Source organism: Ktedonospora formicarum (assembly GCF_016587355.1).
Classification (GTDB): domain Bacteria; phylum Chloroflexota; class Ktedonobacteria; order Ktedonobacterales; family Ktedonobacteraceae; genus Ktedonobacter; species Ktedonobacter formicarum.
In genome coordinates this window covers 1669929-2131301 of record NZ_BNJF01000001.1, presented here as the reverse complement: position 1 = coordinate 2131301, position 461373 = coordinate 1669929, and the positions used below count along the sequence as shown (strand labels likewise).

Here is a 461373-nt window from a genome sequence, read left to right as displayed (position 1 = left end):
CCCATTCTGTTGCGCCAGAATAAGCCATTGGACAACGCGCTGCTGGAAGTTTGAGATATTGGCCTGTTGCTTGGCAAATGATGGCATAATGCCCAGGTCAAGGTCTTGTTGGCGATGGAAATCGCATGGATCGAAGCCCAGAGTGAGTAACTCCGTATAGCTGGCGATGAGTTCGAGGCGGGCTGTGGTAAAGAAGTTGGATTGTGTGCTTACGATAGAGAGGACGCCCGCGATATGATCTGAGAGCAGGATTGGGTAGGCGATAGCGCTTTCCTCTGGTGTTTCCTGCTGTGAGAGGAAAAGGTTCTGGGTACTTGTGTGTGATTGCGCGATCATATAGTGCCCTGAGAGTGCTGCATGACCTGCGAGTGATTCTGCTCCGAAGAAGTATGTTTGGTGTTCATGGTTGCTCCAGGGGTCCGTGCCCTGCCCGAGCGTGGATCGCAGGCTTCGGATCTTTCGCCCAGATGTAGATGATGTGGTTTGCGTCTTCACAATGGTTGCCTGGCATTGTGCAATGAGCACACCCATGCCTAGCTCCAGGTGATCTAGATGATTCAGAATCTGTTGTAGGATCAGGGTTCGGATAGTAGAGGCTCGTAGATGAGCTGGGCTGGTGATGTGTGTTTTGAGCACATACTCATAGAATGAGGCGGGAATCTCTGTGAGAATCTCGTCCTGGCTTTTATCTTCGAGGAAAAATTGTGGATACTCCCTGGCGAGCAACTCTACAAAATTCTGACGTTGCGAGGGCAGAACGTCGAGCAGCTGACGTAAGCTTTCTGGGCGTGGACTGGACTTATTGGAGGCCCAACGTGTCAGCGTTACAGGATTAATTTTGAGTAGTTCGGCGATGCGTTGACGCTCATGTACGTCGGTGATGATCTTATGAAGTAGTTCGCGCCAGGTATACGTTTCTTGCATAGATCCCAACTATCTTTGTTTCGGCTAATTAAACGCCAGTGCTGTTCTCTACTTGCCTGATAGTTTGTGCTTTCCCAGCTTAAGAGGTATCTTGCTTATAGGTTGTGATATGTGGCCTTTACAAGGATAAGGCATAGAACGTTGCGCGTCAAGCGTAAGATATGTGAAACCAGCAGTGAAGATAAATAAAAAAGAGAGTGGCCCCATAAGGGCCGCTCTCTCATAAGCTTGAGATTGTTTCTTGGTAGACTTATTCAGCTAATAATTTCTTCAGGTTGTTTGCCAATTGGTCCGGTGTAAACGCGCTGTCCTGGAAGACACGCTCATTGCCTTGCTTATCCAGCACATAAATGCCCAGGCTATGGTCTGCGGTTTGCCCATTGCTACCAGCGAAGACATGAAAGTTATTCCAGACGGGGGAAAGCTTTTCGCTGGTACCTGTCAGGAAGTGCCAGTTGCTTTTGTCGAGGCTATGAGCCTGTGTAAATTGTAACGCTGCCTGTGGAGTGTCGTTATGAGGATCGGTGCTAACTGCGAGCAGTGTTACATGGTTGGCATCGGAACCAAGCAGTTGTAGGGTTGAGTGTAGCTTCTGTGCTTCTAGTGGACACTGATCGGGGCATTGTGTGAACATAAAAGTTACAACCACGGGTTGCCCCTTGAAATCGGAGAGTGAGACCGTTTTCCCATTCTGATCGATCAGGGTAAAGTTGGTAACAGGTGTCTTGCCCAGGTCCGTTCCTTGAAGACCGGTGGCGGTGACAGGATTATTATTAAGTGAGTTCGCTTTCTCAGTCGAGACACGCTGGTAGACCAGAACTACAATCACAACCAGTATAGCCAATGTGATAACTGAGAGTCGGGAGGCGGTACGCCAGTTCCAAGGAATGCTCATGGTTTTTCTCGTCTATATCTGTCTTTCATATTTCAGGTACATACGGCTGTACTAAACGATCGGAAACCTCTTTCCCACCCATTCTTAGTTTAGAAGTGGACGACTCGGTCGATCACCGCGACGGCAAAGATGAGAGCGAGGTAGCAGTTAGAATACCAGAAAAGCGTGCGCGCCCACTTGCGGGAGGCGTCATCACGCATCAGGCGAATCGCCATATAGACCATAATGCCACCCAGGATCAATGAGCCAGCCAAGTAGAAGTAGCCCATCGTTCCCATCAAGAAGAGGATGACAGTGACCGCGACCAGGAGGACTGAGTATAAGAGAATCTGTTTGCGTGTCTCGAACTCTCCCATCATTACCGGAAGCATAGGAACATTGACTTTCTCGTAGTCTTTCTGAATGAGAAGGGAGAGTGCCCAGAAGTGTGGTGGTGTCCAGTAGAAAACGATCGCGAAGAGCCAGATGGCATCGAGAGGTACGCTATTGGTAACCGCGGCCCAGCCAACCAGAACGGGCATGGCACCAGCTGCGCCACCTATAACAATGTTCTGGGCCGTTGTGCGCTTCAAGCCAAGCGTGTAGATCACAACATAGAACAAGATTGCCCCTGTCGCGAGGAGAGCGCTCAGAAGATTTACCAGACCCCAGAGCTCAAAGAATGAGAGCACTCCCAATGTAAGACCGAAAATCAGCGCATGCGTAGGTTGGACACGACCCGCTGGTAGTGCTCGGCGCTGGGTACGACCCATCACCTGGTCAATGTCGCGGTCTATATAGCAGTTGATGCTGTTCGCGCTTCCTGCTGCCAGGAGCCCACCGAGCAAAGTCGCCGCGACCAATCCCAGAGAAGGTAGCCCACGTTGAGCAATCGCCATAGTTGCGGCAGTGATTCCCAACAAAAGCACCGTCACATGCGGCTTCACAAGGTTGATATATGCTGAAAGTGTCGCGCGCCAGGCTGGCTGTGCGGCGAGAGTGGTATTGGACTGTGACACAACAATCTTCTCCTCAAAATATGTACATGCGGTCGTTGCTTGTGCGATACAACATTCTGTTTCCTGGTAATTGTAATCGGTATTAATGAGTCGTTTCAAAAGATCGCGTAAGGCTTAGCGTATATCATTGTCGGTCTTACTCCTGATAAGAGCCTTGCAAGCACTAAATGCCACCTTACAAACACCTGAAAGGTACCAGTCCATCACCTTATAGAAGTCCCCTTGTTCACTACCGCGACTCCTGTTATAGTATGTAGCGGAGATTGCACCTGAGAGGACGTCTGGCAAGAAAGCAAAATAGCCATAACCTTTCGTGGGAAATAATCTTTGCGCTCAGATTTCTAATAGAAAGCGCGACTATTCGGATTGGTGCGTGTTTCGGTGTATGTTTCTCTATTTCCCCAGTATTACGGTGGCGTGCTCACGCGACCGCTGGTAGCATGATTTCACCTCAAGTAGCGAGTATGTGAAACATGTTGATTGGAAACTGAATAGTTTTGTAAGACAAACAATAGTGTCCTCTGACCTATTCCAATACCACCTGCCGTTCCAAATTACACGCTGCGAGGATCTTTTGCAAGCGCGTGTAGTGAGCGTGTATGGGGATTTATGTTCAGGTTTTTGTAAGGTGATATTTGGGGACTGCAAGCTACCTGTTAGGGTCTCTAACTACACTTGGACAGTAAAATGGAAGAAGTGTCGACGGAAAAAGAGACATTATCGTTCATCGTCAAACTACGTGTTAGGAGATTTTAGACGTGAGGATGCCTTTATTTCGTAGGCCGAAGCGTTGGCTAGCCCTAGTGACTGGCCTGGCTTTGACCTCGATACTGTTAACCGCTTGCGGTGAGAATTCGCCTTCGATCCTTGATCCGGCGGGTCCAATCGCTAGAAGTGAGAGCGGTATATTCTGGACTATTCTCATCATCGCTGCGGTTGTGTTTGTGGGCGTTGAGGGCATGCTGATCTATTCAACGATCCGTTTCCGTGCGCGCCCTGACTCACCAACCCCGCCTCAGACGCATGGTAATACCACCGTTGAGGTGATCTGGACGGTGATCCCAGCAATTGTATTGTTAATTGTGCTGGGTGTGACCATTCGTGGTATTTTCGATGTATCGACAAAGCCTGAAGGCAAGACCATCGAGGTTACGGCGTATGGGCACCAGTGGTGGTGGGAGTTCTACTACCCCGAGTATAAGATGACTACGGCTGACTCGCTGGTTATTCCTCCGAATACCAATGTCCATGTCAAGCTGTACTCAAACAACGTCATTCACAGCTTCTGGGTCCCTCAGTTGACAGGTAAAACTGACGTGATTCCCGGCCACGATAATGAAAAGTGGTTCAGTTCCGATAAGGCTGGCGTGACCTACGAGGGTATCTGCGCTGAGTACTGTGGCACCCAGCATGCCAATATGCGCTTCAATGTTGTCGTGACGAAGGATAACAATGAGTATCTTTCATGGGCACAGAAGCAGCAGCAGGCGGCAGCAGTGCCAACACCCGGTAGCCTGGAGGCGAAAGGTGAAGAGATCTTTAAGAATCAATGCACGACCTGTCACGGCATCGTAGGTGTCAGTGATGAGACACCATATCTCAAGGATCCTAACCCTATGGGGCAGTGTGATGATCCAACCAAAGATAATGGCTGTCTGATTGGTCCAAACCTGACACACTTTGGTAGTCGTAACCTGATCGCAGGTGGCGTACTGAAAAACAATATAGAAGCGTGCCAGCCTGGCGGAGATTTGAGTAACTGTAACCTGGCGAAATGGATATCCAATCCTCAGGGGGTAAAACCGGGCAATGATATGGCGGTGAACGTGAGTAGCGAGGACCTGCCTGCCCTGATTGCTTACCTGGAAAGCCTCAAGTAGCGATTGCTGCCCATCTACCTCATCTGTGGGGTTAGATTTGTTGGAGGGAATTATTCATGGCTACTAGCACTATCAATGATAGGGCTACAACAGTAGTTCGTGAGAAGTCATTTAGCGAGAGTTATCTTGGCGAATGGCTCACGACGACCGATCATAAAAAAATCGGTATTATGTACATGGTCACTGCCTTTTTCTTCTTCCTGGTGGGTGGTCTTGAAGCGCTCTTGATCCGTACCCAGTTGGCGGAACCCAATGGCAAGGTGATCAGTCCTGAAACCTATAACCAGATCTTTACCATGCATGGCACCACGATGATTTTCTTGTTCGTGATGCCAATGATGGCGGGCTTTGGTAATTATGTTGTGCCGCTGATGATGGGCGCGCGCGACATGGCCTTCCCGCGCATGAACGCTTTCGGTTACTGGATTCTGCTTTTTGGCGGTGTCTTTTTGCAGGCCAGTTTCCTCTTTAATGCCGCTCCCAATGGTGGCTGGTTCATGTATGCACCTCTGAGCCTCTCGAAAGAGGCTTGTGGCGTCCATGCCTATACCTGTACGCCTGGTATGAATGCCGACTTCTGGATTCTGGGCACGACGCTGCTGGGTATCTCTTCGATTACCGGCTCGCTGAACTTTGTGGTCACTATCCTGAAAATGCGTGCTCCTGGTATGAGCATCAACCGTATCCCCCTCTTTTCGTGGATGATCATGGTGATGTCCTTCCTGCTGCTCTTCGCGCTGCCAAGCCTGACGGTTGCCAGCGTGATGCTCCTGCTGGATCGTCACCTGGGGACGCATTTCTACCAGTATGCTTACGGCGGTGATCCACTGCTGTGGCAGCACCTGTTCTGGTCCTTCGGTCACCCCGAAGTATATATTCTGATCCTGCCAGCCTTTGGTATTACCTCCGAGGTCTTGCCAGTCTTTTCGCGCAAGCCTATCTTTGGTTATACATTCATTGCCTGGTCCGGCGTGGCGATTGGTTTCCTGAGCTTTACCGTCTGGGCGCACCATATGTTCGCTGTCGGTCTGCCTCCTGTGGCTCAGGCCTTCTTCGCTTCCAGCACTGCTCTGATCGCTCTCCCAACCGCTGTGAAGATCTTCAACTGGCTGGGTACGATCTATAAAGGCAAGCTGGTACTTAAAGCGCCGATGATTTTCTCGCTCGGCTTTATCGCTATGTTCTTGATTGGTGGCTTGAATGGTGCCGCGCTGGCTGTTGTGCCATTTGACTACCAGGTCACGGATAGCTACTTCGTTGTTTCGCACATTCACTACGTGCTCTTCGGTGGTAGCGTGCTGGCAATCTTCGCGGGTATCTTCTACTGGTTCCCCAAGATGACTGGCAAGCTGATGAGTGAGACGCTGGCGCAGGTTCAGTTCTGGCTGCTGCTGATTGGTATGAACCTGGCCTTCTTCCCCATGCACCTGCTGGGACTGCTGGGTATGCCACGCCGCGTCTATACCTTCCCTGGCGATCTGGGTTGGAATGAGTTGAATCTCATGTCGACGGTTGGTGCCTTCATGATCGGCGTTGGCGTAATGGTCTTCGTCTTTAACTTTATCAAGAGCTTGCGCTCAGGCAAAGAGGCTGGTAGTGATCCATGGGATGCCTTCACTCTGGAGTGGGATACCGCATCGCCTCCTAAGAAGTACAACTTCCTGACCATTCCCGTGGTACGCAGTCGCCGCCCATTCTATGACAAGAAGAATCCCGAAATCGCTGACTGGAAGTCGGCTATTCACTAGAGGTACGTGAGCACCATGACGAATTCGAGACAATTGGAGCCGAAGAGCGAGCCTGTCTCGCAGTCTCCTGAAGAGGTTATCGCAGAACAGGTGGCGGAGGAGGAAAGCCAGCCCTCCACACCAGAGGACTCGCAGCAGTCAGCGAAAGCGCCTGTGAAGAAGCGTAAGAGGCCCTTGCCAAAGGAAGAGGATCTGATGCCTCGTCCGAGCATCTGGCCCCTGGCGACAACGGCGGCGGTTTCTGTCGCGCTGGTGGGTTTTGCCTTTCAGCCAATTGTCTGTGCTCTCGGTGTGGTGCTGCTCATTGGTTGTATCATAGGATGGATCTACGACCGTAGATAGTAAATGGTTATGTCTCGCCGAAAACCTGCATGTGCAGGTTTTCGCGTAAGACCTTAGGGAGTTCGTAACATGAGTGTTGTGCATGGCGAGCAAGTCAGGCCGCTTGAGGAGCACGTTGAGGTTGGCCGTAGCCTGAACTGGTGGGGCATGATCCTCTTCATTTCCTCCGAAGCCTTGATCTTCGCGAACCTGATTGCTGCGTATCTCTATCTAGAAGTGCGTGGCTTGCAAATCAAAGATGGTCTCTGGCTCTTGCCTTCGGGCGAGCACCTGGACTGGACATTTGCGCTTGGGAATACTGCTATCCTGCTTTTGAGTAGCATTCCAGCTGTCTACGCCCGCCGGAGTATTACCAAAGGAAACAAAAAAGGCTTAATTATTGGCCTGGCTGGGGCTATTTTCCTGGGAGCTGTCTTCCTGGGTGGTCAGGTCTATGAGTATATCAATCTCTATAGTGAGCATTTCACGTTGCAGACCAAGGTCTTCGGTTCGGCTTTCTTTACGTTGACTGGTTTCCACGGACTGCATGTGTCGATTGGTATTCTCTTTATGGTTATCTGCCTCATCCGCGCCACTCGTGGTGACTTCACGGCGAAGAAGCATTTCGCGGTCGAGGCCGCTGAAATGTACTGGCACTTCGTTGATATTGTCTGGATTATTGTCTTCAGTGTGGTCTATCTGTTGCCACTGCTGATGATCCAGGGTTAGGCGATGGCAAAAATATAGAATCCTCTAGTGAGGAGAACGAGCCTGATACCTTTAAAGGTATCAGGCTCGTTTTTTGTACCCATCAGAGGTGAATAATTGCTCTTATGTAGTACGATGATGGTGTCCTACACTCTGCTTGAATGTGTTACACTTGGCAAGTAGGGAAACATATCGACAGGGTGAATGGAGAGTAGTATCATAAATAGATAGATATTTGCAGACGATCATATTCGTTGTTATGATACAGCCGATTGATAAGCGCGACTGTAGAAGATTGAATCCCAAAAGCGTAAGGAAGGACAAGGGCGCGTTATGAAAGAGGCTATGCGCAGGGCCAGCACACAACTGATGTTGAAGGATGAAAGCTTGCGCAAGGGGCTACTGAAGACCAAACATTGTTCTGTCTGTCGGCAACGTATCTGGTTTGAGCCTTTAAAGATTCTGGAACCAGAAGATGCGCCAGAGCCTCGCCATACCTGGCTTCTCTGCAAGCATTGCTATAACTCTCTCATTGCGGAACTACACCGCGCGAAGATCGCTTCCCCGCTCCGTGTTCGTGTTGCAATGGGCATGGTCGCAGCTGAGCGCTGGCCTCTGGCCTACCCCAATTCTCTGCGTGTGCAGGCTAGCGATAGACGCTTCATAGCCCTCCTCGCGTTTGGCTTCTTCATCTTTATGCTTGTACATCTGGTTTTTCTCGTCCTCATCGCGGGCTTCATAAAGTAGAGCTTACTCGATGATTTGCCTCAGCATATGAAGAACGCAGGAAGATGGCAAACAATGATGGTTATCTATCTGCTCTCTTTCTCCTATTCTCCTGGCAGGATTGCATATTTTTGCTACAATATGAGCAATCACCAAAAATGCCAGACTATCTATAAACCTTTCTAACCTAAATATGCCACTAGTATGCTCCTATGTGAAAATTAGCACCGTAGCTAGCGCTATTGTGTTCGGATTTTCGTACTAAGGAGGAAGCAGACGGGTGAGGGGCTCTGATCGGAACCCGCCCTGGGAGATGCGCGATATATGACCCACAATGGTTGGTGGACAGAAGACGAAACAGCCTCGGTGCCGCATAGCTCACTGTCGATGCAAGCTTTAGACATCGTGCCAACTGCATTTACGCGAGAGTATCATATTCTCTCAGAGGTATGCGCAAGCATGAGCAGTGGCTTTATGCTCTTAAATCAGCAACGAGTAATCTATACCAATCAGAGCGCACTACATTTGCTCCAACTCAGCAAGCGCGATCTGGTATCGCCGCAAGACTTTGATGTGCGCGAGCACTTGCTCGATATCGCTGCCGACCGGCGTGTGGCGCATGTGGAACTAGATCGCGTCTGGAGTTCTCCCGAACGAGAATATGCCACCGATGTCGCTCTGGCGGACGCGGCGGTACGTTGGTTGCGCATTCGTAGTTTCCCCGTTCATGATCGGCGGGGCTCCCTTCTGGGTCGGGGTTTGCTCTTCGATGATATTACGCTAGAGCGTTCGGCCCAGGAAGCTCAGGGAGAGACCCTGGCACGCGCGGCCCACGAATTGAAAACTCCCCTGGCGGTGATTAAGGGTTGTGCGACGACACTGCTTGGCAGTTCGGCGCGTTGGGACCCAGCGATGCAACGCGAGATGTTGCAGATGATCGATACGCAGTCTGACCGCCTGTATGATGTGTTGAATACACTGCTAGATGTGTGGCGTCTGGATGCGGGCATGCAACCGCTGCGCCTGACGCAGGTGCAGATGCCGGAACTACTGAGCCAATTGGTGACACGCTGGCAGAAGCAAGCTCCCTACCATCGTTTTGTGTTGAGTGTGCCGCCCGATCTTGCTCCGGTGATGTGTGATGCGCTTCGCATCGAGCAGACTCTCAATCATGTACTGGACAATGCGCTGAACTATTCCTCGCCCAACTCAATTGTGACGGTGCGTGTGGAGACGAACGATGTTGAGATGCGTGTAGGGGTGATTGACGAAGGTGTGGGGATTGCGTCCGAGCACCTGGAGCACATCTTTGACCGCTTTTATCGCGTAGCGCAAAGTGATGAGCAGCCGGGAAGCGGCCTGGGGCTTGCTGCGGCTCGCTCTGCTATTGAAGCGCATAATGGCAAGATATGGGCTGAGTCGGCGGGCGAGGGACAGGGCGCGAGCTTCTACTTTACACTACCACTCTCACCTGTACTTGATGCCGCGCCGAGCGCTTACCGTACAAATGTGACGGAGGTACGCGAGCCTGTAACGGGTTCGCTGAGCGCGCCTCGGCCCACGCTTCTACGCCAGGATCGACGAACTTCAGTGTTGCTAGCTGAAGGCGATGCACGTATGCTTCGCTATCTGCGAGCAAACCTGGAAGAGCAGCAGTACCGTGTACATGCCGTCAATCACGGAATCCAGTTTCTCCGTCAAGTTGATCTTGAGGAGCCTGATATTATACTGCTATCGACGCGCCTGGCTGATATGAGTGGCATCGAGTTATTACAACGCCTGCGCGAATTCTCCCAGGTGCCAGTGATTATGTTGAGCGATGAATGTGATGAGGATGAGCGTGTACAGTTGTTTGACCTGGGGGGCGATGACCTTGTTCTGAAACCCTTCGGAATGCGTGAGTTACTCGCACGTGTTCGCGCGATTCTACGCAGGCGCACTCCCGCAAGTGAGGAGGCTACGCAGCAGGCGATCTTCAGGACAGGGGATCTGGTTATTGACCATGCACAACATGTCGTGACTGTTGGCGAGAAGCCGATTCAGTTGAGTCGCACTGAGTATAAGCTTTTGAGTGTCCTGGCGCAAAATGTGGGCATGGTTGTTACACATGAATTGCTTTTAGAAAAGGTGTGGGGACCAGAATATAATCGCGATATCGATTTCATCTGGGTCTATATCAGCCGCCTGCGTCGTAAGGTTGAGGCTGACTCGCGCCGCCCTAAATATATCGTAACAGTCCCTGATGTTGGCTATAAGCTGATGAGAATTTAAGAAAGAGAAAGTATTCAGGTTACTGTAAGGTATATACCCCTGGTCGTTAAGATCTTGTAATGTAGGGTGGGTATGCTCTAAAATAGAGAAACGTTCTGTTCGCGAAGAGCCTTCGCGGTTGGGAGGAGCATATCACGATGCACACATCACCAGGGGAACAACCACATGTTCTCCTCATCGAGAGCGATATGTGCTTACGTCGCTTGATTGCTATAGGCTTACAGAGCCGAGGCATGCAGGTGAGTGAGTTCGTGCGAGCAAGCCGAGAGCTCACCTTAAAAGATCCGCAGCCAGACTTGCTTGTAGTTGATGTAGATGGCGATGTTCATAGTAACTGGAGCCTGTTGCAGGAAGCCCAAGCGTTGCCGAGCTTGAGCGGTGTTCCCACTATTGTGCTTTGCTGGGAGCGCGAGTGCCAATTCGCGCCCGCCTTGCCGACAGGTCAGTTTGCCAATTCCCTTTCCCAACCTACTACTTATTTAACCAAACCCTTTGACGCGCGTGTTTTGCATCAAGCCATGGATCAGTTGCTCCAGGCGCGCGCGGTGGAGGCAGCCACTCAAGAGGCTGATCTGGAGGCTGCTCTCCTTGCCTCTTATAGTCGACATTCAGCTCCTAGTATCTTTCCCATGGTCACAGCGGCTGGCTTACTGTTGTTGGTTATTAGTATGCTGTTGATGCAGGTCGCGCTCGGCGTCGCGGGATTTCTTATAGTAATAATTGCCTTGCTTTGCTGGACGTTGGGAGGTGAAAAGCCTGCCCCACGTGTAGCAAGTGCCTGAAATGAAGGCTGAGAAAAATATAAACGCGGTTCCTGGTGGGCCGCGTTTATATTTTTTGTGCTTCGGATCGGCGCTAGATCGGTCTAAATCGCTGAGTAACGCATTACATATGTGAAACGTGAACTCTACGTCTACTAAAAGCAGTAAGATACAGAGCTTTTTTGAAAGGATTTTTCATGAAAGGCTGTGTAATTATATGTTGTAGAGAAGGGAGCGGTTATATCATGCAAAGCAATGGCATTAATGGTATGCGTGTCGCGATTATCGTATTTGACGATTTTGAACAGGTCGAGTTTACCGAACCAAAGAAAGTGTTGGAGCAGGCGGGAGCCAGGGTGACTGTAATTGCTCCTAAAGGCGGTCAGGTCCAGGGGATGAACCACGATATCAAAGCTGATCCTTTCCCTGTTGATATGACCCTGGATCAAGCTAGCCCGGACGATTTCGAGGGTCTGATGCTTCCGGGTGGTGCAATCAATGCCGATAAATTGCGTATGGAACCCAGAGCTCGCGAATTCGTGCAGAAATTCGATCAAAGTAACCGACCCATTGCGGCGATCTGCCACGCTCCCTGGGTTTTGATTTCTTCTGGTATTACGAAGGGACGTACCTTGACTAGCTACTACACTATTCAGGATGATCTGCGCAATTCGGGTAGCAATTGGGAGGATAAGGAGATGGTACGTGACCGCAATCTGGTTACGAGCCGCAGTCCACAAGATTTACCAGCTTTCAACAACGCTATGGTTTCGCTTTTCAGCGAGTACAAGCAGAATAAAGCCGCGACCATGACTGCATAGTGTGTTCTGCTTGCGAACCACTTTCTTGTTTTCCGTGAGGCAGCGTATGGGTGGTGTTCCTGTTTATAGATCAGCATCGCCCATACCCTGCCTTTTTGCATGTGCTGTAAGATGAGAGCTTGAGTATTAATGGAGGATGTTGCTGGCTATAGATGTTCAGGCCATTGTAAGGTCACTTTCATGGAATGTTAGTTGCCTATCAGGATCAAGCACCATAATCTGTTCTGATATTATATCCTGAGCCAGATTGCCGATTGTAAATGAGAAGGCAACCTGGAAACAAGAAATAGTCTATTTTTAGTTTGGACCTTTGAGAGTAAACACATGGCATCTGAAAACATAAAGCTAGCCGACACCGCGATGCCAGAGGAATATGTTGACAAGGCGATGGAGGGGCGCAAAAGGCGTAGGCGCATCATTACCTTTAGCGTGGTAACTGTTATCAATATCGCTTTGCTTGCCCTACTCTTCACTCAACTGCTAACACCGGCCTCTGGCGCGAAGAATACGGCTTCGAGCAATACCACGACAGGAGCAATGACCAGTCCCTTGATAGGTAAGACTGCGCCCGATTTTACCCTCTCCTCTTTAAGTGATGGTAAAACCGTGCATTTGTCTGACTTCAAGGGGAAGCCAGTATTGCTCAACTTCTGGGCCTCCTGGTGTGAGCCTTGTCAGGCCGAGGCACCTTTGCTGAGTAAGACTTGGCAGCAGGTACAGTCAAAAGGGGTAGTGATGCTTGGAGTTGATTCCAATGAGCCATCGAGTGACGCGCACAAGTTCCTACAGAAGTATGGGCTGTCGTATACGAACGTGCAGGATACATTGAATGGGGATACTGGCGTTAACTATGGCATTCGCGGCTATCCCGAGACATTCTTTATCGACGCTAGCGGTAAGGTGGTTGCACGCTATGGGCCGCTGGATACCAAGGGACTCCAGAGCGAGTTAAAGAAACTCGGTATTGCCTGAGTGGTGAGGGAAGATGCTTGTACATCTAATCATGCGTGCCGCGCACACTTTGGCAGGTGCGGCCTGGGTGGGTGGCAGCATTATGTACCTACTCGTTGTTATGCCAGCACTACGTGCTGGTGGACCTGCGCCTTTGATTTCGAGTCAGGTTGCAAGCCTCTTTAAGCGTATGGTCAACGCCTGCATGGGTATCATGGTTCTGACGGGAGCTTATCTAACAGTTGACCGCCTGACACAGACCACGCTTGGTTGGGCCTATCTGGCTACCCTGATTGCGAAGGTTGTGCTGGTCATCGCGATGCTGATTACAGCTATTTACCTTGGGCAAAGTAATATTCGTCGGCTTGCGAAGCAGACCACCCGTTTCTCGAAGCTTGCGCCACAGTTGATGTTAGCCCTGGGTATTCTGGTATTTATTCTTGGAGCGTTACTGAATATCCTATACGAGAATACAATTGCGCTTCATTAATTAACATATTATGCGAAACCTAACGCGTTGTCGTGGCTGGCGCTCAGGTTTTCGTAGAGGCACTAAGGTTTTATACGAAACCCAACGCCGCTGGTCGCGGCTAGCGCTCACGCGCTCAGATTTTCGGATAAGGAGTAAGGAGGACGAAACGTGCCGCCTGCAATAGCGATTGATGGACATAAAGAAAAGAATACAAACCTGGAAACACGGAGTAAGAGACGTTTTCCCCTGGCCTTTCTGCTGGTAGGCCTGGCGATTCTGGGTGCGGTTATCTATCTCGTTTACGCAAATACCCAGACCAATGCCGCCTACTATATGACTGTCTCTGAACTACATACCTGTGCGAATTGTGCCACGCAGTCAGTGCGTGTGGCGGGCGTTGTACAGGATGGCTCGATTGTACGAGATGACGCGCATACCAGCGTTCGTTTTACGCTGGTAGATGGAACGCAGACGCTCCAGGTGGCCTATAGTGGCGTGGTGCCGGATATTTTTAAAGCGGGTGTGCAGGTTGTTGTCGAGGGACGCTATAGTGGGCAGGGACCTTTCCAGGCTCAGACCTTGCTGGCGAAGTGCCCATCCAAGTTCCAGAATGCGACACCAACAACACAACCCTAGACTGAACACCCCTGGCTGTCGATTATAGAAGGGAGGGGTGCGCGGACGCTTTGTTGTTACGCTAGAGAGATTGCTCAGAGGAACAAGAGTGTACTTTTCGGATATTGGTATTATCGCGCTGATGCTGGCGTTGGGTTTCACCATTCTAACCATCGTAATCGCGGTGGTTGGGGCGGTTCGTGAGCTACCACAGGCGGTCTTAAGCGCTAAGAGAGCGGTCCTGGTTGTTGCCGGGTTCCTCGTTGTGGCTGCCGCCGCGCTGGTGGCCTCATTCCTCACACATGACTTTGGAGTGAAATATGTGGCGGAGCAATCCAGCCTGAGTATGCCCTGGTATTTTACCTCGGCGGCTTTTTATGGTGGGCAGGAAGGCTCTTTGCTCTACTGGGCGCTGATGCTAGGTATCTTCTCCGCTATTTTTGTTTTTACCTCGTGGCGCGCTCCCGCGAAGTTGGTCCCTTATGTGCTGGCGACGTTGATGTTTATCGAGGGCTTCTTCCTGATAGTGCTCGTTACAGTGTCAAATCCCTTCGTACGTACGCTCAACCCACCACAGGACGGCAATGGTTTGAATCCGTTGCTTATGGATCCTGGAATGCTGGTACATCCTCCAATGCTGCTGATGGGATATATGAGCTTTGCAATGCCATTTGCCTTTGCTGTTGCGGCTCTGATCTCGGGCGAGCTTAAAAACGACTGGCTCCGCTCAATTCGTCGCTGGACGTTGGCTTCATGGACCATTCAGACTGGGGGGCTGCTCCTGGGTAGTTGGTGGGCGTATCATGTACTAGGATGGGGTGGCTACTGGGGCTGGGACCCGGTGGAAAACGCCGCTTTGTTGCCTTGGTTGACCTCCACGGCCTTCCTGCACTCGACGATGGTTCAGGAGCGGCGAGGTATGCTCAAAGTGTGGAATATGTGCCTGGTGATTGCCTCTTTCGCGCTCTCCATATTTGGCACCTTTGAGGTGCGTAGCGGTATTATAAGTTCGGTTCACTCCTTTGCCTACTCGGATATTGGCGGGTACTTCTTCGCCTTCCTGGCAGTCATTATCCTCTTCTCTATTGGACTCTTCTTCTTCCGCTTGCCGAAGCTTAAGGCGGAGCAGGAGTTTGACTCGGTGGTGTCGCGTGAAGGGGTGTTCCTGCTGAATAACTTAATGCTGCTCGGCATTACTTTCGCGACGCTGTGGGGAACGCTCTTCCCTTTGATCTCGCAGACTATTCGCAAGCAGACTATGACAGTTGGTGCGCCCTTCTATAATTCGGTGAATGGCCCACTTTTCGCTGTGCTGATTCTGGCGATGGGTGTGGGACCACTGCTGGCGTGGCGACGGACATCGCTCAATGCTCTCTGGCGTAATCTAAGTGTGCCTGCTATTCTGGCGGCGATTTGTGCGGTGATTCTGCCGCTGTTGGGTGTGACGAACGTACTGGCGAATATTGGCTTCTCAGTGTGTGCCTTTACAGGTATGGCGATCCTCTATGAGCTCTGGCGTGGAGCTCGCGTGCGTCATGCGCATGGCGAGCCCTATGTTAAGGCTGTATATATGCTCTTCAAGCGCTATCGACAGCGTTATGGTGGCTATATTGTGCACCTGGGACTCGTTTTCCTGGCTCTGGGTGTGGTTGGATCACACTTCTTCCAAATACAGAAAGATGTCACGCTTAAGAGCGGGCAGGAAGCGGAGCTGGGTGGCTATCGCTTTGTGTATCTAGGGAACTTGCAGAGCTATGGCGATGACCAGCAGAGCGTCACGTCGCAGATGCAAATCTGGCAGAATGGCTCACTGCTAAGCTATATCTACCCAGGACGTACGATGTACAAGAATTTCGATGACCAGCCCGCGAGCCAGATCTCCATCAGCACTTTTGGCCTGACCGACCTGTACGTCTTCCTGGGTGACTGGCAGGGGCCGTCACAAGCTACCATTCGCATTTTTGTCAATCCACTGGTACCGCTTGTCTGGTGGGGGGGGATGTTGATGTTGCTGGGTGGTGTACTCTGCTGGTGGCCTGAGGCGCGCAAGCGCGTTGTTTATGGTCGCAGAAGTACAAGCCTGCCCAAGACGAGCGCTCTGGTCGAGGATAAGGGAGTGGTGGCATGAGTCGGCTGAAACCTCGAAGCACACTCTATCTCTTTCTGGCTCTGGTCGCGTTGGTGCTGGCTGCCTGGTCTATATCCTACATCAATGCGGAGCGTAACCAAACATTGGATCAGCGCGTTCAAGAAGTCGCGAGCCAGATCAAGTGTCCCGTTTGCCAGGGAGAATCGATAGCGGACTCCAAGGCTGACTTGGCGCGCCAGATGCGCTCCCAGGTGCGCCAGCAATTGCAGTCGGGGAAGTCAGAGCAGGATGTATTGAATTATTTTCGCGATCATTATGGCGAAGATATTCTATTATCGCCTCAGATTCAGGGCTTCGCGCTCTTCTCCTGGTTGGTACCACTGTTACTAATTTTGGGGGGCTGCGGGCTGGTTTATTTGACGCTCCGCGATTGGAAGCGGCAAGCCCAGACACATGTGCCTGTGAAGGCAAAGCGCGAGGTGGATATGCTGGACGATAAGGAGCGCGAACGTTATCAGGCATTGCTAGAAGATGAGTTGGCGGCTGATGATATACTCTTTCGTCCACGTGTGAATGAGAAGCGAGAAAAATCTGGCCCTGGCACACAGATGGAGGCGCTCTAATGGCTATTAGTATCGCAATTATCCTGGCCTTATTGGCCCTGGCATTTGTCGCGTATCCACTTTTGAAGGGTGTCCCTGCCTTGCAAACTGAAAGCGCGCCCGATTCTGTTCAGAAGCCTGAGCTGAAACCCGATGCCAGCACAACTGAGCAAGAGGTCGCGGCAAAGACGGCTCTACAGGAGGTAGAGCTTGATTATCAGCTAGGGAATATCGATGAGCCAGATTATCAGACAATGCGTGAGCGCTATATGCGCCGAGCCCTTGTCGCGCTTAAAGCGCGCCATGATGAAGAGCAAGCCATAGATGAGAGAATTGAAGAGCAGTTGCGCACGATGCGCGAGCAGGAGAAAGAAAGCGAATAAGATGCGAAGTAGCTTTATGCAGGTGAGGAAAGAGGAAGTGAGCATGATGAGCGCTTATTCCCCGGCACCGTTCTACAATCTATCGCGTATACTCTGGAGGGCGGGAGGTGCGCTACTACTAGCCGTGCTGTTATGCGGCATTTTTACCTGGATGCCTGTTTCTGCGCATACATACGCTGGTGGGACCGGGCGCGTATATGGCAAACTGCTTAATGGTACTACGAAACAGCCTATGGCGGGGCAGACTGTAACCCTTCAGATCGCGCAGGGGGATAGCTCAAAGGATGCTCAGACAGCGGTAACTGACGCGGGTGGCAACTATAACTTTCCTAATCTGTCAAACGACAAGACGCTAACGTTTGCTGTCTATATCAAGTACCAGAATGCGAACTACTCAACTGATCGCCTCTCTCTGGTCAACCAGTCGCAACAGCAGGCCGATCTGACAGTGTATGATGCGACCTCTGATAGTTCGAAAATGGCCGTTATCGAGTCGACTGTCCTGGTACAGGGTGTGGATGCCAAGCGCAATGTTCTGAGCGTCTCCGAAATCTTTGCCTTCAAGAATCTGGATGGGAGAGCCTTTGTTGGTTCGCTGGATGCCTCGCAGGGCCGACCAAAGGCGCTCTTTTTCCCGCTGCCAGCGGGCGCACGCGCTATCTCGTTGAAGAAGGGCTTCGATGGCTATCGTGCCATCCAGGCTGCGAATGGTTTCGCCAGTGACGCTGCTGTTCTCCCCGGTGATAGCGAGTTCTCCTTTAACTTTGAAGTTCCCTATAGCGGCAATAGTCTGAACTTCGACTACAAGGCCATGTATCCCACGCTTGACATTTCCTTTATGGTGCCCACGCAGATGCATGTCAGTAGCGCGGACGCAACCCCCAAGGGCGTTATCAATAACGCCGATCATCCCTATAACCTGTATAACGCGACTAATCTGGTCAAGGATCGCCAGTTACTCTTTAAGGTCGAGGGCTTGCCCCAGGCTACGGAGAGCCTTTCCAATACAAAGAATTCGGGCTTTTCCATTGCGAGCCTGAATAATCTGTGGCTGATTGTCGGTATAATTGTTCTGCTGGCTGTCGTGATTCTGGCCTGGAATATTATACGCGTCGTGCGCATCAAGCTTGGCCTGGAAGAAGATACGCGCAAGCCAGCCAAGTCTAAGGGAAGCGCGAAGGGGAAACAGGCGAAGCGTGCGGAAGAGGAGGAGGAGGATTCCCGGGACAAGAAAGAGAAGGCTCTGTTGAAAGAGTTGCTAGAGCTTGACAAGGCGTATGACGCCAAAGAGATCAGCAAAAGTACCTATGAGGAGAAGCGCAACAAGACCAAGGCGCGCCTGCGTACGATTATGCGTGAGCGGGAGGCGGCGAGCCGATGACCAGCGCGCCTGTCGCTGTCGAAATTCAGGATTTGAAGAAGAGCTATGGTTTCAAGCCTATTCTGCGTGGTATCGATCTTCAGGTACGCGCGGGCGAGCGCGTAGCTTTGCTGGGTGCTAATGGCGCTGGTAAAACAACATTGTTGCGTATCCTGGCTTGCCTGGCGAAGCCAAGTGCGGGCTCTGTGCATCTCTATGGGTGGAACTGTGCGCGGGATGTACAGGAGGTGCGCCGCCTGATCGGTTTCGTTGGTCATCAATCCTACCTCTATGAGGAACTGACAGCGCGCGAGAATCTGGAGTTCTTCGCGCGCATGTATAGCGTTCCGGAGGGGCGAGAGCGGGCGCTGACCTGGCTGAATCGTGTGGGGCTAGAAAAGTATGCACGTGAGCGTGTTGGAACATTTTCGCGCGGACAACTACAACGCTTGAGTTGGGCCAGGGCGCTCTTGCATCAGCCTGATCTGTTGTTGCTAGACGAGCCCGATACAGGATTGGATCAGCAGGGGTTGGTCCTGATTGACAAGCTACTGGATGAGCATATTGAGCGTAGCGGTAGCGCTATCTTTATTACCCATCAGCTTGAGCGAGCGCAGGCGCTCAGTGATCGGATTGTGTTGCTGGCGCGTGGGCGTATCGCGAGACGCTGTGAGAGTGAAGAGACCAGTCTCGAAACGTTGCGGCAGGTTTATCAAGAGGTGGTGGGCTAACGATGTTGGCTGAAATCAAAGAGTTCTGGATACAAGTTGGCGCGCTACTCTGGAAGGACATTCGCTGCGAACTCCGAAGTACGCAAACATGGCTAAGCATGGGCCTTTTTGCCCTGCTTGTCTTAGTGATCTTTAATTTTGCCTTTGACCTGCGAGTGGATAATAAAGCAGCGGTAGCGCCGGGCGCGCTATGGGTCTCCTTTATCTTCGCCAGTATGCTTGGTTTGGAGCGCACGCTTGGTTCTGAGCGTGAACATGGCTCGCTAGATCGACTCTTGCTCTGCCCGGTTAACCGGAGAGCAATCTATCTTGCGAAATTATTGGGGAATTTGCTATTTATTGGTGTGGTAGAACTGGTAGCTTTGCCAATTTATATTGTCCTGTTTAATGTGCACCTGCTCGGCGGTGAGTGGGCGCTGTTCCAATTACTATGGATCGTCTTTCTGGGAACAGTTGGCATTGCCAGTGTAGGAACACTCTTTGCGGCTATCGCCTCGGCGACCAGGGCCCGCGCAGTTCTATTGCCAATCCTGGTCTTTCCCTTGATTGTTCCAGTGGTCATTGGCGCGATACGTCTGACAGAGAACCTGATCGCGCTCCAGACACATGAGCCGCCGTGGCTAGGTTTAATTATCGTGTTTGACGTCATCTTCCTGGGCGTGTCAATGCTCACGTTCCAGTTTGTCGTAGAGGAATAATAAAAGTATGGCTATAGCGAAGCGAGAGGTGGATGTGATGCGTGAGAGGAAGATTGGGGCGCAGCGTGGTCTAGCTCCCGTCGATTATATCTTTGGCGCATTATCGCTGATTGGGCTGGCATTGTCGTCGTGGATGACCTTTTTCTACGCGCCAGAGGATGCCTTACAGAAGGACGCACAGCGTATTCTGTATCTGCATGTGGCCTGCGCGTGGCTGGGCATGTTGGCGTTTATCGTACTGGCGGTCGCCAGTATCATCTGCCTGGTGAAAAAGGATGAGCGTTGGGACTGGATCGCACGCGCCAACGCTGAGATTGGGACTGTCTTTATTACTATTGCCCTGCTCACTGGCGCGGTTTGGGGCCGCCCAATCTGGGGCACGTGGTGGGTCTGGGATCCTAAGCTAACAGCAACGTTGATTCTCTGGTTTATGTATGTTGGCTACCTGATGTTGCGCAACTATATGGGTCGTACGCAGGATAGCCAGCGCGCGGGCGCGGTCATGGCGTTAGTTGGCGCGGTCGATGTGCCGATTATCTATCTCTCAGTCAACTGGTGGCGGGGGCAGCATCCTACACAGCAGATTGGTAATCCCGACGCGGGTCTGCCTCCCTCGGCGCTGGCGACTATGTTCGTCGCGATGATCGCTTTTACGTTCTTGTTTATCTTTCTAGCGCGTCAGGTCTATTTCTTGCAGCGAGCGCAGACGCTGGCCCAGCGCCTTCGGGCGATGGTTTCTTAGGAAGGGAGAAGGAAAATTTCCATGTCTGGTTTTACCTATCTGGCTATAGCCTATATAGCAGCCATACTTATCCTGTTCATATACCTCATTGTTATTGCCTTGCGTATGCGTGGGGTTCAGGCCGAACTGGCGGTTGTTGAGGAGATGGTTCGCGAGCAGCAGGAGCGTGAGGATGCTGAATAGGAGCACAGGGTATAGAGGAGGTCATGAAGTGACCTCTCTTCTCTCCTTCTCGTTTGATACTCAGGTCAGGTCTTCGTAAGAAAACTATCGCCGCTGCCGTGCCCACGAATGGGAGTTGCGGCTAGCGCATCCGCGCTCAGGTTTTCAAATAAGGAGCTAAGGTCTTCTACGAAAACCAACGCCGCTGTCGCGGCTAGCGCATCCGCGCTCAGGTTTTCAAATAAGGAGCTAACCAAAAAGACAGGAATGTATTATGAAAGTCAAAGCAACGCGACAGCAAAAGCCTACCATCGATTCCGTGCCATCTACTCCAGTGGAGCGTTCCCGGGTGGGACATATCATTAACATGGGCCTCGGCGACCTGATTGCCTTCTTGATTGTAGGCGTGATCGGGTTGAATAGTCATGGTGAAACTTTGGAGCCAGCCAATCTCCTTCGTGTGACCTGGCCGGTGGCGCTGGCATGGTTTGTTCTCTCACCCTTTTTTGGCGTCTTCCGTCGGGATCTGGCGTCGAAACCAGGGCGCATGGCGACGCGCACTGCTCTGGCCTGGCTGGTTGCGTGTGTAGGAGCACTCCTATTGCGTAGCGTCTTCGAGACGCAAAAGCCACCACCTGTTAGCTTTGCTATTGTGACTTTGCTAACCAACCTGGTCGCGCTCTTTATCTGGCGCTTACCGATGGCGAAACATAACCAGAACAAGCTTGCCAAGGCACAGGAACAGCAGGCATAAATTAAATTTTATAGGTTAGGGATATGGCGCGTGCAGCCTTTTCCCTTCTCCAAGCATGATTCGGGTATGTAGTGTAACGTTGGCGAACAATAGCGTTACACCACATACCCTTAACCTCGCGAGCTACTCCAAAGTGGCGAGGGTGAAGGTTGGTCAAGGAGGATTTTATTTGTGAGCAAGCAGCGAGGGAAGCGCGATTGGCGTAAGTTGATCGTGGTAATATCTTGCGTGCTGATGGGAGCTGTATTGCTTGCTATTGGCGCAACGCGCAGCTTCGCGCGTACAGCACCATTGGAGACAACAACCTATTTTCTGGACCACCCACGAGAAGCGAGCCTGAATATGACACTCGAAACTGGCTCGGTGCGCATTCATCGTGGTGGGGGAACAGGTGTCAGCATTACTGGCACAAAGTATTTCGGCGCGTTTGGCGCAACGAGCGATGTATGGGTAAAAATCGTCCAAAGCGGTAATACTTTGCAGATTAACCAAGGAGGCTCCGAGGGGCCTATTCATCTAGGCTGGGCTGGAGTCGACTTGGATATTAGTGTCCCTTCGACCGTGAATATTAACCTGACTATGCGAGCAGGTGATATCGCTCTAGATGGTCTTCAAGGGCGGGCTCGTATCAGGACTGGTTCGGAATCAATCACTATTACTAACTCATTACTTACAGATGGCACCGAGTTAGACGCGGGTGCGGGAACCGTCTTTGTGGCTGATACAATTTTAAGCGGTAAAGTGAGTATGAATAGTAATACAGGTATGGTGGCGTTTAGTGGCGATATGGACCCCAGGGGAATGTATGCCTTTCATTCTGATGTCGGAACTGTGAGCGTTGCGTTGCCTGGGACTACCTCCTTTATTGTTGACAAAATGCATTCCGGTATCTCATCGATTGAGAACGAGTTTGAGACTGAGCACGTTGGTAAGGGGCCATACGCTCACATCGAAATCTTTTCTGGCACTGGCCCCGTCAGGTTGCGTAAGAGTGAGATTTCACGGCTCTATGACATCCTGACCCAGTCTTAGCGGTTTTAGAGTTTAGCGCTTTCTATGGCTTGCTTATGTTGGCGAGCCCGCTCTCCGTAATGGACCGCGCTACTGCGTATCTGGGCATACTCCTCGGCTTTGAGCGGACGTACAACCTTTGCCGGAATGCCCAGAGCCAGAGTGCTACCTGGAATCTCCTTATGCTCGCTGACAAGGGCTTGCGCGCCAATTATCGTCTCCGCGCCAATACGCGCATGCGAAAGGATTGTTGCATGCATGCCCACCAGCACATGATCCTCAAGTGTTGCACCATGAACTACAGCGTTATGCCCAATGGTGCAGTCCGCGCCAATAGTAAGAGGTGCGTCAGCGTCAACATGTAATGTGCAGTTATCCTGAATGTTGGTGCGAGGTCCGATGATGATGGGTGCTGTATCCCCTCGAATGACTGCGTTGTACCAGATGCTTGCGCCTTCTTGAATGGTTACATCTCCGATAATCATAGCACCGGGCGCGATAAAGACATTCTTCGCGATATGTGGCTTGCTGCCATTAAGGCCAATAACGGGCATGTATTCCTCCCTCAAATAAGATTGACCTTATTGTATCATGCCAGGAAATTGGATAGTTTACAAACATTCTAAAACCAGAATCGCTCACAATCACAATGCTTGTGAGCGATTCTGGTTTTAGAATGTTTCTTGTATGAGTTTGCCAAGGCGAGCCAGAGTGTAGCGGGTACGAGGGATATCTCTCTGGTTGTTGGTCAGGGCAACCAGGATGAGTGGGTCCTTGTTAGTGATTGGATGCTTGCCTGCCTCCCGAAGGATGCTTGGGGCTAGTGGGGGATAGAGGATGCCTGCGTCATGCATGACGCCAACCAGTCCGCCAGTTTTATGTGCGAAGGGAAGTTCTTCCTCCCAATAAGCAGGCAGTATGGTGTAGTCGTTCTGGCGCAGGAGAATACGTAGCAGGTGCTCGCCCTCAGGAGCATCATCGCTACAGAAGTGAGCGAGCAGGCGCGCCATGTCGGCGGCGCATGTCCAGTTGTCGCGTCCCTGTTGACGTGCCGTAAAGTCCATAAAGCGACGCTCCAGGCGCGTCTGCTGGAGACCAAGCTCTACCATGTAGGCGTTGATTTGTTCCATGCCCGCCAGGTCAAGAAGCATGTTCGCGGCAGTGTTATCGCTGATCGTAATCATCAGATAGGCCACATCCGCTAACGTGGGCCGCAATTGAGAGGAGAGATCGGTCAGAACTCCATCACTGGTGACGCGCATGCTGTCCGGTACGGCATAGGGGGTCTCCCAGGTAAGCTGACCGCGCGCGACTTGCCGCGCGATCTCCGCAAGAATGGGAAGCTTGGCGAGACTAGCTGCGGGAAAGCGTAGAGATGGTTGAAGCTCATAGAGTGGCTCGGGATGGAGAGGTTGCCTGCGCCATGCGACGCAGGCAACCTCTCCGCCGAGCGCGAGGAGTTCATGTTCAAAAGCCTTATGCATGATCTGGTATGACCCGCTTGATTGCCCAGACGATGTCGTTGAGGCGCTCATTAAAAATGGGGCTTCTCTTATCGAAGCTATTGACAACAACGTAATTGTACTGGCGTCCTTCAGCATGGATGAACTCGTTCGCACCGAGAGCCATACCAACATGCGTAATCGCTTTTGTGCCGAAGAAAATCAGATCTCCCGCGCATATCTCTTCACGCGTCACGCTTTGTAGTAAAGCGTCATGCTGCTGATCAGCGTCGCGTGGGATGTCGTAGCCACCCATGCGATAACAAAGTTGGACAAAGCCACTACAATCGATACCCTCATAAGAGTTGCCACCCCACAGGTAAGGGACCTTGCTAAATTGAGCCGCAAAATCTATTACCTGTTGTACTGTACCCCTCGGATAGCGCTCAGCGTCGCGCCGGATCGTTACCGCTTTGCGTTCAAGCCATGCTTCACTCTCGCCGGGCAGAGCCACGCGCACGCGTGTGGCGTGAGTGTCATCGAGCAGGGGGAGAACTGTTGAGAGATAGGCATTCCCTTGCTGCCCATCACCCTCAAACGCATCATAGAGAGGGGTGCGTGTCACGGTGACGACGGCAACAAGGTCTAGCGGGGTCGCGCATCCTTCGCCAACTTTCGTGAAGCCCTTGCGTGCTGGTTCCGCTAGGTGTACATTACGCACCCAGCCCGCGTAGTCGGCAAGCTGAACATAGGTCCACTCACCCTCACTGCGTTCGGCGGTCGCGGGCATATTCAGCAGGGCTTGTGTCACCTGTTCGGATGTGGGATCGGGGTCGCGGCGCACGTCCGCGACGCCAACCGCGATGGCATAGGCTGTCTGGGTATCGTGTGTCAATGTACTTCTTTCTCCTGTCTTGTGAGATAAGGATTAGCTTAGCCGCGCATAGAGCCGCTCACGACGAACATCAGGTTCGCGGGCCGCTCAGCCATACGGCGCATCAGGTAGGGGTACCACTGAGCACCATAGGGCACATAGACGCGAACGTTGAAGCCTTCCTTGACCAGTTTGGACTGAAGGTCGTTACGGATACCATAGAGCATCTGGAATTCGAAGGTATCGGGTGCGATGCCATGATCGCGCACATACATCCGTGCCAGACCAAGAATACGCTCATCATGGGTGGCGATGGCCGGGAAGTTGCCGCGCGAGAGGAGCATTTTCATGATCTCGATATAGCTGTCGTCAACATCTTTTTTATTGGGGAAGGCGACGCTAGGTGGCTCTTTGTATGCACCCTTTACGATGCGGACACGTACATTCTGTTTGATAAGTTCTTCGATATCGTCCTTGCTACGATACAGATATGACTGAATAACTGTACCCACCTGCTCAAACTTCTGGCGAGCTTTGAGAGCCATTGCTACTGTCTGACCAGTGTAGTTTGATGCTTCCATATCGATGCAGACGAAGATGCCATACTCGCGTGCCTGGGTGAGAATTGCGTCTAAATTTTCCTCACAGAGCTCTTTTGAGATGTCTAGTCCAAGAGCGGTCAGCTTGATAGAAATATTGGCGTTGGTGCCAGTCTGCTTAATGAGATTAAGTGCCGCGATATAGTTGCGCGTGGCTTCGTGGGCCTCGCTTTCCTGAAAGACATTCTCGCCAAGAAAGTCGAGCGCGACTGGATTGCCACGTTGATTGAGTTTGCGAGTAGTAAGGATTGCGTCTTCAAGTGTTTCGCCCGCGACAAAACGGCGTGAGACACTGCGTGTGGCACGGTTATGCACAACGAAATCACGCATGCGCTGATTCTGTGCCAGATACAGCAATGTATCTTTGAGCATAGGTGTAGAACCCCTTTCAGGTATGTCTATGTATAGATTATTGATGACAGGTGTAGAGGCAGAGCCGCTTTTGGCAGGCACATCCATACTGTGGTTGGTTGCTTTTATGATAGCACATCAATCACAATCAAGCACTGCAATAGTCAGTCTACGACCACGCCTGTGTGGCCCGGTTACGCTTTTTTAACAAGAGAAGCGCCGGGCGCGAATGGGAGAGCATCATTGCTCTCTGCTCAGTAGTTCAGCACACGATGCAGAACGGCATCCCAGGCGCGGTCGGGTAGGAGGCGACGCGCCGTGGTTAGCAGGGTTGCACTACGAGGGACGACATAACGCGCGCGTGGTTTCTCGCTTGCCAGGATGCGTACGACAGTTTCAGCGACCAAGCGTGGCGGGAAACCCTTGTGACTGGAGCGTGTCGCCAGCTTCTCAAAAGTCGCGAGTAACTTGCCATATGAGCCGCCCTTATGCTTATCGAGCCAGTGGGAGCGTTCAATGCTTGTGTTCCAGATGTTAGTTGGACTGGAAGCAGGCTCGATGAGCACGACGCGCACATGGAAAGGGCTTAGCTCGAAGCGCAGAGCATCGCTAAGGGCCTCTAACGCGTACTTGCTGGCCGAGTACGCGCCTGTGATTGGACTAGAGAAGCGTCCTGCGACACTGCTGATATTGATGATGGTGCCGCGTGCGTTCTTGAGATAGGGCAAGAATGCCTGGGTAACTGCTAGATGAGCGATGGCATTGACTTCGAGTTGCGAGCGCAGGTCCGCGATGGGAAGTAGTTCGAGGGGGGCACCATAAGCCGTTCCCGCATTGTTGAGCAGAGCGTGCAGACATGGCGATCCATCGCTTTCGCGTCGCAGGTAAGCCTCCACATCGTGAGCAAGAGCCGTGACCTGTTCCTCATCGGTAATATCGCAAAGCAAGGGTGTGAGATTGGAGGCACATCCCAGGCGTGCCGCCTCGGCATTTAGATTCTCCTGATCGCATGTCTTGCGTACTGTGGCGAAGACATGCCAGCCCCGTCTCGCTAGCTCAAAGGCGCTGTCGCGTCCAAAGCCACTGGAGCAACCAGTAATCACGATATGCTTACGGCGTGATGCGGAAGGGGAGGTGCCACCGATTATCCCACTACTCATGATGATAATCCTCGTCTTTATACGTGATTTCTCGACCTATGCGGTGCCAGAGGCCGAGACGGATGAGTTCACTCTGTGCTTCAAAGCCAAAGAGTTCCGGGTCGATGCTCGCGCCGTGGCGCAAGACAAGGCCACGCAACATCTCGATCTGTTCCGACTTGCTAGCCTTATCCTGTTCAAAGGGAATGTGTTGCGCTAAGCGCTCTATTGCCTGCCGGTTATACCATTGTTCTTGCGTTTCTGTCATGCGTCTCCACGTCTGAGTCATAGTTGTCGTGGGGCGAAACGACGCTCCCTCGCACTGTAATCGTAGCACCTGGAAAGAAAGCATTCAAGGTTTTTTCGCTAGATGCGCTGATTTATTGTGGATATGGCTCGTATAAATCAGCTCGTTTCTGCGATGCGATATGAATTGTTTTACCGGGTGAGAGCATGTCATTGAACAGATATCACTTTGAAACACGTTTATACAGAGTGACATGGTAAAGAGATAGTGAAAAATGGCTATCATAAGCGCCAATACTTGATTATAGAGGTCGTGCAGTGTTAGTGTGAGTAGTAACACAAAGAACGCAATAGTTTTTTAAGGTGGCGAAGTCAAAATGATTTGTGCATATTGTAATGCAGCTAGAGAAGCAAATGAAGCTCCATGTCCCAGGTGTGGAGCACCTTCGCCGTTGCTGGGACAGATGAACGCGAATAATTTCCAATCAGGAAATGCGCAGAGTGGGAATAATTGGGGTGTAGGAGCAACGGGCGGAACCGCGAATGGCGCATGGGATGATGTGCCTCAACTTTCCTTCAGCGGTCCCCAGGCAGTACCTCAGCCTCAGTGGTGGTCACAGCAGCAGCCACAGCAGAACGCGCAAGATCAATCGCAGGCCGGTTGGCAGAATAACCTTTATGATGTATCATCCTCAGGTATGGTTTCGGGTGGTGTACAGCAGCCTGGCTGGAATGCCCAGAGTGGCTGGCAGAGCGCGATTCCAACGCCGGGTATCAATAATAATGATCAGCAGTGGGGGATGGGCAAGTCTGGCAGCCGCCCGCTGATGGTCAGTCTCAGGAACAGGGGCCACAATCTTTGCTACCTGTCCCTTATCAGCCCAATTCAATTCAACTTCAGGTTCAGCATGAGCAGGGGACAAGCTCGATGCTCATGCCAGTGCAGAACATTGAGCAATTGTTGCCGGATCTGCCGGAGCAAGAAGGCTCTATCTATGTTCCTCCGATGTACACGAAGCCGCGTGCGGTCATACCCAGGTATCGCATTGTCAGTGGCTTCCTGAGCGTGCTCATTGTTATGCTTCTGCTCTGCTCAGGCGCGGGCTATTACGCTAAGGCGAGCGGCAAGTGGGACGCCTTTACGCATTTTACTGGTTTAAATACGCCGCCATCCATCAAGCCAACAACTGCTGTTAACATTCCTGATCCTCCCAAAACGGAGACGGGGCCGGGCAAGGACGTTATCACATCCGCGACCATTGCATCGCGTATCGATGCCACCAATGGAGTAGCTCTACAAGAGAAGAATATTTTCACTCCTAAAACAACGTTCTATGTGACCTATAGCGTTGTTACCAAGGGAAAGAAGGGGGGAACGATTACTGCTCAGATCTACACAGATAATATTCCTTTTAGCCCTCCACAGGAAATTAAGGTTGATGGTGATAAGAGTCAGAATGGCAGTATCTCCCTCAATTTTCCTGCCTCTCTCTCCGGCAAGGTTGAACTGTCATGGAATGGCAAGCTTGCTTATCGGCTCTACTTCGCTGTAAGGGAAAAACCTTAGCGCCTTCGATATCTGAAATAAAAAGGATGAGCGTTCAGAATAGCTTCTGAACGCTCATCCTTTTTGTATTCTCAAGTGCGTGAGAGGTTGGCTATTTGCAGCGCGTCTCGACGGTAACATCGCCAAAGACTTTGGCCTGGCAGGCGAGGCGCATGTTCGGGTTCTTCTTGAGATCGTTGCGGAGCCAGAACTTTTCCATAAAGGTCAGAGGGCTGGCATTCTCGCTGGGCGAGACCGCCACGCGGTCAGTGCCGCACATGCCGTTGCCGTGGCAGTTGCCGAGCTTGTAGAGGCCACAGTAGACCGGGACATCATGTTCAAGCGCGGGGTAGCGTACGGTATCGCCTTCAGCAACCTGCACCTGTACATTTTCACGCACATATGTAATCGTTGGCACGACTATATCCTCCGTGATGGGTGTTTTTCAGGTGAAAAAATAAGGAGAAAAAGATATGAGATCTTATAAATGAAGATCTCTGTCAGACTATAGCACAGACCTCAAGGAGCGTCAACTTAAGGTCATCCCTGCTTTTAAAAGCCTCACTCAATTTGTATTGTGACGTTAAGCGGACGTGACGGCACCTTCTGGCTTGTGTCCGTATGCGCGAAGGTGATAGTGCCTGTAGAGATACCCGCCGTTGAGATTGAACCCGTGGGTATAATACTGAGCACCTGGCTCTCACCCGGATAAAGTGTGCCCTGAGTAAGTGAAATACCTACTGGAGCGCCGGAGAAGCTCACCTTCCAGTTGAGAGGGGCATCCCCTACATTGGTCAGTGCGATCAATTGCGCGGTAAAGTCTCTCCCCCTGGTGGTATCGAAGGTTAGCGATGTGGGCGAGATACTAATGGCTGGCGCCGGTGGCGGCGAAACTGTCAGCGAGATTGCGATCTGTTTCTGCTGCTCTCCATAGCGGAGGATGAGTGTACCCTGGTAGGAGCCTGGAGCCAGATTCCCACCGTCAATATGGACCGCGAGCGTGGATTGCTGCCCCGCGTTCAGGCTCCCATTTGGCGAGAGTGTGTGTAACCAGTCGCCGCCGTTAGAGGTGGTAGCGCTAGCTACCCAGTCCAGCGGAAGTGCACCAGTGTTTTGTAATGTTAGTTGTTGGTCATCAGGTTGCTGCCCCACGATCATCGAAAAGGAGAGCGTGGGAGGTGAAACGACTAGATTTCCTGCTGCCAGCACATTTAAAGAAACTCCAACCGGGATCGAGTTCTCGGCGCTGGTGAAGTTGAGCGTGCCCTGATATGTTCCCACGGTCAGTTGCGCGGTTTGCAGAGAAACAGTGATGATCGCGCTCCGGTGCGCTGGGAGTTGACCCTCGGCAGGCGAGAGACTGAGCCAGGGGGAGCCATCGCCCGTGAGGGTTGCCCCTGTCCAGGTTAGCGGTTGGTCGCCGGTATTTTGTAATACCAGTGTTTGGGCTGCTGGATTCAGTCCCGCGCCAGTTGAGAAGGCTAGCGAGGCTGTGGAGACTACAAGCGAGCTACTGGTGGGCTTCTCGACGCCAAGCATCACAGTCAGAAAAATGGGGGTCTGATCCGCGCCATTGGTTGCGCGGAACAGCAGGTGTCCGGTATATGTGCGTGGCTGCAATGTGCCTCGATTGGCCTTTATCTGGATGTTTGTGCGACCCGAGAATGAGCCGCTGGCGGGGGTGGACGAGAGCCAGGGCTGATCGCTGCTGACCTGCCAGTTAATCGACCCGCCGCCAGTATTGATCAGGGTTAGATCGTGCTCGGCGATGGTGCCGCTTGCTGCCGTTCCCAAATCAAGCCTTGTCGCCGAGATTTGGAGATGCGGTGAACCTACCGGGGTTGGTTGAATAGTGATGCTCGTCGATACACTCAGGCGCAGGCGCTCATCGGTGACATGAATATCATGAGTGCCAATGCTCCATGCCTTCGTTACTCGGATTTCCAGTGAGAAACTGCCCTGGCTATTGGTGCTTGCGATCAAGGCTTTCCCATTGTCGGCCGGGATTGAGCGTGAACCATCATATGTCAAAGTTAGGTGGTCGCGTGCCCCAAAGCCACTTCCGCGTAACAGAAACGTATCATTGATGCGCAACTGGTTGGGCGAGGCTACGACCGATGCTCGCGTGATAGTGGGCTTATTCCCAATCAAAAGGAAAGCCAGGATGCTACTTGCGATCAGGAAGAGGAGGCATGCCAGCAGTAGTAATACGCTCAAGAGGCGCGATCGGGTACGCCTGGGTTGTGAAAGCGCGACGGGCGGCTCGGAAATTGGCTCTCTTCGGGACCGCCTGGTCTCTGGACTGGCAACGCGTGGCGCGTGTTCGGTCTCTGGCTCATGATTTAAGCTATTCTTGTGTGTTGGTACGTCCGCCATTTCCATTTCTGTGTGTGTGGAATCTACTTGTATGTTTGTTGTCTGTGTGCGAAGGCTTGCACGACGTACCTGTGGCTCTATAGGCGCGATATTTGCGTTATCCTCGCTATCCTCTTCCCATACCTCTTTGTGATCATTGTGATGCGTAATGGTTGGATGTTGAGTGGCTAGCAGATTTGAGTGATAGGGGTGATCCTCAGGATGTAGCCCTGCATAGTGTCCGGCGCGATGAGGCGAGGCGGGCGGCAATAGAGTCTTGCCGCTCCCTTTCCTGCTGGCGCGTCGGGCGGTCTTGTCGAAGATATAACCACAACGGCTACAGGTCTGCGTATCCGCGCGCTGTAGCTTCTGACAACTAGGACAACGTTTGGTATCCATCCCTATATGTATAAGAGAAGCGGTGTCACTACCACTTCCCTTCCTCCTCTTGCTAGTGTGAACTGAGTCGTATTAATGAAATCCTATGGTATAGAAAATATCGTACTCAATTATAAACGTTACAAGAGGCGAATTATCTAGCATCTGCCTGCCAGTTCTCTATTGCCGATGTCTCCGCTACTATGCCTGACATGTTTGGGTAAAAGGAAAGATCGCCTTTCACTTTTTGGGAGCTGGCGCACTAGCTGCCATCGCGGTTGGGGTCGCGATGACAGTTGGTGTGTTCATTTGTGTAGGTGTTGCTGGTGGATCACGTGAAGGGGGAGTCGTGGGGGGCAGTGGCGATTGCGAATCGGATGAGGTCGACATCCCAGTCGCCGGAGCCTTCACTACCACATTATTTGTATCATCATTGACTGTCACTGTCACGCTACCATTGCGGTTACTCCCTAGTGTGTCAGTGCTAGAGATTGCCACGGTGTAGCTACCAATTCCAATATTGGAGAAGCTAAAATTCCCTGAACCATCTGCCGTCGTAGTGGCGACAACCGAGCCACTTGAGGAGAGTGTTACGGTCGCGTTGGGTAGCGCGCTTGTCATATCGCACTGACTATCGACGCAGAAATTCGCAGTTCCGCTAACCTTGTAGCCAGTAATTGTCAGCAGAACCGGAATATTGACCGGGCTACCATCGACATTTGCGCCCCCACTGCCATTTGCCGAGACCGTAACAGTGCCCTTGTATGTTCCGGGTGGCAGTGAGCCTGGGCTGACTGAGATGGAGAGATTGCTTCCGCCACCGTTATCACTACCACTGCCACCAGTCGAAAGCCAACTGCTACTGTTGCTATCCACGCTTGATGACCAGCTTACCGGGCGCACACAGGTACCACTCTCCTGAATGCTGAGATTCCTGCTGGATATAGGCTGACCCTGTGGTCCACTGAAGGTCAGGCTATCAGGCCCGACTTGAAGCGTACAGGGTGGTTGTACTGTGAGTGTGACTGTGAGGGTTCGTGGGCTGCCCTGCGCAGCAGTCTTTGTGCTCTCATTGGCCTGTACATTCACTTGGGCTGTGTAGATGCCAGGGTCAAGTCCTACGATGGAGGTATTGAAGACCAGCGTCGTTGACTGATTGCTTGCTGTGAACGTGCCGTAGTTTGCCGAAAGTGAGAGCCAGGAGGCCGAACCTACTATATTGGCCTTCCAACCCAGAGGCCAGCTACAGTTTCCGTTGGCTGAGAGTGTGATCGATTGCGCCATCGGGTTTCCACTGCCCTTGATGGCGCTAAATGCCAGAGCGTTACTCGACGGCTGTGCGAGTGTACAGGGTGGTGCCACTGTCAGGCTGACCATGATGGATTGTGGAGTACCACCTACAGGCCGATTCTTGCTATCAACGCCATGAATGATAACCTGACCCATGTACTCACCTGGAGAGAGTTTACTTGGATTTACGTTGATGAGCACCTGCCCGCTTTGACCAGGAGCAATTGTACCACGAGAAGGTGAGGCACCAAGCCAGGGAGATATCATGTAATTGATAGCTGTGTTCCAGGTGAGTGGGCTTTTTCCGGTATTGGTGAGCGTGACAGACTGTCCCGGAAGGGCTCCCTTGCCTGCAGTCGTTCTAAAGTTCAGATTGAGTGGTGAAGCACCCAGAATGGGTGACATTGGCGTTGGCGGTTTCTGAATAGTGAGCTTGACTGGTAGCGAGAGGCTACTATGACCTGCTGTAATTGAAACTGTATCGCGGTATGTCCCCGGTTTCAGATTGTTGGGCGCGATACCCACTGTCGTAGTCGCTCCGCTTGTGCTGTCTAGCTGACCGCTATTGGGCGTCAGCGTAATCCATTTGGCCAGTGTACTAGCTTGCCAGCCAATATTGTTGGGACAACTATTACCTGATTTTATCAAGAGGGTTTGTGTACTGGTATGGTTAGCTCCCGCGACAGCCACAAAGTCCATAAAGGCCATACTGGCAGTAATCGAGCATTGTGGCTTAACTGTGAGCGCGATTGCCACGCTTTGTGGAGTATTAATGCCGGTATGCCCCTGGCCGATATTAAATGAGAGCATATTGAGATATGTCCCTGGCAACAGCTTCTCGCTATCGATTGTCAGCGGGATAGCGCTTGACTCATGAGGGGCGATAGTACCTGTCAAGCGGTTGACACGCAGCCAATTCAGATTTGGGTCCAACTCGCGCAAATAGGCATTCTGGTCATTGTTGACTGGTTGATTGCTTGCGAGCGACCAGTAGAGCGGTTGGGTACCCGGGTTAGAGACCATAAGTGCCTGAGGCGTAGCGCCTTTATTTCCATCCATCGTGTCATATGAGAGTGTCACTGGAGTGACTTGTAGGACTGCTCCTGCGTAAGGTGGAAGCTCGCGCACGCTCATCTGTATTTTGACTGACTGTGGTGAGCCAACATTAGAGGCAAAGGTCAATGTCCCTGTATAGGAGCCTGCCTTGAGATTGGCCCGTTGTACGCCAATGAGAATGGTTTGCTGACCGCTAAATGTGCCCTGGGTAGGCGTGGCTTGTAGCCAGGGTTGATCGCTACTCACACTCCAGTCGATGCTGCCACTGCCTGAATTATGCAGTATGAGTTGTTGAAGGGTATTCGCACCCTGATAGCCATTGCCCATATCCATCTGTTTCGTGCTTAACAGGAAGTGTGAGGGACGGCTTGGGCCATCTGTGATGTGCAGAGTGGTGCTGGCGATATAGCGCGTATCGACATCTTCCACTTGCAAGAGGTGAAAGCCTGGTTCCCAGCTTGAGTCAATGCTCACTGTGACACTTGCCTCTCCCACATCGCCAAGAGTGACCAGCGTTCGACCTCCATTGACGCGGATTGGCTCACCGATGTCGTGAGTTAGGTAGAGCCGTGAGTGCGCGCGGAAGTTGCTGATGTGGAGTGTTAAGTTTTGTCCATAACTCGCAGTTGTGCTCGAAAGGGCTAGCGTAGGGATCGTGTTGTCCCGGTTATTTGTATGTGATCCCAGTAACGAGAATGAGACAAGCAAACTGTCAAAGACCAGCGAGACTAGAATCAATAATGCCGCGATCACAAAGAATAGACGTAGGCGTCTTCGATCTTTAAAAAAGGAGTATGCCTGATTGACCACGGGAAAGGGGGGAAGATGTCCATCTGCGATAGCGCGGCGCACATCCTCCTGCTCTATGCGTTCTGCTGCGATGGGATCGAGGTGGCGGGAGAGCAGTGGGTCATTGAAGTTATTCCATTTGTCGGCCTCGCTCTCCTCTTCCTCTTCCCCTTGTTCAGGTAACCAGGGCCAGAAGTCGGGCATAGGGAGGCTAAGCTCAAGCGCATCTCGATTCCTATTTCTCTGCTTGCGTTCACCTTCATGCGCATCTTCCAGGGATGGTTGGGTCATACCCTGGCTGGGATGTGGCGTATTGGTGCGTTGAACCTCCGAGGATATGTCCTGTAGCGGCGAGAGGCGCGAGATACGACGCAAGCGCGGTTCCCGCGTCTCAACCGCGTTCATGCGCCGGGCGGCATCGTTAAGCTTGTCAACAGTCTGATCGGTTAGATGAGACATTGGAGGGATGGTCGGGCTCTGCTCCTCGTCAGGTTGAGTGGAGTAATCTGGATTGGCCACGAAAGCGTTTGCCTCAGGCTCATTCGCATGCTCGGCTAGCTCTATTGGTACGGTTGCGAATGAAGGCGCACCGCTATGTGTGCCAGCATGGGAAACAAGCTTCTCCTGAGAGGGTTGGGCAGAGAGGCATTTTTCGCAATAGGCGGCGTCATCTGGGCAACCCTCGCCGCAACGTCTACACTTATTCATTCTACACTTTCTTGAACAAATAGCTCCTCAACCACACAGCACAGCATAACCACATGCAAATAAAAGCGGAACGATATACCACCCCAGCTGATTAAAAAGATATAGCCGCCGAATTAGATTACACTGCTCGCATTGTGATAAACGTTCGACAATGCGGTTTTTCACTTCTATATTAAGCACATAGGAATATTTGGCAAAAAATACATATGTAAACAGGCATAAGATAGATAAAAAGTTTCTGCTATTAGCATAATCCTCAAGGACAAGAAACAGGGGCGATACTCATGAGTATCGCCCTTATCATAAATTTATACGAACTTAGCGTAGGACGGCGCCAAACTCCTCATGGAGGCCGCGAATAATAGTCTCCTGTGCTGCGTTTGCCTCAGTATCCTTGAGTGTCCGTTCTTGCGATTGATAGATCAGGCTATACGTCAGATTCTTCTTCCCATTGGGAATTGGATCTCCTGTGTAGAGATCGAAGAGGGTGACCTCGCGTAGCAGGTCGCCACCCAGGCGTTGAATGGCTTCCTGCATTTCCTGGCTCGATACCCGCTCGTCTACAATCAGCGCCAGATCACGCGTCAACTCCTGGTGGCGCGAGATTGGCTGATAGCGCTGTTCTGTGGAGACTGCCGCATATAGCTGCTCCAGATCGATCTCAGCGAGATATGCACGCTGAGGGAGATCGTAGCGCTGCTGTACCTCTGGATGAGCCTCACCCAGTACGCCTACGGGGCTGAAGACTTTCGATCCATCAGCGGCGCGGCGTGGAAGCTCTAGCAGCGCGCAGCGACCAGGATGGAAGGTGGGATGCTGCGTTGGCGTGAAGCGATAGCGCGTGATATGTAGTCCAGCTAACAGCGTCTCTATGCTTCCCTTCAGATCATAGAAATCAGCCGGGCGAGCTAGCTCGGGTATCCAGGTGATTTCGGCTGGCCCGCATAGCGCGATACCAACCGTTCGACGCTCATCAGGCTGCTGATTGATATGTTCTGCTGGTAGGTAGCGGCGTCCGATTTCGAAGAAGCGTAGTCCTGCTTTGTTGCGCTTGCTATTTTCCTGTACGGTTTCCAGCAGGCTACTCATCAGGGTCAAGCGTAGGCTCTCCATATCGGCGCTCAGCGAGTTCGCCAGCACCACGGCAGGTAGCGAGTGTGGATCAAAAGTCGCTACGGCGCTAGTACCGTTGCTTGTTGCTGGTGCGTTCACTATTCCATTGTTGCGCGGCGATTGGAGCAGATAGCGAGCTGATTGCTCGTCCGCGTTAGCGAGTAGCTTTACCATGCGCGTGCGGCTGGTCAGAGAATATGTCACAATTTCATTTAGGCTGGCTCCAACCAGCAGCGAGCGAATCTGTTGCTCACGCGCGAACCAATTATCCTCCAGTGGCTCTGACTCTGGGAGTGGCCCTATCGGTATGGTGCTGGGAATCTTCTCGTAACCGATCAGGCGAATAACCTCTTCAACGAGATCCGCGCCTTCTTCAACATCGTTGCGATGCGTGGGAACCGTCACCAGCATTCCATCGCCCTGCTCGTCGATCTGTACCTGAAAGTCGAGCGCACTCAACGCCGTCTCGACTTCGGAGGGGGTCACCTTCATCGAGGTGAGCCACTCGACCTCGGAGGTTGAGAAGCGGATTGAGCGTGGCTGAACGGGGTGTGGATAGCAATCTACAATCCCTGGGTGGACTGTGCCGCCCGCCAGTTCAACCAGTAATTGACAGGTGCGATCAGCTCCCAGCGCCGCCAAATCGGGATCTACCCCTTTCTCGAAGCGACTGGAGGCATCGGTGCGTAAATTTAGCTTTGTCGAGGTGCGCCGGACGCTGGAACTTTGGAAGTTTGCAGTCTCTAGCAGCAACCGAGTGGTCGTATCATCGACCTCGCTCTTCGCGCCACCCATAACGCCAGCTATGGCTGTTGGTCCTTGTGGATCGGTTATGAGTAGCATCTCAGGTGTCAGTTTGCGCTCTACATCGTCGAGTGTCTTCAGCCGCTCGCCTTCATGGGCATGACGTACTATAATATGATGCTCTGGCACCCGATCATAATCGAAGCCATGTAGAGGTTGACCTAACTCTAGCATGACGTAGTTTGTGATATCAACGACGTTATTGATGGGGCGCATGCCTGCCGCCAGCAGTCGTCGTCCCATCCAGCTTGGTGAGGGTGCGACAGTGATGCCGCTGATAACGCGTGCTGTATAGCGTGGGCAGAGCGTATTATCCTCAACAGTGACACGAACTAGCTCAGAGGCAGGTGTGCCCTGCTCCGGGAACGTGGGTTTTGGCATGCGCAATGGCTGCCTGGTCAGGGCCGCGACCTCACGCGCGATGCCAACTATCGAAGAGAGATCTCCCCGATGGGCTTTGATTGAGAACTCCAGTACAATCTCGCCAAGCAGGTCAGAAAGCTTCTGCCCCAGCACGGTGTCTTCGTCAAGAATATAGATGCCGCTATGGTCGTTGCCGAGACCAAGTTCGCGAGGTGAGCAGAGCATGCCTTGTGAGACATAGCCCATCTTGCGTGTCTCACGAATCTCAAGGTCACCCACTATCGCTCCCGCCAGAGCCAGCGGCACTTTGTCTCCTTGCTTAATATTGGGCGCTCCACAGATGACATTAAGCTCCTGAGTGCCTGTGGTCACGCGTGTATAGTTCAGGTGATCGGATGTCTCCACTTTTTCCAGATGGATGATCTGGGCGGTAACGATCTTATCACCCCATTCTTTGCCTATATAATCAATGGTCTCAACCTCAAGACCAGCCATCGTCAGGGTATGGGCTAGCTCTTCAGGCGACATCGTGATATCCACGTAGTCTTTGAGCCAACTTAAAGGTACTCGCATCGTCGATTGAACTCCTTTATCTGAAAGCCTGCGTAAATTGGCTTACTCCTTATCCGAAAACCTGAGCGCGAAGCGCCCTCGAATGAGGGGTGGTTTTCGGATAAGACCTTAGAACTGGCGCAGGAAGCGCAAATCATTGCCAGAGAAGAGGCGAATATCGCTCACTCCATATTTCAACATTGCGATGCGCTCTACACCCATGCCGAAGGCGAAACCTCGGTACTTTGCGGGATCATAGCCAACCTCGCGCAGTACCTTGGGATGGACCATACCCGACCCCAGAACTTCCAGCCAGCCTGTGTACTTGCAGACGCGACAGCCAGTACCGTTACAACTCGCACAGCTAATGTCTACCTCTGCGCTCGGCTCCGTGAATGGGAAGTAGCTCCCACGGAAGCGCAGACGGCGCTCAGGGCCGAACATCTCATGGGCGAAACGTTCCAGGACTCCTTTGAGATCGGCCATTGTGCAGTATTCATCAATCAATAGGCCTTCGATCTGATGGAAGACGGCCTCATGTGAGGCGTCGAGTGCTTCGTTGCGGTACACCTTGCCTGGTACCACAACTCGTATAGGTGGACGCTGGCGCTTCATCGAACGGATCTGCATTGGCGAGGTCTGTGTGCGCAGCAGGATTTCACCGGGGGCGACCCAGAAGGTGTCCTGCATATCGCGTGCCGGATGGTCAGTTGGTACGTTGAGTGCCTGGAAGTTATAGTAATCGGTTTCGACCTCTGGTCCCTGTACTATCTGGAAGCCCATGCGCACGAAGATATCAGTGCTTTCCTGAATGACGCGCGAAAGGGGATGCATATGCCCGGCTGGCAACGTGCGTCCCGGTAGCGTCACGTCAAGGCGCTCCTGCTCTAGTCTCTGGAGCATCTCACGCTGTTTGAGCGCCTCACGCCTATCCTTCAGTGCCTGCTCTAACGCAGCCTTTACCGTATTGATCTTCTGTCCGATGACCGGGCGCTCTTCCTTGGTAAGCTTGGGCATCACGGCTGAAATGTTTTTCAGCTCGCCTCGATTACGTCCCAGGTAGCGGGTATCCCACTCATCAAGCTGGGCGGAGGTCGTAATTCCCTCTAGCTCGGCGATGGCCCGCTCGCGCAACTCGATCAGTTGCGCGAGTATGTCTTCAAGTTGTCCAATCATTGACCGTCTCCTCCGGTAATCCAAAAAACAAAAAACCGACAATCGTCAACAGGGACGAAGTTGTCGGCAAGAAATTGCATGTTTGCGCCGCGATGGCAAGCTCCGTGGTACCACCCATTTTGAACCAGCGACACGTGAATGTATGTGTCACATGATTCCTCTCGGTTATGTCCGATAACGGGGACTACCGGGGCTATCTACGCGCTCTTACGTGTGGAGTTTCAATAGCCAGCTCTGGGGTGAACTTCGGCACGCGTTCCTGCGAAGGGGCTTGCAGTCGGTGACCCCCTCTCCCTGAAGCATTCTTTGCGCGCTTACTCTCCCCATCATCGCCTCATATCAGTTTCTAACAGAGAAGTGTAGCAGATGTGTGCTCAAAAGTCTACCCTCCGCCCTCAATAGCTCAGCAATTCCTGTAGCTCTTTTTCACTCTGCTTACTTAATGGAATCATCGTCTCCTGAGCGTCATTCAATAGGAGGGTATAACTATTGCGTGTATATTGGATGACGGCCTTGATATGTTGCAGGTTGACCAGGTAAGCGCGATGAGCCTTGAAGAATCCACGCCCTAGTAGGCGCTGCTCCAATTCTTGTAATGTCAGATTAGTTGTGGCCTCGTCGCTGGCGGTACGCAGGTAGATCTTGCCATCGCGACTGGTGGCATAGAGGATCTCGCCTGGATCAAAAAGCATGATCCTATCTTCCTTGCGCGCTGGCACTTTATAAGGCACATGGCGCTCAGGTGTTGCTGGTGGTTCTCCTGCTTTAGTTTGAGAGGTGTTGAGTGCTTCATTGCGCCGCTTCTCGACGATTTGCCCCCCAGCAAGTTCGACAATATGCGTACAGAACTTGCCTGCCCATGAAAGATCCTCGCACGTCAGGATGACACTTGCTCCCTGTTGTGCTGCTTGAGAGAGTGCTTGCGAGAATAGATCATGTGTTTGTCTGTCAATGCGTAGTGTTGGATGATCCAGGAGTAGCAGCTTCGGCTGCCCCATAAGTAGGCGCGCGAAGGCCACACGCCTTTTGGTTGGGGGGGAGACTTTAGCTACTGATTTGCGTGCCTGATCGCTTAGTTCGACCTCTGCCAGCGCGTTATCAATACTCTCTCTGGGAAGACGATGCAGTCCGCAATACAGCTTCAGGTTGTCGCGAATCGACAGTCGTTCATATAGTAAATCCTCTTCAAAGAGAACTGCGATATTGCGCTGTGTGCCTCTATCTCGGTAGATATCCTTTCCCTCGATCTCAACGCGGCCTCCGCTTGGCGGTAGTACTCCAGCGAGTGTCCGTAGGAGGAGCGTCTTTCCACTCCCAATGGGGCCAACAATAGCATGGATCTCGCCTGCCTCTATGCATAGTTCGTCAATATGCAGGATGGTGCGGCTATCTAGCATCTTATTCAAGCGATGTACATGTAGTCGCATGGCGACCCCTTTACCTGCCGTGCCTAATCGGCAACTCACTCATCGGATACTGTATCCCAAAATCTTTATGGCACTGGTTTAGTATGATCCATCTCTTTATGGTCGTGCTCATTGTAACATAGCCAACTGGAAGGTGGACATGTCTGTTCGCGCGAGTATACACTCTATTTAAATGTGGATTGTGATACTGGCTGGCTGTGTTGTCCTCTCCATTCAACTTTTTCCCTGCTCCATTCGTGGTTTTTTGTGCTCATTCAGGGGTCTGAATGCTCCTGTTAGACCCTATTCTGCTCCACTGGAAGAAAATATGTAGCGCCGCCAATCTTCGCGGATTATAGTGTTCACAGATCAGATGTATGAGGTAACCAGGTTGCCCGCGAGTAAAAATAGAGATTAGGCATTGTGAAGGAGTAAGAGTATGGAGACAGCGGATATCATGATCGAAGCCTGTGAGCTTCAACGCATGTTCGGTAAAAAGATAGCTGTCAATGGTGTGAGCTTTAGCGCGCGCCGGGGTGAGATCTTTGGTTTGCTGGGACCAAATGGGGCGGGTAAGACCACGACTATTCGTATGCTCACCGGGCAAATTATACCTAGTGGAGGGAAAGCCCGCGTTGCGGGTTTCGACATTGTGCAACAGCAGCGTGAGCTTAAGCGCGTCATTGGAGTTGTTTTTGAGGATCAGAATTTGTATGAGCGCCTCTCCGCGCGTCTCAATCTGGAGTTCTCCTGTAACTTGTACGGTGTACCGAAGACTCGCGTCGACGAAGTGCTCGATATGGTGAAGCTGCGAGATCGGGCCAAAGATCCCATTCGAACCTTCTCTAATGGAATGAAGCAGCGTATCATGATTGCGCGCGCCTTACTACATCAGCCTCAGGTTCTCTTCCTGGATGAGCCGAGCCGGGGCCTGGACCCCATCTCAGCTCGCGAGGTGCGTCAGACCGTCAAAGAACTCTGTCAGCAGGGGATGACTATTCTCTTGACTACTCACCTCATGGAGGAAGCTGACCAGCTTTGTCAGCGGGTTGCCTTTATTAATAATGGCCAGATTGTCGCCAATGATACACCACGCCATCTCAAGCTCGCTCATGGAGAACATACCATGATTGTCACACTTGAGTGCGAAGCAAATGGTGAGACGGCCCTGCAAGATCGTGTGTTGAGCCTGGATAGCGCTACCGATCAGGTACAGTTAGAGACCTGGATGCGCGAAGGCGTCGTGCGTGCTGTGCATTCCAATGAAGCCTCGCTGGAAGAAGTGTTCATCAAAGTTGCTGGCGTACGCCCGGCGTAAGCATTGAGGGAAGGAAGAAATCATGAACCTGCGCTCTATACTGGCAATAGCGCGAAAGGACGCGCTCGATATCATTCTTAATAAAACGACGTTATTCGCGTTGCTTTCACCTATCTTTATAGCGCTGCTCTATGCCCTCTTTTCTAATGTGTTTGGTGAGCATAGTACAAAGATGTTGATCTACAATCCCGGCAATTCCAGGGTTGAGCAGGCCGTCACCAGCTATTTTAGCAAGGTTGACATTACCCGCGCGGCCTCAGCTGAAGATGTTACCAACGCTTTTGGTACTGATGGAAGTCACAAAGATTCGTCCTATGCTTTAGGGCTTATCGTACCAGCCAGCTTTGAAAGCCAGATCGCGCAAGGGCAGAAGCCTAAGCTGGGCCTCTATCTAAATGGTGACCAGGGAGTTGTGTCCTATGACCGTACTGCTCTAACGAGCATCATAACTAGCTATGTTACAGCTGTGAAAGATCCTCAGCCGCTCAATCTCACCCTGGCGACGATTAATCCGCCTCAGGCTAAGGAGAGTGTGCAAAGTGTCCTGGAGCCAATGTTTGCCGTTATGGGCCTGCTTCTCTCCTTTATGACAGGCATTTCTCTAGTACCAACGCTTATGGTTGAGGAGAAGGAGAAGAAGACCCTACGTATGCTCATGGTCTCACCTGCATCATTTAGCGATATAGTAGCCGCGAAGCTGCTTGTAGGGTTGGGTTACCAACTGCTGCTTTCTTTTGTTGTAGCTTTGACCCTGAAGGGCTTTACTGGAGATATACCACTTACTATTGTCTTCATTCTCCTTGGCTCATGCCTGGCGCTGACTATAGGGTTGATCGCAGGTAGCATCTTCCAGTCAGGAAATGGTGTTGGCGCGTTTTCAGGTGTTGTCTCAATGCTCTTTCTGTTTCCCGGCTTTTTTTCGGGCAACTTCTTTGGGAATATGCTTCATGGCTCTCTCATCTTGCAGGTTGTTAAGATTCTCCCCACCTACTACCTGGGCGAAGGGCTCTTCCAGAGCACAACAGACCAGGGTTGGAGTCCGACAGTCCTACTTGATATTGGTGTCATAGTCGGTGCCACACTAGTTCTATTCATTGTCTCAGCCTGGCTTCTGCATCGCCAAGCCAGCGTTGCCGCTGCCATCTAATATCATATCCGATATTGGTTTCGCTATCCTAGATCTATACAACAGATGTGAGGGGGACTCCTATCACATCTGTTGTTATTTATCCCAAAAAGGGGTTGACGAATTGGAAATCCTTCTGTTATAATTATGGCGTTCCACGATAGCGGGGTGTGGCGCAGCCCGGTAGCGCACTTCAATGGGGTTGAAGTGGTCGGAGGTTCAAATCCTCTCACCCCGACTAAGAAAAAGACGAGAAGCATTTTATAAAACGGCTTCTCGTCTTTTGTTATGTCTACTTCTAAAAAGCTCTTGTTTCAGCGGGCCCTACTTGAGAGCAAAATGTGAGTGAGCCAGACCTCTCATTTTGCCAGCATGTTTATCTAACTGCTAATCCGCCCACATCCATTTAAATGTGGTTGTATAGGCTAATCTCACATTTAAGTGATATTTTGTACCAGGCAAGACATCAGTTGCGAGCAGATACCAGTGATTGGTTTGAGACAATGTTTTCCAGGAATTACATGTCCCAGTTCGATCAAAGCAGACTTGAAATTCCATTGGATGTGTGAGCACTAAAAATTTTATATTGATGTCTTGACAATACCCAGTTGTAACGAAGTCGTAATTTGGGTCGCTGGGAAATCTGGAGGTATCCATCGCAGGCCATGTGGCGGTATCGCTTGTAACGGCTTGTCCATAACAAGTGACTGCTGCTGATGTACTTTTTGTTTGTGCCGCATGAGCTGAAGGAGCCATTGAGGTAAAGGCGCTGACGAATAGGGCTGCAACAAGAAGGACTCCACACAGTAATACCTTTAAAGCTTTTCGCATTGTCTCTTTTCTCCTTATAAGTGATGGAACTAAATCTTTTAATCAACAGTGTACAGAAGAAAAATAATAGGCACCAGGACAATAATCGGCCACTTCTCGGTCATTTTGCTTTAGATATTTTATTTGCCGCATAAATTTTTTATACGGTTTTTGTATGAAAATGAATGGCAGAAGATTTGTAGCGTGTTAATGGTAATAGTTCTTTCGCCCATCATCCAGGGAGGAATGGCATATGGCAGAGGAGAGAGAAATATATTATTTAGAGTGTGACCTGCTTTTTGAGATAAACGAAATTATAGAATAAATGCTATTATTAGAGATATTAATTTACTTGATAGTGCAATAAAAGCACCCCGACAATCTGCGTACTATGAGAGTTTGGATATTGTAGCGCAAGCCGCCATCCTCATAGAGCGAATTGTATTTAATCATCCGTTTGTTGATGGTAACAAACGCACTGCACTGATTGCTGGGTCAGTATTTCTCCTTGTGAACAATCTAAAAATTGTTCCTACTAGTGATGAAGAGGAGTTGATCTATGCCAAGGAAATTGAGCGGCTTATCCTAAGTAAGGATAGAGAGCATTTTTTACAATGGCTAAGGGCACATATTCACAAACTTATAGTTAAGGAGGTGAATGTTATGAAGGAGGAGACAAAAGCCAAAAAGAACAGCCAGAAACCAACCCCCGCGATGCCTGTTCAAAAAGCTATTGAAATTTCCATGAAGCAGTTCGAGAAAGAGCTTGAGTATCTCAAAGATCGCTAGTGTTTGACTTCTATGCTATGGCGTTTGCTTGTGTCTTTAATCATTTTTGCATTGTATTTTCTATGCTGCCATAATGATGATTTTCTTGTCTAACATAACAATAACCTCTTCCATTGTGCGTAAAGCGAGGTGAGAGGTTTTTGGGATTTTTCTTTGTCCAGAGGGCAATATTATTCTTCATCATTTAGTACGTCAAAGTTGGTCAGGAGACAAATAGGCTGTTCCTGCTCGTCATAGCCAAAGTAAGAGCCATAGCATCCATCTCCCCAACCTGAGTAAAAAGCGATGATGTTGGCTCCAGTTTGCTCGTCCAGGTTTGCGTTTACCCACTTTGCCGTGTTTCCCATTGGTTTGCGATGAGGTCTGTCTGATTCTGGATGATAAGTGGTTTGCTAGATTCTTTCATATCAATGACAAATGTGTAGCGTTTCGAAAAAACGAGGTCATGGGCTTAAATGCTTTTATCTCACGGCTAAAGCAAAGGCGAGGAGCCATTGTATAAAACGGCTTCTCGCCTTTGTTATCTATATAGCATTTTGTGTGTTGGCGATCTATATTTTGCGGATGTCGCAAACACCATACTATTGCTACATGGCATTAGCACTTTTACTTTGTACTCGATTGTGGTACTCCTATTCCGTGGGTCAGCGATTCTCCCTTAACGTCGTCGTAGTCTGTTGAGGTAATGATGCTCTCCCAACGTTCTGTCTCAGCGAGTTTTGCCTGATCTACCAGGCGTGCAATCTTAAAGGCATCGCTTCCCAGAGGCAAGCGGAGTGGTGGGTTCTCTTCATTCACAATGGTAATGAGAGCCTGGGCGGCTTTGTTTGGGTTACCAGGTTCTTTGCCAACGACTTCTTGTCTGTAGGTCATTATTGGATCCATGATACTCTTGTAATCCTCACTTGTTTCGATGAAGGTCATGGAAGTACCACCCCAATCTGTACGGAAACTGCCGGGCTCGACCATGGTGACCTTAATTCCGAGGTGCTTGACCTCGCGCGAGAGGACTTCGGAGAAACCTTCAACCGCCCATTTCGCTGTCTGGTAGGGACCCAGGCCCGTTGCTGTTGTACGACCTCCTATTGAGGAAACCTGGAGAAAATGGCCAGAGCGCTGCTGACGCAGGATGGGGAGCGCGGCTCGCGTCACATTGATAACGCCCCACAAATTGGCTTCAAGTTGGGCACGCCACTCCTCTTCAGAGGCATCCTCGATTGTTGTTATATTAGCATATCCTGCATTATTGACTACAACGTCGAGTCTCCCAAAGGCTTTGATGGCTGTTGCGACAGCCTCGCGAGCCTGCTCATGTTTGGTGACGTCGAGAGCGAAGATTTGTATCTGCTCACCATATTTCTCTACCAGGTCGTTGAGCTGTTCCGGTTTGCGTGCAGTGGCAAACAGACGATCTCCATGCGACAACACAGCCTCAGCGAGGCTACGACCCAGGCCGCGTGAACTTCCAGTAATCAACCATACTTTAGACATATATAGTTCCTTTCTTGAGAAGCAAATGGTAGGTGCCAGTTTGAATAGTAAGCATTTTAGAGCGAAGAACTGATGGTAACCAGGAGTGCAGTTATCATATGTGTGAAAGTAACAGGCTACATATGTTTCGTCGATCTTACCGCCATAACTAAAGCAAAGGCGAGGAGCCATTTATGAAACGGCCCCTCGCCTCATTCTGCCTTTTATTCCATTGGCTACTGCTTGATGGCGGTAATCAGTGATGCTCCTGGTGTGAGCAGACGATAGCTACGTACCTGATGCATTCCAACTTTCTCAAGCCAGTCTTTTACCGTTGTGAATGAGTAGCAGGTTCCACCACAGGTTGTCATTGTGAGCGCCATGAATTGTACTATGAGCGAGGCCAGGTGCGAACCATGAGTCTGGTCTGTTACCTGGTCCACAAAGATGAGCGTCCCGCCAGGCCGTAGAGTCCCCACAACTTTACGCAAAATTGTTTGATTAAGCTCAGGTTGAAGTAAGTGCGCGATATGGAAGTAGAGCGCGACATCAAAAGGTTCCGCAAAGAGATCTCTAAAATCATCCTGTACAATGTCGCCACTAACAAAGCTCATGCGTTCTTCCAGGTTCGTCACTTTGGCGGTTTGCCTACCCGCCTCAAGCCCAGCTTCAATATCTAAAATGGTCGCGTTCAAATAGGGATATTTATGGCAGAAGAGCGCGCTGTACGCAGCATGGGAGCCTCCTACGTCTAGCAAACGGGTTGACCCGTGAGGTAGTCGCACGTGGCGAATAACTTCGCTCCCCAGCGCCGTTGCTAGTGAGGCCAAACCTGCGTAGTGCCGAGCCAGCATAGCTTGCTGTTCTGGCGAACTAGCGTCTTCTTCGTATGGCATACGCATAGCCTGGCTATTGGTGCGAATAACCTCGTCAATGTGGTTCCAGATGGCTACAATATCTGGGCTGTGGATGATATAGGGGGCGATGCTGAGCGAAGAAGCACTAGTTAGCCAGCGTTGACTCATACGTGTGTTGGCGTACCGCCCTTTACGTCTGCGGAGATAGCCTGCTGAGACCAGGAGATTGAGCAGCAATTGGAGCCCATCTGGATGGCATTCCAGGCGTTCCGCAAGAGCTTGAGTACTTAGTTGCTGTTTGCTTAGACTCTCGAAGAGGCCAATTTCACAGGCTGTAACCAGCATTTTGGCGATACCTGGAGCTAGTGGTGTGTCGAAAAGTGGTACTGGTAGAAGATGGAGGCGACCGAGTAGTGCCTCCAGCGGTGTTAGACGCAGTGGCATAATGTAGTTAACTCCTCATCATACAGCATAAATTGATGATAGTAATGGCTCTGCACCTTCATAATTTCAGATTGGTTAGGTCAAAAGTGCGGCGGCAATCCAGCCACCACCCAGGATCAGGCAGGTAAGTACTAGCAGATAGAAGTATCCCTTGCGTGTGGTCTGGGGTTTATTCGGACCAGAATAGAGGCTGAATGCGAGTAACAATATGCCGCTGAGCAGTAGCGCTATGAGGAGAAGTGTGCTTTGGGCTGGTACAAGATGTGCATACCAGGTGAGTGTGATTAAAAATCCCCCAGCGACTATCAGCAGTGGACAGGTCAGAAATGTCCCTCGTAACCCCAGGAAAACAGCCAGGGTACGTGCCTGGTTTGCCGCGTCTCCCTCGAGGTCAGGGAGGGAATTCGCAAGGTTCAGTGCCACTCCTAACAAAGCCGCGATTGGTACCAGCCAGTACAGAAATGGCATGAAGTGGTTAAATGCTACGAAAGCATACACCGGAATGAGGGGAATCGCGAGCGCGAAGACGATACCGCTGAATGGTGTCGACTTTAAGCCCAGGTTATAAGCCATACCAAAGGCCAGGTAGAGCAGCGAGATAAGCAATGCCGGAATGTTCAAGAGCAGGAGAAGCACTAGCATCAAGATCAGGAAGGCTGATCCAAAAATTAGCGCCTCGCGTGGGCGAACGCGCCCATTGACCAGTGGCTTCTGCATCTTCTGCGCCGCGATATCCAGATGGCGATCACAGTAATCATTAAAGACAGCTATCGCACATTGCATTGCGGTATGTGCCAGGACTATCAGTGCCAGGACAAACCAGTTCAGGTGCGGCCACCCGGCAAGGAGGGCAAAGATCGTGACCGCGATAGCATGAAAGAGGACAGGAAGTGGATGACAGAGCCGTAATAGACCCCGCGCAATATTGATGGGAGAGCGTTTTTGCGTGATCTCTATCATGAAAGCGCAACATCCTTTCTTTTCTTGAAAAACGTTCGTCAAAGCCACTATTAGAGTATATGTTATCAAGAGGTGGCAGAGGTAGAAACGTGAAAGAGGATTAGAAGGATGATGCGAGTATGATAGTTCTGTTCAGAATTGTCTACCAGACCGGTAGACGATCCTGAACAGCCTTGAACCAGATAGTACGAACTTCGCTGCCAGCAACCATAAGTGTAATCCAGATGCCCAGGATAGTGCCCAGTACCCAGAACATGAGCATCAAGGTATTGCCATTCATGTTTAATAACATTTCCCAGGCATTGATGGCTGCTAGCGAGAGTGAATCGTGTCCGTTCGCGATAGGAAGCGAGGCGCGCAGAGTTGGTTGACCCAGGAAGAAGCATAGGGTCGCGAATGTTGCCAGGAAGAGAGCAACCAGAATCTCAGAGCGTGACGGACGCAGTGGTATAAATTGGGAATCCGCTTGTGCCTCCTGCCGGGCTATCTCTGCCTGACGTACGGAGACTGCGACCCGTCGCATGATATTCTGTGTCAGATTCTCAGGCTCTATGATCTGGTTTGTGGTGGTAAATGACTGTTCAATCATTTCCAGATAGCGTAAATGGTGGCGGCATGAGGAGCACTCGGAGAGATGAGCTTCGAGCGGTCGCAGACTTTTAAGCGGTAGCCGCTTATCCATATACAATTGTATATAAGTAGCAGCTTTAGAGCAGTGCATATTTAACCTCTTGTTCTCCAATCTTGCTCGATAGCCTGAATTCGCTCTTTTAGCAGGTTTCGGGCGCGAAAGAGATGGGTCTTAATTGTGCCAATGGGCATGGTAAGAATTTCCGCCATCTCTTCATATGTCATATCCTGTAGGTGACGCAACACAAGCACAATGCGATACTTTGCTGGCAGCGTAGAAAGATGCTCATGTACAAGACTCTGGCGATCAGCAGCCTCGATCTGAGTCATTGCCGCGTTTTCCTCGCCAGCTAGATCAAGCAAATGCTCTTCCTGTATTGCAGCCTGTAACGCTTTGTCCCGCTTGCGCATTTCAAGCTGTTTTAAGCAGCAGTTATAGGCGATACGATAGAGCCAGGTGGAGAAACGCGCATCGCCACGAAAGGAGGAGAGGCCCTGCCAGGCCGCAAGAAAAGTTTCCTGTGTGATCTCATTCGCTTCTTCGTATGATTGCAGCATTCGATAGACGAGGTTAAATACTCGTCGTTGGTGTCTCTGAACCAGGGAGGCGAATGCGTCCTGGTTGCCTGCCTGGCTTGCTGCGACAAGTTCCATGTCGTCCTGCTCTACCTGATCAGCGTGTGGCGAGGCGACGTTCGGAATTGGCAAGCCTATACTTTGTGACGATTGCAAGATATGTTCACCCATAACGTTTATATTAGAGAACAGAAGTGCTATGAAAGTTTCAGCAAAACGAAACTTCTTACTTAACTTTTGTATCATATCATAGCGAGTCGAAGTAGTTGAGGAAATCTGAGGAGCAAGCATGTCGGCGAATGTTATTATAGTACTATGTGGTTGGTTGATCGCCCTTGCCATATTCTTTGGTTTCATTGTGTTGGTTCGCTATTTGCAGCACAAGGAACGTATGGCAATGATCGCGCGCGGGTTTAATCCTGATAGCATACCGAAACGTCGTCGGAGCCGTGGCATATTGCGAGCGGGCCTTATAACCGCTATGGTCGGGTTCACCCTGACCGCTGGTCTTTACCCACTAGGTTTCCTTCTGCCACAGCTTTCCAGCGCCCCTTTTCATTTGGGACCGTGGCTTTTGCCTGGTTTGATTCCTTGCGGTGTTGGCCTCGCTTTGATCGGGAGCTATTATTTAGAGCAGAGTGCTAGCCAGGGGGGCGATGAGAGCTCATCGCGGGAGAAGCAAAATGTTATCCATTTAAAAGATCATCTTGAGCGTGAGAACCGTGAGAGCTAATAAACTAATGTCAGCGCTCATCATGCTTCATATGAGCAGGTGATTTCTGCGAAATTGGGGATTTTTGTCGAGACTTTTTAAAATGGGTCATAAACCTATTGACAAGTTGGTGGAGCAGTGATATTATTCCACTTGCGCCGGACGGGAGACTGAAAAGCGCGTCAGATGCGAAAGCATCGAGTGTACCTTGAACAATTGAAGAGTGGTAAGGAAAACAAACAAGTACAGTAACCTGTCAGTTGGGGATAAGCTTGTCCATTGGTCAAAGCATATAAGTCTCTTGTGAGGGACTTTTTATAAAACTTTGAATGGCGAGTTTGATCCTGGCTCAGGATAAACGCTGGCGGCGTGCCTAACACATGCAAGTCGAACGCCCTTGGTAACAAGGGAGTGGCGGACGGGTGAGGAACACGTGGGTACCTACCCCCAGGTGAGGAATACCGGCGAGAAATCGCCGACAATACCGCATAGCCTTCGCAAGAAGGAAAGTCCTTCGGGACGCCTGAGGATGGGCCTGCGCCTGATTAGCTGGTTGGTGAGGTAAAAGCTCACCAAGGCGACGATCAGTAGCTGGTCTGAGAGGATGGTCAGCCACACTGGGATTGAGAACGGCCCAGACTCCTACGGGGGGCAGCAGTGAGGAATTTTCGTCAATGGGGGCAACCCTGAACGAGCAACGCCGCGTGCAGGAAGACGCTTTTCGGAGTGTAAACTGCTTTTCTGAGGGACGAGAACGGACGGTACCTCAGGAAGAAGCCCCGGCTAACTACGTGCCAGCAGCCGCGGTAATACGTAGGGGGCGAGCGTTGTCCGGAGTTACTGGGCGTAAAGGGCACGCAGGCGGTCCTGTAAGTCTGTTCTGACAGCTCCTGGCTCAACCGGGAGAGGCGAACGGAAACTGTAGGACTTGAGGACTTCAGAGGGACACGGAATTCCGGGTGGAGTGGTGAAATGCGTAGAGATCCGGAGGAACACCAAAGGCGAAGGCAGTGTCCTGGGAAGTACCTGACGCTCAGGTGCGAAAGCCAGGGGAGCGAACGGGATTAGATACCCCGGTAGTCCTGGCCGTAAACGATGACCACTAGATGTGGGGGGTATCGACCCCCTCCGTGTCGAAGTAAACACAATAAGTGGTCCGCCTGGGGAGTACGGTCGCAAGATTAAAACTCAAAGGAATTGACGGGGACCCGCACAAGCAGCGGAGCGTGTGGTTTAATTCGATGCAACGCGAAGAACCTTACCAGGTCTTGACATGTGGACGAAGCAGTGGTAATGCACTGTGCTCTTCGGAGCGTTCACACAGGTGCTGCATGGCTGTCGTCAGCTCGTGTCGTGAGATGTTGGGTTAAGTCCCGCAACGAGCGCAACCCCTACTGCCTGTTATAGGTTTCAGGTGGGACTGCCCGAAAGGGAGGAAGGCGGGGATGACGTCAAGTCAGCACGGCCCTTACGACCTGGGCGACACACACGCTACAATGGCCGGAGACAAAGGGAAGCGAACCCGCGAGGGGGAGCCAAGCTCAGAAAGCCGGTCTCAGTTCAGATTGCAGGCTGAAACTCGCCTGCATGAAGGAGGAGTTGCTAGTAACCGTAGGTCAGCACACTACGGTGAATACGTTCCCGGGTCTTGTACACACCGCCCGTCACACCACGAAAGTCGGCAACACCTGAAGCCGCCAGGCTAACCCTTTGGGAGGCAGGCGTCGAGGGTGGGGTCGGTGATTGGGGTGAAGTCGTAACAAGGTAGCTGTACCGGAAGGTGCGGCTGGATCACCTCCTTTCTAGGGAGAGTTGTTTCTCGCCACAGCGCGAGGAACCATCCCAGGTCGATCCCCTCTAAAAAGGGGAACCTGAAGATAACTTATCTCTATTGGTTGGCGTGCTTGTTCCGTAAGCCTTACCACTCTTGAGTTGTTGAAGCAACTCGTTGCTTTCGGTTCGGGCTTTTAGCTCAGGTGGTTAGAGCGCAGTCCTGATAAGACTGAGGTCCCTGGTTCGAGTCCAGGAAGGCCCACTTAACCTTTATAACACTCATTTGGGGATGTAGCTTAGCTGGTAGAGCGCTGCCTTTGCACGGCAGAGGTCAGGGGTTCGAGTCCCCTCATCTCCACTGCCTCATTTGTACATGCGGGCGGAATGGTGGTTATAGCGAAAGGGAAACACCCGTTCCCATCTCGAACACGGTAGTTAAGCCTTTCAGCCCTGACGATACTTTGGGGGCAGCCCCACGGGAAAATAAGACATCGCCTTTCCACCCGCCTGTATAGGTGGGTTTGTCAATCTTCGGTTCGGGCTTTTAGCTCAGGTGGTTAGAGCGCAGTCCTGATAAGACTGAGGTCCCTGGTTCGAGTCCAGGAAGGCCCATTTCTGAACAAACACCCCTCTGGTTGTAACCAAAGGGGTGTTTGTTATTTCCAATACGAGAGGGCGTCCGGTTTGTGAACTGGATGCCCTCTCGTATTAAACTCATCTATTGATCAGATACGGCGCAGGTAATTATAGGCCAGACGCAATCCCTCCAGGGGCAGATATTGGTTGACATATTGGATCTCAGGGATGAGAGGGGCCATCAATTGAGCTAGTCCTCCATGTGCGACAATCTTGACCTCACCGGCATCTGTTACATCGGGAATCTCGGCACAGAGGCGTTTAATTAACCCCTGTACCAATCCTACATGCCCATAGATGATGCCGGACTGCATGTTGGCAATGGTATTTTTTCCCAGGGCGCTGCGTGGCGGGGTCAGGTCCACGCGAAAGAGGCGGGATGCCGCGCTACTTAATGCTTCCGCTGAAATCATCAACCCAGGCGCGATAGCTCCCCCCAGAAAGTCACCCTGTTTCGAAATAACATCAAAGGTGGTCGCTGTGCTGAAGGCTATGACAAGCGCGGGGCCTTTATAGAGTTGATGGGCTGCTAATGTTGTCATGATACGATCTGAACCAACCTCCCAGGGATTGTCGATAAGGTAGGAGATGCCCAGATCAACCTGGTGAGAGATGACAAGCGCTTCTTTGTGGCAGTAACGTAACGCCAGATCTTGAAAGACTGGCGTTAACGGAGGAACGACACTAGAGAGGATAATGTCATGAATATCATCGAAGGTGTGCCCTGCGTGTCGCAACAAATCGCTGAGTACCATCGCGTATTCATCGGTTGTGCGCTGTCGAGCGGTGGAAACGACCCAGTGCTGCTTCATCACGTCGTTGTGATAGAGGCCGAATTTGATGTTGGTATTGCTGATATCCATTGCCAGTAACATGTCAAAGTAACTTTCTACGTGCTTTTATTCACCCTCAGCGAGAGAAGAAATTCCTGCTTTGGTCTTTCCCTGACGTTGTTGCGCAGCGTATTCTTTGAGGACCTCTCCAATCTCACTGGGGTTACCATACGCTTCGTCGCGTAGGACGGTGACTTGCTTGCCTGTCTCTGAGTTGAGGAAGGCGAGTGAGGTTGGGGTGCGGGAGCGTTTGCTGAGCCATTGGCGACCACTGCTGGTAGCGCCACGCCCGATGAAGAAGCTAGCAATGTTCTCCCCCATACTGGGAACGCTATGTACACTGACTCGTTCGCTTTCGCTGATAGTGCGAGAGGCACTGCGTACGCCGCGAGATGTGACATATTCAATGTTCTCCATCGGTACCTGGATGATGGCGCTGCCTTCCTGCTTCACAAAACTTTCTGGAGTGAAGACAAGGATGTGCCTCTCACTTTCGCTCAGGCGTCTGATATCAGTGACAAGTGTCCAGAGGCTTCCCAGCCCAATAAAGAGGAATATGCCGAGCAGAACCAGGGTGAAAATGATTAAGACCGGACCGTGCTCAAAGTTATAGGGAACGACAATTGGAAAGATAAGTGTGAATAGCCCAAATCCCAGAATGACACCGAAAATCCACCCCAGGATTCCCCACTGGAGTTTCTTCCGCAGAATGGGATACACGGTCCAATTGCCAGGGATGTTTTCAGACCGGGCCTGTGCGAGGATTTCTTCTGCTTGCATTGGATGCTCCTTTGGTTTCGCTGCAAGGCTATTTCTTATGATTCGCCACATTATACCAGAACGTTAGCCAGGATGCACAAGACAGAGTGAGCTGTTGTTGCGCACTCTGTTGTATCTATGCCTCTCCGAAAACTGTGGTATAGGAAGCCACTAATAAGAATGCACATCAATGGAATACTCTATCATATACATACGTTAGGTGCGCGCGAAATTTTGCATCCTGTGAGCTCTTTCTTTGCATACTTCGGTAGCAGGTAGTGAAAAATTTTATATGGCTGCGAGTCTCAAGGATAAGCTGTGTAGCATCTCTATATGAGATAAATGCGAGGGGAAGGTATTGTCCAGTGGAATGAAGGGTGTGAATACGCTATAATGAAGCAGAAAAGCAGCATCAATGTATCATGGTGACTAATGGCAATGGCAATTAGAGGCTGAAGGTGAGAATGTGCAATGGAGAGTGTAATAGAGCATTCGTGGTATACATTTGCCGAGCAATCCGCACGGCTGGTACGCGACCAATTTCATAAAGATCATCCCTCCTGGCAGACTGATGAGGTTCCTCTAGATGAATTGGTAGACTGGCTTGGACTAGATGTGGAGACCTTTCACGCAGCGGATTATCCCGAAGGGACCTTTGGCTTTATGGATCCTGACGAGGATGAAAACCTTGTCTGGCTGTGTCGCAATATGCTTGAGACTCTCCGACGCTTTACTCTGGCCCATGAATTAGGTCATGCCGTGTTGCATTGTCATGGAAACGAGCGCATTCAACACCTTGTTGACCTTGTAGAGCGGAGCATACAAGATCAACAGAAGACCGACAAGATGCGTTCCTGGCAGCCAGTTTCTCTACCCCTGCCTCATCCCTCACGCGCTGATCCCTGCCAGGAGCAGGATGTGAATGTCGACCTGAGTAGCATTCTTGATCAGGAGCACTTTCAGGAAGCACTAGGTATAGGTATTTCCTATGATCCCCGTAGCCAACGTGAATTGGCAGCAAATGTCTTCGCTGCCGAACTTTTGATGCCGCGAGAGCGTGTGCGTGAGCTTTATTTGGCGCAACATGTCGCTCCTGCCTCACTGGCAGGCCTTTTTGGCGTCTCCCAGACCGCGATGCTGAATCGCCTCGCCGCCCTGATGCAAGAGGCATTGAATCCTATAACAAAGCAAGACCCCTCTCTCCCTAGTGAGCCAACACAGGAGACTCCCAGGCCGAAGAAGAGTTATGATCAGTACCAGCAGGCGGCTATTGAGGCCCCTTCTCCTGCGTTGATCGTTGCTGGACCTGGGAGTGGAAAGACTAGCACGTTGATTGGGCGCATTGAGCATATGGTCAACGTCCGCAATGTGCCTCCTCGACATATCCTGGCTCTAACCTTTTCGCGTAAGGCCGCGCAAGAGATGGAGGAGCGCTTGAGCCAGGTCTTGACGCGCCAATTGCCACGGGTGAGCACATTCCATGCCTTTTGTGCTGATCTCTTACGTCAACATGGTCATTTGGTAGGGCTGCGCGGGGACTTTACCCTCATTGATGAGGCAGAGGGCTATTTTCTCTTGCGTCAGATGGCAAACTCAATGCGTCTGAAGCATTATATCAAGCTCAGTGCGCCTACCTTCTATTTTCCAGATATGCTCAAAGCTATCTCGCGTGCCAAAGATGAATTGGTCACTCCGCAAGAATATGAGCGCCTCGCTCGTTCTATGCTAGATCAGGCTCAGGAACTGGGTGAAGGGAATGAAGAGGTTCTCGAAAGTGCTGAGAAGGCCCTGGAGGTTGCTCAGGTCTACGCGCTGTACGAAGATGCGCTGGCGCGGCGTGGTGATTGTGATTTCGGTGGACTTCTGATGCTGGCAGTACGCTTGCTGCGAGAGTATCCGGAAGTGCTAGAAGAGCAGCAGCAGCTATATCAGCATATTCTAGTAGATGAGTTTCAGGACATGAACCGTGCTAGTGGCGTGTTGCTACGTGTACTGGCGGGTGGGGCTGGCCGTGTCTGGGTCGTTGGCGACGCGAATCAGGCCATCTATGGGTTCCGTGGGGCGTCTCCGGCTAATATCAGCCAGTTTGAGCACGATTTCCCAGGTGCAGTGATTCTGCCGTTGAGTCGCAACTATCGTTCGCGCCCCGATCTCATCTCCCTGGCTGAAGCCTTTCGTTGCACTTATCTGGAGCCTGAACAAATACCGGGAAAGAATCAGCCTGTACGCAGTGCGCCACTGGAGGCATATGTCACGTTAGCTCGTGCGAAGGATGAGCCAGGAGAACTGGCAGGTATTATAGAAGATATTCAGCATAAGCGCCGTCAGGGCTATGATTTTAAAGACATGATGATTCTCTGTCGCACGCGCAGCCAGGCTCAGAAGATCACGCGAGCCCTCCTTGATGCGGGTCTGCCCACACATGAGCGCGCGGGCACATTGGAGCAAGAACATGTGAAGGATGCGCTTGGCATGCTCTTGCTCTTGAGCGAACCAGGCGGTAAGGGTCTGATGCGTGTGATGCGCCTTCCCGATTACCAGCTTAGTCAGGAAGACCTTGAGACCCTGTTGTTGAGTGCGCATGAACGCCAGATGCCTCTCCGCACGCTTCTCCTGAGCGGCGACATTCCCCTGACTGTGAGTGAGAAGGGGCGGCACTCACTACGACGCCTGGAGGGTAGCATGCGGGCGTTACAGCAGTGCAACGATACCTGGTCGCTGCTGGGTCAATATTTGCTCCAGGAGACCGGTCTGGTGCGCGATCTGCTAGCGCATCCTGAGGATGAGACTGGGCGCTCCCTCCTGCTTGACTATGACCGCCTGTTGCAACTGGCGCGTCATTATGATCAACAGTTAGAGGTACGATGGCGTGTCCTGGAGCAGGAGGCTCTAGAAGAGATGTCGATGGAGACTCGCCTCAAGGGCTTTTTGGAGTATTTGAGTCTACTCGTTGTGCTTCGTCAGGATGGAGCCACACGCGAGATCTCTGATGCCGAGGAGGAGGCGAACATCATCCAGGTTATGACCCTGCACGCCAGTAAGGGTCTGGAGTTCCCAGTAGTTTATATGCCAGGTCTGGTGCAGAATCGCTTCCCGCTCATGTATCGCTCAAGTGTGATTAATGCGCCAGATAGTATGCTTCCAGCGGAGTCCAGTGGGCGTGTCGCACATGACAGCGGTGAGTCTTGCCTATTCTACGTTGGCATTACACGCGCTCGCGATTACCTCATACTTAGCCATAGCGAGCGCTATGGCAAGCGCTCGTATAAGCGCTCACTTTTCCTCGATCCATTGGAAACGGGTATTCCTCAAGAGCGCTTGACGCAACTCGTATGGGAGGTGCAGGGGGACGCGGAAGAACGCCTACGTGAGGCGCTCACTCCCGATTCCATGCAGCCAGGAGAGCGTTTCCTAGCGCGTATGCGCCCCAATTCGCTGAGCTCAGGGGTGTTAGAAGCTTATGGTCGTTGTCCCCGTCAATATGCCTATAGTATGATTTATCATTTCGACGGCGAATCAGATGCCTATCGCCTCTTCTGGCAGGCAACCCAGAAAACGGTGGAGGCGCTACATACAAGACTTGCGAATGCTAGTGATGAGTCTGCCGAGCCACTAACGGATCAAGAATTGGCCGAGCTATATATGCGCCACTGGCGTGACCTGGGAGGGGAGGGGGTACCCTTCGCGCCCATGTATGAGGAACATGGTTTAGAAGTTGTAGAAGCTATGAGGCGTAAACTGGTAGCTCAGGATTCGACGAGATGGTCTATGCGCGAAAGCTTGCATGTTGATATCGCTGGTCGTCCTGTGCGTGTGACTGTGGATCGCATTGAAAGTTCTGCTCAGCCCGAGGAGGAGCGCCCATTGCGCTTCGTGCGCACGCGTTATGGGAAGACGAAGACCAGACCTCAGGCCGATACGCGTGAACTCTTCTATACTTTGGCTTCGCGCCAACTTCATCCTGGTCGCGAGGTGGAGCTACATAGTCACAACATGAGCACAGGTGAGACTGTACCAATCAAATTAACGGCAAAAAAAGAGCAGAGCCTCTATAGCGAATTGGAGCGCAGCATCGAAGGTCTTGAGCGTGATGCTTTTCCCGCACAACCGGCTGAGCCTATGCGCTGCCCATCCTGCCCCTTCTTCTTTATCTGCCCCGCCTGAGATTATATTGTCAATGGCATGTCGGAACGTTGTGGGGTTGGCGAACGTATTATGTTTGATGATATAACATGAGGAGGCCCAGACTGAATAGGGCTTGAAAGGGGAAAGCGTTTATGGATGATAAAAGCATTTTGAAGCACATAGAAGAGCTGGTAAATGAAGAGCATGAATTGCTGGATAGGAGAAATAAGGGAACATTAGGTGAAGACCAGCATGAGCGCATTCATCAGTTAGAGGTTAGCCTGGATCAATGTTGGGATCTATTGCGTCAGCGCCGTGCGCGGCGTCATGCGGGCGAGAACCCCGACGAGGCTCAGTTGCGTGACCCCAATATAGTTGAGCATTACAAACAGTAAGCTCATATCTGGTATGTTCAAAAATCGATTTGCAACTTCATCTACCCTGATGAAAGAAATTTGTCTGGGTTGCCATTCTCAACCCAGACAGCCTTTTCTTGCGCAAAGCATGATGCTATGCCAAATACATTACTCGGAGACGTCCTCTTTGATGTGCTCGGGAAGATTGCTGTAGGCTCCGCGATACTCCGGGGGCATCATTGAGGCTATGGTATACATGATTGTATTGGTTGTCTCCTGAATATCTTCCTTGGTCACTCGCTTGCCGTTCTTAGGCGTGAAGACTGTGGGAGTACCGTAGGAGATGGTCACTTTCGCACCAAATTTCTTTAGTACGTTCTCGCTGCCATAAATAGCCACAGGGAGGACTGGCACGCCAGAACGGAGAGCGATATAGCTGATGCCATCATTGGCCTTTTGCAGTATATGCTTGCGGCTACGTGTTCCCTCTGGGAAAATAATAAATATTTTGCCTTTCTTGAGTTGCTCATCGGTCGCGCGAAGAGCCTGACGATCTGCTTCACCGCGTTTGACCGGGAAAGCGCCCAGGAAGCGTACTAACCAGCCAACCTTGCTATAGAAAAGCTCCTCCTTCGCCATATAGACGACCTTTCCTGGGATAAAGAGGGGGACGAGAGGTATATCGGTCCAGGATAGATGGTTAGCGGCGATGATAAAAGGACCCTGTCTGGGAATGTTGTAGCGTTTCCGCAGCCTGATACGAGCCAGTAGAGAGAGAACAACAATAGCGAGGGTGCGTATCGCGTTATAGAGAATGGTGGGAGTCACATAGGGTTCGTAGAGATTTTTCTTTGCCTTGCCTGAGGGGGCTAACTCTTTAGCTGGTGTGATTTTATTCTCAGCGTTCTTTACCTCGGCGGGTGAAGGTGCCTGCTGGGCCTCTTGCTCTTGGTTCATTTGTTTCCCTCCACATAACGACAGATCATGTCCAATACCTGCTCGATATTGAGGTTATCTGTCTCAATGATGATAGCATCCTTTGCGGGCTGCATATTCCGTTTATCTGTAGCGTCGCGCCGCTCAACGTCATCCATTACTTCTTGTAGACTAGGGAGCGCGGGATTATGTTCACCCATACGCTCAAGCATCTCAAGATAGCGGCGTCGAGCACGTTCTTGCAGGCTGGCAGTCAAATAGATTTTTAGGTCGGCGTCGGGCATAACTACTGAGCCAATGTCGCGCCCAACCATAACGATCTGCCCCTGGTGTCCAATTACACGCTGTTGGGCAATCAAAATAGAACGTACCTGGGGATGCCCTGAGATGGCTGAGACGGCTCGTCCAATCTGGGGGCTGCGAATTTCCCAGGTGATGTCGTGTCCATGTACTGTAACTGTATATTGGCGTCCATCGGCTATTTGCGGCTTACTAATAGCGACCTCACTCCGTTCTGCCAGAGCGCCGAGTGCGGGCCCATCATTCAGATCCAGACCTTCATGTAAGGCCAGCCAGGCAACCGCGCGATACATTGCTCCTGTATCGCAATAAAGATAGCCCAATCGCCGGGCCAAATGCTCTCCTATCGTGCTCTTTCCTGCGCCTGCTGGCCCATCAATAGCGATACAACCTGGCTCTCGCATGAGTCCTCCATTTGTTTTGTAAACATACTGAAGGGGATTATATCATACTTGTTTGATGGGCGTTGCCGGCGAGGATTCCTAGCCCGTTATTGTGCTTGGACGTTCGCTATTGTTCGTCTCTTTGGCTGTCAAGAAAGTTGCTTTCTAGTGAATGTGCTGCAACGAAAAGAAGGGCATGGTTTGCATTATCCCATGCCCTTCTCTTGAGAGCCTGCTGATTAGCGCTAGTAGAGGTAACCGGAAACAGGGCTCTTGGTTATGGAAAACTTACCGTTTCATCCAGTTCGGGATTGATGTAGGCATTGTGGAGCCAGTGCTACCAGGAACTGTGGCGCTAATAGGCCCAATGCTGCCAGTACCACCATAACCGCTAGTTGCTGGGCCACTGGTGCCACCGCCCCATGTACTGCCAGTGCCACCACTGGTGCCGCCGCCCCATGTGCTGCCAGTGCCACCGCCCCATGTGCTGCCAGTGCCACCGCCCCATGTGCTGCCAGTACCACCACTGGTTCCACCGCCCCATGTGCTGCCAGTACCAATTTGGCCTGGATAGACAGGATACTGTGGGTAGATTATGGGTCTAGGATAGACAGGATACTGTGGGTAGATTATGGGTCTAGGATAGACAGGGTACTGTGGGTAGATCACGGGTCTAGGATAGACAGGATACTGTGGGTAGATTATGGGTCTAGGATAGACAGGATACTGTGGGTAGATCACGGGTCTAGGATAGACAGGATACTGTGGGTAGACAACCCGGTCTGGATAGCAAGGGGCCGCAAAACACTCTCTAGGCGCGTAGCCCCCTGGTCTGACAGCACTTGATGCCGATGCAGGATGTGCTGTCCCAATTAGCAGCAAGAGCGCGCATAGGCCGCTGAATGCTGTTAAGCAAACAAGCTTTGTACACACTGAATGCTTCATTGAGTTCCCCTCTTTTGATAAGCTGTGCTAGGGTTTTTAACACATCTTATCAAAGCTAAAGAATACGGCGATCTTAAGGTGTTCAAGCACTACAAAACACTCTTCATCAGTGCCTGTCTTTTTTATAAGGCCGGAGACAAACTCAAGAAGCATTTATCAATTAAGACCAGATTCGATATGATTCACCTATTCGAGTAAGGTCCGGATTTCGTCTGGAGTCAGGTGGCGCCATTGTCCTTGTTGAATGCCTTGAAGGGTGAGTGGACCCAGGCCGGAGCGTCGTAGCTGAAGTACGGTATGCCCTGTGGCTTGGAGCATACGGCGTACCTGGCGCTTGCGTCCCTCGCGCAGGGTGAGTTCAACTAGGCTGGCCTGTCTGTCCCTGCGTAAGATGCGCACACGTGCTGGGGAACTGGTATAGCTCTTGTTATTGTCTTCAGTAAAGGTAACGCCGGAGCGAAGCGCTCGGAGAGTTTGTGACGACGGGATGCCGTTCACCAGCGCTTCGTAGTGTTTCTCCTTCTCGTAGCGAGGGTGGGTTAGGCGTTGGGCGAAGTCTCCATCGTTGGTGAGTAGAAGCAGCCCGCTGGTATCACGGTCGAGCCGCCCTACTGGGTAGAGGCGGTACTCGCGTAGTTCGGCTGGCAGCAGGTCAAGAACTGTTGGACGCCCTTCGGGATCGCTAGCTGTGCTGACATAACCAGCGGGTTTATTCAGGAGTACATAGGTGTGTGGAGAACGTGCTTCTATGACTTTGCCGTCGACGACTACTCTATCCTGCCCTGGGTAAATGCGTGTTCCCTGGGTATTGATGGTTACACCATTGACCTGAACGCGACCTGCTGCGATTAACTCCTCAGCATGGCGGCGTGATGCCACTCCTGCGTGTGCCAGGAAGCGTGCCAGGCGCTCTCCCTGTGCTTCTTCCTGGGATGATGTGATGCCTGATTGTTGCTCTTCTTTCTTATTCATAATCCTCTGTGACCTATGATACAGCGCACGCAGTCCTTGGTACGGCAGGTGTGCTGGTAGATGTAGTGTAAACCCTGTTGCTGGCATGTTGCAGCGGGTTCGTCTGTCAGTTGAAGTTGTGCGCTCATCATTCGTGTAACACGGTTAGAGGGCAGACCGGGATGTTCCATATAAAGTGCGCGCGTACGCGTATAGAGCTCTGGATCTCTTGTCAGCAGGGCTATCGCGGCCCCAAATGGCAGGATGACATTGCAAACCAGTATATCAGTTCTGGCAACGCTAAGCCCCTGTCTTGTAAAGACCTCCTGAAGTTTATGCAGTATAGAGGAGTTTTCGTCTGCTTGAGTACTTTGGGAAGAGAGGATTATGCACAAGTGATGCCAGAGAGGGACGATTCGTGCCTGCTCCACAAGGCGCGCGAACACACGCAGACGATTCGCATCCAAAGGAGAAGGAACGGAGGACCTTCCTTCCGGCTCAGGAATGGGGCCGGTCAGGCCTAGCAGGCGTGTACCAGCCGCAAGAAAAAAGGCTCGATCTCTACCATAGGCCAGGGCTTCAGCCAGCGCAGGCAAGAGGACGCCGTCATAGTTTTCTTTTGTGGTGGCTCGGAGTTGCTCAATAAAACGCTCACACTTCCCTTCAAAGCGGAGTAGTCCTGCCTGATGTAAGATTTGTTCACGTTGCTCAGATGGAAGTGTGAGCGTCTGGCAAGGCCATATCGGACCCTGGCAGTGTTTGTGTTGGTTATCTGTGTCGGTTAAGTCGGCGAGGGTACAGGTGGGAATGATATATCCATCCTGGCGAGTCGTAGGTCGAGGATCGTCACAGTATAGAACAATATGAAGGATAACCTGATTGTAGCGCGAGTCCCTTTCGTGGTGGTGAGCCCGCCAATCGCTGGAACGTACATGGAACTCGACATCGCCACAGAGGCGTCGAGTCTGAAGTACCTGGCGCAGGCTAGCGGGCGCGAGTAGAGAGGTTGTGGGCGCTGGTTGTAGAACCGCGTCGCGTATGTCCGGTCCCTTGTTACCCCCGGATCGGCCTGCGAAAAGCAGTTGATAAACCTCTCCATTGTCCAGCGGGAGCAAGGTCCCGCGCGGCAGCGCCCACCAGCGGCGCTCCACTTCTTCTTCCAGTGGTCGCTTACTCTCCGTTCGCTCACGTACAGACAATAATGCACTCATCATCCACCCCTTTTTTACCCCTTTTAGCTAATATTGAATTGGAAACGCGTGCTCACTGGATCAAGCTTTGGGCGTATAATCTCGACATCAATGGCCCAGACGCCGTTCATCGTAAAAGTCTGTTTTGGGTCAAAGACCGCCGCATAGACCCCATTGCTGTCTTTAAGGGTCACCTGTGTTGTTCCCATGTCCATGATTACCATATTCAGCGTTAGCTTGACCTGGGCATTTGTTACAGGTTGTCCGTCCTTATCCTTTAAGGTCAGAATCGCGGTGTTTGTTTCATTTAGTTTGCCGGGAGTAATGAGCAGCGAGACCGAGAGGTCTCCAGCCTGCTGCGTCTTTGTTGTTGGCTGAGTCGTTGCCTGATCGTTTTTGACCTGATAGTTCGCGGTTGGGAAGACGATAGGGGGAGCGTAGAAGGTCAGAAGCGAGAGGCAGAGGAGCATACCTGCGCCCAGTAGTGCCTGGATGCTTACAACTTGTTTGAGTGTGCGCCCTGTATTGACCAGAACCGACTGGCGCGCGCGGCGTGTGGGCATGTCCGAGGTAACCACTGGCAAGAAGAGAGCCAGGCGCAATAGTTTGGGTCGTAATACAAAGAGTACAACCCAACTCATCAGTAGCAGAAGCACTATTAGTCCCGCCAGAACTAACAATGTACGTCCGTACGGATCTGCAAGAAATAAGTTTAATGTCGGTATGCTTGCCTCATAAAGATAGAAGCCGCTGATAAGTAAGGCACCAATGCTTCCAAGCTGGAAGGGCGCGAAGCGACGCTGGAGTACGACCAGAGAGTCGGAATAGTGTTCGCGCTCTACCACATTCAGGAGTGGTAGCAAGATTAGCCCCAGATAGGCAAGACCTCCCAGCCAGATACCAAGACTAACTTGCGCGAGCCAGTCAAAGAGTATAGCGCTGGCATGTGGATGTAAGACCTGGGCTGCTTCACTGGAAAGGGAGCGTGTAAGCACGATCAGGCCAGCTAGTATCAACCAGATAGGCGCATAGTGATGTTGGGATGGTGTGAGCGTATTGGTTTTGTTCTCAAATTCGCGTGTCTGATACTTCTGACTGCCAGCATTAGAAGTTTTCTTTCCAGGTTGAGAGGCTGTAACCTTCTTAAAGGAACCGGTGATACTGTCAGTCACGTTGCTGACTCGGGTCGCGTTGGTGACTGCTCCTAGCGGCCCTGTGATTGGACTAAGTGAGCCAGTGACAGAGCCAAGCGCCCCCGTACGCGTGACCAGGCGCGGCGTCGGTGTGAGAGGGTAATCTTTGAGCATCGTGCGCGAGGTCCAGTGTAGAAGGCCCATCGCGACGAGAATGAGCGCCAGGCGAATCAGCAGCAGGATGCCATAGGTTGTCTGGGTCAGCATGTCGAGAACAGGCATAAGCGTAAACTGTCCATTGAAGGCCTGTGTCATCTGGGCTACACGCAGGATAAACACCACAATCTCTCCAATGAGCAAGGCGCTCAGGCAGAGCCATTGCAGTGAAATCGTACGCCGTCGTGCATGCTCTAGCAGAGACTGAATACGCGCTTGCTTGATTAGTGTCCAGTTCTCGCTAACTAGCAAGCCAATCCAGAAGGTAAGAGCGATCAATACGACCCAGTTCCAACCAGTGCTGAGGATGCTGAGGACCGTAAATTCGCGCGATCCACCTGTGCCTGTAAGATTGTTACTGGTCGAAGGGCCAAGCACGGTTTTTCCGGAGATACCCAGGCTAGAGAGCCCAACATCAAAGCCTATAATGCCGTTCGTCGTTTGCCCATCGGTGGCTGCTACCGCGGTCCACTTGATCTCGTAACTTCCCTCTGGAAGCTGATCGGGATCGCGTAATGGAATGTTGAGTTGACTCGAAGAGGTGCTTGCGATGCTTGAACTTCCCTCGGTGATATCTACCAGTACACCTCGCTGTATAGAGTAGATACGGGCGCTACTCAGCGGGCTCAGAGGCGCGTTAAAATAGACGTGCGCGACGCTGGGCGCTTTAGTAATGGTAGAACCGTCAATTGGGTCGGAGCCAATGACGAAGGCATGAGCATAGGCAACTGGCGGGGGCGTAAACAGAAGCCAGCCGGTATGAATGACAAGTGCCAGGGTGAATGCCAGAATGATGATAGGCAGTCTTTGCTTTCGCATGATTTCCTATAGTATTCTACACGTGTCCAGGATGAGGATTATGCCTGTTGCGTGGAACGGTGCTAAATTCCGCTTTCGCGTTCTTCGAAATTTGAGTGTGTTCAGGTTTATATAAAAACCAGCACTGCCTGAACGACGGCTTGTGCAGATATGCCCGGTTTTCTGTATAAGAAGTTTACTTTCGTCGTGGCAGTGGCGTCGATTTTCGCCTAGGATCTTTGTGCATCTAAGATGATAGATAAGACTTGATTATGGGGATTGTACATCAGGTGAGCGAGAGTCGCAATATGTTCTAGGCTATGAGTACGGTGGTACCGGTTGGTCTGATGGGCGCTGACATGCGTTTGAGTACACTTACTTTACTCTACGAAGAAGCGTTATACCTCTCGCGTGAGTCCTAAGATGGGCATAGGTTATCGCTCTGTGGTTGAAGTAAATACGCAAGAGGTATATCCCTTTATTTAGCCTATTTTGAGAGTATCCTCAACATTATCTCTGGAATTGGGACCTTTGTCCTCCCATAGCGCTTTCAATGCCTGGAAGTGTATCGTTTTAGCCTTCCATTTCGTGGTTGACTGCTATCGATTACATAAGGTTGGTTCTTACTGGATTTATCGCTATTTCTTCCACTTTGGCGACATGATTTTCTTCTATGAGCTTAAGATGACCACTACTCCATCAGAGATTGCGACTAGTGGCTCTGCGCCTTGCTTCCTGGCTGGTTGCTCTAGTATATGGCATGCTACAATAGAGGTGCGGACTGGGTAAGACCTGTCCGGTAGCTTAGATGTAGTTGAGCGAGATCCAGATAATCTCTCATTTTGTAAGTTCTTATTCGAAAACTCACGCCGCTGCCGTGCCCCGCATGGGGGTCGCGGCTAGTGCTAATCCCATGCGAGGGCACGGCGCGCTCGGGTTTCCGTGTAAGGAATAAATTAGAAAGAGTGAATACATGACCGCGAGTTCACCAACGGCGTTGCGCGTAACTGTGTGGAATGAGTTTCGCCATGAGCGACATAGCAAAGAGGTTCAGGCTCACTATCCTGAAGGCATTCATACGACCATCGCCAATTTCTTGCGCGAGGCTGATCTGAATGTGCGTACCGCGACCCTCGATGAGCCTGAGCATGGGCTGACACAGGAGGTACTGGACGCAACTGATGTGCTGATCTGGTGGGGCCATATGGCGCACGGCGAGGTGCGCGACGAGATTGTGGAGCGTGTATACGCGCGTGTATTGGATGGCATGGGCCTTGTGGTCTTGCACTCGGGCCACTTTTCTAAGATCTTCCGTAAACTGATGGGCACCACTTGCGATCTGAAATGGCGTGAGAGTGGTGATCGTGAGAGGCTCTGGGTTGTCGCGCCAGGTCATCCGATTGCCGAGGGCCTGGGCGATTACTTTGAAATTGAGCATGAAGAGATGTATGGCGAGCACTTCGACATTCCGGCTCCTGAGACCCTGGTCTTTATTAGCTGGTTCACAGGCGGTGAGGTCTTCCGTAGTGGCGCGTGCTACACACGCGGACGTGGCAAGATCTTCTATTTCCGCCCCGGTCATGAGACTCTGCCTACCTATCATCATTCTGACGTCCAGCGCGTAATTGTAAACGCTGTCAATTGGGCGGCTCCTACTCCAGGTAAGCCTCGCGTCTTCGGCAACACTCCGGCTCTTGAGGGCAATAACTAGAACTCTAGCTATCTTTCAGTGTTCTGGCATAGCGGGCAGCAGGCGAATTGTTACTAATCTGCTGCCCGCCTTCTTATTGCACAATGAGGATATCGATGCCTAGCTGTGCGATCAGCCCCTTGATACCGCCCCCTGCGACATGCTCAACATTTATGGAGCGTATCTGCTCATCCTTTAGGGTATAGGTGACGTTTTCAGATGGCATGGAGACGCTCTGACCTGTCTGGGGAATGGGTGGGAGACCCAGGACCGGAATAATGAACGCGTCGCTTTGATAGCCCGTGATCTGCCATGTTGCGCTGACTTCTCCCTCTCTCTCCTCCAAAACATTATGCAAGTTATAGGTCAGCCCTGGAAGACCTGTTTCCAGGCCCCGAGCTACTTCAAGGAAGCCAGCGCGGTCGAGTGGCTTGGGTGTCCAGCCCGCGAAGGTAAAGTTATCAGAGAGATAGCCCTCATAGATTGAACTATCGTTATTGTCCAGCGAGGTCATAAACTCGCGTACAATCTCAATGTCATGTTCACTCATGCATCCCTACTCCTCTCTTCAAGACTGTTGCATGTAACTATATCACCTATGGTGAACACGCATAAGCAGGGCAAGAAGTGGATCTGCTGCGCTCTATTTTCTGCGTACTGTAGGTATAAAGCTTCTTTATAGCAAGAAAGCTAGCTTACGCATTAAAAGAGGGAAAAAGATATACCTTGTTGTTTATGCCTTCTTCGCGTATACTACATGTAGTATATAAGCATGTCTGAGTGAAAGTAAGGAAGGCAGGGTCTAACTTATGCTCAGTCGAGGGCTACAGATAATCCTGGTTGTGGCTCTGATTGTATTCCTCATATTTCTGTTTCGCCCTGAGTATGTCGCGAATGCTGGGAATGCCCTTATCAAAGCGGTTGATGGCTCGGACGTTTCGGGAACTGCTCAATTGACCCCTAAAGCAACGGGTAATGGGAGTAGCTTTCAGGTTAACTTGCAAGGCTTAAAGACGAACGCACGTTATGTTGTTACTCTAGATAAGGATCGTTGTGGTAGCTCCTCAACGACCACACTGGGAACCATCTCCTCCGATCAGAGCGGGAATGCTACTATTAGCGTTGAGAGAAGCGACCTCAGTTCCGCTTTGCAGAATGGCTTATGGGTTGATGTACGTCGGGAGAATGCCTCTGGTCCAAGTATTGCTTGTGGACAGGTGAAGGTCAATAGTCAGGAGTTGGCTCAGTTTAATAGCACGCCCACCCCTACAAGTACCAGTACAAATTTGAGTAGTTTCATCACCCCTACAACAACTAATAGCGGGAGCATTTGGGATAGCTTGCTGACTGGTTTTCCCCAGACTGGGGCTGGTCCTGGTGACCATAGCTCTTATGATAACTACAAATATCCACGCAAGCGGTAATGGGTCAGAATAGACGTGTTTACCGCTTGAGAATGAGGACTTTGAAGCCCCCCAGTCCACCAGGGCTGGTGAGGGCTGAGACGCGCTGGCGTACGTTATACCACTGCAACAAGCTGATTTGCCCCTGGTTGCTGGCGCGCACCTGAGGATCACTTAGTACAGCATAGTCGCGCTGGCGTATGCGTTCAAGCTCCTCGTAAATGCCCATATTGGTAAGCCACTGACGCTGTGTAGTAAAGCTATGTAGGTGTAGTCCCTGCTGCCGGGCCTGGGTGATGAGCGCGCTGAAGTTGACATGCGCGGTAATGTCCTGTTCCCCCGGTCGCGCGAGTGGGCGCTCGCTAAGCTGGTGCCGGTAATAACAGGCCAGGGTTCCGGCATAGCGCTCAGGAATGTAGAGATCACGCGCGAGATCCCCATAGTCGATGGCGAGGAGGAAGCCACGCCGTTTGCGTTGTGGATTGTGACCAAGGAGGATCTGCGCCGAGCGCTCCATCCAGCGCCTGGCGTCCAGATTCACCTCTGCTCGCCATCCATCAGGATATTTGTGCCAGTGGATCTTATAGTCATCAAGGTAGCTTGCGACCTGCTGGCTACTGGGCTTCTCTAGCACCTCTTGTAGACGCCCTTGCTGTTCGTCTACATAAACTTCGTAGAGTGCGTCACCTCGCTTCTCAAGCACATGTACCGGGAAGGCATCTACCAGTTCATTTGAGAGCAAGACGCTAGGGCTAACTCTGGATCGGGCGCAAGCGCGTCCGCACCTGAGCCAATGTCAACATTGGTGTAGTGTAGTGCTTCGGCGAAGGCTGGCTGTTCCTGTTCAGCCCATGCTTGTACACCCTGACTTACCAGGGCGCGTCCAGAGCCTTGCTCAACAACGTTGAAGCGGCGCGGCTGGCGGAGCATCTCCCACATCTGGAACAATTGCCGTCCCATGCAATGGGCGAACATCTCCGAGACATCGCTGCTGGTAAAAAAATCGCCCTCCCATCCAACGCGTGTCTTTCCGTTGACATAGTAGCCGTAGTTGGGTTCATAGAGCGCCATACGCATATAGTCGGCAAAGGTCAGGGGTCCCTGACGACGGATCTGGTCAAGGATGCGTTCCTGAAGGGGTGTTGTTGTGTGCATGTTACTTATTACCGAAGCTAAGAACGAGTAGGTCAAGTGCCATCTCTGGAGCTAGCCGACTACGCTTGAGGGCGGCGTCGGTATCCAGCAGTTGACGATAGATATGTTCCAGGCGTGCGGCATTGAAGTTGTTGACCTGCCGTAGTGCCTTATCCACTACAAAGGGGCAATCCCTAGAGTAGAAGCAACCTGCCCGCCGCGCATCCCCTTCTGCGCTAGTTCTTTGACGAGCATCAGTGTGCGTACCTGAGAGGTAATCAGGCCGATCAGTTTGAGAGGTGCTTCGCCATCGGCCAGCAGATCGTGCAGAATATTGAGGGCTTGCTTGCTATTGCGTTGAGCCAGGGCATCGGTCAGGTCGAAGATGCGGGCTTCCTGTACTTGAGCGGAGAGCAGGCGCACCTCCGCCGCCGTAATGGTACCACCGGGGCCTACATAGGTCGCCAGTTTGTGCAATTCGTTCGCGAGCAAGCGAAGCTGATTACCAATGAAGTTCGCGAGCAGAGCGCATGCGTCCGGCGCAATCTTCACGCCAAGCTCTTTGGCCTGGGCGGCAATCCAGCGTTCAAGTTGGGCTCCCTTGGGTTGCGTGCTTTGAATCGTCTTGCCATGCTGATCGGCGGCTTTGACAAGTACATGGGCTTTGTCTAGCGCCTCATCAACCAGCAGGATAAGCACGGTGCTCTCCGGCATCTGGCTAATGTGTTCGGCGAGGGCCTTTTCAAAGCCCGCTCGTGTCAGCGCTCCCCCTTTGCTTCCCTTCTTGCCACGTTTCCCTTTGGCGCTCTTGGTGCTCTCCTCCTGGGGTGCAGCCGTTGATGACTCACCACGCTTACGCTTGGGAAGTCCTTCGATAACGATCAGGCGTTGCTCTGAAAGAAACGGCTGAGTATCGCTGCTCATAACAATGGTCTTCAGGTCTGCCGTTGTACCATCATAGGTATCCTGGTTGAACCCGAAGTCACCCTGTTGACGCAGCTTCTTCAAATGTTCGCGACTGCTAAATTCGTCGTCACCATGCAGGAGGTAAAACATACGCTACTTGCCACCCAGGTGCGGAGCTCTTAATGGGCCGCGCGACGATAGTCGCGAGTGCTTTTGCTTGCGACCAGGACATCAATCAAGATGGCGAAGGCCAGCGCGAGAATGGAGCAGAAGAGGGCTGATGCGAAGAATGCCGCTCCAGGATTCGAGGCCAGCACTGGCGGATCAAAGAGCAAGGTACCAATCCAGGCGTAAATGGCAATGAATCCGATCAAGGCACCAAGGAACGCCCCCAATACCGCCATACTGCGTCGCTTAATCGCGCTAAACCAGAAGGCGAGAAAGAGACCAATAGGCAGAGAAATAAGGAAACCGAAGAAGTCACCAATAAAAATACCATCAAATGGGTTTATATGAAACGCCATTATAGCAAGCCTCCTATTCGAAAACCTGAATATGCCGCGCCAGGAATGAGGGTTATTAGCACTAGTCGCGACTCCCATGCGGAGACACGGCAGCACGTTGGTTTTCGTGTAAGTTCTTTGTAGTGATCAAAAGCTATGCCCATTATACGGCAAATTCGTTAAGGCGACAACTGACGCTAACAGCCGGCATGGCTGTTTCATTCTGCTAAGCCAGCCCTGCTTTGGAACCTTTCTTTGAAAGATGTGCCAGTAAATTGTAGCGCGCCACAATTTACTGGCACATCTGATTCTCTTGAGCGCTAGAAGCGCGGACCCAGGCTGAAGAAAGGCAGATTGTGAGCCTTGAGCCGCATAGGTTCGAGTTGTTTCCGAGGAAGTGCGAGGGATCGCTGCACCGATACTGACTACCTTTATTTCGGCCAGTATCGGTTGCAGCATGTCTATACTAGAGCTTGGTGGTGTTTAAGCTCTGAATTTTCTGGATGAGTTCGGTTGTTGAGTAGCCAGGAAGGTAGGAAATCAAACGCACCTCGCCTCCATAGGCGAAGACAACCTTTGCTTCTGGTAGGCGTTCTGGATCAATACCGCGTACCGTACCAGCGTAGTCGCCACCCTTTACGTAGATGCTGGGATGGAGGCTCTCAATCAGGTTGCTGGCGGTTGGCTCCTCAAAGATGGTCACATAATCGATGCAGGCCAGTGCCGAGAGCAGTTCTGCGCGTTCATTTTCTGGTACTAGGGGACGTGTTGGCCCTTTGAGTGCGCGCACGCTTTCGTCGCTATTAAGCCCCAATACCAGAAAGTCTCCCAGTGCCCGTGCTTCCTGAAGATAGCGCACATGTCCCAGATGCAACAGGTCAAAGCAACCATTGGTGAAGACACCGCGTTCGCCTGCCTGTTGGCGTCGTGCGACCTCGGCGGCTAACTCTGCACGGGAGAGGATTTTGGTAGATGTTGTGGATAGGTGCGTATTCATCGGATAACCCTCACCAACTCTTCTGGGGTGTTGCTGGCGCAACCCAGGCGGCGCACAACCAGCGCGGCGGCGACATTGGCAAGGTAGGCTGCTTCCGCTTTGCTCGCGCCTCCCGTCAGGCTCAGGGTAAAGGTCGCGGCAACCGTATCGCCCGCGCCATTGGGATCTACTACATTGCTGGCAGCTTCCAGAGGGTAGACGGGAAGATGAACTGGAGGGTGATTGGCCTCAAAGAGGCTCATACCCTCGCTTCCTCGTGTGACGAGCACGCTTTGAGCGTTGCATTCGTCGAGGAGGCGTTGTCCCGCGCGGTCGAGATCCTCCGATGTCTCAATGGTCTCACCTAGTGAGAGTTCAACCTCGGGTTGATTTGGTGTCAGCGCGGTTACACCCTGGAAGCGGTCGAGCGAGCCATGAGAGTCTGCGACAATGACCTTCTTCAATTCACGCGCTAGAGGGACGCAGGTCTCGATGATCTTGGGGCTAATCATACCAATTTCATAGTCGGAAAGCACGATGGCATCCATCTCTGGCAATACGGCCTTGATGTACTCACAGAGTTTATCTCGGCAGTCTTCACCAATGCCGGATTTATCGACACGATCCACGCGCACGATATGCTGGCGTACGACTTGCGTACTTCCTGCCATCACACGTGTCTTCGTGGAGGTTGGGCGGTCTCCATCATGAACCAGGCCCTCATCATGAATGCCCAATTCGCGGACAGCCGAGCGGAAGCGTCTGCCATGTACATCATCGCCAATCACGCCTGCTAGGTAGACATCCGCTCCGAGCGAGTTGACGTTCACAGCCACGTTGGCTGCCCCACCCAGGATCGTAAGCTCTTCTTCTAGTTCCAATAGCAAAACGGGGGCCTCACGTGCTATGCGCGCTGGCCGTCCAATTAAGTACTCATCAACGACCATATCGCCTATTACAAGTACACGCTTGCCCTGAAAGGCGGCGATAATGGATTTTAAACGCGAGGGGTCGACGCTTTGTATCGTCATGCCGTTTTTCGTCCTTTAAGTAAGACCAATATCATAAAGCGTGGAATCGCCAGCATACGCCAGATACGCCATGGCTCACGATAGAGCCGATATAACCATTCCAGGCCCATATTTTGCATTAATTTGGGTGCGCGTGGCTTACGACCAGAGAGAAAGTCATATGCACCACCAACGCCCATCGCAACTGCGACAGACAGGCGCGAGCGGTTACGCGCGATCCAAAGCTCTTGCGCCGGAGCGCCATAGGCTACACAGAGTACATCGGCTTGTGCGATACGCACACACTCACAGATGGCCTCCTCTTCTTCAGGCGCGGGCGAACCCGCGTATGTCCCGGCGATCTGAAGGCCAGGCGCGAGCACGCCAAGCCGTTCGGCTGCGGATTCAGCCACGCCGGGGGCCGCGCCCAGTAAGTAAAGGCGATAGCCGCGCCGCGCGCAGAGTCGCGCTACTTCTGGTAGCGTATCTGTACCTGTGACCCGCTCGGGTGCGGGTTTACCAAGGTAGCGCGTAGCCCAGACCACTCCCATACCATCGGGAACGACCATAGCCGCTTCATTGATACATTGGCGAAATGGCTGATTATGCTGTGCCTCGATGATGAACTCTGTGTTGACGGTAATGACCTGCTGACACTCTATAGGCTCTTCCGATTCGCGCCGCAAAGCCACAAGTCGGTCGATTCCCTCTAGTGTCTCGCGTTGAGTCAGGCGATCCACACGTACCCCCAGGACCGTCAGTGAATCCTCAGGCTTTGTTTGCCCTGTATCTACTATATCTAGAGACATAACGTTTTCACCAGTGAAGAATTTCGCTTTGGAAGTCAGTAACAAAGATATCCGGACGCGTCTCTTCAATGTAGCGGCGCACATGCTCAACTACTTCTCCTGCATGCTGGCCGTTATTACTCACATAGGTGACGCCAAGTTTGGCGATCTGCCAGCGGTCCTGTTCTTCGACCTCGGCAATCGCTACCGAGAAATGGTTGCGAATACGTGCCAGAAGCGATTGAATGATCTGCCGCTTTTCCTTTAAGGAATGGCATCCTGGGAGATATAGTGTGATTGCACCTGCACCTATAGCAAAAGTACTCGACATCTTTGTTTTCGCGAAAACACTCTTTCCGCTAGAGTTTGCCTAATGAGCGATTATGACGCTCGCTAACCTTGCTTTCGATCCACATGAGGATCTTGAAAGCAGTATAGCATACTCATCTTTCAGTGTAACGCCAGGACGCTTCCTATAGGAGAATTAGAAAATTACTTCAGTCTCGACGCTTCCTTCTATCTTTGGTACAATCTTCCACAGAGAATAACGCCGCCATGTTGAAGGAGAGTTTTTCATGTCCAACGTTACCACCCGGGAGGGGCGACCTGACCTGCCGATGCAGGGCGTACCCCAACCTGGTCGTGAGCAAGTCTTGAACCTGCCGCGTGTACATATTTCGCAGCATCCTGTGATGGTTCATAAAATGACCGCTCTGCGCAATAAGCACACGCCGCCACCTCAATTCTATCGCCTGGTGAAGGAGATTGGAAGTCTGCTAGCCTATGAAGCGACCGCACAACTGGATCTGGTAGAGAAGGTGATAGAGACGCCTCTGGAAAGCATGACTGGCTACAAGCTCGCCGGGGGTATTGGTATTACCCCCATTCTGCGCGCGGGCCTGGGATTAGCCGAGGGCTTCCGTGAGGTGTTGCACGATGTGCAGATCTGGCATCTAGGCTTGCGTCGCGATGAGCATACCCTCCAGGCTATGGAATACTATAACCGTATGCCTCACAACGTCGATTTCCAGATTTGCTATGTGGTAGATCCTATGCTGGCGACTGGTGGCTCGGCCATTGATACCGTCAACATTCTCAAGGAGAAGGGCGTCAGGCGTATTTCATATGCCTGCATCATTGCTGCCCCTTATGGCCTGCTCAAATTACGCCAGGCCCATCCTGATATTGACATTTATATCGCGGCCCTTGATGAGCGGCTTAACGACTATGGCTTTATCGTTCCCGGCCTGGGTGATGCTGGAGATCGCCAGTTCGGTACCTTTTAAGCCCGATGATCAAACCCGCCTGCTAACTGCAGGCGGGTTCCTGATACTGGTATGATTTTGCCAGCAATCCTTATCATGCAAGAGGAGTCCCTTTCGTGCCTACAGAATCAGATTCGCGTCCATCGCCAGAAGATCAGCCTCTAGACGCCCTGCCGGAGATCCCTGGAGAGAATTCGCCTGCACACACGAACGAAGTGGAGAGCGTGTCTGACAAGGAGCAGCCTGCGTCTCCTGAGATATCTGAAACTACAACCAGCCCTTCTCAGCCTGAAGAATTTACGCCTAATGGGGGGCCGCTTGGCTGCTGCATGGGGACAGTCGCAGGCATCTTTATCCTGTTACTCCTGGTTACTGGTCTCCCTCTTCTCATTACCAATAAAGCTCTGCCCCGCGTCTATTTTTTGCCATCTCTCCTGCTCGTCATTGTTGGCGCGCTCATTTGCGGCTTCTTTGGATGGCGCATTGGCAAACGCTTTTACCGTGAGTATGAGCCCCCGTCATTAAAGAGCGCAAACGAGCTTCCAGGTCGCGTCGCAAGCACGCCTGAGCAAGCGAGCGGCATGAGCGGTGTTGTACAATACACTATCTATAGGTTTCTCAGGGAGCACGTGCAGCCTCTAGCACATGCCTGGTGTTTACATGTACCCTGGCGGATTCGCTATAACTCCCGATATATGGCTTGTGTCGCGGTCTGGGGATGTCTCTGTATAGTAGAAAGAGATAGATGTCACCTCCTGGTTGGACGGCAGACCTGGTAAGAATCCATATGGCAGCGAGAAAGAGAGAAAAGTATGCGTGTAGTCATTTTCTGTGACATGGAGGGCATATCTGGTATTCAAACGTGGCCCCAGGTGACAAGCGGGACTCATATTTACGAAGAATGTCGTAAACTATACACGGAAGAGATGAATGCAGCAGTACGTGGCGCGCGTGCGGCCGGTGCCCGTGAGGTCTATGTCGTCGATTGCCATGGCGCGGGTGGGGAGCATAATTTTAAGAGCTTTGTGCCAGACCTGTTAGAGTCAGGTGCGCAATATGTGCTTGGGCATCCCTGGGCACGCTTCACCGATGCATATGAGATGGGTTGTGATGCCGTCCTCTTTGTCGGGGCGCACGCTATGGCGGGTGTACCCGATGGCATTCTCTGCCATACCGTCTCCACCGAATCCTGGCATAACGCCTCGATTAATGGCACCTTCGTCGGTGAAAGCGGCATTCTGGCTGCTATCGCGGGTTGCTGGGACGTACCTGTTGTCTTTGCTGCTGGCGATGCCGCAACTTGCCGTGAGGTCCAGGCTCTTCTTGGAAACGAGATTGTGACGGCTCAGGTCAAAAAGGGATTGGGTCGTTTCTCCGCGATCAATATGGCTCCTAAAGATGCCTGCTCGCTCATTGAGATGCGTGTGGCTCAAGCCCTGAGCCAGAAGAAGAACTGGCCCAAGCCACTCAAGTTTGAGGGGCCAGTGACCTTTAAAGTTGAGTTAGCGACTCCTGATGGGGTTAGCGACTTCATTAACCGTCCCAATGTGACTATCGAGGGCCCTCGTACCGTAACCTCAACTGCCGATAATTTCTGGCATGCCTGGGATCAGTTTTGGTACCGGCATTAAGAACTCATTTGTTTCTCAAACAAAAGAACAAGGCATCCGGAAAATATTACTCCGGGTGCCTTGTTCTGGTCTGAACGAGCTTAGACCTTTACATCCTTGCTCTTGAGGCAGAAGCCAACCACAATCGTTAATATAATGACGAAGGCCGCTAGAGCCCCCCAGGCTAGTAGGATGCGCTGCGTCGATTCGGCCTGGCTAAAGATGGAGAAGACATGTCCGTGATAGGTATAGTCATCACCAAACAGTTTGTCGCCGTTAATTTTATCGCCATGCAGGCCAGCCGATGAGCCAAGTGCCGCCATTGCCCAGCGGGTGGGGAAGAAGAACGACACTACCTGCATGAATTTATCCTTAAACGGGATAATCGAGCCAGAGAAGATGACCTGTGGAATCAGGATAATTGGTACAAAGCTTACAGCGCGGTCGTTGTTGGGCGAGAGCGCTGAGATTGTCAGGCCAATCATCAAACCCGCCAGCGAGGTTAACACTAGTGTGATATAGACCTCTAACAGTACCGGCAAGAAGGCACTGAAGACCAGCGGTTCACCAAGATTAATGATAAGCAGCAGGACACCGCTCTGGAAGAAGCAGAGCACGCCTAGCACGACGATTTTTGAGAACATGTAGGGGATGATACCCAGATTCACGGCTCGTTCGCGTCGGTAGATATGTGACTCTTTCACGATCTCACGCGAGCCATTGATACAGCCGAAGAGTACCGTACCGAAAGCCATGACGAAGAGCAACGTTTGAGCATCCGAGCCTAGAGCTGGCGTGATGAACTCTTGTAGCGCTTCATCTGCGTCGTTGTCTTTCTGTTTGACGAAGTCTATTCCGCGTGGATCATTCTTCAGGAAATCTTTGACCTTTTGGCAGCCCACAGTTTCTTTAGTATTGGCTTCTGGTAATGCCAGCGGCCCTTTTTTCGTAAGTATCTGGGTGCGACACTGGACGATCTTATCCTCATTGAAGACCCCGGTGCCAATTTCAAAGCGTACCATGCCAACCAGCAGGAGCGCGATAATTGGCGCCTGGAGCAGCAGGATTGCCAGGTTACCCGGATCATTCTTCAGCAGTTCGATATAGCGCATCGACATGATGATGAACTGCTTCAACGGATTGCCACCGCGTGCGCGCTTGACTTCGTTCTGCACACCCTGTCCGTTGGCGCGCTTGGCATGCCCCTCATTTACCGCCGCTACGACGTACTTATAGTACTCTGGCGAGGACTTAAAGCGTGCTTCAGCCTCGGATGGCACATTTGGATTCTCTTTTGAAGGCTCCAGTGAACTGTAGATTTCGGCAAAGTCGGTCTTGTTAAAGTATGTTTTGGCTTCGTTTGGTGGACCAAAGTAGGCCAAACGCCCTCCCTGGCAGAGGAAGCAGACGTAGTCACAGGCATTAATATTGTTGGTGGCGTGTGTTACCAGGATGATCGTGCGCCCTCGGTCCGCCAGGCGGCGCAAGAGGAACATCATCTTACGGTCCAGACCTGGATCAAGGCCCGAGGTTGGCTCATCCAGGAAGAAGACGCTCGGATTGGCTAGCAGTTCAAGCGCGATAGAGACGCGCTTGCGCTGTCCACCTGAGAGTTTATTGACCAGCAACTTGCGGCGCTCGGACATTTCGACGTCATCGAGTACCTCATTGATACGCTGATTGATCTGCTCTTTTGTGAAGTCGCTTGGTAAGCGCATCTTTGCCGCGTAGTAGAGCGCGCGCTCTACTGTTAGTTCTCGGTGAACGATGTCGTCCTGGGGCACATAGCCAAGCTGAGTACTAAAGGCCGAGAGGTTGTGATAGTAATCCTGGCCGTTATAGAGCACTGTGCCCTTCTGCGCAGGCCGCAGGCCATTGAGCGCATCCATCAAGGTAGATTTGCCTGCGCCTGAGCCACCAACCAGGGCTACGAATTTGCGTGGTGGGATGACCAGCGAAATGTCGTTGAGCAGCACGACGTTATTATTGCCATGCTTCACGAGGTTGAGCGCATCAATGCGGATGCTGGTACTCTCGTCATACTGCGTGAGTTGGGTACCAGTATAGGTAAGTCGATATGGACCGATGCGAATCTCATCTCCAGCCCTCAGGGCTTGTTGTGAGACTCGTTGCCCATTGACATAGGTATGGTTGGTGCTATTGAGGTCGATGGCGCGATGTGTATTATTGGGTCCCTGCTCTACGCGCGCGTGATAGGCTGAGATCAAGGGATGGTTCAGCACTACCATGTTGTTGGGGGCACGTCCAATTGTGATTACCGGAGCATTCAACGGGATCGGATGGATCTCCGGTGGCTGCTCTTGCGAGGCCCCGCTACCATTGTCATATGTCAGAGTAACGAGTGTGCCGTGCTCGTCACCGATACGGAAAATATCACCGTGGACCAGTGGTTTGCGAAATTGTTCTTCGCCGCGAATGATACGCCCTTGATAGAGCAGCCCATTCAGCGTGCGCCCACGTGAGGGGTGTGGGTGAATCAGGACCCAATCATTGCCTTCGCGCACGATCTGAGCATGGAACGCGGAGACCACTGGTTCGTTCACCACGATATCGCACGCTGGATTGCGTCCGATATTGATTACCGGCTTTAACAACGGCTGCTTGAGCGTTCCATATTGAATGTTGCTACTGATCTCAATGCTTGGCATACCCGCGATGGCAGTGCGATCTCCTGAGCCTGGAAGTCCCTGTGAGGCGGGAGGTGCGCTGCCCATTGGAGCTATTGGTGGTACTCCACCCATCGGAGCCTGGGGCGGTATTCCACCCATGGATGCTTGAGGTGGTACTCCTCCAAACGGAGCCTGCATCGGCGCACTGCTTGGAGGAACTGAGCCCGCGATTGGAGCTATTGGTGGCGTTGGAACTGGCGGAACCGGTGTGGCAGCGGGTTGAGCGGAAAGTACCAACGGTGTGCCTGCGGTCCCTTGAGCAGGCGGGGCCTGCAAGGAGATAACCGTGAATGTGCTATCTTCACCCAGTGTTACATTGCTGTTCAGTACTAACGTTCCACGCTGCACTTTATTCTGGTTGAGCAAGATGTTACTGCTGCGAGAGAGATTCTCTACCAGCCAGTTACCGTTGTCCCAGAAGATCCGTGCATGTCGCCGCGATACCTTAGGATCTGGAATGATGATATCATTGCCACCTTCGCGTCCAAGGTCAATAGAGGATCTGGTAATTGGAAATACTTGACCGTTTAACGGCCCGGACACAAACTTGATAGAGCCATAACTTGGAGGGCTACTTGCTGAGTTTATCAACTGTCTTACTCCCTAACGCGTGGTCAATTATCATGTCTCACTGTTGCCGCGCATGCTCCCCACTCTTCAAGCAAGAAGCACACGCAACGGCCCATTGCCTGCATCTCCAACCATTGCTGCCTTTGCCCCTAAAGCATATGCCAATGCTGCCTGTTTGGCAGCTTGCTTCGCTTAAGTGCGCAAAAGCTTACCTCTTACCACATAGACGCAGAAACTGCTTATTACTCGTTGAGCAATTTTCTCTGGACAGCCGTTGCCTGAGTTTGTGGGCGTGAACTCCTTCTTAATTATGCGCGGACTCTTCCCTTCCTGAATATGCGATAACTCACAAAAATACAGGTAATTCGCTCCTTAGACGTGCAAATCATAGCTGATACGGAAGACTGCCATTCGTGAACGCAAGGCATCGGAGAGGTTGAGCAGGTGCTCTAATGACTCCTGCATATTGCGCATACTCTGTGTGATATCTCCTGTAGTGCGTGAGATATCATGTACTACACCCACTACTCTTTGCGCGCCCTTCATCTGCTGATCTGAGGTTATACAAATCCCTTCGATCAGCATTGAAAGCTGCTCAGTAACCGCGCTAATGGCCTCCAAAGCGACACCTGTCTGCATTACCAATTCAGTCTGCATCACGACTCGCTGCGTATTCTGCTCTACGCTTTGAGACATGGCTGTGGTTTCATGCTGGATTGTGCGGATATATGCGCCAACCTTGCGTGCTGCTTCGCTTCCATAGTTGGCGAGAGTGCGCACTTCTTGCGCGACCAGGACGAAGCCCTGACCATGCTCTTGCGCTCTGGTAGCCTCGATAGCCGCGTTGAGCGCGACATGGTGCATACGAATGGCAAGATCGGAGATATCTGTTACGGACTCATTAATGGTTTGACCGCTCTCACTGAGGGTCTTCATGGTGCGTCCCGATTCCAGCGTGGTCTCACGTACCATTCCCATTCCGTCTACAGCGCGCATGACTGCGCTTTGGGCTTCTCGCGTGACTTCCGCGACGTCTGATGATGTTTGCGAAAGCGTATTGGCTTTATCTGATACCTGACGCATCAATTCGGCGATCTGCTCAATAATCGTCGAGATCTGCTCTACCTTCTGCCCTTGCTGGGCTGTATCTCGTACCAGGGATTCGGAGCTCAGGCGCACGCTTCGAGTATGATCATCGACAGCCTCAGTGACCATCTGTACCCGTCCGAGTAGTGAACCGATCTCGCTCACTACCTGATTAATAGACTCGGCGATAGGCTGAAGCTTTTCGTGATGAGAGGAGAGGCGCACACGTAAGTCTCCGCTACGTAGAGGCTCCATCTCTTCACGTAAACGGGCTACTCCCTCTTCCAGAGCTCGATGCTCCTCTTCTCGTTCTTGAAACAGGCGCGTGTTATCAATGGCGATTGCAGCCTGCTGAGCAAAAAGTTCGGCCAACTCTATGCGACTCTCAGATGGATGGCTCCCATCTTCGGGATTGCCCATTGAGAGTACTGCCAGCAATTTCTCCTCGCGCAAGCTATATAAGGGGATGATCAGCGTGTCCTCTGGATGCCATTTCCCCTCGCCATACCCTTCCAGGGTGCCAGCAGGAACATTGACTAGCTCGGTGAAGTTCTCCTTCATTTGAGTATGAGAGAGGAAGTAGCTCTGACTGATGCGATACTCGGGACGCATCATGCCCAACATTGTTGCCAGCGGCTCGGGATTGTCTTTCAATCGTCGCTCGTCTTCCGGCGAGACACCAATACAGGCTGCTACTCGCGTTACCTGTGCCTGCTCATCCACCAGATTAATTGCCAGGGCCTGAAATCCTGTACAGTTCGCGATGGATGCCGCGATTTGTTGCAGCACATCATCAAGCCCCAGATCCGCTCTAAGCAGGTTCCCCAGACGCAATAGCTCTTTAATGTGCTCTCCTCGACGCTTTGCTTCACCCTCATTGGCGTAGGAAAATAGTCCCCCGTGTTCACTAGTGGCTACGGGTTCGGCCCCGCCAGAAAAATCCCCCTGCTGCTGTTCAGGACCGGGGGCCGGTCGAAAACGTACGCGTAGAGGTATGGGTCGACTCTTCAACTTAGGGTGTAGTTCTGCCATAACGCTTCCCCAGAGCTTTTACTAAGATCTTATGTAGAAACTGACACTGTTGTTGTGCCTAGCGCGAATCTCTTGCTCGAAATCCAGAGCACGCTGTGCTTCCGCCCCAAATCAGCGCTTGTCGCCATTCTGGAGACGTTGGTTTTTGCACAACCCAGAGATGCTCCTGTTTTCGGAGAGATCGTAAAAATATCGGCGAATATATAAGCTTTATATTGGAATTGGCTTATATAATTTGCCATTGTCCCTACCATATCACATTTCCGCTTTTTCTGTATACTCTCTTGTGCAGAAACCCGCGTGCTTGTACTAGCCATGATGTCGCATTGCGGTAGCGGTGATCCTGGCTTGTGGGGAGATCTTTGATACGGAGTGCTGACCAACCATCACCTTGCAGTGATCGCTCACACTGGCAGCGGATAAGGTGTGCTAGTGTGAGCGATCGCTTACACTGTGTCGGCTAAGGTTATGATTTCTCACTCTGTCACTTCAACAAAAGGTAGGAAGTAGGCCGCTAGGGAATGGGGGAGTCTCCCCTGAAGCCAGGTTCCCTCTTCGTCATGTTCCTCATGTTCAATCAGGCCTCGTCGGTGGAAAAGCTCGACCAGATCTCCGCGCTCAAAGGGCAACAACACTCGTACCTGTTCCATCGCGTCCGCGAGAACTGATGAGATCTTCGCGCATAGCTCCTCAAGTCCAGTTACTTGCGTGGCTGAGATTGGTACGGCATTGGTGTAGAGGCTGGTATCGATTGTTGCCGGATCATGGAGCAGGTCTATCTTATTAAGCGCGGTCACACGCGGTTTATCGCTGGCTCCCAGTTCGTCAAGAATATCGCGTACGGTCTCACTCTGCTCAAAGGCATTCTCATGCCGAATATCCACCACTTCTAACAATAGGTCCGCTTCTACAACCTCTTCTAGCGTAGCCCGGAAGGCCGCGATCAGGCGGGTTGGAAGCTTCTGGATAAACCCGACTGTGTCGGAGAGCAGAGCCTCCTGATTGTTGGGTAGCAAGAGGCGGCGCGTTATGGGATCTAGCGTGGCGAAGAGCTTGTCTTCTGCCAGTGAGCCAGCACCAGTCAGTGCATTGAAGAGGGTAGATTTGCCTGCGTTCGTATAACCCACCAGGGCGATAGTTGGCATGGCCTGTGCTATGCGCTGTTTGCGCTGTAATGCACGTTGCGCGTGTGTCTCTTCAATTTCTTTGCGCAATGAGGTGATGCGATGACGAATGCGGCGGCGATCAAGCTCAAGGCGAGTCTCGCCGGGACCTCGCACGCCAATTGCGCCGCCCGTTCCACCTGCGCCTAGTGAGCCACCAGCCTGACGCGAATAAGTGCTACTACCTGCCAGGCGCGGCAGGAGATACTCAGCCTGCGCCAATTCAACCTGCAAGCGTCCCTCATGCGACCGCGCGCGTTGCGCGAAGACGTCGAGAATCAGCGCGGTCCGGTCAACTACACGCGCGTTGAGCATCTTCTCTAGTGTCTTCTGCTGTGTCGGTGATAATTCATCATCGAAGATGATCAGGTCCAGCGTCAATTGCTTATCCAACTCTGCCAGCTCTTGTGCCTTGCCCTTTCCCAGATAGGTTTGAGCATCTGGTTGTGCCAGGTGCTGGACCATGCGCCCGAGGACTGTCGCGCCTGCCGTGTTAGCAAGCTCCTCCAACTCATTCAGTGAGTCCTCCGCACCCCACATGCTCTCCTGCTCATTAGCTTCAACAGCCACTAAATAGGCCAGCTCTGGCCCTTGGCGTCTACTATCATTCAAGCGATGTATCGTAATCTCCTCCATTCCTGAATGGCGCTACTACTTCATTGTTATGCCTCTCACCCCCATTGTAAGTGAGCCTCGAATGAAACGCAACCTGGGGTGCCATGTCTGTGTTAGCGCAGGGAGCGTATGCACAAAGAACGAGTTTAGACGAGCGAACAGGCTCTCACTAACTGCCGCGTTGTAGAAATCATGCCATGATCGCAATTGTTGCGGGCTGACACGGAATATTCCACGCTGCGCATCCGCCAGAAATCCGCTTAGCACAATCAGTAAGAGCAACCAGAGCAGCCAGGCTTCAAACAGGCCGATGAAACCTCCAAGCAAGGCATCGCCAAAACCCACGCCTGGTATCTTCTGTACCGCACCGCGAATAAGTGTGCCTGCAATATGGAAGATAAAGACTACACCAAAGAAGATTGCGAGCATTGCGATGAGGGGCGTAGCTGGAGCGTTATCTGAGGCTAGTATTGTTGTGAACTCTGGTCCATAGGTATAAGCCGCGAACCAACCAATGGGAATGCTAATCAAATTGATAAGGCTAAAGATGGCTCCATTGCGTATTCCGTTAAACACCATCAATGCTACCGTCACGACAAACAGGATATCGACAATGCTTATATTCAATATCATATTGTGAACCTCCACCTCCTCCGAGGCACTTGAATATCATAAGTTCTCCATAATAGATACGCGCTAAAATCGCGCCTCGTCACACTCCAGGTTGTGAATTGCTCTGTTTTCTCATCGCCCCATTCCTTAACACTGTAGAATGCTTCTGGTATCTCGCTCCACCTTTGGATCTGATGAGCTATCAAGGGCCACGAGTCGCCTCTATAAATAGCTAGACAGCACCCGCTATAATAGGGGGAATAGCGCTGGGCCATGCTGGGCAAGAGGCGCTTCATATAAGGAATAAGTAGACAAAGGATAGCATCAGGCCATGAGTTCAGCCACACCAGACCATAGCTCTTCCTCAATAGGTGATGTCAGTCAGCAGCGTGTACACACGCTCCAGCTACCACATGGAGCTATTACGCTTCCTGTGTATATGCCGGATGCGACGCTTGGCGTCGTGCGTGCTATTGACGCGACGGATCTGGAAGCTGATTCGGTGCAGGCGGTAGTCATGAATACTTTCCACCTGATGCAGCGCCCTGGCTCCTCCACTATTCAAGCTCTGGGTGGCCTCCACCAGATGAGTGCCTGGCAGAGACCCATTGTGACGGATTCAGGCGGCTTCCAGGCCTATTCGCTCATTCAGCAGAACGCGAAATTTGGTTCCTTGAGTAATGACGGGATCACCTTTAAGCCTGAAGGCTCCAATCGTAAATTTCTCCTGAGTCCCGAGAAAGCTATTCAGCTTCAGTTCAGCTATGATAGCGATGTTGTGATGTGCCTTGATTATTGCACCCATGTAGATGCTCCTGAGGCGATTCAAGAGGAAGCCGTCGAGCGCACCATTGAGTGGGCGAAACGCTGTAAACGTGAGTTTCAGCTTCAGGTCGCGCAACGCAAACTCGGCGATAAACGCCCTCACCTCTTCGGTGTTATTCAAGGAGGTGGATCATTTGCGCTTCGTAAGCGTTGCGCCGAGGCCTTACTTGAGATCGGTTTCGACGGCTTTGGTTACGGTGGCTGGCCTCTGGATAAGCAAGGCAAGCTCTTGATCGATATTATTACCTATACGCGGGAGCTTGTTCCGGCATCTTTCCCGATGCATGCTCTTGGCGTGGGCCATCCAGGGAATGTCGCCGAGTGCGCGAAGGTTGGCTATGGTATTTTCGATAGCGCTATGCCCACCCGCGACGCGCGCCACGGTCGCCTATATGCCTTCGCGGATCGGACGGACGATGCAAAATGGTTTTCATATATCTATGTGAATGATGATAAGCATATCAAGAGCGAACGTCCAGTCTCAATTGTCTGTGATTGCCTCTGCTGTTCTCATTATTCCCTCGGCTACCTTCATCACCTGTTTAAGGTAGGAGATACCCTCTTCTATCGCCTTGCAACCCTGCACAATCTGCGCTTTATGACTATGCTGGAACAGCGATTGCGAGAGGTCTATGCCAAAGGAGCATGAGCGGCAAGCGGATCAAATTGAGCATCTGGTTGCTGAGGTGCTCGCTAGTAGCAAGTATCGCGATACCAGCCCTGCCCTGGTGCGTACTATCGCGAGTCAGGAGATTGTGAAGCGGCGCGGCACGAAGGATATCATTAAGGCTATTAAAAACAAGCTGCATCAGGTTAGCGGGGCCTATCTACCTGGCAATGAAGATTATCAGCAATGGCATACGCAGCTTGCCGAGGCTGCTAGCCTCAACGATTCTGAACACCTCAAGCAAACCTGCCGGGCCATTATGAATTCCCACGCCTCAACTCGCGAGCGCCTTCCTGTTCTGGAAAGTTTCTATTCAACCCTATTTGCTGAAGTTGGGCCTTATCAGAGCATACTTGATGTCGCCTGTGGTCTCAATCCGCTCTGCATTCCCTGGCTACCACGTGTTCCATCCGTACCTCTGACATACTATGCCTGCGATATCCATGAGCGGCTTAGCGACTTTCTGAATAATAGCTTTCCGCTCCTTGGTATACAAGGCACTGCCTGGACTCAGGATGTCATTCAGCAACCACCTGAGATTGAGGTGGATATCGCCTTCATCTTTAAGACACTTCCCTGTCTGGAACAAGTTGATAAGCAGGCAAGCCAACGCCTTCTGCGCGCTATTCGAGCTCGCCATCTCTTTGTTTCCTTCCCCGTTGCCAGTCTGGGTGGACGTGGTAAGGGTATGTCCGCGAACTATGAAGCCCATTTTCAACAGCTTGTTGCGGACTCTCCCTGGCGCATCCAGAGATACCCTTTTGCGACCGAACTGGTCTTTCATCTGACCCATTAGGGCTGCACTAGAGCATCGGTAAGGCATTCTAATGGGCGTGATCACAGCACCGTCAGCCGACAGGTTGCTACCCTGGGTCGCCTGGGATTGGTAACGCGTCATGTTAGTGCCAGCGATGGGCGAGAACGCAAGGTGGCTACCACGCCAGAAGGACTGGCAATTACTAATGCTCTGGATGCGGCTCGTGAGTGGTTGATGCAACCCATCCTTGCACAGTGGGATAAGCGGGACTGGAAGACCTTTGTCTCGCTGCTCCGTCGTTTTGTTGATGATGCTTTAGCCATTTCGACGAAGGAAAATGCTGAAAGACATCCCCAATAGTGGCTCATGGGTATTACTTGCCTGATGTTCTATAGCAGAGTTCAGAAGCCTTGAGCTCTTTCGTATGTAGGCATTGCGCTTCTGCTAACGCCGGGCCCCGGCTCAATCGTCAACTCTCGGAGTGGTGCTGTGCCTTCTTTGGCGGTTCGGTGAAGTGAGATGCCCAATAACAGAAGACTAGCATCGCGGCAGCTAGAACTACTATCAGTAGATTGAAGCCCAACCATTGAGCGATAGCCCCCGCGAAGAGCAGGACCGGAATTGAGCCTGAGTTGTAGAGCATGAACTGAAAGGCTAGTACACGTGCGCGTCCACTTTCAGGCGCTCGCTCCTGCATAATCGTATTTGTGGGAATGTTGACGCAGGCCATCGCAACGCCCAAGAGTGTGATGAGGCAAATGATGGTCCAGAATAACCCTGGCGAAGTCGCGCTATGTGCCGGGTCCAGGCGCGTCCATAGCCATTGTGTTGTAGGTAGAAGTAAGAAGCCAACCGCAAGCGAGATAAAGCCAATCAATGTTAGGCGAATGCGCCCGAGGCGTTCGGTAAGGGGAGTCATGAGTACTGATGCTCCCACCAGCCCAATGCCAGCGGGAGCCAGGATCAAGGCCATATCCTCTGGTGGGCGGTGTAGCGCTTCCTGTACAAAGGTGCCTGCGAGCTCACCAATGAGTAGTTGCAAAATACCAACTACCGAGAGTTGTACTACGGAGAAGAAGAGCAAGCTATCGGCACGTACGATATGCCAACCTTGATTTAGATCTCGCCATAGCCGCCTGAGTGCCTCTTGTGTTGTGCTCTGTTCACGTTCTCGTTGTGCTTCTTTCAGGTGTGGCTCGGTGAAATGACGCGCTGGAATACATAGTATAAGCACGGCGCAGACCGCGTACAGAATTGCGACGAGCAGGAAGAGCATATCGATGGATTGCACATGGAAGATATGCTTGCCCAGATGAATATCAAAGGGCGTAAAGAGTGCGGTGGCGACGCGTCCCAGTACCAGGAAGCCAAGAGCCTGGGAGATGGTGATCGAGATGTTGAAGAGTGAGAGGGCTGGCATCAGGTCGCGTTCGCCAACCAGCAAAGGAATAGACGTGCCTTCGGCAGGGATAAAGAATTGTCCTATTAACGAGGTACAATAGGTCAGGAGCAGAAGCGGCCAGAGGTTTCCCCGGTTTAGTACTATGCTCACAAACATCAACAGGACTGTAAGCATACGCAGGATATTGCTTATCCAGAGTACCTGTCGCTTATTGAGGCGATCCACCACTGCTCCGGCGATGGCGCTAAAGGGGATAGCTGGTAATGTGAAAGCAATGATTGCCAATCCCGCCATGAAGACCGACTGGGTTACGCTATTGACCAGCACAATCACGCCGTAGTTCGTCGCATTCAAGATCGTCAAGGAAATCAACTGGGCCATCCATAGCAAGAGGAAGTTTCTGTTATGCAAGACACGCCTGATCCGCGCCTGGCTATTTGCGCTCTTCCTGGTAGGCTGTTCCGATTGTGACTTTGGCGTGCTTTGAAGCGACATCAGCTCCCGCTTTCTGCTCTATCAGAATCCTGGTTTGTTCAATCCTAACGAGCTATCCTTGATACTTCTTATATACATGTATGGCTGAAAGTGAAAAAAGTTATATCTGCGTAATACGTGTGAATGTTTTATGCCTTCTCGACATTTAAGGCTTTACAAAGTGGACAAAGCGACTACAAAAACCTTATAATACCCACACTATGATACCAACATCGACACCATCTACAGATAACATACAACCTAAAACTGATCTGCTCTCGCTTACACTGCCGCAACTACAGGAATGGCTGACCGCGCGAGGTGAGGCACCTTTTCGCGCCACGCAGATCTATAGCTGGATCTACCAGCGCCTTGTTGACAACTTTGCGGCCATGACCAACCTGCCTCAGAAGCTTCGCCAACGTCTTGAAGAGGAAGCGACTATCGGCCCCGTGGTTGTGCGTAGCGAACAGCATTCTAAAGATGATCGCACGCGCAAAATCCTACTAGAACTCGCTGATGGCAAGCTGATCGAGTCGGTGTTGATGCTGTATCCACCTCTTGGCGAGAGTAGTTCTCGCGCGACTGTCTGTGTCTCCAGTCAGGCGGGATGTGCCTTTGGTTGTACCTTTTGTGCTACGGGACAGATGGGCTTTGACCGCCATCTTCAGGCAGGCGAGATTGTCGCGCAGGTACTTTTCTTTGCGCGCGAACTGCAACAGGAGCCTTGGAGCGCTGTAGGTCTGCCTGGTAGCACGCCCATTGACCACATCACTAATATCGTGCTCATGGGTATGGGCGAGCCACTCCACAACTACACTAATGTGCTTCAGGCTTTACGCATCCTGAATAGCGCAAAGGGCTTCAATCTTGGCGCGCGGCACATGACGGTTTCGACCGTTGGTCTGGTTCCAGCGATTCGTAAGCTCAGTCAAGAGCAGTTACAGGTGAACCTTGCCATCTCTTTACACGCCCCTACCAATGAGGCGCGAAGCGAGACCATGCCTGTTACGCGTAAGTATCCCCTGCAAGAGTTGATGGCTGCCTGTCAGGATTATATCGCTGCCACGCGCCGCCAGGTCACCTTTGAGTATGTCTTGCTGGCTGGGGTTAACGATACTGAGGAGCGAGCTCACCAACTTGGTGAGTTGCTGGCCCCGCTGAAGCAGTTCGCGCATGTCAATTGTATCCCGGTCAATGTCACCTCAGCGGGTTACCGTCCACCTTCATCTGAAGCCATCCGTACCTTCCGTAATATCCTCTATGAGCATGGAATCAGCAATAGCGTCCGCGCTGAACGTGGCGACGACATCGCTGCAGCTTGTGGACAATTACGCACGCGCTTTGAGAACCGACGCCAACCCAGCCGTATCTCAGTTCTTCCATCGCAGGTGTAATGGGACTACGATCTATCAGCAGTGGCTACCCCTCGACTACGTAGCCTCTATACAATGTTTTCGCGAAAACATTGTATAGAGGCTACGTTTTTACTTGAGGGATGTGAAGGGCGATGCGGCTCCATAGGAAGCCGCGCTGCTTTCCTTGTTTATCTGGAAATATAGAAAGGGTACCCGCAACGATCACCTCTCCTCGATGAAGGAGGAAGTCACCGTTGTGGATACCCTTTGTTTTTCTTCTGTTTTGCTTAGCGCACCTTGGGCAGTTTGCTCATGGTTCGCAAGCAGCGTGTGCAGATATTGACGTTTTGCAACGTGCCATTTACCTCAAGGCGACGGCGCTGCACATTGAGCACGAAGCGACGACGCGTGCGGTGCTGCGAGTGTGGCACGTTGTTTCCGTACATCGGCTTGCGCTCACAGATATCACAACGACCTGCTGCCATTTTTCTCTTCCTTCCTACCAGACTGCGACGGAAACATGCCCTGTGCTCATGACCTGCTTCTATAGTTAAGAGGCTCCGGCAGCGACCATTCCGGGCTGCCGACACAACGTTCCGCTGCTGCTTGATTTATGATTGGGGTCTCTGGTATACTGCTTCAGTGGCTACTCCCTTGTGTTATTGCCAGGGAGGCGCGGGAGCAATCTCCTTCGCGGTAGCCGCACAACCAGAATGATGATAAGCTGAAACAGCGATATTGTCAAGACTAACAACGCGTGCTTCGCTTGGGAAACCCTGGCACGTTATGCGAGTATAACCCATACGGGCCAATTTGGCAAGAGAGAAGATCATTGCGTATGCCAAAAGCACATGCTTTAAAAGCACAATCCAACTCTCACCCCAGAGGCAAAATTGAAGTCCTACCCAACGCTATTCATACCATTGTCGTACAGGCTACAACAGGTTGCTATGGTGTCTTAGGGCTTGCCTCGCCTCGTTTACACTATGGGCAAGCAACGTTGCTCGAAGCCGGGCAGGCGAATCAAGGTGTTCGAGTCAGCGTGATCAATGACCAGCTTATTGTGGATGTGTATATCGTGCTGGAGTATGGATTGCGTATTTCCGAAATCGCTCACAATATTATGAGTAGCGTTAAATTCTCGCTTGAGAAGACGTTAGGCCTGCCCGTTGCTCAAGTCAATGTGAATGTTCAGGGGCTCCTTCATGGGCCCGGTACATCAGAAAATTTGTAAAAAAAGGTAGCACAGTCGCTATGCAGGAACATTCCCCACGCGCAATCCGACAACGAACCAGACGTATCAGCGTTTTTGACGGCCAGGATTTAAGAAAAGCTATTCTGGCAGGCGCGGCGTGGTTGGAAGAGAATCGAGAGAAGATTAATGCTCTCAATGTCTTCCCCGTCCCCGATGGTGACACTGGATCAAATATGTCCGCGACGATGAGGTCGGCTATTCGTACCATTGCTAATAGCGAAGAGACTTCTGCCTCCGCGATAGCGGCGCGTCTCTCTCACGATGCCTTGCTTGGTGCGCGCGGTAACTCCGGTGTCATTCTCTCACAAACGCTACGTGGTCTGGCTCAAGGTCTGAATGGAAAGGCCACCTTCTCCGCTCCTGACCTCGCCGAAGCGTTCCAACAGGCGCAACGTCTCGCCTATCGTGCTGTTATCAAGCCCGTTGAGGGAACTATCCTGACAGTCGTCCGCGAAACAGCTGAGGCTGCGACTCAGAGTGCGGAGCGTGGCGATGACCTGGTCGGGCTGATGCAAGAGGCTGTTTCTGCCGCTCGCAGATCTGTCGCACGTACCCCCGATCTCCTGCCAACCCTCAAGCAGGCAGGAGTGGTTGATGCCGGCGGACAAGGCTTCTGTACTATCCTGGAAGGCATTCTGCGCTATATACGTGGAGAAGCCTTCACCTCCACACTCCCCGAGACTCCTACATCTCCTCGCCTCGAGGAAAAGCAGATCAAAAAGGGGCGGGTCACGGTTGAGGAGGAGTTTGGCTATGAGGTGGTCTTCCTACTACGTGGCGAGAATCTTGATGTTGAACAAATCCGCCAGACTATCATCGATATGGGTGGCGTCTCGACCGTTGTAGCAGGTGATGAGCAACTTCTTAAAGTGCATACTCATACCTTGACGCCTGGTAAGATCCTTGATTATGGTGTTAGTTTGGGTAGCCTCAATGATATTAATATCGAGAACCTACAGGAACAAAGCTTAACCTATGCCGCCGAGAGTGCCGCCGAACATGCCAGCGATGATGGGGCTGCCGCAGAGCAAGAGCCGGTTCATGTGGCGCTGGTTGCCGTTGCCTCTGGTGCAGGCTTCGAGGAGGTCTACAAAGGCATGGGGGTACATAGCATTGTCTCTGGTGGGCAGACCATGAATCCCAGTATTGAAGAACTCCTCGCGGCAGTCGATAATGCTCCCTCACAACAAGTCATCATCCTCCCCAATAATAGTAATGTTATCCTTAGTGCTCAACAGGTTGGTGGTCTGACTCAGAAAGAGGTCTATGTCATCCCTAGTAAGACGTTGCCTCAAGGTATTGCCGCCCTTATGGCTTACAACTATGAGGATGACTTTGCCAACAACTGCCAGACTATGACTGAAGCCTCCCAAACTATCCAAACCGCCGAAATCACGACCGCTGTCCGCACGGTGAATATCCACAATATCAATGTGCGCGAAGGTGATTTTATTGGTGTCATTAATGGCAATCTGGCGGTCGCGGGTCAGCAGATGTCTCAGGTGCTCGAAGATACTCTCCAGCGTATGCATATTGATAACTACGAAATAGTTACTATATATTATGGCGCAGATGTATCTGCGGAAGCCGCCAATGAAACGAGCAAGCGACTTAAACAACTGCATTCACATCTTGAGATTGAAGTTGTCAATGGTGGGCAGCCCTATTATACCTATATTCTCTCAGTGGAGTGAGTGAAGAGGGCCCATTGAGATCAGAGCGAGGGGTGTAGTACCCTTGCCCTGTCCCGGAAGTATTGCTATTGCGCGCGCAGACGTGCGCCTAACTAAGGATGATATGCTGGCCGAATGCGCATAGTTGCTCCTAATATCAGATGTGGGGCAGCGAAGAAATGACGCCATTGCGGCAGGAGGAAATTATGACCGTTCGCATTGTAACTGATAGCACTTCAGATTTACCACTTGAGCAGGCGAAGGCATTAGGTATCGAGATTGTTCCCCTTACCGTAACCTTTGGTGATGAAGCTTATCTCGATAATGTAGAGATGGATAACGCTGCCTTCTATCAAAAGCTGCAAGAGAGTAAAGAGCTTCCCCGTACCTCACAGCCCGCCCCCGCCAAATTCCAGGAGACGTATACACGCCTGATTGACGAGGGGGCAAGTGGCATCCTCTCCGTTCACCTTGCATCCAAGCTGAGTGGAACTTATCAGTCGGCCCGAACCGCATATGATACGTTGCCAGCCGATGCCCAAAAAACGCCCATTGAGATCATCGATTCTACAAGTATTAGTGCCGGACTGGGTTATCCAATTATCAAAGCTGCCGAAGAATCTCGGCAGGGCCTGTCCCTGGAGGAGATCAAGGCTAATCTGCTCGATCGTCTGGAGCGCTCACGCATCTTCGCTGTCCTGGATACGCTGGAATATGTCAGGCGTGGGGGCGTATAGGTGGAGCGACGGCCATGCTTGGCAATGTGTTGAATATCAAACCTATCATTGCCCTGAAAGAAGGCGAAGTTGTGCCGATTGAGCGTGCTCGTACACGTGGTAAAGCCTATGCGCGTGTCGCTCAAATTCTTCAGTCATTAGGACCAATTGAGTATCTGGCAATTGCTCAATCCAGCCAGGAAACGGGTGAACAGCTTGCTGAGGCGCTCAGAACTGTATATTCAGAAGAGATCGCGATCTGGAAATTGGGGGCGGTCCTTGGCACGCATACAGGCCCGGGTACGGCTGCGATCTCGGTTGTCACAGCGCGATAATAGCTTGCGATAATAACTTAAAATAATGCTTGAGGTGGCAGGATGTCGCAAAACTACGTCGTCCCTAACATCTACCAGGATCTCAGCAACCAGTCTCAGGGCTACTTTGCCTTCCGTTTTACCTGCCAGAGTTGCTACTGGCAGGTTGATACCAGGCCGGTTCGCTCATCAGTAAGTACAGCCAGCAATGTTATGGACATTGGTATCGAGATGCTTAATGGCTTCTGGGGGCGTGCCGCCGAGGCTGGTCAGAAGATTTATGGAACCCAATGGCATACCGAGCAGGCTGAGGCACTCCAAAGATCGTGGGCGGAGATTCAACACAATTTCCATACCTGTCCGCGTTGCTACCAGACTGTATGTATGCGCTGTTTCAACGTTAGGCTGAATCTGTGCACACGTTGCGCTCCTGATCTCAAAGCCGATGGTGCTCAGTTCCAGCATGAGTTGAATATCGATGCTCAACGCAAACAGATAGAGTCTCAATATCAAGCACCCCAATTCAACGTCAATATTATTCCCACAGCCGCGACCCCTGACCTTGTGGCATCCCCTCCTACACATGGGCATCTAGCTTCACCTCAGATGTCAAATCTCCCACCAGGTGCATCACCCTATCAACCGGTGCAAGCCAGTGGGCAGGTGCATGGAGTTCCCTGTCCTACCTGCCGCCGCATGGGAGTACCTGGCAAGTTTTGCCAGGACTGCGGCACAAAACTTCCTGCCCGTGAAGTCATCTGTCCCCATTGCACGCAAGCTATAGAGCCAGGCACACGTTTTTGTCCCGAATGTGGCGCAAAACTTCAGGCCGCAACCTGAAATAGAATGAGCGCATCAATTCAAATAGTTGTTAAGTAGATCCGCAAGGTACCTGGTAAGACATTGGTCTCACTAGGTACCTTGTTTGCATGAGTATTAAGCCTGATAGGCCGCTAAAGAAGACAACGTTTACTTGACTCAGGCAAGCGTGCATTATGGATTGACGAATAGAGAGCAGTCGCGTAAAATAGTATTAATGTACGTAAAGTGCATGGAGCTTCAGGGTATGCCGCGTTGTGTCTGAATGTATTGTTGTAGTACGTCGAATGGTATAAAACCCGAGGGGAATCACTTATCGAGACAGGGGATGCCTCTGATTATGCTTGCAGGAAGCGCCTCTGAAAACTGCTCGATGGTATATGGCTCATGCGAGTCTTGGAGCCTCTCCTCTGTAGGAAACGTTGGTATACTTGTACATAGAAACAGGTATGACACAAGCTATGAGGCTCTCATCTCTTCGGAAAAGCGTTCTTGAGTTGTCCTAGAAGTTCGTTGGAAGCTGCCATCTCGCATGGCGTAGACTACGAAGGAGGAACGACTGTGGGTATGTTACGGGTGATGTCACGGCGTGGTGACGACCGTCTCACCTGGGACGAACAGAAGGTTCTAGCGGGTGACGCCGAAGCCCTTGCCGCTATTCGAGAAGCTGAACACATCTTTGCGCAAGAGCGAGCCAGGGGTGCGACGGCCTTCCGTATCGGTTCAGGGAAACCAGCAGAGCGCATTGAGCACTTCGACGCCACTGCGGAACAAATTGTACTGGTCCCGCGAGTTGTGGGTGGATGATCCCGGTACAACAAATTCTGACTGCTCTGTGCTGGCTCGCTATTCTACTGGCTATCTCGCCTATGATCTGGCTTATCGTACAGCCTTACGTAAAGGGATGGTCGCGAGCTGAGCGCAGGGCCACCAATTTGCTGCGCGATACGCTTACGCCTGAGCAATTCCACCAGCTTTTCTGGCATGGTTACCTGGAAGTTCCCAGTCCCACGGCTCCGCATCGAGTGTATCGCGTGCCCAGGCATAATGGTTATGTGCAGGTTTTTGAAAACGGTCATGCAACCATGCGCCTCTGCCTGCAACCCGTAGAGACCCTGCCTGATGGTGACGTGGTTGTATTGCACAAGTTGATGATAGAGGCAAACGAAGAGACATACCTGCAAAAGGCCAACAAATATCTCTGTGTTGAATAAAGTGGTAGCCTGACTGCCATTTTGCAGAGAAGAATCAAATGGTCTGGCTTCTTTTGACCCCTTTCAAGAGAAGCGATATGGTATCAGGTATTCGTACTCAGTAGAGTAAGAAAGAGGAATAGGGGCGTTGTATAACGCTCCTATTCCTCTTCATCTTCATTCTGAAGCTCGACCTGCGTGATTTTATGATGTCCGTTCTGCTTTACACAAGCGTGGGGTCCGCCATCGAGAGGCATATGGCAGAATGGACAGACCGGCCTTCCTGCCGCTACGACCAGGCCAATGTCGTTGGAGAGTTCCAGCGCTGCCTGAGGTGTAAAGCGGAAGACTACTGCGTCGTCTTCGCGTATCAGGGCTCGCGGCTCTCCCTGCTCTTCAATGATTTCTAGTGGAGCCAGGCTTAAGAGGAATGTCTCTTCATGCTCATCAAAATTGAGCTTAATTTGCCCAACTTGAAAGTCGTAGGTTGGATGAAGAGGAAACTCGCCTGGCATACCGCCAGGTGAAGGGAGACCACCCGGTCGAGCCTCCAGGCGCAATACTTCCCCCTCTGCAATCACGCCAAGAATGCGCTCCAGCGTTTGCGCAAGCGTGTTCAGATGTTCCTTCTCCATCCACATCACGGCTGAGCCATGTCCGCTTTGCACAAATAGGCGGAAGCGGCGCTGCCCTGGAACCCCAACCGAGTCAGCGCCGAGGACCTCAGCGCGCCCAAGATCAATGCTCATTCATGCCCCTTCTTTCCAAGACTGAAAATGATTATCCCTTAGTATGAAAACCTATGGCAGTATTTAGAAGTCTAGAGCTCTTCCTATTATGTATGTAGGCATTGAGCTTTAGCCAATGCCAGTCACCACGGCTCAATCCCTTGGCATACTGTTCCCAAATGGAGTGGTTTTCATCTAAGATCTTAATAACCACGTGAGGGTTCATACATATTGTGTAGCGGCTCGCCAGCGCGATAGCGCCGCAAGTTGTCTGCGAAAAGTTCTGAGAGGCGCTTATTATAGTGTACACTCTCACCCGAAATATGGGGAGTGAGGATGACATTCGGTAACGAGAAGAGCGGACTATCGGCGGGTAATGGTTCTTCCTCTGTCACGTCTAAACCTGCGCCTCCGATCCAACCCTCGCGCAGCGCCGTGATAAGCGCGCGTTCATCGATCACGCGCCCACGCGCGACATTGACCAGGTAGGTATGTTCACGCATCGCATGTAATTCTGCTTCCCCGATTAGATGTTCACTCTCAGCCGTCAGTGGCACGGCAAGTACCACATAGTCGCATTGGTGCAGCATATCGTGTAGTTGGCTAATGGGGTAAAGTTGGTCGATATTTTCCTCTGACTGGTTGGCGTTTACTGTTCGCTTGGTTGCTAGAACACGCATGCCAAAAGCCTTGCCTAGATGGGCGACTCGTCGTCCAATACTTCCCAGACCCACAATACCCAGCGTTTGTTCTGCCAGCTCTCGTCCTCCTAGTTTATACCAATTCGCGCTTCGGGGCCAGAGATGGCGATCCTGTAAACGAACCATCGCGGGCCAGGTTCGATTGTACATCAACATACTGGCGAAAACATACTCACCGATAGTTATAGCGTGAATGCCAACAGCAGTGGTAACGCGGACGCCGCTCTCGGAGGCGAGTATCCCACTCAGGCGCAAACCATCGACGCCCGCGCCCGATGCCTGTAACCAGCGTAAATTGGGTGCCAACTTGCGCCAGTTCGCGGGTAACCAGTAAGCACAGAGGATTTCTACCTCCCGTAGGCTTTCACGCAACTCGTCACTATCACCAATATAGCGAATCGTACTTCCCGCGGCCTCGCTCAAGCGCTGCTGCGCCTCAGGCGAAAAGGGAAAAGTACTTGCTACTTGAAGTACTTGCGTCATACTAAAACTCCTCACTCCTTTGTCAGGCTGATGGTAGATGCTACTACGCCACTTGCAGTCTAACGAAAACAGCGCCTCTTGGCAAGAGCTCCATTACGATCACCTGCTATGTTCAGAGGTAGATAGCACACCTTGGTGCACTCACATTTTGTCCCTATATCCGCCATGGGAAAGGTGCTTGAAGAGCCCTTTTCACCCCTTAAAAAGAGATGTTTTGAGCTCAAGAAAGGGACTTCCAGGAATATATAGCTACCATTGCAAAAATTTTGTCGCCTGTGCTATAATCCCATAGGTACAATAAGAAGAGAAGATAGATGGGATTTTTCAATGAAGCGACAGCCGCCGCACCCAGTTTGGGAGAATCTGGCGTTAGTTGGACAACTCGGCTTCACTATCGCAGTTCCCATTATTCTACTTGCCATTGTAGGAAATTTACTCGATGGCTGGCTTCATACCAGACCATTATTTATACTGCTCGGGCTGCTGCTTGGCCTGGTCTCTGGCATCTACGGAGCATACCGTTTATTGAAAAGCTCACGGGTCTTATAGGTTATTGTCTTCCTGGTCATATACAAGGATTGCTAGCCTCCCCCGCTCAAGAGAAACGGAATCGCTTATCTATCTGACAATGAGATCCAGCATGCAGAGTCCGCCGCAATTGGAGGACGCCGCGTGAATCTCTGGAGACTTCCTCATGTGCAACTCGCACCGGAAATCATCTTCACGATTCCAGGTATAAACTGGCCGGTGACCAATACGCTGTTCTGTACCTGGATTTCTATTGTCGTACTTGTTCTGCTCTTCTTTTTCGCGACGCGCCGTGGTGATATGGTCCCTCGTGGCATCCAGAATGCTGCTGAGGCTCTGATAGAGTTCTTGATGAACCTGTCAGAGAGCATCACAGGCAAGAAATATGCGCGTAAGTTTTTCCCCCTTGCCGCAACATTCTTCTTCTTCATCCTGGTCTCTAACTTGCTCGATGTCATTCCTGGCGTCGACTCGATTGGCTCGATCAGCATGGAAGAACTGCACAAGGTGGGCGCTCAACCAAGCCTGTTCCTGTGGGGCGATGCTTCGAATGCGTTGATCCCCTGGATTCGCCCTGCCACCACGGATCTGAATCTGACGATCTCGATGGCGCTGATTGCGGTTGTGACCGCGCAGTGTGTTGGCTTCGCGACGCTTGGTTTCAAAGAACATACTATGAAGTATGTGAATCTGCGAGGTCTGCTAAAGTTCTCGCTGACCGGCTTCATTGAGTTCTTTGTAGGTCTGCTTGAGATTATCAGTGAGGTCAGCCGCATCCTTTCGCTGGCTTTCCGTCTCTTTGGTAATATCTTCGCAGGCAGTATCGTGCTGGCGGTCTTCGCCTTTCTGCTGCCGGCTGTTGCGAACGTCATCTTCATTCCATTTGAGCTGTTTGTGGCAGCTGTACAGGCATTCGTCTTTGCGCTGCTGACATTGATCTATCTACAACTTGCTGTGACAGGCCACGGCCATGAAGAAGAGCATGGCGAGGTTGAATTAGGTCAGGCGTCGGCTGAGGGCAGCCATGCAGCTCAGGCGGTAACAACTCACTAGGGAAGCAGATTCTGGCTCGTAAGAGCTTGCTACCTGGATGACGCCTCGTTATCGTCCCATCCTTATCGTACCATTTCAATGTGTTTGCTACTCGCGGATCACTCTGCGATTGCATAGATTAATTATACATTAAAATAAACTGGGCTTTTGTCCCAGGGAGGATTTTTTCAGATGAAAGAACTCGCTATCGCACTCGCCATCGGTCTTGGAGCACTCGGTCCCGGTCTCGGTATTGGTATCGCTGCCGGTCAAGCATATAGCGCCATGGGTCGCAACCCTGAAGCCGCTCCTGTTATTCAGACAAACCTGATTCTTGGTCTGGCCTTCGCCGAAGCCATCGCCATCTATGCCCTGCTGGTTGCCCTGCTGCTCAAATTTGTCTAGCCCTGAAATTATTTTTCTGAGGCAACCTTACCGCGTTACACAGAGACACAGCCTGTCGTGAGGCATGAAGAAGGCCATTTCGATGAGCTGCGTCTCCGTGTCGCGTATGGGGACCAGTCATGGCAGACCGCCATAAGGAGGCAATAACATGCAGTTTGCAATGCATGCACTTGTTTTCGCTCAGGAGAGCGAAGGCAGCAGTGGCGGACTTGGCATCAACGGAGCGTTCTTTATCTCACAGCTTGTGAGCTTTGGTATCGTCTTTTTGATCCTGTGGCGTTGGGGTTTCCCGGCCCTTCTCAAGATCATGGACAAGCGCCAGGCCATCATTCGTGAGGGTATTGAGAACGCCGAGAAGGCCAAGAAGGATCTTGCCGAGGCCAACAGCCGCTCTGAGCAGATTTTGCTTGAGGCCCGCAGGCAGGCCGCCGATACTATTGAGCGCGCCAGCAAGAACGCCCAGCAAGAGGCCAATCGCATTATTGAAGAGGCCCAGGCTCGCGCTGAGCAGGTTGGTCAGCAGCAGGTCGCGCGTATTCAGCAAGAGGCCAATCGCGCTCGCAATGAGCTGAGCCGTCAGGTTATCAACCTCTCGATTGAAGCAGCCAGCAAAGTTGTCAGTAAATCGGTCGACACCACCGACAACCGCCGCCTGGTGGAAGAGTTTATCGTTGCTACTGATCAGACGAGGAACAACTAATGTTAAAAGGAGCGATAGCACGCCGCTATGCCGGAGCCATGTTCGAGCTTGCGCGCAAGCAGAATACGCTTGACCGCACGCTCGAAGATGTACAGGAGATCGGACGCCTCTTTTCCATTCGGAAGCTGGCGTATCTCCTGCGTGAGCCGAAGGTTCCGGCGAAGCGCAAAGAGATCGCGTTACGCCAGGCTCTTGAGTCTAAGGTGTTGCCGACATCGCTCAACCTCGCACTGTTGATCGTTCAGCGTGAACTGGTCGACGCTATGCCCAATATTGCCGCCGAACTCGAACAACTGGTTCTGGACTACCGCAATCAGGCCATAGCTGAGGTGACAACGGCAAAACCCATGGATGACGAACTAAGCGCGCTTGTGCGTAAGGCCCTGGAGCAACGCACCGGCAAGAGTGTCATTATGCGTACTCGGGTTGATCCGATTATTCTGGGTGGTGTCGTGGCTCGTGTGGGAGATCAGGTCATCGATGGAAGCATTCGCTTCCGCTTGCATGCCCTGCAACAGCGCTTGCTCAATGATGCCGCTTCTAGCAGCCAGGATTTTTTCTCTGAGGAAGAGCTTGTCACTCGCTAAGGCGAGGGCAATCTCTTCCTTCTATACGCTGGTAGAGCTACCCTTTACTATCCAGGCGTTACGCATGGATACGTCTCGTAGAGAAGACCCCTGTTCCGCTTTCGCTCACTCAGGCGCAGTCATCTCATTGGATGCAGCTTGAAGCGATGAAACGCACAATTGAACCAATAAACAGACGTATATAAACGACCTACTAGAAACAACACTAAGGTCTTATGCGAAAACCAATGCCGCTCTCGTGGTTAGCGTAGAAGCGCTCAGGTTTTCTAATAAGGAGTAGGAGGATTACGATGGCATCTTGGGCTGACGAAATCAGTGCCATCATAGAGAAAAACATCGCAGGCTTTGGGACTGAGACGACTGCGACCGCGAGCGTTGGTACCGTTATCGCGGTACAAGACGGTATCGCCCGTGTCTATGGCCTGCAAGATGTAAAATATCTTGAGTTGGTAGAATTTCCTCGCACAGGCCTCTTTGGCCTGGCGTTTAACCTGGAAGAAGAAACCGTAAGCTGCCCAATTCTGGGTGACTACACTCAGATCCGCGAGGATGACGAGGTTCGCACGACCGGTCGTATCATTGAGGTCCCGGTTGGCGATGCCTTGCTCGGTCGCGTGGTCAATGCCCTGGGACAACCTATCGATGATCGTGGCCCTATTGCCACAGACAAGACCCGCCCTGTCGAGCGCGTCGCCCCAGGCGTTATTACTCGCCGCTCGGTGAACACGCCTGTACAGACTGGTATCAAGGCCATTGACAGCATCATCCCTATCGGTCGCGGACAGCGCGAGCTGATCATTGGTGACCGCCAGACTGGTAAGACCGCTATCGCTATCGATACGATCATTAACCAGAAGGGTAAGAATCTGCTCTGTATCTATGTGGCTATCGGTCAGAAGAACTCCTCTATCGCGCGTACCCGCGCCATTCTGGAGCAGCATGGCGCGATGGAGTACACCATCATTGTAGCCGCTGGCGCTTCTGATCCCGCTCCTTTGAAATACCTGGCCCCATACACTGGTTGTGCGATGGGTGAGGAGTTCATGGAGACCGGTCGTGATGCTCTGATCATTTATGATGACCTGACCAAGCACGCTGAAGCCTATCGTAACATCTCGCTGATCATTCGTCGCCCTCCGGGACGTGAAGCCTTCCCTGGTGACGTCTTCTACCTGCATTCTCGTTTGCTGGAGCGCGCCGCACGCCTGAACGAAGACTACGGTGGTGGCTCGCTGACCGCTCTGCCAATCATTGAGACCAAGGCTAATGACATCTCAGCCTACATTCCAACCAATGTCATTTCGATTACCGACGGCCAGATCTTCCTGGAAACTGACCTCTTTAATGCCGGTCAGCGCCCAGCCTTGAACGTGGGTCTCTCGGTCTCGCGCGTTGGTAGTAGCGCTCAGACTAAGGGCATGAGTCAGGTTGCCGGTACCCTGAAACTCGATCTGGCCCAGTTCCGCAGCCTCGCGGCCTTCGCGCAGTTCTCGTCTGACCTGGATAAGGCTACCAAGGCCCGTATTGATCGTGGTCAGCGCCAAATGGAAATTCTGAAGCAGCCGCAGTATAGCCCGGTTCCCATCGAGAAGCAGATTATTATCATCTATGCCGTGACCAACGGCTACCTCGACGATATCGCGCTGGACAAAATCGCAGAGTTCGAGTCTGGTCTCTACCGCTATCTGGATGCCAGCCACCCAGAAATCGGGCAGGAGATTATTGAGAAGTCTGTCAAACAGAAAAACAAGATGTCACCCGAATTCCTGAAGAAGCTCAGTGCTGCCATCGAAGAGTATAAGCAAACCGCCCTGGCGCGCTAGGAGGCAAGCTGATGGCATCTATTCGAGAAATTAAAGGGCGTATCCGGTCGATTAGCAATATCGCCCAGATTACCAAGGCCATGCAGATGGTGGCGAGTAGCAGAATGCGCCGTGCTCAGGAGCGAGTCGAACACTCTCGACCCTACTCTGATCAGTTGCGCGAACTCGTCTCTCGTCTCGCGGCAGTGGCAAGCGAAGAGCTGGACGATGACCTTGCCTTGCTGAAACAGCGACCTGTGCGCAGAATCGGCTATATCGTGATTTCGCCTGATCGTGGTCTCTGCGGTGCTTTGCCTAGCAATGTGAATCGCAAACTTGCCTCCAGTGTGCTGGAGGAGCAGCAGCGCTTCGCGGAGAATGGCATACAGCCCGAAGTGGATATGGTTGCCGTTGGACGTAAGGGCCGCGATTTTGTGATACGCTCCCAGCAGAATCTGGTTGCAGAGTTTGTGAACCTGGGTGATCAGCCATCCATGGGTGACGCGCGTGCAATCACGCAGGTTGCTGTAGATTCGTTCTTGAACGGCGATGTAGATATTGTATATCTCGTCTACCCGAAGTTCATCAACACCGTATCACAGATTCCAACAACCATCCAGTTGCTGCCAGTCCAGCCTCCTACCAAGGAAGAGGATGAGCAGAGCCAGAAGCAGGACTACATCTATGAGCCGGATGCACCGTCGATTTTTAAGGCGTTGCTGCCACGTTATGTAGATACATTGGTCTATCAGGCACTCTTGGAAAATATTGCTAGCCAGTATTCGGCTCAGATGGTAGCGATGAAGAACGCGACTGATAGCGCGAACGAACTGCTTCAGGATCTTACTCTGACGTATAACAAGGCTCGTCAGACGGCTATTACGACCCAGATCCTTGAGGTTGTGTCTGGCGCGGAAGCCATGTAACATCGCTCGAAAACAGCAAGCATACTTGTAGAGACCGGTATCACTGGTCTCTATGTGGAGAAATATATGACAACAACACCTACTCGCACAAAGGGTAAAGTTGTACAGGTCATGGGAGTTGTGGTTGACATCGAGTTTCCTGCCGACCAACTCCCTGAGATCTACAACGAGGTGCGTGTACGCCTCCTGGGCGCGGAAAAGGACCTCTCCCTTGAGGTAGAGCAGCACCTTGGTAACAACTGGGTGCGTTGTGTAGCCATGGGTCCAACCGATGGCTTGCAGCGTGGCGTGGACGCTATCGACATGGGCGAGCCTATCGCCGTTCCTGTAGGCCCAAAGACCCTGGGACGTATCTTCAACGTTCTGGGTCAGGCTGTGGATAACAAAGAAGAGGTTGAGGACGCGCCCCGTCTGCCTATTCACCGTCACTCACCCTCGTTGGAGGAGCAGTCCTCCGAGGTCGAGATCTTCGAGACTGGCCTAAAGGTTATTGACCTGATCTGCCCCTTCATGAAAGGCGGTAAGATTGGTACCTTCGGCGGCGCTGGAGTGGGCAAGACCGTTACCATTCAGGAACTGATCAACAATATCGCTAAGGGTCATGGTGGCTATAGCGTTTTCGCTGGCGTCGGTGAGCGCACCCGCGAAGGCAACGACCTCTATCATGAAATGATGGAAGCTGGCGTGCTGGATCGCCTGGCAATGGTCTTTGGCCAGATGAACGAGCCTCCTGGTTCGCGCCTGCGCGTGGCTCTGACGGGCCTGACAATGGCTGAGTACTTCCGAGATGAAGAGGGTAAGGACGTTCTGCTCTTTATTGATAACATCTTCCGTTTCACTCAGGCTGGAGCTGAGGTATCAGCTCTGCTAGGCCGTATGCCTTCCGCTGTGGGTTACCAGCCCACGCTGGCTGAAGAAATGGGTGAGTTGCAGGAGCGCATTACATCGACGAAGAAGGGCTCAATCACGTCGATGCAGGCTGTCTATGTGCCTGCTGACGACTATACCGATCCTGCTCCAGCGACGACCTTCGCCCACCTGGACTCAACCATCGTGCTTGAGCGCTCAATCGCTGAGAAAGCGATCTTCCCCGCCGTTGATCCGTTGGCTTCGACCAGCCGCATTCTTGATCCTCAGATCGTGGGTGATGAGCATTATAATGTGGCTCGCGGTGTGCAGAAGATTCTCCAGCGCTACAAGGAGCTACAGGATATCATTGCCATCCTGGGTGTCGATGAGCTGTCCGAAGATGATAAGTTGATCGTTACACGTGCTCGTAAGCTTGAGCAGTTCCTCTCGCAGCCTATGACCGTGGCGGAAGCCTTCACCGGTCGCGAGGGTCGCTATGTGAAGCTCAAGGACTCGATTCGCAGTTTCAAGGAGATTATCGAGGGTAAGCACGACCACATCCCTGAGAACTACTTCTACATGAAGGGTGCGATTGATGAGGTCGTGGCTGACTACGAGGCCGATCAGCAGAAGGGTTAAGCCATGGCGACAACGACACCACGCAGGACTCTGCATGTCGAGGTTGTCACCGCCGAGCGTGAGCTCTATAAGGGGGAAGCGACCCAGGTAACCGCGCCTGGTGCGGATGGCGAGTTGGGCATTCTGCCTCAACACGCTGCCCTGCTCACCTTCCTCGTTCCTGGGGAGCTTCGCATCGAGCTTGGTGATGCCGAGGAGCCGTTCTTTGTCTCAGGGGGCTTCCTTGAGGTCTCGAACGACCGCGTTGTGGTGCTTGCCGATTCCGCTGAGGAAGGTGAGACCATTGACGAGGCACGTGCGGTAGAGGCGCGTCGCCGCGCTGAGGAGCGCCTGGCCGAGGTACAGAGCCAGACTGAGCGTGCGGAACTACAAGCCGCGCTTCAGCGGGCCCTCAGCCGCATCAAGGTTGCGGAGTACGCACGCCGCCGGAATCGCCGCCGCATCGACATTGCAGGCAGATAATAGCCGATCCACTGGCAAGGATCACAATGCCCCTGGTTTCACTATGAAACCAGGGGCATTGCTTTGTCCAGATATCCCATCTATAGGCGGCATATCTGGACAATGAATAATGAATGGGCGGAGAGATCGATGCCTCTCCGCCCAATTTAAATTCTTATTAGAAGTCGCCGCCACCGCCACCGGAGTCGCCTCCACCCCAGTCGCTGCCACCGCCGAAGTCACCACCGCCGCCACCCCAATCGCCACCGCCACCGGAGTCACCACCACCCCAGTCGTTGCCGCCACCGAAGTCGCCGCCTCCCTCATTGCCACCGCCGAAGTCACCATTGTTATCATTGTATCCTTCGTCACGGCGCTCGTGCTCGCCTTGATTTCTACCAAGTTCGTAGCCGAGGAGACCACCAGCCGCAGCACCGAGACCACCAGCCGCCCAGGGGTTCATGCCACCGCCACCCTGGTTATAGTTGGGGGGATAGGGCTGTCCATACTGATCATAGCCATATCCTCCGGGTGGGGGCGCATTACGGCGACCGAACCAGCCATTACCACCACCGAAACCTCTACCACCACCGAAGAATCCACCACCGTTTCCACCGCCTCCGCGACGCCTGCGGGCGAAGACAAAGGCTCCGATAATGAGCAGGGCGATCAAGCCGATGCAGCAGCAGAGCCCACTGCTACTATTGACAGGGTTTCCGCCACCTATGCCCATGAAGTTGCCCCCGCTGGCATTGCGCAGGGAGCCAATAGCTGCGATGGTTCCGTTGGTATAATTGTTGCTTCCAAAGTTACTGCTAAAAGCTTTGGTTGCATCTGTATACTGGCTGCTCGAGATCTTGACGTCTGAGCCGCCGGCGAACCAAAGGTAATGCTGTGTGGTGAGAATCGCCATCACGATCTCATTCTTGCTGCTTACCTTGCTTTTAACCTGATTTTGAAACGCTGATTTGGAGCCACTAAAGTTGTTAATGGTATAGATTGTCAGGTTATAAGGCAGCGATTGAGCTTCGCTCATCACGCGTCCCCGGTCTAGCACGCCAGCGTTATCGTATATTCTGGCGGTGCCCGCGAAGGCACTGAGGGAGGTCATGAACACCAGAGAGAGGGCGGCGACGAATGCCACCAACCCCTTGCCCAGGTGTGGGTCCCCAAATGGCCGTATCTTCTCTCTACGCATACCAAAAGTCCTTTTCGACTATGTTATTACTCTTCTTCTTGCCTCTGTTATATCTACAGGTGCAACCTTTACTCTCTGGCCCATGTGTGAGCTCTTGAGTATTATGTGACGACAGTTGATCGTCTAGCATATATAGCTTCTGTGTTGTTCTCGACTATGCAACACTTTTCTGTATACACAAACGAAGCTGTGCCACTCTTATCAAATGAACGTCTGGGAGACGCTATTCTGGTAGTTGCTATCTGCCCCCAAAAGCTCTTCTTATGCGTAACGATACCAGGCAAGCAGAAGGCATTCCCAGCAAGCATGCTTATTATACGATCAAGCGCTCATTTTTGACTCTTGTACAGGGTGATGAGCACTTCTCTCTCGTATAGACAATACGTATGGACAGGCCTATAAGTTTGAATTTAATGAAGGATAATGCTAGAGCAAGGGTTAAACAGGCAAGCAAAGGAAAATGGATGTGCGCCTGACGCTTTGAAAGCTCTCTCTAGCTTTCTTCTTTGGGGGCATCCTTCTTTGGTACTTCCCAGAAGTTGCCGCCGATATCCTCTCCACGCGGATCGACGCCAGTCTCGCTTGCTGATGGCACACCGAGCCGCTCGGCGATTTTTTTATCTTTCAAGTTGATGCGTGCATTGGGGCTTGATGTGTCTACCTGATGTGTCTCTCGCGCTTTGCGTGCTCGGTAGGTTCCAACTAGGATTAAGCCTAGAATCACAATGAACAGTAATATGATTAAACCTAACCAGAGCGGTAAGAGATTTGATCCCGTATACATACGCCACCTCATATCTTTCTTTAGTGTATGTCGTTCTTCTGTTTGAGTGCGCTCAGTGCTTTAGAACAGGAGTGTGGTTAGCTTGTAGTAAAAAGCTTTAGCCGCAGCAGACGTAAATGGGCTTGAAGAGTGTCTGGTAAGAGAGAAGATACACATTCCACTAGCCCTGACACGAATGGATGTCTTGCTTTGATACAAAGGGGCAATGCTCGCAAGTCTATGTGGTGCGCGACGCTGTTACAATCTGTTACAATGTGGGCACAAACGGAAGCATATACTACTTTATCCTCTTAGACGAAAGCCCTTGTTACTGTTGCGTTTAGCATTGTGCATTCTGGTTTTCAAGAGGTTAGTATTTGGAGTTTTTTATATGAGCATTACACCATCTGGGCAGAAGGGTCCCTTTGTGCTTGTCATCATGGACGGGTGGGGCATCAATCCGCGTACTGAGGGAAACGCTATTGCTCTAGCGCGTACGCCTAACCTTGATATGCTAGGGCACGAATGGCCCAATACGGCGGTGAAAACTTCAGGAGAGGCTGTTGGCCTGCCAGATGGGCAGATGGGCAACTCCGAGGTTGGACATCAGAATATTGGCGCAGGCAAGCGTGTCTTACAGGATTATACGCGCGTGAGTGAGTCGATTCGTGATGGGAGCTTCTTTCAGAATCCGGCTTTTATCAAAGCTATTGAGCATGTGAAGCGGAATAACTCACAGCTTCATATTTGTGGGTTGCTGGGTGATGGGGGCGTACATGCGCATGAGAGCCACCTGGAGGCGCTGCTTCGCCTGGCAAGCACGCATAATCTGGAACGCGTCTACATTCACGCGTTTAGTGATGGTCGAGATGCCTCTCCGACTGGCGGAATCGAGTTTATGAAGCGCTTGCAGGCGCGAGCCCTGGAGATCGGAGGCGAGCATGCCGCGAAGGTCGCGACCGTCTCTGGCCGCTACTACGCGATGGATCGCGATAATCGTTGGGAGCGCACCGGGAAGACCTATTTCGCGATGACGAAGGGTGAGGGGCTACGCGCGAACTCGGCTCTGGAGGCCATTCAGCAGTCTTATGATCAGCAGGTAACAGATGAGTTTATCCTTCCGACAGTGATTATGGAGAACGATAAGCCGGTCGCAATGGTGCAAGAGGGAGACGCTGTAATCCATTATAACTTCCGGCCCGACCGCGCGCGCCAGTTGACGAAGGCATTTGTACTGGCGGAGATGTCGCCGCAGGCTGTGGAGAAGTTCGCGCGTGGCCCACGTCTGGCGGATTTAGCCTTTGTGATGATGACCGAATATGAGGCAGGGCTGGACGCTGAGGTAGCTTATCGTGCCGATAAGGTTGAGATGCCACTGGCACGTGTTATCTCAGAGCATGATATGCGTCAGTTCCATACCGCTGAGACGGAAAAATATGCGCATGTAACCTATTTCATCAATGGTCGGCGCGAAACACCTTTCACGGGTGAGGAGCGCGATTTGGTTCCCTCGCCGAAGGTACCAACCTATGATTTACAGCCAGAAATGAGCGCGGCAGGTATTACAGCCACAGCGATTGAGCATATCCGTAGCGGCGATTATGGCTTTGTGGTAATGAATTACGCTAATGCTGATATGGTTGGGCATACAGGTGTTATTGATGCGACGGTCAAAGCTGTTGAGGCCGTGGACCGGGGGGTGGGTCAGATCGTTGAGGCGACCCTGGCTGTGGGTGGTAGTGTCCTGATTACTGCCGATCATGGCAATGCCGAACAACTTATTGAGTATGATACCGGCAAGCCGTTTACTGCTCATACCACTAATCCTGTCCCATTCTACCTGATCTCACCTACGCTGGCGCAGGCAAAACTGCGCACAGATGGTATTCTCGCCGATGTGGCTCCTACTCTTCTGCATATCATGGGTCTCGCACAGCCTCAGGAGATGTCTGGACGCTCGCTAGTAAAGATATAGCAAAAGAAATTACCGGGGGGCCCTGTCAAGTTGACGGAAGAGTTGGTCCTACCCACTCTTCCTACTTTTACACTAAAGACTTGACAGTTATCCACAATTTCTTGCGAAAACTGTGGATAACTCTGAAAAATTGTGGATAACCTCGTTATCCAATTGGTTCCAGGCTGGTTAGGGGGGTGGTGATATGTGAGCCGCTTTCGAGGTGAAGGCGTGCGGCACGGGCGCGAATACCGGATGGGAAGATTTGCTCATAGAGGAAAAAGTGATCAATGATTCCTACGAGACCAGTATATTCTCCATTGCTCACACGCACATGTGTGCCCAGGCGCAGGGTAGGATCTGGTTGCATGGGTTGCCAATCCGCGCGCTGGCTCTCGCTCAGAGGTAGTGAGATGGTCAACTCAGGCACCAGGGCATGGGGAATTGAGGTGGTACCATCAAGCAGGGCAAATCCTCCTTCGTAGCGCCTGAGCAGGTTTGTGATCCGTTCGGGCATTGTGAACTCGCCTGGTCCCTCGGTCAGAAGCAAGGTAAGAGGGGGGATATGGGTATAGGCTTGTTCGATATCGCGGTGCATTGAGAGTTGGATGATATCTGCGCGTAGAAATCCTTCCAGGTCGCGCACAGAAGCGCTACTGGCAATGATGCCATTCACTCCCATATCAAGAGCCTGGCGTAATAACGAGAAGCTGAGAGGCCCTGGCACAATGAGAATAGTATCGTGCAGCGAGGCAGGGATCGAGCGCCCATTCCAGAAGGCCAGGCGCCCCACAACTTGATAGCCAGCGCCTAACCGGCCCTGAATGACAGCCGCGCGACTCTCAATCACTATGCCCCTACGAGGTGTGAACTCAACGACATGTCCACGCAAGCCAGCTAGCATAGGATGGGGAGAAGCAGGAGAGAGCCGGGCGACGCGTGTTGGCGTTGACGGCTCTCTCATTATTTGGTCTTCTTCGATGTATAGAATGGGTTGATCAGGAAGCACATCCTGACCAGGCTGAACAAGGGGTCTCGCATGGTGCAAATACCTACCAGGCCAGCGTTCTCGCTGCACCTGGAGACGTGGTATCATTGACCAGCCAAGAGGTAAAACCATCGCTTACCCTCCCGGTACACCTTGCGATCTGCCTGTGGCAGTCTAATGGTTCTACGAACATCTGAGCGTGTAAGCACTCACCAAACTATTGATGCAGGTTTTCGTTCGAGGAGCTCCCTTCCATATTAGACATTTAATGCCTGAGCCCATTGAGTAAGACGCGCGTGCCGCTCAACTTCCTCAGAGGGAAGAGCCAGGGGGCGCCCGCGCGCGTCGATAATCAGCCCAACCAGCCCCCCATCTATCTCTTCAGCCGCACGAGCGCGCTCGCCGGGTCCAAGCCCTACGTCCACAGTGGGCGCGGGGAAGAGGGTTAATAATGCCTGTTCATTGACCTTGAGAGGTACAACCTCTATCGAGCCAGCCATGACATCGACATTAATCTGACGTCCATTACTATATTCTACACCTACGCGTACAGCCAATTCACCTGGTTTAAGATCCCCATAGGGAATGACGCATGTTCCCAGACGATGTGAGACCGCATCGTTTTCATTGACCTGGACAGCGACGATAGGCGCAATGGTGGCGACTGCTCCTAATTGTGAGATCAACATCGTGCGATCCAATACCAGTGAGGTAATGCCACGGGGCTGAATTGCATCAAGCAGCATCATCGCGACCTGTCCATATTTGGGCGTATGGGCCAGGAGACCGCCAGTTGCCAGAATAAGATCGGGATTGAGATTCTCGCTGTTGGCTTTCTGTACTTCATCCATCGTTAGTATCAGTGCCTCGCGAGCGAATGCTTGGCAGAAAGCCAGTTCGCGTGAACCTGTCGGGATTGAGGCTGGTTTGGTCATTTGGTTGACGGTGAACTCGCGAATCTCGTCTTCGGTTACCACAAATGGTAACCAGCGTGCGATCCTTTGCCACCCTGTCTGGCGTAAGACCGCGCTTAGACCCGGGCCAATGCCGATGCCAGAATTGACTACAGGGATGAACTCGCCCTGTTCACCCGCCAGCATGGCTGTAGTGGTTAGAGCACCCACATCCACGGCTGCCACGTTCATGGCATAGTGTTGAGCCAGAAAGCGAACCAGACTACTGAGTGAGGTAGCGGTTGCAACTGGCGCAGATCCAGACCATTCTTGTAGGCGTTGATAGCCAGTCAACTTTTGGATCACGTTGCGTTCATGAAGCGAGCCAACCGCCATGCTGACCTGTCCTAGTTGGGTTTGGGAGGTCAAAGGTTCAAGTCGCGTCATTTCCGATATACCGCCAACCATGCGTTTTACTGCATCGGTATATTGGGGAGCTCCTGCATAGAGAGTGGGGGGACCCGGCTTTGAGCTCTGTTTGGTTGCATTGACGAGCAATTGGCAGGCTTCCTGAAGGGGGCTCGGTCCAGCTGGACCATCCGCCATCCCAACAATCAGCGCGCCCTGGGGCTGAAACTCACGCATACTGGCAAGCTGACGCTCCCATTCTTTTGCGATTCGATCCTGATTCCAGGGCTGCTCACTGCCAGGAGCGCCAACGGAGAGAGGAGCCTTTGCCATCGCGGCTTGAAACGAAGGAGATGGGATGGAATGCATCTCAGCATATAAGCCGGAGATGGCCTGAGCCACAAGATTTTCGGCTGTGGTATCGACCGCGCCCAAAACGACCAGGCGCAAAGGGCCTCCCGCGCTCACCGTCGAGATGAATGCATCGACTCCGTCGCCATTTGACTGCTCTGGTGTTAGAATGCGCCCATTCTGGATGAAGCGCCGTCCGGTAATAAATTCGATTGTATTGAGCGCCTGTATAACGCCCAGTGTAATATCATTTTGAGGAGGTGTTGTGGTTGTTGGCGCTTCGCCACGCGCCATCAAACGATACTGACCCTCGACGAGCCCAAAAAGCGAGACCTTCGTGAAGACAGTCCCACAATCAGCTACTAGCAGCGAGTTTGTGACCGCTGGTGGCTGATTGTGGGCTGGCCCCTGTCCTCCTTCAGGATAGGGATTAGTGTTCATCTCTCTCCTTGTATGTTAGCGGAAGAATAGTTCGCGAATCGCGTTAAACAGGCCACGCTTGGCAGGCTTCTGCTGTTCCATGCGAGGTGGCTCGGGCATAGACCCGAACCCGCCTTGCGAAGGCGTGAGATTGCCGGGCATTCCAGGTGAATTTGGGGCAATGCCGCCCATGCTGTAAGGGTTCTGATTAGCGGTGGGAGCCGTCCCATAGGCATAGGGATTGTTGTACACACCAGACATGCTGTTCCCTTGCTGCTGTGGCTGTCCCATTATACCAGACATAGAGCCTTGATTTGCCAGAGCCCCGCCTGTATTATACCCTCCTGGCATGGAGGGTGGGCCCGATAGAGCGCCGCCTACGTTGTACTCTCCTGATTGATGCATGGGTTTGGGTTCTGGCGGCATCCTACCAGGGGCATTTGCGATATCACCCATATATGGCGATGGATTGCCCATCATAGGTGCTGGGCCAGGCTGCTGTGGTGGCTGAATTGGCCCCTGGGGTGGTTGAGCGGGATAGTTTGGCGCGACGGAGGCCACACCAAGCATTGAAGCAAAGACGTTTGCGGCTACTTCACTACCCTCAGTTGCGCTCACTTCGCTGCGTGGGCGGCTTGGTACACGCATGTTATCAGCCCCTCGTTGCCCTGGCTGTAGAGCGCTTCCCTGTAGACCACCTGTGGGATTTCCTGATGTATAGCCGTCACTTTCGCGCATCCAGGCTGGCAATGCATTCACATCAATGAATGACGATGCAGAGATTCCCGTACCCTGAGCCGGTTGAGCGTTTGCTACGTTACCCGTTGGCTGTTGCGACTTTTGCTGACCTTCGCTCATCCAGCTTGGGAGCGCATTTGGATCGACCAGCGATGCCGCTGAGAAGCCTGCTTGAAGAGGCTGGCTGCTCTGGACCCCTGATGTTCCGCTCTCACCTTCCTTCATCCAGGATGGTAGTGCCTGGGGATCAATCAACGAGTTCGCTGATAGACCTTGTCCGATAGCCTGCTCAGCTGTCGGCTCAGGAATCTGAGGTGTAGGCTGTGGCGCGGCTGGCATCGAAGGCATTGAGACTGGTTGAGGGGTTTGCGCGATGGGTGGCAGCACGGGTGTGGGCTGTGATTGAGCGGATGAGGTGGGTGTTTGTGGCTGCATGTTGCGCATCCACTCCGGTAGAGCATTGGCGTCAACCAGACTTGAGGCTTGAAAACCCTGGGCTGGGGGCATACTCTGGCTGGGCTGACCATTCTCACGCATCCAGGAGGGCAGGGAGTTCTCATCAATCAACGAGTTTGCGGTTAGTCCTTGCCTGGGGATGCTTCCCTCACCAGTATTTGACGCTGGGAAACCCGCTGAACGCAGCGGTATCTCGCCTGTTTCGCCACGCTCGGGATCCATCCAGGTTGGAAGTGCGCCCTGTTTTTGCTCCATCAGGTCGGCGGCGCTAAAGTTTGAAGGGCTTTTAGGTGGAGCGGCTGGCATCTCGCCTGCCCGCAAGGATTCGAGCCAGGCAGGTAGCTCCTGTTGTCCCTGTGCTCCACGGCTTACATTTCGGTTCTCTGCTGGCCAGTTCCCCTCCATGGGTTGAGCATTTTCGGCGTTGCTAGCGAGTGGCGCACCACACATCTGGCACTTCCCCATACTAGCCTGGGAGACATTCCCACAACGGTTACATCGGATCACGATAACTCCTCACTTTCGCCAGTTCTCGCTTGTTCTTCCATGAGCAACTTTGGTTGCTAACTCTTTCTTACATGAGACTACTAGCTCTACTTAGACAATTAAACTGCTCTGTTGCGCGCTTGTTTAGATAATTGCGATAAATCTTACATAATAAGGCATGCTAACATGATACAATAGACGCGACGTTCATTCCAAAAGTACTAGTCAACTGGAGGTGACTTATGACTGAGCAGCCATTGAGGGTTCCGAAAACACCCAGGCTTTTACCTACCGTCTTGCGTCTTAACCTCCCACTACCGCCAAGTATCAATGAGCAGTATGCTACCGTCAATGGTCGGCGAGTGAGTACCTCGGTTGCGCGTCGCTTCAAGCGCCAGGTACGCGATGCATTACATACCCTGGAGCGTGAAGGGCTTCTGGATAGCGCGCTTCAACAACGATTTCATGAGGGCTACCTGGCCCTCTTTCTCGACTTCTTCTTTGCCACTCCGCTCAAACGCGACCTGGATGGCGGTCTAAAAATCACCCAGGATGCGCTGTGCGAAGGCCTAAACATCAATGATAATCGCATTGTAGACATTCATCTTTTGAAGCATATTGACCCTCTACACCCTCACCTGTACCTTGAGCTTGAGGTTATAGAGGATTGGCAGTTTGATCGAGAGTATGTGCTTCTTACCTAACTCTCTTTGCTGTGCTTGCTCCCTTTTTAATGCGCGTCTCTATGATAGAACTGATTAGCTTCGGTTTCTGTAACAAGACTCACTCTTACAGCTGTGTTTCTCCCGAAAACCTGAGCATGTCAGCGCTCGCCGCGCTTTCCATGAGGATGGGTTTTCGTCTAAAATCGTATGAGGTCCATTTCATGTTTTTGAGATCGTTAGCCTCTCCTTATTGTAAGATATTGCGCCTGGTTCGGCGACCCACCGCCCAAAAGCTCGACGGTGAAGCAATGCGGTCGCTTCCAGTCGGTCAGGCGACTAGAGGCCGGCCTCTAGTCATTAGTCGTCTCGCGGCGGGCCTTATACTCAGCAGTAGCATAGGACTGCTGGCCTATTGGCGTCGCTCGCTTAGTCGCAGCGGAGTCGCTGGTGCTATCATCGCTGGCAGCACGACTTTCGGGCTAGGAGGAACAACCTGGGGGTTCTCGCTGATCTATTTCTTTGTCTCCTCGACGCTCCTCTCTCATTTCCGCGCGCGTGAAAAGGCCGAGACGGCAGCAGATAAATTCAGCAAGGGCTCAAGGCGCGACTTCGCTCAGGTTATGGCTAATGGTGGCGTAGCCTCCGCGCTTGCGACGTCTCACGCTTTGGTATCCACATCTCAGGCGCGCCAGACGTTGCATGCAGGCTATATCGGTGCCCTGGCGACCGCCAATGCGGATACCTGGGCGACCGAAGTGGGGGTGCTTAGCCCCCACACCCCACGTTTGATTACGAATGGACAACCTACAGTGCCAGGAACATCTGGCGGTGTTACGCTCCTGGGGACGGGAGCCTCGGCGGCAGGCGCGCTTTCGCTGGGTCTCTTTAATTGGCTCCTACGTCCCCGAGATCGCCTCGCGCGTCATCTCCCGCTCATTTCCCTGATTAGTGGGTTGGCTGGGAGCCTCTGTGATAGCCTGCTGGGTGCGACGGTCCAGGCCATGTATTATTGCCCCACCTGCCAGAAGGAGACTGAGCGCCTTGTACATAGCTGTGGTACTTCTACTCGCTTCTTGCGTGGACATCGCCATATCAATAACGATGTGGTGAACTTCCTGGCTACGCTTTGTGGGACCATTGTCGCCATACTCGTTGAACGAAGCATGCGTAACAGAGCATAGTGCTCTTTACATGAGTTACATATACTGACAGTGGGAGATTATATGACACATAGACTCTTGAAATACCTTGCTCGCGATTGGCGGCCAGGGAGAGCCGCCAGTGCTGGACTCCTCGCCACGCTTGTCTATAGTATCGCCATGGAGGGTGATAAATACTTTATAGGGAACCACTTTAATGATGTGCGCTTCCTGGAAGGGATGCTTGGTGGGGTGAAGAAAAGCAAGCGTGTCACGATATTTGCCTGGTTGGTGCACCTACTGAACGGTGTCGCCCTGGCGGAAGTGTATGCTGCCGTGGTCAAGCGCTGCTTGCCGGGACCAGGCTGGCTACGAGGATTGATATTTGGAGAGGCGTTTGTCGCCGCTATCTGGTGTCTCACGCCGCTTGCTGATAAATATCATCCCCTAATTCGCCGGGGCGAGATTCCACGCCTCTTTAACTGGCGTTCGTTCTGGCAGAATTTGGTACGCCATGCTGCGTATGGTATCTCACTGGGCCTGCTTTATCCTAATGAGGCGCGAGCATAGACGCGAAGAAATAGGGGTAATATACAGGCCTTGAGCGTACTATAGAGCCTGTATATCATCCCTCGCTATTGTGGGGTTAGATGATGTGGCGAACCCATGCACCAATAAAAGGCAGGCGGTAATCAGGCTTGAGCCAGGCCATAATAAGTAGCCAAACCCAGAGGAAGAGCCAGAGCCACCAGAGTATATCAACCAGTAGCCCCAGGCCAAAACTGGTGATCGCGCCCAACAGGGGAATAAAGGACAGCATCGTCTTCATCATGCTGACCCCATAGATAATCAGGCTGAGCCCACCAAAGGTAATCAATGATTGTAACGCGTGCCAGCGTACATTGCGGTTCTTCTCTAAAAAGAAGAAAAAGAGGCCAGATATCCAGCAAAACACATAGGCTAGTACACGCTCCGTGCGTTCGCTCAGGCCCAGCGATGTTGTTCGATGCATCATAAGACAACGCCCTCAATTCTATTGATATACGGCCACAAAGATATCTGCCTAGCGCACGCTCCAGGCTGTGGCTTCTTGCTTATCTTCTATACGCAACACATCCTTTGTATGTTGCAAATGGGTGTGATATGCAAGAGCTTGTTGCGTAAGTGTGAGAGCCCTATCCTTGGGGCTCATAATAGGACTATAGCTAATATGTTGGATACTATTCATGCTATCTTAATGAACACATAGATAATAGTAGGAGACGCATATAATTTGCTCAGTAATATGGTTAGATAAATGTTAAAACAGAGAGGCACTACTGAGAACTGTGACACTTTTATGCAAGTAGAGAAAAAAACACTTTCGCGATGGGATACCCAGCCTTGGAGGCATATTGTACGTTATATTCTGGCCTTTGTGACGGGCCTGGTTGGCGTCTCGGATATGCTCTCGGTCTTCATGCCTAAAATAAGCGGGCTCTTGCAACTATGGAGCTGGCCTATGATGCTTTCCCGTACACAGTTGCGGGCTCAGATGCTCACCGTTGTTGTGGGCTTCTTCTTGATTATGCTCTCCTATGGCCTGGCTCGGGGAAAACGCCAGGCATGGGGGATTAGTATTGCTCTCCTACTCATCTCAGCCATCTTCCTGCATGTGTTGCGGGGTGGCTCAATCCTGGCAACACTCACTGCCCTGGCTCTTGCTCTGCTCATAGCCTGTTCCGCGCGCTTCTTTCAGGCGCGTAGCGATCCGCCATCTTTGGTTCGAGGCTACATTGCTCTGCTTTTAGGGCTGGGGATTGTCGTCTTTTACGCGATTGGTGGCTTCCTGGCACTCTTCGGTGATCTGGAGCCAATTTCACAGCGTATCGGCTTTACTGGCCTGATCTTGCATATTTTTACCCGAGCTCACCTGCATGTGCCGATCACGTCGCCAGCCTTTATATTCGCGCCGATTCTCCGTGTGTTGTGCCTTAGCGCTGTGCTGTATGGTATGAGCAAGATCTTTCGCCCAGTTGCCTCGGTCTTCCTTCCCGAGCGTCATGATCGTCACAAGGTTTGGGAGCTTACTCGCTTGTATGGCAGGAGCTCTATCTCCTATTTCGCGCTCACTGATGAGAAGTCCTATTTTTTCACGGCTTCCAGGCGTATTGTGATTAGTTATGTCCTGGTAGGAAGCACTGCCGTTGTCGTGGGAGATCCCATTGGGCCAGAGGCGGAACTGCCTGGAGCCCTGAGTGAGTTCATGGAATATTGTACTACCCAGGATTGGGCGGCCGTCTTCTGGCAGGTGCGTTCTGAGCTATTGACCCAGTATCGTGCTGTTGGCCTCTACCCGTTGAAGATTGGTGAGGATGCCATACTTAACCTACAGTCCTTCACGCTTAAGGGGGGAGCTATGGCGAATGTGCGATCTAGCGCTAAACGAGCGGAGAAGGAGAGTATCCGTGTTGTCTTCTATCAAAACCAGGTGACCGATGCCGAGTGCCTGCTCCAGATGGAGGCCATTTCGCAGCGCTGGCTTGATGAGAGGGGGGGATCTGAGATGGGCTTTAGTATGGGCCATTTCGATCCATTGGGGCTGGGTGAACAAATCTATGCAGTAGCGGTCGATGAGCGGAACAGCGTACATGCTTTTGTTTCCTTTGTACCGATTTATAGTCGAAATGGCTGGGGTTTAGACCTGATGCGCCGTGCGGAGCAGCCTGCGCCTGGAACGATGGAGCTGTTGCTAGTGCGCTCAATTGAGTATCTTAAGAACATGGGCGCGACGATGATGAGTCTGGGTCTGGCACCGCTCAGTAATGTTAACATCGATGATGATACCTTTCTGGGAACCAGCATCGATTTTCTCACTACCCGCTTTGGCGACCCTGCGAAGAACCAATCCCTCTTCAATTTCAAGAAGAAGTTTCACCCTGTATGGGAGAGTCGCTTCCTGGTCTACTCAGGCGCGTTGAGTCTGCCTAAGATTGGGTGGGCACTCTATCGCGCGCACCAGGATGTCTCGATGCTTGGTGCAGTCCGCCAAACTATTGCGCATAAGCTTCGGCAACGCCGCCTGAAGCGGCTTACACTTCCCAAGGTTGCCGCTAGTGCTACTTCTTGAGTACAGAGCTATGGAAGAGGACAGCACTTGCTGAAGCCAACACATGAAGTTGAGCGATTATGCGTTTAAGGAAGATGCGTCGGTGGGTCCTGTGCTTGCCGAAGCGAAGCGCCTACAAATGATGGCGCTCCTCGTCTGCAAGATCGGTTGATTTAAAGCTCGGGATCGTAGCTCGTCGAACCTTTATTCAAGGTATGGTGGAGCTATTGGTATGGCAACTACACTGACGCATTTAGGTTCTTATAGAAGGGGTTATTTATCCTCAACATGAGCGAAGAGGTCATTCTCACCCATCACGTCATCACCAATGCGAGAGGTCGCGAGTTGATAGTATTCGGTTGAGTTCAGTTTGCGCTGAAATTCGGGGAGCATCTGAGCGACCGGGTTACTTGGGTTAACCTGTGTGCGATGCTGTGAACCTGCGAGCACTTTATCATCACGCCAGCGTTCAACATCCAGCACAACAGTGAGTTGGTCTTCAGTCAGCCCGAGGAGGTGAGGGTCAACATTCTTGAACGGCCCGCCCGAATCTTGCTCTTGTAGCCATTCCGCCATAGTCAGAATTTGATGGCGCGTCATGGCAGTATAATAGAGCTTGGAGGCTGAGTGAGGGGCTCCAAGTTCCGGGTAAAGCGCGGAATCGGCTGCGGCATGGAAGGCACTGGTTGTGTAGCGATAGATAGCCAGGTGATCTGGATGCCCATCATTGCCTGTTTCATCGAATGTAACTATAACCTGGGGGCGAAACTGGCGAATGATCTCGACCAATCGGCCTACAACCTCGGCGGGGCGCGCGCGTAAGAGTGCCTGTGGATCGCGATTGTCAGGCGCACTCAGCACACCTGAATCGCGATACCCTAAGAACCAGAGATGTTTGACACCAAGTAAACTGGCCGCCATCCTCATCTCATCTTCGCGGATCTCACCCAGGTCATGGCGTGTCTTGAGCATCGGGTCAGAGGTCTCACCAACTTCTCCACGTGTCGCGTAGATAAGACCTGTCTCCACATTAGCAGCGCGATAGTGCAAGAGCGCTCCACCAATTAATCCCTCATCGTCAGGGTGCGCAAAAACGCCGAGTAGTCGTTTCGTTGACATGGCTCTTTCCTTTGCGTTTTTTCTTTCACGGGATGGAACTTCTTTAATGTATCGTATTCCTAGAAGTGCTGTCAACAGTAGAAGCCTGATAGGTGGAAGAAGCTCTTGCCTGTTTTTATACCCATCCTTTTAGATTAGAGCGAATCGCCGCTCTAATACTCTATATTTCTTCGCTTGAATATGTTACACTATATCTTGCGATGTGAAGAAAAGCACCGCAGGAGAGCATCAAACGCTCGAAGACTGTAAGCCGCTTTAGCCTATCTACAGGACCCAGACAGTTGAATACTACTTATCCGAAAACCTGAGCGTGTGCTTATTGCTACGAACCCCAACATTGCCTTAATGTCAGCGCTAGCTAATGTGCTCAGGGGTTTGCTAAGGAGTGCGTGCTAGCCGCGATAACGGCGTTGGTTTTCGCGTGAGGCCATTAAGGAGTGTGTTGCGAAAAATGTCACGTTCGGTTTTAGATAGAGAGCTACAAGAACTGGATGAGCAGATCATCCGCCTGGGAATGCTGGTTGACGAAGCTCTAGGCCGAGCTTTGGAAGCCTTGGGATCTGGCGATATCGCGAAGGCTGGCATGGTCATCGAAAGCGATACGCTCATTGATAGTCTGCGTACCTCCGTAGAGGAGCGTGCTATTCGCCTCCTGACCCTGCAACAGCCGTTGGGTGGGCGTGACTTACGCTATCTGGCTTCGGTCTTGTCTATTGCGGGTGACCTGGAGCGTACTGGTGATGGCGCGGCAGGCATTGCCCAGAATATTTTGCGTATGATGCCTTTGCGCGGTGATAGTATGCCCCATGTCAAGGTTGAGGCGACCGGGAACAAGACGGATAGCGGTTCGGCGACGATGACTGAGGCTTCCATCATGAAGGGAATCCTCGATCTGGGTAAGGAGGCGCGCCGAGTTTTGCAAGGCACGATGAAAGCTTTTAAGGATCGCGATGTGCGTGCAGCACGCTATATTTGGGAAGAGGATGATGTTGTGGATGTGCGCTATCATATGGTGCGTCATGATCTGATGGCGATGATGGCGGGCGCGCATGCCGTTCCTGCTCTGCAAAACGACTCGCTCATTCTACAGCGTGCCACCTATCTGCTTTGGATGGCGCATAAGCTGGAGCGAGTAGGCGATCATTGCTCCAATATATGTGAGCGCTTACTCTTCATTGTGGAGGGTGATAACTATATCGTCCCCTCCTCATCAAAGAACAATAACGAGGACGCCTGATTACTATCTCGGCGCATCAAATATATCATGCCCCTGCAAGCATCTGCTTTAGAACTAAGCGTTTGCAGAGGGGCACTTGTTTTGGTTATGTTAAGGCATGTCTGTAAGGGGTGCTGCTGCAGCATGCCTACATAAGTTCCTTTGAAGTTTTTTCAGGCGTTAATAGCGCGCCAAAATTTATCTGCGAGTACTGCATAGCCTTTGGCACTGGGATGAAAGCCATCGTTGCTTACGAACTCGGGATGCGCTGTTAATATGCTCTCGTCCGCAAAGAGATCTACCAGCGGGATGTGATTGTGTGCTGCCTCGTGCGCAATTCCATTGTTCCAGCGCTTTATTTCTTGCAGCGTGCTGGTCTTCTGTTCCCTGGTGCGGCCTGAAAAACTGGGTAGCAGCGTTAGATCGGGAAGATTTGCCAGAACTACAAAGGCATGTGTCCCTGTCTGGAGCTGTTTGAGCAGTGTACGCAGGTCGCTCATATAACTCTCATAGGACACACCTCCCACAAAATCGTTTGCTACTAACCAGACTGTGACCAATTCGGGTGAGGTTGAGAGGGTTAGGGGCAATTCTTTTGCCAGCGCGTTATGTAATGTGCTGCCGCTAATCCCAAAGTTGAGGAGGTGTGAGCCACGTGGCAGACGCTGACCAATGAGCGCTACATAGCTCTGCTTATCCGGGTTTGCACTGCCAACACCTACGGCATCGGAGGCTCCCAGCGCAACATATGTCAGCGGTTTTCCAGTGAGCAACTGTTTTCCGTGTGCTGGGCGCGTTGGTGTTGGCTGTACGTTCTGCCCTGTGCCGCCGATAGAGCAGGCACTACAAACGAGTAACAGCGCTAGTAAGAGTAACAGGCTCATGCGTGCTCCCCGAGAATTGAATGGCTGTCTCATACCTTCCCCCCATAATGCTCTCATTTGATCTTTGTACTTTCTATTGTAGAGCATTATGGGGAAGGTGCGCTATCCCTCCCTTTTATTTGTCTTGAGTCACAACCGTGAGGCGCGCGGTTTGAATATCGATTACCAGCCCATGGGTAGATATGCGAGGTAGGAAGGGGCTCTGACGAATGACATCTACCACTTCCTGGACATTGACATGTACGTCGTGAAAGGCACCGAGCCAGCGTAGAAGCCCATTCATATCACCTAGTTTCTCCTGCACGATGAGTTCATGGGGATCGACTCCCAGCGCCTGCATAGTGGCGGTGAGCACTGTTGGATTGACATTTGCTAACCCGCATTCGGTATGTCCGACAACAATGATCTCGCGTACGCCGAGCAAATAGATGCCACCTGCCAGGGAGCGAATGAGATCACTATGCGCGCTTGTACGTTCAGGTGTGGAAATGGTTGCCCCTGCTGTGCGCAGCATCAGCACATCCCCTCGTTGTACGCCGAGCGCCTCCTCAAACAGCGTGACCAGGCGACAATCCATGCACGTCACGATGGCTGTATGTTTCTGTGGTGTATGCCCAATATGTCTAATCTTGCGCTCCTGCGTGAAGCGTTCATTGTGCGCCAGTATCTCCTTAAGCATCGGCTGACTATCCTTTCACTTCACAAGTCAAAGACAAATAGACTCTCTGCTAGAGAGACGTCATCTCGCTCTTAAAATTAGAAACATGCTTGCTCCTTAATAGAAAACCTGAGCGCGTTTGTTACAACTAACATCAACGCTTCGCATAAGAGACCTTTGTGAGTTTAAGGAAATGTAGCGATTGCCGATCAAGAGGAGTACAGGGATGTTTCGTATATGGGTGCCAATGCATCCCTGTACGAAACCGTTCAGGTATGCTATAGTGTCAATATATGCCACATATACGCGCTTGATAGAAGGTTGAATGCTACATCTTTGAAAGATAACGTAAAATTGGTAGAATCAGACAAACTGGAAATACAGCCAGGCTATCTCGGCCCAACGCTCCCTGTTGGGCAACTTCCCCCGAAAGGTGAGCGGCAATGGATCGAGCATCCTGAGCAGCTTCAACAAGCGATTGAGATGCTCAAGAACGCGCCAGTAGTGGCGATAGACGCGGAGTTCATGCAGGTGCGCTCTCGCTCCTTCGATGGCGGCAGCAGCATTCCGCGCCTGTCGCTGTTACAGATCGCCATCGATAACCATTGTTTTGTCATCGATACTTTACGTTTAAAAAACCTCTCGCCATTGAATGCCATCGTGAGCGACCCGGCTGTGGCGGTCTTGCTTCATGGCGCAGGTGCGGATCTGCGCGTTATGGCTGAGCGAGGTATCTTTGTAGCGCATTATTACGACCTGGAGGCTACTAGCCGCTCGATCTTTGGTCAGCATGAATCCTCGCTGGCGGCGATGCTCTGGCGGGCCTTCAATATGCGCCTGGATAAGAGTCTACAGCGAACTGATTGGACACGCCGTCCTTTGCCACCAGCGATGGTCGCCTATGCGGCCCGTGATGCTGAGGTCACATTAGCACTCTATTACTGGCTGGAGCAGCATTTTCATGCTATCTTGCAAAGACATGAGAATGATGGGCAATATGAGGAGGTCGCGCCCTGGATTGAACCATTTTTGCGTGGCACTGCTCATACCTCACCTGAAGTTGCCGTGGCTGAAGCCCGCGCTGATGGACGTATTCGTAACAAAGCTCAGATCTATGCCGACTGTCGGCATGCATTGAAGAGCTTGCGGCACCCTATGCGCCTCAATCGATTGCTACGCTTGCTCTCTGATCTCTCATTGACCAAGCTGGCTCCCGATATTTTACCCCTCTTGCAGGCACCAACCTCTGATGAGCGAGCCGGGAGTGTACGTACTCTGGGACGCCTGGGCATTAAGAGCGCCCTCGAACCTATTCAGGCGTTGCTTCAAGATCCTGTACACGATGTGCGCAAGGCCGCCCAGAATGCCTTGCGTAACCTTGATGAAAGTGAGCCTCGGGAGCAGCGAGCTGTACCAACCAGGACTGTTGATGGCGCGCGAAGTTGGATTGTAGGGATCTCAGATGGCAAGTCCGATAGCGAAGCTACGAGCGATGACAGTGATTGGAAAGCTCGCTTACGTTCGGCTATGGAGTCCTGAACCTGTATATTCACATCGGAATGTTTAGAGTCATGCAGGCGCCCATATGCAGCGGGCTTATGAAAGCGAAGCATGTTCATATCGACGCCTACAGAGTGCTAGGCTTGCGCCCTGGCCTTCCGGGGAAGGCGTGTGCCAACCCAGACGAGGATCAGTAGCGCCGATAGAATGCTGGCCTGTCGTAGACGCGTGGCCCAGAGGCGTTCCTCATCCGCATTCCCCTTGCCAATACGAAGAAGGCGAACAAACCTGAGTGCTAAAGATTGTGGCTCCTGCTCGTTCATGGAGGTGTGGGATGTCAGAAGCACGATATCGTTTGTGGTGGTTGAGCCGCCGGAGGCTGCGCTCCGTTTGAGACGTAACTGCTCGGCCAGTGTAATAAAGAATTGCTGGGTTAACAGTTTGGCGGCTCCTCTGGCGACCAGGGAGGGAACGCTCTTGCCAAATGTCAATTTGCCTTGATAAGCAATAATTGTATTACCGTTGCGCTCATTGAGGTGAAGAGTTCCCTCGCCACCTATGCCCCTCTGTCCTTCGCCCTCCGTAATTATGAAGCGGCAATAGTAGGGATATTGCTGTTCCGTAATTGTAATTTGCCCAGTATAGATGCCCGCGAGCGGTGCCTGACGAATATTGAGCGCGAGGCCGTAGCGATTATTCTCTCGTTCCTCAAGCTGCTCCAGGCTTGTAAGGGCTTGTTGTAGCACTTCTTTGTCCGTTAAACATTGCCACACCTCTTCTGGTGATGCCTGCAATGTATATGTGCCCTCGATATGCATAATGACGCACTTCCTTTGACCTATGGATAAAATAAGGCGATAAAGTGTATGTTGAAAAAGTACCGAGGAATAGAACTCGGTGAATAATTTCTGACGCAATATTCTTATTATACGGGGAGATGCTAAGAAGGCGCAACAGGACAAGCGGGCCTTATAGAGAGAATAAGGTAAATTGGCCTATAGTTGGTGTTGGTAATTGTAATCTCTTCTGATAACTGCCTCTGCCCGAGCAGCGGGTCATCTTCCCTTTGAGTTCCTAAGATGCGAAAGCTTGCGTTCGTATCGTGCAAGGTGTATACTAGCAGCCGTATCATACGCGTGAGGTAGTCGGGTCTTTGCCCCGCCTCTGTAAGGAGATGAACGAGCAGTGAAAGTAATTCTTTTAAAAGATGTGCAGGGTTTGGGAAAGGCCGGGGACCTGAAAGAGGTCGCGAACGGGTATGCCCGTAACTATCTCTTGCCGCAGAAGATTGCGGCTGGTGCTACGCCCAGCCTGATCTCGAATCGCACACAGCGCATTGCCGCCGAAAAGCGTAAGCAAGAGAAGCTGGATGAGACCAATCGCCAGCTGGCCGAGCGCCTTGGTCAGGTAACACTCACCTTTAAGGCAAAAGTTGGTGCCCAGGGTCGCCTCTATGGCTCAATTACCAGCCAGGATATTGCCACCGCCCTGCGTGACTCGGAGAAACTGACGGTAGATCGCCGCTCTATTGAGCTTTCTGAGCCGATTCGTGCTTTAGGCACTTTCGGCGTGCCCGTCAAGATCGCTCCCCAGTTGGAGCCCAAGCTGACCGTCAACGTTGTTGACGAGGCGGGCGCGGTCACAGCCTAAGAGGTTTCTATGAACCCAGAGGTGTTGCCCACTGTAATGTCACTGGGGGAAGCCTGGCAGGAGTGCCACTCTCAATACTGAAGAAGGGGCAGTGGTGTGGATGTAATATTTATTGCATCTACACCACTGCCCCTTCTCCTATTTAACGTTCAGTGATATCGCTGCCTTCCTCAAAACTGGTATGGAGGATATCGCGCATAACGCGTGGAATTTGAGGTAAGAGGTCGGAGGCTAGCAGCCCCGCATCTCCCAACTCGGAGCTTACGCGTTCGGCTGCGCAACTGTGCAGGTAGACCCCCAGACTTGCCGCATCAAAAGGGATGAGCCCCTGGGCCAGGAAGCCTGCGATCATGCCTGCTAGTACATCTCCTGTACCAGCGGTTGCCAGTGCAGGATTCGCCTTCCAATTGATGCGTGTTTCCCCCAAGGGCGAGACAACTAGTGTACAAGCTCCCTTTAGTACGAGAATTACATTCCATTCTCGCGCTTTCTCACGTGCCAGTTGCAGGCGATCAATGGAACCACCAGAGACTTTTAGGCTATCGCAAAGGCGTCCCATCTCGCCTGGATGGGGGGTGATGACTGTCCCCTCGGGTAGCAAAGTCCACCAGTGTTCAAGTGCTGACAGGTTATTCAGACCATCAGCATCGATGATGAGGCGTGGACGCTTGTTTGGGGGCTGGTTGCGCAGGTCTTCAAGTACCTGGAGAATGGTTTCGCGAGTCTCTGGCGATTGCCCCAATCCCGGACCCATCAAGAGTGCTCGATAACCAGGAAGATGCTCGGTGAGCGCCTGGGCTCGATCATGTGCTTGGCCTCGACTAATCTCACTCTTCGGTTCTTCCGGCAAGATGGCGAAGGTCGCTTCATGGAATGAGCTTGCATAAGTGGGAAGCATCTTTTCCGTCACGGCCAGCGTAATCAGGCCCGCCCCTGCCCGTGCTGCGCTGCTGCCTGCCAGGTAGGCCGAGCCAGGATAGGGCTGGGAGCCGCAAAAAAGCATTACCTTGCCAAAGGTTCCTTTATTGCTATTGAGAGGCCGTTTGGGTAGAGAAGCCCGGCACAAGCCTGTATTAAGCATTTCCGTGGAGAGGTTGTGCTCTAGGGTAGGTGGTAGGGCAATACTTCCTACATGAAGCTCACCAATAAAGTCTCGCGCTGGGAAGAAGAAGAAGCCAATTTTGGGACAGGCTAGCGTAATCGTCATATCCGCCCGGAGCGTCCCTGGATCGACCTCGCCACTATCTGTATGTACGCCAGTTGGCTGGTCGATTGCTACAACGCGAAGGTCAGGACGTTGTTTGCGCTCTCCTTCAACGCGTGCTAACAAGGCGCGCATATCTTCGTTGAGAGGGCGTGACGTTCCTGTTCCCAGGAGTGCATCGATGACGTAGTCCGCGCTTTGTAGCCCACTTGTGAGCTCTTTGTCTATTTGTTGCTCAGCGATTGGCTGCCCACGTATGGTAAGTTCGTGGGTCTTCCATGTGTATAGGCTGACCAATGCCCCGGCTCTTGCTAGGTTGTCTGCCATGATCATCCCATCACCACCATTATTGCCTGGACCAATCAGGAAGAGGACTTCCAGATCATTGATTGAATGATGTGGCAGTAATTGTGCCATGAAAATGTCAGCGGCGCTCTGGCCCGCATGCCGCATGAGGATAGGAGACGTCAGGCCATATTGGTGTTCGGCCTGGGCTTCAAGTTCTCTCATCTCCGCGACGGTAACGATATGCATGACGGCCCTCCAAGCCTTCTACATGTGTGGATTTGTGGATTGATCGCTCTGATATGTCCTTACCTATTGTAAAGGATTGGTAATCTCTCGAGATAGTTTTAACATATGTCAAACTCTGCTGTAGATGGCGACAATGCCTGTAATCCCTTACTCCAAAGTATATTATATGTCAATGGGCCGCTGCCTGTCTGCCTCAATTACATGTCGTAACTCCTTTAAAGAGCTCGCGCTCCTAAACCCCTGGTGAAGTTAAACGAAGAACTGAGAGAGTTTGTTAGATGCGCTTTTTATAAAAAGCAGGCTATGCTATACTGGCGCTTATGAAACTTGCTTTAAAGATTACGCCACAACGTAGTACACAATACATGCATATGGCGGATGCTCTCGCTCTGCCTGAATTGCTGACCAGCCCGCTAAGGAAGAATATTGTTAGCGCGGAAATCATACACTTGGCTGGACAAGGGTATGTGCTGGCTGAGTTTTCAGAGGAGACAGCTCTTACGCCCGACTCTCTGAACATTCTGGGGCGCCTGGGTGCGACCAGCGAGATCTATGTCTATTATGAGCGGATAGGAGAAGTTGAGGGACCCCTATTACACCCCCTTGCCTCGCCATTTACTCCGTTTCTGCCATATGAGATTGCCGAGGCGAGACGCTATAAAGGGAAAACGAATGAGCTTTTCACGCGCGTGTTGCTCAACGTTGCGATTTTTGCTGGAGCTTACGCCGAGAAATACAACGAGCGTCTACGCGTACTAGATCCCCTGGCTGGAGGTGGCACCACGCTTTTTCTGGCGCTTGCGGCTGGTTACGACGCTTTTGGTATTGAGATGCAACGCCAGGACGTCGAGACTACAGCAGGCTACATTCGCCAGTATTTAACCGGTGAGGGTTTTCCTTTTAAAGAAGTTGATGAGCGTGGGCGTAAGGCTGGACGCCGTTATCAGTTTGAGATAGGACGCAAAGGGCAGAAGATCACACGTTCATCTCTGGAGGATATACGTTCGCTGGTCCTGGCCCATGGGAATACCATCGAGGCGACCTCACATATGCGTGAGATACAGGGGGGACCACATATGCATGCTATTGTTGGTGATCTTCCCTATGGCATTCAGCATTTTGGCGAGCTTTCAAATCTCTTGCGGCAGGCCCTTCCCGTTTGGGAACGTATGTTGTTACCAGGGGGAACGCTGGCTCTGGCATGGAATGCTACACGCGTTGAGCGAGCCGCGCTGATAGATGTGATACAAACCAACACTCGTTTGCGTATCCTTAATGAGTCACCGTATAGCCAATTTACCCATGCCGTAGATCGTGTCATCAAGAAGCGTGATATTCTGGTTGCGGTGGCTGAATAGGCCTCCTCAACCAGCATCTCCCTCTCGGCGGAAAACAAATTAAGCTGATATTGAGGTGTATTAGATGCGGAATGTTCCCAATATATTGAGTATCAGTCGACTGATCTCTACCGTCATTGTGTTTATATTAATCCTGGTCAATCAGCAATGGGCCTATCTGGTGGGCACTGTGCTCTTCGCGCTCTCCGCGTTCACTGACTATTTCGACGGATATCTTGCGCGGCGCTATAATCTAGTCTCTTCGCTAGGTGTTTTTCTTGATCTCACTGCGGATAAAGTGTTTGTGGTGGCTATACTGATTGCTTTGCAGGCAGTGGGGCTGGTCTCGCCCTGGATTGTTTTTATCATCGTGACGCGTGAGTTTCTGGTTTCGGGCCTGCGCTCGGTTGCTGCGGCGCAGGGTAAGGTTATACCAGCAGGTAAGTGGGGCAAGCAGAAGACGTTTATTACGCTTGTTGCGATTGGCGTGGTGTTGCTGGCGAAGGGGTTGGGCGCACATCTACTTTCGCTCTTTCCCTGGATGCTTACATTCGACAGCCAAACTCTGGTCTTCAATGAATTGCTACTCCTGGTAGGTGATGTACTCTTGATCCTGGCGACTATCTGGACTATTTTCTCCGGGATTGAATATACTGTTGGGGCGCTCCCCATCTTTCGTACTGAGGCCAAGAAGGACTAATAACATGAGAAGTCGTTGAGGGCGGTTCTCTCTCCCGTTCAGGGCTTCTCCCTGCCTCTGGTGGTTAACAGGATGGCATATGATAGTGGCTGGATTGCCTTCGGCGGTTCAGCCACTATCATATGCTTTTTTTAGATATTTAAAACCTTTGAAATGAGCAAGGAAGCGAAATTGACTTCATATGTGGATGAGGGAGAGGGGATTAGGGGGCTGGTGTGGTTGTGCTGGTATCGACGCGCTGCCCGATCTTGCGTTCAGTACCTGAGAGGAGGCGTTTGATGTTATCGATGTGGAAGAGAATAACCAGGGTGGGGGCGATAATCAGGAAGAGCAGTTGCTGAATGCCAATATGTATAGGGAAGGCTGGATTGGCGAGCGTGAGCACGAAGAAGAGAACACCACAGAGAAGCATACAAGCTGATCCCAGAATTGAGCCTAACGAGACGAAGCGGGATGTCGCGATGGTTATTGCGGTCACAATCAAGCTGATCAGGAAGATAATGGGTGAGATAATGAGCAGTGCCCCCGCGCCAGTTGACACCCCACGTCCTCCCTTGAAGCCAATAAAGACCGGATAGCAATGCCCTAAGAGCGCCAGAATTCCAGCGATTGATGGTCCCCAGCCACCCGCATTGAGCGCAGGGACGAGAAGTGCCACCAGTGCTGGACCAACGCCTTTGGAGATATCAACCAGGAAGACGATTGCGGCGGGGCCTTTGCCAAGGGTGCGTAATACATTGGTGGCACCAATCTTGCGACTCCCATGGTTGCGTATATCAAAATCTTTGCCTCGTAAGATTTTTCCTAGCCAGTAACCGGAGGGGATTGAGCCCCATAAATAGGCGATAAGAGCGATCAGGATACTAGAAAGAATAATGGCAGGCATTCGTGTCTCCTAAAATATGAATGCTGGCGGGAAAAGTCTCCGCCAGAATACTCGGACTCATTATAGATGGAACACATCAAAATTGCTAGACACGTGCTGCCATATAAGGGGCGATTTTGTTCTCCCGAGACCTGTTGATTTCCATCTGTATATAATCGCTCAAGGGGGCCTATCCAATGGTTTACGCACCCTTGAGCGAGAGTTCGCCTGTGAAAAGAGCGATTTCCTGGCGTGAGATGAAATTCCTATTGGCCTATAAACGCCAATTTCCATCGGGCATCCATAAGATATTGTCGATGAAGTAGTATGAGCCAACACGGGCCTTAAGAGCAAAAAGTGTCCCTGGCATTACTCGCTCATATGGCTGAAGTGACCTGGGATCACAGATTGCCAGATTGAGTAGCTCAACGTATGGGTTATTTGCGATTTCTCGGCGCACGATTTGGGCCAGAGAGAGAGCCATGTGTTCGCCTTGTTCGATGTGTTGCTTACATTGCAAAAGGCTGTAGTAGAGCACTGTCGCTGCGTTACGTTCTACCTCCGTCAGGAGCGTATTTCGACTGCTCGTGGCGAGGCCGTTTTTCTCGCGCGTGGTGGGAATGATATGTAAGCTTACATCAATGTGTAAATCATGTATAATTTTATGTATAATTGCAGCCTGTTGGGCGTCTTTCTGTCCTAGGAATGTGATATCTGGTCGTACAATAAGTAGAAGCAGACCGAAGATAGTTGCGAACTCGCGTAAAGCACCAGGATTGTTATTAAAGTTCAGTAATGGATCTCGCATCGGGCCAATGATATCGATAGGGGTCGCGAAGTCAGGCGGAAAGAGTTCTTCATGTCGCGGCATGAAAAGTACATCGATATCGCTGTCCGCGAGTAAGCAAGGATCGGCTTCAGGACCGTGAGTAGTGTCAGGTTCATCGCTACTAGCATCAAAGAGGAGCGGTGTGCGCAGTAAACATACTACTGTGATCTCGCAATGTTCTCGGATGGTTGAGAGCAGCGCTCGGTGCCCTGCGTGTAAGCTTGGCCCATTCATAATAGGAACGAAGCCAACGCTTCCGCGAGTTAACCAGCCACGAGCCGTCTGGATCATTTCGTCAAGGTTCTCTATAACGCGCATAAAGTCGTTTCCTACAATAAGAAGACAAGCCAGCTTTATCGTTGTGCTCTGACAAGCCGTTATTGATATCCTGGCTTGAGTACATTCCGTAGTGTGCTAAACGTATCGTATAAAAGTGGGTAACGTGTCATACTCTAATGTACCGCTCACATTTCTCAAGGAGGTTTTCCTATGCGCCAAGCTCAAATCACCTTGCGTAAAAGCCTTGGTTGGGTGCTTGCTGTTGTTGTTATTGTGTTGTGTGTGTTATTCGGCCTCTTCCAGAAAGCGCGCATGCGGCGGAGCAGAAATGAGAGCGATGAGGTTATTACCTTGCCACCTCGCGTCAACGAAGTTGTCTCACCCCAAGAATATCCTGGGATCCATTCACTGGAAACATCCGACGAGAAGCCTACAATTACAAAAGAGGCACCACTGGAGAGTGTGGAGGATATATTTACGCGGACGCCCGTTACGACCTTACCTAAGGCTCCCTTGGAGCAAGTCCAGGTACCAGTCATACAGGAGACGAGCGAAGAGAGGTCTGAAGTAAAGGGGGATGCCTCCAATGCACCAACGCAAGCTGATAAAGTAGAAGCCATCTTAGAAGTCGCTTACTGTGTCAAGTGCCGTCAGAAACAGACAATGCTCTCTCCTGAGCGCTCAGTCACAAAAAACGGGCGTGCTGCCCTGGTCGGGAGATGCGCGGTTTGCGATACCAAGCTTTTTCGTTTTGTGTCGGCTTGATAGTGTTTGTCTCTCATTAGAATATGCCTGACCGCTTGATGATCTGATCATGAGGAAGTATGGCTTCCGGGCGCTCCTGTTGCCAGTTGTGCACAAGCGTGTAAACATGAGTAATATATATACGAGGTGAAATATACAAGAACGCTCCAGAATAGTGAAAATTTGTCAAGAAATTACTTGACGTTGTGATTTTCACAACGTATAATCACCTTCATGTGTTTGGACACCTATTGTTTCTGCTGACTGTCAGAAGAGGAGAGCGCGTGTTTCTCTCTATGGCCTGGAGGCATACGGGTCCCACACGCAGCTTTTTTTGGGAAACACAGCGAAACATGTCGCCTCGAGAAAAAAGTAGAAAAATGGCATTGGCAACAGGGTATTGTGGTATCTTCGTAGAAAAGAAGACAACGCAAACTGGCTGTCTGCATATTCAACCCTCTTTTCCAAAAAAGAGATAACTGGTGGTTCGCCAGGGGTGGAGAGAGAGGCATTACCTTTCGATATGTATACCAGAGAGGTCCTGGGATGGCGCGCGAGGATTGTATGGGGATTGTAATGTAAAAGAGACTAAGAATAGCGTTTTTCATAAAAAAACTTTGAGGCGGGTATCTGGAGTAAACCGGCTAATTGGTTGAATTCGCGATACCAGGAGGAATTTACAATGAGTATTGGTGGGCAGAGTGAAACGAATTCAGAGCGAAAGATCTATCGCCTGACCCCTGAAGGCTATGCCAAAAAGAAAGCGCGCCTGGAGCTCTTACTTACTGTCAAGCGCAGAGAAGCTGCCGATTATGTGCATGAAGCAAAAGAGGCCGGCGATATCAGTGAGAGCAGCGCGTATGAGGATGCCAAGAACGAGCAAGCAAAAGTAGAGGGTGAGATTATCGAGCTTGAGCACTTGCTTGCAGTTGCTGAGGTACTGACACCAGAGTCCCTGGTGCAACATGATGGCACTGTTCGTATTGGCATGAAGGTCGAACTAGAGAGCGAGAGCGGCGCGAAGCGCGTGTTCAAGATCGTTGAGACCTATGAAGCGGACCCCAAGTCGGGTCTCATCTCCGATCAGTCGCCCGTTGGTAAGGCTTTGATGGGCCATAAAGAGGGTGATGAGGTGAGTGTGACAACACCTGGTGGCGTAACCAGCTATTCCATCCTCTCCATCACTTCTATGTATGAGTAGCACTCTAAGCCAGACACAGAGAGGCGCGGATGCTTCACAGTCATGTGAAGCATCCGCGCCTCTCTGTGTCTGGAGAATCTATACAAGTTAGAAGACAAACTGTCCGTCTTTGCTGAAGAGTTCTCCATCGATACGGATCTCACTTCCCTGGCGGAGATCGCATACCATGTCCCAGTGAAGTGCTGACATATTCTTGCCGCCAACTTCGGGGAAACCATTGCCAAGCGCGAGGTGGATTGTGCCTCCCATCTTCTCATCGAAGAGGATATTTTTGATACAGCGATCTACATCGCGGTTGTTGCCGAAGGCAAACTCGCCCAGGCGGCGTGCCCCTTCGTCCAGGCTGAGCATCTTCTCCAGATAGTCTTGTCCTTGCGCGGCTGTAGCCTCAACGACGACGCCATTTTCAAAACGTAGGCGAACATCCTCAACGGAGCGCCCGTTGACTGCTGCCGGGAAACTGTAACGAATATAACCATTAGCCGATGTCTCGATGGGGCTGGTAAAGAACTCGCCACCTGGGAAATTCTTCTTGCCATCATCATTGATGAAGCTACGCCCCTCAATAGAGAGGGTTAGATCTGTGTCTTTGCCTATGACGTGGATGCTACGCTTCCCTTTGAGCCACTCGACATAGCGCTGCTGTTGGCGTGAAAGTTCTTGCCAACTCGCCACGGGATCTTCGTCGTTGAGTTTGCACGCTTTATAGACAAATTCCTCGAAGTCGCTCAAGGACATATCGGCGTCCTGAGCATAGGCGGATGTGGGGAACATACAGATATTCCACCGTAGCGATCCATCCGCTGAGCGTTTCATATAGTTACCAATAATTTCGCGACGAGACTGTTGTAACAAGGCCATACGTGAGGTATCGACCCCACTCAAGCCTTTTGTATTGTCTGAGCTCTCAATACTGATGAAGGTCTCGAATTCTTCAAAGGTCTGGCGATAGCTGTTGGGGATGTACTGAATTTGCTCATCCGAGCCCTCTTTTAGCAGGATTTCATTGATGCCGGGCAGGCTTACAAAGGTTTCGGGGTGCCCGCCTGCGTGTAGGGCTTCGCGCACGATTTCGCGTATGAGTGGCGCTGCCTGAGGTTGAGCCATTATCGCTACTCGATCACCTTTTTTAACACTAATCGAATAATTGACCAGCACTTTTGCCATGCGTTGTAAACGAATATCACTCATTTGATAGTCTCCTTTAAAAAGATGTGATTATAGTATATGATAGGTTTGCTTCTCTATATAGCTTTCTCTATAGAGAACTATCGGCAGATGAGAGCTGTTTATCTGATCTGGGAAAGAGGAACAGACTGATTAGGCCAGCGACTCCCACCAGACCGCCGCATATACCGAATAGTATGTCAACACGGATAAACTGACCTAGCGTGCTTGCCAGTGTGGCAGAGAGCAGGCTGAAGCCAAACATGCCTGTCTCAATGACAGACATCACACGCCCCATCATTGCTCGTGGTGTCACGTTTGTGACCAGAGGTCCAAAACCAATGTTGAGCCCCGCCTGGGGTATGCCGAGCAGAAAGTTTAGAATCAGGGCGGCAAGGAAAACAGTCTGATAGGAGTAGACAACCAGCCCTAGACCGAGAAGTGCGATTCCTCCTGAGACGAGCCATTGTGGCCTGAGCTTCTTCGCAAGTAGGCCACATATAACCGCCCCTGCCAGGGTGCCAATTCCGCCAACAGCCATCAATGAACCATAGAGAGTCGTTGGAGCGTGCAGGCGTTGTTCAACAAAGACAATATCGAGTGTATTGAGGGCTCCAGCACCTAACATGGCAAGTAATGACGTAAAGATGAGAACCAGAAGGGTGCGTGTCTTAAAAACAAAACCCAGGCCATCCTTAAATTCATTCACTACCAGATTGATGCCTTGCTTGGCAGCTTGTTCTTGTGACTTGAAGGCATAGGGATGGGCGAGTTCGCGGCGAACCCGAATCAGGCCGATGCAGAGCGCAGAGGCGCCGAAGGATAGCGCGTTGATTATCAGGGCGACGGTAGGCCCTGCCAGCGTATAGACAGGTGTGGCGATGGCTGGACCCAGAATAAAGGATATCGCCATCATGGTTTGGCTTACGGATGCCGCCTGACCCCTCTGCTCTTCTGGCACAATGACCTGTAGTAGCCCTGCCTTGGCTGGCGCGAAGAAGCGTGAGAAGGCTCCCAGAGCGAAGACGCTTATGTAAATGATAGGAAGACGTAAGGCACCCGCTACTAGAAGTGGGAGTAGCGTCAAGCCTACTCGTACGAGATCGGCAATGAGCATTGTGTGGCGTCTGTTCCAACGGTCTACAAAGACACCTGCGATTGGCCCTATAAGGAATATTGGCGCGTATTCCGCAATCCAGATGCTACCAACCGCCGCCGCCTGGTGTGTTAGATCAAATATCCAGACCAAGAGCGTCGTGGTGAAAAAAAAGTCGCCTATGTTGGAGATGCCTTGCGCCGTCGCGAGTAAGACAAAATTGCGATTCCGCCAGAGCCTGGACACTTCCGTTGTGTTGGAGGTAGAGGTGTTTATTGGTGGATGAGTATGCTCATCTATGTTTGTATCGGCATGCATATATATGTCCTTTGCTTCCCTGCCGGGAGTGCATAGCGATGCTTATATCATTGTGGGACGATTGTTTATTGGTGACGGATACTCATCAAGTAGTCATAGACATCCTGAGGAGCTTGCAAGCGGCCTATCAGGGTAAAACTCTCAACTGTAGCCTGAACTAATTCCAGGCTGATACCCTTAGCGAAAAAGCAGAGCCCTATGACATTGATATGCAGGCGTTCCCCCGCTCCATGGCATGCACCAGATGATCTCTGCTGACACGGTAAGCCCCTACAATTGATACCTGTTGTGTTGATGCGTTATGCTCATCGGTTATTGTGGTTGTGGGCATTGAGGTACCCTGCTCTGGTTCGGGATAATTAAATTGGACATGGACAAATTCGCGCTCTCCCTCTCTTCCGCGCGGTGTCTCATATTCCTTGAATAGCACTTGTACCTTGCTGAAGAGTTCTTGTAGCTCGCCTGGTATCACATAGAGACGTCCTAGGGAGAAGGAAAAATCGGCTTGAGGTATAGCCCCCTTCTCTAGGGTGCGGCGGAACACGCTTATATATTCATTGCTTGCCTGTTCAAGCAGATTTTCGACTGCTGCTATAGCTTCGTCTTGGGGACCTGAGGCGAAGAGTGCTTTCGAGGTACGAATCTCACGTGCGATAGCCAGGTAATACTTTTCAAGAATGCCGCCCTTTTCACGTGTTTCGACCAGTTTGAGGAGACCAACCTTTTCCAACTCGCGTACGTGGTAATGGATTTTGGCTGGTGCCTGACCAATAATTTCCGCCAGTTGAGTTGCGGTCATTGGTTTCTCCTTTAAGGTATCCATAATACGCACGCGCAGAATATCGCTGATCGCGCGGAGCTGTTCCAGGGTTGTGATGTCATAGTGATCAAGCATTTTTTATTTACCAGCTTTATTTTATCGATCAAATTTATTTGATCGTGTAAAAAGAATAAACTAACAAAGATCTGGTTGTCAAGAGGGAGTTCATGCCATTTCTATTGACATGCACCTTCTAGCTCAGTAATATGAAAATCACACGGAGACAAGTCCTGGTCAATGTGGTAAGAAGTTGGGTGGTATTCCCTGAATTGGAGCGACAAGGAGCAGACGGTGTTAACATTCGAAGATGTGACGAAGCACTTTCTGGAGTCGGCAGCACAAATCGGGCTGGTCGCGCATCCCGAATACTGGCTGAACTCACAAACGCTGGAGCGCGAATTCGCCTGTACCTATCATAGTGGTGTTTGCGAAGACGCAGATAAACGAAGCTCATGCCTACTTTCTTTCGCTTGGGGCCCCCTTGATACAGTCCTCTCGCGAGAAGGACCAGTAGGAATCTGTGAGTTCTTTCATGAGCCGGATGCGAATTGCCTCCATTTGCAGACTCACGAAATCCCTTCTCTCTCTCTGGAACTCTCATATACCTTGCCTCTTCAGGGACAGGCTGTTTCGGAGGAGGCCCTCCTCTCATTCATGAAGATGCTTCGGTTACATGCAGGTGAGCACAGCCAGCGCACGATGGAGACGAGTCCGTCAATGAGCATGAGGCTTCATGAGAATCGCCTTGTCGCTGATAGCTTAACATTGCAGCAGCGTGTTGAGCTACCGATCTGGCATCCTGAGGGAATGCGTGGTTTGTTTGAGGAACCTGTTGTGCAGGCGCAAGAGCATGTAGTGCGCAGTGTAAAACGCCGAGATGACGGTGTTGAAGAGGTCGAGATTTTTGTTGATAATCCTCGCCCTGAGGAATGGCTACCGCAAGTAGTATTAGAGGTGTCTCAGGACGTCCAACGAGTGCTTTCTGCTCTAGATTCTGTTCGTGTCATGCAGCACCAGGATAATGTGTCGGATAATCAATAGGGGAAATAAGGGATGATGAGCATACAAAACCATTCCCTCTTTCAAAGCAAGGGATGGTTTTGTATGCTCATCATCCTAGTACATTCTCTTGGGCTTCCGTCGCCGCCCAGATGGTAGGAGTACATCGAGGGCGTCATCTACGGTTATGATTCCTTGAAGGGCCTGAGATTCATTGACAACTGGGACTGCTAGTAGATTGTACTTGGCGATGATTTCGGCGACCTCTCGTGCTTGAGTATTGGGAGCTACAGTAATGAGGTTTGTTTCCATTAACTGTTGTAGTTGCTGGGTTGGCGTAGCAATGAGAAGTTCCCATAGCGACACTACTCCGACCAGGCGGCTCTCCTCGTCCTCCTCGTTTTCTACACAGTAAATGTATGCGGTTCGTAGATCATGCTCGCGTGCGTTGACGCGAACTGCTTCTAGTGCCTCGTTAGCTGTGCGTGTCAGCGTGAGCGCAAGATAGTCTGTCGTCATCAGACCGCCAGCGCTATCTTCCTCATATTCCAGTAATTCCTGCACATCCTCAGATTCTTCTGGTTCCATACGTTGGAGAAGCTCCTGAGCTTGTTCTTCTGGTAGACTGGCGATGAGGTCGGCGGCTTCGTCGGGTCCCATAATTTGCAGGATATCGGCAGCACGCTCTGAATCAAGGTTTTCGAGGATATGGCTCTGACGCTCAGTCTCAATCTCCTCCATTGTGGCGGCGGCGGTTTCATCGTCTAGCCCTTCAATGATACGAGCGCCCTGCCCTGGAGTGAGTTGGTGAACAATCTCGGCGATATCAGCGGGGTGCATCTCAGCGAGATGTCCTTTAAGCAAGCGCTGGACATGGGGTAATACCTCTTCTGGCACATCTTCCTCATCATCCTGGATGCCTGGGCGTGGCTGTCCAATGAGCTCAACTTGATTCCAGGGGATAGGAGCCGTTGAGGCATCACGTCCCTTTGAACCATGGAGCCAGGCCGGCGTCAGACGGCGTACAAGGCCGAAGGGGGTGTTATCAATGCCTAGAATGCGCCAATCGCTATCGAAGCAGACATCATTGACGCGAACCGCTTTTTTATGCTTGATATCGATGACTTGCTGATCCAGTACCTCCTTGGCGAGTGAGACTGTATCTTGTTGTTCCTCGTCAAGCGATTGAGTAACCTGAGGTAGCTGCTCAAGTGGGGTGGTTAGTTGAAGTGCCCCCTCAAACCAGCTCAAGGCGTTATGAGGAACGCGCCAGTGCTGTTCCTCTTCGCCCTCCAGCAGGAGCGCGTCAGGGTAGGCAGGCTCATCGCTGCCTACCTGTCGTGCGGGTAGTAACACATCAACAATACGGCCAACGCGCATCTCTCGAGGCGTCTCGACTGTGGTGCCAAGTAACTGGCTTAAGTACAACATAGTGTTTGTCTGTTATCTCCCTCTCGGTGCGAGGAAGGCTAACAATATGCTAGCAATCACCTCTATTGGAGGTGGGTTGCCAGCGTATTGTCTTCTTCCTGCGCGTGCTGTTTCGATCTGTGTTGGGCTATCTGGGAAGAGGCACCTACGAAATCGCGGAAGAGAGGATGAGGCCGTGTTGGACGGCTCTTAAACTCGGGATGGAACTGTGAAGCCACGAACCAGGGATGATCCTTGATCTCCACAACTTCTACCAGGCTGTTATCGGCTGAGTGCCCACTGACGATCAGACCTTGAGTTTCCATTCGTTTGCGATACTCGCTATTAAATTCATAGCGATGACGATGGCGCTCGAAGACGATTGGCTCATTGTAGGCTGCAAAGGCTTTGGTATCTTTGGTCAGGCAACAAACCCAGTTCCCTAAGCGCATTGTACCACCTTTGTCTGCAATTTGCCGCTGGGTGAGCATTAAATCGATGACAGGATAAGGTGTCTGTGGATCAAATTCGGAGCTATTGGCCTCTTGCAGACCCAGTACATTGCGCGCGAACTCGATGACTGCTACCTGCATACCCAGACACAGGCCCAGATAAGGAATATTATTGCGTCGTGCGAAGCTGGCCGCTTTGATCTTGCCCTCAATACCGCGATGTCCAAAACCGCCTGGAACGACGATGCCTGCCACATCTTCCAGTACTTCGGCCTCGTTCATCTTCTCAAGCGCTTCGGAATTGATCCATTTGATACGTACATCGACATTGTGATACCAGCCTGCATGGTGTAGCGCTTCCGCGACAGACATATAGGCGTCATGAAGCTCAACATATTTGCCAACCAGACCTATCGTGAGCTCAGGTCGAGGGCTCTTGATCTTGAGAACCAGATTCTTCCACTCATCTACCTTTGGTTCCTGGGACGGGAGATTTAACTCCTGCGTCAAGTACTCGCCGAGGCCAGCCTTATCCAGGATCATCGGTACCTCATAGATAGTATCCGCTGTAGGCAGGGGAATAACAGCGCGAGCCTGAATATTGCAGAACAGGGCAATCTTCTCGCGCAACTCATCGCTGACCTCATGGTCGGAGCGACAGAGGATGACATCAGGCTGGATACCAACACGCAACAGTTCCTTGACACTGTGTTGTGTCGGCTTGGTCTTTAGTTCTTTTGAAGCTCCCAGGTAAGGGAGTAGGGTCACATGTAGGTAGAGCACATTCTGGCGACCAACATCGGTCCGCATCTGGCGAATTGCCTCCAGGAATGGCTCGCCTTCGATATCGCCCACCGTTCCTCCAACCTCGACGATGACGACATCTGCGTCGGAGTGGCGTGCGACCGCGTGCATTCTGGCTTTAATCTCGTTCGTGATGTGCGGAATAACCTGAATTGTACCTCCGAGGTATTCTCCGCGCCGCTCTTTGGCAATAACTGAGGCGTAGACCTGCCCGGTTGTGATGTTATTGGCCTGGTAGACCGGTTCATCAGTGAAGCGCTCGTAGTGTCCCAGGTCCAGATCTGTTTCGGCACCATCGTCGGTGACGAAGACCTCTCCATGTTGGTAGGGAGACATCGTGCCAGGATCAACATTGATATAGGGGTCCAGCTTCATGAGCGAGACGGATACTCCGCGATTCTTGAGGAGGCGGCCCAGAGAGGCAACGCTGATGCCCTTACCTACCGATGAAGCCACACCACCTGTTACAAAGATAAATTTTGACATGCAAACAAAACCTCCTAAAGGCTTCTCAGAACTCCTGAGCATGCTCGCTATAGGGGCCCCTGCGACCCTCTAAAGAGAGCATCATGGGCAGCGACTCTGGTTCCTATGAAGACGTTAAGCCGGAGCCTTTCCGTTAATGCAAATGAAACAATGACGTTGCAGTCTCAAACTACGTGACGATTGCTACAACCTTGAATATATGTATCAGGCTGGTGGCGTAAGTAGTACCACCTGTGTCTCCACAGGGAGCGACGTTGGGCTGACAGTAAATTTCGGTTGTGGAGCAGATTGCTCAACTCCCATTTCACGACAGAACTTGTTGAGAGCCTGCAAACCTTCATCTGTTGTTGGGTTGTAGTGCATAGGGATGACGATACGTGGTTCTACCTGGCTAATCACTTCCGCTGCCTGCGTCGCGTGAATTGTGCTACCGCCGCCAATGGGGATAAGCAAGACGTCGGCATCGGCCACTTCTTCGAGTTGCTCTTCTTGTAAAGTGTGACCAAGATCACCGAGATGGCAGATAACCAGGCCATCCATATGGATCACGTAGATGGTGTTGCGACCTCTCTCAGCGCCATGTTTCCCATCGTGGTAAGAGGCGATACCTGTAATAAGCACGTCACTGATCTCATATTCACCTGGACCACGCACAACACGCGGATTACCGCTGACGGCTGCGATGTTATTGTGTCCGGGGTGATTATGGCTAACGGTGACGATGGGGGCAGTGATCTTACCCAGCGAGGAGTCTGGCTGAGGAGTAAACGGGTCGGTTACTAACGCAACCTGTTTGCCACGGAGTTGAAAACAAGCGTGGCCAAGCCAAGTTATTTCCATGAGTTTTCGCTTTTCTACATAAGATCGGGCGGGGACCAAATGTCCTCGCCCGGATTGTATTGTACCATATGGATAGGTCCCCTACAAGGGGATAGCCCCTTTGCCCCTGACTCTGCACTTATGATACATGCCGTTCGCTCAAGTGTATATTATCGACTGCAAGGCGCTGGAACTGTAGCTCTTCCAGCATTCCACTTCAGGGAATGCTGGAAAGCTTAAGGAATCTGCTGAGCATATCTCGACGTTGGGGGGAACTATGGTATAATCAGGCGAGCCGAGGATATTTTGTCTTCTCGGCGGCATTATTCTTCAATCGTTTATGTGTGACGTTGAGCGCCTGTGGTTCTGTCAACACATACGAAAGAGAGGAAATACTCTTGCTACAAGACTGGCTTCCGACAATTCAGGTTGTGCAGATCATTCTCTGCGTTGCTGTCATCGTCTTTATTCTCTTGCAGGTGCGTGGTGCGGGCCTCGGTAGCGCCTTTGGTGGGAGTAGCGCGGGTACCGTCTTTAAGACGCGTCGTGGTGTAGAGCGCCTGGTGTTTAACCTGACAATCATCTTTGTGGTGCTGTTCGCTCTCATCTCTGTGCTCAGTGCTGCCCTCGTCAAATAGTGCCCATTATAGCACCAATTGGGTGCGCCAGCGGAGAATAAGAGGGCCTGATGTCGGTTGGCTGGCATGGGCTCAGATTTTGGGTGTCATTTGTTTGTCCCTTACCTGCCTGATTGGGTGTACGTCACCTCATACAGGGCAGCGGCAAGATAACAATCTGGCGCTACAACAATTACCCAGGGCGCACCTTACTTACGTTGCTATCGGAGCCTCTGATACCTTCGGGACTGGTACTGATAATCCTCGTACCGAGAGTTGGCCTGCTGGTCTGGCTCATCTGCTTGTTCAGGATGAGCAGAGCAAAGGATCGAAGCAGGGTCAGGACTCTATCCATCTTATTAACCTGGGTATTCCAGGTATGCATGTACATGATGCCTTAAATGTTGAGTTGCCGGTCGCGCTTGATGCGCACCCCGACCTGGTAACCATCTGGCTCGCTGTGAACGATCTGGTTGACCGCGTTTCTACCTCAACCTACGAACACGATTTGGATCTGCTGCTTCAACGTTTGCAGAAGCAGTTGCCTCATACTCATATTGTGGTCGCTAATGTTCCCGATTTGACGCTGCTCCCTCGCTTTAGCGGGACCGACACCACCACGCTTGCGCATTCGATCAGCAGCTATAATGCTGTTATACAGTCTGTTGTAGATCATCATCATGTACTTTTAGTAGATCTTTCGCAGGCCTGGCAAGAGTTGCCCCAGCACCTCGATTATATTAGTAGCGATGGCTTTCATCCCAGCACACAGGGATACAAACGCCTTGCGCGACTCTTCTACCAGGCTCTCAAGCAACATAGGATAGTATGACGTCGCTGTTTGGTATCCCAATCGAAACTGTCTCGACAAGCCTGCTGATTATTACAAGCATTATCATTGTGCTTGTGGTGATATTGGCGCTTCTGAATGCTATCTTCTTCAAGATTGGCGTGCGCAACATTCCACGTCGTCGTATGCAGATGGTTCTGATTGTCTGTGCGCTCATGCTCTCCACGACCCTGCTCTCCAGTGTTTTGACAACCGGAGACGTATTGACAACTACAGCGCAGACGGTAGCGGTCTTTAACTGGGGAAATGTGGATGAGCTTATCGAAGGCGGCTCTGGTACGCTTGGCCTCTATTCGGAGCGAATCTATCGTGATGTGCGGGATTCTGCGCGAGATGACCCTGATATCATTTCGGTTGGAGCGGGTTTGCGCGTGCAGGATCTCTTGATCGCGGATCAGAGTTCGCGTCAGGTGCGTTCAAAGGTGACTGCTCTGGGGATTGTGCCTGGAAGTGAGCTAGGCTTCGGTGGGATGCTTGACCAGACAACATCGCGCCAAAGAACAATAAGCGAACTGAGCAAAAATCAAGTTTATCTCAATGAAACTACTGCCCAGTTCCTTAACGCTCACACTGGTGATAAACTCTATCTCTACTCTGAGCACTGGCCCGGTGAGCGCTTTCAGGTCTATGTAGCAGGAGTCGTCAGTAACGATGGTCTGGTTGGTGATAATCCCTTTATCCTGATGGATGTGGAGACCCTGCGTGGCTTTGAAGACATCAACAGTGCCCTTATCAATCAGATTTATGTCCACAATCGAGTTGGTGTTGAGCCTGGTGGGTCTTCTGTTAGCGATGCGGTTACGGTTCGCTTGGGACAGGTCTTGCCGCACCAGGTCCATGTCATTCAGGTCAAACAAGAGGGCTTGAAGAATACTCAGAAAGCGGAGGATATCTTCTCGCGCATCTTCGCTCTCTTTACACTTTTTTCTCTGGCGATTGGTTTGTTGCTGATTCTGCTCATCTTTGTGCTCCTGGCGGCGGAGAGGCGTGTGGAAATGGGGATGGCGCGTGCGATTGGCGTCCAGCGCCGTCACGTAATCTTAATGTTTCTCTTTGAGGGGGCCGTCTACGATGTCCTGGCTTCATTTGTAGGGCTTTTGCTGGGGGTTGGTGGAGGAGCAGCCTTGATCTGGTTTTTGCGTCCGATCATGGAGCGCTTTGATTTCCCGCTAAAGTTTAGTGCCCAACCCAGGAGCTTTATTATTGCTTACTGCCTGGGAGTTATCTTTACATTCTGCTCAGTAGTCCTCTCTTCATGGCTAGTGAGCCGCATGAATGTCATTGAGGCGCTACGTGATCTGCCAGAGCCCATCCAAAATGCGTCCTTGCGTGAGTCGTTCCAGAGGCTATGGCTGGTTTTGAAAGGGCTTTTTCGACCGCCTGCTCCGCGTGAAGATGTTCATAAGCAGGCTGGAGAGCATTCATCTCCGCTCGTATCACGCTGGCGGCAAGCCCGGAGGGCTATGCTTGAGATTGTGCCGGAGACGATTACGGGAACTGGTGTCTTTCTGGCGGAAGCAGGGATTTTGCCTCTGCTAGCTGGTTGGTGGCTCTTTGCTCTTGGTTTGCGAGAAGGGAAGGTCCTTCCCTTCTCACTGGGTTTTTCGCTACTAGTAGTAGGGGCTGGACTCATGTTGAAGGCCCTGACAGAGCATTTATTCTATCGCTTTAATTTGTGGGTAAGGGGGCATGATAATCGTACGCGTGCGCGACGCGTTTCGAGTGGTCTTTTCGCGGCGCTTTCAGGGGCATTGTTGCTTGCATACTGGGCGCTTCCATTTGATATTCTCGCGGCATTGGGTTTCCGTCGTTTTCAGGGGGGATAGAGATCTTTTTTGTTGCGGGTATCATGATGGTACTGGGAGCGACCTGGGCTATTGTGGCTAATATGGGCCTGTTCATTTCGCCTCTATTGCGGTTCTGGTCTCTGTTTCCTCGAATGTATGCAACTTTGCGACTCGCGTCTGCCTACCCGCTACACCGGCGTTTTCGCATGGGTTTGAGCGTGGTTATGTTTAGCATGGTCGTATTTGCTATGACTGTAATGGGCGTGATTACTAATTCGGTACAGAATAGCTATGCCGATATTGATCAGCAAACGGGGGGATATGATATTCAGGCCACAGCCTATTTTAAGTCGTTACCGGACCTCTCTCAGTCGTTAGCAGACCGGGGCATAGATCCAGCACAGTTTTCAGCGATAGGTGAGCGGAGCACAACTTCTGTCGGTGTCATCCAATTGAGTGCGAGTGTGCCACGCTGGAGTGTTTACCCCGCACAGATCGTAGATGGTGGTTTTTTGCAAGGGTATGGTTTGCATCTCTCAGCGCGCGCCAGTGGTTTCGGAAGTGATGCCGCTGTCTGGGAGGCGTTGAGGCAGCACCCAGACTATGCGCTGATCGATAGCAGTGCGCTGCCGTATCGTTCTCCCTTTCCTGTGTATGACCCTTCAGTGCCAGCACCCAGTATCGTGACTGTTCCGGCAGTGCCACCGAATATTGAGCCCGAGAATGCTTTCTCAATGAGTGGGGTCTCGCAGGGCGATAAGAGCTTTGCCGCTGTGCCTCTCTGGTTGACTGGCCCCAGTGTGAAGCAGGCGATGAAAGTTACTGTCATAGGTGTTGTTGATAATAGTGATGCTGCTCATTTTGGCCTCTATATTCCACGCTCCCCTGCCAGCCTGAAGAACCTGACGAGTATATCTTCTTCTCAGACATCACCACAGTCTCGGACCTATTATTTTAAGGTCGCGCAGGGAGAGGACAAGCGTGCACTCGCGCTTGCGTTGGGGTCTGCCTATCTGGATTATGGCCTGGAAACGACAGTTTTGGAGGATGTGATCTGGCAAATTCGAGGTCCGCGTATTCTGCTGAGCAACATTCTGATTGGGGTCGTAGGTGTAACTCTCTTGCTAGGAGTTGCGGCCCTCGCGATTACGGGAACGCGAGCGGTAATAGAGCGGCGCCAGCAGATTGGTATGTTGCGTGCGCTTGGCTGTAGTCGCCGTATGGTATGGCAAGCCCTCCTATTGGAGTCATTTCTAGTAGGTGCATTTGGGAGTATTCTCGGCGTTGTTCTAGGGGTGGTGCTCTCTCGCAACATCTTTGCTGCCAACTTCTTTGAGCAATATCAGACTGGATTGACATTTAATATTCCCTGGTATTATCTGGCTCTGATAGTTGGTGTCTCCTTGTTCTCATCATTTTTAGGAGCGCTTTTGCCGGCCTGGCAAGCTGGCCGGATTGCTCCTGCTGAGGCTCTGCGCTACCAGTAGTCCTATCCTTTTGGGCATGTGCGCTCACTAGAGTTGCGCTTTTCAATGAACACGCTTATAGTAACGAAAGCGATAGACGCCGATCTCTTGATGTAAGTGTGTGGAGAATACGTGAATAGAGGCGCTCTCACAGCAGCGCTCAGGATGCTTAATCTCTGTATATGTATGCGCAGAGTTTGAGCCTGTGTAAGGTAACAACTCCGCTATCGTAGAACAAAGGTCCTGTTGAGAATGGTACCTGTAGAGGGTAGGATAGGCGTACTTGAAACGATTTCAGCCCTTTTGCGTCTAAATACATAACGGGCAAAAATGTAGTGAACTTTGTAACGCTCTCATTTTGAGAGCGTGTCCTTTGGGATGTTTTAAGGTCTTTTCGTATACTGTTCGCCTCCGAAAAGGCATAAGGTAGACTGATACAGAGAATCAGCCTGCCGCTATACAGGATGAGTAAATTGGGATATTCCTTTGCTGAAAGGGTGCCAACGCTGGTAAATCCCTACGAAAGTGGAAGCCTTATGCACCTTACTCAAGAAACCGGTACGGTTGTACGAACGTATGGGCGCTTCCTGTTGCGTGAAGTTTTTGTTTATCAAGGAGAGCGTCTGCGGCATTCCGCCCTCCTGCAAATAACGCTGCTGCCAACTTCTGGTAATGAGATCACTATCGCTTATTTGTCGACGCGTGCTGATGCGGTCAATGCCGTTAAGGAGAGAGTACATGTCTGGCTTATGGAGCAAAGCTGCCAGATTGAAAAGACCAGGCGCTGGCTTCAAGAGACAAGTGATCAGGATATTGTAGCCAAATTTCAATCCCTCCTGGACCTGTGGGAGCCTTGTTATCAGGAGGTTGCTCAGGCGCTCTCCGAATTGGAGGAGCTTTCGTTTTCCGAGGATGCTTGAGGTATAGGGAGCCTATGCCGCTCAATTGGGAACACCATACCGGGCGGTTCCTGCTCTGGATAGTGCGTTTGTGGCTGCTCATATTGATAATAAGCTGTATCAGGATTTGACCGATCTTCCAGTGTTTCTGCCGCCTGGTAGCCTTGCTCATAGGAACGTTGCGTATCAAATATTTGTGTAGACGTCGGAACTGGTCGGCTTACATAGATAATAGTTGGCTTACGTCTATGCAGCCAGTCATGCTTCCAGGCTGTATAGACGAGAGCGCAAACAAGCAAAGCTCCGAGAGCGATCAACCATTGATGAAAAAGCCAGTATGCCCCCCAAAAGCATGTCCACCACACCCACCAGTGAGATTGACTAGAGACTCTTGATTGATTACTGCTCTGTTTACGCTTTGTCTGATATCGCATGTCGCCACGCCTTCCTACTTATAATGGGGCCCTTCTGTGTCTCTACAAACTCCTTATATTGTATTCTTCTTTCTCAATTGTACCATACGGTTCTTTGACGAGGCTTATGTAGTAAGTGCAGCGTAAAGAAGGTGGTGCCCAGAGCCAAAATTATCGTCATGGGCCAGGACCATGTGAAAGATGGGATCTGAAAGGGGAGGAATGCCAGGAATGCAGGCAGAACAACCAATACAAACGCTATATTAATTAGAAGCAGGCGCGTCTGTTCTTGCCAGGAGGAATGTCCAACTGGTGAGGCCAGTTCTGGGAAGAGGGTCAAATGGGCCGCCCCCAGCAAAAGTAGCGGAAGACCAAGTTGGGTCAAGGAGAAAGGCATTGAGAGCGAGAACCAGAGCAGGTGTTCGAGCAGCGTAGCGAAGAGCCAGCCCAGGAGAAAGATGCAGATATAGCATTGGATACGCCAGCGTATCAATGGGTTGTGGGTTAAAATTTGCAATACTTTATATAGGTCAGAATCCTTGTTAGAGCGCATTTTGACGACCTATCCTCTTGCTTGTGATAATGGTAACCCTCTTTCAGGATAGTCATCGGTACCAAATATGTGCTGTGTGCGAGGATAAACCGATAATAATGGGAGGTGCGAAGTGTTCTTAAATCTCTTCGCACTTCCCATTGTTGTGTCATATGAGATGAAGCAAGGTGAGCCAGGCTTTTAGGATGCTTTAAAGCCGGTCCAGGTACCTGTGTCATGGGATTGGAGGGAGGAGGTTCCTGGAATATTACAGCTATAGGATTGAGTCCCGCTATCAAAGCTGCCACTGGCTGTACTTTTGCTCTCAAACGACCCCTCGATATGGAACTGGGTATTGGTCGTATTAAGCGTGCATTTGAATGTTTGTCCTTGCTGTGTAATTTCGAGCGTATCTTGTAGCAGCTTCTCGTTATAGTCTATTTTGCCACCTTTATAGGTTCCCTGGCATTGAGTGGTAGCTGTCTCTTTGATTGTCGCACCATTGCTGATACCTGAGTTGGTATGGGGGGTGCCATCAGCATATTGGGTGCAGACGCTTCCTCCTGTGGGATCTGGATGCCCGGTAACAATCAGAGTCATTTTAGCTGTGTATGGGTTTCCACTTACGGTATCTCGTCCCGTGAGAAGCACCTCCAGGTTAAAGCTCTGATCATCGGAGGGCGCGTCTTTCGGACCAGGCGTCTTAGCCTGCCCAGGGGTAACGATATTGACGGAGATACCTGTTTGTGTGGTATAGCCTCCGGCATCTTTTGCTGTTAGCGTATGTTTGCCAATACTCCAGCCTTCATCAATTTTGAGATTACTGTTGAACTTCCCATCCTGGTCGCTGATCGCCATGGATTGAGAGGCGAGGGGCTTGTTATCAAGTAAGAATGTGATGGTTGAGCTTCCTGAGAATTGTTGTCCCGTTACGCGTAGGATTGTAGTGCTTGCTCCAGCAGGCTCATTGCCTACCTTATAATCACTGCTGACTGTGATGATGGGCTTGGGGCGCGTCATTTGATAGATGAGTATGCTTCCTGCTCCACCCAGGATAACGGCGATAATAATAATGGCAAGTGTTACTTTACCGGCTGTGCTGCTCAGCCAGGGTTTGCGTTGGGGCGGCTGATAAGGACCACCCTGGGGATAACCTCCAGGGAAGGCAGGCGGCGTCTGAGGCGGATAACCACCGGGCTGTACTGGAACCGCTTGGGGATAAGCCCCACTTTGGGCGGGCGCGATGGGAGGGGGATAGGCCCCCGGTTGCGCGGGTACACTCTGATAGAGTCCGCTAGCCTGAGATGGCGTGACGGGGGGAGGGTAAATTCCTGGTTGCGCGGGCACGGCTTGGGGAGGAAACGGTGGCGTTGGTGGCGCCGCAGGTGCGGCAGGATAGCCGCTTTGCGGAACAGGAGGGGGGACTGTGCCAGAGGGTAATGGGCGTGAGCTTGATGGTTGCTCTACTGCGGATACTCCGAAATGCTCACCTGCTTGATAATTCGCTCGCTCTGGGGCAACTTGCTGACCTGGATCCTCTTTGAGTGGAGTCTGATATTCCTGAAAAGAGAAGCCGTCTGTCGCAATATTTGTGTCCTGTGGCATTGGGGCAGGTGCTGGTTGGGATGGTGTTGCTCGCATAGTAGGGGCATCAGCCAGGGGACGACTATCGTTAGTAGACGGAGTCATGGGTGCGTTGGCAAGTGTCGATGTGGAGATTGATCGTCCACAGTTGCCACAGAAGCGCGCATCTTCTGATGGCAATTCCGCACCGCAATATCGGCAATGTTGCATGCGTGAAACCTCCAAATATATCTGGGGCGTGTTTTGATGGATTTGCTGTTCATAATAGAGCATGATAAATGTATAAAAGCTCTAATTCATCCGGACGATAGATTGGCTTCAAAGTAAAATGCAAATTTGCTAAGAGTATAGCATATTTCTCGTTAGCATCCTATATTTGTGAACATATCTATTAAAACTTTTCCTAACTCTTCTGGATTCCACCAGAGGAGTTAGGAAAAGAGGGACTGCTATGCGTGAAAGCTCTATCTCTTAATCGTCGTCGGGGAAGTGCCCTGTCCAGGTTCCTGTAATAAGAGATAATGCATACTGTTGTTGCTTATTAGAACATGTGCCTTTGATGGCCCGGAATTCAAAAGTACCCCTGGCAACCGTCTTATTGCTGAAGGTACCGTTTAGATGGAGGTAGACCGATGTGGGGGGAGTGAACAATACACAGTTCCTTGTTCACTATATCTTTCTACCTGATCCGCAATAATAATCTGGTCATAGGTAATCTGCCCACTTTGATAGTTTCCCTGACATTTTGTGGCGCGAACGTGCATCTCTTTTGTGCTTGAAGAAATCCTTTGGGGCTTGCCTGTATCGGCATCGGTGCATACACTTCCACCTTTAGGATTTTCCTTCCCACGAATATCAAATTCCTGCTGCCAGGTGAAGGGGGCTGTATTCTCGATACGACCCTGAAAGGTGATAAGGAACTCGAAGGAACTATCATTAGCAGGAGCATTAGCGGGTCCCGGTGTATGAGCTTCACCGGGCTGGACGATGATGAACTCAGAGGAGTCGATGCGGTTGGTGTCGTTCTGTACGCTGATTTTATGCTTGCCGGGTGTCCAGTTTGTTGTTACCATCAACTCGGTTCTGAAGGTGCCATCCTGAGCACTTGTGATGGTAGATTGATTCGCCAGTCGCTTTTCGTCAAGGTAAAGTGCAATAGTCGTGTTTGGGGAGAAGTTCCGCCCATTGAGATAGAAGATTGTGCCGTTACTGCCCGCCGCTAGTCCTTCGTGATGATAATCGCTCTGGATGCTGAGCATAGGTTTAGGAAGAGCGAAATACAGAATAGTGTAGCTAGCAAGTGCGCTTAGAAAGATCGTGATAACAATAGTGAGGACAGTGCTTAGTCCCTTTTGAGTGCGTCTCTTGCTTGAATGGTTTTGCTCAGTGAGAGGGTTTTCCTTGAGCTCCCCAGATGTCTGTTGCATGAATCTCCCCTCGTCTTGCGAATACTCTTACTATATAGCCTATGTGTCTTGTGGGATGCGTGATGTACCGAGAGAGCAAGTTATCCCCATGGGGGTGAAGAATACCCTTCTAAGCTAAACGGACTTTATGGATAAAATTGGTGGTATAAGTTGCGTATGGTTGCGAAATGTACTAGGATAAGAACGAATTTATCGGAACTTTTCATTCGAGGTTTGATTTATGGAGCAACAGAGTCTTATTTTGGAAGGAATTACTGCCCAAGACGTGGTAGACCGCCAGTTACAGGCATATAATGCTCATAATCTGGAGGGTTTTCTTTCTTGCTACAGCCCCTCCATCAGAGTTGCCCTGCATCCGGGCGGGCAGACCCTTGATGAAGGTCTGGAAGCGTTGCGCCTCTCCTATGCCAAGCTTTTTGCCGAGTGCCCTAACTTGCATGCTCGTATCACCAGGCGCATTGCCTCGGAAAGTATGATCATCGATGAGGAGGAAGTAGAGGGCCTGGTCGATGGACGCACAGTGCGTTCAGTCATTATGTATGAAGTTCTTGAGGGCTTAATTACGAGATCCTGGTTTGTCGAGTAATAGTACTAGTGGCTATTTGCTGACTTTCTATTCAAAGCGTTGCATAAGAAATGGCACCTGCATCATTTGATACAGGTGCCATTTTGTTTATGGGTATGGACTAATCAAGCAGCGTCTTGAAGAGTACCGCGTCTATGATTGTATTATTACTGTCGCGCGCGAAAAGGCCTACTATGCCGTCCTCGCTGCCCCTGGTAAAAGTTGGCGTATAGCTAACCTTGGCGCTAAACGTCGATGTGCCGCTTTGGCTTTGGGTGCTCGCGTTGCCAATAGCTTGATAGAGATGATCTAAGACCTTAATCTGCTCTGTGCTCCCCTTTGAGATTGTCCCTTTTCCCTGGAGCGTGAAGTTCCGCGTGAGATGATCCAGCGCGACGGGTTGCGTGATTGTTAGATGAGCGCTGGTGACGTTTGTCACCAACCAGATTCCGTTGGCGCGCCCCTCAAGCCTGCCCAGGGTCACTGTCAGCATATTCCCATGTGGACCAGTGAGGTGGATTACTGCCTCGGCTCCATTCTGGCTGACGATACTGGCTTTACTTGTCATGGGCCATTGGAGGAGAGAATTTCCCATATGCTGGGCTACTTGAAGGGCGTTGAGTTTCCACTTATTTTGCCCCATCTCCACCTGTTTCTGATCGTCTTCTGCTTGATAACGCGTCATATCGGGATACAGGCCACGGAATGCTACTGGGAACATACCACCCGCTCCCGCTGCCCATTTGAATTCGCGATAGAGATCGGGCTGAACGGCATCTTTGTCTTTTCCCTTATTCATGCTGGAGTCCCAGTCAATCTCCCGTGTGATGACTGTGTTGTAACCACTGATGAGAGCCTCTCCTTGATACAGATCCTTTAATTCCAGGATTGTAGTTGGCGCAGGGCTTGTAATCTGATCATATACATACACGTCTTTTACGCCCCCGCTGGCTCCACTATATTGGACAACGACCAGAGCCTGTAATGTTTTGTCGCCTTTCAAATGAGCGCAGGTAACCCCTGCAATGCTATTCTGTTCACGCTGTATCCCTACAACCGACCCCCAATAGTTCTTTGCGCTGACTGTCGCTGGACAGGCTTGCGCGCCCAGAGGTACAGTAGGTGTACTGGCTGATGTTTGCGTATGCTGGGATGACTCATCTGTTGATGCTATGTTTCCGCAGCCACTTAGAATTAAAAGCAGCAAGAAAAAGATAGCAGGCCCAATGAGAGCGTGTTCACCGCGAGCGTCGCGGGTGTATCGTGACATGAAGCCTCCAGGGTCAAAGGACGGGCCTGATGTATCAGGCGGCGATGGTTGCGATTTCTAAATGGCATTCCAGATCTGAACTGTTTTATCTCCTCCTGACGCGATAGTGGTTCCATTGAGAGGAGACCAGGCCAGTCCAGAAGTGACACTATCCGGCGTATTCTGCGTGTAGACATGCTGACTATTTTGTGCCTGCCAGATCTGGACTGTGTGGTCATTCGAGCCAGATGCCACATGGGTCGCGTCTTTGGACCAAGCAATAGTACGTACCACATCTGTGTGTCCCGTATATGTCGTGACGAGTTGGCCTGTATCAGGCTTCCAGATATGGACTTGTCGATCTCTGCCGCCCGATGCGAGGTATGAGCCTTCCTTGGGCGACCAATTCAGCGTTAGCACTGCTGCCTCATGCTGATGTTTGGCTACTGTCTGCTTAGTGGTGACATCCCAGAGCAAAACACTATTCTCTTCAAGTGCTGTAGATGCGATCTGCTGCGTATGGGGCGACCAGCGCAGGATGGTCACACTGTGGCTATGTCCTTCATAGCGTGAGAGTACATTGCCACTGATTGGTTCCCAGAGTTGAATCGTTGTATCCAGGCTCCCAGAAGCAATGACTGCGTCATCAGGGGACCATGACAGAGTATTAACCGCCGAGAGATGTCCGATATACTTCTGTGTCATTTCCCCATTCAACGGCTTCCAGACGTGAACGCTACTATCATCACTTGCCGAGGCAATATATTCTTCGCTTGCGGACCAGGCAAGGTCATTAATGCGCATAGTATGGCCTGTATAAGTGTAGATATGTTTCGCTGTCTGCGCTTCCCAAATATCGATAGTACTATCGATATTGCCTACCGCCAGATATGTACCTCGCGGAGACCAGGCTACGGATGTCGCCGGAGCGGTCAGTGTGAGTGTTTGAAGCACCTGCCCCCGAGTCTGGTTCGACTTGCCTTGATTGTTTCCCAGCCAGAAAATGCCTCCTGCCCCTGTTAGAAGCACAGCTCCAGCCAGACCAAAGAGCAGCTTACGGCGGCCCGGATCAGCAAGTTGTGTTCTGGTTGTGCCCAGGAATCTATCCTTAAACGACTGCAATTGCTTCCCATAACGTGCCAGGCGTTTGTTGGAAGGTTGTACCCTCTTCTCAAGCCTATGCGTAGGGCGTTTGGCAATATCTTCTTGTGGTTCCTGGGAGACAGGTGGGCGTGTTATCTTCGGCAATTCATCTTGGACTGGTGGCCTTGTGACCTTTTCGGATCGCGCCGGGGTCGCTGGTAGAGATGAGCCGGGCTGGGATTTTGGCTCAGGTTGCGCTGCTTCGCTAAAGGCTTGAGCGAATTCCAGGACAGTGGCATAGCGTTGATGAGCGTCTTTTGCCAGCCCTTTCATGACCACTTCCTCTAGCACCGGGCTGATTGAGGCATTGCGAGCTCGTAGCGGTGGAGGCGTGACATTGAGATGTTGGAGGAGGAGAGAACCAGGGCTACCGCGATAGGGACGCTCGCCGCAGAGCCATTCATAGACGGTGACTGCTAGCGAGTACTGATCACTGGCGTAGGTCGGCTTCTCAATCCATTGTTCCGGGGCCATATAAAAATAGGTTCCTGCTACCCCTGGCATGCTCAGCTGGCTGATCTCGGGATTCTGTTGACTAATGAAAGCGATCCCAAAGTCGCTGAGAATGAGTTCACCTCGGCGGTTAAGCAGAATATTTTCGGGTTTAATATCGCGATGAATAATGCCCTTGCTATGAGCATAATCGAGCGCATCGGCGATTTTCTCGATATAAGAGGCGATAAGCGAGGGTTTTAAGGTGCTTCCTTCTGGATGGCGTCGACGTAGAGTGCCATAAGGCAGAAATTCCATAATCAGGTAAGGAGTATCACCCTCCATGCCTATATGTTCTACTTTTACGATATGTGGGTGGCGTAAGCTAGCGACGATGCGCCCCTCTTTATGGAATTTATGTATTTTGCTCTCATCAAGCTGTTCTGGCAAGGCGTGGAGGAGTTTAATTGCTACAAGTTTTTGGGTTTGGAGATGCTCGCCACGATAGACCTGCGCGAATCCTCCCTCACCCATGAGCCGCGTGAGACGATAATTGCCTATACGCTGACCTACACGTGATTTGTGTTCAGCCATACTATAATTTGTATTATCCCTTCTGCGTGCTGAGCGGAAGAACCCACCTCTCCCATATTTCTTTCTTATCCCTTGCCATTTGCTCTTCCGCTCACTTGGCGGCGCTGTATTGCTAGAGTGCTCTTAGAAAGAGAGTGCTCTGTGTAGATTTGTGTTCCTATTTATTTAAACTCGTCTAAGATTATAATGGTCTCTCCATAGTATGTAAAGTCTACTGTCTTATGTCTTATTGTGTGTTTCGCACCATTTCACTTTTCTGGAAGTTCGCATAATTCTCGTTGGGCTTTCCCCATTCAGGCGTTTTTGATACATTGTAGACTCACTATTGTGATCTGGATGACTCTCATTTTGTGTGTTTTTTCATGGTTTCAATGCCTGATATGCTGTATGCTAAGGGTAAACTGTTTAGCGCCACTTTGATTTTGCTAGATGCTTACGCACCGAGTCACATCCCACAATTTGATGTTATTGGACAGAATGTACTTCTGCCTGCTACTATTAAGAGCGAAATAGGGATGATCTTCAGCTGCCGGGAAGCCCATTTCTAAATATTGGCATACCAGGAGAGGATGGGAAAGCACATGGCTGGCATTTGAAATTTTCCCTGTTTTTTCGTACAGTATATTTGTACTTCTGATTATGTAAATGTTGGGAGGTGTCATCTGGAGCTTGGCCCTGACTATGCTTACTTATGGCAGTGGTTCGTTGTTTTGCTCGCTCCCGATGTTAAACGCAGGCCAATTAGATACAATCTTTTCATTTATTCCTTGTGAAGGAGAAATTATTCATGGGTTACGATCCTCATTCGCAGTTCAATAACCCGGGAGGGAACCCACCTTACCCACCACAAAACCCTGGATCGGTTCCGCCTCCTCCCACTCCCTTCGATCCATATCAGTCCCAGCAGCCATACAACCCTTATGGAGGCTCTCCATATCCGAATGGTGGCAATACGCCTTCTCAACCTTCGCAACCGGGCTATAATAATGCTTATGAGCCAACAGTCCAGTCGCAGTCACAGACGAGCTATCCTCCTCCTGGTGGTGTGCCATCTGCTCCTGGCTATCCTGGTTATCCTCCCGCGCCCAACCCTTATTCACAGCCAGGGATGATGCCCCCTCAGAAGCGAGGTATGAGTGGTGGCAAAATTGCTTTAATTATCCTGGCTGTCTTTGTCGTGCTGGCAGGCGTGAGTGCCGCTATTGCTATTCCCGCTTATAATACGGCGCAAGATAATGCCCATAGTACCGCGACGGCTGAGGCTCAGTCAACCGCGAATGCTCAGGCGACCGCGACCTATATTGCTACCCATTTCCCTTTCAGTAGCAAGCAAGTACTTAATGATACCCTTGCGAGCAATAATTCTGAGCATGGATGGGCTAGCGATAGCCTGTGTAAGTTCTCAGGTGGTAGTTATCTTGCCCAGGAGAGCAAGGAAAATACCTTCTTGCCCTGCGTCGCAAAGAGTACTGATTATACCGACTTCTCATATGAAGTGACAATGAAGAACATGCTTGGTAATGCTGGCGGTCTCATTTTTCGAGCGGATGATGCCCAACAGGAGTACTATCTCTATATGGCATTCTATGATGGTTCCTTTGGCTTCTATTACTATAACCATTCGAGTGGCTTCAAGAAGGTTATAACCGGAGATATTGCTGACTTTAGTACCAGCAAGGTCGTATTAGGTGTGACCGCCAAAGGAAGCCAGTTCCAATTCTTCGCGAATGGAAAGCAAGTTGGTGAGGCGTCAAACAGTACTTTTTCACATGGACAAATTGGCGTAGTGGTCGACAATGACAATCTGATTTCTCAGGCTAATTTCTCTGATGCTAAGGTCTGGCAGATATAAGCAATTGTATATGCAGCCGAAGCGTCTGAGTGTAAAAAGAAGCACAGATGCCACCGCAGAATCGCGGTGGCATCTGTGCTTCTTTTGCGTTTATCAACGGATGTTGGGAAGGCTCTATGACCTACGCCAGTTAAAAGCAATATTGATACCCAGGATAGCCACGGCAATACAACCAAGGCCAATAAGCTTCGCGATGACGACGAAGGTGCTGGAGTAGTCGGTCGAGCCAAGTAGGATACCCGAAATGGGAACAAACATAACAACCGATACAATGCCCAGCGCCAGGCGTTGCCCGGCTGATATACTTGAACGATTGTCAGAGAAACCATATTGATTGATCTTTTGTCCACTTACGTCATAAGGCGGCGTTTGATACGTATAGCGTTCCTTATTTTCGTTAATAGGTGCTGCCGTAGGAGATGAGTATTCTTCCGCATGGTAGCCATGGTACTCTTCCTCCGGTGAATGCATCTGTTGCGGCACTGTATTTCTTCCTTTCGAGGTAAGCAATCACGTCCTATATAAGAGCTTCTGGTTACCATTGCATACGTATCAGAGTGAAAAAAGTTTATGCTCTAGTGCTTCCCACTGGAAGTGTAAAGTGCCTGTTTCTCTAGCTCTTGAGCCAGCGTAACGATGGCTCCATCCATCTCGCGTAGCGGGTTTTCTCGTACTGGTCCATGCCCTGTTGCCAGACGAGAGGGCTCCAAAAAGCGAAGCCTTCGAGCACTCTCTAGGGCCGAGAGCTTATGCCATGTTCCTAGAGCTGGTAAGGGAAAGAGGAGGCGGATAGTTCCGGCAACAGCTATCCCTCCAAGGGTCTGAAACGTATCTCCCGCAATGAGTGTTTGATCTCGCTCATCGAGGAATGAGGCGTGTCCTGGTGTATGGCCTGGCGTCGCGACCACGCGTAATGAGCCAACGTGCTCGCCATCTTTCAGGAGGCGTGTTGGTTTTGTCTTGCGTATAGGATATTCGCCACGTATGGGAGCTTGTGGTTCATCTCTTTCCAGGCTTTTGTTTCCCCCAAGGAAAGGTGCTTCGCGTGCTAGCAGCAGCACTTCTGCTTTGGGTAATGCCTCATGTAACTCATCGAGAGATCCGGTGTGGTCACTGTGGGCATGGGTAACCACTATGCGTACAATCTCTTTTCCAAATTGGCGAGATGCCTCGATGATCTGCCTGCCCAACCCAGAAATCATGGTATCGATCAGTGTCAAACCATCTTCTTCCTGTACCAGATAACAATTAATAATGCCCAGGTGATTCAACTGTATCAGATACTTACCGTGTGTTTTCGCTTTCATTGCACTGTTTCTCTATTCTCCAACTTTGTAGTAATGATGGCATCTGGAGGATAATCTCATGTATAAATAAATCCATATTTACTCTAGGGGATGCCTGGGGCTTTGTCAAGCGGGCATGCCATCTGGTTGCACAATTTCAAAGCTGGCAGAGGAAGCGTTCAAGGGGATGACAGAGAGCAGCCATTCAGGCGAACTCTCTGTCATTAGTGGAACGAGGCTAGAAGGGACTGGCTAAAGTCGCTTGAATCTGACGTTTGGCAATGGAGAAATGCAGTGGGTAGGTAATCGTTAGGGAATGGAAGGCCCCATCACGCTCTTCCGCAAAGCGATAAGCTACATCGTGATTAGTTTCAGGTACAAACTCTGTTTCGCTTACGGGAAAGAGTACTGTCTCTCGCTGGCCCCTACGGAGAAGAATACGTTGGTCACGTCCTGTTATTTCAATGCGGGAACTTGTTGGGGCGCCTGCCAGATTATAGCTCCCAATGACTTTTTTGAAGGAGCTAATTTCCTGTGAGAGCGCCTGGCGTGTAAGTAGGGGGAAGTCAATGTATTGCGCCGCAAGCTCCAGGGTGATGCGCTCAATCGCAAAGTCACGATGGTTCGACAGAATAATAATTGTAAGATCATCCTCTAGAAAACGCGCGATCAGGGAGCGATACCCGGTACTCCATCCTCCATGGCAGGCGACTGCTTTGCCACGATAATTAGAAAAGGCCCAACCTAGTCCGTATGCAACCTGTCTGCCATCAGACAGCGTTGTTGGTGTCAGCATAAGATTTTGGGCTGCGGCATCGAGCAGTGCATGTTCGCGAGTTGCCCGTTCCCAGATGACGAGATCATTAAGTGTAGACTCTATGGCACCTGAAGAATGCGTGGCGACAGTGCTGAGCAGTGGCGCAGGCATGATGCTATTTGCGGTTGTAATATAGCCACTCGCGCGGCGTGGAATAATCGGCGTGGTTTGTTGAAAAAACGATTGTTTCATGCCCAGCGGCTCGAAGATGGCGGAGCGAATATGCTCCTCGTAACTCATCCCTGTTAGACGTTCTATAATAAGGCCCAGCAGATGATAACCAGAGTTCCCATAGTAGAAATCGGTGCCGGGTTCAAAGCGTAGTGGTATGCCCTCGAAGAGCGTGATAACCTCTTGCAGGGTGAGGTCATGGGATGCTTGCATCTGGAAATCGGGCATATCTGCCACATTCTCCAGACCTGATGTATGCGTTAACAGATGTCTGATCCGGATGTTTTGCCAGTTCTCAGGGCATTCTGGTAGGTGCGTTAGTAGCGAGTCTTCTAGATGTAGTTTCCCTTGCATCTGGAGCATGAGAATAGCTGTGGTTGTGAACTGTTTGGTAAGCGAAGCGATACGGAACACTGTGTTTGGCCGGATGGGCGTTTGCCATTCGAGGGAGGCCAAGCCATAGCCTTGATAATGGAGAAGATGATTCGCTTGCATGATACCAATTGCCGCGCCAGGACCACTCTCCTGCAGGTATCTATGTACCAGTATGTCAGTCGTATGTGTCACGGGATGCTCCTTTCAAGTTAAGGAATAGCAGGCCGCAAAGATCTTCTGGCTGACATTGCCAGGGCCCATGTCGCTTGTCGAGAGGATTATGACAAGGTCGGACAGGGACACTTTAAGTTCTCATGCTGATGTACTAATAGTCACCTTCATGGTGAAGCATGTGGAACATAGAGAGACGATGAGATGCGCGACGGTGCGGCATAGAGATGCCTGGGGTGAGTGGTTAACTGGTGACCATGTCAATCACCTGGTTTGAGTGTATATGTTTGCGGCCACGCTGAGCAAACTTCGGAGCAACTCAAGTTTGTGTATTGTCCGTACCCCACAGGCTGGTAGGTAGGCGAGAGGTAGTAGAAACAATATCACATTGGCAAGCATACTCAATTTTGGCGGTAAAAGCAATAATTTACAGGTGCCTTGGATTTGCAAAGCCAAACTGTAGAGTAAGGGAGGGAAAAGCGCGTTTTTGTGAATGTCCAAAACGCGCTTTTCCCTCCCTTACTTGTGTGCTATAGGCACAACGAGCGGTCGAAGAACTAAGCTATGGAATCAAGTTAGTATCGGCATCCAGAGCTAGTACAAAGCGTGATATGAGCTCCGCTACCTCATCAACGTCCTTGAGGGAAACCATTTCAGAGCCGGTATGGAGATAGCGGCATGGAATGCTAATCAATCCGGTAGCGATGGGTCCGCGCGCGACCTGAATCGCGTCAGCATCTGTACTGGTGGGACCTGCCGATGCTTCAACCTGATAGCTGATACCAGCCTCTTCGGCAGCTTTGATCAGGCGCTCATAGACGCGCAGATTGATATGCGCGCCTATGGTCAGAATGGGGCCTCCATTTAGAACCATCTCGCCCATGCGTGTCTTCGGTGCTCCAGGAATATCAGTTGTAGGAGCGACGTCAACCGCGATAGCAATATGTGGATTCACGCTATATGCGCTGGTGCGTGCGCCACGCAGCCCAATCTCTTCCTGAACCGCAGAAACGAAGAAGACGCCAGCCTTTAACTGCTCCCGTTTGGCATGAATGCGGCGAACGGCCTCTAGTACCGCAAAGACACCTGACTTATCATCGAGGGCGCGTGAGATGATAATATCCTTGTGTAATGTTTCCAATTCAGCCGCGCGAGTACCCACACTCCCAATTTGGACGCGTTCGAGAGCCTCTTCCTTATTGGAAGCACCAATGTCGATCCAAAGATCCCACAGCTTGGGCGCTTTGTCACGTTCGTCCGCTGAGAGGCTATGTACGGGTTTACGCCCGATAACACCATTTACAACTCCGTTGGGAGTATGAATGTGAACGCGGTTGCCGGGAAGGGTTGAGGCGTCGAAGCCCCCAATGGGAGCGAAATAAAGGTAACCCTGTTCATCGATGTAGCGAATGAGGAAACCTAGTTCATCACAGTGCGCTTCCAACATAACGCGCATCTCTGCCTGAGCATTGAGGGACGCGATGACATTGCCATGCACATCTGTACGAATCTCATCAGTATACTTTTGTATTTCTTCACGCACGACCTGTTGCGCAGGGCGTTCAAAGCCGGAAGGGCTTGGGCTGGCAACCAGGCGGCGTAAAAAATCAACACGGGATTTGTCCATGCACACCTCCATACATATTAATCGAACATATCACAAAAAGAGCGACCTTCTGGTATGTATCCCCTGTAGTTGCAGGGAACTCGATTACCCGAAAGTCGCTAACATCTTTATAGTGTCACTAGCGTTGAGATCGCTAACGAACAAACTGCTTGAGCACCTCATCGACACCGGGATGGGTGCGGTTGAGGCGAAGGTCTTCGGCACCTGTTGCATCTGTTTGTACAAGTAAAATGCCTTGTTGGACACAAGTATTAAGCAATTCACGAGCTGACTCGCGTGTAAGGCGTCCTCGGAAACGATTCTTGGGATTGACTGGATCACCAATGAAGTTAGAGACGCCAATGATAGTGCGCCACGACCAGTTACGGTCAATGTAATCAAGGAATTGAACGAAAAGTGGGTCAAGAACATCCATCGCTGGACCACCGTAAGGGGCTTGCTGATATGAGTTAGCGGGATAGTTTACGGCTGGCATCGAGCCAGAACTGCCGCTGGCAAAGTTGGCATTCGGCACAGGCAAAGATCCTGTATTACCTGTAATGCCACTCACCCCAGTTCCACCAGGTACAAGAGGAACGAATTGGTTTGCGCTGCTTATCAAGTCTCGGCTGACGGTTCCTGGGATACCTACAACAATAACATTTTTGTTTAGACGCAGCTTTAAGCGGGCACTAATACGTGTAAAGTCTTTGTCGCCCGTCATTAACACAAAGGTTGAAATTGTAGGGCGATCAAAAACGGTCTCAATGATATCCATAAGCATATTCAGATCGACGGTGCTTTGTACTACTGTGCTCTGGACAATAGTGCTATTGCCAGGAGTAACAGCGGGCATATGACCTGTAGTTCCAGTATGCGTGGTGGGATATCCTAAAGGACCGGTATAGCTTTGCCCAAGGGGACCAGTAGGCTGGCTTGCCTGATCATAGGGGCGTTGATAGGAAGTAGTACGATATGCCTCGCGCTGCTGATAGTCAGAGGTATACTCATCATCGGGAATGCGTTCTTCGTCAAAAACTTCTTCCTCCTCTTTCTCTGGAGGAATGGAAGTATCAGATTCCTCGGGCCATCCCTGGGGTAAGCTCTGATGTGGATTAATGGCTGGTAACGAACCCGAACTAGTCGTCATACCATTGGACCAGGGCCGCTGAAAGGAGCCTGTATTCTGTTCAGCAACATAGCTCTGTGAGCCTAGGGGACCGGTTGGATTATTGTTCGCATAATGAATCGTCCCCATGCGTATACGGTCACGTTGCTTGGCTGGACAATCGACACGGTCGATCATCGCAGCTGTCAGGCTACCTTTAAATGGCTCAGGCTGTCGAGACCAATCCGCATAGGCGCGGGCAACCATTACTGTTCCATAGCGACGAGCTACCGCGATCAATTCTTGTGGATCTGGTTCTCGTCGTTGAATATTTAGCATACTGTAACGTATGTTCTCAAAGTCAATGAATAGAGCAATATCTTCGGGCACAACCTTCTCCTCTCACTGGGAGAAACCGCGCAGACCAAGATTTATGATTGTTCAGGTGCTTGGATCATCCCATGGTTGATCCTAATACTGTGAGCATATCATACTTTATTAGTAAAGTCGAGTGGCCTACGCTTTACTTTGCGTACCATACTATGGTATATTCTTTAGTTGAGAAAGGACTATTTACAAAGAGCATAAAGTCATGGAGCTAACAAAATCCCATTCTGATGGCACAGTCTGTCCAGTTGCCTGTACTGCATCCATTATTGGTGGCAAATGGACTTTACTGATCATTCGCGATCTGGCGTCTGGCTTGAAACGCTTTCATCAGCTTGAGCGCTCTCTTTCTGGTATTAGTCCAAAAACGCTCTCTGAACGGCTGCGTTCGCTGGAGGAGGAAGGAATTATCTCACGCAAAATGTATGCGGAGGTTCCTCCTCGTGTGGAATATTCTCTTACCGAAAAGGGCCAGGATCTAGTCGCCGTAATTGAGTGTATGCGTAGCTACGGTAAACGCTGGTTGTGCAAGTAATGACCTCATGAAGCAAGGCAATCCTTTGCGCACTTCCCACACGGCTTCCGGTTTGAATAAGAGAGGAACCGGAGGGGTTCCCCGGTTCCCTGAAGTATACTGAGACATAAAACAGTATTAGAAGACTGTCCCTACCAACTCGCGATCATGTTGCGCCAGGAAACGATGCAATATACCTTCAGCGGTTGCTTCGCTAACGGTTTCCGGCTGCTTTTCTTGTGTTTTTAGCAATTCATACAAACTTGCAATATCATAGTGCATTTGCACTAGAAGCTGGCCTTCACTATTAAATCCTTCTACAAAAAGGCCATCCTCTTCCTCGCGGATTGCGATGCTCTTCGCGCCGATCTGATCCAGAACCTGACCGACAGCATGCAAAATGTTCGCATAACTGATTGTGGCCGGCATTGAAACCTCCCTAAATAGTCGGAGACTGTTTCGTGATAACCTGTAGACTGCACTGTCGAACCGCACAAAACACCCCTGCTTTTGCTCGGTGTTTTGTCAGTGTCATACTCGATACCACACTCCGACTATTTTATCATTACGTACAATGCACGTCAAGTTTACTGTTTTCTTTACAAAGAAGGAGATTTACTCTTCTTGTTACTCTATCTTATGTAGCGCTTGCTACGTGGCTTGAGTAAAGCCAGCAAGGCTTGCGTGCTCTCTAGCTTTCCTTTTCATTATGCCTAATCGTCCCAAACTGCCCAAATATTATTTGCTGCTAAAACAAGAGCCATTAGGCGCCTTCTGAAGTCGATTTTGGCCAGTTTTTACGAGTTTCTCAAAAAGAGGTCGAAAAAGTGTTGACAAGTCGCGGCGAGTGTGGCATATTATGCAGGCACCGCGATGAGCGGGCAAACAAAAAGATTTGCACACTCACAACTGAAGAAAACATAACTACTTCAATTTTGCTGAGCGAGCACGCTGTGCCTGCTGCTTTCTTCGAACTCTTTCGGGAGCGAGAAGCGAGCGACCTGCACGAGCGCTGATCGCTGACAGTGAACATGAAGACCGAATCCCAACAACAAAGGGTAGATACACACTAACAACAATTCTTCACATTCGGCGAAGAAAACGGCAAGGCAGAACAAGCGACAGAGAGTACGAGGTGGATGCCTTGGCGCTGAAGTCCGATGAAGGACGCGGAGACCGGCGAAACGTTCAGGGGGAGCTGCATCCAAGCCATGATCCCTGAGATTCCCAATGGGGCAACCCCTCCAGAGTTATGTCTGGAGACCCACCGTTGAACACATAGACGGTGTGGAGGATCGTGGGCGAACTGAAACATCTCAGTAGCCTGCGCAAGAGAAATCAACCGAGATTCCCGTAGTAGTGGCGAGCGAACCGGGAGGTAGCCCAAACCATCACGTCCTCGGACGTGGCGGGGTTGTAGGACTTCCATCAACACCATACTGACCTTACTTGAAGGCATTGGAACGTGCCACCAGAGGGGGTGAGAGTCCCGTAGAGGTCGGGGGCAGTACGGTGGGAAGGATCCTGAGTACCACGAGACACGTGCAATCTTGTGGGAAGCTGGGGGGACCACCCTCCAAGGCTAAAGAGCTTCAGCGACCGATAGCGAACAAGTACCGTGAGGGAAAGGTGAAAAGGACCCCGAGAGGGGGATGAAAGAGACCCTGAAACCACGTACTCACCAGCAGTCAGAGGCCACTCTTCCATGAGGAAGCAAGGGCTGATGGCGTGCCTTTTGTAGAATGATCCGGCGAGTGCATCGCACGTTGCGGGTTAACCAGCGTTAAAGCTGGGGAGCCAGAGGGCAACCGAGTCTGAATAAGGCGTATGTGTAGCGGCGATGCGACCCGAAACCGTGTGAGCTATCCATGAGCAGAGTGAAGCGGATGTAACAGTCCGTCGAGGCTCGAACCCACCAGTGTTGCAAAACTGGGGGATGACTTGTGGATAGGGGTGAAATGCTAATCGAACACGGAGATAGCTGGTTCTCCCCGAAATGTATTGAGGTACAGCCACCCGAGAGAACTATCCTGGAGGTAGAGCACTGAGTAGGCTAGGGGCCCTGTGCGGGTTACCAACCCTAACCAAACTCCGAATGCCAGGACAGGATGCGGGTGAGTGAGACGGCGGGGGCTAAGCTTCGTCGTCAAAAGGGAAACAGCCCAGACCATCGGCTAAGGGCTCAAAATCGATGCTCAGTGTCAAAGGGGGTCAATGCGCCCAAACAGCCAGGATGTTGGCTTAGAAGCAGCCATCATTTAAAGAGTGCGTAATAGCTCACTGGTCGAGTGCAATGGCACCGACAACGTACCGAGGCTCAAGCATCGTCCCGAAGCCATGGAACCTTCTCTTTACGAGGAGGTTGGTAGGGGAGCGTTCCTGTGGCAGAGAAGCCAGATCGCAAGGACTGGTGGAGCGGCAGGAAGTGAGAATGCCGGAATGAGTAGCGCAATATCTGCGAGAACCAGATACACCGAATGCCTGAGGGTTCCTGGGCAACGTCAATCGTCCCAGGGTGAGTCGGGACCTAAGCCGAGGGCGTTAAGCCGTAGGCGATGGAAAGCAGGTCAGAGATTCCTGCACCGCACAGCTTCGTGATGGAGCAATGGGGGGACGCGGTAGGGAAGGTGAGCCGGTCGAATGGACAGGACCGGTGCCCAGCCAGAAGCGCGTGACCGAGGCAAATCCCGGTTGCGAAAGCGTGACTGCTGGGCCGAGCGCCCGCGAGGGTGCGGAAGTCATCGGAGCCCAGGCCGCCAAGAAAAGCCTCTCGCCAGAAGACTGTGCGCCCGTACCGCAAACCGACACAGGTAGGCAGGGGGAACTCTCCCCAGGTGATCGAGCGACCCTCTGTTAAGGAACTCGGCAAATTGACCCCGTACCTTCGGAAGAAGGGGGGCCTGAGTAGCTGTCTCTTGGTAAGACAAGAGGTGGTGAGAAGGCTGCAAAAACGAGGCCCAAGCGACTGTTTACCAAAAACACAGGTCTCTGCGAACGCGAGAGCGGAAGTATAGGGGCTGACTCCTGCCCAGTGCCGGAAGGTTACGAGGAGTGGTGAGCGTAGCCACGAATCTAAGCCCCGGTGAACGGCGGCCGTAACTATAACGGTCCTAAGGTAGCGAAATTCCTTGTCGGGTAAGTTCCGACCCGCACGAAAGGAGAAACGACTTGGGCACTGTCTCGACAGAGGACTCGGCGAAATTGAAGTACCCGTGAAGATACGGGTTACCCACGACAGGACAAAAAGACCCCGTGGAGCTTTACTACAGTTTGGCCTGGAAACGAAGTATGGTGTGCGTAGGATAGGTGGGAGCCGAGGATTTCGCCCTTGTGGGGGCGGAGGAGGCAGCAGTGAAATACCACTCTCACCATGGTTTGTGTCTCACACGCATCCGTGAGCCGGAGCGTGAACAGGGCCAGATGGGTAGTTTGACTGGGGCGGTCGCCTCCCAAAGAGTAACGGAGGCGCCCAAAGGTTCCCTCAGGGTGGATGGACATCACCCTCTCAAGAGTGTAAAGGCACAAGGGAGCTTGACTGCGAGGCAGACGCGCCGAGCAGGGACGAAAGTCGGGCTTAGTGATCCCACATTCCCGAGTGGAAGGAGTGTGGCTCAACGGATAAAAGCTACCCCGGGGATAACAGGCTTATCTTGCCCAAGAGTTCACATCGACGGCAAGGTTTGGCACCTCGATGTCGGCTCGTCGCATCCTGGGGCTGGAGTAGGTCCCAAGGGTTGGGCTGTTCGCCCATGAAAGCGGCACGCGAGCTGGGTTCAGAACGTCGCGAGACAGTTCGGTCTCTATCCGTCGTGGGCGTAGGAGAAGTGAGGGGAGTCATCTTCAGTACGAGAGGACCGAGATGGCTTGACCGCTGGTGTGCCAGTTGGGGGGCCTCCCCAGAGCTGGGTAGCTACGTCAAGAAAGGAGAAGCGCTGAAAGCATCTAAGCGCGAAGCCGACCCCAAGACGACTTGTCCCACCTATTCTTCGGAGTAGGTCAAGATCCCAGGAAGAAGACCTGGTAGATAGGCTGCGCGTGGACGACTGGTAACAGGCGAAGCGGAGCAGTACTAATGATCGTACGGCTTGTTGCCACCAACGTGTGTATGTGTGTGTATGATCCTGTTGGGAGTGGTTCTCATGGACTGCTGTGAGGGGGAGGCGCACGTGTGGGAGGCAGGCAGGAGCGTGGCTCAGCAAAATTGAGGTAGTTATGTTTCCTTGAGTTGGCAAATGTGCCACGATTATGCGATAGAACATAATTGTGGCTTTTTTGTTATGCGCTTTCGACCTTTTCCAAAACTATGTTTCGGAAAAGGTCGAAAGCGCATAGCGTATCTCCTGCGTGACTTCGTCGTCTTTTTCTTCCAGAAGTGCTACCTGTAAGGCTGCGTGTGCCTCTTGACCTTGCAAACGTCCGAGTGCCCAGGCGGCGTGCCCACGGACAAGCGCTTCTTGATCATGTAACGCTCCCACAAGTGCGGGAACGGCCTGGAGATCTCCGCTGTTGCCAAGGGCAACACATACGTTTCGTAATAACCCTCGTCGTTTCGTGCGCTTAATTGGGCTATGACGAAAACGGTCTCGAAATTCTTCCTCGCTTAACGCAAGCAATGGTATCAACTCTGGTATGCTCCCCACAGCGGGGCGTTTGAGAAACTCTTTGTGTGGCTGGAATGTGGGTTGGGTCCGTCGATTAATCTCTGCCAGAGTAACAAATTGTGCTGTTCCTTGTTTATCTCTGAGCCCTAAACGCCGTTCAGCAAGCTTGTTAATAGGGCAGACCTCCTGGCAGATGTCACAGCCAAAGATATTGTTTCCCATGAGTGGTCGTAATTCCAGAGGGATACTGCCTCTTAGTTCTATCGTCAGGAAAGAGATACAGCGTTGGTTGTCCAGCTCGTAAGGATTGGGTAAGGCTTGTGTAGGGCAGGCATGTAAGCATATCTCACAGTTCCCACAGTTTGCCTTTAGTGGTTCGTCTGGCTCTAGTGGGAGATTCGTAACAATTTCAGCCAGGAAGAGCCAGGAGCCCCAGCCTTTGGTCAGGATATTGGTATTTTTGCCATACCATCCCAGTCCAGCACGCTGGGCGACGGCACGATCTACCATGCGTCCAGTATCGACGAAGAGGCGTGTCTCCGCTTCGCTTCCCAGTTCTGTGCGAGTATATTCCTGTAGCCATTCTGAGAAGCGTTTGAGCCTGGGTTTTATAATGTCATGATAATCATCACCCCAGGCGTAGCGTGCGATTCTTCCTCGTGGCTCTGTTGCCTCTCTGTCATCTTCCGGTTGCTCTGTCAGGTAGACCATGCCGAGAGCAATGATTGATTTCGCCTCGGGCAAAAGTGCGTCCGGGTGACACGATACCTCCGCGCGCTCTTCAGTGAACCAGGGAAGTCCATCCATCAGGCCTCTTGCGATACGCTCCTGAATGATATTTTTTGCCTCACTAAAAGCTTCTGCCGTGGTGATATGGACGGTATCGAAGCCTAGCTCATAGGCGTATTCTTTAATGATGTGTGTGTTCAGCATGGTTGCTTTGTGCTAGTTGGTGACCTCGCGGCGCTCAAGGAACCACCAGGAGATACCCAAAAAGATTATAAGGTACGCTAGAATGACCAGCAGGGCGTGTACATTGCTGAGCGGGGTCGTTTGCAGGCTGAAAATGTATGCTGCCTGATTCTGTATCAGTGCTGCCAAATTATTACTAATGAAGAAATCAGGCAGCAAGTTTAGAACATCCCCCACTAGATTATGAAAGAGTGGAGTGCTAAAGAGAAGCGCTCCTCTTAAGATGTTTTCTAACACCCACCATACCAACGCTCCAGCTACTCCTGCGGCAGTATTACGCCCAAGTATTGCTAGCGTGAGGGCCAGTATGCCGTACCAGAACAGGTTAAGAATTTGAGCCAGGAGATAGAGCGTGAAATGCCATCCCCAGGTTATATCTATAAAGCCTAGATCAAGCGTATTTCCAAGCAACAGATTGAGGATGATACTGGTTGTGATCCCGGTTAGAAAAAGTAGTAAGCAACCTAGAATACATGAGATCAGAATAGCGCCGACCTTGGCGCACAGGAATTGTGTGCGCGTAGGGCCGCGTGTGAAGATCAGGCGGACTGTCCCCATATTGTATTCGCCACCCACAAGCGTACCTGCCAGAATGATAATCAGGATCAAGCCACCAAATTGAACGAGTTGCGCGGTTGTGTTAATGGCACCGGGTAATCCCAATAGCCCATTATACTGTTGCAACTGTTCGTGCTTCTGTTGTTCAGCATTCGCCAGATCTTGAGCATTGGCGGCGTGATCCAGGCAATAAGGTGGTTTGAGGGTATTGCCTGGCGTACAACGTGGTGGTAACTGGTTACGCGCGGGAGCTCCTGCCAGGAATAGCGCTGGAAGAGCAATGCCGATAAAGGAAAGTACCATCAACAGCATGCCCAGGCTTACGAGTGCTTTGGACATTCCTCGACGGCGCAATTTATAGAGTTCCACGCCTACCATTCGGATGACGACACTGAAAAAGTCAGGGCGCCCCATTATAACTGTGTCGCGTCGCGGAGGAGCTGGAAGCGGGGTTGGAGTGTGTGGCTCTGGTTCATGCTGGATGCTACTATTCATGACTCTTTCTCGCTTTTCTGTACCTGTCCAACCTCAGTGTGTAAGAAGCGTTCCGCCAGCGCTTCCATTCCAGTATGTCCGCCTGTCGTGCCGGTGGTTACCTTCAGGAAGAAGTCTTCTAGATTTCCCTCATGTGGATGGATGGCTGCGGCGAAGATTTCATATCGTGCTAGAAGCTTGTTTACCTCCGATGAGCGGCTGATTGGAGCATCTATTAGGATGATATGGGCTTGATCTGCCTCGGTAGCTAGCCGTGGATTGCGTAGCCAGGTTCGCTGATCTTCATGTGCCTTTCGTATGACATCAAGCGCTTGAATGGCTTCTTCCTCGCTATTCAGACGAATCTCGATAATCTCACTATCCTGGAGCAGAGCACTTACTTCTCCTTGTCTAAGCAAGTTTCCGCGTTGGAGGATCGCGACGCGATTGCATACCTGTTGCACCTCGTGGAGCATGTGGCTGGAGAGAAAGATGGTTTTTCCAAGCTCTGAGAGACGCTTAATGAGCTTCCGTATTTCGATCATGCCGGTTGGATCAAGTCCGTTGGTCGGCTCGTCGAGAAGTACCAACTCCGGGTCGGCAAGTAGGGCTGCGGCAATACCCAGGCGTTGTTTCATGCCAAGCGAGTATTGGCGAAAGGAGAGCTTTTCATATGAGCGCAGCTCAACGATTTCCAATACTTCAGCAAGACGCCGATCATTGGATTTACCAGACATCATGCCAGAGGTTGCCGCGACGACGCGCAAGTTATCTAGCCCTGAGAGATAAGGGTAAAAGACTGGCGTTTCTACAATCGCGCCGACGCGCTGTAAAATCGCGGGTAACTGCTTGGCGTTATCCATCCCAAAAATAATCGCGCGTCCCGCTGTTGGGCGGATAAGTCCGAGCAGCATACGAATGGTGGTCGTTTTGCCCGAGCCATTAGGCCCTAGGAAGCCAAAGACATCTCCTCGCATCACCTGGAGATGGAGGTCATTGACTGCGACAAGGTTGCCAAAGGCTTTTGTTAACCTATTGGTGTTGATGATGACATTATTATTATGCGAAGGAGGAATATAATTCACTGGCTGCTCCTCCTGGCTGTATACAAAATCTTCTCACGCTACCTGTTACCCTTTATCCTAGCCTTAATATTAATGTGCTTTGTGAATATCGGTTTTGCTGCCCTCAGTATGCCTGCTTTTGCCTCCGGTGGCAAGTCTTTGGATTTACGCTTACACTGAAAATATCAGACTACTTCAGCGTAGGTACATTATGGTCATATGTGTGTATGTATCATTTTGCTCGGCTTATTAGCAGCCCGCTCTGGAGGTTGTTGTTTTTTCGGGGAGCCATGCAAGGAGTTTACCATGAAAGATCAAGATCCTAAGGATCAACTCCACAATTCGCATTCGCCTATTCCGCCTGGACATAACGACCAATACAATGTTTCGCACCATGACGCACTCTCGCCGCCATTGCATTCTGAAGATCAGTATGCTATTGCTCCCGCCCCTCCCGAGACCCCTATTCCTCCATCAGTATATCCGCCTGGGGGAAGATTCGTGAGGAGCCTGGTGGTGAGGGGCTTATGTGCCCGGTTCGTTTTCAGCGCCGCCACCGTATTCATCCTCTCAAGCGTATGAAGCCCCTCAAGCGGGCCCTAATGAGCCTCGCCCATGGTTTGAGCCGACCACAACGCCTAATGAGTATGCGGCACCTTCGTCTCCTGAGCAGGGACACCTTTGGACACGCAACCCCGGCCTGTTCTGGTTAGCTGTAGGAATCGCTGCCCTTCTCCTTATTGCCATTCCTATATCAATCTTTCAGGTGTATTCATACCTGAATCGTCCTACTCCAACGAAGACGCTGGATACCTTTTGTAGTGCGCTTGTTCAGGAGAACTATCCACTGGCCTATGAGCAGTTCTCACCCAACCTCCAGCTTAGACTGCCTCGTTCACGTTTCATTGTGCTTCTAGCGCAAGATCGCGTGGTATCGTGCACTCATGGCAGTGCAGATGAAAATAGCCAATCTCCACACGCAAACCTCAAACTGGTGCATAACTCCCAAGGGATTAATAGCGATATGGTGCGTTTGAAGAAGGGAGCTGATAATCAGTGGAAGATTGATAATGTGGTACAAGCACGATGAGGTAGAGACTTGCAGTCCGTTTCTCAAAGGCATGCCAGATTTTTCTACTGGCATGCCCTTGCTTGGATGCCTGCTAGATCGCGTCTGAACGCTAATCAAGCATTGGGATTTGTACATTCCGGTCGCGTGCGCACGCGATGGCCTCGTCATAGCCTGCGTCGACGTGGCGCATAACGCCTGTTCCTGGATCATTGGTCAGGACGCGTTTCAGGCGCTCCGCCGCCTCTGGTGTCCCATCAGCCACGATTACCTGTCCCGCGTGCATTGAGTAGCCAATGCCGACGCCACCTCCATGATGAAGTGAGACCCAGGTCGCGCCAGAAGCGGTGTTGAGTAGGGCGTTTAGAAGCGGCCAATCGGCGATAGCATCACTCCCATCTTTCATAGCCTCGGTTTCGCGATAAGGTGACGCGACGGAGCCGCTATCAAGATGATCGCGCCCAATGACGATGGGCGCTTTTACAATTCCCTGTGCTACTAGCTCATTGAAGGCCAGGCCCGCTTTGTCCCGTTCGCCATAGCCAAGCCAGCAGATACGCGCCGGGAGCCCCTGGAAGTGGATCTTCTGTTGAGCCAGGGTAATCCAGCGTTTGAGAGCCTGATTCTCGGGGAAGAGCTTGAGCAGCGCTTCATCTGTGCGGTAGATATCCTCGGGGTCACCAGAGAGCGCCACCCAGCGGAATGGCCCTCGTCCTTCACAGAAGAGGGGCGAATGTACGCTGGAACGAAACCTGGGAAGTCGAGTGCGTGCTGCTCACCTGCCGCTAGAGCTTGCCCACGCAGATTGTTGCCGTAATCAAAGACGACTGCGCCTTGCTTCTGCATGGCTAGCATTGCTTGTACGTGCTCTACCATAGAGGCCATTGAACGCTTTATATACTCTTGTGGATCGCGAGCACGTAAGTCGTTGGCTGCTTCGATGCTCAAGCCCGCAGGGATGTAACCATTGAGCGCGTCATGCGCTGAGGTCTGGTCCGTGACCATATCGGGAATGATGCCACGCCTCACCAACTCGGGATAGATCTCTGCCGCGTTACCAACCAGGCCAATAGAGAGCGCCTGACCCTGTGAGCAGGCTTCGCGTATTTGGTTGAGGGCTTCATCAAGGGTGGTGGCTATTTCGTCACAATAGCCTGTATCCAGACGGCGCTGGATGCGAGACGTATCAGGCTCGACCGCCAGGCAAACTCCCTCATTCATGGTAACCGCCAGTGGTTGGGCCCCACCCATGCCACCCAGTCCCGCAGTGAGGATAAAGCGGCCTTTGAGTGTGCCACCAAAATGCTGGCGTGCGGCTTCCGCGAAGGTTTCATAGGTTCCCTGAACTATTCCCTGTGAGCCAATATAGATCCAGGAGCCTGCAGTCATCTGTCCATACATGGTCAATCCCTGAGCTTCCAGGCGGCGGAATTCGTCCCAGTTGCCCCAGTGAGGGACGAGGTTGGAATTCGCTATGAGGACTCGGGGTGCGTCTTTATGTGTGCGGAAGATGCCTACTGGCTTGCCAGACTGGACCAGGAGCGTTTCATCATCGTCGAGTTCCCGCAACGAGCGCACGATGGCATCGAAGGCTGCCCAGGAACGTGCTGCGCGTCCGGAGCCTCCATAGACAACCAGGTCATCTGGTCGCTCGGCTACTTCGGGATCGAGATTATTCATGAGCATGCGTAGGGCGGCCTCTTGCTGCCATCCCTTACATGAGAGGGTGTTGCCGCGTGGTGCGCGTACTGGTCGTGGGCCTGCTATGCCTGGCATATAAGCTTCTGGCATGTGAGTTTTCCTTTCCTCTTGCGCAAAGGTCTTATGTGAAAACCTCTGTCATTGGCGTGGCGAGTGCTCACGCGCTCAGGTTTTCATAATAAGGAAATAATAGTTTCTCTGCGTTGAGTATATCCTAAATTGGTCGCAAGTGGCTTAGTAAGGTTGGTATTTCCCGATCTCTTCGCGTTTCTGCTCTGGTTTGTGGTGTTGGTCTCCGGTGAGGTGCTCCTATGGTAAGAGACATTCTTTTGGCGCTGAAACATATTCTGCCTGGGGTCCGCATGGGAGCGCGTCGGCTCGCCTCTGCTTGTTCGTAATTGTCTCCTTATGCTATAATCTTACGAAGAAAAGTATCCTTTCAGTGCGCTTAATTACGCACGTTAATGTATCAAGTGAAAACCTACCCCCATTTGGGGATGCCCCCATCCGGGAGCACGATGTCCTCATTGGCGTGGCGAGTGCTGGCGCGCTCAGGTTTTCGAGAATTTTTCAGTAGCAATTATATACCGCCGCAAGCACTGGTCTGGTGCTGGAAGCATATCTAAGGTCTTATGCGAAAACCAACCCTCATACGAGGGCACGGCGCTGCTGTCGCGGCTAGCGTTGGCACGCTCAGGTTTTCTAATAAGGACTAAATCTAAAAACTTGGAACAGGCCGCCCGTCGTGGCGTAAGCCGATACTGTCTCCCCTGCCCCTTGTACTAGCCCCTACTCAATTTGAGCATGGTCTAGCTTACAGGATGCTCAGGAAAGGACCTTGAAATGCTTGATCCCGATAGTGAATTGGAACCTCGATACCAATCTGTGGTCACCACCCCTGACTGGTATCAAACAAATATCCCTTGTCAGGTGGGCTGTCCGGCACATACCGACGTGGCTACCTACATTGGTCTCATTTCCCAGGCTCGTTTCGATGAGGCGTATTTGCTCAATCGTCGAGCGAACATCGTCCCAGGTGTCTTGGGACGCACCTGCGCACGCCCATGTGAGCCAGTGTGCCGCCGCAATAAGGTTGATGGTAAGCCCATTGCCATTTGTTGGCTGAAGCGTGCCGCTGCCGACCATCGTGAGTATCGTCACCATGCTGAGCGCCCGCCAGTGACAAAGGATAAGAAGGTCGCGGTTGTAGGCGCGGGCTCCGCTGGTTTGGCTTGCGCGCGTGATCTGCGCGAAATGGGCTACCCTGTCACCTTGTATGAGCAGTATCCGGTGGCCGGTGGCGTGATGATCAATGGTATTCCAGTCTGGCGTCTCCCTCGTGATGTTACACATGAGGAGACTGATGAGTACATGGCTGACATTGGCGTTGAAATGAAGTATAACACGCGTGTCGGTCGTGATGTGCAATTGACAGACCTGCTCAAGGAGTATGACGCAGTCTTTGTTGGTGCGGGCTGCTACATTCCGAATCCTATGACTGGTCCCGATAATAAGGTTGTTAAGGGCGCGGATCTGTTTGGCGTCGAAGATGGCATTCGTCTACTCGATAAGACCAACTTTGGCGAGCCAGCCTTTATTGGTAAGCGCGTGGCGATCATTGGAGCGGGCTTCACTGCTATGGACTGCTGCCGTACCGCGATTCGCTTTGGCGCCGAGAAGGTATACGTAATGTACCGTCGGTCCGAGGAAGAGATGCCAGCCGATGAGTATGAGGTCGATGAGGCCAAGATTGAGGGTGTGGAGTTCCAGTATCTGGTTTCACAGACCGAGATACTTTCGGAGGATGGCATTCACGCGAGCGGTGTGCGCTTCGTGCGCAATAAGCTAGGTGATCCTGATGCCAGCGGTCGCCGTCGTCCAGCTCCTATCCCTGGTACCGAGTTTGAAATTAAAGTGGACTCTGTGGTCCCTTGCTTTGGTCAGTATAGTGATACTACCTGGCTTCAAACCGAAGAGTTGGGCTTGGAAGTGAACAAGTGGGGTGTGCCACTGATTGATGTCGATACCTGGATGACAAGCCATCCTGGTTTGTTCGCTGGTGGTGACTATACTCAGGGCGCTCGTAACCTGATCTCAGCCATTGGTGATGGTCGCGATGCCGCTGGTGCGATTAACCGCTATCTCGGTGGTCAGGATCTTCCCGCGCAGCCAGCCGAAGAAATTGAGCTACCTGATTATCGTCGCGGTATGGTTGACAACTACGAGTCGATCCCACACCAGCTCATTCCTTCGCTGCCTCTAAGCGAGCGCTACAGCCATACTCGTGAGACTGAGACGGGCTATTCGCCACAGGAAGCGGTTGTCCAGGCCCGACGTTGCTTGCAGTGCCAGCTGAATATCATGATTGACCCTTCAATCTGTATTCTGTGCTCTGGCTGTGTCGACATTTGCCCCTATGACTGCATCAGCATGGAGGGCCTCTCGCGCGTGGTGAAGGGCGATCCCATGCATCAGGGGACAGCTTCCTGGGAAGGTGGCGCGGACATGATTATCGACGAGGAGAAGTGCATCCGCTGCGGTCTCTGTGTCGTTCGCTGCCCAACAGATGCCATCAGCATGATTCAGTTCGAGGTATCCAGCCCCAATAGCCGCTGGAGCGTCTCGAAGATTCCTATGCTCAACGTCTAAGAAGGCATATTGAAAAGCCAGCCCGAGGGTATGTAAAAATCTTCGGGCTGGCTTTTCGTTTCGGACTGAGACGTCAGCTAGAGCGTTCAGGACCAACCAAAGCTATCGAACCATTTTCCTGCCTGAAAGTTCTCTATTGCCTGGCGGACGTAGGGAATGGTATTTTCTGGCAGGTTTTGAAGTGGATACCAGGCCAACTCATCGCATTTATGGGGCTCTTTGTTGCGTAGCTCCCCTTGCCACTCTCTTGCTGTAAGAAAGAAATCGATGCGTTCGCTTTTTGTCTTGCGATGCATGATCCCCACGACCTTCAAGTTTTCGCGTGTGATATCGATATTCGCTTCCTCATATGCTTCGCGCGCCATGGCTTGCATCACTTCTTCGCCCTTCTCTACATGCCCTGCGATAACGCTATAGTTTCCATCTTCATAGCCAGTATTGTTGCGTCTAAGAAGCAGAATTTCGTTATCTCGTAATAGCAAGAGGTGGACCGCGATCGGCATGGTATATCGTGTTCGGAACATGCTAGCTTCCTCGAAGATCAGGCTTTATTTTCTATCTAAGATGCGCTTTGTTCCTGTACCTTCTGGCGAAGAAAGTTGAGCACAACTGTGTCGAGGCGCTTGTCTTCAAACCAACGCTCTTCCAGGTTCTCACGTCCACTAAAGGCGCGGAAGGCTTCACGTGTTGTCTCGTCGTAGTGCTTGCTGGGTGTGTTATGGTAGTCGCCTGTGATGGTGAGTAGCTGCTGAAGTTCATATGCCAGGGAGGTATCGATTGTAAGAATGTCTTCAGGATTGGGAGGAAAGAGATAGAGCTTGTGGAGTTCGAGGAGTCGCTTAAGCTCTTCAATGGGAGTTTGATGGTCGTCGACCCTGAGATCAATAAAGCGGTCTGTATAGCCACCGTAGCCACCATGTTCCTTGACGACCAGGAGGGCCGCCGATTGTTGACCTCTGCCATCTCCTCCTGCTGCCTGTCCCGCTGCCAGAGCCGCCAGTAAACGATCACAGAGTAATCCCTGCGTCCCCTCAAAAGTGTGTGCCATGGTTTGAACAGTGTCTCCGCTGACCAGGATATTTCCCTGACAGGCGTAATGCTCCCCAACGAGTCCGCCAGCCCAATTGAAGCAACGCTTACCAGTAAAGGTTGTCGGCTTGCCTGTGAGCCCAATGATTCCTACTTGCCGGTCTGCCTGCCCCTCATCGTGCGCGAGCAAATAGTCTAATGTCTCTTCGGCTGAATGCCCGGCGGCGAGATGCTCCAATCCCCGAGGCCCATAGCTTGTATTGGCGAGCGCCTGGGTCGCTATCGCTCCTACTCCTGCTTTGGCCCAGGGGACGACCGCGCCCACTGAAAGAAATTTGGATTGTACCGCTATGCCAATTTCCCCACGTGTGAGGTCCCGCGCGACTATTGAGTAGGTCATATTACTGCCCTCCATGAGAAGAAGATGCCATTGTGACGGCATTATAACATGGAAAACTTGATCTGCCTATACGTCTGCTTGGTAAAGAAGCTCTTCCTTAGAATTGGTGAATAAGAGTGCGTAAATTTCGTAATTCGTCGTTAAATAGCTTGACATTTACCTATGTTTTGCGCAAAATGGTAAAAAGCCCCAAAATTATGAGAGATGCTTCCCCTGGGGAGGCGTATATCCTTTAAGGGGGATAACTCTCTTATGATGGGGTGTACCATTGATCAGTGTATCTCATTACTTTCCTCTAGGTGAGTTTCCGGCTTGGAGATCCAACAGCGGTGCTCAAGCTTGCCTGTAAGTAAGGAGATAGACACAGGTCTGCAAGGAGCAAAGATGGTGCGACATGATTGGTCAGATGATGACCTTGCGCGACGGTTGCATGACCGCGACCCGGAAGCGCTAGAAACCCTTATCACCCGTTATTCTCGCGAAGTGTTTTATTTTATCCGGGTAGTCCTCGATGGTATCGGGGTAGCCCAGGATGCGGAAGAATGTGTCAATGACCTGTTTATCGCTGTTTGGCAGGAAATCGATACATTTGATTCTAGCCGAGGTACATTGCGCACCTGGCTGACTATGCGAGCCAAATACATTGCTTTGGATCGCCGACGCCAGTTGTGTCGTCGACAAACGCATACTCTGCAATCCGCTGATGAAACTCGTCAATGGGGATCGGCAGAGGGGGGCGGGAGTCGCAAATTCTCTGGCTGGGGGTATGAGTCCGAGAGCCGTGTCGCTCTGCCTCCTCATCCCGAAGCCAGTATGGAAAATCTTTTGGAACAAAGCGAGAGACGCGAGGAACTGCGGCTCGCCTTGGCAACGCTGCCCGAACTAGACCGCTATCTGATCTATCAGCGTTACTTCAAGTTTGCCAGCACGGAGGAGTTGGCGAAGAAGACGGGGTTGACTCGTCACGCTGTTGATACTCGTCTGTGGAGGGCAAGAAAGAGTTTACGCGAGACGCTCAAGGAGCACGCGCATGAGTACGAGCGAATTTGATGGGTGCTTGCAAGATCCTGATGAAGATCCTTCTGCTCGCAGCTTGAGTAACGAAGGTCTTTTACCAGATGACTTCTCTGAAGATGATCTGGCGTTCGCACATGAGTTACAGGGCCTCTTCTCACCCGCTGATGAAGAACTTCCCCCTTACTTTGTGCAGACGCTGCTCGATGCAGAGAATGCTCAGTTTCGACCGGTGTCTCAAGGTTTTGAGCAACGGACGTATGCTCGTGTCTTTCGGCACCTGCACTTGCATCGCCAACTTTTTCGCTTTTCGCTCTGGCAATGGTTTGCGCAACTCTGGCCTATCCAACGTACATCTATCGCTGTAGCCTCGTCCTGCTTCATATTTATGCTGGCTACAATGGTCGCGACGAGTAATGCCTTTGCCTCTGGCATGACCTACCTGCTTGCTGGACCGCACACAGGTGTAGTGGAGACTCGTACGCTTCCAGATGCGTTAGATTCTGTGCGAGCGCCTCAACAACAGATGAGGGCAAAAGCTGAGAATGCTACCAAACAAATTAGTTTATTTGATACAGCCTCTCGGCTTCAATTTCCTTTCTACTGGCCGAGTTACCTTCCCACCAACTTTACCATGGAGGATGCCTACCTGATTCAAAACCAGGGGATGTTCTGGACCGATGGTCCGATCCTGCAACTTGTGAGTAATTACTCCGCCCCTGGTTTGAAGCCTCATGGTACTGGTAAGATTACTATCTGGGAGTTTAAGCCACGCGTGAAAGTGATCCAGAACGTCTCGCTTGGCTCCGCTCATGCATTACGTATTGGACCTGATGGACAGGCTGCTATCACTGTTGACGGTCAATGGGTCTATAACCTCAATAATCGCACTCATGAATGGGTACACAACGGCCAACTAGAGTTAATATACGAACACGATGGTGTCATCTTCTGGATTCAAGGCGATCAGCGCGATGGCGTCACTCAGGAGATCCTTGGTCAGATAGCTGTGCAACTCAGCGAATTTAGTGTGCAACGCATCTATCAGACGATGGGGCATGTGAATAGTATTCAGCAGAGCTCTGAGAGCCCTGCCTGGATGGTAAGAACCATGCTGGTTGATAATCCTGATGGCCCCACATTGTTAGTGCTACCGCCAGAGATGCCCCCTCAAGGAGGCGATAACACACGAGACAATCAGGCTACTCCTTGAGAATCGAGGTTATCCCTTATATGTTAATGGGTGTGATTCTTGTTAGCGTGTAAGGGATACTAAACCCGAATGGTTGTTATTGCGTGTTTTGTCCTGGGATATGGAAGGAGGTGGCTGGCGGTGATGCTCGGTGCTTTGACATCGCTTGCCGATCTCCGCAAGCACGTGCCTCTCTTATGCGTGCTTGGCTGCCTCTTGCTATTGTGTAATGCCTGCCTGTCTTCTGCATCATCCCCGCCTGCTCATTCCTCTCCCTGGATTGGCCCCTATTCTGTCCAACCCTTTTCCGGTTCTCAGCCCTCTGGTAATCTCGTCTTTGCGGACCTGCAATTTCCTATTACCGCGAATCCTCTCTTCGCTAGCTCCTCGCCGGATCTGGCACTTGATAGCATGCTCTGGGGACAGCCAGTCGTGTTTGATCAGCAATTTCATGTGCATGCCGATCAGTTGCTTGAGGTTCCTCTCCCCGAAAATGGAGGTGTGACGGATGGAGGGAAGACCATTACGATGCATCTGCGTCCTGATCTGCACTGGTCGGATGGTCAGCCCATTCAAGCCAGCGACTTTAAGTTCTGGTGGCAACTCAATCAGAACCAACAGACCGGCGCAACTGTGATTACTGGCTATGATCAGATTGCCAGTATTGACACACCAGATGCCTTCACTGTTGTATTGCATATGAAGCGTCCTTTTGGTCCCTATCTCTTTTATTTGCCATATGCCGCACCCGAACATGCCTGGGGTCACTTACAACCTATAGATCTGCAAAATATCGTGTCTGTGTTTCAAGCTCCCCAGGTGACCAGTGGCCCCTACCTGATATCACGTTTTGAGCCTGGTAAGAGCTATGTCTTAGCCCCGAACCTCAAGTATCGCTCAACGACCTTTCATGGTCCCTATCTTTCTCAGGTGACGTATCAGGTATATGGCTCGCCTCGGGCACTGGCGGAGGCTGCGCGTGCGGATACCGTGACCGTAGGGCAGGGTTATCAAGAGAGTGATTTGCCACTCTTACAAAAGCTGCCTCAACGTGTGAGGCTAGTGCAGGAGCCTACCGCGTCATATGCCCATCTTGATATTAACCAGTCACGTGCCGTATGGCAGGATGTGCGCCTACGCCAGGCGCTTCAGGCGGCTATAGATGTCTGCGGGCTCCTGCGTTCTGCTCTGGGACAGCCTGATTGCGGACGTCGTGTTAATCAGGTGGAGCCACGTCCCTCGCTTTTCTATGATGATGCAATACAGAATGCTACCTTTGATCCTGCGTATGCTCGCCAGTTGTTGGCCCAGGCGGGATGGCATCTACAGTCCGATGGATTGCTACATAAAGGTTCGCAGGTATTTCACGTGCGGCTTGCCACGACCGCGCATGATTCGGTACGCCTCGCGGTCTCAAAGGCGATACAGCATGATTTGCGTGCCGTGGGCATTCAGGTAGATATAGCGACTTATGACCTGGATACCTTCTTTGGTATATATACAAAAGGAGGCACGCTGGCAACAGGCGCTTTCGACCTGGCGCTCTTTACCTATTTCAATAGTCCAGATCCCGAGGATCAGTTGGGTGTTTTTCATTCTACGCAGATTCCTAGTGCTAGTCAGCCTGGATTAAGCAACTATGGGCGTGTACACGATCCACTTATCGATCAGGCCCTGGAGCAAGGAACGTCGACTGTTGATTTCTCTGCTCGCCTTCAGGCATATCAGCGTTTTCTCAAACAGGTAAGTGCGCAGGTGTATACCATCCCCTTATATAGTGAATCGAACATTCTCACCGTGGATCAGCGTGTGCGAAACGTATTTGCCAATGCTAACCCCTCACTCAACACCTGGAACATCGCCGACTGGTGGTTAACGGCCTGAGGCATCGATAGCCTGAGCTGTAGCAGGCATCAAGGCACAACGCCCCTCAATTTTCGCAAAACAAACGTACCAGGGAGAAAAATACTATCCAAATGTGTATCATTTTGGCCCGATTTGCGATATATATATCAGTGGAGAGTGTGATGGTTATCGCCCTCCATACGTCCTTTCCCAACAGGATCAGCATCCAATGGAAGACCCGGCATCAGTGAGGTCGTGCTCAAGCGCGCGGGATATGCTTTAGTGTTTCTCCTATGTTGCATGAGCGCGCCTGAAGGGCTGCATCTTTTTCCCAGCCTGATCCGTATATCAGATAGCTGAGAAAAAGCAAGCGGTGTTGATGGATATGGTTGTAAAGCGCATATCAGTTTCAGCGAGGTGCAAGTTGTTCATCTGGACAACGCTGCGTTTCATCTGGTATGCTATTTATCAGTTGGAGGAAATTGTCCGATGCGTGTTAATCACAGGCACGTTGAAGACCTTCGTTGGCAATGTCGACAGCGAAGCTACTTTCTACCTCAAAGGAGAGGCCAATGAAATCTGCTAAGGACAAAAGTTCGAAGGTTCGGGGTTTAATCAATGTACGTCATCTTCGTCAGCGTCAAGGAATTAGCCTCGGCCAATTAGCTAACCTCAGTGGTCTTCGTCGAGATACTATTACTTCTCTTGAAAATGGGCGCGTTGAGGCACAGCCTTATCATCTACGGATATTAGCTCGTGTACTTGGGGTTCCCGCTCTTGAACTGGTCTCCTGAGCAAGTGTGCTCGTTCCAACGAGTATAGTTTGCCAGGTTTGTCTCGACTATTACAAGCGTATAACATGAATGGGCATCTGAACGTTTTTTCCTTGTATTGTAGAAGGATGCCCAGGGTCTCATACATATATTCTTTGCCTCTATTTCCAGTCCGTGTGGCATTTCTCACGCCGGGCTAGAAATGGAGGCAGATTTTTTGCTTCTGTTGTGTTACGCGAGTCCACTGAGAGCATAAAGGCTTGCGAAAGCGCAGAGGGCGAAGACAAAGATAACGATAGTGGGGAGTATGAGCGCGCCCAGGGCTCGCCCCGTGCTCAATTGATGAACTGCTTTGAGGGCAAAGAAGGTTAAAACTAGCTGGTAGCAGCCGAAGAGAACAGTAATAATTAAGGTTATGGTGCCGTCAATAAAGGGCAGTGCTCCCAGGATGCTACCGATGATGCCCAGCGGAATCCAGTACAGTGTCGCGGCATAGTTCTGCTGAACAAAGAGTCCACGCCCTCCAAACATCCGAGAGCTCATGAAGAGAATACCTTGCCAGAAGAAGAAGGCTAGCGGAATAAGAATGATAATGGCTAGTGATGCAGCGATCTCGAGCACTCGCTGAGCCGTCGCTGGGACCGCGATGGTGCCTGCGCTAGCCGTTGTCAGGGTATTCAAGCCGCCTGAAAGCAGGAGTCCAACATAGGATAGGATACCAACAAGGATCGCGTAGGCTACGAGCTGTAGCCAGACGATATCCCATTGCCCTTGCCCCGCTTCCATGGCAAAGCGTTGTGTGCCTGGTCTGGTGAGTATGCGCAAGTACTTGCCTGGTAGCTGTTGAATGTCCTCTTTCAGAGGAATACTCGCGGGTATGGATGTACCATCGTGTGGGCTATACTGGTCTCTTGGCTGGCTATCTGGTGGAAGTGGATCATAAGGGGATTTCCCAAATGCAGGTTGATCCTGGTCGCCTAGGGCGCTATTCCTGGGATCTTGCTCCATGACTTTTTAACTCTCCTGGTACCGAAATATATCCTCCATATTGTAGCATGTTGGCCTGGCATGCGCATGAAATTTATGTGATCGACCAGGGATTTCAGTTCTAAGGGAACATCCCTTGTTACGTGCGTTTTCGCGTCGCTGGTACCTAATAGGGAAGGGAGAGAGGAGAAAAAGGGTGTCCTGTGGGAGGTATGATGTATCTCTCTTTTTATTGCGTCTGGCTCTATAAACAAACGGTCCCGGTGAGAGCCGCCATGCGATATGGCAGGCTCACCGAGACCGTGAGCGGACAGGCGAAGATTACGCTCATCCCGAGCGTGAGCGCGAGCGAAGGAGGTAGAACGCTCCTAGTGCACAGAGGACGATCACACCCGCCGCTGTAATACAAGTGGCGGCGGCACGAATTCCAAGCCCGGCAGCCACCGAGGCAGCAAGCAGGTTGGCAGCCAGTTGACCAATGTAACTGCGCCGACCATAGATGCTGTAGAGACGTCCCAGCAACTCGTTGGGTGCTCCCTCCACAACAATGACCCTCGCCGAGTTCGCGATAGCACTCCCGCCTATAGAAGCAATGCCCAGGCAGACCATCGACACAGGCGGCGAGAATGAGGCCCCATAGAGCGTGAGGAACGAGGCGTTCCACACACACCATGCCAGCAACCATCTTACGGTTGCGCGTGTCTTCACCAGCGAAAGCACAAGTGAGCCTACCAGAGCACCAATCGCGTTGGCCAGCGCGAGCATGGTGTACGCATTCTCTCCACCGAGCAAGTGATACCCGATGAGCGGTTGCAGTACAAGGCCATTGAAGCAGAAGATGCAGACAGTCCCGTACACAAGCAACGCCCACCTGGCATCAGAGCGTTCAGGGTGCTTAATGTACTCCCACGCGGCGCTCATAGGCGCTTCATCTCCCTTGGGAAGTGGCTTTTCCCGCCCGGCCTTTGCACCGAACAGGACGAGCAGCATCAGGAGAAAGCTTGCCCCGTTGAACGCGAAGAGCAAATCGTAGCTCTTCGAGGCCAACCAGCTACTGAGGGCACTCCCTAGAACCTGCCCGGCGTTCGAAACCATCCCGTTGACGTACTGAGCGTTCACGAGCACCCTGGGAGAGACCATCTCCTGGACGAACGCGGATTCAGCGGTGGTCAGTACACCAGTCGTCAGACCGATGACCACTTGCAGTGCGTACAGCTTTAGCCACCACAGTGGGTGATCGTGCTGCAACTGATGGTCGTGCTGCAACCACCAGAGTACGAATGAGAGCCCCATAAGGCTCCCGTTCGCAGCCAGAAGCAGATTTCGCCTCGCGAGTTTGTCCGCGAGGCGACCGCTCAGGGGGGCCACCACCCTTTGCGGTACGTATATTAGCATGACCGCGCACACCAGGGCCATTAGGCTGTGGCCGCGATATGCTACCAGGTTGATCCCGATGACTAGCGCCATGTTGCCCGCCTGAGACACGAATTGTGCCCCCGCGAGCAGAGCAAACGAGTGATCTCGTAGGCTTTCTGGAACCTTCAACCCCACCACACCCACCACACCCACCACACCCACTACTCCACGTATTGCCCGGTCCCTTACTTGCTTACCTGAGAGGCACTACTCTCTCTTTTTCTAGCCTATCCTCTTTCCCTTGCGCATGGCTTTCCTCTCGCCTTTGGATGAGCCAATCGTCGCCAGTCGCTCCCTAGATGGTTCGCTGTCTATGCTGCCGCAGAGGGAAATTTGTTTCCCTCGCGCGAGACACAGACCAGGTGTTCTCTCTCATCAGAGAAACCTGATAGGTTCCCTCGCCTATGCCCCGTGATACCCTCTGCAAGCAATGACTCTGCGAGCTGGCAATAGACTGAACAAGCATCGGGGGAACTGAACCATACCTAAGAGTTTCATGTATCTTCCATCATACCCAATTCTCTTCCGCCAGATGGTCAGATGTTGTCCCTTTCTACCCCCAGATTTCATTAACCTGATGGTAGATTAGCGTTGCGGGCCGAGGCAATGACGGGAGGAGAACTAGATAGCCCTGCGTGATTGGCAGTCCGATGTGCAATCTCATTCTCTCGCGAATCCAGCCTTTATGATGATTTGTGGAGACAGAAGTGAAAGAGTCAACATGCCCATGTTGACTCTTCCACTTCTGTCTCCATCGATCAATTGTTGAGCATGGGCATATTCATGATGATAATGATTACGATAACAAAGCCAAGCACGAATCCCAGCACGGTCCATAGCGCCAGGGGAAGGAGGACTACGCCCAGTGCTTTCCCGATACTTAGACGATGGACCGCCTGGGTCGAGAAGATCCGCAGAATGTAGAGATAAATGCCAACGAACATTGATAATAGGTATCCTAACACACCGCCAATAATGGGGAGTGTGAAGATAATTCCCAGGAGTAGCTGAGTCGGGAGGGTATAGAGCATGTTGGTATACACCTGCTGAAGGAAGGTTCCGCGCCCCTTAAACATTTTGGCGAACAGGAAGTAAATGCCTTCTCCTATGAGAAACGCAATGCCTGTGAAGATGCCACTCCATTGCTGTATCTGGTGTATAGTTGCGTTGAGTTCGGTAATACTACTGGTTGTTGGGGTCTGGTAACGCATGCTAGATTGAGAAAGCCAGCTGGTCAGATTCAGCAGGGAGCCAGGGATGTAGGGTTGCACGAATTGGAGTACGCCGTAGATCACTGAGGTTGTAAGGATGACTATCCATAAAAGGCCCCAACTGGCCTTCCCTTTCTCTTCAAGGAACTTCGTCTGAGAAGGTTTCCAGATAGTCTTCCACCACTGGCTCGGTAACTGGCGCAAACCTTCACGTATGGATAATGGCGTGGCTGGTGGTTCTACATCGTTACCGCTAGCTGTAGAGAAGGAAGGATAAGAAGATATTGGAGTGGGGAATTGCCCCGCGCTAGAGTATTGGTAGGTGCTATTAGAAGGTAGTGGCGTGTAGCCTCCTACTTCACCGTATCCAGCATACTCAGTGTAGGTCGGCTCTACCTGTGGAGCGGCACTATATTCTCCTGGTTGCCTGTTATCCCCCGATTCCTGATACATTTGTTTATGACGTCCTTTCTGTGTTGTGTCCATGTTCTCCCTATATTAATACGTAGTAAATGTGTAGGTAGCAAACTGTTAGATTGCCCCTTTTTTGGGAGATGGATCGATGCTTGCAGTATTATATCTCTCCTGCGTATAATGGCTACAGAATATGTCGTTGGGATACTTATGCAAGTATCTTTTCACATTGTTGTGGTATGGCGAAACGATGGGGTTTCGGTTTTTCTCTTTAAGCACTTGTGCGCGGATATCAACGCTGATAACTGCTTTACTGCCCGTTCTGCTGTCTCTGAGATGACCGCCCCCAATGTTGTCTACCTCACTATGTGCCGCATATTGGTGCCTACCTGTGGATGCGGTTGCCTGTGGCACAATAGAAGTAGGAGAGAACATATTGACTTAGGCCTTACACGAAAATCAATGCCTCTTGCGCTCTATAAATTTGTTTTTCGTGTAAAGAATCAAAAGCATTTCTCGCTTTTTATGGGCCATTAGTTGTAGCATGCTTCGATATTTTTAGCCTCGTTCTTCGTATTGGTCTGGTTGAATGGTTCGTCTTTCAGCACAAAGGAGTGACTTGTATGACTACAGAACCACGCATCATCAAGTTCTACGAGACGACGCTTCGCGATGGCGAACAAACTCCTGGCGTGAACTACTTTCCTGAAGAGAAGCTCGCCATTGCTCAGGCGCTTGCCAACATGGGCTTTGATACCATCGATTGTGGCTTCCCCATTTCTTCCCCCGGCGAATTTGAGGCCGTACGTTTAATCGCTTCTAAGGTTGAGAACGCAGAGATATGCGCGATTGGACGCGCGAACTTTGCCGATATCGATGCGGCCTGGGAGGCGGTTAAGATCGCTGCCCATCCCGTGATCGAACCCTTTATTAGTGTGTCACCTCTCCATCGGAAAGTGAAGCTGGGCAAGACACGCGAAGAAGTGCTTGAAATGGCACGAACGGCTGTAGCCCATGCCCGTGAATACACCGAGAACGTTGACTTCGCTCTTGAGGATACCACACGCACTGAGCCGGACTTTATTCTCGAAGTCTGCGCGGCTCTGCTGCGGGAAGGTGTGCGCTTTGTGACTCTCTGCGACACAGTCGGAATCTCTCTTCCCTGGGAGTTCGGCAAGCTGGTTGCTGATGTCAGGCGCGAGTTCCCCGGTATCCGCATCTCTGCCCATTGTCATGATGATTTGGGTATGGCTGTTGCCAATGCTATGGAGGGCGTGCGCAACGGTGCCGAACGCGTCGATTGCAGCTTTAACGGTCTGGGAGAGCGCGCGGGAAATGCCGCGACCGAAGAACTGGTTATGGTCATTCATACGCGCTCTAATGATCTTGGCATGGCGGTCAATGTGGATACTACGAAGATTATTCCTACCAGTCATCTCATCGGGCGCTATTCAGGCATGCAGGTGCAGTGGACCAAGAGCGTTGTGGGTAAGAATGCCTTCGCGCATGGTGGTGGTATCCATCAGGATGGTGTTTTAAAGGATGCTCGCACGTATGAGATCATGACACCTGAATCTATTGGCCTGAACGCGGCTGATCGACGCATTTATGTGGGCAAGCTCTCGGGTCGTGCCGCCCTCTCCGCGCAGATGCATGAGCTTGGTTATGAGCTTGAGAAAGAGCAGCTTGATCAGGCTTTCCAGATGGCGAAGCTCTTGCTGGGCAAGAAGAAAACGCTTGAGGAGCTTGATATGCGCTATATTGCTGAGGCTGCCCAGGGCAAGACCTATACTGCTTAGATCATTCCCCACTTGTAGCGAGTCCTTTACAAGCATTCAAATGGAGACGCTGTTATGTCACAAGACCTCGGGCCACAGGCAACAGGGCCAAAAACTATGTTTGATAAGATCTGGGATGCACATGTAGTAAGGGATGTGGTGGGGGAGTCAACGATGCTCTATATCGATCGGCACCTTGTCCATGAAGCGACCTCGCCCCAGGCGTTCGCCGGGCTACGCGATTCGGGACGGCCCGTACGCCGTCCTGATGCGACCGTAGCGGTGCTTGACCATAATGTTCCTACCGTCACAGGGCGCAAGATGTTGGATGTTGTCGATAACGAGAGTACCCTCTGTATTACGACGCTGGAGCAGAACGCGCGCGATTTTGGCCTGACACTCTTTGATATGCAGGATGCACACCAGGGAATTGTGCATATTATTGGTCCTGAACTGGGCCTGACATTGCCTGGAATGACACTGGTGTGCGGTGATTCGCATACCTCGACGCATGGTGCGCTGGGAGTATTTGCCATTGGTATTGGTACCAGTGAGGTTGAGCATGTTCTGGCGACGCAGTGCCTCTTGCAGAAGAAGCCCAAAACCATGAATATTCGCATCGAAGGTCAGGTTGCTCCCGAAGTGACGGCGAAGGATATCGCGTTATATGTGATTGGTCAACTTGGTACGGGCGTGGGCACTGGACATGTTATCGAGTTCACTGGCTCCACAGTGCGTTCGCTTTCAATGGAAGGGCGTATGACGCTCTGTAATCTGGCTATTGAGGCAGGCGCGCGTGCTGGGATGGTTGCGCCGGATGAGACAACGTTCAACTACATCAAGGGACGGCTCTACGCGCCCAAAGGCGAACTCTTTGAGCAGGCGGTCGCATCCTGGCGACAATTGGCTTCTGATCCTGGAGCCTCCTTTGATGCTACCTATGAGGTGAACGTAGAGGGGTTGGCACCCCAGGTAACCTGGGGTACGAATCCTGGCATGGTGGTTGAGGTCACCGATGTGGTTCCTAATCCCGCGCGTGAGACCGATCCTGTGAAGCGACAGGCGATGGAGCGTGCGCTGACGTATATGAATCTTCAACCGGGCGAACGACTAACCAATATCAAGCTTGATACAGTCTTCATCGGCTCATGTACAAACTCGCGCCTGGAAGATCTGCGTATGGCCGCTCAGTATGTTAGAGGTCGCCATGTCGCATCCCATGTACGCGCTCTGGTTGTTCCTGGCTCAATGCAGGTACGCCGTCAGGCCGAAGAAGAGGGGCTAGCTGATATCTTCCGAGAGGCTGGTTTCGAGTGGCGAGAGGCTGGTTGTAGTATGTGTATCGCGATGAACGGTGACCGCCTGAGCGAAGGTGAGCGCTGTGCCAGCACCTCGAATCGCAATTTCGAGGGACGGCAGGGACGAGGCGGACGAACACATCTTGTTAGCCCAGCCATGGCCGCAGCCGCAGCGTGTGCGGGCCATTTTGTCGATATTCGCGAGCAGCATTGATACATCCAACCCTCATGCGGAGGCATGGTGCGAGCCGCTGTTAAGGCGGTGTTGGTGTTCGTAGAAATTTGAACGCTCTCAAGTGTTCGAGAGGTATTGATAGAGGAGTTTTATGGAACCCTTTACCACCCTGACGGGGCTGGTGGCCCCTTTGGATCGAACCAATGTCAATACAGACGAGATTTCGCCAGCGCGCTTTCTGAAGACGATTCGTCGCACTGGTTTTGCGCATGTGCTCTTTGCAAACTGGCGCTACCTGGGTGATGATAAGTCTCCTAATCCTGATTTCGTGCTCAACCAGCCACGCTATCAGGGAGCCAGTATCCTGCTGAGTGATGATAACTTCGGGTGTGGTTCGTCGCGCGAGCACGCTCCCTGGGCCATTCGCGAATATGGTTTTCGCTGCCTGATCGCGCCGAGCTTTGCTGATATCTTCTATAACAACTGCTTTAATAATGGTATGTTGCCTATTACCTTTGATCCGGCGACTGTGCATCAACTCTTTGCCGAAGTTGAGGTTCAGGAGGGCTATACGTTGAGCGTGGATTTGGCAACGCAGAGTGTGACGAAGCCTGATGGTAGTGTGCTCCATTTCGAGATCGACGCCTTCAAAAGGCATGCTCTACTCAATGGCCTGGATAATGTTGGCTGGTCCCTCTCACATAGGGATGATATCGCTAACTATGAACAACAGAGACGGTTGGAGGCTCCCTGGCTCTTTGCCACACAGACCAGTTCTCCTTCTTGATCTTTTCGGTCGCGCACTGGTGTCCCTCCCTATTGGCGCTACTCACCAGTGCGCTTTTCGCACTTTTCTCTATTTATTCCTTACCGCGAGAGCGAGGTTGTTTTGCGCATAAGATCTGAAATCCTTGCTTGCTTTGTGCCGCTTTATTCAGAAGGAGTATGCTGTGTCAACGCAACAGATAGATGCCACTATGGTTCCCTACCAGGTGCTCAATGAAGAGGGGAGACTGGTTGGCCCGTTGCCCGATATGGGCGCTTCCGCAGGTGATACCAGCATGTATTTCTATCGTACGATGAGCCTTGCGCGGGCCTTTTCTAATAAGATCATTGCCCTCCAGCGCCAGGGGCGTGCCACCACCTTTGGTTCGCTCGTAGGGCAGGAGGCGACCGCGATTGGGCTTGCTGCACCATTGCAAGCTCAGGACTGGCTGGCGACCTCGTATCGAGAAATTGGCTCACATATCATTAAGGGTGTGCCGTTGACGACGCTGATCTACTCCTTTCGCGGCTTTACCCCCACCTACCCTCAAGGTGTTAACTGCCTGCCCATTCAGATTGTAATTGGTACCCAGATGCTCCATGCCGTGGGGCTTGCGATGGGCGCGAAGCTTTCAGGAGAGCCAGCCGTTGCGGTAGGGGTATGTGGGGATGGCGCGACTTCCGAGGGCGACTTCAGTGAAGCGCTCAACTTCGCGGGTGTCTATAAAGCTCCAGTGGTGCTGGTGGTACAGAATAATGGCTGGGCTATCAGTGTGCCGCGTAAGCGTCAATCGGCAGCGACTACCCTGGCGGTGCGTGGTGTGGGGTTTGGTTTGCCCTCGCGTTTGGTTGACGGCAACGATATATTCGCGGTCTATGCTGTCATGCGCGAGGCTGTTGAGCGAGCGCGAGCGGGAGATGGCCCAACCCTCGTTGAGGCGCTGACCTATCGCATTGGCGCGCATACCACCGCTGACGACCCAACGCGCTACCGTGATGAGCAGGAGGTTGAGGCGTGGCGAGCGAAAGATCCACTAGCTCGCTTGCGTCGTTATCTGCTGGCCGAAGGCTTGCTCACAGAAGAGAGCGACCGTGAGCTACAGGCTTCGGTTGAAGAAGAGGTAAATGAGGCCGCCAGTGAAGCCCTTGCCATGCCACCTAACGCACCTGACTCCTTCTTTGCGTGGGCAAGCGAAAACCCTTCGCCACGTCTCCAGGCGCAGCATACGGAGATGTTGCGCGCGCTCCGTCAGTCACAGGATGAAAGGGAGTAACCAGTCATGCAGATGACCATGATCGAGGCTCTGAATAATGCGCTCTCTCTCGAATTGGAGCGGGACAAACGCACGATTTTATTGGGCCAGGATATCGGGGCCAATGGGGGAGTCTTTCGCGTCACAGAGCACTTGCAGCGCCGCTTTGGTGAGCAACGGGTCTTCGATACACCTCTTTCGGAATCGGCTATCATCGGAAGCTCGGTGGGGATGGTGGTCTATGGGATGCGTCCTATTGCTGAGATTCAGTTCGCTGGCTTTCTCTATCTGTGTATGAGCCAGTTGGTGACGCAGGCTGCGCGCATGCGCTTCCGCTCTGCGGGCGTTTATACATGCCCTCTGGTCGTGCGTGCCCCCTATGGTGGTGGTGTACGCACTCCTGAACTGCATTCCGATAGCCTTGAAGGCATCTTTATGCAGACGCCTGGCCTCAAGGTCGTGTTGCCCTCCACACCCTATGATGCTAAGGGGTTACTGGCCTCCGCCGTAGCCGACCCCGACCCTGTGCTTTTTCTTGAGAATATCAAGCTCTATCGCTCGTTTCGCCAGGAGACGCCCGAGGAGCATTATACTCTCCCGCTGGGAAAGGCTAATATCGTGCAGGAAGGACATGACGTCAGCCTGATTGCCTACGGCGCGATGGTATCCGTGGCGCGCGAGGCCGCCCAGCGTGCTCAGGATGAGTTAGGTGCCAGCATTGAGATTATCGATCTGCGTACTATCTGGCCTCTCGATGAAGCTGCCATTATCGCCTCAGTTGAGAAAACCGGGCGCGCGGTTATTGTTCATGAGGCTCCCCGAGCGGGAGGCGTAGGCGCGGAAGTCGTTTCGATTATCAATGATCATTGCCTCTATTCGCTGCTCAAGCCGGTTGAGCGTGTGACGGGCTATGATACCCCTTATCCCGTGCCTGGGCAGGAAGATTTTTACCTGCCAACACCGGCCCGTGTTTTCGATGCGCTCAAGCGCGTGTTTGAGCCGTAGTGGCCTTAGCGTTATTTGGGAGAGATACACTATGGAGGAATTTCGCTTACCTGACCTTGGCGAGGGGATGCAGGAGGCCGAGATCATACGCTGGCTGGTACAGCCCGGTGAAACCATAAAGCAAGATCAGCCAATGGTGCAGGTCGAGACCGATAAGGCCGTGATAGATATTCCCGCTCCGGTGGCTGGTCGTGTCGCGTCGATTCATGTGCCAGGCGGACAGGCCGCGAAAGTAGGTGAATTGCTTATCTCATTTGAGCCAGCAGAAGGGGGGCCTGCGAAGACTCGTCCAGAGCGTAGTAGCCCGCATAATGGCTCACATGCTATCTCAGGTAAGAGAAGTACGGCGCGGACAAGCGTTATTTCGGAGGCTCGTACTACGTCACCGCCTAATGGCAGTCGGGTGCTTGCCTCGCCCGCCGTACGTAAACGGGCTTTTGAGCTTCAGGTGGACCTGGCGCGAGTTCCCGCCTCAGCCTCAGGACGTGTGACCATGCCCGATCTTGAGCGCTTCATCGCGCAGCCTCCTGAGCCTGACACTGAGAGCGTATCCCATGTGTCGAAGGTGATACCTGCTGTCGCCTCTGCAGAGATAGAAGAACGCCAGCCTTTGACCGGATTGCGTAAGCGAATCGCGGAGCGTATGGAGCTTTCCTGGCGCACTATACCGCACGCTACGGCCTTTGATGAGGTAGACTGTACCGCTTTGGTGGAACTACGTGCCTCGCTCAAGCCTGTCGCTGAGCAGCGAGGCCTGCGTTTTACTTATATGCCTCTACTGATCAAGCTACTTGTGCCTGTGTTGAAAGAGTATCCGATCTTTAACGCCAGCCTGGACGAGGAGCGGCGCGAGATCATCTATAAGCGCGCCTATCATATTGGGGTTGCCGCTGATTCGCCTGAGGGGCTTCTTGTTCCTGTATTGCGTGATGCGGACAAACTGACGCTTTCTCAGATAGCTCAGAAATTAGAGCATCTGATCCAGGGAGCTCAGAAGCGAACGCTCGCACTCCCCGAGCTCACGGGTAGCACCTTTACCCTCAACAACGTAGGTGGTTTTGGTGGCAGTAGCGGTACACCCATTATCAATTATCCAGAGGCCGCAATCCTGGCTGTGGGACGCCTTCAAGATAAGCTTGTGCTGGTGAATGGCGAGGTGCATACGCGCCCGAGTATGCCACTGGCCCTCTCTTTCGATCATCGCCTGATTGATGGTGCTCAGGCTGGTCGCTTCCTGGCTCGCTTCAAAGCTCTGGTTGAGCAACCACAACGCTTGCTATTGGATTTGGTCTAGTCGCTAGAAAGAGGCAATCCTATGGTTGTTGGTGATGTAACTACAGCGGTCGATGTGCTGGTATTGGGCGCTGGCCCAGGTGGCTATGTCGCTGCCATCCGCGCCGCCCAGTATGGACATCATGTGACGCTGGTGGACCCTGGAGATGCGGGTGGCACCTGTCTCAATCGCGGCTGCATTCCTTTGAAGGCACTGCTTTCAGCCAGCGAGCGTTATCATCAGGCTCAACCAGCTGAGCTGGCTTCACTAGGTATCCACACGGAGTCCGTAACCTTCGATTGGCCCAGTATGCAGCGCTGGAAGCAGAGTGTGGTTGAGCGCCTCTCTAATGGAGTGCGCCAGTTGCTCGCGGGGAACCGTATCGAACTGGTGACAGGTACGGGCTGGTTTATCAATGAGCGCGAAGTGCGAGTCGAGGGTGTGCATGGTTCGCACCGTTTCAAGTTCGAGCACTGTATCATCGCCACTGGGGCTACCCCTACCGTGATCAGCGATCTACCCTACGATGGGCGTGATGTGCTCTCACCTGAGCAGGCCCTCGCGCTTCCTGAACTGCCATCCGAATTGGTGATTGCGGGGATGACTACATTGCCCTCGAACTGGCGACCCTCTTCGTGCGCCTGGGAGTACGTGTCACCCTCTATACGCCAACTGAGCGTCTCTTCGATCACGGTGAACCTGTCCTGCAACGTCTGCTCCAGGCTGGTCTGCGTAAATTAGGGGTTCAGGTTAAGAGCAAAGTGAAGCCTGCGGATATTGAGAAGCGCCCCCTGCTGCTTTCAGCGGGCGTTACACCTCGCGTTGCGGATTTGCACCTTGAGAACGCGCGTGTGCGCCTGAATGATTCGGGTGGTATCGCCGTCGATTCGATGCTTAAGGCCAGCACCGAGCGTATCTATGCCATTGGTGATTGCACTGGTACCTCTGCGCTTGCCAGTGTAGCGATGAAGCAGGGCAAGATTGCCGCTGAGGTGCTTTCCGGACAGCGCGTACAATTCGCTCCTCTCGTAATTCCCTCTGTAGTTCATACTATGCCAGAGTTTGCGACAGTTGGTTTGACTCTAGAGGAGGCTGTGCAGGCGGGTTATACTACCAAAAGCGCTCGTTTCCCCTTTGCAGCCAATGGGCGAGCCCTGACCCTGGCTTCTGATACTGGCTCGGCTCTAGTTGTCGCGAACTCTGATGATGTCTTGCTGGGGCGACGGTAATTGGTCCACGTGCGGGTGAACTAATAGGGCAGGTGACTCTGGCTATCGAGATGGGGGCCACGCTGACCGACCTCTCGGAGATTATCTACACACATCCCGGTCTGAGCGAAGTTCTGTTAGAGAGCGCGGATGGTGCGCTCGGACACGCCATTCATATGTTGAACAAAGGAATATGAGAATAGACGACATTCAGAGGCTCTAGTTGGCATTGTAGAAATTTGCTCCCTTGCGACTTCCAATTGCAGTCTTTATAATGGAGTAACTGATCCTCTTGCAAGTCCGCAGGCGGGAGCAACAACATTGTCCAACTAGAAAAGGTACCTGTTAATATCATGGCTGATTTACAACTTAAAGACCGTGTGCGTGTCGGTGTCGTTGGGCTCGGGTTCGGTGGCGAAACCATTCTAAAAGCATACAAGCAAATCCCCAATGTCGAGGTTGTGGCCCTGGCAGGGCTTGAAGAAGATCGTCTTGAACTGCTCGGTGAGCGCTTCGATGTTCCCCATCGCTATCGCTTCTATGAAGAACTATTGGAGCGTGACGATCTCGATGCTATCAGTATTGGTGTTCCCAATTTCCTGCATGCTCCCATCGCTATAAGTGCCCTTGAGCGCGGTTTGCACGTGCTCTGTGAGAAGCCTCTGGCGCACAAGCTTGAGGATGCTGAGGCCATGGTCGCGGCTGCGACAAAGGCTAATCGCGTTCTCCAAGTTGTCTTCAATCATCGCGAACGTGGCGACGTAACCACCCTCAAGCGTTACATCGAAGAAGGTAAACTTGGTAAGATTTACTATGCAAAGGCTTACTGGATGCGCCGTCGCGGCATTCCGGGCCTTGGTTCCTGGTTTGTTAACAAAGAGAAGTCAGGTGGCGGCCCCTTGATTGATCTGGGCGTTCACGTGCTGGACTTCGCGCTTCACCTGCTCGATGAGCCAGATGTGAAGACCGTTTCCGCGACTACTTATGGTGAACTTGGGCATCGTGGCCTGGGCTTTGATAACAATTCCATCAAGCATGAGAATACCAATGCGTATAATGTAGAAGATCTGGCGACGGCCTTTATGCGCCTCTCTAATGGGGCCACGCTATCGCTTGAATGCAGCTGGGCAACCCATAGCAGTTACGGCGATGACTATGGTATCATTCTCTATGGCACTGAGGGTGGCGCTGAGATCAAAGTCCAGAATTATTCATATGGGGATACGCTGCGTATCTATACTGATGTCGCGGGTGCGCCCTCTGTCATCAGCCCGAAGACCACCAATGGAGAATTCCATCTCGCGGTTGCGCGTCAGTTCATTGCCAATATTCAGGGTGGGAACTGGGCGCTCCATAATGGGACAGATGGCCTGCGCCGCTCACGCATTATTGACGCCTGTTACGCCTCTGCCCGTGAGGGCCGCGAGGTCGCATTCGACGTCTAATGCGATGGAGGGGTTCCCGATCCAAAAAGCGGGAACTCCTCTAAACTCAATTTTGTGAAGGAAAACCCTATCTATGCAAACTGCCCTCATCACCGGTGGCTCGCGTGGTATTGGCGCGGCCGCGACGCTGGCTCTTGCCTCACGTGGCTACAATGTCCTCTTCACGTACCGCAATAAAGCAGTACGCGCGGAGGAAGTCGCGACCAGTGCGCGTACGCACCATGTCCAGGCCGAGGCTCTTGGCTGTGATATTACTAATTCCCAGGATCGGGAGCGGCTCTTCAACGCCCTGCGTGAGCATTTTGGCTCTCTTGATCTGCTGATCCTGAATGCCTCAGGGGGCATGGAGCGCGATCTGCTGGTCAGCAATCCTGAGTATCCTATGCTGATTAACCGTGATGCTCAGGTGGCCCTGCTAGATGCTGCGCTTCCGTTGATGCCTCGCGGCAGTACAGTGGTCTTTGTGACCAGCCATTGGGCGCACCTCTATGGTCGTGTACAGCAGATCCCTCATTACGAAGAGGTTGCTGCCTCCAAGTATGCTGGCGAGCAAGAGTTACGTGCGCGCATGGCAGAATTGGAAGCGCGTGGTATCCGCTTGCTGGTCGTGACTGGTGATCTTATTGAGGGCACGATTACCCCCAAACTGCTTGAGCGTGCAGCCCCTGGGCTGACGCAGGGCCGTCGCTCCTCGCTGGGCGCTCTGCCCACCGCCGACGAAATGGGCAAGATCATTGCCGCCAGCGCTACGGACACAACTCTCCCCGCCGGGCACACTGTCGTCATTGGCGGTTCCCTCGACGAACTCCTTTCAGCCTGGACCTGAGTTTTCCTGCCAATTATCTCCTCTTTATAAGAGCTCCTTTATAGAGATATTAGAGACATGTGAGCGATCCGGGTTTTGAATCTCAAAACCCGGATCGCTCACGTTCGTTTCTGTCTGGATAGGCTACACAACATTTTGTACAGTGTGGGGGGATATGAGTGTAAGACTTCAATTGGCTATTTTTCAGCCGTGCTTGCGTGCTCATTGTTTGCAACAAAACATGCATTTCTTGCCCACTTGATCTTTGAAAACAGATGATGAGTCAGGTATACTAAGAAGTATCATTCGAGGAGGATTTGCCCACCGTTGCAGTTATGCTCACAAGCTGGTCTAGCGCGAGGCGATGACTCCAATCCACAAGAGGCCTCTGTTCTATCAGCAGGTCTCGATGCTGGGAGGCATCATGAAAAAGTGGCAGTTCTTGGCTCTGGCTGCGGCGGGCGTCGTGGTCGGTGTTCTGACCAACACCACCACACACCACGCGCTGCGAGAGCGCAACCTGGCGCGCTACAGTGAGGGCCAGCTGCGGAAGACGCTCTCGGACCTCTCGGACCTGCCTCTGGGCTCGGAGGCCCAGGACATGATCGAGAAGGCCCTTCAGGCTCGCCCCGAGCTCCCGGGCCGGCGCACGGTCGGAGAGGCAGTGAGGGACATCGTCTCGCTGCTCGACCCCCGGTAACACAGGAGTACCAACTGCCCAGGCAGAGGAGGGCCACGCCTACAGGCGTGGCCCTCCGCCTTTCTATGGGAGGTAATTCGGTCGCAGAGATCGTTTCTGTGTGGCGATTTATCTTTTGAGTGGCTTTCTTTGCCGCTCATATAGGCACATACAATTGCTTAGAGGCTCATGTCTAATCGAGAGAAAGCCTGGAAGTACTATGCCTTACCTGTATGATAGTAATGGGAGGATGTGTACTTTGCATCCTCTAAATGGTGGATGGGAGGCTAGATATTTGATAGTATCCACTCTATTCACTTCAAGGCATAATCTGGATGGGAGGTCGCTTTCCTCGTATGAATATCTTTCGTACCAAGTCCGTAGAACAATCGATTCGAGACACTCAGGAGCCAGAGCATCAACTTCGCAAGACGCTTGGACCTATTGATCTGATTGTCTTTGGTATCGGTGTTATTATTGGCACTGGCATCTTTGTCCTGACCGGGACTGCTGCGGCTAATTACTCTGGCCCTGGTATCGCTATCTCCTTCATGGTGGCTGGTGTGGCTTGTGGTCTGGCTGCGCTCTGCTATGCAGAGTTCGCGAGTTCCGTTCCAGTTGCTGGAAGTGCTTATACCTATTCGTATGCTGCTCTGGGTGAGTTCATTGCCTGGGTCATTGGTTGGGACCTGATCCTGGAGTTCCTGGTAGGGGCCTCAACGGTCTCGGTTGGCTGGTCGCAGTATTTCGTCTCGATTCTCAAGAGCCTGGGTATCTTCCTGCCCGGCGTAATTACAGGCAAAGCAGCCTTATTGCCGGGCTTGCTTCCTGGTTTGCGTCTCGATCTACCCGCAGCTATGATTGCCCTGGTCTTGACCGCTATCCTGGTGATGGGAGTTCATACTAGTTCACGCTTTAATCTTGTGGTTACCATCATCAAGCTTTCTGTTGTGGTCTTCTTTATTGTCTTTGGCATCTTCTTCATTCATCCTGCCAACTGGACACCCTTTATTCCGCCCGCGCAGAGTGTCGCTGGTAAAGGGGTGTTAGAGTCGCCCTTCTTACAGTTGATCCTGGGTTTCCCGCCTGAGGTCTATGGAATTAGTGGCTTGATTACAGGAGCGGCTATCGTCTTCTTCGCCTACATTGGTTTCGATATTGTTGCCACAACGGCTGAAGAGACGAAGAAGCCACAGCGTGATATGCCTATCGGTATCCTTGGCTCTCTGGCAATTTGTACCACCTTGTATATCATTGTTTCGCTTATTATGACTGGTATTGTCTCGTACAAGCAGTTAAATACTGCCGCGCCCATGGCGACAACCTTTGAGATTATCAAGCAATCGTGGGCCGCTGGTCTGGTCTCTGTAGGGGCCATCTGTGGCTTAACGGCTGTGGTCATGATTCTGATGCTGGGGCAGAGCCGCGTCTTCTTCGCCATGAGCCGGGATCATCTCTTGCCTTCCTGGTTTGCTAAAGTGCATCCTCGCTTCGGTACACCCTATCGCATCAGCATTGTTACGGGCGTGATCGTGGCCACGATAGCTGCCTTTACGCCGATTGGTGATCTAGCGGAACTGGTCAATATTGGGACGCTACTGGCCTTTGTGCTGGTCTCAATTGGAGTGCTGGTCTTGCGTCGCACTCAGCCCAATATGCATCGGGCCTTTCGTACTCCTGGTGTTCCAGTTGTGCCAATCCTGGCGGCTCTTATCTGCCTGGGGTTAATGCTTTACCTACCGTTGATTACCTGGATACGTTTTGCTGCTTGGCTGGTACTTGGTATCATCATCTATTTCCTCTATGGCGTGCACCATAGTCGGCTTGCTCGGGAGGAGATCAAAGAGATTGGGAAAGATACTCTGCTCGAAGATAGTACCGCGACAAGCAGTGACTAGGTCGCCTGCGGAGTCCGTAAAAGCTGGGAGCGTTGAGTGATGTCAAACACTCAGCGCTCCCAGCTTTTGTTATTCCGCCCGTTTGGGTTGTGCGACTGCGTGTGGAACTGCCTCCTGGACCACTTCCTCTGTCTTTGGTTGGGGACCCTGAATCTCTATGCGGAGAACGTTGATGTCCTTCTCTATCCTGCTCAGGCCTGCCTGTGTTGTCTCAACGCGCTTCTGCTCAGTGCGCACAAAGCGCGTATAGGGGGCGATAGAGTCGCGTACACGCTGCATAGAGTTGTGTAGTTCGCGCCTGAATTGCTCTTGCATAACGTTGTGTAGACGCTTACGCAGTGCCGCCATCTTGATCTCAAACTCTTGCTTGGCCTTCTTGCGGCGTGCCGGAATGATGTAGAGCCCCAGGCTGAGCAGGACCGCGCCTGCCAGAATACCACTGACATCTGCCGCTGCCGTGCCTACTAGGGCGACAATCGCCGCGCCCAGTCCAATGCCACCCGCGCCCGCGATAGCTGCCTGGGTTACTGAATAGCGTAGGTCTTGCGATAGCTGTTCCGCTTCCGCTTGCCGATTGTAGCTCTGAACGACGTTCTGTGCCTGCCTTGCGACTGCCTGGAGCAATGTTCGCCTATTATAGTCGAACTGTCGGCTGATTGCGCCAATCATGTTTTCGTCGTTGCGTACGCTGGTTTGGCGTCGACGATCCAGGTACTCCATGATATTTTGCCAGAGCCGATGCTCTTGCTCGACCATCCAATCAATGAGTTCTTGCACACCTGCGTCGATGTGTGCCGCGCTATCGCCAGTTACCTCTTGCTCAAACTCGTGGCGAATACGCTCGCTCTTGATCAGATCGAAGATGCGCCCAAGACGGATCGTATCATCGAAGAAATTATTGCCACGTACCTGCATGTTCAGGATGATGTTCTCGATTTCACCCAGGCGGTGTGAGAAGCTTTGTTCCATATCCTCGCGATAGACTTCAAGTTGCTCTTCAATGGTCTGGACGGTGCGTGCGTCTTCGGCTAGTAGCTTGCTGCGCTGTTCTACTGCCTCTTGCGCTTCTCCCCAGATGCGCTGCATTACGCCCAGTGGACTCAGGAACTTCAGGCGAATGCGCTCCTCGGCATCAAGCGTCTGGAAGAGGTATTCTTCCAATTTGCCAAACTGGCTCTCATTCCACAATGCGATGGCCTGGGTGCCTGTTTCCTGCTGCGCCTGCTGCGCCTTGAGCACTGAGAGGGGAAAGATCTCTGGTTGAAAGCCTAGCAGTTGTTTACAGTTGTCGCGCACAAAGCGGACGAGCTTCGCCAGATCGCCTTTAACGCGTAGGAGATCAATTTTGTTTAAGATAATGATGATCTTCTTACCCCAGGAGCGAATACGCTCTAGAAAGAGCCGCTCGCTTTGTGTAAAGGGTCGATCTACTGAGGTAAGGAAGAGGATTAGGTCACTACGAGGAATGAAGTCTTCTGTTAATTGCTCATGCTCACGCAGCACAGCATTAACTCCTGGGGTGTCGACGATGCTGATATTCTGCAAGAAGTCAGCCGGGTAGCTGATCTCCTGGACTCGTGTTTCACGTTCATGAATTGTGCGTTGTTCACCATAGCGGAGGATCGCGATCTGGCTGGTGGTAGGGAGTACGCCCTCTTCCATGACTTCCTGGCGTAAAAGGGTGTTAAGCAACGCTGATTTGCCAGAATTGAATTCTCCGACTACTACCAGCAGAAACAGATCTTCTAGTGAGGAGGTCACCTGACGCAATGTTTCGGCATGGGCATCTGTGCCTACGAAGCCTGCCAGACAGGCTTGAAGCTCGGTGGCGATGCGGCGCTCCTCCTGAAGTATTTCCTGTTGTCGCTCATGTAATGCTGCTTTTGGCATTTCTCTCAGTATCCTCTCGCCTACGTGGAAACTTCAATCGTACGGATTCCTGACTACATTATTATAGGAGGGGTAAAAAACGTTGGTGGCGAGTTATTGGCGTACTTTTTATTCCATAGGATCGTGCGCAAAGATATCGATCGGTCCTTGCTTTGGCACGATGACCTTGAGTGCTTGTGGAATAATCTTAAATACTGTTGCATTCTCGCCGTGCTTCTTTGTGAAGCTGAGGGGATCACCATCAATCTGAATGGCGATAGCGTGGCGTGTCTGGACCTGTAATTCCCGGCACTTTTCGTAGCGCACCCATTGCCGTCGCCGATGACGATGTAAGAGCAGGTCCAGGGTGACCAGGACGGTACTTAAAAAGCCCTGACTACGTACAATGCAGACATCGAGTAAACCATCATCACATTTTGCCTTCCAGGTATATTTGACGGCACCACCGTAGAGCTGTGTGTTGCCAACGACAATTTGCATAGCGTGAGTTTTGATCTCCTGCTCGCCATCCAGAATCAGATGTACACGAAAGCCTTTATACGTGAGCGTCTTCCAGAGCCCAACCAGGAGATATCCCAGTATGCCTAGCCTCTTGGCGGATTTTTTCTCTACGGCATGCGTAACCTCGCCATCCAATCCCACTCCCGCCATCAATAAAAAATAATTGTCGTTGACCTGTCCCAGGTCAATGCGACGGGTGACTCCATGCAGGAGTACGTCTCGCGCCTTGGTGTTATCTAGTGGGATACCAACTTCCCTGGCCCACACATTTACGGTGCCGCTGGGCACTGTCGCAAGCGCGGTCTCGCTATTCGCCAGCTCTTGAATCACTTCATTAATGGTTCCGTCGCCGCCAATCGCGACGACTACATCCTGCTTTTGCTCAACTGCTTCTCTGGCGATACGCCTGGCGTCGCCTTGCTGCTGTGTAAGTTCCAGGCGCGCCTTCCAACCATGTTCCTGGAGAAAGCGTACGGTGGTTTCGATCTGCTGTCGATTATTGATATAGCTTCCCGAGGTTGGGTTGGCGATCAGGATGGCGCTAGCCTGTCGTGGGGTCTGGGTATGTGATGCGAGTAGCTCTCGTTGCATGGGTGTATCCTTGGCTATATAGTTCTGTTCAGCTTACCTGGTTGATGACGCATGTCCGTTCTCTATATAATACGTCTTCATCACATCTCAAGTTTTGTTTATTGTTGAGCAATTGTGCCGCGTAGGTCAGCAATACACTTTGCGGCTAATCTTATTGTTCTACAGCCAGGATTCAGCGATCCCACTCGCCGCTAATCTACACGTGGCACCCGGGCCAGGATCTCAGCAACGACTTCGTAGTTGATGGTTCCCAGGCGGCGTGCAACTTCTTCTGCGGTTAACTGGACTTCGCCCTGTTTCCCGATGAGTACTACTTCATCCCCCATGCGCACCTGGGGAATGGCACTCACATCAATCATGCATTGATCCATACAAACACGCCCGATAATGGGCGCTTCCTGCCCATGAACTAATACTGTCTCCCAATTACGCGGGGCGCGTCTGAAGCCGTCTGCGTATCCTACTGGTAGGACGGCAACGCGTGTCGCCTGTTTGGTGATGTAGGTGCAGCCGTAACTGATGCATTCCCCTGCTGGAACCAGTTTGACCTGCGCGATCTGGGTCTTGAAAGAGAGAGCGGGGCGAAACCCTTCAGGTACGCGAACTTCTTCCGAGGGGTCCAGGCCATAGATGGCGATTCCCGGTCTGACCATATCAAAGTGAGCTTCAGGTAGGCTCAGGGTAGCAGCGCTATTGGCGGCGTGAACAACCTTCGGGCGTAAGCCTTCGCGTTCAAGGGCCTCTAAGATTTGTTGGAAGCGCGTTAGCTGTGTGCGCGCATAGGTCTTGTCGCTGGCATCAGCGCTGGCAAAGTGGGTGTAGATACCCTCGACTACCAGCCCTTCCAGGTTGCGCGCCTCGCGTACCAGCGCCAGGATCTCCTCTTGCCGTTCGCTACGGATACCTAGTCTTCCCATGCCGGTATCAACCTTGATGTGAACATGTACGGATTTGCGAAGGGCTTGCGCCGCACGCGAAAGAGCCTGTGCTGATTCATTGCTATATAATGTTAAGGTCACACCTAGTTGTACGGCTTCACGCATCTGCCAGTAGGGAATATAGCCGAAGATAAGGATTGGTGCGTCGATACCCGCATCGCGGAGCGACTCGGCCTCGCTCAGAGTGGCGACTCCCAGCATACTTGCTCCATTGTGCAGGACGGTGCGTGCAACCTTCATTGCGCCATGTCCATAGGCATCGGCTTTCAGGCTGATCAAGATTCTGACCTGTGGTCCAACAATTTCGCGTATCCGACGTACATTGTTACCGATGGCGCTCAGGTCGATTTCGACCCAGGTTGGTCGCTCGGTTTGTAGAACGATGATCTGTTTCCAGCCTAGGGTCTGTCGTATTAAGAGCTCCTGGGCTTCTTCGGGCTTTGCCATAAGCCGCTCGCTGACACGTTCCATGCGTGTCGCCTCGGACCCCTTGATCAGGACCACATTGCGTCCAGCCTCTCCTTCTCGTCCCAGTATCTGCCGTGCGATCTGAGCTGCGTCCTCATGTGTCGAAACCAGTTCTATCTGCTCGCTCTTCATCCCGGCGCGCCTGGCCGCTTCCGCGATCATCGCTGTGCTCTCGCCGCGCAGGATCAGGTAGTCTGTGCATTGTGCCGCCAGCTTCCCGACGTGTTGATATGCCTCATCCTGGTAGATTCCCAGGTTGAGCATTTCGCCCAGGATCGCAATGCGTTTGCCTCCTTCTGGCAGGAGTTCATTGAGGGTGTGCAGACCAGCTAGAGCGGAGGCAGGTGAGGCATTGTGGGTGTCGTCAAGGAGTCGCGACTCGTAGATGCCTGCCAGGGGGAGTAACCGTCCCTGGAGCGGCTCTAGATGCTCAATGGCCTCAATCACCTCTTCTCGACTCATTCCACAATCGCGTGCGACACGGTATGCAATGAGCATGGTCGCTACATGGTGTCGGCCAATCAAGCGCGAAGCCAGAGTAATTGGAGTGTCTGCCTCCTCGTCTCCTGGAATGTTGAATGCGAGTCCTTCCCAGCCTACGTGAACCTTCCCTGCGTCAATAGTCGCCAGTCCAAGTGGTTGAATGCGAGTTGTGTGTTCTCCGCGCTGGTAGTCCTCAACCAGGGTCAGAATGCGTTCATCTGTGTCGTTAAGCCAGAAGACGCCATCAGGGGGCAAGCTGTACAGCAGTTCGCCAAATTCTTCCGCCAGTCGAGCCTGGGTGCCAAAATATTGAAGTTGAACGGGCGTAATATTGGTCAAGACGCCAATTTGAGGTTTGATGAGGTTACACAGGTCTTGTAGCTCGCCTGGGTGGTCACACCCGAGTTCCAGGACTGCGTATTCATGATGTGGTTCTAGCCTGCCTAACGAGAGGGGGATGCCGAGCAGATCATTATAATTCTTCCAGCTACGGAAGGTCGCGTAATTGCGCGCCAGGATGCTGGCAATGGCTTCTTTTGTGCTAGTCTTGCCAACGCCGCCCGCGACCGCGATAATTGTTGGTTGCCAGCGCTGTAAGATGTCGTGGGCGTAGGCTTGGAGCGCTTGCCGGGTGTCGTCGACAACAACGGTTGTAATCTGGTTTAGTCTCTCAAGTTTGTCAGCACTCAGCTCGCGTAGCCTCTGCTCTTCGATTAGCAGCCCTGTCGCTCCCCGCTCAATCGCGTCAAAGATGTAATCATGCCCATCGCCGCGCTCTCCGCGTACCGCGACAAACATTTCGTCGGGTAAGAGTTGGCGTGCGTCATGACTAAATCCCTGAAAACGTGTTTGCCGTTCTTCTCCGAGTATGCTACCCTGTGTTGCCGCCAGCAAGTATGCGAGCTGTATCACGTACAACCTCCGTCTATCAAGCCTGCTTATTTTTATTGGCCCTTCTCTTATACCTTCCGAGCCCACTCTTCTATTCTACCTGCTCTCCTGCCAGTTGTTACTAGCAATAGGTGGAAAGTCAGTATATGCCTATGTAAAGGTATGGTATTGCCTCTATATCTTAATTTTGATTATCAGGTCTTTAAAGTATGATATAGCTCATCCCACCCATATCTTTTACCATACCTTTTAGCTGCATGATTGTTAGTGTTGCGGTGACATTGTTGGCGGGTAGATCTGACTCGCGAATGATCTCATCGATGTGGCGTGGCTCTTGGCTGAGTAGAGCTAGTAAGACTTCCTCCTCCGCGTTGGCAGGAAGTGCTTTCTTGACCTCAATCTGCTGGGGAAGCATATGGATGTTGAGCCGCTCGATGATATCCTTTACATTCGTAACCAGATGTGCTCCCTCCTGTAGCAGTTTGTTGACACCTTCGCCTCCCGGCGAAAAGATACTATGTGGGACGCCAAAGATCTCTCGCCCCTGTTGCAAGGCTGAGTTGGCGGTAATGAGTGCTCCACTTCTTGCAGGCGCTTCAGTAATAAGGATGCCCAGCGATAACCCAGCTATTAAATGGTTGCGTGCGGGAAAGTTGCCTGCATCTGGTCGTACTCCTAGCGGAAAGGCACTGATGAGTGCCCCCTGTCCGGATTCCACGATGCGCTTTGCTAGGGAGCGATTAGGAGGGGGATAGATGGTGTCCAGCCCACTTGCCAGGACCGCGATGGTTCTACCTCCCTCATCTAGAGCGGTGCTATGTGCGACCGTATCGACTCCCAGCGCCAGACCGCTAATAATTGTTACCTGGCCCTTGACAAGATCGCCTGTAAAGCGCTCAGTGACCTGTCGCCCATAGCTTGTCATGCGTCGCGTGCCAACAATACCCAGCGTACATTGCCGATCATCGTCATTAAGTTGTCCATAGATATAGAGCACAGGTGGCGCATACTCTAGCTGATTTAAGAGGGGAGGGTAATCCTCATCTTGCCAGGTAAGCACGCGAATACGTCGTTTCTCCAGTCGCTCTAGTTCTAGCTCTGGTTCGATCTTTGCGCGTTGATAGATGAACTTCTCACTTACCTTCTCATCCAGCCCAGCCTCCACTAGTTCGGTACGCGTGGCTCTCCAAGCCCTTCGCATGTCGCTCTCGAAATGGTCCTGTAAGCGGCGGAAGCGGACCGGGCCGATACCCATAACACGGCTAAAAGCGATCCAGTGCATAAGTTGTTCGAGTGGGAGTGAGTCAGAGGGGTAATAGTGTGCCTGACGATTTTGATCTTGCTCTTTGTTCCCTTCCATCTTCTATCCTCCGTATGTATGGTGCATTACATTTTATCTCTATTTGGTGGTTGATATTGTGAGTAGTTGGTCATGTGTGTGTTGAAATACTGCCGAAATGGCGGCTGGTGGGGAGCGAATGTCTCGTCGAGTATGTGTTGTGCCTGTTGTGCCACTAGCTGCTGCTCACGGCGAATGCGTACCTGTCGGCGGTAGACAAAGTAACCTGCCAATACTATTTCAGGCGAGAGCAATAAAATGATGCCTAGTGTAAGCAGCAAATTTCTTTGAAAGGTAGAAGGTTCTGGCATGGTTTGCGTGGCTGGCTGTGTACCCTGGTGTTCCTCATTGCCTGTGAGCGTGGGAGCTTGGTGGTTGGCGAGTCGCCATGCGTTCTCCAGGTGGCTGGTATCCGTCCCAAGACTCTGGCTCAAATCACCATCAAAGCTTTGTGAATTGTTTTGCATCGCCTGATAAAGAGCATCCATTTTGCGTTGCCCATAGGTTTTGTACATGTAGTCAATGAGATTCCAACTCTGAGCATAGGCGAGATATGCCTCATCTCCGTCGGCTGGAAAGCTGTCTGTGATATCGGTCAGGCGTAGTAGGGTGTGGCTCTTGAAGGCTTCGCGTAGCTGAAACGACATCTCGCCTTCGTGATACTCTTGATTGTAGACCGCCAGACCTTCGTCGAACCAGCGTGGGATGTCCAGGTTTGTGGATGCGACCTGATGTAAGATTAGGTGCGTCATCTCATGAGGTAGGTCGCGAATCAAGGTACTATCCTGTGGATCTTCGACGACGAACATGCCCTGATTGATATTAGGGAAAGCGATGCCCCCAACCCATTCCTCAGTATCAGGTGGAAGTGCACTCTTAAATGTCTTGCGATCCTTGTAGATCCAGAGTGTGATTGGTCTGTTGGGACCCTTCCCCAGGTTTTGGGTAATGGTCTTGAGCGCTTTCTCTACATTTGTCTGGAGTGCTTGCGTTGTTGCTTCATTATTATTGTAGGATTTGATCTGTACCTTGTTCTCATCGCTCTCTTGCCAGTTATAGCGCGTATCGTTTACCTGGAAGCTCCTGGTATCACTGGTATGGCTTCCCCCTGCGCTATCACTTATCTCCCAGTGATAGGTTACGGGAGTTCCAGGTGGCAGAAAGTTGCGTTCTTTGAATGTTTCATGCCAACTCAGATGTACTATGGCTCCTGGTTGAGAGGCGACAACGGTATGTTGTTCTTGTTCGTTTCCCATTGGTGTCATGATGTAGAGCGTGGCCTGCGTAATTGAGCCGCCAGCGTCCCGTGCGCTTAGTTGAAAATCGATGCTTTTAGGAAAATCGATCTTTTGCGTCTGAGAAGTTACTGTGATCGCGTCTTGTATCTCATAGCTCTTCGCCATAACCAGCGAAGCGTTGCTTGCCAGTATCAGCAGGCCCATTCCCAGGCAGAATAAGAGCCTGTTCAGAACATATCTCTGTCGATTGCGATCTCGATTGTGCGGAGTCCCTGTGGCACCTGGATGCATAAACCGGCTGGCTCCTCTCACCATGCTCAAGACTCGTTAATTGAAATATACCGTTCCCCATTATACCTGATGCTGTCGAGTTCTGTATGCATTTTCCCCTTTTCTTCCCATATCATCATGTGTCATGTGGTGCCTTTGCGTGAAAACTCAGGCATTATAACTTCTCATGTTGTGCTGCTCTAACATATGATTTAAAGTAATTAGGCTGCATGCATTAAAACAATTATGTAGTTGTCAATTTAAACTATCAAATAGCATTGATTATCACTTTTCTTAACAAAATTATTAAAGAATTTCTTTGGAAGGGCTGCAATCTATTTCTTGAATTTAGAAGAGTTTACAGCAGTGGTCAATTCATTACCACATAGTCATTTAGTCCTGTTTCTCATAAATGTTCTATACCGTACCGAAAGGCGACCATGCCAGCTAGATTAGTACCATCCTCCTAAGGTACATCCTGATATACGCGCTGCGATCTCTTATATTAAATATTGTCAATGTTGATTTTGCGTGTATTGCCAGTATACAGGTGGGCTATCTCGTTAAGGTGATGGCCCTCTACCGTCCTTATAGGTGATTGGCAAAACTCGAGATGTTTATGTTACCCTATGCGCAGACATGGCGGTGATCGGTTGGGGAATGGACAGGAAGACGTCATAATAATTCTGCAATTGTTTGAGAAATGGCGTTATTTCTTGCAGCTATACAAATCAGCATATATGCATATAAATAGTAATGGTGCAAATTGTATCAAAAGGTGTGTAATGATTGACCTTTGTCAGATCCCTCTCAGGTACTCGACGCTTTGCATTGCTAGACAATTGTCGTCGAGCAAGAAAGGAGGCATATGAGTAATTCCTGGAATCAGCCAGATACCAATACAGACGCCGTACGTGACCAAGGATCGGTCAAGAAAACAGGAGGCTTGCTGAGTAATTATCGTCAGCAGCAGCCACCGCTTGAGCAGCAATCACCAGCGCTCGGACCTGATCCGCTCGCCGGTCGTAGCCCTCTACGATCGCCTGCCCGTTCTGGCCCGCCCTCTCAGTTTGCGCCGCCTACGGGTAGTTTGCGGAACCCTTCATCGCAGTTTCTACCGTCGAAGATGCCGGCGAAATCCCAACAATTACGGCCATCGCAATCTCCTCAGCCTGCACCGCAACGCTCTGCGGCCCCTGCATTTCAGCAGCGAGGATGGGCCTCCAATGCTATGCAGTTTATGAAGCAGGTCTCGGGTAAGATGACTGCGTTGGGACGCAATCGCTACGCGCAACCTGAGCCGCCGATGTCGCTCTATCACCCACAGCGCTCTCAAAACCCGCTTCCTACTACCCAGGACCTGCCTCAACTCGAAACACCCTGGAAGCGCTCACTAAGCACGCGCGTCGCGTATAAGATGCGCCGTCGTCGTGATCGCTGGCAGCGCTCGAAATTTGGTATTGGTAGGATCGCTGGTATTGCCGCCATCATTCTGGCAACCATTGGTCTGATAGGCGGCTCCCTAGGTGGCCTCTACAGCTATAACTATTACCAGCAGCAGTCAACTCAGGTCTCGGGAATTGCCAACATGGCGAATCCTCAGACCACGCGTATTTATGACCGTAACAATCAATTGGTCGCTGAGCGTTACGATAACCAGAACGCGGGTAGCAAGGGGCGCTTGACTCCTGTTTCCTATAAGGATATCCCAGAGATCTTGCAGCAAGCCCAGGTCGCAGCCGAGGACCGATCTTTCTGGGATAACGCAGGTATCGATCCGCAAGGTATCTTACGTGCCTTCTCATCTGGCAATGGTGGTGGTAGTACTATCACCCAGCAGGTAATCAAGAACCTGTCTGGGCAGGACCAGGGGACCTATACGCGTAAACTGGTCGAGGCGACTCTGGCGTTGGGGATGACGCAGCAGTATCCCAAGTGGAAGATCCTGGAGATGTATTTCAATAGCGTCCCTTATGGGACCCAGGATCTTGGGGTCGAATCGGCTGTGCGTGACTATTTTGGCTTGCAGCCTACTTGCGATAAGAACTTCAAGTGTACGCCAGCGGTTGCTAAGCTTAACATTGATCCCAAAACGCATAAGGAGAATCCTCTTGTGGGCCTAGCGCGTGCCTCGCTACTGGCCTCAGTTCCTAATAATCCAACACTCTTTGATCCAACCGTTAGTGAGACTACGCTTGCTAAGGTTCTGGAACGTCAGAAGTATGTGCTTGGACAGATGAAAGCAGTGGGGATCACTGTTGGAGGTAAGCCGCTGGATGACGAAATGATTCAGCAGGCTGAGAAGCTGACCGCTTCCTGGAAGTTTAAGCCCTATACTCCGGTGAAGAAAGCCCCGCACTTTGTCGACTGGGTGACGCTTCAGGTTATTCAGATGCTTGGGCATGGCGATGATCAATTAGGTGCGCGCCTCTTCCTGACCGGTGGCTTCAACATTCGCACCACCATCGATTCAAACTTGCAAAAGTACGTTGAGAATGCCTCAAAGTACTTTATCACCCAGCCGACATATCAGAAGTTCGGTAGTTATGCTGGAAGTTATGCCACAGTAAATAAAGACTTGAACCTGAATGATGCCGCTGTGGTCGTGATTGACTCGAAGACGGGCGAGGTGCTGGCTATGAGTGGCAGCATCGATTATTATAACCCGAGTGGCAGTAAAAAGGTCGGCGGTAACGTCAATGTCGCGACCAGCGTGCGTGGTCCTGGTTCGACCTTCAAACCTATTGTGTATGCGACAGCCTTCCAGATGGGTTGGAACCCTGGCATCATCTTGCCAGATATCCGTACATACTTCCCCAATGGCAACTCCGCTGGTCTGCTCAACACAGCGGAAGGGAACTATTCTCCTACCGATTACGGTGGGAAGCCAAATGAGATCGCTGGCCCACAGGCGACCATACGTGAGTCTGTCGCCAATTCATTTAACATACCAGCCGTGAAGGCCATGACTTACGCGGGTCTGCCCAATGTGTTTAACAATGCTCGTATGATGGGTATCACAAGCATCGATAGCGATATGCAAAAGCGAGGGTGTGATCGTGATAAGCCTCTGACGTGCTATGGCCTAACACCAGTGCTTGGTACGGTGGATATCACGCCGTTGGAGATGACCAGCGCGTATCAGACCTTTGCCAATGATGGGGTGCATATGCCCTACCAGAATATCCTGGATGTCTGGGATAATTATGGACATAACCTCTTCCATCAGGATGTGAGCAAAGTGAAGGGCACACGGGTTTTCTCCAGCCAGGTCAATTATCTCATGACCTCGGTGCTGGCCGACGAGCCATCGCGTCAGAGGGAGTTCCCAGGTGACCATGACCTCTCGTTTTACGATTGGGACCCTAGCTGCCCAAGCTCAGTGAAGACCTACATTTCCTGTAGCACCTATCAGGTTGGTGCGAAAACAGGTACTACCGACTCGTTTAAAGATAACTGGACGATTGGTTATACGCCGAGAGCGACGGTAGGTGTGTGGGCTGGTAATGCCAATGGTAGTAACATGGCTGAAGGTGTGGTAGGTATCACTGGTGCGGCCCCTATCTGGCACGCGGTGATGGAGTTTGTTTCGGGCCGCCCCTGTGCTGATATCAATGCCGCGATGCAGACGCAGATCTCTTGCCCAATCTCGCGGTTCGATCCCAAGAAAGCAGGCATGACAAGTCCGACCACCTTTACGCAGCCATCTGGGGTGTCACGTGTATGCACGATGTCAGCGACTGATGGTCTAGCTGGCAGCGGCATCTGTGATTGGGTCATTGATGGTCAATCTCCCACCGTACCAGGTGTTACTACGCCTACGGTGCCGCCATCGACGACAACCAACAACAATGGCAATGGCAATGGCAATATGAACCAAAACAGCGATCAGGGAATTGGCAATCCGCAGGATGTGAATGGAGACCCTCCATCACCGGTTGAGGGCTTACCACCATCCGACGACGGGACCCCCATTCCGTAGCTAGTAGTTTCCATTTCAAGGGCAGGCTGGTCTTCTCCAGCCTGCCCTTTTCTTTATTGCTCTTACTGCCATACTCATCAGATTAGTACTATTAGCGACGATACACTGTGAGATAGCTCCTTTGATTTGTGATATGAACTAATGTCAATAGATATAGTGCGTTTATTGCCTGATTACCAATGGCTCCTTTCGTTAACTTGTTTGTTCTGATCCGTTCTTATAGGTAATTAGGGGAATTGTGGAGGTTTGAGAGGATATCAGTAATGGGGTCATGGGTGGCTGGGAAATGCATAGAAATGCTAGTAGAATACCTTCTGAGATTGTAGTGAGAAGTAGAAAACGTTTTTTTTGGACCGCATACATTGAAATCAATGAATATTTTGGCGCAGCGCTATCGCACCAGGTGCAAAGTGGTAATTACCTGTAGGATAGTTCTCGTGAGCTCAAATCGATGCACTATTCATAAGCTGCCGCCGGAAAGAAGGGGAGCATATGAGTAACTCCTGGAATCAGCCAGATACTAATACTGGCGCACCTCCAAATCAGGGACCGGTTAAGAAGGGCGGTGGTTTGCTGAGCAGTTATCGCCAGCAGCAGTCACCGCCACTTGAACCGCAGTCGCCAGCGCTCGGACCCGATCCGCTTGCTGGGCGGACGCTCCAGCGTCCTGCTCCAGGTTCTGGCGCACCCGCGCAGTTTTCACCAATTCCGAGCAACCCGAGAAATCCATCATCGCAATTCCTGCCAACGAGGTCTCAACAGCAACAGCCGCCGCAGGCTCCCTCGCCGCAAAGTTTCGCTCCGGCGAGTCCGCAGCAGCAAGGCAGAGGCTTTGATATGATGCGGTTTGTAAAGCAGGTCTCGGGTAAGATGAGCGCGATGGGACGCAATCGCTACACGCAACCTGAGCCGCCGATGGCACTGTATCATCCGCAGCGTCCCCAGGGCATGCTTCCTACTATCCAGGATCAGCCCAAAGGAAATACTCCCTGGAAACGTTCGCTAAGTACACGTGTGGCGTATAGGATGCGTCGTCGTCGTGATCGCTGGCAGCGTGAGCAATTTGGTATTGGCAAGATTGCTGGTATTGCCGCCATCATTCTGGCAACTATTGGTCTGATGGGTTCCTCCCTGGGTGGCCTCTACAGCTATAACTATTACCAGAAGGAGTCAACCCAGGTCTCAGGGATTGCGAACATGGCGAATCCTCAGACCACGCGTATTTATGACCGTAACAATCAACTTATCGCGGAGAGCTATGACCAGAGTACGGGCAGTAAGGGCCGCCTGACTCCTGTTTCCTATAAGGATATCCCAGAGATCTTGCAGCAAGCCCAGGTTGCCATTGAGGACCGCACCTTCTGGGAAAATGCCGGTGTTGATCCACAGGGCATTCTCCGTTCCGCTGTGACTCGTAGTGGTGGTGGTAGTACCATTACGCAGCAGGTGATTAAGAACCTGACTGGAAATGATCAGGTCGATTACACACGTAAACTGGTTGAGGCGACTCTGGCGTTGGGGATGACGCAACAGTATCCCAAGTGGAAGATCCTGGAGATGTACTTTAATAGCGTCCCTTATGGGGCTCAGGATCTAGGCATCGAATCAGCCGTCCAGCATTACTTCGGCTTGCAACCTACTTGCGACAAGAAGACCTTCAAGTGTACGCCTGCCATTTCAAAGCTGAGCCTCAACTCCAAGGGCAAAGAAGATCCTCTCCTTGGACTGGCGCGGGCCTCGCTACTGGCCGCTATTCCTAATAACCCAACATTATTCGATCCTTCCATTAACGAGGATACATTTAAGGCCGCCCTGGGACGTCAGAAAGACGTGCTTAATAATATGCTGGATATGGGGACGGTCACCGTTGGCGGCAAGCCCCTGAATAATGACATGATCCAGCAGGCAGAGAAGCTCACTGCTTCCTGGAAGTTCAAGCCTTATACTCCGGTGAAGAAAGCGCCACACTTTGTTGATTGGGTGACAAATCAGGCCGTACAGATGCTTGGGCATGGCGATAATCAATTGGGTGCGCGCCTCTTCCTGACTGGCGGCTTCAACATTCGCACTACGCTTGATATGACGCTGCAAAAGTACGTTGAGAGCGCCTCCAAGTACTTTATTACCCAGCCTTCCTATCAGAAGTTTGGTAGCTTTGCTGGAACCTTCGCTAGGTTGAATAAAGACCTGGGGGTCAATGATAGTGCTGTGGTTGTGATCAATGCCAAGAATGGCGAAGTTCTGGCGATGAATGGGAGTGTCGATTACAATAAGCCGAGCGAGAATAAAGAAGTAGCGGGACCCGTCAATGTAACGACCTCTACGCGTCAGCCGGGTTCGACTTTCAAACCTATTGTGTATGCGACCACCTTCCAAATGGGCTGGAATCCTGGCATTATCCTGCCTGATATTAATTCCTATTTCCCAAATGGCGGCTCGTCAGGCATAAAGAACGATGATACCTATCACCCCACCGATTACGGTGGCAAGGCCAATAACATTGCCGGGATGCAGGCAACGATTCGCCAATCGTTGGAGAATTCGTTCAACATTCCTGCCGTCAAGGCTATCACCTACGCCGGTCTCAATAATGTGGTCAACAATGCTCGGATGATGGGCATTACTGGCATTGATGCCGAAGTGAAGGCTAGGGAAAACGATCCAGATATTAGATGTAAAGGGCTCTATACTTGTGAGGGCGTGAGTATGGTGCTGGGTACGGCTGGTATCACACCGCTAGAGATGACGAGTGCCTATCAGACCTTTGCTAATGATGGAGTGCATATTCCCTATACAAGTATCCTCGATGTCTGGGACAATTATGGGCATAACCTCTTACATCAGGATACCTCAAAGATAAAGGGGACGCGCGTCTTCTCCAGCCAGGTCAATTACATGCTGACTTCTGTGCTGACAGACGAACCCTCTCGCGCTCGTGAGTTCCCTGGCGACCATGACCTTTCGTTCTATGATATGGAGGGCAATTCCTGTGGTCAGAGCCCACCCTATCCGAGTTGCACCAATTATCAGGTAGCGGCGAAAACAGGTACCACAGAGAACTTTGTTGACAACTGGGCGATTGGTTATACACCGAAAATTGCCGTTGGTGTTTGGTCAGGCAACGCTAATAGTAAGCCTATGAATGATGGGGTGGTAGGTATCACTGGTGCTGCCCCAATCTGGCATGCGGTCATGGAATATGCCTCGGGTCGCTCCTGTGCAGCGATCAATGCCTCTATGCAAGCTCAGATTAGTTGCCCCAAAGATGTCTATAATCAGACCGCAGTTGGTTTGAAGGGACCTACGACGTTCGAGAAGCCATCAGGGGTGAGCATTTCCTGTAACCTTTCCCCAGTTGATGGACTGGCAGGGAGTGGGCAGTGTGACTGGGTCATTGATGGTCAGTCGCCAACAGTCAAGGGCGTGACTCCGCCGAAGGACACGGATAATCATGGAGGAGGTGGCAAAAGGAGGCGTCCTGGCGGTTTCAATGATATGCTGTTGCCTACCAAAGAGGATGTGCCTCTCGTACCATAGCTTTAGCGACTTCTTTGCAGGGCAGGTTGGTTTCTCCAACCTGCCCTTCTCTTTGCTTTCCTCGATGAATCATCGGCATCAGGAGGTTTCTCATCTTCTCTCTGCTGCAAAGTGCTTTACTTCTGTGCTGAAACCCTTTATATGTAGGTCTTGACAATGTACCCCGACGAGTGCTATTCTTTGTTTGCAGTCTCACGTCGAGACTGCTAGCAATCAGAGTTGACAAGCATTGTATCATCCTACATATCACGCTGTGATGTCACGGACCGGTGCCTGTTGACTATCGAGGGCCGTTCCATGACACCTTTGAGTCAGCGCAAGCAACAGATTTTGCGGGCATTGGTCGAAGAATATATTCATATGGCAACACCTGTTGCGTCTGAGACGCTTGTGCGCAAGTATGGTCTGAAGTTTAGTTCCGCTACTGTCCGCCACGAATTAGCTGGTCTGGAGGAGGCGAACCTGATCTATCAGCCTCACACTTCCGCAGGGCGTGTCCCGACTGATCTGGGCTATCGCTATTTTGTCGAACATCTGATGCGTGAGTCGGCACTATCACTCGATGAGCAACGTCTCATTCGCCACCAGTTTTACCAGGTGCAAGACCAATTGGATCAGTGGGTACGACTGACTGCTTCGGTAATGGCGCGTCTACTACATAGCGCGGCAATTATGACGCCTCCTCGTTCCAATGAGGGGAGCCTGAAGCATTTTGAGATTCTGGCGGTAACAGAACTGGCTGCTCATATGGTTCTGGTGCTGACGGATGGTTCAGTGAAGCAGCAACGTTTGTTGCTGGATCGACCCATTCGCCAGGAGGAATTGAGTGCTATGTCGATGCGCCTTAATGAGCTATTCGCGGAGCGAAACGCTTCCGAGATAGCCGCTCTGGCGACCCAACTCGATTTCACACCAGTGGAGCAGCTTGTCACGCATACGATCTGCCGTATTTTGGAACAGCATGGCGACCTCTTTGGCGATGTCTTCTATCGCGAGGGGGTGATCAATATTCTGGAGCAACCAGAATACAGCCGTTTAGGTCCAGAGGCTGTACGCAACGAACGTATGCGTAATGTTCTTGAGGTGCTGGAACAGAATCGCCTCTTACCCGCGCTTGCTACACATCTGCGCTCACAACCGTCCGATGGGGTCCAGGTAATTATCGGGGCGAGAACCAGTGGGAAGAGATGAAAGATGTCAGTTTAGTCGTAGCACGCTATGGTCAGGAAGGCAAAGTTGGCGGTCTGCTCGGTGTTATTGGTCCAACTCGCATGCAGTATGACCGCGCTATCGCCGTCGTGCGCTATATGGCTAATGTTATGAATGAACTTCTATCCGAGCTCTATGGCTAAAGGCGCTCAGATAATTGAGCGGCAAGTTCTTTGGCATTCGCTAACGCTACCAGTTGGTGGTCAGGCGAATGAGAAGAGTGCTCTGAGGCATTCGGCAATGCTGCCAAGTGGTGGCTAGCTGCGCTCAGCCGAATGAGCAGAAGGCTCTAAGGCATTCGGCAACGCCGCCAATCGGTGGCTAGCTGCGCTCAGCCGAATGAGCAGAAAGCCCTAGATTTCGTTTTGATGATTATACAAATTGCTTATTAGGAGGCAACCGTGCCAAAGGTAATCGGTATCGATCTGGGAACCACAAACTCTTGTGTTGCTGTTATGGAAGGCGGCGAGCCTGTCGTTATTCCTAACGCTGAGGGTGCTCGAACTACCCCCTCTATTGTTGCTATCAACAAAAATGGTGAACGCCTCGTTGGTGAGGTCGCGAAACGCCAGGCTATCACCAACCCCGAACATACAGTCTATTCCATCAAGCGCTTCATGGGTCGCAAGTTCGATGATCCCGAGGTCGACCGTGACAAGCGTATCGTTCCCTTCAAGGTCGTCCGTGCCAACAACGGCGACGCCTGGGTTGAGGTCCAGGGGAAGCAGTATAGCCCCCCGGAAATTTCGGCCATGATCTTGCAGAAGCTGAAGTCTGATGCCGAGTCCTATCTTGGTGAACGTGTAACACAGGCCGTGATTACCGTTCCTGCCTACTTTAACGATGCACAGCGCCAGGCTACACGCGATTCGGGCCGCATTGCTGGTCTCGAAGTCCTGCGTATCATCAACGAGCCGACAGCGGCTTCTTTGGCCTATGGCCTCGATAAAAAGAAAGATGAGCGTATCGCGGTCTATGACCTTGGTGGCGGTACCTTCGATATCTCTAACCTGGAACTGGGCGATGGCGTCTTCGAGGTGAAGAGTACCAATGGCGATACACACCTTGGCGGTGATGACTTCGACCAGCGCATCATCAACTGGCTCGCCGATGAGTTCCGCAAGGAGCAGTCCATCGACCTGCGCCAGGATCGTATGGCCCTTCAGCGCTTGAAAGAAGCTGCTGAGAAGGCGAAAAAAGAGCTGTCTAGCTCCATGCAGACGGAAGTCAACCTGCCCTTCATTACCGCCGATGCCAGCGGTCCTAAACACCTGACCATGACTCTCTCTCGCTCCAAATTGGAGCAGTTGACCGAGGACCTGGTTGAGAAGTCCCGCAAGCCGGTAATGCAGGCGCTCTCTGACGCCAGTATGCGCCCTGGCGATATCAACGAGGTTGTCCTGGTCGGTGGTCAGACGCGCATGCCTGCTGTACAGGCCCTGGTACGCCGCATCTTCGACCGCGAGCCTCATCGTGGCGTCAATCCTGACGAGGTTGTAGCTATCGGCGCAGCCGTACAGGCTGGTGTCCTCACGGGCGACGTCAAAGACGTGCTGCTGCTTGATGTGACCCCGCTGTCCCTGGGTATTGAGACATATGGTGGTGTCTTCACTCGCCTAATCGAGCGTAACACAACCATCCCAACCCAGAAGAGCCAGATCTTCTCGACTGCCAGCGATAATCAGCCTAGTGTCGAGGTGAATGTGCTCCAGGGTGAGCGTGAGTTCGCCAAGGATAACCGCTCGCTTGGTAGCTTTATCCTGGACGGTATTCCACCTGCTCCTCGTGGCGTTCCCCAGATCGAGGTGACGTTCGACATCGACGCGAACGGTATTGTGAACGTCTCCGCACGTGATAAGGGAACCAATCGTGAGCAGAAGATCACCATCCATCCTTCCAGCGGCCTGAGCAAAGAGCAGATCAATCAGATGGTCAATGATGCCGAGGCTCATGCCGCCGATGACAAGCGCCGTAAAGAAGAGGTCGAGGAGCGCAACCAGGCCGATAGTGTGGCCTATCGCTCTGAGAAGGCCCTCTCCGAGCTTGGTGATCGCCTCAGCTCTGAGCAGAAGGGTGAACTAGAGTCGAAGATCGGCGATGTGCGTGCCGCACTCGCGACCGATGATATTGAGCGCGTGAAGTCCTCTCGCGAAGCTCTCGAGCAGTCCTTCTACAAGATCAGCGAGTCCATCTATCGCCCCGGTGCCGAAGCGGGCGCGACCGCTGATACCGGAGCGTCTCAGGGAGAAAGCGCCACCGATGATACCATCGAGGGCGAATACAAAGAGATGTAATAAGGCCCGAGGGTACTACTCTAGCAGTAGTACCCTCCCCTTCTTTCTTCCTTATCCTCTACATTCTGACGCGAGAACCGATATTACTAATGAGGCTAGCATTCAGGTTTTCGCATAGGCACAGCCATTTTCAGGTACTACAGCCATTGCGTATCTTTTGTCTATGGTGTAAGCTTGTTAATTGATGCATTACTTTATCACTGCCTTCTCTTCAACTGTTTGGATGTTATCCAGTTGCGCGCTCAAGAACGCGCCCTGTTTCTGACGGTAAAGGACCAGTAGATGGCCGCAAATAAACGAGATTATTATGAAGTATTAGGGGTGTCTCGCAACGCTACGGAAGACGAGATCAAGAAGTCCTTCCGCCGCCTTGCCAAACAGTATCACCCCGACGCGAATAAAGAGCAGGGAGCGGAAGCCCGTTTTATTGAGGTCAATGAAGCTTATGAGGTCTTGAGCGACGCGCAGAAGCGTGCCGCTTATGATCGCTATGGACATGCCGGTGTCGGTGCGGGTGCCGCTGGCGCGGGCTTCGGTAACGGTTTCGAGGGCTTTAGCAGTATCAACGATCTCTTCGAGACCTTCTTCGCAGGTAGCACTGGCTCGACTCGCCGCTCTGGTACCCAGCGTGGCGCGGATATTCGCTATGAGTTGACCATTACCTTTGAAGAAGCGGTTTTCGGATGCCAGAAGGAAATCGAGATACCTCGCTGGGAGACCTGTGGTAGTTGTCATGGCTCCGGTGCTCAGCCCGGAACCTCAACCTCCCGCTGCTCCTCCTGCCAGGGAACTGGTGAGATTCGCCGAGTTCAGCAATCTATCTTCGGCCAGTTCGTGAATGTGATGATGTGCGAGCGCTGCCGGGGCGAAGGCCGCGTTATTACGACCCCCTGTGAGAAGTGTCGGGGTCAGGGACGCGTGCGCAATAATCGCCGCGTTGTCGTCAATATCCCTGCTGGCGTCGACGATGGTATCAATGTGCGCGTCACTGGCGAGGGTGAGGTGAGCTCGCGTGGCGGAACGCCAGGCAACCTGTATGTCGTGCTCACCGTCAAAACACACCCCTTCTTCAAGCGCCAGGGCAACGATGTGCTCTTCGAACTGCCTATTAGCTTCTCGCAAGCCGCGCTTGGCGACGAGGTTGAAGTTCCTACTGTGGATGGCAAAACGACGATGCTCAAGATCCCTGCGGGCACACAGAGTAATCGCTCCTTCCGCCTCAAAGGTATGGGTGTTCCGGTGGTCCATAGTAGCGCTCGTGGCGATCAACATGTGATTGTTAAGGTGGTCACGCCAACCAATCTAACGCCAGAACAGAAGTCCTTGCTCGAAGAGTTTGCTCGCCTCGAACGCGAACAGAGCGAGCAAAACGATAAGAACATCTTCCGCAACCTCTTTGAGAAAACCAAGGATGTCTTTCAGTAAGGCGTACCTGATCATAAATGCCAAGAAGAGCCTTTCGTAGTGAAAGGCTCTTCTTTTTTGCCCTTAACTCTGGCTGGTTACCGCGTTTGTCTCACGCTGCTTGCGTGTGCCTGTTATCTCATTCGCGAAGGTTGCGGTCATTGCCAGGTGATCGCTGGCCTGGCTTGCCGGAATGCCATTGCCCATTACGAGGGGAAGGCAGCGCTCCAGGCGCTTGGCTAACCCCGGTTCAGAGAATATATAATCGATTCGCCCTGCCGGAGCCGCCGCTGGACAGGTAAAGCCGGGATCAGTTGGCGCCCACTTGCGGAAGCAGTCGACATAGCCTGCTTCTTGTACCAGCCTGACGCTTCCTCTGGGAGCATAGAGCGAAGCCGCCAGGTCGAATAGGTTACAGAGGATCTGACTTCTTGGAATTGCTCTGAGAAGAGGATTTAAGAAGCGCAAGGGAGGCGGTACCACGTTGTTGAGCGATGGAATACCGTCACTGACCCATTTATCATCTCCACTGGCCAGGCGTGCCTGATCCTGTTGCGCGATAATACGGATCAGCTCACTTGCTCGTAAGGCTTCGCCTGGGGCTAGCGAGTTGAAGTCGCCCATGAGCAGGTGCGGTTTTCCCTCAGCCCGTAGGGGGGCGAGGATGTGTAGAATTTCGCGCACTTCGCGCATGCGTAATCCGTTTCCACCTCGACCTTTGGAGAAGGCGGCCCACAGGTGGGTAACAAAGACTGTTAGCCGCTCACCATTCTTCTCTTTGACTATGACTTCGAGCAGGGGTTTATTCAAGATGCCCGGCCTGGGATGAATGCGTGTCTCTAATACAGGCAGTCGTGTCAGGAGCGCTAACTGATAATCGCCCGCGTGAGTGGCGTCCCCACCCATAATTAATTGCATTCCCATCTCCGCCGCAATCTCGTCGATAACGCGGGATTTCTCATGAATATGAGGATGTGTCGCTTCAACGAGACCTACAATGTCGGGGTCAACTGAACGCAAAATACTGCAAATCTGCTGTGTGCGTTTGCTATTCCGCTCACGTACGTTATATCCTCCTGCCAGGATGTTAAATGAAACCACACATGTCATAGTATATCTATCCTTTTTGTCTATATGGGTGATTTTCAAGTTATGGACTTCTCAGCACTAAAGCGCTTCGCGATAGTAGAGGGATGCTGTCTAGCTTGCCGACCGCCAGCCAGCATCCCTCTACTATCGCGAGCTACAGCAGGGCTCAGAGGGCTTGAGCCTTCTATGCAGGCGCAGAGCTTTAGCCTGTATGGTGCTCTGTCTTTTACTCCTTATCCGGGAACCTGAGCGCGAAGCGCTAGCCGCGACCAGCGGCGCCGTGCCCTCGCATGAGGGTTGGTTTTCGTATAAGACCTTATTGCTAATTATAGGAACGAAGTAAGCTCGACAAAAGATACGCCCCTGAGAGGTATAGCATACACCTCTCAGGGGCATCTTACTCCTATTTGCAAAGCGTCCCTATTTCCAGGTGACGCGGTCTAGCAGGTACATAGGGAGTTCAGCGATAGGCAGGCGAATCTGCTCCATGCTATCACGTTCGCGGAGCGTGACGGTCTGATCCTCAACACTTTGGAAGTCAACAGTTACGCAGAATGGTGTTCCAATCTCATCCTGGCGGCGATAGCGGCGCCCGATATTGGCGACATCATCGTACTGGCAGACCATAAAGCGCTGCAAGGTCTTATGAATATCCTTGGCTGTGTTGACCAGTTCTTCCTTGTTCTTCTGCAAGGGGAGCACCGCGCACTTGATGGGGGCTAGCCAGGGATGCAGGTGCAGGACTGTGCGGTCATTGCCCTTGCCCATTGGGTCTGGCTGCTCTTCATAGGCATCTAGCAATAGATTGAGGAAGGTACGGTCCACGCCACCTGATGTCTCGACGATCCAGGGAATATAGCGCTCCTTGGTGTTGGGATCGGTGTAGCTCAAATCCTGACCGCTATACTGGCTATGTCGTGAGAGGTCCCAGTCTTGCCGCCAGTGAATGCCCTCCCATTCCTGCCAGCCGAGGATGGTGCGATACTCAATGTCATAGGCCTTCTTCGCGTAATGGGCCAGTTCGTCTTTACCATGTTCATGGAAGCGCAGCCGATCTTTGTGGTTGATAATGGTTTGGTACCAGTTGAAGCGGTATTCTTTCCAGTAATCGAACCACTTGTCCATCTCGCTAGGATGCACAAAGAATTGCAGATCCCACTGCTCAAACTCACGCTGGCGGAAGAGGAAGTTGCCCGGTGTGACCTCATTGCGATAAGCCTTACCAATCTGACAGATGCCGAAGGGGACCGCCACGCGTGAGGACTTGACTACGTTATCATAGTCAAGATAGATGTTCTGGCAGGCTTCACCGCGCAGGTAGGTTTTCATACGGTCGCCTTCAACCACGCCCAGGTATGTTTCCATGAGCAAGTTGAACTGACGCGGTTCTGTTAGTTCGCCACCGCAGACGGGACATTTGTTCTGCTCGACGTTCTCTGGTGGCAGGTGATCAATGCGGAAGCGGCGTTTGCACTTTTTGCAGTCTACCAGCTTATCCACAAAGTTCTCGACGTGTCCGCTTGCTTCCCAGACGCGTGGATGGGTAATGGTTGCGCCCTCAATGCCCACGACATTATCGTGCATCTGCACCATCGACCACCACCAGAAGCGGCGGATGTTGTTGCGCAGCTCGACGCCGAGAGGCCCAAAGTCATAGAAGCCCGCGATACCGCCATAGATCTCTGAGTTAGGATAGACAAAACCACGCCGCTTGGAGAGGGAGACGACCTTGTCTATGGGGACCAGGGGAGTGCCCTGAATTTCATCCAGCTTTTCTTCTGTTTGTGTCATGAGTGGTTATTCCTCCACAATAAAAAGCCCCAGGCGTCATAATCCGCCCAGGGACGAATGTGCCAGCGTAGGCCGGGGCCTCTACATCTTCTGGCGACATGCGCGGTTCCACCCTGCTTCTTCACTTCATTTGTGAAGCCACTCATTCTCTTAGGCCAGCTCCAAAGCGCCCTTCACCCGCCGTAGATTACCGACCTCGCACCCTCTGTCGGCTCGCTGGCACCTCGCGCAGGTTACTCTTCTTTCTCAACGCTGGCATCTATTCTTTTCGTTGCTCCTATAGTATACCTACCTCGCGTCCAGTAAGCAATCCCAACCCTACTTTTAACTCAGGCACATTACCTTCTCCTGCGGCTGCGCTGCTCCATTTTCTCCATCCAGATTGGAATGATAATAGAGATGGTAGTCAAAGCCGCAACTGCTCCGTATGCCAGGGCTAACGTTTTGCCTACTGGCCCCTTATTCTCTGGCTGTTTCATGCTATTCACCTTTTCTTCGCTGGAAGTAACATACGCTGTTTTAAAAATGACCCGAGGATGTTGAGCGCCGCTGTTCTCAGGTTATTTATTAAAGGAGCATATGCTTGCTCTGTTCCAGGCTAATAAAGTATAGCTTCTCTTGTTTTAATACGTATCATCACATGTTATTGTTGGTTATGGCATCTCTATTTGGCTTCGCCTACGCTTGACAGCCATGTTTTATGCCCATATACTCGTTTAGAGTAGGGAAAGAATGATATCTCACATTTTTCACGAATCTGGAGGATCTGTGGGCTTGTTCGCTATGAGAGAAAGGCTTGAAACCATCTATGTTGCAGATACCCGATTTCCAAGATGTGCTGGAGGCACGGAAGCGCATTCAACCTTACCTATCTCGTACGCCTCTATATTCGTATCCTGCCCTAAATGCTTTATTGGATACGGAAGTATATGTGAAGCATGAGAACTATCAGCCTGTAGGGGCGTTTAAGGTGCGCGGCGGTATCAACCTTGTCTCGCAATTGAGCGCCTCTGAGAAAAAACGTGGGGTGATCGCGGCCTCGACTGGCAATCATGGTCAATCGGTCGCGTATGCCGCCCGTCTCTTTGGGGTGCGTGCCCGTATTGTGGTTCCCGAGAATGCCAACCCTGGCAAAGTCGCGGCGATGCGTGGTATGGGGGCCGAGGTCATCTTTCATGGGGAGCGTTTCGATGAGGCCAGAGCACATTGTGAGGCGCTGGCACATGAGAACGGCTATCGCTATATCCACTCTGGCGATGAGCCGCACTTGATCGCAGGCGTGGCGACTGGAACGCTTGAGATATTTGAGGATGAGCCGGGACTCAATGTGCTCTTTGTGCCGATTGGTGGTGGTTCCGGGGCGGCGGGTGCCTGCATCGTCGCGGATGTTGTTAGCCCCCATGTGCGAGTCATAGGTGTGCAATCGGAAGCTTCGCCAGCCGCGTATGAGAGCTGGCAACAGCGTCGCCTGGTTAGCGCGCCCAATCGAACTTTCGCCGAGGGACTAGCGACAGGAGAGCCATTTTCCCTTCCCTAGCAGATCCTTTGGGAGCGCCTGGATGATTTTGTCCTGGTCTCCGATGCGGAAATTCGCCGGGCAATGGTACATATGATTGAGTGTGCTCATACGCTTGCTGAAGCTTCTGGCGCGGCTCCGCTTGCCGCAGCTTATCGCATGCGCTCTGAACTCTCTAACTTGAAAGTTGGGTTGGTTTGTTCTGGTGGTAACACTTCGCTTGAGCATTTGAAGTATGCGCTCTCGGAAGTTGATTGATTCCGAAAGTGTCTGGTGAAGAAAATGGGCATAGTATCCTTCTCCTAAAGAAGGATGCTATGCTCAGATTGTGTGTTCAATCGTCGTGCTTGTTTGAGCTATCGGTGCATGTTACAATGAACGCGACCAGGAGAAGAGATCTCAGGGTATAATGAGTAAGCAGAACGCTTACCAATTCTAAAGAAATACTGATAATGGAAGAATACGTGGAGACCGGACGCTTAAATCAGGCCGCAATTCAAGACTTTGCAGCTCGCTACCCCTTTCCTATTGATGATTTTCAGCTAGAGGCTATGGCTCACCTCGCTGATGGGCGCTCTGTCATGGTTGCCGCGCCGACTGGGACTGGAAAGACACTTGTGGCAGAGTTCGCAGTCTGGCAGGCTCAGAGGCGCGGGAAACGCGTCATCTATACGACTCCCCTAAAGGCGCTCTCCAATCAGAAGTATCGTGACCTGCGCGAATTGTATGGATACGACAACGTGGGTCTGGTGACAGGTGATATTGTTGAGCATAGTCGCGCCTCCATTGTGGTAATGACCACTGAGGTCTATCGCAATATGCTGCTTGAAGACGGCGGCGAGCGCTTTGCCAATGGTGAACGTCTCGATGCCAGCGAATTGCGCGATGTTGGCTTTGTGGTCTTCGATGAACTTCACTATTTGAGCGATATTGACCGAGGCCCCGTGTGGGAGGAGGCTATCATCTGCTCACCCAGTCATGTGCAACTGGTAGGCCTCTCCGCGACTGTAAGCAATGCCGAAGACCTGGCGAGTTGGATCAGTCGCGTGCATCGTCCGATCTCCCTGGTGTTCCATGATCAACGGGCAGTGCCGCTTGAACATTACTACTTCTACGATGGTAAAATTCATCTTGTGATGGATGCTGACGGCAAGCGTGTAGATCACTTTCCTCGCGTTGGTGGCGAAGCCAAGATCGCTCAGATGCTTGGTCGCCGCCGTGTCTATGTCTCCGATGATGAGGAGGATGATGACGTCGATGAGGAGACTGTGACTGAGGAGTATTGGGAGAAGCTAGAGAATCGCCGCAAGGGGCGAACACTCAATCGTGAGCAGCGCCGCCGGGCCGAGCGCCGTGGTAGTAAGTCGTCTACCTCGCGTGCACAACGCTCCGAAACGCCTCCCTCCGCGCGTGTAGCCCGCGCGAATGAGAATGAAGGCGCGCATGAAAACGGGACTACTGATGAACAGGAAGAGCGAGCCCCACGTCGTCGTCCTAAACAATATCAAGCGCCTGAGCCAGGTGAAACGCTGACCGCCTTGCGCGATGCCGATATGCTACCATGTCTCTACTTCCTGCCCGGTCGCCGCGTCGTAGAGGAGGCGGCGATGAGCGCCGCGCTGCATAATTTTACGAGCCCCGAAGAGGAAGCCTTTATCCGTGAGGAGGTGGGAATCTGGCTTGAGCGCCTTCCGCCTGAGGATCGCAATTTACAGCAGGTTCTGGGTCTGACAAGCCTGCTTCCGCGTGGTATTGCCTTTCACCATGCCGGACTCCTGCCCGGTTTGAAGGTGCTTGTAGAGACACTCTTTGCCCAGGGGCGCTTGCGGGCTGTCTTCTCGACCGATACCCTGGCTCTTGGTATCAACATGCCTGCGCGTACTGTGGTGGTCGGAAGCCTCAGCAAATTCGATGGTCAGGAAATGCGCTTGCTGACGCCCAATGAATATAGCCAGCTTACGGGGCGCGCTGGTCGACGTGGTATGGATACGCAAGGGGCGGCGGTGATTCCTTATTCGCCGTGGGAGCCCTTTGAGGATGCCTTTCAGCGTATCACGGGCGAGATGTTGCCCGTGACGAGTTCGTTTGTCATTCGCTATAATTCGGTGCTCAATCTCTGGCGACCGGGCGATGTCCAGCATTTACGTCGAATCTGCGCTTCTAGTCTACGTGAGTATCAGCGCTATCTGATCTGGGAGATCAATGAGTTCCAGCGCCTGGAGAAGCGATACCAGAAGGCGCGCAAATCCGGCAATAAGAAGAAGGGTGCTGCGTCTGACAGCGCTTTACAAGCCTTGGAGAAGCGCCGCCAGCGTATCGGCTCATATCCGCTCAGTCGCGCGGGAGCCGCCGAACTAGATGGCACGATCTTCGCCTTGCGCGCGCTTGGCTACATTGGGCAGAATGACGAGCTATCGCTCAGAGGTCGTCTGCTGCGTAACATCTTTCACCCCGCTGGCATTATGCTGGTCGAGATGATTATGCGCGGGCTCTTTGATGGTATGTCCGCCAATGAGGTTGCCGAGATCTGTAGCTGGTTTACGTATAGCAACGATAAGCGCTTGCACAATCGAGATGTGGTACATTCACGCCTCTCACGCGCTCGCCGCGACCTCTACCAGGTGCTGCAAAATGTGCATGGTATCGAGGAGCGAGCCGCGATCAACTACTCGCCAGGGATTATGCCTGAGTTCCACGGTTTGGCGCTCGCCTGGTCGCGAGGTATGTCGTTGAACGCGATTCTACGGCGTATTGATCTGGCTGAGGGCGATATTCTGATGTTGCTTAACCAGACTATAGACTTGATTCAACAGATGCAGGCTGCGATTGGGCAGGTGCTCGACTCCGCCGATATCTGGCAAAAGATTGTGCCTTTGATGACCGATGGTGTTCTTTCTGATGCCAAAGCGACATCTCATACTGTCTCTCAACTGACGCAATTGCAGCAGCAACGTGAGCGGCTGACCACCTTGCGCCCACTCTTCTCTCAGGCAGCATCTTTGCTTCTGCGCGGTATTATTATCCAGAGTCGTACGGTTCCTTCAATGAGCGTTCAGATTGAGGATAGTGTCCTGCCACTCGATGCTGAAGAGGATCGTGACGCCAGTGGTCTGGACGACTCGCAGACCTTTGCGGGTGAGATTTAATTCCCGCGAGAGTTCCGATTTGCTGCATCATATGCGAGGGAATGATTTGTCTTTCCCTCGCATATAGCCCTCTTTTCCCTATTCTCGACAATTAGCCCTCTTTGCTCGTTTATCCTTCTGGAAGGACAATCAGCTAGCAGCCTTGCGCTAAGCATGTGTGACTCGCTTGCGATGACACACCCTAGATTGAGTCTAAACATAACGACTCTGTTGTCTGTTGAGTGCTGTATTGAAACATTACTTTGGTCATGCCGACAGGGCTAGTAAGTTGTCAGAACCATGCAAGTTGAATACTATGTTCTTATGCGAAAACTGAAGCTACATATTGTGGCTAGCGCGAACTCCTTATACGAAAATCTGAGCGTTGACACGCTCGTCGCCTGAGTGGTGACGTTGATTCTCGTTGTAATACTACCGCGCTCAGGTTTTCGGATAAGGAGTATGTACAAAGGTACAAATATCTCTAAGGGTCGGCAAAGGCGCGCAGGCAATTTTAGAGTCAGGAAAAGGGGTTGAAATTTCGCATGAATGCAGAAGCTTTGATAGGAAGAGTTCTGGGGACCTGTACACTCCAGAAGCTCATTGGACAGGGAGGGATGGGGGCTGTTTATCTGGCTCAACAGTCGCGGCCCCGTCGCCAGGTTGCCGTCAAGGTGCTGATGCCGATGTCGCCATTGAATTCTAATCAGCTTGCGGCGTTCTTAGAGCGTTTTCGCCGTGAGACGGATGCTGCTGCCTCTCTTGATCACCCCAATATTGTACCTGTACATGAGTATGGCGAGCAGGATGGTCTCGCCTATCTTGTGATGCCATATGCCAGCGCTGGCACGCTTCGCGATGAGCTAGAGCGCATGGGTCCACTGCCCCTGGATAAAGCGACCTATTATCTTGAACAACTGGCAGCCGCTCTCGATCATGCTCATGAACATGGTGTTATTCACCGCGACATCAAACCCGCGAATATCTTGATGACGCCAGAGGAGCGTCTCCTGCTCACTGATTTTGGTCTGGTGAAGATTGTGGCTGAAGGCTATGCTCCTCAGGTGCGCCTCACTGGTGAGGGTGTCCCTGTTGGCACCCCCGATTATATGGCTCCTGAGCAGGTTATTGGTGGCGACGTGGATGAGCGTGCCGATCTCTATTCGCTGGGCATCATTCTCTTCCAGATGTTGACCGGGACTACCCCCTTTCAGGGGGAGACTCCCATGCAGATCGCGGCGCAGCAGTTGCAGGTGCCGCCGCCATCTCCTCAGGCATTACGCCCGGATTTACCCGTCGCTGGCGCACAGGTGTTGCTCAAGGCGCTTGCGAAGAAACCTATTGACCGCTATCCAACCGCCGTCGATTTCGCGATTTCGTTTCGTAATGCACTGCTAAGTTCGCATATCCAGCTCGGCCCTAGCCCGCTTATCAATGGCGTGACCTCTCATACGGGCCGTATCTTTATTCCCAAGGGGATGCTTGAGCCGTCGCGCCGCTCTGCTCGCCAGACGCAGGCCATACCAGTAGTTGCTACACAGCAGGAGAAAGCGGAGATCGCCGCGCGCGCGCAGTTTATGCCTGGGACATTGGGAACGCTACCATCGAAGAACCTTGGCGCGGCCCAGCCTCCAGCTGGAAAGGGATTGCTTTCACGCACTGCCAGAGCTGTGGCTCCGGCTGCCCCAAACAATTTCCCAGTTGAGCCCGCACCTGCTGCTGAAGCTGCTCGCCCTACCGGTCTTGGTGGGGGGCTGCTCTCGCGTACTGGGAAGTTTCCCCTGGTTGGTGCCAATCCCCAGGAAGAAACGCAAAGCCCAGCTATGATGGCAGCGCCTGCTGGTTCCGCGACACAGGAATATCAAGATTACAATACCCAGTTTGCTGCGTCCCAGTTGCCATCAACGCCCCGAGCCCCTCAGTCCGAGCAGTTGAACCCCGTCGTCTTACCAGAGAATCCCTTCGCGGGTAGCTCTTCCGAGTCAAAGCGTCGGACAGGTGCCCTGTCTCCAGTGGCCCCAGGGCAACAGAATACTGGCGCGTTGATGTCCTTGAGCCAGCAACAGGGAACTGGCGCATTAACACTTACCAATGGCAACAACGAGACGGTCAAGCTCACAGGACCCGTAAAAGTGGTGAAGGTGCCAGTAGCAGGGCAACCTGGTCGTTATGTGACTGGCATCTTGCCTGTCATTCCCGCCGATGAGAATGCTTCGAGGGATGAACACAGCCTTTCGCTTGGGATGAAGATCGTTTCTATCGCTGTGGCTACCGTGCTCATCCTGCTCGTAGGTGCCGGTATATTCTGGTATATGCATAGCCGTTCCAGCGATGGCACATCAAATACAACTTCAACAAGTACTTCTAGTCAGCAATCAGACACGAATACGCAGGGAACAGACAAGACCAATATCTTGCTTCAAGACCCATTGGACCACAATAGTCATGGCTGGCAGGAGTCGCCCGCTGATACTTATGCCTTCAAGGATGGAGCCTACCATATCACTAACCATGCCGATTCCAGTAGCATCTCTATCTTGCAGGTTTCGCCTTATGTTGGCCCTATCACGTACTCGCTCTCAGCCCGCCAGATCAAGGGCGATATGGAGTCTGAAGTCAATACCTTTGGCCTCATCTTCCGCTTCTCCCAGGTCCAGCAAGATAAGAAAACGGTTACGCATTTCTATACCTTCGAGGTCTTGAATAAGAAGGGTGGCTCTTATCGCTTCTGGAAATATGATGATAGCTCTGGTAATAAGGACAAGTTCTGGACGCAGATTGGTAAGAACGTCAATCTGGGGAATGAGTTTCATATTGGTCAGGACGCGAAGGCCATAAATAAGCTCACAGTGACTATGAATGGTAGCCAGTTCACATTCTGGGTCAACGGGAAGAAGGTCATGGAGGGTAAAGATAGCTCCTTTACCACTGGTTCTCTAGGTATGTTTGTGAACTTGAAGGACTCAGAGGTTGCCTTTAAGGACCTTCTGGTTACTCGTGGCGTCAATACACCAACACATTAGGCATAAGATACGGATGTTCTTGTAGTGCAAGGTCTTACCCGAAAACCTGAGCGTCGTAACGCTAGCCGCAACCAGCGGCGCCTCGCCCTCGTATGAGGGTTGGTTTTCGGATAACGAGTGAATACCATTTTCCGAAAGAGGCAGGTGTACGTCTGTGATGAACGCGGAAGATCTCATAGGTAAGGTGCTGGGTACCTGTACCTTGCAGCAACTTATCGGTCAGGGGGGGATGGGGGCTGTATTCCTGGCGCAACAATCCCGTCCGCGTCGCCAGGTTGCCGTCAAGGTGCTCTTTCCCGCCACAACGCTGAATGCTCGCCAGCGCGCCGCGTTCCTTGAGCGCTTCCGTCGCGAGACTGACACAGCCGCCTCTCTGACCCACCCTAATATCGTGCCTGTGCATGAATACGCGGAACAGGATGGCTTGGCCTATCTGGTGATGCCATACCTTAATGGGGGGAGCCTGCGCGATGTGCTTGAGCGTGAGGGACGCCTCCCTTTGGCTCAAGTCTGTAACTACCTGGAGCAGCTAGCCGCCGCTCTAGAGGTCGCTCATGAGCGCGGCGTCATTCATCGTGACATTAAACCCGCGAATGTTATGCTGACGCAGGAGGGACGACTGGTTCTGACTGATTTTGGTCTGGTCAAGATTCTCTCCGAGGAACAGTCGGCACAGGTTCGCTTAACGGGCGCGGGTGCGCCTCTTGGCACGCCCGATTATATGGCTCCTGAGCAGGTTATAGGTACCCCTGTTGATACTCGGGCCGATCTTTATTCCCTCGGCTGTGTACTTTATCACCTTGTCACTGGTAGCCCTCCCTTCAAGGGGGCATTGCCAATGCAGGTGGCTATGCAGCACTTAAACAACCCGCCGTCCTCACCTTGCTCTCTGCGACCGGATCTTCCGGCGTCCGCTGAGCAGGTGATACTGCGCACTCTGGCGAAACGACCCGAAGATCGCTATAGTCACGTCCAGGAGATTACGCGCGCTTTTCGTGCGGCTCTGGATGAGGCTGGCGTCTCCATCGGCGAAACGCTGAAGGTTGCTGTGCCCCAGGGTGATGCTTCTTTTACCAAACGGGGACTCTTTGATCCTATGTGGCAGAAAAATAACTCTTCACAGGGCGATAATGCGCCTGAACAGCTTCCCGAGCAATTTCCTTTTCCGGCTGAGTCCGCCTGGTCTGCGTATGCGGCATCTGGTGGCAATGCACAGATGCCTCAGCCGGACCAGAATGCTGCTCGTAATGATGTCGTCGCAAAGACCAGCATGACGTTGCCGTCTTTTACTGGCCTTCTCCCTCCAGAGATCCAGGCTACACCGGCTCAACCTACACCTGTGGCGCCCGGACTCCTGTCTGGTACGACCAATTTTGGTGATTCTTCGTTTGGCCTTCCAAACTCATTCTTTGCTCAGAATCAGCCACCACAAACGCCAGGTGTGGCATGGGGCCAGGAGCAATCGCCCGCTATGTCGCAGGAGGATTTCTCACAATCCGCTACCCCTTTCAATGGGACCAGCGATGCGGCACCCGCTCCATCAATAGCGTCCCGTTCTGGTGGGCTCTTGAGCCAATTTGCGACTTCATCTGATTCCCAAACCGCTAACGGTTCTTCGTTTAGTTCGTTTGCGCAGCCTCAACAGGAGCAACCTGGAGAGCCAGCCGCTCCATCGCCATCGCTTTTCTCCTATGCTCCCAAATCGAAGGGGTTGCTGAGCTTTAACGTGTCACAGCCTGAGCAAGCTGCCGATGTGCCGCAGTTAACATTTAATGCTGAGCAGCCGCTGTCTCAGGAGGCCGCTAACCCTGAAGTAGATCAGAATCCCGCGATTGGCACTGAATGGCAGCAGCCAGCGCAAAGCTCAACAGGCTCTCTCTCTGATCCAAACGGGCAGTATGCCAATCAGGGAAAGACTGGCTTGCTAGCGCCCATTGGGGCGGTGAGCACGCCAGGGGCCTCGGGGACCACTAGTATGCTGCGCTTGATGCAGCCTGCCAGGGTCTTTAAGATTCCTGTCGCCGGCAAGCCTGGTCAGTATGTGACTGGTATGTTGCCTCAACTTCCCGCGAATATGCAGGCAGAATTACAGGATGAAGAGGAGAATCTGCGCCAGAAGAAGGTGCGTAACCGCCTGAAAATGGCGATCCTGATTGTCGCGGCGGCGATGATTGTCTTCGGTGGTAGTCTCTTCTGGCTAGTCAGCTCGCGGAACGCGCCACAGACCACCAATGATGATACAATCTCTCCGTCAGTGCTGGCGACCTCGACCGCGCGAGCCAAGGCGACTGCGGCGGTTGAAGATAATATCCTCCTTGAGGATTCACTCAGCGCCAACATTCATGACTGGCCCGTTAGCAATGGTCGCTCTTTCAAGGATGGTGCTTATCACATCATCAATCTAGCTGACGACCATCCCAACACTGCGCTGCTAGGAAACTTTACCTTACCCGATTCCTTTGTCTATACTGTGACCATGAATGTGCTCAAGGATGACGATGGTGCCGAAAACAAAGCCTATAACGAATATGGCATTATTTTTCGCTACCAAAAGATCGATAAGAGTAAACAAGGTTTCTATCTCTTCGACATCCGTAATTCAAATGATAGTCGCAAGTACCAACTCTGGAAGTACGATGAGCGCAGAGGGGTGGCGAGAAAGCCTGGAAGACTATCTGGGAGAAGGATATCAAGGGCGAGTATAAAAACAAGCATAACCAGAAAAATACCATTAAGATCGTCGCTGAGAAAAGCAAGTACACATTCTATATCAACAACAAAAAGATTGGCGATGGAAGCGATAACACTTTCAGCGGAGGTCAAACAGGCATGCTAGTCTATCAGAAGGATGCCGAAGTCGCTTTCTCGAATCTTTTACTGACCCGCAAATAGAGAATCAGGTGAGAGTGAAATAACCTATTCTCATACGGGAGCGGAAGCATTTCCGCTCCCATCGTTTCATCCCTTGTTATGAAAAGCATTTGCCAACGCCGCCTGTGCGGCTTGAGGCTGACTTGCCTCGCTTGTGTTTGGTATACGGCTCAATTATTGAGATTTCTAGATTCAGTTGGAGGTAACGCTTGAACAGTTTGATCACATATGCACCGCTGACCCCCATGACGGGGACGGTTCTGGCTGCGATAAGTCCACGTCAGGCAACCGTCATCACCATTGTCTTATGGATCAGCGCCTTTCTGTGTATTCTGAACGTTGTCCTGGCGTTGATCTACCGTGGCCGTGCCAAACGAGAAGTGCTTTCGTATTATGCCATCTGTGCGCTTGAAGTGGTGATCTTTGTCTTTGCCCTACTCTTAATCCTGGGTGTAATCTCTCAGGTCCCCTTCCACCTGCCTCCAGGGCTGCCTGTCGACCGCATTGATATCGGTGCCGCTCTGGCCTTTGGTGTCGGCCTCTTCCCCGCCGCCTTCTGGCATCGCGTCAATCTCTCGGATCTCCCCAAAAAGCTCTCCGAAGATTCCAAGACCATGAAGCGTGGCAAGGGCAACGTGAGCGATGCGCCGGGCAAATGGATGAATTGAGACAGAAACGCGTAAGGAATCGTAGTTGCACTAAGAGCTTATCCGAAAACCTATGCAAGGTTTTCGGATAAGCTCTAAAAACGAGGCCCTATGTTTATACAGTGATCCGGTCGAAGTCGGGAGCCCAGGCCGACGTGTTAGAGAACTTGATGGTATTGTTACCTGCGTTCAGATTGACGGTAACAATATATGTGCCGACGGAGTCCCAGCCGCCTGTGTTTGAGAAGTTCAAAGTGGTTGCGGTACCTCCATTAATATTCATGGAAGCACTACGTGACGCGTCTCCATTCGTGTAGTAAATGGTTAAGGTATAACTACCGCTGCTACCAACACTGAAATTGTTGAATTGAAGGGTGCCGCTGTTATTGCCGACGTAGCCAACCTTCTGCCCGCCAGAACAGGACGTGCAGCTTGAGATGGCGGCCTGCCCGGTAAGCGTATTCCCCGAAGCTTCCGCCTCAAGGGAACTGGATGACCCTGCCCCTATGGTAATCCGGTCGAAGTCGGGAGCCCAGGCTGACGTGTTAGAAAATTTGATGGTATTGTTACCCGCGTTCAAACTTACGGCCAGGTGATAGGTGCCAACGTTTCCAAAATCACCAGTTCCAGGAAACGCCAGGGTATTGGCGGAACCGCCATTTACACTTATTGAAGCATTGCGTCCGGAATCCCCATCTGTGTAGTAAATGGTTAAGGCATAGCTGCCGGAGCTACCAACATTGATGTTGTTGAACTGAAGGGTACCGCTGTTATTGCCGACAAAGCCAACCTTCTGCCCACCAGAACAGTTCGCACAACTGGCGACTGCGGCCTGCCCGGTAAGCGTGTTGTTTGAAGATTCCGCTTCATAGGATGTGGTGCTGAGAGGGCTACCAACGATTTTAAGCATCACTATGCCATGAGAGGGCACGTTGGCTGTATAACTTCCAGTAAACGAGCCCTTATCCGCATGGGCCCAGAGATCGCGTACTGTGGCGCTCGCGTTTGAGAGCCCGATAGTATTCCAATTCACTGTTATGTTCGCGGCAGAACCACTCCGGTTGAAGAGCGCGACCGCGCGGGCACCATTAGCTTGAAGCGTCTTTGACCATACCTGTAGGCCCGCGCCATTGTCACTTACCTTGGTTCCCTGTTTGCCAGCCGCGTCCTGATCTACGGCGATAACCTCGCTATTCGTCAAGATACTGAGCGTCGTTGATGACATAGCGGAAAGGTCATTGCCCGCGATAAGAGGTGCAGCCATGATGGCCCACATGCTAAAGTGCGAGGTATCTTCCGTCTGGGTCATGCCACCATTGCCAACTTCGAGCATATCTGGATCATTCCAAGCTCCCGGCCCTGCTGCTGAGGCATGTTGCGAAGATGAATCCAGGTTACTCAACATACTGTTCCAGTTATTGCTAATATCACCGGTTGTACGCCAGAGGTTACCAGTAGCTGGTCCCCAGGCCCAGGGCGAATTGACTCCCCAGTTGCAAATGCTAAAGACGATGGGGCGACCAGTTTGTGCCAGGGCGTCTCGCATTTTGATGTACTGGGTCTGTGGATCAAGACCTGAGGTATTACACCAATCTTCTTTTACATAGTCGATGCCCCAGGATGCATATGTGTTCGCGTCTTGTTGTTCATGGTTGTAGCTACCTGGCCTTCCCTGACAGGTAGCGGTCCCCGCATCGGTATAGATACCCAGCTTTAAGCCCTTGCTATGCACATAATCCGCTAACGATTTGATGCCACTGGGGAACTTTGAGGCATCGGCGACGATGTTACCGCTACTATCGCGGCTTATTTGCCAGCAATCATCGATGTTCACATACTGATATCCAGCCGCCTTTAAACCGCTACTCACCATCGCGTCGGCCTGTTGTTTAATTAAGGCCTCGCTAACATTACAGCCAAATTTGTTCCAACTGTTCCAGCCCATAGGGGGCGTCAGTGCGACCCCATTGTTGAGGGCAAAGGCGGGGTGAGAGAACATCGGAAGAAGGAAGAGCGTGGCAACGAGGAAGAGAGATAAACAGAAACCTTTCAGAAGACGCCTCTTGTGCATAACTACCTCCTTGTGTCTAGCACATTCAATGAGACGACAATTCAATGTGTAGGGGCGATTTGATGGTAGGCGTATCGACAAATGAAAAGAAGTCATTTCCTCCTTTGTTTAAGAGATACTTTAAATTGTCAAGAAAAGAAGCAGATAGTAAAAAGTATACGGAACAATATGAGCAATAGTCAATGGAAAAAGTGATAGAATAGTGGATAATATGTATCGCTGGACGATTGTGGAGATTCATGCTATGGAAGTTGAAAGAAGCTTCTCATTAAAGAGCGCAGTCCCCATCAAGGCTTCTAGTAGTATTGAGATGATTACCCAGCCACTGGACTAATATCTATTTCCCATCTAAGCCATTTTGATGCGCGTTCCAGCGATACGTCTATATTGTTATAATACTGAAGCCAACCTCACAGGGAGGCCATTTTTTGATATACTTGCTTATAACTATCTGTTATATTCTTGTAGGTCAATGAAAAAAGGATTGCCGCATGGAGACATTTCCAGAACAGACCCCGCCATCCATAGACTATGCTCAGCCCCTTCTAGAGCACAATCAACTCGCGACATCATACGCGATTCAGACACAAGATTTAGTGCAGAACTTTGGGCAGAAGGTGGCTGTCAATCATCTTAATCTCTCAGTGCGCCCAGGAGAGTTTTTTGGTTTTCTTGGACCGAACGGTGCCGGTAAATCAACGTCTATCAAGATGATGGTGGGCCTGTTGCGTCCCACTTCTGGCAAGGTTTATGTTGGCGGTGTAGATGTCTGGCAAGATCCACTACGTGCTCGCGCGTTGATGGGTGTGCTGCCGGAACACTTGAACCTCTATGAGCGCCTCACGGGACGCGAGTTCATTACTTTTGCCGGGCACATGTATGGAGTGCCCGCAGCCGACGTGACGCGTCGCACCGAAGAGTTATTGCGCGTGCTCGATCTGGCTGATGATGCCGAGAAGATGATTGTTGACTACTCGGTTGGAATGCGCAAGAAAGTCGCTTTGGCGGCGGCCATTTTGCATCGCCCTCAGGTGATCTTTCTTGATGAGCCATTCGAGGGCATCGACCCCGTTAGCTCACGTGTTATTCGCGATATCCTGCAAGATCTGACCCGGCGCGGTACGACCATTTTCTTCTCCTCACATATTATGGCGGTCGTTGAGCGCCTCTGCACACGTGTTGGCATTATCAATCAGGGTGTGCTCGTCGCCGAGGGAACTCTGCAAGAACTTCGCGAGCGTGCCAGTGGCGAGGATAAGGATGCCACACTAGAAGATGTTTTCTTGAATGTTATTGGTGTGCGTAACGAAAACCACAATTTGAGTTGGCTTGAGTAGGAGGCTTCTGTGCTTATCCATCGCGATAAAATCCGCTGGTTGTTCTGGCTGCGCTGGAAGACCTTTCTGCGTGGCTTTACCCGGGGTGGGGCTGGTAAGGTCGGTAGGATTATTGGGCGTATCTTCCTGGTCCTGCTGCTCTTGTGGGTAGGCTTCTGGGTGGCTTTCCTCTTCTTTGCGGCTGGTCGCTTCCTGCCCGCGCCCGCGAATTTTGAGGCTACCATCCTGCTCCTGACCGGGGTGAATGTTGTCTGGCTCCTACTCCCATTGATTGAGTTCAATACCAATGAGGGACTGGATATTACTAAACTTTCCCTCTTTCCGCTCACACGCTGGGAATTGATGGCGAGCCTGGTTCTCTCAACACTGTTGGATACCATGACTATTGGTCTGCTACTTGCCTTCGCGGGCCTGGTGGCTGGCTGGGCCTTCTCGGTGCCTGTGGCACTCTTCAGCGTGCTGACGATGCTGGTGTTCTATGTACAGGTTGTTGGAGTAGGACAGCTGATTCTCTCTCTCTTAATGAGCTTTTTGCAGAGCCGTCGCTTCCGTGACCTGGGCGTCTTCCTGATTGTCCTGATCTCATTCTCTGGTTATCTCTGCAATTTTGTCTCGCGGAGCCTCTTTACAGCCGACTTCATCAAGAATCTGGGACAGCAGCAATTCTCGCAGTACTTGCAGTGGCTCCCTTCTGGGATGGCGGCGCGCGCTGTTGAGCAGGCATCCCTCGGGAACTGGGGCTTTGCTTTCCTCTGGCTGGTCGCTCTGCTGTTCGTAGGCATGGTCGCGCTTTACCTCTGGCAGATGGTTGTCACGCGGGCGATGGTGCGCCCCGATGTGAGTGGTCCCGCTAAGCGCGTACGGCATCGAGCTGTTCCCAGTGCGGCTTCAACCCCTTCTGCTCCGACTGCTGGCACAGTGAGTCGACCCGCCTTCCTGGCTCGCCTCTTTCCAACGCAGGCGCTTGTGCTGCTTGGCAAGGATTTGAAGTATATGCGTCGCGATCCACAGATCACAGCTGTGTTGCTCCAATCGGTGCTGGCTCCACTCTTCCTGGCTGCGCTTACGATCTTTAATACCTCGCATGGGAGCGGGGGGATCAGCCTTTATTCCACGGCGATTGTGCCGTTGATGGTCTGCCTGTCGCTCTATCGCTTCTCTTATAACATTCTTGGCTTTGAGCGTCAGAGTCTGGGTACGTTGCTGCTCTTCCCTATCAAGCCCTGGTATATCCTCTGGGGCAAGAATCTTGTCTCATTCACGCTTGGCTTTGTCGAGTTGTTGATCTTGGTGCTGGTCTCAACCTTCCTGGCACATAGCTGGGACATGCTGGTACCAGTGCTTGTGGGTGGTGTTGCCGCGATCTTTGTGGTTATCGGTCTTGGGAACCTATCCTCTGTCTTTTTCCCCCAACAGTGGAGGCAGGTACAGCGCGGTTTCCAGACCACGATGGGCTCTTCTTCGGAGGCTGGCTGTATGCGCGGTATCATGTCGCTTGTGGCTCTTGCTGCTCTTGTCCTTGCGATGGTTCCAGTTCTGCTAGCTCTCTGGTTGCCGGTCTTCTTCCATATGCAATGGCTATGGGCTATAACAGCTCCCGCCTCGCTGGTATATGGCATCCTCGTCTATGTCGGCATTACTTCACTGGTAACTCCGCGTCTGCTCAACCGTGGACCTGAGATCCTGGCGGTCGTGACCCGCGTTTAAATCAAAGGGGAAAATCGCCCAATCAGAACGCTCTTCAGTTTCCAAAGAGTGTTCTGATTGGGCGATTTGGTTACTCTGAAGATTTTACCGCTTATGGGGAGCGCGCTGGCGGCGGCTCATGAGGAGGAGTGGAATGCCAATGATAATCAGAGCAATCACCACATAGGCGATGATGCCAGGAAGTGTGCTCCAGAGCGACGGTGTTGTGTTCTGGGGCATGGCTGGTGGATAGAGGCCTGTAATGATGAACTGGGGCTTGCCGCCTACATCCAGGGTTGTGATGATCTGGCGACCCGGTATGTCGAGCATGTCTACCTTACCGTTGGCGAGCGCGATAAAGCCAAGCTGTCCGTCGCTGGTGATGGCGACTGATTGTGGCTTCTCAGCGAGTTTGATGACGCGTCCAGGCTCTTTGGGAAGCTGGAATCCGCTGTGGACTGGGGTCAGGACCAGTAACTGGTTCTTTGATCTGTCGGGAACATACATTTCGCCTGTCGTCTCGTCGTAGTCCATCGGTCCAAAGTCGCCGCCTGTGAGGATCTGAGAAACCTTATGGGTAGCGAGGTCGATAGTCTGGATATTGCCTGCGCGCGTGTTGACATAGACTGTTGTGCCAGGAGGAATAGAGAGATACTGGGGTCCATCAGCGATTTCGATGCTACCAATCTGCTTGCGCTGCTTGAGGTCGTAGATGGTGACATGCTTCTCGCTGGCGACCCAGAGCTGATTGCCAATGTTCGATGCTCCACCAGAGGAGACTCTCGCTAGCGCCAGCCCGTACACCTTTCCCTCGGTTTCGATGGTTGATTCTATCGCGCAGGTCGTGGAATTGATTTCATATACCCCCTTGCCTCCTCTGCCTCCTGTATAGAGCAGCCTGGTATCGGGATCATAGGCTAGCAGCGAGGGCTGCACTGGAACATTGGCGCTACAGATGGTGTGATCGTCACGTGTGTCCATGACCGAGAGCTTGTTGCTAGCAGGTTGAGTGACAAAGAGTGTGCTCCCATCCAGGCTCAGGAGGATGGTATGCGGGTCGCCTCCAAGCTTGATAGTCTTGGTCACTTTTTGCTGGCTCACATCGATAACGCTGATGCCCTGCCCTCCTCCCGCGACATAGGCGAGATTGGGCGCGCCTCCGTCTGCGCGAGCTATGTGTGGGCTCATGATCGCCACAATACAGCCAAGCGTAATGCTTACGAGGGCGACAAGGCCTGTCAGGCGAAGTGCTTGCTTCATCAAAGCGGCTATCTCTCTCTTTCTAGGCTTTAGGGGTCAGGGAGGTCCAATGCTGGCTTGACTGGTCGAAGCGATAGACGGCGACCGGGTATGAGAGCGAGATATAGACTTGCCCCGCCTGGAACGGATTGGCGACGACGTTAAAGTAATTCCCCTGCAAAGCTGGTAACTTCTCCCATTTCTTGCCGCCGTCCTGGCTGCGATAAATAGCTGTTCCAGTCTTGCCATAGAGCGTTTGTGGCTCACTCAGTGAGGTGCTTAACGAGTTGATAGCAGAGTCGGAGTAGACGCGCTGAAAGGTCTTGCCACCATCCTGCGACGCGTAAACACCATCATCGCCACTGGCGTAAATCGGACCATTGGGTCCGCTGGCGGTCAGCTCATATACGCCCCCTGTGCCTTTGATGAGGCTCCAATGTTGCCCATCATCTTCGCTGCGTGCCAGTCCATCGCTGCTGGCAGCCAGGAGGGTATGCTTCTGCCCTGGTATAGTGATGAGGCTGCTCAGGCTTCCGAAGGGGAGTTCGCCGGGTGACTGAAAGTGCTGGCCCTTATCCTGACTGACTTGCAGACCATTCTTCCCAAGAGCATTAAGATAGATATAGACCTCATCGGCACTTGTATTGCCAGCCTGCGCGAGAAAGATATTGCTTTGCTCAAGCTTCGCGGCGGCGATCCCAAACTGCCAGGTCTGCCCTCCATCGCTGCTACTATAGAGTCCAGGTGTGCCCTTTGAGATGGCTTTATCGACGAACTGAGCGAGTACATAGACACGTTTATCGTCCAGCGGACTCTTGACCATTGAATATGTCATCAAACCTTCCATCGCCTGTCCTGGTCCACCCGCGACCATCTTCCAGCTTTGCCCATTGTCCGCTGAGCGGAAGAGTCCATAGTGGGTGGCCAGTAAGAGTACATGCTGGTCGAGGGCGAGCAGAGAGTGAGGATGGTTGGCGGCGCTGCCAAAGACATTGACTTTAGGTTGTGACTGGGTCGTTGTCTCTCCCTGTTTTGTCCCCGCTCCGTCACAACTTACGAGTAGTAGTGTGCTGAGGATAAGCACACTGAGAAAAATCCAGAGTATATGAGGCTGGTGATGCCTTTGCATTGTCATCTCCTGAAGTGCTAACCTCTTATGCGCAAGAGCCACTATCGCGGCTAGTGCATCCAGGTCTCGAAAGGCTTACGATGCCTTGATGCGGAAGCTTGCCGTATGTTGTTTACCATCAGCGGTACGAATGAGTATGTCGATCTGCCAGGTTCCATTCATGGTGAGGTTGCCAGTAGTGCGATAGTTTCCCTGCCCATCAGGCACAAGCGTGAGGCGTGTGACGCCCATCTGCATATCGAGCATATCTGCGACCAGGGAGACCTGGATTTCACCGGGTACCTTGCCCTGTTCATCGAGCACCTTCACAACAAAGTCATTGGGTCCCAGACGTGCGGGCGAGACATTAAGTTGAACGTTGAAGCGAGCATCACTGGTTCGTGCTGTTCCCGTGAAGGGCCCAGTCACTATGGTATGAGTTGTGGTTGTCTCCTGCACTGGCAGCGCGGTTGCCGCATATACGCTCATGAGAGCACTGCACAGAAGCAGGGCGATGCCTAGTACTGCCTCCCATCGTAGAAGCGTCTCTAGCATAGCATATGCGCCAGCATTGCGTGCTTCAAAGTTGGTTCTCTGTTCTTCATCCAGGCTTGTGCCATCTGATAGCCGGATCTTTTGCTTATAGTCTTTTTGGAGCGCTGGTCGGAGTCGAAGATCTTGAAAGGCTCCAACCAGGAGCAGCAGACCAAGGACCGCGCACTTAACGAGCAGCGCTCGCCCGTAGGCTGCGCTCAGAAGTTGTTCCCATGTGTTGAGATGTATGCTGGCGCTAAAAGGTCCGGTAATAGCGAGTAGAAGCAGTCCCGTTAAGGCCAGGGGGGAGAAGCGACCTAGAGTTTTGAGTAGTGCCTCTCCGCGCTCACCACTGGTGAGCATGTGTAGCGTTGGCAGGTAGACCCAGGCCACATAGAGCATTCCTCCTACCCACATGGCTGTTCCCAGCCAGTGAAGCCATTCGGCTCCTAGCGCTAGCCATTGCGTTTCATCCGCACTTGAGAAGGCGTGCCCACTCAGGGCGAAGAGCAGAAGTAGAATGCCACCTGCCGCTAGCTTGCCCCAGATGGTGAATCCGGAGCGAGACGTCGCCGACCAGGGAAGGAAGAGAGCCACAATAAGCACAAGTTGTTGGATGATCCAGTAGGTTCCAAAGCCGCCTGTAGTGAGGAGCGCGACCGCATTGGGCAGCAGTTGCGCGAAATTTTCTGTGCTCAAGGCGAGGCTATGGCTTATAAGCAGGCCAATGTTGGCGAGAAAGAGCGCGGTTAGCAGGGGAGTCGTGAGTTTTTGCTCAAAGCGCTGTTGTGCCATCTCGCTGACTTTCTCGTTCGCACCTCTCTGGTAAGCCACGAAGGCGTGCCAGAGTAGTCCTCCAACCCAGAAGGTCGCGCCTATACCGATGAGCGTTTGCGTCAGAAAATAGAGCACACTGGCGAGGTCAAGCTGTCCAGCAGCGATAGGGGATGTGCCGTAGGGATTATGTATCGCTCCTGAGCCATTTGTTTGTGGCGTGGTGCCATCAGGCGATGTGATCCGAAAGGTCGAAGATCCGGTAAGGGTCTGTCCATCATGCTGTCCCACCGCGCGCCAGTAGGTCGTATAAACACCTGGCGATAGTGGGCTCTGAAGTGTGATGAGCAGTTCGCGCGTGTTTGAACTGGCAACGCTGGATTCCAGATCTACGCGTTTACCTCCACCTGTAAGAACTGTTCCCACGCTCAAGGCCGGGTTCAAGTCTTCGCTAAACCATAGATGTACCGCCGTTGGAGCCGTGAGCAGTAGGGCGTTTGCGGTCGGCTCAGAGCGTTGCGGAATCGTATATGCTCTGCTTTTCAATGGTATAAGCAGGGTCAGGGTGAGGGCTAAGAAGAAGGCTAGCGCTAAAAATAGGTATATCGAACGTGACCCATGCAGGGCGCGTTGTGCTTGCATAATGCTGTGACCTCTGGTTGAGAATGCCCGGGGTGGGATGCCCTATCAGTGTAGCATACCAGGAATGGCTCTGGCACCTTTACAGGTGGCATCTTCTCTCAGGAGTGTTTGCTTTTTGTTGGCGTATGATCGCGTGTCGTATAATGAAAAACTATGAGAGGTTATATTTTGTCTCGACGCACCGTGTTATGCTGAGATATAATAGTTGTACCATGGGAGACACTGAAAGTATCGATAATCTGTTGGCATTAGAAGCGCTACTTCAGGTAACGTTTCATGATCGTGCGTTGCTGCTGCGGGCCGTCACGCACCATTCATGCTGCACTGAAACGGCTGTGCGCGATTCATATGATACACTCGAATTTCTGGGTGATGCCATCATCAGCGCTCATGTTGTTGAGCATATCTATCGCTCGTTTCCAAACGCGACCGAAGGAGATATGACGGTCTTGAAATCTGAGGTGGTAAGTCGCCGTGTCTTCGCAGCTATTGGACAACATCTGGGCCTTTTCCCATTTATCCGTGTAGATGTTGCAAACCTGCGCACCTTTAATGAGCGTTCGCGCGATTCGCTTTGCGCTGATGTGTTGGAGGCCATTGTCGGTGCCATTCATATTGACCAGGGACCCGATGCGGCCCGTGACTTTGTCGCGCGTGTGATCTTGCCTGTTGTTGCGCAAGTGAGCCTACAAACCGATACAAATCCTAAAGGCCGCTTGCAGAAGATTGTTCTCCAGCGCACCGGTACTCTGCCACGCTATCGCGTTCTGGAGCAGGGGGGGCGCAACAATGATCGTGTTTTCCTTGTGGGGGTCTACGAGAAGGATTTCCTTCTGGGAACGGGTCGAGCGTCTAGTATTAAAGAGGCTGGACGCATTGCCGCGCGTGATGCACTGGAGACCTTACGGCAAAAGCATAGTGAGTAGTCTGGAAGGGGAGAGATGGCAGCGTACGACCTTGCTAACTGGTACGAGTCTGGTCTTGCTCCCGCCGAGCGTAAGACGCGAGGGCATTTCTCAACACCTCCGCCGCTGGTAGAGCGTATTCTGGATGCCTGTAGTTTCTCTCCTGAGCGCAATCTGACACAATTGCGTGTGCTCGATCCCGCCTGTGGTAGTGGTAACTTCCTGACGGCTGTCCTACACCGGATGTTGCTCTCCTCGAAAGGTAGTGATCTCAGCCAGCGCCAGATCTTAGCCCGTGTGAGCCAGAATCTCTGGGGATTCGACCCCGATCCTATTTCCTGCTTTATGGCGGAGATGCACGCGCGTGAACTCCTTGCCGTGCATGGCCTTAGCTCATCCCCTCGCTCGCCCGCCCCTCGACTTCACATTCACCAGGCCGATGCGCTGACCTTCCCCTGGTCCCAGGCCATGGATGAAAAACGGCATGCGGGTGTAGATCTCTTCTTGGCGAATCCTCCCTATCTAGCCGCGAAGAATGCGGATCTGAGCGCTTATCGTACCATTTACCAGCGCCAGGGGCAGAGCGATAGTTATCTCCTTTTTCTTGATCTCGCCATTCGTGCTGTGCGCCCAGGCGGATGGCTTGGATTGGTCCTTCCTGATCCTCTTCTGGCGCGAGCCAACGCGACTCCTGAACGTCAACTGCTCTTGCGAGAGACAACTATTTATCAGCTCTGGCACCTTTCAAGCGTCTTCTCTGCTTTTGTCGGGGCCGTGGTGATTGTGGCCCAAAAACGGCTTCCCAAACGTTTGCATCAGGTCGCCTGGACGCGGGGGCCGTGGCCTGGTACCAGCAACCCCGAGGAATTACTAAGTTTAAATCCGTCTATCAAGAATAGCGGTGTGTTCGTGTTCTCTTCCCCCAGAGCGGTTATATCACACAGGGAATGCTGGCCCGCCAGCCAAAGGCCGAGCTACGTTACCTGCTTGATAGCGCGCGAGGATCTCTGGTGGAGCGTTTACATAGTGAGGGGCAACGCGCGCAGAGGAGGCGTAGACCGACTCTTGCTCCACTCTCGCATTGGGTCATGCTCAGGCGTGGAGAGGAGCTGCGCAAGGAAAGCCACTTACTTGTGGATACACCTCCTGACGAGGGCGTATGGTATCCGGTGCTTCGCGGGGGCGTTGATGTTTCTGCGTATCGCTCACCAAGATCAGTGCGTTGGATTGAGCATAGTGCCTTGCGGAAACCGTTGGAGCGTTATCGCGTGCCCAAGCTGCTGATTATCAAGAGTACCGGACAGCTTCAGGCGACGCTCGATATGGAAGGACACATTGTCTTACAAACGCTCTATATGCTGCTTCCAGTCGCGAAAGAGTACCAGAATCTCCAGGAACAGGAAGATGATCTGTTCTTTTTGTTGGCCCTCCTCAATTCTCGCTTGTTGCGTTCCTATGTCTATCTGCTACATACCGCGTATAAGTGGGTGCAGCCTCAAATTGAGCAGCATGTGCTGGCACGCCTGCCTATTCCTACGCTCAAAGGCGAGGAGCGCCAGTATATCATCCAACGGGCCAGGGCTTTGCAAGCCGCTTGCAGCTCGATACCCTCCGTAGTAGAATTGAAAGAGAAGGAGATGTACGAGGAATTAGAGCAGGCGATTTGCGCTCTCTATGAAACCACTCTCCAGGGAAGACGAGCGAGCTATTCGCTTCTGCATGAAAGAAACGTTGACAAAGGAGTCACCTATGGCTGATACACGTCAGATTCGCGTCCTGGTTGCTAAGCCCGGTCTGGACGGGCATGACCGAGGCGCTAAGGTTATTGCTCGCGCACTACGTGACGCGGGCATGGAAGTAATCTATACCGGCATTCGCCAAACCCCGGAGATGATTGTTGAGGCCGCGATACAAGAAGATGTAGACGCGATCTTGATGAGCATTCTCTCCGGAGCCCATATGGCCCTTTTCCCTCGGGTCATGGAGTTGCTCAAACAGAACGAGGTCGATGATGTGCTGGTCGCAGCTGGTGGTATCTTGCCAGATGAAGACCTGCCCGCGATCAAGGCCCTGGGCATTCAGGGCTGTTTTGGGCCTGGAACCTCAACCGAGGAGATCATCAAATTCGTACGTGAGAATGTCCGCTCAGAGCGCCTGGCTACTGAAGTGTAGGTGCTTACGTGCAAAATATCATTGAGCGTTTACTATCTGGCGATCGGCGTGCTCTGGCGCGCATGATAACTCTGATCGAAAACGAGTCGTCAGCAGCTACGAAGTATCTGGCGGAACTGCACCAGCATACCGGGAAGGCACATATCATCGGTGTCACTGGTTCGCCAGGCGCGGGTAAGAGCACGCTGGTCGCGCGCCTGGTGCGCGAGTATCGCAAGCGCGAGCATAAGGTGGGTGTGGTTGCCGTTGACCCTACCAGCCCCTTCACAGGCGGTGCGATCCTGGGAGATCGTATTCGCATGATGGAGTTGGCGGGTGATCCCAACATCTTCATTCGCAGCATGGCAAGTCGAGGCAATCTAGGCGGACTCTCCGCTTCAACACGCGATGCTGTGCGCGCTATGGATGCCGCTGGGTTCGATCCTATTATCATTGAGACTGTAGGCACAGGTCAGGCGGAAGTCGAGGTTATGCGCACGGCGCAGACGGTCTTTGTCGTGGTCGCGCCTGGGATGGGCGACGATATCCAGGCTATTAAGGCTGGCATTCTGGAGATTGCCGATATCTTCGTCGTCAGTAAGATGGATAAGCCGGGTGCGGACCAGACTGTCGCCGAGCTTTCCATGATGCTCAGCCTTGATCCCAACCGGCGCAAGAGTGTCTGGCGCATCCCTATTGTCAAAACCTCCGCGCTCAAAGAGCAGGGCTTTGCCGAACTGGTCGAAGCCGCTTTCCAGCACCACGCTTATCTGCTGGAAAGCGGGATGATGCAGAGTCGTACTCAGCGCCAGGTCCGTAGCGAGCTTCAGGCGCTACTCCTTCAGGCTGTTTCTAAATCTCTGCGTGAGGCGGTGAGCGACGAGGAGTGGCACGAGCTGACCGACAATATTACCAAACGCGAGCTTGACCCGTATACCGTCGCTCGCGATCTGGAAGCGCGTATCGGTCTGCGCGCGCCCCAAGAGTAGGCTGTGCGCGAAAGCGATCTGGCGCGCTAGCTGTCATATCCAGCCAGCGCGCCAGATCGCTTTTATGATAATCTTTGAATCACATTCGCAAATGAGCATAGATATATGTCTGAGACTGTATTGGAATTGCGGGGTCGCGACCTTGTGGTGACTCCCGCCGAAGCATATACGCGCCTGACCCCCGAGGCACAGCTAGAGGCTCTTTTCGGTGGGCAACTCTCGCCCTTTGTGTTTGAGACGCTGACCCAGGATAAGCGGCGCGCCTTCTGGCGTATTAAGCCATTCTACTATAGTGCCATCAAAGCTGCCCTCGAAGCGCGTCAGATCGCTTTTCGTGTCGCCTTTGAGGAGCGTCCCGCCCTGCCATTCGCGACAGCGCTGGCGATGGAACCGCGCCCTTACCAGATTGAGGCGTTGGATGCATGGGTGAACGCGCGCCACGCCGGGGTCGTTGTCTTGCCAACTGGCGCGGGTAAGACCTTTACAGCGGCGATGGCCCTGCATCAGTTGGGCCTCTGGACATTGGTTGTGGTACCAACCATTGATCTGCTTCAACAGTGGCGTGTAGCGCTGTCTGCCGCTCTTTCGCTCGATGTGGCAGAGATTGGCCTCTTCGGTGGCGGCGAGAAGGAGTTGAAGCCCATTACCGTCATGACTTACGATTCGGCGGCGCTCTATCCTCGCGAATTGGGCCGTTTTGGGTTCCTGGTCTTCGACGAGTGTCACCATTTGCCCGCGCCCACCTACCGCTTGATTGCGGAGTCGGGCTTTACCCCCTTGCGTCTGGGACTGAGCGCTACCCCTGAGCGTAGCGATATGGCGCATACGGACCTGGAAGAACTTATCGGGCCAGAGATCTATCGCCGCTCGCCTTCAGAACTCACCGAGAGCCGCTATCTGGCTCAATATAAAGAGATTGTGGTTCCCATTGAACTCTCCGAGGTGGATACCGCGCGTTACACTGAGCAACGCCAGATCTATCGCAACTTTTTGCAGCGTCGGCGTATCATCATTCGCTCGCCAGAGGATTTTCAGCAGAAGGTAATCTATATGAGCGCGCGCGATCCAGAAGCGCGAGAGGCGATGCTAGCCTGGCGCGAGTCGCGCAATATCGCCATGAACGCTCCCGCCAAATATGCCGAGATCGAGCATATCTTGCAAAAGCATGCCAGCGATCAGGTTATTCTCTTCTCTGAATATAATTATGTGGTTGATGAGATCAGTCGGCGCTTCTGCCTGCCCAGCATCACCTACAAGACTCCTGCCGAAGAGAGGCGCACTATCCTTGAGCGTTTTCGTTCGGGCCAGTACACCAAGCTCGCGACTGGACGTGTGTTGAATGAAGGAGTAGACGTACCAGATTGTCGTGTGGCAATCATTGTCAGTGGCAATAGCACAAAGCGCGAGTATATTCAGCGCCTGGGGCGCGTGCTACGCCCTAAGCAAGAACAAGCCCTGTTGTATGAACTGGTCACTTCCAACACAACCGAAGAAGCAGTGGCGAAGCGCCGCCGCTAAAACAACATTGTAGATACAGAGCTTGAGCCTGTGCGTGCCTCATGATAATACCCCCACTATGCTCAGCATAGTGGGGGTATTATCATGAGGCACGATGGTATATTTAAAGCTTCTTCAAGTCGAGCGTTGCCATGTACTGGCATTCGGTGTATGCCTGCAAGGCACCTGCGGAACCAAGCGTGGGCTGTGGTCCCTGATTGGGAGGAATGGTCTTACCAGTATAAGAGTCGGCTGCCGCCTGCTTGAGTTGGAGAGCTATACCGACGTTAACGGAATCTTCCAGGTTGGCAGCCTTCAATAGAAGAACGGCGTTTGTGCGTATTTTTTGCAGCCAATCACGCAAATCCTGAATCGCGTATTCCGTATTCTGTACATGTTGTAGGAGTGCCGTATCTCCATTCGCTGCCTGTTTGACTAGCGCGACCTGCTCCGCCAGTATATCAATATACCCCTTCTGATTTGGGGATGAGAGAAGCCCTCGATTTACCTTGAGCATACTGGGGTATTTCTTTGGCAGGTCTCCGGATGAGCGTGCATAGGTGGAGCCATCCAGCATTTCGATAATGCGTGTTGCCTGCCTTGCTGAAAGATTTGGATCACCTTTCTGTGAATCAACGACACTGCCCGCTTTATCATTCATGGACTTGATAGTCTCAAAGATTGTCACAATAACGTTTGGCTCATTCTCCAGCCCAGGAGTGGAAACAAGGATATTCTTGATGGTTGGCGATGTCGCATCATTGAGTGCACCATGGTAAACCCGCTCTTGACTGGGTGTTTGAGACTGGCTACCAGTATTCTCAAGCGTTATTAGAAAACCCGTGACCGTGGTGAGCAAGTTAGAGTGCGCTTTGTCACCAGGGTAGGTATAGGAGAGTGAATTCCCGTTCAGTTGCAATGGCCCCAGCGCTTGCGTCTTATCTCCCATCTCTAACCAGCCATAATAGCTTTTTCCCTGAGAGGGCGTAGCGACATTTCCAATCTGGATGCGCAGAGTATCGTTGTGCCGAGTGCGTCATCCTGGAAGAAGGCATGCCCGGTATAGTCTATAACTGGTCCATGGGTTTGTAGCCAGAGATTGCTTGCTAGCGCACCTCCCAGAATGAGTAGCATAAGAGCAGCCGCGATGACAAAAATATAGGCTGGCTTGTCGGTAAAACGGCGACGCGCCAAATTAGCAGGATGAGATTCAGGTGGCTTGTTGACTATAGGTGGCGCGGTTACTAGCGGTGCTGCTATTGGCGGCGCTACTGGCGGCATAGGGTGCGGCTCAAAGGGTGCCATATCTGTTCGTCCCATTTGCACCATGTGAGCCGTTGGCTGAGCCGAAGCCGCCCATACATCGTCGATGAACGGTGTTGCCTGTTGCTGAGGAACTGAGAGTAGTCCTGATGTTCTGTCCTGGACTTTTGGCGGTTCCGGTTGTCTCTCTTGCGGCTGAGTGGGCCTGGCTACAGGCGCGATAGCTTCAGGGGTTGTGGGTAATTGCTGTCTTCCAGGTGGCACCGGTTTGGCTATTGGTGGCGCGGCTTCCGGAGTTGCGGGTATCTGATTCCTAGCTGGCTGCTGCTGTGATAAATGGCTAGGAAGGAATGGAGCTGGTTGAGATCGTGGTGCTGGCTGCGGAACACCAAGAATCGTGACAGTTCCCGGACCGCCAGGATATCCTGTCTCTAGAAGTGGCGTGGGAGGAACCGCACGCAATTTCATGCTTGGGCGTAATGAGCATGCCTCCGCGACAGCATTTGCCAGTTGAGAGGCACTGGCAAATCTGCTAATTGGATCTTTCGCCATCGCGCGTAAAATAACCTCTGAGAGCGCGGGGGGAATATTAGGGTTAATCAGATTCGGCGGTGTGGGAAGCGAGTTGACATGCTGCATCATTACTGCAATGGAGCTCTCGCCGCGAAAAGGCCGAACGCCAGTACAAATCTCATAGAGTATGACGCCGAGGGCATAAATATCACTGCGGTTATTTGGGCTTCCGCCTCCAGCTTGCTCAGGCGAAATATAGAAAGGCATATCAGAGCTGGGTGTAATGCCGAGCAAGGGACAGAGACCTGCGTCAGCTATGAGTGGCTCGCCCGCCTCAAAGTGAGCGCGATCCCGAACGTTCAAGAGCACATTCCCTGGTTTGAGATTTCCATGCACAACCCCACGTCGATGAGCGGAGTCGATAGCCTCACCCAGGCGAGAATACAAATACACAATCTGGCTAATGGGTGGAAATGTGCTGCGCTGGGTTAATGCTTTGAGATAGGCGCTCAACGTTATGCCTTCAATGTAATCCATGACAATGTACGCTATAGTCTCATTGCCAGAAGGGGCACGATAGACATTCACCTCGCGGACCGGCACAATGTTGTTATGGTGTAATTCTTTGAGCACAGCGCCGCCAGCTGTGAAGTCGTGAAGCAAGTGTGGGTTGGCCTGTTGAAGGTCCGTATGGAGGAGTTTAAGGGCAACGTCTCGTTGTAGTCGCAGGTCGCGCCCTTTCCAGACTTCGCCAACATTTCCACGGCCTAACCTGCTGTGTAGTTCATAGTTGTCCAGATGGTGTGGAGCTGTATTCATCGCCGCCTCCAGAAATTGAAACGGGACTTCTCCTTACACGAAAACCTGAGCGCTTTGCGCTAGCCACGATAGTGGCGTTGGTTTTCATATAAGATCTAATGAGTGTGAGTAATGACGCGCAATAATTGTTTATGTCCAGATCAAAACGAATAATCCGCTCTCGCTGAACGCCACCTGATCTTCTTCATCACCAAATCGAGTATAGCAACCAGAACAGTTGAGGTCAAGTGATAAAGCAAAAGACAAGACTAATGTTTACCTCTGTTTCCTAGCCGCCTGTTGTCTCTGGGCTTACCATCGTGTTTCTGGGCACGTCCTTTATCCCTCTGTATGGATTGAATTGGGCGAGCGTTATGCAAATAGCTCTCAAGCTTGCGACGATGCGCAAAAAGGTTTATCCTGTCCTTTGTAGATCATGGAACTCTCCGTCATCATTGATGGCGGCGAAGGCTCCTTTATCACACGCCAGGAGAGTGAGACAAGTGCGTTTTAGTTTGCAAGATGTAAAGAAAACAATCCATCGCCGAGGGGGGAAGGGAGGCGAGCTAACTCTCTCCCTACATTTTTTGCGCTCCGGTACCCTGCAAAACGAAATAGAGAAGTTAATCACCTATCATGAGCACATGCTCGGTATGCCGCAACGCGCCTTCTCCCTGGATGAGGCGCGAGCCTGTGTGGGTGATTATCGACTCGCCACTTGTCTGCTTGCGACATTAAGCCATTGGTATCAGTGGCAGTCACGCGACTGGTCAACTACTATTGAGGAAATGAGCGCGAATGAGCATCTCCGTGCTATGTCTTCTCCTTCAACTCTGCGCCTGGCCCTCTTCTCCTTTGTCAACGAGCAATATCAAGGTTTTCTAGATGCTGCGCGGCGTGCCGAGGCCCTGTGTGCTTTTGCCGAGCAGCTTCAGCTTACAAGCCAGCAAGCGGAATATCTCCTGGGGCTCGATAGCGAGGAAGAGGCGCTCTGTACGCGGCTCAGTCCAGAGCCTCCTACCGCTAGCGAGGTCGCGGCTCTATATAATCAATGGGCCTTTGAGGCCGCGCTCTTTAACTCCTCTGATGTTCATTTCCTGCTAGATAGTCAGGCATTGAGTTCCTTTCAGTCTGAGGGCGAGCTATTCCCCTTACCCAGTCAGGAGCCAGGATTCGGAGCCACAATCAAGCGCCTTTGTTTCCTGGCACGTCGTTTTGGCGTCTATTATGATCTCTCCTACGAAACTGATTCTGTGTCCTCACAACACCCCACGACGCTTCATCTTCTGCTCTATGGGCCGCAAGAGGTGACCGGCGCTCCTCAACAATATGGCTTACGCCTGGCCCGTCTCTGTCGTGTCTTGCTCGGTTATCAACAAACGAATCGCGGTCGTAATGGTTTTGCCAGTGCGTTACTTGAGGCTGAAGCGACCGTGCATTTCTTGCAGCGTACCTACCAGTTCCAGATGGATCCCAAGCTCTTACAGATGCTCCCAGCACCCGCGAAAGGAGCAGTTGCTGAGAATAAGGAATCCTATGAGTCTTCAACTTCTGTCTTTGATAGCAGTATCGAGCAAGGATTCGCCGAAGCATTTACCGCGCTAGCCAGCAACCAGGGCGTCGATGGCTGGCACCTGGAGCGCGAGCCCGAACCTTTGTTGCTCAATGAGAGCATCTTTATTCCAGACTTCGCCCTCTCCCGTGGCAACCAGCGCATCTATATGGAGATTCTCGGCTTCTGGACACCCGCTTACCGTGAGCGCAAAATTCAGAAATTACAACAATTGCAGTCGCGCAAGGATATTATTCTTGCCATTCCCGTTGAAGCCAGAGACGCTTTTGCCAGCATTGCCAGCGCTTTCCCTATTGTCTATTATCGTGGATTGCTCTCCGCCAGTGATATCCTGCAAGTGATGCGCAAAGAATATGACGACTTCACGGAGCGCCTCTCACTTGTGAATGTTTCGAATGTCCGCGCGCTTGTACAAAGGCAAGGTATCTTGCTAGAGCAAGATTGCTATGCTCTACTTCACTGCTACCGCCGTTCCGAATTGGCGCGGGCAGCCTCCCTTCTTGAGAATGAGCATGTGCGTTTCCTGCCCGGTCTGGGATTGTATGCGGTAAACAGTTTGGCGTCGCTTCGTCAACAGTGCTTCGCAGCACTGCGAGCGACTGGTACGCTCCCTCTTGGAGTCTTCGCCAAACAGGTCAGAGAGATGGCACCTGTCCTCGCCCATAGCGACGATGCCGTTATCGAGACGCTGGTCACCTTCTGGGAAGGCGTGCACATGCAGCGTGACTCGATCTTTGAGGCTAGTGTTGAACTTGAGGAGGCTCCTCTTGAGACTCCTGACGATGAAGGTGAATCCCACACGCCTGATGAGACGCTAGTCGCCGCTCCTGAGAAGAAGAAACGTAGCTCCAGCAAAACTTCCACCGCCCGCTCCACAAAGGGCCATAAACGTACCTCAGCCTCTCCTGTAGTGCAGGAGGATTTATGGGGCGGCGAGTAGTACTTATTCGCCAATAGCTCACCATAATATTCAAATCAATAAACAACAATAGCTCCTATTTGCTTTCTCACAGCCTCTATGCAGCGATCACATGCTCCATCCTTCATAATGTGCAAAGAAGTGAGACATTGAACAATATTGAAACATATAGATTTATGGTGCATAATGAGCAGTGATATTGAAGCTATTTTACAGAGTGTCGGGAAAAAGACGTCAAGTCCGTTGACAAGTACGTTTGTTCTGGTGTACTATGTACATCGTAGCGTTTTGGAACAAAAGTTCGTTTTCGCTAGCAGTATGAGAGGACGGTACTGATGTGGATCAGAGTTTTACAGAGCGTGGTGGACCTAAGTCAGCGAGAGACACTCGTAGCTCAAAGTTGTCTAATCGCAACTTCTTTGATGATGAGTACGACGATGAGTTGCCGGGGCGCGCATTCAAAAGCGTACGCCGCTATCATAGCGATGTGAAGACAGAGGAGGGGCGTGCGCCTGCTGATATTCAATCTTCCACTCAGAGCATGAACCTTCCCCGACCCAAGAAGAAAGTTCCTCCGCGCAGAACAGCCGCGACTCAAGGCCATGCTCAGGTAACCACCTCTTCCCGGCGAGCCGCAATTGATACGGAAGATATGGTTGGGCCAAAGAAGAGCAAGGAGCCGCGCCGGATTGCCAATCCAAAGCAGAATGTGCATATCCTTGTCTATGTTGGGGTTGGGCTGGTGGTTATGGTTATAGGATGGATGGCGTTAACGCTCTTGTCCAACTGGTGGCTGGTGGCTCAGGATGACTGGCGTTATGGGCGCCCTCGTACCTATCAGGCAGATGAAGTGGTTGGACATAATAATGACTCGGAGACTCTCAAAAGTCATTTTATCGCGCTCAATATGAATCGGCATGTCGAGATTATTGAGTGTCCTGCAGGTGACTGCTCCAAGGCGAAAATCTATGTTGGCCCCGATTTAATTGGCCCAAATCAAGACCTCACACCTGTAACGCTTTCGTTTCAGGATGTCAATGGCGATAAGTCTCTCGATATGATTGTGCATATTCAGGATACGCGCATTGTGTTTATCAATGATAATGGAGCCTTCCGTAATCAGAAGCCGAATGAGAAGGTGAATCTGGACTAATCCGTTATCCGCAAACCTGAGTATGAGCAACAATAGGGAAACTATGCCCTCCTGGATGGATTTGATTTTCTCTTTATCCGAAAACCTGAGCGTGCTTGTTGCAACGAACATCTGAGCGCAAGGAGTGCGTGCTAGCCGCGACCAGCGGCGCCGTGTCCTCGAATGAGGGTTGGTTTTCGCATAAGATCTTTGTGGAAAATCTAAAAAGAAAAGGCAGGCTGCCTTAGCCTGCCATCTATAGTGGGTCTCAGCAAATGACCTGTTTGCCTGATTCCCATCGCTGTGTGATGAGTAAGTGCTGTTCTTTAACGAACAACACTTGCACCTTCCATGAGAGTAGGCTCTTTGCCCTGGGATAGTGGGTTGGCGGGTGTTGGTTGAGCCGCTATGATGTGCAACTTCGTTGGTGCAGTAGAGGCCGGTGTGGGTGTAGGTGTTGTAGCAGGTATAGCTGCTAACTGCGCTTGTCTGGCGCCCTTACGTAGCGCGAGCCACGAAAAGACTATCATCCAGGCTAAGAGTAGCCCAACAAGCGTCCAGGTCATCAACAGGTGTGTTGTCTCGTTCATTGATGTGATGGCGGTTGTTGCGTCCACGAATCCGTCCCCTTTTCAAGCTGTTTTGTGGGCACTCCTTATGAGAGAACCTGAGCGCTTTGCGCTAGCCGCGAGAGCGGCGTTGGTTCTCGCATAGGAACCACTCCTTATGAGAGAATCTGAGCGCTTTGCGCTAGCCGCAAGAGCGGCGCCGTGCCCTCGAATGAGGGTTGGTTTTTACATAAGACCATAAAACAGCATCGGAATCTTCTTAATTGTATAAGATGATGCGTATATCAAGCGGTAACACAACTGATCCTTGTATATGACATGGGCACTGACTTCGATACCCATCGGATATATGTTCCTCCTGTCCTTTGGTAGGACGTAAGCGCCGTGCCAAAAGTTTCAGTTTGTGTCTTCCCGCGCTCCTATCTTTATTTTACATAGGACCCGTGTATTGTAAACTATATATGCAGCTTCGTCTAACCTTATAGAACTCTTTCCCTAGCCTTTATCGGTAATGAATGGCTAGTTCGACACCTGGGATGCATATAAGTTTGTGATTTCCGAAGTTTTCCTGTTCCAGGTCTATGTAAAAGTGTTGATATAGGTGAAAATGCAGGTATAAGCGCTTCACCAGCCTAAATACCATTCCTGCTTTTTTGCTAGTTTACTATGAAGCTCTTGTTGTTTGATATGTTTCATGTCACAATACGTCTGAATGCCTCCGTCTTTATAAAAGAGTTTATTTTTCTGAGGGGGAAAATCATATGGGTCAAATTAACTGGCAACGAACACGCGATATTCTCATTTGCATTATATGCATTGGTGTTATATTTACTTCTACCTGGTCACTGCTGGGTCAGTTCGTCGATGCGATTGTTATCCTCATATTATCTATGGCCGTGGCATTCCTCTTGACGCCATTGGTTGATTTCCTGGTTAAGTATCATATGCCGCGTGTCCTGGCAACATTGCTCGTATATGTAGTGGTCCTTGGGGTACTAGGATACCTTAGCTATCTTCTGGCCGCTAATCTTGTCGAGCAGGCAGTCGCCTTTTCCGATACGATTCAATCATTTGCGTTTGCTATTCCTGACAAGTTTCAGAATTTCATCGCCTACTTGCAGAATGACGTCCATGTCCCTCCCAAGAATATCGATGATGCCTTAAACAGTATCCAGGGAAAGGCGACCGAGTTCGCTACTACGCTTACCAATAATGCTTTTGGCTTTGTCTCTATTCTCGTCAATGCCTTTATAAATATCTTTTTGATTGTTGTGCTGAGTTTCTACCTGACGGTCGATGGCAAACGGATTCGCGATAGTTTGGTGAGCCTTTCTCCCAAACGCCTCCTTCCGAATGTCCTTCTCTTTGAGGATGCTCTATCGCGTGTCGTTGGCAATTATATCCGTGGGCAATTAACGCTAGCCCTAATCGTTGGCGTTGCGACGAGCCTCATCTGTGTCGCGAATGGACCTCTTAGCAAATATGCCCTCATCTGTGGTGTCCTGGCGTTTCTTTTTGAAACGATTCCGATGGTTGGACCGGCTCTGGCTGCTATTACGCCACTTCTGCTCTCGCTACTCCTGCCGGACCCTTTGCCGCGCACTGTGATTGTCGCTGTCTGCTTCGTTGTGCTCCAGGTTATTGAGAGCAATATTCTGGGTCCTCGTATCGTTGGACATGCCGTTGGCCTGCATCCCGTTGCCGCGATTCTTTCTTTGCTCGTAGGTGCTCATCTGTTTGGGGTTTTCGGGGCCTTGCTTGCGACGCCTGTTGTGGCTGCGCTCTGGGTTGTGCTGGCTAGTATCTATCGCTCGGCGCGAGGTGAGAGCGCGGACCAGATTTTAGCGCGTAAGCGGGCTCCATGGACCATTCGGCGGCCCAATGGTCGCTTCCTTGAGTCAAAGCCTTCGATATGGAAACGCCTCTCTGGCGATGAAGAGAAAAAGACTTCGAATAAAGGCGAAAATGAGGGGCAAGAGAACGAGGTCGAGTATTCTGAGCTTCTTTACAATGTTGAGGAACAGGAAGGTTCACAGGAGAAGACTCCTCCCTCGCCTTGAGGGTGGTCTGGTGGTCGATGCTATTTTATGACTGCCGCAGAGGCGTGGCGATGCTGTTTGGATGTCGTCACGCCTCCTGTTTTTGTATGTGGAGTGTTAGGCGGTGCCGAAGATCTTACTGAGTTCCTCTTCGCCCTCGCTATTGAGCAGCGCGTAGACCTCATCATTCTCCAGTAACACCGTATCAGCATTGGGAAAGATCGGTTCCGTGCCGCGCATAATAAGTGCTAATGTGCTCTTGCGTGGCAGATGGATCTCGCTGAGCTTTTTACCCGCTACCTGTGACATTGGCGGGATGTTCATCGCCACAATCTCAATCCCAGCCTTCTTGAGAGTCATTAGTGGAATGAAGTGTGGCCCTGGGAGCTCACTTTCAATGAGCGAGAGAATGGCCTTCGTTGGACTAACGGTGACGTCAATGCCTAGCTTCTGGAACAGCTCTTCATGCTTTGGATCATTCAGGCGCGCGATGGTGCGAGCAACATTAAAGCGTTTCTTTGCCATCTGACAGATGACCAGGTTATCGTCGTCTTCACCCGTGACTGCGATAACCACGTCCGCTCGTTGCGCCCCCGCCTCTTGCATGGTGCGTGCTTCACAGGCATCGCCTTTAATGACGGATTGTCCCAGTTCTTCGGCAAGGATTTGCACACGGGCCGATGTCTTTTCGAGGAGCAGAACCTCATGCCCTCTTTTCAGTAGAGTCCTGGCTAGGTAGTAGCCGACGTCGCCACCACCGCCAACGATAATATACATAAGTACGCCTCTATCTTGATTACTGTTTTCAGACCTTTTCGCTCATTAAGGCTTTATATAAGAGATCCGCTCCTATGATCGTCGGGCAGATTGCCTCGATACCCAGTTCATTGTAGGTGCTTTGTCGAATTGGGTCGTAGATACGGCAAACGACCTTTTTGATATGGAAAATCTCTTTGGCGATCTGGCTTGCCATGATGTTACGGTTGTCTCCGTTGGTGACGGCTGCGAAGGCGTCTGCCTCAGCTAGACCCGCCCGGCGTAATACGTCCTCATCTACGCCATTTCCAGTGACCTGCTCTCCATGGAAGTCGCCGCTCAGGCGCTGGAAAGCATCGGCGTTGTTGTCGATTACCACGACGTGATGTCCTGCTTTGTCAAGCTGCGAGGCCAAGGTCGCACCTACGCGTCCACAGCCAAGGATGACAATTTTCACGGAATTCCTCCTGCCGGTCAGTGACCGCTTCTAGGATATAGGTGATATCCAATCTGTATTGTAGCATACCCACTCACCACTGGCATAAGGCAACAATATCCACTTGGAAATTCTGGGGCTGGTTCATCTATACCACGGTGAGAAGCGGCATGAGTGTCTCTATCATTTCCTGAGATACCATGCAAAAGAAACAAGCCCAAATCTTCCCTCCATAGGGAAGATTTGGGCTTGTTTCTTGCCTATCTCTCCACTATACTAAGATCTGAGTATATCGGTCCGTCACCCATCGAGCAAAAAAAGCTGACTCTGTTCGCGAGTGAGCAGGTGACCGGGTTCTGGTTCAGCCCGTACGCAGTTCCCCCGTGTGTCAGTACGTTGAGACATCGCGGAGGATACAGGAGGAACCCTGAGGTGAGTTGGCCGCTTGCCTCTCATCGATGAATCTCCTTTTGTACCGCAGAAGGATAGGCCAAACCGATTGCTCGTGTCATGCACGAAACCTCTCGCACGGAAGGAGGAGTTCGCCATGCGGCGCGACTCCTGGCAGAACAAGTTCACCTCTCCCTCCGTCGTCGCCCTGTCGCCGGACGACGACGAGGACGAGGACCCGGACACCATCGTGATCCGCCCGAAGAGGTGAGTCTGGCGGGTTCAGCTTACGGGCCGGGCCTCGCCACTCCTGGCGCGGAGTGCAAGATCTGAGCAAGAAGGAACGCGGGTGGATTCGCGACGTGTACACGCCAACCTGGCGCGTGCATGGCGCGGGCCGCCCGCGTTCCGCCGGTTTTTCACCCCGTATTGCCTTCATGCAACCTGCGCCAATACCAAATTGCTCCTGATAACGACGTTTACCTCTAAACCTATTACATACCACCTATGTGGATGGCATGGCGCTTAAATAGGCGATAGGTTCGCTATTTGGTGATATCATAAAGGTACTAACTATAGGCGCGTTTATGGGTTGGGAAAGTTGGTGTATCAGCATGGCTTTTGGTGAAGAAAAGTATACGTTTCGCCCTCTTACGCTTTCGGAACGGTGGCTCTGGGAGCGTTTTGTGATGGAGCATGAGCATGGGCATCTCCTTCAGAGTTGGACCTGGGGCGATCTCAAGGCGTCCGCTACCTGGAGGCCGCTACGCCTGGGCTTATTTGATGAGCGGCAACAGCTCGTCGCAGGGGTTCAGGTGTTGCGCCGCACGGCCCCACGCGTTCCGGTACAACTAGGGCATCTGGCATATATCCCCAAAGGGCCCGTTTTGGATTGGACGCAAGTGGAAATACGTGATCTCTTCTTCGCGCGCTTGCATCCATTCCTGCGGCGGCATGGTGCGTTGGCCCTGCGTTTTGAATGTGATCTGGAGGCGGAGACTCCCCTGGGTGAACAGACGCGTGCTTATTTCGAGCGTGAGGGGATGCAATCTCTTCCCTCAGTGCAACCATTGCGGACAATTCAACTCGATCTTGAGCCTTCAGAGGAGATGTTATTGTCTCAGATGAAGGAGAAGTGGCGTTACAACGTACGGCTGGCTCGTAAGCGCGGGGTTACTATTCGGTTGGCTGAGACGTTGGAGGATGTCCAATCCTGGTACGCGTTAATGGAGACCACAAGCGAGCGCGATAAGTTTGGCATTCATTCGTTGCGGTATTATCAGCGTGCCTGGCAACTGTATCGTGCGGATGATCGCTTACGCCTCTATCTGGCTGAGCATGAAGGGCAACTGCTCGCTGGCATTTTTGTCTCGCGCTATGCTCGGGAGGGTATCTATATGTATGGGGCGTCGAGTAACGAGAAGCGGCAATTGATGCCTAATTATCTCCTGCAATGGGAGGCGATTCGCTGGGTGAAGGCAAATGGGGCCGTGCGCTACGATTTCTGGGGTATTCCCGATACTGAAGCTGAGGATGAGGCGATGGCGGGTGTCTATCGCTTTAAACGGGGTTGGGGTGGACGCGTAGTACAATTTGTGGGGGGATATCAATATGTTTATAATCCACTGGCAATGAAGCTCGCAAGCAGATTTGTATAGCCTGATTACATCTATCTTTGTTTGGCTGATGAGAATTATCTGGGAGGGACATGATTTCGCTACCCTTTACTCTGGAGACTGCTTTGGAGCACAAAATAGCTGAGGACCCTGAGTGGCTGGCAGGGGTGGCGTGGGGGAAGCCTCGAACCGGTCACCTTGAGGGGCCGGTCAAATTTCATATCGCGGATGTGCTTGAGAATATAGAGTACCAGCGACCCGCGCCTACAGCCGAGGAGCGTGAGGCGCTACGCCTGATCGCTTTGATACATGATGCCTTCAAATATCGCGTCGATGAGTCACGCCCAAAAATTGGCTCAAACCACCATGCCTTTATCGCGCGCAAGTTTGCGGAGCGCTATATCCACGATCCGGTCTTATTGAATATCATCGAATTACATGATGAAGCGTATAATAGCTGGCGGCTGGGTGCTCGTAAGGATCGCTGGCATCACGCCGAAGAGCGTATGTCCGCTCTTTTGTCTAAGCTTGGCGATGCGCTTCCTCTCTATGCGCGCTTTTTCCTGGCTGATAGTTATACAGAATCGAAGAGCCAGGACCCCGTGGCGTGGTTCAAAACATACCTCCAGGAGCGGAATTATACCTTTTCCTTCTGGCAGTAGTGCTCTTTAGCCTCCCTTGCTGGCTGTATCTATCATTGCCTTTGCCTTGTGTCTACACTAGACATAGAAATGCTTCTTTGCTAGTCAGGCTTTGCATAATCTAAACGTATTAGCACATGAAGGAATAGGCGATGGCGCAAGGCAAACAATGGGGCCAAAAATCTCAAGAGCAGGGCAGGCGTGTGACGCCTGCTCCCCTCGTCTCATCTGGAGAGGCACATAATGCAGAGCACCGCTCACTGCATGGGTTACGCGTGCTCATCTCGATGGCTGAAGCCTTGATTATCGAGAGCCAGGGCGAGGGGGCTATCTTCTCCCAATCTGCCTGTGCTTTCCAATCCTCCCAGTCGGCGGCCCAACTTGAGCATGGATTGGTTGAATTGCCATTGAGTATGCTGGATTGTGATTGCGTTGGTGTCCTCCTCTTTGATTCAGAGACACACTTGCTCCACCCTACGACGATTATGAGTCTGACTCCCGATCACGAGCTTCTCTGGCAGAATCGTTTGCAGAACGCTTCACTTAACGCCCTTGTTGGTGGCGAGGAACGTGTCAGGCAGCTCTATCAGAATCGCATATTAAAGCCAGATACCACGCTCTTTAGCGATCAGCCTTCGTATAAATTGATTGTTCCTATTTTACATCGCCAGCAACTCCTGGGTGTTCTCCTTATCGATTATGGCGCGGGTAAGCCTGTCTTATCGTCGGACGATGAATCGTTATTGCTGTGTGTGGCACATCTGGCGTCGTTGCTAGTTGAGCGCGAACATGCCCAGCATGAGCGTGATGAAGCCATCTCGGCCCTTCAGGATGCTAACGCTAAGCTGACGATGACCAATCATATCAAAAGCACCTTTGTCTCGTTCGCCAGCCATGACCTGCGCGCGGCTCTGGGTAGTATCCAAAGTTTGAGTGAGACTTTGCTGCACCGTGATCTTCGCCCCATGGAGGTGAAGGAGGTGGCGACGGATATTCGCGGGAACGCGTTCCGCTTAAAGAGCCTTATCAATGATATGGTGGAGCTTGATAACCTGGTAAAGGATCATATTTGCCTGGAGCCGTACTGGTTTGATCTGAACGCGCTGATCAATGAAGTTGTGGCGCGTATGCGGCAGCATACACAACGGCATACCTTTCAGCTTCAGCTCGCACGGGCGCTGCCTATTCTTTGGGGAGACCGCGAGAAGCTATTGCTGGTGCTGGTGACTATGCTGGACAATGCGATCAGGTACTCGCCTGAGGGAGGGGTGATTACAGTCACCAGCGATCTTGAAGATCAGTTTGTGCATGTCAGCGTAGGCGATCAAGGGATTGGGATGCCAGCCGAAAAGCTGGACGAAGTGTTTGCAAATACCAAGCGTTTGCCCTCCGATACGGGCATGGCCGATGAACATGGTTTTGGCCTCTCGCTTGTGCGTGAGATTGTCCTTTTACATGGCGGTAAGGTCTGGGTGGAGAGCGCCCCAGGCGTGGGCTCGATCTTCCATTTTACCTTACGCACCACCTCTGAATGACTGCCCACCCGCTATCAATTTGATCTTTGCTTGCTTTCTACGTTTGATCTCTATGTAGCAAGGAAAAAGGCGCGAGTGCTTTTAAAAACAAAGCTTCATGCAACGAAAAGTGAGTGCTCCCCGTATAGTAAGTAGTCAGGCGGAGAAAATGTAGGATCTATCGATGGAAAGTAATATAAAAAGATATATATAGCTAAAACAGTATGTGTTAGATGCTTTATGTAAAGGAGTATAGAGAAATGAATGGCAGTCGAGGCTGTTTTTTTAATACCGTCTTGTTCCTCATCTGTGTGTTTCTACCGGTCGTAAGCCATATCATAGAGACCGTAATGATATGGGAGGATGAGCACTCCCCCATGGGGAAACTGGTCTGGTTGTTGATTGTCTGGTTAATCCCGATAGTTGGCTCTCTGCTCTACCTGCTGATTGGGCAGCGTCCCCCTTCTGGAAACTATATTCGCTTCGCCCAGCCTTCTCGGCAGGCGTAGTCTGATCCAGCGCTCAATCCGCGCTAGAGGCCAATACGATAAACAATGGGAGTGTGGCAGCAATGCTATGCTCCCTCTTTGTGTTGTATTGGCTCTTCCCAATTTGACATATTGGCCTGTGCGCTCAATGCGATTGGCTGGTATAGTTATGGTAGAAATCTTCTCTGGGTTTCAGAGCTGCAAGGAGCGATTGGTATCAGCCAATAGGGAGGAAAAAGGATGGTTCGCAAAGTCAATCCACCACAGGAGCATCAACCGCTCCCTCTATTTACCGCCGCTGTATCAGCTATGATCCAACTGGATCGTACGGCAGCGATTCCGCTCTATCGTCAGATTTATGAGCGTCTGCGCACAGCCATCCTGGAGGGGGAATTAGCCGAGGGGACGCGTTTGCCAACAGAGCGTGCTCTGGCTCAGGAATTGCATGTCAACCGGACCACAGTGATGAACGCCTACAATGAACTGGCGAGCGAGGGCTTGATAGAAGGGCACGTTGGACGCGGAACCCTGGTCAAACGTAATTATCTGGTGCATGATCTGGAGGATGAGCCATATGAGCAGGACATGCCATCTTGGCTCTTTAGTCTGTCGGCGGAAGAAGAGTTGGCGCTAGGGCATGATGCGCGCCTGATGGGCGAGATTACTTCTCTGGGAGAGCAGCAGGAGGTGATTTCGCTGGCGGCTGCGACTCCAGCTGAGGCACTCTTACCAGCCGAGATGTTGAGTCGAATTGTCGAGGATGGTCTGTTGCAGGAGCGCCAGAGTGCTCTGGGCTATTGTCCGGTCGAGGGCTTGCAAAGCCTGAGAAGAGAGATCGCGCAGCGCATGCGTCAGCGCGGAGTAGCGGTCGATTGGCAACATATCCTGATTCTTTCTGGGTCGACGCAAGGCATTGGTCTGATAGGGCGTTTCCTGCTGCATCCTGGCGATGAGGTGGTGGTGGAAGTCCCAACCTACCTGGGCGCGATTCAGACCTTTCGTGCGCTGGGGCGCGTGTGATAGGCGTCCCTATTGATAGTGAAGGGATGCGCGTTGATCTGCTTGAAACGATTCTAGCCCGGCGCAATCCGCGCTTAATCTATACGCTGCCCACCTTTCAGAACCCCACGGGGGTCATTATGTCGCCAGAGCGTCGACGGCGCTTATTGCTGCTGGCTCGCCGCTATCAGATACCAATCCTGGAGGATGATCCCTATGGTGAGCTATATCTGGAGGGCGATGCCCCTCATCCTCTCAAGGCGCTCGACACGCGGGGCAATGTGCTCTATCTCAGTACTTATTCTAAACTTCTGGCGCCGGGTCTGCGGGTAGCGTGGATCGCCGCCCCTGAACCACTTATTGAGCGCCTATCGCTGCACAAACAGATCTTTGATCTGAACACCACTGCGTTAGGGCAATGGCTGGTCGCGGAGATTTTGCATCGTGGCGTACTTGATGAGCATCTTGTAGACGTGCGACGCCAGTACCGCCTGCAAAGGGATACCATGTTTCAGGCCATTCAGAAGTATTGGCCTGCGGGGACACGGGTCAATCTCCCACGCGGAGGGTTTCATCTCTGGTGTCGCCTTCCAGGCGATATGCGCGCGCGCACACTGCTGCGTGAGTCGGCACAAGAAGGGGTGGCCTTTGTGCTGGGCGAGCCTTTCCATATCGACGGAGGCGGGCGTCAGTATATTCGCCTGAGCTATGCCGCCAGCAACGAAGTCTTGATCGCTGAAGGCATCAGGCGAATTGGAGATGCTATGCGCCGGTTAGAATCGCGGCGCACGCCACGCGATGAGCAGGATGGGTTGCACATTGAACGCATGCCGATGGTGTGAGAGTTACATTTTCTCTGCAAATTGGCCTTGACAAAGCCGCAAGGCGTTGTTTATACTTATGTGTAATACGTTTCACATGAAACATTGCACTTTGGTACAACCTATATACGCAGTTTGAGAAAGCTGCTCTCATCCAGAGAGGTGGAGGGATACGGCCCTGTGAAGCCCGGCAACCCACGGCAATGATGCGCGAAGGGTGCCAATTCCGGCAAAGCAAAACGCTTTGCGAGATGAGGGGAAGAGCAAAGTTGCGAAGCCCCTGCAAAAGGGGTTTTTTGTTACCCAAAAATACAATCATACCCCATATAGAAGCCCAGTTCCTCCATAAAATACCTCCTGGATATGAGCCAATCTCCGTGTATGCAGGTGCAAAAGAAAGACGGAGAAGAGGACGAGTAAATGTCAAGGGTGGCTACAGCGAGTTGACGATGATGAGACGGTCAGCGCCATTCCAGCATTGAATATGACCTCGGAGTTGCAGATCGAACGCCTCTCACATGTGCATGGTGTGTGGGAATGGATCAGTAGATCGAGCCGTGTAGCTACGTTATAGGCTTGAGTGTCTCCAGATAGGCAAATAAGAGCAATATCTCTGGTGACACTCCTTAAGGTCGACACTGCGAAGTGCCGGCAAAATCAGGGTGGTACCGCGAAGACACGTCTTACCCTCGCCCCTGTACTGGGTGAGGGTGTTTTTTTACCTTTCGCCCTTCGGGTATAGCAAGTAGTTGAATGGTTTTGGCTTGTTAGTGTAGAAGACACGTAGTGTTGTGGCGTTGCACGTCTGCCGTGAATTGTGACGAGACATAGCAGACGGATGCCTGGCAAGCATGAAGAAGGAGCGCGCGCATGGTCGCACAATTGAACTATACCAAAATGGTGCAGATCCCTATTCTGGAACAACAGCAGGTGCATACATTCTCTCTGGATCGTCTCTCGCTTCAACGAGGGGGCTTACTTGGTCCAATTCAGATTACTTATGAGACCTGGGGTACGTTAAACGCGCTGGGCACAAACGCGATTTTGATTACACACGCCTTAACCGGGGATACACATGCACATGATACGGAGCGACCAGACGATCCCAAAGCGGCCTGGTGGAATCTATTGATTGGTCCGGGACGTCCTATTGATACGGATCGCTATTTTGTGGTGTGCGCAAATGTACTGGGGGGATGCAGTGGTAGTACTGGTCCTGCCTCGATAGATCCGCGCACCGAGCGCCCATATGGCATGCGCTTTCCGCTTATCACCATACACGATATGGTGCGCGCGCAACATGCTTTGTTGGAAGATCTGGGGGTACGGCAACTGGCAAGCGTCTATGGTGGCTCGATTGGGGGGCAGCAGGCGCTTACCTGGGCTGTGCTCTATCCAGAGATGGTACAACGGGTGGTGGTTATTGCCGCTTCGGCGGCTCTCTCCGCCCAGGGAATCGCCTTTAACGAGGTTGCGCGCCAGGTCATCATGGCTGATCCTCTCTGGAATTGTGGCGACTATGCCGCTGAACGCGCGCCCGCGACAGGACTTGCCATCGCGCGAATGCTTGCTATGATTACATATCAGAGTGAGGTCTCGATGGACCAGCGCTTTGGGCGACATGAAGCCAGGAGAGAGGAGGTTGTTTCGCCAACCGCGCACCCGGATCTGGGTGGACGCTTCGATGTTGAGAACTATCTCTATCACCAGGGGGGCTCGCTGGCGCGACGCTTCGATGCGAATAGCTATATCTACCTGAGTCGGGCGATGGATCTCTTTGATATTAGCGAAGGCTTCTCATCTTTGGAGGCTGCCCTGGCGCGTATCAGTAGCAAAGCGTTGTTTATTGGGATCAATACGGATTTTCTCTTCCCGGCCAAGCATGTGCGCGCGCTGGCTGAAAAGGTGAGCGCTCTTGGCGGGGATGCGACTTATATTGAACTTGACTCGCCTCACGGCCATGATGCTTTCCTCAAAGAATGGGAGCAGATGGCAGTAGCACTACAGCAATCCTAATTAAATTGTCTATGTCTTATGCGAAGACTAATGCCGCCCGAATGGCATGCCCAGGTTTCCGCATAAAGAGCAAGGAGTATGACGAGCATGGCTTTGAATAGTGATCGTGATTATGGATTTGAGACACTCTCTCTGCATGCAGGCCAGGAAACCGCCGATAAGGCCACGAACGCCCGCGCAGTTCCCATTTATCAGACAAGTTCCTATGTCTTTGATAGCCCGGAGCACGCGGCCAACCTCTTCGCACTGAAGCAATTTGGTAATATCTATACGCGTATTATGAATCCTACACAGGATGCCTTTGAGCGGCGCGTGGCCGCGCTTGAGGGTGGTGTGGGCGCGCTGGCAACCTCTTCGGGACAGGCCGCCGAGACGCTGGCAATCCTCAATATCGCCGGAGCGGGAGACGAAATCGTTTCGTCGGCGAGTCTGTATGGTGGTACTTATAACCTGTTTCATTACACATTGAGCAAACTGGGAATCAAGACACACTTTGTGGATAGTCGCGAGCCCGAGAACTTCCGCGCGGCCATCAATGAGCGCACCAAAGCCATCTATGCTGAGACGTTGGGTAATCCCCGCCTGGACACATTGGACATTAGCGCGGTTGCTGAGATCGCGCATGAATATGGTATTCCGCTGATCGTCGACAACACTCTGGCGACGCCATATCTGGTGCAGCCCATCAAGCATGGCGCGGATATTGTAGTGCATTCGGCGACCAAGTTCATCAATGGACATGGTACCTCGATTGGTGGTATCATCGTCGATAGCGGCAAGTTTGATTGGGCGGCGAGTGGGCGCTTCCCAGGCCTGGTTGAGCCAGACCCATCGTATCATGGATTGCGCTATGTCGAGGCACTTGGTCCCCTGGCGTACATTATCAAGGCGCGTGTGCAACTCATGCGCGATCTCGGCGCAGCTACTACCCCCTTTAATTCCTGGCTGTTCCTGCAAGGATTGGAGACGCTGGCCCTGCGCATGGAGCGCCATAGCCAGAATGCCCTGCGTATCGCCGAGTTCTTGCAGGGCCATCCTGCTGTAAGCTGGGTTAGCTATCCTGGTCTGCCTGATCACCCCCAGCATGAGCTGGCGAAGAAATACTTTACGCATGGCTACGGCGCGATTCTAGGCTTTGGCATTAAGGGCGGCATTGAGGCTGGCAAGCGGCTGATCCAGAATATTGAGCTCTTCTCGCACCTGGCGAATGTTGGAGACGCCAAGTCGCTGATCATTCATCCCGCAAGCACGACCCATGCCCAGCTTACCGCTGAGGAACAGGCCTCGACTGGTGTGACACCCGATTTCATCCGTCTATCAATTGGTATTGAGACGGTTGAAGACCTGATCAGTGATCTGGATCAAGCCTTGAATGCCGCTGTTGACGGCGTGGCGAACGCATAGATGTTTTCCATTAGTTGATCGCTGGTGACGGCTCAGACAGCTCATGATACTTGGGCGTTGAGTCGTCACCAGTGTGTGAGGAAGCAGAGAGACAGATATGAGACATGCAGTTGGCGTCCTTAAATTTGGTGGAACCTCGGTTGGCAGTGGAGAGCGAATCCGGCAGGTTGCGCAGATTGTTGCGCAACACGCTCGCGATGCTCGCGCTGGACAGGAGACTCCGTGGCCGGTGGTGGTCGTTTCAGCGATGTCGGGGATTACCGACCAGTTGTTGCGTATTGCTCGCCAGGCCTGCATCGGGGCGTACGACGACTGCACGCTAGAGCTCAAGCAACTCAGACAGAAACATTTTGATGCCGCAGCGGAGGTTGCGGCTGATCGTGAGCGCCAGGCGCAACTGCTTGGTGATCTGCTTCAGGTGCTTGATGACCTGGAGCACGACGTAAAGGCTTTGATGTCGGTGGCGCAACAAGGATTGGATACCACGCTACGAACCGCCGCCGTTGCTTCTTATGGCGAACGTCTCTCGGTCCTGCTTGTATCAGCGGCTATCAATGAATTAGGGGAGCACGCGGAAGCAGTACGCAAAGAGATTATCCTGACAACGCATCCCCAGACGAGTGATGGAAGCCTCCCCTTTGGCGTTGTGGAGGGGGCCGAACCTTTACCGAAGGAGACGGCGGAGAACGCGCATGCCCTGATAGATCCCTTGCTTGAGCGTGAGATCATTCCTATCGCGGCAGGTTTCATGGGGCGTACGGTAACGGGGTATGTCACGACGCTGGGTCGCAATGGTTCAGATTACTCGGCAACGGTCATTGGCGCGGCCCTGGATTGTCAGGAAGTCTCGATCTATACGGATGTGGATGGTGTGCTGACAGCGGACCCCCGCTTGATCGCGAATACGCGTCTGCTGACGCACCTGAGCTACGCGGAGGCGGCGCGCCTCTCCTGGTTCGGGGCGAAGGTCTTACATCCACGAACGTTGATCCCTATTGCCCATCGCAACATTCCTGTGCGGGTGCGTAATACCTTCCGTCCGCATCTGCGGGGAACCGTTGTGGGACCAGTCAAGAGTGGGGTCAGTGGTCTGAGTGGCGCGCGCGCGATTACTGTGCGACGACGGCTGGCACTGATTACGATGGAAAGCACAAATCTCTTTGGCGCGTCCGAGAACGCGGGACATGTTTTTGAGCTAGCCGCACGCGTTGGAGCCGCCCCCATCGCCATCTGCTCCTCTTCGGGACACCATCTCTCCTTTGCGGTAGAGGAAGAGCGAGTGGAATCGATTCTCAAGGCCTTACAGGAGGATAGGGGTGACTGGACCGTGCGTTGCCGTCTCGGCCTGGCAGCCTGTGCCTGTATTGGTTCTGGCTTTGTCTCGGACCCAATGAGTCCAGCGCACGCTGTGGCGGCCCTGGCCCACGAACGGATTTCGCTCATCGCGCAGGGCTCATCAGAGCTAGGTATTACGCTGATTGTAGAGGACAGTGCGAGCGAGCGAGCGTTACGGAGCCTGCATCGCGAATTGATCGCTCCGGTCATCCCTCTTGTACGTTCCGCGCATCCCGAGAAGCAGGCGCCACGCCAGCCAACCACTTCTCGCGCCTGAGGTCTTATGCGAACCCCAACCCTCATACGAGGGCACGGCGCCTCTCTCGCGGCTAGCGCTGACCCCATTCGGGGGCACGGCGCGCTCAGGGGTTCTGTAAGGAGAAGGTCTTTCAAAGATAGGAAGAGATTATGACGACGCACACACATACGCGTATCCCGGTCGCTATCCTGGGTGCAACTGGCATGGTTGGGCAGCGCTTTATCGAACTTTTGCAGGGCCATCCCTGGTTTGAGATTGTCGCGCTGGCTGCTTCGGAACAGCATGGTGGACGCCCTTACGCGGAGGCGACGCGTTGGCGTTTGCCCAATAGCGATATGCCTGCCGAGGTGGCCTCGCTACCAGTCCAACCCTGTAGGCCAGAAGCGCTTCCAGAGGTAAAAATCGCGTTTTCGGCCCTGCCGGGTGAGGTCGCAGGCGAGGTTGAGGAGCAGTTCGCGCGAGCGGGCGTGGCGGTCTTTAGTAATGCCAAGAATCACCGTATGGCAGCCGATGTGCCCTTGCTTATTCCAGAGGTCAATGCCGGGCATATTGAGGCTGTTGCCTATCAGCGCAAGCAGCGCGGTTGGCCTGGTTTTATCATCACCAATGCCAATTGTTCGGCGACACCTCTGGTGATGGCGCTCAAGCCGTTGCAGGAGGCTTTTGGTATGCGCAAGGTCTTGCTCACAACGCTGCAAGCGATCTCAGGCGCGGGCTATCCTGGTGTATCGTCGTATGACATTCTCGATAACATTATCCCTTATATTGGGGGTGAGGAAGAGAAGCTGGAGATTGAGACGCGCAAGATGCTGGGGACGTGGCGCGAGGGCGAAGGCTTTGTGGACGCACCAATTGCTGTGAGCGCGCACTGTACGCGTGTTCCTACGCGCGAGGGTCATCTGGAATGCGCGAGTGTGGAGCTTGAGCGCGAGGCGAGCCCTGAGGAGATTATCGCTGTGTGGGAGAGCTATCGCCCACTGCCTCAAGAGTTGGGTTTGCCCACGGCCCCTGAGCAGGCGTTGATTTATCGTCGTGAGCTGGATCGGCCTCAGACTTTGCGCGACCGGGACGCGGGCAAGGGGATGAGTACCACGCTGGGGCGGCTACGTCCGTGTCCGGTACTTAGCTATCGCTTTGTGGCTCTGGCGCATAATACAATCCGTGGCGCGGCTGGCGGCTCGATTCTGAACGCTGAGCTGGCGTATAAGCAAGGATTGTTGTAGGGGGCCGCTGCTAAAGCGACGCGGCTACATATGGGTATCGTGCGGGGTGATGGATTGTCAATGGTGGCGGTGCAAGCTCAACATTCACATAAGGTGATGGGATTTGTGAATGTGAGTGCGATGTCGGTTGCAGATGACGTTTATATACACTCACGTACCTAATCTCCCCTCTATATGTAGCTGCGTCGCTTTAGCAGCGGCACGAAAGCGACGCGGCTACATATGGGTTGTGAGCGGTCGTGCAATCGTGGTGATTGCACGGCCATTTTTGTTTTTGGTGGGGGCTGGTTAGCCACGTTTGGGGAGTTCCTGGAGCGCCCATTTGTTGCCGTCAGGGTCGCTGAAGTAGACGAAGTTTCCCCAGGGCTGAACGTCAACCTCGCTGACTGGAGCACCACGCTTCAGTAGTTCTTCGCGGGCGGCTTGAGCATCCGACACGACCATTGTGATACTTTCCATAGTTCCTGGTTGCATGTTTGTGATGCCTTCACCAAGGCAAATGGAGCAGGCCGAACCGGGAGGGGTCAATTGAACGAAGCGTAGATGCTCATTCACCCGATGGTCGTGGTCGGCATGAAAACCGATTAACTCTGTATAGAAGGTCTTCGCGCGGTCAATGTCTGTGACGGGAACGGAAATCAATTCGATCTTCATCTGTATGTTGCTCATGGTGTTTCTCTCCTTCTTCCTGCTTTAATGTTTCTTATGAGCTAAGTATACAGTCGAAGGGGGACAGAAACAGCCCTCATTTTGTAAGTTTTTTTCCCAAAAGCAGAATCGCGCCATGTAGATGGATGCTCCTTATGTTATGTGGTTGTAAAGGTGCGAATAATGTGTGGGTGAGCACTTATATCTGATCTGGTGGCGTGTGATGCTGATGTGGTGCCTGGTTATTGGCTATGAAGCCAGGTAAGAAATTGTGAGCGGTCGCGGAATCGTATGATGATGGGAGAGCTTTGTGGCGAGGCGCTTTGTTGGATAAGGGGGAATGGCGATGAGTTGGAGAAGCGTCACCTGGTGCGTGCCCATTGTGAGCGGTCGCGGAATCATCTTCTGTGTAGGTATCGGCAGGTGGGATATCATCGAGGGTAAATTGGGGCATGAGAGGTGAGTACTCTAGCAGAGTAGGCAAGAGGCAGCGGATAAAGGGATGGATAGCGTAGTGCCCTCGTTCGGTGATTGTTAGCAGGCTGCTTTTGACCATTTTGAAGAGTAGCTGACGTGTGCAATCATAATCGAGTTTAAGGGTGGTGGCGATTTGGAGAGGCGTGAGATCAGTGTCGCAGCCTCGTAGCAGATTGAGGACAACCAGGCGTTCAGTGGTCAGAGCTTTGTGCGCGCTGAGTGCGCCCAAGGCGGTGACTTCCTGGAGGGTGGCAAAGCGGAAATCAATGGTTTCGGATGGGCTATAGAGCAGATGGCTGGCGGGTCGCATATTGCGGTACATAGTGTCGAGACGGTAATAGTTGTGAATGGGTAAACGCGAGATGTGCAAGTGGTGATCAAAGTGCGCGGAGATGGGCGTGGACGGTTTGCCGGAATGCAGTACCATGATGCCTATTTGGTGCTGCTCAGTGAGGCGACGTAGCAGGTCAAGCAATTCATGATCGTTGCCCTTGAAGAGTTTACGCAGGCAGGCAAGATTGTCAACTACAAGCAGACGGACGTTAGGGAGCGTAGAGAGCATGGCTTCAAGCAGCAGCAAGCCATCCTTGGGTGTAAGAGGTGGGAAGGTATTGGTGATCTCCAGTCTGGGAGGATGTTCGAGCGAGCGAGTCTGGAGGAGACGACCTGTCATCTCTTCTAACTGTGGACGGGAGCTATCGAGGGCGAGGTAGTAGACGTGCCCAACGTTGGCCCGATAGGGCTGCTCATCTTCATGGAGTAAGGACGAGCGAGAGTTGAGAGGATTGGTTCCGGTGGCGATGTCGAGAGCGAGGTGCATGGCGAGGGAGGTTTTACCGGAGTGCTTACTGCCAGAGAGAAGGGTGAGCCCGATGGGGAGCAAATTGGAGATAATCCACTGTGGAGATAAGCTTGAAGAGTGCATGAATTCAGAGATGTTAGTGAAGTTCATTGAGGGGCGGGGATAGAGCTCATCAATGGTTTGTGACATGCGAACCTCCTGGAAACACTATATATATGATGTGTCAGGATGTGTCATAATAAAAGTGTATTGCATGAAGTGTAGTCATGTCAAGTTCTATATATTATATTGAATAAATTGATTGGAATGAAGAATTAGTGGAATGCCGCTGCTGAAGCGACGCGGCTACATATGTGAGGGTTATTTGGTTTTGTTGGGGGTGGTTGGGGAGGAGAGAGGCGAGGGGCCGCTGCTGGTATTGCCGGTGGTATAGGCGGCGAGGGTGATAGCGGTGAAGGCTATGAAGCTTTGGGCAGGGGTAGTGCTGGTAGTTTCAAACCAGGATGGAATGTGGTCCGGGGCTTGCTTGCGGAAGTAGCGTATCCAGGGTTTGAGGAGACCATAGCTGGTTGCGAAAGGTAGGTAGTGCTCAAAGAGGTCTGGCGAGGAGGGAGTATGAGAAGACTTTGAAGCGATGTTGAGTAGGTGCTCGCTAAAGCTCCAGCTAGCGCGTGCTGCCTGTGTACCACGCTCGCTTAGTGGGGAGTAATAGGTCATCAGGAAGAAGGCAACCATACACACAGACAGGAGTCCCAGAGCCGGAAAGACGATCAGCCAGGCGGTTGAGGTGGTGCCGATAAACAGACTCGCGATGATGCCGAGGAGGGAGAACAAGAAGAGGATCAAGCTGATTGTGCTGAAGCGCTGGCGCAAGCGCTGACGTTGTGGGTCGAGGAAGCTGCGTTTACCAAGCTCTTGTTTGAGAGGCTCTGTGAAGGGCGTTGTATTTCGCTTGTAGGCTTTGGAGAGTTGGGTAAAAGGAAGCTCAGTCTCCTCTGTAGGAAAGAGCGTCTGGAGCAGGCCCTCTTCGTGTCCTGAGAGGGGAGAGGTGCTGGCTCGTTTTTTGATAATAAAGTGCTTTTCGTCCCTGGGGTTGGGGCTGGTAATCTCGGTAAAACTGAGCATGCCTCTGTTCGCGAGATCGAATAGGGTTGCTAGAACTTGTTTCCAGCCGGGCATCGGATTGACGGCGAGCAGCATGCCACTGAGGGCGGGCGATAGGTCGTCGGGGGCGTCAGTTTGTGTGACAGGTGTGCTAGCGACAAGGCGACGGCCCCGCCAACTCATGATGCCGAGGATGAGCGAGCCCGTGAGTGCGATAATGACGCCAAGAATAAGCATAATCTGTATCTGCATGCGTGCTCTCCCTGAAGAATATTGAATGTATGTTTAGCATAGCGCGGTAGGCTTAAAAGCGCAAGGGGTGAAGGTGTAGGGAATGCCGCTGCTGAAGCGACGCGGCTACATATGGGGGAAGAGAGCCAGTTGCTTGTGAGCGGATGCTTACAAGCAACTGGCTCTCTATTTACGCAGTTTATGAGGATTTTTTCATGGCGTCGACGAGGGCGGGGACGAGTTTATCGACGCGAGGCGTGCCAAGGCCGGTGACCGCATCCCAGCCTTTGACGGCGGGATAGCCTTTTACGTTCGCGGCCTGATTGTTGTTATTGCCTACGGTGATGTCGTTAAAGAGCTGGTTGTATTGTGGCGACTGAGCCAGCTTATACAGGGTCGGGTTAATGAAGCCGAGCGGGCGACCTGCCATCTGGTTAGCCAGGGCCATGACAGCGGCCCAGACGGGAGCGCTGGCGCTGGTGCCGCCGGCCATGTTCCATACCCCGTTCTGGTAAAAAGCCAAACCGGTATAAGGATCGGCATCACCTGACACATCAGGAACGCCACGCCGCCCCTGGAATTGTTGTTGGACATCACCTGGGAGCGACTGCTGGTAGCTGGGCATCTTAAAGATGCTACTGAAGCCACCGCCGCTACCGTTCCAGGCGCGTTCGCTAGCCGTTGTGGCGTGCCCGGCGGATTGACGGACGCTGGTGCCACCTACGCTGGTAATCCAGGGTGAAGAGGCGGCGAAACTGGTCGCTGGAACATTGCCAAGGTGTTTACTATCAAGATCGGCGTAATCGGTCGCGCCGTGGTCGCCGGAAGAACTGAAGTAGGTAATGCCCTTACGGGTTGTGCCCTCTTGGAGCAGGGCGTCCCATTTCTGAAGCTCCTGTTGTCCAGTAGCGTCATTGAGTGTTAGTTCTGACGCGCCCCAACTCTGGGAGACAATCGCCCCCACATTGTGATCGATGACGTACTGCTCAAGCTGACGAAACTCTGGGAGGCCAATCGTGCCCTGCGTCTCGGCTACCGGGCTTTGCAGGACGACAATTTTAGCTTCGGGTGCCAGAGCATGAATGATCTGGACATCAAGGGAGGTCTCATCGGCCCAGCCTGACTTATCACCGTGAGGATCAGATTCAGGAATATTGAGGGGCGCGATAACCTCGACATTCGCGGGTGGCAAGCCAAACTGTTTGCTAAAAACGTCGAGATCCTTCTTGAGCGTAGGGCTACCAAAGGAGACGATATCGATGATGGTCTGCCCTTTGCCTGTATAGCCCTTATCTATGAGTGATTGGATGCCATAGATCTGGCGCATACTGTAGGGGGTCAAACAACTGGTGACCTGCTTGAGATCCTCAGGGCAGGTAGTGCTGGCATTGACCAATTTGGGCTGCGAGGTGCTATCCTGGCCCGATAGGCCGGTGAAAGGGTTATTAACGCTACAGGATGCCAGCAGCATCCCGAGCAGTATAAGTATACAGACATATCGCCATGATGCCAGGTGTGTTCGCGATAAGCGCATTGCTACTCCTTCTATCTATTGTGTCGCCGCTGCCAGATTACGCAAGAGAGAGGGGGCTTTGGGAGTTCCCAGTCCTGTGACCGCATCCCATCCAGGCCCTGCCTGAAAGCCTTCTACATTGACGGTGATGCCGCCCATGGTACTACGATTACTGTTGTTTCCAAGCGTAATATCCCGAAAGTTTTGCTGGGCGTTTGCGCCCTGTGCAAGCTGATAGAGCTTTGGGTTGATAAAGCCCAGTGGTTTGCCAGCAATCTGATTCGCCACGGCTATCAGGCCAGCCCATAGAGGCGTACTGGCGCTGGTGCCGCCTGCCAAAGACCAATTTTTATTGTAGTAAAAAGCCATGCCAGAGGCGGGGTCCGCACTGGCGGCGATATCGGGAAGGCCACGCTTGCCACCGGACTGCGTCAGGTTTCGCTGATAGTCTGGTTGGGCAAAGAAGGTGCTGAAGCCACCGCCACTGCCAGTCCAGGCCTGTTCGCTATATGTTGTTCCTGTCCGTTGGAGAGTAGTACCGCCGACCGCCGTGACCCAGGGAACATCGGCAGGGAAGGTCACATTGCGCCTGCCGACAAGTTGGGTTGATTTAAGATCGGCGTAATCGGTCGCGCCCTGGTCGCCTGAGCCAGTCAGAATAGTCCAGTTATGCTCAAGCGTGGCCCGTTTGTAAAAGTCCGCGTATGATTGAATGAGTTTTTGCCCAGCCTCATCAGTGAGCGTTGCTTCAGAGGCGGCCCAGCTTTGAGAAAAAATCTGTCCTAATTTATGATCGACAGCATATTGCTCTAACTTCATGAATTCGGGGAGACCCTGTGTTCCTTGCGTTTCGCTGACCGGACTGGTCATCACGACAATATTGGCTTCAGGAGCCAGGGCATGAATAATCTGCACGTCCAGGGTTGTCTCTATCGCCCAGCCTACCATGTCCTTGTCCTGATTATTGAATGGGACGGTTCCCAGTGGTGAGAGGATTTGGAGGCGAGTTGAGGGGAGACCAAACTGCTTACTGAAAGTGTCGAGGTCTTGTTGGAGTGTTGGACTGCCAAAGGAGACGATGACGACGACAGTCTGTCCCTTGCCTGTAAAGCCCTGGTTTGTAAGTGACTCTACATCATAGGCTTTGCGTAGCGCATATGGGGTAATACAGCCCTGATAATCCGCCAGAATTCCTGGGCATTGTAGTATGGGTTTGGTCTGAAAGCCAGGCCCGTGTGTTGCCGTGGTGGCTGTGGGCGTGCCTCCATCTACGCTCTGCGTCAAACCGGTGCTTGAGCAGGCGGTAAGCAGCAGAGCAAGAAGCAACAGGGCTACATAGCGGCGTATGAAAGCTGTCATGCATTTGCTCCTAGAGCGATGCGCCAATCATTGAGGACTGGGCGAGCAGGCTATGTGCTGGGTGAGCCAGCGCAGGCTAAAGCTCTGCGCCTACATATAGGAACTCAAGATGCGCATTGCTGTAATAATGGTGAGCACAGCGAGAGCGTGATATCTACTATATTTTATGGCCTGAGTGCGAGCTTGCCGCTGCATAGGCGGAGGCTAGGCATTGAGTCCAAGCGCTTGAGTGAGAATAAAGAGTTATGGCTGTGCTGTAGATTGCCTTTCTTATTATAGCGTATCCTCCTTAGTTGAAGTATCTGCTTATACCGCTTTTTGGGGGATTGTTTTGTTCTGTTTAGGGACAGTTTTCACTTCTCAGCGCTAAAGCGCTTCGTAGAGTCAATAGATGTCGCCAGGTTTGCCGAAGGCAAACCTGGCGACATCTATTGACTCTAGGGCCTTGTAGGTGATGAGGGGAGAATGAGGCGAGGGTGAAGCGTCCGGGGTATTTGGAATGCGCATATAGATTGCTGAGCTTTAGTCGGCGTTCTATGTGTGCTCTCTTTTATTTGCTGTGTTACGGGTCATGGGTAAAGGTATGAGCGTGTTTGTAGGCAGATGGTCCTACACATTCATGGTCAACTTGACCCAACGGGAGAACCTCAGGTACATTCAAGAAAGGTGCTGAAATACCATAACATCGAATAAGCAACAGTGCAACGTCAGTTGAAGGATAAAGGAAATATTGTATGTCGTCGATTGATCAGAAGCCAAATAGCGTGTCACAGCAGTATCGAGAGGGTAGCCCATTCGCGTCGGGCTTTGCAGGCTCGGACACGCCTATGGAACAGCTTCCCTTTCCTGAAAGCCCCGCTGCGACTGGTGCCCCAATTCAAGGGGATGCAGCACCGGGAGATGTTGGGTATTCGCAAACGGGTCCGATTGCAAGGCCTGGTGTCAGCGGAGTTGTATTTGATGGGACGGATAGCCATCCACGCGTAACACGTCAGCTCACACTTGATACGACTACTGGTCATTTGCCAGTGATGCGAAGCAATACGACGGCCTTGCGTCAGCCAGTGGTGATTAAAGGGACTGGAAAGAGTGCCCTGGGGTTTCGACCACCCAAGGGAAGGCGTGTGGTCATCCATGTGGCGGTGACTGCGCTTCTTTTAATTATTATGGGTGGTACTCTATTAGCTGTTACTGCCACGCAGGCTCCCGCTAAGGGAGGACCAAATGGCATCCTGAATATTATCTTCAATATAAAAGATTCCAAAGGTAACAATACAGCGCTCCTCCCTGAACAGGCGGCGACCGCGACAGCCGTGACCCAGGATGGATATGATGCGGGTAACCAGACGTATCCAGGTGTGAATGGTGGTCCGGCCCTGGGTGGGACCGGGAACCGTTTTTTCCAGGGCCAGTGTACGTACTGGGCCGCGTATCGCTTCCATCAATTGCATGGAGTTTGGGTTCCCTGGCTAGGTAATGCCTGGGAGTGGCTGGGACAGGCGCAAGCCTATGGTTGGAAAGTCTCGGCGCAACCAACTGTTGGCTCGATCCTGGTGCTTCAGCCCGGTGTGCAGGGCGCGGGTGGTTACGGTCACGTCGCCATTGTGGAGTCGATCAATTCCGATGGCACGGTCCATACCAGTAACTACAACTGGTATGCTGGTGGAGGTGGCTTTGGTATCCTCTCCTACTGGGATTTCTCGTACCCGGCCTATCCTGGTGTCGCCTTCGTTACGGTTTAAGAAGGTCAAGTAGAGAAGTATCGACCCGCATATGTCGCCACGACGACATATGCGGGTCGATGTGTATGTATAGGTGCCGCTGCTAAAGCGACGCGGCTATATATGATGGTTTTTAGCGTTCTTTCCAGTGGGTGAGGAGGGCGCGGTAGTGCTGGGCCATGCGCTGATGGTAGTCATGGTTGGTAGGGTTGTTGTGTTGAAGCGCCTCTTCATGTTGTTTGAGAAGGAAGCGGGCAGCGGCGAGCGAGCGTGAGGCTACCCGCGCGTGCTGTACCTCCGTCTCGGGTACGGGTTCCCACTCGGGATTTTCGCGCCAATTGATATAAGGACAGTTGCGGCAGCGACTTGCGCAACAATAACCGCGACGAATCAGAAAGCCGCGTGTAGCGACATAGAGACCTTCCTCCGTAACAATCCAATCGTCCGTATCTTGTGCATGCATGGGCGCTTCTATCCTTGTCATATGGGTGATCATCTATCATTGGATAGTATTCTATCACTCACCGCAACTATGACTAGGATGAGGGGCAACTATTGGGCTATGAGAGACGTTCGATCACCATAGCGTTTGCCATGCCGCCGCCCTCGCAAATTGTTTGTAGACCATAGCGAGCTTGCCGCCGCTCTAACTCATGCAGTAGCACGGTGGTCAGGCGCGCGCCGGATGCGCCCAATGGATGACCGATGGCGATGGCTCCACCGTTGACATTGACTCTGGCTAGGTCTGCTCCTGTTTCGTGTTGCCAGGCCAGGACAACGCTGGCGAAGGCTTCGTTGATCTCAATCAGATCAATGTCGTTCAGGCTCAGTCCCGCTTTATCAAGCGCTTTGCGGGTAGCTGGAATGGGCGCTGTCAGCATATAGATGGGGCTGTCTCCGGTGAGCGCGAAGGAGAGGAAGCGGGCTCTTGGCGTATAGCCTAGGCGTTCGGCGACCCGTCGCTCCATAATCAAGAGCGCGGCGGCCCCGTCACTAATCTGAGAAGAGTTCCCAGCGGTAATAATGCCCTGGGGGTTGAAGGCGGGTTGCAGATTTGCCAGTTTCTCCAGGCTGGTGTCGAAGCGGATACCCTCGTCTTTACTAAAGATAGGTGTATCGCCATCTGATTGGCGGGTCGGAATAGGGATAACCTGTGTGGTGAAACGCCCTTCCTCAGTGGCTTGCGCTGCGCGGCGATGGCTTTCAAGACTGTACTCGTCTAGCTTCTGGCGACTTATTTCCCACTTGCGCGCGATCATATCCGCGCTGATGCCTTGATGAACGAGTTTATGTTCATAGCGTGCGCTCATCATTGGTCCGAAGGGCGCGCCTGGACCCTGGCTAGAAGCCCCCATGGGGACGCGTGTCATCGACTCTACGCCGCCTGCGATCACAATATCATATGCGCCACTGATGACACCCTGAGCCGCGAAATGGATGGCCTGCTGGCTGGAGCCGCACTGTCGATCTACGGTAGTGCCGGGAACGCTCTCAGGAAAACCAGCTGCCAGGGCCGCATTGCGCGCAACATTCAGACTTTGTTCGCCAACCTGACTAACGCAGCCTAGAATGACATCTTCGATCAGGGTGGTATCTAACGTGGTGCGCTCAACAAGCGCAGCCAGAACGTATCCCATCAGGTCAACGGGATGCCAGTCTTTGAGTTGTCCGTTGCGTTTGCCTACGGGTGTTCGTACTGCTTCAACGATGACAGCCTCTCTCGGCATGTGCATTGCCATAAATGTACTCCTCCTGTGTGCCTCAGTGCACATCATAGAACTGCTTTCGAGGTTGGGCATCTATACATACAATAACATAAAATGTCTCTAGAATATGTGATAACTATATACTGGCATATGAGCAGGAGGAAGAGATGCAGACATTCGGCAAGCGCATTGAACAGATCGTGGGGGATCGAGATCATGGGTCGCGCTGGCTCGTACGAGAAGCGATTTTGCTGGTGCGTGAGATGGCTTCAGGGCCCTCGATTACCGCGCCGGACTTGCGAGATGCCGGACGCAAGATCGCGAGTGCGCGTCCGGCTATGTCGGCTCTAGCGAGTGCTATGAGTCGTATTCTGGATACGGAAGAGCCATCCGAGGTCGCGCGTCGTGCGAGTGGGTTTCTGGCTGAGTACGACACAGCGACCAAGAGAATCGCTGAAGCTGCCAGGGAGAGGCTGTCTGGGCAGGTGATGACCTGTAGCCTCTCTCATACCCTGGTAGAGGTCTTGACGGCATGTCGTCAGGGGATAGAGCGCGTATATGTGCTAGAGGGGCGTCCGCGCTATGAGGGGCGGACTATGGCACAGGAATTGACGGAGGCTGGTATACCTGTCACGTTTCTCACGGACGCGCAAGCGGCGCTCTTCCTGCCCTTCTGCCAGTGTGTGGCTCTGGGAGCGGATAGCATTCTCGCTGATGGAGCAGTGATTAACAAAGCTGGTAGTGCTTTGTTGGGTTGGGCCGCACAGGGCTATAGAGTGCCGCTCTATGTCCTGGCGGAGACGCTCAAGATCTCACCTAGGCGCTGGGATACGAATCCAGCCCATTTCAAGGAGTTTCAGAATTGGCTTGAGGAGAAAGACGCGGATGAAGTCTGGTCCCAGCCTCCGGCTGGTGTTGAGGTGCGAAACTTCTACTTTGATGTTACCCCTGCCCATCTCATTGGGGCCTGGATTACAGAGCGTGGAGTGCTGACACAGTCATCTATCGCGGACCTGGCGAGCGAGGTGCAGCGTGCTATACAACGCCTTTTCTTAGATGCTTCTTAAGTTCTTATGCGAAAACCAACCCTCATACGAGGGCACGGCGCGGCTAGCGCGGCTAGCGCTGGCGCGCTCAGGTTTCCGGATAAGGAGTAGGAGCAGAAGGGAGGATAAGGCCTGTAGTCCTATGTATTTGGTAAAACGCGGTGATAGCTGTATTCTGATACCAGAGAATGCCGTTTCTTTTATAAGATGACTGTCTTGTAGTGGGGCATGTGGATGAAGGAGAGGTGCTGTGGACAAGCAGCAAGATGATAGCATGCATGAACGTGTCGCTCCGATGGAGAAGGAGATTCGCCAGAGAGCGGTGACCGCTTCAGATATATCTGTGATACGCAGTAGTACGCCGCGACCTCCGAGAGGAGGCTTTAACCTCGCGGAACATGGGCTGGTGGGAGAGCCGCCACCATCGTCATTCTTTCCGGAGAGCGCGCCCGCTGCTCCGCCTTTGCCAGAAGAGACGGATGCCAAGGGAGAGTCGACAGCCGCCACCTCTGGGCAAAGAGTCTCAGAGAGCGAAGTCAGCGAAGAGCAGGAGTTTGTCTGGCTCTTTGAATATGCTCTAGAAATGGACGCGACGCTGCTCAATAGCCCGGAATGTCTGGATGGGCAGGCTTTATTGTATGGTCCCGCCGTTCTGCGAGGGTATACGATTCAGATTGGAGCGGTTGCGGGCGATTTTGGTAGCTTAACTGGTAATAAGCGAACCATTGCGACGATTGTACCGGGAGCAGGCACACATGCGGAGGTCTGGGGTGTCCTCTATCGTGTCCCACGTAGCCTGACGAGCAAAGCGGATGATGAATTTTCGTTGCTGGATGCCGCGCATGGGGCTATCGCGCCACACCATCTCTTTCAAGCTGTCAAAGCGGTGGTGCATGAGTCGTATCGGGGGCGAGATATCTCATGTATTACATATATCGCGACCGAGCGTGTGCGCCAGCATTTGCGCCTATCCTCTTCGGAGAGTAATGCCCTCTTTGTGCAGCGTATCGCGGCTATCGCGCGCGGGCAACGGCTTCCCGAGTCGTATGTACAGGAGCAATTTGTACCGGTTGATGTACCCTCGATTAAAAAAGAGCCTGGGCGCGAACGCTCCTTTATGAGTGCTCCCCTGCCCATGACACGTCTGAATACGGAGGGAAGGCATGCCGCATTCGATGGTGCGCCCTCGACTACCGGCGTGCGGAAGGCACCTGCCTTATTCCCTCGCGCGATATCTTTTCCGGGTGTTGCCTATGATGCGCTGCCCTGGCTTCTAGTATTTGCTTGCTATCTCTCAACGCTCTTCCTGGTGATTCTGGTTTTCGCGCTCTGTCAGGGACTAACCTTTGGGAACTCTGGTTTGAGTAGCGATCTGACGTTGTTGGGGGTGCCCTGGCTGGTTTTTGTCTATGGTCTGCTGGGGGGATGTATTAGTTGTATCGTCTCTGTGGGGAGACTCGCGCTCAGCTCAGAGAGTCTCCTTTCAACGCTCAATCGCTCGACGATAGTGATTGTTACCTGGTTTTCGCGTCCCTTCATTGGTGCGGTACTGGGCTTGCTCATGTATCTGTTTCTCAATAGTGGCATTTTTATGTTCGAAGGGATGTTAGCGACCCACCCTGATATTTTGCTGCTCTGCGCGGCTCTGGCAGGTTTGTGTGAGAACAGGCTATTTGGTTGGAAGCGACGAGGGGATGATGTAGGCGCGTGAGGATAGGCATTGTGCCACTGGCTGCTCACAAGCAGCCAGTGATGCCGGGTGTGTGAATTTTAAGCGTGGACATCCTGCCCCTGGATGATCGCGCGTACCAGGCGCTCCGGGTCATGACGAGCCAGGGTATCATCTTCCACACTGAGATGTTCGATGGTCAGGTTGGGCACCATCTCACTCAGGCGAGCATGATCGACGAGTACGGGCTCGCTCTTCTCAGCCAGGTAGGTTCTCAGGAGGTCAGAAGGGAATTCCCCATCGTTGACAACGACACGATCAACGCGACCTCCCAGGTAGCGATGAATCTCCCCAACGAAGTCCGAGGCTTTATAGTGGTCGGTCTCGCCATGCTTGGTCATGAGATTGCACACATAGACCTTCTCCGCTTCTGATTCACGGATGGCACGGGCGATATCAGGTACGAGAAGGTTGGGCAGCAGGCTAGTGTAGAGGTCTCCTGGGCCGATAATAATGGTATCGGCGCGGCGAATAGCGCGAATGGCCTGGGGGCAACCGGGCGCATCTTCAGGCATCAGGCGTAAGCGCTGGATAGGGGAGAGGTTTTCAGATCGTTTGCGCCCACGCGTGTCGATCACGGTTTCGCTGCAAATAGTTGTACCATCTTCCAGGTCGGCACAGAGGGTAGTAGGGGCAAGGGTAACAGGAAGAACGTTTCCGGCGGTCCCGAGTAATTCTTGAGCATCTTCAATAGCGAGTAATAGATTTCCACCATTGATATCCTGCAGGCCTTTGATGATGAGATTTCCGAGGCTATGTCCACTTACGCCACCCTTGGTCTCTTCAGGTTCGGGATCATCATCGCGCTCGAAGCGATGCATAAATACGTCGCGCCAGAGGGCACCGTTGCGAGCCAGGGCAACCAGTGATTGACGTAGATCGCCAAGCGGAAGCTGTCGTCGAAACTCATCCATGAGCATACGAGAACTGCCGCCGCTATCCGACATCGTGACAATGGCAGTGATGACAAAAGGGTACTTTTTCAGGTGCGAGAGCATCGAAAAGGTGCCTGATCCTCCGCCGATGGTGACAACTCGGCGTCCTGCGAAACGATCTCCTGGCTGATAATATCCTTGCATGGCTCGTCTCCTGGGGCTACTTTCAGATGCGTCGTCTTCTCTACGTGTGTCGTTCGTATACATAGCTCTTCTATCCAATCCCTATATTATTCCTCATGTGAGGAGAATATACACGGTAATGCTACCTGGGTTCTTGTTTCCCAGTCTATCACGGGCTCCGTACTCCTGCAAGGAAGGATATGGCTCCTCTGCTCGCTTTGTGATGAAAAGCATTTGCCAACGCCGCACAGGCGGCGTCTGAGCATCTCAAGCGACTGCGCTCAGGCAAATGGGTGGCTTGCTATTAAAGGGTTACAAGCCAGGAAGCGCTGCTAGCTTTCTCCGGGTTATGTGTCTCTGTGCAGTGTTTGTGCGCCAACTAAGGAGAGATGTGCTGGATTATGAAACGGCGTAAGTAATAAGTGTGCGACAATGAAAGCATATCCTGCAAGTACCATATTCTTGTGTAAAAGCAAAGAGTACGTTATACTGTGTTTAACGGGGATCTCTCTGCCACTTTGTGGGCGCGGTGGTAGAGATGCAAGATCTCCCGTTTATATTTTATTACCCCTGTTTAGAGAGGCACTTAATAAAAAGAACTCATTTCTTCTGCATAGAGAAGTGTGTTATAATTTCACATATTTTAATGTAGAAGAGAGGGCGCTCATGAATACTCACTCAGACACGCAATTATTGTTATATAGCGCTCGCCTGCAATTGGAAGAAGGACAGCAGGATAGCGCATTGGCTGTATTGCAAACATGTCATTGTGAAGAAGAGAGGCAGCAGCAAGAATGTGCCTATCTATCAGGTTGGGCGTATGTAGCGCGTAGACAGTGGGACGATGCTCAAAGGGTGCTCTTTCCGATGCTAGATGAGGAGACGCAGGCCTGGGAGCAGGGGTTTCAGTTAGAGCGAGAGCGGATAGCATACTTTCTTCTCTGCCTTGGTTCTGTTGCCAGTACCCTTACCCTCTATGAAGATGCCTCTCTGCATTTTGCTTCCTGCCTCAAACTCTTACATGACCGACGTATTCACCTTCCAGGGGTGCGTATCAAGGCTCGCTACTCCCTGGGGACCGTGAGCCTCTTGAAGGGGCAACCTGAAGTCGCAATCCAGAATTACACAGATGCCCTTAAGCTCTGTCAGCATTATCAGAATGTCGACGCACCAGCCCAGATATACCACGGTTTATGTGAAGCGTATCAAGCGACAGGCGCGTATGAACTGGCTTTTGAAATGGGGTCCACCTCGTTACAGCTATATCAACAGCGAGCGGATCGGCAGAAATGCGCCTCGCTGCATCAAGCTCTGGGTCGTATCTGCTTCCAGCTAGAGAACTACCAGGATGCGACTAAGCATTATGATGAATCGTTGCAAACCGCTATGAGCATAAATGACACTGCGCTTACGACAATGAATTACGCGCTGCTCGCGGAGTTACGCCTGGCGGAGAGGCGTCTTGGAGAGGCAAGAGAATATAGTCAGTTAGCGCTGGAGCATGTAGAGCAATTGCGATCTCCATTTATGCAGAGCAAGGCCTATGCCGCTCTGGGGAAAGTTGTCCATGAAGAGGCACTGCACGCGCCGAACGAGGAATCGCGCTTGAAATTGCTTGAAGCTGCCACGGACTACTTTCAGCGCGCAATAGAGTATCTGAAACAGATAGGAGCCTCACGCGAAATAGCTGATCTGTATAGTTTGCTGGCCCAGACGCTGGAGTTATTAGGACGGGAGGAAGAGGCCCTTCTCTGCTGGCGCTCGGGTTTTGAGGTCTTGCAAGAGCACAAGGCGTAGAGAAATGGAAGAGCCTCTGGGAAGTCATGTCAATGTACGACCTTCCCAGAGGCTCTTCTCTGATTACTCAGGTTTCAAGCGGATTAGCATAGTACTGAGCCAGAGATTCCAGAGCCCGAAGAGAAAGATCGCGAGGGTCGTGAGCAAGGCTTGCCCGTTAGAAGGAGCGCCAGCAACCCCGACCGCACTGCCAAACAGGAGAGCAGCGACCGCCAGACCAGTATAGCCGAATGCAATCCAACTGGTCGGCCAGAGGCGTTTTCCCGCGCGCGCAATCATCGCGCCAAAAAACATAGCGCTGAGAGCGAGCAGGCCAATACTCACCGTATTGGTAACAATAGAGAAGATGCTGTCAAGCTGTTCAATGCCGGGTGGTACGTGGGCGGTTTGCATGAAGCTCTGGCTCGCGTTGGCGAGATAGATGGTACCAAAAATGGTGCCGAGCAGGAAGACTACAATGCCAGCGGTACCAGTCCAGGCCGCGATAACCGCGAAGCCCTTGCCGCGCCAGGCAAAATCAGGCATGCCCTCGGATTCTGTTACCACCTCTTCCTCTGTCACCTCATCGTCTTCAAGGCTATCAGAGTCTTCCCCATCGGTGATCTCTTCGTCTTCTGTCTCTTGCTCCTCTGGCTCGTCGTCGCGCCCCAAAATCTCCTGCGCGACAATGATGCGATAGAGCGAGAACGGCATAGTAAAGAGTAAAGCGAAGGCAATAGCGAGGAGACCACGATAGATGATGAAGTAGGGCGTGTGGTTTCCCAGCCAGAACAGATAGATATTAAGATGTCCCGTTGTGCGCGTATCACTGAAACCAGTGGGATTGAGCACTAGAATTTGATAGATAGGCACGACCAGCAGCAGGAGGATTGAACTCGCAAGATAGGAGAATCCATTGGTGCGTAAGCGTGCCAGCAAGCTGCGCTTTCTCATATGTAAACCTTCTCATAAACTTTGCTCACCATAGATTATCACAGAAAATGGTTCGTTTCACAAGGGAGGAGAGTGGAAGATACAAAGGATGAACTGTAACCGCTTGTGAGAAAACAAGACATAAAGTATACTGTCGAGCAGGCTGTGTATAAACAGGGGTAAGCACATGCATATGATGGTACGGGCAAGGATCGCGTTGCAGCCACTGTTGTATGTCGCACAGTCTGAGATCCTGGGATTTGTCGTTTTGTATTCGTTGATTGGGAGGAAGACCGGATGCCGCGCTGGTTATATTTCCTATTAATTTTCGCTGTGATAGCGATTGGGATTGACCTCTTACATATCGAAGTTCCGCCCTTAGTGATGTTTGCCATTGCCGCGCTAGGTATTGTGCCGCTGGCATCGTTGATTGGGCAGGGCGTCGAGATTGTCGCAGAACATACAGGTGAGCGTATTGGCGGACTCCTCTTCGCCACTTTTGGCAACGCGACGGAACTCATCATCAGCATCTTTGCGCTCCGCGAGGGGCTGGTGAATGTCGTGAGCGCCTCTCTTATTGGCACCATTCTGGGGAACGCGCTCCTGGTACTGGGTATCTCCGTTTGCGTAGGAGGCTTTAAGTTTGGACGTTTGAAGTTTGAGAGCCGCCCTGCCAGCCAGTATGCCTCACTCTTCGCGTTATGTATGGGCGGATTGATCCTGCCGACCCTGGTCAGCTTCCAGGCGCATAACACACCCGCAGGCGTCAACCTGGAGCATGATCTTTCCGACTATGTCGCGATTTTGTTGCTTGCTGGCTATATTGCCTCCATCCTCTTCAGTGTCTTTCGCATACGAGACAAGGAAGAGGCTGATGATGAGTTTGATTTAGCGATAGGTGGGCGTTCGATGATGGCTATCTCGCGCCTATTGACCTATCGCCAGCATGTTGTTCGCAGCGAAGTTCAGGGGAAGACCGGAACGTTGCGGAAGATCGATAGCGCTGTAGATGCGATTGTAGAGCATGAGAAAGAGCGCACGAATGTCGCGACTGACACGAAAGTTGCAACTGTCCAGTCCGATGGTGAGCAGAAAGAGCATATCATTGTAGATCCCGCCGGGGCTTCGCTCGCGCGCCCGGCGCAGAAAGCGGAGACTCATGAGCACAAACCGCCGCTCTGGCGCGGCTTGTTGATTCTGATAGTGGCGACGGTGGGTGTCGCGATCCTCTCAGAGATCCTTGTGGGCTCGATTGAGCCAGTCACAAAATCGCTGGGATGGAACGAAGCTTTCGTTGGTCTGATCTTCCTGCCATTGATCGGTGGTCTACCAGAGTACTTCAATACGATCACAATGGCTCTGGATAAGCGCATTGGCATGGTGCTGGCGGCCTCAGCAGGCTCCTCCATTCAAATCGCCCTGCTGGTCGCTCCCATTCTTGTGCTGATTAGCCTTGTCATGCCGCAGCGCCTGGACCTGGTATTCAGCGTTGTAGAGCTATCGGTATTGGGTATTACGACCTTCCTCTTCAGCGAGGTGACCAAGGACGGAGAGCTAGTCTGGCTTGAGGGCCTGCTGTTAATCCTGCTCTTTGCCATGATGGCGGGAACCGTCTTCATGTTTGGCGCATAGTAGCGTAGTTAAACAAAACAGGAGGGCGTACCCCATCGCGTGGGATACGCCCTCCTGTTTTGTCTTTTATCCAGGTACTAGAAAGGGATGGTCAGCACATCGTGGCCTTCGCGACCTGACTGTACCAGTGGTGAGATGAAGAGTTCAACCGCAAAGGGCTGCTCATAGAGTGGGTTGCGGAACTCGTCGGTGAAGTAGAGGTAAAGGCGCTCACGTCGACCGGCAACGGAATGGTCGAAGGGCTGCATGGGAATGCTGATTTCCGCCGCATAGCCCTTACGCGGGACCTGTACATCCGCTTTCTGCACCACGAAGGCCATACGCTGAACCAGTGTTGTGCGTACCTCGATATGAACGATATCCCCAGCAGCGAGCGCGCTCAGGCCACTGAGCGGAGCATCGGTAGCCGCACCGGTGGGAACATAAGGCTCATCGCGTCCCATGAGACTGATGCGCAGCGTATAGCTCTGGTCTGGTTGAATGCGCAGGGGAGTCTCAATTAAGGCGGCGGCGGCGATGTCGCGTCGCTGGACACCAAGGATAAAGTGCTGCAATTGCTGTAAGACAGGATGCTTGGCATTAACCTCTCTTGTCTGAACGCTCAGTGAGCGAACCATATTTGAGATCGCAGGGAGGAAGCCACCATTGACGCGGTCGCGCACGCGTTGCATAAACTGATTCTCTTTAAATTTGGCAGGCAACACGTTGGATGCGGGTATCAGAGCCTTCAGATCGGCCATGCGTTTCGAGCCTTGCTCCGACTCCGGGGAAATCCTGGGTGTCGGAGGCACCTGAGCGGCTCCTACCTTGCTGGGCTGAGGCTTCGCAGGCGGCTTCTGGGGCGCGGGTGTCGTCTGAAGGATCTGGGTGGGCTGCGACTCGATAGCATCGCGGTTAGACGTAGGTTTTAGGGCGGGCATGCTAATCGTCTTATCGCTGGCATCGTCCGACTCGGTAGTGATTATCTGGGTATCGACATCCTCTATAGGCTTATGCTCTGGCTGGGTGTCTGGTTGTGCCTGGTGTGCTGTCGATGGAGCCTCGATGATAATAGTCGCATCATCATCATTGGTAGGAGTGGCAACATGCTCAGTATTGGCTGGCACCTGTGGCGCAGGCCGTTTGACTGTGGGCTGCTGAGTGGTAGCCTCCTGTTGCGCGCGTTTGCGCCCCATGCGGCTAGCGCTCTTGATAGGGCGCGCGGGACGAGTGCTGGTGGATAGATCAAGCAATATTTCGGAAAGCTCTTTTGCGCTATGGAAGCGTTTCATAGGATCGTGAGAAAGAGCTTTGATAACGACCTCATCGACCTTAGTGCTCACGCGAGGATTCAGCTCGCGTGGAGAGTAGGAATTGGTTTTTTTGCGCGACGACTTTTCGCCGGGAGCACTGCCAGTAAGTAAAAGGTAAAGGATAGCGCCAAGGCTATAGACATCTGACTTGCGGTCGCGCAACCCTTTGCCTGTTTCTGGCGCGCTAAAAGGATTCTTTGTCGTAATGACCGTTGTATCATCGAAAAGCTTACGTATAGCGGCTGGTAGCCAGGAGACTGCCATAGCTGGCAGACCATCATAGGAATCGCCATCCACAAGAATAGAGTGTGGATCGAGGTCGCCAATCACGATATTCTGTTCGTGCAGGCGCTCGACGGCACGACTCAGGCGATAGGCCCAACTAATGGTAGTATCTTCATCAGGGAGGCCCACGCCACTCTGAAGTAGATCATGTAAAGTCTGCCTGGGCTGATTGCTATTCTTCTTCTCATTGCTGGCAAAAGGCCATGAACCGACCAGGAAGAGATGATCCTCAAAAAAGCGCAGATCGGCTACGGGCGTAACATCGGGAATATGCTTGCGGCGTAGCAATTCGTACTCTTGTTGAGCGGCCTCCAAAGCAAGGGATTGATCTGGGTCCTCCAGGGTTGAGAGATCGATATCACGGATGATGACAGGAGTCTGAGTCTGATTATCCTGAGCGAAGAAGAGCTGGACCTGGGCCTGACGATGGATGAGGGACGTGATACGATAGCGCTTAGCGATATCGCCGCGTTTGATAGACGGCGTAATGCTGGCTTTTTTATCGACGCGCTCGCCGCAGGAGCCACAAAAGGTTGCGTGAGGGGGCAGGACGGCATTGCAATGGCTACAGCGCATGGCCGTGGGCTGTTTCTGGTCGGATGGAGTGTGTGTTACGCTCATATTCCTCTACTACGCCTTTTTTACAGTAGTGTTATCGTGTCTAAGAAAATTATAGCATACAAGGTATGCGCTGGACCCTCTTTATGACCGCGTGGTAGCTGGTAGGTAATGGAAAAACGGCGACATTTTCGCAGAGTATTATAAAACGCTGGCAAATATGGGCAGATTTCCAAAACAGAGAGAGAATTCTTGATTGTGTGCTAAGGTCTTAAGCGAAAACCAACCCTCATACGAGGGCACGGCGCCGCAGTCGCGGCTAGTGCTGCCGCACTCAGGTTTCCGAATAAGGAGTAGAAATATTGATAGAGATGGGAAAGAAACTCCTATATAAGTATACGAACGAGGCCCTAAAGCAGTTATGTCTATCTACTCTTATTAGGAAGAGACGTATTGGTGAATCAGAATGTTGCAGTAATAGGAAGGGTAGATATGGGTGAGAAAGGGTGAAGAGAGGCGAGTGGTCCCCTATTCCCCTTGTCATAGTCTCTAGGTTTTGTTAGAATCCCAAATGGGAAACCAGACTCTCCCCCACCCATGCGGCAAGAGGTATACAAAGAGCTCTATTGCCACTCGTCATGGGTGATACAATACAACTATATACAGTATCGAATGGGATGTAATCTTCTCCTCTTACCCCAAGATTGAAATTACGATCCGAAATTACCCGGAGGTTTGTTTGTATGGACTTTGCCGCCCTTATGTTCTGGATCCTGGCAACGATCCTGGTGGTGGCGGCGTTGCTAGTCGTCAGCCTTCGTAACATCGTTCACAGCGCGATGGCGCTGTTTTTAGTGTTTGCGATAGCTGCTGGTATTTATATCCTGCTCAACGCCGAATTCATCGCTATTGTGCAAATCCTGGTTTACGCGGGCGCGGTGACCATCTTGATATTGTTCGCGCTGATGTTGACGCGCATTGGGAGCTCGAAGCGTACCAATCCCGCGAATAGGCTCTGGTGGGTTGCTGTGATTATCAGTGCTCTTGTCGGTGGGAGCGTCCTGTATGGCATTTTTAATAGTCCTCTTGCGATTGCCAACACTGGAACTGGCGCGGGTCATCAGGTGACCATGGATTTCAACAATGTAGTTGCGATAGGCCAGTTGCTCTACAGCCCCACGTCATATAGTTATGTCTTGCCTTTTGAAATTGCCTCTGTGGTGTTGCTGGTAGCGATTGTGGGTGCGATCATTATCGGCAGAGAGGATTAAGGTCTTCTTATACGAAAACCAACGGCACTGCCGTGGCGAGCGCTGGCGCGCTCAGGTTTTCGAGAGGATTAAGGGTTATGTTAACATTAAACCATTTTCTAGTGCTTGGTGCCATTGTGTTTTGTATCGGGCTGTATGGAGCGATTGCGAAGCGCAATGCTATCGCCGTATTGATGGGCATCGAGCTGATGCTGAACGCGGTGAATATTACGATGGTGGGTTTTGCATTCTTTAATCAGGTACAAACCTACTCAAAATATCTGACCGGCCAAATCTTTGCGATCTTCATTATTACTGTAGCTGCCGCCGAGGCTGCTGTCGCGCTGGCGATGATTATCGCTATCTACCGCAAACGCGACACCGTGGATGTTGGCGACATCAACATGCTGAAGTTCTGATTGCGTTCAGGTCACAGAAGTGAAAGGAGTTGTGCGCCTCTGTCTTGTGGGTTTGTGACTGTTCGCGCACGTTGTTATTGGTATGGATTTGTTTCATTATTCCTGGCTAATCCTATTTGCCCCGCTCCTGGCATTTGTGGTCATCATCTTCGGTACGCGCGTTCTTGATCTTTTGGGACGCCCGCGTACGGTGGTGGCTGGAGGTGCACATGGTGAGCATGGGCATGGGGAAGAGGTACACGGGGAAGCGGGAGATCATGGTGGACATGACGCACATGGTCTGGACGATGATGAAGACCCGAAAGTACCGCACCTCTCGGTCTGGGCGAAAGCGAGCGCGTATGTCGCGCTAGCGATTATGGCGATTGCCTGCATCTATTCCTGGACCTTGCTTATTACTACAGTCATGCATCCTGATGCGCTTGGCGATAAGGGCATAACGGTTTTTAGTTATCCCTGGGTGGCTTTTGGCAATCTGCAATATGAAATTGCCTTCCATCTCGACAAACTGGCAATTACCATGCTGGTCGTAGTGACCTCGATTGCCCTGCTGGTGCAGTTCTACTCACAGGGCTACATGGAGAACTCAGCGGGCTATGCTCGCTTTTATGCATACCTATCGCTATTTGCCTTCTCGATGCTCGTCATCGTGTTCTCGCAGAACTTCCTGGTGATCTTCATTGGCTGGGAGTTGGTAGGTCTGAGTTCATATCTGCTCATCGGTTTCTGGATTAATAAACGTGCCAAGCCGGAAGAGCAGCGTCCATCTCCCGCGAGTGCCTCGCTACAAGCCTTTGTGACCAACCGCGTCGGTGACGTTGGTTTTATCATCGGTATTATGATGCTCTTCGCGCATGCTGGCTCCTTCGAGTTTGACAAGATTCTGGCGTCGGTGCAAACGATGGACAAGGGCCTGCTGGCGGTAGCGATGATCCTGATCTTCTGTGGCGCGATTGGTAAGTCGGCGCAGGTTCCGCTACATACCTGGCTGCCATCCGCGATGGAAGGTCCGACACCAGTGAGTGCTCTGATTCACGCGGCGACGATGGTTGCCGCTGGTGTATACATGGTCGCTCGTACCTTCCCACTCTTCGCGAGCGCGGACCCCATTGCCTTCCACGTAGTGGCCTGGATTGGTGCCTTCACAGCCTTCTTCGCCGCGACGATTGCCCTGGTGCAGTCAGACTTCAAGCGCGTGCTGGCCTTCTCAACGATTAGTCAGCTAGGCTATATGTTCGTGGGTCTGGGTGTGGCTGGTCCTGAGCTGGGTGCTGGCCCTGGTATGTTCCACCTCTTCACGCATGCCTTCTTCAAAGCCCTGCTCTTCCTGGGTGCTGGTAGTGTGCTGCACGGTCTGCATCACGCGATGCACCGCGAGGTACAGGATATGCGCCTGATGGGTGGCCTGGCGACGCGCATGCCGATCACGGCAGCCACCTGGCTGATCGCGACCCTGGCTATCTCGGGATTCCCCTTCTTCTCAGGGTTCTTCAGTAAAGAGACAATTATTGGTCTGGCCTTTGAGCATGGCGATTGGTTCTCCTATATCCTCACGCTGGCAACGGCTGGCCTGACCGCTTTCTATATGCTGCGGGCCTTTATTCTGGCCTTTGGCGGCAAGGGTGGTAAGCTGGGTGGTCTGTGGGGTGGCACCTATCGAGGCGAGGGACATGTACATGAGTCTCCGCTGACGATGACCATTCCGCTGATGCTGCTGGCGATTCCTTCGGTTGTAGCTGGTTATTGGACTGGATTCTTCACGTATGTGAATCCTGAGGCCGAGCCCCTGAATATTGGGCATATGCTGACGCTGCCTGACACCTGGATTGGTGTGGCGGTCTCCTTCGTGGGCCTGATCGTGGCGTTCGCCATCTATTGCCGTGTGGAGCCAGCCAAGATCGACGCCTTTGTGCAGCGAAGCGCGCTTCTGCGGACGGTCCATCGTGTTCTCTATAACCGCTACTACATTGACGACCTGTACAACTGGCTGGTGCGCTATGTCGTGCTGGGCATCTCTTATCTCGCGCAAGCCTTCGATACCTATGTAGTTGATGGCATCGTGAATGGCGCGGCCAGCGTAGTAACGCTGTTTGGTCGCGGAGCGCGTCGCGTTGAGACTGGTCGCGTACAGGCATATATGGTTGGCTTCTTTGGCGGCGTGGCAGTGCTCGCGGTCATCGCCTTTGTACTGATTACGTTCGCGAGAGGATAAGTAGGATCATGACGGCTTTTCAAACAATTTTCCAAAGTGATCTCACCTGGATTATCCTATTGCCAATGCTGGGCGCGATAGCGCTCTATGTTCTGCCTAAATCATGGGCGCGCTGGACGGCGCTGATCTTTGCGTCCGCTGTCTTCTTATTGACGCTGCTTTCGTGGTATCGCATTCAGGCGAGTGGACAAGGTTTTGGAGACCTGACACATTTGCGTGACGCGGTCAATGTGCCCTGGATTCGGTTCAACGCGGGTAATATCCAGTTTAATGTTGATTACTTCCTGGGGGTCGATGGCTTGAGCCTGCCCCTGGTTATTCTTAATGGTTTCCTGACAGTACTGGCGATCATCGGTGGTTGGAAGAAGACGCGAGCGCGCGATTATATGGCGCTGATCCTCTTCCTGGAAGGTGGCGTGATGGGTGTCTTCATGGCGCTCGACCTCTTCCTGTTCTTCCTCTTCTGGGAAATCGAACTGGCACCGATGTTCCTCTTGATTGGTATCTGGGGCAACGAGCAGATTAAGCATGGCGTCCCCGGTCGCATTTATTCCGCCTGGAAGTTCCTGCTGTATACCTTCTTCGGCAGTATCTTTATGTTGGCGGGTATTCTGCTGCTGTACTTCAACAACGCCGGGTTGCCCGGCACAACGGCCACGGCGAGCATGACATACTTCGCCGATCCGGCCCATATGGTCAAGGGAACTATCCCCTTCCTGGGTGTGACCACGAGCTTACAGCTTGTTGTCTTCCTCTTGATCTTTATAGCCTTCGCGATTAAGATCCCGATGTTCCCGTTCCATACCTGGCTTCCGGACGCGCACACAGACGCGCCAACAGAAGTCAGCGTGCTCCTGGCTGGCGTACTGTTGAAGATGGGTGCCTATGGTTTAATTCGCATCTGCTTCACGCTCTTCCCGCAGGGTGTTCACGACTTCTCTGGCTGGCTGGCAGTAATCGCGATTGTGAACATCATCTATGGCGCATTGATCTGCCTGGTACAGAAGGACATGAAGAAGCTGATCGCTTATTCGAGCGTCAGCCATATGGGTATCGTGCTGCTGGGTGTAGCCGCTGCCGCCGGTGGTGGTGACCTGGCTTTCCGTCAGGCGGCGCTCATGGGCGCGACCGTACAGCTCTTCAGCCATGGTATCATCTCGGGCCTGCTCTTCTTCTGTGTGGGTGTCATCTATGACATCGCGCACACACGTGATATCGCGGCCTTCGGTGGTGTCGCGAAGCGCATGCCAATTCTGGGTACGGTCTTTGTCTTTGCCGCGATGGCTTCGGCTGGTCTGCCTGGACTGGCAGGTTTTGTCGCTGAATATATGGTCTTCACCAGCAGCTATAAGATCTGGACAGTCGCCACGATCATCAGTGTCTTTACGATGATCTTGACCGCTGGCTATCTGCTGTGGATGATGAAGCGCGTCTTCTTCGGCGATTTCAACAAGAAGTGGGATTGGCTGCCAGACGTGAGCCCACGCGAGATGATACCGCTCTTCTCGCTGGCAGGCTTGATCGTCATAGTGGGTATCTATCCCAAGTTCCTGATCGATGTGATTTCACCCAGCCTGACCCATATCATGCAACTGGCTGTGGCAACCATAAAGTAGGGTCGCCTTGACCGTGGTGGGGCCCACAAGGCTCGCCACGGTCAGGTAAGGAGTTCATATGTTTTTTAAGCTGTCTGACCTCTACCTGCTTGCTCCTGAGGCGAGTCTGTTGCTGATGGCGCTGGTGGTAATGATGGTCGACCTCTTTTTCAAGAACCGCAAGGCTGTGGTCTGGGTCGCGCTGGCGGGCTTGATCATCTCGGCTGGCTTTGCCGTGTCACAAGCCCTGACCCTTACGGGGACGAACAAGGGCTTCAGTGGCATGCTGGTGGTGGATGCGTACGCCATTTTCTTTAAGCTCATCTTCCTCTTCATTGCCGCTGTCATGCTACTCTCTTCGTATGAGTATGTAAACAAGTATATCAAGTCCAGCGGTGAGTTTTACGCGCTGTTGCTCTTCTCGACGATTGGTATGATGCTCATGGCGAGTTCGTCGGAGCTGATTACCATCTATATCGCGTTGGAACTGACGAGCTTCCCGCTCTATGTCATGGCGGGTATGCTGAAGCGCGATACGAAGTCGGCTGAAGCTTCAGTCAAATACGTCCTGTTAGGCGCGATGTCCTCGGCCATTCTGCTGTATGGTTTCGCCCTGCTGTATGGCCTCACGGGCACGACTGACCTGGCAGGAATCGCTGCCTCGTTCTCCAAGATCGCTCAGGGCAACATCGTTGTGCTGGTGGCGGACGTACTCATCATCGCGGGTTTTGGCTTCAAGATTTCGGCAGTTCCGTTCCATATGTGGGCTCCCGATATCTATGAGGGTGCACCAACTCCGGCTACCGCCTTCTTCTCAGTTGGCTCTAAAGCCGCAGGCTTCGCGGCCTTGATCCGGGTCTTTACCTTCGGTGGTCTGGGCGCGGTCAACAATTCTACGACTGTGATTGTGCTTTCCATTGTGGCGGTGCTTACGATGGTTCTGGGCAACGTCGTCGCGGCGGTACAGAGCAACGTCAAGCGTATGATGGCCTATTCGAGTATCGCGCAGGCTGGATACATTCTGGTTGGTTTCATTGGTAGCTTCGCCACTGGCCGCTCCGAGGGAACCACGGCGGTACTCTTCTTCATCCTGGTCTACGCTGTCACCAACCTGGGTGCCTTTGCTGGTATCATTGCTCTGGCGAACCTGACGGGTGGCGAGCGCCTGGAAGACTTCAAAGGTCTGTGGTATCGTGCCCCAGCATTAAGCGCGGGTACGGCACTCTGTCTGCTCTCACTGGCGGGCATTCCCCCAGTAGCGGGCTTCTGGAGTAAGGTCTTCCTCTTCTCGGCGGCCTGGAGCCTGAATCAGTCCTGGCTGGTGATCGTCGCGCTGCTGTGTAGCGTGGTTTCGCTGGTCTACTATGGTCGCATTATCAAGGCGATGTTCTTTGACAAGCCTGCCAAGGAAGATCGTCTGGTGCCGACGATGGGTGTGACCACCGCGCTCGTTATTGCCTCTGTGGCGCTGATCGTGATTACGTTCGCTGCACAGGCATTCCTGAACGTGGCGAGCCCTGCCGCAAGCATTCTTTTCAAATAGGGTAAACCAACAAAGAGAGCGCCGAATTCGTCCCAGACGAATTCGGCGCTCTCTTTGTGTACTTCACTTTTGAAGAATCAGGTTAGCGGCGGCGCGTGCGCTGCTCATACTGGGGTCTGAGAGGAAGCCTGCGCCGATCCAGTCGCCAGCGAGATAGAGGTTGCTGATACCAGGGACTGTGAGTCCGGGGCGTCCGGCGTAGCCATTACTAGAGGCGGTCGGGAGCATCCCTATGGCCTCAATGTGTGGCAGGAAGATGCGCTTGACCAGCAGGTCGCGCCAGCCGGGCTGGGCTGCATCGAGGAGATCCTCTAACTCATGTTCGTCCTGATGGGGATCGGTGGGCCGGGTTGGATCGAGTTGCTTAAAAGTATGGATTAGAGCTCCTCCCTCTGGTGTGATACGGGCATAGTGTGACTGGGCTGACAGAAAGAGTGGATGTTCCAGGTCCTGTACCACGGGATGGCGAGAATCCGGCAAGCGGCGCAAGGCCACGTCCAGGCAGGCGACACGTGCCGGGATGAGGGGTGAGACGATGTCCTGGAGGCCCGAATTCTCGCCCATTAGCTTGAGTGCATCCTGTAGAGAGGTCGCCAGGATGACATGCGTGGCGGATCGCGTCTCGCCATTGCGCAGATGTACGCCCTGGACGCTACCCTGTTCGTATACAACAGAGGTGACACGATCTCCGGTCTCGATGCGTGCTCCCGCTTGTTCCGCGACTCGACGCAATCCATCTATGAGCGTTTGCCAGCCGCCATTAACGTAGTGAACCGGGTTCTTGAGTATGAGTTGGAATTTGGTGAGAAAGACCTCCGCGCTGACGAGGTTCAGGGCTGAGCTATAGACAAAGACCCGCGCCGTCGAGGCCATAAACTGGCGAACGAGGGGCCGCCGAATGGAGCGCTCAAGCCATTCCTGCACACTCATATGGGCCAGCTCTGGTGCTTTCAGCCGTGGCAGTGCGCTCAAGAGGCGAGCTAGCTCTAGCTTGTCACCAAGCGAGAACAGACGACTGCTTAAAAGTGAGGTAGAGTTGGCAGGGAAAGGATAGAGCTGACCCTGGCGTAGTATAAATGTCTCTTTGGGGATGCCATAGCTATAGTGAACCCCCAAGTCTTTCAGGACCTCTGAGGTCGCTCCGCCTGTATAGATTGCATGGATGCCCCGGTTGAAGAGGTAACCTTCATAGTCCTGAGTTGCGGCACGGCCTCCCAGGCTTGCAGACTTCTCGAAGAGCGTCACGGAGATGCCAGCCTTTGCCAGGTAACTGGCGGCGGCCAGTCCAGCCATGCCACCACCTACGATGATTACTTCAGTCTGTTCGTTTGTTGCATTCATTGTGAAAAGCTCCTTTTATTTATTAGGTCTTATTCGAAAACCAACGCCGCTAGCGCGGCTAGCGCTGACGCGCTCAGGTTTCCAGATAAGGAGTTAATCCTGTTTTTATGAATCAGGTGTATTGGTATTACGTTTGCCATCTTGAGGCTTCTGTACAGGAGACGAGTGAGGCGCGGCGTTTGTGAGAAGAACTATGTTATAATCCGAAGAGGTTGGAGAAGTAAGCAGATAAAGGCCAGGAAGAGCGGAAAGAGAGGCATGCAGGCATGACGAGGCAAGAGTCGCTCCAGGCGGAGGAATTTCAGCACTACCGCCCCTTGCTGTTCGCAGTCGCGTACAGGATGCTTGGGAGTGCCAGCGAGGCCGAAGATATGTTACAGGAAGGGTATCTGCGCTATCGTCAGGCCGCTTCAGGGGAGATTCGCTCGCTCAAATCTTATCTGACAACGATCATAACCCGCCTCTGCCTCGACCACTTGAAGTCGGCGCGTGTGCAGCGCGAAGACTATATCGGCCCCTGGCTTCCTGAGCCGCTGATTACTGTGGATGCGGAAGACCTGGCGCTTCAGACCCTTGAGCAGCGCGAAACGCTTTCCACAGCCTTTCTGATGCTGGCGGAGCGCCTGACGCCTTATGAACGGGCGGTTTTCCTGTTGCATGAAGCGTTTACCTACCGCTATGAGGAGATCTCTGAGATTGTTGGGAAAAGTCCCGCGAACTGTCGTCAGCTCTTACATCAAGCAAAGGAGCATCTCGCGCGCAATCGGGTTCGCTTCTCTCCGGCGCGTGAAGAACAGCAGCGCTTGATGGAGCGCTTTCTCTCCGCCAGCCAGGAGGGCGATATGCAGGCACTCGTTCAGGTGCTGGCGCAGGATGTTACGCTGTGGCCCGATGGGGGTGGCAAGGTCTACGCCGCGCCTTACCCGGTGCCAGGTCGCGAGCGTGTCCTACGCCTCTGGAATGGCCTCATGCGCCAGAGTGCCTCCGCCTATCCGAACGCGAAATATACCCTCACGCAAGTCAACGAGGGCATCGGGCTCATGATCTGGAGTCCTGAAACGCTGTTGAGTGTCTTCACCTGTGAGATAGAGAATGGGCAGATCACTGCTCTCTACGAGGTCGTCAACCCGGATAAGCTGACCTATATTCAGAGGCAGGCGCGGCCTACGGAGTAGCATAATCCTGTTCACTCAGGGACGAGCGAGCCGCTTTATCGGCTCTCGCTTGATCGAACCACTTTGTGATATACTTGGGCGAGAAGAGAAACAGTACCCTGTCAATAGTGGCGACCATCTCCAGGTAAGTGGGGGTGGGAGCGCCAACGCATACAATTTATACGCTGCTAGGGGGGCCCTGAGAGGCTGAGAGACGGCGAGTGAGCCGCGACCCTTAGAAGAACCTGATCTGGATAATGCCAGCGGAGGGAAGCAGTGACCGGAATCGGCCCTATCGTTCAATAGGCCGCCGAGATGCAGATGCAAGCCGTGTCCCCCTCCCAGGGACGCGGCTTTTTGTATGCTCTGGGGCATTGTATAGAAGTGAATTGATGCGACACCCGATGATGTCTGAGTGGTGGTTTGCAAGGAGGATGCCTATGGAAGATAGAGTAGTCTCGCAGGAATATAAGCTCCTAGTGCAGGGGGCGAGCAAGAGCTATGGAACTGGCAAGCGGCGGCTGGATGTGTTACGTCCGGTGGACCTGGCGGTCAAACCGGGTGAGTTTGTAACCCTGATTGGACCGAGTGGTTGCGGTAAAAGCACGCTCTTCAATATCATTGCTGGCCTGGAAGAACCTGACGCCGGGGTGGTAGCGATAGATAGCGAGCGTGCAGGGCGCGCGGGTAAGAGCGGCTATATGCTTCAGCAACCGCTTCTCCTACCCTGGCGGACAGTCGAGGAGAACGTCATGCTAGGGCTGGATGTGCGCCGGGTGCCGCGTAATCTGGCCCAGGATGAGGCTCGCACGCTGCTGAACCACTTTGGCCTGAGCGAGTTTGCCCAACATTATCCTGACACGCTTTCAGGTGGTATGAAGCAGCGTGTGGCCCTGCTACGAACCGTCCTATTTAACCGTGAGTTTCTGCTATTGGATGAACCGCTAGGCGCGCTGGACGCCTTGACTCGCCTCTCCTTGCAGATGTGGTTGCTGGACCTGTGGCAGGAGGTCCATGCCAGTGTGTTATTTATCACGCATGATGTGCGTGAAGCGATTCTGCTCTCTGACCGTATCTATGTGCTCAGTGCGCGACCAGCGCGTGTGTTGCGTATGGTCGAGGTGGATCTGCCTCGTCCCCGCACGCAGGAGCAGTTGACGCAGGAGCCAGCCTTGAGCCTGGAGCGCGAACTGGTGAGACTGCTATTGAAGGAGCAAGAGGGATGAGCGAGATACGCTTGAGACGCTTCGCGGCGTATGGACCAGCTTTTGTCGTCGTGGTGGCTCTACTTGTGCTATGGGAGGCATGCGTGCGCGTGGGGAGGATTGATGCTACGCTTCTGCCCGCGCCAACAACTATTCTGGAGGCGCTAGGTAACAAGTGGGATATCCTGTTGGGGCACTCTATCCAAACCTTACTTGAGACGGTGCTGGGGCTGGCAATAGCAACGATTCTGGGAGTCGCGCTGGCGGTCGCCATCGACCTTTCCTCCTGGCTACGACGTGCTCTGTATCCGCTATTGGTAGCCTCGCAGACAATCCCAATGGTTGCCCTGGCACCGCTGTTACTGGTCTGGTTTGGTTTTGATCTGCTCCCTAAAGTCATCCTGGTTGTGTTGTACTGCTTCTTTCCGATTACCGTGGCTTGCGCCGATGGTTTGCTAGGGGTCGATGCCGATCTGGTACGGTTGATGCGTAGTATGCGCGCCTCGCGCTGGCAGGTGCTCTGGCTGGTTCGCTTGCCGGGCGCGATGCCTTCCTTCTTCTCGGGATTACGCATCGCGGCGACATACAGTGTAACCGGCGCGATCATTGGCGAATACGTAGGTGCGGAGCAAGGGCTTGGCATCTATATGCAGACCTCGGCTAACGCGCATGCGATTGTCCTGGTCTTCGCAGCTATTGTGGTGACGGTTATTTTGAGTCTGGCACTGTTTGCCCTGGTAGGCCTGATTGAGTATCTGGTGCTTCCCTGGAAGGAGTCAGCACGGACACGCGCCACAGGCTCCCATGTTCTAAGGTAGCCAGGGGAGGTGAGGCGTTGCGCTTTAGCCAACGCCTACATATAAAGTCGCGCTAGATTTCTAAATATTATCAAAGGCCTTTCTGTGAAGGCTATGATCTCTAAATGATTCTCAAGGAGTGAGGAAATGAACGCTCGAACACGTGTGTTCGCGGGCATCGCGATTCCGGTTATAGTTATTTTGATTGTTGTGGGTGCGTTTTTCTGGCAGCAGCACGCGAATAGTACAGCCACAACAGGTACGGGGCCGCTCAAGAAAATGACCCTGGCCCTGGACTGGACACCAAATACCAATCATACTGGTGTCTACGCGGCCTTACAACAAGGTTGGTATAAGCAGCAAGGCATCGATCTGAAGGTCTTGCCTTACTCGTCAAGTGTCTCGCCTGATACGCTGGTGAGCCAGGGAAAGGCGGACGTGGGCATCAGTTCCACCGAATCTATAGTCGCAGATGCCGCCACGGGGCAGCCAGTGATATCGATTGCCGCTATCTTGCAACATAACACCTCTGCCCTGGTCACACTGGCTGATTCTGGTATTAAGAGTCCACGCGATTTAGATGGCAAGACCTATGGTGGGTTTGGCGCGCCATATGAGGAAGCTGTCGTCAGTGCTATGATTAAGAAGGATGGTGGTAAAGGAACATTCAAAAATGTCACGCTAGATGTAGACGCCATGGACGCGCTCAAGTCGCATAAGGTCGATTTTGTCTGGATCTTCGAGGGGGTTGAGGGCATTCAGGCCAAACATGAGAATCTGAAGCTGAATTACTTCTACATTACTGACTTTGGTATTCCCGATTACTATACGCCGAACTTTATTACGGGCTCAAAGCAGATGCAGGGCGAGAAGGATCTCCTGCGTAAGTTCATGGAGGCGACTGCGAAGGGGTATGAGTACGCGCGCCAGCATCCCAAAGAGTCAGCTCAGATGCTGATTGATGGCGCGGGGAAAGAGAACTTTCCTGACACCTCCTTTGTTGAGGATAGCCAGGCGTTTAACAGCGAGCACTATGCCGATAAGGGGCGACCCTGGGGTCTACAGGATGACGCGGCCTGGAAGGGGTACCCTGGCTTTATGTTGAACGCTGGGGCTATTCAGGATGCTTCAGGTAATCCTGTCAAGAGTATGGATTTCTCTAAACTCTATACAAATGATTTGCTGCCAAAGACTTCTCAGCGCTAAAGCGCCTCGTGGGTTTATAGTGTATGTGAAGAAGTCTGCTCAGTGCATCCGCACTGAGCAGACTTCTTCACATACACTGAGTCAAGGGGTTATGTATATTACTCCTGGGAATAGAGGAGGGTGTGGAGTTCGGTGGCGACCTCTTTTTGGGCCTGGGCTGTACGTTCGAAAATGCCATTCATGCGGAAGAAGCTATGGATCATGCCTGCGTAGGGGAGCAACTTTGTGGGAACGTTGGATTCGCTGAGGCGTTGAGCATAGAGGCGACCCTCGTCGCGCAGGGGATCATACTCTGGAATGACGACTAGCGCAGGTGGGAGTTGGCTCAAGTCGGATGCGCGCAGAGGTGCGGCATAAGGTTGATTGCCATCCTCGGGCGTAGTGAGGTACTGATCCCAGAACCATTGCATATCTTTGCGGGTCAATCCATAACCGGTTGCCAATTCGGCGTAGGAGGCATGGTTCGAGCTATAGTGATCGGTTACGGGATAGATAAGGAGCTGGGCAGCTAGTCGTGGATAGCCCTTCTCTCGCGCTATAAGCGTCAGAGCGGCGGCTACATTCCCTCCAGCACTATCACCCCCCACAGCCAGACGTAAGGCATCGATATGTAGCTCTCCAGCGTGTTCTATGGTCCAGAGCAGAGCTGCCTCTGCATCCTCGATGGCGGCGGGATACTTATGTTCAGGCGCAAGGCGGTAGTCAACGGAGATGACCACACAGGGTGTATGCTTTGCCAGGGCGCGGCACACATTGTCATGGGTATCGATAGTCCCCAGGACCCAGCCGCCACCGTGGAAGTAGAGGAGGGCGGGAAGGGTTGCCTCATCCGCTGTGGGGCGGTAGATACGAATGGGAATATCGACCCCAGGACCAGCGATAACCCGGTCATGGACCTGGGCCAGAGGGATGGGCTCGCCGCCGCTGACCAGGCCCGCCAGTCTATTTTGACGACGCAACTCCTCTATGGGTAGGGTGGGTGAATCTTCGGTAGGCAGTGATGCCAGATAGGCGGCAACCTGTGGATCGAGTGGCATAGCGCGTTCTCCTCTATGATAGTAGATATCTATGTATTGTAACACGCTGCTCGTTTGAGAGTGCTGCCAGTATTGGTAGTGGATGTGCTAGGCAAGAGGAGAGGTCATGGGGAAATGGGTATCCAGCCATTTTGAGAGTTCAGATGTCATATCGAAGATAATAGGATCTTCAGCCTGATCGGGAACTTCAAAATGGTGGATGACATTATAAAAGGCCTCGTCATCTAGATAGTTTCGCTCTCCGGTCGCTAGCGCTTGCTGTCTTCTTCGTTCGAGTTCCGTGACTGGGATCGCCAGATGGATAGTTCTGACCTGATACTTGTGTTCGAGGGCAACAGCACGAAATCGCTCGCGGAGCCATTTCAGGAAGTTTGTATCGTCCAGAACAATATTTGTATCTTCCTGCATAAGTGTATGAAGTAATTGGAAGCAGATGTGATGCGTTTTTTCCCATTCTTCGACGGGCTGTGTCTGGGAGAGATCGAATCCTCGTTCTCTCATTAAATCATCCAGGCTGATGTAGTGATAGCCCATGCGAGCTGCAATCTGTTTGGCAAGGGTGGTCTTTCCCGAAAAGGGCGTACCACACATTAAATACAGTGTACCCATGTATAAATTCCTCGTGAGCGATGCTCGCCAATGAGTATAAGCAAGCATCGCTTCTAGCTGAGAGGTTGGTGGTTTAGCCGAGTGAGAGGCGTTTATAGACGCGCTCGGGGATGCTCTTAACGACGAGCATAATCCCGGCCCAGAACCAGGGTAGATAGACGATATCCTTCTTCTGCTTCATAGCTCGATAGATACCTTCTCCGACGACATTGGCTTTGGCGAAGAGCAGACCCTTGCGGAGTTTAGCGGTCATGGGAGTGTCTACGAAGCCGGGCTTGATGGTGAGTACGGTGACGCCTGAGGCGGCAAGGCGGTTGCGTAAGCCCTGCGCGAAGAGCGAGACCGCGCCCTTCGCGGTTCCATACACATAGTTGCTCTTGCGCCCTCGGTCGCCTGCTACAGATGAGATAACAGCGATCACGCCACGGTGGCGGCGCTCGAAATAGTTCGCGGCGATGGTGAGCAGGGAGACCACGCTAGTGAAGTTAGTGTTGAGCTCTTTGAGCGTTTCGGCGACGCTCTCCTCGCACAACTTCTGGTTCCCGAGGGTGCCGTGTGCGATGAGGAGCATGTCCAACTCGCCAAAGGCTTCGAATGTGGCGTCGAACAACTCTTGATGCCGGTGGAGATCGGAAGCATCAAATTCAAAGGTCTCGACGCGGCCCGCGCCTCGGACTTTGAGGTCACTGGCGATAGCGGTCATCTTCTCCGGGCTGCGTGCGGCGAGAAGGAGGTCCGCACCCTCAGTCGCGAAGTGCTTGGCGGTTTCGTGGGCGAGGGCGGAAGTCGCGCCAATAATCAGAATTTTTGACATATGGTATAGATACTCCAAAATGGTTTTATTAAGCAGGTTTAGCGAGCGGCAGGTTCAGTGACACGGCGCCAGAAGCTAGACGAGAATTTGGGATCGATGAACTGCTCGAACTCTTTCCAGCGAGGGAAATAGCGCTGGAAATCCTCGGGATGCATGCGAGCGTCCTTGGCGGGATAGATCAGGCCACCAGCGGCATTGACCAGGGCATCCAGGCGGTCCAGCAAGCGAAGTGTCTTCGAGCCGTGATTTGCGAAGTCCAGGGCTAGAGTCAATCCTGGCTGGGGGAAGGAGAGCATACCGGGCGAGCGGATATCGCCAAAGGACTTGAGCACTGTCAGGAAGGAGCCTTCGCCCGAGCGGTTAATCTCGCGCATAATCTCGTTCATCGCCTCGTAGCCACCCTCGAAAGGAATCACAAATTGGTACTGGAAGAAACCACGCTTGCCATACATGCGGTTCCAGGTATGGATCGCGTCGAGAGGATAAAAGAAGGGATCGTAATGCTCAATTTTGTGAACATGTTTCGCGAGCTGCTTACTATAGTATGCCAGGTTGAAGGTACGAATGGTCAGGCGGTTTAGCGCAAAAGAGGGGAAGTCGAAGGGAACCGCCAGGGGCAGATGCTTACTCTGGGTATTGCCGGGCATGGCCCGTGTGGTATCATGATTGCCACGCGTAAAGATACCACGCCCCACCTCGTGCTCATTGCCAAGACAGACGACCCAGGAGACGGTATATTCATAGTCTTTATCGGAAGCCTCGGCAATCTGGCGATACTCGTCGAGCGAGGTAAACTGGATGTTGTCCATCTGTATAAAGGGGTTCTGGACGCGCTTAAGGCGGAACTCGGCCCAGAGGATCACGCCAGTGAGGCCTAGGCCTCCGATAGTGGCCTGAAAGAGGTCACTATTCTCGGTAGGCGAGCAGAGCAGGTGTGTGCCATCGGAGCGTAGCAGTTCAAACTGCGTCACATGACAGCCGAAGGTTCCGGCCTTGTGATGGTTCTTGCCATGGACATCGTTCGCGATAGCGCCACCAACCGAGACAAACTTGGTGCCGGGCGTGACAGGTAGGAACCAGCCGCGAGGCACCATGACCTCCAGCACCTCCGCTAGAGAGACACCTGCCTCGCAGCGCAAGAGGCCTTCCTCTTCGTCAAAGGAGATGAAGCGCCTGAGATTGCTCACATCGAGCGAGACTCCTCCTTCGTTGAGACAGCTATCACCATAGCTGCGCCCGTAGGCAAAGGGGAGGATAGAGGTATCGAAGGAATCGAGTTGCGGCATTTCGTGACGCCAGTAGACTGGAACCACATGGCTGTGCTTCACACGTGGGAAGCGGCCCCAGGACTGGGGCTTATTTGATATAGACATGAGAGAGCTATCCTCAATAATGATTTTCGTAGTTGATGCTGGCAAATTGTTCAACTATCTTAACGGATTACGCGAGAGCGTAGCCACCACTTTAGCCTGAAAGGTTTAGCAAACAGATATGCATACAGTCATATTCGCGGCTGGAAGTGTCAGACCCGGCAGGTGGGTGGATGAGGCCATCGCGCGGGCGGAACTGGTTATCGCGGCGGATCGTGGCGCGCAGACCGCGCTAACTTATGGTCTGACACCACGCTACATTATTGGTGACCTGGATTCGCTCAAGCTTTCCGCGCAACGCCTGCAAGAGCTTGGATGTGAGGTTGTACGCGCGCAGGAAGAGAAAGATGAAACCGATAGCGAACTGGCTTTCCAACTCGCGCTTGAGAAGGGTGCGACCAGTATCACCCTACTGGGGGGTTGGGGGGGAGAGCGTCTTGAGCATGCCATTGGTAACATCACGCTGCTGGTCGACATTACAAGCGTGCCAGTGCGCCTGGTTGATGGTCCTACGGCTTGTTGGATTGTGCGTGGACCGGGCCGCACGGAGATAGAGGGGCAAACCGGTGATCTGCTCTCGCTTTTTCCCCTGTCTGGTGATGCCAGAGGCGTCTCAACCCATAACCTCTATTATGCTCTGGTGGATGGGTGTCTACGCTTTGGTAAACCACGAGGTATCAGCAATGTGCTTACTGATCAGCACGCGGAGGTCACGGTCGAGAGTGGGATATTGCTTGTCGTTCATACGCGCAAGGATGAATTGCACGAATAGTTAGTACACAAAACATGAGGTTGGGTGTCATCAGATGACACCCAACCTCATGTTTTTATGCGTGTGAGTTAGTGGCGGGAGTTGTACGAGAAGTACATGATTATGCCAACAATGACTAGAACGATACCAATGCCACCGAGGAGGAAGGTAAAGATCATCAGACCGCTGGGACCACCGGAATTATTGGGGGTCGTCGGGGTTGGCGTGACCTGGGGTGTTCCCTCCGTTGTCGTGGTTGGTGTGGTGGTTACTGGTGGTGGCTCTTTCGCGATTGTAAGCTCCTGTGTGGCCTTCATCTGGTCCGTATCCTCATTGGGAGCGGAAACAATGACCTGATAGGTTCCTTCCGTCGCATCCTTGGGGATGGCTAAGGTAACGCTAAAGGTGCCATCGGTGCCGCTGGACTGAGTGGCCTGGCTGGTGATAGGAGTACCACCGCTGACGATGGAGACGGTAAGATTCTGTACGGGAAGCCAGCCTGTACCGCGAACGGTGATCTTATCGCCAGGGGTAGCGCTTGAGGGGGTTACCTGGATCGCTACCTTCTGGGCCACCGTGAAGTTATTTTGCGATAGAGCCTGCTCGTCCTGAGTTAGCACACAGACAAAGTAAGGGATTGAGGCATTATTTGCCGCATCAGGCCAATTTGTATCGAGCGTGAATGAGCCATCTCCCTGAATGGTTGTGCTATCGGGAACAAAGGGCTTCATATCGGCAGTTACCTGTCCTGCCTTACATTTCGCGGGATCACCGACAGGAGTGGCATAGAGCTTTGCGGTACCATTTGGCTTAAAGCCGGAACCTTTGAGCGTTACCTTCGTACCAGGGTGACCGATGAGAATGGGACCACTAACATTGGGTTGCGAGATTTTAACCTGCGGGGCCGCCGCGTGGGCCATGCTCGGTTGCAGCGAGGCTGCGAGACTGAGCGCGAAGAGCCCACAGACAGCTAGCAGAGTGAAGCGTCGAAGAAATACTTTAAACACGATGTAGCTCTCCTCAAATTATTGCATCGATATACATCATAAACGGTGTGACTATGCTGCATGTCACAAATGCCCAAGTGAAGCCAGAATATTTGATTGATATACTTATATGCAGAGAATACTCACAAGGGGCTGCGAAATAGGCGAGGTCCGCCATAACCGCCATTTATTTTGGCGTCAGAGTGCGCTGGCGCAGGGCCTCATACAGTGAGATACTACCCGCGACCGCCGCGTTGAGTGAGTTGATATAGCCATGCATAGGGAGTTTAACCAGCACGTCGCAGTGCTCACGGACCAGGCGTCCCATGCCCTTACCTTCATTGCCAACAACGATAGCGAGGGGACCGGTCAGATTAGCCTGAGTATAGAGTGTCGTGCCTTCGCCTGCCAGGCCCACGACCCAGATATTCTGTTGCTTCAGGTAATCAATAGTGCGCGTCAGATTGGTCTCGCGCGCGATTAAGATGTGCTCGGTGGCCCCGGCTGAAGTTTTGACAACGGTCGCGTTCACCTCGGCAGCACGATGCTCGGGAAGGATCACACCATGGACCCCTGCGGCCTCAGCCGTGCGCAGTAGCGAGCCTAGATTGTTAACATCCTGAATGGAATCGAGGAGCAAGAGAAAAGGCGGCTCACCGCGACGTTCAGCCAGAGCCAGAATATCATCAGTGCTGGCGTACTCGCGCTCCGTGACAATGGCGAGGCAGCCCTGGTGGACCGCTCCCTTGCTCATCTGGTCGAGGCGCGCGCGTGGTACCATATCTACTGGAATATGGCGTTGTTGGGCTTCCTGGATAATAGCTGTAAGAGCCGAGCCCTCACGTTTGCTGCCTTCAGCGAGCAGAATACGCTTGACTTTGCGTACCGAATGTAGGGTTTCCAGGATGGGGTTGCGACCCCAGATATAGTCAGACATGAGTTCCTCTCATCCACCGTTTTCTCTCCACTATAGCAGTATGTGCAGGGGTGAGGCAAGCGCATGGGACTTTCCCCCTCTGAGCACCAGCAATGCTCAGAGGGGGATTTGAGAGGGCTTTGGGGAGCTATGAAGGCAATTTACACGGCTTCACCGCGCCAGAGCTGACGCATTTCCTCAGAGTTCGCGAGCAAATCAGAGAGCGTCCCGGTCGCGTCAATCTTGCCCTCTTTGAGGACGATGATGTGATCGGCGCGTTGTAATACAGAGCGTCGATGTGAGACGACCAGGCAGGTGACTTCTCCCTGGCGCAACAGCTCATCCAGACGAACCCACATTGCCTGCTCGGTTACGACATCGAGAGCGCTTGAGAGATCATCGAAGACCAGAAGCGCTGGCTCGCGTACGAACATGCGCGCCGCCGCCGAGCGCTGCATTTGCCCACCAGAAAGCTTGACGCCACGTGTACCGACCAGGGTATCCAGGCCATTTTCGAGCATAGTGATATCTCGCTCCATCACGGCCTGCTGAAGAGAGCGCTCCAGGCGCGCGTCTTCTGGCGAGAGACCAAGCAGGATGTTCTCGCGTAGCGTCGCGCTAAAGAGGCGCGGTACCTGGGGTGTGTAGGCGCTTCTGGGCGGCACGAAGAAAGACGCGGGATCATCTACGAGCGAACCATTCCAGTGAATAGTGCCACCCTCATGTGGCAGTAGACCAAGCAGCGTCTGGACCAGAGTAGTTTTCCCCGATCCGATGCGACCTGTGATGGCGGTTAGTGTTCCCCGGCGTATATGGAGAGCAATATTCTCGATACCACGCCCGGATTCAGGATAGTGATAGCTTAGATCCTGGACGTTCAGTTCCTCTAGCTTCTCGCTGGTGATTGGAAGGGATGGTAGTTCCGGCTCCGGGCCACTGAGATGAAGCGCATGTGGCTCGATCAGGCGCTCGGCGGGTGCACCTTGTAAGAGCGTATGCATGCGTCCAAAAGAGACACCAGTCTGAACATAGAAGGCCAGGAAAGCCCCAAAGAAACGCACGAAGTCTGTCACAAAGGCCAGATAGTAGATGAAGATAGCCAGATCACCTACGTCCAGGCTGCGTGCATGCATAGACTGCGCCGCCAGGATCATGATAAGGCCCGTCCCCAGGCTGACAACATTGGCAAAGGTAGAGCCGAGCGTCTGCGTGAGCACGGTATCTTTCAGCATCGCAACGCGCCGTCGCTCGTTCAGGGTGTGGAAATTGTTCAGGACATTGGTTTCCGCCGCCGCAATCTGGATAGCCTGCACCGTTGAGAAGATTTCGCCGATGGCGCTGGTAACCTTGCTCGTAGCCTGCCGACTGGCCTGACGATACTTGATCAGTCGCTTACCCAACATCTGCGTAATCGCAACGATACTTGCCAGAGGGAGGAAGACCAGGAGCGTAATCTCCACATTAATGCGTAGCAAAATAATGATCGCAACCAGCGCAAAGAGGAATTGCCCGATGCTATCAAGCGTCCAGCTAATCGCATCTTCCGCCTGTTGAGTATCGTCACGAAAGCGGCTAATGGCCTCGCCAGGAGAATAGGGAACGGCACGCGCACCGGGCCGCTCTAGAACGCGCTTGAGTAGATTATGACGTAGGATGTTGGACATACAGAAGCGATGCAGGTTATCAACCAGCCCACCAAAGAAGAAAAGAGTCGCATGTCCTAGCGCGATTGCCACCAGGAGCGCGATGAAGAGCCAGATTTCGCCGTTAAGAGTACCTGTACGCGTGAGCGCGTTGAAGAACTGTTGCGCGACTAGCCCTGGCAGTAAGGGGAGCATATGAATGCATATCCAGAGGATCGCATTCAACAGGTAGAGCCAGGGTCGGTAGCACATCAAGCGCCAGAGGTATTGATACGTCTTGAGCGACAGATAGGTTTGGGGAAGGCTTCTCATGCCAGCACCTCCTCTAGGCCAGTTTGAAGCAATGTGTAGAAGCGGGAAGTGGAATCGCTCGCCAGGGTGGCTCGCTTGCCATATTCAAGCACACCACCATCTTCGAGAATCAGAATCTCGTCGGCGCGCTGAACAGTTCCCAGGCGATGAGCGATGATAATCGCGCTGCGTCCATCCAGTAGCTTATTGATGGCTCGCTCAATCAGTTGCTCGGTGGCGGGATCGAGGCGTGACGAGGCCTCATCCAGAATGACCAGTCCCGGATTCGCCAGGAAGACGCGGGTAAAGGCCAGAAGTTGGGCCTCACCTGCCGAGAGCCCCTCACCATCCGAGCCAAGCTCTGTATCCAGACCGGCGGGTAGCGAACGGAGCCAGGGGCCTAATCCCAGATCTTCCAGTGTGCTTAGGATAAGGCTATCGGGAACACTGGCATTGAAGAAGGTCAGATTGTTGCGCACACTGGCATGGAAAAGCTGTACATCCTGGGTGACCATCCCAATATGGTGGCGCAGATCAGTCAGACCTGTCGCGCGTAAAGGAACGCCGGAGAGGCGAATCTCGCCCTGCTGAACATCATAGAGGCGAAGTAGCAGGCGGGCCGTCGTCGTCTTGCCGCTGCCGGTGCGGCCTAGCAACCCTAGCACATGGCCCGGTGCCAGATCAAATGAGATATCGCGTAATACAGCCTCATCCGCGTTATAGCCAAAGGTGACGTGCTGGAATGAGACGGCCAGGGGGCCGTCTGGGAGCGTTATTGGAACATCCGCATCCGTAATGGCAGGCTGGATATTGAAGAGAGAGCGGATACGTTCAATGCCAGCTCCTGCTTTTTGTAAGTTCTGAAGCTCGCGGCGAATCTGATCAATGGGCTGATTGAGCAAGTTTGTACAGTAGAAAATGAAGTAGACCATGCCCGGTGTGATCTGGTGCTGTGTCCAGAGATAGGCACCAAGCGCGAGCGCCACGGCGTTTCCTACACCAAAGACCGCGATAGTCGTCACAAAGACGGAGAAGCGCATCAGAGCCGCACGTCGATTGGCGGGATACCAGGAGCGCAAGAGCAGATAGAAGCACCAGAGCACATAGAACGTCGCGCCATTGGCGCGCATATCGGCTGTCCCGGCGAGTTGCTCCCCCAGAAAGCCATAGAATTCGGCATCCTTCTGGCGCTCAAGCGTTTCGGCACGAATGGCGAAAGAGCGCATACGGAGCAGAATATAGGTCGCGATTAGTGCGAAGATTCCCATGACCAGCCCTACCAGCCAGTGCTGTTGGAAAAGGACCACAATCAGACCGACGATGAGTAGCGTGTTACTAGCGATAAGCACAAACGAGCGTGAGAAGAAGGTCGCAAGCGCGTCCACGTCGCCATCAATACGCTCGATCAGCTCGCCCGAGGTGTGTGACTTGTGAAAAGCGATATCCAGGCGCAGGCAATGTGCTACAAGATCGGCGCGTAGGCGGTTCGTCGCCGTCCAGGCCACATTCTCACTGACATAGGTCTCGTAGATGGTGGCACCTTGATTGAGCAGGGCCAGTCCAACGAAGAGAAAGCCTGCTAGCAGTAGAGATGTTTGTTGACCCCCACTCAGTGCCGTATCAATGAAGTAGCGTAAGATATAGGGATTAATCAACTGGAAAGCCAGGATTATGAGCAGCAGGGAGGTCACAATACACATACGCCGCCACTGGGGGCCGAGATAGGTACGCAGAAGGGCGCCATAGGTGAGCGAAGAAGCGTCCCGCAAGGGTCAATCCTTTCTTGTAGACAAGTTTGTCCATATGAGAATAGAAACTGCTATAAAAGCAAGAAGAGAGGGTAGCTACGCTCCAAGCGCGGCTACCCTCTCTTCTCTAGTACTTACGTTTACCAGTTTGAGAGGCGGTTCTTCTGAGGAACCAGCCAGTGCTCAGGGTAGATGAGATATGATGTCCCACTTGAATACTTTAGCCAGACATCCTGAATGGCTTGTCGATTGTACGTGATCTGTACCGTCTCATTGGTCGCAGCGGCTGGATCATTGGTGATGACATCGCCGTTGGCCGCGAAGCCTTTGACGACCAGCAGATGTCCATTGGAGCTAGGAATGGGCGTGCCTGGAAGCTCATTCTTTTTATATGCGATGCTGATCACAACGGGCACGCCAGATTTCACCCATTGCTCGATCTGACTCATAGAGTAGAGGCGCGTCACCACTGCGTGCAGGCCATGACTACCGGCATAGGCGGTATTGAAGGGCCAGTTGCCTGTACCTTCATAGGTAAAGTCGTAGGTATCGCGTGCAGTATCAGGCACTGTTTGTGTCAACGCGGGTTGATGTAGCACATTAGACCAGTAGGCCATGACCATGCTGGTTGAGGTGGGACTACACCAGACCTCGCCGCCACCACCGTAGCCCAGCCCTTCATATTCGGGTAGCATCTGTGAACGCTGGGGAACGTTCAAGCTCTTGCCCCAGACGCTTGTATCGGGTGAGATCTGTGGCGTATTCTTCGGGTCAGAGTCGTATGAGGCAAAGGCTGCGACCCGGCGCACTGATGGCGTCACCGAGGGTGAAGTTGTAAAGAAGGTCAGACTTAACTGATAGGCGGTCGCGGGGGTATCGTTAGTGTAGAAGGTATCGGTCGCGATCCCGCCGCCTGTGTCGTTCTGTCCATCGATGCTGTGGCGCTTGATCGCGCTGAAGTCACTGGCCCAGATGGGAAGCTTATACCAACCTGTCCAGGCATTATCCTCCAGCACGCGGATATGCGTCTCAATCCAGGTTCCGGCAGGCGTCTCTGCGTTCCAAGAAGCAACCGCTGTCGTAAAGGGCTGCTTTGTGGTATGGACAGGAGAGGTGACGGTACCAAAGTAGAACGAGCCACCATTATAGTAGTTGTAGTCCGGGCTATATGTGCCAGGGGCGTAGGGATCGGTGCCAGCACAGAGGCGTTTGGAGGCATCAAATGAGGCACTTCCACCGTCGATGTCCCCGGAAGAACAGGTGAGCTTCGATGAGGGTTGAAGCTTGAGGTCTCCTGTCAGAGTGGCCCTGGTTCCATTGAATGTCCAGGCTGAGAAGTCGTGATATGAGTCTTGCTGCCAGAACTCGTCGTACTGCGAAGGCGTCTCGGCCTGTGAGGCTGCATGGACAGGTTGGACTGTTAGCAACGAGAGGCACAGCAGCGCGAGCAGGCTACCAAAGGAGATTCTCAAGAGAGAAATAGGTTTCTTGGACAGAGAAAATAGTCGCATGTACAAACCCTTCTTTGGGAATATCAACGACAGAGTGAACAGAGTCGCGTGCGGGAATAGACCCGTTCAAGTCATGTAGTCGTGGAAGGACGGTTACTATTGTGGGTAAGATGCGTGCATACTCTACAGTGTAGAAAGAAATATCTATAAAGTCAAGGATAGCGATTTATAATTCTGCCTTGTTGGCTGCCCTGGCCCGCATAGCGGCCCACTCAAGAAGGTGTGGAGAAAGAAGTGAAAGCTAGCCTGGCAAGAAGGGTGAGGCTAGCTTTCATGGGCTATAGTTTTACCAATTGGTCAGGCGATTGGCGGTTGGTACCTGCCAATTCTCAGGCGTGATGATATAGACAGTGCCGTGAGAGGAACGCAGCCAGGCATTCTGAAGCGCCTGACGGTTATAGGTGATCTGTACACCATCATTTGACGCAGCAGCGGGATCATTCACAATCACATCACCATTGGAGGCAAAGCCACGCACCACTATGATGTGCCCATCAGTGCTGGAAACAGGCGATTTTGGAAGTTCGCCAGCGCGGAAGCCAATACTGATGATGACAGGCACTCCGGCTTTGATCCACTGCTCGATCTGGCTCATGGAGTACATGCGCGTCACATATGCTGTCAGGCCCTTGGAGCCAGCGTATGCGGTATTAAAAGGCCAATTGCCTGTGCCCTGATAGGTGAAATCATAGGTATCGCGCGCGGTATCGGGAACGGTTTGTACGAGATCCTGTCGGTTTAGGACACTGGACCAGTAAGCCAGCACCATGCTGGTGGAAGTGGGGCTACACCAGACCTCGCCGCCACCGCCGTAGTCCTTCCCTTTATACTCCGCGAGCATCTGCGAGCGCTGAGGCACATTTAGATTCTTGCCCCATGCGCCCTGATCAGAGTTGACCTGTGGTGTATACTGAGCATCCGTCTCATGAGACGCGACCGCCGCCAAGCGATAGACGCTTGGCGAGGTGTTGAGCGAGGTGGTACAGAGTGTGACCGCCAGTTGATAGGATGTCACAGTATAGCCCTTTGTCCTGAAGGTATCAGTATCGACGGTGCCGAAGCCATCATCCTGTCCATCGATGCTGTGACGCTTGACTGTATTTAAGTCGCTAGCCCAGATAGGCAGCTTATACCAGCGTGACCAGTTACCGCTGACCAGGATGCGGACATGGGTCTGTATCCATGTACCTGTGGGTGTCGTCGCGTTCCAGGAGGGAATGAGGCTATTGATAGGTTGGGCCGCGTTATGGATGGGAGAGACAGCCGCACCGTAGTAGAACTGGCCTCCATTATAGTAGTTCTGTTGATTGTAAGCACCAGCGGCGAAGGGATCGCGCCCGGCGCAGATCCGCGCCTTATTGTCATAGCTCGCGCGTCCCCCATCGATGTAGGCCGCATAGCAGTTCTGATAACCGCTACCGGGCGCGAGACGTAGAGAGCCATCGCTGGCGATAGTGGCGCTATTAAAGATCCAGGACGAAAAGTCCTGTCTGCCGCTCTGCTGCCAGAACTCATGGAACTGGCTAGTACTTGATTGATAGCTGGCGGATTGGGAGGTCTTCTCGGTAATGGCGAAGGAGAGTCCAGCCAGGCCCAGAAGGGAGCCGCCGAGCAGTAATGTGGAGCGTGTTGGTAGTAAGCGGGATAGCAAGGATTGTTTCAAGCGTTGCCTCTTCTTTCTGTTGTAGAGAATGCAAGAGTGCTTCTTCTTCAGGGTGTGCCCATTACACTCGTAAATGCGTACCCATTGGTTGATCCTGCTAGCAAGCGAACGATGATAAACGATTTTTAATATCGCTCACTCTCATATTTAGTGTAGAATTTATTTCATCCGAAAGTCAAGCATATATTGTATTTATCAAAAAAGCTGTATGTATGATATATGCCTGATTAGCTATCTAAATCTGGAAAGAGGCCATAAAGCATCTCCCGAATGGGGGAGAAACTGCGGCGATGGTGGGGGGTTGCGCCATAGAGTTTCAGGGCCGCGAGGTGGTCTGGAGTGCCATAGCCCTTATTCTGCTGAAAGCCATAGAGAGGATGTTCCTCATGTAGCTGGCACATCAGGCGGTCGCGTGTCACCTTAGCGATAATGGACGCGGCGGCGATGGAGAGGCAGCGAGAATCGCCTTTGGTCAGTGAACGTTGTGGAAGGGGATATCGGGGAGTTTCACGGCATCGAGGAGCATAGCCTGTGCTGGGGGGGTAAGTTGGGAGAGGGCGGAGCGCATAGACTGAAGTGTGGCCTGAAGGATATTGCGCTTATCGATCATCTCAACGGAGCCGATGCCCACGCCAACAGAGGTTGCGTGCTGCATAATGACATCATAAAGGCGCTCGCGAGCGGCCTCCGTCAACTGTTTGGAATCGTTGACGCCCAGGAAGCGTTCGAGAGTGGGAGCAGGATCAGCATCGAGAGGCAGGATGACCGCCGCAGCCACGACCGGACCGGCGAGGCAGCCTCGGCCCGCCTCATCGAGTCCGGCAACAAAGCAATAGCCCTGTTCAAACAGGGCCATTTCTTCTACGAGTGTGGGTGAAGATTTCTTAGTCTTCTGCATGAGCGGCGGCACGAGCTTCAGCTTTAGCGGCCTTCTCAGCGGCCTGCTTGCTGGTCATCGGGCGAATTTCCTTCAGGCGAGCGGCCTTACCGGTCAAGCCACGCAGGTAGTAGAGCTGCGCGCGGCGGACGCGTGCATGACGCAGAACGTCGATCTTGTCAATGCGGGGAGAATTGATCAGGAAGGTACGCTCGACGCCGACGCCATTGGTGATACGGCGAACGGTGAAGTTGCGGTTCACGCCACTGCCACGCAGGCGCATAACAACGCCCTCGAATGGCTGGAGGCGCTCGCGGGTACCTTCAACAACCTTCACTTGTAGGCGAACGGTATCGCCTGACTGGATCTCGGGAATATCTTTGCGTAACTGAGCACTCTCGACAGCGGCCAGTAGCGCCCGCCCTGCTGGCTTCGTTACGACTTTTTGGTCAGCCATCCCTTAAACCTCCTGGTGCGCTCAGTGCTCATCGATTGTGGACAGTCAAGATGGCAGAGCAGTGGCGCAGATTTTAATTCTCGGAAACGTTGGTTGCGTTGAGCTGCTTCATCAGGCGCGATTTGCGGCGAGCAGCATTGTTCTTGTGGATGACGCCCTTCTTGGCGGCGCGGTCGAGCTCGCTGATAGCGGCGCGAACGGCTTCCTGTGAGGCTTCAAACTCGACAGCATCGCTAGCGATGGAGGTGCGAGCCTTGGTAATAGTGGTTCTTACCTTTGATTTTACGCTGCGGTTGTGTGCGCGGCGCTTCTGTTCCTGGCGCATGCGCTTTTCCGCAGAGGCATTGTTTGGCATGTGAGTAAACTTCCTCCCCGAAAATTGCCTCTTCTTAAAGATGTGTGAGCAAGTACGACGTATACTAGAGTCTTATGCGAAAACCAACCCTCATACGAGGGCACGGCGCCGCCTGATCAGCGGCTAGCGCTCATGCGCTCGGGTTTCCGGATAAGGGGTAAAGTCTTATGCGAAAGCCAACCCTCATACGAGGGCACGGCGCCGCTACCTGCGGCGAGCGCTATAAGCTCGGGTCTTCGGTCAGGTATAAGAGACTTGCACAAAAAATATCCGACACTTGTGTCGGATTGGGTAAGTGCGGAATGATTATAGCAGAAGTCGCTGAGAGATGTCAAACAACCTATACATTCAGGATATGTTTCCTTCTGCTGACCTTGCTCCGCATCGCGAGATGCAGCCCGTGATCCAGACTGCATCTCATGCGTAAAGTGCTGGCTGTTAAGTGATCAGGCAAGTGCCTGTTCCAGATCGCGCAACAGGTCCGAGATATCCTCAATGCCAACCGAGAGACGTAACAGAGTATCGGTCAGACCGCGAGCCTCACGAATCTCCTTTGGAATGGAGCCGTGGGTCATGCTGGCGGGATGGCAGACCAGTGATTCAACGCCACCCAGGCTCTCGGCAAAGGTGAAGACGCGGAAGCGGCGCACGACCTGCTCGACATCTGAGAGCTGACCCTTGAATTGGAAGGAGACCATCCCGCCGAAGCCGCTCATCTGACGCTTCGCAAGCTCATGGTCAGGATGTGAGGATAGACCAGGATAGTAGACCTTCTCAACCCTTGAATGCTCCGTAAGGAACCGCGCGACGGCGCGGGCGTTCTCCTCATGCTGGCGCATACGGACCGCCAGGGTCTTGATACCGCGCAGTGTCAGCCAGACATCGAAAGGACCGGGCACGGCCCCTGCGGCGTTCTGATGGAACTTGATTGACTCATAGAGTTCCTGATCATTCATGACCAGAGCGCCACCAACGACATCGCTATGTCCATTGATATACTTGGTTGTGCTATGGAGCACGATATCCGCTCCCAGGTCGAGAGGGCGCTGGAAGTAGGGGCTAGAGAAAGTATTGTCTACCACCAGGAAAATGTGGTGACGATGCGCGATCTCAGCCACTGCCCGGATATCTACCAGACTGAGCAAGGGATTGGTAGGTGTCTCCAGCCAGATAAGTTTGGTGTTAGGACGAATGGCTTTCTCATAGTCAGCAACTTGATTGGCTGAGACATAGCTCGTCTCGACATTGTAGCGGCTCATAATGCGATCAAAGATGCGATAGGTGCCACCATAGAGATCATCACAGGAGACGATATGGTCGCCAGCACTCAGGAGGCTTAATACAGCACTCTCCGCCGCGAGACCTGAGGCAAAGGCCAGGCCATAGCGTCCATTTTCGAGCGCGGCGATACAGTCCTCAAGCGCAGTGCGGGTGGGGTTGCCAGTACGAGCATACTCATACCCTTTATGTTCGCCCATGCCGCTCTGGGCATAGGTTGAAGTCTGATAGATGGGCGTCATAATCGCGCCGGTCGTCGGATCGGGCTCTTGCCCGGCGTGAATGGCCCTGGTCGCGAATTCCATAGTAGAAGACCTCGACTCTCTGATATCCTGAATTGCTCTATGACCGTGGGAGGAGCCTCCCGCGCGAAAACATGGGGTACATCGCTGAATAATCCCCTCCACCACACAATATACATCAATCTCTGAAATGTGAAAGAGGTCGCGTATATGAACAGAACTATAGCACTATCCGGCTGTGAAGACAATGAGTACTATTACAGGGAGGCATTCATTTCCGTGTCTTCTGTCAAGCGTGTATCCAAAAAGTTAATTTGATCGTCATTATGTATAGTAATGCGTGATACGCGTTTGCTGGCCTGGATACGGTAGTTATCAGACTGTGAAGGAGAGTGTAGCCAGGAACTTGCGAGCGTACGGAGACGTGAGGCGCTTTTTATGGAAAATGTGGAATTCAAGGATCGGTTAGATGGGAGCGAGCTATCGCTTAAGGGACCTGAGCATTCCAAAGTAGGGATCATACTGGTACATGGCCTCAATGGCAACCGAACTGACATGGAAGATCTGGAGCATCTCTTTCGGGCGCGTGGCCTGCTGGTTGAGAATATCCTTCTTCCTGGGCATGGGACGCAGGTGCGGGATTTGCTAGCACTAGGTTGGCAGGATTGGGCCTCAGCCTTGCAACAGACCGTGCGAGCCTTTAAGCTGCATTGTGATCAGGTCTTTCTCATTGGACATTCTTTAGGAGGCGCGCTTTGCCTGCATATCGCGGCCCATGAGGAGGTCGCGGGTGTCATCGCGATGTGCGCGCCATTGTTCATGCGCTCCTGGATGTTACCCGCGATACGCATGGTAAGACGGATCACGCCGCTTCTGCCAACATTGCGTGAGGATTTGAGCGATGCGCATGCGCGTAAGCACTATACAAGGAACGTGTATCGTTGGACACCGATGGCCTCCGTTGAGAGCATGCTCCTCTATTTGCCACGTTTGCGTGAAGAGTTGCCTCAGATTAGCGTGCCGGTTCTGGTCATGGCCGCGCAACATGACCATGTAGTACCAGTGCGTGATGGGCATGAGATCTACCGTTTATTAGGTACGCGCGACAAGCAGTTGATTATCCTGAGAAACTCCTACCATGTTGTAATGAAGGATCACGACCGCGTGGAGGTCCAGGAACGCTCACTGGCATTTGTCCAGCGCTTCTCCTCGCTGGACGAACCGAAGATAGAGCAGGCGCGTTAAGGTTTGAATACACCTGGTCGTTTGTCCAGAAGTAGCGCCTTGAAGCGCTTTCATGTATACTGGTAGGCGCTAAGAAGGATATGTGGAGCAGAGAAAAGATTGACGCAGCATATGGATAGTCCACCTGAGACGCCACAGAATCATAAGAGTAACAACTTACAACCTATTCCTCCGCGCTTGCCGCGCTCAACTCGTATCAGCATAGGCGCCTTGCTGGCCCTTGTTGGCCTGCTTGGGGTCGTTTTGACGGCGCAACTCTTCGCAGAACTGAGCCAACATGAGGCGGAGGCCGCTCAAAACACAGAGGCTACTACAACCGCTCAACTGCCCTTATTACCCAGCCCGACAATACAGAGCGATGATAATGATCTCTTTCAATTCTCCGGAAAGAAGGCGAGTCAGCCATTGCAGGTTGCGGGTGACCAGTATGCTGTCTATGAGGCCCAAGATGGCTTATATGCAGTTCAGTTGAGCGGGGGAACGCCCATGAAACTGGACGCGCCAGGTTATATGTACAATCTCTCAATCACGCCCCAGGTCACTCCGGTGGGGCAAATCCTGTACGTGGGCAACGAGGGAATCTGGTTAAGCAATATTTTTGGTGGATTTTCCAAGCAAGTAGAGTCTGTGGCGAGTGATCAGGTCGTCACTTCGCTGATCTTGAGTCGTGATGGGCGCTCGTTAGCCTGGAGCACCGTACCCAAAAGCGGCAATGGAACCGTCAATATTTATGAAGGGCTGTTGGGGCATGGAAAGCTTGTCTACCAGCGGTTGAACTCGAACTGCCCCTGCTACCGTGCTTTCTCATTTCTAGAAGGTGATAAGCAACAAGAGCCACAACAACTTCTGTTGACTGATGACCGGGGCGATCCTCACGCCGCCCAATATGGATTGTGGTCACTCAATCTTCCTTCGGAGGAAGATCCCACACTCGCGGAAGACCCTATACTCTTACTTGGCGATGATACTTCTCAGATGCCATTGCTTATAACACCGAATGGCGGTGCTCTACTCTACTCAACATATAGCGGCGTGGTGCCTGCGCCAACGGATAATAGTGTCCCTGGCGATATCGCTTCGCAGAATAACCCTAATAGTCTGGCGCTCGCGACTCTTGGGGGGCAGGATAAGGGGTTGGAGAAAGCACAGGTCCTTCTACCGGAGCAGCATGGACTGGATAACACCGCCGAGTATCATTGGGTAATGTCGCCTCGGCTCTCAACAGATGGGCATACACTTGTCTACGCCATCTTCTCCAGCGATGATCAGGCTCCATTTACACGCCACAGCGCACTCTATACCACCCAAGTGAAGACTAAAGGTGGACAGGTGCATGCTGAGACGCCTGGGGTCCTGGCACTCACCACGGCGCGTTTCGTCGAACTGGGACCATGGGCCAGCGAGCATGTATTGACCTGTTATGCCGATAATGCATTGTACGCCATGGATGTCACAACCGGAGCTATGCAGACTGTATTCAAGGGGAGTGGCTATATGCGTATCGTCGCCACTGTAGAGCGAGGCCCGGAATAAGGAGAGCCTGAGCGTATGCGTCTCTCACTGAAGCGTCGAGGCTGGAGAAGACCTGTATCACCCCATATACGGCTCTTGCGCCTGCTTTTTGGTATCTTTTGCCTTCTCTATGCCCTGGCGGTGATAGGCGTTGGTTTTGATGTTAAGCCTCCTTTCTCAATGGACTGGGCGGCAAGCCTGTTGCTCTATCTTGAAGGAATACTAATACTCATGGCGGCGGCGCTGGTTTATAGTATGCGACGAGCCCTGGGGGCTGGCTTCATCGTACTCGTGCTCTCCTTTCTGGTGGAAACTTTGGGGGTGAACACAGGCTTCCCCTTTGGTCACTATAGTTATACATCGATTCTCTTCCCCACATTGCCGGGCGGTGTGCCGCTTCCAGTTCTATTTGCCTGGGTGACAATTATCCTTGGGGTTTATAGCTGGTTTCGTTCTCGACGACCGGGTTTGCGGCTCAGTACTGTTGATGTGCTACTGGCGGGATTGGCAGTGATGTTGCTGGATGGTGCCATTGAGCCGGTCGCGGCGCGAATTACGGGGTACTGGCGTTGGGTATATGATGCCAGCTTCTTCTACCACATTCCCTTGCAGAACTTTGCGGGCTGGTTTGTGCTTGGCACCTTCTGCATATGGCTGGTGGATCGCCAGTTCGCGCCAGTTCCGCGCCCGCGTATTGAGCCACCTCGCATGGCATTCTGGCTACCGCGCCTGCTCTTTGCCTGTAGCTTGTTTATGTTTGGGATAGTTGATCTGACCCATGGTTATTATGGCGGGGTGATCTGTGCGTTCCTCTCAGCGCTCCTGCTAGCCTTCTACGCGCGTCGTCGCTAGGGGTGGTTACCCGTTTTCGGTGTGTGCGAGTATCCTATCTTTAAAAAGCGAGCTAATGCAAGCGATTGGCAACGCGAGGCCCTGGTATATCGTGAGCATATTCTCAATATGCTCACGCATAACGCACAGGCAGGTCTGGATGATTTGCGTGAGCATATTATCTGCGAAGAGATGTTGACCCCAGAGGACTTCTGGCGTCTCTATGGCGCGAACGCTGGCTCTATCTATGGCCTCTCCTCTAACGCGCGCCTGGCTCCCTTTACTCGTCCTGGCAACCGCTCACGGGAGGTTGAACGACTCTATTATGCAGGCGGCAGCACGCATCCAGGTGGGGGAATCCCTCTGGTCCTGCTCTCCGGGCGTATCGTCGCAGATCTAGTAGACGCCGACGTGATGGGGCATGAGGCATGAGAGCTTTCATGTTGCCCATACCCCAGGTAGTTTATGTCTGCTAGATTGGTAAACAGATGGGAAGAAAGTAGGCATTGTCATCAAAGATGCGTCTGCGCGAGGCGCGAACGCCAATTGCGGAAGGCGTACCCGCGACCACGAAGCAGTTATGCACCAGATTGACTTCGGTGCGTCCCATCTCTGTCTGGATGGTTGTGGTTGGAAGCTCCACATATTGTTGATACACCATGCCCTGATTTCCATATAGGTTTGATTCACTCATGTCAAGCACCTCATGGCTATCGCGAATGGTGATGGAAACACCTTCCCGACCGTAAATAGGTTTTACAACAAACCTGCCCGCAAACACTGGGCGATTTTGCGCGTCAAGAGGATCAAGGTAGGTTGGTAAAACGTATTGCTCAATCCAGGCGTGCTCTGTGGATGAGAAGATCTCACTTCCTACCAGGTGTAAGGCCCAGAGGAGGGCCACCAGGGCCTTATTTTGCAGCAGAAAGGAGACTGGTGGATTGATAACTGCAAGACGGCGTTTGCGAACCAGATCCATTAGAGCCAGACCAACGGGCGAGCCATCTGGCGCTTCATCCAGCATCAAATGCTCGGTTGGATAAAGCTTGTAAAGAACATCTACCCGCTCTCCATCGGCGGTCAGCAGCCCATCATGAGTGACACGTAACTGATCAAGCCCACAAAACGACGTTCGATAGGTATCTACCATAAACTTTGTGAGCACGTTATGATAATATTCGACTGTAGCGCGCTCTTCTTTACGGTCGGCATAGGCGCTAAAGACAACATGGGCTTTGCCAGAATGCGCTGGTTCAAGCCAGTCGAGCCCTGCTTTGATCGAAGCCCGCAAAGCCTGGGCTAATTGTACCTGGCAACCGGGGTTTGGATCTTGTAGGCCAAAGTCGGCACAGACCTGCCCATTCATATGAAAGAGTTCAATGACAAAGGTAGGAGTCTCGGCATTGAATTCCAGTAGCTTGGGACCCTGTGCTGTCATGACGAACTCGAACCGCCCACACATCACCGCCGCCATATCTGGAATGAGGGTCTGGCAGTATGGAAGGGCCTGAAGAGGAATGCCTAGTTCAAGAAGAGCCTGTCCGTTTCCCTGTTGTAGCAGAGTAGCCAGGCGTGTCATGAGGGTGTATAAGCGGGTGCTCGCGCTTCGGAGTTCCTGCGCATGTTCCTGCGAGACTGTAAGCGCGCTATAGAGCGCGTATTCCTCAACACCTGCTCCAGGAAGCGTGCCCCAGAATTCGGGGAAGCGGTCATAATAAGACCGCCTCCATTGTTGATAATGCTGAGCGAAATCAGGCCTATTCGCATAATTCATGGATATATTAGCCACCCTCACCACCCCCATGTCCACCTTCTCCACCAACCCCACCATGCCCACCCTCTCCCGTCCCGCCGTGACTACCATTGCCGCCATCGCCACCGACACCACGCGCTCCTGGTCGTGGGTTTACGCCATCATCGCTAGGCACCCAACCGCCCCGGTTGCGTATCCACAGGTAATGTGAGCCATTGCTAGTGGTACAGCTTACAGTTGGAGTGTCATCCTCTACAGGTGAGCTACTCTCTGTTGGGACAGGGCAAGGGACCGTTTCCCCCAGGCTATCGCAGGCATTTAGTGGTAGTAATAGCGCAGCGCCAAGTCCTACCATAGAGATTAAGCGAGCCATCTTCATTGGTAGGTGGCGAGTACTGGACGCATCGCTTGATGTTACCGCCTTAAATGTAACCTCTTCAGTGGTCGGGAAGAAATGTGAAGAGGGAGTATCCAGAGACATATCCTTTCCTTCTCTCAAAATCGCGACCGATTTATATGTTACAGCAGAGATAACGTATAAATTGGTGCTCTATCAAAGGAGGGAATAGGTGAAGGTTCTCTCAGAGCGTTGAATGGTAGGTGAAGAGGAAGGTTTGGAAGCCGAGCAGGGGGGTAAAGGGCATGGATAGGATCGTCCCGGCCACGCTCACTGGCGACAACTTTAGAGCGTGGAGGCGACTTTTGTGACTCAGCCGGGTCACAGCGAGATTGCAAGCTCGACTTCCTATTACTCAGTGTAATGGGACCGGCAACAAGCAACGGGCGAAAAGCCAGAGATGCGAACTATGTTGAGCATCTCTGGCGTGCGGTGCCTTAGAACATGTTGCGTCTCTGACGAGGAGCGACGAGGAACGCTACCAGCATCCCGCCGATTAAGCTGGCAATCAAACCCCAGGGAAAGCCACTCTGTCCACCCAGAGAAGGGATAATGCTCAAGGCGACATAGAGCGCGGCGAAGATCAGCCATTGTTGGAATGCGCCCTGCCCAAAGCCACCCATGGCCCGGCGATTGACGAAGTAGAAGGTTCCCAACGCGCCAAAGATGCCAAACATCGCGTAAGACATACCTGTCGTGGCCCCACCAACTATATAGGTGCTAACAAGGCCACCAATAATGCCGGAAGCGAGATAGATGACAATATAGCGCCATTTCCCATAGATGACTTCAATAGCGCGCCCTACGAAGAAGAGCGTAAACGCGCCCAGAAGGAGCGAAATTATATCGGAGGTCACAAAGATAGAAACGATATACCACGCTGGCGTATCTATCAGGGAGAGGAAGAGACTGGCGGCAAACTTCACCAGCAGGAAGGCCACAAAATTGAGTGCAATAATGATATAGGTGATGATCCCAGGCATCTGGCCGAGTGTGAAGCGTGTGCGTATCATACGACGCTGGAACGGATTTGGGCGTGACCACGAAGGAACAGCATCACGCTCTCTGGCCCCATTTCCCATGATTTGTGCCGGGCTCGCACTCTGCCCATTGAGTTTTGGCTCTGGAGGTGTTAGTGGTTCAATAGTGGGGAAACAGTTCTCGAAGCGTCCACCGAATGAACTGCGGGCTGCGCGGGCTCGAGCAAGATTCGCATCATATGTTTGCCCCATGGCACGTAACAGATGAGCGCGTAACGCATGTGCATAGGGAATGCCTGGATTCTCGCTGATGACGGCATCCGTATTCTGGAGCGCGCGCTCATAGCGTCTGTCGAGCAGATCGAGAAGTGCCTGCGCGAGCCTGCTTTCCAGGCCACCTGAAGGCTGTAATTCCTGCACGCGACGGCATGCCATCTGTACCACCCCATAGCTTCCCAGCCCAAGATTGGCCTCTGCCAGCCCAAGGTGAATTTGAGGATTATCGGACTCTATCTGAGCGCCATGAGCATAGGCGATAGCCGCTTCGCGAGGACGACCCTGGGCCAGGGCTTGTCGACCCTGTTCAAGATACGTCTGTATGTCTATTTGTGCTTCCACAAGTATCCTCCAAGAGAACCAGGTAGCGTGCGAGAATGTGCTTCCCGTTATGCTTTTGCCCCGATTAGATATAGGGAAATGATTGTAAGTATCAGTGTACCTAAGATTGTCAACAGTGCCAAGGGCCAGCGCCGAGCCAGGCTGTGGCAATCCACAACTGTATAGGTGGACTGGCGGCGATAGAGTGGGCTAAAGAACCAGCCAAGCAGGCAACCGCTAAGTAAACCGCCCAGATGCGCGTAATTGTCGACGTTAGGAATAACGAAACCGACGCCGAGATTGATACCAATAATAACAATGAGAAAGAGAATGGAGAACAATCCACCAGCAGGAAAGGCGCGTCGATGCGTAATAATAAATACGCTAAAGACTCCTACCAGACCGAAGATCGCACCCGAAGCCCCTATACTTACCTCCTCAGGCGCGAAGTAGAAGCTGGCGACCACGCTTACAATACCTGCTATCAGGTAGATAAGCAGATAACGCATATGCCCGAGTAAGCGTTCAAGAAAGACGCCTAGCATAAGGAGATTAAGCATATTGATTGCTAGGTGTAGCGCGTTAGCATGCAAGAACATTGGTGTCAGAAAGCGCCAGTACTCATGTTGCTCTATGATGGCTGGATTATATTTCGCGCCATATGCGATGAGCCCCTGTGTGAGAGCTGCATCGTCTCCAGCCTGGATAGAGATCGCATTAGCCTGAATATGTTCAAGCACACCTCGCCAGGTATGAGCTCCAGCAGCTAGAGCAGCCTGATACGCGGTGTATCCCCAAAGGGCGCATGTGCCTATAACTAATAACCATGTAACCCAGGTTACACGGTCCAATCCACGACGCGAGCGATAGTGTGCGAGCGCTACCTGATAGCTAAGCCTGGCATTCGCGGTATGCATGTCGGTCGAGCGTGTTATAGTGCTTCTCTTCACCTCTGCGCGGCAAATTATCTCTGAATAAGAGAAAGTGCCGCCTCCTTCTGCTAATATTAATCTATCGCTCCTCTTGCCTGTTTCTGAAGCGACAGTTTGTGTTTGAGTCGCGTGGAATATCTTATCTTTATATATCGTAACGAATAAAGGCTTGAATAGATTACGAATGGAAGCGCTGAATGTCGCAGATATGCCTTAAGCTAGACGAAATGGCAAGGAATGCCAAGAGAAAATGGGAATTCATTTCAGAAAACCGCTCGTATGGGCAAAAGTGGTCACGCCATTGAGCACAAACTGGATGGCGAGCGCAGCCAGGAGAATACCCAGGATACGTGAGAAGACCATGATACCGGTACGACCAACACGCTGAATGATCCAGGAACTACTACGCATAGCGATCCACGCCAGAGCTAATGCGCTGACAATTGCACAGGTTACGGCTAGCAGTAAGATGGGTTGTGCCGAGGCCTGGCCCACATAGAGAATGGTCGTAGCAATGGTGCCAGGACCCGCGATAAGTGGGATGGCGAGTGGAAATACGCTAATATCCTCGCGAGTCATAGCCTCTTCCTCTTCTTCTTTGGTCTCGCGAGCCCCAGAGGGGCGACCGAAGAGCATATCGATGGCGACCATAAAGAGTAAGATACCGCCAGCGATATTGAAGGCATATAGTGAGATGCCCAGGCGCTCCAGCAAGAGGCGCCCAACAATGGCGAAGAAGGCGATAATGATGGCGCTAATAATGGTAGCACGCGCGATAATGGCGCGACGTTGTGTGCTAGAGAGATGTGACGTGAGACCAACAAAGACCGGGGCCAGGCCAACGGGATCGATAATTGTCAAAAAAGTCACAAAGGCACTAATAGTAAAAGTCACAAAGGTCGGCACAAGAAAACCTCAGAGTGTATTGTATATATATGTGTCTATTGCCGTCAGACCTGGCAGGACAGAAAGGAGGGCATGCTGTGGCGATTTTGTATTCGCGAATGTCATTATAGCATATATGGAAATCCTGAGCCCAGTATGTTTTGCGCGCGAAACCAATGACAAATTTCTAGCGGGCGCTGGCAAGACGCCGTGAACGTTGGCTGCGTTTGCGCCAGAGCGGAAAGGTTATGAGGTGCCAGAGGGTGACAAGAGCCAGTACGCCAACAAACGCTTTCAGAAGTGGAATATCGTGAAAGACAAAATCGAGAGGTAGAGTGAAGTGCCAAACCTCAGTAGTTAGCCAGATTCCCAGGAGCCCTGTAATAAATGCTCCAAGAATCCCATAAGGGAGACGCCAGCCAACTAGAAACTCAGCGACCAGGCTTATTATAAGGGCGAGAGACCAGACGATCAGTGTGCCTATCGTGATCTGAATATGATATCCCAGCACGTCTCCTGTCATAATCACAAGATCCGAGAGGGGAAATGATAACAGTGTCATGTAATAGATCTCCTCTACATAACATATCCATGCGTTATTTCGAAAGTTTGCTAATTACCTCTTCTAGTGTATAGTACGGATGTGCCCGAAAACTGGTGACAGGCTAGCGTCCTGATCATTATCTTGCCTACATCGGAATACGTCTTAATTATTAGATTCCTATGGGGTGTTTGGCGTAGAAGGTGGTAAAGGTGTAGACCATAGAGGCCTGCTGTGCGTATTAAGAGTGGGGAAACTTTTTGTCTAATGAGGCACTTTACTGTAACAGAAAGCCAGGGCCCCAAGGGCTAGCGAAAATTTACATTAACCACGTTCAGTTCATGCGCTATAATGAAACAGAGTTACTAAACAATTGTATGGGAGGCTATTATGCGGGGTGCAATGAGGAATGCGCTCATCGCGGGCGCTGTAATATTTGCCGTGCTTGCCGTTTGCATTATTGCAGCGGCATGGTTCGGTGTCTTGCTTGAAACAGTCTATATCTTCTTGATGTTGCTGGCTGCTATTCTCGTAGTCGCGACCTTTATGCAGATTTACTGGGTTGCTTCGTTAATTCGCGCGATTGCTACAGTGCGCGATGAAGTGAAGCCACTTGTGTCATCGGTACAAGAAACGGTTGGCATTGTTCAGGATACGGCCAAGACAGCGGGTCATACAGCCTCGATTGTAAGCACTGTCTCGAACCTGGCCTCTGAACTGGTGGTTGCTCCAGGTGTACGTGCCACCGCTGGGGCTGTGGCTGCAGGTGAGATGCTTAAGGTCTTCTTTGGCAAAGGTAGTAAGAAGAGTAAATACGAGGAGCGCATCCTCCAGCAGGCCGAGGAAATACGCGCAAGTGGGGGAGGAGATTAATATGAGGTTGATTCTAGGTATCAATCCTATTATAGAGATGGGAGGGAGAATCTCTGCCATTATCATCTGCCTCTTTATCCTGGTGCTGGTCGTGGTCTCCTTGGCTCTTAATATTGCTATGGCTTTTGGTTTGGATTGGCTGAGAGAGAAGAGCAAGCTGGTTCAGTCTGTGCGACCAGTGGTTGATAATGCCAATCAAACCATACAGCAAGCCAAGCAGGGACAGCCCATTGCCGAGGACGAGAATGGTGTTGTACGTGCGCTCGCTAAGGTACCAGCAGGTGTGCAGACGGTCGATGAGAAGACTGTACGCATCGCTGACAAGGCCGCGAAGGGCATCATTGAGGTGCGTGCGCGTACTGTCCAGGCGCAAACCGTGCTCAAAGCGCTTTTCCTACCGGGTTTGATGCAACGCGAAAAGGTTGCCAAGGAATCGCCCTTGATCGATGACAAAGGAAGAGAATTCAAGAGCCCTGGTTATCGAGCGTTGCTAGAAGCGCAGGCCCCTGAGATCCCGGTGGCAGCCGAGGATGGGCAAAGAGAGCGTCTGCTGGCGCAGCAAGTACGCAATGTCACTTCTCGTTGAGTATGTGCGGCAGTTTGGCCGCTTTCAGCGTAACGCGCGCCTGTATCTGATAAGCAATGCTCTCAGTGGGATGACGATTGGTATCATTCAGGTGCTCTATAACCTCTACCTGGTATCATTAGGGTATAAGACTGACTTTGTGGGCCTGCTCCTCTTTATGACGACGGTAGGAGCGGGTGTCGCGATTTTTCCCGCAGGCCTCTGTATTGATCGTTTTGGTGGTAAGGCCATCCTGATCTGGGCAAGCGTCGTGATTGGTGTGGCAGGTGCAGGGCAATTTTTGTTTCGCCAGCCACTATTTCTCTTGCTCAGCGGTCTGATCGCGGGCGTGGCAGGCGCGTTTATTCTGGTGGTAAATGCGCCTTTCCTGACGCGTAATAGCTCGCAGGAAGAGCGCTCGCTCCTCTTTAGCTTTAACATTGTTGTGACGCTGGCAACGACGGTGCTTGGAGAGTTACTTGGAGGTGCTTTGCCTGTCTGGCTACGCGCGAACGCCTGGCTTATGGGTCCGTTGCCGGGCTGGTTAGGCGTGGCCCTGGTGAGTCAGCCAGAAGCGAGGGCATATCAGCTCTCATTGCTCTTCGCGGGAATCATAGCCATACCTAGCTTTCTTCCTCTCTTCCTCTTGCGCGAAGAGTCTCAGGCACGCTCTGCTACAACCTCCCTGGTGCGTGAGCAGGTACCCTGGCGGGTACGCATGGAGGTGGTATTTCAGCGCTGGAGTGAGATTGACGCGCGTGCACTGATTGTCAACCCGATTACCGTGCTGGTAGTGGTCCAGATGCTGGTAGGTTTTGGCGCTGGTCTCTTCATTCCTTATTTCAATCTCTATTTTGTTCACTATCTGGGCGCATCGCCTGCGCTTTTCGGCTCTATTGATGGTGGCGCGAATGCGCTCAATGCCGTGCTGACCCTGGTAGCCCCGCTCTTTGTCTTGCGTATTGGGCGCGTAAATACCATCGTCGCCACACGCGCGGGGAGTATCCCAATCTTGTTAGTCATAGGTCTGGTGACATTTCTTCCGTTACTCGCGCCTCTTTATCTGTTGCGCCAGGGGTTAATGGATATGGGGAATGGCGTCTTCCAGGCTTTCTCAATGGAGACCGTCTCGCGGAAGCATCGGGGGGTCGCGAATAGTACATATCAGGCTGCTTTCTACATCGCAAACGGCCTAGCGACTCCACTGGGCGGGCTACTCATCACACGTAGCGGCTATGCAATAGTCTTCCTCAGCGCTGTCGTGCTCTATACCTGCTCTGTGGCTTTGTTGTGGGGGCGCTTTGGTCGTGGGGTGGGTGAGCGCCTGGTCGCGAGCGTACGTGAACACGATGTAACTGAAGGGGAGCCCCATCAGCATAGACCGCAGGCTATAGTCGCTGAGTCCTAAGTGCAAAAAGAGAGGGCCTGTTTAGGCCCTCTCTTTTTGCACTTATTTTCTTATTTCTTCGCGAAGATGCGAATAAAGATAATAGTTAGCTCGAAGAGGCAGGACATAGTCACGCCCAGAATGATTGGGCTGTAAAAGTCCGCGCCCGGCGTAATAAAGCACGACGCGATCCACATGCCAACGTGCGCAGTCGAGCGGCGTTGTTTCAGTGTATCCGAGGTGATAAGACCGATCATTGCCATGAAGGTCAGTACCAGCGGAATCTCAAAGACAACCCCGAACGCGAGCATAAAGTAGATCACGAACGAGAAGTAGCTATCAGCCGTTACCATCTCGGTAAACATTCCAGATGAGAAGCTCACCAGGAACTCCAGAGGGTAGCGGATGACTATATACCCCAGCGAAATGCCAGCAGCAAAGAGCACAATACCAAGAATAATGAAGGGTACCGCGTGTTTCTTCTCGCGCTGGTAGAGTCCAGGAGCGATAAAGGCCCACGTTTCGTACAGGATCACAGGGATTGATAGCAGGATGCCCACCGCGAGGGACATGAGCAGTGTCACGGTAAAGCCTTCCGCGATGCCGATCACGACAATCTTGCCATTACCTACTGCGCTAGCGGTCCTGGGCAGCGGTGCAGTCAGAAAGTTTAGAATCTGCTCGCGGAAGATGAACGCGATAATGGAAAAGACAGCGACAGAGATCAAGCAGACGAAGATGCGTTTTCGCAATTCCTCTAAGTGCTCTATCAGCGTCATTGCCGATTCCGCCAGTTCGTTCTCACCTTCCTCCGGGCTATCATCCACATAGGTAGATAGCCCGCGTTCCTGCTGGTTAACGTTGCTAGTTGCCATGAATACTCCCCAGGCAGGTTTCAGAAGGTGACATTAATTCTTTTTGTCGGCATCAACGGCGCTACTAGCGGTTTCTTGCGCGTTTAAAGCAGCCTTGCGTGCGGCAATTTCGCGTTCAAGGGCATCAATGTCCATCTCTTCGACTTTCTTGGCCTCAGCAGGTTTGACTTCTTCCGCTTCCACCGGCTTTTCCTTAGGAGCATTGAGTTCGCTCATGCCTTGCTTGAACTGCTGAATGCTCTTACCGATAGCGGAACCCATTTCGGGGAGGCGTTTCGGACCGAAGACGAGAAGAGCGACGACAACGACAACAACGAGTGTGAGGGGGTGAATACCAAATGGCATGGTAGTTTGTCCTTTCTGCTCTGCTATGGATGCAGAATGCGCAAAATAATGCGATGTTCAGGTAAAAGTTTCTCTAAGATACCAGGCATAAGAGCCTGAAGGTAACAGCAAAATGAATCTATCTCGTTAGTGATGCCAGAGGCGTGATGGCTGTTCTAGAACGCGTGTTGTGGTCGAACTGTCGCGTCACGACCAAAGAAGCGCCTGTCGAATTGTTGGACTCCATCAAGGGCGAGTCCAACCATGCCCAAACCAGCAGAGCCGAGGGTCACGACACGAAGCACCTGTCGGCGTGTCATAAGTCGCTCTGAATGCCGCTCCTGAGCCAGCCTACGCGTCTGGCGTGCCTGTTCCTGACTGAGAGCCGCAAGCAAGCGTTGCTCAAGATCGGGAGGCGTTGGTGCGGTCGGGCCATAATGGCGAGAGAGCAACGTCTCAATGGAATCGTTATGCATAGCTACTCCGACATGTTGTAGAAAGCGTGTTGAGCGAGAGTTGTTGTGGTTTTCGCGTTTGTTCGATAAACCCTGCCTCGTTTTTCTCCGCAGCATAATTAGCGGTCGTTCCCTCAGAGCCCTCAGATTTGCTCACCAGATCTTCACCAGTCTCATAGGCATAAAGCTGTTGGAACTGCTTTCGGGCGCGTGCCAGGCGTTGACGTACAGCAGGCTCCTTTAGAGCAAGCAGGTCGCCAATCTGAGCGGTTGATAGACCAGCGGTGGCGGAGAGAAGCAGGCAGACGCGCAATGGCTCTGGTAAACGTGCCAGAGCGCGTTGAACTGCATCTCGTTCGGCGATAGTCTCGGCTGGATCTTCGGAAAACTGTGCGCCGAAGCCAGAGGGCTGGAGTGGAGCGGCTTGTTCACTGATCGACTCGCTTTGGGTCGTCGCTGGCTGTTTCTCTCCCTGCACATGCGAGAAAGGGATGAAGCTCAGAATTTTACGACGACGGCGCTGCATACGAACTGTATTTAAAGCGATTCGCAGGAGCCAGGCTTTGGGCTGGAAGTGATCGCCACTGGCAGCGCGCGCGGCATCAATGCCACGTAGGGCCTGATGAAAGGTATCCTGCGTGAGGTCCTGGCTTTCCTCCCAATCATTGGTGAGGCCATAAATAGTATGAAAGACCAGAGCACTATAATCGTGAATAAGCGCTTCTATGACCTTGGTTGCGGGCAAAGTATCCACACTGATAACTCTTCTCAACAAATGAACGATAGCGAAGAAACGTTTCTTGTTCTGAGCAGGTGGGGGAGGGCTACACCTGAAAAGGTTACCCTTTTACACCTCTCTATTAATACAGATGCATGGGATCATGAAAGTGTGACAAGCAAATTATACGTCTGTTGATATGATTATGCCACTTGTCAAAAAGTGGTTTCTTGATCCTTGCTTATGCCTGTGGTTTGTATGGGTAGGGGCGAGGTCGTGTGGGGATGGCCTGTATGGGGCATATGAGAGGGGGGCGAGGGAAAGAATTACAGGGTGGCTACGCCACCCTGTCATGAGTCCGGAGAAAGAAACAATTACCGCAGATGCTCTTCGATGTAATCCTCGGCTTCCTGCACAGTCGTGATCTTCTCAGCATCCTCATCGGAGATCTGAACTTTGAACTCCTCTTCAAGGGACATGATAAGCTCAACGAGATCGAGAGAGTCAGCATTGAGGTCCTCAACGAACGAAGCGCTAGGAACGACTTCGCTCTCATCAACACCGAGTTGATCGACGATAATCTTTTTCAGTCTCTCTGGGATAGTTGGCATTATTTCACCTCGCTTTCGGCTTTGGGGGCGGGCTGTTGTTGGGCCCGATGAAATATAGTACCCAGGACACCATTGATGAAGCGACTCGACGTGTCACTGCCGAAGAGCTTGGCAAGTTCCACAGCTTCATTGATAGCGGCCTTGGCTGGTACAGTATTATCAAACAGAATCTCGTAGATTGCAAGCCTCAGAATATTCTTATCGACACGAGCCATCTGTTGGAGCGGCCACTCGCGCGCGGCACTCTGGATGTGAGCATCAATGTCAACCAGGTGGTTGCAGACACCCTCGGCGAGCTCTTGTGCATATTCTACCACTTTGGGAAGTAGATTACGCTCTTCAGCGTGCCGCTGCAAGACCTCATGTGTATCATGATGGACCATGTCATATTCATAAAGTGTTTGCAGTGCGACCATACGCGCTTGTCTGCGAATCCCTGGCATAGTATCCTCGAAATGTGTTCCAGATTAATAAACTGAGCTTGTCAAGCGATGTCATGGATGTAGATGTTGACTTCTTGCACCTGCATTCCAACCATCTCTTCAAGGGCGGAAGCAACTTCGTCTTGTACGGCGGAACCGAGAGAGACGATGTCAGCATCTGCATCGACAACCAGATATAAGTCGGCGGAAACGGTATTGTCCTTCACATTGAGCGCGACCCCTTGAGGAGGAATATCATGCCCAAGCATTCGCGACCACTGGTTGCGAATAGGAAGGGTACGCGAGCCGTTGGCGATGCCGATGACACCTGGGATAAGCAATGCACTATGAGTTACGATAGTAGAAAGTACCTGTTTGGCTACACGGATGGAGCCAAGATTTTGATATGTGCCTTCCATCTTAACCCTCTCTCTCTGTTGTGCCGCGTTAGATGCAACAGATGTGTATGGCTGGAGGCCTACCAGATTGCGATATCAGTTGCCTGACATTGCCGTCTGTCTGCTACTATCGTGTTTATACTCTAGCGGTATTGCAAATCATCTAAATGCAAAGATAGGCTCTTTTGAGAGCTATGTCAAGTATATATCCCAAATGGTGTGTCCGTCCACCTGGGAAGGACCTGTCTACCGTTTTTCTCTAGCGGGTATTGTCTAGTTGACGATTCCCTGCTCACGCAGTTGAGCCGCGACCTTGCTCACTTCCTCCACCTTCCCAACGTTCATAACTGTCAAACCCTTCGCGATGCGTTTGACCATGCCCGCGAGTGCCTGGCCTGGACCAATCTCAAGGAAGGTTGTGACACCGGATTCGGCAAGGTATTGAATGGTTTTGACCCACTGGACTGATGAGGCTACTTGCTGAGTAAGCTCCTGGCGTAGAGCGGAGGCATTGCTAAGCGGAGCGCCGCTAATGTTCGCAATTACTGGAATTGTGGCATCACGCAGTTCTAGCTCAGCTAATGTCTTGCTGAGCCCTTCAACGGCTGGCTGCATCACAGGAGAATGAAAGGCACCACTGACCGCGAGAGGAATAACACGTTTTGCGCCTCGTGTTTTTGCCAATTCACCTGCCAATTCAAGTGCTCGCTTCTCTCCTGAGATAACGATCTGACCAGGGGCGTTATAGTTGGCAATGATGACGCGTCCTTGACCTGGGTGCGTTGGTTGGCCTGTGATTTCCGCGAGTGCCTGCTCAGTGGCTTCCTGACAGATCTGACCAAGGGGCTCTTCATCCATGGCGATGACGGCGGACATGCCACCAGGGCAAACTTTGCCTTCGTGTTCCATTAAGCGACCACGCTCGCGAACAGCGAGCAAGGTCTCTTTGAGATCAAGAGCGCCTGCAACAGGTAGCGCGCTCCACTCGCCAACACTATGTCCGGCGACGAAAGCTGGTTTGAGTGGGGATGACCAGGAGGACTGCTCTGGAGAGAGCGCCTCTTGAAGCGCGGCCAGATACGCAAGACTGACCGTTACAATAGCGGGTTGAGCATTGATGGTATCGCGTAATGTTTCTTCGGGACCGTTGAAGCAGAGATCGCTTAGGGAGAAGCCTAGCGCGTCATCAGCGGCGGCAAAGACCCGCCTGGCTGCCGGGGAAGACGCAAAGACATCCGCTCCCATCCCAACAGCCTGACTCCCCTGCCCCGGAAAAAGGAAGGCGACTCTAGACGTCATGTATTTTTTACACTCTCAATAAAGAAACGGCGTATGTAAGAGATTTCGCGAGGAGGTGTTACTCCTCATACAAAAACCTGGGTATGCTAGCCACATCAGTGGCATTGGTTTTTGTATAAACCCTTACATTGCCGCTTACTTTCAACTACTTGCTGGCTTTTGGCTGGAATACCAGGCGACCACGATATGTTCCACAATTGGGGCAGGCATGGTGTGCCAGGCGAGGTGTCTTGCACTGGGGGCAAGCGACCAGTTGTGGTAATTTCAGATGATGGTGCGCGCGGCGCTCGCCCTGGCGAGCGTGTGAAGTACGCTGTTTAGGTAATGCTCCCATGAGTAATGGTTCTCCTCTTCCACCCTGTTCAGAGCTGGGTGATGCTATGCTTTAACGTTGAAAGAGCGGTTTATCGAGCCAGTTTGTAACTGGACTGGATAACCGCTACTTTTCCGACTCAGATCGCGAACGGTCCGCGGCTGTAGGCTCTTAGCTATCCTGCTGCAATAGCTCTTTTAGGACACTAAAGCGGGCATCCGTTTCTGGTTGGCACTCACATGGACCGAGGTTGAGATCCTTACCGCATTGGGCGCATAACCCCGCGCAATCTTCGCGGCAGAGGGTCACCGTCGGAATCGCCAATATGACCTGCTGACGAATAGGCTCGGTCAGGTCGACCAGGTGATGATCGTCGATAGGAAAGGCTTCTTCCGCATCCTCAGCTTCGACAGGGAAGCCCGTAACCACATCGACAGTTGGATAGAAGCGCTCTTCAAAAGGGACATGCATTGGCTGCTCAAAAGACTTCAGGCAGCGTGTGCAGGTCAATTCGAGCGTAAGGTCTACCCAGCCATCTACCAGTATCCCCTGGTTGATGTGACGCATCCGAGCGTGGCCTGCAATAGGACCAATGACCTTAAGATCTTCGTCAAGCTGAATATCTTCTTCTCGAAAGTCGGACTCAAGGGAGGCTCCGACAAGCGATTTCAATAGCTGCGCCACATTAAAGATCATGGAATCTTCCCTTTCCACTAGAAAAACGAACGCCATGATGGATATCGTACGACATTTGGTTAGCGATATCCACACCTGAAAAAGCGCATACGGAAAATAGCAGCATGGCGCGAAGTGAAAAGTTCTTGCTCTTTGCTGGCGCCTGCTCATTATAGACAAGCCGTGAAAAGGTGTCAAGACCCGTAGGCGGGTCTTCAAGGGTTCGCCTGCGGCTTCATCGGCTTACTGTGCGCCCTCCACATCCTCTCTGGGAGAATCCTATATGATTAGGATCAGGGAATGTTATGGTTGATTGATCCCGATAGTATCGGCTGCGAGTAAAGAACGTCGTGGTCGTGTCTGTAAGGAGGCATTCTCAGATGGTGGGGGACCTTCATCGAGTTGTTGGGCATATGCCTCCTCTTCTGGTGTGATGTACGATTCCGGGTCGCTGTCCTCATAGGAAGGGGCCTTGGCTTCAGCCATAGTCGTCGCCTCCTCCAGGCTCTCTATCCCGCGTTCAACGCTCAAAGCTGTGCGGCTCACCCTGGTCTCGACCTGAGTCAGGCGTTCAAGGAGTTCTCTCAATGTGTCGAGGGCGTAGAGATCAGCCTCTTTCTTGAGTTGTTCGGCCTTTTGCTCCGCCTGGTCGAGCAAATCCTGGGAGCGCTGCTCGGCAGCCTTGAGAAGCCCCTCGCGATTGATGACACGCTCTGTCTCTTCGCGAGCCCGATTGAGTAGAGAGGAGGCGTCGGCCTGAGCCTGGGCCAGGATACGCTCTTTCTCCTGAATGACGCGCCGTGCTTGTCTTACCTCTTCAGGAATGGAGGTTCGCATCTGTTCGATAAGGTTCTGGATATCGGCCTCTTTGATGACAACCTGATTGGTTAGCGGCACATGCCGACTGCTGGCGATCAAGTTATCCAGGCGATCAATGAGATAGAGTATATCCATGCGTTCCTCCTTCCTGCTCCAGGCTCTACGCGTGGGAGCTTGTATCGTTCCTATTTCGGTTGTGTGGTGTATGGTTAATTATTGGCCGAGCTTGAGACGGAGCGCGCGAGCTACTGGGGCTGGGAGCATATCATCGACATTGCCTCCCAGGCGTGCGACTTCTTTAAGTAGTGATGAGCTAATAAAAAGATGATCCAGGGTTGAAAGCAGAAATACCGTATCAATTTCAGGTGCCAGTTTGCGATTCATCAATCCCTGCTGGAACTCGGCCTCAAAATCATTGGGTGAGCGTAGGCCCTTGATGAGAATTGTACCACCAACGGTCTGGACATACTCCACTGTGAGGGTAGAGAAGACATCGATGCGAACGTTGGTAAGACCCTCGTCGGCGATGACTTCACGCCAGAGGGCGAGGCGTTCATCGGCGGTGAAAAGCAGGTTCTTAGCGGGAAAGGCATAGACCGCGATGACTAGTTCATCAAAGAGATGAGCCGCACGTCGGGCGATATCAAGATGCCCATTTGTAGCTGGATCAAAGCTTCCCGGATAGACTGCGATTCGCGGACGTTGTGCTTCATTGCTCACGTCTGGCCCCCTTTATACAGAGAAAATTATTCAAGCGTAGATGATCTCTCACCTAGAGATTTCCTTTCAATTAAACCATACCCGTTGCATTTCGGCAATAGCGGAGTGACGCGCACCAGAGATTGCCAGCAAGCGAAGGGCGCCTGCCAATTTATCTGGCAGGCGCTCTATATTGTGTGAGGGTGGTATTAGCTGCGCTTGTAGCGTGCATTGAGCATCTCGGCAAAGCCGATGACACCCAGACCCAGTAGCAGGTGAATGGTGCGGATAACGTCGTGCGCTGGACCAACGAGCAGACTCGTTTGCATGATACCAAAGGCAATTACAATGATGCCATAAATCGCGGCTCCAATAGCCAGACCTGTGTTACCAGGTTTGCTGGTCGCCAATACTCCCGCGATTACCCAGAGGCCAAGCACAGCGATGACACCGATAAGCTGGTGCACATCTGTGCGGACAATGTAGTTGCCAGTCCAGTAGAAGATGCCAAGAATGATTTCCACCAGGACGGCGAGGCGTACTACCATGATTGAAATACGTGCTGCCATAGTATGAGAACTCCTTTTATTTTTGCTACCAAATGTTGGTGTGTGCCTGAGAGAGCCTAATCATGAGCCGAAGATGCGGATTCGGGAACACCGACCTCCACTGGCTGAATGGGCTTCTGAACACGCGATAGCATGGGTACGGCGATGAGTGCCGCCAGCACCACAAGTATACCACCTACGATGAAGGGCATGCCGGTGCTACTTATCTTATAAATACCACCAGCGATCAAGGGTCCGATGATGCGAGCCAGACCCGCGAAGCCCTGAGAGAGGCCAAGTAGTTCTCCCTGAGACTCGCCAGGACTGGCGAAAGAAAGCAGTGTTGAGATGGTTGGGCTGACTGCTCCATCGCCGATACTGAGCAATCCAAGCGTGATTAGCAGCCAGGAGAGTTGGGTACTAAAGGCCAGGGAGATGAGGCCCACTGCCATGAGTACCAGTCCGCTCAACAAGACACCCCGTTCCTGCCAGCGTTTAACAAGCCGGTTGACAAGTCCTCCTTGCATGATGACGACAATAATGCCAATATAGGTAAAGACATAGGCATTCTGTGTCGCCCCCCACATGAAATAGTGTTGGGTAAAGAGAGGAAAGATATTCTCCATTCCGGTGAAAGCAATAGTATAGATGAGATTGACCAGAATGAGTGTCAGAATGGCTGGATAGTGCGTGGCGGTTCTCCATCCGGAGAAGAGAACCCCGACCCCACGACGGAATGATCTGGTATTTTGTGGTTTCGTCTCGCGTGCGCTTCCCTTGTGGGTCTCTGGCAGGAATGCTAATACAAGTAAGGCGTTGATGACGGCAACGGTGGCGGCGATCCAGAAGGGAAGGGCTTGGTTGCTTGTCGCGAGCGCGCCACCAAATGCTGGGCCAATGACAAAGCCGAGACCAATGGCCGCGCCGATCATGCCCATGCCCTGTGCTCTCTTCTCCGGCGGCGTCACATCGGCGACAAATGCCTGAGCAGAGCCGATATTTGAGGCTCCCAACCCTCCAATAAAGCGCGCAAGCAGGAGCATTGGCAATGAACCTGCCAGAGCAGTGAAGACAAACGAGAGCGCCTCAATAATCAGAGATATGATAATGACAGGTTTACGCCCATAGCGATCCGAGAGTGAGCCAAGGATGGGCGTAAAGAGAAACTGCGCCAGAGCATAGAGGCTTGTGAGCATACCTATCGTGAACGCGTCAGCGCCGAAATGCTCAGCCCAGAACGGAAGGAGTGGGATAACTAGACCAAATCCCGCAATATCGATGAGCACAGTCAGCGTCATCAGCAGAAGTGCTGTACGTTGCTGCTTATTCATAACCTTCTCCTAAGGTCTTCTGCGAAAAACCTATCTTCTCAAAAGAGCTCTGGGCCGCTCTCCACACGAGCGGCAAAGGTGCTCAGGTTTTTGAATTATAAATAGGCCTAATGTGGACCTACGTTTTTAGCATGCAAAGAGCATACGCGTCTACATAAATAGAGGCGCTCGGCCACCCTCAGTATATTGTTCCAGATGTTGATGTCTGGTTGTCTACCTCGGAAGGTATTCGCATTTAGCAAACGTGTACTCTCAAAGAGATATCATCGTGTTTAAGTCAATATTGACTTAAAGCAAAAAAACAAACCCTGTCTTTTTCTATCGGACACAAATCAGGCGCAAATTAGGAAGTTGGATGTGCGTAAGAGGATGTGTCGCTTGTTGTCTTTGTGCGTAGATGCTCCATCGTGCGTTCTAGCCAGGTGAGCTCAGCATCAAGTAAGGTCCGCTTATGGTCCTGTACGAGTAGGTGCGCTTCGTCAAGATGATTGAACGTTTGCATCTGGGCGATGATAGACTCGCGTGAAGCGCTTATGCGTGCATGACGTTCACCTAGAAGGTTCAGGGCTTCACTAGCTGAGAGATGACGCAAGAAGAAGAGGCAGGCATCAGCATCAATGCTACTCAGGCCGGGCGTGTAGTGACTGAGCGTCTGACGTAAAAGCGTATAGAAATGGCGGCGCCCTGCCTCGGTGATGTAGTAGACATCGCGTTCGCGCAAAGCAAGTTCATCGTGAGCCGCGCCGGGGCCAGGTGCCTCTACTGTCTCGCGGCGAATCTCTAAATAGCCGTCACGTGCCAGGCGTTCTAGCTGATAATAGATGGTTGGCTTTTTGAGAAAATCGGCGAGCAGATCATGATGGTTCTCGATGACTTCGCGGATTTGCTGCCCATACATTGGCATCTCCATCAGGAGACCAAGCAGCATAACCTGTTTATACATAGCCAACCCTTCTCAGTAGTTCTATTAAGTCAACCCTGACTTGATTATAGAAAATATAGGATAAGGCTGTCAAGATAGGCATTTTAGCGCGAAATCCTTTACCAGGCGAGCACCATAGATACAAAGTGAGAAGTTCAGGGCCGACCCGACTTCATGCCAAATTGTGAGAGAGTAGATAGTCCTTCTAGAGGAGAAAGATATAGTATGAGATAATGAAGCCTGATATATGTTCAGCAAGGAGTGCGCGATGAAGAAGTTGTTTCAAAATAATAAGGTCCTAATGGGCATACTATGGGCAGTGGCTGTGTTAGTAGTATCGGCGGCTATCAATGGTATTATTGGCAATCGTGCGGATGAACTACTGCAAGCTCTCATCGACCTGATCGGAAGCGCACTGGCGCATGATGCCTGGCCGTGGATCGTGTCAGGTGTGATTGCTATCCTTGGAATTGTGGGCATTACTCTCTGCTGGTTGCAGATCTCAGTGTTGCAGGGGGCCTTAAGGCAGGCAAATAAGATGATCGAACTGGATGGTTCCCTGCTGCGCCTGCTCGCAAGCTGGCAACCAACACAGAAACGTGCTCACCAGATAGAACTGCTCTTGAAAGAGGTTCTACTGGATGCCACGACGGAGTTTGATGGTGAGGTCAGTCGGGCTTCTATTATGCTACCTGACGTCAAGCGTGATTTCTTGCGCTTCTGGGTAGGGCATAATATGCCGCCCGAGAGCCGTGAAGACATGGAATTTTATATTGGGAAGGATCAATTAAAGCGCGAGCGCGATGGGGGTGTTGCGGGCGAGACATTTTACAGCGAGCGTTTATTAATTGGGCATATGAAGCGTATCGACAACTTCTGGGTGTGTGATCTGGAGAGTTATAAGAAGCCACGTGGACGCCGCCCCTATCCTTCCTATCGCTCCTTTGTTAATGTGCCTATCATGGGCAGCGATCCCGAGAATGCCGAGAGCACACGTTGCTTGGGAGTATTATGTTTTGATAGTCAGAATGAGAAGATCTTTGATTCTGACGAGGTGAAAGAGGTGCTTTTGATGCTGGCAAGTCGGGTGGCGGCCGTCATTTTGATTAGTGAGCAGCTTCCCTAAGATGATGAATAGAAAATGCTCTATATAATGCTTTGTGTTATATACATTGAAAAATATGACTTTTGGGGTTAGAATAAGTGCAAAGGGAAGAGAGGCGTGGGTGTTGTTTTGATAAGATCGCAACAAGGACGTTGTTTTTCAGTAGAGAACCTTGAACGTGGTTAAATCGCCTCTATATCTGCCGGGTGATATAAGATCAGAACGGACGTGCCTGAGGAGGGAACTCTATGACGGCTGAGGAACGAGAGCAAGCGCTGTGGATCGCGTCGCAGCGCTATATCAATGGCGACATCAATATTGACGAACTGGAAGCCGTGGAACGTGTTCAGTCAGCGAAGCTCGAAGCAGCTATGCTATCGCTTTCGCGCCAGAGCGTGCGAGGGGCTCTGAAGCGGCGCTTGCTGGGATTTTGGTCTGGTTTGCGCGCGGCATCTTAAGTGCCCGAAACTGTATCACCAGAATCTTTTCATATTTGCGTGCGTATGGTCTTATGCGAAAACCAACGTCGCTGAGCGTGGCTGGCGCTGATCCCCATGCGGGGGCACGGCGCGCTTGGGTTTCCGGATACAGAGAATAAGAGGAAACCGCCGAAAACTAGTCGGCGGTTTCCTCTTATTCTTTTATCTGCGAACCTACGATTTGAAGGGAGAACCTGAAGAGCTCATCAGTGAGACATAAATTCGTGCCAGAAGAGATGCATACGTTCGCGTAACGCGGTGTGCTCTGGTTGGCGTAGATAGGGATCACTGGCCCATATTTTGTCCGCGATATTGCGCGTGAGCTCAATCATATGTGTATCGCCCAGGTCCGCGATGCGAAGCTCTGGCATACCGCTCTGGCGAACTCCGATGAAGTCTCCTGGACCACGCAGGCGCAGGTCCTCTTCCGCGAGGCGGAAGCCATCATCAATCTCCTCAAAGACTCCCAGGCGCTCCTGTGATTGTATACCGGCGTCAGCGCTCAAGACATAGCAATACGATTGATGTTTGCCGCGTCCAACGCGCCCTCGAAACTGATGTAGCTGTGAGAGTCCAAAGCGGTCGGCATCCTCGATTACCATAACAGTCGCATTGGGCACATCGATGCCAACTTCAATGACCGAGGTTGCGATCAGGATATCGAGCTCGCGGTTGCGGAAGCGGTGCATGATCTGATCCTTCTCAGTAGTCTTCATCGCTCCGTGTAATAGGCCCAGGCGTAGTTTAGGGAAGACCTCACGTTGTAGACGCTCATATTCGGTTGTCGCGGCCTTGACTTGTAGCGACTCCGATTCCTCGATGAGCGGACAGATGATGAATGCCTGGCGCTCCTCGTTGACCTGCTGGCGAATGAGTTCGTATGACTCACTACGTCGCGCGCCGATACGCCAGCGGGTAATAATCTTCTGACGACCGGGGGGCAACTGATCGATGACCGAAACGTCCAGGTCCCCATAGAGAGTGAGCGAGAGTGTACGTGGGATAGGGGTCGCCGTCATCACAAGCATATGCGGGTGATAACCCTTCTTGCGCAGCGCATCCCGCTGCTCTACCCCGAAGCGATGTTGCTCATCAACGACGACCAGCCCAAGTTTATAGAACCTGACATCATCTTGAATAAGGGCATGTGTACCAATAGCGACAGCAGCCTCGCCACTCTCCAACATGGCACGACCTCGCGCGCGCTCACTTGCGCGCTGGCTCCCAGTGAGCAGAACCGTACGGATACCAAACGGTTCTAGCATCTGACTGATGCTGCGTGCATGTTGCTCCGCCAGCAGTTCGGTAGGAGCCATAATCGCCCCCTGGCTGCCGTTAAGGACAGTCATAAAAAGCGCGGCGGCGGCGACAGCGGTTTTGCCCGCGCCCACATCGCCCTGAAGCAGACGGCACATTGGTTGAGGGCGTGCCAGGTCCGCGAAGATCTCGCGTATAACGCGACGTTGGGCGTCCGTAAAGCGGAAGGGGAGTGTTGCCTCTAATGGCTCATTGGTCGCAGTAACGGACCAGAGTGTCGAGCCAATACCAACGTGCTCCGCTTGCGAATCGCTGTTTTCCTCCGTGTCGTTGGTTGGTGGATCGATAAAGATCTTGTCGTGATAGATGGTAAAGGCACTTCCCAGAGGGGCTTCATATTGCCAGCGTGAGCGGCGCTCCTGCATGCCAAGCTGGATCATAAAGAGCTCATCGAAGGCAAGGCGGCGATGCGCGATTACACGTTCGGCCTCATTATCGGGATAGTGGATCTTTGCTACTGCTTGAGGGAGCGTAATCAAGCTTCCCATCTGGCGAATATCGGGTGAGAGGTGTTCTGGTACCATGAGCGCGTAACGGTCCACAACCCACTTCGTAAAGCGGCGCAGCACTTTGGCTGATAGACCTTCCGTCAAAGCGTAGGTGGGAACCAGGCGTCCCGTATTGAGGAGGTCATTCTGCTCTGGTAGCTCATGGCTCTGGACGGTGAACTCAACCTTATTGCCAAAGCGAGCCTTTTTGCCTGTTACAACGATGTAGCAGCCCTGTGCACGCTCAAGCTGCTTTTGTAGATAGGGCTGATTAAACCAGGTGGCATAGAGCTTGCCGCTATCATCAGAAATAGTAGCGATGGTACGTGTGCCGCCTTTGCCCGTGCGCTTGACCGAGACCTCCCATATCAGGCCCATCGTAGTGGTGACCTCATTAAAAGGGATATCAGCGATAGGCGTCATTTTGCTATAGTCGCGATGCTCGCGTGGGAAATAGAAGAGCAGGTCGCGGATGGTGCGAATACCCAGATGATGCAAGCGTTTCAGGATAGTTGGTCCTACTCCTGGCACAGCGCTGACATCAGCGCTGAGTAGCGTGAGCGAGGTATGGCCCTGACTCATTCCTGCCTCAAGGTGAATGGTATTAGGAGGAGGAGGTGGTGGTGGCTGGACTGGACGTGTGGCAAGCGGTACGTCTGGCTGCTCGATAGGCATGGGGGGCCTGGGTTCAGATTGTATAGTAGGTTTTTTGACCTGTGAGCGTGGTTTTACAGCCACATCATCTGATTTAGTTGTAGGTTGGCCTTTGCCGGTTGCGTGCAGGAGGGCTTTGGTCTCGGGTGTTGTGGAGGTTGGTTGAGCCATTTCATTTAGAATAGCGAGCGCCAGGCGCAGGTGATTGGCGCGCTCGGCTGGCTCAAGTTGGCGATAACCTCCCAGGTGTGTTTGAAAGCGTTGTAGGAGCGTGAGATCGAATCCTGCATCCTGCATCAATGGACGCGTGTCGGCGACCCAGCGCTCGACAAAAGACTCCAGGCCACCACCGAGAATGGCTTTATCCTGGTAATTGGTGCGTTGTTCGTGCTGGAAAATCTTGCGTGCCCGCTCAATGTGAGGTGCAAGCGCGTTTGTAGATGTTTGTGACATAGGATAAAATACGATCCGTTTTTAGTACATCATATTTTGTGCATTGCATGTATTATGCTAGTGTATGGCGCGTTCAAATTCTATTCCTCACCATGATAGAGGGTATAGCGCGGTTATGTCAAGCCGGGGATCGCGCCTTGTAGTAGCTACATAGATAGCCCTCTTAACCCGCACCATGAACTTATGGGGAAGCGATATGTCGATGTTCCAGGCTACATATCACTTCCCCTAGTGAGATTCTAGGCTGTGTTGCCAGGTGCTTATGCGTGCGTATGCTTCACGTGGATAGCAGTGGAGGTGACAGTGGGGGCAATACCTAACTGCTCTTCTTCAGGCCAGATGCCATGCTCAGGCGTCCAGTGGAGCCGTGTACGAGCGGCCTCATTGCTACAGCGGAACGATGGTGGTTCTGGCAGCTCAGACTGGCGAATGGGATGAGGCACATGTAGCATATTTGCCAGGCGATCCAGATAGTCTCCATTTTGCAGAGGTTCATCCACAATATTGAATGTGGAGCCTGCGGGAGCTGAATCGAGCGCGGTTGTGATAGCCGAAGCCATATCGCTCACATGAACGAGAGAGAGATAGCTCTGACCTCTACCGGGTACTACCTGATGGCCCGCTCGAAGTGCCTCAATTCTCTTTTCCTGGTCTGTGCCGGGTCCCACAAACTGACCAGCACGCAGAATGCACCAGTGGATCTGGCTGGGATGAATTGAGTGGATAATCTCTTCCATCTTTATTACGGGGGCGCATGTCACAGCGCGCGTTGGTGCTGAATCCAGGGGGACATTCTCCTGAAGCCAGAAGTCACCCCCATTGGGGTAGGCCATAATTGTGCTTTGCTGAATATAGCGCTTGACCTTCGCGGCTAGAGCGGCGGCGAGGAGCGCCTGCGTCCCCTCTGTGCGTAAGCGTGTTGTTGCGCGCCAGGCATCGGGATCGGGATGTGTAGGATCGTGAGGGATGGCGGTCGCGATATGCACAACTGCCTGACAATCAGAGATATGCGAGGCTAAGTGCTCAATTGTGGAAGGGGCCAGAAGATCCCCCTGGATCGCCTCAACGCCAGCATCTTCCAGGGCGTGCATCTTTTCGAGTGTGCGTGCCAGCGTGCGTATCACGTGACCGCGCTGGCGTAGCTGGGGAAGGAGCGCGCGCCCAAGGACGCCAGTGATTCCAACAACGAAAACCTTCATAGATCACTCCTTTTATCTTTTGCTGAGTGCTACATCATACCTCCAGTAATTTCACTGTAACATAGGGGAGTGAGAGCTACGTTTCTTTGCTTTCTGTCGCCCAAGTGAAGCCGGGGGCAGTCTATTATCGCCAGTAGAAGGTGTTCTGTACTCTCTGAAATGTTATCCCCGATGCAAAAAATACCTATCAAAAGTGATTAATTTGCTTTTATTTGGAGATTTTACGCAAAATCGGGTTGACTTATCGAGATTGTACATGTTATTATTGCCATGTGGTTGATTAAAAATTGCAAAATTATGGTAAAATTTTTATGGGGTGGTCAGGATTTCTACAAGAGGGTAAATGAGATTTTGAAAGGATACAGGGATGTTTGCGGTATTAAAAAAGCGAAATTACGCACTGCTATGGGTTGGGCAGATCGTCTCGCTGTCGGGTGACTGGCTATTGATGTTGGCGCTTCCCTTCTATATCTATCAAATGACTGGCTCAGTGCTTCAAACAGGCGTGATGTATATGGTTGAGATGTTGCCGCGAATTATCCTGGGATCGGTCGCGGGTGTCTTTGTAGATCGCTGGGACCGGCGCTGGACGATGGTTGTCTCGGACCTGGCGCGAGCGCTTGTACTGCTCATGATTTTATTGGTACATACACAGGACCTGCTCTGGCTCATCTATGCTGTGACGGTCTTGCAAACTATCATTTCGCAGTTCTTTACACCAGCCTCAATGGCGCTGATTCCCACATTGGTTGAAGAGAAGGAACTGGTTGGCGCGAACTCGCTGTCATCATTTAGTGAGGCATTGACGCGCTTGATAGGTCCACCTCTGGGAGGCATGCTCTTTGCCTGGCTCAGCATTACAGGTGTCGTCATAGCGGATAGCGCGAGCTTTGCCCTCTCGGCTTTGATGATCCTCTTCATTACTCTACCAGCGCGTGCGTTGGGGTCGCAGGTGCGTGAGCGTATTACGCTAGGGGGTGCTTTCAAACAGGTCGTGAGTGATTGGCGAGATGGAATGAGGATTATTCGGCGTGATCGGATTGTGATAGGCATTCTCGCAACCGTAGGTATAATGATGGTTGGTCAGGGGATCATTAATGTGTTGCTGGTACCACTGTCGGAGAATGTATTGCACAGAGGCTCAGTAACTCTAGGCTGGATTATTACTGCGCAAGGTATTGGTTCATTGCTAGGGGCTATGCTTGTTGGACAGGCAAGCAAGATTGTGCGACCAGTAGTGCTGGCGGTGGTCGCTTTAGTGGCGGCAGGAAGTGCTATTATCTTCATCGTACATTATCCAGACCTTCGCCTTGCCTTATTAATGATCGGGATTGTGGGAGTCTTTATTGTGGGCCTGTTTGTCACGACGCAGACATTGTTGCAAACAAGCGTCGAAGATGGGTATCGAGGGCGTGTGTTTGGGGCGTATGAGACATTGCTCTCTATCGCGACCTTTGCGGGCCTGATTGCTTCTACTCTGCTTGGTGATCATGTCAGTACAATCAGCCTGTTTGACATTGCGGGCATTCTTACCCTGCTGGCCGCGTTGGCCGCAGCTATAACATTGCGCAATGCTCGCTTGAAAGTTGGCGATAGTGACAAAGGGGCAGTTGAGACTGGACAAGCGGTAGCAGAGGTTTCGCATTAAGGATAAGACAGCAGAGGAACGAGACATTTACTACTTTCCGGCTGTCATCGTGAATGAGGGGCGGGTACCTGTCTGAGGGGCAGGTGCCCGCCTGTTTTTTGGGTATCTTTCTTCTATAAAGGCTTGAGCGCTAGCCCTATTCATTTTTGCACCAGAACAGTGAATTCAGGCGGTCTTATCGGCTTCAGGCTCGGCAAGCGCTGTGAAGCGGATCTCAAGGGCTTTATTGGCAAAACGCGCGGAGGTTGCCTCCTGGTGAACCAGGATAGAGGGAAGTGTAATATCGCGTTTGAAGTTGCCAATCTCAATAATCATCTCGTCGCCCTTTTTGGTCATCACCACCTTGTTCATCTCGACGTGTGGCAATGGGAGACGTAAGACATAGCCCTTCTCTTCACGTACAACTTCTTGAACCGCGCCTCGATGATAAACTTCAGTGGGATCATGTGAGCCGAAGACAACCTCGGCTAGCTTATGAAGGTCCTCAACACCGAGGATCTCTTGTGGGTAGTAGGGGGCCTCCCAGATTGGAAGTGGTGCGAAGGTGTCATGAATTTGTTGCCGGAGTTTCTCTTGATTGCGATATATCTCCTGCATGAAGGTATCCTGGTAGTTTCCAGGCTGAATAACGCGATTACAGACGACACTATCAATAGGATAGCCAAAGAGGGCAAGATATGTCTCAGCGCGGAGCGCCTCTTTAATGACCATGCGTTCGGGATTGACCACGGGACGATATGAGCTGATGCTGGCATCGCTCAAGACCTCACGGAGCGCCTTGACGCGTTCACTAAGCTTTTGGACCGCATCCAGGATCTCGGTTGTGGGGATAAGGGATTTGAGGAAAGGGCGAGCGAGATTGAGCGTTCCGCGCATATTTCCGAGGTGCCCCACATACCATTGGAATGTATCGGGCATGCTGAGCAAGCGAACAGTTTCCCCAGTAGGAGCAGCGTCGATAATAACGACATCGAAGTTCCCCTGTTGCGCATTGCGATAGATATTAACGAGACTCACGATCTCGTCCATACCAGGGATGAGGGCCAATTCTTCGGCCATAACATCATCAACGCCCTGTTTACGGAGCGTGCGCGTCATAGTTTCCTGGACTTTGCCCCAGCCACGCCGCATCTCGTCGAGTACGTTTACCTCTTGAGCCCAGAGATTGGGCGCCAATTCGCGTGGCTCCGATGTCAGAGGCGTTCGCAGGCAGTCTGCAAGGCTATGAGCCAGGTCGGTACTGACAACGAGCGTGCGCTTGCCAAGGGCTGCGGAGCGCGCAGCGGTCGCAGCGGAGATGGTCGTTTTGCCAACGCCACCTTTGCCAAGATAGAGAATAATGCGCATAGTCATCCTTATTAGGTATATTAGAACTAGTGGTTTTGCGTCTTCATCGAGAGCGTATATGCGAAGCGCTCGCCCTCAGAGCGAACTGAACAAAAGCATCTTATCCTTATGTACGTTTACAATCCCTTTCAGGTTTGATCAGTGTAATTTTGGCAATTGGCACCTGAATATTACCCGCTTTTTGAGCCAGCAGCCATCTATACACACGTAGAGGAGAAATTAATCATGTGATAAATAGGATGTCTGAGATGGCAACCCCAGGCTCTACCCAATGAGCATGCTTAATGCCGCGCTATGTTATCAGAATGTATTGAGAAAGGGAGGCTACGAAGGACATGAACATAAAGGTGTCGCACCAATATGAGTAGAATAGGAGATGCTTAATGCGCCAGCATGGTGTAATAGATGCTTACGAGTATTGCAGGAAGATCACGCAACGAGCGTCGAAGACCTTTTACTGGGGATCAAGCTTCCTCCCTCCCCAGAAGCGAAAGGCAATCTAGACTGTATACGCATTCTGTCGTACGGTCGACGATATTGTTGATGAAGCGGTCCAGGGAGAAATGACAAGCGGAACACGAATCGGGTATCTTTATGGGAGGGGAAATCCGCGAAAAGAACTGGATTTCTGGCGTGAGTCTCTTTATGGGGTCTATCAAGGGAGGTGTGCGGATGATAACACTATTATGCGAGCCTGGAGCGACATGTTAGAGTGCTATCCCATTCCTTTGCAGCCTGCATTAGAATTGTTGGATGGGGTCACAATGGATTTGGAGAAGCAGCGTTATCAAAACTTTGATGAATTGCGTCTCTATTGTTATCGTGTCGCGGGCACTGTGGGCCTATTGACCAGCGCAATCTTTGGCTATACAGATGCGTCCGCCCTGACCTATGCCGCTGACCTGGGAATCGCGTTACAACTGACGAATATCATGCGTGATGTTGGTGAAGATTTGAGGCGGAATCGCATCTATCTGCCTCTCGACGAACTAGAGCACTTTGGGTATAGTGAAGAGGATTTGCGGCGGGGTGTCATTAACGATCCATTTCGTGATCTTATTCATTTCCAGATGCGGCGAACGGATGAGTACTTTACAAAGGGGCGGAGGGGAATTGAGTTGCTAAGCACAGATTGCCAGTTCTCGGTCCGTTTGAGTGGGCTTCTCTATCAACGTATTCTCGACTGTATTTGTGCCAATGGTTACAACGTATTCACCAAGCGTGCAAGCGTCCCGCTTCAGACCAAGTTGATGACCGCCTCTGCCTGCTGGATCAGGCAATGTGTAGGTACATACATGTCTGTTTCCTCTAGTGGTTTATGACATATTCCGCTCAAGGTTCTCAATGCTTAAGAGGATTAAATAGAGGGATAGAAAAGCCATCCTCTCTACATCTATAGATGTAGAGAGGATGGCTTTTCTATCTACGGTAACCTACAAAATGAAGTGGCTACAAGTGTAAATAAGTGTTAAGAAGAGACTTTGCCATGCGCATGGAGGTATTGTAAATACTCCAGGTGGCGTACTACTTCTATGCGGTCGCTACCGCCATTTTGATACCACTGACGAAGCCAGAGCAGAGAAATAATCTCATCTTGAGTGAAACCGCACTGGCTGAGAACATCAGTCTCGTCAAGAGTGTTATCAATGCTGGTAACTATCTCTAAGGGCTGTGTATTCATGTTGTATATCCTTCCACCTACGCCGATTATCGGCAAGCCGCCACTGCTCTCTACTGTTTCATACCTTTGAGAAAACGACTACGGGTAGTGGGCTGTTCCCAATGGTTTTACCCTCTACAGAGTAGACGCGCCTCTCTACAGTTTTTCAAATACCAATTTTTTTTGCAACTCGACCGCGCCATCACATCTCTCAAATGCTGCCCCCCCTCGCTACATTATTCCGTATGTACGAAGCATAGCAGGAAATCGGCGTAGCTACTGTGTTCCATGTGACTAAGAAAGAGTGAAGTAATTCACTGTGCAATGGTCCACCGCTACCACACCAACCCCTTTAAAGACGCCCTGAAGACGCATTTTAGGCGACCTTAAAAGGCTTACTGCGGTATATACGTTTGAAGATCCGAAAAAGTTCCATGACAGGACCCCAATTGATGCAATTCGACACTTATGGCACATTTACCCTGTCTAGAAGCCGGTTTGTTTATAAGTATCGGCACTTCTCTCCTCTGAATTGAGGGGCAATCCTCATCAGAAGGAGGTAACTCGCATGTGTGTCTCTTTGGGCCCTACTAAAATAGACGTATGAGGGTTACATATTGGGTGTTTGTGGACTAGTGGTAGCCAAAAATAAAGATTCTCTTCCATAAACATTTCGGAGGCTCTTTTCATGCCCTGAGAAAGAGTATGAAAAGAGCCTCCGAAATGTTTATGGAAGTAAGCGTTCGCCTGTTTAGCGTGTGTTACGAATGACGACATTCGCCAGGCGACCTGGAATATAGATGACCTTCTGTACCGTGGCATCACCAATGAAGGAGAGAACCTTCTCATTGGTGAGGACCAGTTTACGCACATCTTCTTCGCTGATGCTTGCGGGTGCCTCAATGCGTTCGCGGACCTTGCCATTCACCTGTACAACCAGGGTAAAGCTCTCATCGTGCGTCATGTCCTCATCAAAGGCGGGCCATGCTTGCAGATGGATCGTTTCCTTATGCCCTGTCAGGTGCCAGAGTTCCTCGGTAATGTGAGGAGCCAGGGGGGCCAGCAGTTGCATCATGCTTTCGAGTGTGCGCTGGAAGGCCGCCGTCTGTGCCACTGGCTCATTCTGCTGCTTGATGAGCGCATTGTTGCACTCCATCAGAGCAGCCAGTGCCGTGTTAAAGCGGAAGTTGCTCAGATCTTCCGTGACACGTTTAATTGTCTTGTGCCGCAGGCGCTCAATGGCCTTGCTTTCATTGGTCTCTTTTGTGCTGGAGTGTTCGGACCATGTATCGGTTACCAGGCTCCAGAAGCGATTCAGGAAGCGCCACACGCCCTCCAGATTCTCGGCCTTAAAGGAGCCACCAGCCTCGAAGGGGCCAATAAACATCATGTAGCAGCGTACTGTATCAGCACCGTAGGCATCAACATATTTGTCTGGCGGCTCCACATTCCCGCGTGACTTCGACATCTTTTGTCCATCTGGACCCAGGACCATGCCCTGATGGAACAGGCGCTTGAAGGGCTCGCCAAAGTTCAGGTGCCCCATGTCGCGTAGAGCCTTGGTAAAGAAGCGAGAGTACAGCAGGTGCAGAATGGCATGCTCAATGCCGCCAACATATTGGTCAACTGGCAGCCAGGTGCGCATCTTCTCCTGGCTCCAGGCTTCCTGGTCATTATGTGGATCAGGATAGCGTAGGTAGTACCAGGATGAACAGATGAAGGTATCCAGCGTATCGGCCTCGCGTGTGGCTGGTCCACCACAAACGGGGCAGGTAGTGTTGAGGAATGACTCTTCATAGCGCAGTGGTGACTCGCCAGTTGACTTGAACTGGACATTCTCCGGCAGCTTGACTGGCAACTGGTCCTCGGGTACCGGCTGCATACCATCTTTTTCGCAGTAGACGATAGGGATGGGACAGCCCCAGTAGCGCTGACGACTAATCAGCCAGTCGCGCAGGCGGTAGCTAATCGTGGCTTTGCCGAGGTCTTGGGCCTCGATATGCTGGATAATCTTATTTTTTGCCTCGTCACCGGTCGTTCCATTAAAGGTGCCTGAGTTAATCATGACACCCAGAGCCTCTTTGGCCTGGTCCCAGGTCGCGGGATCGGTGGGTTCTTCATCCTCAGCGATAACCACCTGGCGGATGGGTAGATCGAATTTGCGCGCGAACTCGAAGTCGCGCTGATCGTGGGCGGGTACACCCATAACCGCGCCCGCGCCATACCCCATCAGCACGTAGTCGGCGATCCAAACAGGAATTTCCTCGCCGCTCACAGGATTAGTGACGTACCCGCCGGTAAAGACTCCGCTCTTGCCTGCGTTCATGCGCTCAATCTCAGTCAAACGACCTGCCTGCTCGACGTAGGCGTCCACAGCGGCTTTATGCTCAGGTGTCGTAATCTTGTTCACCCAGGGATGCTCGGGAGCCAGCACAAAGAAGGTCACGCCGTAGATGGTGTCGGGTCGGGTCGTGAAGACCGGAATTTCTTCGCGTTTGCCATCGATAACCGCGTTAAAGCGAATTTCCGCGCCCTCACTACGCCCAATCCAGTTACGCTGCATAGTGATGGTCTTCTCAGGCCACTCAACATCTTCAAATTTGAGCAGTTCCTCAGCGTAGGCGGAGATCTTCAGTAGCCATTGATCGATTTCGCGGCGCTCGACGATGCTTCCGCAACGCTCACAGGTGCCATCGGCCAGAACCTGCTCATTAGCCAGGGTCGTGTTGCAGCCGGGGCACCAGTTGGCGGGTGCCTTGGTGCGATAAGCCAGGCCCTGTTTGAAGAATTGCAGGAAGAGCCACTGAGTCCACTTATAGTAATCTGGTAGGCAGGTAACGACCTCGCGAGACCAATCCCAGCCCGCGCCCATCGCCCTGAGTTGCTTGCGCATATTCTCGATATTTGCCAGTGTCCATGTGCGTGCTTGAATACCACGCTTGATGGCGGCATTCTCGGCGGGCAGACCAAAAGCATCGAAGCCGATAGGCTGCATGACGTTATAGCCTTGCATGCGTTTCATGCGCCCAAAGGCATCAAAGGCAGAGTAGTTATACCAGTGCCCCATATGCAGGTCCCCAGAGGGATAGGGGAACATTACCAGATGGTAGAAATTGGGTTTTGGCGATTGATCGTCGGCGCGATAAATGTAATCGCTTTCCCATTGTGCCTGCCATTTGTTCTCAATAGCTTTGGGATCGTATTTGGTCCGCGTAATCATCAACAGATGCCTCCAGAATAAGTGAGCGAGACAGAATATGCGTGCATGTGTCTATTATCAGCAGAGACTTCGAAGTCCCTGCTGATGGGAGAATTTGTTACGTTTAAGTGCTTTATAGTGCCTTCCTTATTTCTATTCGGTTGGCAGCAAGAAATGAGAAGAGAGCACTAAAAAAACCTTTCATCCAAGGGACGAAAGGTTTTCCGTGGTACCACCCTGCTTTGTAGTCGAGACAGAATGGAAATGGTGGACCTGAGGGGACTCGAACCCCTGACCTTCTCCATGCCATGGAGACGCTCTACCAGCTGCGCTACAGGCCCATGCAAGGTATTAAACTATTTCGCTATCTGTCTGCGACTAACTCTCATTATACGCTATAACGGGCGCCCCGACAAATGCTAGCAACTCAAACAACGCAGATACGTTATTGATTACTTCACATCTGTAGCTCACAGGTGAGTTCAGTCAGATATGTATAGCCTCGCACCAACCGGCTACTCTCTGTTCGATAGTGACCTACTACTCCTGCTCATTGCTATCGTTTTTGTCGTGTTTACTATACCACACTTGTTAGCGATTTGCAAGGCTTTTGTAGAAGGTTTTAGGACCTTCGAACAATTTGCCGAAAAGTGCTTGGTGGAGATGAGGGGGCTCGAACCCCTGACCTCGACAGTGCGATTGTCGCGCTCTTCCAGCTGAGCTACATCCCCTTGACGGATAAGATAATATCATACTCGCCTCATCTTGTAAACCCCTTTTCAGGGCTGAATTTCAGGATCTTGTAAAAGTCGCTTGCTTCCCTGCTACCAGGGAATACTATCGGCAAAGGTGTCGAGAGCATCGCGACCGTCGACACGGATACGTAGAAGTTCCTGTGGATGCAGGCTATCCTGCGTGATGCCAGTTTCGCCGGGATCGGTTGTGGAACCTACATAACCAACCTGAGTCAGCAGCGCTATAATCTCCTGGCGTAGAGCCAGGCTGCCATGGCGGAAAGGCTCGCCAGAAGGGTAGCAGAACTGTTGAATGGGAATCTTGAGGTGATGTTGCAGGATTGTGCGCGAGTCCTCAAGTTCTTTACGGGCGTTGGCTGGAGAGTTGAGATAGGTATCGCCGATATCGACATGGTTTACGGTATGTGAGCCAATCTGCATGCCTCCAAGTTGCATGGCTTGGATCTGTTCCCATATAGCCTGCCCTTTCCAACCGACCTTACCTGCAATGATGTAGAACATCCCGCCGAAGCCATATTTTCGCAAGATTGGATAGGCATTGTTATAAGCATCATTATAGCCATCATCAAAGGTGATAATTACGGAATTCGTTGGCAGAGGACCATTGTAATAGAGTGCGTCGAAGAGCTGATTAAAGGTAATGGAATGGGCATGGTGCGCTTTGAGATATGCGAGCTGTTGGCTAAACATCTTTGTAGTGACGGTAAGACTCTTGCTGAGCGCATCATTCGTTGGTGTATCCGAGATATGGTGATACATGAGAATGGGAACTTTTACCTGGTGGGGGGTGGGGTGCAGCGGAGGAATAATAGGAGCTTCGAGATCAATCGGGCCACCATTGAGGATTTGCCAGTGCGCATGGGCGTCTTTGGAAAGGTACATGGGAATGTTGCGATACAATTTGCCTGGATTTAGGATGGTGGGATTTATGATCTCCAGGCCTTTTGCTGCATGACGAGTTGCATCCGTAGGGAAAATCTGGAGCGTTACGGGAATTTCAGTCACCTGCTTGTATTGATGCATATTTTCGGGATTGGTCCAGGAGCTTAGAGGAATCTCTTCCCCAAGGGTATAGCCCGCAATAGTATAGCCCTGGAAGCGACTCTGCCAGTAACTAGCATAGACGTTTTGCCTCGACCAGATGCTTTGTGTCTGGGGCTGAAGCATGCTCCACATGGTCTGGTAATCGCGTTGTAAGAAACTTTGGAAGTATTTGCCTGCCGCATCGCTGGCGTTCGGTATGTGGGGTCGCGTAATCTCTGGACCATGAATGATTGAGTGTGTTTGTAGTGGTGGGAAGAGCACAGTGTAAACCCATATGCCAGAGGTGCTCAGTAGGAGTACAGTCGCGATGAAAGTCAGGCTCCAGGCCAGGAAAAGGCGTTTCTGACTTTTGGGGGCAAGCGTTTTGTCCATGATCCTCGCCTATCACTGATAATATACAAAACAACTATCTCATAGTGGCTAAGAGCAGCATAAATAATCTGTACATAGAAAATCTTAAATATAAATTAGATCTACTATTTAGACGCTGTAATAGGGGACTTGTTACTGTCAGATTTTCAATATAGGAGGAATGGATAGAAGAAGCGAGGAAACGGCGAAGAACTTCCAGAGAAGCTCTTCGCCGAAGGTGGATATTGAAAAGGATAGATTAGCGCGCGCGTGCTGGCTGCTTGGGACCAATATGAATGGGACGGCCCTCAACAGTCAGGATTGCCTCGCGGATACCTTCGCTAAGGGTTGGGTGAGGATGGATAGTGTCGATGATTTCATCCACTGTCAGCTCACCGTGCATTGCGATAGAGAATTCGCTGATCAGATTGGTCGCGTCTGGTCCAATAATGTGTGCTCCCAGGATTTCACCATATTTGCCGCGAATGACTTTAGTAAAGCCATCCGTCTCGCCAATGGCGACTGCCTTGCCAATGGCGGCCCAGGGGAAGCGTTCAACGCGTGCTTCGGGGTCCTTCTCCTTGGCCTGAGCTTCGTTCAAGCCCACAAAGGCGATTTCTGGGAAGGTGTAGATGGGATTGGGAACGACGTCATAGTTCATGTGCGATTCATGGCCCATCGCGTTATCAGCGGCTGTTTCGCCCTCAGTTGAGGCCACATGTGCCAGACCCGCGCCCTTTGTCAGGTCGCCAATGGCGTAGATACCAGGAAGATTGGTCTCCATCTTCTCATTGACGCGTACGCGACCGCGATCCATATCAAGCCCCTGCTCAATGAGGTGCTCAAGTCCCATGGTATTGGCGCGGCGGCTGACTGCCATCAGAACATACTCGCCATTAAAGGTCTGCTCGCCCTTGTCGCTGGTTGTCTTGACCTTCTTTTGCTCGCCATCGTCTTCAATACTCTCGACACGGGCATTGGTGACAATATTGATGCCACGCTTGGTCAGGATGCGCACGAGCAGGCGGCGAACCTCTTCATCGACGGGAGCCAGGATATTGGGGAGCATCTCTAGAACAGTGACCTTGCTTCCAATCGCACTGAACATGCAAGCTAGTTCGATACCAATGACGCCTCCACCAACGCAGATGATGCTCTCGGGGACGCTGGGCAGGTTCCAGCAGGTGTCGCTATTAATAACGTTTCGTCCATCGACACCGGGCATGGGAGGAATAAGTGGAACGGAGCCAGTAGCAAGGATGACCTTGTCCGCCTCGAATTCCTCATGTGAGCCATCCTCTTTCTGGACTGAGACTGTGCGTGAGGCATCGACGGTGCCCAGTCCATCGTAGACCTCGATATTATTCGCCTTCATCAGACTACCGACACCGCTGGTCATGCGCTTTACGACTTTATCTTTAAAGGCGACTGCTTTTGACATATTGAAGGTAGGAGGCTGAGCCAGTTCGATCCCCAGATCACCTACGGTATCCATACTATGAAGCACTTCAGCGACGTGGAGCATCGCTTTGGAAGGGATGCATCCTACATTCAGGCAGGTGCCACCAAGATACTGTTTCTCGACAATCGCGACTTTTGCCCCTAGTTGTGCTGCGCGGATGGCGGCGACATAGCCCCCAGGTCCTGAGCCAATTACGGCTACATCATAGTGTTTATTTGCCATTGGTTTCTCCTGTTATTTGAAAGTATATTTTTAATGCGGATCGTTGTCGCATATGTTGTACTCCCTCTTGAAAACGCTCAAGAGGGAGGTGATGGCTGATAAGATCAGCGACACGTACCTCGCGCGTGTTGAGAAGATCAAGCGCGATCCGTAGGTCCTCGGGCGAGGATGAGTAAGTACTGATGAGACTAAGCTCGCGCTGATAGAGTGTTTCTGGATTGAATGGGATGTCGCCGGTGTGAGCGGCGAAGACATTGAGTGTTCCACCCGCCCGTAGACCGGTAAGCGCTTGTTGAAATGGTAGGGCTCCTGGCACTGTGAGAATGGCGGCATCTGCCCCCCGCCCCTCTGTGTACTCTCGCAGCAGATCATGTAGCCCCTCAATTGCTGTAGGAGCATGCGCGACCTTGTCCGCGCCTAGCGCTAAAGCTCTATCCAGGCGCTCGGGAAGAATATCGATGCCATAGACTTGAAGACTCAGTCCGGAGCGGCGAGCAAGCGCCTTGACTGCCTGGAGCATGAGCAGACCGATAGAGCCGAGACCAACCACGACGATGCAATCTCCATCATGCAGAGGTGTGCGACGTACAGCGCGCACGCAGCAGGCAAGTGGCTCGGTGAATGAGCCTTCCTCGGCGCTCAGTGTCTCAGGAAGTAGGAGCGTCGTGTGTTGTACATGCGGCGCTGGCACGCGTATATATTCGGCGAGCCCGCAGGGGTCGATGTTCGACGCCTTAAAGGCCGCGCACATCGAGACATTGCCTCGAAGACAATAGTGACAGTTTCCACAAGGAACATGATGCGCGACAACCACGCGCTGTCCCTCCTGGAAACCGCGTACCGCTTTACCCAGGGCCACGATACTGCCTGTTAGCTCATGCCCAAGAACAACGGGTGGCGGTGCCTTGCGCGTTATTTTCAGGATATCTGATCCACAGAGACCACAGCCATGCACACGTACGAGTAGCTCATGTTCGTTGATGGCTGGTACTGGTACCTGTTCGACTTGAATATGGTTATAGGAGTGGTAAATAACTGCTTTCAAGCCACACCTGGCTCCTTCTGTTTGTGACGTTGCTCTGCATCTTTCTCCTTTTAAAGCCTTATGTGAAACCCAACGTCGCTGGTCGCGGCTAGCGCTCCCGCGTTCAGGATTTTGGTTAAGGAGCAAAGGAAGGAGAAATAAAATTCCCTGTCAAGTATATCACGTTCTGCTTTAAACCGCTGTACATCGAAGATAACACCAGGGAAGAAGACTTTGATCAAGCCTGAGTGGCCTATTTGGACTAGTTGGAAGAATATGGAATGCTAACAGGGACTGCCAATCGTTTTTCTAAGTAAGAGACTTACACAACTACTCTCTATCTTATGCCTGATTCGTTACATTCTCCAACGCATGAGGCTATTATGCAGAAGGACCGCAAACCTTTCGCGGAGAAGAATGCCAGGGTATATCTATGAGTAGGCATGTTTGACTCGGTCATGTTGTATCGATCTATCAAGAGGAACAGAATTTATGGCTACTACAGGAGAATTGCGTGCTATTATTGAGGATTTAGAATTGGTGGATATTGGCGATGCTGCAACCTATCTAGGTGAAGAGGCCAATGTCGGAGGAGGAGATGTCGCGCTCTCTGAGCAGATCATTTTGCCGTTGCTTAATGATCTGAAGTGTGGTTGCGGACGGGAAGAAGCCTGTTCGTTAATGCTCTAAAAGCAGGCAGTGGGTATAAAGTGGTGTGAGTATACTAACTAAAAATCTATACTAAAAACACTCTATTATAGGTCTTAAAAACTGTAGCCCCATCGTCATACACTTTGGCGATGGGGCTACAGTTTTTAGGAAATGGTTTGAAGACCTCATTGAACAGTTTCAATAACGAGCGTTACTCAGGATCTTCGCGCGTTTATCAGAGTAGGGAAGACTACTTTTCTTGAACTGTTTCAGAACCTTATTGAGTGGGTATTCTATGCGGCGAATTTCTCCTTCCCAGGCGGCCTGGTTCCAGGTGAGGATACCGTAGGACGCGCGTGTATCCTCGTCACGTGGTAGTCCACAGCTGCCAACGTCGAAGAGCAGCAGATGTCGCCACTGACGGATGTAGGGGATATGAATATGTCCAAAGGCAAGTGCGCCAATGCTATCGTCAATGTTGCCCAAAAGCTGTTCTAGCTCTTGGTCCTCCGCTGTGGGAAAGAGGGCTTGCTCCATATCTTGAGGGTTGGCGTGGACGACGAGAACATCACTGCCTTCAGGATTAGTAACGCGATGTGAGAAGGGAAGCCGGGCAAGATAGTCAATGCCTGCTGTTCCGATTTGCTCACGCGTCCACTCAATGATACTGCGTTTCTTTGGACCACTGGCCCCGTTATCATCGACTACTTCTTGATCAACATTTCCCTGGATAACGGGGCAATGCAAACTTTGTATGAGTTCTAGCACCTCTTTGGGGCGCGGTCCATTTAAGCAGAGGTCGCCCGCGATGACAATTTGATCGATGCCTGGTTGCTTTTGAAGGTCCTTAAGAACTTCTTCCAGGGCTATCTCGTTACCATGTATATCTGAGATAATAGCTATGCGCATATCGCTTCATCCATTTTGCTAGGTACTCCTTATCCGGAAACCTGAGCGGGCCGTGTCCAGCGGCGCCGTGCCCTCGTATGAGGGTTGGTTTTCGAATAAGCCCGTAGCTGCTTACGCCTCTCCTTGTCGGATGCTTCATGGCGCGAAAGTGTTGTTCCTAATTTGGTATGGACACCATACAGCCTTAAACTTGATGCATAGACATTATATCTCAGAGAGCGGGTGGAGATGGTGAGCTATAATAAGCCCAGAATCGCTATGGCAACTCAGCTGTCTAGCCAGGAACCAGATGTACGATATATTGCATCGAAGCTATATCATGTGCGCATATGCAAAGTGGAAGAAACTGTGGAGTGCTGGTGAACGACTGCGCCCGGTTGTCTCTTTGTAGACAACCGGGCGCAGTCGAAGCCTAAGCCTTCAGGCGGGGGAAGGGACTTTACCTAAGATTTCTTGGCTGAGAACCTAGGCGTTGCAACAATTCCCTATGTAAACTAGCAATTGAAAGTGTAAGCGGAGCCAGGGCGGTTTTTGTTTGATGGGGAGTAAGTGGCTGTTCGGGATAACGGATGGTGCGTTGCACTGTTTCATTGTAAGCCATAAGGGCTTCCTGTAGCTGTGCCAATTCATGCTCTCTGTACTGAGCGCGCTGTAAGCGTGTCCAGAGGGTATTGAGGATGCCTACCAGAGGCCAGAGCACTTTTGCCGTAGGATAGGGAATGCGTTCCCCCGTCCGACCATTCATCGTGCTGGTATGGGCCTGTACGATTTGCTGGATGCTCTCCTCCAGTTCACGTTTGGCCTCTGCTTCAATCTCGTTCTGCTGGGCGGTTGCCCGCTCAATGTTCGCGATAAACTCCGCTTGATAGCTCTGGCGGACCGCTTTGGAAACGTTTGCGAGCAAGAATGCGGAAACACCGGTAAGGAACATAATGAGGATAAGAGGTCGTACAAGGATCCCCATAAAGCCTTCGTGACCAAGCAGATTTGTAAATTCAGGAGTGCGTGGCTGATAGGTAAGATCCAGGACGACAAATATGCAGTCAAGAATTGCGATCACCCAGATTGCGCGAACAGGCAGAACAGCAAGCGCAAGAAGTATTACCAGCGCAAACATATCATAAACTTGTAATGCTGTTTCATTGAGCGGTGTTGTAGTCAAGATGTAATATATCATCACAAATTGAAGGGGAATGGTAACGAGCAACCCTGCAATAAATACATGACCAGCTCGATTAAACAAGGGTGCAATTATATACAAGGCCACTACACCCAAAAGCACCTGAAATAAATAGGGATTTGGCATAGTAAGGGATGTTATAGTTCCACCTACTAACATCGGGAGGAAAACGAGAGCCACCACACTTACTGAGCGTGCTCGGCGATATTCCTCACGCCGTGGTACGGTCGCGTCTTCCGGTGGTGCTGGCGGACTGGCAACCGAATGCCACCAGTTCATAAATTTTGAGCCGGATGATTTTTTTGTGGGTACAATTATAGCCTCTTGTGGAGACAACGACCCTTCTGATTGCGAAGTTTTGTCGGATGAATAAAAGTTGTTCATCTTTTTTCTCTCCTGTGAGTAGGTCGGGATGAAAGAATACTTTCTTCACCGCCGTGCTGGTAATAGCCCCACGTTCAACGCTTGATATAGATAATGCCAGCGCTCAATAGAGATAAGGAAAAATGCGTAAGCGCCTTATGGGCCTATGGATACCTTTTTTACCTTAATCATATTAACATAATTATGTAGAAATAAGCTAGTTTATCCTGAATAAATAGGAGTATCAACAGGTGCTCAACAATGTGCTGCATAAGCAAAAAAGAGAAAAGACGATATTCTCAGAGAGTGAGTGGAGGTAGTGAGCTATAATAGGCACAGAATTGCTATGACAACTCAGTTGTATAGTCAGGAGCCAGGTGCATGATACATCGCATTGGAGTCATTTCAGATACGCATATGCCGCCGCATAAGCGCCTGCCGGAGAGCCTCTGGCAGATTTTTGATGATGTCGAGCTAATTATTCACGCTGGTGATCTCTCAACTCTGGCGGTAGTCGCGGAACTGGAGACCATTGCGCCAGTTGTTGCAGTACAGGGGAACGTGGAGCGTGATGATGTGGTGACTAAATTGCCGATCAAACGAGAGATTAAGGTTGGTGGTGTGCGTATTGGCATTGTCCATATTCTGGGAGAGAGTAAGTACTATGCCCGGACAGCGCGACGTGAATTCCCCGATGCGCGTGTAGTGGTCTTTGGTCATAGCCATGTGCCATATAATGAGGAGTATGAAGGGGTCTTGCTCTTCAATCCAGGTAGCACTAATGAGCGAAGGCGCCAGCCGACATGCAGCGTAGGGATGCTAATTATTGATGATGAAACCATGCATGTGCAAGGTGAAATTATTTCCCTAGAGTAGGAGTGGAGCACCAGTGAGCAACTCCACTCCAATAGGGCATATGGTGCGCTTACTTAGCGCCCAATATACTCCTGCCCTCCCATATAGGGGCGTAAGGCTTCGGGAATGCGAATGCTGCCATCGGCCTGCTGATGTGTTTCCAGCAGGGGGATGAGGATGCGCGGCGAGGCGATAGCGGTATTGTTGAGTGTATGGACGAAATGGACTTTTCCCTCAGCGTCACGATAGCGAATATTCGCGCGGCGAGCCTGCCAGTCATGGAAGTACGAACACGAATGGGTCTCGCGATAGCGGTTCTCGCTGGGAATCCAGCATTCGATATCGTGCATGCCAACCTTACCGTCACCCATATCGCCGGTGCAGACGTTTACAATGCGGTAGGGAAGCTCAAGGGCCTGGATGAGCTCTTCGGCATTGCGTTCCAACTCCTCAAACCAGCGCACCGAAACCTCATGATCGGCCTCACAGATGATATACTGCTCGACCTTGTTGAACTGGTGAATACGGAAGACGCCGCGCGTATCCTTACCGTAGGTTCCTGCCTCCTGGCGGAAGCAGGGGCTATAGCCAACAAAGGTGAGTGGGAGCTCCTCGGCCTTTAAGATCTCGTCCTTGTACATGCCAGTGATCGAAACCTCAGCAGTTCCTACGAGATAGAGATCCTGCCCCTCAACTTCATAAACCTGATCACGCCCCTTGGGGAACTGACCATTGCCAACAAAACAGAAGTCGCGAGCCATCGAGGGCACGATGACGGGTGTATAGCCCTTGCGTGCCAAACGGTCGAAGGCGAAATTCATTAGTGCCAGTTCCAGGCGCGCGGCATCGCCTTTGAGCGCGTAGCTGCGGCTTCCCGCTACTTTTACCGCGCGCTCGATGTCGACCATATTGAGTCGTTGCATTAGATCGTAATGGTCGAGCGCAGGGAAGTCGAATTGAGTCTTCTCCCCCCAGTATTTGATGGGAACATTGTCGTCCTCATCTTTGCCGACCGGGGTGCTGGGATCGGGAATGTTGGGCACGAGTAGGAGCAACTGATAACGCTCTTCCTGAAGCTGTGTCAGAAGAGGCTCTTTCTCTTTGATACTCTCCGAAAGCTGCTTCCCTTCGGCGATGTACTGGTTGCGCAGCTCTACGTTCTTCTCTTTGGCCGCCTGCTGAATCTTTTTCGATAGCGCGTTTTGTTGCGCGCGTGCCTCCTCGACTTCATGCTGGAGTGTGACGACACGCCGGTCCAGTTCCAACAAGGCGTCGATGTCTATTGTATTGTTCTTGAGTCGCGCGGCCTCTTTGACCGTGTCGGCGTTATTGCGAATAAAGGCAAGATCAAGCATAGAGAGACTCCTTCAGGGTAAGGGTCGGGCTTACTCCTCCTGTGAAAAATGAGTGCGTCAGTATGCGTCGCGTTTACGATGCTACTGTCCTCTAAGGAGGGCTGGCTGGGAACGACCCCGGTTTGTAGAAACCCTTAAAAAGACAATAAAAAAACGCCGTGTCCTGAAAGGACGACGACGGCTGATGTGCGTTATCGTGGTACCACCTTTGTTCATTCACTCAGGGGAGTGAACCTCATGAATGCCTGATAACGGAGGCGAACCGTAGCACTCTTCGTGTAGGCTCTCGGGTGGATTTCATCTTTGCGTACTACTGCGTCGCACCGACCCGCAGTTCTCTGAAATGTCGCATAGGGTACTTGTCCCGATCATAGCCATTTATATGCTGGTTTGTTCTGTATAAGCAGATCTGCTACTTCGCGTATACTTACAAGTTAGGGTACCAGTTCGCTTGTGCTTTGTCAAGTGGTGAAAGAGATTTAGATCTTCCAGGCCTGAGCATCACTAAAGGTGGCATCGATGGGAATATCTGATTGAAGGACGGCTACACCCAGATGCCCCGAGGCAAGGGTCGCATCTTGAGCGCTGCCCAGGAAGGTATCATTGGCGAAGAGGTAGAAGATATCACCTTGCGCGAGGATTGCGAGGCGATTGGATTGCCCCAAACCCTGTGAGATGATATTGGCTGTATCTCGACCGCTAAAGAGGGTTTGGTGCTGTCCATTGCTCTGATAGAGGTCGAGCCCATACGTTCCATCAATGCCAACCCCAAAGAAATAGTACTGGTCACCATTATTATTGGCGCGGAATATCAGGCCCGCTCGGTTGCCATTGCCAGTGTTGACGCTGACCTGAGCTGAGTAGAGCAGATCCGTGTATGTGCTGGCTTGCGAGAGGCAGGGCTGAATATAGCCACGCTTGGCGACAAAGGCATGGTATCCGCTATCTGTGAAGACACAGCCAGTACTTGTATTGCCGCCGATGTCCCACTCTCCATCGCCGTCGCGATCTATCAGTGGATCGTCCAGGTTCGGGGTCTTCTCAGTGGTTTCTGTAAGGAGGCTTTCGAGTGCGGTAGCAGTTGCCGTAGCATCCTCTGATGCTACTGTGGCTTGTGCTTGTGTCTGTGCCTGTGAAGTGGCGGTCGCATTGATGTTAGCCTGGACGGTATTGATGGCATTTACGGTGCTTTGAGTGCGAGCCTGAGCGGTGTTGACGACATTCTGGGTCCACTGAGCCTGGACGGTCGCGAAAGTGTGGCTTGCGTGGCGATAGTCAATGCTGGTGGTATAGGTAATAAATCCGAGGCCACTGAGAATGAGGAGTATAGCAAGCGTAAGGGTTAGTATCTGTAAGCGATCCAGGCGTCGTTGGCGTTTGAGCATACGCTTGCGCTTCAGGTCTAAATCAGCCAATCGAGAATCAAAGTTGTTGGTAGGAGTGGAGGCGGAATCCTCTGGATATTCGACTTGTTTCGTGGATGTCGGCATAGCGAGAATAGTGCGACCTTCCTCCTCAGAGGTGGTCGTAGAGCTCTTTGATTCAGGCTGTTGAGAAGGCTTGCCAGATAGTCGCATGAGAGACGAATTGACTCCATTCTAAAGAACACTATGACGCTAGAGTTGCCAGACCCGGGCGTTAGTATACGCGACATCGGTAGCGTTGGTCAGGTCGCTAGCAAGGAGACCAATCTGTCCCGATGTATAGGTTGTGTCCTGTGTTTGCCCGACATATTGCTTATTAATATACAGAGAAATAGTACTTGCGCGTGCGATAATAGTTACGATATTGGTCTGGTTTATACCCTTTTTGATAGTGTCTACGCGATCATAGAAAAGATTACGGCTCTCATTGTTACTCTGGGTAGCATAGAGGGCTGCGATGCCATCGCGACCAACGCGGAAATAGTAGAATTTCGATGCAGTGTTGTCCCCCCGAAAGATTATTCCCCCCTCGTCGCCAGAAGTGATGGTCATTTCTACCTCAAAGACCATATCCGCGAAGTTGCTGGCAAGAGCGAAGCAGGGGACATAATAATTCTGGCGCTGCACACTGGCATGCAATGCGCCATCGGCGAAGAAGCAACCACCCCCACCCTGAGCATTATAGATTTCCCAGTTTGCGCTATCCTGTGCGGCAAGAGGGGATTGGAACGTAGGGACACCGCTGGTTGCTTGATTATATATGCCTTGAAGGGCTGTGGCGGTCTGCTGGACCTGGGCTGTGGCCTGGGTGCTGACGGTGGCGGTCGCATTAATGTGTGATTGCGCGGTTTGAGTCGCCTGTGTCTTTGCGGTAGTGGTTGCAGCTTGAATGGTTGCCGTAGCCATGGCATCAGCCTGCGCGGGCAGCTCGAAGCCTGCGTAGTAGGTGAGCCATGCTCCTGTCCCAACCGATATCAGAAGCAGGACTGAAAGTGTTGCAAGGGCCCAGAAGGGGAGCTTGCGGCGTGTAAGTTCAGGTATTGTGTAGGCTATGGTGGGTGGAGAGGGATATCTATAGGAATCGAAATTTTGAATATTTGGATGTAAGGATTGCTCTTCTTGAGAAGCCACGACGGGTATAGATGAAGGCGGGGTAGGTGTGACAGGTGAGGAGAAACTCTGGTATGTCTTATAGTCTGACATGAATGCTGAAGAATGATTACGAGGCCTGACCTTGGTACTCAACGAGTCGCTAATAGTGTGTGTCTGGGCACCTGCTGGTGAAGTTGCCGTGGGTGCAGACGTAGTATAAGCATAACTCAAGGACGCGGAGCCCGGAAGGGTTCGCCGGCCGCAATCTGGACAGAATACCGCTGCTGTTTGAAGGGGGGTACCGCAGACAGAGCAATTCTGCATATGTGCAAACTCCAATATGGTTGAACGTAAGACGATAGGAAAGCGTGTACATTCTATAGGGTATCCTCGTCATCCACACCACATTTTTTGACCTCCGCGCGATGCTATCGGCATCGCTGAGTCGCATTACCTGGATAAGTGTAGCACAAAGCCTGCTTTTGTACAGCAAACGGTATTTTGTTACTATTCGCCTCTTCCTCATACTATGACTAACTCGTCCTGGAAAAGGTCTCCAAAAGTTTCGCGCGAAACTTTTGGTATCGATCTGGTCAAGTGAAGCCATACAATTAGTAATTCTTTTGAACAGGGAAGTGATAGCATTTTTAATGGGCAATGGGAGTCGGCAAAAATAGAAAGAGTTTGCCTGGTCGCTAATAATCAGGCAAACTCTTATTACTTGAGAGTATATACTTGAGAGTATAGAATGATCTACTTAGATCATTCCCAGTTCCCATTTTGCGTCTTCGGTCATGCGGTCAGGGGACCAGGGGGGATCAAAGGTCAGATCAACCTTGCAGGCGTTCACATTCTCGACCTGCTTGACGCGTGTCTCTACCTCTTCCATGACTTCTCCAGCCATGGGGCAGCCAATGGCGGTCAGCGTCATTGTGATCCCTACGTTGCCTTCTTCTTGATTGAGATCAACGTTATAAACCAATCCCAGGTCAACGATATTGACGGGAATCTCGGGGTCATAACATTCGCGCAGGGCGTCCATCACTTCTGCTTCATTAATTTGCGCCATCGTGGGCTCCTTTGTATCGGTTGCGCTCAATTTAATCCGAGCGTATTAGTCGGAATAGTTCTTCCTTACTATATCGTATAGGATCGCTTTTGTCAAAATAAAACTTCTTTGTGAGTGCTCGTTACCTGTGAGTCTTGTTAAGCCAGGAGTGGGTATGGATGCCCTGAAGAGTGCTCTGTATAAAGTGCTGATGAACGGTCCATTCGGATATGAGCTCTATGGATAAGCCTGGCTCATACGCTCGAAATAGAATTGCGTAAAGCGTTCGGCATCGACCGCGACCGAGCCCAGAAGATTCGCTTTTTCAGGATGCTTGAAGTCCGCGACTGTCTCGCCCAGAGTGAGTGTACCCTGAAGTTCGACGTCGACATAGGCGGGTTCCCACGTAATGAGATCAGAGTAGATGGCGGCGGCAAGGCAGAGTGGATCATGCATATGGAATTTCTTCGATGTTTCGTTTGCCTGGAAGACATCGAAATAAAAATCAGTCATCTGGCGGATGGCTTGTTTGATGGCTCCTCCATAAGATGTGAATTCGGCAAAGCGGGTTTGACTGATGCTCACCTGATGGGTAGCGTCTAAGCTAACAAGGCGTAGAGGCCAGCCAGCATGGAAGACAGCATGCGCGGCGTGTGGATCGCAATAGATATTGAATTCGGCGGCAGGCGTGACATTGCCGGGAACGCGTAAAGCGCCTCCCATGATATAGACCTCGCGCACGGCGTGCGCTATGCGGGGCTCTTTGCGTAGAGCCAGAGCCAGATTGGTCAGTGGGCCTACCGCTACCAGGGTGATCTCTCCGGGTGCGCTCATGATCTTCTCAATAATGAGATCGACGGCGTGCTGGCTCACCGGTTGAATCTGGGGATCGGGTAGCGTAAGTGAACCGAGGCCAGTGCCGCCATGCACCAGTGCCGCATCTACATAAGGCACGACGAGAGGGCAAGAGGTTCCAGCGGCGACCGGAATATCCGTGCGACCAGCCAGTTCTAACAACGTGAGCGCGTTACGTGTTGTTCTCGCAAGTGGCACATTTCCGCAAACGGTGGTAATGGCCTCGAGAGTTATCTCGGGCGAAGCCAGAGCGAGAAAGAGTGCGAGGGCATCATCGATGCCTGGATCAGTGTCCAGAATTAAGCGAAGCAAGAACATCCTCCCGGTTGGGTAAGCCTGATTGAGCGCCGAAGCGCGTGACTTTGAGTGCGCTGGCGTAGGCTGCGAAGCGCAAGGCATCTTCCGCGCTTTGCCCTTCGTTGAGTGCAACAGTTAGCGCGCCGACAAAACAATCTCCCGCCGCTGTTGTGTCCACAGGTTGAACCTTAGGAGCGGTCTGATAGATGCAGCGTGATTGATTGTCAGTATCGTGTGTGACTAGAATCGCGCCGCGCTCACCAAGCGTAATAACAACGGTTGCAATGCCATAGTCATGTAAGACAGTGGCTACGATGCGCGCGTCTTCTACTGTTTTAACCTGCTGCCCACTCAGGTGGCTTGCCTCAGTCTCATTCACGACTAAAACTGAGAGCTTGCGCAGGACTTCACGCGGCAATGATTGAGCAGGGGCAAGATTAAGAACGACGGATACTTCAAGTTCATGGGCTGCCTCGATGAGACGTGTAACCGTATCCAATGGGATTTCGAGTTGGAGTACCAGTGTTTGAACGGTTGGTAGTGCATCTATGATGCGCTGATACTGATCCTCATCATTTCCAACACGCATGTTCGCGCCAGCCGCGACAACAATGGCATTGTCACCTTCCCGTGAGAGAAAGATAAAGGCAGCGCCACTAGCCTCTTGTTTATCTTTGACGATGAGTTTGGTATCGATTCCCTCGTTCTCAACTGCGGATAGCAAACGCTCGCCAAATGTATCATGCCCGACGCGTCCTGCCATCATGACAGGAGCTCCCAGGCGGGCCATGGCGACAGCCTGATTTGCGCCTTTGCCACCTGGCTCAAATTTGAGAGAATCACCCCCCAATAGTGTCTCTCCCATGCGTGGTAAATGGGGAACACGTACCACCTGATCCATATTAAGGCTACCCACAACAAGGATACCCTTTGCGGCCATTATATTCTCCTTATTCTATGTTTATCAACATCTGTGTGTTTGGATTGTGTCAGTAAGTGTCATCTATAGCTACTATGACGAATGACTCACACCAAAGGATACCGTATAGTGGAGTCATATAGCAATGGGGGCGGAGAGAAAGCCTGAATGAATGGTTGAAATATATAGTAAATAGAGTACAATAATCATTAGCGATATATCTCACTTAAAAGAGACGAGATGATGTGTTTTTGGAAAGGGCCACAATGCTTGATTATGTATGTATATAGAAGTGGCTGAGGGAGGAAGGTGTATATGACGCTCCAGGTAGAGGGTATGCTTGGGAGTAGACGAAAGGCGAGTGGGAGTGGCGAGCGCGGAACCTATATCCGTATTGTAGTGGCGGATAATCAGCGCCTGTTTCGTGAGTGTGTGGCTGGAATGTTGGAGCGCGAGCAGACATTTACAGTGGTGGGGCAGGCCAGTAATGGGCTAGAGGCACTGGAACTGGCGGAAACCTATAAGCCAGATGTATTATTGATGGATGTTCAGATGCCTCAAATGGATGGCATTGAGGCGTTGCGGCGTATCAAAGAGGAGTGGCCCCAGATTCGTGTGATCTTGCTTTCCGCGTATACTATTGACGAGCGTGTTGTTGAGGGCCTCAGTGCAGGTGCCAGTGGTTATCTCTTAAAGGATAGCTCTGCTGAGGGCGTGGTGGCAGCTATACGCGCAGTATATGCAGGTGAGCAGGTTATGACGCCCCGTGCTACTGGACACATGATGCAGATGTATGGGCAGGAGCCGGAAGGGCAGATTGCGCCTGCTACAGGTCTGACCAATCGTGAGGTTGATGTCTTGATGCATATCGCCAGAGGCTTAATTCCCAAAGAGGTTGCGCGTCGGATGCAAGTGACTGAGAAGACAGTACGCAACCATATTAGCAGCCTCTATCGTAAGCTAGACATATATGACCGTTCGCAAATCGTAATTTATGCTATTAAGAAGGGCCTGATTGATGTGCGTGACGTCTGACTCCTCCTTGTTCAGGAAGAAGGAGTCAGAGCGTGAGTGCCAGTTGGAAAGACCGTCTTCATACTTCGGCAGTAGGTAATCAAGCGGCTGAAGAGCGGAAGCTGTTCGAGCGCGGATACTGAGCCAACTAGAATGAGTTTGCGTTGCGCGCGCGTCAAGGCCACGTTCAGGCGATGTGGATTGGTCAGGAAGTCGCGTCTCTGGCTCTTGAGGGCTGGTTCCTGGCTGGTCGCGAAGGACATGATGATTACCATGCGCTCACCTCCCTGGAAGCGATCCACCGTATCTACGCTGAGAGGCGTCCCTGGTGGTAAGCCTTGCCAGCCACCGGCGGGATCGCTGCTGAAGAGGTGGCGGCGGATGTTCGCAACCTGGGCACGGAAGGGGGCTATAATGCCGATCTGTTCAGGCGCGATCTGCTGCGCCAGTAAACCCTTGACGATAGCCCGTATGGTTCTCGCTTCGGGATCACTGACCTTTTCGCGGGGAGCTCGGTCGTCTGTTTCGGCCTCCGGAGGCACGTCAAGAAAAATCAGGGGCCGTTGTGGTCTGAGGGCATCAGCTATGAAGGCTGCCTCAGTTTTTTGGGTGTTACGGCGTGGCAGTGCGATTCCCGCGAGTTCTAGCTGGCGGTCGGCGACTGAAGAATGAGCGAGCAGTTTACGCTCATAGAAGACGGTCGAGGCAAAGTTCGAAATCCACTTGTTCATGCGGTACTGGGTAAGCAAGGGAACGCATGCGCTGACCGCTAATGGTTGGTCTTGCGTATAGTCATCGTCCATGCGTTTTAATTGCTCGAAGAGTGATGTACTAAGCCCTTGAAGCGCGGCCTCCTGGCTCAGAACCAGAGGCGGGAGTTGCTTCTCATCTCCTACCAGAATGAAGCGTCGTGCGAAACGGAGCGCGCCCAGAATCGCGGGTACCGTGAGTTGACCAGCCTCGTCAATGATCGCGACATCAAATTCCAGCCCAACCTGTCCATTCACCGCATCCTCGGGCTTCAGCATCCCGGCGGGAAGATACCTATCTGATGACCAGGTAGCGGTTGTTGAGGCCACAACGGGCGTGGTATGAAGCAACGAGTGTATTGCATCGGACGCGAGTGTCTTCCCAGCTAATTCTTTTAGCAGATGCGAGCGTACCTGTTCATTGACACTGCGATCATGCCCCAGGCGAAGATAATGATCAAAGCTCTCACGCTCCAGGCGGAGTAAGACGTTATCAACTGCTTGATTGGTAAAGGCTGCCAGCAAGACGCGTTGTCCCTGCTGGGTTAAGCGCTTGACGATTTCAGCGATTACGCTGGTTTTGCCTGTGCCTGGAGGGCCATGAATGAGTAGATAATCACGCATCTGTAAAGCACGCTCGACGGCCTGATTCTGTTCCGCATTCAGTGCTGCTGTCGGAGTGTAGTCCTGCTGCTTGAAGCGTGGGCGTACTTTTCCTGCAACCAAATCTCGTAGGTGTGGGTCTACGCGTAGCCAGCGCATCAGGTTTTGGAGCGTGCGGACATGCACTAGATCGTTATCATAGCGATCTAGTAAGTCAGGATGCGCAATTAGTTCGCGTGTCCAGATGGTGACTTCCTCGGAACTGATTTTGAGAATGGTACCACTCACAACTTCGCCGCGAATAGGATCACCATCGCTCAACAGGATCTCATCGCCCTCGCGCAGTTCTGAGGTATTCACACAGAGAAACCTCTGTTCCCAGCCATCTTTCTCAATCGCAGCGCTGCTTAGTGGTGTTAGTCCGCGAATGGCTGTGCCTCGCGCCAGACGCTCCTCGACGGGTGTCTTCCACAAAAGCGCTTGCTGGAGACTGCCCTCTCGCCCCTCTAGTTGTAACAGGTGATAGTAGCGCGCGAAGAAATCGCGATCTTCCTGGGTATCGAAATGCCAGGGGCGTTCTCTTTCCGTTCCGCTCTCTGTCAAGATAGGCTCTTCCGAAGTTGGATCGACCGCTGGTAGCTGCCAGTTGAGGAGCGTTGAAAGGTGGTAGCATTGGCTCTGAAGAGAACAGCGATTACAGCGGGAGGGTCCTGGTGGTGTGGTTGGGATGCCAGTTGTATTGCTGAGGACAAGCACATTGCGCCGCTCATTGACGCGTTGAATCTCGCGAATAGAGGCGGGAACACCGAATGCCTGTGCGTGCTGTGGTGTTCCGCTATAAAGGAGCGTCGCGAGAGCCTTTTGCATCTGCGAATCGTGACGAACCATAAGCAGGGCGTGATAGCCATAGACCTGCCAGCGATGTTCTTTACGTGGTAGCTCTCCCTTCGCTCCCCCGGTTTTGAGTTCGAGTAAGCGTTGACGTCCAGATTGACGCCAGAAGAGGTCGAGGCGCCCACGTAAACCAATTTCAGGCGCGAGGAGGAACGTCTCAGCGCGCACCTGATTTGACGCTGTGTCCTGTGTGTTTCCATCTTGCCAGGCGGCAGGCATGTCCCAGAGCGTCGTGCGCTCTGTCTCATACCAGCGGGATAGACTCTCTAGATGAGGGAGAACCTCTTCATGCATCGTCTGCGGCGAAACTCCCAGCAATGCCAGGTCGATAGCATTGAGTTGTAATGCCTGTTCAAGATGGCGTTGTAAGCTGGAAAGGGGTGATTCCGCCTCTGGGGATTCCGGCGCGAACTTGCCTCGATCATGCTCTTTGAGCAGTTCTTTAAAGCAATAATGGACGAGATTACCACGGATGGTTGCGGCATTGGCGGGTGAGGGGGCCAGACGTTGCAAGAGGTGTTGGCGCTGACAATATTCCGCCTGATTGAGGTCGGTGATGTTCAGCAGCGTATCCGGCTCAAGTACTGCCAGCGTATAGGAGTTGCCACGATAACAGGCGCGTGTCTTATCGCTGTAGATAATCTCAGTGGGTGCGAATGGAAGATGGTAAACACGCAGGCGCAGTGCGAGCGATCTTACCATCTCCCAACGTGCACGTAATTCACGTACGAGGCTCCGATAGTAGCTATCATTCAGATGGACCTCAAGTTGTGTGCTCCCAGTATCGAGGACGAAGATGGCGACACGCTCGCCATTGACCAGGCTCTCTTGTGCCGCTAGAATAACCCCTTCAAGCTCAACGCGAGTGCATGTATGTGTGGGATCGAAGGCGCAAAGAAAGCATTCGGCTTGCTGTACCAGGGCCTCACTCTGTTCGTCTATTTGTGGCATGTGTGCGCCATCCTCTCCTGCATTTTATTCTTACTGGCAGTGTACGCCAGGGCTTGCCCTTCGTCAATTCTTCGCGAGGCGTGATATAGTGGAAGCGACCGGCTTAGCGTACCGGAGACCAGTTCTTACGCTTTGTGAAGAGTCCTATTATTACTCATACATTGATCATGCTGAAAAGAGGAAAGCTCATGGTGGAATCTGTCGATATATCTACTCAAGCGCCAACGATACGAACGATTACGCTGGGGCTCTCTGACCCACATCCGCTTACCACTGCGCATATACAGGAGGCAAGCAGACGGCTGCGTGCGGCTGAGACTCGTCTTAGTGAGGCTGGCTACGAGGTGCAGACTGTGCGTATCTCAACACGTCCTATTTTTGATGATCTCGTGGATTGGTCAGCGACTGCAATACAGCAGTATGTTCAGGAGTTGCAGGGCATGCTGGATGATCACAACCTGACCTATTGTTCGCTTGGTCCAGCGCAAGTTGTGAAACCTGACTTCCCAATGGAGCGGCTCGATATTCTTGCTGACTTGCTTCTTCCAGCGCCTGGTATAAGTGCGACGGTTCAACTGGTCTCGTCAGCGCATGGGTTGCGTGCTGAGGCCGCGCTGCCAACAGCGCGCATTATCCAACGTCTGGCGCGCGAAAGCGAGGACGGTTTTGGTAACTTTCGCTTTGCGATGCTCGCCTGTGTGGAGCCTGGAAGCCCCTTCTTTCCAGCGGCTTATCATGAGGGTGAGAGCAGCTTGAGTGTTGGTTTGCAAGGAGTTGAGATCGTGGCACAGGCGTTGCAGCGGATGCGTGGGCAGAGCTCAGGGCCGCTTGCTCTTGCTCAAGTGAGCGAGGTGGTACGTCAGGCTTTGCAGGAGCGGTCTTGCCCTATCGTTGCAGCGGTACAGAGCCTTGCCGATGAGTTTTGCATCCGTTTTGGGGGCATCGATCTTTCGCCTGCTCCTATGGGCGAGGCGAGTATCGCGGGCGCGATGGAGCTTTGTGGTTATGGTCCCCTGGGGTCGCCTGGATCGTTGGCGGTGGCGGCAGCGCTGACCGCAGCTATCAAGGGGACAGACCTACCAACTTGTGGTTACAATGGGCTCATGCTACCGGTGTTGGAAGATTCGCTTCTGGGACAGCGCTGGGCTGAGCGGCGGATAAATGCGCATCAGCTTCTACTCTACTCAACTGTCTGTGGCACTGGGCTAGATACTATCCCCCTACCTGGAGATTGCTCTACAGAGGAGATTGCGGCCTTGCTCCTCGACGTCGCTACTCTCGCGCTCCGTCTGCGCAAACCGTTGTCTGCTCGTCTCTTCCCCGTTCCAGGTAAGCAAGCGGGAGAAGCGACCGCTTTCAGCTCACCTTATCTCATCAATACCCTGATCTAAAGAAAAAAGAGATGCCAGGATTATTTGCCCTGGCATCTCTTTTTTCTTTAGATCAGACCTGGTAATCGTGATACCGAACTACCGTTTCGAAGGTCGTTGTTGTCTCAGTTGGCTCTACAAGAGATTGTGTCCCCCAGAGCGCTCCCATTACATTATTGTAGGAACTGCGCATGCTTTCGTAGAGGCGCGAGTTTTCAATGGAAAGCGCGGCCAGACTAGCCAGGACTGTCAAGAACTGAATGTCATCTTCTGCAAAGGTTGTTGGTTGTTTGGTATAAACGCGGATGACACCGATGGCTTCGCCTCGAACTTCGAGAGGTACACAGAGTACCGAGACCAGCCCCTCTTGTCTAGCTGCCTCCTGATATTGGAAGCGCGTGTCGTTGCGCACATCTGGCACATAGACGGGAGTGCCACACATCGCCTCATTATCAATTGCGCTATGTGTAAGGTTGACGGGCCCTTTTGAGAGATAATTATCGCTGAGACCATGCACACAGCTCAAAGATAGCTGACCACTCTGGCGATCGAGTAGGCGGAGGGTGCAGGCGTCGATTTGCATGGCCTCGGATGTGCTTGTCACGATGCTTTGAAGCACCTGCTCGGGCTCAAGACTGGAGGTAAAAGTAATTGCGGCCTGGTGGAGAGCTGTATAGTAATCTCTATGAGAACGTTGTGGTTGTTGTTGATGGGTATTTGCGTCTGTAGTCATTGCCTGTAATCTCTCCTGAAGACGTTCTAATAATAAGAATGGACTACGGCCTGCGGTCAAGAACATCTGCCATGGGGCTTATCACTCGGGGGAGCTTTGCCCAGGCAAATGCAAGACATGATATTCTAGACACGAGTATTCTGTTCTTATTGTAACACGAAAGTCTGTTCAGGAGCACAGGATATTCTAGAGCCACAAGTAGTGACTTGTGGTCAGATGCAAGTGTATTCTATCATGCTTGAAGGTTGGAGAGCCGGAAGGCTCTCTCCTTAAGCTTAGTGTGCGATGGCCGGTTGTTGTGGCTGGTTGGCAGGATCCTGCACAAGCCAGACGCGGCATGGAGCGTTGGAAAGCACGTAGGGTACTGTCTTGCCAAGATCAGGTTGGATCTTGTGACAGTTGCGAACCAATCCTATCAAAATTAGCGCGCAATTGTGGTCCTTCGCTTCATCAACAATGGCTGGACCCGCGTCGCGGGCCTGCACAACTTCGGCGACGGCCTGGCAACCAACCTTTTCAGCGATTGCTAAGGCACCCATAAGCAGCTTGTCGGCACGCTCTGATTCTTCAGTTAGCACGGCTTTTAGGGGTAAAGCACGTGGAACTTCAATGACATGCACAAGATGGACCTTACGTTTGGCTCCTTTTGCCATCTGGCAACCCAGGTAAACTAGGTTGGAATCCAGCTTATCACCGCAGAGCACGACAGCAACGTCTCCAGTGGCGCTCTCGCCGAGGGCTGATTTGCTCATCGCTGTCTCTTCTTTGGCCTTGGAGCCCCATAAGTGAACCATAATTGATCTCCTCCTGATGGAGCATGATAAAACAGCATCATAAATTCCCGACTGAACATTCGTCATTTGTCTCTCAAAACCTGAGCGCTGGCAACGATAGTGGTGCCGTGCCCTCTTTCGAAGGTTGGTTTTGTCTGAGGCTATAGGCGAATAAGGGACGATTGGACAGCCTGGTTTTCCATCCTACAGGATTGTAGTACCAGAATGCGGGTTAGTCAATGATACTTAAACGTCTTTGTTTTCTATGCCTGAATGCTAATGAGGGATACCTGAACGATTCATCTCCTTTCATCTACTAATACGCACGCTCATAAGATCAAGTTTCTCCGATCTTTGCGGCATATCGGGCTCATGATGATGGGTGGTTTTCTCATAGTGTGTGTGGCGCAAGACAAAAGGCGGTCAAGCGACCGCCTTACTATAGTACTATTCTGGTTCTATCGTTGCTGTTAACCCGAAGTGCAGAAGACGTTCTTGGTAGAACTCCGCCAGTTCATATGGGCAAACGATCACGATAGCATTCCCGTTGAGATGGGCTGTAAGCATAATCTGTGTTGCTTCCTGCATCGTCAAGGAATTGACTGTCTCTAGTAACGCATTAACGACATGAAACATATCATTAACGTCATCGTTATAGAGAATCACCTTGTACAAAGGAAGCAAACGTGTACGCTCACGAACAATCTCCTTTGGCTTAATTTCTAGCCCTGGAGTCGGGGCCAATTTCTGTGACATTGCGTGCTTCTCTACTCCCGCAAGTATTGTTCAACTTTATCTGTCTTTGCACTGCCAAATTCTATTTTAACCAAGTCAGGCTCATTTTACTAGTCTTGCCACCTTTATTTACTGGGAAGAGATAAAAAGAAATCCCGCCAAAGAGGTGGCGGGAGAGAAGAGGAGGTAGATGTAGGCACAGAAAGCAGTTCTAACTGCGTTTGCCTACACTCCGATCAATCTTACCTCCATTGTTGATCAGGATCGCGCGTGCGCGTGATTTACGGCTGATGTTATCTGGGTCGGGGAAACGAAGTGCTACTACATTGCGGCTATGCTCCTGTGTCTTACGCGGGTTCTGTGAACTGTATTTGGAGGCATCCTGCCCAATCGCACCACGTACCTTGCGCCTGGTAAAGGAGCCGACGATGGCACCCAGAATCACTCCTATAAGCGCGCCGAAAAGGAATGTAACCGGCTCAGGGAGCGCAGGGACAGCGAAGCCAAGCATAAAGGCAAGCCCTCCCAGGATGATACCAAAGAGAACGGCGAAGAGCACAATGTAGACCGGGTTGGGTTTCGCTTTTTGCGTGCGCAGAAAATAGTCGCTTCTGGCTTGATTCGGCCCATGCTCACGGAATTGTCCGCTGCCGACGGAACCTTCTTCGAGCTGGAATACCTCATTGCTATCAAAGCCCTCTTTATGTAATTTGGCGGTGGCACCGTCGGCCTGAGCCTCGTCTGCAAAGACCGCCAGTAGGTCGTAACTGGCGGGCTGTTGCTGCTGTTGTTGCTGCATAAGTTTCTTCTTCTCCTGCTGTGAGCATGACCATGCGCTGAACCTACCAAGGTATATCAGGTAGAGTTCACCTTGCCTCAACTTGCTTGATGCACTCACTATTATAATACTCATTGCCTTTATTCAACAGAGGAGAATCATGCAAAGAAGCTCTAGTATGACGGAGGATATGGGCTTGCCCTGATAAGTCAGAATTAATAAGAGCGTGATTGAAGTGATTCCAGAACGGTCGCGATTTCATGGCGAACCCGATCATTATGCTGCATCTCAGCTTGTACTTTCTCCCAACCATGCATAACCGTTGTATGATCGCGTCCTCCCAATTCTGCTCCAATCTGTTGCAGTGAGGCAGTCGTCTCTTCGCGCATCAGATACATTGCTACCTGACGTGGCCACATGATATCGCGGTCGCGTTGTTTGCCACGGATACGCTCAGATTCCACATTATAATATCGACAGACGCCATCGATGACTTCTATGATGCTGAGTTTGGTGCCACTTGTTACCGGCTTCTTATTACTATAGATGTTTGCCAGGGCATCAGCCGCCAGCTGCTCGGTAATTGGAACATTGCGCAAGGTCGCGAAAGCGATAACGCGGTTGAGCGCTCCTTCCAGTTCGCGCACGCTACTGCATTCTGGGCGAGCAACATACTCAACAACAGGGTTGGGGACCGCGAAATGGAGGAGCTCAGTCTTTGAGCGCAGGATTGCGAGTCGATGCTCATACTCAGGGGCTTGAACATCGGCTAGCAGGCCCCACTCAAAACGTGAGCGTAGGCGGTCTTGCAGGCTATGAATTGCCTTGGGAGGGCGGTCACTGGTGACCACTATCTGCTTATTAGCGTTGTGTAGTGAGTTGAACGTATGAAAGAATTCTTCCTCAGTCGATTCCTTACCAGCGATAAACTGGATGTCATCGACGAGCAGGATATCAATCTGACGATACTTGGCGCGGAACTCCTCTGTCTTTTGATAGCGGATAGCATTAATGATCTCATTGGTAAACTTTTCTGAGGTCACATAGAGGACGGTCAGGCCTCTGCTCTCGCCTGCATGTCCAACGGCGTGAAGTAGATGGGTCTTGCCCAGACCCACTCCTCCATAAAGAAAAAGAGGATTATAGATGCGGCCAGGATTCTCTGAGGCTGCAAGAGATGCAGCATGCGCCAGCTGGTTTGATTTGCCAACAATAAAGGCGTCAAAGGTGTAACGTTGATTGAGGGGGCCGCCTGCACCGAATGTAATAGCGGATGGTGTTGGGTGTGGCTTAGCCTGACCCGCCATAGGAGGTGCTAAGATATCGCCTTCTGGTTGGGAATGCTGAGGTGGAATCGAGAGCAGGTAATCTTCTGAAGGCGTACCTGGTTTCTGGCCCATACCGAGCGTCTGGAAAGAGAGCGACGCCTTTGATTTCTTAGCGACAGCCGCCGCCGATTCTGCGAAGCGCCGAACATGTTGCGCGGGCGACGTGCGCGCCTTATTCAGGCGTGAGAGACGGCGAGGTGACGAGAACAACTGTTCAGATGGAGCATTAGGCTCAGGGCGGTCGCGGGCCACGATAAATTGCACCTCGATCTCCATGCCAGTAATCTCGGTGAGAATGGAGTGGATCAGACTGGTAAAACGACGCTCAAGGTGCGTCTTTGCGAACGTTGAAGAGACTCCAACGACAAAGACACCGTCTTGAAAGGAGTAGGCCGAGGTTCCCTGAAACCAGGTGGTAAAGGTATTTGGCTGTACCCGTTCCTGTAAGCGTTCTATAGCGGTCTGCCAGATTTGTCTTGCATTCACACACAAGCTCCTGGAAAGTATTGAAATCTTTAAGATGCGTGGCGAGAGATATGGTATCTATATGCCTGAGCGCATGCTAGCCGCTGCATAGGTGAGGTCAGGCGTGCTTTTCCCTGCCGGGGTCGGAAGCATGCTCGCGACCAGACACACAGTGCAAGACGCGTATAGCGTCTGCTTCTTTCGGATGAATAGTAATGGTAGCATGGAATGATGGCACTGTAAAGACCTCGTTCATTCCGACTAGTACCAATATGAGAAATGCTTCACAGGTGTCCTGTCTGTTCATAGCGTATACTAAGCATAAATAAGAGTGTACCAACGTCTATATCTATAAATCTCTATATTGCGAAGAGCTTCTTTTGCCAACTCGTTCTATTACGTGGGTCAGCCTAATTTATTCTTGTGAGAGGAAAGGGCTTTCCTGCTCCGCTTGACACACATTGACATATGGAGCATAGGAGTGTCAGCCGAGTAGTCGTAAAGGGTGAGTGAGATAGAAGTTCCCTCGACGCTCAAGTTTCAGTTCTGCTATAATGACAGAAGTTTTGTGCGCGCGTGACGAAATCTTTGCGTGTGCTACGACGAATGGGAGGATAGTTTTATCATGGATAAGTGTCCCTATTGTGGGTCCGAGACACGGCCAAACGATAATTTCTGCTTGAATTGCGGAAATCGTCTGACCCCTGCCGCAGCGGCGCAATCGATGCATGCTGATCCTACGGTGGGAGCCTTCCCCGATGAGGAATGGGGGCGATCTAGTCAGGATGCAGGTACCGCGCCTTCCTCTGATTACGGTAGCGAGGCGGCCCCTACTGCTGTAGGCTATGGTACAGAGACCTCATCTTCCGCTTCTACTGCTCAGGCGACGATGGATCGTATTGAGCAGCCAGGGCGCTTTATTTTGCGCTCCGAGAGTGGGCAGGTAATTACGGAGTACCCACTAGAGAAGAATGAGATCGCGATTGGTCGCGCACCCAACAGTGATATCCTGCTACAAAAGGATAAGTTGACCTCGCGTCGCCATGCTGTTGTAAGGTATGAGAATAATCAGTACGTGCTTCATGATGAGCACAGCGCGAACGGCACTTTCGTGAATGGTCAGCAGCTTGAGGAGAATGGCTCTCGTGTCCTGCAAGATGGCGATCATATTGGCATTGGCGAGCATGAGTTGATCTTCCGCGCTTATGGCTCAAATGTCGATGAGCTGCCAACGGTTTCAGTTCCTTATGAGGCTGATTCGTATGAGCCCAATACCTATCGTACGTCGACCGACAGCAATGCAACGCTACCAGAGAGCGATAGTGGTTACGAGACACAGTCGATCTCCTCAGAAGAGAATGACATTCCTTTCGGCGTGCCTGCGCTGGCGAATGTGGATGAGGTTCCATTCATTGCTCCTGTCGATGATGACGCCACGAGCAATGTGCCGGAACAGCCTGTATATGTGCCGGAGACTCCAATCGCTGCCACTCCCTCCTATACCGCTACCGCATATGAGGAGGAGCCTGAGTCTCGCCGTGATGATGGCTCACTCACATTCAATCGCTTGACCTCATTGCCGCTTCCCAACTTGCCTGATCTGAGCAGCTTGATGGCTGCTGTCTCATCGCTTGATGGACAGATCATGTCTCTGCAAGAGCAGTTCAACACGACGCAAGAGGCGATGCGCAAGCATGAGGGCGATGTTAGCCAGACGGTGAATCAGCTTCGTGGTGGGATCCGTCGTGTAGCTGAGCGCATGGATAGTACCATCGCGGATGTGGCGCGTAGTCGCGAGGCTCTAGCCTGGGCGGAACTGCTGCAACTGATGGAAGATGTTATGAGCAATCCACGCGATATTGAGTATGTTACCAAGCTGGCTCGCAAGGCTCGCGAATTGAACAAAGTCTTCCAGATCCATCAGAATGTGCTCAATACTATGGCCGAATGTAATAGCCTGCTGCGTGGCATGATTGGTGATAGTTAAGCTTGCCTGTGGCTGTTCACATTCAGCTATTGGACCAATCAAGCAGGAGCCCGGATACAGCAAGATTCTCAATGTGTGGGGAGTATGCTAGAATCCCCACACATTATTGGCATGCTCTTGGTTACTTCATGTGTGAATAGGCATTACATGAGTTCCATATCGCATTTTTTAGGATGTTGCGTGTCTGACTCGCACTCATATGTATGCTCATCACAAAGATCTTATGCGAAACTCCGCACCGCAATCGCGGTGAGCGCGAGCGCCTTGTACGAATATCTGAGCGTGTCTGCGCTTGCGGCTCTTCAGATGATTCGGGGTTTCGTCGAAATGACCGCGCGCTCAGGTGTTCGGATAAGCAGTAAGCGGATATTGTCATGCACGAATATGTTTCACCAGTAGAAGAGCGGGACCCCACCTCACCCAATCTCCGTTCTCGGAAAACTGACGCGGTCGTCATTGGCGCAGGGTTAGGTGGTTTGCTGAGCGCCGCCAATTTGCTGCAACGAGGTAAGCGCGTGATTGTGTTGGAACGCCTTCCCCATGCGGGTGGTCGTTTTACAGCCAAGTATTTTCAAGGAGTGCAAGTAAGCACAGGTGCGGTTCATATGGTGCCTTTTGGCAGCAGTGGCGCGCTGGCGCAGATGCTAGAACGCCTAAATGTGCCACAGCAACTCTTTGATGCAGATGTATTTGGTTCATTCCACGTACATGGCAAGCAGTATCGCGCCCCTGGCTTGCTCAGCATTCTCCGTTTCCTGGGGCCTGAGCAGTCGTGGTGGTTCTTCCGCCTGGGCTACCTGATGTTCTTCAGCAAGCTTCCGGACGAGGAACTGGACATGCCCTTTGCTCGCTGGCTAGAGCGACGAATCAATGTCCGGCGCACTCCACAACTGGTAGCCTTCTTTGAGCGTATCTCGCGCTTCGCCTTAAGTTTGGAACTCTGGCAGGTGAGCACACGCGAAGTCATCCATACTACACGCAATATGTTTCGCTTTGGAGCGCCCGCAATTGTTGAAGGTGGATGTGGAGCGGTTGCGCGCAAGTTAGAAGAGCGCATTCTTGAGCAAGGGGGAGAGATTGTGCTCTCCTGCGAGGTAATGCAGATTGTGCGGGAAGAGGGGCGTGTGACGGGAGTGCGGGTGCGGCATAAAGGAAGCGGAGACGAAGAGCTGATCGAAGCGTCCCTGGTTGTAAGTGATATTGGCCCACGTGCCACAGATGGTCTTCTGCACAGTCGGAAAGTTAAACAGGCCGATGTCCTCAAGCGCAAGATCTCAGATGGCGCAGAGTCTGTTTCAGACACGAATGGCCTTGATCTACATGAGGCGGTTGGGCTGAAAATTCATATCCTGAGTGAGATATCACTCATCCCACATCGAGGTATCATGTATTGCCTGGATACAAAACGTATCGCGGGTATAGTGCAGCCTACGAATAGCGACCCTAATCTTGCGCCAGAGGGCAAGCATTTATTAATTACACATCAGGTCATTCAGAGCAACAATGTAGAAGAAGAGCGCGCTCTCGCTCTCGCAGATCTGCATATGCTCTTTGGGGATACCTTTGATACGCATTGTCGCGTCCTAACAATGGGAACATATCGAGGTGAGTGGCCGGTGAATCGCATGACGCAGGGAGAGGATCTTACGCCAACAACTTCTGTTGAAGGGCTATATCTCGTCGGAGATGCCGTTAAGCCTTCGGGCTATCTCATGGTCGAGGGCGTGGCTCAGAGCGTGAATCACTTCCTGGATCTATTGGATTCTTTGGATCGCAACGAGGCGACCGCAAGTGGTAAGCGTCCACATACCAGGCATTCGCATATGGCGGTGTCTTATTCGCGCCTGAATCCCTGGCGCTGGCTGTGGAAAGCACCGGGAAACGCAGCCGCTTTTGAGCGCATGAAAAGTACCCAGTAAGATCTTAGTAAGAGGCTATTTCTAAGCATGAATTCTATTGCTACATCAGTGTCCGCGCCTCATTATTTGATACGAGGTGGAGCCGCACTTAATGGAGAAGTAAAGCTGAGTGGCGCGAAAAATGCCGTCACCAAAATGGTCATTGCTTCTCTGTTAACCTCCGAAGAATGCACATTACGTAATGTGCCATTGCTTGGAGATCTTTATTTAACGATGAAGCTCTGTGAGAGCGTTGGCTCCTGGTTGCGCCTGGACGACCATACACTCACTTTACGCACGGAGAATATTGATAAGACCTCCATCACGACTGAGGTAGGAGGCTTGAACCGTATCGCTGTTCTGGCACTTGGCCCCCTCCTTCATCGCTGTGGCGAGGTCAGTATTCCCGCGCCAGGTGGTGATCGCATTGGACCACGGCCCATCAATTTCCACATTGAGGGCTTGCGTCAGATGGGTGCGACTATTGTCGAGCGCGATGGTCGTTACTATTGTACGACGAATGGACGGCTGCGTGGCGCGACGATCAAGCTACCGTTCCCGAGCGTAATGGCGACTGAGAACTTTCTGATTACCGCATCACTGGCTAAAGGCGTTACCATTATTGAGAATGCTGCTACGGAACCAGAGATTGTGGATCTGATTAAACTCTTGCAAAAGATGGGCGCCATCATTGAGTTAAGAGTCGATAGGCGGATTGTCATTGAGGGTGTCGAGAAACTACATGGCGCGAGTCACACCCTATTGAGTGATCGCAATGAGGCAGTTTCCCTGGCGATTGCGACCTACCTGACGCATGGGGATGTCTATCTGCGTGGTGCGCAACAAGATACACTGCTGACCTTTCTGAATACGCTTTCGAAGATGAACTTACGTTTCGATATCGACGATGAGGGTATCCGCTTTATTGGTGATACCACTCCTCCTCCAGCAATTGCCCTGGAGACGGATGTACATCCCGGCTTTATGACTGATTGGCAGCAACCCTTTACAGTTCTGTTGACCCAGGCCAATGGTATGTCGGTGGTCCATGAAACAATCTACGAGGACCGCTTTGGCTATACCTCGGCTCTGATTGGCATGGGGGCGCATGTTGGTCTCTATAGCAAATGCCTGGGTGAGGTTCCCTGCCGCTTCCGCGAGAAGGAACATCTGCATAGTTGCGTTGTGAGTGGCCCAACACCTCTGAAAGGGACACGGCTTGATATCCCTGATATTCGCGCTGGTTGCTCTTATATTCTAGCGGCCCTCTGTGCTGAGGGAGAGTCGCATGTCTATGGTATTGAGCACATCGAGCGTGGGTATGAGCATCTTGATGCCAAGCTGCGCTCGCTAGGTGCTCATATTGAGCGGGTTGAAGAGGCCGTTACGGCTTCTCTTAACTAGGCATACTGAGCTTATCCATAATAAAGTAGAGTGCCGGGTCGTTCGCATCGACGGACAACTCGGCACTCTACTTTATTGCTGCTAGCTTGTTTTACCAATCGGCTTTGGCCTCGCGCAACTGTTCCGGTGTGAGGACGCGGAACATGATGAGCAGGTTTTCGAGATCATATTCCAGGCCCATTGCGTGAAGCTCTTGACGAATACGACCGAGTGAGCCAATTTGAGTTGTGTTGATCATGCCATAGCTGACCAGGCTGGCGGCAAGCAACTGATCAGGTGTCAGTAATTTAAACATCAGGAGAATCTCGCCAAGCTGATAATTAAGGTCAACTCCTCGCAGCATACGCTGGATATTGTGCGCGACATCCAGACGGTTTTCGGGTACAAGGTGCCCTTCCAGCAGGACGCTACCAAGCGAGCGAGTCGCACGTCCATTGAGTATCTGAGCCTGTGGTGGCTGTGCCGTTGGCGCGGGCATTGGGGGGAGGCTTTGCATAATGTCGATCAAGACAGAGGCATTTGACGAAGACGGAGCCTCTTTCTCACCCTGCCCTTCAGTGGCGCGCCTCATCTCGGCTTTGATCTGCTCAACAATATCATCCTGGCTGGATACCTGTTCCTGGTGTGATTTATCGCGGGCGAGTGGTTCGGTTGGGGCTGTAGCCTGCGGACCCCTTTCTTGAGTTGCCTGTTGCTCTTGCTTGTATGCCGATATGTCTGGTATAACTTCCGGTTGAGCATCGACAAATTCTTCCCGAGGTTCGGGGGCTGGTCGCGAGACTGCTGGAATGTGTGGCGCAGTCGTGTACGGTGGCGGTGTGGTATTGGCGGCTGCTATGGATGCCAGAGGGGGAATCCCTGTAGGCTGCCCATAGTTGGCACGCGAGAGCACATCGGGACGGCGGGCTGTATTCTCCGTTGACGTTGTTCCGCTCGTATTGCGCTCGGCTGGCATATCTTGAATAGGAGCAGGGCGCATAGGTTGCGTAATGATTTGTTCATTAGATGGTGTTAGTGGGGGTGACGCAGGTGTTTTCTGGCCACCTCTTTCGGAGGGAGCATAAGGAAAGTGCTCACCCGATGATTGTAGGGGTGGGTTTACAGCATGCTGCTCGCCTGTGGGTTGAAACGGACGCATAGGAGCATTCTGCTCAGGAGCGACTGGAGCAGAATGGGTCGCGTAGGTCCTCATGAGAGGGTTGGATTCGCCTGGTTGTGGTGTCTGATATGGCAAAGAGGCTGGTGGTGTTTCGACGCGCGGTGGCTGCTGTGCTGGGTAATGTGGCGTCGCTGGCGGATCTTGAATAGGCGATGGTCGCATGAAAGATTGCGGTGACCGAAAAGGCGATGCCTCCGGTGTAAAAGGAGTGGGAGCCGGTTCGGCTGCTGGTGTCTGTCTACCCTGAATGAGACGCGAGAGTTGGGCCAGCCCTGATTCACTTCCCCCATCCAACTGTCCGCTTGCCAGACGTTGTAGCGTATTCAAGTTGGAGCCAGAAGGCGGTGGTGTAGGAGCGACAGGCTCAGAGAATGACGAGAGGATGGCACTCTGTGCCTCGTATTTGTTCTCCGGCGTGCCCGCTAGAGATGGGTTATTTTGTGGCGTCCAGGCTCTCTGATTAGGATAGAGGACTGCATGAATTTTATCTGTATATGATGGCTGTGATAACTCATCTGGCAAGGGTGATGGATGAGGCATACCCTGTGTTGATATGGGTGGTGGTGTCTGTTGATAGGGCGCAGGATGTGGATTTGGTGTTGGGTTTACTTGATTAGTATAGGAAGGCATATTGCTACGCTGTGGCGAAAGCATCTGCTCGGGTGATGAGTGTGAGCGATATGTTGGTTGACTGCCCATGCCTGACAGTGGAGAGGGCATCGGTTGGGAGGGGCGAGGCATGCTTTGAGCTGCCATGCCGCTATTGGCGGGGGACATGCGTGTTGACATGCGTGGCGCTGTACTCCCGCTGGCATCAGGCTGTTGTGAGGGAACGCGAGCACGTACGGCGTCTACAAGTCCCATGACGCCAAGCATACCATCAACCTCAACATCAGCAGGTGTGGAAGAGATATGGTCATCAAAGTCGCGTGGCCCATAGCCCGCAATATTCGTACAATTAAAGGTCAGAACCTGGATGCCACGCCCTCTGCGCTGGGTATCCAGGGCAACCCAGAACTCACGCCGTGCAGCCGCAGCCTGAGAGAGATTGACCAAAATAAGGCGAATGGGCAGGCGCGCGATGGCGTCGAAGACTTCCACCGCAGTGCGAGCGGTATGGCAATCATAGCCCGCGAGTTGCAGTTCGCCAATAAGTAACCCTGCTAACTGCTGATCGCGCTCAAATAGGAGAATATGAGGTCCACTGGTACTAGCATTCATAATCTATCGCTCCGGTTACTGCGCTGGGTTATACTGGTGCATAGATCTCTATCGTTAAACGTTGAGGTTTTGTGGCCTTGTGACCGTACTCAACGATATTACATGCACATGGAAGGTAGGTCATGCCACTCATTTGCCTAAGCGTGCTGCCCGAGGCGCGAATACACTTTGGGAAACAAGCACCGCTTGGATCGCGTACCACCTGGTTGCGAAGCTCGTCACCTTCCAGGCAGTGCCGGCAAATAACGAGCACCGCTAGCCGTTATTGGCGCTAGTATAGCATACCAGGGTGTACCCGGCATAGCACATGTGACTAATGACGCATCAGGGATAAGTGCTTTGCGCCTTTTGCTCACTCTGCTTGAAAGGAGGTTCATTGCGACTTTGTAGCCTTGCACTCCACTCATTTGCAAATGGATGTATTCAGGAAACACCGATTTCCATATTTATAGTACCTTGTGTGTGTACTGTTACGCTGCTATCGCATTGATTCTGGTACCATTTGGAGGTGTTTGAAAATGAGTATATTTCAATCCTCGAAACCGTTCATAACTCCTGCGCCTGTGATCGTGTTAATGACCGATTTTGGTCTGAAAGATGGCTTTGTAGGTGTGATGAAAGGCGTTATCCTAACTATCACGCCCAATGCCCGGTTTATTGATACCACACACCAGGTTGAGCCACAACAGGTAGCTCAGGGAGCGTGGCTGCTCTCGTCGCATTATCGTTATTTTCCTGCTGGCACTATCTTTCTCTGTGTCGTTGACCCAGGGGTGGGCAGTGATCGGCGCGCGATTGCCGTTCATGCTGGAGATTATTATTTTGTGGGACCGGACAATGGTCTCTTTAGCTTGATCCTGGCGGAATTGCCGTTTTATCAGGCAGTTGAGCTGACTGAGCCAGCTTATCGCCTTGCTTCGGTCAGTTCGACCTTCCATGGACGTGATATCTTCGCGCCAGCAGCCGCACATATCGCGGCTGGCCTACCGCTGGAGAAGCTTGGTCCTGAGCTTGAGGTGTCAAGTCTGCGTCGCCTGGGGAATCTGCAAGCAATACGCGAGGGCGACGAAGTGGAGGCGAGTGTCATCCATATTGATCACTTTGGTAATATCATAACCTCCATTCCGGCACGCATGGTTCCTGAATGGACGAGCAGCCCCCGCGCGGCAGTCGAGTTTCCTGAATTGGGCGTGTGTGTGACCGAGAGACGTAAGACCTTCGCCTTGAGTGCTGATGCTTCGATCAGCCAACACCCTTTCTTTCTGGAAGATAGCTCAGGCTATATCCTGATTGCTGTACAAAATGGTGATGCCGCCAGCGCATTGGGTATTAGGCGTGGTCATCGCGTGCATATGCAGCTCTAGATTATCTTTGATTTATAAATCCGTGTGCTTAGAGCTCCCAGGCGTTCTTCTGGGAGCTCTTCCCAAATGCCTGCCTAGACGAAGGATAGTAATATTGATACACAAAATAGTATGGTACCTGAACTGGCAGTTTTATCTTGAAGGAGTAGATGAGCTATTTTGTCTACATGGATGTGGTGAAAAACTTGCTTTACTAGCAATTTTGCCTTCTTCGTAGAATTGTATGAGACAGAAAAATATGGTATAATTTGCCCATACCCCTAAGAAGGGCCACGTTCTAGCAAGAGTACAAAATTCATGAGGGTGGTGGTCACAAAACTGCATTTCTGCTACAAATGTGAAAAGCGCTGGAACAAGAAAGGACATATTGTAACATTGCAGGAGCATCTGTAGATGCGTTTGACAACGCTACCCAATTCTACTCTTTATAAGGTTTGGGATGAATATATAGTAGATCCAAACCGTAATATCCGCCGAAAAGTTGGAAAGGGCTGGTTCTCTTGCGACGCGTGTCGAGAAGGAAACTGGCCCTTTCAGTCATCTGGTAGCTGTCGAGCGGGGAGAGGGAAATGGAAGGAAGAGGTGGTAGATGGTGTGTCAGTCCCTGCGCCATCCTCGTATAATGTCCTTGCCCAACCAAAAGGAGTCTTTCCCTGGCTGTCTTATTCGTAGTATCCGTCCCATGAGTAGCAACCAGGGGATGTATGACCTTTCCCTAAGGAGGGGAGGGGAGCATAAGCCCCACACGGACTACTCTATCGAACAGCAAAGAGAGGGTAAGCCATGGATCTGGTGAAGCGGTTGGAAGAATATCGAGATCGTGAGCGAGAACTCATGTGGGAAGGAACCTTTGCGCAATACTTTGAGATTGCGTCAAAGAAACCTGAAATTACCCGCCTTTCACATGAGCGCGTTTACCATATGATCATGGACGCTGGTATCGAGACGACCCGTACTAATGAGCAGCATTACAAATTTTTCAGCGAGGAGATCTTCGGCATTGAAAAGCCTCTCCAGCAGATCGTTGACTACTTCCACTCGGCTGCCCAACGCCTGGAAGTGCGTAAGCGTATTCTTCTCCTGATGGGACCTGTCGGCGGAGGTAAGTCTACCATTGTGACCCTCCTCAAGCGCGGTCTGGAAGAATATAGTCGAGTGCAGGATGGCGCGCTCTATGAAATCAAGGGCTGCCCTATGCATGAGGAGCCGTTGCACCTCATTCCTCACGAACTCCGTTCTGATGTCGAGCGAGAGTTTGGCATCTACATTGAAGGTGACCTGTGTCCTCATTGCCGCTATATGGTGGATAACCAGTATAAGGGTAATATTGAGGATGTACCAGTTAAGCGTGTCACCTTCAGCGAGAAGTATCGCGTCGGCGTCGGGACTTTCACGCCGTCTGATCCCAAAAGCCAGGATATTAGTGAACTTGTCGGTGGTATTGATCTGTCTACCATTGGCGAGGTAGGTGTTGAGAGCGATCCACGTGCCTATCGATTCGATGGCGAGCTAAACATATCAAATCGTGGCATCATGGAATTTGTCGAAATGCTAAAAACGGATGAGAAGTTCCTGTACGTATTGCTCACCCTGAGCCAGGAGCAGAACATCAAGACCGGACGTTTTAGCATGATCTATGCCGATGAGGTTGTTGTTAGTCATACCAACGAGCATGAGTATCAGTCCTTTGTGGGCAATAAGAAGTCTGAAGCCTTACAGGACCGCATTATTCTGGTCAAGGTCCCCTACAATCTGCGTGTCTCTGATGAGGTAAAGATTTACGAGAAATTACTCAAACAGAGCGCGCTCAAGGATGTGCATATTGCGCCCTATACATTGCGTATCGCCAGCGTCTTCGCTCTTCTTACTCGCATGGAGCCTTCAAAGAAGGCTGGTATGAGCTTGATGAAGAAGCTCAAACTGTATGATGGCGAGGATATGGAAGATTTTAAGCAGAAGGATGTGCGCGAATTACAAGAAGAGGCTGTGCGTGAAGGCATGGATGGCATCTCGCCTCGCTATGTCATCAACCGCCTCTCGAACGCTTTGGTCAAGCATAATGTCACGTGTATTAACCCCATTGATGCCTTGCGTGCCCTGCGTGATGGCCTGGATCAACATACCAGTATCACACGTGAAGAGCGTGAGCGTTACCTCAATTTTGTAAGCGAAGCTCGTAAAGAATATGATGAGCTTGCCAAGAAAGAAGTTCAGCGGGCCTTCGTCTACTCCTATGAGGAATCCGCGCGTACTTTGCTTAACAACTACCTGGATAACGTTGAGGCGTACTGTAACAAGACGCGCCTGCGCGACCCGATTACCGACGAGGAGATGGAGCCAGATGAGCATCTGATGCGCTCCATTGAGGAACAGATAGGTGTCTCAGAGAATGCCAAACGTTCCTTCCGTGAGGAGATCCTGATACGTATCTCTTCGTTGGCGCGCAAGGGACAGACCTTTGACTATACCAGCCACGAGCGCCTCAAGGAAGCGATTGAGAAGAAACTCTTCGCGGACTTGCGAGACGTCGTTAAGATCACTACGTCTACTCGTACTCCTGATAAAGAGCAGTTGCGCAAGATCAATGAGGTGGTGAATCGCCTCATGACGGAGCACGGTTATTGTCACGTCTGCGCAAATGAAATTCTCCGGTATACGGGAAGCCTCTTGAACCGATAACGACGACCGGGCTGATGCAGTATGGACATGGGCGTACGACGCGAGCATTAAACTCGCGCGTACGCCGCAAGCTAGCGGTGTACCCTGTCCTGTTCGCGCCTGTTCTACATAAGGCGGGTCACGCCAGCCTGCGACCTATGCCCCGGCACCATCCTCATCCCCTGGTTCCATACGATAAGGAGAACGTACCATGTCTGTTTCTCAGCACGATTGGTCGTTGCACCGGAAAGGCCAGATAGACCAGGAGCGACACAAAGAGAAGATACGCGACGCCGTCAAGAAAAACTTGGGCGAGATTGTCAGCGAAGAGAATATTATCCTTTCGGATGGGAAGAAGGTGGTACGGGTGCCCATCCGTTCTCTCGATGAGTATCGTTTCCGCTTTGATCCTGGACGTCAAACCCATTCAGGTCAAGGGAATGGCAAGAGCAAGGTTGGCGATGTTGTCGCTCAAGAGCCTCGTCCTGGTAAGGGCAAGAAGGGCGAAGCCGGGAAAGACGCGGGCTATGATTACTATGAAGCCGAGATCTCCATGGAGGAATTGGCGGCAATGATCTTTGAGGATCTGAGCCTGCCTAACCTGGAGGAGAAGCGCCAACAAGAGATGGAGACTGATGCTGTTCGCTTTACGGATGTGCGCAAGAAGGGTCCTATGCCTAACCTGGACAAGAAGCGTACCATCCTGGAGAACATCAAGCGTAACGCTTCGAAAGGTGAGGCGCGCTTCAAGGAAATTAAGTCTGAAGATCTGCGCTTTAAGGTTTGGGAGCCCACCATCAAATATCAGTCAAATGCTGTAATTCTGGCTATGATGGATATTAGCGGTTCGATGGGAGAATTCGAGAAGTATATCGCGCGCAGCTTCTACTTCTGGATGGTGCGCTTCCTCCGCACACGCTACAACAATGTGCAGATTGTCTTCATCAGCCACCATACAGAGGCCAAGGAGGTCACAGAAGAAGAGTTCTTCCATAAGGGAGAGAGCGGCGGAACTCAGGTATCATCGGCATATGAGCTAGCGCTCCAGATCATTCAGGAACGCTATAACCCCAATGACTGGAACATCTACCCCTTTCATTTCTCAGATGGTGATAATTTGCCCTGGGATAATGATCGCTGTGTTCAACTGGTGAACAAGCTTATGGAACAGTGCAACATCTTCGGCTATGGCGAAATTCGCGAGGGTCACTATCGTTCGCCAAGTACGCTGATGTCGGCGTATAACAAGATCAACGATAAGAAGTTCACCGCCGTTACCATCTCGGATAAGAAAGAGGTCTATCCAGCGTTACGGAAGTTCTTTGCCCAACGTGATCCAGTGCCAGCCAGGTAGAAGGAAGGAGCTCTTGTATGACGAGTATCGAATCGAGCCGCGATCTTGAGCGTCTGCGCGATTCCATCGAAGGGGCCTGGGAGATTGCCAAGCAGTTTGGCCTGGATCCCTTTCCAACTCACTTTGAGCTGGTTCCTGCGGCTATCATGTATGAGTTTGCTTCATATGGTTTGCCCGGTCGCTTTAGCCACTGGACGCATGGCAAGGCTTATTATCGCCAGAAGATGCAGTATGATCTTGGGTTGAGTAAGATCTACGAGATGGTCGTGAACACAAACCCGAGTTATGCTTTTCTGATGGAGATGAATGATCTGCTGCAAAATACCTTTGTGGCGGCCCATGTCTTCGGTCATACCGACTTCTTCAAGAACAACGCCTACTTCCAGCATACCTCAAAGCGTATGATCGACAAGGTAAGCATACATGCCGAGCGTATTGCCAAGTATGAGTTTGATCATGGCAAGCAAGAGGTTGAGCGTTTCCTGGATGCGGCTCTCTCTATCCAAGAGCATATCGATTATAACCTTTTGCTACGACAAGAGGAGGAGCCCAAGGAGAGCAAGTTTGTTCGGCTGGCGACAGAATATGATGATCTCTGGGAGTTAGATGCCAATCGTCAGAAGGCTGAGGAGGAGCGTGAAGAGCGCTCTGGCAAGACACCGCGTTTTCCAGAGAAGCCCGAGAAGGATATCCTGCTCTTCCTTTTACAGCATTCGCCATCGCTGGAACAATGGCAACGTGATATCCTGGAGATTGTTCGTAATGAGATGCTGTACTTCGTGCCACAGATGCAAACCAAGACTATGAATGAGGGTTGGGCCTGCCTCGTTGCGGAGAGTCTAGTTCTGACTGAGTTTGGCCTCATGCGTTATGATGCTCTCCATGAGCGCCTGACGCAGGGACAGAGAATTAGCGTTGGTAGCGGAAAGGAGCAATGTGATCCGGTTAGTGATCGGCATATTCGGCGCAATGCCAGCACTATTCGTTTGCGAACGCGGCGCGGGCTTGTGCTGGAGGGGGCCGAGGGCCACAAATTGAGTGTTGGGCCAGAGCAATGGATGGAATTGAAGGACGTGCGCATCGGTCAGCGTATTCCGCTCAATGTTAGTAGCAACATCTGGCCCTCTGAGCAGGTACCCATTGCGTTGCCTGTGCTCAAGTCCTGGGCAACAGTCGCGGATGTCGCACAAGCAGCGGGTGTTGGTGTCCATACGGTCTATCGCTCTTTAAGTGGTAAGACGACCTATGCTCAGCAGCGCATCGCTAGCGCGGTTGTTAGTACTGGCTACACTCCAGGGACAGCGGGAAAAGCACTCTATGCAGGGCGTTTCCCCTTACTGGCGCCTACCCATCTAAACGAGGAGTTCGCTGAGTTTCTTGGCTACCTGATTGGTGATGGAAATATTCATACGCAGAAGCAGGCAATTGGCTATACCAGTGGAGACTATGAATTGGCTGAGCGCTATGCGGCTCTCGTTCTGCGTCTCTTTGCCATCGAAGCTTGCGTTTTCTGGGATGACAAGACGTTAAACGGCAAGGGCGGACGCTGGCGTGTCGTGTTCTATTCTGCCAATGTGCTTGATCTGCTGGAAGGACTGGGTATTGATCTGCGTGCTAAGGCGCGTGCCAAGGCCATACCCGCTGCCATCCTACGCTCGCCGAAGGCCGTGGTAAGTGCGTTTTTGCGCGCGTACTTCGATTGTGATGGGTGCGCTTCCATGAGTGATGGTGTGATCCTGTCGACCTTTAGTGATGAGATCGCGCAGGCACTTCAGATCATCTTACTCAACTATGGCATCCTTACGCGGCGCTATGGCGTAAATATCCGTATCAAGGGAAGGTCGGCTCAGGTCTTTGCTCAGGAGATTGGCTTTAGCCTTGGTCGTAAGCAGGATAAGCTCTGCCAGTACCTTAGGAGCCATCGCTGGTTTGTGAAAGAGGATCCAACCGATGAGGTAGTGAGCGTTGAGCATGGGGTCGCTGATGTGTACGACATCACAGTTGAGGAAAGTCATCGCTATATCGCTAACGGTATGTTGCATCACAACAGCATATGGCACTCGCGTATAATGCGCGAAATGGGCGATAGGAGCATTATTACCGACTCGGAAACCATCGAGTTCGCGCAGTTGCACTCAGGAGTTCTTTCGCCCTCACGTACATCTCTCAACCCGTATTATATTGGCTTCAAGGTCTTTGAGGATATTGAGCGGCGTTGGAATGCCCCTACACAGGAAGAGCAGGAGAAATTTGGGCGCAAGCCTGGCAAGGGACGGGAGAAGATCTTCGAGGTGCGCGAATTGGATAATGACGTCTCGTTCCTGCGTAACTACCTGACGGAGGATCTGATCAAGGATCTTGACCTTTACCTGTACAAGAAGGAGGGGGATGAATGGGTCATTGTCGAGAAGAACTGGCAAAAGGTACGCGATTCCATAGTTGCCAGTATGACCAACTTCGGCTATCCCTACCTTGTGATCGATAATGGAGATTATCGTGGGAACCGCGAGCTTTATATCAAGCACATGTATGAGGGCCAGGATCTTGACCTGAATTACGCTGAGAAGACATTGCAGCATGTGCAACTGCTGTGGGGCCGTCCGGTTCACCTCGAAACCATTTACGATGGTAAGCGCATTTTGCTTTCCTTTGATGGTGAGCGTAATAGTAAGAGCACTCTAGAGAAGTAATCGCCGTTCAGTCATACGCTTACAGCGGTTTTCAGAGGCTTGAGCCTGCGCAGGGCTCTCAACCGGTCTGGACTTTGCTATAAGGAGCACTCAGGTGGCGTGGCCTGAGTGCTCCTTCCATGTGCCTGATATGTGGGCGGGCTTAGAGAAAATTGTGGAGGTTACGTCTGAACTAGTAGAGAAATTGTTTGTATCTCTAGAGCATATCAGTACGTATATACCGATGGCATGTGTGTGCGTTGACAGAACACACTTCCTTATGCATAGCAGGAGTACTCATTATGGCCGTTTTACTGTTGTCGTTTATTGGCACGCTGGTGGTGATGATCCTTCTCACCATAGGGCGGCTTGTATTTGGCCGCCGAGAAAAGTCGGCGCGAGGCGGGTTCCTCCGCTGGCTGATCGGGTATACCGTCTTCAATTTTCTGTTGAGCGTATTGATCGTTTACTTCTCGCGACCGGCTTTGACTGGTCCATTCTGGGGTTGGCAATGGGTGCTCTGGCCTCTGTTCTTGAGCAGCCTGGGGAATCTCGTGTCCTTCTTCGTGCCTGCAATGGAGGCCGCCTCTGGTAGATCGCTATCACGTCTCTCCTCGGGCCAGACCACACGTGGGGCCGTGGCTGCTGGTATTCTTGGCCTGGTGATTGTTGGTGTTGTGGGTCTTGTAGCTCCCCTCCTTATCTCCATTTTCACAACGTGGTTTGATGTGAACACGAAAGCTCTGGCAGCAATACCTAATGTGACTGAGCTGAAGACCGATAAATTGCCAGCAACTGACCAGAATCATATCGTCCTGGCGAGCAAGAGTGTGGCAGCGTACAAGGGACAACAGGTGCTTGGTTCCAATGGACAGAACCTGGGATCGGAGTACAATATCGATACGGACAGCTACACATTGCAATCAGTTAAGGGGCATCTCTATTATGTTGCGCCTTTGAGTTATAACAACATCTTTGTGAATCTCTCGAATCCACAAACTCCTGGCTTTGTGGTTGTTGATGCCGAAGATCCACAGGCAGTACCCAAACTCTACACGGATAAGGACGCCTCTCTGGCCTATCTTCCAGGTGCATTGCTGAATCAGGATTTGATGAGGCATGTCTACTTGAGCGGCTATACCTATGGGAAATTAGTGGATCCGACGCTTGAGCTGGACGATAACTATCATCCCTATTGGACGGTGTCGGTGATGCAGCCTATTCGAGGCTATGTTGGTGATGTGCTCACCGAAGTGCTTCTGGTTGACGCGCATACAGGGGTGATAACCAAGTATGCTCCTGGTAAAGTTCCTGCCTGGGTTGATCGTGTCATGCCTTCCGAGACGGTGCAGCAATACCTTGATTGGTGGGGGCGTTATCATGCCGCGCCCTGGTTTAATCCTTCGGGCGCGGGCCAGCAGGTGACGGTAGGAACTCCTGAATTGCTCTATAACAATGTGGATCGCCCGGTATGGCTTGTCCCTATGACCTCCTCTTCAAGCAATGATAGTTCTAGCACTGGCGTCTTCCTCTTTGACACGCATAAGAATCAGGCTACATTCTATCCCTTGCAAGGGGTTGGTGTAGGCGACAATGTAGTTAAGACCTTCTCATCGACGCGCTCAAACATTCGTAACTATTCTGTGGCGAGTGTACAACTCTATCAGATCTACGATACCCCGACATGGGTCGCCATCTATGTCCAGAGTACTGGCAGTGATAGCGAGGAGACACAGACCTCAGGAGCTATCTTCCAGGCTGTCGGGATTGTCGATGCACGTAATCTGAATGGGAGTAATGTGCAGTTCGATACCTCGCTTCCACAGGCGCTCCAATCCTATCAACAATGGTTGGCACAATCGGGGGGCAATGGCAATATACCTTCTACTACGGAAGCTCAGAAAGTGAAAGGCAAAGTCACGCGCATCTCTTCAGTATTGCAAGGGAATAACACGGTGTATTACATACAGATCGAGGGCCAGCCGTATATCTTTACTGCTAATCTCTCGCTCTCGCCTAAACTCCCTCTGGTACAGCCTGGTGATATAGTAGAGGGAACATACGATAAGTCTGGCAATCAGGTGGTCAATTTTAAGACCTTTGATGATATCAGCATTAACCTTGGGCAGAGTCCTGGCTCGACTCCTACTGCCACCCAGACACCAGTTATTGTACCTACCCCTACTACGACGAAAAAATAAAGTTGCTTCCCCAAGCAAAGTGGGTCCAGGCGATGACGTCATCGCCTGGACCCACTTTGCTTGGGGAAATGGAGATGAGGGCTCATATTGTTGTTTGTTGTGGCTCCTGGGTAAGCCGCTCACTTAAGCGTTGCATTAGCAGCATCTGGGCCTGTTTGCGATCCTCACCATCGTGAGAACTACTCAGTGCAGGCCAGAAGTGGAGGGTAACGGATGGTCGGCGAAACAGGTAGGAGAGTTTCCAACGGAGAGGACCGCGATAGACAGCGGCGATGAGAGGGGCCTGCGCTCGTAACGCGATGGTCACTGCGCCTTGTTTCAACGCTGTGTCTTCATTTGTCCTGGTTCCGCTTGGGAAAATGCCGAGCACATCTCCATTTTCAAGTATCGCCAGCGAGTTTTTGAGCACACTGGGTCCCGGCTTCTGACGATCTACGGGAAAGGCATGAAGCGAGCGCAAGAACCATGCCACCAATGCCTGCTTGAAGAGTTCTTTCTTCGCCATATAGTGGATAGGCCGTGGCAGAGTAGCATAGGCCAGAAAGAGCACATCTAACCAGGAGGTATGATTGCAAGTGAGCACAACTCTGCCTTCGGATGGAACATGATCTTCCCCTGTGATGTGAATACGGAAAAAACAGGGCAGGATTAAACGGGCGATAAATGCAAGCAACCGGTAGACCATGTTCTCCCTCTCTCTTCGCATCATCCCATTGAAGTGCCATTTTCAGGGGGATGATGCGAAATACAATAGCCATAATTTAGCACGAAGTCCTAATAACCTCGTTGGGATTGGTAAACGTTGCGGAGTTCCTGACCTGCACGATAGCGGCGCAGATTATCGGCGAAGATTTCGGCCAGACGAGCCTCATAGTGATTTGTGGCACCCGAGATATGTGGCGTAAGGATGACATTAGGTAGGCTATAGAGCGGGCTATCCTTTGGTAGAGGCTCCGTAGCTGTGACGTCGAGCCCTGCCCCGGCTATCCAATCCTCTTGAAGCGCGCGAATCAACATTTCTTCATCGATGACTTTGCCGCGTGCGATGTTGACCAGGTAGGCGTGTGGGCGCATCGCACGCAACTCACGCTCACCAATCAGTTTTTCCGTCTTGTTTGTGAGAGGGACAGCGATGACCACATAATCGCTTTGCCCTAGGACCGTATGCATATTCTCCTGGGGGAAGAGTTGATCGGCATCGGGATCTTGCTCGCCATTGTGCACCGAGTGGCGAGTTGCCAGTACGCGCATGCCGAAGGCGTGCGCGACCTGCGCGATGCGACGCCCAATGTTGCCCATCCCAATAATGCCTAGCGTTTGCCCGGCGAGCTCACGTTCGCGAAACGGAATATGATATGTTTCCTCTACGTAGTCTGCAGTTTTGGGCGGCCAAATACGTTGCTTTTGCATGTCTAGCAGTTGCGGCCAGGAGCGGTTGAACATAATCATACTGCCAAAGACATACTCGCTAATATTGGTGATATGAACACCGGAGGCGGTAGTAACGATAACGCCGCTCTCTGGCTCAAGGATGCTGTTCCCTCGAAGGCTATCTAGACCCGCGGCTGGCGATTGAAGCCAGCGCAGGTTTGGCGCGAGTTCACGCCAGTTGTTAGGGAGGAAGCCACAGATAATCTCAGCGTCGCGAAGGCTACGATTAAAGGATTCTTTTTCTTCAATAACAGTAATATCTGCCTGGGCGGCATCACGAAGTTTTTCAAGTAAATACTCGCTAAAGCCAAAGCGACTAATGATATTGGGATGGGTTGCCATATATATTCTTGTATATCCTTTCTGTTGCTCCTTATCCAAAACCTGAGAGCAGTTGTTGCCGCGATCAGCGGTATAGGGTTTCGACTAAGACTTTAGTGGTGGAAGCAATCTTAGTGAGAGCATACAACGTCTATGGGGTGTAGAGCTAGAGGTTATACGAGATCATTTATGCTTATGCAAGCTGATCCTGAGAGCCTTTCTGACGCTGTCGTGTGAGCCATTGAACTCCGAAGTCGATGACAAGACGTTGATTGAAGAGCCGCGCGTCAGCCGAGCCCACCTTTCCCATTAAGAACTTATTCTGTTGCTCAAACTCTGTTCCTAATATGGGAAAAATATCGGAATCAAGATCAATATCTTTAAGTTGTTTCCATACACGTTGACCATGCTCAAAGATAGGCGCGGATTGTGTGATCTCGGTGCTGCCCGGAGCGCGATATTCAGCAAGGTGTAGCGAGGTACATCGATCATACCCAACGCCGAGCAGTAGTATATAACCATCCAGATCGTAGATGCGTGCTAGGGGTGAATTTTCGCCCAGGGCATAATTTAAGCTGTGTTTGGCGGTGATAAATTCGGCATGCCGACCCCAGGCAGCCAGGGAGACAAGAGGATGGTCGCTACGCAGGACACCAGGAAAGTTACGAAACGTTTCCACAATGGCTCCCATACCCAGTGTAGGGGTTGTTTGTGGATCATATGCAGGCATGGTCTCCTGAATAAGAGGCCACCATTCACGGGGTACAGGAGGATTTTGCCAGTATGTAGGATCGGAGAGTCCTCCACTCTGGGTCGGGGCGACCAGTGTTCCTTCGTTGGTGAGCACATCCATGAGTGCCTGCACAACCGCGACTGGTCCGCCAGAAACCCATCCCAGTGAACTCAGCGATGAATGAACAATCAGCGTCATTCCAGCCTCGACACCAAGCTGTCGGAGATCACGTGTCAGGCTCTCACGTGTACGTGGTTCTGGCGTGCGTGCAATAAGCTCTTCCTGACTCATCATATTTCCTTCTTCTCAAAGAATATGGTATCTGTCTGCCTATTATAGCCATTTATTCCACAATTAGCACAGTTGGGGTTGGTGTTGCACCATCTTGTTCGTAGAGTTAGAACCTTCCTCGAATGGATTGCAGGCTTCCTTATCTTACAACTTGCATTACAAATAGTAGGTAGGATATGAAGCAGAGATGACGCGATAGCATAATAGCTGCGTCATCTCTGCTCGTAAGGATGCTACTTGAGCGGTAGTTTGGCCCGCTCATATTGGCGAGCCCAGGCAATGTCATAGCCTAGTTCGTGCGCTGCTCGAAGGGGCCAGTGGGGGTCTCGTAAAAATTCGCGTGCCAGGGCAATGATATCCGCCTGTCCACTCTGGACGATGGTATTGGCCTGCTGGGCCTCGGTAATGAGTCCTACGGCGGCGGTTGGTATATCTGCCTCGCGGCGAATCCGCTCTGCGAAGGGTACCTGGTAACCAGGTTTAAGAGGTATCTGTGCCAATGCATTGCCGCCCGAAGAGGCATGAACTACATCAACTCCATGCTCCTTGAGTGCTCGCGAGATTTCAACTGTTTCATCAATGGTTACTCCTCCTTCTGTCCAATCGCTCGCAGAGAGACGAACAAAGAGTGGGAGATGCGTGGGCCAGACCTGGCGAACTGCATCTGTAACCTCAAGCAGGAAGCGCATGCGGTTGGCGAGTGAGCCGCCATACTGATCCTCGCGTTTATTGGAGAGTGGCGAGATAAATTCATGGAGCAGATAGCCATGAGCTGCGTGAAGCTCAGCGATCTCGAAACCAGCCTGAAGCGCTCGTTCGGCTCCAACCTTAAAGCTGGTGATGATTTCTTGTATCTCTTCATGGGTCAAGGTCTGGGGAAGTGGGTAGTTATCGGAGAAACGGAGCGTACTAGGCCCAACGGTCTGCCAGCGCCCATCCTCAACTGCTACTTCACCGCTCCCGCTCCATGGCCTATAGGTCGAGGCCTTTCGTCCAGCATGGGCTAATTGGATTGCCGGCGAGGCCCCTTGCTCTTTGAGAAAGCGTGTGATGCGAGCCAGTTGCGGGATATGTTCATCGCGATAGATTCCCAGATCTTGTGGAGAGATACGACCACGCGCCTCGACTGCTGTCGCTTCGGTCATGACAATAGCGGCTCCGCCAATCGCGAAGTTGCCCAGGTGGACAAGATGCCAGTCATTCGCGAAGCCATCTTCGGAAGAATACTGACACATGGGTGCGACCATCACACGGTTGCGTAGTGTTAAGCCTCGCAGGGTAATGGGTTGAAAGAGAGGGGGAGGTGTGGTTGAGGTAAGCGCAAGAGAAAGCGATTCGGAAGTGGTAGACATATGAGAAAGGATACCTCCAGATTGTTGTTCAACAAAAGATATGAAGTTAGACCTAGGTGAGCTAGCTATTTAGCAGTGAAAACAGTATGTAGAGGTGTCTTATTCCGCGAGCATGTTTACCTCACTCTGTTCAGATGCAGAAGCCCTCGCTCCTGAGAATAGGGAAGCGAGGGCTTCTGCATTAGTTGAGGAGATGTGCTTATTCATTTTTTCTAGCAGGGTTTATAAGACTTGCGCCCTGCATATGTAGGCACTGAGCTTCAGTCTAGGGTACATGGCTCCGTCTACCTGCCTCCGTTATTAGGTAGTGGTTCCAGTGTCGCCGTCACCATTACCATCGCCGTTGTTGGTAGCGGCCAGATCTTGCGCGATATTCCAGGCATTGGGTGTTCCAAGCCCGCTTGCTAGATCATAGCCTTGTGTCGCTTGGTAATGCAGGTTATCACCTGTTGTGACGTCGTGGAAAGGTGCCGCAGTCTGTTGCTTGGTGAAGAGATTGTAGAGTTGCGTGTGCGCGTTTCCCAATGTAGGCTGGTTTTGCTCCTTTAAGTGTTGGTTTATCAGAGTCGCGATCCCGGCCCAAAGTGGAGCCGCCGCACTGGTGCCACCAACTGTTCCCCATCTACCAGTCGCGAAGACAGAGTACCCTGTTTGGGGATCAGCATCAGCCGAAACGTCAGGGACTGTACGATTAGCATTATCCTGGACCCCGTCCTGGTAAGTGGGACGACTAAAGTGAGAGCTAATACCACCGCCCCCACCTACACCATTGGGACCGCGATCCGTAGTGGTTGGGTCACTCCAGACTGACTCTTCTTGATAGGTGCCATTGGTGCTAAGTTGAAGCCTGGTGCCTCCAACGCCAACGACATTGGGATCACTGGCTGGCGAATCGACAGCGAGCTGGTTATCACCACAGTCGTATGCGCCCGCGTCGCCAGAAGCTGCGAAGAAGGCCTGCCCCTGTGAGGCTCCTTGCTTAAAGATATTGTTCAGACTATCAAGCATCGCATCTCCTGAGCTCTGCTCACAGAGTCCCCAGCTGATGCTTACCACTTTGGCCGCATTATCTGTAACAATCTTGTTGTAGGTATCGATGACGCCTGTATCGCTGTTTGGGCCAATGTATACCTTCTGGTTCGCTCCTGGCGCGATGGCGGAAACAACCTCCATATCAAGCTCTACTTCAACCGCGCCGCTGCCAGGGGTATTGGTCGCACCATCGACTAGCACGTTCGAATATTTGGGAGCACCCAGGTCATACTGCTGTAAGTACGTATCGATGTTCGATGGAGTATATCCATCAAGTTCGAAGAGTGCAACTGTCTGACCTGTCCCATCATTTCCAGCTTGCAGTAGCGGTGTCACATTGTAAGCTGTACGCAACTCGGTGGGCGTATAGCCGCCCTGAGGTCCCTGGTGACGTTGCCTTGTGTTGCCCGGAAGAGCTGTAAGCTGGGGTTGATAGCGTGCTGCATTCGTAAGTCCCGATATATGCAGAATCATGTTTGCCATATCAGCCGGAACCGACGGCTCGTTGGTAGGCGCGTAGGCGATATGTCCATCGAGATTATAATCGGAGATAGAGACATTAAAGACTCTTTCGACATTCTCCATCGTGCCACTCACATTGATGAGCTGGTTGTTAGAGGAGATGCCTGTTACGCGTAGCCCATTCGCCCGTACATAGGCCGTAACGCGTTGTACCTCTTGCCGTGTGGGGGAGAAGCGCTGGGCAAACTCCTGTGATGTTAGATAGTGATGGTAGAGCGGAGAGTGTGGATTATTCTGTGCCGCGAGGAGCGCGTCCAATTCAGACGAATTACGCAGGTTGAGCGAGATTGCCAGATTCAATGTCTGTTGCCCATTGGATGCATGCATTGGCTTATACTTTTTGAGTAAGGGGGCCATATGCCCAGACAGTTTAGTACGCTGCCCTAGCTCATGTCCATGATTTGGGCCGTTTGCGGATGCCGCGAGGTGACTCCCAAGAACCTGGGCGGCTATTATCGCTGCTACTAGCAGTAGCAGAGCGATGAGCGCCAGAGGGAAGGACCATTTGCGTGTGGAAAGCTTCATGTTAGCTCCTTCTCATACGATGCTTATCTCTTACAAGTACAATCAGCTTGAGGCTTGCCGCATCAGAAGGTGATACCTCTCAGGCTGTATATACTCATGCCGGTGAAAGGGATCGCGTTTAAGCCAAGCTTAGCGTGATTGGCGATATTCTTCACGCATTTTGAATAAACGTATAGAAAAGTACCACTATCGGTTGAGAAATATTCACTATAATTGAGTGGTAAATAGTGTATATGTACTATAGAAGAGGCGAAGGATTGCAATTATGGGAATAGATTGATCTCATAAAGCGTTGATGCCGAACTGTGATATTCTATAGCAGAAGATAGCCCTTAAAGAGTACCAGTAGCAGTGACATACAGGTAGTGTTACTGTTTGTACGCTGTTGTACAGGACGTTACAGGGAGGTTGCGTGACTAAAAATAACGAGACGATTGCAGTGCGCGTAGGCGAAGCTTTTGACGCGCATAAGGTAGAGCACTATTTGCGTGCGCAGATAGAGGAGTTGGCTATCCAGCCAGTAGATACGATGGAGATTCGTCAGTTCCCATCTGGTGCATCTAACCTCACTTACCTGATTAAAATCGGGACCTGGGAAGGGGTATTACGGCGACCGCCTCTAGGTCCGGTAGCTCCCAAAGCGCATGATATGGGCCGTGAAGCAAGCCTACTGGGGCAGATACACGATACCTTTTCGTTGGCACCAAGACCGTACTGTCTATGCACTGACACTTCCATCATTGGAGCCCCTTTCTATGTGATGGAACGACGACGCGGTGTGATCCTCAATGAATCCTTTCCTGAAGGGGTCAAGCCAGATGAAGAACTCTGTCGGCGTATCTCTCGCGCGATGGTTGAAACACTAGTGAGTATCCATGCGCTTGACTGGCGAGCTGCTAGTCTGGAGCATTTTGGTCACCCCGAGGGCTTTCTTGCTCGCCAGGTCGAAGGTTGGATTGGGCGCTATCAGCGCGCGAAAACCGATGATATACCCGGGCTTGAGTCGCTGTTGCTGTGGTTAAGCTCTCATGTTCCCTCACATACTGCCGCGAGTCTCATCCACAATGACTTTAAACTCAACAATGTTTTGCTAGATGTGGATAACCTGGCGCATCCGGTAGCTGTCCTAGACTGGGAGATGGCGACCATTGGTGACCCTCTCTTTGACCTGGCGATAACCCTGAGTTACTGGGTACGTCCCACAGATGCACCAGAGTTGCGTGCGATGCTGCCCACCGTCACGACGTCGCCCGGTTTCTATGAACAGTCCGAGTTTATGGAGTTATATGCACGCCGGAGTGGGCGGGATCTGGAGCATATGCATTTCTATATGACGTTCGCGTACTTCAAGCTGGCTGTGATTTTGCAGCAAATCTATGTGCGCTGGAAGCGTGGGCAGACAAGTGATGTACGCTTTCAGAGTTTTGGCGAGCGCGCGTGTCAGCTCATTCAGCACGCGTATGTGCTCTCTCAACGAAGCTCCCTCGGCTAAAGAGGCAACTGATAGGTGCATTGCTTTGAGATAAGATTGGCTGCTCAAAGAAGGAACACGATAGGGTAAGGCCCTCTACAAAATCCCCCGGTCCCTTGCCCTGCCGTGCCCTTACCAGAGAAAACGAGGGTGTGATGCTTTTTCGTAGATGGGCTTTTGTTCCCAAGTAGAATAGTAGGGCTGTAAATTTATATCTCGATTACGCGAATTCCATGATATTCTTTAAGATGCAAATTGCTATAATAGAAGCATAATGGTGAGGTTTTTTGTAGGCATAAAGGAAAGTGAAAGTGCCGTAGCAGCCCTTAAGTGCATGTCTGCTTTAGCAATATTTCTGTGGCGCTAGAAAAGCAATTATTAAAAAAATTTAGCCTATAGCTAAAATTAGTGATAAAAGCTCTTTTCTTGATGACTGATTTGTAGTACTCTACTAATGGGGGGAAGCATGTACTTTTTTGAGACACCGTAGATTTAGGAGCAGGTGTTATGGTGAACGCTGACAAGCACGAAATCTCATTTTCCTTCGAGCAGCCTGAAAACACACGTGTTCCTTTGCTGAATCTTTTGCAGCAGGCGAGACAGCAAGGATATACGTTAAGTGGGATGGGGCCTCGAATGCACACCGCTCAGCAGGTTTTAATTATTGATCCCAATGAAAGCCGCTCTCGCTACATCAAGCATTTGCTCGCGACAAATGGGTATCAATCCGTGGTGACAACGTCCGCTCTAGATGCATTTACGCTGGTACTGCGAGGAACGTTACAGCCGTTTGCCGTTGTAATTGGGCATGAGGAAGGAAATGACCGCTTCTTTCTTCAGCGCTTACTTACACAATCCAAGCAGCGCTATAACATGGATGTCACAATGATTCGCCTGCTATCTCAGCCGCGCAATGTTGTTGCCGGACAACCACCATTAAATTGGCAGGAATCTATGCAACCAGGACAGGGACCGCAATCCGTAAATCTGTCTAACTCCTCGTCAAATTATACGCCCGCACCGCCTAATGCCTTTAATACTGTGAATGATCCTTATATCTCTCCTACGACTTCCACATGGGGCCGAACGCCACATACTGCACCTAGTAGAAGCAGTAATCAGACGCCCTCGGAAATTGATATGCAGGTGTATGGTTCATTTCAGTCAACACAATCGAGACAAACAGCACAGGAAACACCCTCAACTGACCAGTTATCTCGCCTTCCTCAGAAGGAGTTTCCCTCATCGCCTTCACAGCAGATGCCACCTCGACCATCCAACCCTATGAATGGATCGGCATATGCTTTGACGAGAGCGGTGGAAATGCGACTTCCTTCGATTGAAGGGCAGGAGCTAGGGCGTTATCGTGTTGGGGCACCAATCAGTAAGAATGTGTATCGAACGTATGATCGCCTTCGTGAGAATGATATTGGGCTTAAAGCATATCCTACCGAGAGCTATTCTCCTGGCGATGAGACGATGATGCAGCAGGATAACATTTTTCAGTTGGAGGCTCAACTGTTAGGGTCGGCCAAGCATCCTCATATTTTGCCGGTGTTGAATACGGGAAACTCATATATCAGTGGAGTGCCATTTGTCTTTAAAACGATGCCACTTTGTGAGAGCTCGCTTGCGGATTGGCTGTGGGAGCATGGCGGGAATAAGGTCTTTGGGCCACGCGATGTCTTCCCGATCCTGATGCAATTATCTGAGGCTTTGCAGTTCGCGCATGAGAATCGGGTGCTCTACCAAAATTTTAAGTTCTCGAATATCTTGATCCAGGGATCGGGGAAGAATCTAGGTGAACTGCATTTGATGCTGGCTGATTTCGCGGCGGTATCGAAGGGATTGTTCTTTATGCCAACCCAGGAATCACATCCCTATGTAGCTCCTGAGCGGTGGGCAGGTCGGGTGCTACCCGCCTCGGATCAGTATGGATTGGCAGCTATGATGTATGAGCTTCTGGCTGGTCGTCCCCCTTTCCAGAAAGCGACAGAACAAACTATGAGGCATATGCATACCAGCATGCCTCCACAGCCGCCAAGTACCTATAATCCTTCGCTCCCAACGTCTGTCAATATGGTGTTGCTGAAAGCCCTGGCAAAGAGACCTGAGGATCGTTTTGCTTCGACCCTTCTTTTCGCTGAAGCCTTTCGCAATTACTGTATTTAATATTATTGATGCTTTGCGCTGGACAAACGTCAATATGAAGCATCTGTAACTTCCAGAGCATTGTGTATTTTGACTTTTAAATAAGAGTAGGCGGAGTCCAACATGGACTTCGCCACTTTTGATATTGGCATGGATAATCTGCTCCAGGAGGCTATGCTTAGCTTTATCCGTATCGCCTTTTATATGAGTCGAGGCACAATCTGCTCATGTATCTAAGATGTTATTGTCCCTTCTTACCCTGTAAGCGCTCGGCATAGTTCCCTAGAATGGGGAGCTTGAACTTAACGCCGCGTGATGCCTGAATCATGAGGAAGACCCAGACCACCGCCAGAGCTATGAAGATGACATTAAAGACGCACCCAAAGAGCCCGATAAGAAAACCAATAAAGGCTATTTTGGAGAGTAGGAAGAGCACAATTGCCAACACAAGCACACTTAGCGAAAAGAGTGTGGATTGGGCCGCTGAAAAGCGCACAAAGCGGTTCTTGCGTTCGCGAATGAAGAAATAGATACCGCTTAATGGGCCAAGCGCGTAACTCCAGACAGCAGCCCTGCGCGCGCTCATTCCTGTGGATGTTTGATCATAGGCTTGTTGACGCTCAACCGCGCTGCGTGGCGGTTGGTAAGAGTATTGTTGCTGCTGTTGTTGTTGGTCAGCATAACTCTGCTGCTGTTGTTGCTGCCCACCGCTTGTTTGTTGCTGCGATCCGCTTGTGGCGGAGGCGGGTTCATTGACTGTTGACGCCCCATAGGGGTCATCAGGATTATATTGTGGCTGGGATTGTGAAGATTGCGTATTGCCACTATAGCCGCTATAGCCACCGTATTGATTGCTTTGATTTGGGTCCTGGTTTGCTGATGTGCCCATAATGCCTTCCTCTTCTTGTGAGTAAATCCTTCTTCGAAAACCCTGAGTGCGTCAGCGCTCGCCATGCCGAAGACATTGGCTTTCGTAGAAACCCTAACAGGGCTTGTACATCTTGTACTACGCTAAAATAACAAAAAGGTTAGAATGCCAGCTCGTTTCCTATGATTATCTCTGTTGATTTAGTTTCTATATGCCTCGGTGGGACGATATGAGAGATGCTCCCAGTATACCAGGATTGTAGAGTATGGTCATAGATGTAGGGGTGCGGATCTATAAATGCTGTATATGGTTCTGGTAGCGGAGTGCTACCAGAGCGATGTGGAGAGTGGGTATGTGCTCAGGCGTGTGTATATATTGGCTGGTAGGTGGGCATCGGGGTCGGATAATAATAGGTTGGATAGTATGGGGTTGGTGCGTAGGGAGTTGATGTGTTGGTTGTATTTTGTGGTGCCATTTTGTCCTGTTTCATGGCATAGACGGCAGCTTCGATCATGATCGCGATGGTGTCGGGCGAAACCTTTAAACCAAGGTCGCGTAACGTGCGTTGTACCAGCAGTATTGCTGCCTGTTTCTTATCAGCGTTCTCCATCGCGCTATTTGTAGCTTGCTCAATGGCAGTCACAACCGTACGTACTACCTGCTCAACGAGTGTGCGTCGTTGCTCAGGTAGATGCTGAACCAGATTTTTGTAGAGTACGCCTGATAAGGAGATGAGCAGGGGTAAAACGATGGTTACTATTGTCGGCAAGAGTTGCATTAAATCTGCACGAGTCATAGGTACTATCTCCTGTGGGTGAAGAAACATCGTCTATTTTATAAACGCACATAGAACACTATTTTAGTGGATACTATTGTGCATAAAGAAAGGAGTAGGTACGGCAAATTTTTACCGTACCTACTCCTCATAATTCTTGTGAGTAGAATCTCTGCTAACCAAGCAAGGCGTAAGGATTCTCCAGCAGCCTCTTAACTTCCTGGAGGAAGCGTGCGACGGTCGCGCCATAGAGGATGCGGTGATCAGCGGAGAGCGTCAATGGCATGATATCGCGTATAACAGGTTGCCCATCGACCGGTACAAAGGTCTTGCGCGTGGAGGCGACAGCGAGAATAGCGGCCTCGGGCGGATTGATGATTGCGTTGAAGCCAGTGACATCCATCATGCCCAGGTTGGAGATCGAGAAAGTTCCACCGCTCAAATCCGACACTGAAAGCTTGTTGTTACGTGCTTTCTGGATCAGTTCGCGGGTCTCCCTGGCGATAGTGCGCACGCCTTTAACATTGACGTCCTTAACTACTGGCACCACAAGGGCATTCGGCACATCGACAGCCACACCAATATTGACGTGTTTGTGGCGAATGAACTGACCATCGCGGTAGGAGCTATTAACATCGGGGAACTTCTCCAATGCCAGAGCACATGCCTTGACGATCAAATCGTTAACACTGACCTTTATACCTTCGTCGCCAGCGGCACCATTGAGGACCTGGCGCAAAGCCAGGGCATCGGTCATGTCAATCTCATTGCTGACATAGAAGTGCGGCACTGTTTGCTTAGATTCAAGCAGACGGTTGGCAATCTTCTTCTGTACCGAAGAGATCTTGATGACTTCAGAATCCTCTGGAATGGAAGCCTGAGAAGCGGCGGGCACTTGAACCTGAGGTGCAGGTTGGGCAGGCTGTGCAGGAGCGACTGTGCGCTGCTGTTCCAGATAATCTTCCAGGTCATCGCGAACAATGCGTCCACCTGGGCCTGTTCCTTTAATCCGCGCCAGATCGATACTATGCTCCTCGGCAATGCGGCGCGCCAGAGGCGAAGCCTTGAGACGACCCTCACTTGGAGCAGCCTCCACAAAAGTTGGAGCCGAGACTGCGGGGGCGGCAGATTGGCTGATCGCTTGTGTTGTCGTGCCGTTAGTACTTGCCGAGCTAGCCTGGGCGCTGGCTACAGGGGTCTGTTTCGCGCCTGAGCCGTCGCCAATGATAGCGATAGCCTGGCCGATAGGAGCAGCCTCACCCTCCTGGGTCAAAATCTGTTCAAGGACTCCTGAGTCGTAGGCCTCAATCTCCATATTCGCCTTATCGGTTTCTACCTCGGCGATGATATCGCCCCGTTTTACCTCATCGCCCGGCTTCTTAAGCCAGCGCGTAATGGTTCCTTCCTGCATGGTATCGCTAAGTCGGGGCATGCTTACTTCGGGCATTGTATGTTATCTCCTTTTGCGGCGAGGTGCGATATCGTTGATGGCCTCAATCAACTGTTTCGCTCCTGTGAGCGCGGCGAGTTCGAGTGGTTTTGAGTAAGGAAGGGGAACCTCAACACTAGCTACACGTTTGATAGGAGCGTCGAGATAATCGAACGCCTCTTCCTGGAGTGTAGCCGCGATTTCGGCACCAACGCCATATGAGCGCCAATCTTCCTCAAAAATAATAGCACGATTGGTCTTCTGAACAGATTTGACGATGGTGTCGCGATCCAGCGGTCGCAGAGAGCGCAGATCAACGACTTCAACGCTTAAGCCGCTCTCCTGTTCCAGACGATTAGCAACCTCAATGGCAATGGAAGCCATGCGTGAGTAGCTGATCACTGTCAGGTCACGGCCTTCGCGGGCAACGCGAGCCTTTCCAATGGGAATAGTGTAATCATCTTCTGGAACATCGCCCTTGGTATTATAGAGTGCCAGATTCTCCAGGAAGAGCACCGGGTTGTTGTCACGAATAGAGGCGCGGAGCAGACCACGCGCGTCCTCAGGGGTTGAGGGAGCAACAACTTTGAGTCCCGGCACATGGGAGAACCAAACCTCAAGATTTTGCGAGTGAGTCGCGGAGAGCTGCTGTCCGCCGCCGCCTGGGGTACGAATAACCATGGGAACAGGTGTCTGTCCACCGAACATATAATGAATCTTTGCCGCGTGATTAACAATCTCGTCAATTGCCAGCATGATGAAGTTGATAGTCATGATCTCCACGACTGGGCGCAGACCAAGCATTGCTGCTCCCACCGCCATACCAACGAAGCCATTCTCCGCGATAGGCGTATCAACTACGCGTTTGGGGCCAAACTCTTTGAGGAGGCCCGCGGTAATCTTGTAGGAGCCCTCAAAGACGCCGATTTCTTCGCCAAGCAGGAAGACATCCTGATCGCGCAACATTTCGTCGCGCAAGGTGTCGTGGAGTGCCTGCCGAAATGTCATTTCTGCCATGAATACAATCCCTTCCCTAAACCTTACTCTTGATGCGAAAACCTGAGTACGCAGTGCCCCAACATGGGGATCAGCGCTCGCCATGTTGAAAGGTCCCTGGTTTTCTTAGAAACCCTAGTGAGTTGCTGTGTCTTCAGCGTAGATATAATCGTACAGCGTATCTAGCGAGGGGAAAGGACTGGCTTCTGCGAAGTCAACGGCCTCAACGACCTCCCGCTCGACCTGCTCGGCGACCTCGTTGATTTTGGCGTCATCAAGGATGCCAGCAGCCTTGAGCTGTTCAGTGTATTTGCTAATAGGATCAAACGTTTCTCGCGAGCGCTGAACCTCATCCCTATCGCGGTAACGGTCAGGATCAACCACCGAGTGCCCTCGGAAGCGATAACTCACCGCCTCAATAATGCTAGGCTCACTCTTCTCACGGGCTAACTTGGCGGCTGAAAGCATTGCGTCACGAACAGCGAGCACATCGGTGCCATCGACACGCACACTGTTTATATCAAATGCGCAGCCCTTGCGGTAAAGCTCAGCAACTGCTGAACCTGCTTCTACGCGTGTTCCCATGCCATACTGGTTATTAACGATAAAGAAGATAACAGGTAGTTTGTAAATCTTTGCCATATTGAGTGATTCATAGAATGGACCACCATTGGTTGCCCCATCACCCATCTGGCAAGCAACAACCCCCTTGCCATCGCGATATTTGATGGCATACGCGGCTCCAACCGCGAGGGGAACCTGTCCGCCAACGATACCATAGCCTCCCATAAAGTGGCGTGTGACATCGAAGAGATGCATAGAGCCACCGCGGCCCTTGGTAATACCCGTAGCTTTTCCAAATAACTCGGCCATGACCGCGTTGCTAGGAATACCACGGCTGAGTGCGTATCCGTGCTCACGATAGTTGGCGTAGATATAATCTTCTGGTTGCAATCCGTGGCAGAAGCCAACAACCGTGGCTTCCTCTCCGAGATTAAGATGACAATAGCCGCCGATACGGGCTTTGTTATACATCTCACCCGATTTCTCTTCAAAGCGGCGGATGAGTACCATCTCATAGTAGTACTTGAGAAGCGTACTCTTATCTTCATTCGCCAATGCTGCGGTGTCTGGCATCCGGCTAGTATTGATCTCGGAAGCCTTTGACCGCTTTTTTTGTTCCGTGTTCATGACGGCTCCTGGTTTCTTTTTTTAACATGATTGTAATGTGGGAGGCGTTCTATTTCAAACAGCCAGACAGATAGCGCTAATATGCGACTCCGTGGAAATTAGTGAGTGCGCCACCTGTGGTTCTTCTAGGATGTATGCTCGATGTTCTACCGGTTACGCCTCCATGCCTACTGGTTGTAATGCATCTATCCGATGATGGTCCAAGGATTATTATACAAAAGATAGGGATGGTTATGTCTATACATAGGGCTATCAATTGTGGTTTTTTGGTGTAAGAGAGATGAATGCGTGTCCTATTCATGTCTGCTGAGCTTTCCTGCCCCTTCTACCCCCTCTCTGCACATCGTGTTCGCCTACATCAAGAGGCTTAAGAAAGTACTATGGTACACTTGAGTTCTCCGGTTGACTATTTTTTGTGTCACTCTATACATTGTGCCTACTGTATTAAATAGTGTTTTTAAAGAAATCATCGCGCGATGATGAACATTATTGGATTGACGAAGAAGTTAGGGAGGAACAAACTATGGCTTCTATGGCTGAAAGTCAGCCTAGCACGCCATCCAGACCATCCATCGTAGTTCTGGATGGCGTGCGAGCAATAGCTTGCTTACTGGTGATTATTTACCATGTGAACTATCATACCTTCAAGGCTCATATCTGGCACGGTAATACCATTGGATCGATAGGGACAGCATTGGCCCTTTCTGGCTGGTCTGGCGTGACCCTTTTCTTTGTTCTCTCAGGCTTTTTGTTGTTTCTGCCATATGCGCAGGCGCTGCTTTTTGATAAGAAGTGGCCCGAGCCTGGTAAGTTCTACTTGAAGCGCATGTGTCGGATCTTGCCAGGATATTATGCCTCTCTCATACTCTTGATTGTGCTGGCATATCCAGAATATCTCCGCCCGGAGCGCTGGCGTGACACGGGCCTCTTTCTGAGTTTTTTGATGGATATGTCCCCTCAGACTTATCAGCATATCAATGGTCCTTATTGGACCCTGGCGGTAGAGTGGCAGTTTTATATGTGCCTGCCTTTGTTGGCCTTTGGTCTTTATTGGCTGTGTAAGCGTTTTCAGACGCAATGGCGTTGCTGGATTGTGCTAGGTGGGCTGGCGGTGCTGATTGGGTGGGGGCTTTTCACTCGTTATTGTGGAGCATACTTTTCCACTCATACACAGGAAAGCGTACTTGTTCCGCGCCAGTTTCTCAATGTTTTGCTGGCTATATTTTATGGGCAGAGTGGCAAATATCTAGAAGACTTCGCGGTTGGTATGTTCTTGTGCCTTATTTATGCCTATACCTCGCAGGCAGATGCCTCACGCCGCTTGAGCCAGTGGCTTCAGCGTTTGACTCCCATGCTTTTTCTCCTGGGGCTGGGCTGGCTATTTGGTATGGCGACTATTACCACTGAAATCCCTTTGCTCAGGCCGTGGTTGGGCGCAGGAGGCTGGCTGACTGAACTCGGATATGCGCTTGGTTTTGGTTTCTGCTTGCTTGCCCTCCTCTTTGGGAGTTTTGGTGTCAAGTCTTTCTTAGAGCAAAGGTATCTCTGCAAACTTGGCCAGGTTTCATATAGTTTATATATCTGGCATAATCCAATTTTGCAGTTGCTTGTGCCTTTAATTCTACCTTTGTCAGCTCTTCTAAACAATATCCTGGTATATGTGGTATTCTGGATATGTGCTGCTTTACTTGTCTTTCCGTGCGCATATCTCTTTTATCGCCTGATCGAGGTACCTGGTATACGTCTGGGATCCAGGTGGCGCCAGGGAAATGCTTTACGCTAAAGTCGTCGGAGTGGCTCTATCATAGATTGTTTTACCAGGCGGCTTTAGGCAAGCGCATGCCTATGGGATAATACTCTCTCGTTGAAACCATCTTTTCTCTAGAGGCGTACCAGAAACAGCTTTGTGTTCGTGACTTTTGTTATTTGGGGCCGGGAGGTACTGAGAGCGTTATGACAACACCTACTATTCTGATAGTTGATGATGATGCTGCTTTGCTTAAGGCATTGCCACAGACTCTCTATCTACGTATGGGCGATAATATCAAGGTCGATACATGTGATGCCGCCGAACGTGCCCTGACAATGATTCAGGAGCACGACTATGATGCCATTGTGAGTGACATTAAGATGCCTGGAATGGATGGGTTAGAACTGCTTTCGCGAGTGCGGGAGCTACGCCCAGAGACTCCCACGCTTCTTATCACGGGTCACGGTGAATATGATCTGGCGATTCGCGCGCTCCGTGGAGGCGCATATGATTATATCCTTAAACCCATCGATCGCGATTCCTTTGTGGCGGCTCTGCAACGAGCTATTCAGGCCTATCAACTACGTCGCCAGGTAATGGAGCAGCATATTGAACTCTCCCAGCATGCCCGTTCTCTGGAATGGTTGGTGCAGAAGCGCACAAGTGAACTGGCGAACGCGAACGAGGCCAAAGATAAGTTTTTGCGTATTGTCTCACACGAGCTCAAGACGCCGCTCTCTGGCCTGAAAGATATGGCTCAATTCTTGCGTAATCAGCTTGATCATGAGGTAGATACGCAGGTGCTCAGGCAGGGATTTGAGGATATGGAGCATGTCATCTCACGAACTGAGATTCTGGTGAGAGACCTGCTTGACACCTCAATGATGGAATCCAATATGTTTGTGCTGCATCGTAAGCGTGTGAACCTGGTTTCACTCTGCCAACGCGTGCTTAACGAATATACAGCGGGAGGGATCGCGAGGTTGGCAAGCGAAATTGTGGCGGAGAGTATAGAGGTCGATGTGGACTCGGACCGTATTTGCCAGGTACTTGTGAACCTGCTCTCAAATGCTCATAAATATTCAGGCCCTGACGCACCAATTACTATTCGCTTGCAACAGTCTGGTTATGAAGCGATGATGATGCTGGAAGATCAAGGAATGGGTATTCCAGAAGAAGAACAGAAACGCATTTTTGAGCAATTTTATCGCGTGCCAATTGGTAGTAAGCAATCAGGAGAGCAGCAAGGATCTGGATTGGGGCTCTATATAGCTCGCAAGATTATGGAGCGGCATAGCGGACGCCTGGATGTACAGAGCGTGCAAGGGAATGGAAGCACCTTTACCTGTGTTCTACCTGTCTCCATTGACCCAGACTTCGCCGATGAAGGTTCCTACCACCTTGAGCATAGAACACTTGCCACCTGGACGGTTGTGTATAGCAGCTAAGGATTGTTTGTAAAAAGGGCGAGAGATCTCTACCTGATATATGCTATAGCACAGTTGAAGTGCATCATACTGCACAGAAGCACATAATTTGTGCTGTATCCCTACGTGAAAGAAGATGGATTTTGCTTAGGCGGTCTCTGCTGGTATACATGTATTTGTTTGCTCTTTGAGCATCTCCCAGCACTCGCACATGACTTTTAAGTGTTCTCTGTATTTGATATAGTTGGTATAGGCATCGTGGTGGTCTCGCAATTTCCTTAATTCCGCATCATCTGAAAGGTTGTATCTCTCAACTGGAGTTAGCACCTCAACATTATTGCTCTGGCAAGCATTGATGAAAATGCCTAGCTCTACATCAGAGAAAAGGCGGTCCACTGAGAATACAAACACCGCGCCAAACTTGCCTGCGTCTATAGCATCAATGAGGCGTCTGAAAGTATCTTCATCTGTGTCGAAGAGGCGTATATAGGTTGTAATCTTCTCCTCCACCCACCCCTCAGCTATCAGCCAGGAGATTTGTTCAGAGAGCTGGGATAATGAGGCTTCGATCGCTTCTACAGGTGTTTTATAGTATAAGGCTACTTGCTTGTTTATAGGAAGTGGCTCGCTTTTGTGCATTTAAAAACTCCATTTAAAGGTGAAAATTGTTTAATAAAGATGTATTATGGTTGAATACATATAATATAGTGTTTAAAATGCAAAAAGACAAGAGCCCCATTACCAGATGGCTATGCCCTTTTTTCGCTTGCCAAGGGCGCCCAGCGAAGCAAGCATAGAAGCAGTGTATTAGGATTTCATAAAGAAATATAAAAAAGTATGGTGGCACAATTGACGCAGTGTAGAAAATGCTGTTATTATTGAAAAAAATGCGGTAATGTATAAAAGTCCGAAGTGTATTTATAAGGTTTAAAAGTGGAAAAATATACATCGTGGCGTGAAATGCTTAATGATATTATTCGGGATGGGCAGGAAAGGCAGAAGATCGCGGGTGTTGTGGGAATTAATGCTGTGACGTTGGGGCGTTGGGCAAGCAACACCTCTAGACCACGATACCAGCATTTACGTCGTTTGCTTCAGGCTTTATCTCAGCAGCATCGTGCAGAAATGCAGGAACTTATTGCGCGTGAATTTCCCGATTTTCCCCTTGGCCTGGAATTAAATAAGCAGGATGAGGAGCAAGATCTAATTTCGTCCGATTTGTATGCTCGCGTCTTTCATACATATGCCTCTGCTCCCCATGCTCAACGCTCCTGGAACGTTGCCAATTTGATTCTGCGTCATGCCCTGGATCGTTTGGATCCTCAACAGCAGGGTATGGCTGTCACGCTTATTCAATGTATTCCTCCTTCGACGGATGGCAAAGTCTACAGCTTACGTGAGCGTATGGGCTTTGGTACATCGCCCTGGCCTCCTAATCTGGAGCCATACGCTATTTTTTTAGGGCTAGGATCGCTCTCTGGCTATGTCGTTGGCCGCTGCCAGCATAGCGTTGTGCAGAATCGTAGTAAAGAGCAGCAAGGGTTGCGTCCGATCCATTGGGATAAATGGGAGAAAGGTGCGGCCGCCTATCCGATCTATCGAGAATCCAGAGTCGCCGGGTGCTTTCTTGTCTCTAGCGCGGTACCAGACTACTTTTCTCCGCATCGACAGAAGTTAATAGAACAATATGCGGAACTGCTATCACTGGTATTTGAGCCAGACGAGTTTTATCCTGTAGAACATATTAATCTGCGGGCTATGCCTGAGGGAACTGACCAGCAGTCGTATCTTTTCTCATATCGTCAACGGGTATCTGATGTAATGCTGACCGCGTTGCGTGGCAATGAGAACATTGATGTCAAACAGGCAGAAGCGCTCACCTGGAAAGAGATAGAGAGAGAACTCGTGGATTTTGCCGTTGCCCATAGTAGTGATTTGGGGAAATATTATTCCATGCATGCCGAGTAGGTCCGTTGTGCATGTCTCCTGCGAGAGGGACTCCAGTCGAATATATTCGACTGGAGTCCCTTCTTATGGGAAGACAAAATCGCGCCCTTGAAAAATGTACTATGAGGATTATGAAAAAGATAGTACGTGAGGCACTCGCTTCTAAGGCATGTTAGTGGATGCATGCTTATGCAATGAAATATATGATAACATGACTAATGGGGCAATAACTCGTTAATTATACGTTAACATTGTAGAATATGGGTAAGCAAATATTTTGCATATTTAAAAATTGTACCTGTATCTCTGTGTGAAATGCAGGGGAATAATGTGTGATACCCGTCCTGTGGTATAAGTGGTCATAGTGTTTGAATGAGTGGAAAGAGCGGGATAATGCGCCAATGCCTACGATGCAATACTCCATATGCTAACAATACAATGTTTTGTAATCAGTGTCAGATTGCTTTATTAAAGCGCCCTCGAAATGATGAGCATTCAGTTTTTTCTTTCTCTCCTGGAGGGCAGGGGAGTATGACGTCCTTGATGGAAGTGCCATCAATTGGGACGTTTGAGTCTTCTCAATCTTCTACTCCTGTGGGAGTATCGACTATTCCAGAGGAAATATCATTCCCTTCTAGTCAGGCTCCAACCACGCCAAGGCCAGGAGTTCGCCTGAAAAAGCGGCCTGGCCGTTGGCAGAGAATATTCCTGATGCTTGCAGCCCTTTCTCTATTGGCTCTGCTTGTAGATGGTGTGTTGGCCGCGTTTGTTTTCCGCCAATCTGGAAGCAATGATGAAACCTCTCATCCATTGCTGCGCCTGGCTACTAATGCAGCGTCTCCGGGGCAGGTGGTAGAGGTCAGTCTGAGCCATTTTGCTTCACGCGCGCGTGTACGTTTGACCCGAGATGTCCAGGAAGTCGTGCGTATCGATCAGATCGCTGGACAACAAGGTACTTATATACAGATGGATGTTACTGGGCAGGCTAAGGTGCGCTTGCGCATTGATGAGCGTTGGGAGCCCGGAAACCATGTGGTTGTGGCGGAAGATGTGATGACTCGTTATGTCGCCAGCGCTCCCCTCCAAATTGTTGGTATAGGGCCAGCACAACCGCCGCATATGCAATTGAGCCAGGACCATTTTGATATGGGATCGAGCTTGCAGGGCTCTAATTCTATTCAGTCTTTACACTTACGCAATACGGGGGGGGAATGATCTCCTGGGTTGCTAGCAGCGATCGTCCCTGGCTATTGCTGACACCAATGCAAGGAGCCTTCAGTAGTGGGCAGACTGTGCTATTGGTGGCTTCACGGGCGGGATTAAAGCCTGGCGATTATACAGGAACTATTCTGCTTGTTGCCAGTACTGGTAGTTCCCAGAAAGTCACGGTGAAGATGTCAGTAAGACCTTTGCCCGATGATCCTGGACCTGTATTGAGCATGACACCGGCTGCCTTCTCTTTTACTGGTTTGGATGGGGTTGCGGACCCGGCGGAGCAAATGCTAGTCGTCTCTAACCTGGGAAATAAGCCCCTGCATTGGTCACTTGCCAGTCAGGTACAAATGGCATCACTCTCTGAGGTAATGGGTTTCCAAACTCACCTCGATTGGTTGAGTATACAACCCACTCAGGGGACTATAGAGCCAGGCAAGACGCAGTTGGTTCATCTGCGCGTAAAGAGTAAATCTTTACTCTCAGATGTCTATAGCGGTATTGTTGCTCTTCAGGCAGATCAGAAAACATTAAACAATCCGCAGTCTCTCGCGCTATCTCTTAGTGTGCGCCCACCTTGTAGCGTCAGTACCAGTTCTGAGCATCTGGCTTTACATGCCAGTGCTGGTCAGCCGAAGAGCGCTCCTCAGAATTTAGATTTGAGTGTTGCGCCTAGCTGTAAGGGAAAGATTGATTGGCAGGCCAGCTCACAGAACGATTGGCTGCATGTGACACCTGCCAAGGGAACACTCTCTTCGCGTGATAGCGCGGATCTGGTTGTACAGATTGATGCGTCACGCCTCAAACCAGGGACATATGTTGGCTCGCTGGTGATTGTGGCAGCGCAGTCCAGTCAGACTATTAGTGTTCAGGCTGTTGTCTCTCCGATAGGGGAGCAATCCAAGATCGCTGGATTGACTCTCTCCCCTTCTCAACTTGCCTTCGACATTGTGCAAGGACAGAATAGTGGCGTGGAACAAAATGTGGTTATTGCTAATACCGGTCAGGCTGATCTCATGTTGCATGCTACAGGGGGCGTGCCCTGGCTCCAAGTGGATACGCATGAAATTGCTCTTAATGCTGGAACAACAGCCGATGTTCCGGTTCATGTCAACGCTGGTAGTCTTGCTCCTGGTAGCTACAATGCCCAAGTACTGCTATCGGCGACAGATGAGGCTGGAAATGCCATTGCTGATGCCGTTCAGACGCTCACTGTCTCCCTTAATGTGAGGCAGCCGTGTGTGATGGCTATCTCTCCCAGTTCACTATCTTTTAAGTCGTCTCTGCTGGATTCTAGCCCATCCTCGCAGACAATCAGTATCAGTGCAACGGGAGCGTGTTCTTATCCAGTGACCTGGAATGTAAGCGCTGATGAACAATGGATTGTATTGGGATCATCAACATGGGTAGACAATGGTGGTGGTACCCAGTTGACTGTGAATGTGAATACCAAGTGGAAAATCCTGGGAACTTACCAGGGGCATATCACCTTTGTGGCTTATGATAGTCGTGGTGCGACTATCAACCAGAGCCCACAGATCATTCCTGTCACATTACATGTGAATTCCTAGAGTACTTAAGAAGGGGGCGTGCATGATGCGAGATACCTGGCCGCAACCTCCGATGTCACAGTTGGAGCATGCTATTGCGACGGTCCTGGCTTGTTTGAGTATGGTGAAGTATGAGGCGGCTCTGAGGCAGGAGCAGCGGATGGAACTGGTTGCTGATATTGAGAAGACGCTCCAGTTCTTACGTGGTCCCCTCTCGTCGTCACATGTTATACGTGAACAAGACACAGTAGATCTTCCTGTACAGCAGCAACTCACGGAACCCTCAATGGAGGTACCTGGATTCCAGGAAGCGGAAAAGCAGGAGTTTTCAGCCAGCAAAGGGTCTTTGAGTGCCCTTTACCAGGTCTACCATACATATCTTCATATGGGGAATGGGAATACTCTGGATGCCTTTGTTGTGCGCTTTAACGAAGTGATGTCAACCCTTGACGAGGTACAAGCTGCCACAGACCCAAATGAGGAGGGATACCCTTGTCTCGCGCAGCAACGCTCAGTTGAGGATGCTCTCCATAGAGTACGGGGCTTTATTGCCGACCTCTATTATATGTTTCTCGAGTTTGTGCGTGCCCTCACTGAAACATTGGAGGCTCATGAGGCTGTATCGGAGGCGTCACTCTCTAATACTGAAGAGCTTTCCTCCCTTCAAAGGCAAGCTGCAGCCTCTACTGAGGCGAGAATAAAGGGTATTGGGAGTCCTCCCTTCGCGCAACTCATGCAAGTCTTTGAGAAACATCAGCAACTGAATACTCACAAAGGCGCTCTCTATGCTCATATGACAGATACTCTACTCTTTCTAAAGTTTCTCGAAGAAAACCTGAGCAGTGATCCACAGAAGCGCGATGAAATCATTGCTCAGATAGAGAGAGTAGGGCGTTTTCTTAGCGATTTATCTCAACTCTTAGTAGGATATGAGTCTGCGGTAAGCGCGCTGATACGCCCAATATAGTAAGCGGAGTGCCTGATTGTTAGAGGCTGCCTATTTTGCTATCTATGCGGCGATAGCGCGCCTCAACGAACGAATAGACGCCATAGGAGAAGAGCCCAAAAGCGACGACTCCTAGTAAAATGGCTCCAAAGGGCTGTTGTGCGAGCACTTGAAGAGCCCCGTCCAATCCCATAGCCTTATAGGCGTTGTGCTGTATAGAGGCGAGGATCAGGAAAATACCTATAATGAAATTGTTTGGACCACTTCTTGCTAGAGATTTCTTAGTGCAGAGCCAAATGGCATATGAGAAGAGGGTTCGAACCATTGCCATTTATATAAAAATTTATGTAGCTAGTGACATTTTTATTACGAGATATGAGGATAAAAGGATGCGAGCATTGCTTATTGTGTTGAGGTATAATGATGATTAACAGAAGAATGCATGCCTGTTAGCAAACAAAAGAAGAATACTATGACAGATTCATATAAAGATGACAACATGCAAACCGTATTTGGTTTGGAGTTGTACTGGCAGAAGGCTATGCGTTCCGTAGAGCGTTTACAGAAGACACAAGCTGAGACGATAAGAAGTGCCGCTCGCGCATGTGTTGACTGTATCGAACGAGATGGCGTGATTCATGCCTATGGAACAGGACATTCGCGGGCGTTCGCGATGGAACTGGCAGGGCGTGCTGGGGGGCTGGTTCCAGTAAATCGGCTGGATCTAGAAGATTTGGTTTTGCATGCTGGCTGGTCGCCCGAAGTGGCAATGCATCCCGATATCGAGCGTAATCTCCAGGCTGGTGAGGCACTTCTGAATTGTTATCATATCGAACCACAGGATATTTTCCTCATCTGCTCAAATGCTGGCATTAACGTCACCATTGTTGAAGTCGCTCGGCAGATAAAGCAACGAGGACATATGTTGATTGCGGTGACCTCTCTTGAGCATACATGGCAGATGTCGCCACGCCATGCCTCTGGTCAGCGCCTCTGCGAGATTGCGGATATTGTGATTGATAATCAATCGCCATTTGGGGATGCGTTGCTTACTTTACCTGATGGTAGTGTTGCCTGCGCTATCTCTTCGATCACTGGTGCCTTGATTGCGCAAGCCTTAACCGCCGAGATTATAGGCCAGTTGATGGCGAAGGGGCAGGATGTTCCTGTCTTTCTCTCTTCAAATGTTCCTGGAGGGATTGAACGTAACGCTGGGCTGATTCAACGATATTCCGATCGTATTCGCCCTGTCTAGAGATATCTGTGTCTTTAAGAATAGGCCCTCTACTAGCATTAGTGAAGGCCTATTCTCCTGTCTCTCGAGGATTTCCTATGCTCGTTTCCACGTCGCAAGATTGTCGAGATGAATAGCGGCCTTTGCGGCGCTGAGCGCTGGCTCATTGACCAGTGTAACCTCTAGTGCTTTGAATTGCTGGTGTAGTTGTGCTAAGACAAGCTCACGATAAATATGTTCGTGAATGAGCAGGCCACCACTGAGTGCAAGCGGAAGTTTTTGTGCTGCGAAATTGAGCTTGCGCACGACCGCACATACAGTCATTGCGAGTTCATTGGCCGCCTGCTTAAGAATCGTGGAAGCGATAGCATCTCCCTCGCTCGCAGCCTGAATGACGCAGATGGAGAGCCGTGCGATCATAGCTTTCTCTTCGCCTGGATAGACTTTAGTGATTAGTTCATACGGTTCGGTAAGTTGCCAGTGGCTCAGAATTTGTTTTAGCAAGCTTGTCGCAGGCCCGCGTCCATCAGCAAAGCGAACGGCAGCTTGTAGGGCCCGTTGCCCAAGAGCATAGCCGCTTCCTTCATCGCCGAGGATATGGCCCCAACCTCCGGCGCGTTGAATCTGTCCGTGTTGGTCTCGCCCAAGTCCTATGGAGCCTGTGCCTGCGATCAGTACAACGCCGACTGCTTGTGGTAAGGCGCTCAGGCCAAGTTCTGCGTCGTTCGTTAGCAAGACCTCGCGCGCAAGGGCTTGGAGATGAGGAAGCATCTCGGTGTGACCCTGGGGAGTATCGATCCCTGCCAGTCCAATCCAGGCTTTGCTTACTATGTATGTATCAGCTATCTGAGCCCTGGCTTGTGTCACGGCGTTCGTGATGTGCTCGACTGCTTTGGTCAGCCCTACCGCTGCATAGTTAGAACTACCAGCCTGTCCACGGCCTATCTCAAGTCCCTGAGTATCAACAAGGATGGCCTGTGTTTTGCTGCCCCCTCCATCAATGCCAAGATAGCAGACGGGGTCTGTCTGATTTTGTTGCCCGGTCATACTTCTTCCTCCTCCGAAGTCTGTATGCTCCTACCGCGAAAGTCTGTGCGTGTTAAGGACGATATGAAAATATAAGGCACTTTCACGCCTGTGCTCAGGTTTTCCGCGGTAGCCCTGAGCGCGTTTAAAGGACCAGTTGGTTACGCATCATATGCGTATAGAATGTATACTTGCTTCCGCTATAGATGGAGCGTGCGTACTCGATGGGCTGGTCTCGATTCGTGTAGGTTGTGCGGCGTGTGTAGAGTGCCGGACTTCCTATAGGGAGATGGAGAAGCTTTGAGTCTTCTTCGTTAGTAAGGCCTGCTTCGAGTTCCTGCTCCGCCTGAATGAGTTGAATGCCATACTTTGCTTCAAGCAAGCGATAGAGTGATTGATGCTCCAAATCATCATCTACAAGCTGTTCACAGCCTATGAAGTAGAGATGGGAGCGTTCTACTGCGAGGGGTTCATCGTCAGCCAAGCGTAAACGTTGAAGGCGTAAAACTGGTAAGCCTACGCGAATACGCAGATGTTCTGCAACGTTTTCGTCGGCGGGTATCATGGTGACATTTAGCACTCTGGTGGCAGGGGCCTGTCCCCGTGCGCTGATGTCTTCCGTGAAACCAGTAAGGCGAATGAGCTGTTGCGTGATTTTGTGGCGGCTTACGAATGTGCCCTTCCCTTGTTCTCGATAAAACATCCCTTCGTTTACTAGCTCAGTAATGGCCTGGCGTGCTGTCATACGGCTGATACCATATTGCTCGCCTAGTTCTCGTTCAGAAGGAATAAGGTCGCCTGGTTTCCACGCGCCAGAGATGATTTTTTCGCGCATGATTTCCTTGAGCTGATAGTAGCGCGGCAAGGGGCTTTTATGGCTATGGTGATGCATGAAAGTTGGTTCCATACCTTTTCCGATCAGAGCTTCAGGAGCCAATAGATGCCCTCTGAAGCGGATGGTTAGCTGCGTTGCTAGGCTGGATGATGGCTATGGTTGTGCCAGTGTGCTTGCTGATCTGCATGAAGCAAACGACGAGATGGTATAATTGGTATGTTGTATATACCAGCTAGCCTTCCCAATAATCTCATAAATAGAGTGGAACGTCAAGCTACTCAGTAGAGAAATAGGGGAGACTTGAGTATTTACCCATTATGTGCGATACATGTTAAGGAATTGGTCTAAGTGTGGATTGAGGTCAGTCCATGTATTTGTTTACTTTAAGGAGAGTAATTCATGTCATTTACACTACGGGGTGCCCGGCTAGTAGATGCCACTATGGATGTGGCTTCAGGGGATCTGACCATCGAAAATGGAACCATTCAAGCGGTACAGCATGCGAAAGTAGATAGTGGGAATGTAATTGATGCCTCGAAGATGCTCATTTTGCCAGGTTTTATTGATGTTCATACGCATGGCGGAGGAGGTCATAATCTCCATACCACTGACGCGCAAGAAATCGAGAACTATACGCGTTGGGTTGCTTCGACTGGTGTTACATCGTTTCTTGTAGCTGTTGTTGGTACTCCCAATTGTATGCCGGAAGCTCAACTCCAGACTGCTGCAAGCGCGATTGAGCAGTGGCAACACGACCGTCAGGGGGCTGAGCCATTGGGTATTTTTCTGGAAGGCCCTTATATCAATGAGAAAAGGCGTGGAGCGCATCCGCCAATCTGGCTCCGTATACCAAAACCCGAGGAAACAGAGCGATTGCTTGAATTGACGAATGGACATTTGAAACTGGTGACCATTGCGCCTGAGCTTCCAGGAGCACGCGAGATGATTCAGAGCCTCCTGGCTGCGGGCGTGACAATGAGCATGGGGCATACCGACATGAATTATGATCAGGCCCAGGAGGCAATAGAGCTGGGTATAACACACATGACGCATTGTTTTAATGCCATGCAACCTCTACTACATCGGGCGCCAGGACCACTGGCCGCTGTGGCTCAATCCGAGCATGTGACAGGCGAGTTGATCGCTGATGGTGTGCATGTGCATCCCGCAGTTATGTCTGCTCTGGTGAAGATGCTCAGCCCTCAGCGAACAGTTGTTATTACAGATGCTCAAGCGGGAGCTGGTATTCCTGATAGTGTCTTCGAATTCGGAGGTCAGATCGCGCGTGCGCTTTGTGGGGCGGCTCGTCTTGAGGATGGCTCACTCGCGGGAAGTATTTTGACACTAGATCAGGGGCTACGGAATATTCTGGAGATGACATGTGTCAACTTACAAGAAGCATCCGGCATGCTCTCTTACAATGCTGCACGCTCAATTAAGGTTGCTGATCGCAAGGGCCTTCTCCGGGAGGGCTATGATGCTGATTTTGTTATTCTTGATGAGTCGCTCGCTTTGCAGGCCACGATCCGCCAAGGTAAAGTTGTCTATGCACAGAATGGCTGGGATGAGCGCTTGGCTTTGCTTGAGCAGTAAATAGTAGCTCCCAAAGAGGGGATGATGCTGGTAAATCTACCTGCGTCATCCCCTCTTTGTATCTGAGTGCCTATCGCTGGTGCAAGAAGTGAATAGGGAGAAATGCTAGAGGGTCAGTGTCACCTTATTCAAGCCACGCGGCACATCTGGATTGAGCCCTTTAGCTAGTGTAAGATGAAGGGCAAAGACCTGTCCTGGTAGGATCGCTGTGATGGGATTGAGCCACTCTGGTATCGCAGCCGGGAGTGAAAGCTGGGTGGTTGCCAGATCCAGGATTTGTTGTTCCTCTGAAATGACAAGGAGTTCCGCCTCGCGCTTCTTCAAATCCTTTGCTAGTTCAAGCATATCCGCATAGGTTGCGCCCTGTGGTGCGACCAGGAAGACAGGCATGCCACTATCGATGGTAGCGATGGGACCATGGCGGAAGTCTGCCGATGAATAGGAGCTTGCCATCACATAAGTCAGTTCCTTTAATTTTAAGCCAAGCTCAAAGGCTGTCGCATAATTGTAGCCGCGACCAATTACAACGCATTCTTCCATATAGCGATAGCGCTCGGTGCGCTGTGTGAGAGTTGCTGCACCCTCCAATGTTTGCGCCATTGCATCGGGTAACCGCTGTATCTCCGCCAGACGCTGTTTCTCACCGCTCAGGGCTGCGGCGAAGATCATCATGGCAGCCAGTTGGGCGGTGTAGGTCTTGGTTGCCGCCACACTACGTTCGCGCTCGGCGTGCAATTCCACCACGTGGTCGGCGGCAGCAGCCAGAGGGGATGTGCCATCATTGGTAATCGCAATCGTTGGACGACCCTGGCGCTTTCCTTCTTCGAGGACCGCGACAATATCTGGTGATTGTCCCGACTGCGAGATACCGACGACCAGGGCTCCATTCATACGTGGGGCTTTATGGTAGAGCGTGTGCAGAGAGGGGGCGGCGAGCGCGATAGGATAGCCTGCCATGATCGGCCAGGCATATTTGGCGTAAGTCGCAGCGTGATCGGATGAGCCACGGGCAGCAATCAGAACATAGTCAAATGGCGGTAACTTGTTGACGATCTCTTCAATGTGGCGCGTTTCTTGATCGAGTAGGCGCGCGATAACTTCTGGCTGACTATATATTTCCTGTTCCAGTAGCGATGACATTCGCAACCTCCGGTGTTGAATTGTATGAGTGGTAATAGTTGATAGTGGCTTACTCTCTACTATAGCATATTAAATGGTCTAGTGGTCTAGACGACTGACTGAATGGCTGAAGTTCCTCTGTTTCTTGAGAGCACATGGATGCATGACGAAAAAAAGAGTTTCGCGAGATGCAAAATTTGCGAGATAATTACCAGCTAATAATGCGTAGTATTATGAAGACATTAATTCACAAATGGATCTACATTTTGTGATTTTTTGGTAAGTAAGGATGTATTAAGAAAGGCCTTGAAACCACTTGAGAACAGGTGTCAGGGCGTAATGGTGTATTATCTGTCTTTAGAATAGGTAAAGGTTGTAAATCTTGGTCTAGTGGTCTAGATGACTTGACATTTGCGGAAAGAAGAGTTAAAGTACTAGCAAGACCTTCAAGCTCCTCTCGAATTAATAGAAAGGGGAGAGCCTGGGTTGGAATTATAGGTCTGACAAGTTTCGCAGGCTTTCAGTAGAAAGGATTGATGAAGACGCAGTACCTGTATGGGTGGCTGCATTAGACGACTAATTTGCATAGAGAAGATTTTGTCGAGTTGTCCTTGTGTCCATATGTGATTCGATAATTTTGCCGTGGCGAACTATCTCATGTTTAGGCTTGCTGTTCTTCTGTACATGCTAGGGCAAATAGAATCGATTATCCAGACGCTTACCGATCTTATGTGGCAAACTATGCGGGTTTGCCTGTCTCATTGTGGAGATCTCGTCCTTTCTTTGTTGAAGCCTTATGCGAAAACCAACGCCGCTGTCACGGCTAGCGCGGACTCCTTACCGAACATCTGAGCTTGCCGTTGAGGCACATTAGGGTTCGCCTCAATAAGGACGCGCTTGGGTTTTCTTATAAGGAAAAGAATATTCATGCATGGGCAGATATGCCCTTTGGCGTCAGGAGGTCTTTCATGTCTTCTGTCTCATCTCGGTTGCGGACATTGCTGTCACGCAAAAAGACGGGTGTTGGCATGTGGCTCTGTTCAATGTTGGTTTTAATGGCTCTGTTGTTGGCCGCCTGTGGTGGGGGTTCCACTCAGGGGAGCAAGCATTCCATCCTCAACATTGGCGCACATGTTGGTGGCGATTTTACCAAGGCACTTAGCCCCTACAACCCTACTGCTAATGAGGGTATCAAGGGCATGGTTTATGAAACCCTTTTTTATTTCAACAAGATCGATGGTTCTAGCAAACCCTGGTTGGCGGAAAGCTATAAATGGAGCGACGATAGCAAGCAATTGACCTTCACTTTACGCGATGGTGTTAAGTGGAACGATGGTAAAGACTTTAGCGCAGACGACGTTGTCTTTACTTTCAATATGCTCAAGCAGTATAAAGCTGCCGATTCTTCTGGCCTCTGGGCTGGCGGTTATCTGGATAGCGTCAGCTCGTCCGATAGCAAAACCGTGACGATTACCTTCAAAAAGGCTTATCCTCCTCTGCTCTGGTACATTGCCGGGCAAACCTTCATCGTCCCTAAGCATATCTTCGAGAGTGCTGGCGACCCTACGACCTATGCTAACGAGAATCCCGTTGGAACTGGTCCCTATAAGCTGAAGAAGTTCTCAGCTCAACTGCTAATTTACGACAAGAATCCCTCTTACTGGCAGGCTGATAAGGTCAAAGTTGACGAACTGGACTATCCCTCCGTCAAAGACAATACCACCTTACAGTTGAAGCTGGCGAAAGGTGAGATCGACTGGGGCAGCTTCTTCGCGCCTGACCTGGACAGCACCTTTGTTGCGAAAGATCCTGCGCACAACCACTACTGGATGACTCCAACCGATGTCTTTGGTCTGTACCTCAATCTGACCAAGGCCCCCTTCAATGATGTAGCGGTTCGCCAGGCGATCAGTGCCGCGCTTGATCGCGGACAGTTGTCAAAGCAGGCTGAGAGTGGTTACGTTGAGCCTGCGAGCACCACTGGCTTGATCTTGCCAAACAACAAGGATTTCCTCGATCCTGCCTATGCGAACGCGCAGACAACCGCTAACAAAGACAAGGCCATTCAACTGCTTCAGAATGCGGGCTACAAAAAAGGCTCTGATGGCAACTTCACCGACAAGAGTGGTAAAGCGATGTCTTTCGATCTGACCGTGGTCTCTGGCTGGACCGATTGGGAACAGATGTGCCAGGTGATCAAGCAGAACCTGAAAGATATCGGCATTAATGTCAACATCAATGCGATCCAGGATACCGCATACTTTGATGCTCGTAACAATGGTAAGTATGAGATGCTGATTGGTGGTCTGTTCGGTGGCCCCACACCTTACTACCTCTACAATACACACCTCAATAGTGCCAACCTCTCTCCTAATGGCTTTAACTGGGAGAAGTGGAACGACAAAGAAACCGACAAGTTGTTGAACGATTATGCTTCTACAACTGACCCGGCAAAGCAGAAGGAAGCTATCATGGGTCTACAGAAGATCTTTGCTGAAAAGCTTCCAGTAGTACCTCTGGTGAATGCTGCCGCCTGGTATGAGTATAGTTCCAAGAACTTCACTGGCTGGCCTGATAAGAACAACCCTTATGCTGTCGGTGCTGCCTATTCCGCTCCTGACAACTTGATTGTTGTCTTGAACCTGACACCAGCGGCATAGTCTATCCGAGACGCGTGGAGATGGTCACCCATGACCATCTCCATTTTCTCCTCTCTTACCGCATCCTCTTTACACCGCAAATTGGAGGAGTGTCCGATAATCCTTGAATTATCCTGGCATGTGCGGGTTGGGCACGTATGCTACTAAGGAGTACCGATATGCGTCACCTGCTGCGTCGCATTCTATTCTATTGTATAGCTCTCTGGGCTTCAGTCACGCTGAATTTCTTCATTCCGCGCATGGCTCCAGGTAACCCTGCTCAAGCGATGATGTTGCGTTTTGAGCGGCAAGGCCACCTTGCGCCAGAGACGGCCAAGGCCCTGCAAGCCGCGTTCGGTTTGAATAATAGCGATCCTCTTTATATACAGTATTTTAAATATCTGGGCGATTTGCTGCATGGGCAACTGGGGATCTCGCTCACCAACTATCCTACGCCGGTCAAAGATGTGATCGGTCAGGGAATTGAGTGGACAATCATTCTGGGTGCTATCGCAGTGCTCGTGAGCTTTGGCCTTGGTTGTTTGCTTGGCGTTGTTATGGCCTGGAAGCGTGGCTCATTTGTGGATACCTTTCTCGCTCCAGCGACGACCTTTCTGGCCTCGATTCCATATTTCTGGCTGGCTTTGTTGATTGTGTATGTGTTTGGGTACACTCTAGGCTGGTTCCCCTTCTCCGATGGGTTTGATACCAGGCTAGATATTGGCTGGACTTTCGACTTTATTGGGAGCGCTCTCTATCATGGAATTCTGCCTGCTCTCACGATTGTGCTCTCCTCCGTTTCGGGTTGGCTGCTGGTCATGCGTAACTCGATGATTACGACACTTTCCGAGGATTATGTGCTGATGGCAAGCGCCAAGGGCCTGCATACCAGGCGTGTCATGTTGGCGTATGCCGCTCGTAATGCGATCCTACCTAACGTCGCGGGCTTTGCTCTTTCGTTGGGGACAATTGTTGGTGGCCAGTTATTGACGGAAATTGTCTTCTCTTATCCCGGTATCGGCTATACGCTGCTGCAAGCTGTGCAGGGGCAAGATTACGCGCTGGTTCAGGGCGTGTTCCTGATTATCGCTCTGGCTGTGCTGGGAGCGAACTTCCTCGCTGATCTGCTCTACACGATGCTTGATCCACGTGTGCGTCAGGAAAGGAGCGCGTAAGATGAGTGATGCTTCGCAGTGGCCTCCCACGCCCGATAATATGAACGAACCCATCGCGGCGACGGCGGCGATCAATGTTGAAACTTCCGCTGAGACGAATCTGACGACAGCCGTCCCGGTGGCTCTCCCTCTGAGTAATCCCTTACATGTGCGTTTGATTGGCGGCATAGGTGTTTTCTGGCGTGCTCTAACCTCCAATAAGAAAGTAGCGGTTGGGAGCGCCATTGTGGCCTTCTTTATTCTGGCTGCGATTTTTGGCCCCTTTTTCGTGCATACCGATCCTACCCTGCTAACCAATGATTCCAAGGCCGCACCCTCTGCCGCGCATTGGCTCGGGACGACTGTGACCGGCCAAGATATCTTTAGTCAACTCGTCTATGGCACGCGTAATTCGATTATGTGGGGTCTGATTACCGGGGTCGCGGTGACCTGCCTCTCTATTATTGTGGGCCTGATTGGTGGCTACTTCGGTGGTCTGGTTGACGAAGTGCTCTCGTTGGTGACAAATATCTTTTTGGTGCTTCCGGCATTGCCTCTGGCGATTGTTCTGGCGTCCTACTTTCCGCGCGGTCCTCAAATGGTGGCTCTGATCGTCGTTTTGACGAGTTGGGCCTGGGGCGCACGCGTGCTGCGCGCGCAGACGCTTTCTATGCGGAGTCGTGAGTTTGTGGTTGCCGCGCGAGCTTGTGGCGAGAAGACCTGGCGCATTATCTTCTTTGAGATTTTGCCCAATGAAATATCAATTGTTGCCGCAGGCTTTGTAAGTACGACGATTTATGTTATTCTAGCATCAGCATCGCTAGAATTTCTGGGCCTGGGTGACCTCAACGCCGTTAGTTGGGGATGGATGTTTTATTGGGCTCAGAAAACAAACGCTTTGATACTTGGTCTCTGGTGGTGGTTTGTTCCACCCGGTATCTGCATTGCATTACTGGGCTCGGGACTGGCCCTCATCAATTTTGGTATTGATGAGATCGCTAATCCGCGCCTGCGCGCTGAACCGATTCCCAGGGATATCAAGCTCAAGAAAGTGGTGAAATAATGCAGGACTCGGCTGTCGGTAAGCAGTCAAAGGACATCTTACTGGAGGTGAACAACCTGAGCGTTGATTACTTCGCCTCCAATGGTGCCGTACATGCGGTACGTGATGTCAGTTTCGTATTGCGTCGTGGTGAAATACTGGGCCTAGCGGGTGAGAGTGGGTGTGGTAAATCAACATTGGCCTATGCGGTTTCGCGTTTGTTACGACCTCCTGCCTATGTGACAGGTGGCGAAGTGCTCTATTATCCACGTGGCCGGGAAGAAGGGGCTTCCCCATTGGTGCAGAGCAAGCTACCAAAGAGCGGAAGAGCGAATAAGAACAATGGTAGTGAGGCCATTGATGTCTTACAACTCTCACCGTCGGAGTTACGTGCTTTTCGTTGGAGCGAGATCTCGATTGTCTTCCAGAGCGCTATGAACGCGCTTAATCCAGTGATGACCGTTGGAGATCAGATCACTGATGTGTTGAAGGCGCATCGCCCAGACATGGGTCCAAGCCAGCGTAAGAAGCGTGCGTCTGAACTGCTCAATCTAGTGGGCATTGCCGCTGATCGCTTGAACAGTTATCCGCATGAGTTGAGCGGTGGTATGCGTCAGCGCGCCGTAATCGCTATTGCTCTGGCGCTCAACCCTGAATTGATCATCATGGATGAGCCTACGACCGCGCTCGATGTGGTTGTACAGCGTGAAATCCTGCAGTTGATTAGCGACCTCTGCCGCGAGTTTTCGACTGCTCTGATCTTTATTACTCATGACCTGTCTCTACTGTTGGAGCTTTCCGATCAGATAGCGATTATGTACGCTGGGAAGATGATCGAGAAGGCGTCGAGCCAGGATATTTATGAGCATCCACGCCATCCATATAGCTATGGATTGCTCAATGCTTTCCCTAGTTTGCATGGGCCGATTCGTAAGATGGTTGGTATCCCTGGATCGCCTCCTGATCTACGCGCTATTCCATCGGGCTGCCCGTTTCGTGAGCGTTGCCCTCTCGCATTCGAACCCTGTACCACTGTTGTTCCATCTTTGCAATCTGCGACGGCAGAGAAGCCTCAGCAATTAGTATCTTGCCACCTCTACGATAGTCGTCTCTCATCTCGGGGCATACCTTCAACCACCGATCTAGCGCGTTCGTATGAGTCTCTGGCAGAAGGGAGTCGTGCCTAATGAGTGTGACCAATGCCGCTCAGTCACGCGCGCGGGCCAATGGCGCGCCCCAGCCCATCATGGTGGCTGAACACTTAAAGAAAGATTTTCCGCTACGTCAACTAAATATCCTGAGTCCGGCTATGGCTGTACATGCAGTTGAGGATGCGTCGTTCGCTCTCTATCCAGGCAGAGCTACCGCGCTGGTAGGAGAGAGTGGTAGCGGTAAGACAACCATTGCTCGTATGCTTGCACGTCTGTATGAGCCAACCAGTGGAACGTTAAATTTCCGAGGAGATCCGGTGAAACTTGGGCGTGGCGCGGATTTAGCGAGCTATCGCCGTCATGTGCAACTGGTGTTCCAGGATCCCTTTGCATCGCTCAATCCTGTTCATAGCATTCGGTATCATCTGAGTCGTCCCCTACGCATTTATGGGCACGCGCGCAATCGCCAGGAAGAGACCGAGCAGATTCTCGCCTTGCTCAGGCGCGTGAACCTGACGCCTGCCGAGCAGTTTATTGAGAAGTATCCTCATCAGTTGAGTGGTGGACAGCGCCAGCGTATTGCTATTGCGCGTACTCTGGCTGTGCAGCCGGAGGTGCTTTTGGCTGATGAGCCGGTTTCGATGTTGGATGTCTCCATTCGCCTGGATATCTTGAATTTGCTGCGACGGCTGAAGGATGAGGAGCAACTGGCTTTGCTCTATATCACACATGATATTGCAAGCGCGCGCTACTTTGCCGAGGAGACACTGGTGATGTACGCGGGCCAGATGGTCGAAGGGGGACCCAGCGAAGAGGTAACCCAGCGCCCCAAGCATCCCTATACTCAGCTCTTGCTCTCGGCTGCGCCTGATCCAACGCGCGTTAAGAGTAAAGGGAAAACTGATCTCCCTGCCCGTGGAGAAATTCCAAGCCTGATTAAGCCTCCAACTGGATGCCGCTTCCATCCGCGCTGTCCACATGCTATGCCTGTCTGTAAAGAGCGCTTCCCAGGACGTACTGATCTGGGGAATGGGCACTGGACAAACTGTTTCTTATATGGGGATGGTGGTCGTCCTGTGGCATCAAATGCTTCTGCCCCTAAGACAGCTCAAGACTAAAGGAGGATACCGGCATAGAGCAGTAAAAATCGCTGCCGCCATATTCAGTAGGTCGCAATGACGCGCCAGGAAGAGGCAGCACATATGGGTCTGCAATGCGATGAAAAGGAAAAGCGCGGCGATGAGGGAAAAGATCGCCACGCTTTTATTTTGTCTTATCGCTGAGGAGTCAGGCTCCTCGGTATGTGTATTTATGCCTCTGCAAACATGCCTTGCAGCTTCTCCGCCTGATCCACTGTGATCAGGTTGTCGATGAATTCGTCCAGGTTCCCATCAAGCACCCCAGGCAGGTTATGGCGCGTTAGACCTATGCGATGATCTGTTATGCGATCCTGGGGGAAATTGTAGGTACGAATTTTCTCGCTACGATCTCCCGTCTGCACCTGTGAGCGGCGCGCCTTGCCCAGTTCTTCCTGGCGCTTGGCCTCCTCCAGGTCCCACAGGCGTGACTTGAGCACGTTCATAGCCTTCAACTTATTCTTCAACTGAGACTTCTCATCCTGACAGGTGACTACCAGGCCAGTAGGCAGGTGGGTAATACGGACCGCCGAGTCGGTCGTGTTGACGCTCTGGCCTCCATGTCCTGTCGAGCGATAGACATCGACGCGAATGTCCGTATCTTTCACCTCGATCTGAATATCATCGTCTGCTTCCGGTAACACGATGACCTTGGCTGTGGAGGTATGGATGCGTCCGTTGGCCTCTGTTGTGGGTACGCGCTGAACGCGGTGGGTGCCGCCCTCATACTTCATGCGGCTATATGCTCCCTTGCCTTTGACCACGAAGGTAATATCCTTGAAGCCGCCCTGTTCGGTCTCATTCTCATCAAGGATCTCGATTTTCCAGCGGCGATTATCAGCGTAGCGGCTATACATACGGAAGAGATCAGCGGCGAAGAGCGCGGCCTCGTCACCACCTGCTCCACCCTGGATAGTCACCACGGCATTCTTCTCATCCATAATATCTTTGGGGAGGAGCGCGACCTGTACTTCCTCTAGAAGCTGTTCTTTACGCGCTTTTAGCTGCTCTAATTCCTCGAAGGCCAGGTCACGCAAATCGCCCTCTTCGCTATTGAACATCTCCTGCGCTTCCTGAATTTGCTTCTCGGTAGAGGTCAGGTCATGATATTTCGCGACGACATCTGCCAATTCTGATTGCTCGCGCCCATAGCGTTGTAGAAGCGCTATGTCTGCGAGTACGTCGGGCTGCGCCATTAAGTTATTGAGCTCCTCATAGCGCGTAGCGAGCGTGGCTAGTTTATTCATCAAGTCCATAGGGTCGATTCCTCTTGTTTTCTATTGCGTTTCCTCATCCTCGAGTGGTTGCTTCTGAGTAGCCACAATTCACGTGTAGCGGAGAGGAAGATCTATAACGATGGTAAAGCAGGCTTTGACTGCAAGTAGCGTCTACACTCTCAAAGATTTTGACAAAAGGGGAATGAAAAGGCACATTGAGGCTTCGCTACCCGGCAGTGAGCAGGTAACGCTCACTGGCGATGAAGCAGATATTGCGGGCAAAAGAGACTTTTGCTTGTATGCGGATAGGATGAGACATAGTAAGTTTCATAGCTTCGTTATTATAGCATGTTCGCTCGTTCAAAGGTAGGGCCTCAGCCGATCAATCTGGACTCGATGGTTCTCGTATCAAACCAAGAGCTCAGGTTTCCGGAGAAGGAATATGTCCCTCTTTCCAGAACGTTTTGCCTTCTTCCTCGTGTTTGTCGCCTATTTCACAGTATAAAACATACTAGTACTTTATTATGATGCTATTCCAGACGAAGAGAACAAACTTATCCTCTGTTATAGAGAAAAAATTATATGGTGTTTTTCACAAACTCTATTTGTTGTCTATTAGGAGAGAAGAGATGCGTTTCTGTTTTATTCTAGAACAAGCCGCCATTGCTACTCCATTACCTCTGGCGCTTGCTGATCAACTCGAACGATGGGGGCATACTGTCAATATGCAGTCCCTTGAGTCTTTGTCTACCACAGCTGAGGCGTTCCCATTGAAGCATTGGGACGCATGTCTTGCGCGCATCTCCCAGGCGCAGGGAGCTGAGGTGGAAATCGCGCTCAGGCTTTTACAAGCTGCTGAGTCTCTACATATTCCTACAATGAATAACTCGCGCGCGCTGCGTTTGTTGCACGATCATGATGGGATCGTTGCCGCATGTGCCTCGTATGGAGTACCAGTTGTCTCGCGCCAGTGTGTCCTGACCTATGACGATCTTGTCACTTTACCTGATGAGTGGTGGCCGCTTCTAGTTACTCCTATCGACAAAACTGGCGAGGGAGATAGCCTTTGGGTTGAAAACAGAGCAATGTTGGTACAAGCGGAGATGGAGGCAACAGGCTCATTTGTAGTGCGAGGTCCTATTGCGCGACCGCTATCGCTGGTGCGTCTGACCGTGGCAGGGCAGGAGGTGCGAGCTTTCCGCTTTAACCGTTGGGGGGTACAGGTTAGTAATGAGATGTCGGTGAGTGAGACGATGTTGTACCTTGCTCAGAGTGTAGGTGAGGCATGTGGGTTGGATTTCTTTTGCCTTGATGTCGCGGTACAGGAAGAGAGGCTGGTACTGTTAAATGTTCAGGATTTCCCTGATGCCGCGCCAATTCCTCACGCGACTATGAGTATTGCGGAATATATTTTACACGCAGTGTATCACCATCGCTTAATTCGCGAGCAAAACGAAGAGCCTGAGACGGGCCCTTTAGGCAGACAGGAGGCGACGCTTATACCAGCCGTACAAGAACGGAGGTATGAGAGCGTCGCCTATTTGTTGTAGCTGTATGCTATCCTATCGTGCTCAGGTGAGCTATATCATTTAAGGTATAAAGTACGCGTGTGCTTCCTGAAACACGAACGACAGTTAAGGAGGTGTTGGCACAGGGAAAGAAGAAGTCTTTTGCCATGCCCAACACCTCAGCCACATAGGCATTGATAACGCCACCATGCGCGAAGACGAGTATCCGTTCACCGAGATGATTGCTTGCGATTTCATCGAGAGCCGCTACGACACGTTGACGAAACTCCTTGGAAGACTCACTGTTTTCAAGTGTATCCCATGAGCCAGATGTGCCAGCACGCCGTACGATGACCTCTTGGCGCTGGCGTAGTGCCTGGGTCAGTAACGTAAGGTCTTGTTCGTCCTGTGAAGCAGGGGGTGGCACAAGGCCGTGTAAGCGTACCTCTTTAATGTTTTCAATAACTGTGGCTTGCAGCCCTAATATCTCCAGTAGAGGGATACTGGTTTCAAGACAGCGCCTCAGAGGGCTACTATAAGCCGCGTCAAAGTGGCGAGGCTGTAAACGTTTGGCGAGCGCCTGGGCCTGGCTGCGCCCAAGCTTACTGAGTGGAAGGTTATCGTAGATCCCGCTGGGGATGATCTCATCAGCATCAGGGATGGCGTCTCCATGACGTATGAGATAGAGTTCGGCAGCATGTGTGCGCTGCATGAGAAATGGGTCTTGAGCAAAGCCACTATCCATATAAGATAGAACCATCCTTTGGCGAGTAGTATTATGGTGCCTTCGACGATGTTTTTGGCGAGATATAAGGCCGCGAGAGAGAGCGTGCCAGTGCGCGCTTATGCACCTCATCTGGCCCATCAACAATATGTAATGTGCGTCCATGTGCCCAGAGGGAAGCCAGAGGGAAGTCATCGCTTAAGCCTGCCGCTCCAAAAACCTGTATTGCCCGATTGACGACATTCGTCTGAACCTCAGGTGCGACGATCTTAATCATCGCTATCGCGTCGCGGGCCGCCTTTTTGCCAAGCGTATCAATTATCCAGGCCGCCTTCAAAGTTAGGAGGCGTGCCTGCTCTATTTCAAGCTGCGATTGGGCGATCCACTCCTGAATCACACCCTGCTCAATAAGAGGCTTCCCAAAGGTGACGCGTTGCGCTGCGCGCTGACAGAGTAGTTCGAGTGCGTATTGTGCCATTCCGATAGCACGCATGCAGTGATGAATCCGGCCCGGACCCAGGCGTGCCTGGGCGATGGCAAAGCCGCTGCCCTCTTCACCAAGCAAATTGCTACCAGGAACGCGAACATTGTCAAAACTTAGCTCACAATGGCCTTCATTATCAATATAGCCCATCACGGGTAAACTGCGGACAATTGTGAGTCCGGGGGTATCGCGAGGTACAAGAATCATGCTCTGTTGTTGATGAGTGACCGGGTTATGGGGATCGGTCTTTCCCATGACGATGAAGATCTTGCAGCGTTCGCGCGCGGCTCCTGAGATCCACCATTTGCGCCCCTTAAGCACATATTCATCACCTTCGCGGGTAATGGTAAGCTGGATATTCGTCGCGTCTGAACTGGCGACATCTGGCTCGGTCATCGCGAAGGCGGAGCGAATCTCGCCTTTTAGCAAGGGATGGAGCCAGCGCTGTTTCTGCTCTTCTGTACCAAATTGGGCGAGGATCTCCATATTGCCCGTATCGGGAGCCGCGCAATTGAAGATCTCTGAGGCCCAGGGAACACGTCCCATGATTTCCGCGAGTGGGGCATATTCCAAATTTGTAAGTCCCGCGCCGTGCTCGCTATCAGGTAAGAAGAGGTTCCATAACCCTTCTCGCCTGGCCCGTTCTTTTAATTCATCGACGATCTCGGCATGGTGGTGTGGATTGCCTGAGGCGGCGATCTGTTCGCGATAGGTCTGCTGATGTGGGTAAATAAATTGCTCCATAAAGTCATTTATGCGCTGCCGTAGCGCATCGACTTTCTGCGAATAAGCAAAATCCATGCAATCTCCTTTGGCTTGCTCAAATTCTCCTTTTGCTTTTGACTATACCATATCTCCTTCATCTTCTGTCATGGAAACATAGTTGTTCGTTCACCTGTGAGTTGTTTGCGTGTGAAGATTGTTTCCTCTCGTTGCTATGAAAAAGGTGCTGCACATTTCGCGAGGAGTTCTCAGATTTTTATACTTTCCCATTGAATTGCTTGCCCATGATCAGTGCCACAGTAAACACATAGCCAAAGAGCCCAACCAGCGCCCCTAAGATGCTTCCTATAGTACTAGCTATAATTGGCAAATCTTGCTACTGAGAGATACGTGTGGTGGCTAACCAACCATATAGCCTCTAATAGATTTTGTTTTGGGCAATGGTAGTGCGTTCTCACCAGCATGTAGCGAAAATGGACATAAGCGTGATTGGAAGAGGTGATCTGAAGAAGAGCCCTTGTCTGTCGATATGGATTATGTCCTCTCTTTAAGAATCAGGGGGTTGTGCACCTCCTTATAGAGAGTATCTTTATATGTTTTCCATTCGTACAAAAAGCAAGGGCTATTTACCGTAATATATTGGCTGCTATACAAGCAGGGATGCTATGGAAGAGGAATCGGGAATAGGTGGATAGTCAGTAGCGTTATAGAGATTACCAGTGCTGAAGTGCACTGCTACATTATGAACCAGTCCTCCGAGTAAAAGAAAACATCGTATCCCGGGAATAATAGTCAGTATTCTGACGTTATAAACAGTGATTAGCAATCAAGTTGGTCGAGTGCTAGACAGAGCAATAGAAGTATGCTATACTTTTAGCAATCCAACGACCCATTTGCTAATTATTCGCTGAAGGGAATCACCCCCTATCTTGAGAAAGATGAGGAGCTAATAAATAATGAAATGTGAACGATGCCGAAAAAATCCCGCCCGTGTTCGTGTTGACCAAATGGTTGATGGGAAACGTGAGTCACACTACCTCTGCCAGTCGTGTGTCGATGAATTAATGAACGCGATGGGTCAGATGGGTGGTTTTGAGAGCATGGATATTCCTGGTGCTCCTTTCCCATTTGGGTTCGCGAATAACTCTCAGAAATCTTCTGGTGGGTCGGGTGGCGTGAATACAGCGACCGCTGAACGCCAGGGGAAGCAGAGTAAAACTCCAACCCTGGACCAGTATGGACGCGATCTTACCGCCGAGGCATTAGAAGGAAAACTAGACCCTGCCGCGGGGCGTGCCAAAGAATTGAGGCGAATGATTACGGTACTGGGCCGTAGGCAGAAGAACAATCCAGTCTTAATAGGTGAGCCGGGTGTGGGCAAAACCGCGATTGTTGAAGGCTTGGCACGCCGCATTCAGGCCGGCGATGTACCACCTAATTTGAAAGATAAGCGCATTGTCTCGCTGAACATTGGCGGTATGGTCGCCGGAGCTATGTTCAGAGGCCAGTTTGAGCAGCGCATCAAATCTATTCTTGAAGAGCTACGTGATAATCCCGATACCATCGTCTTCATAGATGAGCTACATACAGTTGTTGGAGCTGGTGCTGCTGAGGGCGCGGTTGGGGCTGGCGATATGATTAAACCTGCTCTGGCCCGTGGTGAATTGCGCTGTATTGGCGCGACTACGCTTGATGAGTATCGCAAACATATTGAGAAAGACGCCGCCCTGGAGCGTCGCTTCCAGCCAATTGTGGTGAGAGAGCCAAATGTGGAAGAGGCGATTGATATGTTGCGGACGGTGCGTACCAACTATGAAGCGCATCATGGTGTAGGTATCTCGGATGAGGCCATTGAGGCCGCAGTCAAGTTATCGGATCGTTACATCAATGACCGCTTCCTGCCGGATAAAGCTATTGACGTGATGGATGAGGCTGGCTCGGCTCTGCGCCTTGAGGCGAGCGAAAAGGGTATTATGAGCCCAACGCTGATCGCGGACCTTGAGAAAGAGTTGGCGGATATTCAGTCGCGTAAAGAAGCCGCCGCGAACTCCGAGGATTATGAGCGGGCTGCAATGCTGCGTCAGCAGGAACTTCTGACACTGGAGAAGCTGAATGACGCACGTGGCAAATCCCAGGAAGATGTCTCTCTGATCGTAACGCCTGAGCATATTGCGAAGGTTGTTGAGATCTGGACGGGTGTTCCTGTGAGCCAGATGCTGGAGAGCGAGCGTCAGAACCTGCGCCATCTGGAAGAAGATCTGCGCAAGCATGTCATCGGACAGGATGAGGCTATTGCGGCTGTGGCACGTGCCATTCGTCGCTCGCGAGCGGGTCTGAAAGATCCAAAGCGCCCGATTGGCTCCTTCCTCTTCCTGGGTCCAACTGGTGTGGGTAAGACTGAGCTGGCAAAAGCTCTGGCGTCCGAACTCTTTGGTGGGGCAGATCATATGATCCGCTTTGATATGTCAGAGTACATGGAGCCCCATACTGTCTCGCGCCTGTTTGGTAGCCCTCCTGGATATGTTGGACATGATGATGGTGGACAGTTGACAGAGCAGGTTCGCCGCCGTCCGTATAGCGTTATCCTCTTTGATGAGGTCGAGAAGGCGCATCCTGAAGTCTTCAACGCCTTGTTACAGATCATGGATGATGGTCGCCTGACTGATGGGCAGGGTCGCACGGTTGATTTCAAGAATACCGTGGTGATTATGACCAGCAATGTTGGTGGATCTGATTTGAAGCGGGCTGCGAGCATTGGCTTCTCTATCAAACGAGGAGAAGCGTTACGCGAGGAGCAGCAGGAGGCAATGCGCTCCAAGGCCTTAGAGGGCCTGAAGAGAGTCTTCCGACCAGAGTTCATTAACCGTATTGACCAGATTGTAGTCTTTAATTCGTTGACTAAGAAGGAACTCTATCCTATCGTTGAACTGCTGCTGAATCAGGTGCGTTCACGCTTGAGTGAGCAGAGAATCGAGCTGGTAGTGAGTGACGCTGCTCGCGATTTCTTACTCAACGAGGGTTTTGACGAGGAATATGGTGCGCGTCCATTGCGCCGTGCCATTCAATCGTATGTCGATGATGCGCTAGCCGATGCCTTGTTGGCTGATGAAATTGCTAGTGGGCAACAGGTATACCTGGATGTTGAGGAGAACAAGATAGTGGTTCGACCGTTAGATGCGGTCAGAAACGATGCCTAATGTCGGGCACAAAAAAATCGGCTGGGATTTCCCAGCCGATTTTTTTGTGCCCGACACTGACTCAGGCTTTGTATCCAATTATTGAACTCAGCCGTGTAAAACATATCTAAGATATAATGAGCGGCTTGCGTCTAGCAGAAATAGCAAGGGCTATTTGCCATCTCTGAAGCTTAAAGATGGGCGTGAGTGAATGCATTTAAGTATTAATGAAGTGCCAGACAGAACTAAGTAGTAAGCATATATGAGGCGCAGTGGTTGGATATCTCACGGAGGCATTTCAATTCAAATATGAAAGCCGGTCGCCGTATGATTACAAAGAATAGTGCGGAATTGTCACAGAAGAATAGGCTTAAATCAAGTAATCTACAAGGCAGGCTACAAGAGAGCGAAGAACGCTATCGCTCTCTTGTAGCCGCTTTAGCGCAAATGATATGGATTGTGAATGACGAAGGGGATATGGTAGGGCAAGTAGATGCCTGGCATGCTTATACAGGACAGCCTCAAACAAAACGACGTTGGCAGGACATATTAGAGACAGTCCATCCTGAAGATCTGCAATGGTTTGAGCATATCTGGCATAACGCAGTTAGTACGGGCAAACCTTACGAAATTGTCTGCCGTTTGCGCCGTCATGACGGCATATATCGGCATTTTTCCGTTCGCGCAGTACCTGCCCGTGGTTGGCAAGGCCGTGAATGGATCAATATTGGCACTGATATTGATGAGCAGGCTACACAGCAGCAACTCCTAACTGAGGCACATCAGCGTATGGAGGAATTTATTGGTGTTGCCAGCCATGAACTGCGTACACCTCTGACCGCAATTAAAGTGAATGTCCAACTGGCTATGAGGCGCTTAAAGGCCTCCTTACAATTAATGAAAACAACAGAGCCTGAAGTCATTGAAAAGGTCTCGGTCGCAAGCGAATTGATGGGTCGAACTGAGCGACAGATTGGTGTACTCTCACAGTTAGTCAGTAATATGGTTGACATCTCGCGTATTCAAACAGGGCGCATGGAATCTTATTTGCGGCAAGAGCCATGTGACCTATGTGAGCTGATCGATCTAGCTATAAGTGAGCAACAAAAGATCCATATAGGACGTACAATACATAGGGTCTTTTCCGTAAATGAACCTGTACCTATCTTTGCTGATGCGGGACGAATCTCGCAGGTCGTGAGTAGTTTTCTGAGCAACGCTCTGAAATATTCAGCCGCAGAGAATGATGTCGACATCACTTTAATGTTACATAATGGATGGGTACGCCTGGAAGTGCGAGACCATGGTCCAGGGCTGACTGAGGAAGAACAGAAGCGTGTGTGGGAGTGTTTTTATCAGTGTCCGCGTATCCATGTGCTTAGTGGGTCGGGTGTCGGTCTGGGACTGGGACTGTATATTAGTCACACAATCGTTGAATTGCATCAAGGCCGGGTTGGGGTGCAGAGTGCGCCTGAGCAAGGGTCGACATTCTGGCTAGAATTACCCCTGGCGCGGCAAGAGGAATAGCATTATAACAAGTTAGGTTGGGAGAAGCATATGCAGCCTAAAAGAATCAATAAATGGTTGGCCTGGGGAGCGGTATCGTTGACAGCGCTTGGTATTGGGGCAGCGGTCAAGAGTTTCCTACCACCTCGTTTGAACGTAGCGGTCTTGCCAAGGGGGAATGCCGGGGTAGAGACTCTGAGCAAAGGAGCGAATCTCCCAGATGTCGAAGTGAGCATTCTCCGTTGCGGAAGTGTTACCTGGCCTGAGTGGACTATGGTGCGGGGTTCGCTCTCGTTCAAACCGCGCAGGATCGCGTATAGTGCTGTCTTGATTCGGCATCCGCGAGGTAACTTCCTGTATGATACTGGTCTCTGTGGCGATATTTATGACCATTTAAAGGGGCAATCATTTTATTTCCGGCGAACCCTAGCTCGTTTCACACTTGAGCAGAGCCTGTTGGGAGCCTTACATGAGCAGGGAGTAAAACCTGAGGACCTCGACTTTGCATTGCTCTCGCATTTGCATTGGGATCATGTGAGTGGGGTGCCTGACATTGTTGGCCTGCCTCTACGCGTTAATCGTGTGGAGTATGATGCCGCCAAGCAAGGAATTATTCCATTACATAAGGGCCTTGTCTGGAGATTGATGGAAGGGAGCCCGCTCTCATGCTTCGACCTTGATGGCCCAGAGTATGAGGGTTTTCGCTCTAGTCTGGACCTCTTTGGTGATGGGTCAATTGTTCTAGTACCGCTACCAGGGCATACTCCAGGCAATACTGGCATGTTTGTGAACCGTGCGAATGGCGCGCGCCTCTTCTTCGTGGGTGATGCCGCCCACGTTGCCGAGAACTATCTTCATCCTACAACACCGCACCCTATTTTCTGGAATGGGGTGACTTGTGATAAGGCTACAGCCTTACAGACGTTGCTAGAATTGCATCATTTCTCTCGCTTACACCCTGAAGTTCCCTTGATCGCAATGCATGATGCAAGTATGCAAGAAGCGAGTATGCGTGTAGAAAATGAGCGCTTAGCAAGAGCCTAGTTTTTCTTGCCATCTGGATTGAGGATATCACTAACACGGTTAAGGGCGTTTGTAGGAGTTGCTACAGGGATGGATAGGATAGCGACGAAAATTATACGGAAAGATGTCTACTTGAATCGTCAGGGAATACCTGTACGACGTATGACATTTGAACAGCGAGCCGAACTACGTAAAAGCTTTATGGCTACTGTTCCCCAGTGGCGACACCCTCTTATCGGCACATTATTAAGCATATTGTTTGTTGGTTTGATGGGCTGGGGCTTGCAAGCGCTTGATGGCTGGTTTGGGAAGGATGGAGCCTATTTTTCTGGCTCTCTGCTTCTCATTCCTGTCCTGTTTGTGGCTGTCTTTTGGGGTGCGATTCCAGCGCTTTTTACGGTATTGCTTGGGACGCTGTATATCGATTACTTCTTTGTCTCACTTGATAAGGACTTTCTCTGGAAGAACTGGCAGGATGGAATGCAAATTCTCCCCTTCCTGATTTCTGGGGTCATTGTCGCTATGATTACGGCACAGAGGGAGCGGGCGCGTTGGAATACCCTGGTAGCTGAACAGGAATTGAAGGAGTATGCTGAAGAATTAGAAATAAGTAATCAGAAGCTAGAGGATGCGAGCCAATTGAAGGATCGCTTTCTTTCGATTGCTTCGCATGAGCTAAAAACGCCTATTACAACGATTCGAGGACAGGCTCAACTTGCCTTGCGCCGCCTCTCTAAACAGGAGCATGAGGTGAACGTTGAGGATATGCGCCTCTCTCTTGAACGAATCAATGGGCAAACGGAACGGCTGACAACGCTCATAGAGGAACTGCTCGATGTGAGCAGTATTCGCACAGGCAAAATGGCGCTTCATAAGCGAAAGCTGGATATCAATGAAATCTGTCAGCGAGTTGTTGATGATCAGCACTTATTAACAGAGCGTCTGATAGAGCTTACGGTACCCAACCAGGCTACGTTTGTGTCTGTTGACCGTGATCGTATTGAACAGGTTCTAGTGAATTTGATCAGCAATGCGGTGAAGTATTCGCCCGAAGGATGTCCCGTGCAGGTTACTGTCAAACGTACTATGCGCAAAGTGCTGATTGGCGTACGAGATCACGGTCAGGGAATCGCTCAAGACCAGCTTGATAAAGTCTTTGATACGTTTTATCGTACACCAGACGCAGAGGCATCGGCAAAGAAGGGTTTGGGTCTGGGCTTAAGTATCTCGAAAGATATTGTGATGCGTCATGATGGGAGAATCTGGTGTGAATCGCTTCCAGGTCAAGGATCTATCTTCTTTGTCGAGCTCCCACAGAAGTAGTATGCCTGTCATGCTATGTAGCCTTTAATATCATCTGAATGGTGGTTCGCTTCGCCTGTATTGCCCCTCTTTTTAACAGTACCTTCCTTCTCAGATGGCTTGTGCTGAGCCTTGATTTGATATGCCCTGTTCAATGCATATCTAGAGACAGCGTGCTATAATACGACGGGCACTGCTTTCTGGCTTTTTCCCTCCCTCCAGGGATGACGCTGCCATCAAACAGCCCCAATTGCCATTCGCTGGCCTTGCTGGTACTATTGGCACGAATCCATTTTAGCTTGCGCTGCCCATATGCTCTATTGATGAAGCGTCCGTGAGACGACTGTGATAGAAGGATAGGCATAGATGCATACCATTGCGCGTGAGTCAGCGCCTATACATATGTGCCACGCCTTTGGTCCCTGGTTGACTACTCTTACCCAGCGACCGAAATATATGTTTTGAGTGTATTTGTCTGTCCTATGAGAAGAGCTATATTCATGAATGCGCCCATGGAACGACGCCGCAAGTATAGTTGGAGACACATGATTTATGGAGACTGTCTTTTCCGATAGAGCAACGCCACTGTCTGATACTACACACGCCTGGCCTATTGCTTGCGAGCGTGGATTCCTTCTCAATCTCTTACAGCGGGCTGCGGCACGTGCACGTCAGCATAAACATTCTATTTTGACTATGCTGAAAATTCCAGTGAAGCCGCGCGACGCACTTCAGATATTCCGCGCTTTCCAGATCCTGGAAATGGGTGAGCGTTTCTTCTGGGAGAAGCCTGCGAGTCAGCAGGCATTGGTTGGCGTTGGGAGTGCACTCTCTATCTCATCCGATGATACCAGTGGCAAGCGTTTTCAGGAGATTACTGAGGCGTTGTGTGTGCTCCGTGATTTTACACTGACAGAGACGACCTCGTCCTCGCTTCCGGCTTCACGTCCTCTCCTCTTTGGTGGATTCGCATTTGATCCGCAGCGTCAGGGGACCGCGCTCTGGCAAGATTTTCCCCCTGGCTTACTGATTTTGCCTCAATTACTCTATCGCTTTGAGGATGGACAGGCATCTCTCTCATTCCATATCTTTATTCAGCCCGACGTGATTCCCAATGAGCTTGAGTTGCAGACCACTGAAATACTGGCGCTCTTTCAACGTTTGAGTTATATTGTCGAGCATCTTCCGACGCAACAGCTTGAAGAGCTCAGCTTGCAGACAGTGCGCCTGCGCAAACAGGAAGTTCTTCCTGCTTCCAGATGGATCTCGATTGTGGACCGGGCCATTGAGCAAATGCGGCAGGGAGCCTATCAAAAGATTGTACTTGCCCGCCAGGTGGAGGCTCATCATCCTGATGGCCCTTTTGATATTGAGACGACCCTCTATCGTTTACGTCAGAGCTATCCTGATACTTTTGTCTTCGCGTTCCAACGGGGCAAGCGTTATTTTGTGGGCGCGACACCTGAGCGTCTTGTCAGCGCGCGTGGCGGAAAGTTGCTTACAATGGCTCTGGCGGGCTCTGCTCCTCGTGGTATCACTCCTGAAGAGGATGAGCTCATCAGTCAGGAGCAGCTCTATGGAGCCAAGATCCGCCACGAACATTACTTTGTTGTAGAATTGATTCGTGATGCTTTACATGAGTTGTGCTCGCAAGTCACAATTGCTGAAGCTCCTCGCGTGCGCAAGCTAAAGAATATTCAACATCTCGAGACACCTATTGAAGGTACCTTACGATCAGGTCGTACTATCCTTGAAGCTGTTTCCAGGTTGCATCCTACACCAGCAGTTGGTGGAGTGCCTCGCGAGGTCGCACTCTCAGAGATTCGTGCCCATGAAGAACTGGATCGCGGTTGGTATGCTGGTCCTGTAGGTTGGGTTGATGTCGATGGTGATGGTGAATTCGCGGTTGCATTACGCTCTGCTCTACTTGCAGGTTCCAAGGCGACACTCTTTGCTGGTAATGGGATCGTTGCCAGTTCTGATCCCGAGGCGGAGTATACTGAAACAGGTTGGAAGTTGCCAGTGATGCTCCGTAGCCTGGGAGATGAAGAATAAGTTTTAGATTGACTATGGTCTTGTGTGAAAATCAATGCCGCTGATTACGTCTAGCGCTAGTGCGCTCGAATTTTCTAATAAAAAATGTTCCGGTAGAGAGGACATGAAGCACATATCCTATGCAGTCAAGTAAATATCCAATGCCCCAGAATCCCACATATGCCTATATAGAGGCTTTTGTGGAGGAACTCGCTCGCGCGGGTGTTCGCCACGTAGTATACTGCCCTGGCTCCAGATCAACTCCCCTGGCTTATGCTTTCGCGCAAACACCACACATTCGGTCCTGGCTCCATATCGATGAGCGCTCCGCTGCCTTCTTTGCCTTCGGACTGGCGAAGGCTCTGGGTGAGACTGTTGCTCTCTTCTGTACCTCTGGGACCGCTGCCGCCAACTTCCTGCCTGCTGTGGTTGAGGCACATCTGACGCACATTCCTCTACTGGTTCTTACCGCTGACCGCCCACCTGAACTACGTGATTGTGGCGCGCCTCAGGCCATTGATCAGAATCGCCTCTTTGGAATCCATACGAAATGGTATATGGATGTGGCACTTCCCGAGGCGAGCAATGCGGCTCTACGCTACGTGCGTACGTTAGCATCTCGCGCTGCGGCTCAGACGCTTGCTGTTCCGGCAGGACCAATTCACCTGAACCTACCATTTCGAGAGCCGCTAACACAAGATCCCCAACCCGCTAATCCTTTGCCCCCCCTTGCGCAACGCGAACCAACTGCCTGGCAGGGTCGTGCCGACCAATTTCCTTATGTTACTGTGCAGGACGCGCCCCTTGGCCCGCTTCCCGAGAGCACGATCCTTGCGTTGGCTAAGCGCCTGCAACGTCGCGAGCGCGGCCTTATTGTCGTCGGCCCGAATCCACCCGCTGGGCTGGCCGAGGCGCTCCTTCCATTGGCGAGTCGTTTGGGCTATCCTATGCTTGCTGATCCGCTCTCACAGATGCGGTGTGCTCACATTGATCATCAGAACGTGCTCTCAAGCTATGATGCTTTCCTACGTTTGCGCTCCTTCGCGGAGCGCTATGAGCCAGAAGTAGTGCTGCGCTTTGGACCTATGCCTACTGCCAAGCCATTCTTGCTCTATATGCAGCGCTATGCCGAGTGCGAACAAGTCGTCATTGATTCCCAGAATGATTGGCATGACCCAACCCAGCTAGTAAGTACGATGCTCCATACCGATCCTTTGGCGTTCTGCCGCGACCTCTTGCATGCGCTTCCAGAGCCGTTGGCAACAGATACTACACCCTGGCTCTCAGCATGGCGGCAGGCCGATATGTTAACGCGCCAGACACTTCTTACCTCGATTGAGGACTTTACTGCTACATTTGAGGGACGCGTCTTTACAGAGCTTAGCGAGCTACTTCCTGAAGATGCAACGCTCTTTGTCGGAAATAGTATGCCGGTGCGCGACCTTGATACCTTCTTCTGGTGCCAGAGGAAGGCAATTCGTGTACTGGGTAATCGCGGTGCGAATGGGATTGATGGCATTATTTCTAGCGCTTTAGGTGCGAGCGCGGCGACTTCAACCACCTCTAAAAAGACACCAATCGTTCTGGTAATTGGCGATCTGTCATTCTTCCATGATCTCAATGGCCTGTTGGCTGCTCGCTTGCACCAGTTGGATCTGACGATTGTGTTGATCAATAACGATGGTGGTGGCATCTTTTCGTTCTTGCCTCAGGCTGCGACCCCAGAGCACTTTGAAGAACTCTTTGGTACGCCTACCGGTCTTGATTTCGCGCCAGTGATTCAGATGTATGGTGGGCATCACACCTTTGCCCTTGATTGGGGAGCCTTTCGGCAGGAGATCGCAACGGGTCTGACGCAGGGAGGTTTACGAGTCGTCGAGGTCCGTAGCGAACGGGCAAGTAATGTTACGATGCATCGCCAACTCTGGCAAGCGGTAGAGAAGGCTTTAGGCTCTCTTCCATAACCTTAGCTACTAGTAGTGTAGAGAGGAAGGCAGATGAAGTTATGGGTAGCACGCTGCGAATTATGAGTCTGAAACAGCTTATGGTGAACGGTATACAGATGGGTGCGGTGACCTATGGGAAGCCTCAGCATCCACCCCTGGTCTTGCTGCATGGCTTTACCGGGAGCGCTCTTGCCTGGCATTCGCTCTTTGGCCCTCTCTCCGCATACAATGTCTACCTGATCGCGCTGGATATGTTGGGCCACGGTCAATCGGACGCGCCAGCGGACCTCGAGCGTTATAATATCGAGCATGCTCAAGAAGATATCCTGGCGGCTCTGTACCAACTGGGGGTTCAGAAAGGGCAGGCAATCCTGCTAGGTTATTCAATGGGCGGGCGTATCGCGCTGTATAGCGCGTTCTCTGGTTTCTTCAGGGCGCTCATTCTCGAAAGTACTTCTCCCGGTCTTGCCGATGCGCATACGCGCGCGCAGCGGGTCGCGAGTGACCGTGTGCTAGCGGATCGTATCGAGCGTGAGGGGGTCCCCGCCTTTGTTGAATACTGGGAGCAGCAACCCCTCTTTGAGGGCCTTCAGCGTTTGCCAGATGCGGAGCATGAGGAACTTCATAAGCAGCGCCTCGATAATCGTGCTATTGGTCTCGCGAACAGCTTGCGAGGCGTTGGAACCGGCGCGCAACCTTCGCTCTATGAGCGCTTGCCTTCTCTTGACATTCCAACCTTGCTGCTTACCGGAGAACATGATCCGAAGTTCTGTGCTATCGCTCGGGAGATGCAGCACCAACTTCCCCACGCGACCTGGGATGTCGTCGCAGGCGCGGGGCATACTATTCATCTAGAGCAACCGGAGCGTTTTGTTGCTCTGGTGGGCCAATTCTGCGCACAAATGCTATCATAAGAGTGCGTTAGCAGTGACAACAAGTCAGTGGATAATTTGCTGTCACTGCTAATGATTCACATCTAATTTGAAGGAGAAAATAGGCGATGTCTGTAAACTGGCAGAAGGTGTGTGACTACACCGATATTATCTTTGAGAAGACCGAGGGTATTGGTAAGATTACCATTAATCGCCCCGAGGTTCGTAACGCTTTTCGACCCCGTACCCTCTTTGAATTAATTGATGCATTCGGACGTTGCCACGAAGACAACGAGATTGGGGTTGTTATTCTCACTGGTGCTGGCGAACTGGCTTTCTGCTCAGGTGGAGATCAGCGTGTGCGCGGTGAAGGTGGTTACGTTGGCGATGATGGTGTGCCTCGCCTAAACGCGCTTGAGCTACAGAAGGTCATCAAATATCTGCCCAAGCCTGTGATTGCTATGGTCGCGGGATACGCCATTGGTGGTGGTCATGTGCTTCATCTGCTCTGTGATCTGACTATCGCCGCTGATAATGCGCGCTTTGGTCAGACTGGCCCGAGAGTTGGAAGCTTCGACGCTGGTTGGGGTGCGACCTATCTTGCGCGCGTCGTTGGTCATAAGAAGGCACGTGAGATCTGGTATCTCTGTCGTCAGTATAACGCGCAAGAGGCCCTTGATATGGGCCTGGTCAACACCGTGGTTCCTCTGGCTCAGCTTGAAGAAGAGACGGTCCAGTGGTGCCGCGAGATTCTTGAGAAGAGCCCCATTGCCATACGTTTCCTCAAGTCCGCGTTTAACGCTGATACCGATGGTCTGGCCGGTATTCAAGAGCTTGCCGGTAATGCCACAATGCTCTACTATATGACTGAAGAGGGAAAAGAGGGCAAAAATGCCTTCCTAGAGAAGCGTAAGCCCGACTTCTCGAAGTATCCACGCCTTCCATAATTAGTCTCTTCTGAAGGGATACGGGGAATGCCCGTATCCCTCTTTGTTAGAAACGATGTGCTGTGAAGAAGAAGGTGGCATATGCAGGTACAGTCGATATCGTATACACCCTATCGTATTCCAATGCAGGGGCATTTCTCGACCGCTCATGGCTCTATCATCTCGCGCGAAGGATGCTTGATTGAGATTATGACGTCAGGGGGCATTATAGGTCTGGGCGAAGCGGCACCGCTGCCAGATTTCGGCGGTGTGTCTTTCTCCGAGACCTATAATGCTCTTGTTTCGCTCTTGCCTCAGATTCAGTCTCTCTCCTGCCAGGAGGCGCTGGAGGTACTCTATGCTCACGTGGAGGCGGGGAGCTATCCTGCTCCTGCTCTCTATGGCCTTGAAAGTGCGTTGCTCGATGCCTGGAGTCAACATGAAGGCGTCAGTCTGCATACACTCCTAGCCCCTTTTGAGACAGAGACACGGAGCCGCATTGAAGTCAATGCTGTAGTTGGCGCGCCCAACGATGACGTAGCCTGTCAGGAGGCGCGTGAGGCGATTCAGGCTGGCTTTCGCTGCGTCAAGCTTAAAATGGGTCTGTATGGTAGCCCACGGCAAGAAATTGAACGCGTTGCCACGTTACGTGCTGCCATTGGTGAAGAGGTTCGCTTGCGCCTGGATGCTAATGAGAAGTGGACGTTTGAACAGGCCTGTGAGATCCTTACGGCATGCGCGCAGTATGATATTCAGTATGTAGAGCAACCCTTGCGTGCCTTTGATTTGGATGGTATGTATCGCCTCCGTCGAGAGGTCCAGATACCTATTGCTGCCGACGAGGCGATCTATGATAGCAAGAGTGTACGCCGCGTTCTCGAATGGCAAGCGGCTGATGTACTGATTATTAAGCCGCAGTTTCTGGGTGGGCTTTATCCAGCGCGGCAGGTGATTCAGAGCGCTAAAGAGGCTGGTGTGGAGTGTGTGATTACCAGCATGCTTGAGACCGGAATTTCCCTTTCGGCGACCCTCCATCTTGCGGCTGCGTCATCAGAGATCACAATGGCTTGTGGTCTGGCGACTCTCGCGCACTTGGAAGATGATCTGCTCAGCGTAGATCTTCCACTTCAAGCTGGTACTTTATCTGTTCCTACGACACCTGGATTGGGCATCCAGCTTGATCGTACGGCTCTGGCGCGCTATTCCTTTGTGCCACAAAGCGAGGTGGCGCTATGAATGCTCCTATGCCTCTCGAAACGAGCTTGCCAAACTGGCTTGTACGTGCTGCTGAGAATCAGCCCGATCATTTAGCGATCCAGTGTGGCTCTACACATTGGAGCTTTGCCGAACTCTTGCACCAAACAGAGCAGCTAGCCTACCAGCTTGCCACACCTGGCATTGGTAAGGGGACTCGCGTCGCGCTGCTGGCGGCGAATGATTTGCCCTTTGTCGTCGTCGTACATGCTTTGATGCGCCTGGGAGCAATTCTGGTACCACTCAATGTTCGCTTAACCCAGGCTGAACTGGCCTGGCAGCTTGAGGATGTACAGGCCACATTCCTTTGCAGTGATGCTCGCTATGGTGAGACCGCTTCACAATTGGCACGTGAGCTTCCACGGTTAACTTTTCTCTCGCTGATTAGTGACGCGCAGCAGAATGTGGGCATCGCAGATCAACCGTTGGTGCCAGCTATTGCTCTTAGTGGGAGCCTGAATCTGAATGATATCCAATCCATTATGTATACGTCGGGTACTACTGGTCACCCCAAGGGCGTACTCATCACATATGGTATGCTCTGTTGGGGCGCGATTGGATCAGCGTTAACACTGGAACATCATGCAGATGATTGCTGGCTTGCTTGTCTGCCTCTCTTTCATGTTGGTGGACTCACCATCCTCATGCGTAGCGTTATTAATGGTATTAGTGTCAATTTACATGAGAAGGCCGCGCCCGAGGGGATCAATCGAGCTATTATTGAAGATGGCGTGACTATCATCTCAGTTGTGGCTGTCATTCTTCAGCGCATGCTTGATGACCTTGATAAGCATGAGCACGGTGCGCGTTATCCCGCGACTTTACGTTGTGTATTGTTAGGAGGAGGGCCCGCACCGCGCCCTCTGTTGGAACGCTGTGCCGCACGTGGCATTCCCGTTGTTCAGACGTATGGCCTGACCGAGTCATGCGCGCAGGCCGCGACACTGCTTCCAGGCGATGCCCTCCGTAAATTAGGGTCAGCGGGACGCCCACTCTTCCCTGTGCAGCTACGGATTTTTGATGAGCACCAGCAACCAGTTGCTCTTGGTCAACCGGGCGTTATTCACCTTCAGGGGCCAACGATTACACCCGGCTACGATCATCGCCCCGAGGTTACAGAGCGTGCCTTCCACAATGGCTGGTTCTCGACAGGCGATCTGGGTTACCTGGATGAGGAAGGCTATCTCTATGTTCTGGACCGCCGCTCAGATCTAATTATTTCTGGCGGCGAAAATGTGTATCCCGCCGAGATTGAATCGGTTCTGTTGAGCCATTCAGAGGTGCAGGAGGCTGGGGTCTGTGGTAGCGATGATGCGCGCTGGGGTCAGGTACCTATCGCTTTTGTGCGCCTGCGAACGGGAAGTACGACAGGATCAGACGAACTACTCACTTATGCCACCCGTTTCCTCGCGCGTTACAAAGTTCCACAGGCTATCTATATTGTCCCTGAGATTCCACGCAACTCCGCTGGTAAATTGTTACGCCGCGAACTTGCTCGATTGATTCCTCGCTAACTGGCAGATATTGCCTTCTGCTCCACAATGTCAAATTTCAGATAACAAGTTACTCTGCTTGTCTTACATATACTACCTCTAAAGGCTTATAGGACTCGGATTTGGGTCCTATAAGCCTTCATCGTGAGCACTACGAGCTACACTCTACAAGCCGTTTACATTCATAAAATAGAGTTTCACATTTGTATACCATGTTTTATACAAACGATAAAAAACTAACGTAATTTTAACGCGAAATATGCGGATTCTATGGTAATATTATTTGCAAGTGGAA

Annotated in this window: 375 protein-coding genes, 6 tRNA genes, 3 rRNA genes, 7 pseudogenes, 2 riboswitches and 1 other annotated feature (1 of these 394 cut by a window edge); of the genes and pseudogenes, 192 read left to right on the top strand and 199 right to left on the bottom strand. The window is 51.8% G+C overall.

The features are described from left to right. From K3T82_RS09200 to K3T82_RS09190, 3 genes are all read right to left on the bottom strand, one after another. A protein-coding gene (locus K3T82_RS09200; RefSeq protein WP_220193178.1) for a GAF domain-containing protein crosses the window boundary here: on the bottom strand, nucleotides 1–924 show its 5' portion. It extends 78 nt beyond the left edge of the window; 924 of the gene's 1002 nt are visible here — the first part of the coding sequence; the start codon lies at nucleotides 922–924; its stop codon lies beyond the left edge, outside the window. A gap of 250 nt (nucleotides 925–1174) precedes the next feature. Continuing rightward, nucleotides 1175–1819 carry an SCO family protein gene (locus K3T82_RS09195; RefSeq protein WP_220193177.1) on the bottom strand — a complete coding sequence of 215 codons (645 nt, stop codon included), beginning with the start codon at nucleotides 1817–1819 and terminating at the stop codon, nucleotides 1175–1177. A gap of 89 nt (nucleotides 1820–1908) precedes the next feature. After that, nucleotides 1909–2817, bottom strand: a complete 909-nt coding sequence (locus K3T82_RS09190) for a heme o synthase (RefSeq protein WP_220193176.1) — start codon at nucleotides 2815–2817, stop codon at nucleotides 1909–1911. A gap of 764 nt (nucleotides 2818–3581) precedes the next feature. On the opposite strand from K3T82_RS09190, the gene coxB reads away from it, so the two are divergent. From coxB to K3T82_RS09085, 21 genes are all read left to right on the top strand, one after another. After that, on the top strand, nucleotides 3582–4697 hold the full coding sequence (gene coxB / locus K3T82_RS09185) for a cytochrome c oxidase subunit II (protein ID WP_236031268.1): 1116 nt from the start codon (nucleotides 3582–3584) through the stop codon (nucleotides 4695–4697). A gap of 56 nt (nucleotides 4698–4753) precedes the next feature. Beyond that, on the top strand, nucleotides 4754–6445 hold the full coding sequence (gene ctaD, locus K3T82_RS09180) for a cytochrome c oxidase subunit I (protein ID WP_220193174.1): 1692 nt from the start codon (nucleotides 4754–4756) through the stop codon (nucleotides 6443–6445). A gap of 15 nt (nucleotides 6446–6460) precedes the next feature. After that, nucleotides 6461–6787, top strand: a complete 327-nt coding sequence (locus K3T82_RS09175; protein WP_220193173.1) for a cytochrome c oxidase subunit 4 — start codon at nucleotides 6461–6463, stop codon at nucleotides 6785–6787. A 69-nt stretch (nucleotides 6788–6856) separates the two neighbouring features. Further along, nucleotides 6857–7495 carry a cytochrome c oxidase subunit 3 gene (locus tag K3T82_RS09170; RefSeq protein ID WP_220193172.1) on the top strand — a complete coding sequence of 213 codons (639 nt, stop codon included), beginning with the start codon at nucleotides 6857–6859 and terminating at the stop codon, nucleotides 7493–7495. A 312-nt stretch (nucleotides 7496–7807) separates the two neighbouring features. Then, a complete protein-coding gene (locus tag K3T82_RS09165; RefSeq protein ID WP_220193171.1) occupies nucleotides 7808–8221 on the top strand; it encodes a hypothetical protein in 414 nt (137 codons plus the stop codon). 303 nt (nucleotides 8222–8524) lie between these two features. Next, on the top strand, nucleotides 8525–10471 hold the full coding sequence (locus tag K3T82_RS09160; RefSeq protein WP_220193170.1) for an ATP-binding protein: 1947 nt from the start codon (nucleotides 8525–8527) through the stop codon (nucleotides 10469–10471). Nucleotides 10472–10608: 137 nt separating this feature from the next. Further along, a complete protein-coding gene (locus K3T82_RS09155; protein WP_220193169.1) occupies nucleotides 10609–11253 on the top strand; it encodes a response regulator in 645 nt (214 codons plus the stop codon). Nucleotides 11254–11477: 224 nt separating this feature from the next. Continuing rightward, nucleotides 11478–12053, top strand: coding sequence for a type 1 glutamine amidotransferase domain-containing protein (locus tag K3T82_RS09150; RefSeq protein ID WP_220193168.1), 576 nt, complete (start codon nucleotides 11478–11480; stop codon nucleotides 12051–12053). A gap of 324 nt (nucleotides 12054–12377) precedes the next feature. Continuing rightward, nucleotides 12378–13025, top strand: a complete 648-nt coding sequence (locus tag K3T82_RS09145) for a TlpA family protein disulfide reductase (protein ID WP_220193167.1) — start codon at nucleotides 12378–12380, stop codon at nucleotides 13023–13025. A gap of 13 nt (nucleotides 13026–13038) precedes the next feature. After that, a complete protein-coding gene (locus tag K3T82_RS09140) occupies nucleotides 13039–13494 on the top strand; it encodes a CopD family protein (RefSeq protein WP_220193166.1) in 456 nt (151 codons plus the stop codon). 150 nt (nucleotides 13495–13644) lie between these two features. Beyond that, a complete protein-coding gene (locus tag K3T82_RS09135) occupies nucleotides 13645–14112 on the top strand; it encodes a cytochrome c maturation protein CcmE (protein ID WP_220193165.1) in 468 nt (155 codons plus the stop codon). Nucleotides 14113–14200: 88 nt separating this feature from the next. After that, entirely contained in the window at nucleotides 14201–16219 is a 2019-nt protein-coding gene (locus K3T82_RS09130; RefSeq protein WP_220193164.1) for a heme lyase CcmF/NrfE family subunit, read from the top strand. Next, complete coding sequence (locus tag K3T82_RS09125) at nucleotides 16216–16803, top strand: cytochrome c-type biogenesis protein (RefSeq protein WP_220193163.1); 588 nt, start codon at nucleotides 16216–16218, stop codon at nucleotides 16801–16803. The genes K3T82_RS09130 and K3T82_RS09125 overlap by 4 nt, the downstream gene beginning before the upstream one ends. Then, on the top strand, nucleotides 16803–17165 hold the full coding sequence (locus K3T82_RS09120; protein WP_220193162.1) for a hypothetical protein: 363 nt from the start codon (nucleotides 16803–16805) through the stop codon (nucleotides 17163–17165). The genes K3T82_RS09125 and K3T82_RS09120 overlap by 1 nt, the downstream gene beginning before the upstream one ends. A gap of 43 nt (nucleotides 17166–17208) precedes the next feature. Further along, complete coding sequence (locus K3T82_RS09115; RefSeq protein WP_220193161.1) at nucleotides 17209–18546, top strand: carboxypeptidase-like regulatory domain-containing protein; 1338 nt, start codon at nucleotides 17209–17211, stop codon at nucleotides 18544–18546. Beyond that, on the top strand, nucleotides 18543–19256 hold the full coding sequence (gene ccmA / locus K3T82_RS09110; protein ID WP_220193160.1) for a heme ABC exporter ATP-binding protein CcmA: 714 nt from the start codon (nucleotides 18543–18545) through the stop codon (nucleotides 19254–19256). Before K3T82_RS09115 ends, ccmA begins: the two co-directional genes overlap by 4 nt. Nucleotides 19257–19258: 2 nt before the next feature. Beyond that, nucleotides 19259–19954: a heme exporter protein CcmB gene (locus K3T82_RS09105; RefSeq protein ID WP_220193159.1), complete on the top strand. Its 696-nt coding sequence runs from the start codon at nucleotides 19259–19261 to the stop codon at nucleotides 19952–19954. 7 nt (nucleotides 19955–19961) lie between these two features. Then, nucleotides 19962–20696: a cytochrome c biogenesis protein CcsA gene (gene ccsA / locus K3T82_RS09100; RefSeq protein ID WP_220193158.1), complete on the top strand. Its 735-nt coding sequence runs from the start codon at nucleotides 19962–19964 to the stop codon at nucleotides 20694–20696. 21 nt (nucleotides 20697–20717) lie between these two features. Continuing rightward, nucleotides 20718–20879 carry a hypothetical protein gene (locus tag K3T82_RS09095; RefSeq protein ID WP_220193157.1) on the top strand — a complete coding sequence of 54 codons (162 nt, stop codon included), beginning with the start codon at nucleotides 20718–20720 and terminating at the stop codon, nucleotides 20877–20879. A 253-nt stretch (nucleotides 20880–21132) separates the two neighbouring features. Beyond that, a complete protein-coding gene (locus tag K3T82_RS09090) occupies nucleotides 21133–21612 on the top strand; it encodes a DUF3054 domain-containing protein (RefSeq protein ID WP_220193156.1) in 480 nt (159 codons plus the stop codon). 171 nt (nucleotides 21613–21783) lie between these two features. Next, a complete protein-coding gene (locus K3T82_RS09085; protein WP_220193155.1) occupies nucleotides 21784–22644 on the top strand; it encodes a DUF4097 family beta strand repeat-containing protein in 861 nt (286 codons plus the stop codon). Between the two features lie 5 nt (nucleotides 22645–22649). Here the strand turns inward: K3T82_RS09085 and K3T82_RS09080 are convergent, their stop codons facing one another. From K3T82_RS09080 to K3T82_RS09050, 7 genes are all read right to left on the bottom strand, one after another. Then, on the bottom strand, nucleotides 22650–23177 hold the full coding sequence (locus K3T82_RS09080; RefSeq protein ID WP_220193154.1) for a gamma carbonic anhydrase family protein: 528 nt from the start codon (nucleotides 23175–23177) through the stop codon (nucleotides 22650–22652). A gap of 117 nt (nucleotides 23178–23294) precedes the next feature. Continuing rightward, nucleotides 23295–24107 (bottom strand): serine hydrolase, encoded by an 813-nt coding sequence (locus K3T82_RS09075; protein WP_220193153.1) that lies wholly within the window; start codon nucleotides 24105–24107, stop codon nucleotides 23295–23297. Then, nucleotides 24100–24960 (bottom strand): C40 family peptidase, encoded by an 861-nt coding sequence (locus K3T82_RS09070; RefSeq protein ID WP_220193152.1) that lies wholly within the window; start codon nucleotides 24958–24960, stop codon nucleotides 24100–24102. Before K3T82_RS09070 ends, K3T82_RS09075 begins: the two co-directional genes overlap by 8 nt. 38 nt (nucleotides 24961–24998) lie before the next feature. Then, entirely contained in the window at nucleotides 24999–25910 is a 912-nt protein-coding gene (locus K3T82_RS09065; protein ID WP_220193151.1) for a proline dehydrogenase family protein, read from the bottom strand. Nucleotides 25911–26143: 233 nt separating this feature from the next. Further along, entirely contained in the window at nucleotides 26144–27049 is a 906-nt protein-coding gene (locus tag K3T82_RS09060; RefSeq protein ID WP_220193150.1) for an SDR family NAD(P)-dependent oxidoreductase, read from the bottom strand. Next, entirely contained in the window at nucleotides 27042–27296 is a 255-nt protein-coding gene (locus K3T82_RS09055) for a type 1 glutamine amidotransferase family protein (RefSeq protein ID WP_220193149.1), read from the bottom strand. Before K3T82_RS09055 ends, K3T82_RS09060 begins: the two co-directional genes overlap by 8 nt. A 670-nt stretch (nucleotides 27297–27966) precedes the next feature. Beyond that, complete coding sequence (locus tag K3T82_RS09050; RefSeq protein WP_220193148.1) at nucleotides 27967–28197, bottom strand: hypothetical protein; 231 nt, start codon at nucleotides 28195–28197, stop codon at nucleotides 27967–27969. 5 nt (nucleotides 28198–28202) lie between these two features. Between K3T82_RS09050 and K3T82_RS09045 the strand changes: the two genes are divergently transcribed. Beyond that, nucleotides 28203–28841: a hypothetical protein gene (locus tag K3T82_RS09045; protein ID WP_220193147.1), complete on the top strand. Its 639-nt coding sequence runs from the start codon at nucleotides 28203–28205 to the stop codon at nucleotides 28839–28841. Nucleotides 28842–28932: 91 nt separating this feature from the next. Here K3T82_RS09045 and K3T82_RS09040 read toward each other — a convergent pair whose 3' ends face one another. From K3T82_RS09040 to K3T82_RS09010, 7 genes are all read right to left on the bottom strand, one after another. Further along, nucleotides 28933–29238, bottom strand: a complete 306-nt coding sequence (locus K3T82_RS09040; protein WP_220193146.1) for a 2Fe-2S iron-sulfur cluster-binding protein — start codon at nucleotides 29236–29238, stop codon at nucleotides 28933–28935. Nucleotides 29239–29381: 143 nt separating this feature from the next. After that, nucleotides 29382–31574 (bottom strand): BACON domain-containing protein, encoded by a 2193-nt coding sequence (locus K3T82_RS09035; RefSeq protein ID WP_220193145.1) that lies wholly within the window; start codon nucleotides 31572–31574, stop codon nucleotides 29382–29384. A gap of 219 nt (nucleotides 31575–31793) precedes the next feature. After that, the gene (locus K3T82_RS09030; RefSeq protein WP_220193144.1) at nucleotides 31794–35396 is read right to left on the bottom strand and encodes a BACON domain-containing protein; all 3603 of its coding nucleotides are present in this window, start codon (nucleotides 35394–35396) and stop codon (nucleotides 31794–31796) included. Between the two features lie 318 nt (nucleotides 35397–35714). After that, a complete protein-coding gene (gene pheT / locus K3T82_RS09025; protein ID WP_220193143.1) occupies nucleotides 35715–38249 on the bottom strand; it encodes a phenylalanine--tRNA ligase subunit beta in 2535 nt (844 codons plus the stop codon). A gap of 108 nt (nucleotides 38250–38357) precedes the next feature. Next, the gene (gene pheS / locus K3T82_RS09020) at nucleotides 38358–39404 is read right to left on the bottom strand and encodes a phenylalanine--tRNA ligase subunit alpha (RefSeq protein WP_268886623.1); all 1047 of its coding nucleotides are present in this window, start codon (nucleotides 39402–39404) and stop codon (nucleotides 38358–38360) included. Next, the gene (locus K3T82_RS09015; RefSeq protein WP_220193142.1) at nucleotides 39388–39555 is read right to left on the bottom strand and encodes a hypothetical protein; all 168 of its coding nucleotides are present in this window, start codon (nucleotides 39553–39555) and stop codon (nucleotides 39388–39390) included. Before K3T82_RS09015 ends, pheS begins: the two co-directional genes overlap by 17 nt. Before the next feature lie 244 nt (nucleotides 39556–39799). Next, a complete protein-coding gene (locus tag K3T82_RS09010) occupies nucleotides 39800–40831 on the bottom strand; it encodes an ATP-binding cassette domain-containing protein (protein ID WP_220193141.1) in 1032 nt (343 codons plus the stop codon). A 418-nt stretch (nucleotides 40832–41249) separates the two neighbouring features. Here K3T82_RS09010 and K3T82_RS09005 point away from each other — a divergent pair, with 418 nt between their 5' ends. The 3 genes from K3T82_RS09005 to K3T82_RS08995 all read left to right on the top strand — a co-directional run bounded on the left by K3T82_RS09005 (nucleotide 41250) and on the right by K3T82_RS08995 (nucleotide 43492). Beyond that, nucleotides 41250–42128: an ABC transporter ATP-binding protein gene (locus K3T82_RS09005; protein WP_220193140.1), complete on the top strand. Its 879-nt coding sequence runs from the start codon at nucleotides 41250–41252 to the stop codon at nucleotides 42126–42128. 22 nt (nucleotides 42129–42150) lie between these two features. Further along, the gene (locus tag K3T82_RS09000) at nucleotides 42151–43275 is read left to right on the top strand and encodes an ABC transporter permease (RefSeq protein ID WP_220193139.1); all 1125 of its coding nucleotides are present in this window, start codon (nucleotides 42151–42153) and stop codon (nucleotides 43273–43275) included. Nucleotides 43276–43418: 143 nt separating this feature from the next. Further along, nucleotides 43419–43492, top strand: a tRNA-Pro gene (locus tag K3T82_RS08995). A 149-nt stretch (nucleotides 43493–43641) separates the two neighbouring features. Here the strand turns inward: K3T82_RS08995 and K3T82_RS08990 are convergent. After that, nucleotides 43642–44085: a hypothetical protein gene (locus K3T82_RS08990; RefSeq protein WP_220193138.1), complete on the bottom strand. Its 444-nt coding sequence runs from the start codon at nucleotides 44083–44085 to the stop codon at nucleotides 43642–43644. A 300-nt stretch (nucleotides 44086–44385) separates the two neighbouring features. On the opposite strand from K3T82_RS08990, the gene K3T82_RS08985 reads away from it, so the two are divergent. Continuing rightward, entirely contained in the window at nucleotides 44386–44853 is a 468-nt protein-coding gene (locus tag K3T82_RS08985; RefSeq protein WP_220195084.1) for a type II toxin-antitoxin system death-on-curing family toxin, read from the top strand. Between the two features lie 170 nt (nucleotides 44854–45023). Here the strand turns inward: K3T82_RS08985 and K3T82_RS49830 are convergent, their stop codons facing one another. From K3T82_RS49830 to K3T82_RS08955, 6 genes are all read right to left on the bottom strand, one after another. Next, nucleotides 45024–45200, bottom strand: a complete 177-nt coding sequence (locus K3T82_RS49830) for a DUF4241 domain-containing protein (RefSeq protein ID WP_220193137.1) — start codon at nucleotides 45198–45200, stop codon at nucleotides 45024–45026. A gap of 259 nt (nucleotides 45201–45459) precedes the next feature. Continuing rightward, nucleotides 45460–46344: an oxidoreductase gene (locus K3T82_RS08975; protein WP_220193136.1), complete on the bottom strand. Its 885-nt coding sequence runs from the start codon at nucleotides 46342–46344 to the stop codon at nucleotides 45460–45462. A 215-nt stretch (nucleotides 46345–46559) separates the two neighbouring features. Then, entirely contained in the window at nucleotides 46560–47624 is a 1065-nt protein-coding gene (locus K3T82_RS08970; protein ID WP_220193135.1) for a class I SAM-dependent methyltransferase, read from the bottom strand. A 75-nt stretch (nucleotides 47625–47699) separates the two neighbouring features. After that, on the bottom strand, nucleotides 47700–48584 hold the full coding sequence (locus K3T82_RS08965; protein WP_220193134.1) for a UbiA family prenyltransferase: 885 nt from the start codon (nucleotides 48582–48584) through the stop codon (nucleotides 47700–47702). Nucleotides 48585–48726: 142 nt separating this feature from the next. Continuing rightward, on the bottom strand, nucleotides 48727–49305 hold the full coding sequence (locus K3T82_RS08960; RefSeq protein ID WP_220193133.1) for an anti-sigma factor family protein: 579 nt from the start codon (nucleotides 49303–49305) through the stop codon (nucleotides 48727–48729). A 2-nt stretch (nucleotides 49306–49307) separates the two neighbouring features. Beyond that, entirely contained in the window at nucleotides 49308–49946 is a 639-nt protein-coding gene (locus tag K3T82_RS08955; protein ID WP_220193132.1) for an RNA polymerase sigma factor, read from the bottom strand. 133 nt (nucleotides 49947–50079) lie between these two features. On the opposite strand from K3T82_RS08955, the gene K3T82_RS08950 reads away from it, so the two are divergent. The 6 genes from K3T82_RS08950 to K3T82_RS08925 all read left to right on the top strand — a co-directional run bounded on the left by K3T82_RS08950 (nucleotide 50080) and on the right by K3T82_RS08925 (nucleotide 52887). After that, entirely contained in the window at nucleotides 50080–50523 is a 444-nt protein-coding gene (locus K3T82_RS08950; protein WP_220193131.1) for a DUF6249 domain-containing protein, read from the top strand. A gap of 305 nt (nucleotides 50524–50828) precedes the next feature. After that, nucleotides 50829–52304 (top strand): 16S ribosomal RNA (locus K3T82_RS08945). Between the two features lie 159 nt (nucleotides 52305–52463). After that, nucleotides 52464–52537 (top strand) — tRNA-Ile (locus K3T82_RS08940). A 23-nt stretch (nucleotides 52538–52560) separates the two neighbouring features. Then, nucleotides 52561–52633, top strand: a tRNA-Ala gene (locus K3T82_RS08935). 25 nt (nucleotides 52634–52658) lie between these two features. Continuing rightward, nucleotides 52659–52775 (top strand): 5S ribosomal RNA (gene rrf, locus K3T82_RS08930). 38 nt (nucleotides 52776–52813) lie between these two features. Then, a tRNA-Ile gene (locus K3T82_RS08925) sits at nucleotides 52814–52887 on the top strand. 113 nt (nucleotides 52888–53000) lie between these two features. Here the strand turns inward: K3T82_RS08925 and K3T82_RS08920 are convergent. Together K3T82_RS08920 and K3T82_RS08915 are read right to left on the bottom strand one after the other, a co-directional pair. Further along, complete coding sequence (locus K3T82_RS08920) at nucleotides 53001–53786, bottom strand: type III pantothenate kinase (RefSeq protein WP_220193130.1); 786 nt, start codon at nucleotides 53784–53786, stop codon at nucleotides 53001–53003. A 24-nt stretch (nucleotides 53787–53810) separates the two neighbouring features. Then, nucleotides 53811–54524, bottom strand: a complete 714-nt coding sequence (locus tag K3T82_RS08915) for a hypothetical protein (RefSeq protein WP_220193129.1) — start codon at nucleotides 54522–54524, stop codon at nucleotides 53811–53813. Between the two features lie 450 nt (nucleotides 54525–54974). Between K3T82_RS08915 and K3T82_RS08910 the strand changes: the two genes are divergently transcribed. Both K3T82_RS08910 and K3T82_RS08905 read left to right on the top strand, forming a co-directional pair. Next, the gene (locus K3T82_RS08910; protein WP_220193128.1) at nucleotides 54975–58667 is read left to right on the top strand and encodes an ATP-dependent helicase; all 3693 of its coding nucleotides are present in this window, start codon (nucleotides 54975–54977) and stop codon (nucleotides 58665–58667) included. Nucleotides 58668–58780: 113 nt separating this feature from the next. Continuing rightward, nucleotides 58781–59023 (top strand): DUF2630 family protein, encoded by a 243-nt coding sequence (locus K3T82_RS08905; protein WP_220193127.1) that lies wholly within the window; start codon nucleotides 58781–58783, stop codon nucleotides 59021–59023. Between the two features lie 129 nt (nucleotides 59024–59152). On the opposite strand, the gene K3T82_RS08900 is transcribed toward K3T82_RS08905, so the two are convergent. The 6 genes from K3T82_RS08900 to K3T82_RS08875 all read right to left on the bottom strand — a co-directional run bounded on the left by K3T82_RS08900 (nucleotide 59153) and on the right by K3T82_RS08875 (nucleotide 65857). Beyond that, the gene (locus K3T82_RS08900; protein ID WP_220193126.1) at nucleotides 59153–59941 is read right to left on the bottom strand and encodes a lysophospholipid acyltransferase family protein; all 789 of its coding nucleotides are present in this window, start codon (nucleotides 59939–59941) and stop codon (nucleotides 59153–59155) included. Further along, nucleotides 59938–60624 carry a (d)CMP kinase gene (cmk, locus tag K3T82_RS08895; RefSeq protein WP_220193125.1) on the bottom strand — a complete coding sequence of 229 codons (687 nt, stop codon included), beginning with the start codon at nucleotides 60622–60624 and terminating at the stop codon, nucleotides 59938–59940. The genes K3T82_RS08900 and cmk overlap by 4 nt, the downstream gene beginning before the upstream one ends. A 267-nt stretch (nucleotides 60625–60891) precedes the next feature. Continuing rightward, nucleotides 60892–61548 (bottom strand): hypothetical protein, encoded by a 657-nt coding sequence (locus K3T82_RS08890; RefSeq protein ID WP_220193124.1) that lies wholly within the window; start codon nucleotides 61546–61548, stop codon nucleotides 60892–60894. Between the two features lie 186 nt (nucleotides 61549–61734). After that, a complete protein-coding gene (locus tag K3T82_RS08885; protein ID WP_220193123.1) occupies nucleotides 61735–62520 on the bottom strand; it encodes a pseudouridine synthase in 786 nt (261 codons plus the stop codon). Next, a complete protein-coding gene (locus tag K3T82_RS08880) occupies nucleotides 62517–63713 on the bottom strand; it encodes a DUF2851 family protein (RefSeq protein WP_220193122.1) in 1197 nt (398 codons plus the stop codon). Before K3T82_RS08880 ends, K3T82_RS08885 begins: the two co-directional genes overlap by 4 nt. A 20-nt stretch (nucleotides 63714–63733) precedes the next feature. Then, nucleotides 63734–65857, bottom strand: coding sequence for a copper resistance CopC/CopD family protein (locus K3T82_RS08875; RefSeq protein WP_220193121.1), 2124 nt, complete (start codon nucleotides 65855–65857; stop codon nucleotides 63734–63736). Between the two features lie 952 nt (nucleotides 65858–66809). Here K3T82_RS08875 and K3T82_RS08870 point away from each other — a divergent pair. Continuing rightward, nucleotides 66810–67547 carry a ThuA domain-containing protein gene (locus K3T82_RS08870; RefSeq protein WP_220193120.1) on the top strand — a complete coding sequence of 246 codons (738 nt, stop codon included), beginning with the start codon at nucleotides 66810–66812 and terminating at the stop codon, nucleotides 67545–67547. Nucleotides 67548–67620: 73 nt separating this feature from the next. Here the strand turns inward: K3T82_RS08870 and K3T82_RS08865 are convergent, their stop codons facing one another. Next, nucleotides 67621–68076 carry a nuclear transport factor 2-like protein gene (locus K3T82_RS08865; protein ID WP_220193119.1) on the bottom strand — a complete coding sequence of 152 codons (456 nt, stop codon included), beginning with the start codon at nucleotides 68074–68076 and terminating at the stop codon, nucleotides 67621–67623. Between the two features lie 259 nt (nucleotides 68077–68335). Here K3T82_RS08865 and K3T82_RS08860 point away from each other — a divergent pair, with 259 nt between their 5' ends. Beyond that, nucleotides 68336–68950, top strand: coding sequence for a hypothetical protein (locus K3T82_RS08860; protein ID WP_220193118.1), 615 nt, complete (start codon nucleotides 68336–68338; stop codon nucleotides 68948–68950). A gap of 19 nt (nucleotides 68951–68969) precedes the next feature. On the opposite strand, the gene K3T82_RS08855 is transcribed toward K3T82_RS08860, so the two are convergent. The 8 genes and pseudogenes from K3T82_RS08855 to K3T82_RS08815 all read right to left on the bottom strand — a co-directional run bounded on the left by K3T82_RS08855 (nucleotide 68970) and on the right by K3T82_RS08815 (nucleotide 74577). Further along, entirely contained in the window at nucleotides 68970–69671 is a 702-nt protein-coding gene (locus K3T82_RS08855; protein ID WP_220193117.1) for a class I SAM-dependent methyltransferase, read from the bottom strand. After that, a complete protein-coding gene (locus K3T82_RS08850) occupies nucleotides 69650–70084 on the bottom strand; it encodes an SAM-dependent methyltransferase (RefSeq protein ID WP_220193116.1) in 435 nt (144 codons plus the stop codon). Before K3T82_RS08850 ends, K3T82_RS08855 begins: the two co-directional genes overlap by 22 nt. Before the next feature lies 1 nt (nucleotide 70085). Next, nucleotides 70086–71119, bottom strand: a pseudogene (gene holA / locus K3T82_RS08840) (DNA polymerase III subunit delta). Nucleotides 71120–71148: 29 nt separating this feature from the next. Then, nucleotides 71149–71493, bottom strand: a complete 345-nt coding sequence (locus K3T82_RS08835; RefSeq protein WP_220193113.1) for a PTS sucrose transporter subunit IIBC — start codon at nucleotides 71491–71493, stop codon at nucleotides 71149–71151. A gap of 445 nt (nucleotides 71494–71938) precedes the next feature. Further along, on the bottom strand, nucleotides 71939–72469 hold the full coding sequence (rfaE2, locus tag K3T82_RS08830) for a D-glycero-beta-D-manno-heptose 1-phosphate adenylyltransferase (protein WP_220193112.1): 531 nt from the start codon (nucleotides 72467–72469) through the stop codon (nucleotides 71939–71941). Then, the gene (locus K3T82_RS08825; RefSeq protein WP_220193111.1) at nucleotides 72466–73479 is read right to left on the bottom strand and encodes a bifunctional heptose 7-phosphate kinase/heptose 1-phosphate adenyltransferase; all 1014 of its coding nucleotides are present in this window, start codon (nucleotides 73477–73479) and stop codon (nucleotides 72466–72468) included. The genes rfaE2 and K3T82_RS08825 overlap by 4 nt, the downstream gene beginning before the upstream one ends. Continuing rightward, complete coding sequence (locus K3T82_RS08820; RefSeq protein ID WP_220193110.1) at nucleotides 73476–74267, bottom strand: WecB/TagA/CpsF family glycosyltransferase; 792 nt, start codon at nucleotides 74265–74267, stop codon at nucleotides 73476–73478. The genes K3T82_RS08825 and K3T82_RS08820 overlap by 4 nt, the downstream gene beginning before the upstream one ends. Before the next feature lie 7 nt (nucleotides 74268–74274). Then, nucleotides 74275–74577: a DUF503 domain-containing protein gene (locus K3T82_RS08815; protein ID WP_220193109.1), complete on the bottom strand. Its 303-nt coding sequence runs from the start codon at nucleotides 74575–74577 to the stop codon at nucleotides 74275–74277. Nucleotides 74578–74905: 328 nt separating this feature from the next. On the opposite strand from K3T82_RS08815, the gene upp reads away from it, so the two are divergent. From upp to K3T82_RS08800, 3 genes are all read left to right on the top strand, one after another. Then, nucleotides 74906–75532, top strand: a complete 627-nt coding sequence (gene upp / locus K3T82_RS08810; RefSeq protein ID WP_236031266.1) for a uracil phosphoribosyltransferase — start codon at nucleotides 74906–74908, stop codon at nucleotides 75530–75532. Nucleotides 75533–75627: 95 nt separating this feature from the next. Further along, the gene (locus tag K3T82_RS08805; RefSeq protein WP_220193108.1) at nucleotides 75628–76290 is read left to right on the top strand and encodes a hypothetical protein; all 663 of its coding nucleotides are present in this window, start codon (nucleotides 75628–75630) and stop codon (nucleotides 76288–76290) included. Between the two features lie 33 nt (nucleotides 76291–76323). Next, nucleotides 76324–77142 (top strand): M55 family metallopeptidase, encoded by an 819-nt coding sequence (locus K3T82_RS08800; RefSeq protein ID WP_220193107.1) that lies wholly within the window; start codon nucleotides 76324–76326, stop codon nucleotides 77140–77142. A gap of 80 nt (nucleotides 77143–77222) precedes the next feature. On the opposite strand, the gene K3T82_RS08795 is transcribed toward K3T82_RS08800, so the two are convergent. The 4 genes from K3T82_RS08795 to K3T82_RS08780 all read right to left on the bottom strand — a co-directional run bounded on the left by K3T82_RS08795 (nucleotide 77223) and on the right by K3T82_RS08780 (nucleotide 84910). Next, complete coding sequence (locus K3T82_RS08795; protein ID WP_236031066.1) at nucleotides 77223–80402, bottom strand: FHA domain-containing protein; 3180 nt, start codon at nucleotides 80400–80402, stop codon at nucleotides 77223–77225. A gap of 351 nt (nucleotides 80403–80753) precedes the next feature. Then, entirely contained in the window at nucleotides 80754–82499 is a 1746-nt protein-coding gene (locus K3T82_RS08790) for a methyl-accepting chemotaxis protein (protein ID WP_220193106.1), read from the bottom strand. A 476-nt stretch (nucleotides 82500–82975) separates the two neighbouring features. After that, nucleotides 82976–84298: a GTPase HflX gene (gene hflX / locus K3T82_RS08785; RefSeq protein ID WP_220193105.1), complete on the bottom strand. Its 1323-nt coding sequence runs from the start codon at nucleotides 84296–84298 to the stop codon at nucleotides 82976–82978. Between the two features lie 15 nt (nucleotides 84299–84313). After that, nucleotides 84314–84910 (bottom strand): CvpA family protein, encoded by a 597-nt coding sequence (locus K3T82_RS08780; protein ID WP_220193104.1) that lies wholly within the window; start codon nucleotides 84908–84910, stop codon nucleotides 84314–84316. 310 nt (nucleotides 84911–85220) lie between these two features. Here K3T82_RS08780 and tgt point away from each other — a divergent pair, with 310 nt between their 5' ends. The 3 genes from tgt to K3T82_RS08765 all read left to right on the top strand — a co-directional run bounded on the left by tgt (nucleotide 85221) and on the right by K3T82_RS08765 (nucleotide 87498). Then, entirely contained in the window at nucleotides 85221–86363 is a 1143-nt protein-coding gene (gene tgt, locus K3T82_RS08775; protein ID WP_220193103.1) for a tRNA guanosine(34) transglycosylase Tgt, read from the top strand. Further along, nucleotides 86347–87177, top strand: a complete 831-nt coding sequence (locus K3T82_RS08770; protein WP_220193102.1) for a class I SAM-dependent methyltransferase — start codon at nucleotides 86347–86349, stop codon at nucleotides 87175–87177. Before tgt ends, K3T82_RS08770 begins: the two co-directional genes overlap by 17 nt. An 87-nt stretch (nucleotides 87178–87264) precedes the next feature. After that, the gene (locus K3T82_RS08765) at nucleotides 87265–87498 is read left to right on the top strand and encodes a hypothetical protein (protein WP_220193101.1); all 234 of its coding nucleotides are present in this window, start codon (nucleotides 87265–87267) and stop codon (nucleotides 87496–87498) included. Nucleotides 87499–87607: 109 nt separating this feature from the next. Here the strand turns inward: K3T82_RS08765 and K3T82_RS08760 are convergent, their stop codons facing one another. Continuing rightward, the gene (locus K3T82_RS08760; protein WP_220193100.1) at nucleotides 87608–89035 is read right to left on the bottom strand and encodes an MFS transporter; all 1428 of its coding nucleotides are present in this window, start codon (nucleotides 89033–89035) and stop codon (nucleotides 87608–87610) included. Nucleotides 89036–89235: 200 nt separating this feature from the next. Here K3T82_RS08760 and rlmN point away from each other — a divergent pair, with 200 nt between their 5' ends. Then, on the top strand, nucleotides 89236–90411 hold the full coding sequence (gene rlmN, locus K3T82_RS08755; protein ID WP_220193099.1) for a dual-specificity RNA methyltransferase RlmN: 1176 nt from the start codon (nucleotides 89236–89238) through the stop codon (nucleotides 90409–90411). Nucleotides 90412–90659: 248 nt separating this feature from the next. Here the strand turns inward: rlmN and rpmB are convergent, their stop codons facing one another. Beyond that, nucleotides 90660–90857 (bottom strand): 50S ribosomal protein L28, encoded by a 198-nt coding sequence (gene rpmB, locus K3T82_RS08750; protein ID WP_220193098.1) that lies wholly within the window; start codon nucleotides 90855–90857, stop codon nucleotides 90660–90662. Nucleotides 90858–91210: 353 nt separating this feature from the next. On the opposite strand from rpmB, the gene K3T82_RS08745 reads away from it, so the two are divergent. The 6 genes and pseudogenes from K3T82_RS08745 (at nucleotide 91211) to K3T82_RS08715 (ending at nucleotide 96363) form a co-directional block, all read left to right on the top strand. Continuing rightward, on the top strand, nucleotides 91211–91606 hold the full coding sequence (locus K3T82_RS08745) for an Asp23/Gls24 family envelope stress response protein (RefSeq protein WP_220193097.1): 396 nt from the start codon (nucleotides 91211–91213) through the stop codon (nucleotides 91604–91606). A gap of 20 nt (nucleotides 91607–91626) precedes the next feature. Further along, the gene (locus tag K3T82_RS08740; protein ID WP_220193096.1) at nucleotides 91627–93321 is read left to right on the top strand and encodes a DAK2 domain-containing protein; all 1695 of its coding nucleotides are present in this window, start codon (nucleotides 91627–91629) and stop codon (nucleotides 93319–93321) included. A gap of 140 nt (nucleotides 93322–93461) precedes the next feature. Continuing rightward, nucleotides 93462–94351, top strand: a pseudogene (locus K3T82_RS49825) (DegV family protein). Nucleotides 94352–94393: 42 nt separating this feature from the next. Continuing rightward, nucleotides 94394–95170, top strand: coding sequence for a zinc ribbon domain-containing protein (locus tag K3T82_RS08725; RefSeq protein WP_220193093.1), 777 nt, complete (start codon nucleotides 94394–94396; stop codon nucleotides 95168–95170). 546 nt (nucleotides 95171–95716) lie between these two features. Beyond that, entirely contained in the window at nucleotides 95717–95956 is a 240-nt protein-coding gene (locus K3T82_RS08720; protein ID WP_236031264.1) for a hypothetical protein, read from the top strand. Next, nucleotides 95953–96363 carry a hypothetical protein gene (locus K3T82_RS08715; protein ID WP_220193091.1) on the top strand — a complete coding sequence of 137 codons (411 nt, stop codon included), beginning with the start codon at nucleotides 95953–95955 and terminating at the stop codon, nucleotides 96361–96363. Before K3T82_RS08720 ends, K3T82_RS08715 begins: the two co-directional genes overlap by 4 nt. Nucleotides 96364–96503: 140 nt before the next feature. On the opposite strand, the gene K3T82_RS08710 is transcribed toward K3T82_RS08715, so the two are convergent. Together K3T82_RS08710 and K3T82_RS08705 are read right to left on the bottom strand one after the other, a co-directional pair. Then, entirely contained in the window at nucleotides 96504–97091 is a 588-nt protein-coding gene (locus K3T82_RS08710) for a DUF3090 family protein (protein ID WP_220193090.1), read from the bottom strand. A gap of 182 nt (nucleotides 97092–97273) precedes the next feature. Then, a complete protein-coding gene (locus K3T82_RS08705; RefSeq protein WP_220193089.1) occupies nucleotides 97274–98254 on the bottom strand; it encodes a D-2-hydroxyacid dehydrogenase in 981 nt (326 codons plus the stop codon). Between the two features lie 327 nt (nucleotides 98255–98581). Here K3T82_RS08705 and K3T82_RS08700 point away from each other — a divergent pair, with 327 nt between their 5' ends. From K3T82_RS08700 to K3T82_RS08660, 9 genes are all read left to right on the top strand, one after another. Continuing rightward, on the top strand, nucleotides 98582–98803 hold the full coding sequence (locus K3T82_RS08700; RefSeq protein ID WP_220193088.1) for an AtpZ/AtpI family protein: 222 nt from the start codon (nucleotides 98582–98584) through the stop codon (nucleotides 98801–98803). A 123-nt stretch (nucleotides 98804–98926) separates the two neighbouring features. Further along, entirely contained in the window at nucleotides 98927–99835 is a 909-nt protein-coding gene (gene atpB, locus K3T82_RS08695; protein WP_220193087.1) for a F0F1 ATP synthase subunit A, read from the top strand. 171 nt (nucleotides 99836–100006) lie between these two features. Then, on the top strand, nucleotides 100007–100219 hold the full coding sequence (gene atpE, locus K3T82_RS08690; RefSeq protein ID WP_220193086.1) for an ATP synthase F0 subunit C: 213 nt from the start codon (nucleotides 100007–100009) through the stop codon (nucleotides 100217–100219). A gap of 148 nt (nucleotides 100220–100367) precedes the next feature. Beyond that, nucleotides 100368–100919, top strand: a complete 552-nt coding sequence (gene atpF, locus K3T82_RS08685; RefSeq protein WP_220193085.1) for a F0F1 ATP synthase subunit B — start codon at nucleotides 100368–100370, stop codon at nucleotides 100917–100919. Then, a complete protein-coding gene (gene atpH, locus K3T82_RS08680) occupies nucleotides 100919–101506 on the top strand; it encodes an ATP synthase F1 subunit delta (RefSeq protein ID WP_220193084.1) in 588 nt (195 codons plus the stop codon). Before atpF ends, atpH begins: the two co-directional genes overlap by 1 nt. A gap of 290 nt (nucleotides 101507–101796) precedes the next feature. Continuing rightward, nucleotides 101797–103329: a F0F1 ATP synthase subunit alpha gene (atpA, locus tag K3T82_RS08675; RefSeq protein WP_220193083.1), complete on the top strand. Its 1533-nt coding sequence runs from the start codon at nucleotides 101797–101799 to the stop codon at nucleotides 103327–103329. Between the two features lie 11 nt (nucleotides 103330–103340). Continuing rightward, nucleotides 103341–104234 carry an ATP synthase F1 subunit gamma gene (gene atpG, locus K3T82_RS08670; RefSeq protein WP_220193082.1) on the top strand — a complete coding sequence of 298 codons (894 nt, stop codon included), beginning with the start codon at nucleotides 103341–103343 and terminating at the stop codon, nucleotides 104232–104234. A 66-nt stretch (nucleotides 104235–104300) separates the two neighbouring features. Beyond that, complete coding sequence (gene atpD / locus K3T82_RS08665; RefSeq protein ID WP_220193081.1) at nucleotides 104301–105722, top strand: F0F1 ATP synthase subunit beta; 1422 nt, start codon at nucleotides 104301–104303, stop codon at nucleotides 105720–105722. 3 nt (nucleotides 105723–105725) lie between these two features. Further along, nucleotides 105726–106184 (top strand): F0F1 ATP synthase subunit epsilon, encoded by a 459-nt coding sequence (locus tag K3T82_RS08660; protein WP_220193080.1) that lies wholly within the window; start codon nucleotides 105726–105728, stop codon nucleotides 106182–106184. Between the two features lie 157 nt (nucleotides 106185–106341). On the opposite strand, the gene K3T82_RS08655 is transcribed toward K3T82_RS08660, so the two are convergent. Both K3T82_RS08655 and K3T82_RS08650 read right to left on the bottom strand, forming a co-directional pair. Further along, nucleotides 106342–107361, bottom strand: coding sequence for a hypothetical protein (locus K3T82_RS08655; RefSeq protein ID WP_220193079.1), 1020 nt, complete (start codon nucleotides 107359–107361; stop codon nucleotides 106342–106344). A 493-nt stretch (nucleotides 107362–107854) separates the two neighbouring features. Beyond that, nucleotides 107855–108145 (bottom strand): hypothetical protein, encoded by a 291-nt coding sequence (locus K3T82_RS08650; protein ID WP_220193078.1) that lies wholly within the window; start codon nucleotides 108143–108145, stop codon nucleotides 107855–107857. Nucleotides 108146–108515: 370 nt separating this feature from the next. Between K3T82_RS08650 and gpmI the strand changes: the two genes are divergently transcribed. Next, nucleotides 108516–110099 carry a 2,3-bisphosphoglycerate-independent phosphoglycerate mutase gene (gene gpmI / locus K3T82_RS08645; RefSeq protein WP_220193077.1) on the top strand — a complete coding sequence of 528 codons (1584 nt, stop codon included), beginning with the start codon at nucleotides 108516–108518 and terminating at the stop codon, nucleotides 110097–110099. A gap of 145 nt (nucleotides 110100–110244) precedes the next feature. On the opposite strand, the gene K3T82_RS08640 is transcribed toward gpmI, so the two are convergent. From K3T82_RS08640 to K3T82_RS08630, 3 genes are all read right to left on the bottom strand, one after another. Continuing rightward, nucleotides 110245–111198 (bottom strand): hypothetical protein, encoded by a 954-nt coding sequence (locus K3T82_RS08640; protein WP_220193076.1) that lies wholly within the window; start codon nucleotides 111196–111198, stop codon nucleotides 110245–110247. 125 nt (nucleotides 111199–111323) lie between these two features. Further along, a complete protein-coding gene (locus tag K3T82_RS08635; RefSeq protein ID WP_220193075.1) occupies nucleotides 111324–113159 on the bottom strand; it encodes a glutamate mutase L in 1836 nt (611 codons plus the stop codon). A 15-nt stretch (nucleotides 113160–113174) separates the two neighbouring features. Continuing rightward, nucleotides 113175–114839: a hypothetical protein gene (locus tag K3T82_RS08630; protein WP_220193074.1), complete on the bottom strand. Its 1665-nt coding sequence runs from the start codon at nucleotides 114837–114839 to the stop codon at nucleotides 113175–113177. A 221-nt stretch (nucleotides 114840–115060) separates the two neighbouring features. Between K3T82_RS08630 and K3T82_RS08625 the strand changes: the two genes are divergently transcribed. The 3 genes from K3T82_RS08625 (at nucleotide 115061) to K3T82_RS08615 (ending at nucleotide 117192) form a co-directional block, all read left to right on the top strand. After that, nucleotides 115061–115522, top strand: a complete 462-nt coding sequence (locus tag K3T82_RS08625; RefSeq protein WP_220193073.1) for a RusA family crossover junction endodeoxyribonuclease — start codon at nucleotides 115061–115063, stop codon at nucleotides 115520–115522. 182 nt (nucleotides 115523–115704) lie between these two features. Further along, entirely contained in the window at nucleotides 115705–116664 is a 960-nt protein-coding gene (locus tag K3T82_RS08620) for a DUF92 domain-containing protein (RefSeq protein WP_220193072.1), read from the top strand. Between the two features lie 42 nt (nucleotides 116665–116706). Beyond that, nucleotides 116707–117192: a hypothetical protein gene (locus K3T82_RS08615; protein WP_220193071.1), complete on the top strand. Its 486-nt coding sequence runs from the start codon at nucleotides 116707–116709 to the stop codon at nucleotides 117190–117192. A gap of 76 nt (nucleotides 117193–117268) precedes the next feature. Here the strand turns inward: K3T82_RS08615 and K3T82_RS08610 are convergent, their stop codons facing one another. Continuing rightward, nucleotides 117269–117637 carry a DUF4870 domain-containing protein gene (locus tag K3T82_RS08610; RefSeq protein WP_220193070.1) on the bottom strand — a complete coding sequence of 123 codons (369 nt, stop codon included), beginning with the start codon at nucleotides 117635–117637 and terminating at the stop codon, nucleotides 117269–117271. Between the two features lie 324 nt (nucleotides 117638–117961). On the opposite strand from K3T82_RS08610, the gene K3T82_RS08605 reads away from it, so the two are divergent. Beyond that, entirely contained in the window at nucleotides 117962–119731 is a 1770-nt protein-coding gene (locus K3T82_RS08605) for a bifunctional lysylphosphatidylglycerol flippase/synthetase MprF (protein ID WP_220193069.1), read from the top strand. A 252-nt stretch (nucleotides 119732–119983) separates the two neighbouring features. Here the strand turns inward: K3T82_RS08605 and K3T82_RS08600 are convergent, their stop codons facing one another. After that, nucleotides 119984–120829 (bottom strand): PIG-L family deacetylase, encoded by an 846-nt coding sequence (locus K3T82_RS08600; protein WP_220193068.1) that lies wholly within the window; start codon nucleotides 120827–120829, stop codon nucleotides 119984–119986. 451 nt (nucleotides 120830–121280) lie between these two features. On the opposite strand from K3T82_RS08600, the gene K3T82_RS08595 reads away from it, so the two are divergent. Next, the gene (locus K3T82_RS08595) at nucleotides 121281–122066 is read left to right on the top strand and encodes a phosphate signaling complex PhoU family protein (RefSeq protein WP_220193067.1); all 786 of its coding nucleotides are present in this window, start codon (nucleotides 121281–121283) and stop codon (nucleotides 122064–122066) included. A 152-nt stretch (nucleotides 122067–122218) separates the two neighbouring features. Here the strand turns inward: K3T82_RS08595 and K3T82_RS08590 are convergent, their stop codons facing one another. After that, nucleotides 122219–122962: an SGNH/GDSL hydrolase family protein gene (locus tag K3T82_RS08590; RefSeq protein WP_220193066.1), complete on the bottom strand. Its 744-nt coding sequence runs from the start codon at nucleotides 122960–122962 to the stop codon at nucleotides 122219–122221. Nucleotides 122963–123044: 82 nt separating this feature from the next. Beyond that, nucleotides 123045–123608 carry a beta-class carbonic anhydrase gene (locus K3T82_RS08585; protein WP_220193065.1) on the bottom strand — a complete coding sequence of 188 codons (564 nt, stop codon included), beginning with the start codon at nucleotides 123606–123608 and terminating at the stop codon, nucleotides 123045–123047. A gap of 333 nt (nucleotides 123609–123941) precedes the next feature. Here K3T82_RS08585 and K3T82_RS08580 point away from each other — a divergent pair, with 333 nt between their 5' ends. Then, the gene (locus tag K3T82_RS08580; RefSeq protein ID WP_220193064.1) at nucleotides 123942–125126 is read left to right on the top strand and encodes a HEAT repeat domain-containing protein; all 1185 of its coding nucleotides are present in this window, start codon (nucleotides 123942–123944) and stop codon (nucleotides 125124–125126) included. Between the two features lie 98 nt (nucleotides 125127–125224). Here the strand turns inward: K3T82_RS08580 and K3T82_RS08575 are convergent, their stop codons facing one another. Beyond that, nucleotides 125225–125905, bottom strand: a complete 681-nt coding sequence (locus tag K3T82_RS08575) for an SRPBCC family protein (RefSeq protein WP_220193063.1) — start codon at nucleotides 125903–125905, stop codon at nucleotides 125225–125227. 367 nt (nucleotides 125906–126272) lie between these two features. On the opposite strand from K3T82_RS08575, the gene rplI reads away from it, so the two are divergent. After that, the gene (gene rplI, locus K3T82_RS08570) at nucleotides 126273–126737 is read left to right on the top strand and encodes a 50S ribosomal protein L9 (protein ID WP_220193062.1); all 465 of its coding nucleotides are present in this window, start codon (nucleotides 126273–126275) and stop codon (nucleotides 126735–126737) included. Between the two features lie 142 nt (nucleotides 126738–126879). Here rplI and K3T82_RS08565 read toward each other — a convergent pair whose 3' ends face one another. Then, entirely contained in the window at nucleotides 126880–128475 is a 1596-nt protein-coding gene (locus K3T82_RS08565; protein WP_220193061.1) for an NAD(P)H-hydrate dehydratase, read from the bottom strand. Nucleotides 128476–128795: 320 nt separating this feature from the next. Here K3T82_RS08565 and K3T82_RS08560 point away from each other — a divergent pair, with 320 nt between their 5' ends. Next, nucleotides 128796–129833 carry a TRM11 family methyltransferase gene (locus tag K3T82_RS08560; protein WP_220193060.1) on the top strand — a complete coding sequence of 346 codons (1038 nt, stop codon included), beginning with the start codon at nucleotides 128796–128798 and terminating at the stop codon, nucleotides 129831–129833. A 64-nt stretch (nucleotides 129834–129897) separates the two neighbouring features. Then, nucleotides 129898–130512 (top strand): CDP-diacylglycerol--glycerol-3-phosphate 3-phosphatidyltransferase, encoded by a 615-nt coding sequence (pgsA, locus tag K3T82_RS08555; RefSeq protein ID WP_220193059.1) that lies wholly within the window; start codon nucleotides 129898–129900, stop codon nucleotides 130510–130512. A gap of 202 nt (nucleotides 130513–130714) precedes the next feature. On the opposite strand, the gene plsY is transcribed toward pgsA, so the two are convergent. After that, complete coding sequence (gene plsY / locus K3T82_RS08550) at nucleotides 130715–131398, bottom strand: glycerol-3-phosphate 1-O-acyltransferase PlsY (protein WP_220193058.1); 684 nt, start codon at nucleotides 131396–131398, stop codon at nucleotides 130715–130717. A gap of 253 nt (nucleotides 131399–131651) precedes the next feature. Continuing rightward, nucleotides 131652–132524 (bottom strand): pantoate--beta-alanine ligase, encoded by an 873-nt coding sequence (locus K3T82_RS08545; protein ID WP_220193057.1) that lies wholly within the window; start codon nucleotides 132522–132524, stop codon nucleotides 131652–131654. A gap of 171 nt (nucleotides 132525–132695) precedes the next feature. Between K3T82_RS08545 and K3T82_RS47585 the strand changes: the two genes are divergently transcribed. Both K3T82_RS47585 and greA read left to right on the top strand, forming a co-directional pair. Continuing rightward, on the top strand, nucleotides 132696–133250 hold the full coding sequence (locus K3T82_RS47585) for a DUF5679 domain-containing protein (RefSeq protein ID WP_236031062.1): 555 nt from the start codon (nucleotides 132696–132698) through the stop codon (nucleotides 133248–133250). Between the two features lie 661 nt (nucleotides 133251–133911). Next, on the top strand, nucleotides 133912–134430 hold the full coding sequence (greA, locus tag K3T82_RS08535) for a transcription elongation factor GreA (protein ID WP_220193056.1): 519 nt from the start codon (nucleotides 133912–133914) through the stop codon (nucleotides 134428–134430). Between the two features lie 87 nt (nucleotides 134431–134517). On the opposite strand, the gene K3T82_RS08530 is transcribed toward greA, so the two are convergent. From K3T82_RS08530 to K3T82_RS08515, 4 genes are all read right to left on the bottom strand, one after another. Continuing rightward, the gene (locus tag K3T82_RS08530) at nucleotides 134518–135621 is read right to left on the bottom strand and encodes an aminopeptidase (protein ID WP_220193055.1); all 1104 of its coding nucleotides are present in this window, start codon (nucleotides 135619–135621) and stop codon (nucleotides 134518–134520) included. A gap of 67 nt (nucleotides 135622–135688) precedes the next feature. Beyond that, the gene (locus K3T82_RS08525) at nucleotides 135689–137011 is read right to left on the bottom strand and encodes an MFS transporter (RefSeq protein WP_220193054.1); all 1323 of its coding nucleotides are present in this window, start codon (nucleotides 137009–137011) and stop codon (nucleotides 135689–135691) included. A gap of 65 nt (nucleotides 137012–137076) precedes the next feature. Beyond that, nucleotides 137077–137211: a hypothetical protein gene (locus tag K3T82_RS49820; RefSeq protein WP_420799297.1), complete on the bottom strand. Its 135-nt coding sequence runs from the start codon at nucleotides 137209–137211 to the stop codon at nucleotides 137077–137079. Continuing rightward, nucleotides 137208–137906 carry a winged helix-turn-helix domain-containing protein gene (locus tag K3T82_RS08515; RefSeq protein ID WP_220193053.1) on the bottom strand — a complete coding sequence of 233 codons (699 nt, stop codon included), beginning with the start codon at nucleotides 137904–137906 and terminating at the stop codon, nucleotides 137208–137210. The genes K3T82_RS49820 and K3T82_RS08515 overlap by 4 nt, the downstream gene beginning before the upstream one ends. Before the next feature lie 216 nt (nucleotides 137907–138122). Between K3T82_RS08515 and K3T82_RS08510 the strand changes: the two genes are divergently transcribed. Beyond that, entirely contained in the window at nucleotides 138123–138872 is a 750-nt protein-coding gene (locus K3T82_RS08510; RefSeq protein WP_220193052.1) for a hypothetical protein, read from the top strand. Nucleotides 138873–138947: 75 nt separating this feature from the next. On the opposite strand, the gene K3T82_RS08505 is transcribed toward K3T82_RS08510, so the two are convergent. The 3 genes from K3T82_RS08505 to K3T82_RS08495 all read right to left on the bottom strand — a co-directional run bounded on the left by K3T82_RS08505 (nucleotide 138948) and on the right by K3T82_RS08495 (nucleotide 142822). Further along, complete coding sequence (locus tag K3T82_RS08505) at nucleotides 138948–140261, bottom strand: magnesium transporter (RefSeq protein WP_220193051.1); 1314 nt, start codon at nucleotides 140259–140261, stop codon at nucleotides 138948–138950. 62 nt (nucleotides 140262–140323) lie between these two features. After that, complete coding sequence (locus K3T82_RS08500; RefSeq protein WP_220193050.1) at nucleotides 140324–141982, bottom strand: CTP synthase; 1659 nt, start codon at nucleotides 141980–141982, stop codon at nucleotides 140324–140326. A gap of 204 nt (nucleotides 141983–142186) precedes the next feature. Continuing rightward, nucleotides 142187–142822 (bottom strand): MBL fold metallo-hydrolase, encoded by a 636-nt coding sequence (locus K3T82_RS08495; RefSeq protein WP_220193049.1) that lies wholly within the window; start codon nucleotides 142820–142822, stop codon nucleotides 142187–142189. 377 nt (nucleotides 142823–143199) lie between these two features. Between K3T82_RS08495 and secG the strand changes: the two genes are divergently transcribed. From secG to K3T82_RS08470, 5 genes are all read left to right on the top strand, one after another. Continuing rightward, nucleotides 143200–143439 (top strand): preprotein translocase subunit SecG, encoded by a 240-nt coding sequence (secG, locus tag K3T82_RS08490; RefSeq protein WP_220193048.1) that lies wholly within the window; start codon nucleotides 143200–143202, stop codon nucleotides 143437–143439. 94 nt (nucleotides 143440–143533) lie between these two features. Continuing rightward, a complete protein-coding gene (locus tag K3T82_RS08485) occupies nucleotides 143534–144250 on the top strand; it encodes an SGNH/GDSL hydrolase family protein (RefSeq protein ID WP_220193047.1) in 717 nt (238 codons plus the stop codon). Beyond that, nucleotides 144247–146094 (top strand): ABC transporter permease, encoded by a 1848-nt coding sequence (locus K3T82_RS08480; protein ID WP_220193046.1) that lies wholly within the window; start codon nucleotides 144247–144249, stop codon nucleotides 146092–146094. Before K3T82_RS08485 ends, K3T82_RS08480 begins: the two co-directional genes overlap by 4 nt. A 23-nt stretch (nucleotides 146095–146117) precedes the next feature. Beyond that, complete coding sequence (locus K3T82_RS08475; protein WP_220193045.1) at nucleotides 146118–147542, top strand: ABC transporter permease; 1425 nt, start codon at nucleotides 146118–146120, stop codon at nucleotides 147540–147542. 515 nt (nucleotides 147543–148057) lie between these two features. Further along, a complete protein-coding gene (locus K3T82_RS08470) occupies nucleotides 148058–148441 on the top strand; it encodes a hypothetical protein (protein WP_220193044.1) in 384 nt (127 codons plus the stop codon). Here the strand turns inward: K3T82_RS08470 and K3T82_RS08465 are convergent. The 4 genes from K3T82_RS08465 to K3T82_RS08450 all read right to left on the bottom strand — a co-directional run bounded on the left by K3T82_RS08465 (nucleotide 148393) and on the right by K3T82_RS08450 (nucleotide 152376). Continuing rightward, nucleotides 148393–148854 (bottom strand): hypothetical protein, encoded by a 462-nt coding sequence (locus K3T82_RS08465; protein WP_220193043.1) that lies wholly within the window; start codon nucleotides 148852–148854, stop codon nucleotides 148393–148395. The two genes, K3T82_RS08470 and K3T82_RS08465, sit on opposite strands and share 49 nt — an antisense overlap. Nucleotides 148855–148927: 73 nt before the next feature. After that, entirely contained in the window at nucleotides 148928–149386 is a 459-nt protein-coding gene (locus K3T82_RS08460) for a hypothetical protein (protein WP_220193042.1), read from the bottom strand. Nucleotides 149387–149566: 180 nt separating this feature from the next. Beyond that, complete coding sequence (locus K3T82_RS08455; RefSeq protein WP_220193041.1) at nucleotides 149567–151159, bottom strand: zinc ribbon domain-containing protein; 1593 nt, start codon at nucleotides 151157–151159, stop codon at nucleotides 149567–149569. A gap of 404 nt (nucleotides 151160–151563) precedes the next feature. Next, complete coding sequence (locus tag K3T82_RS08450) at nucleotides 151564–152376, bottom strand: hypothetical protein (protein ID WP_220193040.1); 813 nt, start codon at nucleotides 152374–152376, stop codon at nucleotides 151564–151566. Between the two features lie 220 nt (nucleotides 152377–152596). Between K3T82_RS08450 and K3T82_RS08445 the strand changes: the two genes are divergently transcribed. Continuing rightward, nucleotides 152597–152962: a nuclear transport factor 2 family protein gene (locus tag K3T82_RS08445; RefSeq protein ID WP_220193039.1), complete on the top strand. Its 366-nt coding sequence runs from the start codon at nucleotides 152597–152599 to the stop codon at nucleotides 152960–152962. A 100-nt stretch (nucleotides 152963–153062) separates the two neighbouring features. On the opposite strand, the gene K3T82_RS08440 is transcribed toward K3T82_RS08445, so the two are convergent. Together K3T82_RS08440 and K3T82_RS08435 are read right to left on the bottom strand one after the other, a co-directional pair. Further along, a complete protein-coding gene (locus K3T82_RS08440) occupies nucleotides 153063–154211 on the bottom strand; it encodes a hypothetical protein (protein ID WP_220193038.1) in 1149 nt (382 codons plus the stop codon). A gap of 57 nt (nucleotides 154212–154268) precedes the next feature. After that, nucleotides 154269–156359: a serine/threonine-protein kinase gene (locus K3T82_RS08435; protein ID WP_220193037.1), complete on the bottom strand. Its 2091-nt coding sequence runs from the start codon at nucleotides 156357–156359 to the stop codon at nucleotides 154269–154271. A gap of 787 nt (nucleotides 156360–157146) precedes the next feature. Between K3T82_RS08435 and K3T82_RS08430 the strand changes: the two genes are divergently transcribed. Next, nucleotides 157147–158211, top strand: a complete 1065-nt coding sequence (locus K3T82_RS08430) for a hypothetical protein (protein WP_220193036.1) — start codon at nucleotides 157147–157149, stop codon at nucleotides 158209–158211. Between the two features lie 114 nt (nucleotides 158212–158325). On the opposite strand, the gene K3T82_RS08425 is transcribed toward K3T82_RS08430, so the two are convergent. The 5 genes from K3T82_RS08425 to K3T82_RS08405 form a co-directional block, all read right to left on the bottom strand. Then, nucleotides 158326–158694: a hypothetical protein gene (locus tag K3T82_RS08425; RefSeq protein WP_220193035.1), complete on the bottom strand. Its 369-nt coding sequence runs from the start codon at nucleotides 158692–158694 to the stop codon at nucleotides 158326–158328. A gap of 92 nt (nucleotides 158695–158786) precedes the next feature. Further along, nucleotides 158787–159518, bottom strand: a complete 732-nt coding sequence (locus K3T82_RS08420) for an MBL fold metallo-hydrolase (RefSeq protein WP_220193034.1) — start codon at nucleotides 159516–159518, stop codon at nucleotides 158787–158789. Nucleotides 159519–159735: 217 nt separating this feature from the next. Further along, nucleotides 159736–161052 (bottom strand): serine hydrolase domain-containing protein, encoded by a 1317-nt coding sequence (locus K3T82_RS08415; RefSeq protein WP_220193033.1) that lies wholly within the window; start codon nucleotides 161050–161052, stop codon nucleotides 159736–159738. 541 nt (nucleotides 161053–161593) lie between these two features. Further along, nucleotides 161594–162658: a M42 family metallopeptidase gene (locus K3T82_RS08410; protein ID WP_220193032.1), complete on the bottom strand. Its 1065-nt coding sequence runs from the start codon at nucleotides 162656–162658 to the stop codon at nucleotides 161594–161596. A gap of 133 nt (nucleotides 162659–162791) precedes the next feature. Further along, the gene (locus K3T82_RS08405; protein ID WP_220193031.1) at nucleotides 162792–164135 is read right to left on the bottom strand and encodes an NYN domain-containing protein; all 1344 of its coding nucleotides are present in this window, start codon (nucleotides 164133–164135) and stop codon (nucleotides 162792–162794) included. A 202-nt stretch (nucleotides 164136–164337) separates the two neighbouring features. Between K3T82_RS08405 and K3T82_RS08400 the strand changes: the two genes are divergently transcribed. Continuing rightward, on the top strand, nucleotides 164338–164667 hold the full coding sequence (locus K3T82_RS08400; protein ID WP_220193030.1) for a winged helix-turn-helix transcriptional regulator: 330 nt from the start codon (nucleotides 164338–164340) through the stop codon (nucleotides 164665–164667). A 117-nt stretch (nucleotides 164668–164784) separates the two neighbouring features. Here K3T82_RS08400 and K3T82_RS08395 read toward each other — a convergent pair whose 3' ends face one another. Then, entirely contained in the window at nucleotides 164785–165075 is a 291-nt protein-coding gene (locus K3T82_RS08395; RefSeq protein ID WP_220193029.1) for a hypothetical protein, read from the bottom strand. A 683-nt stretch (nucleotides 165076–165758) separates the two neighbouring features. Between K3T82_RS08395 and K3T82_RS08390 the strand changes: the two genes are divergently transcribed. Then, a 23S ribosomal RNA gene (locus tag K3T82_RS08390) occupies nucleotides 165759–168739 on the top strand. A 208-nt stretch (nucleotides 168740–168947) separates the two neighbouring features. Here K3T82_RS08390 and queG read toward each other — a convergent pair. The 3 genes from queG to K3T82_RS08375 are packed head-to-tail and all read right to left on the bottom strand — an operon-like array spanning nucleotide 168948 to nucleotide 172336. Beyond that, nucleotides 168948–170180: a tRNA epoxyqueuosine(34) reductase QueG gene (queG, locus tag K3T82_RS08385; RefSeq protein WP_220193028.1), complete on the bottom strand. Its 1233-nt coding sequence runs from the start codon at nucleotides 170178–170180 to the stop codon at nucleotides 168948–168950. 12 nt (nucleotides 170181–170192) lie between these two features. Then, nucleotides 170193–171272 carry an ABC transporter permease gene (locus K3T82_RS08380; protein ID WP_220193027.1) on the bottom strand — a complete coding sequence of 360 codons (1080 nt, stop codon included), beginning with the start codon at nucleotides 171270–171272 and terminating at the stop codon, nucleotides 170193–170195. Further along, nucleotides 171269–172336 carry an ABC transporter ATP-binding protein gene (locus K3T82_RS08375; protein WP_220193026.1) on the bottom strand — a complete coding sequence of 356 codons (1068 nt, stop codon included), beginning with the start codon at nucleotides 172334–172336 and terminating at the stop codon, nucleotides 171269–171271. The genes K3T82_RS08380 and K3T82_RS08375 overlap by 4 nt, the downstream gene beginning before the upstream one ends. A 508-nt stretch (nucleotides 172337–172844) precedes the next feature. On the opposite strand from K3T82_RS08375, the gene K3T82_RS08370 reads away from it, so the two are divergent. Beyond that, nucleotides 172845–173405, top strand: a complete 561-nt coding sequence (locus K3T82_RS08370) for a hypothetical protein (protein WP_220193025.1) — start codon at nucleotides 172845–172847, stop codon at nucleotides 173403–173405. Nucleotides 173406–173496: 91 nt separating this feature from the next. Here the strand turns inward: K3T82_RS08370 and hutU are convergent. Continuing rightward, nucleotides 173497–175160 (bottom strand): annotated as a pseudogene (hutU, locus tag K3T82_RS49815) (urocanate hydratase). Between the two features lie 768 nt (nucleotides 175161–175928). Here hutU and K3T82_RS08360 point away from each other — a divergent pair. Beyond that, nucleotides 175929–177734, top strand: a complete 1806-nt coding sequence (locus tag K3T82_RS08360; protein WP_220193024.1) for an FAD-dependent oxidoreductase — start codon at nucleotides 175929–175931, stop codon at nucleotides 177732–177734. 86 nt (nucleotides 177735–177820) lie between these two features. Here K3T82_RS08360 and K3T82_RS08355 read toward each other — a convergent pair whose 3' ends face one another. Together K3T82_RS08355 and K3T82_RS08350 are read right to left on the bottom strand one after the other, a co-directional pair. Further along, nucleotides 177821–178258, bottom strand: coding sequence for an NUDIX hydrolase (locus K3T82_RS08355; protein WP_220193023.1), 438 nt, complete (start codon nucleotides 178256–178258; stop codon nucleotides 177821–177823). A 35-nt stretch (nucleotides 178259–178293) separates the two neighbouring features. Continuing rightward, nucleotides 178294–179163: a DUF1028 domain-containing protein gene (locus tag K3T82_RS08350; RefSeq protein ID WP_220193022.1), complete on the bottom strand. Its 870-nt coding sequence runs from the start codon at nucleotides 179161–179163 to the stop codon at nucleotides 178294–178296. 384 nt (nucleotides 179164–179547) lie between these two features. Between K3T82_RS08350 and K3T82_RS08345 the strand changes: the two genes are divergently transcribed. From K3T82_RS08345 to K3T82_RS08330, 4 genes are all read left to right on the top strand, one after another. Beyond that, nucleotides 179548–180213 (top strand): sigma-70 family RNA polymerase sigma factor, encoded by a 666-nt coding sequence (locus tag K3T82_RS08345; protein ID WP_220193021.1) that lies wholly within the window; start codon nucleotides 179548–179550, stop codon nucleotides 180211–180213. Then, nucleotides 180194–181390, top strand: coding sequence for a hypothetical protein (locus K3T82_RS08340; RefSeq protein ID WP_220193020.1), 1197 nt, complete (start codon nucleotides 180194–180196; stop codon nucleotides 181388–181390). Before K3T82_RS08345 ends, K3T82_RS08340 begins: the two co-directional genes overlap by 20 nt. 123 nt (nucleotides 181391–181513) lie before the next feature. Then, complete coding sequence (locus K3T82_RS08335; RefSeq protein WP_236031262.1) at nucleotides 181514–183253, top strand: ABC transporter substrate-binding protein; 1740 nt, start codon at nucleotides 181514–181516, stop codon at nucleotides 183251–183253. A 533-nt stretch (nucleotides 183254–183786) separates the two neighbouring features. Further along, nucleotides 183787–184008 carry a helix-turn-helix domain-containing protein gene (locus tag K3T82_RS08330; RefSeq protein ID WP_220193018.1) on the top strand — a complete coding sequence of 74 codons (222 nt, stop codon included), beginning with the start codon at nucleotides 183787–183789 and terminating at the stop codon, nucleotides 184006–184008. 210 nt (nucleotides 184009–184218) lie between these two features. On the opposite strand, the gene K3T82_RS08325 is transcribed toward K3T82_RS08330, so the two are convergent. The 3 genes from K3T82_RS08325 to K3T82_RS08315 form a co-directional block, all read right to left on the bottom strand. After that, nucleotides 184219–184995, bottom strand: a complete 777-nt coding sequence (locus tag K3T82_RS08325) for a Yip1 family protein (protein WP_220193017.1) — start codon at nucleotides 184993–184995, stop codon at nucleotides 184219–184221. 306 nt (nucleotides 184996–185301) lie between these two features. After that, a complete protein-coding gene (locus tag K3T82_RS08320) occupies nucleotides 185302–186546 on the bottom strand; it encodes an MFS transporter (RefSeq protein ID WP_220193016.1) in 1245 nt (414 codons plus the stop codon). Nucleotides 186547–187148: 602 nt separating this feature from the next. Then, nucleotides 187149–188087, bottom strand: coding sequence for a Yip1 family protein (locus K3T82_RS08315; protein ID WP_220193015.1), 939 nt, complete (start codon nucleotides 188085–188087; stop codon nucleotides 187149–187151). Nucleotides 188088–188638: 551 nt separating this feature from the next. On the opposite strand from K3T82_RS08315, the gene K3T82_RS08310 reads away from it, so the two are divergent. From K3T82_RS08310 to K3T82_RS08260, 10 genes and pseudogenes are all read left to right on the top strand, one after another. Then, entirely contained in the window at nucleotides 188639–189814 is a 1176-nt protein-coding gene (locus K3T82_RS08310) for a 2-isopropylmalate synthase (RefSeq protein WP_220193014.1), read from the top strand. 54 nt (nucleotides 189815–189868) lie between these two features. After that, nucleotides 189869–191305, top strand: a complete 1437-nt coding sequence (gene leuC / locus K3T82_RS08305) for a 3-isopropylmalate dehydratase large subunit (RefSeq protein WP_220193013.1) — start codon at nucleotides 189869–189871, stop codon at nucleotides 191303–191305. Between the two features lie 112 nt (nucleotides 191306–191417). Continuing rightward, on the top strand, nucleotides 191418–192053 hold the full coding sequence (gene leuD / locus K3T82_RS08300) for a 3-isopropylmalate dehydratase small subunit (RefSeq protein ID WP_220193012.1): 636 nt from the start codon (nucleotides 191418–191420) through the stop codon (nucleotides 192051–192053). Nucleotides 192054–192216: 163 nt separating this feature from the next. Then, the gene (gene pdhA / locus K3T82_RS08295) at nucleotides 192217–193305 is read left to right on the top strand and encodes a pyruvate dehydrogenase (acetyl-transferring) E1 component subunit alpha (RefSeq protein WP_220193011.1); all 1089 of its coding nucleotides are present in this window, start codon (nucleotides 192217–192219) and stop codon (nucleotides 193303–193305) included. A 6-nt stretch (nucleotides 193306–193311) separates the two neighbouring features. Beyond that, nucleotides 193312–194289, top strand: a complete 978-nt coding sequence (locus K3T82_RS08290) for an alpha-ketoacid dehydrogenase subunit beta (RefSeq protein ID WP_220193010.1) — start codon at nucleotides 193312–193314, stop codon at nucleotides 194287–194289. Nucleotides 194290–194320: 31 nt separating this feature from the next. Further along, the gene (locus K3T82_RS08285) at nucleotides 194321–195583 is read left to right on the top strand and encodes a dihydrolipoamide acetyltransferase family protein (RefSeq protein WP_220193009.1); all 1263 of its coding nucleotides are present in this window, start codon (nucleotides 194321–194323) and stop codon (nucleotides 195581–195583) included. Nucleotides 195584–195604: 21 nt separating this feature from the next. After that, nucleotides 195605–196303: an FAD-dependent oxidoreductase gene (locus tag K3T82_RS08280; RefSeq protein ID WP_220193008.1), complete on the top strand. Its 699-nt coding sequence runs from the start codon at nucleotides 195605–195607 to the stop codon at nucleotides 196301–196303. Continuing rightward, a pseudogene (locus tag K3T82_RS49040) lies at nucleotides 196198–196967 on the top strand (FAD-dependent oxidoreductase). The gene K3T82_RS08280 and the pseudogene K3T82_RS49040 overlap by 106 nt, the downstream one beginning before the upstream one ends. 156 nt (nucleotides 196968–197123) lie before the next feature. Further along, a complete protein-coding gene (locus K3T82_RS08265) occupies nucleotides 197124–198215 on the top strand; it encodes a Gfo/Idh/MocA family protein (RefSeq protein WP_220193006.1) in 1092 nt (363 codons plus the stop codon). Nucleotides 198216–198288: 73 nt separating this feature from the next. Continuing rightward, the gene (locus tag K3T82_RS08260) at nucleotides 198289–199041 is read left to right on the top strand and encodes an SDR family oxidoreductase (protein WP_220193005.1); all 753 of its coding nucleotides are present in this window, start codon (nucleotides 198289–198291) and stop codon (nucleotides 199039–199041) included. 271 nt (nucleotides 199042–199312) lie between these two features. Here the strand turns inward: K3T82_RS08260 and K3T82_RS08255 are convergent, their stop codons facing one another. After that, nucleotides 199313–199723: a hypothetical protein gene (locus K3T82_RS08255; RefSeq protein WP_220193004.1), complete on the bottom strand. Its 411-nt coding sequence runs from the start codon at nucleotides 199721–199723 to the stop codon at nucleotides 199313–199315. A gap of 332 nt (nucleotides 199724–200055) precedes the next feature. On the opposite strand from K3T82_RS08255, the gene K3T82_RS08250 reads away from it, so the two are divergent. Beyond that, nucleotides 200056–201597, top strand: a complete 1542-nt coding sequence (locus K3T82_RS08250) for an amino acid permease (RefSeq protein ID WP_236031055.1) — start codon at nucleotides 200056–200058, stop codon at nucleotides 201595–201597. A 69-nt stretch (nucleotides 201598–201666) separates the two neighbouring features. Here the strand turns inward: K3T82_RS08250 and K3T82_RS08245 are convergent, their stop codons facing one another. From K3T82_RS08245 to K3T82_RS08225, 5 genes are all read right to left on the bottom strand, one after another. Further along, the gene (locus K3T82_RS08245) at nucleotides 201667–203487 is read right to left on the bottom strand and encodes a dynamin family protein (RefSeq protein WP_220193002.1); all 1821 of its coding nucleotides are present in this window, start codon (nucleotides 203485–203487) and stop codon (nucleotides 201667–201669) included. Nucleotides 203488–203595: 108 nt separating this feature from the next. Beyond that, the gene (locus K3T82_RS08240) at nucleotides 203596–204579 is read right to left on the bottom strand and encodes a diacylglycerol/lipid kinase family protein (RefSeq protein WP_220193001.1); all 984 of its coding nucleotides are present in this window, start codon (nucleotides 204577–204579) and stop codon (nucleotides 203596–203598) included. Between the two features lie 191 nt (nucleotides 204580–204770). Beyond that, nucleotides 204771–207380, bottom strand: coding sequence for an alanine racemase (gene alr / locus K3T82_RS08235; protein ID WP_220193000.1), 2610 nt, complete (start codon nucleotides 207378–207380; stop codon nucleotides 204771–204773). A gap of 181 nt (nucleotides 207381–207561) precedes the next feature. Continuing rightward, nucleotides 207562–208719, bottom strand: a complete 1158-nt coding sequence (dprA, locus tag K3T82_RS08230) for a DNA-processing protein DprA (protein ID WP_220192999.1) — start codon at nucleotides 208717–208719, stop codon at nucleotides 207562–207564. 26 nt (nucleotides 208720–208745) lie between these two features. Continuing rightward, a complete protein-coding gene (locus K3T82_RS08225; protein WP_220192998.1) occupies nucleotides 208746–210227 on the bottom strand; it encodes a peptidase MA family metallohydrolase in 1482 nt (493 codons plus the stop codon). Between the two features lie 847 nt (nucleotides 210228–211074). Here K3T82_RS08225 and K3T82_RS08220 point away from each other — a divergent pair. The 5 genes and pseudogenes from K3T82_RS08220 to dnaJ all read left to right on the top strand — a co-directional run bounded on the left by K3T82_RS08220 (nucleotide 211075) and on the right by dnaJ (nucleotide 222653). Beyond that, complete coding sequence (locus tag K3T82_RS08220) at nucleotides 211075–214188, top strand: transglycosylase domain-containing protein (protein WP_220192997.1); 3114 nt, start codon at nucleotides 211075–211077, stop codon at nucleotides 214186–214188. A 492-nt stretch (nucleotides 214189–214680) separates the two neighbouring features. Further along, nucleotides 214681–217725 (top strand): transglycosylase domain-containing protein, encoded by a 3045-nt coding sequence (locus K3T82_RS08215; protein WP_220192996.1) that lies wholly within the window; start codon nucleotides 214681–214683, stop codon nucleotides 217723–217725. Between the two features lie 297 nt (nucleotides 217726–218022). After that, nucleotides 218023–219077 (top strand): annotated as a pseudogene (hrcA, locus tag K3T82_RS08210) (heat-inducible transcriptional repressor HrcA). A 258-nt stretch (nucleotides 219078–219335) separates the two neighbouring features. Continuing rightward, a complete protein-coding gene (gene dnaK / locus K3T82_RS08200; RefSeq protein WP_220192993.1) occupies nucleotides 219336–221228 on the top strand; it encodes a molecular chaperone DnaK in 1893 nt (630 codons plus the stop codon). Nucleotides 221229–221510: 282 nt separating this feature from the next. After that, entirely contained in the window at nucleotides 221511–222653 is a 1143-nt protein-coding gene (gene dnaJ, locus K3T82_RS08195; RefSeq protein WP_220192992.1) for a molecular chaperone DnaJ, read from the top strand. Nucleotides 222654–222716: 63 nt separating this feature from the next. Here dnaJ and K3T82_RS08190 read toward each other — a convergent pair whose 3' ends face one another. The 3 genes from K3T82_RS08190 to K3T82_RS08180 form a co-directional block, all read right to left on the bottom strand. Next, nucleotides 222717–223742, bottom strand: a complete 1026-nt coding sequence (locus tag K3T82_RS08190; RefSeq protein ID WP_220192991.1) for an endonuclease/exonuclease/phosphatase family protein — start codon at nucleotides 223740–223742, stop codon at nucleotides 222717–222719. Between the two features lie 399 nt (nucleotides 223743–224141). After that, the gene (locus tag K3T82_RS08185) at nucleotides 224142–225512 is read right to left on the bottom strand and encodes a glycine--tRNA ligase (RefSeq protein ID WP_220192990.1); all 1371 of its coding nucleotides are present in this window, start codon (nucleotides 225510–225512) and stop codon (nucleotides 224142–224144) included. A 338-nt stretch (nucleotides 225513–225850) separates the two neighbouring features. Beyond that, nucleotides 225851–225991 (bottom strand): hypothetical protein, encoded by a 141-nt coding sequence (locus K3T82_RS08180; protein WP_220192989.1) that lies wholly within the window; start codon nucleotides 225989–225991, stop codon nucleotides 225851–225853. Nucleotides 225992–226320: 329 nt separating this feature from the next. Here K3T82_RS08180 and K3T82_RS08175 point away from each other — a divergent pair, with 329 nt between their 5' ends. The 5 genes from K3T82_RS08175 to K3T82_RS08155 all read left to right on the top strand — a co-directional run bounded on the left by K3T82_RS08175 (nucleotide 226321) and on the right by K3T82_RS08155 (nucleotide 236715). After that, entirely contained in the window at nucleotides 226321–227049 is a 729-nt protein-coding gene (locus K3T82_RS08175) for a threonine ammonia-lyase (RefSeq protein ID WP_220192988.1), read from the top strand. 431 nt (nucleotides 227050–227480) lie between these two features. Then, on the top strand, nucleotides 227481–230174 hold the full coding sequence (locus K3T82_RS08170; protein WP_220192987.1) for a DEAD/DEAH box helicase: 2694 nt from the start codon (nucleotides 227481–227483) through the stop codon (nucleotides 230172–230174). Between the two features lie 524 nt (nucleotides 230175–230698). Next, a complete protein-coding gene (locus K3T82_RS08165; RefSeq protein ID WP_220192986.1) occupies nucleotides 230699–233176 on the top strand; it encodes a serine/threonine protein kinase in 2478 nt (825 codons plus the stop codon). 157 nt (nucleotides 233177–233333) lie between these two features. Beyond that, the gene (locus K3T82_RS08160; RefSeq protein WP_220192985.1) at nucleotides 233334–236012 is read left to right on the top strand and encodes a serine/threonine-protein kinase; all 2679 of its coding nucleotides are present in this window, start codon (nucleotides 233334–233336) and stop codon (nucleotides 236010–236012) included. Nucleotides 236013–236256: 244 nt separating this feature from the next. Then, nucleotides 236257–236715 (top strand): hypothetical protein, encoded by a 459-nt coding sequence (locus tag K3T82_RS08155; protein ID WP_220192984.1) that lies wholly within the window; start codon nucleotides 236257–236259, stop codon nucleotides 236713–236715. Between the two features lie 94 nt (nucleotides 236716–236809). Here K3T82_RS08155 and K3T82_RS08150 read toward each other — a convergent pair whose 3' ends face one another. Then, nucleotides 236810–238765 carry an alpha-galactosidase D gene (locus tag K3T82_RS08150; RefSeq protein ID WP_220192983.1) on the bottom strand — a complete coding sequence of 652 codons (1956 nt, stop codon included), beginning with the start codon at nucleotides 238763–238765 and terminating at the stop codon, nucleotides 236810–236812. Between the two features lie 491 nt (nucleotides 238766–239256). On the opposite strand from K3T82_RS08150, the gene K3T82_RS08145 reads away from it, so the two are divergent. Together K3T82_RS08145 and K3T82_RS08140 are read left to right on the top strand one after the other, a co-directional pair. Then, the gene (locus K3T82_RS08145; RefSeq protein ID WP_236031053.1) at nucleotides 239257–240102 is read left to right on the top strand and encodes an ABC transporter ATP-binding protein; all 846 of its coding nucleotides are present in this window, start codon (nucleotides 239257–239259) and stop codon (nucleotides 240100–240102) included. A gap of 9 nt (nucleotides 240103–240111) precedes the next feature. Beyond that, nucleotides 240112–241809 (top strand): putative ABC transporter permease subunit, encoded by a 1698-nt coding sequence (locus tag K3T82_RS08140; RefSeq protein ID WP_220192982.1) that lies wholly within the window; start codon nucleotides 240112–240114, stop codon nucleotides 241807–241809. A gap of 84 nt (nucleotides 241810–241893) precedes the next feature. Here the strand turns inward: K3T82_RS08140 and K3T82_RS08135 are convergent, their stop codons facing one another. The 3 genes from K3T82_RS08135 to K3T82_RS08125 form a co-directional block, all read right to left on the bottom strand. Continuing rightward, a complete protein-coding gene (locus K3T82_RS08135) occupies nucleotides 241894–243048 on the bottom strand; it encodes a YncE family protein (RefSeq protein WP_220192981.1) in 1155 nt (384 codons plus the stop codon). 22 nt (nucleotides 243049–243070) lie between these two features. Then, entirely contained in the window at nucleotides 243071–244156 is a 1086-nt protein-coding gene (locus tag K3T82_RS08130) for a WD40/YVTN/BNR-like repeat-containing protein (RefSeq protein WP_220192980.1), read from the bottom strand. Between the two features lie 75 nt (nucleotides 244157–244231). After that, the gene (locus tag K3T82_RS08125; RefSeq protein WP_220192979.1) at nucleotides 244232–246085 is read right to left on the bottom strand and encodes a CopD family protein; all 1854 of its coding nucleotides are present in this window, start codon (nucleotides 246083–246085) and stop codon (nucleotides 244232–244234) included. A gap of 212 nt (nucleotides 246086–246297) precedes the next feature. On the opposite strand from K3T82_RS08125, the gene rnc reads away from it, so the two are divergent. From rnc to K3T82_RS08095, 6 genes are all read left to right on the top strand, one after another. Next, nucleotides 246298–247011: a ribonuclease III gene (rnc, locus tag K3T82_RS08120; protein ID WP_220192978.1), complete on the top strand. Its 714-nt coding sequence runs from the start codon at nucleotides 246298–246300 to the stop codon at nucleotides 247009–247011. A gap of 15 nt (nucleotides 247012–247026) precedes the next feature. Next, the gene (locus K3T82_RS08115; RefSeq protein ID WP_220192977.1) at nucleotides 247027–248274 is read left to right on the top strand and encodes an HsdM family class I SAM-dependent methyltransferase; all 1248 of its coding nucleotides are present in this window, start codon (nucleotides 247027–247029) and stop codon (nucleotides 248272–248274) included. After that, nucleotides 248259–248747, top strand: a complete 489-nt coding sequence (locus K3T82_RS08110; RefSeq protein WP_220192976.1) for a TaqI-like C-terminal specificity domain-containing protein — start codon at nucleotides 248259–248261, stop codon at nucleotides 248745–248747. The genes K3T82_RS08115 and K3T82_RS08110 overlap by 16 nt, the downstream gene beginning before the upstream one ends. Beyond that, entirely contained in the window at nucleotides 248740–249162 is a 423-nt protein-coding gene (locus K3T82_RS08105; protein WP_220192975.1) for a cobalamin B12-binding domain-containing protein, read from the top strand. The genes K3T82_RS08110 and K3T82_RS08105 overlap by 8 nt, the downstream gene beginning before the upstream one ends. A gap of 8 nt (nucleotides 249163–249170) precedes the next feature. After that, nucleotides 249171–250130 (top strand): methylmalonyl Co-A mutase-associated GTPase MeaB, encoded by a 960-nt coding sequence (meaB, locus tag K3T82_RS08100; protein WP_220192974.1) that lies wholly within the window; start codon nucleotides 249171–249173, stop codon nucleotides 250128–250130. A gap of 105 nt (nucleotides 250131–250235) precedes the next feature. Next, nucleotides 250236–251648 carry a DEAD/DEAH box helicase gene (locus K3T82_RS08095; RefSeq protein ID WP_236031051.1) on the top strand — a complete coding sequence of 471 codons (1413 nt, stop codon included), beginning with the start codon at nucleotides 250236–250238 and terminating at the stop codon, nucleotides 251646–251648. A 103-nt stretch (nucleotides 251649–251751) separates the two neighbouring features. Here K3T82_RS08095 and K3T82_RS08090 read toward each other — a convergent pair whose 3' ends face one another. Next, entirely contained in the window at nucleotides 251752–252576 is an 825-nt protein-coding gene (locus K3T82_RS08090; protein WP_220192973.1) for a hypothetical protein, read from the bottom strand. Between the two features lie 2 nt (nucleotides 252577–252578). Then, complete coding sequence (locus tag K3T82_RS08085; protein ID WP_220192972.1) at nucleotides 252579–254222, bottom strand: serine/threonine protein kinase; 1644 nt, start codon at nucleotides 254220–254222, stop codon at nucleotides 252579–252581. Nucleotides 254223–254704: 482 nt separating this feature from the next. On the opposite strand from K3T82_RS08085, the gene K3T82_RS08080 reads away from it, so the two are divergent. Together K3T82_RS08080 and K3T82_RS08075 are read left to right on the top strand one after the other, a co-directional pair. Further along, the gene (locus K3T82_RS08080; protein ID WP_220192971.1) at nucleotides 254705–256714 is read left to right on the top strand and encodes a DUF790 family protein; all 2010 of its coding nucleotides are present in this window, start codon (nucleotides 254705–254707) and stop codon (nucleotides 256712–256714) included. 316 nt (nucleotides 256715–257030) lie between these two features. Further along, on the top strand, nucleotides 257031–257846 hold the full coding sequence (locus tag K3T82_RS08075; protein ID WP_220192970.1) for a hypothetical protein: 816 nt from the start codon (nucleotides 257031–257033) through the stop codon (nucleotides 257844–257846). A 305-nt stretch (nucleotides 257847–258151) separates the two neighbouring features. Here the strand turns inward: K3T82_RS08075 and K3T82_RS08070 are convergent, their stop codons facing one another. Then, the gene (locus tag K3T82_RS08070; protein ID WP_220192969.1) at nucleotides 258152–258442 is read right to left on the bottom strand and encodes a hypothetical protein; all 291 of its coding nucleotides are present in this window, start codon (nucleotides 258440–258442) and stop codon (nucleotides 258152–258154) included. Nucleotides 258443–259155: 713 nt separating this feature from the next. On the opposite strand from K3T82_RS08070, the gene K3T82_RS08065 reads away from it, so the two are divergent. After that, nucleotides 259156–260454 (top strand): AI-2E family transporter, encoded by a 1299-nt coding sequence (locus K3T82_RS08065; RefSeq protein ID WP_220192968.1) that lies wholly within the window; start codon nucleotides 259156–259158, stop codon nucleotides 260452–260454. Between the two features lie 96 nt (nucleotides 260455–260550). Here K3T82_RS08065 and K3T82_RS08060 read toward each other — a convergent pair whose 3' ends face one another. Continuing rightward, nucleotides 260551–261210, bottom strand: a complete 660-nt coding sequence (locus K3T82_RS08060) for a potassium channel family protein (protein WP_220192967.1) — start codon at nucleotides 261208–261210, stop codon at nucleotides 260551–260553. Nucleotides 261211–261238: 28 nt separating this feature from the next. Further along, nucleotides 261239–261646: a potassium channel family protein gene (locus K3T82_RS08055; RefSeq protein ID WP_220192966.1), complete on the bottom strand. Its 408-nt coding sequence runs from the start codon at nucleotides 261644–261646 to the stop codon at nucleotides 261239–261241. Between the two features lie 489 nt (nucleotides 261647–262135). Here K3T82_RS08055 and K3T82_RS08050 point away from each other — a divergent pair, with 489 nt between their 5' ends. The 10 genes and pseudogenes from K3T82_RS08050 to asd all read left to right on the top strand — a co-directional run bounded on the left by K3T82_RS08050 (nucleotide 262136) and on the right by asd (nucleotide 274331). Beyond that, nucleotides 262136–262348: a hypothetical protein gene (locus K3T82_RS08050; RefSeq protein ID WP_220192965.1), complete on the top strand. Its 213-nt coding sequence runs from the start codon at nucleotides 262136–262138 to the stop codon at nucleotides 262346–262348. A gap of 281 nt (nucleotides 262349–262629) precedes the next feature. Beyond that, the gene (locus K3T82_RS08045; RefSeq protein ID WP_220192964.1) at nucleotides 262630–263673 is read left to right on the top strand and encodes a lipid II:glycine glycyltransferase FemX; all 1044 of its coding nucleotides are present in this window, start codon (nucleotides 262630–262632) and stop codon (nucleotides 263671–263673) included. Between the two features lie 50 nt (nucleotides 263674–263723). Beyond that, nucleotides 263724–264293 (top strand): HD domain-containing protein, encoded by a 570-nt coding sequence (locus tag K3T82_RS08040; protein WP_220192963.1) that lies wholly within the window; start codon nucleotides 263724–263726, stop codon nucleotides 264291–264293. Between the two features lie 131 nt (nucleotides 264294–264424). Beyond that, complete coding sequence (locus K3T82_RS08035) at nucleotides 264425–265807, top strand: GAF domain-containing sensor histidine kinase (protein ID WP_220192962.1); 1383 nt, start codon at nucleotides 264425–264427, stop codon at nucleotides 265805–265807. A 239-nt stretch (nucleotides 265808–266046) separates the two neighbouring features. After that, on the top strand, nucleotides 266047–266295 hold the full coding sequence (locus tag K3T82_RS08030; RefSeq protein ID WP_220192961.1) for a PLD nuclease N-terminal domain-containing protein: 249 nt from the start codon (nucleotides 266047–266049) through the stop codon (nucleotides 266293–266295). Between the two features lie 219 nt (nucleotides 266296–266514). Continuing rightward, nucleotides 266515–268115: pseudogene (gene pdxR, locus K3T82_RS49810) on the top strand (MocR-like pyridoxine biosynthesis transcription factor PdxR). Between the two features lie 126 nt (nucleotides 268116–268241). Next, nucleotides 268242–268352: riboswitch (SAM riboswitch) on the top strand. A 612-nt stretch (nucleotides 268353–268964) separates the two neighbouring features. Continuing rightward, nucleotides 268965–270110, top strand: a complete 1146-nt coding sequence (gene metX / locus K3T82_RS08015; protein WP_220192958.1) for a homoserine O-acetyltransferase MetX — start codon at nucleotides 268965–268967, stop codon at nucleotides 270108–270110. 87 nt (nucleotides 270111–270197) lie between these two features. Beyond that, nucleotides 270198–271514 (top strand): homocysteine synthase, encoded by a 1317-nt coding sequence (locus K3T82_RS08010; protein WP_220192957.1) that lies wholly within the window; start codon nucleotides 270198–270200, stop codon nucleotides 271512–271514. A 97-nt stretch (nucleotides 271515–271611) separates the two neighbouring features. Beyond that, nucleotides 271612–273126, top strand: coding sequence for an aspartate kinase (locus tag K3T82_RS08005; RefSeq protein ID WP_220192956.1), 1515 nt, complete (start codon nucleotides 271612–271614; stop codon nucleotides 273124–273126). Between the two features lie 131 nt (nucleotides 273127–273257). Beyond that, a complete protein-coding gene (gene asd / locus K3T82_RS08000; protein ID WP_220192955.1) occupies nucleotides 273258–274331 on the top strand; it encodes an aspartate-semialdehyde dehydrogenase in 1074 nt (357 codons plus the stop codon). A gap of 288 nt (nucleotides 274332–274619) precedes the next feature. Here asd and K3T82_RS07995 read toward each other — a convergent pair whose 3' ends face one another. The 5 genes from K3T82_RS07995 to K3T82_RS07975 all read right to left on the bottom strand — a co-directional run bounded on the left by K3T82_RS07995 (nucleotide 274620) and on the right by K3T82_RS07975 (nucleotide 280465). Further along, a complete protein-coding gene (locus K3T82_RS07995) occupies nucleotides 274620–275000 on the bottom strand; it encodes a glyoxalase superfamily protein (protein ID WP_220192954.1) in 381 nt (126 codons plus the stop codon). 178 nt (nucleotides 275001–275178) lie between these two features. Beyond that, complete coding sequence (locus K3T82_RS07990; RefSeq protein WP_220192953.1) at nucleotides 275179–276447, bottom strand: AAA family ATPase; 1269 nt, start codon at nucleotides 276445–276447, stop codon at nucleotides 275179–275181. A gap of 171 nt (nucleotides 276448–276618) precedes the next feature. Further along, a complete protein-coding gene (locus K3T82_RS07985; RefSeq protein ID WP_220192952.1) occupies nucleotides 276619–277614 on the bottom strand; it encodes a DUF2207 family protein in 996 nt (331 codons plus the stop codon). 178 nt (nucleotides 277615–277792) lie between these two features. Beyond that, nucleotides 277793–279127: a S53 family peptidase gene (locus tag K3T82_RS07980; protein ID WP_220192951.1), complete on the bottom strand. Its 1335-nt coding sequence runs from the start codon at nucleotides 279125–279127 to the stop codon at nucleotides 277793–277795. A gap of 15 nt (nucleotides 279128–279142) precedes the next feature. Continuing rightward, the gene (locus K3T82_RS07975) at nucleotides 279143–280465 is read right to left on the bottom strand and encodes a S53 family peptidase (RefSeq protein ID WP_220192950.1); all 1323 of its coding nucleotides are present in this window, start codon (nucleotides 280463–280465) and stop codon (nucleotides 279143–279145) included. A gap of 734 nt (nucleotides 280466–281199) precedes the next feature. Between K3T82_RS07975 and K3T82_RS07970 the strand changes: the two genes are divergently transcribed. Continuing rightward, entirely contained in the window at nucleotides 281200–282207 is a 1008-nt protein-coding gene (locus tag K3T82_RS07970) for a CHAP domain-containing protein (protein WP_220192949.1), read from the top strand. A 112-nt stretch (nucleotides 282208–282319) separates the two neighbouring features. On the opposite strand, the gene K3T82_RS07965 is transcribed toward K3T82_RS07970, so the two are convergent. Continuing rightward, nucleotides 282320–282649 carry a DUF5522 domain-containing protein gene (locus tag K3T82_RS07965; protein WP_220192948.1) on the bottom strand — a complete coding sequence of 110 codons (330 nt, stop codon included), beginning with the start codon at nucleotides 282647–282649 and terminating at the stop codon, nucleotides 282320–282322. Nucleotides 282650–282746: 97 nt separating this feature from the next. Beyond that, the gene (locus tag K3T82_RS07960; RefSeq protein WP_420799296.1) at nucleotides 282747–283919 is read right to left on the bottom strand and encodes a thiolase family protein; all 1173 of its coding nucleotides are present in this window, start codon (nucleotides 283917–283919) and stop codon (nucleotides 282747–282749) included. Nucleotides 283920–284059: 140 nt separating this feature from the next. Between K3T82_RS07960 and K3T82_RS07955 the strand changes: the two genes are divergently transcribed. Together K3T82_RS07955 and K3T82_RS07950 are read left to right on the top strand one after the other, a co-directional pair. After that, nucleotides 284060–284959 carry an eIF2B alpha/beta/delta subunit family protein gene (locus K3T82_RS07955; RefSeq protein ID WP_220192946.1) on the top strand — a complete coding sequence of 300 codons (900 nt, stop codon included), beginning with the start codon at nucleotides 284060–284062 and terminating at the stop codon, nucleotides 284957–284959. 229 nt (nucleotides 284960–285188) lie between these two features. Beyond that, nucleotides 285189–286649 (top strand): gamma-glutamylcyclotransferase family protein, encoded by a 1461-nt coding sequence (locus K3T82_RS07950; RefSeq protein WP_220192945.1) that lies wholly within the window; start codon nucleotides 285189–285191, stop codon nucleotides 286647–286649. A 59-nt stretch (nucleotides 286650–286708) separates the two neighbouring features. Here K3T82_RS07950 and K3T82_RS07945 read toward each other — a convergent pair whose 3' ends face one another. Continuing rightward, nucleotides 286709–287746, bottom strand: a complete 1038-nt coding sequence (locus K3T82_RS07945) for a gluconeogenesis factor YvcK family protein (protein ID WP_220192944.1) — start codon at nucleotides 287744–287746, stop codon at nucleotides 286709–286711. 645 nt (nucleotides 287747–288391) lie between these two features. On the opposite strand from K3T82_RS07945, the gene K3T82_RS07940 reads away from it, so the two are divergent. Next, nucleotides 288392–289522, top strand: coding sequence for a tetratricopeptide repeat protein (locus K3T82_RS07940; RefSeq protein ID WP_220192943.1), 1131 nt, complete (start codon nucleotides 288392–288394; stop codon nucleotides 289520–289522). Nucleotides 289523–289585: 63 nt separating this feature from the next. Here K3T82_RS07940 and K3T82_RS07935 read toward each other — a convergent pair whose 3' ends face one another. Continuing rightward, nucleotides 289586–290455 carry a hypothetical protein gene (locus K3T82_RS07935; RefSeq protein WP_220192942.1) on the bottom strand — a complete coding sequence of 290 codons (870 nt, stop codon included), beginning with the start codon at nucleotides 290453–290455 and terminating at the stop codon, nucleotides 289586–289588. A 276-nt stretch (nucleotides 290456–290731) separates the two neighbouring features. Between K3T82_RS07935 and K3T82_RS07930 the strand changes: the two genes are divergently transcribed. Further along, nucleotides 290732–292066, top strand: a complete 1335-nt coding sequence (locus tag K3T82_RS07930; RefSeq protein ID WP_220192941.1) for a calcium:cation antiporter — start codon at nucleotides 290732–290734, stop codon at nucleotides 292064–292066. Nucleotides 292067–292143: 77 nt separating this feature from the next. Here the strand turns inward: K3T82_RS07930 and K3T82_RS07925 are convergent, their stop codons facing one another. Then, nucleotides 292144–294264 carry an inactive serine/threonine-protein kinase VRK3 gene (locus K3T82_RS07925; RefSeq protein WP_220192940.1) on the bottom strand — a complete coding sequence of 707 codons (2121 nt, stop codon included), beginning with the start codon at nucleotides 294262–294264 and terminating at the stop codon, nucleotides 292144–292146. Nucleotides 294265–294944: 680 nt separating this feature from the next. Between K3T82_RS07925 and K3T82_RS07920 the strand changes: the two genes are divergently transcribed. The 5 genes from K3T82_RS07920 to K3T82_RS07900 all read left to right on the top strand — a co-directional run bounded on the left by K3T82_RS07920 (nucleotide 294945) and on the right by K3T82_RS07900 (nucleotide 301220). After that, nucleotides 294945–295472: an NADH-quinone oxidoreductase subunit J gene (locus tag K3T82_RS07920; protein WP_220192939.1), complete on the top strand. Its 528-nt coding sequence runs from the start codon at nucleotides 294945–294947 to the stop codon at nucleotides 295470–295472. Between the two features lie 77 nt (nucleotides 295473–295549). Further along, on the top strand, nucleotides 295550–295870 hold the full coding sequence (gene nuoK, locus K3T82_RS07915) for an NADH-quinone oxidoreductase subunit NuoK (protein ID WP_220192938.1): 321 nt from the start codon (nucleotides 295550–295552) through the stop codon (nucleotides 295868–295870). An 82-nt stretch (nucleotides 295871–295952) separates the two neighbouring features. Continuing rightward, nucleotides 295953–298082, top strand: a complete 2130-nt coding sequence (nuoL, locus tag K3T82_RS07910) for an NADH-quinone oxidoreductase subunit L (RefSeq protein WP_220192937.1) — start codon at nucleotides 295953–295955, stop codon at nucleotides 298080–298082. 8 nt (nucleotides 298083–298090) lie between these two features. Then, the gene (locus K3T82_RS07905) at nucleotides 298091–299698 is read left to right on the top strand and encodes a complex I subunit 4 family protein (RefSeq protein WP_220192936.1); all 1608 of its coding nucleotides are present in this window, start codon (nucleotides 298091–298093) and stop codon (nucleotides 299696–299698) included. A 58-nt stretch (nucleotides 299699–299756) separates the two neighbouring features. Next, nucleotides 299757–301220, top strand: coding sequence for an NADH-quinone oxidoreductase subunit N (locus tag K3T82_RS07900; RefSeq protein ID WP_220192935.1), 1464 nt, complete (start codon nucleotides 299757–299759; stop codon nucleotides 301218–301220). 63 nt (nucleotides 301221–301283) lie between these two features. Here the strand turns inward: K3T82_RS07900 and K3T82_RS07895 are convergent, their stop codons facing one another. After that, a complete protein-coding gene (locus K3T82_RS07895; protein ID WP_220192934.1) occupies nucleotides 301284–302561 on the bottom strand; it encodes a phytoene desaturase family protein in 1278 nt (425 codons plus the stop codon). Nucleotides 302562–302827: 266 nt separating this feature from the next. Between K3T82_RS07895 and K3T82_RS07890 the strand changes: the two genes are divergently transcribed. The 4 genes from K3T82_RS07890 (at nucleotide 302828) to K3T82_RS07875 (ending at nucleotide 306923) form a co-directional block, all read left to right on the top strand. Next, nucleotides 302828–303736 carry an RNA polymerase sigma-70 factor gene (locus tag K3T82_RS07890; protein ID WP_220192933.1) on the top strand — a complete coding sequence of 303 codons (909 nt, stop codon included), beginning with the start codon at nucleotides 302828–302830 and terminating at the stop codon, nucleotides 303734–303736. Between the two features lie 159 nt (nucleotides 303737–303895). After that, nucleotides 303896–304004, top strand: a riboswitch (TPP riboswitch). Between the two features lie 151 nt (nucleotides 304005–304155). Further along, nucleotides 304156–304941, top strand: coding sequence for an ABC transporter ATP-binding protein (locus K3T82_RS07885; RefSeq protein ID WP_236031049.1), 786 nt, complete (start codon nucleotides 304156–304158; stop codon nucleotides 304939–304941). Beyond that, nucleotides 304938–305738, top strand: coding sequence for an ABC transporter permease (locus tag K3T82_RS07880; protein ID WP_220192931.1), 801 nt, complete (start codon nucleotides 304938–304940; stop codon nucleotides 305736–305738). The genes K3T82_RS07885 and K3T82_RS07880 overlap by 4 nt, the downstream gene beginning before the upstream one ends. A 126-nt stretch (nucleotides 305739–305864) precedes the next feature. Continuing rightward, entirely contained in the window at nucleotides 305865–306923 is a 1059-nt protein-coding gene (locus K3T82_RS07875; protein WP_220192930.1) for an ABC transporter substrate-binding protein, read from the top strand. A 98-nt stretch (nucleotides 306924–307021) separates the two neighbouring features. Here the strand turns inward: K3T82_RS07875 and K3T82_RS07870 are convergent, their stop codons facing one another. From K3T82_RS07870 to K3T82_RS07855, 4 genes are all read right to left on the bottom strand, one after another. Next, a complete protein-coding gene (locus K3T82_RS07870; protein WP_220192929.1) occupies nucleotides 307022–307960 on the bottom strand; it encodes an alpha/beta hydrolase in 939 nt (312 codons plus the stop codon). A gap of 87 nt (nucleotides 307961–308047) precedes the next feature. Next, nucleotides 308048–308569: a P-loop nucleotide/nucleoside kinase family protein gene (locus K3T82_RS07865; protein ID WP_220192928.1), complete on the bottom strand. Its 522-nt coding sequence runs from the start codon at nucleotides 308567–308569 to the stop codon at nucleotides 308048–308050. Nucleotides 308570–308642: 73 nt separating this feature from the next. Beyond that, nucleotides 308643–309383 carry an SDR family oxidoreductase gene (locus tag K3T82_RS07860; protein ID WP_220192927.1) on the bottom strand — a complete coding sequence of 247 codons (741 nt, stop codon included), beginning with the start codon at nucleotides 309381–309383 and terminating at the stop codon, nucleotides 308643–308645. Nucleotides 309384–309421: 38 nt separating this feature from the next. Further along, nucleotides 309422–310756 carry an FAD-binding oxidoreductase gene (locus K3T82_RS07855; RefSeq protein ID WP_220192926.1) on the bottom strand — a complete coding sequence of 445 codons (1335 nt, stop codon included), beginning with the start codon at nucleotides 310754–310756 and terminating at the stop codon, nucleotides 309422–309424. A 118-nt stretch (nucleotides 310757–310874) separates the two neighbouring features. On the opposite strand from K3T82_RS07855, the gene K3T82_RS07850 reads away from it, so the two are divergent. Then, entirely contained in the window at nucleotides 310875–311525 is a 651-nt protein-coding gene (locus K3T82_RS07850; protein WP_220192925.1) for a thiamine diphosphokinase, read from the top strand. Nucleotides 311526–311593: 68 nt separating this feature from the next. On the opposite strand, the gene K3T82_RS07845 is transcribed toward K3T82_RS07850, so the two are convergent. The 11 genes from K3T82_RS07845 to K3T82_RS07795 form a co-directional block, all read right to left on the bottom strand. After that, complete coding sequence (locus K3T82_RS07845) at nucleotides 311594–312511, bottom strand: COG1361 family protein (RefSeq protein ID WP_220192924.1); 918 nt, start codon at nucleotides 312509–312511, stop codon at nucleotides 311594–311596. Between the two features lie 166 nt (nucleotides 312512–312677). Continuing rightward, complete coding sequence (gene rlmB, locus K3T82_RS07840) at nucleotides 312678–313427, bottom strand: 23S rRNA (guanosine(2251)-2'-O)-methyltransferase RlmB (RefSeq protein ID WP_220192923.1); 750 nt, start codon at nucleotides 313425–313427, stop codon at nucleotides 312678–312680. A 140-nt stretch (nucleotides 313428–313567) separates the two neighbouring features. Beyond that, nucleotides 313568–315361, bottom strand: coding sequence for an ABC transporter ATP-binding protein (locus K3T82_RS07835; RefSeq protein ID WP_220192922.1), 1794 nt, complete (start codon nucleotides 315359–315361; stop codon nucleotides 313568–313570). After that, nucleotides 315358–317109 (bottom strand): ABC transporter ATP-binding protein, encoded by a 1752-nt coding sequence (locus tag K3T82_RS07830; RefSeq protein WP_236031047.1) that lies wholly within the window; start codon nucleotides 317107–317109, stop codon nucleotides 315358–315360. Before K3T82_RS07830 ends, K3T82_RS07835 begins: the two co-directional genes overlap by 4 nt. A gap of 119 nt (nucleotides 317110–317228) precedes the next feature. Then, nucleotides 317229–318599: a C39 family peptidase gene (locus K3T82_RS07825; RefSeq protein WP_220192921.1), complete on the bottom strand. Its 1371-nt coding sequence runs from the start codon at nucleotides 318597–318599 to the stop codon at nucleotides 317229–317231. Nucleotides 318600–318885: 286 nt separating this feature from the next. Continuing rightward, nucleotides 318886–320262 (bottom strand): peptidase C39 family protein, encoded by a 1377-nt coding sequence (locus K3T82_RS07820; RefSeq protein WP_236031045.1) that lies wholly within the window; start codon nucleotides 320260–320262, stop codon nucleotides 318886–318888. A gap of 227 nt (nucleotides 320263–320489) precedes the next feature. Continuing rightward, nucleotides 320490–320681, bottom strand: coding sequence for a ribonuclease HII (locus K3T82_RS49035; protein WP_268886621.1), 192 nt, complete (start codon nucleotides 320679–320681; stop codon nucleotides 320490–320492). Nucleotides 320682–320734: 53 nt separating this feature from the next. Beyond that, nucleotides 320735–321160 carry a ribonuclease HII gene (locus K3T82_RS49030; RefSeq protein WP_220192920.1) on the bottom strand — a complete coding sequence of 142 codons (426 nt, stop codon included), beginning with the start codon at nucleotides 321158–321160 and terminating at the stop codon, nucleotides 320735–320737. Next, nucleotides 321147–321596, bottom strand: coding sequence for a 50S ribosomal protein L19 (gene rplS, locus K3T82_RS07805; RefSeq protein WP_220192919.1), 450 nt, complete (start codon nucleotides 321594–321596; stop codon nucleotides 321147–321149). Before rplS ends, K3T82_RS49030 begins: the two co-directional genes overlap by 14 nt. 73 nt (nucleotides 321597–321669) lie before the next feature. Further along, nucleotides 321670–321951 (bottom strand): 30S ribosomal protein S20, encoded by a 282-nt coding sequence (gene rpsT / locus K3T82_RS07800; RefSeq protein WP_220192918.1) that lies wholly within the window; start codon nucleotides 321949–321951, stop codon nucleotides 321670–321672. A gap of 446 nt (nucleotides 321952–322397) precedes the next feature. After that, complete coding sequence (locus tag K3T82_RS07795; RefSeq protein ID WP_268886652.1) at nucleotides 322398–323558, bottom strand: cystathionine gamma-synthase; 1161 nt, start codon at nucleotides 323556–323558, stop codon at nucleotides 322398–322400. A gap of 351 nt (nucleotides 323559–323909) precedes the next feature. Between K3T82_RS07795 and K3T82_RS07790 the strand changes: the two genes are divergently transcribed. The 4 genes from K3T82_RS07790 to K3T82_RS07775 all read left to right on the top strand — a co-directional run bounded on the left by K3T82_RS07790 (nucleotide 323910) and on the right by K3T82_RS07775 (nucleotide 327491). Continuing rightward, entirely contained in the window at nucleotides 323910–324716 is an 807-nt protein-coding gene (locus K3T82_RS07790; RefSeq protein WP_220192916.1) for an alpha/beta hydrolase, read from the top strand. A 111-nt stretch (nucleotides 324717–324827) separates the two neighbouring features. Next, entirely contained in the window at nucleotides 324828–326249 is a 1422-nt protein-coding gene (locus K3T82_RS07785; protein WP_220192915.1) for a hypothetical protein, read from the top strand. A 15-nt stretch (nucleotides 326250–326264) separates the two neighbouring features. After that, nucleotides 326265–327080: a carotenoid biosynthesis protein gene (locus tag K3T82_RS07780; protein WP_220192914.1), complete on the top strand. Its 816-nt coding sequence runs from the start codon at nucleotides 326265–326267 to the stop codon at nucleotides 327078–327080. Nucleotides 327081–327101: 21 nt separating this feature from the next. Beyond that, nucleotides 327102–327491 (top strand): phytoene desaturase family protein, encoded by a 390-nt coding sequence (locus K3T82_RS07775; RefSeq protein ID WP_220192913.1) that lies wholly within the window; start codon nucleotides 327102–327104, stop codon nucleotides 327489–327491. Nucleotides 327492–327531: 40 nt separating this feature from the next. Here K3T82_RS07775 and K3T82_RS07770 read toward each other — a convergent pair whose 3' ends face one another. The 6 genes from K3T82_RS07770 to K3T82_RS07745 all read right to left on the bottom strand — a co-directional run bounded on the left by K3T82_RS07770 (nucleotide 327532) and on the right by K3T82_RS07745 (nucleotide 333165). Beyond that, a complete protein-coding gene (locus tag K3T82_RS07770) occupies nucleotides 327532–328833 on the bottom strand; it encodes a glutathionylspermidine synthase family protein (protein ID WP_220192912.1) in 1302 nt (433 codons plus the stop codon). Nucleotides 328834–328840: 7 nt separating this feature from the next. Continuing rightward, the gene (locus tag K3T82_RS07765; protein ID WP_220192911.1) at nucleotides 328841–329293 is read right to left on the bottom strand and encodes a hypothetical protein; all 453 of its coding nucleotides are present in this window, start codon (nucleotides 329291–329293) and stop codon (nucleotides 328841–328843) included. Nucleotides 329294–329646: 353 nt separating this feature from the next. Continuing rightward, nucleotides 329647–330807, bottom strand: a complete 1161-nt coding sequence (locus tag K3T82_RS07760) for a rhomboid family intramembrane serine protease (RefSeq protein ID WP_220192910.1) — start codon at nucleotides 330805–330807, stop codon at nucleotides 329647–329649. Between the two features lie 47 nt (nucleotides 330808–330854). Beyond that, nucleotides 330855–331703, bottom strand: a complete 849-nt coding sequence (locus tag K3T82_RS07755) for a rhomboid family intramembrane serine protease (RefSeq protein WP_220192909.1) — start codon at nucleotides 331701–331703, stop codon at nucleotides 330855–330857. 273 nt (nucleotides 331704–331976) lie between these two features. Continuing rightward, on the bottom strand, nucleotides 331977–332624 hold the full coding sequence (locus tag K3T82_RS07750; protein WP_220192908.1) for a MarC family protein: 648 nt from the start codon (nucleotides 332622–332624) through the stop codon (nucleotides 331977–331979). 166 nt (nucleotides 332625–332790) lie between these two features. Further along, entirely contained in the window at nucleotides 332791–333165 is a 375-nt protein-coding gene (locus tag K3T82_RS07745) for a hypothetical protein (protein ID WP_220192907.1), read from the bottom strand. 369 nt (nucleotides 333166–333534) lie between these two features. Here K3T82_RS07745 and K3T82_RS07740 point away from each other — a divergent pair, with 369 nt between their 5' ends. From K3T82_RS07740 to K3T82_RS07730, 3 genes are read left to right on the top strand one after another with little or no spacing between them, the layout of a single operon-like run. After that, nucleotides 333535–334017 carry a hypothetical protein gene (locus K3T82_RS07740; protein WP_220192906.1) on the top strand — a complete coding sequence of 161 codons (483 nt, stop codon included), beginning with the start codon at nucleotides 333535–333537 and terminating at the stop codon, nucleotides 334015–334017. 1 nt (nucleotide 334018) lies between these two features. Then, complete coding sequence (locus K3T82_RS07735) at nucleotides 334019–334603, top strand: hypothetical protein (RefSeq protein ID WP_220192905.1); 585 nt, start codon at nucleotides 334019–334021, stop codon at nucleotides 334601–334603. After that, a complete protein-coding gene (locus tag K3T82_RS07730; RefSeq protein ID WP_220192904.1) occupies nucleotides 334587–335990 on the top strand; it encodes an MFS transporter in 1404 nt (467 codons plus the stop codon). Before K3T82_RS07735 ends, K3T82_RS07730 begins: the two co-directional genes overlap by 17 nt. 50 nt (nucleotides 335991–336040) lie before the next feature. Here K3T82_RS07730 and tatC read toward each other — a convergent pair whose 3' ends face one another. The 15 genes from tatC to K3T82_RS07655 form a co-directional block, all read right to left on the bottom strand. Further along, entirely contained in the window at nucleotides 336041–336844 is an 804-nt protein-coding gene (gene tatC / locus K3T82_RS07725) for a twin-arginine translocase subunit TatC (protein WP_220192903.1), read from the bottom strand. A gap of 33 nt (nucleotides 336845–336877) precedes the next feature. Then, on the bottom strand, nucleotides 336878–337189 hold the full coding sequence (locus tag K3T82_RS07720; RefSeq protein ID WP_220192902.1) for a Sec-independent protein translocase subunit TatA/TatB: 312 nt from the start codon (nucleotides 337187–337189) through the stop codon (nucleotides 336878–336880). Nucleotides 337190–337344: 155 nt separating this feature from the next. Beyond that, a complete protein-coding gene (locus K3T82_RS07715) occupies nucleotides 337345–337644 on the bottom strand; it encodes a hypothetical protein (RefSeq protein WP_220192901.1) in 300 nt (99 codons plus the stop codon). After that, on the bottom strand, nucleotides 337637–338377 hold the full coding sequence (locus K3T82_RS07710; protein ID WP_220192900.1) for an RNA polymerase sigma factor: 741 nt from the start codon (nucleotides 338375–338377) through the stop codon (nucleotides 337637–337639). Before K3T82_RS07710 ends, K3T82_RS07715 begins: the two co-directional genes overlap by 8 nt. A 338-nt stretch (nucleotides 338378–338715) precedes the next feature. Further along, nucleotides 338716–338952 carry an acyl carrier protein gene (acpP, locus tag K3T82_RS07705; protein WP_220192899.1) on the bottom strand — a complete coding sequence of 79 codons (237 nt, stop codon included), beginning with the start codon at nucleotides 338950–338952 and terminating at the stop codon, nucleotides 338716–338718. Continuing rightward, on the bottom strand, nucleotides 338952–339395 hold the full coding sequence (nusB, locus tag K3T82_RS07700; RefSeq protein ID WP_220192898.1) for a transcription antitermination factor NusB: 444 nt from the start codon (nucleotides 339393–339395) through the stop codon (nucleotides 338952–338954). Before nusB ends, acpP begins: the two co-directional genes overlap by 1 nt. Before the next feature lie 41 nt (nucleotides 339396–339436). After that, complete coding sequence (locus tag K3T82_RS07695) at nucleotides 339437–339793, bottom strand: Asp23/Gls24 family envelope stress response protein (protein WP_220192897.1); 357 nt, start codon at nucleotides 339791–339793, stop codon at nucleotides 339437–339439. Nucleotides 339794–340045: 252 nt separating this feature from the next. After that, on the bottom strand, nucleotides 340046–341071 hold the full coding sequence (gene fabD, locus K3T82_RS07690) for an ACP S-malonyltransferase (protein WP_220192896.1): 1026 nt from the start codon (nucleotides 341069–341071) through the stop codon (nucleotides 340046–340048). Between the two features lie 145 nt (nucleotides 341072–341216). After that, nucleotides 341217–341405 (bottom strand): 50S ribosomal protein L32, encoded by a 189-nt coding sequence (rpmF, locus tag K3T82_RS07685; protein WP_220192895.1) that lies wholly within the window; start codon nucleotides 341403–341405, stop codon nucleotides 341217–341219. Between the two features lie 150 nt (nucleotides 341406–341555). Then, nucleotides 341556–342080, bottom strand: coding sequence for a YceD family protein (locus K3T82_RS07680; protein WP_220192894.1), 525 nt, complete (start codon nucleotides 342078–342080; stop codon nucleotides 341556–341558). Between the two features lie 282 nt (nucleotides 342081–342362). After that, nucleotides 342363–343013, bottom strand: a complete 651-nt coding sequence (locus K3T82_RS07675; protein WP_220192893.1) for an SPFH domain-containing protein — start codon at nucleotides 343011–343013, stop codon at nucleotides 342363–342365. Between the two features lie 78 nt (nucleotides 343014–343091). Beyond that, nucleotides 343092–343598, bottom strand: coding sequence for a pantetheine-phosphate adenylyltransferase (gene coaD, locus K3T82_RS07670; RefSeq protein ID WP_220192892.1), 507 nt, complete (start codon nucleotides 343596–343598; stop codon nucleotides 343092–343094). A gap of 188 nt (nucleotides 343599–343786) precedes the next feature. Then, nucleotides 343787–344146 carry a hypothetical protein gene (locus tag K3T82_RS07665; protein WP_220192891.1) on the bottom strand — a complete coding sequence of 120 codons (360 nt, stop codon included), beginning with the start codon at nucleotides 344144–344146 and terminating at the stop codon, nucleotides 343787–343789. Nucleotides 344147–344202: 56 nt separating this feature from the next. Further along, a complete protein-coding gene (locus tag K3T82_RS07660) occupies nucleotides 344203–345456 on the bottom strand; it encodes an MFS transporter (RefSeq protein WP_220192890.1) in 1254 nt (417 codons plus the stop codon). A 343-nt stretch (nucleotides 345457–345799) separates the two neighbouring features. Continuing rightward, a complete protein-coding gene (locus tag K3T82_RS07655; RefSeq protein WP_220192889.1) occupies nucleotides 345800–346399 on the bottom strand; it encodes a PadR family transcriptional regulator in 600 nt (199 codons plus the stop codon). Nucleotides 346400–346646: 247 nt separating this feature from the next. Here K3T82_RS07655 and K3T82_RS07650 point away from each other — a divergent pair, with 247 nt between their 5' ends. Together K3T82_RS07650 and K3T82_RS07645 are read left to right on the top strand one after the other, a co-directional pair. Then, nucleotides 346647–347504 (top strand): GAF domain-containing protein, encoded by an 858-nt coding sequence (locus tag K3T82_RS07650; RefSeq protein ID WP_220192888.1) that lies wholly within the window; start codon nucleotides 346647–346649, stop codon nucleotides 347502–347504. Between the two features lie 227 nt (nucleotides 347505–347731). Continuing rightward, nucleotides 347732–347941, top strand: coding sequence for a hypothetical protein (locus K3T82_RS07645; protein ID WP_220192887.1), 210 nt, complete (start codon nucleotides 347732–347734; stop codon nucleotides 347939–347941). A gap of 227 nt (nucleotides 347942–348168) precedes the next feature. Here K3T82_RS07645 and recG read toward each other — a convergent pair whose 3' ends face one another. Together recG and K3T82_RS07635 are read right to left on the bottom strand one after the other, a co-directional pair. Then, nucleotides 348169–350874, bottom strand: coding sequence for an ATP-dependent DNA helicase RecG (gene recG / locus K3T82_RS07640; RefSeq protein WP_220192886.1), 2706 nt, complete (start codon nucleotides 350872–350874; stop codon nucleotides 348169–348171). Between the two features lie 260 nt (nucleotides 350875–351134). Then, nucleotides 351135–352073, bottom strand: coding sequence for an NAD-dependent epimerase/dehydratase family protein (locus tag K3T82_RS07635; protein ID WP_220192885.1), 939 nt, complete (start codon nucleotides 352071–352073; stop codon nucleotides 351135–351137). Nucleotides 352074–352440: 367 nt separating this feature from the next. Between K3T82_RS07635 and K3T82_RS07630 the strand changes: the two genes are divergently transcribed. Then, nucleotides 352441–353721, top strand: a complete 1281-nt coding sequence (locus K3T82_RS07630; RefSeq protein ID WP_220192884.1) for an MFS transporter — start codon at nucleotides 352441–352443, stop codon at nucleotides 353719–353721. A gap of 165 nt (nucleotides 353722–353886) precedes the next feature. Here the strand turns inward: K3T82_RS07630 and K3T82_RS07625 are convergent, their stop codons facing one another. Next, nucleotides 353887–355068: an ArsA family ATPase gene (locus K3T82_RS07625; RefSeq protein WP_220192883.1), complete on the bottom strand. Its 1182-nt coding sequence runs from the start codon at nucleotides 355066–355068 to the stop codon at nucleotides 353887–353889. A 518-nt stretch (nucleotides 355069–355586) separates the two neighbouring features. On the opposite strand from K3T82_RS07625, the pseudogene K3T82_RS07620 reads away from it, so the two are divergent. Continuing rightward, nucleotides 355587–356390: pseudogene (locus K3T82_RS07620) on the top strand (phytoene/squalene synthase family protein); the annotation flags it as partial. Between the two features lie 146 nt (nucleotides 356391–356536). On the opposite strand, the gene K3T82_RS07615 reads toward K3T82_RS07620, so the two are convergent. The 7 genes from K3T82_RS07615 to K3T82_RS07585 all read right to left on the bottom strand — a co-directional run bounded on the left by K3T82_RS07615 (nucleotide 356537) and on the right by K3T82_RS07585 (nucleotide 364806). Then, nucleotides 356537–356749, bottom strand: coding sequence for a hypothetical protein (locus K3T82_RS07615; RefSeq protein ID WP_220192882.1), 213 nt, complete (start codon nucleotides 356747–356749; stop codon nucleotides 356537–356539). Nucleotides 356750–357479: 730 nt separating this feature from the next. Further along, complete coding sequence (gene leuS / locus K3T82_RS07610) at nucleotides 357480–359948, bottom strand: leucine--tRNA ligase (protein ID WP_220192881.1); 2469 nt, start codon at nucleotides 359946–359948, stop codon at nucleotides 357480–357482. A 244-nt stretch (nucleotides 359949–360192) separates the two neighbouring features. Further along, nucleotides 360193–360268: transfer RNA gene (locus K3T82_RS07605), tRNA-Ala, on the bottom strand. A gap of 314 nt (nucleotides 360269–360582) precedes the next feature. Beyond that, nucleotides 360583–360658 (bottom strand) — tRNA-Ala (locus K3T82_RS07600). A gap of 93 nt (nucleotides 360659–360751) precedes the next feature. After that, a complete protein-coding gene (locus K3T82_RS07595; protein ID WP_220192880.1) occupies nucleotides 360752–362098 on the bottom strand; it encodes a polysaccharide deacetylase family protein in 1347 nt (448 codons plus the stop codon). Nucleotides 362099–362336: 238 nt separating this feature from the next. Next, nucleotides 362337–363761 carry a dihydrolipoyl dehydrogenase gene (lpdA, locus tag K3T82_RS07590; protein ID WP_220192879.1) on the bottom strand — a complete coding sequence of 475 codons (1425 nt, stop codon included), beginning with the start codon at nucleotides 363759–363761 and terminating at the stop codon, nucleotides 362337–362339. Beyond that, the gene (locus K3T82_RS07585; RefSeq protein WP_220192878.1) at nucleotides 363751–364806 is read right to left on the bottom strand and encodes an alcohol dehydrogenase catalytic domain-containing protein; all 1056 of its coding nucleotides are present in this window, start codon (nucleotides 364804–364806) and stop codon (nucleotides 363751–363753) included. The genes lpdA and K3T82_RS07585 overlap by 11 nt, the downstream gene beginning before the upstream one ends. Nucleotides 364807–365277: 471 nt before the next feature. Here K3T82_RS07585 and K3T82_RS07580 point away from each other — a divergent pair, with 471 nt between their 5' ends. Further along, on the top strand, nucleotides 365278–365475 hold the full coding sequence (locus K3T82_RS07580) for a hypothetical protein (RefSeq protein WP_220192877.1): 198 nt from the start codon (nucleotides 365278–365280) through the stop codon (nucleotides 365473–365475). A 159-nt stretch (nucleotides 365476–365634) separates the two neighbouring features. Here K3T82_RS07580 and K3T82_RS07575 read toward each other — a convergent pair whose 3' ends face one another. Together K3T82_RS07575 and K3T82_RS07570 are read right to left on the bottom strand one after the other, a co-directional pair. Then, nucleotides 365635–366345, bottom strand: a complete 711-nt coding sequence (locus K3T82_RS07575) for a metallophosphoesterase family protein (RefSeq protein WP_220192876.1) — start codon at nucleotides 366343–366345, stop codon at nucleotides 365635–365637. 439 nt (nucleotides 366346–366784) lie between these two features. Then, complete coding sequence (locus K3T82_RS07570) at nucleotides 366785–367909, bottom strand: hypothetical protein (protein ID WP_220192875.1); 1125 nt, start codon at nucleotides 367907–367909, stop codon at nucleotides 366785–366787. Nucleotides 367910–368269: 360 nt separating this feature from the next. On the opposite strand from K3T82_RS07570, the gene K3T82_RS07565 reads away from it, so the two are divergent. Then, nucleotides 368270–368764, top strand: a complete 495-nt coding sequence (locus tag K3T82_RS07565) for a metallophosphoesterase family protein (protein WP_220192874.1) — start codon at nucleotides 368270–368272, stop codon at nucleotides 368762–368764. Between the two features lie 53 nt (nucleotides 368765–368817). Here K3T82_RS07565 and serS read toward each other — a convergent pair whose 3' ends face one another. From serS to rbsK, 6 genes are all read right to left on the bottom strand, one after another. Beyond that, entirely contained in the window at nucleotides 368818–370098 is a 1281-nt protein-coding gene (gene serS / locus K3T82_RS07560; protein ID WP_220192873.1) for a serine--tRNA ligase, read from the bottom strand. A gap of 164 nt (nucleotides 370099–370262) precedes the next feature. Continuing rightward, nucleotides 370263–370479 (bottom strand) — a binding site (T-box leader). A 98-nt stretch (nucleotides 370480–370577) separates the two neighbouring features. Further along, nucleotides 370578–371675 (bottom strand): hypothetical protein, encoded by a 1098-nt coding sequence (locus K3T82_RS07555; protein WP_220192872.1) that lies wholly within the window; start codon nucleotides 371673–371675, stop codon nucleotides 370578–370580. A 39-nt stretch (nucleotides 371676–371714) separates the two neighbouring features. Next, a complete protein-coding gene (locus K3T82_RS07550) occupies nucleotides 371715–372725 on the bottom strand; it encodes a 3-keto-alpha-glucoside-1,2-lyase-like domain-containing protein (RefSeq protein WP_220192871.1) in 1011 nt (336 codons plus the stop codon). Between the two features lie 646 nt (nucleotides 372726–373371). After that, entirely contained in the window at nucleotides 373372–373683 is a 312-nt protein-coding gene (locus tag K3T82_RS07545; RefSeq protein WP_220192870.1) for a metal-sulfur cluster assembly factor, read from the bottom strand. Between the two features lie 216 nt (nucleotides 373684–373899). Then, nucleotides 373900–374829: a nucleoside hydrolase gene (locus tag K3T82_RS07540; protein ID WP_220192869.1), complete on the bottom strand. Its 930-nt coding sequence runs from the start codon at nucleotides 374827–374829 to the stop codon at nucleotides 373900–373902. Further along, entirely contained in the window at nucleotides 374804–375754 is a 951-nt protein-coding gene (rbsK, locus tag K3T82_RS07535) for a ribokinase (RefSeq protein ID WP_220192868.1), read from the bottom strand. Before rbsK ends, K3T82_RS07540 begins: the two co-directional genes overlap by 26 nt. A gap of 294 nt (nucleotides 375755–376048) precedes the next feature. Between rbsK and K3T82_RS07530 the strand changes: the two genes are divergently transcribed. After that, the gene (locus tag K3T82_RS07530; RefSeq protein ID WP_220192867.1) at nucleotides 376049–376768 is read left to right on the top strand and encodes a response regulator; all 720 of its coding nucleotides are present in this window, start codon (nucleotides 376049–376051) and stop codon (nucleotides 376766–376768) included. 11 nt (nucleotides 376769–376779) lie between these two features. On the opposite strand, the gene K3T82_RS07525 is transcribed toward K3T82_RS07530, so the two are convergent. Beyond that, nucleotides 376780–379944: an AAA domain-containing protein gene (locus tag K3T82_RS07525; protein ID WP_220192866.1), complete on the bottom strand. Its 3165-nt coding sequence runs from the start codon at nucleotides 379942–379944 to the stop codon at nucleotides 376780–376782. A gap of 188 nt (nucleotides 379945–380132) precedes the next feature. On the opposite strand from K3T82_RS07525, the gene K3T82_RS07520 reads away from it, so the two are divergent. Further along, nucleotides 380133–381335, top strand: coding sequence for a DUF711 family protein (locus tag K3T82_RS07520; RefSeq protein WP_220192865.1), 1203 nt, complete (start codon nucleotides 380133–380135; stop codon nucleotides 381333–381335). Nucleotides 381336–381387: 52 nt separating this feature from the next. Here the strand turns inward: K3T82_RS07520 and K3T82_RS07515 are convergent, their stop codons facing one another. The 5 genes from K3T82_RS07515 to dnaA form a co-directional block, all read right to left on the bottom strand. Next, nucleotides 381388–382047 carry a GAF domain-containing protein gene (locus K3T82_RS07515; protein ID WP_220192864.1) on the bottom strand — a complete coding sequence of 220 codons (660 nt, stop codon included), beginning with the start codon at nucleotides 382045–382047 and terminating at the stop codon, nucleotides 381388–381390. Nucleotides 382048–382322: 275 nt separating this feature from the next. Beyond that, on the bottom strand, nucleotides 382323–382841 hold the full coding sequence (locus K3T82_RS07510) for a universal stress protein (protein ID WP_220192863.1): 519 nt from the start codon (nucleotides 382839–382841) through the stop codon (nucleotides 382323–382325). Nucleotides 382842–383267: 426 nt separating this feature from the next. Next, a complete protein-coding gene (locus K3T82_RS07505) occupies nucleotides 383268–383576 on the bottom strand; it encodes an ATP-dependent Clp protease adaptor ClpS (protein WP_220192862.1) in 309 nt (102 codons plus the stop codon). A 190-nt stretch (nucleotides 383577–383766) separates the two neighbouring features. After that, a complete protein-coding gene (locus K3T82_RS07500; protein ID WP_220192861.1) occupies nucleotides 383767–384354 on the bottom strand; it encodes a hypothetical protein in 588 nt (195 codons plus the stop codon). 194 nt (nucleotides 384355–384548) lie between these two features. Continuing rightward, on the bottom strand, nucleotides 384549–386147 hold the full coding sequence (gene dnaA, locus K3T82_RS07495; protein WP_220192860.1) for a chromosomal replication initiator protein DnaA: 1599 nt from the start codon (nucleotides 386145–386147) through the stop codon (nucleotides 384549–384551). A gap of 604 nt (nucleotides 386148–386751) precedes the next feature. Here dnaA and K3T82_RS07490 point away from each other — a divergent pair. The 3 genes from K3T82_RS07490 (at nucleotide 386752) to murA (ending at nucleotide 391415) form a co-directional block, all read left to right on the top strand. Further along, a complete protein-coding gene (locus K3T82_RS07490) occupies nucleotides 386752–388113 on the top strand; it encodes an FHA domain-containing protein (protein WP_220192859.1) in 1362 nt (453 codons plus the stop codon). 374 nt (nucleotides 388114–388487) lie between these two features. After that, complete coding sequence (locus K3T82_RS07485) at nucleotides 388488–390032, top strand: phytoene desaturase family protein (protein ID WP_220192858.1); 1545 nt, start codon at nucleotides 388488–388490, stop codon at nucleotides 390030–390032. A gap of 27 nt (nucleotides 390033–390059) precedes the next feature. Next, on the top strand, nucleotides 390060–391415 hold the full coding sequence (gene murA / locus K3T82_RS07480; protein ID WP_220192857.1) for a UDP-N-acetylglucosamine 1-carboxyvinyltransferase: 1356 nt from the start codon (nucleotides 390060–390062) through the stop codon (nucleotides 391413–391415). Nucleotides 391416–391506: 91 nt separating this feature from the next. On the opposite strand, the gene K3T82_RS07475 is transcribed toward murA, so the two are convergent. After that, nucleotides 391507–393795, bottom strand: coding sequence for a response regulator transcription factor (locus K3T82_RS07475; RefSeq protein WP_220192856.1), 2289 nt, complete (start codon nucleotides 393793–393795; stop codon nucleotides 391507–391509). 518 nt (nucleotides 393796–394313) lie between these two features. Between K3T82_RS07475 and K3T82_RS07470 the strand changes: the two genes are divergently transcribed. From K3T82_RS07470 to K3T82_RS07450, 5 genes are all read left to right on the top strand, one after another. After that, nucleotides 394314–395159 (top strand): SAM hydrolase/SAM-dependent halogenase family protein, encoded by an 846-nt coding sequence (locus K3T82_RS07470; protein ID WP_220192855.1) that lies wholly within the window; start codon nucleotides 394314–394316, stop codon nucleotides 395157–395159. A 783-nt stretch (nucleotides 395160–395942) separates the two neighbouring features. Further along, nucleotides 395943–397838, top strand: coding sequence for a PrkA family serine protein kinase (locus K3T82_RS07465; RefSeq protein ID WP_220192854.1), 1896 nt, complete (start codon nucleotides 395943–395945; stop codon nucleotides 397836–397838). Between the two features lie 190 nt (nucleotides 397839–398028). Continuing rightward, nucleotides 398029–399171, top strand: coding sequence for a sporulation protein YhbH (gene yhbH / locus K3T82_RS07460; RefSeq protein WP_220192853.1), 1143 nt, complete (start codon nucleotides 398029–398031; stop codon nucleotides 399169–399171). Between the two features lie 17 nt (nucleotides 399172–399188). Next, nucleotides 399189–401861 carry a SpoVR family protein gene (locus tag K3T82_RS07455; protein WP_220192852.1) on the top strand — a complete coding sequence of 891 codons (2673 nt, stop codon included), beginning with the start codon at nucleotides 399189–399191 and terminating at the stop codon, nucleotides 401859–401861. A gap of 281 nt (nucleotides 401862–402142) precedes the next feature. Next, nucleotides 402143–404041, top strand: coding sequence for a hypothetical protein (locus tag K3T82_RS07450; RefSeq protein WP_220192851.1), 1899 nt, complete (start codon nucleotides 402143–402145; stop codon nucleotides 404039–404041). A gap of 82 nt (nucleotides 404042–404123) precedes the next feature. Here K3T82_RS07450 and K3T82_RS07445 read toward each other — a convergent pair whose 3' ends face one another. The 5 genes from K3T82_RS07445 to K3T82_RS07425 form a co-directional block, all read right to left on the bottom strand. Continuing rightward, entirely contained in the window at nucleotides 404124–404726 is a 603-nt protein-coding gene (locus K3T82_RS07445) for a lysophospholipid acyltransferase family protein (protein WP_220192850.1), read from the bottom strand. Between the two features lie 89 nt (nucleotides 404727–404815). Then, nucleotides 404816–405814, bottom strand: coding sequence for a D-2-hydroxyacid dehydrogenase (locus K3T82_RS07440; protein ID WP_220192849.1), 999 nt, complete (start codon nucleotides 405812–405814; stop codon nucleotides 404816–404818). Between the two features lie 172 nt (nucleotides 405815–405986). Then, a complete protein-coding gene (locus K3T82_RS07435; protein WP_220195073.1) occupies nucleotides 405987–406817 on the bottom strand; it encodes an AAC(3) family N-acetyltransferase in 831 nt (276 codons plus the stop codon). Between the two features lie 233 nt (nucleotides 406818–407050). Further along, nucleotides 407051–408169, bottom strand: coding sequence for an NADH:flavin oxidoreductase/NADH oxidase (locus tag K3T82_RS07430; RefSeq protein WP_220192848.1), 1119 nt, complete (start codon nucleotides 408167–408169; stop codon nucleotides 407051–407053). 300 nt (nucleotides 408170–408469) lie between these two features. Further along, nucleotides 408470–410248: a S53 family peptidase gene (locus K3T82_RS07425; protein WP_220192847.1), complete on the bottom strand. Its 1779-nt coding sequence runs from the start codon at nucleotides 410246–410248 to the stop codon at nucleotides 408470–408472. A gap of 412 nt (nucleotides 410249–410660) precedes the next feature. Here K3T82_RS07425 and K3T82_RS07420 point away from each other — a divergent pair, with 412 nt between their 5' ends. Both K3T82_RS07420 and K3T82_RS07415 read left to right on the top strand, forming a co-directional pair. Beyond that, nucleotides 410661–411740, top strand: a complete 1080-nt coding sequence (locus K3T82_RS07420) for a phosphotransferase family protein (protein ID WP_220192846.1) — start codon at nucleotides 410661–410663, stop codon at nucleotides 411738–411740. A gap of 486 nt (nucleotides 411741–412226) precedes the next feature. Next, nucleotides 412227–413891, top strand: coding sequence for a serine/threonine-protein kinase (locus K3T82_RS07415; protein ID WP_220192845.1), 1665 nt, complete (start codon nucleotides 412227–412229; stop codon nucleotides 413889–413891). Between the two features lie 220 nt (nucleotides 413892–414111). On the opposite strand, the gene K3T82_RS07410 is transcribed toward K3T82_RS07415, so the two are convergent. The 5 genes from K3T82_RS07410 to pdhA (K3T82_RS07390) all read right to left on the bottom strand — a co-directional run bounded on the left by K3T82_RS07410 (nucleotide 414112) and on the right by pdhA (K3T82_RS07390) (nucleotide 419129). After that, entirely contained in the window at nucleotides 414112–414759 is a 648-nt protein-coding gene (locus K3T82_RS07410) for a DUF4870 domain-containing protein (RefSeq protein ID WP_220192844.1), read from the bottom strand. 337 nt (nucleotides 414760–415096) lie between these two features. Further along, nucleotides 415097–415534, bottom strand: a complete 438-nt coding sequence (locus tag K3T82_RS07405) for a phage holin, LLH family (RefSeq protein WP_220192843.1) — start codon at nucleotides 415532–415534, stop codon at nucleotides 415097–415099. Nucleotides 415535–415688: 154 nt separating this feature from the next. Next, nucleotides 415689–416960: a dihydrolipoamide acetyltransferase family protein gene (locus K3T82_RS07400; RefSeq protein ID WP_220192842.1), complete on the bottom strand. Its 1272-nt coding sequence runs from the start codon at nucleotides 416958–416960 to the stop codon at nucleotides 415689–415691. 6 nt (nucleotides 416961–416966) lie between these two features. Next, on the bottom strand, nucleotides 416967–417959 hold the full coding sequence (locus tag K3T82_RS07395) for an alpha-ketoacid dehydrogenase subunit beta (RefSeq protein ID WP_220192841.1): 993 nt from the start codon (nucleotides 417957–417959) through the stop codon (nucleotides 416967–416969). Nucleotides 417960–418073: 114 nt separating this feature from the next. Further along, nucleotides 418074–419129 (bottom strand): pyruvate dehydrogenase (acetyl-transferring) E1 component subunit alpha, encoded by a 1056-nt coding sequence (pdhA, locus tag K3T82_RS07390; protein ID WP_220192840.1) that lies wholly within the window; start codon nucleotides 419127–419129, stop codon nucleotides 418074–418076. 523 nt (nucleotides 419130–419652) lie between these two features. Between pdhA (K3T82_RS07390) and K3T82_RS07385 the strand changes: the two genes are divergently transcribed. Further along, nucleotides 419653–420912 (top strand): acyltransferase family protein, encoded by a 1260-nt coding sequence (locus K3T82_RS07385; RefSeq protein ID WP_220192839.1) that lies wholly within the window; start codon nucleotides 419653–419655, stop codon nucleotides 420910–420912. A gap of 170 nt (nucleotides 420913–421082) precedes the next feature. Then, nucleotides 421083–422327 carry a hybrid sensor histidine kinase/response regulator gene (locus tag K3T82_RS07380; RefSeq protein ID WP_220192838.1) on the top strand — a complete coding sequence of 415 codons (1245 nt, stop codon included), beginning with the start codon at nucleotides 421083–421085 and terminating at the stop codon, nucleotides 422325–422327. Nucleotides 422328–422453: 126 nt separating this feature from the next. On the opposite strand, the gene K3T82_RS07375 is transcribed toward K3T82_RS07380, so the two are convergent. After that, entirely contained in the window at nucleotides 422454–422945 is a 492-nt protein-coding gene (locus K3T82_RS07375) for a recombinase family protein (RefSeq protein WP_220192837.1), read from the bottom strand. 294 nt (nucleotides 422946–423239) lie between these two features. Here K3T82_RS07375 and K3T82_RS07370 point away from each other — a divergent pair, with 294 nt between their 5' ends. The 4 genes from K3T82_RS07370 to K3T82_RS07355 all read left to right on the top strand — a co-directional run bounded on the left by K3T82_RS07370 (nucleotide 423240) and on the right by K3T82_RS07355 (nucleotide 427982). Beyond that, the gene (locus tag K3T82_RS07370; protein WP_220192836.1) at nucleotides 423240–424274 is read left to right on the top strand and encodes a hypothetical protein; all 1035 of its coding nucleotides are present in this window, start codon (nucleotides 423240–423242) and stop codon (nucleotides 424272–424274) included. 522 nt (nucleotides 424275–424796) lie between these two features. Then, nucleotides 424797–425468 (top strand): hypothetical protein, encoded by a 672-nt coding sequence (locus tag K3T82_RS07365; RefSeq protein ID WP_220192835.1) that lies wholly within the window; start codon nucleotides 424797–424799, stop codon nucleotides 425466–425468. Beyond that, on the top strand, nucleotides 425465–427036 hold the full coding sequence (locus K3T82_RS07360) for a BACON domain-containing protein (protein ID WP_220192834.1): 1572 nt from the start codon (nucleotides 425465–425467) through the stop codon (nucleotides 427034–427036). Before K3T82_RS07365 ends, K3T82_RS07360 begins: the two co-directional genes overlap by 4 nt. A gap of 22 nt (nucleotides 427037–427058) precedes the next feature. Next, nucleotides 427059–427982, top strand: coding sequence for a hypothetical protein (locus K3T82_RS07355; protein WP_220192833.1), 924 nt, complete (start codon nucleotides 427059–427061; stop codon nucleotides 427980–427982). 19 nt (nucleotides 427983–428001) lie between these two features. Here K3T82_RS07355 and K3T82_RS49025 read toward each other — a convergent pair whose 3' ends face one another. After that, entirely contained in the window at nucleotides 428002–428286 is a 285-nt protein-coding gene (locus tag K3T82_RS49025) for a DUF1206 domain-containing protein (RefSeq protein ID WP_268886651.1), read from the bottom strand. 147 nt (nucleotides 428287–428433) lie between these two features. On the opposite strand from K3T82_RS49025, the gene K3T82_RS07345 reads away from it, so the two are divergent. Next, nucleotides 428434–429216, top strand: coding sequence for a sugar isomerase domain-containing protein (locus K3T82_RS07345; protein ID WP_220192831.1), 783 nt, complete (start codon nucleotides 428434–428436; stop codon nucleotides 429214–429216). 75 nt (nucleotides 429217–429291) lie between these two features. Here the strand turns inward: K3T82_RS07345 and K3T82_RS07340 are convergent, their stop codons facing one another. Next, complete coding sequence (locus K3T82_RS07340; RefSeq protein ID WP_220192830.1) at nucleotides 429292–430242, bottom strand: BadF/BadG/BcrA/BcrD ATPase family protein; 951 nt, start codon at nucleotides 430240–430242, stop codon at nucleotides 429292–429294. 124 nt (nucleotides 430243–430366) lie between these two features. After that, complete coding sequence (locus K3T82_RS07335) at nucleotides 430367–431113, bottom strand: GntR family transcriptional regulator (protein ID WP_220192829.1); 747 nt, start codon at nucleotides 431111–431113, stop codon at nucleotides 430367–430369. A 342-nt stretch (nucleotides 431114–431455) separates the two neighbouring features. Here K3T82_RS07335 and nagA point away from each other — a divergent pair, with 342 nt between their 5' ends. Next, the gene (gene nagA, locus K3T82_RS07330) at nucleotides 431456–432649 is read left to right on the top strand and encodes an N-acetylglucosamine-6-phosphate deacetylase (RefSeq protein WP_220192828.1); all 1194 of its coding nucleotides are present in this window, start codon (nucleotides 431456–431458) and stop codon (nucleotides 432647–432649) included. Nucleotides 432650–432754: 105 nt separating this feature from the next. Here nagA and K3T82_RS07325 read toward each other — a convergent pair whose 3' ends face one another. Next, entirely contained in the window at nucleotides 432755–433789 is a 1035-nt protein-coding gene (locus tag K3T82_RS07325; RefSeq protein WP_220192827.1) for an SIS domain-containing protein, read from the bottom strand. 947 nt (nucleotides 433790–434736) lie between these two features. On the opposite strand from K3T82_RS07325, the gene K3T82_RS07320 reads away from it, so the two are divergent. The 5 genes from K3T82_RS07320 (at nucleotide 434737) to K3T82_RS07300 (ending at nucleotide 440872) form a co-directional block, all read left to right on the top strand. Beyond that, nucleotides 434737–436428 (top strand): ABC transporter substrate-binding protein, encoded by a 1692-nt coding sequence (locus K3T82_RS07320; RefSeq protein ID WP_236031038.1) that lies wholly within the window; start codon nucleotides 434737–434739, stop codon nucleotides 436426–436428. 158 nt (nucleotides 436429–436586) lie between these two features. Next, nucleotides 436587–437582 carry an ABC transporter permease gene (locus K3T82_RS07315; RefSeq protein ID WP_220192826.1) on the top strand — a complete coding sequence of 332 codons (996 nt, stop codon included), beginning with the start codon at nucleotides 436587–436589 and terminating at the stop codon, nucleotides 437580–437582. Between the two features lies 1 nt (nucleotide 437583). Beyond that, entirely contained in the window at nucleotides 437584–438624 is a 1041-nt protein-coding gene (locus tag K3T82_RS07310) for an ABC transporter permease (RefSeq protein ID WP_220192825.1), read from the top strand. Further along, nucleotides 438624–439790, top strand: coding sequence for an ABC transporter ATP-binding protein (locus K3T82_RS49020; protein ID WP_220192824.1), 1167 nt, complete (start codon nucleotides 438624–438626; stop codon nucleotides 439788–439790). Before K3T82_RS07310 ends, K3T82_RS49020 begins: the two co-directional genes overlap by 1 nt. Then, nucleotides 439790–440872, top strand: coding sequence for an ABC transporter ATP-binding protein (locus K3T82_RS07300; RefSeq protein ID WP_220192823.1), 1083 nt, complete (start codon nucleotides 439790–439792; stop codon nucleotides 440870–440872). Before K3T82_RS49020 ends, K3T82_RS07300 begins: the two co-directional genes overlap by 1 nt. Nucleotides 440873–441063: 191 nt before the next feature. Here the strand turns inward: K3T82_RS07300 and prfA are convergent, their stop codons facing one another. Further along, on the bottom strand, nucleotides 441064–442140 hold the full coding sequence (gene prfA / locus K3T82_RS07295) for a peptide chain release factor 1 (RefSeq protein WP_420799295.1): 1077 nt from the start codon (nucleotides 442138–442140) through the stop codon (nucleotides 441064–441066). A gap of 596 nt (nucleotides 442141–442736) precedes the next feature. On the opposite strand from prfA, the gene K3T82_RS07290 reads away from it, so the two are divergent. Further along, entirely contained in the window at nucleotides 442737–443657 is a 921-nt protein-coding gene (locus K3T82_RS07290; RefSeq protein ID WP_220192821.1) for an ATP-grasp domain-containing protein, read from the top strand. Between the two features lie 7 nt (nucleotides 443658–443664). On the opposite strand, the gene K3T82_RS07285 is transcribed toward K3T82_RS07290, so the two are convergent. Both K3T82_RS07285 and K3T82_RS07280 read right to left on the bottom strand, forming a co-directional pair. Then, complete coding sequence (locus tag K3T82_RS07285; protein ID WP_220192820.1) at nucleotides 443665–444360, bottom strand: histidine phosphatase family protein; 696 nt, start codon at nucleotides 444358–444360, stop codon at nucleotides 443665–443667. Between the two features lie 31 nt (nucleotides 444361–444391). Continuing rightward, nucleotides 444392–445624, bottom strand: a complete 1233-nt coding sequence (locus K3T82_RS07280; RefSeq protein WP_220192819.1) for an acyl-CoA dehydrogenase family protein — start codon at nucleotides 445622–445624, stop codon at nucleotides 444392–444394. 878 nt (nucleotides 445625–446502) lie between these two features. On the opposite strand from K3T82_RS07280, the gene K3T82_RS07275 reads away from it, so the two are divergent. The 4 genes from K3T82_RS07275 (at nucleotide 446503) to K3T82_RS07260 (ending at nucleotide 452574) form a co-directional block, all read left to right on the top strand. Then, nucleotides 446503–448743 (top strand): ATP-dependent Clp protease ATP-binding subunit, encoded by a 2241-nt coding sequence (locus tag K3T82_RS07275; RefSeq protein WP_220192818.1) that lies wholly within the window; start codon nucleotides 446503–446505, stop codon nucleotides 448741–448743. A gap of 306 nt (nucleotides 448744–449049) precedes the next feature. Continuing rightward, nucleotides 449050–450249, top strand: a complete 1200-nt coding sequence (locus tag K3T82_RS07270) for a PAS domain-containing sensor histidine kinase (RefSeq protein ID WP_220192817.1) — start codon at nucleotides 449050–449052, stop codon at nucleotides 450247–450249. A gap of 30 nt (nucleotides 450250–450279) precedes the next feature. Next, on the top strand, nucleotides 450280–451272 hold the full coding sequence (locus K3T82_RS07265) for an MBL fold metallo-hydrolase (protein WP_220192816.1): 993 nt from the start codon (nucleotides 450280–450282) through the stop codon (nucleotides 451270–451272). 69 nt (nucleotides 451273–451341) lie between these two features. Next, the gene (locus K3T82_RS07260; protein ID WP_220192815.1) at nucleotides 451342–452574 is read left to right on the top strand and encodes a sensor histidine kinase; all 1233 of its coding nucleotides are present in this window, start codon (nucleotides 451342–451344) and stop codon (nucleotides 452572–452574) included. A gap of 130 nt (nucleotides 452575–452704) precedes the next feature. Here K3T82_RS07260 and K3T82_RS07255 read toward each other — a convergent pair whose 3' ends face one another. After that, on the bottom strand, nucleotides 452705–452917 hold the full coding sequence (locus K3T82_RS07255) for a hypothetical protein (protein WP_220192814.1): 213 nt from the start codon (nucleotides 452915–452917) through the stop codon (nucleotides 452705–452707). 188 nt (nucleotides 452918–453105) lie between these two features. Here K3T82_RS07255 and K3T82_RS07250 point away from each other — a divergent pair, with 188 nt between their 5' ends. The 6 genes from K3T82_RS07250 to K3T82_RS07225 all read left to right on the top strand — a co-directional run bounded on the left by K3T82_RS07250 (nucleotide 453106) and on the right by K3T82_RS07225 (nucleotide 461099). Beyond that, entirely contained in the window at nucleotides 453106–454608 is a 1503-nt protein-coding gene (locus K3T82_RS07250) for an isochorismate synthase (RefSeq protein WP_220192813.1), read from the top strand. Nucleotides 454609–454727: 119 nt separating this feature from the next. Next, on the top strand, nucleotides 454728–456551 hold the full coding sequence (gene menD, locus K3T82_RS07245) for a 2-succinyl-5-enolpyruvyl-6-hydroxy-3-cyclohexene-1-carboxylic-acid synthase (protein ID WP_220192812.1): 1824 nt from the start codon (nucleotides 454728–454730) through the stop codon (nucleotides 456549–456551). Between the two features lie 41 nt (nucleotides 456552–456592). Further along, nucleotides 456593–457447, top strand: coding sequence for a 2-succinyl-6-hydroxy-2,4-cyclohexadiene-1-carboxylate synthase (gene menH / locus K3T82_RS07240; RefSeq protein WP_220192811.1), 855 nt, complete (start codon nucleotides 456593–456595; stop codon nucleotides 457445–457447). 86 nt (nucleotides 457448–457533) lie between these two features. Then, nucleotides 457534–458352, top strand: coding sequence for a 1,4-dihydroxy-2-naphthoyl-CoA synthase (gene menB / locus K3T82_RS07235; RefSeq protein WP_220192810.1), 819 nt, complete (start codon nucleotides 457534–457536; stop codon nucleotides 458350–458352). Between the two features lie 81 nt (nucleotides 458353–458433). Next, nucleotides 458434–459567 carry an o-succinylbenzoate synthase gene (menC, locus tag K3T82_RS07230; protein ID WP_220192809.1) on the top strand — a complete coding sequence of 378 codons (1134 nt, stop codon included), beginning with the start codon at nucleotides 458434–458436 and terminating at the stop codon, nucleotides 459565–459567. Beyond that, complete coding sequence (locus K3T82_RS07225; protein ID WP_220192808.1) at nucleotides 459564–461099, top strand: o-succinylbenzoate--CoA ligase; 1536 nt, start codon at nucleotides 459564–459566, stop codon at nucleotides 461097–461099. Before menC ends, K3T82_RS07225 begins: the two co-directional genes overlap by 4 nt. Nucleotides 461100–461373: the final 274 nt, after the last annotated feature.

Excerpts from the sequence above, each read along its gene's own strand:
- menH (WP_220192811.1), top strand. The coding sequence starts at position 456,593 with ATGGGTAGCACGCTGCGAATTATGAGTCTGAAACAGCTTATGGTGAAC.
- K3T82_RS07225 (WP_220192808.1), top strand. The coding sequence starts at position 459,564 with ATGAATGCTCCTATGCCTCTCGAAACGAGCTTGCCAAACTGGCTTGTA.
- K3T82_RS07310 (WP_220192825.1), top strand. The coding sequence starts at position 437,584 with ATGAGTGATGCTTCGCAGTGGCCTCCCACGCCCGATAATATGAACGAA.
- K3T82_RS08920 (WP_220193130.1), bottom strand. The coding sequence starts at position 53,786 with ATGTTACTGGCAATGGATATCAGCAATACCAACATCAAATTCGGCCTC.
- K3T82_RS08450 (WP_220193040.1), bottom strand. The coding sequence starts at position 152,376 with ATGCAACAGACATCTGGGGAGCTCAAGGAAAACCCTCTCACTGAGCAA.
- K3T82_RS08835 (WP_220193113.1), bottom strand. The coding sequence starts at position 71,493 with ATGGCGTTTCATATAAACCCATTTGATGGTATTTTTATTGGTGACTTC.
- K3T82_RS07895 (WP_220192934.1), bottom strand. The coding sequence starts at position 302,561 with ATGAATGCAACAAACGAACAGACTGAAGTAATCATCGTAGGTGGTGGC.
- K3T82_RS07315 (WP_220192826.1), top strand. The coding sequence starts at position 436,587 with ATGCGTCACCTGCTGCGTCGCATTCTATTCTATTGTATAGCTCTCTGG.
- K3T82_RS07515 (WP_220192864.1), bottom strand. The coding sequence starts at position 382,047 with ATGACTACAGACGCAAATACCCATCAACAACAACCACAACGTTCTCAT.
- pdhA (WP_220192840.1), bottom strand. The coding sequence starts at position 419,129 with ATGAACACGGAACAAAAAAAGCGGTCAAAGGCTTCCGAGATCAATACT.
- K3T82_RS08290 (WP_220193010.1), top strand. The coding sequence starts at position 193,312 with ATGCAGATGACCATGATCGAGGCTCTGAATAATGCGCTCTCTCTCGAA.
- K3T82_RS08460 (WP_220193042.1), bottom strand. The coding sequence starts at position 149,386 with ATGCGCTCTAACAAGGATTCTGACCTATATAAAGTATTGCAAATTTTA.
- K3T82_RS08115 (WP_220192977.1), top strand. The coding sequence starts at position 247,027 with ATGGCAGCGTACGACCTTGCTAACTGGTACGAGTCTGGTCTTGCTCCC.
- atpD (WP_220193081.1), top strand. The coding sequence starts at position 104,301 with ATGACAACAACACCTACTCGCACAAAGGGTAAAGTTGTACAGGTCATG.
- K3T82_RS09010 (WP_220193141.1), bottom strand. The coding sequence starts at position 40,831 with ATGCGACTACATGTACATCGCTTGAATAAGATGCTAGATAGCCGCACC.
- K3T82_RS08420 (WP_220193034.1), bottom strand. The coding sequence starts at position 159,518 with ATGAAAGCGAAAACACACGGTAAGTATCTGATACAGTTGAATCACCTG.
- K3T82_RS07450 (WP_220192851.1), top strand. The coding sequence starts at position 402,143 with ATGGCCGTTTTACTGTTGTCGTTTATTGGCACGCTGGTGGTGATGATC.
- K3T82_RS07435 (WP_220195073.1), bottom strand. The coding sequence starts at position 406,817 with ATGAGTCAGGAAGAGCTTATTGCACGCACGCCAGAACCACGTACACGT.
- K3T82_RS08335 (WP_236031262.1), top strand. The coding sequence starts at position 181,514 with ATGCTCGGTGCTTTGACATCGCTTGCCGATCTCCGCAAGCACGTGCCT.
- K3T82_RS07780 (WP_220192914.1), top strand. The coding sequence starts at position 326,265 with ATGCGTCTCTCACTGAAGCGTCGAGGCTGGAGAAGACCTGTATCACCC.
- K3T82_RS07340 (WP_220192830.1), bottom strand. The coding sequence starts at position 430,242 with ATGACCGGGCAACAAAATCAGACAGACCCCGTCTGCTATCTTGGCATT.
- K3T82_RS07945 (WP_220192944.1), bottom strand. The coding sequence starts at position 287,746 with ATGCAAGGATATTATCAGCCAGGAGATCGTTTCGCAGGACGCCGAGTT.
- K3T82_RS49030 (WP_220192920.1), bottom strand. The coding sequence starts at position 321,160 with ATGCAGAAGACTAAGAAATCTTCACCCACACTCGTAGAAGAAATGGCC.
- queG (WP_220193028.1), bottom strand. The coding sequence starts at position 170,180 with ATGCTGAACACACACATCATTAAAGAATACGCCTATGAGCTAGGCTTC.
- menD (WP_220192812.1), top strand. The coding sequence starts at position 454,728 with ATGCAGTCAAGTAAATATCCAATGCCCCAGAATCCCACATATGCCTAT.
- K3T82_RS08090 (WP_220192973.1), bottom strand. The coding sequence starts at position 252,576 with ATGGGAGATAAGACGCAAGCGCTGGGGCCATTGCAACTGAACGGGAAT.
- K3T82_RS07325 (WP_220192827.1), bottom strand. The coding sequence starts at position 433,789 with ATGTCATCGCTACTGGAACAGGAAATATATAGTCAGCCAGAAGTTATC.
- K3T82_RS08820 (WP_220193110.1), bottom strand. The coding sequence starts at position 74,267 with ATGTCTCTAGATATAGTAGATACAGGGCAAACAAAGCCTGAGGATTCA.
- K3T82_RS08610 (WP_220193070.1), bottom strand. The coding sequence starts at position 117,637 with ATGATGCATCGAACAACATCGCTGGGCCTGAGCGAACGCACGGAGCGT.
- K3T82_RS07270 (WP_220192817.1), top strand. The coding sequence starts at position 449,050 with ATGATTACAAAGAATAGTGCGGAATTGTCACAGAAGAATAGGCTTAAA.
- K3T82_RS08330 (WP_220193018.1), top strand. The coding sequence starts at position 183,787 with ATGAAATCTGCTAAGGACAAAAGTTCGAAGGTTCGGGGTTTAATCAAT.
- K3T82_RS08245 (WP_220193002.1), bottom strand. The coding sequence starts at position 203,487 with ATGCCAAAAGCAGCATTACATGAGCGACAACAGGAAATACTTCAGGAG.
- K3T82_RS09105 (WP_220193159.1), top strand. The coding sequence starts at position 19,259 with ATGTTGGCTGAAATCAAAGAGTTCTGGATACAAGTTGGCGCGCTACTC.
- K3T82_RS07375 (WP_220192837.1), bottom strand. The coding sequence starts at position 422,945 with ATGCACAAAAGCGAGCCACTTCCTATAAACAAGCAAGTAGCCTTATAC.
- K3T82_RS08220 (WP_220192997.1), top strand. The coding sequence starts at position 211,075 with ATGAGTAATTCCTGGAATCAGCCAGATACCAATACAGACGCCGTACGT.
- K3T82_RS07680 (WP_220192894.1), bottom strand. The coding sequence starts at position 342,080 with ATGATCTTTAATGTGGCGCAGCTATTGAAATCGCTTGTCGGAGCCTCC.
- nusB (WP_220192898.1), bottom strand. The coding sequence starts at position 339,395 with ATGCCAGGGATTCGCAGACAAGCGCGTATGGTCGCACTGCAAACACTT.
- K3T82_RS08340 (WP_220193020.1), top strand. The coding sequence starts at position 180,194 with ATGAGTACGAGCGAATTTGATGGGTGCTTGCAAGATCCTGATGAAGAT.
- K3T82_RS07580 (WP_220192877.1), top strand. The coding sequence starts at position 365,278 with ATGGCTACTACAGGAGAATTGCGTGCTATTATTGAGGATTTAGAATTG.
- pheT (WP_220193143.1), bottom strand. The coding sequence starts at position 38,249 with ATGCGAGTACCTTTAAGTTGGCTCAAAGACTACGTGGATATCACGATG.
- rpsT (WP_220192918.1), bottom strand. The coding sequence starts at position 321,951 with ATGCCAAACAATGCCTCTGCGGAAAAGCGCATGCGCCAGGAACAGAAG.
- K3T82_RS07905 (WP_220192936.1), top strand. The coding sequence starts at position 298,091 with ATGACGGCTTTTCAAACAATTTTCCAAAGTGATCTCACCTGGATTATC.
- K3T82_RS07940 (WP_220192943.1), top strand. The coding sequence starts at position 288,392 with ATGAATACTCACTCAGACACGCAATTATTGTTATATAGCGCTCGCCTG.
- K3T82_RS07320 (WP_236031038.1), top strand. The coding sequence starts at position 434,737 with ATGTCTTCTGTCTCATCTCGGTTGCGGACATTGCTGTCACGCAAAAAG.
- K3T82_RS08525 (WP_220193054.1), bottom strand. The coding sequence starts at position 137,011 with ATGCATGCCGATACAAACATAGATGAGCATACTCATCCACCAATAAAC.
- K3T82_RS09090 (WP_220193156.1), top strand. The coding sequence starts at position 21,133 with ATGAAAGTCAAAGCAACGCGACAGCAAAAGCCTACCATCGATTCCGTG.
- K3T82_RS08215 (WP_220192996.1), top strand. The coding sequence starts at position 214,681 with ATGAGTAACTCCTGGAATCAGCCAGATACTAATACTGGCGCACCTCCA.
- K3T82_RS08585 (WP_220193065.1), bottom strand. The coding sequence starts at position 123,608 with ATGCTTAAGGAGATACTGGCGCACAATGAACGCTTCACGCAGGAGCGC.
- K3T82_RS08040 (WP_220192963.1), top strand. The coding sequence starts at position 263,724 with ATGATTTCGCTACCCTTTACTCTGGAGACTGCTTTGGAGCACAAAATA.
- K3T82_RS07455 (WP_220192852.1), top strand. The coding sequence starts at position 399,189 with ATGACGAGTATCGAATCGAGCCGCGATCTTGAGCGTCTGCGCGATTCC.
- atpE (WP_220193086.1), top strand. The coding sequence starts at position 100,007 with ATGAAAGAACTCGCTATCGCACTCGCCATCGGTCTTGGAGCACTCGGT.
- leuC (WP_220193013.1), top strand. The coding sequence starts at position 189,869 with ATGTCACAAGACCTCGGGCCACAGGCAACAGGGCCAAAAACTATGTTT.
- K3T82_RS08800 (WP_220193107.1), top strand. The coding sequence starts at position 76,324 with ATGCGTGTAGTCATTTTCTGTGACATGGAGGGCATATCTGGTATTCAA.
- K3T82_RS08260 (WP_220193005.1), top strand. The coding sequence starts at position 198,289 with ATGCAAACTGCCCTCATCACCGGTGGCTCGCGTGGTATTGGCGCGGCC.
- K3T82_RS07785 (WP_220192915.1), top strand. The coding sequence starts at position 324,828 with ATGGATAGTCCACCTGAGACGCCACAGAATCATAAGAGTAACAACTTA.
- K3T82_RS07655 (WP_220192889.1), bottom strand. The coding sequence starts at position 346,399 with ATGTATAAACAGGTTATGCTGCTTGGTCTCCTGATGGAGATGCCAATG.
- K3T82_RS08850 (WP_220193116.1), bottom strand. The coding sequence starts at position 70,084 with ATGCACACAACAACACCCCTTCAGGAACGCATCCTTGACCAGATCCGT.
- K3T82_RS07960 (WP_420799296.1), bottom strand. The coding sequence starts at position 283,919 with ATGCACATGCCGAGAGAGGCTGTCATCGTTGAAGCAGTACGAACACCC.
- K3T82_RS09160 (WP_220193170.1), top strand. The coding sequence starts at position 8,525 with ATGACCCACAATGGTTGGTGGACAGAAGACGAAACAGCCTCGGTGCCG.
- K3T82_RS07385 (WP_220192839.1), top strand. The coding sequence starts at position 419,653 with ATGGCTTCTATGGCTGAAAGTCAGCCTAGCACGCCATCCAGACCATCC.
- K3T82_RS08705 (WP_220193089.1), bottom strand. The coding sequence starts at position 98,254 with ATGACGCAAGTACTTCAAGTAGCAAGTACTTTTCCCTTTTCGCCTGAG.
- K3T82_RS09195 (WP_220193177.1), bottom strand. The coding sequence starts at position 1,819 with ATGAGCATTCCTTGGAACTGGCGTACCGCCTCCCGACTCTCAGTTATC.
- K3T82_RS08045 (WP_220192964.1), top strand. The coding sequence starts at position 262,630 with ATGGCTTTTGGTGAAGAAAAGTATACGTTTCGCCCTCTTACGCTTTCG.
- K3T82_RS07400 (WP_220192842.1), bottom strand. The coding sequence starts at position 416,960 with ATGCCCGAAGTAAGCATGCCCCGACTTAGCGATACCATGCAGGAAGGA.
- K3T82_RS07550 (WP_220192871.1), bottom strand. The coding sequence starts at position 372,725 with ATGTCAGACTATAAGACATACCAGAGTTTCTCCTCACCTGTCACACCT.
- K3T82_RS07595 (WP_220192880.1), bottom strand. The coding sequence starts at position 362,098 with ATGGACAAAACGCTTGCCCCCAAAAGTCAGAAACGCCTTTTCCTGGCC.
- K3T82_RS07355 (WP_220192833.1), top strand. The coding sequence starts at position 427,059 with ATGATGCGAGATACCTGGCCGCAACCTCCGATGTCACAGTTGGAGCAT.
- K3T82_RS07755 (WP_220192909.1), bottom strand. The coding sequence starts at position 331,703 with ATGCATACCGCGAATGCCAGGCTTAGCTATCAGGTAGCGCTCGCACAC.
- K3T82_RS07645 (WP_220192887.1), top strand. The coding sequence starts at position 347,732 with ATGACGGCTGAGGAACGAGAGCAAGCGCTGTGGATCGCGTCGCAGCGC.
- K3T82_RS07475 (WP_220192856.1), bottom strand. The coding sequence starts at position 393,795 with ATGAATGCTAGTACCAGTGGACCTCATATTCTCCTATTTGAGCGCGAT.
- K3T82_RS07395 (WP_220192841.1), bottom strand. The coding sequence starts at position 417,959 with ATGGCAGAAATGACATTTCGGCAGGCACTCCACGACACCTTGCGCGAC.
- K3T82_RS08280 (WP_220193008.1), top strand. The coding sequence starts at position 195,605 with ATGGTTGTTGGTGATGTAACTACAGCGGTCGATGTGCTGGTATTGGGC.
- K3T82_RS07345 (WP_220192831.1), top strand. The coding sequence starts at position 428,434 with ATGACAGATTCATATAAAGATGACAACATGCAAACCGTATTTGGTTTG.
- K3T82_RS07955 (WP_220192946.1), top strand. The coding sequence starts at position 284,060 with ATGCAGACATTCGGCAAGCGCATTGAACAGATCGTGGGGGATCGAGAT.
- K3T82_RS08565 (WP_220193061.1), bottom strand. The coding sequence starts at position 128,475 with ATGCATATCGTTACCGTCGCGGAGATGAGAGAACTTGAAGCCCAGGCC.
- K3T82_RS08095 (WP_236031051.1), top strand. The coding sequence starts at position 250,236 with ATGTCTGAGACTGTATTGGAATTGCGGGGTCGCGACCTTGTGGTGACT.
- K3T82_RS08880 (WP_220193122.1), bottom strand. The coding sequence starts at position 63,713 with ATGATGAGTGCATTATTGTCTGTACGTGAGCGAACGGAGAGTAAGCGA.
- K3T82_RS07260 (WP_220192815.1), top strand. The coding sequence starts at position 451,342 with ATGGATAGGATAGCGACGAAAATTATACGGAAAGATGTCTACTTGAAT.
- K3T82_RS08465 (WP_220193043.1), bottom strand. The coding sequence starts at position 148,854 with ATGCGATATCAGACAAAGCGTAAACAGAGCAGTAATCAATCAAGAGTC.
- K3T82_RS07865 (WP_220192928.1), bottom strand. The coding sequence starts at position 308,569 with ATGGGTACACTGTATTTAATGTGTGGTACGCCCTTTTCGGGAAAGACC.
- K3T82_RS07985 (WP_220192952.1), bottom strand. The coding sequence starts at position 277,614 with ATGCAGATACAGATTATGCTTATTCTTGGCGTCATTATCGCACTCACG.
- K3T82_RS09005 (WP_220193140.1), top strand. The coding sequence starts at position 41,250 with ATGGAGACAGCGGATATCATGATCGAAGCCTGTGAGCTTCAACGCATG.
- K3T82_RS07505 (WP_220192862.1), bottom strand. The coding sequence starts at position 383,576 with ATGTCACAGAAATTGGCCCCGACTCCAGGGCTAGAAATTAAGCCAAAG.
- K3T82_RS08815 (WP_220193109.1), bottom strand. The coding sequence starts at position 74,577 with ATGTCGAGTACTTTTGCTATAGGTGCAGGTGCAATCACACTATATCTC.
- murA (WP_220192857.1), top strand. The coding sequence starts at position 390,060 with ATGAATTCTATTGCTACATCAGTGTCCGCGCCTCATTATTTGATACGA.
- rfaE2 (WP_220193112.1), bottom strand. The coding sequence starts at position 72,469 with ATGAATACGCACCTATCCACAACATCTACCAAAATCCTCTCCCGTGCA.
- K3T82_RS07465 (WP_220192854.1), top strand. The coding sequence starts at position 395,943 with ATGGATCTGGTGAAGCGGTTGGAAGAATATCGAGATCGTGAGCGAGAA.
- K3T82_RS49020 (WP_220192824.1), top strand. The coding sequence starts at position 438,624 with ATGCAGGACTCGGCTGTCGGTAAGCAGTCAAAGGACATCTTACTGGAG.
- hflX (WP_220193105.1), bottom strand. The coding sequence starts at position 84,298 with ATGGAGGAGATTACGATACATCGCTTGAATGATAGTAGACGCCAAGGG.
- K3T82_RS07885 (WP_236031049.1), top strand. The coding sequence starts at position 304,156 with ATGGAAGATAGAGTAGTCTCGCAGGAATATAAGCTCCTAGTGCAGGGG.
- K3T82_RS07790 (WP_220192916.1), top strand. The coding sequence starts at position 323,910 with ATGGAAAATGTGGAATTCAAGGATCGGTTAGATGGGAGCGAGCTATCG.
- K3T82_RS07510 (WP_220192863.1), bottom strand. The coding sequence starts at position 382,841 with ATGGTTCACTTATGGGGCTCCAAGGCCAAAGAAGAGACAGCGATGAGC.
- K3T82_RS07365 (WP_220192835.1), top strand. The coding sequence starts at position 424,797 with ATGGAAGTGCCATCAATTGGGACGTTTGAGTCTTCTCAATCTTCTACT.
- lpdA (WP_220192879.1), bottom strand. The coding sequence starts at position 363,761 with ATGGCAAATAAACACTATGATGTAGCCGTAATTGGCTCAGGACCTGGG.
- K3T82_RS08410 (WP_220193032.1), bottom strand. The coding sequence starts at position 162,658 with ATGGACAAATCCCGTGTTGATTTTTTACGCCGCCTGGTTGCCAGCCCA.
- metX (WP_220192958.1), top strand. The coding sequence starts at position 268,965 with ATGGTCGCACAATTGAACTATACCAAAATGGTGCAGATCCCTATTCTG.
- asd (WP_220192955.1), top strand. The coding sequence starts at position 273,258 with ATGACGACGCACACACATACGCGTATCCCGGTCGCTATCCTGGGTGCA.
- atpH (WP_220193084.1), top strand. The coding sequence starts at position 100,919 with ATGTTAAAAGGAGCGATAGCACGCCGCTATGCCGGAGCCATGTTCGAG.
- K3T82_RS08130 (WP_220192980.1), bottom strand. The coding sequence starts at position 244,156 with ATGCAAAGGCATCACCAGCCTCATATACTCTGGATTTTTCTCAGTGTG.
- K3T82_RS09000 (WP_220193139.1), top strand. The coding sequence starts at position 42,151 with ATGAACCTGCGCTCTATACTGGCAATAGCGCGAAAGGACGCGCTCGAT.
- coxB (WP_236031268.1), top strand. The coding sequence starts at position 3,582 with ATGCCTTTATTTCGTAGGCCGAAGCGTTGGCTAGCCCTAGTGACTGGC.
- K3T82_RS08740 (WP_220193096.1), top strand. The coding sequence starts at position 91,627 with ATGCAGGAACATTCCCCACGCGCAATCCGACAACGAACCAGACGTATC.
- K3T82_RS07530 (WP_220192867.1), top strand. The coding sequence starts at position 376,049 with ATGACGCTCCAGGTAGAGGGTATGCTTGGGAGTAGACGAAAGGCGAGT.
- leuD (WP_220193012.1), top strand. The coding sequence starts at position 191,418 with ATGGAACCCTTTACCACCCTGACGGGGCTGGTGGCCCCTTTGGATCGA.
- nagA (WP_220192828.1), top strand. The coding sequence starts at position 431,456 with ATGTCATTTACACTACGGGGTGCCCGGCTAGTAGATGCCACTATGGAT.
- K3T82_RS08135 (WP_220192981.1), bottom strand. The coding sequence starts at position 243,048 with ATGAAGCAAGCACTTCGCCTGACAGGCCTTGTCGCCCTCGTAAGCATT.
- K3T82_RS07360 (WP_220192834.1), top strand. The coding sequence starts at position 425,465 with ATGATCTCCTGGGTTGCTAGCAGCGATCGTCCCTGGCTATTGCTGACA.
- K3T82_RS08500 (WP_220193050.1), bottom strand. The coding sequence starts at position 141,982 with ATGTCAAAATTTATCTTTGTAACAGGTGGTGTGGCTTCATCGGTAGGT.
- K3T82_RS08990 (WP_220193138.1), bottom strand. The coding sequence starts at position 44,085 with ATGCGAAAAGCTTTAAAGGTATTACTGTGTGGAGTCCTTCTTGTTGCA.
- K3T82_RS09120 (WP_220193162.1), top strand. The coding sequence starts at position 16,803 with ATGGCTATTAGTATCGCAATTATCCTGGCCTTATTGGCCCTGGCATTT.
- K3T82_RS07265 (WP_220192816.1), top strand. The coding sequence starts at position 450,280 with ATGCAGCCTAAAAGAATCAATAAATGGTTGGCCTGGGGAGCGGTATCG.
- K3T82_RS07675 (WP_220192893.1), bottom strand. The coding sequence starts at position 343,013 with ATGGATATACTCTATCTCATTGATCGCCTGGATAACTTGATCGCCAGC.
- leuS (WP_220192881.1), bottom strand. The coding sequence starts at position 359,948 with ATGATTACGCGGACCAAATACGATCCCAAAGCTATTGAGAACAAATGG.
- K3T82_RS08545 (WP_220193057.1), bottom strand. The coding sequence starts at position 132,524 with ATGCGCGTTATAGAGAACCTTGACGAAATGATCCAGACGGCTCGTGGC.
- K3T82_RS08655 (WP_220193079.1), bottom strand. The coding sequence starts at position 107,361 with ATGCGTAGAGAGAAGATACGGCCATTTGGGGACCCACACCTGGGCAAG.
- K3T82_RS07925 (WP_220192940.1), bottom strand. The coding sequence starts at position 294,264 with ATGAGCGTAACACACACTCCATCCGACCAGAAACAGCCCACGGCCATG.
- K3T82_RS08445 (WP_220193039.1), top strand. The coding sequence starts at position 152,597 with ATGGAGCAACAGAGTCTTATTTTGGAAGGAATTACTGCCCAAGACGTG.
- K3T82_RS07425 (WP_220192847.1), bottom strand. The coding sequence starts at position 410,248 with ATGAAGCTTTCCACACGCAAATGGTCCTTCCCTCTGGCGCTCATCGCT.
- K3T82_RS08185 (WP_220192990.1), bottom strand. The coding sequence starts at position 225,512 with ATGACACAAACAGAAGAAAAGCTGGATGAAATTCAGGGCACTCCCCTG.
- K3T82_RS08790 (WP_220193106.1), bottom strand. The coding sequence starts at position 82,499 with ATGGCAGAACTACACCCTAAGTTGAAGAGTCGACCCATACCTCTACGC.
- K3T82_RS08530 (WP_220193055.1), bottom strand. The coding sequence starts at position 135,621 with ATGAGTGATATTCGTTTACAACGCATGGCAAAAGTGCTGGTCAATTAT.
- K3T82_RS08905 (WP_220193127.1), top strand. The coding sequence starts at position 58,781 with ATGGATGATAAAAGCATTTTGAAGCACATAGAAGAGCTGGTAAATGAA.
- K3T82_RS08960 (WP_220193133.1), bottom strand. The coding sequence starts at position 49,305 with ATGCACTGCTCTAAAGCTGCTACTTATATACAATTGTATATGGATAAG.
- K3T82_RS08965 (WP_220193134.1), bottom strand. The coding sequence starts at position 48,584 with ATGATAGAGATCACGCAAAAACGCTCTCCCATCAATATTGCGCGGGGT.
- K3T82_RS07625 (WP_220192883.1), bottom strand. The coding sequence starts at position 355,068 with ATGCGCATTATTCTCTATCTTGGCAAAGGTGGCGTTGGCAAAACGACC.
- K3T82_RS09030 (WP_220193144.1), bottom strand. The coding sequence starts at position 35,396 with ATGAATAAGTGTAGACGTTGCGGCGAGGGTTGCCCAGATGACGCCGCC.
- K3T82_RS08910 (WP_220193128.1), top strand. The coding sequence starts at position 54,975 with ATGGAGAGTGTAATAGAGCATTCGTGGTATACATTTGCCGAGCAATCC.
- K3T82_RS07255 (WP_220192814.1), bottom strand. The coding sequence starts at position 452,917 with ATGCCTATCCTTCTATCACAGTCGTCTCACGGACGCTTCATCAATAGA.
- greA (WP_220193056.1), top strand. The coding sequence starts at position 133,912 with ATGAGTATTGGTGGGCAGAGTGAAACGAATTCAGAGCGAAAGATCTAT.
- K3T82_RS09145 (WP_220193167.1), top strand. The coding sequence starts at position 12,378 with ATGGCATCTGAAAACATAAAGCTAGCCGACACCGCGATGCCAGAGGAA.
- K3T82_RS08435 (WP_220193037.1), bottom strand. The coding sequence starts at position 156,359 with ATGGCTGAACACAAATCACGTGTAGGTCAGCGTATAGGCAATTATCGT.
- plsY (WP_220193058.1), bottom strand. The coding sequence starts at position 131,398 with ATGCCTGCCATTATTCTTTCTAGTATCCTGATCGCTCTTATCGCCTAT.
- K3T82_RS08915 (WP_220193129.1), bottom strand. The coding sequence starts at position 54,524 with ATGCAAGCAGAAGAAATCCTCGCACAGGCCCGGTCTGAAAACATCCCT.
- K3T82_RS07880 (WP_220192931.1), top strand. The coding sequence starts at position 304,938 with ATGAGCGAGATACGCTTGAGACGCTTCGCGGCGTATGGACCAGCTTTT.
- K3T82_RS08625 (WP_220193073.1), top strand. The coding sequence starts at position 115,061 with ATGACTGAGCAGCCATTGAGGGTTCCGAAAACACCCAGGCTTTTACCT.
- K3T82_RS07280 (WP_220192819.1), bottom strand. The coding sequence starts at position 445,624 with ATGGATTTTGCTTATTCGCAGAAAGTCGATGCGCTACGGCAGCGCATA.
- K3T82_RS07485 (WP_220192858.1), top strand. The coding sequence starts at position 388,488 with ATGCACGAATATGTTTCACCAGTAGAAGAGCGGGACCCCACCTCACCC.
- K3T82_RS07635 (WP_220192885.1), bottom strand. The coding sequence starts at position 352,073 with ATGAAGGTTTTCGTTGTTGGAATCACTGGCGTCCTTGGGCGCGCGCTC.
- rnc (WP_220192978.1), top strand. The coding sequence starts at position 246,298 with ATGGGAGACACTGAAAGTATCGATAATCTGTTGGCATTAGAAGCGCTA.
- K3T82_RS08470 (WP_220193044.1), top strand. The coding sequence starts at position 148,058 with ATGCACCTTACTCAAGAAACCGGTACGGTTGTACGAACGTATGGGCGC.
- K3T82_RS09065 (WP_220193151.1), bottom strand. The coding sequence starts at position 25,910 with ATGCTCAAAGATACATTGCTGTATCTGGCACAGAATCAGCGCATGCGT.
- K3T82_RS47585 (WP_236031062.1), top strand. The coding sequence starts at position 132,696 with ATGCGCCAAGCTCAAATCACCTTGCGTAAAAGCCTTGGTTGGGTGCTT.
- K3T82_RS08950 (WP_220193131.1), top strand. The coding sequence starts at position 50,080 with ATGTCGGCGAATGTTATTATAGTACTATGTGGTTGGTTGATCGCCCTT.
- K3T82_RS07285 (WP_220192820.1), bottom strand. The coding sequence starts at position 444,360 with ATGGATAGTGGCTTTGCTCAAGACCCATTTCTCATGCAGCGCACACAT.
- K3T82_RS07630 (WP_220192884.1), top strand. The coding sequence starts at position 352,441 with ATGTTTGCGGTATTAAAAAAGCGAAATTACGCACTGCTATGGGTTGGG.
- dprA (WP_220192999.1), bottom strand. The coding sequence starts at position 208,719 with ATGGAAGGGAACAAAGAGCAAGATCAAAATCGTCAGGCACACTATTAC.
- K3T82_RS07770 (WP_220192912.1), bottom strand. The coding sequence starts at position 328,833 with ATGAATTATGCGAATAGGCCTGATTTCGCTCAGCATTATCAACAATGG.
- K3T82_RS08325 (WP_220193017.1), bottom strand. The coding sequence starts at position 184,995 with ATGGAGCAAGATCCCAGGAATAGCGCCCTAGGCGACCAGGATCAACCT.
- K3T82_RS08310 (WP_220193014.1), top strand. The coding sequence starts at position 188,639 with ATGACTACAGAACCACGCATCATCAAGTTCTACGAGACGACGCTTCGC.
- K3T82_RS08515 (WP_220193053.1), bottom strand. The coding sequence starts at position 137,906 with ATGCTTGATCACTATGACATCACAACCCTGGAACAGCTCCGCGCGATC.
- K3T82_RS08975 (WP_220193136.1), bottom strand. The coding sequence starts at position 46,344 with ATGTCTAAAGTATGGTTGATTACTGGAAGTTCACGCGGCCTGGGTCGT.
- K3T82_RS07715 (WP_220192901.1), bottom strand. The coding sequence starts at position 337,644 with ATGCATAACGATTCCATTGAGACGTTGCTCTCTCGCCATTATGGCCCG.
- K3T82_RS08715 (WP_220193091.1), top strand. The coding sequence starts at position 95,953 with ATGATCCCGGTACAACAAATTCTGACTGCTCTGTGCTGGCTCGCTATT.
- cmk (WP_220193125.1), bottom strand. The coding sequence starts at position 60,624 with ATGCGAGAGCCAGGTTGTATCGCTATTGATGGGCCAGCAGGCGCAGGA.
- K3T82_RS07975 (WP_220192950.1), bottom strand. The coding sequence starts at position 280,465 with ATGACAGCTTTCATACGCCGCTATGTAGCCCTGTTGCTTCTTGCTCTG.
- K3T82_RS07410 (WP_220192844.1), bottom strand. The coding sequence starts at position 414,759 with ATGGGCACATCAGCAAACCAGGACCCAAATCAAAGCAATCAATACGGT.
- gpmI (WP_220193077.1), top strand. The coding sequence starts at position 108,516 with ATGAGCATTACACCATCTGGGCAGAAGGGTCCCTTTGTGCTTGTCATC.
- K3T82_RS08265 (WP_220193006.1), top strand. The coding sequence starts at position 197,124 with ATGGCTGATTTACAACTTAAAGACCGTGTGCGTGTCGGTGTCGTTGGG.
- K3T82_RS08710 (WP_220193090.1), bottom strand. The coding sequence starts at position 97,091 with ATGAGCATTGATCTTGGGCGCGCTGAGGTCCTCGGCGCTGACTCGGTT.
- K3T82_RS08360 (WP_220193024.1), top strand. The coding sequence starts at position 175,929 with ATGCTTGATCCCGATAGTGAATTGGAACCTCGATACCAATCTGTGGTC.
- K3T82_RS09115 (WP_220193161.1), top strand. The coding sequence starts at position 17,209 with ATGATGAGCGCTTATTCCCCGGCACCGTTCTACAATCTATCGCGTATA.
- K3T82_RS08105 (WP_220192975.1), top strand. The coding sequence starts at position 248,740 with ATGGCTGATACACGTCAGATTCGCGTCCTGGTTGCTAAGCCCGGTCTG.
- K3T82_RS08170 (WP_220192987.1), top strand. The coding sequence starts at position 227,481 with ATGGAAGAATACGTGGAGACCGGACGCTTAAATCAGGCCGCAATTCAA.
- K3T82_RS09165 (WP_220193171.1), top strand. The coding sequence starts at position 7,808 with ATGAAAGAGGCTATGCGCAGGGCCAGCACACAACTGATGTTGAAGGAT.
- K3T82_RS09125 (WP_220193163.1), top strand. The coding sequence starts at position 16,216 with ATGAGTCGGCTGAAACCTCGAAGCACACTCTATCTCTTTCTGGCTCTG.
- menC (WP_220192809.1), top strand. The coding sequence starts at position 458,434 with ATGCAGGTACAGTCGATATCGTATACACCCTATCGTATTCCAATGCAG.
- K3T82_RS08380 (WP_220193027.1), bottom strand. The coding sequence starts at position 171,272 with ATGAATAGTAGCATCCAGCATGAACCAGAGCCACACACTCCAACCCCG.
- K3T82_RS07740 (WP_220192906.1), top strand. The coding sequence starts at position 333,535 with ATGCGGGGTGCAATGAGGAATGCGCTCATCGCGGGCGCTGTAATATTT.
- K3T82_RS07825 (WP_220192921.1), bottom strand. The coding sequence starts at position 318,599 with ATGCGACTATTTTCTCTGTCCAAGAAACCTATTTCTCTCTTGAGAATC.
- K3T82_RS07440 (WP_220192849.1), bottom strand. The coding sequence starts at position 405,814 with ATGGCAACCCATCCCAATATCATTAGTCGCTTTGGCTTTAGCGAGTAT.
- K3T82_RS07695 (WP_220192897.1), bottom strand. The coding sequence starts at position 339,793 with ATGGAAGGCACATATCAAAATCTTGGCTCCATCCGTGTAGCCAAACAG.
- K3T82_RS07660 (WP_220192890.1), bottom strand. The coding sequence starts at position 345,456 with ATGAATAAGCAGCAACGTACAGCACTTCTGCTGATGACGCTGACTGTG.
- K3T82_RS07995 (WP_220192954.1), bottom strand. The coding sequence starts at position 275,000 with ATGAGCAACATACAGATGAAGATCGAATTGATTTCCGTTCCCGTCACA.
- K3T82_RS07520 (WP_220192865.1), top strand. The coding sequence starts at position 380,133 with ATGGTGGAATCTGTCGATATATCTACTCAAGCGCCAACGATACGAACG.
- K3T82_RS08165 (WP_220192986.1), top strand. The coding sequence starts at position 230,699 with ATGAATGCAGAAGCTTTGATAGGAAGAGTTCTGGGGACCTGTACACTC.
- K3T82_RS07470 (WP_220192855.1), top strand. The coding sequence starts at position 394,314 with ATGAGTATATTTCAATCCTCGAAACCGTTCATAACTCCTGCGCCTGTG.
- K3T82_RS07275 (WP_220192818.1), top strand. The coding sequence starts at position 446,503 with ATGAAATGTGAACGATGCCGAAAAAATCCCGCCCGTGTTCGTGTTGAC.
- K3T82_RS07380 (WP_220192838.1), top strand. The coding sequence starts at position 421,083 with ATGACAACACCTACTATTCTGATAGTTGATGATGATGCTGCTTTGCTT.
- K3T82_RS07405 (WP_220192843.1), bottom strand. The coding sequence starts at position 415,534 with ATGACTCGTGCAGATTTAATGCAACTCTTGCCGACAATAGTAACCATC.
- K3T82_RS08440 (WP_220193038.1), bottom strand. The coding sequence starts at position 154,211 with ATGTCACGATACACCCGCGACGCTCGCGGTGAACACGCTCTCATTGGG.
- K3T82_RS08030 (WP_220192961.1), top strand. The coding sequence starts at position 266,047 with ATGAATGGCAGTCGAGGCTGTTTTTTTAATACCGTCTTGTTCCTCATC.
- K3T82_RS07730 (WP_220192904.1), top strand. The coding sequence starts at position 334,587 with ATGTCACTTCTCGTTGAGTATGTGCGGCAGTTTGGCCGCTTTCAGCGT.
- K3T82_RS07875 (WP_220192930.1), top strand. The coding sequence starts at position 305,865 with ATGAACGCTCGAACACGTGTGTTCGCGGGCATCGCGATTCCGGTTATA.
- atpG (WP_220193082.1), top strand. The coding sequence starts at position 103,341 with ATGGCATCTATTCGAGAAATTAAAGGGCGTATCCGGTCGATTAGCAAT.
- nuoK (WP_220192938.1), top strand. The coding sequence starts at position 295,550 with ATGTTAACATTAAACCATTTTCTAGTGCTTGGTGCCATTGTGTTTTGT.
- K3T82_RS07290 (WP_220192821.1), top strand. The coding sequence starts at position 442,737 with ATGCGTTTCTGTTTTATTCTAGAACAAGCCGCCATTGCTACTCCATTA.
- K3T82_RS08065 (WP_220192968.1), top strand. The coding sequence starts at position 259,156 with ATGGGTCAAATTAACTGGCAACGAACACGCGATATTCTCATTTGCATT.
- K3T82_RS07745 (WP_220192907.1), bottom strand. The coding sequence starts at position 333,165 with ATGACACTGTTATCATTTCCCCTCTCGGATCTTGTGATTATGACAGGA.
- K3T82_RS08885 (WP_220193123.1), bottom strand. The coding sequence starts at position 62,520 with ATGAATAAGAAAGAAGAGCAACAATCAGGCATCACATCATCCCAGGAA.
- K3T82_RS08745 (WP_220193097.1), top strand. The coding sequence starts at position 91,211 with ATGCCAAAAGCACATGCTTTAAAAGCACAATCCAACTCTCACCCCAGA.
- menB (WP_220192810.1), top strand. The coding sequence starts at position 457,534 with ATGTCTGTAAACTGGCAGAAGGTGTGTGACTACACCGATATTATCTTT.
- rpmF (WP_220192895.1), bottom strand. The coding sequence starts at position 341,405 with ATGGGAGCATTACCTAAACAGCGTACTTCACACGCTCGCCAGGGCGAG.
- K3T82_RS49025 (WP_268886651.1), bottom strand. The coding sequence starts at position 428,286 with ATGGTTCGAACCCTCTTCTCATATGCCATTTGGCTCTGCACTAAGAAA.
- nuoL (WP_220192937.1), top strand. The coding sequence starts at position 295,953 with ATGGATTTGTTTCATTATTCCTGGCTAATCCTATTTGCCCCGCTCCTG.
- K3T82_RS09140 (WP_220193166.1), top strand. The coding sequence starts at position 13,039 with ATGCTTGTACATCTAATCATGCGTGCCGCGCACACTTTGGCAGGTGCG.
- K3T82_RS07250 (WP_220192813.1), top strand. The coding sequence starts at position 453,106 with ATGGAGACTGTCTTTTCCGATAGAGCAACGCCACTGTCTGATACTACA.
- K3T82_RS09060 (WP_220193150.1), bottom strand. The coding sequence starts at position 27,049 with ATGAGTAGTGGGATAATCGGTGGCACCTCCCCTTCCGCATCACGCCGT.
- K3T82_RS08875 (WP_220193121.1), bottom strand. The coding sequence starts at position 65,857 with ATGCGAAAGCAAAGACTGCCTATCATCATTCTGGCATTCACCCTGGCA.
- tatC (WP_220192903.1), bottom strand. The coding sequence starts at position 336,844 with ATGGCAACTAGCAACGTTAACCAGCAGGAACGCGGGCTATCTACCTAT.
- K3T82_RS09080 (WP_220193154.1), bottom strand. The coding sequence starts at position 23,177 with ATGCCCGTTATTGGCCTTAATGGCAGCAAGCCACATATCGCGAAGAAT.
- K3T82_RS08455 (WP_220193041.1), bottom strand. The coding sequence starts at position 151,159 with ATGCAACATTGCCGATATTGCGGTGCGGAATTGCCATCAGAAGATGCG.
- K3T82_RS08125 (WP_220192979.1), bottom strand. The coding sequence starts at position 246,085 with ATGCAAGCACAACGCGCCCTGCATGGGTCACGTTCGATATACCTATTT.
- ccmA (WP_220193160.1), top strand. The coding sequence starts at position 18,543 with ATGACCAGCGCGCCTGTCGCTGTCGAAATTCAGGATTTGAAGAAGAGC.
- K3T82_RS08505 (WP_220193051.1), bottom strand. The coding sequence starts at position 140,261 with ATGTTGTACTTAAGCCAGTTACTTGGCACCACAGTCGAGACGCCTCGA.
- K3T82_RS08285 (WP_220193009.1), top strand. The coding sequence starts at position 194,321 with ATGGAGGAATTTCGCTTACCTGACCTTGGCGAGGGGATGCAGGAGGCC.
- K3T82_RS08900 (WP_220193126.1), bottom strand. The coding sequence starts at position 59,941 with ATGAACCAAGAGCAAGAGGCCCAGCAGGCACCTTCACCCGCCGAGGTA.
- K3T82_RS08250 (WP_236031055.1), top strand. The coding sequence starts at position 200,056 with ATGAATATCTTTCGTACCAAGTCCGTAGAACAATCGATTCGAGACACT.
- K3T82_RS07735 (WP_220192905.1), top strand. The coding sequence starts at position 334,019 with ATGAGGTTGATTCTAGGTATCAATCCTATTATAGAGATGGGAGGGAGA.
- yhbH (WP_220192853.1), top strand. The coding sequence starts at position 398,029 with ATGTCTGTTTCTCAGCACGATTGGTCGTTGCACCGGAAAGGCCAGATA.
- K3T82_RS08970 (WP_220193135.1), bottom strand. The coding sequence starts at position 47,624 with ATGCCACTGCGTCTAACACCGCTGGAGGCACTACTCGGTCGCCTCCAT.
- fabD (WP_220192896.1), bottom strand. The coding sequence starts at position 341,071 with ATGACGTCTAGAGTCGCCTTCCTTTTTCCGGGGCAGGGGAGTCAGGCT.
- K3T82_RS08160 (WP_220192985.1), top strand. The coding sequence starts at position 233,334 with ATGAACGCGGAAGATCTCATAGGTAAGGTGCTGGGTACCTGTACCTTG.
- pgsA (WP_220193059.1), top strand. The coding sequence starts at position 129,898 with ATGCGGAATGTTCCCAATATATTGAGTATCAGTCGACTGATCTCTACC.
- K3T82_RS07575 (WP_220192876.1), bottom strand. The coding sequence starts at position 366,345 with ATGCGCATAGCTATTATCTCAGATATACATGGTAACGAGATAGCCCTG.
- K3T82_RS08400 (WP_220193030.1), top strand. The coding sequence starts at position 164,338 with ATGGAGCTAACAAAATCCCATTCTGATGGCACAGTCTGTCCAGTTGCC.
- K3T82_RS07555 (WP_220192872.1), bottom strand. The coding sequence starts at position 371,675 with ATGCGACTATCTGGCAAGCCTTCTCAACAGCCTGAATCAAAGAGCTCT.
- K3T82_RS08175 (WP_220192988.1), top strand. The coding sequence starts at position 226,321 with ATGTTGCAGATACCCGATTTCCAAGATGTGCTGGAGGCACGGAAGCGC.
- K3T82_RS07935 (WP_220192942.1), bottom strand. The coding sequence starts at position 290,455 with ATGAGAAAGCGCAGCTTGCTGGCACGCTTACGCACCAATGGATTCTCC.
- K3T82_RS08150 (WP_220192983.1), bottom strand. The coding sequence starts at position 238,765 with ATGCACAAGAGGCGTCTTCTGAAAGGTTTCTGTTTATCTCTCTTCCTC.
- K3T82_RS07965 (WP_220192948.1), bottom strand. The coding sequence starts at position 282,649 with ATGCATGCACAAGATACGGACGATTGGATTGTTACGGAGGAAGGTCTC.
- recG (WP_220192886.1), bottom strand. The coding sequence starts at position 350,874 with ATGTCACAAACATCTACAAACGCGCTTGCACCTCACATTGAGCGGGCA.
- K3T82_RS49830 (WP_220193137.1), bottom strand. The coding sequence starts at position 45,200 with ATGGGAAACACGGCAAAGTGGGTAAACGCAAACCTGGACGAGCAAACT.
- K3T82_RS08315 (WP_220193015.1), bottom strand. The coding sequence starts at position 188,087 with ATGGACACAACACAGAAAGGACGTCATAAACAAATGTATCAGGAATCG.
- K3T82_RS07525 (WP_220192866.1), bottom strand. The coding sequence starts at position 379,944 with ATGCCACAAATAGACGAACAGAGTGAGGCCCTGGTACAGCAAGCCGAA.
- K3T82_RS08770 (WP_220193102.1), top strand. The coding sequence starts at position 86,347 with ATGCCAAAGGAGCATGAGCGGCAAGCGGATCAAATTGAGCATCTGGTT.
- K3T82_RS08190 (WP_220192991.1), bottom strand. The coding sequence starts at position 223,742 with ATGACATGTGTGGTTTCATTTAACATCCTGGCAGGAGGATATAACGTA.
- K3T82_RS08590 (WP_220193066.1), bottom strand. The coding sequence starts at position 122,962 with ATGAGACAGCCATTCAATTCTCGGGGAGCACGCATGAGCCTGTTACTC.
- K3T82_RS09155 (WP_220193169.1), top strand. The coding sequence starts at position 10,609 with ATGCACACATCACCAGGGGAACAACCACATGTTCTCCTCATCGAGAGC.
- K3T82_RS08760 (WP_220193100.1), bottom strand. The coding sequence starts at position 89,035 with ATGTCGCTTCAAAGCACGCCAAAGTCACAATCGGAACAGCCTACCAGG.
- ctaD (WP_220193174.1), top strand. The coding sequence starts at position 4,754 with ATGGCTACTAGCACTATCAATGATAGGGCTACAACAGTAGTTCGTGAG.
- K3T82_RS08345 (WP_220193021.1), top strand. The coding sequence starts at position 179,548 with ATGGTGCGACATGATTGGTCAGATGATGACCTTGCGCGACGGTTGCAT.
- K3T82_RS08475 (WP_220193045.1), top strand. The coding sequence starts at position 146,118 with ATGATGGTACTGGGAGCGACCTGGGCTATTGTGGCTAATATGGGCCTG.
- K3T82_RS09045 (WP_220193147.1), top strand. The coding sequence starts at position 28,203 with ATGCTCATGCCAGTGCAGAACATTGAGCAATTGTTGCCGGATCTGCCG.
- K3T82_RS08635 (WP_220193075.1), bottom strand. The coding sequence starts at position 113,159 with ATGAACACTAATCCCTATCCTGAAGGAGGACAGGGGCCAGCCCACAAT.
- K3T82_RS08495 (WP_220193049.1), bottom strand. The coding sequence starts at position 142,822 with ATGGAAATAACTTGGCTTGGCCACGCTTGTTTTCAACTCCGTGGCAAA.
- K3T82_RS08350 (WP_220193022.1), bottom strand. The coding sequence starts at position 179,163 with ATGACCTACTCAATAGTCGCGCGGGACCTCACACGTGGGGAAATTGGC.
- K3T82_RS09175 (WP_220193173.1), top strand. The coding sequence starts at position 6,461 with ATGACGAATTCGAGACAATTGGAGCCGAAGAGCGAGCCTGTCTCGCAG.
- K3T82_RS07615 (WP_220192882.1), bottom strand. The coding sequence starts at position 356,749 with ATGAATACACAGCCCTTAGAGATAGTTACCAGCATTGATAACACTCTT.
- acpP (WP_220192899.1), bottom strand. The coding sequence starts at position 338,952 with ATGCCAACTATCCCAGAGAGACTGAAAAAGATTATCGTCGATCAACTC.
- K3T82_RS07300 (WP_220192823.1), top strand. The coding sequence starts at position 439,790 with ATGAGTGTGACCAATGCCGCTCAGTCACGCGCGCGGGCCAATGGCGCG.
- K3T82_RS08860 (WP_220193118.1), top strand. The coding sequence starts at position 68,336 with ATGCTCAGTCGAGGGCTACAGATAATCCTGGTTGTGGCTCTGATTGTA.
- K3T82_RS07990 (WP_220192953.1), bottom strand. The coding sequence starts at position 276,447 with ATGTCACAAACCATTGATGAGCTCTATCCCCGCCCCTCAATGAACTTC.
- atpA (WP_220193083.1), top strand. The coding sequence starts at position 101,797 with ATGGCATCTTGGGCTGACGAAATCAGTGCCATCATAGAGAAAAACATC.
- K3T82_RS07650 (WP_220192888.1), top strand. The coding sequence starts at position 346,647 with ATGAAGAAGTTGTTTCAAAATAATAAGGTCCTAATGGGCATACTATGG.
- K3T82_RS07415 (WP_220192845.1), top strand. The coding sequence starts at position 412,227 with ATGGTGAACGCTGACAAGCACGAAATCTCATTTTCCTTCGAGCAGCCT.
- rlmB (WP_220192923.1), bottom strand. The coding sequence starts at position 313,427 with ATGTCTGACTATATCTGGGGTCGCAACCCCATCCTGGAAACCCTACAT.
- K3T82_RS08560 (WP_220193060.1), top strand. The coding sequence starts at position 128,796 with ATGAAACTTGCTTTAAAGATTACGCCACAACGTAGTACACAATACATG.
- K3T82_RS08060 (WP_220192967.1), bottom strand. The coding sequence starts at position 261,210 with ATGTATATTATCGTTGGCGGTGGTGGCGACGTCGGCTACTACCTAGCC.
- K3T82_RS07545 (WP_220192870.1), bottom strand. The coding sequence starts at position 373,683 with ATGGCGCAAATTAATGAAGCAGAAGTGATGGACGCCCTGCGCGAATGT.
- K3T82_RS08725 (WP_220193093.1), top strand. The coding sequence starts at position 94,394 with ATGTCGCAAAACTACGTCGTCCCTAACATCTACCAGGATCTCAGCAAC.
- K3T82_RS08005 (WP_220192956.1), top strand. The coding sequence starts at position 271,612 with ATGAGACATGCAGTTGGCGTCCTTAAATTTGGTGGAACCTCGGTTGGC.
- K3T82_RS07335 (WP_220192829.1), bottom strand. The coding sequence starts at position 431,113 with ATGCATCACCATAGCCATAAAAGCCCCTTGCCGCGCTACTATCAGCTC.
- K3T82_RS07855 (WP_220192926.1), bottom strand. The coding sequence starts at position 310,756 with ATGTCTATATCAAATAAGCCCCAGTCCTGGGGCCGCTTCCCACGTGTG.
- rpmB (WP_220193098.1), bottom strand. The coding sequence starts at position 90,857 with ATGGCAGCAGGTCGTTGTGATATCTGTGAGCGCAAGCCGATGTACGGA.
- atpF (WP_220193085.1), top strand. The coding sequence starts at position 100,368 with ATGCAGTTTGCAATGCATGCACTTGTTTTCGCTCAGGAGAGCGAAGGC.
- K3T82_RS08720 (WP_236031264.1), top strand. The coding sequence starts at position 95,717 with ATGTTACGGGTGATGTCACGGCGTGGTGACGACCGTCTCACCTGGGAC.
- K3T82_RS07870 (WP_220192929.1), bottom strand. The coding sequence starts at position 307,960 with ATGCCACTCGATCCACAGGTTGCCGCCTATCTGGCATCACTGCCTACC.
- K3T82_RS07970 (WP_220192949.1), top strand. The coding sequence starts at position 281,200 with ATGTCGTCGATTGATCAGAAGCCAAATAGCGTGTCACAGCAGTATCGA.
- pheS (WP_268886623.1), bottom strand. The coding sequence starts at position 39,404 with ATGATTGGACAACTTGAAGACATACTCGCGCAACTGATCGAGTTGCGC.
- K3T82_RS08605 (WP_220193069.1), top strand. The coding sequence starts at position 117,962 with ATGCAAGTAGAGAAAAAAACACTTTCGCGATGGGATACCCAGCCTTGG.
- serS (WP_220192873.1), bottom strand. The coding sequence starts at position 370,098 with ATGCTTGATCTTGCCTTTATTCGCAATAACGCCGACACGGTCAAAGAG.
- K3T82_RS07430 (WP_220192848.1), bottom strand. The coding sequence starts at position 408,169 with ATGTCTACCACTTCCGAATCGCTTTCTCTTGCGCTTACCTCAACCACA.
- K3T82_RS08700 (WP_220193088.1), top strand. The coding sequence starts at position 98,582 with ATGAAGCGACAGCCGCCGCACCCAGTTTGGGAGAATCTGGCGTTAGTT.
- K3T82_RS08615 (WP_220193071.1), top strand. The coding sequence starts at position 116,707 with ATGACACATAGACTCTTGAAATACCTTGCTCGCGATTGGCGGCCAGGG.
- K3T82_RS09095 (WP_220193157.1), top strand. The coding sequence starts at position 20,718 with ATGTCTGGTTTTACCTATCTGGCTATAGCCTATATAGCAGCCATACTT.
- K3T82_RS09035 (WP_220193145.1), bottom strand. The coding sequence starts at position 31,574 with ATGGATACCAAACGTTGTCCTAGTTGTCAGAAGCTACAGCGCGCGGAT.
- K3T82_RS08480 (WP_220193046.1), top strand. The coding sequence starts at position 144,247 with ATGACGTCGCTGTTTGGTATCCCAATCGAAACTGTCTCGACAAGCCTG.
- K3T82_RS09150 (WP_220193168.1), top strand. The coding sequence starts at position 11,478 with ATGCAAAGCAATGGCATTAATGGTATGCGTGTCGCGATTATCGTATTT.
- K3T82_RS08050 (WP_220192965.1), top strand. The coding sequence starts at position 262,136 with ATGCACGAAACCTCTCGCACGGAAGGAGGAGTTCGCCATGCGGCGCGA.
- tgt (WP_220193103.1), top strand. The coding sequence starts at position 85,221 with ATGAGTTCAGCCACACCAGACCATAGCTCTTCCTCAATAGGTGATGTC.
- rplS (WP_220192919.1), bottom strand. The coding sequence starts at position 321,596 with ATGGCTGACCAAAAAGTCGTAACGAAGCCAGCAGGGCGGGCGCTACTG.
- K3T82_RS08890 (WP_220193124.1), bottom strand. The coding sequence starts at position 61,548 with ATGAAGCATTCAGTGTGTACAAAGCTTGTTTGCTTAACAGCATTCAGC.
- K3T82_RS08660 (WP_220193080.1), top strand. The coding sequence starts at position 105,726 with ATGGCGACAACGACACCACGCAGGACTCTGCATGTCGAGGTTGTCACC.
- K3T82_RS07490 (WP_220192859.1), top strand. The coding sequence starts at position 386,752 with ATGGATAAGTGTCCCTATTGTGGGTCCGAGACACGGCCAAACGATAAT.
- K3T82_RS07570 (WP_220192875.1), bottom strand. The coding sequence starts at position 367,909 with ATGAACAACTTTTATTCATCCGACAAAACTTCGCAATCAGAAGGGTCG.
- K3T82_RS07765 (WP_220192911.1), bottom strand. The coding sequence starts at position 329,293 with ATGTCTCTGGATACTCCCTCTTCACATTTCTTCCCGACCACTGAAGAG.
- K3T82_RS08865 (WP_220193119.1), bottom strand. The coding sequence starts at position 68,076 with ATGAGTGAACATGACATTGAGATTGTACGCGAGTTTATGACCTCGCTG.
- rlmN (WP_220193099.1), top strand. The coding sequence starts at position 89,236 with ATGATACCAACATCGACACCATCTACAGATAACATACAACCTAAAACT.
- K3T82_RS08010 (WP_220192957.1), top strand. The coding sequence starts at position 270,198 with ATGGCTTTGAATAGTGATCGTGATTATGGATTTGAGACACTCTCTCTG.
- K3T82_RS08825 (WP_220193111.1), bottom strand. The coding sequence starts at position 73,479 with ATGACGATACAAAGCGTCGACCCCTCGCGTTTAAAATCCATTATCGCC.
- K3T82_RS07860 (WP_220192927.1), bottom strand. The coding sequence starts at position 309,383 with ATGTCAAAAATTCTGATTATTGGCGCGACTTCCGCCCTCGCCCACGAA.
- rbsK (WP_220192868.1), bottom strand. The coding sequence starts at position 375,754 with ATGGCCGCAAAGGGTATCCTTGTTGTGGGTAGCCTTAATATGGATCAG.
- K3T82_RS09055 (WP_220193149.1), bottom strand. The coding sequence starts at position 27,296 with ATGACAGAAACGCAAGAACAATGGTATAACCGGCAGGCAATAGAGCGC.
- K3T82_RS08430 (WP_220193036.1), top strand. The coding sequence starts at position 157,147 with ATGGGTTACGATCCTCATTCGCAGTTCAATAACCCGGGAGGGAACCCA.
- K3T82_RS07980 (WP_220192951.1), bottom strand. The coding sequence starts at position 279,127 with ATGCGCTTATCGCGAACACACCTGGCATCATGGCGATATGTCTGTATA.
- K3T82_RS08355 (WP_220193023.1), bottom strand. The coding sequence starts at position 178,258 with ATGTTCCGAACACGATATACCATGCCGATCGCGGTCCACCTCTTGCTA.
- K3T82_RS07835 (WP_220192922.1), bottom strand. The coding sequence starts at position 315,361 with ATGAGAAGCCTTCCCCAAACCTATCTGTCGCTCAAGACGTATCAATAC.
- K3T82_RS08240 (WP_220193001.1), bottom strand. The coding sequence starts at position 204,579 with ATGCAACGAGAGCTACTCGCATCACATACCCAGACCCCACGACAGGCT.
- K3T82_RS08395 (WP_220193029.1), bottom strand. The coding sequence starts at position 165,075 with ATGCCGGCCACAATCAGTTATGCGAACATTTTGCATGCTGTCGGTCAG.
- K3T82_RS07920 (WP_220192939.1), top strand. The coding sequence starts at position 294,945 with ATGGACTTTGCCGCCCTTATGTTCTGGATCCTGGCAACGATCCTGGTG.
- K3T82_RS07900 (WP_220192935.1), top strand. The coding sequence starts at position 299,757 with ATGTTTTTTAAGCTGTCTGACCTCTACCTGCTTGCTCCTGAGGCGAGT.
- K3T82_RS08145 (WP_236031053.1), top strand. The coding sequence starts at position 239,257 with ATGGAGACATTTCCAGAACAGACCCCGCCATCCATAGACTATGCTCAG.
- K3T82_RS07445 (WP_220192850.1), bottom strand. The coding sequence starts at position 404,726 with ATGGTCTACCGGTTGCTTGCATTTATCGCCCGTTTAATCCTGCCCTGT.
- K3T82_RS07930 (WP_220192941.1), top strand. The coding sequence starts at position 290,732 with ATGCCGCGCTGGTTATATTTCCTATTAATTTTCGCTGTGATAGCGATT.
- K3T82_RS08595 (WP_220193067.1), top strand. The coding sequence starts at position 121,281 with ATGTCACGTTCGGTTTTAGATAGAGAGCTACAAGAACTGGATGAGCAG.
- K3T82_RS08085 (WP_220192972.1), bottom strand. The coding sequence starts at position 254,222 with ATGAATACAGCTCCACACCATCTGGACAACTATGAACTACACAGCAGG.
- K3T82_RS08575 (WP_220193063.1), bottom strand. The coding sequence starts at position 125,905 with ATGCATATCGAGGGCACATATACATTGCAGGCATCACCAGAAGAGGTG.
- ccsA (WP_220193158.1), top strand. The coding sequence starts at position 19,962 with ATGGCTATAGCGAAGCGAGAGGTGGATGTGATGCGTGAGAGGAAGATT.
- dnaJ (WP_220192992.1), top strand. The coding sequence starts at position 221,511 with ATGGCCGCAAATAAACGAGATTATTATGAAGTATTAGGGGTGTCTCGC.
- K3T82_RS07500 (WP_220192861.1), bottom strand. The coding sequence starts at position 384,354 with ATGCAGCAACAACAGCAGCAACAGCCCGCCAGTTACGACCTACTGGCG.
- K3T82_RS07565 (WP_220192874.1), top strand. The coding sequence starts at position 368,270 with ATGATACATCGCATTGGAGTCATTTCAGATACGCATATGCCGCCGCAT.
- K3T82_RS08870 (WP_220193120.1), top strand. The coding sequence starts at position 66,810 with ATGACCGCGAGTTCACCAACGGCGTTGCGCGTAACTGTGTGGAATGAG.
- K3T82_RS08650 (WP_220193078.1), bottom strand. The coding sequence starts at position 108,145 with ATGTATACGGGATCAAATCTCTTACCGCTCTGGTTAGGTTTAATCATA.
- K3T82_RS08180 (WP_220192989.1), bottom strand. The coding sequence starts at position 225,991 with ATGAAACAGCCAGAGAATAAGGGGCCAGTAGGCAAAACGTTAGCCCTG.
- K3T82_RS08780 (WP_220193104.1), bottom strand. The coding sequence starts at position 84,910 with ATGATATTGAATATAAGCATTGTCGATATCCTGTTTGTCGTGACGGTA.
- K3T82_RS08640 (WP_220193076.1), bottom strand. The coding sequence starts at position 111,198 with ATGGTTTTACCTCTTGGCTGGTCAATGATACCACGTCTCCAGGTGCAG.
- K3T82_RS08600 (WP_220193068.1), bottom strand. The coding sequence starts at position 120,829 with ATGTCAACGAAACGACTACTCGGCGTTTTTGCGCACCCTGACGATGAG.
- K3T82_RS09170 (WP_220193172.1), top strand. The coding sequence starts at position 6,857 with ATGAGTGTTGTGCATGGCGAGCAAGTCAGGCCGCTTGAGGAGCACGTT.
- K3T82_RS07720 (WP_220192902.1), bottom strand. The coding sequence starts at position 337,189 with ATGCCATTTGGTATTCACCCCCTCACACTCGTTGTTGTCGTTGTCGTC.
- K3T82_RS07850 (WP_220192925.1), top strand. The coding sequence starts at position 310,875 with ATGCATACAGTCATATTCGCGGCTGGAAGTGTCAGACCCGGCAGGTGG.
- K3T82_RS08035 (WP_220192962.1), top strand. The coding sequence starts at position 264,425 with ATGGCGCAAGGCAAACAATGGGGCCAAAAATCTCAAGAGCAGGGCAGG.
- K3T82_RS08620 (WP_220193072.1), top strand. The coding sequence starts at position 115,705 with ATGTTTTTGAGATCGTTAGCCTCTCCTTATTGTAAGATATTGCGCCTG.
- K3T82_RS09075 (WP_220193153.1), bottom strand. The coding sequence starts at position 24,107 with ATGCATAAGGCTTTTGAACATGAACTCCTCGCGCTCGGCGGAGAGGTT.
- K3T82_RS07890 (WP_220192933.1), top strand. The coding sequence starts at position 302,828 with ATGACGAGGCAAGAGTCGCTCCAGGCGGAGGAATTTCAGCACTACCGC.
- K3T82_RS08225 (WP_220192998.1), bottom strand. The coding sequence starts at position 210,227 with ATGCATCCAGGTGCCACAGGGACTCCGCACAATCGAGATCGCAATCGA.
- K3T82_RS07665 (WP_220192891.1), bottom strand. The coding sequence starts at position 344,146 with ATGGCAGCACGTATTTCAATCATGGTAGTACGCCTCGCCGTCCTGGTG.